At 31.8% G+C, this 339948-nt stretch carries 365 protein-coding genes, 3 tRNA genes, 2 rRNA genes, 1 other RNA gene and 11 pseudogenes (2 of these 382 only partly in view); 267 read left to right on the top strand and 115 right to left on the bottom strand.

What is annotated here, in order from left to right; genetic code table 11:
* Positions 1 to 2565, top strand: a 23S ribosomal RNA gene (locus tag DZ64_RS0103855) (it extends 322 nt beyond the left edge of the window).
* Positions 2566 to 2623: 58 nt separating this feature from the next.
* Positions 2624 to 2739 (top strand): 5S ribosomal RNA (rrf, locus tag DZ64_RS0103850).
* A 353-nt stretch (positions 2740 to 3092) separates the two neighbouring features.
* Here rrf and DZ64_RS10605 read toward each other — a convergent pair.
* A pseudogene (locus DZ64_RS10605) lies at positions 3093 to 4302 on the bottom strand (IS256 family transposase).
* 16 nt (positions 4303 to 4318) lie between these two features.
* Positions 4319 to 5185 carry a HupE/UreJ family protein gene (locus DZ64_RS0103840; RefSeq protein ID WP_024789500.1) on the bottom strand — a complete coding sequence of 289 codons (867 nt, stop codon included), beginning with the start codon at positions 5183 to 5185 and terminating at the stop codon, positions 4319 to 4321.
* Positions 5186 to 5247: 62 nt separating this feature from the next.
* Between DZ64_RS0103840 and pseB the strand changes: the two genes are divergently transcribed.
* The 6 genes and pseudogenes from pseB (at position 5248) to pseI (ending at position 10362) form a co-directional block, all read left to right on the top strand.
* Positions 5248 to 6237 (top strand): UDP-N-acetylglucosamine 4,6-dehydratase (inverting), encoded by a 990-nt coding sequence (gene pseB, locus DZ64_RS0103835; protein WP_024789499.1) that lies wholly within the window; start codon positions 5248 to 5250, stop codon positions 6235 to 6237.
* Positions 6237 to 7445, top strand: coding sequence for a UDP-4-amino-4,6-dideoxy-N-acetyl-beta-L-altrosamine transaminase (gene pseC / locus DZ64_RS0103830; RefSeq protein WP_024787307.1), 1209 nt, complete (start codon positions 6237 to 6239; stop codon positions 7443 to 7445). Before pseB ends, pseC begins: the two co-directional genes overlap by 1 nt.
* Complete coding sequence (gene pseF / locus DZ64_RS0103825; RefSeq protein WP_024789498.1) at positions 7442 to 8119, top strand: pseudaminic acid cytidylyltransferase; 678 nt, start codon at positions 7442 to 7444, stop codon at positions 8117 to 8119. Before pseC ends, pseF begins: the two co-directional genes overlap by 4 nt.
* Positions 8103 to 8951: a UDP-2,4-diacetamido-2,4,6-trideoxy-beta-L-altropyranose hydrolase gene (pseG, locus tag DZ64_RS0103820; protein ID WP_024789497.1), complete on the top strand. Its 849-nt coding sequence runs from the start codon at positions 8103 to 8105 to the stop codon at positions 8949 to 8951. Before pseF ends, pseG begins: the two co-directional genes overlap by 17 nt.
* Complete coding sequence (pseH, locus tag DZ64_RS0103815; protein ID WP_024789496.1) at positions 8920 to 9363, top strand: UDP-4-amino-4,6-dideoxy-N-acetyl-beta-L-altrosamine N-acetyltransferase; 444 nt, start codon at positions 8920 to 8922, stop codon at positions 9361 to 9363. The genes pseG and pseH overlap by 32 nt, the downstream gene beginning before the upstream one ends.
* Positions 9344 to 10362 (top strand): annotated as a pseudogene (gene pseI, locus DZ64_RS14005) (pseudaminic acid synthase). The gene pseH and the pseudogene pseI overlap by 20 nt, the downstream one beginning before the upstream one ends.
* On the opposite strand, the gene DZ64_RS0103805 reads toward pseI, so the two are convergent.
* The 4 genes from DZ64_RS0103805 to DZ64_RS10595 all read right to left on the bottom strand — a co-directional run bounded on the left by DZ64_RS0103805 (position 10352) and on the right by DZ64_RS10595 (position 14901).
* Entirely contained in the window at positions 10352 to 11413 is a 1062-nt protein-coding gene (locus DZ64_RS0103805) for a DUF354 domain-containing protein (RefSeq protein ID WP_035003100.1), read from the bottom strand. The pseudogene pseI and the gene DZ64_RS0103805 sit on opposite strands and share 11 nt — an antisense overlap.
* Positions 11410 to 12327, bottom strand: coding sequence for a UDP-glucuronic acid decarboxylase family protein (locus DZ64_RS0103800; protein WP_024789495.1), 918 nt, complete (start codon positions 12325 to 12327; stop codon positions 11410 to 11412). The genes DZ64_RS0103805 and DZ64_RS0103800 overlap by 4 nt, the downstream gene beginning before the upstream one ends.
* Positions 12328 to 12452: 125 nt before the next feature.
* Positions 12453 to 13268, bottom strand: coding sequence for a glycosyltransferase family 2 protein (locus tag DZ64_RS0103795; protein WP_024789494.1), 816 nt, complete (start codon positions 13266 to 13268; stop codon positions 12453 to 12455).
* Complete coding sequence (locus tag DZ64_RS10595; RefSeq protein WP_024789493.1) at positions 13243 to 14901, bottom strand: hypothetical protein; 1659 nt, start codon at positions 14899 to 14901, stop codon at positions 13243 to 13245. Before DZ64_RS10595 ends, DZ64_RS0103795 begins: the two co-directional genes overlap by 26 nt.
* 104 nt (positions 14902 to 15005) lie before the next feature.
* Between DZ64_RS10595 and DZ64_RS0103785 the strand changes: the two genes are divergently transcribed.
* Positions 15006 to 16523, top strand: coding sequence for a flagellin A (locus DZ64_RS0103785; RefSeq protein WP_024789492.1), 1518 nt, complete (start codon positions 15006 to 15008; stop codon positions 16521 to 16523).
* A 185-nt stretch (positions 16524 to 16708) separates the two neighbouring features.
* Positions 16709 to 18226, top strand: coding sequence for a flagellin A (locus DZ64_RS0103775; protein ID WP_024789491.1), 1518 nt, complete (start codon positions 16709 to 16711; stop codon positions 18224 to 18226).
* Between the two features lie 9 nt (positions 18227 to 18235).
* On the opposite strand, the gene DZ64_RS0103770 is transcribed toward DZ64_RS0103775, so the two are convergent.
* Positions 18236 to 20146 (bottom strand): motility associated factor glycosyltransferase family protein, encoded by a 1911-nt coding sequence (locus DZ64_RS0103770; RefSeq protein ID WP_024789490.1) that lies wholly within the window; start codon positions 20144 to 20146, stop codon positions 18236 to 18238.
* 69 nt (positions 20147 to 20215) lie between these two features.
* Between DZ64_RS0103770 and DZ64_RS0103765 the strand changes: the two genes are divergently transcribed.
* From DZ64_RS0103765 to DZ64_RS0103750, 4 genes are read left to right on the top strand one after another with little or no spacing between them, the layout of a single operon-like run.
* Entirely contained in the window at positions 20216 to 20569 is a 354-nt protein-coding gene (locus tag DZ64_RS0103765; protein ID WP_024787295.1) for a rhodanese-like domain-containing protein, read from the top strand.
* Positions 20566 to 20907, top strand: coding sequence for an arsenate reductase family protein (locus DZ64_RS0103760; protein ID WP_024787294.1), 342 nt, complete (start codon positions 20566 to 20568; stop codon positions 20905 to 20907). Before DZ64_RS0103765 ends, DZ64_RS0103760 begins: the two co-directional genes overlap by 4 nt.
* Complete coding sequence (locus tag DZ64_RS0103755) at positions 20904 to 21620, top strand: DUF445 domain-containing protein (RefSeq protein WP_024789489.1); 717 nt, start codon at positions 20904 to 20906, stop codon at positions 21618 to 21620. The genes DZ64_RS0103760 and DZ64_RS0103755 overlap by 4 nt, the downstream gene beginning before the upstream one ends.
* Before the next feature lie 36 nt (positions 21621 to 21656).
* Complete coding sequence (locus tag DZ64_RS0103750) at positions 21657 to 22001, top strand: phosphate-starvation-inducible PsiE family protein (protein WP_024789488.1); 345 nt, start codon at positions 21657 to 21659, stop codon at positions 21999 to 22001.
* Here DZ64_RS0103750 and acnB read toward each other — a convergent pair.
* Positions 21987 to 24584: a bifunctional aconitate hydratase 2/2-methylisocitrate dehydratase gene (gene acnB, locus DZ64_RS0103745; RefSeq protein ID WP_024789487.1), complete on the bottom strand. Its 2598-nt coding sequence runs from the start codon at positions 24582 to 24584 to the stop codon at positions 21987 to 21989. The genes DZ64_RS0103750 and acnB overlap by 15 nt on opposite strands.
* Positions 24585 to 24712: 128 nt before the next feature.
* On the opposite strand from acnB, the gene DZ64_RS0103740 reads away from it, so the two are divergent.
* The 8 genes from DZ64_RS0103740 to argJ all read left to right on the top strand — a co-directional run bounded on the left by DZ64_RS0103740 (position 24713) and on the right by argJ (position 32388).
* Complete coding sequence (locus tag DZ64_RS0103740) at positions 24713 to 25657, top strand: SIS domain-containing protein (RefSeq protein WP_024789486.1); 945 nt, start codon at positions 24713 to 24715, stop codon at positions 25655 to 25657.
* Between the two features lie 107 nt (positions 25658 to 25764).
* A complete protein-coding gene (locus DZ64_RS0103735; protein WP_024789485.1) occupies positions 25765 to 26511 on the top strand; it encodes a pseudouridine synthase in 747 nt (248 codons plus the stop codon).
* Positions 26512 to 26898: a secondary thiamine-phosphate synthase enzyme YjbQ gene (locus DZ64_RS0103730; RefSeq protein ID WP_024787288.1), complete on the top strand. Its 387-nt coding sequence runs from the start codon at positions 26512 to 26514 to the stop codon at positions 26896 to 26898.
* On the top strand, positions 26891 to 28498 hold the full coding sequence (locus tag DZ64_RS0103725; RefSeq protein WP_024789484.1) for a cation:proton antiporter: 1608 nt from the start codon (positions 26891 to 26893) through the stop codon (positions 28496 to 28498). The genes DZ64_RS0103730 and DZ64_RS0103725 overlap by 8 nt, the downstream gene beginning before the upstream one ends.
* 35 nt (positions 28499 to 28533) lie before the next feature.
* Complete coding sequence (locus DZ64_RS0103720) at positions 28534 to 29697, top strand: 2,3,4,5-tetrahydropyridine-2,6-carboxylate N-succinyltransferase (RefSeq protein WP_024789483.1); 1164 nt, start codon at positions 28534 to 28536, stop codon at positions 29695 to 29697.
* Between the two features lie 125 nt (positions 29698 to 29822).
* Positions 29823 to 30008, top strand: a complete 186-nt coding sequence (rpmB, locus tag DZ64_RS0103715) for a 50S ribosomal protein L28 (RefSeq protein WP_024787285.1) — start codon at positions 29823 to 29825, stop codon at positions 30006 to 30008.
* A gap of 24 nt (positions 30009 to 30032) precedes the next feature.
* Positions 30033 to 31160, top strand: a complete 1128-nt coding sequence (locus tag DZ64_RS0103710; protein WP_024789482.1) for a potassium channel protein — start codon at positions 30033 to 30035, stop codon at positions 31158 to 31160.
* A 52-nt stretch (positions 31161 to 31212) separates the two neighbouring features.
* Entirely contained in the window at positions 31213 to 32388 is a 1176-nt protein-coding gene (gene argJ, locus DZ64_RS0103705; protein WP_024789481.1) for a bifunctional glutamate N-acetyltransferase/amino-acid acetyltransferase ArgJ, read from the top strand.
* On the opposite strand, the gene DZ64_RS0103700 is transcribed toward argJ, so the two are convergent.
* From DZ64_RS0103700 to DZ64_RS0103690, 3 genes are read right to left on the bottom strand one after another with little or no spacing between them, the layout of a single operon-like run.
* Positions 32385 to 33050: a molybdenum ABC transporter permease gene (locus DZ64_RS0103700; protein ID WP_024789480.1), complete on the bottom strand. Its 666-nt coding sequence runs from the start codon at positions 33048 to 33050 to the stop codon at positions 32385 to 32387. The two genes, argJ and DZ64_RS0103700, sit on opposite strands and share 4 nt — an antisense overlap.
* Positions 33041 to 33379, bottom strand: a complete 339-nt coding sequence (locus DZ64_RS14000; protein ID WP_369792106.1) for a substrate-binding domain-containing protein — start codon at positions 33377 to 33379, stop codon at positions 33041 to 33043. Before DZ64_RS14000 ends, DZ64_RS0103700 begins: the two co-directional genes overlap by 10 nt.
* On the bottom strand, positions 33366 to 33698 hold the full coding sequence (locus DZ64_RS0103690) for a hypothetical protein (RefSeq protein ID WP_024789478.1): 333 nt from the start codon (positions 33696 to 33698) through the stop codon (positions 33366 to 33368). The genes DZ64_RS14000 and DZ64_RS0103690 overlap by 14 nt, the downstream gene beginning before the upstream one ends.
* A gap of 126 nt (positions 33699 to 33824) precedes the next feature.
* Here DZ64_RS0103690 and DZ64_RS0103685 point away from each other — a divergent pair.
* From DZ64_RS0103685 to DZ64_RS0103665, 5 genes are all read left to right on the top strand, one after another.
* Positions 33825 to 33900 (top strand) — tRNA-Asn (locus tag DZ64_RS0103685).
* A gap of 55 nt (positions 33901 to 33955) precedes the next feature.
* Positions 33956 to 34032, top strand: a tRNA-Thr gene (locus DZ64_RS0103680).
* Positions 34033 to 34064: 32 nt separating this feature from the next.
* A complete protein-coding gene (locus tag DZ64_RS0103675; protein WP_024789477.1) occupies positions 34065 to 35210 on the top strand; it encodes a murein transglycosylase domain-containing protein in 1146 nt (381 codons plus the stop codon).
* Positions 35211 to 35485: 275 nt separating this feature from the next.
* Positions 35486 to 35740 (top strand): hypothetical protein, encoded by a 255-nt coding sequence (locus tag DZ64_RS0103670; RefSeq protein WP_024789476.1) that lies wholly within the window; start codon positions 35486 to 35488, stop codon positions 35738 to 35740.
* The gene (locus DZ64_RS0103665) at positions 35737 to 36045 is read left to right on the top strand and encodes a phage holin family protein (protein ID WP_024787279.1); all 309 of its coding nucleotides are present in this window, start codon (positions 35737 to 35739) and stop codon (positions 36043 to 36045) included. The genes DZ64_RS0103670 and DZ64_RS0103665 overlap by 4 nt, the downstream gene beginning before the upstream one ends.
* On the opposite strand, the gene DZ64_RS0103660 is transcribed toward DZ64_RS0103665, so the two are convergent.
* From DZ64_RS0103660 to DZ64_RS0103650, 3 genes are read right to left on the bottom strand one after another with little or no spacing between them, the layout of a single operon-like run.
* Positions 36035 to 36853, bottom strand: coding sequence for a PLP-dependent cysteine synthase family protein (locus DZ64_RS0103660; RefSeq protein ID WP_024789475.1), 819 nt, complete (start codon positions 36851 to 36853; stop codon positions 36035 to 36037). The genes DZ64_RS0103665 and DZ64_RS0103660 overlap by 11 nt on opposite strands.
* On the bottom strand, positions 36846 to 37691 hold the full coding sequence (locus tag DZ64_RS0103655; protein ID WP_024789474.1) for a lysylphosphatidylglycerol synthase transmembrane domain-containing protein: 846 nt from the start codon (positions 37689 to 37691) through the stop codon (positions 36846 to 36848). The genes DZ64_RS0103660 and DZ64_RS0103655 overlap by 8 nt, the downstream gene beginning before the upstream one ends.
* Before the next feature lie 6 nt (positions 37692 to 37697).
* Positions 37698 to 38633 (bottom strand): glycosyltransferase family 2 protein, encoded by a 936-nt coding sequence (locus DZ64_RS0103650; protein ID WP_024789473.1) that lies wholly within the window; start codon positions 38631 to 38633, stop codon positions 37698 to 37700.
* A 32-nt stretch (positions 38634 to 38665) separates the two neighbouring features.
* Here DZ64_RS0103650 and DZ64_RS10590 point away from each other — a divergent pair, with 32 nt between their 5' ends.
* Positions 38666 to 39238: a tyrosine-protein phosphatase gene (locus tag DZ64_RS10590; protein WP_024789472.1), complete on the top strand. Its 573-nt coding sequence runs from the start codon at positions 38666 to 38668 to the stop codon at positions 39236 to 39238.
* Between the two features lie 26 nt (positions 39239 to 39264).
* Here DZ64_RS10590 and DZ64_RS0103640 read toward each other — a convergent pair whose 3' ends face one another.
* The 4 genes from DZ64_RS0103640 to gltB all read right to left on the bottom strand — a co-directional run bounded on the left by DZ64_RS0103640 (position 39265) and on the right by gltB (position 46766).
* A complete protein-coding gene (locus tag DZ64_RS0103640; RefSeq protein WP_024789471.1) occupies positions 39265 to 40242 on the bottom strand; it encodes an FAD-dependent monooxygenase in 978 nt (325 codons plus the stop codon).
* The gene (locus DZ64_RS0103635; RefSeq protein WP_024789470.1) at positions 40239 to 41714 is read right to left on the bottom strand and encodes a glycosyltransferase family 39 protein; all 1476 of its coding nucleotides are present in this window, start codon (positions 41712 to 41714) and stop codon (positions 40239 to 40241) included. Before DZ64_RS0103635 ends, DZ64_RS0103640 begins: the two co-directional genes overlap by 4 nt.
* Before the next feature lie 371 nt (positions 41715 to 42085).
* The gene (locus DZ64_RS0103625; RefSeq protein WP_024789469.1) at positions 42086 to 42355 is read right to left on the bottom strand and encodes a NifU family protein; all 270 of its coding nucleotides are present in this window, start codon (positions 42353 to 42355) and stop codon (positions 42086 to 42088) included.
* A 37-nt stretch (positions 42356 to 42392) separates the two neighbouring features.
* Positions 42393 to 46766, bottom strand: a complete 4374-nt coding sequence (gene gltB / locus DZ64_RS0103620) for a glutamate synthase large subunit (RefSeq protein WP_024789468.1) — start codon at positions 46764 to 46766, stop codon at positions 42393 to 42395.
* Between the two features lie 87 nt (positions 46767 to 46853).
* Between gltB and recO the strand changes: the two genes are divergently transcribed.
* Positions 46854 to 47471: a recombination protein RecO gene (recO, locus tag DZ64_RS0103615; protein WP_024789467.1), complete on the top strand. Its 618-nt coding sequence runs from the start codon at positions 46854 to 46856 to the stop codon at positions 47469 to 47471.
* A gap of 92 nt (positions 47472 to 47563) precedes the next feature.
* On the opposite strand, the pseudogene DZ64_RS10585 reads toward recO, so the two are convergent.
* Positions 47564 to 49026: pseudogene (locus DZ64_RS10585) on the bottom strand (aldehyde dehydrogenase family protein).
* Positions 49027 to 49090: 64 nt separating this feature from the next.
* Here DZ64_RS10585 and DZ64_RS0103605 point away from each other — a divergent pair.
* Genes DZ64_RS0103605 through DZ64_RS0103585 form a run of 5 tightly spaced genes read left to right on the top strand, consistent with a single transcriptional unit; the run spans position 49091 to position 53696 of the window.
* Entirely contained in the window at positions 49091 to 50011 is a 921-nt protein-coding gene (locus DZ64_RS0103605) for a branched-chain amino acid transaminase (protein ID WP_024789466.1), read from the top strand.
* A gap of 2 nt (positions 50012 to 50013) precedes the next feature.
* Positions 50014 to 51075, top strand: coding sequence for a prohibitin family protein (locus tag DZ64_RS0103600; protein ID WP_024789465.1), 1062 nt, complete (start codon positions 50014 to 50016; stop codon positions 51073 to 51075).
* Complete coding sequence (gene hisIE, locus DZ64_RS0103595; RefSeq protein WP_024789464.1) at positions 51065 to 51733, top strand: bifunctional phosphoribosyl-AMP cyclohydrolase/phosphoribosyl-ATP diphosphatase HisIE; 669 nt, start codon at positions 51065 to 51067, stop codon at positions 51731 to 51733. The genes DZ64_RS0103600 and hisIE overlap by 11 nt, the downstream gene beginning before the upstream one ends.
* Positions 51730 to 52278 carry a DUF2393 family protein gene (locus DZ64_RS0103590; protein WP_024789463.1) on the top strand — a complete coding sequence of 183 codons (549 nt, stop codon included), beginning with the start codon at positions 51730 to 51732 and terminating at the stop codon, positions 52276 to 52278. The genes hisIE and DZ64_RS0103590 overlap by 4 nt, the downstream gene beginning before the upstream one ends.
* Before the next feature lie 17 nt (positions 52279 to 52295).
* On the top strand, positions 52296 to 53696 hold the full coding sequence (locus DZ64_RS0103585) for a DEAD/DEAH box helicase (protein ID WP_024789462.1): 1401 nt from the start codon (positions 52296 to 52298) through the stop codon (positions 53694 to 53696).
* Here DZ64_RS0103585 and DZ64_RS0103580 read toward each other — a convergent pair whose 3' ends face one another.
* Both DZ64_RS0103580 and bioD read right to left on the bottom strand, forming a co-directional pair.
* Positions 53697 to 54101 carry a hotdog domain-containing protein gene (locus DZ64_RS0103580; protein WP_156922610.1) on the bottom strand — a complete coding sequence of 135 codons (405 nt, stop codon included), beginning with the start codon at positions 54099 to 54101 and terminating at the stop codon, positions 53697 to 53699.
* Positions 54102 to 54707, bottom strand: a complete 606-nt coding sequence (bioD, locus tag DZ64_RS0103575; protein WP_255327537.1) for a dethiobiotin synthase — start codon at positions 54705 to 54707, stop codon at positions 54102 to 54104. It lies immediately after the preceding gene.
* A 53-nt stretch (positions 54708 to 54760) separates the two neighbouring features.
* Here bioD and flhB point away from each other — a divergent pair, with 53 nt between their 5' ends.
* Positions 54761 to 55810, top strand: a complete 1050-nt coding sequence (gene flhB, locus DZ64_RS10580) for a flagellar biosynthesis protein FlhB (protein ID WP_035003090.1) — start codon at positions 54761 to 54763, stop codon at positions 55808 to 55810.
* Here the strand turns inward: flhB and bamA are convergent.
* Positions 55802 to 57985 (bottom strand): outer membrane protein assembly factor BamA, encoded by a 2184-nt coding sequence (gene bamA / locus DZ64_RS0103565; protein ID WP_024789459.1) that lies wholly within the window; start codon positions 57983 to 57985, stop codon positions 55802 to 55804. The two genes, flhB and bamA, sit on opposite strands and share 9 nt — an antisense overlap.
* A 70-nt stretch (positions 57986 to 58055) precedes the next feature.
* On the opposite strand from bamA, the gene DZ64_RS0103560 reads away from it, so the two are divergent.
* Complete coding sequence (locus tag DZ64_RS0103560; RefSeq protein WP_024787259.1) at positions 58056 to 58883, top strand: prephenate dehydrogenase; 828 nt, start codon at positions 58056 to 58058, stop codon at positions 58881 to 58883.
* A 61-nt stretch (positions 58884 to 58944) separates the two neighbouring features.
* Here the strand turns inward: DZ64_RS0103560 and DZ64_RS0103555 are convergent, their stop codons facing one another.
* The 3 genes from DZ64_RS0103555 to DZ64_RS0103545 all read right to left on the bottom strand — a co-directional run bounded on the left by DZ64_RS0103555 (position 58945) and on the right by DZ64_RS0103545 (position 60972).
* Positions 58945 to 59463: a thiamine phosphate synthase gene (locus tag DZ64_RS0103555; RefSeq protein ID WP_024787258.1), complete on the bottom strand. Its 519-nt coding sequence runs from the start codon at positions 59461 to 59463 to the stop codon at positions 58945 to 58947.
* Between the two features lie 25 nt (positions 59464 to 59488).
* Positions 59489 to 60175 (bottom strand): F0F1 ATP synthase subunit A, encoded by a 687-nt coding sequence (locus tag DZ64_RS0103550; protein WP_024789458.1) that lies wholly within the window; start codon positions 60173 to 60175, stop codon positions 59489 to 59491.
* A gap of 65 nt (positions 60176 to 60240) precedes the next feature.
* Positions 60241 to 60972 carry a TIGR02757 family protein gene (locus DZ64_RS0103545; protein ID WP_024789457.1) on the bottom strand — a complete coding sequence of 244 codons (732 nt, stop codon included), beginning with the start codon at positions 60970 to 60972 and terminating at the stop codon, positions 60241 to 60243.
* 48 nt (positions 60973 to 61020) lie between these two features.
* Between DZ64_RS0103545 and DZ64_RS0103540 the strand changes: the two genes are divergently transcribed.
* Positions 61021 to 61665 carry a hypothetical protein gene (locus DZ64_RS0103540; RefSeq protein WP_024787255.1) on the top strand — a complete coding sequence of 215 codons (645 nt, stop codon included), beginning with the start codon at positions 61021 to 61023 and terminating at the stop codon, positions 61663 to 61665.
* Here the strand turns inward: DZ64_RS0103540 and flgK are convergent.
* From flgK to DZ64_RS0103505, 7 genes are all read right to left on the bottom strand, one after another.
* Positions 61658 to 63820: a flagellar hook-associated protein FlgK gene (gene flgK, locus DZ64_RS0103535; protein WP_024789456.1), complete on the bottom strand. Its 2163-nt coding sequence runs from the start codon at positions 63818 to 63820 to the stop codon at positions 61658 to 61660. The two genes, DZ64_RS0103540 and flgK, sit on opposite strands and share 8 nt — an antisense overlap.
* A 1-nt stretch (position 63821) precedes the next feature.
* The gene (locus DZ64_RS0103530; protein ID WP_024787254.1) at positions 63822 to 64232 is read right to left on the bottom strand and encodes a hypothetical protein; all 411 of its coding nucleotides are present in this window, start codon (positions 64230 to 64232) and stop codon (positions 63822 to 63824) included.
* Between the two features lie 31 nt (positions 64233 to 64263).
* On the bottom strand, positions 64264 to 64443 hold the full coding sequence (locus DZ64_RS0103525; RefSeq protein WP_024787253.1) for a flagellar biosynthesis anti-sigma factor FlgM: 180 nt from the start codon (positions 64441 to 64443) through the stop codon (positions 64264 to 64266).
* Positions 64444 to 64501: 58 nt separating this feature from the next.
* The gene (locus DZ64_RS0103520; RefSeq protein ID WP_024787252.1) at positions 64502 to 64774 is read right to left on the bottom strand and encodes a rod-binding protein; all 273 of its coding nucleotides are present in this window, start codon (positions 64772 to 64774) and stop codon (positions 64502 to 64504) included.
* Between the two features lie 48 nt (positions 64775 to 64822).
* Entirely contained in the window at positions 64823 to 65821 is a 999-nt protein-coding gene (locus DZ64_RS0103515) for a flagellar basal body P-ring protein FlgI (protein WP_024789455.1), read from the bottom strand.
* A 258-nt stretch (positions 65822 to 66079) separates the two neighbouring features.
* Positions 66080 to 67321: an MFS transporter gene (locus tag DZ64_RS0103510; protein WP_024789454.1), complete on the bottom strand. Its 1242-nt coding sequence runs from the start codon at positions 67319 to 67321 to the stop codon at positions 66080 to 66082.
* A gap of 42 nt (positions 67322 to 67363) precedes the next feature.
* Positions 67364 to 68143 carry a histidinol-phosphatase gene (locus DZ64_RS0103505; RefSeq protein WP_024787249.1) on the bottom strand — a complete coding sequence of 260 codons (780 nt, stop codon included), beginning with the start codon at positions 68141 to 68143 and terminating at the stop codon, positions 67364 to 67366.
* Positions 68144 to 68198: 55 nt separating this feature from the next.
* Here DZ64_RS0103505 and DZ64_RS0103500 point away from each other — a divergent pair, with 55 nt between their 5' ends.
* The 13 genes from DZ64_RS0103500 (at position 68199) to DZ64_RS10570 (ending at position 78174) form a co-directional block, all read left to right on the top strand.
* Positions 68199 to 68882 (top strand): hypothetical protein, encoded by a 684-nt coding sequence (locus tag DZ64_RS0103500; RefSeq protein WP_024789453.1) that lies wholly within the window; start codon positions 68199 to 68201, stop codon positions 68880 to 68882.
* Positions 68882 to 70138 carry a peptidase U32 family protein gene (locus tag DZ64_RS0103495; protein ID WP_201768462.1) on the top strand — a complete coding sequence of 419 codons (1257 nt, stop codon included), beginning with the start codon at positions 68882 to 68884 and terminating at the stop codon, positions 70136 to 70138. The genes DZ64_RS0103500 and DZ64_RS0103495 overlap by 1 nt, the downstream gene beginning before the upstream one ends.
* Complete coding sequence (gene purE / locus DZ64_RS0103490) at positions 70135 to 70632, top strand: 5-(carboxyamino)imidazole ribonucleotide mutase (protein ID WP_024789451.1); 498 nt, start codon at positions 70135 to 70137, stop codon at positions 70630 to 70632. The genes DZ64_RS0103495 and purE overlap by 4 nt, the downstream gene beginning before the upstream one ends.
* A complete protein-coding gene (locus tag DZ64_RS0103485; RefSeq protein ID WP_024789450.1) occupies positions 70632 to 71081 on the top strand; it encodes a DUF3972 domain-containing protein in 450 nt (149 codons plus the stop codon). The genes purE and DZ64_RS0103485 overlap by 1 nt, the downstream gene beginning before the upstream one ends.
* A gap of 63 nt (positions 71082 to 71144) precedes the next feature.
* The gene (locus tag DZ64_RS0103480; protein WP_024789449.1) at positions 71145 to 71381 is read left to right on the top strand and encodes a glutaredoxin family protein; all 237 of its coding nucleotides are present in this window, start codon (positions 71145 to 71147) and stop codon (positions 71379 to 71381) included.
* Positions 71378 to 72241 carry a DUF89 domain-containing protein gene (locus DZ64_RS0103475; RefSeq protein ID WP_024789448.1) on the top strand — a complete coding sequence of 288 codons (864 nt, stop codon included), beginning with the start codon at positions 71378 to 71380 and terminating at the stop codon, positions 72239 to 72241. Before DZ64_RS0103480 ends, DZ64_RS0103475 begins: the two co-directional genes overlap by 4 nt.
* A gap of 427 nt (positions 72242 to 72668) precedes the next feature.
* Complete coding sequence (gene glyQ, locus DZ64_RS0103465; RefSeq protein WP_024789446.1) at positions 72669 to 73538, top strand: glycine--tRNA ligase subunit alpha; 870 nt, start codon at positions 72669 to 72671, stop codon at positions 73536 to 73538.
* Between the two features lie 13 nt (positions 73539 to 73551).
* Complete coding sequence (locus DZ64_RS0103460) at positions 73552 to 74268, top strand: Nif3-like dinuclear metal center hexameric protein (RefSeq protein WP_024789445.1); 717 nt, start codon at positions 73552 to 73554, stop codon at positions 74266 to 74268.
* 26 nt (positions 74269 to 74294) lie between these two features.
* Positions 74295 to 75023, top strand: coding sequence for a zinc ribbon domain-containing protein (locus DZ64_RS0103455; protein ID WP_024789444.1), 729 nt, complete (start codon positions 74295 to 74297; stop codon positions 75021 to 75023).
* A gap of 13 nt (positions 75024 to 75036) precedes the next feature.
* Positions 75037 to 75894, top strand: coding sequence for a glycosyltransferase N-terminal domain-containing protein (locus DZ64_RS10575; protein WP_236618642.1), 858 nt, complete (start codon positions 75037 to 75039; stop codon positions 75892 to 75894).
* On the top strand, positions 75891 to 76205 hold the full coding sequence (locus DZ64_RS13145; protein ID WP_236618641.1) for a hypothetical protein: 315 nt from the start codon (positions 75891 to 75893) through the stop codon (positions 76203 to 76205). The genes DZ64_RS10575 and DZ64_RS13145 overlap by 4 nt, the downstream gene beginning before the upstream one ends.
* Before the next feature lie 63 nt (positions 76206 to 76268).
* A complete protein-coding gene (locus DZ64_RS0103445) occupies positions 76269 to 76565 on the top strand; it encodes a DUF167 domain-containing protein (protein ID WP_024789443.1) in 297 nt (98 codons plus the stop codon).
* Positions 76555 to 78174: a helix-hairpin-helix domain-containing protein gene (locus DZ64_RS10570; protein WP_035003084.1), complete on the top strand. Its 1620-nt coding sequence runs from the start codon at positions 76555 to 76557 to the stop codon at positions 78172 to 78174. The genes DZ64_RS0103445 and DZ64_RS10570 overlap by 11 nt, the downstream gene beginning before the upstream one ends.
* Before the next feature lie 29 nt (positions 78175 to 78203).
* On the opposite strand, the gene DZ64_RS0103435 is transcribed toward DZ64_RS10570, so the two are convergent.
* From DZ64_RS0103435 to DZ64_RS12255, 6 genes are all read right to left on the bottom strand, one after another.
* The gene (locus DZ64_RS0103435) at positions 78204 to 79934 is read right to left on the bottom strand and encodes a 6-hydroxymethylpterin diphosphokinase MptE-like protein (RefSeq protein WP_024789442.1); all 1731 of its coding nucleotides are present in this window, start codon (positions 79932 to 79934) and stop codon (positions 78204 to 78206) included.
* A gap of 37 nt (positions 79935 to 79971) precedes the next feature.
* On the bottom strand, positions 79972 to 82560 hold the full coding sequence (locus DZ64_RS13885; RefSeq protein WP_024789441.1) for a flagellar hook-basal body complex protein: 2589 nt from the start codon (positions 82558 to 82560) through the stop codon (positions 79972 to 79974).
* A 124-nt stretch (positions 82561 to 82684) separates the two neighbouring features.
* Entirely contained in the window at positions 82685 to 83854 is a 1170-nt protein-coding gene (locus tag DZ64_RS13130; protein WP_024789440.1) for a flagellar hook-basal body complex protein, read from the bottom strand.
* A 209-nt stretch (positions 83855 to 84063) separates the two neighbouring features.
* Positions 84064 to 84597: a flagellar hook-basal body complex protein gene (locus tag DZ64_RS13125; RefSeq protein ID WP_024789439.1), complete on the bottom strand. Its 534-nt coding sequence runs from the start codon at positions 84595 to 84597 to the stop codon at positions 84064 to 84066.
* A gap of 76 nt (positions 84598 to 84673) precedes the next feature.
* Complete coding sequence (locus tag DZ64_RS0103415; protein ID WP_024789438.1) at positions 84674 to 85348, bottom strand: flagellar hook capping FlgD N-terminal domain-containing protein; 675 nt, start codon at positions 85346 to 85348, stop codon at positions 84674 to 84676.
* 2 nt (positions 85349 to 85350) lie between these two features.
* A complete protein-coding gene (locus DZ64_RS12255) occupies positions 85351 to 85494 on the bottom strand; it encodes a hypothetical protein (protein ID WP_156922609.1) in 144 nt (47 codons plus the stop codon).
* A 118-nt stretch (positions 85495 to 85612) separates the two neighbouring features.
* On the opposite strand from DZ64_RS12255, the gene typA reads away from it, so the two are divergent.
* The 7 genes from typA (at position 85613) to rdgB (ending at position 96191) form a co-directional block, all read left to right on the top strand.
* On the top strand, positions 85613 to 87418 hold the full coding sequence (typA, locus tag DZ64_RS0103405; protein WP_024789437.1) for a translational GTPase TypA: 1806 nt from the start codon (positions 85613 to 85615) through the stop codon (positions 87416 to 87418).
* A gap of 101 nt (positions 87419 to 87519) precedes the next feature.
* Positions 87520 to 88932, top strand: a complete 1413-nt coding sequence (locus DZ64_RS0103400; protein WP_024789436.1) for a TolC family protein — start codon at positions 87520 to 87522, stop codon at positions 88930 to 88932.
* 58 nt (positions 88933 to 88990) lie between these two features.
* Entirely contained in the window at positions 88991 to 90031 is a 1041-nt protein-coding gene (locus tag DZ64_RS0103395) for an efflux RND transporter periplasmic adaptor subunit (RefSeq protein ID WP_024789435.1), read from the top strand.
* An 8-nt stretch (positions 90032 to 90039) separates the two neighbouring features.
* Entirely contained in the window at positions 90040 to 93528 is a 3489-nt protein-coding gene (locus tag DZ64_RS0103390; RefSeq protein ID WP_024789434.1) for an efflux RND transporter permease subunit, read from the top strand.
* A gap of 58 nt (positions 93529 to 93586) precedes the next feature.
* Entirely contained in the window at positions 93587 to 94120 is a 534-nt protein-coding gene (locus tag DZ64_RS0103385; RefSeq protein WP_024789433.1) for a DUF3365 domain-containing protein, read from the top strand.
* Between the two features lie 11 nt (positions 94121 to 94131).
* A complete protein-coding gene (locus DZ64_RS0103380; protein ID WP_024789432.1) occupies positions 94132 to 95547 on the top strand; it encodes an EAL domain-containing protein in 1416 nt (471 codons plus the stop codon).
* A gap of 59 nt (positions 95548 to 95606) precedes the next feature.
* On the top strand, positions 95607 to 96191 hold the full coding sequence (rdgB, locus tag DZ64_RS0103375) for an RdgB/HAM1 family non-canonical purine NTP pyrophosphatase (RefSeq protein ID WP_024789431.1): 585 nt from the start codon (positions 95607 to 95609) through the stop codon (positions 96189 to 96191).
* Positions 96192 to 96200: 9 nt separating this feature from the next.
* On the opposite strand, the gene DZ64_RS0103370 is transcribed toward rdgB, so the two are convergent.
* Positions 96201 to 96860, bottom strand: coding sequence for a 16S rRNA (uracil(1498)-N(3))-methyltransferase (locus DZ64_RS0103370; RefSeq protein WP_024789430.1), 660 nt, complete (start codon positions 96858 to 96860; stop codon positions 96201 to 96203).
* A 44-nt stretch (positions 96861 to 96904) separates the two neighbouring features.
* Between DZ64_RS0103370 and DZ64_RS0103365 the strand changes: the two genes are divergently transcribed.
* The 12 genes from DZ64_RS0103365 (at position 96905) to DZ64_RS0103310 (ending at position 110374) form a co-directional block, all read left to right on the top strand.
* Complete coding sequence (locus DZ64_RS0103365; protein WP_024789429.1) at positions 96905 to 98617, top strand: ATP-binding protein; 1713 nt, start codon at positions 96905 to 96907, stop codon at positions 98615 to 98617.
* A 141-nt stretch (positions 98618 to 98758) separates the two neighbouring features.
* Positions 98759 to 99097, top strand: a complete 339-nt coding sequence (locus DZ64_RS0103360) for an NADH-quinone oxidoreductase subunit A (RefSeq protein ID WP_024787223.1) — start codon at positions 98759 to 98761, stop codon at positions 99095 to 99097.
* Positions 99081 to 99554, top strand: coding sequence for an NADH-quinone oxidoreductase subunit B (locus DZ64_RS0103355; protein WP_024789428.1), 474 nt, complete (start codon positions 99081 to 99083; stop codon positions 99552 to 99554). The genes DZ64_RS0103360 and DZ64_RS0103355 overlap by 17 nt, the downstream gene beginning before the upstream one ends.
* A gap of 9 nt (positions 99555 to 99563) precedes the next feature.
* Entirely contained in the window at positions 99564 to 101213 is a 1650-nt protein-coding gene (locus DZ64_RS0103350) for an NADH-quinone oxidoreductase subunit C (protein ID WP_024789427.1), read from the top strand.
* Positions 101214 to 101222: 9 nt separating this feature from the next.
* Positions 101223 to 102194 carry a complex I subunit 1 family protein gene (locus DZ64_RS0103345; RefSeq protein ID WP_024789426.1) on the top strand — a complete coding sequence of 324 codons (972 nt, stop codon included), beginning with the start codon at positions 101223 to 101225 and terminating at the stop codon, positions 102192 to 102194.
* Position 102195: 1 nt separating this feature from the next.
* Positions 102196 to 102879, top strand: a complete 684-nt coding sequence (locus DZ64_RS10560) for a 4Fe-4S binding protein (RefSeq protein ID WP_024789425.1) — start codon at positions 102196 to 102198, stop codon at positions 102877 to 102879.
* On the top strand, positions 102824 to 103213 hold the full coding sequence (locus tag DZ64_RS0103335) for an NADH-quinone oxidoreductase subunit J (RefSeq protein WP_236618640.1): 390 nt from the start codon (positions 102824 to 102826) through the stop codon (positions 103211 to 103213). Before DZ64_RS10560 ends, DZ64_RS0103335 begins: the two co-directional genes overlap by 56 nt.
* 2 nt (positions 103214 to 103215) lie before the next feature.
* A complete protein-coding gene (locus DZ64_RS0103330; protein ID WP_024789423.1) occupies positions 103216 to 103524 on the top strand; it encodes an NADH-quinone oxidoreductase subunit K in 309 nt (102 codons plus the stop codon).
* On the top strand, positions 103517 to 105367 hold the full coding sequence (locus tag DZ64_RS0103325) for an NADH-quinone oxidoreductase subunit L (protein WP_024789422.1): 1851 nt from the start codon (positions 103517 to 103519) through the stop codon (positions 105365 to 105367). The genes DZ64_RS0103330 and DZ64_RS0103325 overlap by 8 nt, the downstream gene beginning before the upstream one ends.
* Positions 105367 to 106794 (top strand): NuoM family protein, encoded by a 1428-nt coding sequence (locus DZ64_RS0103320; protein WP_024789421.1) that lies wholly within the window; start codon positions 105367 to 105369, stop codon positions 106792 to 106794. Before DZ64_RS0103325 ends, DZ64_RS0103320 begins: the two co-directional genes overlap by 1 nt.
* Positions 106794 to 108125 carry an NADH-quinone oxidoreductase subunit N gene (locus tag DZ64_RS0103315; RefSeq protein WP_024789420.1) on the top strand — a complete coding sequence of 444 codons (1332 nt, stop codon included), beginning with the start codon at positions 106794 to 106796 and terminating at the stop codon, positions 108123 to 108125. Before DZ64_RS0103320 ends, DZ64_RS0103315 begins: the two co-directional genes overlap by 1 nt.
* A gap of 20 nt (positions 108126 to 108145) precedes the next feature.
* Positions 108146 to 110374: a hypothetical protein gene (locus DZ64_RS0103310; protein ID WP_024789419.1), complete on the top strand. Its 2229-nt coding sequence runs from the start codon at positions 108146 to 108148 to the stop codon at positions 110372 to 110374.
* Here the strand turns inward: DZ64_RS0103310 and miaA are convergent.
* Positions 110371 to 111228: a tRNA (adenosine(37)-N6)-dimethylallyltransferase MiaA gene (miaA, locus tag DZ64_RS0103305; RefSeq protein WP_024789418.1), complete on the bottom strand. Its 858-nt coding sequence runs from the start codon at positions 111226 to 111228 to the stop codon at positions 110371 to 110373. The two genes, DZ64_RS0103310 and miaA, sit on opposite strands and share 4 nt — an antisense overlap.
* A gap of 132 nt (positions 111229 to 111360) precedes the next feature.
* Here miaA and mqnP point away from each other — a divergent pair, with 132 nt between their 5' ends.
* The 14 genes from mqnP (at position 111361) to DZ64_RS0103235 (ending at position 119635) form a co-directional block, all read left to right on the top strand.
* Positions 111361 to 112197 (top strand): menaquinone biosynthesis prenyltransferase MqnP, encoded by an 837-nt coding sequence (gene mqnP, locus DZ64_RS0103300; protein ID WP_035003081.1) that lies wholly within the window; start codon positions 111361 to 111363, stop codon positions 112195 to 112197.
* Positions 112198 to 112266: 69 nt separating this feature from the next.
* Entirely contained in the window at positions 112267 to 112785 is a 519-nt protein-coding gene (locus tag DZ64_RS0103295) for a hypothetical protein (protein ID WP_035003080.1), read from the top strand.
* Positions 112778 to 113245: a hypothetical protein gene (locus DZ64_RS0103290; RefSeq protein ID WP_024789415.1), complete on the top strand. Its 468-nt coding sequence runs from the start codon at positions 112778 to 112780 to the stop codon at positions 113243 to 113245. Before DZ64_RS0103295 ends, DZ64_RS0103290 begins: the two co-directional genes overlap by 8 nt.
* Positions 113246 to 113332: 87 nt before the next feature.
* The gene (gene rplM, locus DZ64_RS0103285) at positions 113333 to 113755 is read left to right on the top strand and encodes a 50S ribosomal protein L13 (RefSeq protein ID WP_024787209.1); all 423 of its coding nucleotides are present in this window, start codon (positions 113333 to 113335) and stop codon (positions 113753 to 113755) included.
* A 5-nt stretch (positions 113756 to 113760) separates the two neighbouring features.
* A complete protein-coding gene (gene rpsI / locus DZ64_RS0103280) occupies positions 113761 to 114153 on the top strand; it encodes a 30S ribosomal protein S9 (RefSeq protein ID WP_024789414.1) in 393 nt (130 codons plus the stop codon).
* A 124-nt stretch (positions 114154 to 114277) separates the two neighbouring features.
* Positions 114278 to 115153 (top strand): patatin-like phospholipase family protein, encoded by an 876-nt coding sequence (locus tag DZ64_RS0103275; RefSeq protein WP_024789413.1) that lies wholly within the window; start codon positions 114278 to 114280, stop codon positions 115151 to 115153.
* Between the two features lie 7 nt (positions 115154 to 115160).
* Positions 115161 to 115580 carry a RidA family protein gene (locus DZ64_RS0103270; protein ID WP_236618639.1) on the top strand — a complete coding sequence of 140 codons (420 nt, stop codon included), beginning with the start codon at positions 115161 to 115163 and terminating at the stop codon, positions 115578 to 115580.
* Positions 115581 to 115685: 105 nt separating this feature from the next.
* Positions 115686 to 115994 carry a 50S ribosomal protein L21 gene (gene rplU / locus DZ64_RS0103265; RefSeq protein WP_024789411.1) on the top strand — a complete coding sequence of 103 codons (309 nt, stop codon included), beginning with the start codon at positions 115686 to 115688 and terminating at the stop codon, positions 115992 to 115994.
* A gap of 14 nt (positions 115995 to 116008) precedes the next feature.
* The gene (gene rpmA, locus DZ64_RS0103260) at positions 116009 to 116266 is read left to right on the top strand and encodes a 50S ribosomal protein L27 (protein WP_024787205.1); all 258 of its coding nucleotides are present in this window, start codon (positions 116009 to 116011) and stop codon (positions 116264 to 116266) included.
* 175 nt (positions 116267 to 116441) lie between these two features.
* Positions 116442 to 117506, top strand: a complete 1065-nt coding sequence (gene obgE / locus DZ64_RS0103255) for a GTPase ObgE (protein ID WP_024789410.1) — start codon at positions 116442 to 116444, stop codon at positions 117504 to 117506.
* The gene (proB, locus tag DZ64_RS0103250; RefSeq protein WP_024789409.1) at positions 117487 to 118242 is read left to right on the top strand and encodes a glutamate 5-kinase; all 756 of its coding nucleotides are present in this window, start codon (positions 117487 to 117489) and stop codon (positions 118240 to 118242) included. Before obgE ends, proB begins: the two co-directional genes overlap by 20 nt.
* Before the next feature lie 227 nt (positions 118243 to 118469).
* On the top strand, positions 118470 to 118925 hold the full coding sequence (gene smpB, locus DZ64_RS0103245) for an SsrA-binding protein SmpB (RefSeq protein ID WP_024789408.1): 456 nt from the start codon (positions 118470 to 118472) through the stop codon (positions 118923 to 118925).
* Between the two features lie 128 nt (positions 118926 to 119053).
* On the top strand, positions 119054 to 119362 hold the full coding sequence (locus DZ64_RS0103240) for a hypothetical protein (RefSeq protein WP_024789407.1): 309 nt from the start codon (positions 119054 to 119056) through the stop codon (positions 119360 to 119362).
* A 60-nt stretch (positions 119363 to 119422) separates the two neighbouring features.
* Positions 119423 to 119635 (top strand): hypothetical protein, encoded by a 213-nt coding sequence (locus DZ64_RS0103235; RefSeq protein ID WP_024789406.1) that lies wholly within the window; start codon positions 119423 to 119425, stop codon positions 119633 to 119635.
* 3 nt (positions 119636 to 119638) lie between these two features.
* Here DZ64_RS0103235 and bcp read toward each other — a convergent pair whose 3' ends face one another.
* Positions 119639 to 120082: a thioredoxin-dependent thiol peroxidase gene (gene bcp / locus DZ64_RS0103230; RefSeq protein ID WP_024789405.1), complete on the bottom strand. Its 444-nt coding sequence runs from the start codon at positions 120080 to 120082 to the stop codon at positions 119639 to 119641.
* Positions 120083 to 120134: 52 nt separating this feature from the next.
* On the opposite strand from bcp, the gene DZ64_RS0103225 reads away from it, so the two are divergent.
* Entirely contained in the window at positions 120135 to 122111 is a 1977-nt protein-coding gene (locus tag DZ64_RS0103225) for a methyl-accepting chemotaxis protein (RefSeq protein ID WP_024789404.1), read from the top strand.
* Between the two features lie 6 nt (positions 122112 to 122117).
* On the opposite strand, the gene DZ64_RS0103220 is transcribed toward DZ64_RS0103225, so the two are convergent.
* The 3 genes from DZ64_RS0103220 to DZ64_RS0103210 form a co-directional block, all read right to left on the bottom strand.
* On the bottom strand, positions 122118 to 123287 hold the full coding sequence (locus DZ64_RS0103220) for an ammonium transporter (protein ID WP_024789403.1): 1170 nt from the start codon (positions 123285 to 123287) through the stop codon (positions 122118 to 122120).
* 110 nt (positions 123288 to 123397) lie between these two features.
* The gene (gene purT, locus DZ64_RS0103215; protein ID WP_024789402.1) at positions 123398 to 124567 is read right to left on the bottom strand and encodes a formate-dependent phosphoribosylglycinamide formyltransferase; all 1170 of its coding nucleotides are present in this window, start codon (positions 124565 to 124567) and stop codon (positions 123398 to 123400) included.
* A 1-nt stretch (position 124568) separates the two neighbouring features.
* Complete coding sequence (locus tag DZ64_RS0103210; protein ID WP_035003079.1) at positions 124569 to 125105, bottom strand: Uma2 family endonuclease; 537 nt, start codon at positions 125103 to 125105, stop codon at positions 124569 to 124571.
* A gap of 97 nt (positions 125106 to 125202) precedes the next feature.
* Between DZ64_RS0103210 and DZ64_RS0103205 the strand changes: the two genes are divergently transcribed.
* The 17 genes from DZ64_RS0103205 to DZ64_RS0103115 all read left to right on the top strand — a co-directional run bounded on the left by DZ64_RS0103205 (position 125203) and on the right by DZ64_RS0103115 (position 139032).
* Positions 125203 to 125439 (top strand): FeoA family protein, encoded by a 237-nt coding sequence (locus DZ64_RS0103205; protein WP_024787195.1) that lies wholly within the window; start codon positions 125203 to 125205, stop codon positions 125437 to 125439.
* The gene (feoB, locus tag DZ64_RS0103200) at positions 125426 to 127498 is read left to right on the top strand and encodes a ferrous iron transport protein B (protein ID WP_024787194.1); all 2073 of its coding nucleotides are present in this window, start codon (positions 125426 to 125428) and stop codon (positions 127496 to 127498) included. Before DZ64_RS0103205 ends, feoB begins: the two co-directional genes overlap by 14 nt.
* Before the next feature lie 99 nt (positions 127499 to 127597).
* Entirely contained in the window at positions 127598 to 130027 is a 2430-nt protein-coding gene (locus DZ64_RS0103195) for a ribonucleoside-diphosphate reductase subunit alpha (RefSeq protein WP_024789401.1), read from the top strand.
* Between the two features lie 79 nt (positions 130028 to 130106).
* The gene (locus DZ64_RS0103190) at positions 130107 to 131147 is read left to right on the top strand and encodes a ribonucleotide-diphosphate reductase subunit beta (protein ID WP_024789400.1); all 1041 of its coding nucleotides are present in this window, start codon (positions 130107 to 130109) and stop codon (positions 131145 to 131147) included.
* The gene (locus tag DZ64_RS0103185; protein ID WP_024787191.1) at positions 131137 to 131553 is read left to right on the top strand and encodes a secondary thiamine-phosphate synthase enzyme YjbQ; all 417 of its coding nucleotides are present in this window, start codon (positions 131137 to 131139) and stop codon (positions 131551 to 131553) included. The genes DZ64_RS0103190 and DZ64_RS0103185 overlap by 11 nt, the downstream gene beginning before the upstream one ends.
* Before the next feature lie 386 nt (positions 131554 to 131939).
* Positions 131940 to 132500, top strand: coding sequence for a flavin reductase family protein (locus DZ64_RS0103175; protein WP_024789398.1), 561 nt, complete (start codon positions 131940 to 131942; stop codon positions 132498 to 132500).
* Positions 132497 to 132685, top strand: coding sequence for a fumarylacetoacetate hydrolase family protein (locus tag DZ64_RS13120; RefSeq protein ID WP_236618638.1), 189 nt, complete (start codon positions 132497 to 132499; stop codon positions 132683 to 132685). The genes DZ64_RS0103175 and DZ64_RS13120 overlap by 4 nt, the downstream gene beginning before the upstream one ends.
* The gene (locus DZ64_RS10555) at positions 132660 to 133106 is read left to right on the top strand and encodes a fumarylacetoacetate hydrolase family protein (RefSeq protein ID WP_236618637.1); all 447 of its coding nucleotides are present in this window, start codon (positions 132660 to 132662) and stop codon (positions 133104 to 133106) included. The genes DZ64_RS13120 and DZ64_RS10555 overlap by 26 nt, the downstream gene beginning before the upstream one ends.
* A complete protein-coding gene (locus tag DZ64_RS0103165) occupies positions 133081 to 133788 on the top strand; it encodes a 7-carboxy-7-deazaguanine synthase QueE (protein ID WP_024789397.1) in 708 nt (235 codons plus the stop codon). The genes DZ64_RS10555 and DZ64_RS0103165 overlap by 26 nt, the downstream gene beginning before the upstream one ends.
* Positions 133788 to 134378: a 6-carboxytetrahydropterin synthase gene (locus DZ64_RS0103160; protein ID WP_024787186.1), complete on the top strand. Its 591-nt coding sequence runs from the start codon at positions 133788 to 133790 to the stop codon at positions 134376 to 134378. The genes DZ64_RS0103165 and DZ64_RS0103160 overlap by 1 nt, the downstream gene beginning before the upstream one ends.
* A 44-nt stretch (positions 134379 to 134422) precedes the next feature.
* Positions 134423 to 134800, top strand: a complete 378-nt coding sequence (locus tag DZ64_RS0103155) for a NifB/NifX family molybdenum-iron cluster-binding protein (protein ID WP_024789396.1) — start codon at positions 134423 to 134425, stop codon at positions 134798 to 134800.
* A complete protein-coding gene (locus tag DZ64_RS0103150; protein WP_024789395.1) occupies positions 134797 to 135168 on the top strand; it encodes a NifB/NifX family molybdenum-iron cluster-binding protein in 372 nt (123 codons plus the stop codon). The genes DZ64_RS0103155 and DZ64_RS0103150 overlap by 4 nt, the downstream gene beginning before the upstream one ends.
* Positions 135169 to 135251: 83 nt before the next feature.
* Positions 135252 to 135342, top strand: a tRNA-Ser gene (locus DZ64_RS0103145).
* Between the two features lie 119 nt (positions 135343 to 135461).
* Positions 135462 to 136505 carry a CHASE4 domain-containing protein gene (locus DZ64_RS0103140; protein WP_024789394.1) on the top strand — a complete coding sequence of 348 codons (1044 nt, stop codon included), beginning with the start codon at positions 135462 to 135464 and terminating at the stop codon, positions 136503 to 136505.
* A gap of 386 nt (positions 136506 to 136891) precedes the next feature.
* Positions 136892 to 137209 (top strand): transposase, encoded by a 318-nt coding sequence (locus DZ64_RS12650; protein WP_024789393.1) that lies wholly within the window; start codon positions 136892 to 136894, stop codon positions 137207 to 137209.
* Between the two features lie 992 nt (positions 137210 to 138201).
* A complete protein-coding gene (locus tag DZ64_RS0103120) occupies positions 138202 to 138444 on the top strand; it encodes a type II toxin-antitoxin system RelB/DinJ family antitoxin (protein WP_035003076.1) in 243 nt (80 codons plus the stop codon).
* Between the two features lie 231 nt (positions 138445 to 138675).
* A complete protein-coding gene (locus tag DZ64_RS0103115; protein WP_024789391.1) occupies positions 138676 to 139032 on the top strand; it encodes a hypothetical protein in 357 nt (118 codons plus the stop codon).
* Positions 139033 to 139093: 61 nt separating this feature from the next.
* Here the strand turns inward: DZ64_RS0103115 and DZ64_RS12245 are convergent, their stop codons facing one another.
* Both DZ64_RS12245 and DZ64_RS0103105 read right to left on the bottom strand, forming a co-directional pair.
* Positions 139094 to 139267 (bottom strand): hypothetical protein, encoded by a 174-nt coding sequence (locus DZ64_RS12245; protein WP_156922608.1) that lies wholly within the window; start codon positions 139265 to 139267, stop codon positions 139094 to 139096.
* Between the two features lie 215 nt (positions 139268 to 139482).
* A complete protein-coding gene (locus DZ64_RS0103105) occupies positions 139483 to 139725 on the bottom strand; it encodes a hypothetical protein (RefSeq protein ID WP_024789390.1) in 243 nt (80 codons plus the stop codon).
* Between the two features lie 574 nt (positions 139726 to 140299).
* Here DZ64_RS0103105 and DZ64_RS0103090 point away from each other — a divergent pair.
* From DZ64_RS0103090 to DZ64_RS12240, 5 genes are all read left to right on the top strand, one after another.
* Complete coding sequence (locus tag DZ64_RS0103090; RefSeq protein WP_156922607.1) at positions 140300 to 140683, top strand: hypothetical protein; 384 nt, start codon at positions 140300 to 140302, stop codon at positions 140681 to 140683.
* Positions 140684 to 140759: 76 nt separating this feature from the next.
* A complete protein-coding gene (locus DZ64_RS13995; RefSeq protein ID WP_084029311.1) occupies positions 140760 to 140975 on the top strand; it encodes a DUF488 family protein in 216 nt (71 codons plus the stop codon).
* Between the two features lie 96 nt (positions 140976 to 141071).
* Entirely contained in the window at positions 141072 to 141344 is a 273-nt protein-coding gene (locus DZ64_RS0103075; protein ID WP_162147525.1) for a hypothetical protein, read from the top strand.
* A 152-nt stretch (positions 141345 to 141496) separates the two neighbouring features.
* Positions 141497 to 141835 (top strand): hypothetical protein, encoded by a 339-nt coding sequence (locus tag DZ64_RS0103070; RefSeq protein WP_156922605.1) that lies wholly within the window; start codon positions 141497 to 141499, stop codon positions 141833 to 141835.
* Positions 141832 to 141990, top strand: coding sequence for a hypothetical protein (locus tag DZ64_RS12240; RefSeq protein ID WP_156922604.1), 159 nt, complete (start codon positions 141832 to 141834; stop codon positions 141988 to 141990). The genes DZ64_RS0103070 and DZ64_RS12240 overlap by 4 nt, the downstream gene beginning before the upstream one ends.
* A gap of 330 nt (positions 141991 to 142320) precedes the next feature.
* On the opposite strand, the gene DZ64_RS11370 is transcribed toward DZ64_RS12240, so the two are convergent.
* From DZ64_RS11370 to tnpA, 3 genes and pseudogenes are all read right to left on the bottom strand, one after another.
* Entirely contained in the window at positions 142321 to 142620 is a 300-nt protein-coding gene (locus DZ64_RS11370) for a zinc ribbon domain-containing protein (RefSeq protein WP_051429987.1), read from the bottom strand.
* A gap of 26 nt (positions 142621 to 142646) precedes the next feature.
* A complete protein-coding gene (locus DZ64_RS13115) occupies positions 142647 to 142811 on the bottom strand; it encodes a transposase (RefSeq protein ID WP_236618719.1) in 165 nt (54 codons plus the stop codon).
* Between the two features lie 153 nt (positions 142812 to 142964).
* Positions 142965 to 143201, bottom strand: a pseudogene (gene tnpA, locus DZ64_RS13110) (IS200/IS605 family transposase); the annotation flags it as partial.
* 704 nt (positions 143202 to 143905) lie between these two features.
* On the opposite strand from tnpA, the gene DZ64_RS0103040 reads away from it, so the two are divergent.
* The 8 genes from DZ64_RS0103040 (at position 143906) to DZ64_RS0103005 (ending at position 150111) form a co-directional block, all read left to right on the top strand.
* Positions 143906 to 144337 carry a type II toxin-antitoxin system HipA family toxin gene (locus DZ64_RS0103040; protein ID WP_024789386.1) on the top strand — a complete coding sequence of 144 codons (432 nt, stop codon included), beginning with the start codon at positions 143906 to 143908 and terminating at the stop codon, positions 144335 to 144337.
* A 180-nt stretch (positions 144338 to 144517) separates the two neighbouring features.
* Entirely contained in the window at positions 144518 to 144688 is a 171-nt protein-coding gene (locus DZ64_RS12235) for a hypothetical protein (protein WP_156922603.1), read from the top strand.
* Positions 144689 to 144690: 2 nt separating this feature from the next.
* Entirely contained in the window at positions 144691 to 144870 is a 180-nt protein-coding gene (locus DZ64_RS0103030; RefSeq protein WP_024789385.1) for a hypothetical protein, read from the top strand.
* A gap of 18 nt (positions 144871 to 144888) precedes the next feature.
* Entirely contained in the window at positions 144889 to 145083 is a 195-nt protein-coding gene (locus DZ64_RS0103025; RefSeq protein ID WP_024789384.1) for a hypothetical protein, read from the top strand.
* A 144-nt stretch (positions 145084 to 145227) separates the two neighbouring features.
* A complete protein-coding gene (locus DZ64_RS0103020; RefSeq protein ID WP_024789383.1) occupies positions 145228 to 146760 on the top strand; it encodes an EAL domain-containing protein in 1533 nt (510 codons plus the stop codon).
* Between the two features lie 120 nt (positions 146761 to 146880).
* The gene (locus tag DZ64_RS0103015) at positions 146881 to 147498 is read left to right on the top strand and encodes a MarC family protein (protein ID WP_024789382.1); all 618 of its coding nucleotides are present in this window, start codon (positions 146881 to 146883) and stop codon (positions 147496 to 147498) included.
* Between the two features lie 23 nt (positions 147499 to 147521).
* Positions 147522 to 149216 (top strand): mechanosensitive ion channel family protein, encoded by a 1695-nt coding sequence (locus tag DZ64_RS11365; protein ID WP_162147523.1) that lies wholly within the window; start codon positions 147522 to 147524, stop codon positions 149214 to 149216.
* A gap of 1 nt (position 149217) precedes the next feature.
* Positions 149218 to 150111, top strand: a complete 894-nt coding sequence (locus DZ64_RS0103005) for a hypothetical protein (protein ID WP_024789380.1) — start codon at positions 149218 to 149220, stop codon at positions 150109 to 150111.
* On the opposite strand, the gene DZ64_RS0103000 is transcribed toward DZ64_RS0103005, so the two are convergent.
* Both DZ64_RS0103000 and DZ64_RS0102995 read right to left on the bottom strand, forming a co-directional pair.
* The gene (locus DZ64_RS0103000) at positions 150098 to 150499 is read right to left on the bottom strand and encodes a SagB/ThcOx family dehydrogenase (protein ID WP_024789379.1); all 402 of its coding nucleotides are present in this window, start codon (positions 150497 to 150499) and stop codon (positions 150098 to 150100) included. The genes DZ64_RS0103005 and DZ64_RS0103000 overlap by 14 nt on opposite strands.
* A complete protein-coding gene (locus DZ64_RS0102995) occupies positions 150477 to 151499 on the bottom strand; it encodes a SagB/ThcOx family dehydrogenase (RefSeq protein ID WP_024789378.1) in 1023 nt (340 codons plus the stop codon). Before DZ64_RS0102995 ends, DZ64_RS0103000 begins: the two co-directional genes overlap by 23 nt.
* A 279-nt stretch (positions 151500 to 151778) precedes the next feature.
* Between DZ64_RS0102995 and DZ64_RS0102990 the strand changes: the two genes are divergently transcribed.
* Positions 151779 to 153692: a thioredoxin domain-containing protein gene (locus DZ64_RS0102990; RefSeq protein ID WP_051429986.1), complete on the top strand. Its 1914-nt coding sequence runs from the start codon at positions 151779 to 151781 to the stop codon at positions 153690 to 153692.
* 13 nt (positions 153693 to 153705) lie between these two features.
* Positions 153706 to 153803, top strand: an RNA gene (gene ffs, locus DZ64_RS11750) — signal recognition particle sRNA small type.
* A 135-nt stretch (positions 153804 to 153938) separates the two neighbouring features.
* Here the strand turns inward: ffs and luxS are convergent.
* The gene (gene luxS / locus DZ64_RS0102985) at positions 153939 to 154472 is read right to left on the bottom strand and encodes an S-ribosylhomocysteine lyase (RefSeq protein WP_024789376.1); all 534 of its coding nucleotides are present in this window, start codon (positions 154470 to 154472) and stop codon (positions 153939 to 153941) included.
* 154 nt (positions 154473 to 154626) lie between these two features.
* On the opposite strand from luxS, the gene rpsB reads away from it, so the two are divergent.
* From rpsB to fliR, 4 genes are read left to right on the top strand one after another with little or no spacing between them, the layout of a single operon-like run.
* Positions 154627 to 155457 carry a 30S ribosomal protein S2 gene (gene rpsB / locus DZ64_RS0102980; RefSeq protein ID WP_024789375.1) on the top strand — a complete coding sequence of 277 codons (831 nt, stop codon included), beginning with the start codon at positions 154627 to 154629 and terminating at the stop codon, positions 155455 to 155457.
* A gap of 1 nt (position 155458) precedes the next feature.
* On the top strand, positions 155459 to 156382 hold the full coding sequence (tsf, locus tag DZ64_RS0102975) for a translation elongation factor Ts (RefSeq protein WP_035003073.1): 924 nt from the start codon (positions 155459 to 155461) through the stop codon (positions 156380 to 156382).
* 57 nt (positions 156383 to 156439) lie between these two features.
* Entirely contained in the window at positions 156440 to 157081 is a 642-nt protein-coding gene (locus DZ64_RS0102970; protein ID WP_035003325.1) for an ABC transporter ATP-binding protein, read from the top strand.
* A 44-nt stretch (positions 157082 to 157125) separates the two neighbouring features.
* Complete coding sequence (fliR, locus tag DZ64_RS0102965; protein WP_024787157.1) at positions 157126 to 157893, top strand: flagellar biosynthetic protein FliR; 768 nt, start codon at positions 157126 to 157128, stop codon at positions 157891 to 157893.
* Here the strand turns inward: fliR and DZ64_RS0102960 are convergent.
* Positions 157883 to 158344: a phospholipase D-like domain-containing protein gene (locus DZ64_RS0102960; RefSeq protein WP_236618636.1), complete on the bottom strand. Its 462-nt coding sequence runs from the start codon at positions 158342 to 158344 to the stop codon at positions 157883 to 157885. The two genes, fliR and DZ64_RS0102960, sit on opposite strands and share 11 nt — an antisense overlap.
* Before the next feature lie 111 nt (positions 158345 to 158455).
* On the opposite strand from DZ64_RS0102960, the gene DZ64_RS0102955 reads away from it, so the two are divergent.
* The 23 genes from DZ64_RS0102955 to DZ64_RS13705 all read left to right on the top strand — a co-directional run bounded on the left by DZ64_RS0102955 (position 158456) and on the right by DZ64_RS13705 (position 177689).
* Positions 158456 to 159094: a response regulator transcription factor gene (locus DZ64_RS0102955; protein ID WP_024789374.1), complete on the top strand. Its 639-nt coding sequence runs from the start codon at positions 158456 to 158458 to the stop codon at positions 159092 to 159094.
* 64 nt (positions 159095 to 159158) lie between these two features.
* Positions 159159 to 159311 carry a hypothetical protein gene (locus DZ64_RS12230; protein ID WP_156922602.1) on the top strand — a complete coding sequence of 51 codons (153 nt, stop codon included), beginning with the start codon at positions 159159 to 159161 and terminating at the stop codon, positions 159309 to 159311.
* Positions 159312 to 159477: 166 nt separating this feature from the next.
* Positions 159478 to 160095, top strand: coding sequence for a guanylate kinase (gmk, locus tag DZ64_RS0102945; protein WP_024789373.1), 618 nt, complete (start codon positions 159478 to 159480; stop codon positions 160093 to 160095).
* Positions 160092 to 161684 (top strand): arginine--tRNA ligase, encoded by a 1593-nt coding sequence (argS, locus tag DZ64_RS0102940; protein ID WP_024789372.1) that lies wholly within the window; start codon positions 160092 to 160094, stop codon positions 161682 to 161684. Before gmk ends, argS begins: the two co-directional genes overlap by 4 nt.
* Before the next feature lie 47 nt (positions 161685 to 161731).
* Complete coding sequence (locus DZ64_RS0102935) at positions 161732 to 162154, top strand: DUF523 domain-containing protein (protein ID WP_024789371.1); 423 nt, start codon at positions 161732 to 161734, stop codon at positions 162152 to 162154.
* A complete protein-coding gene (gene nadD / locus DZ64_RS0102930) occupies positions 162142 to 162684 on the top strand; it encodes a nicotinate (nicotinamide) nucleotide adenylyltransferase (RefSeq protein ID WP_024789370.1) in 543 nt (180 codons plus the stop codon). Before DZ64_RS0102935 ends, nadD begins: the two co-directional genes overlap by 13 nt.
* Positions 162662 to 162988 carry a ribosome silencing factor gene (rsfS, locus tag DZ64_RS0102925; protein WP_024789369.1) on the top strand — a complete coding sequence of 109 codons (327 nt, stop codon included), beginning with the start codon at positions 162662 to 162664 and terminating at the stop codon, positions 162986 to 162988. The genes nadD and rsfS overlap by 23 nt, the downstream gene beginning before the upstream one ends.
* Positions 162989 to 163972: a type I glyceraldehyde-3-phosphate dehydrogenase gene (gene gap / locus DZ64_RS0102920; protein ID WP_024789368.1), complete on the top strand. Its 984-nt coding sequence runs from the start codon at positions 162989 to 162991 to the stop codon at positions 163970 to 163972.
* Positions 163973 to 164036: 64 nt separating this feature from the next.
* Positions 164037 to 165233 carry a phosphoglycerate kinase gene (pgk, locus tag DZ64_RS0102915; RefSeq protein ID WP_024789367.1) on the top strand — a complete coding sequence of 399 codons (1197 nt, stop codon included), beginning with the start codon at positions 164037 to 164039 and terminating at the stop codon, positions 165231 to 165233.
* Positions 165230 to 165913 carry a triose-phosphate isomerase gene (locus DZ64_RS0102910; protein ID WP_024789366.1) on the top strand — a complete coding sequence of 228 codons (684 nt, stop codon included), beginning with the start codon at positions 165230 to 165232 and terminating at the stop codon, positions 165911 to 165913. Before pgk ends, DZ64_RS0102910 begins: the two co-directional genes overlap by 4 nt.
* On the top strand, positions 165913 to 166695 hold the full coding sequence (gene fabI, locus DZ64_RS0102905) for an enoyl-ACP reductase FabI (RefSeq protein WP_024789365.1): 783 nt from the start codon (positions 165913 to 165915) through the stop codon (positions 166693 to 166695). The genes DZ64_RS0102910 and fabI overlap by 1 nt, the downstream gene beginning before the upstream one ends.
* Positions 166696 to 166863: 168 nt before the next feature.
* Positions 166864 to 168084: a major outer membrane protein gene (locus DZ64_RS0102895; RefSeq protein WP_024789364.1), complete on the top strand. Its 1221-nt coding sequence runs from the start codon at positions 166864 to 166866 to the stop codon at positions 168082 to 168084.
* Positions 168085 to 168156: 72 nt separating this feature from the next.
* Positions 168157 to 168384, top strand: coding sequence for a hypothetical protein (locus DZ64_RS0102890; RefSeq protein WP_024789363.1), 228 nt, complete (start codon positions 168157 to 168159; stop codon positions 168382 to 168384).
* Between the two features lie 203 nt (positions 168385 to 168587).
* Positions 168588 to 168872, top strand: coding sequence for a nucleotidyltransferase domain-containing protein (locus tag DZ64_RS0102880; protein ID WP_024789362.1), 285 nt, complete (start codon positions 168588 to 168590; stop codon positions 168870 to 168872).
* Entirely contained in the window at positions 168869 to 169306 is a 438-nt protein-coding gene (locus tag DZ64_RS0102875) for a hypothetical protein (protein WP_024789361.1), read from the top strand. The genes DZ64_RS0102880 and DZ64_RS0102875 overlap by 4 nt, the downstream gene beginning before the upstream one ends.
* Positions 169290 to 169958, top strand: a complete 669-nt coding sequence (locus DZ64_RS0102870) for an RNA methyltransferase (protein ID WP_024789360.1) — start codon at positions 169290 to 169292, stop codon at positions 169956 to 169958. Before DZ64_RS0102875 ends, DZ64_RS0102870 begins: the two co-directional genes overlap by 17 nt.
* Positions 169959 to 170265: 307 nt before the next feature.
* On the top strand, positions 170266 to 170421 hold the full coding sequence (locus DZ64_RS12225; RefSeq protein WP_156922600.1) for a hypothetical protein: 156 nt from the start codon (positions 170266 to 170268) through the stop codon (positions 170419 to 170421).
* A 225-nt stretch (positions 170422 to 170646) separates the two neighbouring features.
* Positions 170647 to 171090, top strand: coding sequence for a hypothetical protein (locus tag DZ64_RS0102860; RefSeq protein WP_024789359.1), 444 nt, complete (start codon positions 170647 to 170649; stop codon positions 171088 to 171090).
* 285 nt (positions 171091 to 171375) lie between these two features.
* Positions 171376 to 172545, top strand: coding sequence for an LL-diaminopimelate aminotransferase (locus DZ64_RS10535; protein WP_035003071.1), 1170 nt, complete (start codon positions 171376 to 171378; stop codon positions 172543 to 172545).
* A 79-nt stretch (positions 172546 to 172624) separates the two neighbouring features.
* The gene (locus DZ64_RS10530) at positions 172625 to 173737 is read left to right on the top strand and encodes a homoserine dehydrogenase (protein WP_369792105.1); all 1113 of its coding nucleotides are present in this window, start codon (positions 172625 to 172627) and stop codon (positions 173735 to 173737) included.
* A complete protein-coding gene (locus DZ64_RS0102835) occupies positions 173734 to 174354 on the top strand; it encodes a Crp/Fnr family transcriptional regulator (protein ID WP_024789358.1) in 621 nt (206 codons plus the stop codon). The genes DZ64_RS10530 and DZ64_RS0102835 overlap by 4 nt, the downstream gene beginning before the upstream one ends.
* Entirely contained in the window at positions 174329 to 176287 is a 1959-nt protein-coding gene (gene dnaE / locus DZ64_RS13710) for a DNA polymerase III subunit alpha (RefSeq protein WP_255327513.1), read from the top strand. Before DZ64_RS0102835 ends, dnaE begins: the two co-directional genes overlap by 26 nt.
* Before the next feature lie 28 nt (positions 176288 to 176315).
* Entirely contained in the window at positions 176316 to 177689 is a 1374-nt protein-coding gene (locus DZ64_RS13705) for a hypothetical protein (protein ID WP_255327512.1), read from the top strand.
* On the opposite strand, the gene DZ64_RS0102825 is transcribed toward DZ64_RS13705, so the two are convergent.
* Complete coding sequence (locus tag DZ64_RS0102825; RefSeq protein WP_024789357.1) at positions 177686 to 178114, bottom strand: DNA polymerase III subunit alpha; 429 nt, start codon at positions 178112 to 178114, stop codon at positions 177686 to 177688. The two genes, DZ64_RS13705 and DZ64_RS0102825, sit on opposite strands and share 4 nt — an antisense overlap.
* Positions 178115 to 178208: 94 nt before the next feature.
* Here DZ64_RS0102825 and DZ64_RS0102820 point away from each other — a divergent pair, with 94 nt between their 5' ends.
* The 5 genes from DZ64_RS0102820 (at position 178209) to DZ64_RS11360 (ending at position 181817) form a co-directional block, all read left to right on the top strand.
* Entirely contained in the window at positions 178209 to 178463 is a 255-nt protein-coding gene (locus DZ64_RS0102820; protein ID WP_024787134.1) for an RNA-binding protein, read from the top strand.
* A 363-nt stretch (positions 178464 to 178826) separates the two neighbouring features.
* Positions 178827 to 179063: an acyl carrier protein gene (acpP, locus tag DZ64_RS0102815; protein WP_024787133.1), complete on the top strand. Its 237-nt coding sequence runs from the start codon at positions 178827 to 178829 to the stop codon at positions 179061 to 179063.
* Positions 179064 to 179139: 76 nt separating this feature from the next.
* Positions 179140 to 180357, top strand: coding sequence for a beta-ketoacyl-ACP synthase II (locus DZ64_RS0102810; protein WP_024789356.1), 1218 nt, complete (start codon positions 179140 to 179142; stop codon positions 180355 to 180357).
* A 17-nt stretch (positions 180358 to 180374) separates the two neighbouring features.
* Positions 180375 to 181277, top strand: a complete 903-nt coding sequence (gene accA, locus DZ64_RS0102805) for an acetyl-CoA carboxylase carboxyl transferase subunit alpha (RefSeq protein ID WP_024789355.1) — start codon at positions 180375 to 180377, stop codon at positions 181275 to 181277.
* 69 nt (positions 181278 to 181346) lie between these two features.
* On the top strand, positions 181347 to 181817 hold the full coding sequence (locus DZ64_RS11360) for a hypothetical protein (protein ID WP_156922599.1): 471 nt from the start codon (positions 181347 to 181349) through the stop codon (positions 181815 to 181817).
* Between the two features lie 10 nt (positions 181818 to 181827).
* On the opposite strand, the gene DZ64_RS0102795 is transcribed toward DZ64_RS11360, so the two are convergent.
* From DZ64_RS0102795 to DZ64_RS0102775, 5 genes and pseudogenes are all read right to left on the bottom strand, one after another.
* The gene (locus tag DZ64_RS0102795) at positions 181828 to 182421 is read right to left on the bottom strand and encodes a NifB/NifX family molybdenum-iron cluster-binding protein (protein WP_024789354.1); all 594 of its coding nucleotides are present in this window, start codon (positions 182419 to 182421) and stop codon (positions 181828 to 181830) included.
* Positions 182422 to 182431: 10 nt separating this feature from the next.
* Positions 182432 to 182710 carry a DUF134 domain-containing protein gene (locus DZ64_RS0102790; protein ID WP_024789353.1) on the bottom strand — a complete coding sequence of 93 codons (279 nt, stop codon included), beginning with the start codon at positions 182708 to 182710 and terminating at the stop codon, positions 182432 to 182434.
* 66 nt (positions 182711 to 182776) lie between these two features.
* A pseudogene (gene uvrA / locus DZ64_RS10515) lies at positions 182777 to 185553 on the bottom strand (excinuclease ABC subunit UvrA).
* Positions 185554 to 185715: 162 nt separating this feature from the next.
* Positions 185716 to 186171, bottom strand: a complete 456-nt coding sequence (locus DZ64_RS0102780; protein ID WP_024789352.1) for a hypothetical protein — start codon at positions 186169 to 186171, stop codon at positions 185716 to 185718.
* An 8-nt stretch (positions 186172 to 186179) separates the two neighbouring features.
* The gene (locus DZ64_RS0102775) at positions 186180 to 186911 is read right to left on the bottom strand and encodes a sulfite exporter TauE/SafE family protein (protein ID WP_024789351.1); all 732 of its coding nucleotides are present in this window, start codon (positions 186909 to 186911) and stop codon (positions 186180 to 186182) included.
* Positions 186912 to 186954: 43 nt separating this feature from the next.
* Between DZ64_RS0102775 and DZ64_RS0102770 the strand changes: the two genes are divergently transcribed.
* From DZ64_RS0102770 to DZ64_RS0102745, 6 genes are read left to right on the top strand one after another with little or no spacing between them, the layout of a single operon-like run.
* On the top strand, positions 186955 to 187353 hold the full coding sequence (locus DZ64_RS0102770; protein ID WP_024789350.1) for a hypothetical protein: 399 nt from the start codon (positions 186955 to 186957) through the stop codon (positions 187351 to 187353).
* Complete coding sequence (gene fliN, locus DZ64_RS0102765) at positions 187353 to 187658, top strand: flagellar motor switch protein FliN (protein WP_024787125.1); 306 nt, start codon at positions 187353 to 187355, stop codon at positions 187656 to 187658. Before DZ64_RS0102770 ends, fliN begins: the two co-directional genes overlap by 1 nt.
* The gene (locus tag DZ64_RS0102760; protein ID WP_024789349.1) at positions 187658 to 188404 is read left to right on the top strand and encodes a flagellar biosynthetic protein FliO; all 747 of its coding nucleotides are present in this window, start codon (positions 187658 to 187660) and stop codon (positions 188402 to 188404) included. Before fliN ends, DZ64_RS0102760 begins: the two co-directional genes overlap by 1 nt.
* Positions 188391 to 190259 (top strand): tRNA uridine-5-carboxymethylaminomethyl(34) synthesis enzyme MnmG, encoded by a 1869-nt coding sequence (gene mnmG / locus DZ64_RS0102755; protein WP_024789348.1) that lies wholly within the window; start codon positions 188391 to 188393, stop codon positions 190257 to 190259. The genes DZ64_RS0102760 and mnmG overlap by 14 nt, the downstream gene beginning before the upstream one ends.
* Positions 190256 to 190540, top strand: coding sequence for a hypothetical protein (locus DZ64_RS0102750; RefSeq protein WP_024789347.1), 285 nt, complete (start codon positions 190256 to 190258; stop codon positions 190538 to 190540). Before mnmG ends, DZ64_RS0102750 begins: the two co-directional genes overlap by 4 nt.
* Positions 190533 to 190646, top strand: coding sequence for a hypothetical protein (locus DZ64_RS0102745; RefSeq protein ID WP_024787121.1), 114 nt, complete (start codon positions 190533 to 190535; stop codon positions 190644 to 190646). The genes DZ64_RS0102750 and DZ64_RS0102745 overlap by 8 nt, the downstream gene beginning before the upstream one ends.
* Here DZ64_RS0102745 and DZ64_RS11745 read toward each other — a convergent pair.
* From DZ64_RS11745 to DZ64_RS0102730, 3 genes are all read right to left on the bottom strand, one after another.
* Entirely contained in the window at positions 190609 to 191238 is a 630-nt protein-coding gene (locus DZ64_RS11745) for a sensor histidine kinase KdpD (RefSeq protein ID WP_255327534.1), read from the bottom strand. The two genes, DZ64_RS0102745 and DZ64_RS11745, sit on opposite strands and share 38 nt — an antisense overlap.
* A 162-nt stretch (positions 191239 to 191400) precedes the next feature.
* Positions 191401 to 192033 carry a response regulator transcription factor gene (locus DZ64_RS0102735; RefSeq protein ID WP_024789345.1) on the bottom strand — a complete coding sequence of 211 codons (633 nt, stop codon included), beginning with the start codon at positions 192031 to 192033 and terminating at the stop codon, positions 191401 to 191403.
* A complete protein-coding gene (locus DZ64_RS0102730) occupies positions 192030 to 192590 on the bottom strand; it encodes a PhoU domain-containing protein (RefSeq protein WP_024789344.1) in 561 nt (186 codons plus the stop codon). Before DZ64_RS0102730 ends, DZ64_RS0102735 begins: the two co-directional genes overlap by 4 nt.
* Before the next feature lie 118 nt (positions 192591 to 192708).
* On the opposite strand from DZ64_RS0102730, the gene pstS reads away from it, so the two are divergent.
* From pstS to DZ64_RS0102570, 32 genes are all read left to right on the top strand, one after another.
* Entirely contained in the window at positions 192709 to 193710 is a 1002-nt protein-coding gene (pstS, locus tag DZ64_RS0102725) for a phosphate ABC transporter substrate-binding protein PstS (protein ID WP_024789343.1), read from the top strand.
* A 58-nt stretch (positions 193711 to 193768) separates the two neighbouring features.
* A complete protein-coding gene (gene pstC / locus DZ64_RS0102720; protein WP_024789342.1) occupies positions 193769 to 194803 on the top strand; it encodes a phosphate ABC transporter permease subunit PstC in 1035 nt (344 codons plus the stop codon).
* Positions 194800 to 195609, top strand: a complete 810-nt coding sequence (gene pstA / locus DZ64_RS0102715) for a phosphate ABC transporter permease PstA (protein ID WP_024789341.1) — start codon at positions 194800 to 194802, stop codon at positions 195607 to 195609. The genes pstC and pstA overlap by 4 nt, the downstream gene beginning before the upstream one ends.
* Entirely contained in the window at positions 195609 to 196388 is a 780-nt protein-coding gene (gene pstB / locus DZ64_RS0102710; protein WP_024789340.1) for a phosphate ABC transporter ATP-binding protein PstB, read from the top strand. Before pstA ends, pstB begins: the two co-directional genes overlap by 1 nt.
* Positions 196389 to 196439: 51 nt before the next feature.
* Complete coding sequence (gene fmt / locus DZ64_RS0102705) at positions 196440 to 197327, top strand: methionyl-tRNA formyltransferase (protein WP_024789339.1); 888 nt, start codon at positions 196440 to 196442, stop codon at positions 197325 to 197327.
* Positions 197328 to 197429: 102 nt separating this feature from the next.
* Positions 197430 to 198080, top strand: a complete 651-nt coding sequence (locus DZ64_RS0102700; RefSeq protein WP_024789338.1) for a biotin--[acetyl-CoA-carboxylase] ligase — start codon at positions 197430 to 197432, stop codon at positions 198078 to 198080.
* On the top strand, positions 198077 to 198856 hold the full coding sequence (locus DZ64_RS0102695) for a ParA family protein (RefSeq protein ID WP_024787111.1): 780 nt from the start codon (positions 198077 to 198079) through the stop codon (positions 198854 to 198856). Before DZ64_RS0102700 ends, DZ64_RS0102695 begins: the two co-directional genes overlap by 4 nt.
* Positions 198853 to 199668 (top strand): ParB/RepB/Spo0J family partition protein, encoded by an 816-nt coding sequence (locus tag DZ64_RS0102690; protein ID WP_024789337.1) that lies wholly within the window; start codon positions 198853 to 198855, stop codon positions 199666 to 199668. The genes DZ64_RS0102695 and DZ64_RS0102690 overlap by 4 nt, the downstream gene beginning before the upstream one ends.
* A gap of 32 nt (positions 199669 to 199700) precedes the next feature.
* Positions 199701 to 200126 (top strand): ATPase, encoded by a 426-nt coding sequence (locus DZ64_RS0102685; RefSeq protein WP_024789336.1) that lies wholly within the window; start codon positions 199701 to 199703, stop codon positions 200124 to 200126.
* Entirely contained in the window at positions 200123 to 200626 is a 504-nt protein-coding gene (locus tag DZ64_RS0102680; RefSeq protein WP_024789335.1) for an ATP synthase F0F1 subunit B, read from the top strand. Before DZ64_RS0102685 ends, DZ64_RS0102680 begins: the two co-directional genes overlap by 4 nt.
* The gene (locus DZ64_RS0102675; protein WP_024789334.1) at positions 200626 to 201141 is read left to right on the top strand and encodes a F0F1 ATP synthase subunit delta; all 516 of its coding nucleotides are present in this window, start codon (positions 200626 to 200628) and stop codon (positions 201139 to 201141) included. Before DZ64_RS0102680 ends, DZ64_RS0102675 begins: the two co-directional genes overlap by 1 nt.
* 15 nt (positions 201142 to 201156) lie before the next feature.
* The gene (gene atpA, locus DZ64_RS0102670) at positions 201157 to 202656 is read left to right on the top strand and encodes a F0F1 ATP synthase subunit alpha (protein WP_024789333.1); all 1500 of its coding nucleotides are present in this window, start codon (positions 201157 to 201159) and stop codon (positions 202654 to 202656) included.
* A gap of 3 nt (positions 202657 to 202659) precedes the next feature.
* Positions 202660 to 203535, top strand: a complete 876-nt coding sequence (atpG, locus tag DZ64_RS0102665) for an ATP synthase F1 subunit gamma (RefSeq protein ID WP_024789332.1) — start codon at positions 202660 to 202662, stop codon at positions 203533 to 203535.
* Between the two features lie 9 nt (positions 203536 to 203544).
* Complete coding sequence (atpD, locus tag DZ64_RS0102660; protein WP_024789331.1) at positions 203545 to 204948, top strand: F0F1 ATP synthase subunit beta; 1404 nt, start codon at positions 203545 to 203547, stop codon at positions 204946 to 204948.
* 9 nt (positions 204949 to 204957) lie between these two features.
* Positions 204958 to 205332, top strand: a complete 375-nt coding sequence (gene atpC / locus DZ64_RS0102655; protein WP_024789330.1) for an ATP synthase F1 subunit epsilon — start codon at positions 204958 to 204960, stop codon at positions 205330 to 205332.
* Positions 205319 to 205861, top strand: a complete 543-nt coding sequence (locus DZ64_RS0102650; protein ID WP_024789329.1) for a MotA/TolQ/ExbB proton channel family protein — start codon at positions 205319 to 205321, stop codon at positions 205859 to 205861. The genes atpC and DZ64_RS0102650 overlap by 14 nt, the downstream gene beginning before the upstream one ends.
* Positions 205858 to 206235 (top strand): biopolymer transporter ExbD, encoded by a 378-nt coding sequence (locus DZ64_RS0102645; protein WP_024789328.1) that lies wholly within the window; start codon positions 205858 to 205860, stop codon positions 206233 to 206235. Before DZ64_RS0102650 ends, DZ64_RS0102645 begins: the two co-directional genes overlap by 4 nt.
* A complete protein-coding gene (locus tag DZ64_RS0102640; protein WP_024789327.1) occupies positions 206232 to 206915 on the top strand; it encodes a hypothetical protein in 684 nt (227 codons plus the stop codon). The genes DZ64_RS0102645 and DZ64_RS0102640 overlap by 4 nt, the downstream gene beginning before the upstream one ends.
* Positions 206912 to 208075, top strand: a complete 1164-nt coding sequence (locus DZ64_RS0102635; RefSeq protein ID WP_035003063.1) for a translocation protein TolB — start codon at positions 206912 to 206914, stop codon at positions 208073 to 208075. Before DZ64_RS0102640 ends, DZ64_RS0102635 begins: the two co-directional genes overlap by 4 nt.
* A 10-nt stretch (positions 208076 to 208085) precedes the next feature.
* Entirely contained in the window at positions 208086 to 208679 is a 594-nt protein-coding gene (locus DZ64_RS0102630) for an OmpA family protein (protein WP_024789325.1), read from the top strand.
* Positions 208680 to 208710: 31 nt separating this feature from the next.
* Positions 208711 to 209577: a tetratricopeptide repeat protein gene (locus DZ64_RS0102625; protein WP_024789324.1), complete on the top strand. Its 867-nt coding sequence runs from the start codon at positions 208711 to 208713 to the stop codon at positions 209575 to 209577.
* Between the two features lie 35 nt (positions 209578 to 209612).
* Positions 209613 to 210101 (top strand): peptidylprolyl isomerase, encoded by a 489-nt coding sequence (locus DZ64_RS0102620; protein ID WP_024789323.1) that lies wholly within the window; start codon positions 209613 to 209615, stop codon positions 210099 to 210101.
* A gap of 214 nt (positions 210102 to 210315) precedes the next feature.
* The gene (gene fabD, locus DZ64_RS0102615) at positions 210316 to 211221 is read left to right on the top strand and encodes an ACP S-malonyltransferase (RefSeq protein ID WP_024789322.1); all 906 of its coding nucleotides are present in this window, start codon (positions 210316 to 210318) and stop codon (positions 211219 to 211221) included.
* Positions 211218 to 211958, top strand: a complete 741-nt coding sequence (locus tag DZ64_RS0102610) for a nitrilase-related carbon-nitrogen hydrolase (protein WP_024789321.1) — start codon at positions 211218 to 211220, stop codon at positions 211956 to 211958. Before fabD ends, DZ64_RS0102610 begins: the two co-directional genes overlap by 4 nt.
* A complete protein-coding gene (locus DZ64_RS0102605) occupies positions 211958 to 212647 on the top strand; it encodes a 5'-methylthioadenosine/adenosylhomocysteine nucleosidase (RefSeq protein WP_035003061.1) in 690 nt (229 codons plus the stop codon). The genes DZ64_RS0102610 and DZ64_RS0102605 overlap by 1 nt, the downstream gene beginning before the upstream one ends.
* Complete coding sequence (locus tag DZ64_RS13100) at positions 212644 to 212781, top strand: hypothetical protein (protein WP_236618633.1); 138 nt, start codon at positions 212644 to 212646, stop codon at positions 212779 to 212781. Before DZ64_RS0102605 ends, DZ64_RS13100 begins: the two co-directional genes overlap by 4 nt.
* The gene (locus DZ64_RS0102595) at positions 212778 to 213968 is read left to right on the top strand and encodes a hypothetical protein (protein WP_024789319.1); all 1191 of its coding nucleotides are present in this window, start codon (positions 212778 to 212780) and stop codon (positions 213966 to 213968) included. The genes DZ64_RS13100 and DZ64_RS0102595 overlap by 4 nt, the downstream gene beginning before the upstream one ends.
* The gene (locus tag DZ64_RS0102590) at positions 213965 to 214738 is read left to right on the top strand and encodes an ATP-binding protein (protein WP_084021772.1); all 774 of its coding nucleotides are present in this window, start codon (positions 213965 to 213967) and stop codon (positions 214736 to 214738) included. Before DZ64_RS0102595 ends, DZ64_RS0102590 begins: the two co-directional genes overlap by 4 nt.
* Positions 214735 to 215754, top strand: a complete 1020-nt coding sequence (mnmA, locus tag DZ64_RS0102585; RefSeq protein ID WP_024789318.1) for a tRNA 2-thiouridine(34) synthase MnmA — start codon at positions 214735 to 214737, stop codon at positions 215752 to 215754. The genes DZ64_RS0102590 and mnmA overlap by 4 nt, the downstream gene beginning before the upstream one ends.
* 83 nt (positions 215755 to 215837) lie before the next feature.
* A complete protein-coding gene (locus DZ64_RS0102580; protein ID WP_024789317.1) occupies positions 215838 to 216764 on the top strand; it encodes a ribose-phosphate pyrophosphokinase in 927 nt (308 codons plus the stop codon).
* Positions 216764 to 217318 (top strand): YigZ family protein, encoded by a 555-nt coding sequence (locus tag DZ64_RS0102575; RefSeq protein WP_024787088.1) that lies wholly within the window; start codon positions 216764 to 216766, stop codon positions 217316 to 217318. Before DZ64_RS0102580 ends, DZ64_RS0102575 begins: the two co-directional genes overlap by 1 nt.
* Positions 217315 to 217941 carry a ribonuclease T gene (locus DZ64_RS0102570; protein WP_024789316.1) on the top strand — a complete coding sequence of 209 codons (627 nt, stop codon included), beginning with the start codon at positions 217315 to 217317 and terminating at the stop codon, positions 217939 to 217941. Before DZ64_RS0102575 ends, DZ64_RS0102570 begins: the two co-directional genes overlap by 4 nt.
* 4 nt (positions 217942 to 217945) lie before the next feature.
* Here the strand turns inward: DZ64_RS0102570 and DZ64_RS10510 are convergent, their stop codons facing one another.
* From DZ64_RS10510 to DZ64_RS0102550, 4 genes are all read right to left on the bottom strand, one after another.
* Positions 217946 to 218407: a phosphatidylglycerophosphatase A gene (locus DZ64_RS10510; protein ID WP_035003058.1), complete on the bottom strand. Its 462-nt coding sequence runs from the start codon at positions 218405 to 218407 to the stop codon at positions 217946 to 217948.
* A 73-nt stretch (positions 218408 to 218480) separates the two neighbouring features.
* Complete coding sequence (locus tag DZ64_RS0102560) at positions 218481 to 219656, bottom strand: sulfate adenylyltransferase (protein ID WP_024789314.1); 1176 nt, start codon at positions 219654 to 219656, stop codon at positions 218481 to 218483.
* Positions 219634 to 220500 (bottom strand): response regulator, encoded by an 867-nt coding sequence (locus tag DZ64_RS0102555; protein ID WP_024789313.1) that lies wholly within the window; start codon positions 220498 to 220500, stop codon positions 219634 to 219636. The genes DZ64_RS0102560 and DZ64_RS0102555 overlap by 23 nt, the downstream gene beginning before the upstream one ends.
* Positions 220475 to 221596: a bifunctional 2-C-methyl-D-erythritol 4-phosphate cytidylyltransferase/2-C-methyl-D-erythritol 2,4-cyclodiphosphate synthase gene (locus DZ64_RS0102550; RefSeq protein ID WP_024789312.1), complete on the bottom strand. Its 1122-nt coding sequence runs from the start codon at positions 221594 to 221596 to the stop codon at positions 220475 to 220477. Before DZ64_RS0102550 ends, DZ64_RS0102555 begins: the two co-directional genes overlap by 26 nt.
* Positions 221597 to 221779: 183 nt before the next feature.
* On the opposite strand from DZ64_RS0102550, the gene thiC reads away from it, so the two are divergent.
* The 21 genes and pseudogenes from thiC (at position 221780) to DZ64_RS0102450 (ending at position 238645) form a co-directional block, all read left to right on the top strand.
* Positions 221780 to 223165, top strand: a complete 1386-nt coding sequence (gene thiC, locus DZ64_RS0102545) for a phosphomethylpyrimidine synthase ThiC (protein WP_024789311.1) — start codon at positions 221780 to 221782, stop codon at positions 223163 to 223165.
* Between the two features lie 96 nt (positions 223166 to 223261).
* The gene (locus DZ64_RS0102540; protein WP_024789310.1) at positions 223262 to 224377 is read left to right on the top strand and encodes an Mrp/NBP35 family ATP-binding protein; all 1116 of its coding nucleotides are present in this window, start codon (positions 223262 to 223264) and stop codon (positions 224375 to 224377) included.
* 49 nt (positions 224378 to 224426) lie between these two features.
* Entirely contained in the window at positions 224427 to 225191 is a 765-nt protein-coding gene (locus DZ64_RS0102535) for a GTP cyclohydrolase I (protein WP_024789309.1), read from the top strand.
* Between the two features lie 14 nt (positions 225192 to 225205).
* Positions 225206 to 227467, top strand: a complete 2262-nt coding sequence (locus tag DZ64_RS0102530; RefSeq protein WP_024789308.1) for a PD-(D/E)XK nuclease family protein — start codon at positions 225206 to 225208, stop codon at positions 227465 to 227467.
* A gap of 54 nt (positions 227468 to 227521) precedes the next feature.
* Complete coding sequence (locus DZ64_RS0102525) at positions 227522 to 227758, top strand: UvrD-helicase domain-containing protein (protein WP_024789307.1); 237 nt, start codon at positions 227522 to 227524, stop codon at positions 227756 to 227758.
* Between the two features lies 1 nt (position 227759).
* Positions 227760 to 228158, top strand: coding sequence for a hypothetical protein (locus DZ64_RS0102520; RefSeq protein ID WP_024789306.1), 399 nt, complete (start codon positions 227760 to 227762; stop codon positions 228156 to 228158).
* A 163-nt stretch (positions 228159 to 228321) separates the two neighbouring features.
* Positions 228322 to 229533, top strand: a complete 1212-nt coding sequence (locus DZ64_RS0102515; protein ID WP_369792104.1) for a UvrD-helicase domain-containing protein — start codon at positions 228322 to 228324, stop codon at positions 229531 to 229533.
* A gap of 16 nt (positions 229534 to 229549) precedes the next feature.
* Positions 229550 to 230185, top strand: coding sequence for a PD-(D/E)XK nuclease family protein (locus tag DZ64_RS0102510; RefSeq protein WP_024789304.1), 636 nt, complete (start codon positions 229550 to 229552; stop codon positions 230183 to 230185).
* A 154-nt stretch (positions 230186 to 230339) separates the two neighbouring features.
* Positions 230340 to 230492 carry a hypothetical protein gene (locus DZ64_RS12220; RefSeq protein WP_156922598.1) on the top strand — a complete coding sequence of 51 codons (153 nt, stop codon included), beginning with the start codon at positions 230340 to 230342 and terminating at the stop codon, positions 230490 to 230492.
* Positions 230467 to 230778 carry a hypothetical protein gene (locus DZ64_RS13700; protein ID WP_255327510.1) on the top strand — a complete coding sequence of 104 codons (312 nt, stop codon included), beginning with the start codon at positions 230467 to 230469 and terminating at the stop codon, positions 230776 to 230778. The genes DZ64_RS12220 and DZ64_RS13700 overlap by 26 nt, the downstream gene beginning before the upstream one ends.
* Before the next feature lie 29 nt (positions 230779 to 230807).
* Entirely contained in the window at positions 230808 to 231008 is a 201-nt protein-coding gene (locus tag DZ64_RS13695; protein ID WP_255327509.1) for a hypothetical protein, read from the top strand.
* 8 nt (positions 231009 to 231016) lie between these two features.
* Complete coding sequence (locus DZ64_RS13690; protein WP_255327508.1) at positions 231017 to 231496, top strand: DUF354 domain-containing protein; 480 nt, start codon at positions 231017 to 231019, stop codon at positions 231494 to 231496.
* 32 nt (positions 231497 to 231528) lie between these two features.
* On the top strand, positions 231529 to 232014 hold the full coding sequence (gene greA, locus DZ64_RS0102490) for a transcription elongation factor GreA (protein WP_024789303.1): 486 nt from the start codon (positions 231529 to 231531) through the stop codon (positions 232012 to 232014).
* Between the two features lie 33 nt (positions 232015 to 232047).
* Positions 232048 to 232476: a dUTP diphosphatase gene (gene dut, locus DZ64_RS0102485; RefSeq protein ID WP_024789302.1), complete on the top strand. Its 429-nt coding sequence runs from the start codon at positions 232048 to 232050 to the stop codon at positions 232474 to 232476.
* Positions 232477 to 232491: 15 nt separating this feature from the next.
* Entirely contained in the window at positions 232492 to 232791 is a 300-nt protein-coding gene (locus DZ64_RS0102480) for a nucleotidyltransferase family protein (protein ID WP_024789301.1), read from the top strand.
* Positions 232784 to 233152, top strand: a complete 369-nt coding sequence (locus DZ64_RS0102475; protein WP_024789300.1) for a DUF86 domain-containing protein — start codon at positions 232784 to 232786, stop codon at positions 233150 to 233152. The genes DZ64_RS0102480 and DZ64_RS0102475 overlap by 8 nt, the downstream gene beginning before the upstream one ends.
* Positions 233145 to 234122, top strand: a pseudogene (gene argC, locus DZ64_RS10500) (N-acetyl-gamma-glutamyl-phosphate reductase). The gene DZ64_RS0102475 and the pseudogene argC overlap by 8 nt, the downstream one beginning before the upstream one ends.
* Positions 234123 to 234148: 26 nt before the next feature.
* Positions 234149 to 234817: a UDP-2,3-diacylglucosamine diphosphatase gene (locus DZ64_RS0102465; RefSeq protein WP_024789299.1), complete on the top strand. Its 669-nt coding sequence runs from the start codon at positions 234149 to 234151 to the stop codon at positions 234815 to 234817.
* Positions 234807 to 235760, top strand: a complete 954-nt coding sequence (locus DZ64_RS0102460; protein ID WP_024789298.1) for a chemotaxis protein — start codon at positions 234807 to 234809, stop codon at positions 235758 to 235760. The genes DZ64_RS0102465 and DZ64_RS0102460 overlap by 11 nt, the downstream gene beginning before the upstream one ends.
* Before the next feature lie 2 nt (positions 235761 to 235762).
* On the top strand, positions 235763 to 238111 hold the full coding sequence (locus DZ64_RS0102455; protein ID WP_024789297.1) for a response regulator: 2349 nt from the start codon (positions 235763 to 235765) through the stop codon (positions 238109 to 238111).
* 9 nt (positions 238112 to 238120) lie between these two features.
* Positions 238121 to 238645 carry a chemotaxis protein CheW gene (locus DZ64_RS0102450; RefSeq protein ID WP_024787068.1) on the top strand — a complete coding sequence of 175 codons (525 nt, stop codon included), beginning with the start codon at positions 238121 to 238123 and terminating at the stop codon, positions 238643 to 238645.
* Here DZ64_RS0102450 and speA read toward each other — a convergent pair.
* The 3 genes from speA to DZ64_RS0102435 form a co-directional block, all read right to left on the bottom strand.
* Positions 238642 to 240468 (bottom strand): biosynthetic arginine decarboxylase, encoded by a 1827-nt coding sequence (gene speA / locus DZ64_RS0102445; protein WP_024789296.1) that lies wholly within the window; start codon positions 240466 to 240468, stop codon positions 238642 to 238644. The two genes, DZ64_RS0102450 and speA, sit on opposite strands and share 4 nt — an antisense overlap.
* A 115-nt stretch (positions 240469 to 240583) precedes the next feature.
* On the bottom strand, positions 240584 to 241747 hold the full coding sequence (hisS, locus tag DZ64_RS0102440) for a histidine--tRNA ligase (protein ID WP_024789295.1): 1164 nt from the start codon (positions 241745 to 241747) through the stop codon (positions 240584 to 240586).
* Positions 241748 to 241773: 26 nt separating this feature from the next.
* Positions 241774 to 242580 carry a hypothetical protein gene (locus DZ64_RS0102435; protein ID WP_024789294.1) on the bottom strand — a complete coding sequence of 269 codons (807 nt, stop codon included), beginning with the start codon at positions 242578 to 242580 and terminating at the stop codon, positions 241774 to 241776.
* 25 nt (positions 242581 to 242605) lie between these two features.
* Here DZ64_RS0102435 and DZ64_RS0102430 point away from each other — a divergent pair, with 25 nt between their 5' ends.
* From DZ64_RS0102430 to DZ64_RS0102405, 5 genes are all read left to right on the top strand, one after another.
* The gene (locus tag DZ64_RS0102430) at positions 242606 to 243409 is read left to right on the top strand and encodes a TIGR00282 family metallophosphoesterase (RefSeq protein ID WP_024789293.1); all 804 of its coding nucleotides are present in this window, start codon (positions 242606 to 242608) and stop codon (positions 243407 to 243409) included.
* A gap of 235 nt (positions 243410 to 243644) precedes the next feature.
* Complete coding sequence (locus DZ64_RS0102420; protein WP_024789292.1) at positions 243645 to 244310, top strand: 3-methyladenine DNA glycosylase; 666 nt, start codon at positions 243645 to 243647, stop codon at positions 244308 to 244310.
* Complete coding sequence (locus DZ64_RS0102415; protein WP_024789291.1) at positions 244303 to 244866, top strand: M48 family metallopeptidase; 564 nt, start codon at positions 244303 to 244305, stop codon at positions 244864 to 244866. Before DZ64_RS0102420 ends, DZ64_RS0102415 begins: the two co-directional genes overlap by 8 nt.
* Before the next feature lie 9 nt (positions 244867 to 244875).
* Positions 244876 to 246348 (top strand): DNA recombination protein RmuC, encoded by a 1473-nt coding sequence (gene rmuC, locus DZ64_RS0102410; protein WP_051429984.1) that lies wholly within the window; start codon positions 244876 to 244878, stop codon positions 246346 to 246348.
* On the top strand, positions 246345 to 246851 hold the full coding sequence (locus DZ64_RS0102405) for an isoprenylcysteine carboxylmethyltransferase family protein (RefSeq protein ID WP_024789289.1): 507 nt from the start codon (positions 246345 to 246347) through the stop codon (positions 246849 to 246851). Before rmuC ends, DZ64_RS0102405 begins: the two co-directional genes overlap by 4 nt.
* Here the strand turns inward: DZ64_RS0102405 and DZ64_RS0102400 are convergent.
* Together DZ64_RS0102400 and polA are read right to left on the bottom strand one after the other, a co-directional pair.
* On the bottom strand, positions 246823 to 247914 hold the full coding sequence (locus DZ64_RS0102400; protein ID WP_024789288.1) for a hypothetical protein: 1092 nt from the start codon (positions 247912 to 247914) through the stop codon (positions 246823 to 246825). The genes DZ64_RS0102405 and DZ64_RS0102400 overlap by 29 nt on opposite strands.
* Positions 247911 to 250517: a DNA polymerase I gene (gene polA / locus DZ64_RS0102395; RefSeq protein ID WP_024789287.1), complete on the bottom strand. Its 2607-nt coding sequence runs from the start codon at positions 250515 to 250517 to the stop codon at positions 247911 to 247913. Before polA ends, DZ64_RS0102400 begins: the two co-directional genes overlap by 4 nt.
* Positions 250518 to 250565: 48 nt before the next feature.
* Between polA and DZ64_RS0102390 the strand changes: the two genes are divergently transcribed.
* Entirely contained in the window at positions 250566 to 252698 is a 2133-nt protein-coding gene (locus DZ64_RS0102390) for a hypothetical protein (RefSeq protein WP_024789286.1), read from the top strand.
* On the opposite strand, the gene DZ64_RS0102385 is transcribed toward DZ64_RS0102390, so the two are convergent.
* From DZ64_RS0102385 to DZ64_RS11725, 19 genes and pseudogenes are all read right to left on the bottom strand, one after another.
* Positions 252682 to 253173: an NTP transferase domain-containing protein gene (locus tag DZ64_RS0102385; protein ID WP_024787058.1), complete on the bottom strand. Its 492-nt coding sequence runs from the start codon at positions 253171 to 253173 to the stop codon at positions 252682 to 252684. The two genes, DZ64_RS0102390 and DZ64_RS0102385, sit on opposite strands and share 17 nt — an antisense overlap.
* A gap of 13 nt (positions 253174 to 253186) precedes the next feature.
* On the bottom strand, positions 253187 to 253657 hold the full coding sequence (moaC, locus tag DZ64_RS0102380) for a cyclic pyranopterin monophosphate synthase MoaC (RefSeq protein ID WP_024789285.1): 471 nt from the start codon (positions 253655 to 253657) through the stop codon (positions 253187 to 253189).
* A complete protein-coding gene (locus DZ64_RS12215; protein ID WP_156922597.1) occupies positions 253654 to 253809 on the bottom strand; it encodes a hypothetical protein in 156 nt (51 codons plus the stop codon). Before DZ64_RS12215 ends, moaC begins: the two co-directional genes overlap by 4 nt.
* 110 nt (positions 253810 to 253919) lie before the next feature.
* Positions 253920 to 255764, bottom strand: a pseudogene (locus DZ64_RS13990) (type I restriction endonuclease subunit R); the annotation flags it as partial.
* A 300-nt stretch (positions 255765 to 256064) separates the two neighbouring features.
* Positions 256065 to 256310, bottom strand: a pseudogene (locus DZ64_RS12615) (restriction endonuclease subunit S); the annotation flags it as partial.
* A gap of 821 nt (positions 256311 to 257131) precedes the next feature.
* Complete coding sequence (locus DZ64_RS12610) at positions 257132 to 257314, bottom strand: hypothetical protein (protein ID WP_024789279.1); 183 nt, start codon at positions 257312 to 257314, stop codon at positions 257132 to 257134.
* A 57-nt stretch (positions 257315 to 257371) separates the two neighbouring features.
* Positions 257372 to 257533 carry a helix-turn-helix domain-containing protein gene (locus tag DZ64_RS12605; RefSeq protein WP_201768459.1) on the bottom strand — a complete coding sequence of 54 codons (162 nt, stop codon included), beginning with the start codon at positions 257531 to 257533 and terminating at the stop codon, positions 257372 to 257374.
* 97 nt (positions 257534 to 257630) lie between these two features.
* Positions 257631 to 258784: pseudogene (locus DZ64_RS13985) on the bottom strand (N-6 DNA methylase).
* Between the two features lie 66 nt (positions 258785 to 258850).
* A complete protein-coding gene (locus DZ64_RS0102320) occupies positions 258851 to 259159 on the bottom strand; it encodes a UPF0758 domain-containing protein (protein ID WP_024789278.1) in 309 nt (102 codons plus the stop codon).
* A 111-nt stretch (positions 259160 to 259270) separates the two neighbouring features.
* Positions 259271 to 259507 (bottom strand): hypothetical protein, encoded by a 237-nt coding sequence (locus DZ64_RS0102315; protein ID WP_024789277.1) that lies wholly within the window; start codon positions 259505 to 259507, stop codon positions 259271 to 259273.
* Between the two features lie 9 nt (positions 259508 to 259516).
* The gene (locus DZ64_RS0102310) at positions 259517 to 260278 is read right to left on the bottom strand and encodes a sulfite exporter TauE/SafE family protein (protein WP_024789276.1); all 762 of its coding nucleotides are present in this window, start codon (positions 260276 to 260278) and stop codon (positions 259517 to 259519) included.
* 59 nt (positions 260279 to 260337) lie between these two features.
* A complete protein-coding gene (locus DZ64_RS10475) occupies positions 260338 to 260589 on the bottom strand; it encodes a hypothetical protein (RefSeq protein ID WP_201768457.1) in 252 nt (83 codons plus the stop codon).
* A complete protein-coding gene (locus DZ64_RS0102300; protein ID WP_024789275.1) occupies positions 260589 to 260945 on the bottom strand; it encodes a rhodanese-like domain-containing protein in 357 nt (118 codons plus the stop codon). The genes DZ64_RS10475 and DZ64_RS0102300 overlap by 1 nt, the downstream gene beginning before the upstream one ends.
* A gap of 72 nt (positions 260946 to 261017) precedes the next feature.
* Positions 261018 to 264113, bottom strand: coding sequence for an efflux RND transporter permease subunit (locus DZ64_RS0102295; RefSeq protein ID WP_024789274.1), 3096 nt, complete (start codon positions 264111 to 264113; stop codon positions 261018 to 261020).
* 142 nt (positions 264114 to 264255) lie between these two features.
* Entirely contained in the window at positions 264256 to 265341 is a 1086-nt protein-coding gene (locus DZ64_RS0102290; protein WP_024789273.1) for an efflux RND transporter periplasmic adaptor subunit, read from the bottom strand.
* The gene (locus DZ64_RS0102285) at positions 265338 to 265907 is read right to left on the bottom strand and encodes a TolC family protein (protein ID WP_236618712.1); all 570 of its coding nucleotides are present in this window, start codon (positions 265905 to 265907) and stop codon (positions 265338 to 265340) included. Before DZ64_RS0102285 ends, DZ64_RS0102290 begins: the two co-directional genes overlap by 4 nt.
* 52 nt (positions 265908 to 265959) lie before the next feature.
* Positions 265960 to 266610 carry a TolC family protein gene (locus DZ64_RS0102280; protein ID WP_024789271.1) on the bottom strand — a complete coding sequence of 217 codons (651 nt, stop codon included), beginning with the start codon at positions 266608 to 266610 and terminating at the stop codon, positions 265960 to 265962.
* Positions 266607 to 266987, bottom strand: coding sequence for a hypothetical protein (locus DZ64_RS0102275; RefSeq protein ID WP_024789270.1), 381 nt, complete (start codon positions 266985 to 266987; stop codon positions 266607 to 266609). Before DZ64_RS0102275 ends, DZ64_RS0102280 begins: the two co-directional genes overlap by 4 nt.
* Complete coding sequence (locus DZ64_RS11725; RefSeq protein WP_084029301.1) at positions 266988 to 267161, bottom strand: TetR/AcrR family transcriptional regulator; 174 nt, start codon at positions 267159 to 267161, stop codon at positions 266988 to 266990.
* Between the two features lie 75 nt (positions 267162 to 267236).
* Between DZ64_RS11725 and DZ64_RS0102265 the strand changes: the two genes are divergently transcribed.
* Positions 267237 to 267836 (top strand): hypothetical protein, encoded by a 600-nt coding sequence (locus DZ64_RS0102265; protein WP_024789269.1) that lies wholly within the window; start codon positions 267237 to 267239, stop codon positions 267834 to 267836.
* Here DZ64_RS0102265 and DZ64_RS0102260 read toward each other — a convergent pair.
* Entirely contained in the window at positions 267833 to 268615 is a 783-nt protein-coding gene (locus tag DZ64_RS0102260; RefSeq protein ID WP_024789268.1) for a ferritin-like domain-containing protein, read from the bottom strand. The two genes, DZ64_RS0102265 and DZ64_RS0102260, sit on opposite strands and share 4 nt — an antisense overlap.
* A gap of 82 nt (positions 268616 to 268697) precedes the next feature.
* Here DZ64_RS0102260 and moaA point away from each other — a divergent pair, with 82 nt between their 5' ends.
* The 12 genes from moaA (at position 268698) to DZ64_RS0102200 (ending at position 281518) form a co-directional block, all read left to right on the top strand.
* The gene (gene moaA / locus DZ64_RS0102255) at positions 268698 to 269654 is read left to right on the top strand and encodes a GTP 3',8-cyclase MoaA (protein ID WP_024789267.1); all 957 of its coding nucleotides are present in this window, start codon (positions 268698 to 268700) and stop codon (positions 269652 to 269654) included.
* A gap of 179 nt (positions 269655 to 269833) precedes the next feature.
* Positions 269834 to 270625: a Sir2 family NAD-dependent protein deacetylase gene (locus DZ64_RS0102250; RefSeq protein WP_024789266.1), complete on the top strand. Its 792-nt coding sequence runs from the start codon at positions 269834 to 269836 to the stop codon at positions 270623 to 270625.
* 10 nt (positions 270626 to 270635) lie between these two features.
* Positions 270636 to 271019, top strand: a complete 384-nt coding sequence (locus DZ64_RS0102245; RefSeq protein ID WP_024789265.1) for a hypothetical protein — start codon at positions 270636 to 270638, stop codon at positions 271017 to 271019.
* A 92-nt stretch (positions 271020 to 271111) separates the two neighbouring features.
* Complete coding sequence (locus DZ64_RS0102240) at positions 271112 to 272500, top strand: chloride channel protein (protein ID WP_024787040.1); 1389 nt, start codon at positions 271112 to 271114, stop codon at positions 272498 to 272500.
* The gene (locus DZ64_RS0102235; RefSeq protein ID WP_024787039.1) at positions 272493 to 274151 is read left to right on the top strand and encodes a chloride channel protein; all 1659 of its coding nucleotides are present in this window, start codon (positions 272493 to 272495) and stop codon (positions 274149 to 274151) included. Before DZ64_RS0102240 ends, DZ64_RS0102235 begins: the two co-directional genes overlap by 8 nt.
* Before the next feature lie 79 nt (positions 274152 to 274230).
* Positions 274231 to 274566: a 30S ribosomal protein S6 gene (rpsF, locus tag DZ64_RS0102230; RefSeq protein WP_024787038.1), complete on the top strand. Its 336-nt coding sequence runs from the start codon at positions 274231 to 274233 to the stop codon at positions 274564 to 274566.
* Positions 274556 to 275020 (top strand): single-stranded DNA-binding protein, encoded by a 465-nt coding sequence (gene ssb / locus DZ64_RS0102225; protein ID WP_024787037.1) that lies wholly within the window; start codon positions 274556 to 274558, stop codon positions 275018 to 275020. Before rpsF ends, ssb begins: the two co-directional genes overlap by 11 nt.
* A gap of 10 nt (positions 275021 to 275030) precedes the next feature.
* Positions 275031 to 275315: a 30S ribosomal protein S18 gene (gene rpsR, locus DZ64_RS0102220; protein ID WP_024787036.1), complete on the top strand. Its 285-nt coding sequence runs from the start codon at positions 275031 to 275033 to the stop codon at positions 275313 to 275315.
* A 24-nt stretch (positions 275316 to 275339) separates the two neighbouring features.
* Positions 275340 to 276323 (top strand): alanine racemase, encoded by a 984-nt coding sequence (locus DZ64_RS0102215; protein ID WP_024787035.1) that lies wholly within the window; start codon positions 275340 to 275342, stop codon positions 276321 to 276323.
* Between the two features lie 40 nt (positions 276324 to 276363).
* Complete coding sequence (gene xseA / locus DZ64_RS0102210; protein WP_024789264.1) at positions 276364 to 277707, top strand: exodeoxyribonuclease VII large subunit; 1344 nt, start codon at positions 276364 to 276366, stop codon at positions 277705 to 277707.
* Between the two features lie 105 nt (positions 277708 to 277812).
* Complete coding sequence (locus DZ64_RS0102205; RefSeq protein WP_024789263.1) at positions 277813 to 279576, top strand: hypothetical protein; 1764 nt, start codon at positions 277813 to 277815, stop codon at positions 279574 to 279576.
* Positions 279566 to 281518: a molybdopterin oxidoreductase family protein gene (locus tag DZ64_RS0102200; RefSeq protein WP_024789262.1), complete on the top strand. Its 1953-nt coding sequence runs from the start codon at positions 279566 to 279568 to the stop codon at positions 281516 to 281518. Before DZ64_RS0102205 ends, DZ64_RS0102200 begins: the two co-directional genes overlap by 11 nt.
* A 39-nt stretch (positions 281519 to 281557) precedes the next feature.
* Here the strand turns inward: DZ64_RS0102200 and DZ64_RS0102195 are convergent, their stop codons facing one another.
* Genes DZ64_RS0102195 through DZ64_RS0102185 form a run of 3 tightly spaced genes read right to left on the bottom strand, consistent with a single transcriptional unit; the run spans position 281558 to position 284571 of the window.
* Positions 281558 to 282355 carry an ABC transporter ATP-binding protein gene (locus DZ64_RS0102195; RefSeq protein ID WP_035003050.1) on the bottom strand — a complete coding sequence of 266 codons (798 nt, stop codon included), beginning with the start codon at positions 282353 to 282355 and terminating at the stop codon, positions 281558 to 281560.
* On the bottom strand, positions 282355 to 283170 hold the full coding sequence (gene ntrB, locus DZ64_RS0102190; RefSeq protein ID WP_024787031.1) for a nitrate ABC transporter permease: 816 nt from the start codon (positions 283168 to 283170) through the stop codon (positions 282355 to 282357). Before ntrB ends, DZ64_RS0102195 begins: the two co-directional genes overlap by 1 nt.
* A gap of 9 nt (positions 283171 to 283179) precedes the next feature.
* Positions 283180 to 284571, bottom strand: a complete 1392-nt coding sequence (locus DZ64_RS0102185; protein ID WP_024787030.1) for a CmpA/NrtA family ABC transporter substrate-binding protein — start codon at positions 284569 to 284571, stop codon at positions 283180 to 283182.
* Between the two features lie 165 nt (positions 284572 to 284736).
* Between DZ64_RS0102185 and cobA the strand changes: the two genes are divergently transcribed.
* The 4 genes from cobA (at position 284737) to DZ64_RS0102165 (ending at position 291407) form a co-directional block, all read left to right on the top strand.
* A complete protein-coding gene (cobA, locus tag DZ64_RS11330) occupies positions 284737 to 285867 on the top strand; it encodes a uroporphyrinogen-III C-methyltransferase (protein WP_024789261.1) in 1131 nt (376 codons plus the stop codon).
* Positions 285868 to 285950: 83 nt separating this feature from the next.
* Complete coding sequence (gene flgL, locus DZ64_RS0102175) at positions 285951 to 288539, top strand: flagellar hook-associated protein FlgL (RefSeq protein WP_024789260.1); 2589 nt, start codon at positions 285951 to 285953, stop codon at positions 288537 to 288539.
* A gap of 23 nt (positions 288540 to 288562) precedes the next feature.
* Positions 288563 to 290782, top strand: coding sequence for a DNA translocase FtsK (locus tag DZ64_RS0102170; protein ID WP_024789259.1), 2220 nt, complete (start codon positions 288563 to 288565; stop codon positions 290780 to 290782).
* 1 nt (position 290783) lies between these two features.
* Entirely contained in the window at positions 290784 to 291407 is a 624-nt protein-coding gene (locus DZ64_RS0102165) for an OmpA family protein (RefSeq protein ID WP_024789258.1), read from the top strand.
* Here DZ64_RS0102165 and DZ64_RS0102160 read toward each other — a convergent pair.
* Positions 291397 to 292611, bottom strand: coding sequence for a metal-dependent hydrolase (locus DZ64_RS0102160; RefSeq protein WP_024789257.1), 1215 nt, complete (start codon positions 292609 to 292611; stop codon positions 291397 to 291399). The two genes, DZ64_RS0102165 and DZ64_RS0102160, sit on opposite strands and share 11 nt — an antisense overlap.
* A 75-nt stretch (positions 292612 to 292686) precedes the next feature.
* Here DZ64_RS0102160 and aroQ point away from each other — a divergent pair, with 75 nt between their 5' ends.
* The 17 genes from aroQ to DZ64_RS0102075 all read left to right on the top strand — a co-directional run bounded on the left by aroQ (position 292687) and on the right by DZ64_RS0102075 (position 305006).
* A complete protein-coding gene (gene aroQ, locus DZ64_RS0102155) occupies positions 292687 to 293184 on the top strand; it encodes a type II 3-dehydroquinate dehydratase (RefSeq protein WP_024789256.1) in 498 nt (165 codons plus the stop codon).
* Positions 293185 to 293196: 12 nt separating this feature from the next.
* Positions 293197 to 294213 (top strand): M24 family metallopeptidase, encoded by a 1017-nt coding sequence (locus tag DZ64_RS0102150; protein WP_024789255.1) that lies wholly within the window; start codon positions 293197 to 293199, stop codon positions 294211 to 294213.
* A 38-nt stretch (positions 294214 to 294251) separates the two neighbouring features.
* The gene (locus DZ64_RS12520; RefSeq protein ID WP_173391328.1) at positions 294252 to 294416 is read left to right on the top strand and encodes a hypothetical protein; all 165 of its coding nucleotides are present in this window, start codon (positions 294252 to 294254) and stop codon (positions 294414 to 294416) included.
* A gap of 163 nt (positions 294417 to 294579) precedes the next feature.
* Complete coding sequence (folK, locus tag DZ64_RS10465; protein WP_035003048.1) at positions 294580 to 295026, top strand: 2-amino-4-hydroxy-6-hydroxymethyldihydropteridine diphosphokinase; 447 nt, start codon at positions 294580 to 294582, stop codon at positions 295024 to 295026.
* A gap of 1 nt (position 295027) precedes the next feature.
* On the top strand, positions 295028 to 296248 hold the full coding sequence (gene flhF / locus DZ64_RS0102135) for a flagellar biosynthesis protein FlhF (RefSeq protein ID WP_024789253.1): 1221 nt from the start codon (positions 295028 to 295030) through the stop codon (positions 296246 to 296248).
* On the top strand, positions 296245 to 297111 hold the full coding sequence (locus DZ64_RS0102130) for a P-loop NTPase (protein ID WP_024789252.1): 867 nt from the start codon (positions 296245 to 296247) through the stop codon (positions 297109 to 297111). Before flhF ends, DZ64_RS0102130 begins: the two co-directional genes overlap by 4 nt.
* A gap of 9 nt (positions 297112 to 297120) precedes the next feature.
* The gene (locus tag DZ64_RS0102125; RefSeq protein ID WP_024789251.1) at positions 297121 to 297459 is read left to right on the top strand and encodes a hypothetical protein; all 339 of its coding nucleotides are present in this window, start codon (positions 297121 to 297123) and stop codon (positions 297457 to 297459) included.
* Positions 297452 to 298129 carry an RNA polymerase sigma factor FliA gene (locus DZ64_RS10460; RefSeq protein WP_035003046.1) on the top strand — a complete coding sequence of 226 codons (678 nt, stop codon included), beginning with the start codon at positions 297452 to 297454 and terminating at the stop codon, positions 298127 to 298129. The genes DZ64_RS0102125 and DZ64_RS10460 overlap by 8 nt, the downstream gene beginning before the upstream one ends.
* Positions 298122 to 299195, top strand: a complete 1074-nt coding sequence (gene fliM / locus DZ64_RS0102115; RefSeq protein WP_024789250.1) for a flagellar motor switch protein FliM — start codon at positions 298122 to 298124, stop codon at positions 299193 to 299195. Before DZ64_RS10460 ends, fliM begins: the two co-directional genes overlap by 8 nt.
* Positions 299188 to 299991, top strand: a complete 804-nt coding sequence (fliY, locus tag DZ64_RS0102110) for a flagellar motor switch protein FliY (protein ID WP_024789249.1) — start codon at positions 299188 to 299190, stop codon at positions 299989 to 299991. The genes fliM and fliY overlap by 8 nt, the downstream gene beginning before the upstream one ends.
* Before the next feature lie 78 nt (positions 299992 to 300069).
* Positions 300070 to 301353 (top strand): (Fe-S)-binding protein, encoded by a 1284-nt coding sequence (locus DZ64_RS0102105; RefSeq protein WP_024789248.1) that lies wholly within the window; start codon positions 300070 to 300072, stop codon positions 301351 to 301353.
* A 22-nt stretch (positions 301354 to 301375) separates the two neighbouring features.
* Positions 301376 to 302200 carry a prolipoprotein diacylglyceryl transferase gene (gene lgt / locus DZ64_RS10455; RefSeq protein WP_236618632.1) on the top strand — a complete coding sequence of 275 codons (825 nt, stop codon included), beginning with the start codon at positions 301376 to 301378 and terminating at the stop codon, positions 302198 to 302200.
* Complete coding sequence (hemG, locus tag DZ64_RS0102095) at positions 302188 to 303414, top strand: protoporphyrinogen oxidase (protein WP_024789247.1); 1227 nt, start codon at positions 302188 to 302190, stop codon at positions 303412 to 303414. Before lgt ends, hemG begins: the two co-directional genes overlap by 13 nt.
* The gene (locus DZ64_RS0102090; protein WP_024789246.1) at positions 303411 to 303821 is read left to right on the top strand and encodes a DUF255 domain-containing protein; all 411 of its coding nucleotides are present in this window, start codon (positions 303411 to 303413) and stop codon (positions 303819 to 303821) included. The genes hemG and DZ64_RS0102090 overlap by 4 nt, the downstream gene beginning before the upstream one ends.
* Positions 303821 to 304513, top strand: a complete 693-nt coding sequence (locus tag DZ64_RS0102085) for a cytochrome c biogenesis CcdA family protein (RefSeq protein ID WP_035003044.1) — start codon at positions 303821 to 303823, stop codon at positions 304511 to 304513. Before DZ64_RS0102090 ends, DZ64_RS0102085 begins: the two co-directional genes overlap by 1 nt.
* Positions 304514 to 304531: 18 nt before the next feature.
* Positions 304532 to 304720 carry a hypothetical protein gene (locus tag DZ64_RS0102080; protein ID WP_024789244.1) on the top strand — a complete coding sequence of 63 codons (189 nt, stop codon included), beginning with the start codon at positions 304532 to 304534 and terminating at the stop codon, positions 304718 to 304720.
* Positions 304721 to 304769: 49 nt separating this feature from the next.
* A complete protein-coding gene (locus tag DZ64_RS0102075; protein ID WP_024789243.1) occupies positions 304770 to 305006 on the top strand; it encodes a cytochrome c553 in 237 nt (78 codons plus the stop codon).
* Positions 305007 to 305107: 101 nt separating this feature from the next.
* Here DZ64_RS0102075 and DZ64_RS0102070 read toward each other — a convergent pair whose 3' ends face one another.
* The 9 genes and pseudogenes from DZ64_RS0102070 to napA all read right to left on the bottom strand — a co-directional run bounded on the left by DZ64_RS0102070 (position 305108) and on the right by napA (position 313414).
* The gene (locus DZ64_RS0102070) at positions 305108 to 306649 is read right to left on the bottom strand and encodes a multiheme c-type cytochrome (protein ID WP_024789242.1); all 1542 of its coding nucleotides are present in this window, start codon (positions 306647 to 306649) and stop codon (positions 305108 to 305110) included.
* Between the two features lie 86 nt (positions 306650 to 306735).
* On the bottom strand, positions 306736 to 307080 hold the full coding sequence (locus DZ64_RS0102065; RefSeq protein WP_024789241.1) for a chaperone NapD: 345 nt from the start codon (positions 307078 to 307080) through the stop codon (positions 306736 to 306738).
* Positions 307077 to 307583, bottom strand: a complete 507-nt coding sequence (locus tag DZ64_RS10450; RefSeq protein WP_024789240.1) for a hypothetical protein — start codon at positions 307581 to 307583, stop codon at positions 307077 to 307079. The genes DZ64_RS0102065 and DZ64_RS10450 overlap by 4 nt, the downstream gene beginning before the upstream one ends.
* A gap of 115 nt (positions 307584 to 307698) precedes the next feature.
* On the bottom strand, positions 307699 to 308019 hold the full coding sequence (locus tag DZ64_RS0102055) for a hypothetical protein (protein WP_024789239.1): 321 nt from the start codon (positions 308017 to 308019) through the stop codon (positions 307699 to 307701).
* A 9-nt stretch (positions 308020 to 308028) separates the two neighbouring features.
* On the bottom strand, positions 308029 to 308502 hold the full coding sequence (locus DZ64_RS0102050) for a 4Fe-4S dicluster domain-containing protein (RefSeq protein ID WP_024789238.1): 474 nt from the start codon (positions 308500 to 308502) through the stop codon (positions 308029 to 308031).
* Positions 308502 to 308993, bottom strand: coding sequence for a nitrate reductase cytochrome c-type subunit (locus tag DZ64_RS0102045; RefSeq protein WP_024789237.1), 492 nt, complete (start codon positions 308991 to 308993; stop codon positions 308502 to 308504). Before DZ64_RS0102045 ends, DZ64_RS0102050 begins: the two co-directional genes overlap by 1 nt.
* A pseudogene (gene napH, locus DZ64_RS13980) lies at positions 308974 to 309814 on the bottom strand (quinol dehydrogenase ferredoxin subunit NapH). Before napH ends, DZ64_RS0102045 begins: the two are co-directional and overlap by 20 nt.
* Entirely contained in the window at positions 309802 to 310617 is an 816-nt protein-coding gene (napG, locus tag DZ64_RS0102035; RefSeq protein WP_024789236.1) for a ferredoxin-type protein NapG, read from the bottom strand. Before napG ends, napH begins: the two are co-directional and overlap by 13 nt.
* 9 nt (positions 310618 to 310626) lie before the next feature.
* A pseudogene (gene napA / locus DZ64_RS13975) lies at positions 310627 to 313414 on the bottom strand (nitrate reductase catalytic subunit NapA).
* A 174-nt stretch (positions 313415 to 313588) separates the two neighbouring features.
* Here napA and DZ64_RS0102025 point away from each other — a divergent pair.
* The 15 genes from DZ64_RS0102025 (at position 313589) to DZ64_RS0101960 (ending at position 327218) form a co-directional block, all read left to right on the top strand.
* Positions 313589 to 314239, top strand: coding sequence for a response regulator transcription factor (locus DZ64_RS0102025; protein WP_024789235.1), 651 nt, complete (start codon positions 313589 to 313591; stop codon positions 314237 to 314239).
* A complete protein-coding gene (locus DZ64_RS0102020; protein ID WP_024789234.1) occupies positions 314223 to 315791 on the top strand; it encodes a sensor histidine kinase in 1569 nt (522 codons plus the stop codon). Before DZ64_RS0102025 ends, DZ64_RS0102020 begins: the two co-directional genes overlap by 17 nt.
* 55 nt (positions 315792 to 315846) lie before the next feature.
* Positions 315847 to 316419, top strand: coding sequence for a NapC/NirT family cytochrome c (locus DZ64_RS0102015; RefSeq protein WP_024789233.1), 573 nt, complete (start codon positions 315847 to 315849; stop codon positions 316417 to 316419).
* Between the two features lie 71 nt (positions 316420 to 316490).
* Positions 316491 to 316910, top strand: a complete 420-nt coding sequence (locus DZ64_RS0102010) for a thioredoxin family protein (RefSeq protein ID WP_024789232.1) — start codon at positions 316491 to 316493, stop codon at positions 316908 to 316910.
* Positions 316907 to 319345, top strand: a complete 2439-nt coding sequence (gene ccsA, locus DZ64_RS0102005) for a cytochrome c biogenesis protein CcsA (RefSeq protein WP_024789231.1) — start codon at positions 316907 to 316909, stop codon at positions 319343 to 319345. Before DZ64_RS0102010 ends, ccsA begins: the two co-directional genes overlap by 4 nt.
* A 1-nt stretch (position 319346) precedes the next feature.
* Positions 319347 to 320402 (top strand): glutamyl-tRNA reductase, encoded by a 1056-nt coding sequence (gene hemA, locus DZ64_RS10435; RefSeq protein WP_051429983.1) that lies wholly within the window; start codon positions 319347 to 319349, stop codon positions 320400 to 320402.
* 245 nt (positions 320403 to 320647) lie between these two features.
* A complete protein-coding gene (gene hemE / locus DZ64_RS0101995; protein WP_024789230.1) occupies positions 320648 to 321673 on the top strand; it encodes a uroporphyrinogen decarboxylase in 1026 nt (341 codons plus the stop codon).
* A 56-nt stretch (positions 321674 to 321729) separates the two neighbouring features.
* Positions 321730 to 322710, top strand: coding sequence for a porphobilinogen synthase (gene hemB, locus DZ64_RS0101990; protein ID WP_024789229.1), 981 nt, complete (start codon positions 321730 to 321732; stop codon positions 322708 to 322710).
* A gap of 65 nt (positions 322711 to 322775) precedes the next feature.
* On the top strand, positions 322776 to 322850 hold the full coding sequence (locus tag DZ64_RS13970; protein ID WP_369792103.1) for a hypothetical protein: 75 nt from the start codon (positions 322776 to 322778) through the stop codon (positions 322848 to 322850).
* A 31-nt stretch (positions 322851 to 322881) separates the two neighbouring features.
* On the top strand, positions 322882 to 323652 hold the full coding sequence (gene hemC, locus DZ64_RS10430) for a hydroxymethylbilane synthase (protein WP_236618628.1): 771 nt from the start codon (positions 322882 to 322884) through the stop codon (positions 323650 to 323652).
* A gap of 77 nt (positions 323653 to 323729) precedes the next feature.
* Positions 323730 to 325094 carry an oxygen-independent coproporphyrinogen III oxidase gene (gene hemN / locus DZ64_RS0101980; protein ID WP_035003041.1) on the top strand — a complete coding sequence of 455 codons (1365 nt, stop codon included), beginning with the start codon at positions 323730 to 323732 and terminating at the stop codon, positions 325092 to 325094.
* Between the two features lie 16 nt (positions 325095 to 325110).
* Complete coding sequence (locus DZ64_RS0101975) at positions 325111 to 325818, top strand: hypothetical protein (protein WP_024789227.1); 708 nt, start codon at positions 325111 to 325113, stop codon at positions 325816 to 325818.
* Between the two features lie 20 nt (positions 325819 to 325838).
* Positions 325839 to 326363, top strand: coding sequence for a Uma2 family endonuclease (locus DZ64_RS0101970; RefSeq protein WP_024789226.1), 525 nt, complete (start codon positions 325839 to 325841; stop codon positions 326361 to 326363).
* Positions 326363 to 326914, top strand: a complete 552-nt coding sequence (locus DZ64_RS0101965) for a DJ-1 family glyoxalase III (protein WP_024789225.1) — start codon at positions 326363 to 326365, stop codon at positions 326912 to 326914. The genes DZ64_RS0101970 and DZ64_RS0101965 overlap by 1 nt, the downstream gene beginning before the upstream one ends.
* 10 nt (positions 326915 to 326924) lie before the next feature.
* Positions 326925 to 327218, top strand: coding sequence for a hypothetical protein (locus DZ64_RS0101960; protein WP_024789224.1), 294 nt, complete (start codon positions 326925 to 326927; stop codon positions 327216 to 327218).
* Here DZ64_RS0101960 and DZ64_RS0101955 read toward each other — a convergent pair.
* The 8 genes from DZ64_RS0101955 to DZ64_RS0101920 form a co-directional block, all read right to left on the bottom strand.
* Positions 327215 to 328090, bottom strand: a complete 876-nt coding sequence (locus DZ64_RS0101955) for a DMT family transporter (protein WP_051429982.1) — start codon at positions 328088 to 328090, stop codon at positions 327215 to 327217. The genes DZ64_RS0101960 and DZ64_RS0101955 overlap by 4 nt on opposite strands.
* The gene (locus DZ64_RS0101950; RefSeq protein WP_024789222.1) at positions 328090 to 329046 is read right to left on the bottom strand and encodes an amino acid ABC transporter permease; all 957 of its coding nucleotides are present in this window, start codon (positions 329044 to 329046) and stop codon (positions 328090 to 328092) included. The genes DZ64_RS0101955 and DZ64_RS0101950 overlap by 1 nt, the downstream gene beginning before the upstream one ends.
* A complete protein-coding gene (locus DZ64_RS0101945) occupies positions 329043 to 329843 on the bottom strand; it encodes a transporter substrate-binding domain-containing protein (RefSeq protein ID WP_024789221.1) in 801 nt (266 codons plus the stop codon). The genes DZ64_RS0101950 and DZ64_RS0101945 overlap by 4 nt, the downstream gene beginning before the upstream one ends.
* A gap of 12 nt (positions 329844 to 329855) precedes the next feature.
* A complete protein-coding gene (locus DZ64_RS0101940; RefSeq protein ID WP_024789220.1) occupies positions 329856 to 330599 on the bottom strand; it encodes an amino acid ABC transporter ATP-binding protein in 744 nt (247 codons plus the stop codon).
* A gap of 8 nt (positions 330600 to 330607) precedes the next feature.
* Complete coding sequence (locus tag DZ64_RS0101935; RefSeq protein ID WP_024789219.1) at positions 330608 to 331426, bottom strand: amino acid ABC transporter permease; 819 nt, start codon at positions 331424 to 331426, stop codon at positions 330608 to 330610.
* Positions 331419 to 332132 (bottom strand): amino acid ABC transporter permease, encoded by a 714-nt coding sequence (locus DZ64_RS0101930; RefSeq protein WP_024789218.1) that lies wholly within the window; start codon positions 332130 to 332132, stop codon positions 331419 to 331421. The genes DZ64_RS0101935 and DZ64_RS0101930 overlap by 8 nt, the downstream gene beginning before the upstream one ends.
* A 30-nt stretch (positions 332133 to 332162) precedes the next feature.
* Positions 332163 to 332906, bottom strand: a complete 744-nt coding sequence (locus DZ64_RS0101925; protein WP_236618710.1) for a transporter substrate-binding domain-containing protein — start codon at positions 332904 to 332906, stop codon at positions 332163 to 332165.
* A 211-nt stretch (positions 332907 to 333117) separates the two neighbouring features.
* A complete protein-coding gene (locus tag DZ64_RS0101920) occupies positions 333118 to 333816 on the bottom strand; it encodes a flagellin (RefSeq protein ID WP_024789216.1) in 699 nt (232 codons plus the stop codon).
* Positions 333817 to 333884: 68 nt separating this feature from the next.
* On the opposite strand from DZ64_RS0101920, the gene DZ64_RS0101915 reads away from it, so the two are divergent.
* Together DZ64_RS0101915 and DZ64_RS0101910 are read left to right on the top strand one after the other, a co-directional pair.
* Positions 333885 to 334646: an ABC transporter ATP-binding protein gene (locus DZ64_RS0101915; RefSeq protein ID WP_024789215.1), complete on the top strand. Its 762-nt coding sequence runs from the start codon at positions 333885 to 333887 to the stop codon at positions 334644 to 334646.
* Positions 334647 to 334666: 20 nt separating this feature from the next.
* Complete coding sequence (locus DZ64_RS0101910) at positions 334667 to 335404, top strand: hypothetical protein (RefSeq protein ID WP_024789214.1); 738 nt, start codon at positions 334667 to 334669, stop codon at positions 335402 to 335404.
* On the opposite strand, the gene DZ64_RS0101905 is transcribed toward DZ64_RS0101910, so the two are convergent.
* Both DZ64_RS0101905 and dapE read right to left on the bottom strand, forming a co-directional pair.
* Positions 335391 to 335615: a hypothetical protein gene (locus tag DZ64_RS0101905; protein WP_035003039.1), complete on the bottom strand. Its 225-nt coding sequence runs from the start codon at positions 335613 to 335615 to the stop codon at positions 335391 to 335393. The genes DZ64_RS0101910 and DZ64_RS0101905 overlap by 14 nt on opposite strands.
* Positions 335606 to 336703 (bottom strand): succinyl-diaminopimelate desuccinylase, encoded by a 1098-nt coding sequence (dapE, locus tag DZ64_RS0101900; protein ID WP_024789212.1) that lies wholly within the window; start codon positions 336701 to 336703, stop codon positions 335606 to 335608. Before dapE ends, DZ64_RS0101905 begins: the two co-directional genes overlap by 10 nt.
* Positions 336704 to 336847: 144 nt before the next feature.
* On the opposite strand from dapE, the gene DZ64_RS0101895 reads away from it, so the two are divergent.
* Together DZ64_RS0101895 and DZ64_RS0101890 are read left to right on the top strand one after the other, a co-directional pair.
* Positions 336848 to 338023, top strand: a complete 1176-nt coding sequence (locus DZ64_RS0101895; protein WP_024789211.1) for an amidohydrolase — start codon at positions 336848 to 336850, stop codon at positions 338021 to 338023.
* Positions 338013 to 339029 (top strand): GNAT family N-acetyltransferase, encoded by a 1017-nt coding sequence (locus DZ64_RS0101890; protein ID WP_024789210.1) that lies wholly within the window; start codon positions 338013 to 338015, stop codon positions 339027 to 339029. The genes DZ64_RS0101895 and DZ64_RS0101890 overlap by 11 nt, the downstream gene beginning before the upstream one ends.
* A gap of 9 nt (positions 339030 to 339038) precedes the next feature.
* Here the strand turns inward: DZ64_RS0101890 and DZ64_RS0101885 are convergent, their stop codons facing one another.
* On the bottom strand, positions 339039 to 339374 hold the full coding sequence (locus DZ64_RS0101885; protein WP_024789209.1) for a hypothetical protein: 336 nt from the start codon (positions 339372 to 339374) through the stop codon (positions 339039 to 339041).
* 140 nt (positions 339375 to 339514) lie between these two features.
* Between DZ64_RS0101885 and ligA the strand changes: the two genes are divergently transcribed.
* A protein-coding gene (gene ligA, locus DZ64_RS0101880) for an NAD-dependent DNA ligase LigA (protein WP_024789208.1) crosses the window boundary here: on the top strand, positions 339515 to 339948 show its 5' end (the start). It continues 1609 nt past the right edge of the window; 434 of the gene's 2043 nt are visible here — the first part of the coding sequence; its start codon is at positions 339515 to 339517; its stop codon lies beyond the right edge, outside the window.

Below are 339948 nucleotides of genomic sequence, written 5' to 3'. Positions count from 1 at the left end.
CGTACCCAAAAAGATACCGGTGGGACTAAGCTAAGACCTTGTGAGTAGCTCGGGACACGTGTTATCCTGAGTGAAGATGGGAGGACCACCTTCCAAGGCTAAATACTCCTGCCAGACCGATAGTGCACAAGTACCGTGAGGGAAAGGTGAAAAGAACCCCAGTGAGGGGAGTGAAATAGAACCTGAAACCGTTTGCCTACAATCATTCGGAGCCCTATTGTCTTCGGACAAGGGTGACGGACTGCCTTTTGCATAATGAGCCTGCGAGTTGTGGTTACTGGCGAGGTTAACCCGAGAGGGGGAGCCGAAGCGAAAGCGAGTCAGTAGCTGCAGACCCGAAGCTGAGTGATCTATCCATGGGCAGGTTGAAGCGGGTGTAAGAGCCCGTGGAGGACCGAACCGGTAGGCGTTGAAAAGCCTTCGGATGACCTGTGGATAGGGGTGAAAGGCCAATCAAACTCAGTGATAGCTGGTTCTCTCCGAAATGCATTTAGGTGCAGCGTTAAGAGGTAGCCATAGGGGGTAGAGCACTGATAGGGCTAGGGCGGCCCACAGCTGTACCAAACCCTGTCAAACTCCGAATACCTATGGTGTAATCTTAGCAGTGAGGCGTAGGGTGATAAAATCCTATGTCGAGAGGGGAACAACCCAGACTACCGACTAAGGTCCCAAAGTTAAACTTAAGTGGAAAAGGAGGTTTTCCTGCTTAAACAACCAGGAGGTTGGCTTAGAAGCAGCCATCCTTTAAAGAAAGCGTAACAGCTCACTGGTCGAGCGGGGAGGCGCCGAAAATATAACGGGGCTAAAAGTTTACACCGAAGTCGTAGATTCTTACTTTGTAAGAGTGGTAGGAGAGCGTTGATGACAGCGTAGAAGCCGTACCGGTAAGGAGCGGTGGAGCCTCATCAAGTGAGCATGCAGGCATGAGTAGCGATAAAATGGGTGAGAATCCCATTCGCCGAAAGCCCAAGGTTTCCTACACGATGTTCGTCAGTGTAGGGTTAGTCGGGGCCTAAGATGAGGCCGAAAGGCGTAGTCGATGGGGAAACGGTTAATATTCCGTTACCTACTAACAATGAGCCGAAGGGGGGACGCTTGGGGTTAACCGAGGTCACTGATGGAATAGTGGTTCGAAGGGTGTAGGGTGAAGAGTAGGCAAATCCGCTCTTCAATAGCCCGAGACCCGACAGGCCTCCAAAGCTCTTCGGAGCGGAGGGGGAATCGGAGATGCCCTGAGCCGAGAAAAGCCTCTAAGGCGATTGAGTTGTTAGTAGCCCGTACCGTAAACCGACACAGGTGGGCGGGATGAGTATTCTAAGGCGCGTGGAAGAACCCTCTCTAAGGAACTCGGCAAACTGACACCGTAACTTCGGGATAAGGTGTGCCCCGAGTAGGTGAAGGGACTTGCTCCTGGAGCCGAAAGGGGTCGCAGCACAGCGCTCTTGTCGACTGTTTACCAAAAACACAGCACTCTGCTAACTCGTAAGAGGAGGTATAGGGTGTGACGCCTGCCCGGTGCCGGAAGGTTAAGGGGATCCGTTAGCCCTCGGGCGAAGCGGTGAACTGAAGCCCCGGTAAACGGCGGCCGTAACTATAACGGTCCTAAGGTAGCGAAATTCCTTGTCGGTTAAATACCGACCTGCATGAATGGCGTAACGAATGAGGGGCTGTCTCAGAGAGGGATCCAGTGAAATTGTAGTGGAGGTGAAAATTCCTCCTACCCGCGGCAAGACGGAAAGACCCCGTGGACCTTTACTACAGCTTGGCATTGTAGGTGGGATATCCATGTGCAGGATAGGTGGGAGGCTGAGAAGCCAGGGCGCCAGCTCTGGTGGAGCCGATCTTGAGATACCACCCTTGGATATCCTGCCTACTAACCCGCAGGAGTAATCCTTCTGGGGGACAGTGCCTGGCGGGTAGTTTGACTGGGGCGGTCGCCTCCTAAAGAGTAACGGAGGCTCACAAAGGTTGGCTCAAGGCGGTTGGAAATCGTCTGAAGAGTGTAAAGGCACAAGCCAGCCTGACTGCGAGAGAGACACCTCGAGCAGAGACGAAAGTCGGTCTTAGTGATCCGGTGGTTCTGAGTGGAAGGGCCATCGCTCAAAGGATAAAAGGTACCCCGGGGATAACAGGCTGATCTCCCCCGAGAGCTCACATCGACGGGGAGGTTTGGCACCTCGATGTCGGCTCATCGCATCCTGGGGCTGGAGCAGGTCCCAAGGGTATGGCTGTTCGCCATTTAAAGCGGTACGCGAGCTGGGTTCAGAACGTCGTGAGACAGTTCGGTCCCTATCTGCCGTGGGCGCAGGAAGGTTGAGGAGAGCTAACCCTAGTACGAGAGGACCGGGTTGGACGAGCCACTGGTGTACCAGTTGTCCTGCCAAGGGCAGCGCTGGGTAGCCAAGCTCGGAAGGGATAACCGCTGAAAGCATCTAAGCGGGAAGCCCACTCCAAGATGAGCCTTCCCATGAGGGTGCAGGAAGACTACCTGCTTGATAGGCTGGGGGTGTAAGCCCTGCAAGGGGTTGAGCTGACCAGTACTAATAACCCGAATGGCTTTTAAGCGGACGTGAGACAAGACTTTTAACAGCTAATTTTTAATTTATAAGATAATATATTTAAGCTTAGTGGGCAAAGCGGAGGGGAAACACCCTGAACCATTCCGAACCAGGAAGTTAAGCCCTCCAGCGCTGATGATACTGCACCCTGCGGGTGTGGGAAAGTAGGTCCTTGCTAAGCTTTAATATGTTATCTTCTTTATCATTAATCCTTTTTTATTATTTATTTATTATTATTTGGGTCTGGCACCTTTGATATACAGAGTATAATATTCATTATCTCCTTTATATATATTGTTTATTTATAGCTCCTTTGCTTATCTTTTAATTTATTTATATTAATTATTCATTCTTTTATATTAAATTTATTAAAATGGCATAAAATGTAGATTCAAACTTCTGTCGATTATCCATAAAATGGATAAAAAAATTGTTATATAAATTATAATTTTGATATATTTTGCTTTTTCTAAAATATTAACGAGCAAAAAAAAAGAGACCGTTCATAATTCCGTGTCAGCTGAGGAAATTATATCATAACTTTAAAGCATCATCCAGTCTTCCCTCAAAGAAAATTGCCAGTTGAGAGAGTGTAAGATTCCAGTTTTTAATAGGCATAGTCCATTTTTTCTCTGCATTTTGTATACCCATATAGAGTAATTTCAGTAAGCTGTTTTCATTTGGAAAAGCGCCTTTAGTTTTGGTTAATTTCCTAAATTGTCTATGAACCGATTCAATAATATTGGTTGTATAAATTACTTTTCTTATAGGTTTTGGATATTTAAAATAATTAGATAAATTATTCCACTTGTTTCTCCAGGATTTAATGACTATAGGATATTTATCTCCCCATTTTTCTTCAATATTGTCAAGTTCAGTTTCAGCCTGTTCTTTGGATATTGCCTGATATACTTTTTTTAAATCTTTCATAAACTCTTTTTTATCTTTAGAAGCTACATATTTTAATGAATTCCTAACCTGATGAATTATACATAACTGAACCTCTGTTTTTGGAAATATTGAATTAATGGCTTCCGGAAATCCTTTAAGTCCATCTATACTTGCAATAAGTATATCCTCTACTCCTCTGTTATTTAAATCTGTTAAAACCTGAAGCCAGAAATTTGCTCCTTCACTTTCACTTAAATAAAGTCCTAAAATTTCTTTTTTTCCTCTTATATTAATTCCCAATATAGTATAAACCGCTTTATTTACATATTTCCCATCTTCTTTGATTTTATAATGAATTGCATCCATAAATACAAATGGATATATATTCTCTAAAGGTCTTGATTGCCACTCTTTGATTTTTGGTATTATTTTATCCGTTATTGCATTTATTGTAGCTGATGAAATAGAAATTTGATAAAGCTCTTCAATATGTGATTTTATATCTTTGTAGCTCATTCCAAGTGCATATAATGATAATATCTTCTCTTCTATTTCATCACTTATCGTTGTTTGATGTTTTTTTATTATTTGAGGCTCAAATCTACCCTCTCTATCTCTTGGAGTAGCTAATTCAAATTCTCCAGATGTTGATTTTAACTGTTTTTCTGTTATAACCGTTTCTTCTATTTCTTTTACCTTCTAAAACTTCATCTGCAATATGAGATTCTATTTCTGCTTCAAGTGCAGCTTCTACCAATTCTTTAATTAATGGAGCTAATACTCCATCTTTCCCACCTATCTTTTTACCTGCTAATAAATCTTTTACTGCTTTGTCAAAATTAAATTTCTCCATGTCAGTCCTGTCTTCTTTAGTATTTTACCTTGACTGACACGGAATTGCTAACACTCTCTCCGAAAACAACTTTAATAAAATTTATATTTTCCACATTCATTTCTTTTAACGCATTGGCAAATCCGAATCCGTGTATAAATCCAAATAAAAAAGCAAGTAACCACTCTTTTTTTATCCAAAAATATAAGTTATTTAATGCCACAAATAATATTGTACAAGCAATCAATACTTCTGTTAAATTTTCAGGTGGATTTACAATATTAAACATACTTAAACTTAACGTAATAGAATGAGAAATTGTAAACGCAGTTGCAATTTCAATTATTTCTATTAAGCTTTTTTTTAAAGGTTTGTTTTTTAATAATACAGCTATTATTAACATCAATAAAAAAAATATATGGTCAATGCCTTCTAAAATATGAAAAATCCCTTCTTTTAAAAAAGCTAAAAATTCATTTTGATTATTTTTTAAAATATAACGTTTTTTATTAGGATTAAATACTATAATTTTTGTTAAATTTTTTTCAATAATTTTCATAATGCCCTGTTGTGTTTTGTCTATATCAAAAAACATATCAAAATATATTTTATTAATGTTATTGCATTTTAAATTGAAATAATTATTCACTATAACTTCGTTTTTTATTTTCGTAGAAAGAGGATTTATTTTGCAGTTATCTATTTTTATGTGATTTAAAATATATGATTGAATTTCTTTTTTTGAGATATTTTCTTTATGCAGTGCTTTTTGTATATTAAAAATAGCAAATCTCATATATAAAGTAGGTATGGTTTTATTTAAATCCAGTGTCATTTTTGTAATATTAAGAGGATGAGCATTAAGAAAAACGGTGAATAATAAAATTAAAATTTTTTTTATCATCTTTTTGTATAATTTTAGTTTTATGGAATAAAAATTGCTTTTTATTTATAAGAAGGAAAAAAATGTTCAATGACAAAAACATATTAATAACAGGCGGTACCGGAAGTTTTGGTAAAAAATATACAGAAATAATCTTAAAAAATTATAAACCTAACAAAATTATTATTTACAGCAGGGATGAGCTTAAACAGTATGAAATGGCTCAGGTTTTTAATGAAAAATGTATGAGATATTTTATAGGTGACGTAAGGGATAAAAACAGGCTTAAAAAAGCAATGGAAGATGTGGATTATGTGATTCATGCAGCGGCTCTTAAACATGTTCCGGTTGCCGAATATAATCCGATGGAATGTATAAAAACAAATATAAATGGTGCTGAAAATGTAATAGAATGTGCAATTGAAAACGAAGTAGAAAAGATAATAGCCCTCTCAACTGATAAAGCGGCTGCCCCAATTAATTTATACGGTGCCACAAAACTGGCGAGTGATAAGCTTTTTATTGCTGCAAATAATTTAGTAGGTAAAAGAAAAACAAGGTTTGCCGTTGTGAGATACGGTAATGTAATAGGCTCACGCGGAAGTGTGGTTCCATTTTTTGTAAAATTGATAAAACAGGGCAGAAAAAAGCTTCCTATTACCCACAAGGATATGACAAGGTTTTTAATTACGCTTGAGCAGGGTGTGAAATTTGTTTTAAAAAATTTCGAAAGAATGCACGGCGGAGAAATATTTGTTCCCAAAATTCCTTCAATGAAAATGACTGATTTAGCAAAAGCATTATGTCCTGAATGTGAATTGGAAGAAATTGGAATAAGACCTGGTGAAAAATTACATGAAGTAATGATTACCAAAAATGACAGGTGCATTGAGTTTAACGACCATTTTGTAATAAAGCCTACAATTCAATTTCATACTCCGGTTGATTACAGCGTTAATAATTTAGGGGAAAAAGGAGAGGAAAAAGATATCGGTTTTGAATATTCTTCCGATAATAATGACTGGTGGTTAAACAGTGAAGAATTTTTAAAATTAGCCAAGGAATTTATTTAATGAAAAGAATACCTTATTCAAGACAGTTTATTGATGAAAATGACAAAAAAGCTATTTTAGAAACTCTTGAAAGTGATTTTTTAACAACAGGACCAAAAATAAAAGAATTTGAAGAAGCTTTATGTAAATATACAGGGGCTAAATATGCTGTGGCTGTCAGTAACGGAACGGCGGCGCTTCACATATCAAGTCTGATTTTACTAAACAAAGGTGATTTGGTTTTAACCACTCCGAATTCATTTGTGGCTACAAGTAATTCTATTCTTTATGCCGGGGCTATTCCGCTGTTTATAGATATAAAAGAGAATGGAAATATAGATTTGGATAAATGTATAGAAATTATAAACCAGTTTGGAAACAGAATAAAAGCCGTATATGCTGTTCATCTTTCCGGAAACCCTGTTGATATGGAAAAATTAGTGTATATCAAAAAAAATTATCCTTATATAAAAATTTTAGAAGATGCTTCGCATGCGATAGGGGCAACTTATAGATGGAAAATGGAAAATGGAAAATGGAAAATTAATAAAATTGGAGATTGTCAAATAAGTGATATAACAACATTTTCATTTCATCCAGTAAAAAATATAACTACAGCTGAAGGCGGAGCGATTTTGACAAATAATGAAGAAATTTACAAAAAAGCACTTATTCTTAGAAATCACGGAATTGTTAGAATGGAAAATGGAAAATGGAAAATGGAAAATGAAGATATGGCTTATGATAAAAAAGGCAATTTAAATCCGTGGTATTATGAAATGAAAGAGCTTGGTTTTAACTATAGAATTACAGATATGCAGTGTGCTCTTGGCTTAAGTCAGCTTAAAAAACTTGATAAGTTTATACAAAAAAAACACTATCTTGCTAAGAGATATGATAAAGCTTTTGAAAATTCAATAATTAAGCCGCTTTATAAATTCAATGAATTTTCAGCTTATCATTTATACGTTGTAAGGGTTGATTTCAGTAAACTTGATATTACAAAAGCCGAGCTTTTTTATAAATTAAGAAAAGCTGGAATTTTTTTGCAGCTTCATTATATTCCTATAAACAAACAGCCTTATTATAAAAAGCTTGGGTACGGTAGTGAAAATCTGCCAAAGATGTACAAATATTATGAAGAGGCTTTTTCAATCCCTCTTTATTATTCTCTGAGTGAAAAAGAGCAGGATTATGTGATTGAAAAACTATTTGAGGCTCTTAAATGAATATATGTATAATACCGGCAAGAGGCGGCAGTAAAAGGATACCTAAAAAAAATATAAAATCTTTTTGTGGTAAACCGTTAATTGTTTATTCGATAGAAACGGCTAAAAAAAGTAATTTGTTTGAAAAAACAGTTGTTTCAACCGACAGTGAAGAAATAGCTGAAATTAGTAAAAAATACGGAGCCCAAATACTTTATAGACCAAAAGAGTTATCAGATGATTATACTTCAAGTGTTGATGTGTTCGAACATGCAATAAACAAACTTAACAAAGAAAAAAAATATAAATATGCCTGTATGATTTATCCAACAGCCCCTTTTTTAGAAGTTAAGTATTTAAAAGAAGGGTTTGAAAAATTAAAAAATTCAGATGTATGTTATTCTTTTTCTGCTACAACATATGATTTTCCCATATGGAGGGGATTTGAAATAAATCATGATAAAGCAAAAATGTTTTTTCCTGAATTTATGGAAAAAAGAAGTCAGGATTTAAAAGAAGCTTTCCATGATGCCGGACAGTTTTACTGGAAAAAAATAAATTGCACTGAAAAATTTAAATTTGACGGAAATATTCCGATAATTATTCCAAGATATTTAGCCCAGGATATTGATACAATTGAGGATTTTATAAGAGCTGAAATGATGTATAAGGCTTATTGTGATTATAAGAATTGATTTTTCAAGTGAAATTGGACTTGGACATTTAAAAAGAATAGAAGCTTTTGTAAAAAAATACAATATAAAAAATTCTGTAATTATTTGTAAAGAATGCAATGAAAAACTAACTTCTTTACCAGTTGTGAAAATAAAAGATGAAAAAGAGTTTTTTAAAGAAGAAAAAAAATTAAATCCACAAAAAGTAATTGTTGATAATTACAATTTTACTTATGAAAATGAAAAAGAGTTTAAAAAATTATTTCCTGAAATTAAGCTAATAGTATTTGACGACTTATACTATAGACACTATGCAGATGAAGTAATAAATGTAAATTTATACGCCAAAAAAGAAAAATACATTGGTAAAATCCCGCCTTTTTGCAAAGTTACAATACTTCCCCCGCTAATCAGGGAAGAATTTCAAAAAGCAAAAAAGAAAAAAGATAAAAAAGAAGGGATTTTTATCTCTTTTGGAGGAACTGATGCTAAGGGAATCGGACTTAAGGTTTTAAAAGAGTTAAAAAAACTGAAATTTCCTGTAAATTTTTATACAACAAGCTCTAATAAAAATTTAATTAAACTAAAAAGATTTTGCCAAGTAAATAAATGGTGCAAACTGCATATTGACGAAAATGTGGCTAAGGGAATGGCAAAAAGTAAATTTGCAATAATTACGCCAAGCACTATCTCGTGGGAAGCTATTCATATGAATTTACCTTTTATTGCTATTGAAATAGCCGATAATCAAAAAGAAATAGCCAAATATTTAAAAGAAAAAAGAATTTCTGTCTTAAAAATAAGGGATATAAGGAAAATTGGTGAAAAGCTTCGTAGATTTAACATTGGATGAAAAAAAAGAAGTTTTAAAGTGGAGAAACCATCCAGAAATCAGGAAATGGATGTTTGATAAGAATGAAATTTCTTTAAAAAATCATTTAGAATTTATTGAAAAACTAAAAAACGATAAATCAAGACTATATTTTAAAGTAAATGATTTAGGAGTGATAAATTTTAAAATAAATAAAAACTCAGCAGAAATAGGAATTCATAAAAATCCTGAAAAAAAAGGTGTTGGAAAAATTTTAATTAAAAAAATTATTGATTATGGCTTTAATATGTTAAATTTAAATAAACTTATACTTTATGTATATGAAGATAATCTAAAAGCTATAAATTTATACAAAAAATATGGATTTAAAGAGACTGATAAAAAAAATAACTTAATAAAAATGGAGCTTGAAAATGAAAATAGGAAAAATTGATACAAAAGACAAAGTTTTTATAATAGCTGAGCTTAGTGCAAATCATAACCATTCTTTACAAACGGCAGAAGATACAATATATGCAGCAAAAGAAAGCGGAGCTGATGCAATAAAACTTCAAACTTATACTCCTGATTCTCTTACAATTGATTGTAAAAAAGATGATTTTTTAATTAAAGGCGGGCTTTGGGATGGGAAAAATTTGTATGAATTATATAAAGTTGCAATGACTCCACTTGAGTGGCATGAGGAACTTTTTAACTATGCAAGAAGTTTAGATTTAGAAGTATTTAGTTCACCTTTTAGCAAAAAAGATGTTGATTTTTTAAAACAGTTTAATCCTCCTGCTTATAAAATAGCTTCATTTGAAATTACTGATTATGAATTTGTAGATTATGTGGCAAGTCAAAAAAAACCAATAATAATTTCTCAACCGGTATTGCAGAATTTGAAGATATTCAAAATGCCATAAATTCAGCCAAAAAATATAATATTGATATTGCCCTTTTAAAATGCACATCAGCCTATCCCGCACCAAGAAGCGAAGTAAATCTAAAAACAATTCCTGCAATGAAAGAGATATTTAACTGCGAAATAGGTTTTTCAGACCATACTCTTGGTATTTCAGCTCCCATAGCGGCTGTTACGCTTGGAGCAAGAATAGTTGAAAAACACTTTATTTTAGATAAATCTATTGATTCTCCAGACAGGGCATTTAGTCTAACTCCAAAAGAATTTAAAGAGATGGTTAAAACTGTAAGAGAAGTTGAAGAAATGATTGGAGAGGTAGATTTTAAACCAAAAAAAGGAAGAGAATTTGCAAGAAGTTTATATGTTGTAAAAGATATTAAAAAAGGTGAAAAATTCACCCGTGAAAATATACGCTCAATCCGTCCGGGATATGGACTTCATCCAAAATATCTGCCTCAAATTCTTGGAAAAAAGGCATGCAAGGATTTGGAAAGAGGGGAAAGACTTAGTTGGGAAGTTATTGGATGATGTTATTTATTAGTAAATCTGAATTTACTTCCATTTGATCTAAAATTTCAGTATTTGGTTTTAATTTAAATTCTGTTGCTTTTTTTACCAAATTTAATAGCTCTTCTTTATTGTTTGTCCAATACATTAAATTATTATCAATCTGCCATTTATCGTAATGGCTTATAAAACTTCTTGTTGAAATTGTCTGAGTGCCAAGAAAACAGCTTTCAGTATTTATTGTTCCGCCACCTCCAATGAATAAATCAGCGTCTTTTAATAAATGCTGAAGAAAAATTTTTTCTTCTATCACATAAGCAAAAGGAAACTCTTTTTTTAGATAGTTACTTTCATATCTTGGAATTATTATAATATTTGCATTAAATTTTTTATAAATTTCTGGAATTGCTTCATATAAAAAAGGATATTTTTTATTTACATAACTTGATTTATACTCTTCTTCTCTTATAACTATTGTAAATTTATTTCTATTTATGTTGTATTTATTATAAAAACTTTCAATATATTTTTTATCAAATTTAAATTTTTTAAGCCAAATTAAAGGATCAATAAAATTATATTCAATAATTTGTTCTTTTTCTAATCCCAATCTTAAATAAATTTCATCTGGTATAATAAATGGTTTAAATATTTTAGTGGATAATGGAATAGAGAGTTTTATTTGGGGAAGGGCTGATTTTAAATTTGTTGTATGACCTTTAATTGGCATATCATAAAAGTTAATAACTTCAATACCTAATCCAAATCCAACTCTGCTACTGTCAACTACGCTTCCACTTACGATTTTTTCGATAGAGTATTTTTTTATTACATCGATTAATTGTAATTGTCTTTGTATACTGGCTTTTAATTTGTTTTCTAAATCTGCGCCTCCAAATTCTCCAATAGAAATATAATTTATTTTATATAAATCTAAAATTTTATTAAGCTCTGAATATCCTTTTCCTCCTCGGGAAGTTACAATTACAGTATGGTTTTTTTTTAATTTTTTTATTATAGGTATAAAAAAAAGTGCCCATTTTGACATATCCAAATCAAAAAGTATATTCATAATTGCTCTTTAAAATATTTAATGGTTTTTTTTAATCCTTCATTAAAAGATATTTTTGGTTGCCAATTTAAAAGTTTTTTAGCTTTTTTAATATCAGGTTTTCTAACTTTTGGATCATCTTCCATTTTATTTAAAAATTTAATTTTACTTTTCGGGTTTGTTAAGTTTATTATTTTTTCAGCAACTTCTATTATTGAATATTCTTCAGGATTTCCAATATTTATAGGGCCGTTTTCATTTGAATTCATCATTTTAATAAGTCCATTTACTAAATCATCCACATAACAAAAACTTCTTGTTTGTTTACCGTCTCCATAAATAGTGATATCTTTATTTGTCAATGCCTGAACTATAAAATTGCTAATTACCCTACCATCATCCGCTCTCATATGTGGTCCATAAGTATTAAAAATTCTGACTATTTTTACATTAATGTTTTTTTCTCTTTTAAAATTACTACATAATGTTTCTGCACATCTTTTTCCTTCATCATAACATGCTCTTGGTCCTATGGTATTTACATTTCCGAAATATTCTTCCGTTTGAGGATGAACTTCAGGATCACCATAAATTTCACTGGTAGAGGCCTGAAGAAATTTTGCATTATATTTATAAGCTAATTCTAATAAATTTAAAGTACCAATTACAGAAATTTTTGTTGTGTAAATTGGATATTTAAAATATTGTTTAGGAGAAGCAGGACAAGCTAAATTGTATATTTCATCAACTTTTATATCAATTGGATTAATAATGTCATTTTTAATAAATTTATAATTTTTGTGATTATAGATATTATTTTTCTGGCCTGTGAGTAAATTGTCAATACAAATTACTTCATTATTCTCTTCAAGTAGTTTTTTGCATAAATGGCTTCCTATAAAACCGGCTCCGCCTGCTATTAAAATTTTTTTCAATCTATTTCCTTTTATGGTAAATGAGTTTTTTTCTTAAGTTTTGTCTTTTTTTGTCTTTTATAAAAATTTAACATTTTTTTTGCTATTTGAATTTTTTTGATAAATGGAGCGTTTATTTCTAACAACTATATTTTTAAATATAATTTAAAAATATTAAAATCATAAATTTGCTTTGTAGTAAATTCTAAATATAAATCATATGGATTTTCAAAAAATCTTTTTTCTATATTAATTTTATCTAAATAGTATTTCTTTATTTTATGTAATATATAATCTCTGTAAAATTTATCTTTTAAAGTATCAGAATTATTACATGCAAATAAATTGTCTCCATGTATTCTGTATTCACTTAATTCTTTATCAATGAAAAACATTTCTGTCATTAAATTAGATATAAAAACAATAACATCATCAGCTCTGATTTTAAAAAATTTTTCATAAGGAATTGGAAAAATTTGGTTTGCCAGTTTTTTTGATATTGAAATATTAGATGTAGTGCTTCCTGCAAAAAAAGTTAAATAATAAACTAAAAACATATTATATCCTCCATATGGATAATATGGACCTTTATAAGCAGTATTTCCAATTAATTTATAATCATTAACTATATATTCATAACCTTTTTCATATATTTCTTTAATTTTTTTAAGTTTATTTGGTAGAAATTTATCATCACTATCTAAAAAACAAATTATTTCCCCATTGCAATGTTTAAAACCTTCATTAAATGCGCTTGCCTGCCCTCCATTTTTTTTAAATATAGGTTTAATTCTTTTATCTTTATTAGCATATTTTTCAATTATTTCTTTTGAATTGTCACTGCTTCCGTCATCAACAATAATAATTTCAAAATTCTGATATGTTTGATCTAAAACACTTTCGGTACATTCTGATAAAAATTTTCCATAATTATAATTATCTATTAAAACTGAAATTAGCATAAAAAACCTTTTCAATAAAATTTGATTCTATATTTTTTAAAATATCTATTTGAAAAGCTTTTGCAATTCTTAATCTCTTATCTTTAATTTTTATACTATGTCCTTGTCTTAAAGGGAATGTTTCTGGCCAAACATCAATAATCCATCCATATACATGCGGATTAATTTGGCCTGTAAAAATAAATCTATTTTCATCTATATTATATTTTTTAAGTTTTTTCTTAATGCTTTCTTGATTTCCTTCTCCACAGGCTAAATAGATTGTGTTTGGATTTTCTTTCATAATTTCAGCAATGACTTTTAAATATTCATCGCTGTCTATTTTAATTAGTCTTCCGATAGTTCCTAAAATAACAGTATCTTTTCCATATTTTTTTAAAAATTCTTCTTTAATTTTTTTACTTTCTATTTTGCAATATTCAGGCCCTATTAAAAATTCTTTTGCCATTGGAACATTAAAAATTTTCCATTCTTGATTTTTGCATTCTTGTTCAAAATGCGAAATTCTTAAATCAATATTTTCAATTTTGCTTGTGCAGTTTCCATGAGACCAAAAAATTTGCTTAGGTGCTGAACGAGTTGAAAAAAGAAAATTTGGAATATCATATCCAAAACCTGAAACTAAAATATCAATTTTATCTTTTAAAATTTGCTCTCTTAAATCAAGAGCTTTTGGCAAATGTTTGTAATAATATCCCTCTTTATAAAATTTAAATTGAGGAGTATAAACTTCAATACCTATTTCTTTAAGTTTAATAACCCATTCTTCTTCATCAGGGTTTTTATCTACATAATTCATAGAATAAACAAATATTTCATAATTATTTTTAAATTCTTCATTTTGCATTAATGCTTTCCATAATGAATATTCTACTATTAAAGGAGAAGTGGTAACTAATCTGTCTATTAAAAAACCTATTCTTTTCTTTTTGTTATTATAAGTTTGCGGTGGTTTTGGCAGATTGTTTTTTTCACCCCAATTTTTATAATATTGACTTAAAGGCTTTTCTACGATTTCATTAAATTTTTCCCAGTCTTTTATAGTCTGGGTGGAATTTCCATAAAAATGGTAAAAATAAAAATGTATATACATTATATCTTCTATTAAATCTTTTGTAATGGCATAATCAAGTAAATTTTTAAAAATAGGAAGTTGCTCAAGCCAAAAAGGTTTTACAAAAATATTTTTATTATGCCAAACAGCTAAAATATTTACAAAGACATTCCTTCTTGTCTGTTCATTTAGTGAAAAAAAGTAATTTGGGTTTAATATGTCTTTTAACGTTTCTAAAAAAATTTCTTTTGTAAGTGAAGGTGTTTTTTGAAAAAAATCAAGAGCGTAAAAAACATCTTTTATATCATGTTTAAAATGAAGTGATCTAAATAGATAATCTTCTAAAGCATTTTTGCTTGAATTAAACATTTCTAAAATAAACAATACATTATTTATTATACCTTTTTCAGCATTTAATGCATTTGGATAATAATTTTTTAAAGCTTCAATATTTTTTTCTAAAAACTTATTATATTTAAATTTTATGTTTTTTACTTTATCATAATAATTTATATAAGCATTTGAAGGCAAATCGCCTTTTTTTAATAAATTTATAATATTTTCTCTTATTTTTTTCATTATTTTTATACTTTTTTTGAAAAATTATATCAAAAAAATATTTTATCGGCCGATATATATCCAAGATGGCAAGGAAGCCATCATAAAATTAAAAGGAGTTAAAAATGAGTTTTAGAATCAGAACAAATGTAGCGGCTCTTAATGCGCATGCTGCAGAAATGGTAACAAACAGAAATTTAAATGATTCTCTTGAAAAATTAAGCACAGGGCTTAGAATAAACAAAGCAGCAGACGACGCATCAGGTCTTCAGATTGCGGATTCTTTAAGAGATCAGGCTGACAGTTTAGGTCAGGCTATTAGAAATGCCAATGATGCCGTCGGCGTTATGCAAATTGCCGACAAAGCAATGGATGAACAGGTAAAAATTCTTAATACAATTAAAGTAAAAGCCACTCAGGCCGCACAGGACGGACAGACAACAGATACAAGAAAAGCGCTTCAGGAAGATATTACAAGATTAATGGAAGAGCTTGATAATATTGCTCAAACAACATCTTATAACGGTAAAAAACTCTTAAGCGGTAGTTTTACCAATCAAAAATTCCAAATCGGTGCTTATTCAAATGAAACAATAACAGCAAGTATAGGTGCCACATCTTCAGACAAAATAGGAAACACAAGATTTGAAACAACTGCGTATGTTGCTGTTTCAGCAGGGGCAAATTCATTAAAAGATGTAGCTTTAAAATTTAAATCAGTAGACGGGAAAAGAGATATTACATTAGAAGATGTAAAAATATCAACAAGTGCCGGAACAGGTATAGGGGTGCTTGCGGAAGTTATCAATAAAAACTCTAATTTAACTGGTGTCAGGGCTTCATGGAAGGTACAGGGAACAGGCTCAAGTGAGATTAGTTCCGGTACTGTTCACGGATTAAAAATAAACGGTGTGGAAATAGGTGACCTTACTGTTCAAAAAGCAGACAGTGACGGAACATTGGTTAATGCAATTAATGCGGTAAAAGACCAAACCGGTGTGGAAGCATATGTAGACGAGCAGGGAAGATTAAATCTAAGAAGTTTGGACGGTAGGGCAATTAAGGTTTCTACCACATCAGCATCAACAGTATTAGGAAACGGAAGTTTTAACAAAGCTTCAGGAACAGATACAATTGTCGGAAGGCTTACTTTTGTAAGACTTGATGCAAGGGATATTAAAATCAGTGGAACAAATGCTTCTTTGGTTGGTGTAACAAGTAAAATGGCTCAGGCCACTATTAATTTAAGAACAATCAAAAACAGATTTAATACGACTCAGGCAAGTGCTATTGGAGCAAATGCTAACTCATTAATAGCTACAGATAATGCAAGCGGAATAGGCGCAGGGGTTACAACTCTAAAAGGTGCTATGGCTGTTATGAATATTTCAGACAGTGCAGCTAAATTACTTGATAAAATCAGAGGTGATATTGGTTCTGTACAAAATCAATTAGTAAGTACAATTAACAACATTTCAGTAACACAAGTAAATGTAAAAGCGGCTGAATCTCAAATTAGAGATGTAGATTTTGCAGCTGAGACTGCTAATTTCAAAAAATGGAATTTATTGGCACAATCAGGAAGTTATGCATTGTCTCAGGCTAATGCTTCTCAACAAAATGTAATGAGACTTTTACAATAATTTCTACGGCTTTTTAAAGGCTTTTTGCCTTTTTCTTTATTTTTAATTTTCCATTATTCACCGTGGCCGCTTTTCAAGCAGCTAGGTGAACTGCTCATTTGCGCTCATTTTCCGTTCTCCATTTTACATTTTAACTTTTCGGAATAGCTTTTGCTTCTTTTTTTTAAAATATTAAGGAGAAGCATATGGGCTTTAGAATAAATACAAACATTGCTGCATTAAATGCACATGCGGCAGCTGTGGCCAACAACAGGGAACTTAGCGATTCTTTGGAAAAACTTTCAACTGGACTTAGAATAAACAAAGCTGCGGATGACGCATCAGGTCTTCAGATTGCAGATTCTTTGAGAGATCAGGCTGACAGTTTAGGTCAGGCTATTAGAAATGCCAATGATGCCGTCGGCGTTATGCAAATTGCCGACAAAGCAATGGACGAACAGGTAAAAATTCTTGATACAATTAAAGTAAAAGCCACTCAGGCCGCACAGGACGGACAGACAACAGATACAAGAAAAGCGCTTCAGGAAGATATTACAAGATTAATGGAAGAGCTTGATAATATCGCAGCTACAACATCTTATAACGGTAAAAAACTCTTAAGCGGTAGTTTTACCAATCAAAAATTCCAAATAGGTGCTTATTCAAATGAAACAGTTCAGGCGAGTATAGGTGCCACATCTTCAGACAAAATAGGAAACACAAGATTTGAAACAACTGCGGATGTTGCTGTTTCTACTGCTTCCAATTCACTTAATAGCTATAAATTAACATTTAAATCAGCAGACGGAAGAAGAGATATACAATTAGAAACAGTAAAAGTATCAACAAGTGCAGGAACAGGAATAGGAGTACTTGCGGAAGTTATAAATAAAAACTCTGATTTAACAGGAGTCAGGGCATCATGGCAGGTACATGGAACAGGTTCAAGTGAAATACAAGCAGGCACCGTTCACGGATTAAAAATAAACGGGGTTGAAATAGGTGATCTTACTGTTCAAAAAGCAGACAGTGACGGAACATTGGTTAATGCAATTAATGCGGTAAAAGATGAAACCGGTGTGGAAGCTTATATAGATCATGAAGGCAGACTTAATCTAAGAAGTTTGGACGGTAGGGCAATTCAGGTTTCTACTACATCAGGCTCTTCAATACTTGGAGGGGGAAGTTTTGCAAATGCATCGGCATCAGATACAATTGTCGGAAGGCTTACATTAACAAGATTAGATGCAAGAGATATTAAAATTACCGGAACAGGTATTTCAAAAATAGGTATTACCAGTAACATGGCCGAGGCCACTATTAATTTAAGAACTATTAAAGGCTCTTTCAGTGCAGATCAGGCAAGTGCCATTGGAGCAAATGCAAATTCTGTGGTAGGAGCGGATAATGCAAGCGGAATAGGCGCAGGAGTTACAACACTAAAAGGTGCTATGGCTGTTATGGATATTGCCGAGAGTGCACAAAAACTTCTTGATAAAGTAAGAGCAGATATAGGTTCTGTACAAAATCAGTTGGTTAGTACAATAAACAATATTTCCGTAACACAGGTAAATGTAAAAGCGGCTGAATCTCAAATCAGAGATGTAGATTTTGCAGCTGAAACAGCTAATTTCCAAAAACATAATCTTTTAGCACAATCAGGAAGTTTTGCCTTGTCTCAGGCTAACGCAGTACAGCAGAATGTATTGAAATTGTTACAATAATTAGAAAAATCAATAAGATTTTTCTTTTTTTAATTCTTTTTCTACAAAAGGAAGGGCTCTTTTTACAACAACTATTTGTGCGTTTATGCTTCCTGCTAAATTAAAAAGCCATTCTCTGTGATTCATTATCCAGTCTATTAATTTTGCTTTTTTTTCAATGTCGGTTTTTGGATTTTGAACCTGAATTTTAGCAAGGTCTGTTTCCTTGTTTATCAGATATGGAACCATAGTTTCCCCATAGCACTGCATAAAAGTTTTTGATTCGATTTTTTCTTTTATTTTATCAATTTTATCAGAGAGTCTGTTTAATTTTTTAAAATCTATCTTTTCAAGATGATTGTTTTTGTTTAATTCCACCAGTTCGTCAAAACATTTAGCTACTTCAATAAACACTTTTTCAATGTCTGATTTTGTTTTTTCTCCTATTTTAATCATCTTCAATGTTTTATTGTATGCTTTTTGTAGATTTTTAATATAACCGTCAATTCTCGGTTTTCTAAGTTTTATTTTTGATTTTGGAATTTTTTTGACATATTTTTTAATAACTTCGCTAAAAGGCATTTCTATACTGCCTTCTATTCTTGCCCCTCCTTCAGTTGCATTAATAGTTAAAATTCCTTCAAGGTTTGTTTCATATATATCTTTTTCAAAAAAGTTTTTAAACATAAGCCATGTTTTTGACGTTCTGATTACCCCGTTTCCCCCGTATTTCGTGACATATTCATCGGTTTCTTTGTATTCTATCTCTTTTTCCCCGTATACATGTCCTTTTGCATGACTTGTTCCATCTTCACTGTAAGCCAAATCCTGTCCAATTAAAACAATTTTTTTAAATCCAAGCATATAAGCAAGTTCATAAGCCATATTAGCAGCACTCATTCCAACACCTAAATATCCGTATTTTTTAAGATTTAGGAATCTGTTATATTGAAAACCTCTCATAGAAAGAATTTTTGGCCCGTATGAATTTTTTAAAACATTTTCATGTTGAAGCGATGCATGGATTGTGATAAATTTTTCCTGAAATTCTTTTGATGTATTGTCAAAAAATTTAGCTGTTTCCTTTACCCTTTCCAGACTTGTTACAAAATCCGGAATAATGCCCCATTTTTCAAGTATGGGCATAGAAGCGTCCACGCTGATAATACTCACATAATTTTGTATTTCTTTAAGCAGGGGCAGCTGTTTTGTAAGAGAAGGTCCGGTTGAGACAATAATTGCGATATCCGAATTTTTTTTTCCTTTAATCGACTGAATCGGCGGGTTTTTGAGCATTTCAGGCATATTTTTTATAGAATGCTCTATTCCTATCAATGTATCTATTGTGTCATTACCAAAATTAATAACGGCTTGTTTTATTGCCCTTGTAAATAACTGATTTATATCAATAATGTCTTTTTTATATAATTTTTCATAATATTTTGTGTTAATTTGTAATTCATATGTTTTGACAAAAAGAATAATATCCGGATGGGTCATTATTTTTATTGCTTCCGGATAATTGAACTGGGCTGATTTATAAAGGATTAATCTGTTTTCTTCAATCTCTTTTGAAAAATCTATTAAATTTAAAACAATAAATAAAATTTGAGTGTCCGGTTCAATAACTACTATTTTTTTTCTTATGGGGTTGTCAAGCAGTAATTTTATTAAAATACCGTTTCCTGTCCCATAAAAAAATAAAACAGGATATCTTAAATATTTTTGATCAAATATTTTTTTTTGTGATTCAATTTCATCTAATGGTTTGGTTTCATAAAGCGGAAGTTTTTTTTCTTTATCTATTAAGTTTATGTTTGCCGGGTCATCCCCTTGTTGGAATATTTCAAATTTGGTATTTTTAAATCCAAAAAGTTCTGTTGCTAAATTTGGATTTTGATTAAATAAAGCTTTTATGTTTTTTTCAAAGATTGGAGACATTTTTTTCCTTTTTTGATATATTTAAGCTTATATCGGTATTTTTGATAAAATTATAACAAAGGAGAGCATATGTTTTTTAAGAAGAAAAAAAGCAATATCAAACTTGCAAAAGACCCTTTTCCGGATTATAACGACGTAAATACAAGAATAATTATCGATATAAGAGGTCCGGAAGATGTCGAATTTTATGGGAAACTGCCCAATTCAAAAAATATACCTTTTGATGAATATTTTGCAAGTAAACTTATGATGCTTGATAAAAGTAAAAAATATGCGATTATGGACGACAGAGGAATATTAACTGATTTAAAAAAGGCGGTTGAAATTGCAAAAAACACGGGTCTTGATGCTGTAGGGCTCAGAGGGGGTTTTTTTTATATAACAGAAGTACTTAATATTAAACCAATTAAAGGGGAAGAATGAAAGTATATGGAATAAAAACATGTGGAAGTGTTAAAAAGGCTTTAAAATTTTTTAATGACAGGAATATTGGATATGAGTTTCATGATTTTAAAAAAGAACCTGTTGGATGTGATAAAGTAAAGGAATGGCTTAAAAAAGTTGATATTAATACTCTTTTTAATAAAAGGGGTACAAAATACAGACAGCTTAAATTAAAAGAATTAAACCTTGACGATGAAGCGATGTTAGAGTGGTTATGTAAAGAAAATCTGCTTATTAAAAGGCCGGTAATTGAATTGGGTAACGGTGAAGTTGTTGTAGGATTTGATGAAGAAAAATATAAGGAAATTTTTGAATGAATATTGAAATTTTAACCATAAGTGTGGGAGTCGGTGCAGCCATCGGATATGTGACTAATTATGTTGCAATAAAACTTCTTTTTAGACCTTATAAACCAGTTAAACTAAAAAATATCCTTATTTTCCCCCAGGGGGTTATTCCAAGAGAAAAAAACACACTGGCAAAAAAGGTTGGCGCTGTTGTAAAAAATTACATATTAAGCGAAGAGGAAATAAAAAAAATTGTAACAAATAAAGGGGTAAAAAAAGAGATTGAAATTTTTTTGGAAGGAGAAATAGAAAAATTTCTCTCACAGGATATAACGGAGCTTACCCCAAAAGACGAACTTGCCAAAAATCTTGGAACATGGATAGATAATTTGATAAAATCAAAATTTCCGATGCTCGGCTCTTTTATAGATGCATCTACCATTGAAAGATTATTGAGTGAGGTCAATCTCGGAATAAAACTTAATAAATTTGTAAATAAAGAAAAGGTAAAAAACAAGCTTTTAAACGAAATATATGTTTTTATGGAATGTGAACTGCCCAAAATTTTAATAAAAGCTAATATTGAAAAAATTGTGGAAGATAAAATAAATTCATTTGATGAAAAAAAATTAGAAGATATGCTGTTTGTTTTAATGAAAAAGCATTTTGGGTTTATTAATTTTGCAGGAGCCGTTCTCGGCGCTATTATAGGCTTTGTTCAATATTTTGTTATTCAAATGTAATTTTGTTTTAGCATAATTCCACAAAAAAGGGGGATTGTGCTGAATATTGAAATTATAATCGCTTCATTACTGTTTTTATTTATTTTGATTTTTCATTATGATTTTTATCATTTGGTAAGTCTGATTTTGGAATATATTGTAATTATTGAAGTGGTTCAGATGCTTTTTGTCTTTTTCAAAAGACAGAGGATAAAACTGAGGTATATGATTGATGCCGGAATTATATTTTTTATAAGAGAGGTTTTTATTCTTGTTGTAGGACATAAAAATGAAAAGACTATTTTTTCACTTGTGGCTTTAATAGGGATATTTTTCTTTTTTAGATATTTGTCAATAAAAATAACTTATAAAGCGGAAAAAGAGGAATTAAAGAATGATTAGATTAAGCATATGCTTAACATCTTCTTCTGGCATTTTGTGGAAGTATAGGTAGTTATAAACTTTATCTTCTTTTCCTGCAAGTTTTCTTTCATAAATTTCTTTATATTCTTCTGGTGTCGGGATTCTGCCAAGAAGTGCTGTTACAGCTGCAAGTTCTGCACTTCCTAAGTAAACTTTTGCACCTTTACCCATTCTGTTATCAAAGTTTCTTGTTGAAGTTGAGAATACGTTTGCATAATCTCTAACCCTTGCCTGATTACCCATACATAGGCTGCATCCAGGAATTTCTATTCTAGCCCCCGCCTGGCCGAACACGGCATAATATCCTTCTTCTGTAAGTTTTTCTTTGTCCATTTTAGTAGGAGGTGCAATCCATAATCTTGTAGGAACCTGCCCTTCACCTTTTAGTATCTCGGCAGCTGCTCTGTAATGACCGATATTTGTCATACAGCTTCCAATGAATACTTCATCAATTTTATGAGGTCTATTAGGGTCTGCTAAAACTTCGCTTAAAGTTGCAACATCATCAGGGTCGTTCGGACATGCAACAATAGGTTCGGTGATTTTATCTAAATCAATTTCAATAACTGCCGCATATTCTGCGTTTTCATCTCTTCTTAGAAGTTTTGGATTTTTCAGCCATTCTTTCATTTTATCAATTCTTCTTTGAAGCGTTCTTTTATCTTCATATCCGGCTTTAATCATAGCTTCAAGCATTTTGATATTTGATTTTAGATATTCTTCAACCTGATTTTCGCTTACATCAACAGTGCACGCAGCCGCACTTCTTTCAGCCGATGCGTCAGCCAATTCAAAAGCCTGTTCTATTGTTAGGTTTCTTATTATATCGCCCTCAATTTCCAAAATTCTTCCGTTAAACACATTTTTTTTGTTTTTCTTTTCGACGGTTAAAAGTCCTTGTTTTATTGCAAAATATGGAATAGCATTAACCAAATCCCTTAAAGTGATTCCAGGTTGTAATTCCCCTTTGAATTTAACCAATACACTTTCCGGTACATTTAGAGGCATTGAGCCTGTAACGGCTGCAAACGCTACAAGCCCGCTGCCTGCCGGGAAGCTGATACCCATAGGGAATCTTGTATGGCTGTCTCCTCCTGTTCCAAGAGTGTCCGGTAAAATCATTCTGTTTAACCAGGAGTGGATTACCCCGTCCCCAGGTCTAAGCGCCACACCCCCCCTGCTTGTAATAAATGCCGGAAGTGTGTGATGAAGCTTGACATCAGCCGGTTTTGGATAAGCCGCTGTATGACAGAAAGTCTGTAATACCAAATCCGCATTAAATCCTAGAGCGGCCAGTTCTTTAATTTCATCTCTTGTCATTGCACCTGTTGTATCCTGGCTACCAACAGTTGTAGCTGTCGGTTCAACATACATGCCAGGTCTAACACCTTCCATTCCGCAGGCTTTTCCGATAATTTTTTGGGCAAGTGTATATCCTACGCCTTCTTTTCCTTTTGGTTGGGCAGGTCTTATAAATATATCGCTTTCCGGCTCCATTTTAAGAGAAACTCTTGCTTTTTTAGTCAGGTTTTTACCTATAATTAACGGAACCCTTCCTCCTGCCCTTACTTCATCCGGAAGTGTATTTGGTTTTAGTTTAAATTCACTAATAACTTCTCCGTTTTTTAGAATTTTACCCTCATAAGGTCTGATTTCTATTTCGTCTCCTGTTTCGAGTTTGCTGACATCCGCACCTTCGATAGGAAGAGCGCCAGAATCTTCAAGTGTGTTAAAGAAAATAGGGGCAATTACGCTGCCTATAACAATTCCACCTCTTTTTTTATTTGGAACGAAAGGAATTTCTTCACCTATATGCCAAATAAGTGAGTTTGCGGCTGATTTTCTAGAGCTTCCAGTCCCAACTACATCACCAACAAAAGCAACAGGAAGCCCTTTTTCTTTAAGTTCTGCTATTTTATTTAGGGCATCAGGTATTTTTGCTTTTAGCATACTTGTTGCATGAAGCGGAATATCGCTTCTTGTAAATGCTTCGCTGGCAGGAGATAAATCATCAGTATTAGTCTCACCTGGTACTTTAAATACTATTGCTTTAATTGATTCAGGAAGAGGGTTTTTAGAAGTAAACCACTGGGCATTTGCCCAGGATTCAAGCACATCTTTAGCATATTTGTTTCCGGCTTTTGCTAATTCTTCAACATCGTGAAATGCGTCATATACAAGTAAAATATTTTTAAGCTGATTTGCAGCTTCCTTTGCAATTTCTTCATCTTTGTGTGAAAGTGCGTCAATTAAAGGTTTTACGTTATATCCCCCAAGCATAGTCCCTAAAATTTCAACCGCTCTTTTTGGGGAGATTGCAGGAGATGAAGTTTTGCCTTGAATAATATCGTTTAAAAACGCCGCTTTTACATATGCAGCTTCATCAACACCAGGATTAATATGATTTAAAAACAGATCCATTAAATATTCTTCTTCCGGGATTGGAACCATTTTAAGAAGTTCAACCAACTCAGCTGTTTGTTTAGCTGTAAGCGGAAGCGGCGGAATGCCAAGTTTAGCTCTTTCTTCAGTATGTTTTTTATATTCTTCAATAAAGCTCATATCTGTCCTTTTTTATTGCAATTATAAAATTATTTTTACAAATTGTTACATCAATTAACACTTTTAATTATTTGATGTGTAATATAGTAACAAAATATTTTGTTATAATTTTAACAAAAAGGAAAATAGTGGACTTTAAAAAAATTGCAAAAGAAGTTTTGCAAATAGAGGCAAACGAGCTTTTACATGCGGATATCAGCGGCATAGAAAAAGCGGTTGAAATAGCATATAATACACCGGGTAAATTAATAGTTACGGGTGTTGGAAAATCCGGTCTTATAGGGGGTAAAATAGCGGCAACACTTGCAAGTACCGGAACTCCGAGTTTTTTTATCCATCCGACTGAGGCCCTTCACGGGGATCTTGGGATGATAGGGAAAAATGACAGCGTGCTTGCAATAAGTTATTCGGGAGAGAGCGAAGAGCTTATAAAAATCCTTCCCCATATTAAAAGATTTGATGTGCCTTTGATTGCAATGACGGGTAGGTCTGATTCAACACTGGCAAGATATGCAGACGTGGTTTTGAATATACATGTTCAAAAGGAGGCGTGTCCTTTGAATGTGGCGCCTACAAGTTCGACCACCCTTACACTTGCTGTGGGGGATGCCCTGGCGGTTTGTCTGATGAAAAAAAGAAACTTTACAAAAGAGGATTTTGCATCTTTTCATCCAGGAGGAAGTTTAGGAAAAAAACTTTTTATAAAAGTCAAAGATTTAATGAAAAAAGATTTTCCTGTAGCCGATGAGAATGATTCTTTAAAAGAGGCTATTATTAAAATGACAGAAGGTAAAATAGGACATATTCTGTTTTTAGAAAACAAAAAACCTAAAGCAGTTTTAAGCGACGGTGACCTCAGACGGGCTATGATGAGCAAAAATTTTGATTTAAATAAAAATGCTATAGATTTTGCTACAAAAAATCCTAAAACTATAAATCAAAATATTTTAGCAAGTAATGCGCTTAAATATATGGAAAACAATAAAATTCAGCTGCTGCCTGTAATAGACGACAAAGAAAACGTAGTCGGTGTGATTCATATACATCAATTGGTTGAAGCGGGAATAAGATAGTGAGTAGTGAGTTGTGAGTAGTGAGTAGTCAAATTGACAAGAGGCCAAGTTGCCAAGTTCCAAGTAGCTATGGTGAAAAATGAAAAGTGAAAAATTAAAGGAAATAAATGAGACTTAATAAATTTATAAGCCATCATACGACCTATTCAAGAAGAGAAGCGGACAGGCTTATATTTGAGAGAAGGGTAAAAGTAAATAAACAGACTGTTACAAATCCTGCATATGAAGTGGAAGACGGCGACAAAGTGTCTGTAAATTCAAAACCAGTAAAAATAAGTTCAAAATATACTTGTATTGTATATAATAAGCCAAAAGGAGAACTTGTAACAAAAAAAGACCCACAGGGCAGAAAAACAATATATGATTCCCTTCCAAGAAAATTTAAACATTTTATCCCAGTCGGAAGACTTGATTTTGCAAGCGAAGGGCTTTTGATTTTAACCGATTCGCCAAAAATTGCCGAAGCTTTGATGAAATCCAATTTACCGAGAGTTTATAGGCTCAGAATCAAAGGCTCTATAACAGAAGAAATGTTAAAAGCCATGGGGGAAGGTATTGAAGTGGGAATTGAAGGTGCCCATAAAAATACCGACATAAACAATATTACTTTAAAACCTTTTTTAAATGTTCAAATTATAAAAAATTCACCTAAATTTTCAACACTTAAAGTTGCTATAGAAGAGGGGAAAAACAGAGAACTTAGACGCTTTTTCGCTCATTTCGGAAGGGATGTGATGGATTTAAAAAGGCTTAGTTACGGGTGGGTGAGCCTTAATGCTTTGCCTCAGGGAAAGACAAGATATTTTGATAAAAAAGAATATAAAATACTAAAAGATTTTTTAAAAGGGAGTTAAATGAAAACGATTAGATTTAAAACGGAGCATAAATCTCAAATAATAGACATAACAGACGATATCAAAGAAATAATAATTAAAAGCGGGGTTAAAAACGGTGTGGTCAGTGTTTTTTGCCCTCATTCAACGGCAAGTGTCATTATTTTTGAAAAAAGTGATCCGACTCTCAGAAGGGATTTATTGATGACATTAAAAAACATTGTTCCATATAAAGATTACGCTCATAAAAATGCAAGGGCTCATTTAAAGGCTTCTTTATTAACCAGTAATCTTACTTTAATAGTGGAAAATGCCAAAATAATGCTTGGAAAATGGCAAAGTGTCTTTTTGGTTGAATTTGACGGACCAAGAGAAAGGAGCGTGTATGTTAAGGTAATTAATGATTAACCCCATTTTAATTATAATCATTTTACTTTTTATTGCCTTAATTTTTAACATACCCTTGGCTAAATTTAAAATTCCTCCTATTATAGGATATATTTTTACAGGTATTCTTATTGCGAATATTTTTCATATTGAACATCATACAATAGAAATTGTTGCAGAAATAGGAATTGTTTTTTTAATGTTTTTAATCGGACTTGAGTTTTCTCCGGAAAAATTAAAAACAATGAAAAAAGAGGTTTTTTTATACGGTTTTTTGGAAATGAGTATTGCAGGTGTTTTTTTCGGACTTGTTTTTTGGTTTGTTTTAAATGTGGATATAAGGGTTTCTTTTATTGTAGGAAGTGCTTTGGCACTCAGTTCTACCGCTATTGTTTTAAAACTTTTAAATGAATCCCGTGAAATATCAAAACCTTACGGAAGAGTTGCTCTTGGCATATTGCTTTTTCAAGATATCGCTGTTATCCCTATTTTAATTGCGATTTCACTTATAGTAAACAAAGACGCCCCGTTTTTACCCCTGATTGTTAAAACAATAGAAGCAATGGCGTCTCTTGGTATTTTTATTTATATTTTCGGTAAATATATTGCCCCGTTTATTATTACAAAAGCCACCAAAACAAAATCTGATGAAATTTTTCTTTCAACTGTTTTGTTGGTTGTATTGACTGCGGCTGAGACAGCCCATTTTTTTGGGCTCAGTTATTCTCTCGGGGCATTTTTGGCGGGTATGATTTTGAGCGAAACAAAATATAAATATCAGATAGAAGCGGATTTGGTTCCTTTTAGAGATTTGCTTTTAGGCATATTTTTTATTTCCGTAGGTCTTATGGTAAATATTCATTTTGTATTTAACCATGTATTTTCAATTGTTTTAATTACTTTAACTGTTATGACGCTCAAGGCCTTTTTAATTTATTTAATTTTGAAAAAATTTGTAAAACATAAAAGAGTGGCTTTAAAAAGCGGTTTTATACTTTCTCAGATAGGCGAATTTGCTTTTGTAATTTTTGCACTTTTGGGTAAATTTTCTTTATTAGAAAATTTTTTACTGCAAGAACTGGTGGTTGCCGCTGTAATTTCTATGATTTTAACGCCTTTTATCATTAAGTATATTTATAAATTAGCAGATATTTTTGACGAAGATATACAGAATTTCGAAGAATATAATATTTTTTCGGCAGGAGCCAGAGGGCATATAGTACTAATCGGCTATGATAAGATAGGTCAAAGAATAGCAAGAAAACTTAATAATTTTAAAATTCCTTATGTAGCGATAGACAAACAGATGGAATTGGTAAAAGACGGCTTAAATAAAGGCGATAATGTTATTTTTGGCAATGCTGCAAACAAAAGAGTGCTTGAAAGTCTGGATATAGAAAATGCGTATGCGGTAATTATTACCACACAGAATGAAGAACACACCCATATGATTGTAGAAAATATTTTAGATATTAATCCAAATCTGAATATTATTGTTTTAAGTGAAAATGAGGATGAGGTTAATTATTATAAAGAAAAAAATGTTTATGTAGTGGATAAAAGTAAAGAACTTGCCGAAATACTGATAAATTTAGCGCTTAAATGTGAATTGGAAAATTAAAAACATTTGGTATAATTTTGTAAAAAAGGATATAAATGTTTGAAAAGTTAGTAAAAAATATATCTAATTACAGACAACCGATGGCTTTTGGAATTGCAAGAGTCGATTTGGGACAGTTAAACCATGATAAAGTACTTCAGGCCACTTATCCCGTAATAAACTGGAATGAAAATTTTGGCTCAGCAGCAGTATTTATCAGAAGTTTGATTGAATGCGGCGTTGATGTTGATTTTGAAAAAAGCGAATTTGTAGCGCCTATTTCCAAAGATTTTGTAGATACGGCATTAAATTATTTCGGAGAAGATTTGATAAGTGAGGCCGTAGGCGAAAAACATAAAAATATACAGGTTTTAAAGGTTTTAAAAGAAATTTTTGAAGAAGAGTTATACGATAATTACAGAATTTGTTTCTTATTTAAAGATGAGGCCCCAAAGTCGGTTGAGGCTGTTTATTTGAAATTATACGCCCTTTCCACAAGAAAAGCACCTTTAAGAGGAGTAAATTTGAGCGGGGCTTTCGGTGTTTTGCATAATTCGGCGTGGATTGGAAATGTACCGATTGAGCTTGAATATTTAAAAGCCCATGAAATTGAAATGAAGCTTAAAGATTCATTCCCTGAAATAGAATATGTGGATAAATTTCCGAGATTCCTTGCACATATAATTCCGGATGAAAATATAAGAATTCTTGATACAAGCAAAGTAAGATTCGGTGCCCAGTTGGCTCCCGGAACCACTGTAATGCCGGGGGCAAGTTATATAAACTTTAACGCCGGAACAGAGGGTGCGGTAATGGTTGAAGGCAGAATAAGCTCATCCGCCGTTGTAAAAGAAGGTGCTGATGTAGGCGGAGGTGCGAGTATTTTAGGAGTGCTCAGCGGTACAAACGGAAATCCTATTACCATTGGTAAAAATACGCTTCTTGGCGCAAATTCTGTAACAGGGATCCCTTTGGGAGACGGATGTATAGTAGATGCCGGAATTGCGGTTTTAGAGGGCACAAAAATATTTATTGGCGAAGATGAATTTGAAAAAATTAAAGAAGTAAATCCTGAATGGAAGGCGGAATATAAAGAATATTTTAAAGGGTTGGAATTAGCAGGACTTAACGGAATTCATTACAGATTTGACACAACAAAAGGGAAAATGACAGCATTTAGAAGTAGACGTGAGGTTAAGCTTAATGAAGAACTTCATTAAGTAAGTGAGTGGTGAGTGGTGAGTGGTGAGTAGTGAGAATTTCCGTTATAAAAGGAAAAAATAAAAAATAAAAATAAAAAATTTTTGATATAATTTCAAACTCAAATAAAGTAAAAGGATATTAAATGGCAAGAAAATGCGAAATTTGTGGAAAAGGTCCTCAATTTGGAAACAGAGTGAGCCATTCAAATAAAAAAATCAGACATAAGTTTGACCCAAACATTCAAAACGTTAAAATTGAAATTAACGGAGTCAGAAGAAAAGTTAAAATTTGTACAAGTTGTCTTAGAAACCTGAAGAAATCTGTATAATCTCCCCCTCTTTACGGGGTTTTTATGACTTTTAAAGAAAAACTTGCTAAACTCTTTAACTGGGAAACTTCAAAAAAACCAGAAGTAGACCTTTCTTATGAAATCTGGGGAGAGCTAAAACCTTTCAGAGCCCCGATAATACTTACTGTTTTAATCGAATTGTTCGGTACTTTGGGATATATTGCAATTGATCATTTTTCTTTGATGGATGCAATTTATCAGACAGGAATTACTTTTACCACAGTGGGTTTTGGTGAAATAGCCCCCATTTCACCGCTTGGCAGACTTTTTACAATATTTTTGATTATTGCAGGATTTGCCGTATTTTCTTATGCGGTGGGTATTTTAGTGGATGTGATTAATAAAGGCCGCCTTTTTGCACTACTTAAGGAGAACAGAATGCTTTATAAAATAGCAAGACTTAAAAATCATTATGTCGTGTGTTTTCATAACGAATATACCATAGATGTGACAAAAGAACTAAGACATGCCCATATTCCTTTTGTTGTTATAGACAATAATGATAATTTGGAAGAAATTGCCAAAAAGAACAGATATCCTTTTTTTGTAAAAGGGGATCCTCATACCACGGTTTCTATTAAAAAGGCATCTCTTAGCAGTGCAAAAGGTGTAATATCTCTATCCAAAAATGTAGCCGACAATATAGCACTGATCAGCAGTGTAAAATTATACGAAAAAGAATTAAAAAGGCATCCTTATTATATTCTTTCAATAGCAAATTCAGAAGAAGATATAGAAAAACTTCAAAAACTGGGGGCCCATGAAGTAATTTCACCTAATAAGCTGATTGCTAAAAGAATGACGGCAATAGCCGCAAATCCAGATGTTAAAAATATTTTGGAGGAATTTGTATATTCTACAGATAGCCCTCTTAATCTGGAAAAAATAACTGTAAGTAAAAAATCGTGGCTTGCATATAAAAAACTCAAAGACGCACATTTAAGAGAATTGTTTAATGTAAGTGTTGTCGGAGTAAAAGAAGCAAGCGGAAAATTCGTGCCTGTTCCAAAAGGCGAATATACTCTTAAACCTGGGGATAAAGTGTTGGTAATCGGTACTTCAAAAGACATGGTTAAAGCCAGGTTTGTAATAAGAAGTACAAAAAGACCCAAAAATATTGATTTTATATAAGTGAATAGTGAGTAGCGAGTTGTGAGTTGTGAGAAAAATTAAAAGGATTAAAATGTTTAGAATAACACCAATAAAAAACGGACTTTGTGCAATAGACGGGATTTATGCAGACGGTGTAAATGCAGGATTCAAAAAAGATGGTTTTGATGTGGGATTTATAAGAAGTGAAAAAATCATGAATATAGCTTATTTATTTACTACAAACAAATTTCAAGCGGCGCCAGTTAAATATGTTTTAAACAAAAATATTGAAAAAACAAATTTTATTCTGGCAAATTCAAAAAATGCAAACGCCTTAACCGGGGAAGAGGGAATTAATGACATTAAAGAGATTTTAAGTTTTTTAAATGAAAAAATAGATGCAATAAATCCTATAATGAGCTCAACCGGAGTAATTGGGGTAAGAATTGATAAAGAAAAAATAAAGAGTGCTATAGAAAAATTTGATTTTAATGCTAAAAATTCCAAGAATTTTGCAAAAGCAATAATGACCACAGACAGCTTTTATAAAGAAATAGCTTTTGAAGTAGAAGGAAATTTTGGAAAATTTAAAATTGCAGGTGTTGCCAAGGGAGCCGGAATGATAAACCCTGCAATGGCTACAATGCTTTGTTTTATAGTGACTGATGCAAATGTTCCCCGAGAAAAAATGAAAAAAATATTGAGTGAAATTAATGATAATACGTTTAACGCAATAAGTGTTGACGGGGATACATCCACTAACGACAGCGTTTTTTTAATGAGTACAAACGAGGGTGATTATGAAGAAGGGGCTTTTAGGGAAGCATTGAATCAGGTAATGCTAAAACTGGCAACTGATATTGTAAAAGATGGGGAGGGTGCTACAAAACTGGTGGCTTTTAATGTAAAAGGCGCTAAAAATAAATTGGAAGCCAAGATTGCCGCCAAAGCTCTTGCAAATTCGCTTCTTGTAAAAACGGCAATTTTCGGAGAAGACCCTAACTGGGGAAGAATCGCTTCAACAATAGGCGCAAGCGGGATCGAATGCGATGAAAACACTTTATCCATTGAAATAGGAGATGTTTTAATATATGATAAGGGGAAAAACTGTTTTGACAAAGTTACAGAAGAAAAAGCCCGTAAAGTTATGAAAAAAGATTCTTTTAAAATAGAAGTTGATATCGGAATAGGTGATGGCAAATTCAGGGCATTTGGCTGTGATTTAAGTTATGATTATGTAAAGATAAATGCGGAATACAGAACTTAATGTTCTTTTTCCAAAATTTTTAATGTTATAAAAAATAAAAGAGAAATTATAAACATAATAATACTTAAATGAAAAGCGGTATCTAAATCTCCGTTGAATACGCTTGTAAAAATTTCAAGTGAAACGGTATTTGTTTTAAACGGGATATTTCCTCCTAGCATTAAAGAAATACCGATTTCTGAAAATATTCTTGTTACGGATAAAATAACCGATACTAAAAATGTTTTTTTTATTCCGGGCAGAATTATAAATATAAATGTGTTTAACCTGCTTTTACCGCTTATATATGCAGCTTCTTTTATATTCATAGGATAATGTTTTATTGCTGAAATCACAGGTTTGGAATAAAGAGGAAGTGACGCAATAAAACCAGCCAAAATTAACGAATAAAAATTAAAAACAAGATTTATATTTAATTTTAACAGTGTTTGGCCTAAAACTGTGTTTTGTGAAAGAAAATATAAAAGTAAAAAACCTGTTACAATAGGCGGAAGGGCCAAGGGTAAATCAAGTATAAAAGAAAAAATTTTAGCGAAAAAGGAATGTGATTCCGCCAGATAAAAAGATATTAAACTTCCTATTGTAAGCAGCAGTATTAAATCTACCCCCAGCACTTTAAGCGTAAGAACAATTGAAAATATGGCTTCTTCGTTTAAATGCATATCCCCCTGCTTTTTAAATATTTTTTTATTTTTTCAGATTTTAAAAATTTAATAAAATCAACACACGTTTTACTTTTTTTTATTGATGAAAAACCTAAAATTATAGGTGTATAATTCTTTTTTATTTCAATATATGAATATTTGTTTTTTAAAAATAGTGCCATTACCTCATTTGCGACTGCACACTCTACTATATTCATCTGTAAATAATTAATTCCCTGAGGCATCATTGATACTGTTAATTCATTTATAGGATGAATATGAATATTTTTAAAAAATTCTTCTGCCCTGTTGCCATAAATAGTTCCTTTTGGATTAGGAACTGCAATTTTTGTTTGATTTAAATCGTCTAAATTTGTTTTTTTTTCTGCAAATAATTGTTAAGTTGTCTTTACCAATAGGAATAAAAGAATTAAAACCGTTTTGTTTTAATGTTTCTTTTTCTCCGAATATCATAGAAATGTTTTTAAGTTTGGCATTTGCAATAAGCGTTCCCAGAGGGCCGTAAATTACAGTTATTTTTTCTTTGTGTGTTAAATTGTATTGTTTTATTAAAGGTTTAAAGATTTCTTTATATCCACCGGTGATTCCTATAATACAATTAGCGAAAATTTTTAATGAAATAATTAGTAAAATAAGTTTTTTCATCTTTATCCTTTCGTTATATATTTTTCTATATAGCGTATTTTAAAATTATTTTTTAATTTTGTCAATCAAATTTCAAATTTAATTGTATTTTTTTTATTTTTTGATATAATTTCAATCCATAATCATTCCGGCGTAGCTCAGTCGGTAGAGCAGACGGCTGTTAACCGTCGGGTCAGAGGTTCGAGTCCTCTCGCCGGAGCCATCATATAAATGGAAAAATTTTAAATAACGTTTATTTTTAAGTGTCTGTCACTAATGCCGGCGTAGCTCAGTTGGCCAGAGCAGCTGATTCGTAATCAGCAGGTCGGGGGTTCGAATCCCGTCGCCGGCTCCATATATTGTTAAATTTTTAATATAATTATGTCTATGAAAAAAATATTTTTGGCTATTTTATTTTTAACCGGCTGCAGTGTTAGTGATTATCAGAGCATAGCTTCCATTGCTGTATCTAAAAATCCAAAATCAAAAATTAAGCATTTTTTAATTAGAAAAAGAGATTATTATCTTACACATCCTCAAGCACTTGCAAAAGATGTAAAAAGCTTTTTGTATCATTTTAATTTAGAAGTTAAAGAGTTTACAAAAGCTATATCTATTTGGCAAAATCCAGAGAAGCCGACTATCAAAAAATTGGTTAAGTATTCAAATCATTACAGGGCAAGAGCTATTATTGATTTTGACAGAGGATTAGTAAAAGTTGAAACAATTGATAAAAATTATAAAGAAGTTTTAAAAAAAGCTCTTGTTAATACAATGCTTATGCCAGATGACCCAAGAAGCGTAGATTTATTCAGCGATAAAATTGTTTTAAAAGGAAAACCTTTTCTGGCGGGTGAAATATATGATTTTGAAGGGAAACTGGTTTTATATAAATGGAGGGCAAACAGGTATTCCAGTTATTTAATAAGACATAATCTAAAAAGTTATGTATATAAAAATCAAAAAATTTATTATGTAACATTCCCGTTAGTCAAAAACAGCGAAACTCTCAGGGCTAAAAAATATCTTCCATATGTTAAAATGTATTCAAAAAAATATTCAATTTCTAAAAGTTTAATATTTGGAGTTATTAAAACAGAAAGCGATTTTAACCCTTATGCTGTAAGTTATGTTCCAGCATTTGGACTTATGCAGATAGTTCCAACCACAGCCGGCATTGAAGGATATGAAAGAGCTTATGGGTATAAACATATACCAAGTAAGGAATTTTTATTTGTCCCTAAAAACAATATTAATATTGGAAGTGCATATTTAAATCTTTTATATTATAAATATCTCCCAAGAATAAAAAATCCATTAAGTCGCGAATATATGATGATAGCTTCATATAATAGCGGAATAGGAAATGTATTAAGAGTTTTTAGCATAAGAAGAGATAGAGCTATTGCAATTGCTAATTCTTTAAGTCCAAAAGAAGTTTATTATAGACTTATTCACAGGCTTCCAACAAGTGAGGGAAGAAATTATCTTCCTAAAGTTTTAAACAATAGAAATAAATTTATTGCATTATAATTTTAATTGAGAAAAGTAATTTAAAAAAATGGGCATTGACTAAATGGTAGAAATATACAAAAATAACTACAAAGAGACAGGCTGAGAGCTTCATTTTGCTAACGAACAGCTCAAATTTTGCTAAAAATTGCAAACAGCTTCGCAGCCCTTACGGGTTAGGTGCAATTTTTTAAACGCAAAATTTTCGCTAAATTCCGCTACGCTGTCATATTTTTACTTTTCCGTTATTTAGTCAGTGTCAAAAAAAATATTTAAAATAAAAAAAAGGGGAAAAAATGGAAAAAATAAACAATACCTTGGTAAAACTTGAGGATGCAATTAAAAATGTAGATGAAAAAAAAGTTACAAACATTTTAGATGAACTTAAAAACAGTGTAAATTCAAAACTCGACAATGAAAAAATAAAAGAAATAAAAGCCAAACTTGAAGAAATATTAGAGCAAACAAAGTCTGAGGCAAAAGAACATCCTGTTTTTTCAATAGCGGTATCCGGTATTATAGGATTTTTGCTTGGCAGACTTAGTAAATGAATGATAAAAGAAGCAATATAATTGTTTCTATATTGGAAGTTGTTTTATTATTAATTAGAAGTAATTTGTTATTTTCTTTTAAAGAAGAAATAAAAAAAGATACAGCACAATACTTAAATGCTGTGTTTATTGGAATTATCGGATTAATATTTTTTATTCTGTCTTTAATTTTTATAAGTTTCGGTGTATATGAATTTTTAAAACTTTTTATGAAAAGTTATTATGCTTTTTTAATTATAGGGGGATTTTATTTTTTTGTTTTTTTATGTCTTATTTTTACAATAAAAAAACGCCTTAAAGGCTGAGGTATTTTTCTATTCCGTCAGGTGATATTGTAACAATATTTCCGTTTAACTTTTTTGCCGCCAGAATATTTGCGGCCGTTGAAATTCCCCCTGTAATTCCTAAATTCGGCAGTTTTTTCATATATTCAACCGCCTCATCACTTTTAATCAAAATCACATCATCAAGTAAGTTTAAATCAATTATTTTTGGTATAAACCCCGCTGCTATTCCCTGAATGTTATGTTTATTTATTGGTAAATTTTCATTTTTAAGTTTATTGTAAATTACAGGTGCTTCTTTTGGCTCAACAGCTATTATTTTAACTCCTAATGGTTTTAAAACTTTTGCTATTCCTGTAATTGTTCCTCCGCTTCCGACACCTGAAACAAAATAATCTATTTTTTCAATCTGATTTAAAATCTCAAGTGCTGTTGAGTATTCATGTGAAAGGGCATTTAAGGGGTTATTAAACTGGTCTGTATAATAAGCATTATGTTTTTTTATGTATTCTTTTGCTTCATTTATAGCATCAGCAATCGTGCCGTCCGTTAAAATTAAATTAGCTCCATACATTTTAAGGAGTTTTTGTCTCTCAATAGAAAAACTTTTCGGCATAAAAATAGTAGGCTTAATACCAAATTTTTTGGCATAAAAACTAAGGGCAATTCCGGTATTTCCGCTTGTAACTTCCACAATTTCCCTGAATCCTTTTGAAAAAGCGTCTTTTAACATAAAAAGAGCGGGTCTGTCTTTTATGCTGCCTGCCGGGTTTTTGTATTCAAGTTTGATTGAAATATTGTTTAGCTGAAAAATAGGTGTGTTAAACATGTTTGCTCCTTAAAAATAGAATTCCTATACTTGAAGAAATCAAAGTTATTACAAAAAATAAAAAGGCTGCTAAAATTCCCACTTCTGCATTTATTGGAAAATAATCTGAAGAATAAAGAAAAGTAAGTTCCCTTAAACCAACTCCACCGATTGAAATAGGAATTACGCTTACAACTGAAGAAATTAAAAACAAAATCCCGTAATCAATTAAATGAAGTTTTATGTTAAAACTTAGCATTATAAAAATAAAGCTTATTAACTGAAGGGATTGAATAATAAGTGAAAAAACAAATGTTTTTAAAAAGCTTTTTTTAAATTCAATAAAAAGCAGTTTATGAATAAAATATAAAATAAATGGCGTTGTAATAAGTAAAATAATTGCATATATTAAAAACATATCAAATCTGCTGAAAAAAATTAAAACGGAAATAATAAAAAAAATTGCAAAAAGACCTGATATTCTGTCAATTAAAAGGGCTTTTATTATTTTTTTATATCCTACCTCAAAATTTTTTTGAAATTTATAAGCCTTATATGCGTCCCCTCCTATTCCGCCCGGCAAAAGTATGTTATAAAACATTCCGAGATAATATAAAATAAGCTGTGTTTTAAATGTTGGTGTTACGTTTATGTTTTTTAAATATGTGTGAACCCTCATAGCAGAAATAATTTGAGAAAGGTTAAAAGTGATAAATGCCAAAATCAGTAAAGTTGGGTGAATTAGCTTTATCTCTTTTAATTTATTGATATCAATTTTATTTACAATAATTATAAAAGCTGAAATGATAAAAATTATTTTTATTAGTAATTTAATTTTTTTCTTTAATTCTTTACTCACTACTCACTACTCACTGTTTTTACTATTTATTATTTCTTTTATAACATAAGGTTTTTTGTTTTGTGATTCGTAATAAGTTCTTATCATAATTTCTGCTAAAAATCCTGTGGTAATTAATTGAATACCGGCAATAATAGATACGGTTCCTACCGTTAAAAGAGGCCTGTTGCCTATGCTTTCTCCAAATAGTTTCAAAATAAACAGATACAGGTCAATCAAGGCCCCCACACTAAACATTATAAAACCGATTGTCCCAAAAAAATGCATAGGCTTTTGTCCAAATCTCTGCATAAACACTAAATACATCAAATCGCTTATTACTTTAAAAATTCTGTTAAATCCGTATTTGCTTTTTCCAAATTTTCTTTCATGATGTCTAACAGGTACTTCTGTAATTTTTGCCCCGTACATTTTAGCTAAAATGGGAATAAATCTGTGAAGCTCTCCGTATAACTGGAGATTTTTTGCAACATCTTTTTTAAAGACTTTTAATGTGCAGCCGTAATCAGTTATATAAACGCCTGTTATTTTTCTAATAATTTTATTTGCTATTTTGCTTAAAAATTTTCTAACAGGCTCATCCTGTCTTTTTGCCCTTATACCGGCAACTACATCATAACCTTCGTTTAGTTTTTCAATCATCATAGGAATATCATTCGGGTCGTTTTGTAAATCTCCGTCAATTGTAACGATTATATCTCCTCCTGCCACTTTTATTCCGGCAGCCATTGCTGAGGTTTGGCCGTAGTTTCTATTTAGAATAACAAGTTTTGTTTTATCATTCATTCTTTTTTTAATTTCTTCTACAGTATTGTCTGTGCTTCCGTCATCCACTAAAATTAATTCGTAATCAAATTCTTTTAGGGCTTTATCCACTTCTTCAATTAAATATTTTATATTTTCTTCTTCATTCATTAAAGGCACTACCACGGAAATTTTCATTAAATTCCTTTTTTTATGATATTATACCAACTATGAAAAATTTAGTTAAATTTCTGTTTTTAATTTTTTGGAGTATACTTGTTTTAGTTGTTATGTGGCTTGGAGTTATCAGGCAGGTTGGCAATTTTCATAAGGTAGCTGACGGAATTTACAGGAGTGCCCAGCTGTATGAATATGATTTTCCCAAATATTATAAAAAATATCGTTTTAAAACAATAATTAATTTAAGAGGCGCTCATCCAGATAAAGACTGGTATAAATATGAAATAAAGTTTTGCAAAGACCATAATATAACCCATATTGATTTTCAAATGAGTGATAAAGAGTTTCAATCACCTAAAAAAATAAATGAGGTTTTAAAAATTATAAAAGATGCTAAAAAACCTGTACTAATTCACTGTAGGGCAGGGGCTGACAGAACGGGACTTGTAAGTGCAGCCTATTTATATTTAATAGGTGAAAAAAATAATTCAATGTTAAGTATTAAATACGGGCATTTTCCATACTTAGGGTCTCCTACAAAAGCTATGGATGAAAGCTATAAGAAATGGAAAATGAGCGCAAATGAGCAAAGTAAATTATGGAAAATGTTGAATGATAAATGATAAATTTTAAATTCATAATTCAACATTCAACATTCATAATTGTGCAGCCACAAATTAACACTGAAAGTTCTCATATATTCAAATTTATGTAGTTTTATCATTAATCCTTTAAGTTTTGTCTGATGTATTTTTTCTATAAACTTCATAAATTTAAATTCTTTTAAAAATCTTTTATTCCACTCTTTTTTATAATCTTTTTGATTTATAATTGAATCTGCTAAGATTTTGGCTGAATGAATGGCATAATAAATTCCTTCAAAACTCATAGGCATTACCTGAGAAGCGGCATCTCCCACAAAATAAATATTATTTTTTTGAATGGTTATGTTTTCCTGCCATATAGGAATAAAATAGCCTTTTGGTTTTACATTGATATTTAAAAATTTACAAAAATTACTAAAGCTAGTTTTATCCACACTTCCAATATGAGTTTTATTTATATGGGGAAATTCCCATGCATAATATTTGCCGCCTAAGGCTTCATCAAAATAAAATTCACAGGTTTCAATTTCTTTATCAATTTTTGCGTAATGTGTTATTGTTTTTGGAATAGGTTCTAAATTTAAAGCTTTTCTTACAGACGAGTTTACCCCGTCGGCCGCTATTAAAACATCATAATCAAAAATAATTTTTTCTTTATTTATTTCAATTATAGCTTTTTTTTCTTTAAATCCTTTAAATTTTCCATAATATAATTTAGCACCTTCTTTTAGGGCAAGTTCTCTTAAAGCCCTGTCAAACTCTTCTCTTTTAACAATTGCTAAATTTTCACCTTTAAGGTCTATTTTTATTTTATTGTTTTTATAATTCATATAAATATGGCTTAATTTATGTTTTATTAAATTTTTTGGGATATCCGTTTCATCGAACAGTTTTATTTTAGTTCCTCCTCCGCAGGGTTTATCCCAATTCCTGTCCTGAATTAATGTAACATCATATTTTTTTGCCAAAAGTTTTGCGGCTGTCGCTCCGGCGGGACCTCCTCCAATTACTAATATTTTCACTTTTTAACTCCCAATGCAATAAGTCCTTTTTTATAAATTATTTTATAACCTTTTGTTTTAGTTATTTTAAGAAGGGCAATTTCTCCTTTTTTTGGCTCTTTTGGTGTTATTTTATTAAAATAGACACTGAATGATGGTAAATTTGTTTTTAAATAAACTTTTTTAATATTATGTTTTTTAGCCCAAACAGCAGCCTCTTTTACAGGAATGGCCCTTGCGTGAGCATAAATCCATCCTATATAATTTAATATAAATATGCTTGCAAAGCCTAAAAAAACAATTTTAAACTCTTTCATTTTAATAAATGATAAAATAAGTAAAATTATAAAACTTAAAAAATAAAACCAGTTAAAATATGGCCTTATTGCAATGTATGCTAAATATACTTCAGTGTTTTTAACGTTTTCCAGTACAAAAGGGAGAGCCAATAAAAGCAGAATAAATAAAATTAAAGGAAACGACAAATATATTTCTCTAATTTTTTCAACCATTAAAGCCATAAAAATAAAAAGAGGTGTATATCCGTAAATTACATAATGTGGAAGTTTTGTCCCTGAAAGTGAAAAAAACAAAAATACAAAGAAAAACCAGATACTTCCGAAAAATACAAAATCATTTTTTATTAAATTTTTAAGTTTTATTAAATAAGCAATAAAAAGACTGCTCCAGGGAATCAAACCGATTAAAACAACAGGAATATAATAAAAATAGTTTCCCCTGTGGTGTTCCATAGGCGATGTGAATCTATGAAGATTGTGTTTTAAAATAAAACCTTCAATAAACTTATCCCCTGTTTGCATATACTCTGCGATATACCAAGGCAGTGCAATAATTAAAAAAATAATTATGCCTTTTATATTAAAAACCATTTTAAAAAATTCTTTAATTTCTTTTTTTAAAGCCATATAAATAAATGTAACAACTAAAGGAATCATTATAGCAACCGGACCTTTAGTTAAAGTGCCAAATCCTATAAAGGCAAAAGCAAAAAGCAGATATTTTTCTTTTTTTTCTTTTAAATAAAGATAAATACTAAACATACAAAAAGCTATAAACATATTAAGTAAACTGTCTGCAATAGCCGCTTTTGCAATTAGGCCAATCTGTAAGGTTGTAACCATTAAAAAACTGCTGATCAGCGCTGTTTTTTCATTATACATTTTTTTAGTAAAAAAATAAATTCCAAGAGTCCAAAAAGTGGCGGCAATAGCACTTGGAAGTCTAAAAGCAAACTCATTTATTCCAAAAATTTTAATGCTGAGAAGTTGCAGCCAGTAAATTAAAATAGGCTTGTCAAACCTATATTCCCCATTTAAAAAGGTTGTTATGTAATTGTGATTATGAAGCATCTCCCTTGTAGCTTCGCTAAAAGCACCTTCATCAAGGTTAAAAAGGGGAGTAAGGGAAAGTGTTAGGAAAAAATTAATCAGTATTGCTAAAAATAGCCAGAATTTAAACTGTTTTGTGTTCATTGATTTCTTTGCTTTTTGTAATTAAACGGATTTGTGTGGTTGTAAGTTGTTTTTTTAATTACTACAAAAACAGAATTTTTATATAAAAGTTTATACTCTTTCTTTTTTTGCTATTTCTTTTGCTTTGAAATAAGGCAATTACAGCAAAAGAAGAATATTTTTTAACAAAACTTAAAAACAAAAACAAAATTAAAAATCCATAATATATTAAATTCATTTTTGGATAAACAGTTAAAAACAAAGCTTTTAAAAAACCGTTTGAATAAGGATAAAAAAAGAGTAATAAATATCGGTATTAAAAATGCAATTGTAAAAAGAAGAAAAAATAATTTTTTACTACTCACTATTTTCACTATTCACCACTTTCACTATTAAATAGGAAATACCCTGATTTTATCTGTATTTAATCTTTTTCTAAGTGTTTCTTCAATGGCAAAAAGTGTCGCACCTCCGGCGCTGCTGCAAGCGGCACAGGCACCTCCGTATCTAATATATACATGTGTTTCCACGTTGCTTTCCCTGACATCAAGAATTTCCGCCATTCCACCGTCAAATGCAAGCATTGGCAAAATATCTTTTTTTATTACCTCTTCAATTGCTTCCATTTTTTCTTTTAAGTTCATTTCATCAAAATTTTTCATTAGAATCCTTTTTTATTTATTAAAGAAAAAGAAAAAATTAATCCATATCGTTTGGATCTAGAGGAGGGCGGTTATCTTTTGGTGTTACAAGCCAAAAATGTCTTACTTCGCTTCTGAAGTTATCTAAAATAAATTTAGCTTTTTCACTTCCTGTGGCATTATAATATTCTATAAGCCTTTTTTTAAGATAAATTTTTGGTTTTTCATTTTCATCTATATCTATTCTTCTGATTTCTATAAGTTCAGGATTGATTTTATCTACAAAATTGTGTTTTTTATCATATACAAATGCAACCCCGCCTGTCATACCTGCACCGAAATTGATACCAGTTTCTCCAAGGATAATTACTTCTCCGCCTGTCATATATTCACAAGGATGATCTCCCGTTCCTTCTACTATTGCAACGGCTCCGGAATTTCTGACTGCAAATCGTTCACCTACAATACCCGCAATAAAAAGTTTTCCGGCGGTTGCCCCATAAAGGCATGTATTACCTGCCGCCGCCCCTTCTTTTTTAGGGGTAATTATAATTTTTCCTCCGGCCATGCCTTTACCTACATAATCGTTTGCAACTCCTTTTAGTTTCAATGTTACGCCCTTACTTAAAAATACCCCAAAACTTTGCCCTGCTACACCTTTTAATTCAAAAATAATAGAATCGTCATTTAAACCGTTGTCACCATAATATTTTGCTATTACACCGCTTATTATTGCCCCGAAACTTCTGTTTAAATTAATGATTTTTGCTTTTACCACAGATTTATGGTTTGGATTTTTAATTGTTTCTATTACTTTATTTAGTAATTCTTTTTCAAACTCGTTTTTATCAAACGGAACGTTTTCTTTTTGTTTTGTGTTTAAACCTTCTACTTTTCTAAAGAGTGCTGAAAAATCAAATTTTTTAGCTTCTGGAATGTCTTTTATTTTTATTAAGTCGTTTCTGCCTATTATTTCATCCAAACTTTTGTATCCCATTTTTGCTAAATGTTCTCTAACATCTTCGGCAAGATTAAGTAAATATTTTTTTACTTTATCAACATTGCCTTTAAATTTAGCCCTGTAATCGGGATTTTGAGTAGTAATACCTACCGGACATTTATTTGTCTGACAGCTTCTGCAAAATATGCAATCAACTGCCATTAACAAACTTGTACCAAACGCATAATATTCCGCTCCTAAAAGGGCAGCGAATATTACATCTTTTCCAATTTTTAATCCTCCGTCTGTCTCCAGAGAAACAAATTCCCTTAATTGGTTTTCTTTTAATGAATTATGGGCTTCTATCAAGCCGATTTCCCATGGATTGCCGGCATGTCTTATAGATGTTATAGGGGCGGCACCTGTTCCGCCTTCACTTCCGCTTATTACGATTTTATCGGCATATGCTTTGGCTACCCCGGCGGCAATAGTCCCCACTCCGGCGGTTGAAACTAATTTTACGCTGATTGTGGCTGTTGGGTTAATTTGTTTTAAATCAAATATAAGCTGAGCCAAATCTTCAATAGAGTAAATATCATGATGCGGAGGAGGTGAAATTAATGTTTTACCAGGTGTGGTGTGTCTTAGTTTGGCAATATATGTAGAAACTTTAAAGCCCGGCAGCTGTCCTCCTTCACCCGGTTTTGCACCCTGAGCCACTTTTATCTGAATTTCTTCGGCATTGACCAGATATTCAGGCGTTACACCGAATCTTCCTGATGCAACCTGGCGAATTTTACTTTGTTTTATTGTTTTATTTCTTTTTTTATCTTCCCCTCCTTCACCGGAATTGCTTTTGGCTCCGAGTTCATTCATAGCCTGGGCAATTATTTCATGGGCTTCGGGGCTTAATGCTCCTATACTCATAGCTGCGCCTATAAACCTTTTAACAATATTCTGGGCACTTTCCACTTCATTAATTGAAACCGGCTTTTTATCTGAATTTATGTCAAGGAAATCTCTTATATATGTCGGCCGTCTGTTTTCAACTAATTTTTTAAATTCTTCATAATCTTTTTTTTCTCCGCTTAACATTCTTTTGAATGTTTTGGTCAGCTCCGGAGTTATTTCATGGTATTCTCCGTTTCGTCTGTATTTTATAACCCCTCCGGCATCGAGTTTGTCTTCTTCAAATGCTTTTTTGTGACGGATATTAATTTTCTCTTCTATATCTTTAAAAGTTAATCCCGGAAGCAGGGTTTTGCTTCCTATAAAACACTCTTTTGTAATTTCTTCGCTTAAGCCGATTATATCCATTAGGGCTGAATTTCTATAACTTGCAATTGTGGAAATTCCCATTTTTGACATTATTTTTAAAATACCTTTATTAAGTGCCGAATGAACGTTAAATAAAGCGTCTTCCCTGTCTATGTTTTCTTCCTTTGCTATTTGGGTAACTGTTTTAAACAGTAAATACGGATAAATGGCGCTTGCCCCATATGCTATCAGTACAGCCGCATCATGAGGGTTTGTGATTTCATTTGTAATAGCCACTATGCTTGTAAGATGTCTTAATTTGTTATCCAGAAGTTTTTTATGGAGTCTGCCGATTACCATGGCCATCGGTATGGCTTTGTGGTCTTTATCTATATTTCTGTCATCAAGAAAAATGATTCTAACACCGTTTTTTACGTCTTTTACTATTTTATCGGTTAATTTTTCAAGAGTCCCTTTTAAATTATTTTTAAACAGTGTTGAATAAAAGGCGTTTTTATAATCACTTTCAAATTTAGGCGAATTTTCGTCACCGAAGCTTTTTAATACTTCAAGCTTTGTCTGGGTGAGAATAGGGGAAGTTGTTTTTACCCTTTTTGCATGTTCCGGTGCTTCATTCAAAATATTATGAACTTCTCCAAAACCTGTGTTTAAACTCATTACAATTTTTTCTCTTAATGAATCAATGGGAGGGTTGGTTACCTGCGCAAATTTTTGTCTGAAAAAGTCGTTAAAACTTCTGAAAGGATAATTGCTAAAACATGCAAGAGGAGAGTCGTCTCCCATGCTTCCGGTAGGCTCTTTTGCATCATTCATCATAGGTTTTATTACCAAATTTATAATTTCTTTGGTTATTCCGGCGTATCTTTGTTTATAAACCAAATCGTTTAAATTGATATTTTCGTCTATACTGTATGGATTTTCAATATATTCCTGAAGATACATCATATTTTCATTAAGCCATTTTGTATAAGGATTGCTTGATTTAAGATATTCGTCTATATCTTTATTTTTAAGCACTACGCCGAATTTTGTATCTATACCTATCATCTGGCCGGATTGAAGTCTTCCTCTTTCTATTATTTCTGTATCGTTCAAATCAAGTACCCCGTATTCACTTGCTATTAAAATTCTGCCGTCTTTTGTGATTACATATTTTGCCGGTCTGAGTCCGTTTCTATCAAGTACTACGGCAATATATCTTCCATCAGTTACACTTACAGCAGCTGGTCCGTCCCACGCTTCAAAACGAGTTGAAAAATATTCATAAAACGCTTTTAGTTCACTGTCAAGATAAGGGGCGTTTTGCCAAGGCATTGGAATTAGCGCTCTAATTGTTTTAAAAAAATCCATTCCGTTCATTATTAAAAATTCCATCATCCTGTCAAGTGAACTTGAATCACTTTCATCGAATCTTATTACCGGAAGGAGCTTTTGTAATTCTTCTTTGCTGAATACATTCGATTTTACTGATTCGCTTTTAATCAGCGTATTTATTCTGTTGGCCTGTATTGAATTTATTTCACCGTTATGGGCTATAAATCTGAAAGGCTGTGCCAGTCTCCATTCCGGCAGGGTGTTTGTAGAAAATCTTTGATGAAACAAAGCAAAATAAATTTCAAAATCCTTATCTGCCAAATCAGGATAAAATTCTTTTATATAATTTGGCATTAAAAGACCTTTATAAACCACTTTTTTGCTTGAAAAAGAAGGGATGTAAAATTCTTTGTCCTCTATAAAATTTTCTATCTCTTTTCTTGTTAGATATAAAAGTTCTTCAAATCTTTTTATTGCTATAATGGAATTTGGAATTATAAATGCATGATAAATCTTAGGAAGGGTTTTTAAGGCAAATTCCCCCAAAACTTCAATATTTATAGGTACTTCTCTCCAAAGAGCCACCTTTAAATCATTTTTTTCGCATATTTCTTCCACTGTTGTTTTTTGATTTTCATTTTTTAAAAAAATTACGCCTATACCAAAATTTTCAGGTAAGTCTATACCGTTTTCTTTTGCTATCTTTTTAAAAAATTTTTCAGGCATTGAAAAAAGAAGTCCGCTTCCATCACCGCTTTTTCCATCAGCTGCAATAGCGCCTCTGTGCATCATTCTTTCAAGTGAAATTAGTGCGTCGTTTACTAATTTATGGGAAGTTTTTCCTTTAATATTGGCTATTACTCCGAAGCCACAGTTGTCTTTAAATTCTAATCCTGACATATATTTCCTTTTAAGAGGTTATTTATCCTAATTTTATAATTTCTAATTATAGCATATTTTTAACGCTCTTTTTGATATAATTTTTTTATGAGAGGCTTAATATTAAACACAGTGAGGGTAAGAGACGAAGATTTAATTGTAAAAATTATAACAAATACTGAAGTGCTGAGTCTGTACAGATTTTACGGTGCGAGACATTCTTATATAAATACAGGATATTTTATAGATTTTGTTGTAGAAGAAAATTATAAAAGCACTATAAAAAGATTAAGAAATGTGGCTCAGATTTCTTTTAAATTTTTATTCGAAAGGGAAAAACTGTTTTATTTTAAAGAATATGTAAGACTTTTAAATATTCATTTTACAGATGTAAGCAGGGTTGATAATTTTTATTATGATTCATTGTTTCGATTAGCTGAATCTTTACATCAAAGAGATGCAAAAAGGGCAATAATCGAACATTATGTGGGACTGCTTGAAAAAGAGGGGAGACTTTATAAAGACAAAAACTGTTTTTTGTGTGAAAAAAAAGTCGGTAAAAAAATTGCGCTTGCAAGAAGTTTTTTAGTGGCCCACGAAAAATGTATTATGTCCGACGGTTTTGACGCGGAAAAAATAGATATATTGTTTAATGAAAAAAAAACTATCCTTTTTAATGACGAAGAAATAGAAAAACTCTGGAAAATATTATCTCTTGGAATATAAAAAAGTGAGTAGTGAGTAGTGAGTGGTGAGTAGTGAGTGGTGAAAGAATAATGCCTAATGTTTAATTAAAATAATAATTTAGCATTTAACATTTATCTAATTATTACTGTTTTAATTTCTGTCATATCCTCAATTGCAAATTTAGGTCCTTCCCTTCCAATGCCTGAGAGTTTAACCCCTCCGTAAGGCTGGATGTCAAATCTAAGTGTCGGAATATCATTAATTATTATACCGCCTGCTTCAAAATCATCAATTGCTTTTTGCATCAAATCTATTCTGTTGGTAAACATTGAATATTGAAGCCCATAAGGTGAGTTGTTTATTTTATTTAAAGCTTCTTCATAACTTTTGACTTTTACTAAACTGACAATTGGGGCAAACACTTCTTCGCAGATTATATTCATATCATCCGTTACATCCGCTAAAATGGTAGGAGTCAAAATGTTCCCCTCTCTTTTTCCTCCGGAAATTATTCTCGCCCCTTCTTTAACTGCAGAATTTATCCATCTCTCAGCCCTGATTGCAGCATCTTCATTAATTAATGGCCCCATAAAAGTATCTTCTTCAAATGGGTTTCCAACTTTTAGTTTAGTTGCTTCTTCTCCAAGTTTCGCTGCAAACTCTTCATAAATTTTACTATCTACATAAATTCTCTGAAGTGAAATACATACCTGTCCTGAGTTTGCAAAAGCCCCTATTGCACATCTTTTTGCCGCCAATTCAATGTCAGCCGAATTTTCTACAAATGTTGCTGCGTTTCCGCCGAGTTCAAGTGTTATTTTTTTGATTCCGGCATTTTGTGTAATTATTTTTCCGACAGGAACGCTTCCTGTAAAGCTGATTTTTCTTGGAATAGGGCTTTTACTAATGTATTTCCAACTTCGGCATCTCCGTAAACTACACTTAAGGCATCTTTAATTGCATATTTACTTTCAATAAAAAGTTTTGCAAATGCATAGGCTGTATAAGGTGCTTCCGGAGTCGGTTTTAATACCACACTGTTTCCGGAGATGAGGGCAGGGGCAATTTTGTGGGCTACAAGATTAAGAGGAAAATTAAATGGTGTTATCGCAACTACCACCCCAAGCGGGACTCTTTTGTAAAAACTGGTTGTTTTAGCACCGCTAAAAGTTGCATCTGTGGGAATTGTTTCGCCTACAATATCATAAGCAGCAGCTGCAGTTATTTTTAAATTTTCAATGCACCTGGTTACTTCCACCTTTGCCTGCGAAATCGGTTTTGCAACTTCAAGTGTTATATATTTAGCAAATTCTTCTTTTTGCTCTTCTAATTTTTTAGCAACATCTTCAATCCAGGCGATTCTTTGTGCCAAAGAGGAATTTTTTGTTTTATCAAAAGCATTTTTGGCGGTTTCAAGGGCTCTTTTTGCATCTTCAGGGGTGCATTTAATATATTTTGTAGTTACCTGTTTGAGATAAGGGTTGATAATTTCTCCGATTTCTCCGTCTTCTTCATTTGAGCCTATAAATTTTTTTGCAATAAAATCTTGTTTTTTTGTGTTAAATATTTCCGAAAATCTTTCCAAAAAGCCCATTGTTTTTCCTTTTTGTATTAATTATAGCAAATTTATGATAAAATATCGCTAAAAAAGGCTAAAAATGAACGAAGCACAATATATATGGATGGATGGAAATTTTGTTCCTTGGAATGAAGCAAAAGTACATGTTTTAACTCATACCCTTCATTATGGAAACGGGGTTTTTGAAGGGACAAGGGCTTATCAGACCGAAGACGGACTTGCTATTTTCAGACTGCAAGATCATACAAAAAGGCTGCTAAATTCAGCTAAAATAGTAAAAATTGATGTGCCTTTTACCCAGGAAGAATTGGAAGATGCTCAGATAGAACTGCTTAGAAAAAACGATTTTAAAGAAAATGTTTATATAAGACCTTTGATTTTTCTTGGTTATGGAAAAATGGGACTATATCATATAGGAGCTCCTGTAAGGGTTGCAATTGCCGCATGGGAATGGGGGGCATATCTTGGTGAAGAAGGGTTGGAAAACGGAATCAGAGTTAAAATTTCTTCTTTGGTTAGAAACTCTGTAAAATCAATGTTTGGAAAAGCTAAAGCTGCTGCGAATTATCTAAATTCCCAAATGGCAAAATATGAAGCGGTTGAATGCGGATACGAAGAAGCGTTAATGCTTGACGAGGAAGGATTTGTAGCTGAAGGAAGCGGGGAATGCTTTTTTATTGTAAGAGATGGTGTCTTAATAACCCCTCCAAATGACAATTCCCTTGAAAGTATTACCCAGGCAACTGTTTTGGAACTTGCTCGTGAAAGAGATATTCCAATTCAGAGAAGAAGAATAACAAGAGATGAAGTTTATATCGCCGATGAGGCGTTTTTTACCGGAACTGCCGCAGAAGTTACCCCTGTTAGGGAAGTTGACGGAAGAATTATAGGCAGCGGTAAAAGAGGGGAAATTACAAAAGAATTACAAGAAGCGTATTTTGATGTAGTTTATGGAAGAGATAAAGGCTACAAACATTATTTGACGTTTATTGAAGGATAATTATGCCGGCTGATTTAAATGATTGGATGAATAAAAACAATAACAAAAAACCGAGTTTCGAACCTCCGAAGTTTGAACCTCCGAAATTTATAAAAGGAGGCAGCGGTCTCGCTTTAATCATAATAGGGATAATCATTGTTTTTGGAATTTTATTCAGACCTTGGATTATTGTAAACGAAGGAGAAATCGGTATTTTAGCAACTACGGGAAAATTTTCCAAAGAGCCGCTATATCCCGGAATGCATTTTTATGTCCCTGTTATTCAAAAAGTTATTATTGTAGATACCAAGGTTCATATGATAAGTTATAAAAGAATACAAGAAGCCGGAACTATGCCCGACAGATACGGAACAATAAAAGTTTATCCCGCTATTAACGTGCTTGATGCAAGAGGTCTGCCTATTACAGTTGAACTTTCTGTTAGTTACAGGATTAACCCCGATGAAGCGGCTTATACCATAAAAACATACGGTCTGAACTGGGAAGATAAAATAATTAATCCTATAGTCAGAGATGTGGTAAGAAATGTAATAGGAAAATACCCGGCCGAAGATTTACCTGTAAAAAGAAATGAAATTGCCATGCAGATAGAAACACAAATAAGAGACACGTTAAATAAAATAGACCATAAGCCTGTAATTTTTGAAAGTTTTCAATTAAGGGATATTGTTTTGCCTGAAAATATAAGAAAACAGATAGAAAGGGTTCAAATTGCAAAACAAGAATCCGAAAGGGCAAAATATGAAGTGTTAAGAGCCGAGCAGGAAGCCCAGAAACAAGCGGCAATAGCACAGGGTAAAGCCAATGCGGCAAAAATAGAAGCCCAGGGGAAAGCTGATGCAAAACTTATTGAAGCCAGCGCTGAAGCAAAAGCAAATATAATTATTTCCAAATCACTTACAAATAATTTGTTAAAACTTAAAGAAATAGAAGTTCAGGGTAAATTTAACGAAGCCTTAAAAGCAAATCCAAATGCTAAAATTTTTCTAACTCCAGGCGGGGCGGTTCCTAATATATGGATGAATATCGATGATAAAAAAAAGGCTTTGAGTAATGGTAAATAAAGTTGATTTTGAAAAAAACGGAGGGCTTGTGCCTGTAATAGTTCAGGAAGCGGATACAAATGAAGTTTTAATGCTTGCGTATATGAATAAAGAAGCACTTGAACTTACCCAAAAAACAGGATTTGCTCACTATTTTTCACGTTCTCGAAATAAACTCTGGAAAAAAGGGGAAAGCAGCGGCAACACCCAGGAAGTTAAAGAAATTTTGCTTGACTGTGATAATGATACACTTTTACTTAAAGTGAAACAAAACGGAGTTGCCTGTCATACAGGCAGGAAATCATGTTTTTTTACAAAATTGGACAGCGGTGAAATAATACTCGACAAAAAAGAAGAAATAGAGTATAATTTCACAGATAAGCTTTATCATACTTTACTTGATAGAAAAAACGCTTCGCCCAAAACTTCTTATGTAGCCTCTTTATACAAAAAAGGTGAAAATACAATACTTAAAAAAGTTGTTGAAGAAGCAGGTGAATTTTGTTTTGCTATTAAAGATGATAAAAAAGATGAAATAATTTATGAAGCGGCTGATTTGGCTTTTCATGCTTTAGTGGCCCTGGCGTATAAAAATATACATCCGGAGGCTATTTTGGAAGAGCTGAAAAGAAGAGAAGGCGTAAGCGGTATAGAAGAAAAAAGGAACCGAAAAAAATGATTCCCTATTTCACATTTCTTCACTGGCTCAGCCTGGCTTTTTTTTTAATTTTATTTATATTTTTGACTTTTTTATCCATTAAAGCTGCCGGTAATAAAACCGGGCTTGTTATAAGTATGATATTTGCTTCTTTTTTGGTTACGTCTTTTGGTGCGGTACTTAGTATTATTATTTTGGAAAAATATACTAAAAAAGCCGAACTGATTGATGTTAGAAACAGAAGAGTGCTTATCAATGAAACGTTAGTAGTTAAAGGTAAAGTTAAAAATATAGGTAAATTTAAAATAAATTATTGCAAGCTTGAAATAAAACTTGTAAATAACGGATGGGGCGGAAAGGTTCCAAAAGGAACTTTTTTTAAATCTGGAGGCCTTAGTATATTTGGAGCAAAAGAAAAACAGCAGCAAAAACCAAATACTGTTAAAACGACAAGAATAATTGTAAAAAATTTGCTTCCCGGAGAGATTAAAAATTTTTCTGCCATTGTGCCTTATCCTCCCTATTTTACAAACACCTATATTAATTATAAGTTGTATTGTCATTAAAAATAAAAAGGAAACAGATGAATTTTAGCGATTTTAATTTAAAAAAAGAATTATTGCATAGATTAAGTGAGATTGGGTTTGAAAAACCTTCTCCTATTCAGGAGAAAGCGATTCCTCTAATTTTAGAAGGAAAAGATATAGTGGCACAGGCCCAGACAGGAACCGGTAAAACGGCTGCATTCGGACTTCCCATTTTAAATATGCTTAAGAAAGGCGAGAAAGCATTAATTGTAACCCCTACAAGAGAACTTGCTATTCAGGTAAGTGAAGAAATATTCAGATACGGCAGAGATTTGAGAATTCATACGGCTAGTGTATACGGAGGAAGTAGTTACAATAGACAGATTTCACAGATAAAAACTTCTCAGGTTATAGTTGCAACACCAGGAAGACTTATTGATTTACTTAACAGTGGTAAAATAGATATAGCACCTAAATTTGTTGTGCTTGATGAAGCAGATGAAATGCTTGATATGGGCTTTTTGGATGATATAAAAGAAATTTTCAAATTTGTTCCAAACAATGCCCAAAAACTGCTTTTCAGCGCAACAATGCCAAAAGAGATTTTAAACCTTGCAAAAACATTTTTAAAAGAGCCTGAATTTGTAAAAATTACAAAACAAAACGTAACAAATGAAAACATTAAAGAATATTGTTATGTTATTGATGAGCATGAAAGAAAAGATGCGTTAATCAGACTTATTGATTATAAAGCCCCAAGTAAGGCTATAGTGTTTTGTAGAACAAAAAGAGATGTGGATGATGTTGCAGAATATTTAAAGGGCATTGGATTAAATGCAAGCGGACTTCACGGAGATATGGAGCAGAGGAAAAGAGAAACTATTATAAGAAATTTTAAAACCAATAAACTTGATATATTGGTAGCTACAGATGTGGCTGCAAGAGGGCTTGATGTTAACGACGTATCTCACGTGTTTAATTATCATTTGCCTCTTGATCCTGAAAGTTATGTTCATAGAATTGGAAGAACAGGAAGAGCAGGGAAAGAGGGGATGGCTATTTCACTTGTTACTCCGTATGAATTTAAAGCTCTTAGCAGGATAGAAAAAATTTCGAAAATAACTCTTAAAGAAATACCTACACTTGAAGATGTTAAAAATACAGAAATTAAAAAAATAATAGAAAAAATTAATAATACTGACGCAAGTCCGAAATCTATAGAAATCATAGAAGAACTTCAAAATGAATTTGATTTATTTACAATTGCAGCTAAATTTGCGGCTATGCTTTTTGAAAAAGAAGCAAAAGGAAAAGAAAGAATAGGTAAAAGTTTAAAAGAGGCAAAAAGATTGATTGAAAGAGAAAAATTTAATAGCTCCAATTCTAATTCAGGCAGAAGAAATTATAAAAACAGGAATCAAAGAGGCAACAGATATAATAGAGGGAGAAGAAGATAATTATACATTTTTCTTTAATACGTGTTTATCTAAAACAACACATCCGAAAATCCCTTCAAAAACTTTAATCTCATCTATTTTTCCTGTTACTTTCACTTCCCATTTTCTTTTTTCTTTCATCATTACTTCACTTTCAAATACAACACTTTCACCCACTTTAACAGGGCCCAAAAATTCATTTTGGCTTCTGACCAGTACAACATAAGGTTCGTTTACAGTGGCCATGGCACAAAAATCAGCTGCCGAGAATGTAAATCCTCCGTGAACTAAGCCATACTCATCGACAGCCATTTCTTCCGAGGTATCCAATATTACTTTTGCGTAATCTTTTTTAAGCTCAATCAATCTTCCGAATTTAGGCAGATATTTTGTATGTGTTTTTAATTCCACTTCAAATTCTATCATTTATTCTCCTAATAATTTTTTTATTATTTTATCTAAATCTTTTTGAATAAACATAGGATTGAATTTTTTCATAAAAGGATGGGATATATCAAAATAATTTTTATCAAACAGATTAATAGCCCAGATATAATCAATACTGTTGTTTTCCAAATAGAATTTATTTAATAAAAATTCATTAATCATTCCAAGACGGCTTGAAATAACTAAAAAAAGTTTTGCATTAAAAAAATTTAAGAAATTTAGCATTTTAAAATTTTCTGTTACTGGAACTAATAACCCTCCGGCACCTTCAATAAGTAAAATATCACATAATGGTTTAATTTTATAATAAGCTTTTTTTATTTTTTTAAAATCAATCTCTCCCGCAACAATAGGAGCTGCCGGAAGGTGCAGCTGGATAGGCACAATATCCTTTAGTTTCAGGTTATTTAAATTTTTATTGTATTTTAATGTTGCTTCAAACAGTTTTTTTCCATCTTCCGGATATTTTTCCACTCCAGTTTCAACGGGCTTCATAACGCCTACTTTATACCCTTTTTTTGAAAGAGCTTCAATAAGTTTTATAGCGGCGTATGTTTTTCCGGAATTTGTATTATCTGCCGAAATAAATATGTTCTTTCCAAAACTTATTTGTATAATTATAATAAAAAAGGCAGTTAATGGCTGACGAAGAAAAAACCGAGCAGCCCACCTCGCGTAAAATACAAAAAGCTAGAGAAGAGGGAAACGTCCCAAAATCAATAGAAACGGCAGGTTTTATTGTACTTTTTTTGGCATTATTGGTACTGTTTTTTTATGTTAAGTATATTGCTTTTTATTTTGAAGATTTTTTTAAATATTTTTATTCTTTTATAGGTGTAGAATTTAATAAAAATCTGATTTTTAATATTTTGATAAAAGGCGCTTTTTATTTTTTTGTTGTAATGTTTCCTATTTTTTTAGTTGTAGTAATTGCTGGAATTTTGGCAAATGTAAGCCAGTTTGGCTTTTTATTTACCACAAAACCAATTACTCCGAAATTTGATAAATTAAATCCTTTTAAAGGTCTTAAAAATCTTTTTTCTTTAAAAAAAATGGTAGAAGGGGTTAAAATCACTTTAAAGGTTTTTATTTCTTTTTTGGTGGGCTTTTGGATTTTTATGACATTTTTTACCCAAATTCCAAATCTTGAACTTATGGATTTTTTCAATCAGATTAAATGGCTTGAAAATAAAGCTGCTTTAATTATAATGGCTATGCTTGGAGTTTTTTTTGTATTTGCCCTGATAGATTTTATTTATCAAAGATACTCTTATAAAAAGTCTCTCAGAATGAGTAAACAGGAAATTAAAGATGAATTCAAACAGACCGAAGGAAATCCTGAAATAAAAGCCAAAATAAGACAACTCCAAAGAGAGATGGCAAGAAAAAGAATGATAGCTGAAGTTCCAAAAGCCGATGTTGTGATTACAAACCCTACCCATTATGCAGTGGCACTGAGGTATGATAAAACTAAAGACGAAGCTCCTATGGTTATAGCAAAAGGAACCAATCATTTGGCGCTAAAAATAAAAGAAATTGCAAGGGAAAACGGAATAATGATTGTGGAAAATCCAGCTCTTGCAAGAGAATTATATAAATTAGTGGATTTGGATGAAATTATTCCGCCAAAATTATACAAAGCTGTGGCGGAAATTCTGGCTTATGTATTCAGGGCTAAATCAAAATGATGCCCCAATGGAAAAGTCAAATATTCTGGTGTCATCCCCTTCTTCTTTTTTAATAGGTTTTGCAAACACTAAAGTAAGGGGTCCTACCGGCGTTATCCAATCAATTGCAACACCGGCTGACGCTCTTGAAATATTTAAGCTATTCTCTCCTACAGCACCGTAATCAACAAAAGCGCTGGCCCAGAGTTTTATTTTTCTGTTTATAGGTGTGGAAATTTCGGGCCCTGTTATAAATTCATATTTACCACCTATATAATTTCCGTAGCTGTCTTTAGGAGAAATAGAATAGGACCCAAAACCTCTTACACTTCCAATGCCGCCTAAATAAAATTTTTCATCGATGGGTAAATAACCGTTGTTTTTTATTACCCCGGCTTTTATTCTGTATTTTAATACGGCATATGTTTCATATGTTGAATTTTTTAGAGGATAAAAATATTTAAAACTGCCTATTGTTTTTATAAACTTTTCATCTCCCCCAATTCCGGCATATTCAACACTTGCACCGGCATTCATTCCGAGTGTTGGAAAATAATAATTATCTGTTGAATTGTATCCTATCGAACCGGTAATATAGCTTTTTGTACTGGTCGGTTTTAAATATGTTAAATTTTGATCGTAATTAGTTAATTTTGTTTTTGTAAATCCGTATGTAATATTTGAACTTAAATTTCTGCTTAGCATTTTACCGATGCCTAATGTAAACCCTTTTTTCTTGGAAGTGTATGAAATACCTTCAAATTCACTGTTAAAAATAGATGTGTTCATTGAATATTTGCTGTCAAATATCCTTGGATTATATAATGAAAAAGCATAAGTTTTACTGGTTGCTGATAAATCGGCGCTGGCTGAGAGTTTTTGTCCGCTTCCAAAAATATCTTTTTCCGTAATAGAAAAAGAAACACCGAATTTGGAATAACTTCCGTAGCTGATACCGGCTTTTAATGAACCGCTAAGGCCTTCTTTTACTTTTACGTTTAAATCTATTTGGTTATCGGATACTTTATTTTCTTCTATATTTACATCTTCTAAATAACCTGTTCTTTGAAGGGCGTATTTTGAATCTGTAATATTTTGGTAAGAATATTTCTCTCCTGGTGCTATAAAAATATTTCTTCTGATTACCCTGTCAAGTGTTTTTGTGTTTCCGGAAATTGTCACATTTCTAATATATACAATTTCACCCGGTATCACTTTATAGGTAATAAAAGCAAATTCACCTTTTTTTTTAATTTCAGGAAATACTTTTACATAAGCGTAACCTATATTTTGAAAAGCATGTGTTATATTCTTTAAATCTTCCCTAAGAGCCGATACATTAAAATATTTGTCGGACTTTAATTCAAGCTCAGGTATTTTTACTTTAATATTTTTAGGATAGTCTATATTTATTTTTTTTACCTTATATCTTTTCCCCTCGTGTATTTTATAATCAATTACGGCTTTGTAATCATCAATATTTGCCTTGGCCAGAGGCATGGACACTTTTGAGTCCATATAGCCTAAATTGAAATAATAATTTTGTATATTGTTCTTGTCTTCAGGCAGTTTGAATACATTAAGCTCGCCTGAATTAAAGATTGGTAAAAATGACCAGAAGGTCTTTGGCTGATTTTCTGTTAAATCAATTAAATCGCTTTTATCTATCTGTTTTGCACCGTAGAAATTAACCTCTTTTATATCTATTTTTTTACCTTTTACAATTATTACTTTTATATAAAGTTTTGTGGGGCTGATATAGGTTTTTTCTATATTGATATATGTGTTAAAATATTTTTTTGCCAGATAATATTGTTCGATAAATTCTGTTAATTTTTCATAAACTTCTTTTTTGTAAATTTCTCCTTTTTTGGGAAGAATGTTTTGTTCTTTTAAAAGTTTTTTAAGTTCTTCTGAGAGGTTTTCAAATTCCAGTCTTGAAATAATTGGTTTTTCCTGACATATAAATGTAAGTTTATCGTTGGTGTAATCAACTTTTATTTTTTTAAAATAACCTGTCTCATACAGTTTTTTAATACTTTCATCTATTTTTTTTATATTGTATTCATCTCCAGGATGCACAGAAATTATTGTATTTGCCGTAACGGGGGATATATGTATCAAACCCTGATAAGTTATTGTTTTAATATTTGCAAATAAAATAAAAGGTAAAGATGCAAAAATAATTTTCTTCATTATAATCCTTTTTTCAAATTAAGAGAAATTATACCAAATATGTGATATAATTTTTTCAAAAAGAGGTTATATGGTTTGCGCTGTAGTAGGTTTGGGACTAATGGGAGGGAGCTTCGCACTTTCTTCAAAAAATTATTTCAAAAAAATTATAGGAGTTGATCATAATCCCCTTCATCAAAAAGAGGCTTTAACATTGGGCCTTGTGGATGAAATAGTTGAATTTTCTGATTTAATAAAAGCTGACGTTATTATTTTGTCTGTACCGATAAGAGGGATTATTTCGGCATTAAAAGAACTTTCGAAAATGCCGCTTAAAAATGATGTGAGTATTATAGATTTTGGTTCTACCAAAGAGACAATCATAAAAGAGTGTCCAAAAAATATAAGAAAAAATCTGGTTGCTTCCCATCCTATGGCCGGAACGGAGTATTCCGGCCCGAACGCTGCAATAGAAGATTTGTATGAAAATAAAATAATGGTTGTTTGTGATATAGAAGATAGCGGTAAAAAACAAAAAGAAGTGGCAATTGATTTGTTCCAATACTTAAAAATGAAAATAAAGTTTATGAAAGCCTCTTCCCATGACAGACATGCGGCTTTTATTTCCCATATGCCGCATATCATAAGTTTTTCTTTGGCAAATGCGGTTTTAAACCAGGAAGAGGGAGAAAATATTGTTACTCTTGCCGCAGGTGGATTTAAAGATATGAGCAGGCTTGCAAAAAGCAATGCCAAAATGTGGGAAGACATTTTCAGAGAAAATAAAAGCAATCTTTTAAAGGCTATAGAAGCATTTAAAAAAGAGCTGAAACTGGCAAAAAATTTAATAGAAAACAGTGAATGGGACGAGCTCAGAATTTGGATGGAAAATGGAAACAAACTGCATAAGATAATGTAGTTGATGTAAAAGTGAATTGTGAATGGTGAGTAGTGAGTAGGAAAAAATTGAATTTTATTTTTTAATGAAAAAAATATCTGATGCCACCAAATCCAATGGCTTTTGATTTTTCAATTTCTTTTACTTCTTTTTCGCTGATAATTCCGCCGAGTGCTATGGTGTTTGGAAAAATTTCACAAATTTCATTTAATTTTTCAATTCCTACACCTTTGCGTCCTTTTGAATAAAATACAGGAGAGAAAGTAATATAATCAAATCCTAGATTTTTGGCTTTTTTTACTTCTTCTATTGAATGGGCTGAAGCTATTTTTAATTTATCTGGATAATTTAGGGCTAAATTTATCTTAGAAGTCGGAAAGTGAATACCGTCAAAATATTGAAGTAATTTATCATTTTTTAAATCATCATAATTTATAAAAACAGTTGAATATTTTTTGGCAAAACTGACAAATTCAATTATTTCATTTTCATCAAAATATTTTTTATTTCTGTAACACACAAAATTTGGTTTATATTTTTTTATTGAGTTAAATATATTTGTAAGGGGATATTTGGGATCAGTTATAAAATAAGTTAGCATAAAATTGAAGAAGAATAGGTTTTACCTATTCGAGTGTTTCTTCCTGACCTGTTACTGCTCCGTAAATATATACGTAAGTCAATACCATAAAAATAAATGCCTGTAAGAATGCAGAAAAGCTCATTAAGGCAAATCCTGCGAGAGGAAATACCCAGGGTGCCAACATCAATAAAACAAGTAAAAACAAATCGTCACCTTTAATGTTACCAAAAAGCCTGAATGCAAGGGAAATAATTCTTGAAAAATGAGAAACTACCTCAACGGGGAACATAAGGGGAGAGAGCCATTTTACAGGTCCTGCAAAATGGGCAATATAATGTCCCACTCCCTGAGATTTTATTCCTTCAAAATGATAATAAAAAAATACGATTAATGCCAAGGTAAGCGTTAAATTAACATTTCCGGTAGGAGGTTCGAATCCGGGGATTATTTCCATTAAGTTACCCATAAAAATAAAAATAGCAAGGCTTCCTGCAAGAGGAAGATATTTTCTTGCAACTTTTTTGTTTGTAATATCTTCTCCTACATATAGCATTCCGTTAATTACAGCTTCCATAACATTTTGGCATCCGTTTGGAACAATTTGAAGATTTCTTGTGGCAAGTTTTGCAACAAAAACGGATAAAAAAGCCGCCAATAAAACATGAACTGTTAGCTGAACTTCCTGAGAATGGCCTAAAAATCCAAAAATCAGCCAAATTCTATCTTCCATATAAAGTCCTTTTTTATGTAATTGTATCAAATTTAATGCTTAATTAAAATAAATTTTAAATTTTTTTACAAATTTATTTTAAATTGTCCTATTCGGTAAAGTGCAAAATCGTATTTAAGAGGGTCGGTTGGATCAAATTTTTTTAAATTTTCACTTAATTCTATAGCAGCTGCCAGATCATATGTTTTTCTTTTTAATAAACCGTATTTTAAAGAAACTTTATGGGTATGCGTATCGAGCGGAATAATTAAATCGCTTTTTTTAACATTTTTCCATAATCCTAAATCAGGCTCAGTGTCTCTTACCATCCATCTTAAAAACATATTCCATCTTTTATACGGGCTGACGCCTTTGGTTTTGTTGCTTGGGATTTTGCCTATTAAAAATTCGTATCCTTTTGATTTGTAAGGATTAATTTCATAAATTTTTTTTATTATTTCTCTTAGTCCGTCAATTACATTATTTTCTTTTTTATAACCTTTTAAAAACAAATCGTTTAGAGAATATTCTTTTTTCATACTGATTAATGCTTTAAAAAACTGATATATGTCTTCTTTGGTCTGAAAACGGTAATAAAGATTTGTCGGTATTTTTTTTGTTTCAAGAAAATTAAAATCAATTGAATTTAAAAATTTCAAAATGGCTTTTACATTTCCGTAGGAGAAGAGGGCTGCAGTTAACGCTATATATTCATCATTATGTTTTTGGGCTATCATAATTGGATCGAGTTTTTTTTCATTTATTTCATAAATATTGTTATCTATCAAACTGTCTAATTTCTTTTTTAATTTTTCCATTTTTTCTCTTTGATAATTTGTTATAATTATATAAAAAGAGGAGACAAAATGATAATCAGAGGCGATACGAATATTATTAAAATTTATGATTATTCATATCTTATAAATTTAGATGATTACGATTTGGATGATTCAAAAGAAATTGAGAGACTAAAAGAGAATGTTGCGGCTTATCTTGACAGCGGGGAAGCGGAAGCGTTGAGTTTAAATGAAGATTTGACAGGAATCAATCCTGAGGGCATTGAAATAGAAATTGAAAATAAAATTTTTACGGCGGAGGATATTGATTATATTAATAAAGATATTGACAAAATAATAAATGAAAATTTTAAAACGGGGGATATTATTCTGCTTTTAAAAACAAACGGCGACGGATATTTTGAATATGAAAAAAATCCCGATATAAATGAAATAAAAATAGGCTACAGCGCTTGTGACATTAAAAAACCGGATAATGAAATTTATAACAAATTTTGTGATTTGCTTTTACCAAACAATGTGGAAATGAACGGGGAAAAACAAGATGTCGTTGCGAGCAATTTTTATCCAAAGTCCGAAATGACGGCAGAATTATATACCATTATGAATGATAACGGAAAATATCTGGATAAAATAACAGAAATTGATGTTATGCATTTTGGATGGGATTTATTGGAAGATATTATTCAGATAGATTATGATAAATCTATCTGATATTAAAGAGGCTATCAAGCATCTGGTTTATAGTGGTAATGACTTTTGCATTTGCCTGATATCCTCTTTGAAATTTTTCCAGATTAATCAGTTCTTCGTCTATATTAACCCCGCTGACACTGTAATATTCGTTTGAAATATTTGTCATAAGTGTCTGGGCAACTTCTTTTTTTGAAGATATGTTTTTCGTTTTATCGGCAAGTTCTCCTGTTATATTTCTGTAATATTCAAAAACAGTTTCATTGGAAATATTGTTTTTCTCATAAAAATTGAGTTTTTCAAACTGAAGCTGTAAAATGGAATTCGCTATTTTATTGTCTCCTGAGCTCGGTGTTTTATTTGCCTGAATTTTACTCGGGGTTTCGTAAAGCTCTTTTTTTATATCTATATTTTCAGCGTTGTTTCCCGTGAAAAATTTGTTTATTCCAATAGCCCCTCCAAATTTTGCGCTGTCTTCATCTATTCCCACATATGTATTTTCATCTGTTTTTTTGGAAAGAATAAATTTTCCGTTTAAATAACCGGCGTTATAGTAATCGTCAACGTCGTTATCTGGATTATTGTCGTTGTTATCGTCGATATTTGGTGTATTAATTTGAGAAACTATTCCCTCAATAGTGGAATATTTAGGATCATTTGAATTCATGTTGATAATAATTTTTCTTTTGGCTAACTCTTTCCCTTTGTCATTATATACTACTAAATCAAAAGAGCCGTTTTCCATCGGAAGCGGAAGTTGGGTTTGATTTATTTTATTTATAGGCAGATATTCTATTTCATTCATTGCACTAAAAAGCGTACTTCCGTCATCTTTTACCAATACATTTGAAGCTTCAGCGTTTTGACTGTTAACAAATTTTAATTGCCCGTTTAAGAGTTTTGCCTGGGTGTCGGTTATCCCGTTTGAGTTAAAAGCATTGTTTATATTATTGATTACATCGTTTAATGAATCGTTTTTGTTAACGGATACTGAAATATTTTTAATAAAATTCCCTTTATCATCATAAATATTTAATGTGATTTTTCCGTTTCTTATAGGGTGTAATAAAATATTATTCAAAGAGCTTAAAGGTTTGTTGGCCAAATCATGGGAAATACTTATTGGAACATTTATCTGATCAGACACTGCATTCGACTGTGCCGCCTGGGAATAAAGAGAATTTACATTTTTTATTAAGCTGCTTGCAAAAGTATCGAGTTTATTTAGAATTTCCCCTATTATTCCGTCAGTCGGTTCACCTTTTTCATTTATCTCTTTGCCTCTTATATTTAACAGCCCTCCTATTTCACCCCCGTTTATATTATTTGTAATATCAGTGAGCGTATGGTCTTCTTTTTGAATATTTATATCCACATCTCCGTGATTGTCCGTCAGTTTGATAGGATAATATGTGGAATTGTCAAGAAGAGGATATCCGCTAAGAGAAATGGAATAGTTTTTTTCGTAATCAATATTTGAACTTCCCCCGCTTTTAAATGATTTTAATCCGTTTTTATAAATTTTGACATCTAAAAGTTCTTTTAGTCTTTTTTCAAGTTTATCCCTTTCATCCCTTAAATCGTTTGCATGGTCAATATTGTTTGCTTCATTTGCGTATATGTTTTTGTTAAGTTCGGAAATTTTTTTGATAATATCATTCGCTTCATCTGTTTTCGTTTTTATTTCGCTGTTTATATTCTGCTTTATATCTGTAATTGAATTTCTGACCTGTTTTATGGAATCAGCCAAAATTTTTGTTTTTGATGCCAAATCTACTTTTACACTTGAATCATTGGGGTTTGATGCTAAATTTTGCCATGCATCAAAAAAATCTTTTAAATTTTTATATATACCATTGTCTGTGGTATCCGGGAAATATGTTGAAATTTCCTGAAGGTATTTTTCCTGAGCCGATAAATTCTGTAAATTAGCCGAAGCTTGAGTAAACCTGTTAAATAAAAAAATATCTTTTATCCGGACAATGCTTTTTATCTGAACCCCAATTCCTATATCGCCGGGGATGGTGTTTACATCTCCAAGCGTGGAAAATTCAGCCCTTTGTCTTGTATATGCCTTATTTGATGCGTTTGCAATATTGTTTGAGGTTACGTCAATTGCCTTTTGATGTGCGTTTAGACCGGTCTGTGCTATGTTAAAAGCTGATGAAATTCCCATTTTATGCCTTTAAGCTGAGTTTTGAATTTAAGATGTTTTCATTTTTATAATTTAGAGGTTTTTCATTTTTTATTTCATTCATAAGTGCATTATAAAAATTTGCGACACCAAGGGCCAATACAGAAAATTTTTTGTGAAGGGAATTAAATTTGCTTAAATTTTCCCTGAATTCATCAAATAGAATTTCTTCCTGAGGTGAAAAAATTTCTTCTATGGGTTTGTTTCTGCTTAGCAGTATTGAATCTATTTCACTTTTTAAAAAAGAAAAATTTTTGGCTAAATTTTCTTTTGTTTTTGTGTGTGAAAATATAGTTTCGTGGTCTGCATTTTTTATAGCAGTTATATCTTCTTTTGTTAAAAAGATTAAATTGTTTAAAACATCATTTATTTCATTTATTTTTTTTGTAAGCATAACCCTTCCTTTTGTGGGAAGGGTGAAGAGATTAAAGAAGCGCTTTGGCTAAAGCTTTTGCTGTTTTGTCCAAGTCTATTTTGTATGTTCCGGCTTCGATTTGTTTTTTAATCTCTTCTACCCTTCCAGAATTTTGTGTTTTTTTAACTTCTTTTTTTTCTGGCTGGGTAGATATTAAATTTGTTTGATTTATTCCAACTCTTGATATCATTTATAAACCTTTTTTTATTGTTATTCTACCCAACCATATCGGCAAATTTCAAATTTTTTTAAATATCTTTTTTTAAATAATTAAATAAAAGCTGTGAATATCCGAAATTTCCGCCCAGCTCTTTTGAAATTTGTTCTATTTGCATAGATTTGTAAATTTTTTCCCCGGGTGTTTCGGGAAAAAGCTTTGATTCATCTTTTAAGGCTTTTTTTAAAAAAAAATTTAATATTTCACTTTCAAATGCGTTACAGTTTTGTTTTAATTTTTTCAGATTTTTTTCTTTTAAATTTATTTTATGATGAATACCTATGTTTATATTGTAATTGCTCATTTTCTTCTCCTTTTTAAATTTTACACATCCATCATCTAAGATTTATTATCAGTTTATTATCAGTTTTGCGTTTATTGCGCTGCTGGTTTTTAAGTTTTCCAAAATAGCGATAATGTCCTGCGGCGTTGCTTTAAATTTTTGAAACATCTGCGTTAAATTTAAAATAGTTGTTTCTTTTTTAATTTTTATTACAAAATCACCGTAAGTAATAACTGTCGGTTTTACCGTTACATTACTTCCAGCAACTATTGTTCCCGTTCTTTCATCTATTACAATAACATCAGGCATTTGGGCAGTGATATCGGTATTCTCAACCTCTGCCAAAAATTCCGGCATGGAAAGCTTTTGCGGTTTTTTAAGTTTTATTGTTCTTGGATCAACTGCAACGGCGACATGAGAGCGGAATTTATTATTTAATGTATTCTGAATGTTAACAGCCAAATCAAAATCACTTCTTTTAAGTGAAAGAGTGGCAAAATTCTGATGATATATATCCCATACAACCGCCCGCTCAACCGTAGCCCCGTTTGGAATTTTTACTGTTGTTGTAAAATGTTTTTGCTTTAAGCCTCCTTTTAGATTAAATCCTCCCATGCTTACAGGCCCCTGTGCCAGGGCATAAATTTTTCCGTTTACACCTTTTAGCGGTGTAATAAGCAATACTCCCCCTTCAAGAGAAGTGGCGTCACCTATTGAGGATATTGTCACATCGATTTTATCTCCTTCCCTTGCAAACGGCGGCAGGGTTGCAGTTACCATTACGGCAGCTACATTTTTTGATTTTATGTCTTTTGGGTCAAGTTTTACATTTACATTTTTAAGTAAGTTTGAAAGAGTCTGATTTGTGAATTTTGAAGATGTCGAATCTCCGGTGCCGTCTAATCCTACAACGAGTCCGTACCCGATTAGTTGGTTGTCCCTTACACCTATTATTGATGAAATATTTTTAATTTTATCGGCAAAAAGATTGATGGAAATGAACATATAAAAAATTGTAAAAAACATAATTGCCAAAAATTTTTCAAAACCGTCGACTTTTGCTGACATTTAAAGCCTTTTTTATTTAAAAGCAGCAAATTTCGTTCCAATTATATAGTGAGTGGTGAAAATGGTGAGTGGTGAGTTGTGAGTTGTGAGTGGTGAGTTGTGAGTGGTGAGTTGTGAATTGAGAGAAGATATTTAAATAATAAATAGTGAAAAGTTAAAAATGTAAAATTTCACTTTTTACTTTACATTCTTAACTTGATACTTAGCCACTTGACAGCCTAAAACTCACTACTCACCACTCACTATTCACCTAAGCAATTAAAAATACCTAACTATTAAAATTCCATCTTTTTCATAAAAATCATATACATTTTTTTCTGTTTTAAGCTCTTCAATAAAGTCTTTATCAAAATTTTTATATTCCACGATTTTGAATTTTTTAACAGGTTTCATTTTAATAAGCGCTATTATCCATAAGATTCCGATAATTGCGCTTAAAATTAAAAACAAATTTAATAAATTGTATTTCATAAAAATACCTGCCCCCGCACCGCCTAAAAAAATTCCTAAATATTGAATAGTGTTTGATGTTGAAAGTGCGGTTGCTTTCTGATTTGCCCTTGCCACTTTGCTTACAAAACTTTGAAGAACAGGCTCGAGCATATTGAATCCGAAAAAGAATATTATTACCGCCAAAAAATCACTGATAATATTTTCAATTGAATATAAAAACAAAGATATCGTTATTAAACCGGCGCTTAAAATAAAAACAAGTTTTCCTTTTTCTTTTTTTTCAGCCAAAATTGCACCGAGAGGCAGTGCGAAAATACCTATAATCAATGCCGGAATATAAACTTTCCATAAATCCATTTTATCCCAGCCGAGATTTTTTGTAAAAACAATAGGAGTAATCATAAAAAAGACAGTCATAAGACCTTTTTGCATAAAACCAGAGAAAAAAAGTTTTAAAAGCTCCCTATGCGTTAAGACTTCTTTTAAAGTGGCTTTTGCCTGATGATGGACAATTTTTGGTGGATTCGGAATTTTTTTGGTAACCAGCCAGATTGAAAACAGTGCTAAAAGTGCGGTCAGTAAAAACAGTTTGTCAACCCCCCATTTTGCACCTACGGTAGGTCCCAAAACCATAGAAAGCGCAAAACTCAGGGCAATAAACTGTCCCATTTTTGCAAATGATTTTGCCCTTGTGTTTTCATCGGTCAAATCCGCTATATAAGCCAGAATTACACCTCCTATTGCGCCAGCACCCTGTAAAAGCCTACCAAAAATCAGCATATATATGTCTGTTGAAAACGCACAGACTATGCTTCCCAAAAATAGCAATGAAAGGCCTGTTATTAAAATCTTTTTTTTATCATAATTATCGGCCCATCTGCCGAAAGGAATCTGTAAAAAAACCTGTGAAAGGGCATATGCCCCCATCGCCACACCCACATTAAACGCATTTGCCCCGTTTAAACTTAATGCATATAACGATAAAAGCGGCATAACAATAAAAAGCCCCAAAAACCTTATAGCCATTAAAAGACTTAAATAGACCATTTATATCCTTTTTTTACGTAGTTTAATACTAATAGTTTAAATTTATGTTAATTTAATTTTCTGTTTTTTTCTCTTTTCAAAATAAACAGCTTCACTGAATCCTATTTTTTTTGCAAGTTCTACTGCTTGAGTGATTTTGTATCCTACATCCTGAGGTTTATGCGCATCGCTTGAGAATGTGATATCTATTCCTTCTTCTTTAATTATTCTCAATAATTCAACAGACGGATAAATTTCATTTACTTTTTTTCTAAGACCTGAAGTGTTTATTTCCACTGCCATATCGGATTTTTTAATGGCTTTTATCGCTTCTTTTGCCAGATCTTTTATATTTTTTTTAGGTTTAAAGCCGAAAACTTTCACTAAGTCAAGATGTCCCACTATGTCAAACAGTTTAGATTCAGCCATTTCTTTTATTTTGGAGAAATATTCTTTATAAACGTCATCAATATCCCTTTTTCCCCATTCTTTAATAAATTCGGGATTATCAAAACCCCAGTTGTTTAGAAAATGAACGCTTCCTATTAAAAAATCCACTTTTCTCTCAAGCACTCTTTTATCAATAAAAGGCGTAAAATCCACTTCATACCCTAAAAGAATTTTTATTTTGTCTTTATATTTTTCTTTTAAAGCGTTTATTTCATTTTCGTATTTCGGCATATCTTCAAAGCCCATTCTGTATTTTTTATCAAAATCCATCGGCGCATGGTCTGCAAAACCGTATATATCTATTCCTTTATCTATCGCTTTTTTTATAAATTCTTCGGGGATGCCTGTGGCGTGATTACAAAGGGGTGTGTGGTTGTGAATATCAATAAGCATGTTTTGCCTTTTTTAGTGAAATTATATATAATTAATTAAAAAAATGAGGTGAGTTATGACCCAGGAAGAATTAGACGCTTTAATGGCGGGGGGTTTAGACGATATAGATAATATAGATGAAACAGAAGATTCAAAAACAGAAGAAAAAGAGGAAGTAAAAGAAGAAACTAAAGATAATGAAAATGTTGATGAAGGTGAGCCTATAACTCCTCCTCCTGCGGATTCAAAAAACAAAGTTGTGGCGCAGCTTGACGAAGTTACAAAAGAGAGTGAAGAAAAGGCGGTGCAGATTTTGGAAAAAATGGATGAAATTTCTGCCACAATAAGCGATACAAACGAAAAAATTAAAAAAATTATAGAATTTTTAACTGAAGAAAAAGCTCTTTTTACAAAACTTCACAATATGTTTCCACATATTAAAAAATTTGAAGAAGAACTCCAAAAAACGGAAGAAATAATAAAAATCGCAGAGCAGATTTCAAAAGAAAACGAATCGGCCGAAAATGAAATATTTACCGTAATGGATATTATGCAGTATCAGGATATACACAGGCAAAAAATAGAAAGGGTTATAAATATAATGAGGGCTCTTATAAAATATATGAACAGGCTTTTTGAAGGAAAAATTGAAGATGAAGCAAGAGTCAAAAGCGCAAAACACCTTCAGGGTGATGAAACAGAAGAAGTGGTGAGTGACGAAGATATTGAAAAACTGCTTGAAAAATTCGGAGCCAAATAGTGGAACTTCTTGCACCTGCCGGAGATTTTGAAAAATTAAAAATTGCCATTGCCTACGGGGCAAGCGCCGTTTATGCCGGAGTGAGCCATTTTTCCCTGAGGTGTCACAGCGGAAAAGAGTTCGATTATGACACATTTAATGAAGCTGTTAAATATGCCCACAAAAAAGGTGTAAAAGTTTATGCCACCGTGAATGCTTTTCCATTTGAAAATCAGCTTCCGCTTATAGAATCCCATATAAAAAAACTAAAAGAAACGGGTGTTGACGCTTTTATAATTTCAACGCTTGGCGTTTTAATGAAAGCAAAAGAAATAGCGCCAGAAATTGACATTCATCTCTCAACTCAGGCAAATGCCTTGAATTCATGGGATTATAAAGCATACAGGGATTTGGGTGTTAAAAGAATAATTGCCGCAAGGGAAGCCACATTAAAAGATTTGATAAAAATTAAACAAAAAGTGCCTGATATTGAAATAGAAATATTTGTTCACGGGGCTATGTGTTTTGCATATTCGGGGAGATGCCTTTTAAGCGCCGTTCAGTTTGGAAGAAATCCCAATAAAGGAAGCTGTGCGAATGACTGCAGGTATCCTTATGTGCTTTATGCCGAAAACCCAGAAACTGGAAAAATGTTTAAATTAGAAGAATATCAAGACGGCACTTATATAATGAATGCAAAAGATTTATGTCTGATTGAACATATTCCTGAAATTTTAAAATCCGGTGTAATTGATTCGGTGAAAATTGAAGGGAGAACAAAAGCGCCTTATTATGTCGGTGTTGTAACAAAAGCTTACAGAAATGCCATAGATGAATATCTTAACAGTGGAAAATGTGAATGCAAAAAATATTTGAATGAAATTTTAACTACTAAAAACAGAGGTTTAAGTGATGCATATATTGTTAAAAGACCATATGTTAGAAATGATACCCAAAATCTGGAAACTTCATTAACCACCGGAAACTGGCAGGTAAGCGGAGTTGTGACAGAAGATGGCGGCCATTTTATGTGTAAATATAAAACATATCCCGGCGATGTGCTTGAAATAGTACTGCCAAAAAATGTTAAAATTACACCTTGTGAAAATGAAATAGGTAAAGTTTATAATGAAAACGGCAGGTGGCTGCTTAAATTAAATAAAATTATTACACAAGGCAACAAAGAATTAAGCAGTGTTCACAGCGGTAATCTAAATCCGATAAAATTGCCCTGTAAACTCCCTTATTTGACGTTTTTAAGAAAGGAAGAGGTATGAAATTTATAAGTGTATTAATGGGAAGTAAAAGCGATTATGAAATAATGAGAGAGGCAATAAAAGTTATAGAAAAATTTCAAATTCCTTATGAAGTGTTGATTACATCCGCCCACAGAACCCCTGCAAGGACTCATGCATATGTAAAAGATGCCGAAGAACGGGGCGCTAAAGTTTTTATATGTGGGGCGGGAATGGCCGCACATTTAGCAGGTGTTGTTGCATCAATTACAACTAGACCTGTAATCGGTGTTCCAATGCCGAGCGGAATGATGGACGGGCTTGATGCACTTCTTTCCACCGTGCAGATGCCGGGCGGTATGCCCGTTGCGACTCTTGCAGTCGGTAAAGCGGGAGCTAAAAATGCGGCGTATTTGGCTCTTCAGATTTTGGCTTTGAGTGACGAAGAGCTGAATGCAAAACTTGAAGAAGACAGAATTGCACAGGCTAAAAAAGTTGAAATGGATTCATTAGAAGTTGAGGTGAAATTAGATTAATGAAAACTCTTTTGACAATAGAAGAATTTGAAAAAATAAGCGGTAAAAGTAAAAAAGAGATTTTTTCCTTATGCAAAGAAAAAAAACTTAAATGTAAAAAAAGTGATGGTATTATTTATATAGAAGCGGAAAACACAAATCAAATAGTGCCTTTAAATGAAATAGAAATTGTAAACAGTAATGACATAGCTAAAAAAACATTGGCGACATTTCTGAATATGCATGAAAAAGTGCTTATGAGCAAAGATGAAACCATTGAATCGCTAAAAGATGAAAACAGATTTTTGAAAGAATCCATCTATTCTTTACAGGAAATTTACGAAGAAGCTAAAATTACAATTCAAAGGCTTCAAAAACAGCTTGAAATTACTCAGGATGAGCTTGAATTTTGCAGGAAAAAATATAAACTTATGTGGGGAAGAGTGCTTAAGAAAGAAAGTGAAAAATAAATGTTGAATTATGAATTTAACATCTAACATTAAACATTTAACATTATACAAAAAGGAGGAGTAATGGCAAAAAGAGTGGTTTTATTTACGGCTCCTGGATGTGTCTGGTGCAGCAGGGCCGAACAGTTTTTTAGAAAAAATAAAATCAGGTTTAATAAAGTTGATATAAGTAAAGACCCTAAAGCGGCAAAAGACTGTGAAAGGCACGGATGCAGGGGGGTGCCCGTAATTTTGGTGGGAAGCAGATGGATTTGCGGCTTTAATGAAGCAGCTATTAAAAAGGAGCTTGAAATTAAATGAAAATAAAAAGAGATTGTTACGTATGTATCTATAATCAGGCTTTGAATGTCACCAAAAGACTTTATTTGGATGAAAACAAAGCAAGTAATATATTAAGGGGTGTCGCTTTGATTTTATCCAAATACGATTTATCTTTTACCCCTCCGGATATCGCTAAAGAAGTTTATGAATATATCAGAAAAAAATTAAATATAAACGACCCTTTTAAAAAAGAGAAAGAGATTTCAATAAAAGAGGCTTTAAATTTTAAGCCGCTTTTGGAAGAAAAATTAAAAAATTCCAAAAGCCCTCTTTTCGATGCCTGTAAAATCGCCATTGCGGGAAATATAATAGATTTGGGAGTAAACCAGGAGTATGATTTAAACAAAGAAATTGAAAATATTTTTAATATGAATTTTATCCATAATGATTTTAATAAATTAGAAAATAAATTAAAAAAGGCTAAAACATTGTGTTATCTGGCAGACAATGCGGGAGAAAATGTTTTTGATGAAATTTTAATCAAGGTGATTAAAAAAATATATCCAAAAATAAAAGTTTATTATTTAGTAAGAGGAAAACCTATAATTAATGATATAACCGTTAATGATTTAAAAGGCTCTGAAATCAGTAATTTTGCCGAAATTATTGATACGGGAGTGGATACTCCGGGATTTAGTTTAAAATATGCAAATTCCAAAAGCAAGGAAATATTTTATAATGCTGATTTAGTAATTAGTAAGGGAATGGGTAATTTTGAAGTTTTGTTTGGTGAATGCGGAAGGGAAGTCTTTTATCTGTTTAAAGTAAAATGCGGTGTAGTAGCAAATGCATGCGGATGTGAAAAAGGCGACAATGTAATATTGAAAGGTGAGAAATGACTACTGAAATGTGCAGAGGTGCTTTTTTTTAATCTTTTAGAAAAAGAAAAATTTTATATAATCTTGAAAATTTTAAAAATCTTTTAAATTTTATATCAAAAAAAAATAACAAAACTTTTAGAAAATATAAATATAAATATAAAGAAAAAAAATGAAAAAAAATTGATTTTAAAAACAATACTTTCAAAAAAAATATTAATAATGAAGAAGAAATTGCTGATGCTTTTGAAAAAAAGCTGGTTAAACCAAAGTATTTTTTAATTCTTGTTAATTCAGAATTGTATAAATTATTCCAATACATTAACTTTAAAAAGGCGCTAAAAAGGTACATTTATGTGATTGTGGAGATAAAAGGTTTGATTTTGATTATTTCGTGGAGAATTTTTTTTCACATCCTTTACAATCATGCAATAAAAAAAAAGGAGAAATGATATATTTTAGCGATTTACTTTTGAAACTTCAGGAATTCTGGAAAAACAAAGGCTGTAATATTGTAATGCCTTATGATTTTCCAAGTGGGGCCGGGACGTTTCATCCGGCAACTCTTTTAAGAAGTCTTGGAAAAGGTGCTTGGAATGTGGCATATGTGGCGCCGAGCAGAAGACCGACAGACGGAAGATACGGTGAAAATCCAAACAGGCTGGGGGCTTATTATCAGTTTCAGGTTATTATGAAACCGAGTCCTGAGAATATCCAGGATATGTATTTAGAATCTCTCGAATATTTAGGATTAAATCTTGCTGAACACGACGTAAGGTTTGTGGAGGATAACTGGGAATCACCCACACTCGGAGCATGGGGTCTCGGATGGGAAGTTTGGCTTGACGGTATGGAAGTTACCCAGTTTACATATTTTCAGCAAGTCGGGGGTATTAAAACATTTCCTGTGCCGGTTGAAATCACATATGGTACGGAAAGACTTGCAATGTATCTTCAGGGAGTTGATAATGTATTTGATATAAAATGGAATGAATCTACAACTTACGGAGATATGCACAAAAGAAGCGAATATGAATTTTCAAAATACAATTTCGAAGTGGCCAGTGTTGATATGCTTTTTAGATGGTTTGAAGACTGCAGAAATGAAGTAAAAAAATGTATAGAAAATAATTTAGCGCTTCCTGCATATGATTATACAATAATGGCCAGCCATGTGTTTAATGTGTTGGATGCGAGAAAAGCTATTTCCCAAACAGAAAGGCAAAATTACATTTTAAAAATAAGAGAGCTTGCCAAAATGGTGGCCGAGAAATATGTGGAGAGTGAAAATGGTGAAAGTAGTGAAAGTAGTGAATAGTGAAAGGTAATATATGAAATTAAAGGATATCTATAAATTTTTGGATGAAATAAGCCCTTTTTCACTTCAGGAAGAGTGGGACAACAGCGGAATAAATGTTGGTATAAATGAAAAGATTGAAAGGATATATTTATCTCTTGATATTGATGATAGTGTAATTGAAAAAATAAAGCCGAATTCATTGATTATTACGCATCATCCTTTGATTTTTAAAGGTATAAAAAAAGTAAATTTCAATTCTTTTTCTACAAAATATTTAATTAAACTTATCCAAAAAAACTGTTCATTAATTGCAATGCATACCAATTTTGACAAAACACATTTAAATAATTATTTTGCTAAAAAAATTTTAGAAATAGAGGGAATTCAGGAAGATTTTATTTTTTACAGTGAGGTTTATATGAAATTTGACAAACTGGTCAACTTAGTAAAAGAAAAAATGAAATTAAAATATATACGGGTGGTAAAAGCCAATGATTTTATAAAAAGAGTTGCGGTTACAACAGGCAGCGGAATGAGCTTATTAGACCAGATAAAAGCTGATTGTTTTTTAACGGGGGATATCAAGTATCATGAAGCTATGGATGTAAAAGCGAGAGGAATCAGTCTGATTGATGTAGGACATTTTGAAAGTGAAAAATATTTTGCGGACGCATTATACGATGATATAAAAGATATGGAGATTGAAATTATAAAAATCAATTCATCTAATCCTTTTAGCTTAATTTGATATAATTCCAATAAAAAAGGTCAGCAATGAATAAATTTTTAAAAGAGTTAATAGAACTCAACGGATATGAAAGGAAATTGAAAGAACTCGAACCTGTTGAGATTAATATTAAAGCTCCTGTAACCAAATTTGAAAACCAGAAAAAAGCTCTTGAAGAGAGACTCGAAAAACTTGAAGAAGAGATTAGAAATATTAAACTAAAAAAAAGTAAAAACGAATTATTAATAAAAGAGCTTAAAGATAAACTTATTTCTATAGAAGAAAAACAGAGTAAAGCAAAAACAGAAAAAGAATTTAAAGCACTTCAAATAGAAGAGGAACTGGCACGTGAACAAATTGAAGCGGCAAACGAAGAAATTGCAAAATTTGAAAAACAGCTTGAACTTAAAAATGAAGAAAAAGAAAATATAAAAAAAGAGATTGAAAAAATAGATTCTGAAATCACTGTTTTGAGTGTTGATGTTGAAAAAAAACTGGAAACAGTAAAAAAACAAAAAGAAGCAATTTATAAGAAAAAAGAAAAACTTATAAATGAAATGAATCCTCAAATTTACAGATTTTATGAAAAAATTAAGAGATGGGCGGGTATAACTGCTGTAACTCCTGTCAGAAAACAGGCATGCAGCGGTTGTAATATGAAAATCAGCGATAAAGTTTATACAGAAGTGATTAAAGGTGAAGAAATAGTAACCTGTCCTCATTGCGGAAGAGTGTTGTTTGTTGAAGAAAGTGAAAACAGTGAAAGTAGTGAGTAGTGAGTTGTGAGTAGTGAAAAATGTAATATTTAATTTTTTTTATCTTTTTTTTCTTTTTATTTTATATTTAATTTCAATTCCTTTTTTAATTTATCTCAGCTTTAAAAAAAAATACAAAAAATCTATCCCCTCCAGATTTTTTCTGATAAACAATCCTCCTTTTACAAAAAAACTATATTATTTCCATGCATGTTCCCTTGGTGAAACAAAAGCATTAAAACCGCTTATTGAGCAGTTTGATGAAGTTAATTTAAGTGTAATAACCAATACGGGTTATGCCGAAGCAAAAAGATATAAAAATGTTCATCTCAGATTTTTGCCGTTTGAGATTTTTTTACCTTTTTGGCTAAAACCTTGTAAAACTTTAGTGGTAATGGAAGCCGAATTATGGTATATGTTTTTTTATCTTGCAAAAAGAAGATGTAATAAGACGGTTTTACTAAATGCCAGAATTAGTGAAAAAAGTTATCCCAAGTATCTTAAATTTAAATGGTTTTATAAAAAAATTTTTGAAAATATTGATATTGTTTTGGCACAAAGCGAGGAGGATAAAAAAAGGCTTTTGAACTTAGGGGCAAAAAATATAAAAGTTACAGGAAATATAAAGACATATTTTAATCCAAAAATTACAACCGAGTTTATTAAAAAAAAGCCTTTGATTATTTTGGCTTCAACGCACAAAAACGAAGAAGAGCTGATTTTGTCGGAGCTTGATTTAAATAAATTTCAGGTTGCTGTGGTACCAAGACATCCGGAAAGATTTGACGAAGTATATAATATTATGAAAAAGTATGGGAAAATGGAACGATTAAGCGAAAAATTTTTAATGGAAAATGGAAAATGGATAATGAAAAATGAAAAGTTAATTTGAATGAAGATTTGATTTTAATTAATAAGATGGGAGAGCTGATTAATTTATATCAAGTTGCCGATATTGTAATTTTAGGGGGAAGCTTTGTTGACAATGTGGGAGGGCATAATCCGATTGAGGCTGCTTATTTTAATAAACCTATAATCAGCGGTAAATATTATTTTAACCAAACAGCGTTATATAATGAAGTTGAAAATATTGAAATTTGCGGAGTTGATGAAATAAATGAGAAAATAAAAACTGCAAAACCAACAAAAATAAAAAACAGAGTAGATTTAGATAAAATAATTGAAATAATTGAAAATGGATAATTTATTTAGTGAATAGTGAGTGGTAAGTTGTGAGTAGTGAAAAATAAAATGTGAAGGATGAATGTGAATGCAAAATTTTATGAAATAAAAGATGATAAAGTTATAATTTATGTAAAAGCGCAGCCAAATTCTTCAAAAAATAAAATAGCAGGTCTTTATGGAGACAATCTAAAAATAAACATAAAAGCTCCTGCTGTAGAGGGTGCGGCAAATAAAGAATTGGTTAAATTTTTATCCAAAACATTTAAGATTCCCAAAAGCGATATAATAATAAAAGGAGAAACAAGTAAAAGGAAGCAAATTATATTGCCGCTTAATGAAAAAATAAAAGAATTTTTAAAGGAATACAATGAGCAATAGTGAAATTGCCAAGATACTTTCTCTTACAGCGGATTTGCTTGATATAAAAGGGGAAAATCCGTTTAAAGTAAGAGCATACAGGAATGCCGCAAGGCTTGTTGAAGGATCGAGTAAAGATTTTGAAAAGCTAGTAAAAGAGGAGTTTGATTTAACAAAATTGCCTGGAATAGGGCATGATTTGAGCGAATATATAAAAGAAATAGTAACTACAGGAAAATTTTCCAAACTGGAAGAGCTTAAAAAACAGATTCCTCTGGGACTTATTGATATGCTTAGCATTGAAGGCCTCGGTCCAAAAAGAATAAAAGAAATTTATGACGCTTTTCATATTACAAGTCTTGAAGAACTTAAAAAATATGCCCAAAACGGTGAGCTTGATAAACTTCCCGGATTTGGCCCTAAACTGATTGAAAAAATATTAAAAGGTGTTAAGCAGCTTAAAAAAGCCGGTATCAGATTTTTATGGGCCGATGTTGAAGAAGTGGCAGAAGAAATCAGAAAATATTTACTTGATTTCCCAGGTGTCGAAATTGTAGATATTGCCGGAAGTTACAGAAGGAGAAAAGAAACAGTCGGAGATTTGGATATTTTGGTTATTGCGGATGATTATATGAAAGTAAGTGAATATTTTACAAACTATAAAAGGGTAAAAGAAGTATATTCAAAAGGTTTAACAAGAAGTACGGTTTTTTTGGACAATTCTCTCCAGATTGACCTCAGGGCGGTTACAAAAGAGAGTTACGGAAGTGCTCTTCATTATTTTACAGGAAGCAAAGCTCACAATATAGCAATAAGAAAAATGGCAATAGATATGGGGCTAAAAGTAAATGAATATGGAATATACAAAGGGACAAAAAGAATTGCCGGAAAAAGCGAAGAAGAAGTGTATGAAACAATGGGACTAAGATATATAGAACCTGAACTCAGAGAAAACAGGGGGGAAATTGAAGCTGCTAAAAATAATAATTTACCAAAACTTGTGAGGGAGGATGATATAAAAGGAGATTTAAAAGTTTATTTTAATAAAAACATTAAAGAAATTATCGATGAGGCTGAAAAAAAAGGTTATGAATTTTTGGGAATTTGTACAAAAAATATTGAAGATTTGGAAAAAATAAAAAAATTAAAATCAAAACTGAAAATTTACAGTGTTATTGAATGTAAAATAGATAAAAACGGTGAATTAAATTATTCGAAAGATAAAATTAAAGATTTTGATATAGTTTACGGAAGTGTGGAGGATAATTTTAATTTAGATAAAGTTATCCAGACAAAAAGAATAATCAACGCTTTAAATCATATTGATGTTTTATCACATCCAATTTGCAGAAAAATTCAGAAATTTGACGGAATCGATATTGAGTTTGAGCAAATATTAAAAGCAGCTAAAGAAAAAAATAAAATACTCGAAATTGATGCAAGAAGAGATAGGCTTGATTTGGATGATTCTAAAATAAAACTTGCAAAAGAAACGGGTGTAAGAATGTGCATTAATTCTTATGCTACAAATAAAAAAGAGCTTTATAATATGAAATACGGATTGAATCAGGCAAGAAGAGGCTGGGCTGAGAGGGAAGATTTAATTAATACGTTAAAAAATTTTATTTAAAATTTCATTAAATTTAAACATTTCTTTTTTTATTTTTTTGTGAGTTTATTATAATTTTTAAAATCTATTTTATACGAGAGGATGTATAAATTATTTAAAATATGGAATAAAGAGCCTCTAAGAAGCAAAAACCCGGATTTGTCGATTTGCTCATATGTTTTAATCAAATCTTCAAGCCCTTCAATAAGCGATGTAAGTTTTTCTTTTGAATCAATTTTTATATCCATAGCTTTGCTTATTGCCAAAAGCAGATTTTTAATATCCGGTTTTTCATCTTTATAATCAGTTTTATTAAAACAGTTTATTATTTTTCGTATGTATTTTTCTTTATCAATAATAGGTAATTTTTTGTCTTTTATTGGAACTGAACCCTCAATATAAGCACCATCACTTAAATTATAAACATTTGTCTGTTTTTCTTTTATTAATTTTTCTATATTGCTTTTGCTGCTTAAAAACAATGAATCGCTATATATATCATCACTTAAATTTCCTTTTACTTTAATCCCTTTTTGTTCTGTGTCTTCTTTATTGTCATAAAAACTTCCATATGAATGTTTTCTCTCCCCCAGTCTGAAACCTAAATCCATTCCGCATAGATATATTTCATTACTAAATTCACTTGCAAATGCCATACCTGTGTTTCCGACTATTGGGGAGGAATATTTTAAAGTAAAATAATTGTTTTCCAGTGTAAAAGCTTCCCTGATATACATTAAAGGTTTTTTTGCCATTTGGAAAATTTTTGGATTTACAACACTTGCTCCTAAAAAATAACCCCTGTAATTTGGTAATATATCTTTTAAAGCTTCAATTAATGTATCTATTCTTTCCTGTTCTATATGAAAATCACTTTGCAATCCTGCTTTTATTAAAGGTTTAAGCGCAGTTCCTACTGAAATTATTATCATGGAATCTTTGTTTTTTTTAATAAATTCAATATTTTTTTCCAAACTTTTTCCATTGGCTGCTATACAAACAGGAATATTTAATTTTTTGGATTTATTTAACAGAGGATATTTTTCAATATTTTGCAAATGATTTTTTATTCCTTTTATTTCATCTTCGAAAGTTCCCCATCCTCTGTTTTTTAAAACGGAAATTTTATTAAATTTATTTTTGGCATCTATTATAAATTTGTTTTCATAGGTGGTGAGGGTGAATCTGGCAAAATTTGACGTTATGATTCTTTCAAAATAAAATTTTTCAATTGCAAAATAATTAATTTTATTTTTTATGAAAACAAACAGTTTTCCTCTTAATTTTTTATAAAGTTTTTCATAATCTATAAAATACAGACTTATTGCAAAAAATTCCGGTTCCGGTTCATATATAAAAAGAGACTGAAAATTATGTTTTTGCGCTAATATTTCTATATGTTTGCCTGATAATAATCCTAAAATAACAGTTGCAGGTAAAAAATTATCTTCAAAATAAAATCCATCGGTGTAATTTAAGTTTTTAGCTTTATCAGTTAAAGAATTTACTATTTTGCCTGTTAAATAAAATTCTTTTTCATCTAATTCTTCTGGATTAATATAAAAAAAATTTTTTTCCCATAAAGAATTTTGTACAGGATTATATGAAAATATGATTGAATCTTCATCAATAGAATTTGGATAAAGATAAGTATTTGTTTGTGTATCAAGTATATTATTGTTTACAAGCTGGTATCTTCTTGTTTTTATTGAAGTTATTAATTTATAAAACGAAGGAATGTTTTGATAAAAAAAATTTATATTTTTTTGAAAAAGATTCATAATTTCTCCGCTAAAACAGAAGTTTTAGCGAATTATACTATCTTTTAAGCTGTAAAAGTGTATTTAACATCTCATCACTTGTTGTAATAGTTTTTGAATTTGCCTGAAATCCTCTTTGAATTACAATTAACTGAGTTAAACTTCTGCTTAAATCAACATTGCTCATTTCAAGAGCACTTGGCTGAACAGCACCTCTTCCCCCTGTTCCGGCAGTTCCTACTATCGGTTCACCTGAATTTGGCGAAGCGTTGAACAGTGTTCCACCCTCGCTCATCAAGCCTTCGTTATTGACAAATTTTGCTAATGCAACCTGGGCTAGGGAATAACTTCTGCCGTTGGAGAATACCCCTATTACCGTTCCTGTCTGATCAACTACTAAACTTTGCAAATCTCCTCCCGGATAACCGTTTTGCGTCTGTCCGCTAGTGGAACTAGGCGCTTCAAAAGATGTGATTCCGTCAAATTTGCCAATGTTTCCTAAATCAAGCTGTAGGGCCTGTCCTGAATTGGCTCCGTTGTTAGGATTAAATATTAAACTAGGAGGATTATAGGAATTTATACTTCCGTCAGGATTAAATTTTACATATCCGTTTGCCGGCTGATCAAGAGACGAAGGTGCCGGGACATCGGCATACCATTTCCAAACTGTCGGATCGTTCGGATTTTCAGATGTATGTGCTTTTCTGAAATGAAGTGTTAAAGTGTGCTTGCTGCCAAGCGAATCAAACACATCAATGCTTGTTGTGTGAGTTGCAGCATTAATAGCCTGTGAAAAGGTTGATCCTCCTGCTGCCAAACTTCCGTTTATCGGTGAAAAAGCTTCCGTAAATAAATCATTGTCTTTTTCATCATTCGGATAACCAGATAAATTTATATTAAATGAATTTGCTGAGGTGTTTTTTATATTTAATTTTCCGTTTTCATCTATTGAAACAATACCGCTGTTTCCGGATGTTGAATTTGAAGTATCTCCGCTGTCATCTATCGCCAATTGCCATACATATGCCAAATCCTGAATATCGTGAAAATAATATGTATCATTTTTATAAAATGTATCTGTTGATGTGCCGTTGCCCAAAGATTTGAAAATTTGAGACAATTTCCCAAGAGGGGTGTTTGAATTTGAATCATTGATTGTTCCATTGGAATCTTTTAATTGTACATTTTTAATTATATCCTGGGTTTCTTTCATTTTACCGTTTTCAAAACTTACATTGTCATTTATATTATTGCTTGTAAAATCTGAATTCAAAAGGCAGCATAAATCACTGAATGTCTGGAAATCTTTTCCATAAACATATGTTAATGTGTCATCTATTATTCCGTCTGCGTTTTTATCAATTTGGAATGATATTTTTTGATTGACATTCATAAATGCACGGTTATTATCATCATTTGTTGTGGAATTATATAACCAGTGAAGCCCTTCATTCGAATCAGAAACGGTATTTTCCTTTGGCTGATAAGAGCCGCTTGCACTTCCGCAGCCTTCGGTTTCATTTATTGGTGTTTTTGAATATATGAAATTTCTTGTTTCCCCAAGTCCGTTTATATTAACTTTAATTCCCTGTCCTTCTTCTATATTAAACGCATCACCGCTTGCATTAAAAAGCTCGCCTACATCGTCGGCACCGATAAAACTGTTTTTTAAGGATTTCATAGGCTCTGTAGTGGTTGAGGGTCCGTTTAAACCTTTGAAAATATTTTCTAATTCCGTATTGGTAGATGAAAGTGTGGTTTCTGTTTTTATTTTGTTTTCCGGATCCACAATTTGTCCGTTTCCGTTTAAATAAACTTTGTATTCTGATGATGGTTTTGTACCGGTTGGATCTTTTATTATTTCATTGATTTCGTCTAATAAATCTTTTATGGTGGTAAATTTTCTGTCTGTATTTGATGTGCTTTTTCCGTAAGTAAATGTATAATTGTTTATATTTCCGTTTGCATCTTCTATTGCCAAAGTCAAAGTGTCTTTATCAGGGGTTAAAGATAATTGTTCTCCACTTGCATTATATAATCCGCTAATATCTGCAGTCTGATCAATAGTAGGTCTTGTTCCGCTCATTTCTTTAATATGATCCCCACTGTTTAGATTTGCTTTTATTTGAATTTTACTTGTAGCGTTTGCCGGTGTGGTAAGACCTGGTGGAATAGATATCGGCTGAACCCCTTTTGCGGTATCTATTGTATGTGTGTCCGGGTCTGCAAGCCATCCTTGTACTATCATTCCGTTTGGGTCAACAAAATTACCGTTTGCATCAAATGTAAAATCTCCGGCTCTTGTATATTTATATGTTTTTCCTCCGTCTCCACTCACAACAAAAAAACCGTCTCCGTTAATTGCCATATCTGTATTTTTGTCGGTATTTTGAATACTTCCTTGTTTAAACAATGTTTCAACTGCGCTGACACTTGTTCCAAGACCTATTTGAAGTGAATTTTTTCCACCGAGTTTTCCCTGCGGTGCAGTAGCGCTTTTTACTGTTTGACTTAAAAGATTTTGAAAATTGGTTCTAGAGTATTTAAATCCTACAGTATTTACATTTGCAATGTTGTTAGCTTCTACATCCATTGCAACCTGATGAGCGTTTAGGCCGCTAACCCCGCTCCAAAGACTTCTCATCATGATTCATTCCTTTAAATAAAGTTTTTTTTACCAAGCAAAATTCATTCCTTTTTCAATTACCCACCCCGCCGCTTTTCAAGCGGCCGGCAAGCTCACCACTCACCACTCACTATTCACTACTATATTATCCTCTTTTTAAATTAATTGCTTTTTGTATCATTTCATCGCTGGTTGTTACAGTTTTTGCTGCCGCTGAAAATGCTTTTTGGTTTATTATAAGCTCTGTCATCGCTTCGGCAAAATTTACATTTGAAGCTTCGAGTTTATGAGAAATTACTTTTGCATAAGGAATGTATTCTCCATTGCTTTCATATAAAAATGCTTTATTTGAATTATTGGTCTTTCTAAAAAGATTGCCCCCGATACTTTCAAGTCCCTGAGGGTTTTGAAAATGGAAAATCGGAATCTGTCCGAGCTCCACACTTTTGGAATTTGAAAAATTTGCAAAAATAACTCCGTCGTCATTGATATCATATCCTTGAAGATAACCTTTTTCAAGCCCGTTTTGAGAAAATGAATAATTTGTTTTATTATCTGTTTTTGTATATGACGTTAAGTTGAAGTTAATATTTATTGTTTGAGGAGAATTTATTGTTAATGTTTTAGGGGATAGTAATTTTCCGTTTTGTTCAAAAGTAAAATTCTGATTTGTTGTGTTGATTATATTGCCTTGATCGTCTTTTACTGTTATTTTACCGTTCCATTTTATTTGATTATTTAAAACTTTTTGTTTTGTAAAAGAAAAAGAAATTATATCTTTGTTACCGTTTGTATCATAAATGTTCCCGCCGAAATCCTGTTTGTTTACTTTAAAAGCATTGCTTTTTGTACTTGTCTGGGGATAAATTTCATTTCCTATTCCTCCAAGATTGTTAATAAACAAGTCATTGGAATTCTCTGTTTTGAGAAGATATGAATTAACAGTTTTAGCGGTAGGATTTGTTGTAACCATTCTTCCTTTATCGTCAAGAGAAACCGAGACATTCGGATCGATATTATTTGCTAGGGACTGGAATTTATCGATTAAATTTTGCATAGTGTCAAATTCATTTTCTGTTTGGGGTGTGGATTTGTAAATTAATTTTTCAGCTGCAATATTTGGTAAATTATTATTATTTGAGTGTAAAATTATTTTTGTCGGGTTAGAAATCATTATTCCGTTGTCTGATATCGTCGCATCTATTCCATTTTGTGTTAATTTATTGACAAGGGCATTTTGAATTTCACTTTTTGTACTTCCGTCAGGAAGTGTCAGATTAATATCTTTTCCATTGATTGTAAAATCATAAACCAAATCTTTTCCATCTTTAATATCATTGTTTATGCATATTTCACTTGAAATTAAATTATTGGAATATGTTGCCGGATTTCCAAATCCAAAAACAAATGAATCTCCATCTCTTACTTTTAAATCTTTTTCGTCATTTGAATATAATGCACTGAAATCATTATTAAGAGTTGCCGGTGCGGTTGTGGTTATTTTATCTGAATCATTTAAGTTTGTTAAAAATTTGATTTTGTTGTGGCAATTGCCGGTAAAATCATTGAATTTGGCAAAGAAATAGGTGATAGGGGATTATTAATTAAATTATCTGTAGGTATGTTTTGGTTTATTTCATAGCTTCCGTTATTGTTTTTTATATTATTTGCATTTGCAACCAATAAATAATCTCCGTTATCATCAACCAAATATCCGTTGGCATCTCTTTTAAAAGAACCGTTTCTTGTATAGTAGGTATCATCTCCTTTTTTAACCGCTATCCAGCCTTTTCCTCCAAGAGCAATATCGAAAGGATTGTCTGAGTCAATAAAACTTCCTTGCGATAAGTTAATTGCATTGGCATCGAGTCTGCTTCCAAGCCCGACATCCGAAAATATCGGTGAATTTTTCAGAGTCTGTGAAAAGATAGAAGAAAATTCAGGGTTTGTTTCTTTGTATCCCACGGTATTGATGTTTGAGATATTGTTTCCCCAAATATCAATCCCCGTTTGAAAACTTTTCATTCCGCTTATACCGTTAAAAAATGACCTTGTCATTTTAATCCTTTTATTAACCAAAATTATTCAACATCTAATATTCAATATTCATAATTTAACATTCAACATTTAAATATTATCCCTGCCACTGATATATTTCTTTTATTAAATAAAATGGTATATATTTTTTACCCAATTTAGCATATACAGTTCCGTTTTCAAATCTTATTGATTCTATAGGATATGCCCCCAATGCTGTTGTTTCTTGTTTTCCATTAGGGTCTGTATATGTTGCGCTTACTTCATAACTGTCACTTTTTACCCTGTTGGCGTTATTGTCTTTTAAATCCCATTCAAAGCTTAATATTCCTTTGGAATGGGGATTTAGGTGAAATTTTTTAACTATATTTCCAGCTTTATCTTTAATTTGAACTTTTCCACTTTGTATATTATCTCCAAAATATAATTCAAAATCTTTTTTCGTATCATTATCTGTTACATTGATATATCTCTCTCCTGTATCGGCCATTTTGCCTATAGATGATAATGTGGATAATTGATTTGTGGCTGTAAGGGTTTGGGCGAGAGTGTTTATGGTTTTTTGCATATTTGTATTCATTTCCATTGTAGAAAGATACGCAGTTTGTTCAAGCATTTTATCCGTATCCATAGGATTTGTAGGGTCTTGCATTTCAAGCTGTTTTAAAAACAGCTTCATAAAGGCGTTTTTATCGAGCTGTGAATTTGGATTGTAAACTTTGTCATTGCCGGCCTGTGTTGCATTGTTGTTTATAGTTGCTATTGATGACATTTTTAAGCCTTTTTTAAAATTAAAGCAAATATTGTTCCAATGGGCTCCATATCTTTTAGAATCTGCAATAAAAAATTTTGTGTAGGCTTGATTTTCGGTTTTGTTTTATTATCTGCAAGGGTTAACAATTCTATCAAATGAGGCATTAAAAACCTTTTTATTTTTAGTAAGCAAAAAATATTCCAAGCAGTTTTTAGCGAAAATGGTGAAATTGTGAAAACAGTAAAATTGATGTATAATTTCAAAAATTTTTAAAGGTAATTAATGAAGAATATTAGAAACATTGCAGTTATAGCCCATGTTGACCATGGAAAAACTACACTTGTGGATGAACTACTCAAACAGTCCCACACCCTTGACGCAAGGAAAGATTTAGGTGAGAGGGTAATGGACAGTAATGATTTGGAAAAAGAAAGAGGAATTACAATTTTAAGTAAAAATACGGCTATCAGATGGAATGAATTCAGAATTAATATTATTGATACTCCGGGGCACAGTGATTTTGGAGGGGAAGTTGAAAGGGTTTTGAAAATGGTGGACGGCGTATTGCTTCTTGTAGATGCCCAGGAAGGTGTAATGCCCCAGACTAAATTTGTTGTAAAAAAAGCACTCTCACTCGGGCTTAAACCTATTTTGGTGGTAAATAAAATAGACAAACCCGCAGCAGAACCGGACAGGGTTGTTGATGAAGTGTTTGATCTGTTTGTAAGTATGGGTGCTACTGAAGACCAGCTTGATTTTCCTATAATTTATGCCGCTGCCAAAGAGGGATATGCAAAATGGGAACTTGAGGATAATAATAATGATATGATTCCTGTTTTTGAGGCAATTACAAAATATATTCCTGCCCCTGCCGGTGATGAAAACGCCCCGTTGCAAATGCAGGTATTTACTCTTGATTATGATAATTATGTGGGAAGAATAGGAATTGCAAGAATTTTTAACGGTACAGTTAAAAAGGGTGAAGAAGTAACACTGGTTAAAGCCGACGGTGAAAAAATAAACGGAAGAGTTACCAAACTGATGGGATTTTTAGGACTTGATAGGATGGAAATTGACGAGGCGAAAGCGGGGGATATTGTGGCTGTTGCCGGATTTGAAGCCCTTAATGTGGGGGATACGATTGCCGATAGGAATAATCCTGTAGCTTTAGGCGCACTTCATATAGAAGAACCTACCATCAGTGTTATTTTAAGCGTAAACGATTCACCTCTTGCGGGGACTGAGGGTAAAAATGTAACAGCTCCTAAACTCAGGGATAGACTCTTTAAAGAGATGCAGACAAATATTGCAATGAAAATAGAAGAACTGGGTGAGGGTAAATTTAAAGTAAGCGGAAGGGGAGAGCTTCAAATAGCAATTCTTGCTGAAAACCTTAGACGTGAAGATTTTGAATTTTCCCTGTCTCGTCCTGAGGTTATTATTAAAGTGGAAAACGGGGTTAAACTTGAACCTTATGAATATGTCGTTGTAGATGTACCGGATATTTACAGCGGAGTTGTAATAGAAAAACTTGGAACCAGAGGCGCGGTTATGAAAAATATGATGCCTTTAAGCGACGGAAGTACAAGAATTGAATTTGAAATGCCGGCACGCGGACTTATAGGATATAGAGGCGAATTTATGACCGATACAAAAGGTGAGGGAGTGCTTAACAGCTCGTTTCTTGAATTTAGACCCGCCACTACCAAACCTTATACAAGAAAAAACGGAGCTTTGATTTCTATGGAAAACGGTGTGGCCGTAGGATATGCAATATTTAATTTGCAAGAGAGAGGCAGAATGTTTATAAAACCTGGGGATAAAGTTTATAACGGAATGATAGTCGGGGAACACAGCAGAAGTAACGATTTGGAAGTAAATCCTATTAAAGGTAAAAATTTAACCAATGTCCGTGCCAGTGGTAGCGATGAAGCGATAAAACTGGTTCCCCCTGTTCAGCTTACTCTTGAAAAAGCCCTTGAATGGATAGAAGATGATGAACTTGTGGAAATTACCCCTAAATCTATAAGGGTAAGAAAAAAATATTTGGATCCGACTGAGAGAAAAAGAATGAGCAGGAAAAAATAAAAGAAGGTAATTTTTCTCCCTTTTTATTATAACTTTTTCTTATAACTTCTTAAAATCTTTATAATCTTTGTTACAATTCGAAAAATATTTAAAGGAGCGGTATGAAAAAATATTTGATTCTAACCGCTTTGTCAGGTCTGCTTTTAGCCAAAAATGTGACATTTAACGAAGTTTTAAAAGAAACTCTTTCTAATAATTTAGAGCTAAAGGCAAAAAAGCTTAATATTGACAAAGCCAAAAGCGATTTGGATAAAGCCAGAGGAATGGAATGGGGCAAATTTATTTTTAACGAGCAAATAAGCATAACTAATAACGCCTTATATGTGTTTGGAATGAAATTAGGCAGCAGGGAAGCCACTTTCAGCGACTTTGGCTTCAGCGATTTTTTAGCTCCTTTGGGCGGTGCGTTGATGAAAGCAAATTCAAATTCTTTAACACCTCAGGATTTGGCCGCTATGCAGGGAATTTTAGCTATTAAACCGCATGATTTAAATTATCCCGCCCCAAGAAGCAATTTTGCTACAAATTTTGTTTATGAAGTGCCTATTTTTACAGGATTTAAATTAACTTATGCAAAAGAAATGGCAAAACTTCAGATATTGGCAAACAAATATAAATTTCAAAGAGATAAAACTCTTTTGGCTTTGGAAGTATTAAAAGCATATAATGGGGCTGTTGCCGCTAAATATTTTATAAACGCTTTAAATAAGGCAAAAGAAACAACAAACTCTTTTGTAAAAATGGTTAAAGAATTTAAAAAAGAAGGCATGGCAACAGATATTGATTTACTGCAAGCCGAAAAAAGGGATTCCCAGGTTGATGCATATTTACAAGAGGCCAAAAACAAATATGCCCTGGCTTTGTCTTATTTAAGATTTCTAAGTGATGATTACGATATTACGTCTGTTGGTGATTTTGAAGTAATTATTTCTCCTAATAGTAATTTAAAAACATTAATTAAAGAGGCTTTAAAAAACAGAAACGATTTAAAATGGATGAAAAAAAATTATGAGACTATGAAAAAAAAGATTAAATTTGATTCTGCCGAAAATTATCCTATGATAGGGGCACATTTGGAATATGGATGGAATGATAACACTGTTGCCAATATAAGAAGCGATAAAGATTACTGGCTGGCGGCAATAGGTTTAAAATATAACATTTTTGATAAGAGCAAAGACGCCGACATTGAAAAAAGTAAAATCGAAGCACTTCAGACAGGCTATTATTATCAATATATGAAAAAAGGTATTGCACTTGATGTAAGACAGAAATATCTGAATTTAAAAACAAAAACTAAAATAATAAAAAATAAGTTAACAAACAAAGAACTGGCCGAAGAAATTTTAAAAAAATATACCTATATGTATAAACAGGGAATGATAAATATGACTATTCTTTTAATGAAAGAGGCGGATGCAAGAAAAGCAAGGGCGGAACTTATTAAGGCAAAATATGATGAAGCTGTTGCGGCGGCTAAACTTAAAGCAAGCATTGGAGACTTTGTTAAATAGTGATTGGTGAGTAGTGATTGGTGAGTAGTGAAAAATGGAAAAACAAAAAGGAGTATAAATGATTAAAAAGATAGCGTTAATTTCAGCATTTGCATTGAGTTTGTTTGCCTATGAATTTGCAACTGCAAAAAAAGGTGTTATTTATATAAAAAAAGATTATGTTGCCGATATATATGCAAAAAGACAGGTTATGCTGGCCCCGAGAGTTATGGGATATATTAAAGAAATAAAAGCTGAAGAAGGTGAAAAGGTTAAAAAAGGCGAACTTTTGTTTGTTGTTGACCCTACCGATGTGTATTCAATGCTAAATCAGGCAAGAGGTGCTCTTTTACAGGCCCAAAGCGGTGTGCTGATGGCCGAAATGGCTTATGCAGATGCAAAAAGGGATTATGAAAGATTTAAAAATTTATATAAAGCAGGGGCTGTAAGCAAAAGAGATTTTGAAAAAATGACACTTAATATGAATATTAGGAAAAAACAGGTGGATATGGCAAAAGGTATGTTAAAAAGGGCAAAAGCGGCTCTTGATATGGCAAGAAACCAGATAAAATATGCTAAAGTAAAATCCCCTATTAATGCGGTGGTTACAAGAAAAATGAAAAATGTGGGTGAAATGGCGCTTCCTGGATATCCTGTTTTAATTTTAAGCGATTTAAGCTCTCTTAAAGCAAGAAGTTTTGTAAAAGAAGGGGATATTGATAAATTTAAGCTTGGAATGAAAGTGGAAATTTTTGTTCCGGCTATTAATAAAAAATACAGCGCAAAAGTGGAGAATATTATTCCGAGTGCCGATCCTGCAACACATTCTTATATAGTTAAATTTAAATTTAATAAATATGATAATAAACTGCTGCCCGGAATGTATGCAAAAGCGAAGATAATTTTAGGAAAAAAAGAAGCCGTTCTTGTTCCGTTTGCTGCTTTGACAAGCAGGGAAGGGATTATGGGGGTTTTTGTCAATAAAGACGGAATTGCCAAATTTATAGCCGTTAAACAAATTGCCCAAGAGGGGGATTATATTGCGCTTAAAGGGTTGAATGCAGGAGAAAAGGTAATTCTTTATCCGCCTGCGAATATGATTGACGGACAAAAATTATAGGAGCGGGAATGGAAATATTAAAAGCAATAAAAGCTAAATTAGAAGAAAAACGAAAAGAGTTAAATGAATTAAAATCACAACAGTGTGACATAAGTGAAATACAAAAACTTGAGGATGAAATAAAAGCTCTTGAAAATGAGGCAAATTTAAGAGAAAAAGAAATTTCTCAAAAAGAAGAGGAATTAACTCATCTCGAAGAAGAATTAAAACTAAATATAGCAGGTAAACTTGCCAGAACTTTTTTAAAAAACCCTTTAACTCCGGTTATTGCACTTGCCCTTGTTTTAATGGGATTAATAGCCGTTTTTTTGACACCCAGAGAGGAAAATCCGCAAATAGACGTTCCAGCCGCCAATGTGATTGTTGTTTATCCGGGAGCCAGCTCCAAAGAAGTTCAAAATGTTATAGTTGAGCCGCTTGAAAGAATTCTTAAAGCCATGACCGGCGTTAAGCATGTCTACGGTATGGCTATGAACAGTGCGGGAGTTGTGACTGTAAGGTTTAAAATAGGTCAGGATAAAGTAAGAAGTTTAAGCAAGCTCTATGACAGGGTTATGCGTAATATGGATAAACTCCCAAAAGGCGTATGGACACCTTTAATTAAACCTGTTGATATTGACGAAGTGCCGATTGTAACTTTGGCTCTTTCAAGTACTAAATATAACGATTCTGAGCTTTACAGAATTGCCCAAAGATTATTAAGTCCGCTTGCATCGGTAAAAAACGTAAGTATCATAGGAATAAAAGGGGGACATAAAAGGCAGTTTAATATCCTAATTGACCCTCAAAAATTAGCTGCTTATCATTTATCTCTTGCTCAGATTGCCATGTCTCTTAAAGGTGCCGATGTTGATTATCCTCTTGGAGGAATGGATAATAAAAAATATTCCATTCCTTTGGAATTTGACGGATTTATAAAAAATGTAAAAGACGTTGAAAATTTAATGGTTGCGAACTATATGGGAAGGCCGATTTATATAAAAGATATTGCAAAAGTTAAAGACGGTGTTGATTTTCAACACAAACACAAAACTTTTTATGAAGCCGGAAGGTCTTTTTATGAAGACCCCCTTATAGGAAAAAGTGAAAATAAATTTCCGGTTGGTATAAAACAGAATCAGGTAACTATTTTTGTGGGTAAAAAAAGAGGTACCAACGCCGTTTTTGTTGCAAGGGATGTAATAGCCAAAGCAAAGGAACTTCAAAAAACACTGCCAAAAGGTGTCCATGTTTATATAACAAGAAATGACGGACATAAGGCAAACCATGCGGTTAACGAACTGCTTAATCATTTGATAGTTTCCCTTGTTGTAATTTTCTTTTTATTAATTTTGGTATTGGGATTTAGGGAAGCGTTAATCGTTGTATTTACCGTCCCTCTTATTTTGTCAATTACATTGTTTATAGGAATGCTCGCAGGGCAGAGTATAAACAGAATTACCCTGTTTGCCCTTATTCTGGCTTTGGGACTTTTAGTTGACAGTGCCATAGTGGTTATAGAAAATATACACAGGCATTTTTCAATAGGTGATAAGCCGAGAGATTATGCCGCTGTTTATGCCACAAATGAAATCGGTAACCCTACAAATGTAGCTACACTTGCCATTATTCTTGCGTTTTTGCCTATGTTTTTTGTTACAGGAATGATGGGGCCTTATATGGGACCAATTCCGTTTAATGTGCCAATTGCTATGATAGCGTCACTTGTAATTGCGTATATGTTTACCCCTTGGGCTGCTGTTAAATTTTTACCTGAACATAAGGAAAAACACGAGCCTTTTGATATTAGAAAAACAAAAACATTCAGGGTTTTTCATTCTATATTGAATCCTCTTTTAAATTCAACCCTTAAAAGGGCAGTGTTTTTTAGTGTTGTTTTATTATTGTTTGCATGCTCACTTATTTTACCTGTGTATAAAATAGTTCTTTTCAAAATGCTTCCTGGTGCTAATAAAAATACATTCAATATTACAATTGACCTTCCAAAAGGAAGCAGTATTGATACAACCACAAAAGTCAGCAACTGTGTGGCAAATATTTTAAGTAAACAAAAAGAAATAAAAGATTTCGAGCAGTTTATAGGAATTAGCGGAGTAGTAGATTTTAACGGACTTCTTAGGGGAAGTTCTATGAAACAGGGCGAAAATTACGGTGAAATAAGAGTTAATCTGTTTCCTAAAGAAGAGGGAAGAAAAGAAAGTTCTATCGATATGGTGAGCAGATTAAGACCAGTTATTCAGAGCCAGTGCAGCTTTGAGAATGCAAATATTAAGCTTGTGGAAGATCCTCCGGGCCCGCCTGTAATGGCCACACTTCTTATGCAGGTATTTGGAGGAGATGAAGAGGGTAGACTGAAATTGGCAAATTATATAGAAAGTTTATATAAACATACCGACAGGGTTGTGGATATTGATATTATGAGAGACAGACAGATTGTAAAATATAAAATTGTTCCTGATAAGCAAAAAGCGGCGCTTCTTGGAATCAGTGTAGAGCAGATTGCAAAAATACTCGGTATGGGATTAAAGGGAGCTGTAATTAGTGTTGCCCATATTCCAAGTGAAAAAGAACAGGTTGGTATTTTTGTGAGGTTTGAAAAAAAATACAGAAAAAATCTGGAAAGCCTTGATAAAATTAAATTAATGTCTATGACTACACACAGATTGGTACCTTTAAAAGAAGTCGTAAAAATTGAACCTGTTAAATACGACGGAATGATTACGAGTAAAGATTTGCGACCTATGGTAATGGTTACAGGTGAAATGAATAAAAGAGGAAGTATTTATGCACTACTTGATATTTTCTTTAATCTTAAAGACAAAGGTATTCCCGGATATAAAATTACTTATGACGGAAATCCGAGACTTAATTTAAAAGCCACTGATTTAAAAACAGGTAAAAGTTATGATTTAATCTGGGGCGGGGAATGGGAGCTTACATTTGATGTGTTCAGAGACCTCGGAAGCGCCTTTGGCGTTGCGGTAATTCTTATTTATCTGTTGATGGTTGCTTATTATAAAAACTTTAGAGTCCCAAGAATCGTGCTTGCGGCAGTGCCTCTTACATTTATAGGAGTGCTTCCGGGACATGCAATAATGAACTGGATAACTCTGGCGTTTTTCCATTCAAAAACATATTTTACGGCAACAAGTATGATCGGCTTTATCGCACTGGCCGGTATTGTTGTCAGAAATTCGCTATTACTTATAGATTTTACAAACGATTTAATTAAACAGGGCAGAAGTATTAATGAGGCAGTTATTGAAGCGGCGGCCACAAGATTCAGACCTATTGTTTTAACTGCTCTTGCTATTATTTTAGCTTCATTTGTCATTGTGCTCGATCCGGTATGGCAAGGTCTTGCCGTAGCCCTTATTTTCGGTGTTTTCGCTTCAACTGCGCTTTCGGTTATTGTTGTTCCTATTCTTTACTGGAGATATTTAATTTCAAAACATAAAAAAGAAAAACATATAGAATACGGATTAAAAGAGATTTAACTCTTTTTTTCTTTACATAACGAAAAATTATGATATAATTTTTCAAAAAAGAGTGAATATGGGCTCAATTTTATCTAAGATGCTTAAAATTATCGCACTTTCTTTGTTTACTGCAACAATGATACTTGTAATACTCTATTTTATATTATTAAATTTTTTTATATACGAAGAAGTAAACAAAGTAAGGTTGTGTACCAAGGCAATATTCAGTGTTAAATATTCGGAAATGAAAGATACTTATACTCCCTTTTCATCCATTATAAAAATATATAAAAAAAATACAAATATAGATTTTAAACTGTTTTCTTTATTTAAGAATCCTCAGCTGAAAAACAACGGTTTTTTTAAAAAAATTAAAAATAAAAAAGAGATATATAAGATTAATTCAAATTACATTACTTATTATAAACCGATTGTTATGAAAAATGAATGCCTGAAATGCCACGGTTATGAAAAACATAAAATTTTCAGCTGCGGTGGGATTAAAAGCTCAAATAAAATAAGAGGATTTAAAAAAGGAGACGTTGTAGGATATATAGAGGCAAAAGCGCCTTTTAAAAGATCTTTTATGAAATTTAATTTAACATTTTAATTTCTTTCTTTTTGCTGTTTCTGGCTTTAATTGCCACGCTGTGCGGATTTTATAAATTTACAAATAATTTAAAAAGGGATATAACCCTGTTTTTAAAATTCTTTGATGAAAAAGTTTCAAAAGGAATTTATGAAAAATTAAATATGACAATGTCTTTTATTGAATTTCAAAAATTAAAAGTATCTATAAATAAAGCCGTAAATTCTATTAAATATTATAAAAACGAAATGATTAAAAGATATTATTTCAGCCCTGTTACCAATTTGCCAAACAGAATAAAATTAATGGAAGATATGAAAAAAACAGATAAAAATGCTTTGGCTATATTTAATATTAATAAATTCAGGGAAGTAAACGATTATTTTTCCCAGGAAATGGGCAATTTAATTATTCAGGAAGTCGCAAAAAGATTAAAAAAACTTATTAATAATAAAATTTATCATATAAATATAGACGAGTTTGCCGTATTACTGGATGAATACGAATGTTTTGAAAACTGTTTATATATTAAAAAAATTATTAAAGAGTTGGAAAAACCGTATATTGTAAATAAAAACGAAATTAATCTTTTTTTCAGGGCGGGAATCGGTTCAAAAAAAGAAAAAGATGTTTTTACAGTAGCTGATATTGCAGTGGAATATGCAAAAAGAAAAAAAGTAAAATGTCTCTGTTACTGCGAAATAAAAGATTTGGCCCAGAGTTTTGAAAAAAATCAGAAAACTTTAAATATTTTGGAAAAAGCTATGAGAGAAGACAGAATAATTCCTTATTTTCAGCCCATAGTAGATAATAAGACACAAAAAATTGTAAAATATGAATCACTGATAAGAATGATTGATGAAAACGGAAAAGTATATTCACCGGGGGAATTTTTGGATGTGGCGAAAAGTGTTAATATTTATAAAAATTTAACACTGATTGTTTTTGAAAAAACTCTTAATTTCTTTAAAGAAAGAAAAGAAGAGGTTTCACTGAATCTTTCTTTGGAGGATTTTGAAGATGATAATATAAAAGAAAAAATATATAAATTGATAAAAAATTTTCCCGAACCTGAAAGAATAACGATTGAGCTTCTGGAAAATGAAGATATTGCATCGGATTCTTATATATTAAGTTATTTGCAAAAACTTAAAGACTACGGGGTTAAAATTTTTATAGACGATTTTGGAAGCGGATATTCCAATTTCAGTTATCTGTTTAAATTTCAGATTGACGGATTAAAAATAGACGGCAGTTTGATAAAAAATATTCTTACAGATAAGAAATCACAAATGATAGTCCAGACAATTGTAGAATTTGCACAAAAAGGCAATATGGTGACTGTGGCGGAATATGTTGAAAACAGAGAAATTTTTGAATTTATTAAAAAACTGGGTGTCGATTATTCCCAGGGGTATTATTTTTCCGCTCCTAAACGTTTGATATAATTTCATTTTGAAAATAAAAAAAAGAAAATGATTTAATTAGAAAAAAATAAGGAAATATTATGAAAATAGTTTTGGCTTCTTCAAATAAGGGTAAAGTCAGGGAAATAAAAGAAATTTTAAAAGATTTTGAAATAATCCCCTATACAGATTTAATAGAGCCTTTTGAAATAGAGGAAAACGGAAAAACATTTAAAGAAAATGCGATTATTAAAGTAAAAGCCGTTGCTGAAAAACTTCCGGAATTTTTAGTAATGGCAGATGACAGCGGAATAAGCGTTCCCGCTCTCGGTGGAATTCCCGGAATTTATTCCGCAAGGTTTGCCGGAAGTGAAGCAAGTGACAAAGACAATTTAAAAAAGCTGATAAGCGAACTTAAAAAAAGAAACATAAAAAAAACGCCGGCTTTTTATACAGCAGCAATTGCAATAGCTTCACCTTATGGAATTTTTACTACGCATGGTTTTATGCATGGTGATGTTATAGATGAAGCAAAGGGTGATAAAGGTTTTGGTTATGACCCTATGTTTATTCCAAAAGGGTTTGATAATACACTGGGTGAACTAGATGAAAAAATAAAACAAAAAATATCCCACAGAACAAAAGCCTTGAAATTAGCTGAGAATATATTAAAAGTTATTAAATAATTTTTTCATTTAAAGTAATATTTTAGCACATATGCCGCACGCTGCGCTTTCGCTTCTTAATATAAAACTTTGAAGTTTGTAAATTTCTCTGAATTTTTCTTTTTCTTTTTCACTGAATCCGCCTTCGGGCCCTATTAAAATTGGCATGGTTATGTTTTTTTTTAATTCAATTTGTTTTCCGTTAAAATCAAGTGCGCTGAAACTCGGGTATTTTTCAAAAAAATCTTCACTTGAATTTAAAATTTCTATTTGCATTTTGTCACTTCTTCCGCATTGCTGGCAGGAATTTATAAGAATTTTTTCAATTCTATCAAGTTTTAACTTAAAATTTCTCTGGGAAAAATCGCAGTATACAAAGCTTATTTTGCCAACCCCGATTTCATTTAACGAAGGAATTGTTTTTTCTATGTTTTTAGGCTCAATTATACACCATGCAATATGAAAAAATGTTTTTGGCCTGTTTGGAAAATATTTTTTTTCAATAAGAGACAAAAAAGCCTCTTTTTTGTTTATTTCATCTATTTTATAAATATATAAATAATCATCTATTAGGTTTCTTATTTTTATAGGTTCATGTTTTTTTATTCTTCTTACTTTAAAAATATATTTGTATTCTTCCCCTTTTAAGATTATTCTGTTTTCGGGCTTTGGATAATATAAAAACTGCATTTAGCGCCTTTTTGATATAATTATAATAAAATTAAGGAGAGGATTTGGTAAATAATATAATATCTTTTTTAAAAAATCCCCAAAACAGCACTGTTTACAAAGTTTTAAATTTAAAAAAAGAAGAAACTGAAATACTAAGGATTATGCTTGAATTTTATCTGGATTCAAAAGAGGATGTCAGCGTAAAGGAAATTTTATTTTCGATATTTGGAAAAGATAAATTTAAAGCCCTTGAAAATATAGACGTAATAAAAAATCTGATAGAGGAGGGATGGGTTGTAATAAGCTCAGTGGGACAGTTTAAAATAAATGATATGACCAATCTGGAGCTTTTTAATTCCAGTATTTCTCTTTCCATTGCTTTTTTAAGGTTAATAGAGCAGGGTTCGCTCGAACTTGTGGTGCCTGAAAATAAACCATATAACGACCATCTGGAATTTTTGCATGATGAGTTTTTAAGAATAGAAATATACGAACAGCTTGCAAATATAAAAAATTCTTTTTCCAAAACAAGCTCAAGCATAAAAAGGCTTCAAAGCAAATTAAAACTTATTGAAAATACAATAAAAGAAAAAGTTAAAAAAACAAAAATTGATCTGCCGGTAATTAATTTTATAAAAGAGTATGAATTAAATGAAAAAGAGGAAATAATATTTTTAGCTCTTTTAAAAGAAGAGTATACCAATTCGAATGAAAATGCAAGGGAAATGAATTTTTTATTAAATCTTGTCAGCAGTGATGAGATAGAAAGAATAAAAAACAGAAGTTTGCTGGATGAGAACTCAAAGCTTGTCAGCGAGGAAATTGTGGATTATGACGAACTGATAGGCGCTTTTGGGGGTTTTACAAAAATATTTTTTATAAATGATGAAATACTCAAAGATTTGATACATCCAAGAACAAAACATAAAATTGAACATATTGTAAAAGAAACGCTTTTTGATTTTATTGAACCAGAATATTCATTAAAAGATATTGTTTTGGATGAGAAAACAAAAGAGAGTCTGAATACTTTGTTAAAACAGACGGATAAAAAAGTAATAAATAAATTAAAAAGATGGGGAGTAAAAAGCTCAAACGGCATAGAGGCTAAAATAATTTTTTACGGACATCCGGGAACCGGCAAAACAGTTACGGCTTTGGCTTTGGCAAAAGAGTTTAATAAGCCTCTTCTAAGCCTTGACTGCTCTAAAATACTTTCCATGTATGTGGGTGAGAGTGAAAAAAATGTAAGGAAACTTTTTGACGAATATAATATGGTGGCGGAAAAACTAAAAACAAAACCTGTGCTTTTATTGAACGAGGCCGACCAGTTTTTGAGTACAAGAACAGCCGCAACCTTCAGCAGTGCCGATAAAATGCACAATCAGATGCAAAATATATTTTTAGAAAGAATCGAAAAATTCGAAGGAATTTTAATTGCCACAACCAATCTGCTTGAATCATTTGATAAAGCATTTTCAAGAAGATTTGATTTAAAAATAGAATTTAAAAAACCGTCTTTCAAAGAAAGATTGAAATTATGGGAACTTAAGCTTCCTAAAAATGCTAAATATGAAGAAAATTTTGATATTAAGAAACTCTCATCATTTGAACTTACCGGAGCTCAAATTGAGGTTATAATAAAAAATACCGCCCTAAAAGTTGCTATGAGAAAAAATTCTATGTTTAAAACTCAAGATTTTATAGAGGAGATTAGAAAAGAAAAAATAAATGCGTTCGACAATGAAAAAGAGATAGGTTTTTTACATAAGTGAATATATATTTATTACTTAATGTAACATAAAACCTGTAAAATTTTTGTAAAGATTTGTTTTTTCATAATTTTTTCTTATAATTATTAAACTGAGAAAAAATATTTTATAATTTTGTTATACTGAAATTAAAAAGGAGATAAAATGGGTTTGATTTTGGCAATAGCCGCAGGTCTGATTACAGGGGTAGTTTTATTGTATCTCTTGGGTATAATAGTGGCACCTTACAATCCTGGTGAAATTAAAAACGATCATTTTGAATGCGGACTTCCGCCAAGCAGTGAAGTTCCAAACAAAGCCAATTTCAATTATTTTATTTTTGCGATTGCATTTATTGTTTTTGATATGGCTGGACTTTTCTTTTCTTTGTTTGTTTTTGCAGATAATAAAAATGCCTTAAATTGGGCCATGATATTTGGTGTATTGCTGTTTGCGGCTATTACTATCAGTATGAAGGAGTATAGAAATGCTAAAAGTGCTTGATTTCTTTAATTATGCAAGGAGTAAATCTCCTTGGATTGTCCATTTTTGTAGCGGCTGCTGCTCTCTTGAAATGTTGGCATCCATGGGGCCGAGATATGACTGGGAAAGATACGGATATATAATGACGCCGACTCCGAGACAGGCCGATATTATTTTTATTACAGGGCTTGTAAGCAAAAAAATTCTTCCGGCTCTTCTTAGAACATACGAGCAGATGCCGGAGCCCAGATATGTTGTGGCAATCGGTGCATGTGCGTTTGACGGGGGTCCTTATAATGATTCTCCATCGGTAATTAAAAATATGACCGAAATTCTGCCTGCAGATGTGTTTGTGGCGGGCTGTCCTCCAAAACCGGAAGCAATTATTGCCGGACTTGAAGAACTTAAAGAAAAAATAAAAAGAGGCGAGCCGAGTGCGTCAAGTCAGGGCGGTCTCTGGAAACAAATGAAATTTTAAGGGATGGCAATGGAGAAACTTAAAGATATTTTAAAAAATTATGAAAATGAATATATTGAAGATTACAAAAAAACATGGCTAAAAACAAAACTTAAAAATAAAGATGATTTGTTAAATGTTGTAAAAGCCCTTAAAGAAGAGGGGCTTAAAACCTGCTCAACCGTTTCACCTACCGATTTTATAGATGAAGATAAAATTGAGATGAATTATTTTTTGGAAGATTTAAAAAATAAAAGAAATGTATGGCTTAAAGTTGATTTACCAAGAGAGCTTGAAAAATGTGAAATTGATTCAATTACCCCTCTTTTTCCGAGTGCCGATTGGCATGAACTTGAGGCTTATTCGACTTTCGGAGTAAAATTTAAAAATCATCCGAATCTCAGGTATTTTTTAATTTCCCAGGATTTTTACGGAAAATTTCCTTTCAGAAAAGATTTTGACTGGGTTTCCCATGAAAAAAATTTAATAGAAAATATTAATATTATTACAAAAGATTTTTTTGATGATTTCGATGAAAATGAGCAAAAAATAGGGCATGAGAGCGCTCATACAATATTAAACTGGGGGCCTACGCATCCTGCAAGCGGGCCGATTAGGTTAAAAGTTACCACAAACGGGGAAATTATTGAAAAAATAGACCCAGACATAGGATATGTATGGAGAGCACTTGAAAATTTAGTTGAGAGAAAAGATTTTATAGGGGCTATTACAGCGGTTGAGAGAATCTGCTTTATGGACAATCCCAATCCTATGATTTGTTATTCCCAGGCGGTAGAAGAGATTGCTGGAAAAGAAATAACCCCTTTTGCCAAATTTATGAGGGTGATTTTAGGTGAAACAGGAAGAATTGCATCTCATTTACTTTCTGTCGGTGGATTTTTCGGAACAATGGGCCTTCAGACATTTTTAATGTGGACGCTTGATATCAGGGAATTTTTCCTTGATGTATTGGAAGATTACAGCGGGGCAAGAATCGCAACCGCAAGCGTTGAACCGGGGGGAGTGAGGTTTCCTTTAAGTGATTATAAAACATGGTTTGGGGAAATAGAAAAAGCAATTAAAAAATGGGAAAATGTTAAACCTGATATCGAAGATATTTTTATGAAAAATCCGCTTATGACCACACGGGCAAAAAATCTTGGAATGTTTACAAAAGATGATGTCGAAACTTATTATTTAGCAGGTCCTATAGCCAGAGCGAGCGGATATAAAACAGATGTAAGAATAGATGAACCTTATGCTGCTTATGGGGAGCTTGAAATAGATTATGTAACCTGTGAAAACGGTGATGCAAGAGACAGACTTTTTATAATCTATAAAGAAATAAACCAGGCTATTGATTTAATTAAACAGGCAATGAAAAAAATTGAAGCAGGTATTGAAGCGGGAGAAATGGACCCAATGAAAGATCATTTGGTAAGAATTCCAAAAAGACTTCCAAAAGGTGAGGCTGTTGCAAGAGTTGAATGGGCGAGAGGCGAAATGCTTATGCATTTAGTAACAGGTGAAAAAGCAACCAGCCCTTACAGACTTAAACTTAAAGCTCCGAGTGTAAACCATACAATGGTGCTTGATACATTGATTAGAGGAAAAACATTATCTGACATTCCGCTGCTTTACGGAAGTATGCATATATGTCAGGGCGATTTAGACAGATAAGGAGATAAAATGGGAATAGGTGAAATACTTTTTTATATTTTTGTGTTTCCTGGATTTATATTTTTACTTTGCTGGACTTTTTTTATTTTTTATTTTTCAAGAAAAGCTCTGGCTTATGTTCATAAAAGAGTGGGTCCTCATTTTAACGGGCCTGCCGGCAGCTTACAAACAGTATATGATGTGTTTAAACTTTTGGTAAAAGAAAGTGTTACTCCTAAAAGTGCTGATCCGTATCTTTTTAATATTATTCCCATAATTGCCCCTTTGGTGGCTGCACTTCCCGTGTTTTTAATTCCATGGAGTCCTTTGGTTAATAACGGGCATGGGATTATAGATACAAATTACGGAGTTTTGGGACTTGTTGTATTAATAGGGGTTGAACCGTTTTTACTGTTCCTTACAGGTTTTGGAAGTAATAACAAATATTCTCTTCTTGGAGGGATGAGAATACTTTCACAAATGTTGTCAATGGAATCGCCGTTTTTTCTTGCTTCACTCTCACCGGCAGTTCTTTTTGGAACTATGAATTTATATGAAATTATGGAAAGTAACACATGGCTTACTACATTGATTTTACTGCCGGGTGCGATTATTTATATTATAGCAATGCTTGGAATTCTTGAGCAGCCTCCTTTTAATATTCCGGATGCGGAACAGGAAATTGTTTACGGATTTTATACTGAATATTCCGGAACAAATTATATTTTGCTTAAATTTGCGGGATTTACCGAAATACTTGTTGTAAGTGCCAGTGCGGTGGTGCTTTTTTTCGGCGGATACAGAGGATTGGGGTTTGAGAGTTTTTGGTGGCTGTTTATTAAAATAGTTTTAATTGCCATTATGGTTGTTGCAATAAGAGCGTCAAATCCAAGACTCAGGCTTGATCAGATGTTAAAATTTACCTGGAGCTGGCTCACGCCTATGGCTATACTCAATTTGGTTTGGGTTACATTTGCAAGAATTTATATATTAGGAGCTTAAAATGTTATTCCAGATTAGCGAAAGAGTATTAAGGGTTTTAAAAGCAGTAACCGAGCCGAGAGAGGCCATTAAAGATGTGGTAAAAGAACCGGCTCACAAATCTTCCGTTTTCAGGGGAAGGCATGTTGTAAGATATGATATATGTACCGGATGCGATGCATGTAATAAAATTTGTCCTGTAGACGCTATTAAAATGAAACCGCTTCCTATTAAAAGACCGAATAAAGTACCGGAAGTAAATTTAGCTATTTGTATTTTTTGCGGTTTATGTGAAGATGTGTGCCCTACCAAACCTGAAAAAGCCATTAAACTTTCAGGCGGGGATATAGAAATGATAACTCAAAACGGAACACACGACACTCTTGAAAATTTCTGGGTAAGGGCTGACGTGCCGGAAGAGTGGATTGAAAAGAAGAAAAAAGAAGAAGAGGAAAAAGCAAGAAAAAAAGCTGAGATGCTGGCTAAAAAGAAGGCAGAAGCTGAAGCTAAAAAAAGAAGGCAGAAGCTGAAGCTAAAAAACAAGAGTCTGAAGCTCCAAAAGGAGAGGAAAAATGAGTATACTGATTTTATTTTTGGCATTAGTCCTTGCTGTTATGAGTCTAACACAAAAAAATACCGTGGGTGCCGTGATGTCATTTGTTACGATGATGTTTTTACTCGGTATATATTATATAGGAATGGGTGAAAAATTTTTAGGACTTTTCCAAATATTTGTATATACCGGGGGGATTGTTGTTTTAACACTTTTCGGTGTGACGGTTATAGGGGCTAAATTTCCTGAATTTAAAATTAGGCCGTGGGCTGTTGCGGTTGTTACGTTTGTTTTGATAGGGTTGGTGATAATTCCGTTTTTAATGCCTGAAATTTCAAATGCCGGCAAGCCTATACCTCTTGAAGAACAGGTAAAGGTGTTTACCGATTTTTATGCTGAAATAGCGATTTTTACAGGTGTAGTGGGAGCAAGCATATTATATGGAAGTATTAGAATGCTGTACACTCTAAAACATGAAAAGGAATAAAAATGGTTAATTTTTATATTGACGCTTTTTTTGCGCTTATGCTTTTTGGCGTAGGATTATACGGTGTTACAAGTAAAAGTGATTTTTTAAAAATATTTTTTTCTCTTGAAATGCTTTTAAATGCGGTAATTCTGCTTTTGGCAAGTGCGGCGTATCATTTTGGATTTACAAGATGTTTGGCCGTAGCTTATGTAATTATAGTTATTGCCACACTTGAAGCGGCAGCAGGTATTTTGATATTTATATTAAGTTCAAGGATGACAGGCGAAATAATACCTGATAACCTGGATAAGGCGGTGAGAGATGAATAATGCAGTAAACATTTTATTATACGCTCCGTTTATCGGTGCAGTATTGGCGTATGTTTTAGGTAAACTAAAACAGCCTCTGGCTTTTTGGGTAGCAGAAGTTACAGGTGCAATATTGTTTTTGGCAAGTATTGTTATATTTTTAACACATTCAGGCTCTCCTATAAATATTGATTATACATGGATTCATTACGGTGAAATTAATTTGCCTTTTGGAATTTATATAGACCATCTTTCCATTGTAATGCTTTTGATAGCGACCGGTCTTGGGTTTGCTGATATTCATTTTGCACATGATTATATGGGAAGTGATCCGGACCAACCGAGATATTACGCAAAAGTATTGTTTTTTATAGGCGGGATGATACTGCTTGTAATTACAAAAGATTTGATAGGCGCGTTTGTCGGCTGGGAATTTATGGGTCTTGCAAGTTATGCTTTAATCAGTTTCTGGTATTATAAAAAATCTGCTGCTAATGCAGGTATGCAAGCATTTTTATATACAAGATTTGGTGATATATTTATTTTAGCAGCAATTGGACTACTTTATTATTATGTAGGAACAGTTAATTTAGTAGAGCTAAATCATTTAGCAGATGCAGGAGAGATTAATAAAACAGTTGCGCTGGTTGCAGCTCTTTTTATTTTTATGGGTGCAATCGGTAAATCAGGGCAGTTTCCATTATATCCTTGGCTAATGAATGCAATGGAAGGTCCTACTACAGTTTCAGCTCTTATCCATGGTGCTACAATGGTTAACAGCGGTATTTATATAGTGGCAAGACTTTTTGATTTTTATGCTTATACAGATGCGTTATATGTTGTGGCAAATGTTGCCGCTCTTTCGGCATTTATAGGCTCAACTTCTGCTCTTGTACAAAAAGAGATTAAAAAAATACTCGCTTATTCAACAATGTCACATCTTTCAATTGCTTTTGTAGGCCTTGGAGTCGGAAGTTTGGCTGCCGGAATGATGCATTTGGTAAATCATGCTATTTTTAAAGCGTTATTGTTCTTAAGTGCAGGTGCTATTATATATATTTCCCATCACACAAAAGATGCATGGAAACTGGGGGGATTAGTAAAAAAAGCTCCTTATATAGCCTTGTTTATGGCCATGGGCTCACTTTCTTTGGCGGGGGTTCCTCCGTTTAGCGGATTTTTTTCAAAAGAAATGGTTGTAACGGCAGCATGGCTTCACGGAAATGAATTTACTAAAATTTTTGTAACAATAGCGGCGCTTCTTTCAATCGCTTATATTACAAGACTTTGGATTTTGGTTTTCTTGGGAGAACCGAGAAATGAAGATATAGCGGGAAGCGTACATAAACCAAGTAATTTGTGGATTAGACTGCCTCTTGGAATATTGGCTTTTATAACACTTATTATTGCTATTTGGCAAAGTAATATAGTACATTATATTACAGGAGAAGCTGGTGTAGAAGAGCATATAGCCTGGCTTGGTATATTTATGCTTACAACTATGTTTGTTATTTTCTTAATTGTTGTGGGGCTTTATGTAAAAGGACTGAACTTACTTTATAAAATAGGGTCCCACCATTTTGTGCAGACAATTCATCAAATTCTATTCAACGGTTATTATGTGGAGGCGATGATTACCTGGGTTAGCAAAAATATAATAGTAAATGCCCTTGCGGCATCTGCAAGATGGTTTGACACTTATGTTGTCGATTATATTGTTGACGGGAGCGTCCCTACAAGTTACAGAATTTATAAAATCTTCAGAATAGGGCATACTGGTAAAATAGGAACATATATGGGACAAATGGTTATCGGTGTTGCAATTATTGTATTGGCAATCTTAATAATTGTAAAGGGTCTGTGATGGTAGCGGTAGATATTATTTTTGCGCCGATATTTTTATCGGTATTAGTTTATTATTTGACAAAATCAACTCCACAATATACAAAATATATAGCACTCGGCTGGTTTATTGTGGAATTTTTTATTGCGTTTAGCTGGTATAAAGATTTGCCTCAGGTTGGATTTTTGGAGCTTGGAAATTATTTAAACGTTCCTCAGTTTGGGTTTGATTTGACACTTAGGGTTGATGCTTTGAGTATTGCAATGCTGCTTTTAACATCAGCTTTATTGATTCTTGTTGTATTTACGTCCTGGGAAGAAAAAAACCAAGCGGCATATTTTAGTTTGCTCATTATGTTCAGCGGTCCTATTTTCGGTGTTTTTATGACCACTAATGTATTATGGTTTTTTATTTTCTGGGAATTGACTTTGGTTCCGATGTATTTTCTTGTAGGAATTTGGGGAGGAGAAAAAAGAATATATGCTGCAATAAAATTTTTCCTCTTTACACACGTTTTTGCAATGTTTATGTTTGTAGGATTTTTTCTTTTATTCAAACAGACAGGATACTGGGATTTAACATTAATCAAAGAGGCGGCACTTACTACACCAGCACTTATATGGTGGCTGATGTTTTTAGGATTTGCAGCGAAGCTGCCCGTGTTTCCACTTCATACGTGGCTTCCTGTCGCACACGTAGAAGCGCCTAGTTCAATTTCTGTATTATTGGCAGGAGTTTTACTTAAAATGGGTGCTTACGGGCTTATCAGATTTACTGTTGAGCTTATGCCTGCAGCTACAAAAGAGTTTGCTATTTGGATGGTAATTATAGGGCTTACAACAACACTTTTTGCAGGTATGCTTGCCATATTTGAAAGACATATTAAAAGAATGGTTGCTTATTCTTCAATATCACATATGGGTCTTGTTGTGGTTGCTGTTTCTACTATGACATATGACGGGCTTAGTGCGGCTTTATATGAAATGATAGGGCATGCTCTTGTTATATCACCATTGTTTTTAATTGCAGGATGGTTGCATCATAAAACACATACTTGGTATATGGATGAAATGGGAGGTATTATGAAATATGCGCCATATGCTTCCGCAATATTTATTTTAGCCGGTATGGCAGCTTTAGGACTTCCAGGAACAATGGGATTTGTAGGTGAACTTACAATTATAGTTTCCGCTATTAAAGCCTATGGCTGGTGGATAGCAATAATTGCTTTGGGAAGTTTGATAAGTGCCGGTTATATAATTTGGGCTGTAAGACGTTCGATTCACGGCGAAGCATCAGACACGGTAATAAAATCCGATTTTTCAATGACTATTGCAGAAAAATTTGCTTTGGCAGTTTTTGCCGTTTTAATTGTTTATTTTGGAATAAATCCACAGCCTATTTTTGATTTGGCAAATCAAGCATTCGGCTTTCTTGGAGGTATGTAATGAGTTTTATAATTTTAATTGCAGCGGGATTATTGGTACCAGTGTTTTATAAAAGTAATATATTTATCGCTAAACTGATTGCAGTTTTGGCATTTATAGCATCTGCTTATTTTGTTTATACCAATCAAAGTTTAAGCAGTGTTTTTCCATTGTTTGTCACCGACAGTGCCACAAAATTGATTGAATATGTTTTACTTGCGACACTTGCGGCCGTGTCTCTTTCACTTACAGGGTTTGAAAGGCCGCTAATAGCACAAATGCTTTTTATAGCAGGTCTTTCACTCGCAATACTCGAAACAGATAATTTTTTTGTATTTATTGTTTTGTTTGAGTCTATTGCGATAGTTTCTTATATTTTAGTTGCAAATATAAGAAATTTTTACAATGCGGAAGGTGCGGTTAAAGCATTTATAGCAGGTGCAGTAGCAAGTGGTATTATTTTACTGGGATTTGCGTTTTTCTCTTTTACAACAGAGAGTTTTACATATTCTCAAATGAGTGTAAACGGTAAATTTACATTAATTGCCGTAGCTATAATGCTTGCAGGTGTATTTTACAAACTTACAATTGTACCGATGCATGCGTGGGCTGCCGATACATATTCCCAGGTTAATCATGCAGCCGCTGCTATACTAAGCGGTGTTATTAAAAGTGTAATGTTAATAGCTATTTTTAAGGCATTTTATAAATTTATGATTGCTTATCCGTTGGCGACAGTATTGATTTTTAGTTTTTTTGCGATTATTACTATGACGCTTGCCAATTTTATGGCTTTGTGGCAAAAAAGAATTTCAAAAATATTGGCTTATTCTTCCATCGCGCACAGCGGTTATGCCCTTATTCCTTTTGCCGCAGCGGCAAGCGTTTATTCATATGCAGGAGTGCTTTATTATGCAATAGCATATATTTTTATGCAGACAAGCGTATTTTTGATTTTAAATGATTTAAGAAGAGAAGGGGGAGTTAAATTCCTTGAGGATATAAAAGGTTTGGGTATAAAAGCCCCTGTTCATGCATTTTTATTTACTGTCCAGCTGTTTTCGCTTGCGGGAATTCCTCTTTTGGCAGGCTTTATGAGTAAAGCTGTCGCATTTTATTCCGGAGTTGACGCTGGTCTTTGGCCTATAGTGTTGATAGCTGTTCTTAATTCCGCTTTGGCAGTTGCTTATTATGCATGGATTGTTAAACATATCTATTTTGACAAACCTGTAAATAATGTTAAATTATCGATAACACCTGGCAGCTTGATAGGTCAGTTAATACTGTTGGCCGGTACAATTTATTTTGGGATTTTTGCTTCAGGCGTATTTAATGCTACAATTTCAATGTAATTCCATTTTAAGGAAATATATTGAAATTTTTTCTTTTTTTATTTTCTTTTATTTATTTGTTTTCTTTGGAAATTAACATTGATTATTTTAAAAATAAACAAAAATATGAAATACTGACTTTATATAACGATAAACCGTTTGTCTGCAAAAAAAATGTTAAAAAAATAATTTGTGAATTTAACGATATCCCTTCAACACCTGTATTTAAAACAAATTCTGTTTTTTTTAATATTATCCCAAAATTTCAAAATAAAAAATTTTTTTTAATAATTAAAATAAAAAGATTTTATCAGTTAAAAAATTTTAATGAACATTTGTATAAGAATTCTTTAATAAATCCTTTTAAAATGCAAAAAACAAAAAAATGGGTTGTAATAGCAAGTGATAAAAAATTATATGAGCCAAAAATTAACGGGTTGAAATTTTATTTTACAGATTCTCCTAAACCCTTTATAGGGGCGATAGATGAAAACGGCAATCCAATTAATGAAGAGAGCGGGGATGTTTTAAAATATTTTGAAATTTTAAGCGCTTATAAACATCACAGAGATGTAGCGGCGGAAATTGACAGTTTTGTTAAAACTTATCCAAACTCGATTTTTTTACCGGATATTTTATTTTTAAAACTTAAAATTTTAGATGCTCAAAATGATGCAAGTGACGTTATCAGTTTTGGTAAGGAATGGATCAAAAGATTTGCATTTGACGACAATCTTCCGAAAGTTTTACTGTTAATGGCAAAAAATTATTCTAAAATCGGTTTTATGAGCGATGCAAGTTATCTTTTTCAAAGAATAATAAATGAATATCCAAACACAAAAGAAGCGTATAAGGCTATGATTTATTTGGCCGACCAGTTATATATGATGGGTGATGATAAAAAAGCTTTTAAATTTTATGAAAAAGCTTTATATTCAACTAATGATATTGAAATAGCTTCTCTTGCCGCTTCAAGGCTTGCCCAAAGATATATGGACAAGGGGAATATAAAAAAGGCAATTGAATATTATGAAAAAATATACAAGGCAAAAAAATATTATCTTTTAAAAGACACTCAAAAAGCTTATGAACTTGCAAAACTGCTTGCGGGCCACAATGCGTATAAACTTGCCGTCAATATAGGGGAAGATTTAATAAAAAAACTTAAAAAATTGGATGATTTGTATGAACCTCTCGAATACAATCTGGCAAACTGGTATTATGAACTTGGAAATTATGAAAAGGCGCTTTACTGGATAGAAAGATATTTAAATGAATTTCCGTACGGGGATTATTCTGATGCAATGAGTGCGTTGAGGGATAAAGTTATTTTTCAGGTTCCGGAAAAAAACCTGACAAAACAGCTGCAAATAATTGATGAAATTCTTAAAAAATATAAAGGGGACACAGCGTATAAAGCATTATATAAAAAAGTAATGATTCTTTATAAGCTCAAAAAATATGATGAAATTTTAAAACTTGAAAATAAAATTAAAGAAATCCCAGATAAAATTTTTAAAAACAAAAAAGAGTTTTTAAATAAATTTTATAAGAAATATATCATTTATCTGCTTAAAAATAAAAAATGTTTTAAAGCTATTAATTTAATTAAAGCTAAAAAGATTGTTTTAGATAAAAAATATGACGAAAACGTTTATAAATGCGCAATTGAAACCAAAACCTACGATATAGCGTCTGTGGTTTGCAATAAATATTTAGACTCACCAGATGATAAAATTTTTATTAAATGGATGAAAAGAAAAATAACGGCACTTGAAGGTCTCAGGGATTATAAAAATTTAGTTTTAGCAGTTGATGATTTGTGTAATATAATGAAAAAAGGATGTTATGAATATAAACTTAAAAAATTCTTTGCCCTTTGGAAATTAGATAGATTTAATGAAGCATTAAAACTTGCAAAAGAGCTGGATAAAACAAAAGACATAAGAAATACAGACGCATTTATAAAAATAGTAAACCGGGCACTAAAAAACAGTGATAATCTTTTAGCAGCAACATATGCTAAAAAAATTATTGATTTACAGGATTATTTTAAGGCGTACTCATATTCCCCTTTTGTGGAATTTACATATGCTAAATATTCACAAAATAAAAAAGAAGCTATTAAAGTTTTAAAAAGTCTTTTAAACAGAATAAGCGGAGAAGATAAGGCAAGGGCTTATTTTATGTTAGCAAACTTAACAAAAAATAAAAAATATATAGATAAATGCCTTAAAGTTAAAAATTCAAAACGTAAAATGAAAATTTAAAAATTATATTTTTTTAGTATTAAATTTTCTAATTTATCAAGAGGTGTCGAAATTTTATTTGGAAACTGGGTTTTGTTGAAAATCTGCTGTCTTTTTGCAAGTCTTGCAGTGTTTGTAACTATTTTTTCAAAAAGGGTGTTTTTATCATAAATCCCGTTAAAATAATCAAGTACCTCTTTTATTCCTATGGCTTTTAATGCCGGAAGTCTTCTGTCGCGGTATTTATACTCAAGATACGCTATTTCGTCAATAAGACCCATTTCAAACATCTTTTTGGTTCTTAGTTTTATTCTTTCTCTAAGTGTTTTTCTATCAATCTCAATTTCAAAAATGGGTAAATTTTTAATTACAGGTTTTGGAGGGTTTTGTTTAAAATATTCTGTGGGCGCTAAATTTGTAGCAAGATAAATTTCTATTCCTTTTTGGGTTCTGTAAGAATCGTTTTTTGAAATTTTATCTGTGTAAACAGGGTCTATTTTTTTTAGAAATTCATAATTTAGTTTTTTTGCTTCTTTTTTTATTTCTTCACTGATTTGGGGCATTTTTGAAATTCCGCTAATCATGGCCTTTAAATAAAAACTGGTCCCCCCCACAATTATTATATTTGTGTGTGGGATTTTTTTATATATTTCTGTAAATTTTGTTACGTCGAATTTTTCGTTTGGATATATTTCGTTTATTCCGTAATGTTTAATTTCGTTTAATTCAACCCTGCTCGGTTTTGCCGAAGCAATGTTAATTTCTTTATATATGCTTAAACTGTCGAGAGAAAGAATTTCATAATTTAATTTTTTTGCTAAGCTTATTGCCAAATTGCTTTTTCCTGAAGCTGTAGGCCCTATAATGGCAAACAAATTTATCCTTTTTTGCTACAATTATACAATAATTAAAGGTGAGTAGTGAGTTGTGAGTTGTGAGTTGTGAGTTGTGAGCTTGCCCGGCCGCTTGCAAAGCGGCGGGGTTGTGAGTTGTGAAGTGGAGGAGAAATGATAAAAAAATATATGGAATTGGTTAAATTTCAGCATACAATTTTCAGTATTCCTTTTATATTAATTGCCATGGTAGTGGCTGCCAACGGGTGGTTTGGATGGAAACTGCTGATTTTAGCGATTATAGCCGCTGCAAGTGCAAGAAATTTCGCCATGGCTTATAACAGATATGTAGACAGGGATATTGATGCAAAAAATCCAAGAACTGCAAGCAGACCTTCTGTTACGGGTGAAGTAAAAGAAAAAGAGATGCTTTTATTTATCGGAATAAATGCTTTTGTTTTTGTAATTGCCGCATATTTGATAAATTCCCTTGCTTTTAAATTATCAGTTCCTGTTTTATTTATTTTGGCGGGATATTCACATTTTAAAAGATTTAGTGAATTAGCGCATCTGATTTTGGGAATTTCTTTAGGATTAGCTCCTATTGCCGGGGCTGTTGCCGTTAGCGGTTCAATTCCCTGCTGGAGTGTTTTTTTGGCAATTGGTGTAATGTTTTGGGTGGCGGGATTTGATGTTTTATATTCACTGCAGGATATAGAGTTTGACAAAAAAGAGCATCTGCATTCAATTCCAGCATTAGTAGGTGAAAGAGGGGCTCTTTTTATATCCAGAATGTTTCATATTTTTACGGTAATTTTTTGGGTTTTGTTTGCCGCTTATGCCCACCTCGGTTTTTTTGGATGGGTAGGAATTTTTATTTCAGCCGGTATGCTTTATTATGAACAAATGTTAGTAAATAGGGATTTTAAAAATATTCCAAAGGCTTTTTTTGATGTAAACGGATATTTGGGAATAATTTTTTTAATTTTTATTATTTTGGACAAGGTATAATTAGTGAGTGGTGAGTAGTGAGTGGTGAGTGGTGAGTAGTGAGTGGTGAAAGAATAATGGAGAATGATAATGGCAGATAAGATTAGACTGATATCGGTAATTGTTGAATTTGAATTTGATGAATATGCTGACGAACTTCAAAAAGAGTTTGATATGCTTGGAAGTGAAAGCGACGACCCCATAGGACAGTATGTAAAGCTTGCAAAAGCAAGGGGGGAGACAAAAGACACCGATCCGGTTTTGCTTGAACTGTTGATAGCACTTCACAGAAAAGTGGACGAATTAAGCGCTATTGTTAAAAATGAAGAAAAAAATTTTATAAAATTAAAAAATAAAACCGAAATTACTGAAATAGGTTTTGGCCATTTTAAAATAAAAAACAATTTATTCGAAAAAAATAAAAAATATTACGGCAGAATGAAACTTCCTGTTTTTCCTCCGAGGATTGTGCCTGTTATTTTTAAAGGTGCTGATAAAAATATTGCAAAAATTAAATTTATGCATGAAAGAGATGAAAAAGATTATAATGCCTATATAATGGCGAGGGAAAGGGCGATGATAAGACAGATGAAGGCTGAAAATGGATAAAATAACGTTGATAATGTTTATAGGGCTTAGCGGATTTATGCTTTTTTTATTTTTTTATATAATAAACAGAGACAAAGTAAATGAAAGTAAATTCGGGGCAATGGAATTAATGCTGGAGGATTTGAATCAGGAGGTTTTCAAATTAAAAAAAGAGATAAAAAATATCAAAGGTGACAATGATTTAGAGAATTTGGAAAATATAATAGATGAAATGCTTACAAATCTTAAGTCAATGGAAAAAAAATATTTGACAAAACTTCAGGAACTGGAAGAAAAAATTTCTGTTGTCGAATGTAAAAATAAAAAGAAAGTTTTTGATTTTAGCAATGTAAACACGCAGGATGAAGAAAGAATACGTTCGCTATATAAAAACGGTTATTCCATAGAAGAAATAAGCAGAGAACTCAGAATTCCCGCCGGGGAAGTGGAGCTTGTATTAAAATTTTCAAATTTTGGCTGATTTAAACTTAAATAAAACTTAATTTAAGGTTTTTTTAAGGTTTGTAGTTTAAAATTCTACACCAAAAAATTCACAAAAGGTGTGATAATGAAATTTACAAAATCAATTAGAGAAGAAGATGTTAAAAGAGATTGGATATTAATAGATGCTAAAGATAAAATTTTTGGTAGGGTTCTTACAGAAATAGCCACATACTTAAGGGGAAAACATAAACCTTTTTATACACCTCATGTAGATTGCGGTGATTTTGTTGTGGTTATTAATGCAGATAAGGTAAAATTTTCTTCAAATAAAAAACTTGGAGACAAATATTATAAACATACGGGATATTTCGGAAGCGTAAAAGAGGAAACAGTTGAAAAACTTCTAAAAAACAATCCTGAAAAATTATTTAAATTAGCTACAAGAGGAATGCTTCCAAAAACAAAACTTGGAAGAAAAATGCTTAAAAAACTTAAAGTTTATGCAGGTGAAAATCATCCTCATACAGCTCAAATAAAGGGTAACTAATGAAAATGCACGGAAAAATTTATTCAACAGGAAAAAGAAAAGGATCAGTGGCTAAAATTTGGATAAAAGCCGGAAGCGGTAATATTACAATAAACGGTAAAACATTAGATGAATTTTTAGGCGGAAGAGAAGCTCTTAAACTCAGGGTTAAATGGCCTTTAATGCTTACAAAACAGGAAACTTCTGTAGATGTGGAAGCAAAAGTTTTTGGCGGTGGTTTTGCTGCTCAGGCTGATGCACTTAAGCATGGTATTTCAAAGGCTTTAGTTGAATATGCGCCTGAATTCAGAGCTGTTTTAAAACCTGAAGGTTTACTTACAAGAGATGCGAGAAAAGTTGAAAGAAAAAAATACGGGAAAAAGAAAGCAAGAAAATCTCCACAATTCTCAAAAAGATAAGTTTTTCTTTTTTCTTTTTATTATTTAATAATAGTGACAGACACAATATTAAATTTTTATAAATAATATATTAAAAATTTTCCATTCTTGATTTTTGCATTTTTCATTTTAAAGAGGGGATTTTATGAAAATATCATTAGTATTAAGTGGTGGTGGTGCGAGAGGATATACCCATATTGGTGTTATTAAAGAATTAAAAAAGTACGGTTTTGAAATAATATCTATTTCCGGTACTTCAATGGGGGCGTTAATAGGGGCTCTTGAGGCGTGTAACAAACTTGAAGTGTATGAAAATTGGGTAAAAAATCTTGATGTTTTGGATATGGTAAAATTTTTAAACAATCCTCTGGCAAAAAACGGCTGGCTAAACGGGGATAAAATATTTAATAAAATAAAAGAACTGGTAGGTGATTATAAAATAGAAGATTTGCCAGTTAAATTTACGGCTGTTGCAACAGATTTGAACAAAAAAAAAGAAGTCTGGTTTCAAAAAGGACCTTTGTGGGAAGCAGTTAAAGCTTCAGCTTCTATTCCCGGAATTTTTCAGCCGGTTAAATTAAACAAAATGCTTTTGGTTGATGGAGGAGTTCTCAATATAATGCCAATAGCCCCTGTTATGAGCGATATGAGTGATTTAATAATTGCTGTTAATTTATATGGAAATGATAAAGAAATAAAAATAAGATTATCTAAAGAAGTTAGAAAAAAACAGAATTTAATGGAAGAGATCTGGTACAAAATTTTTAAAGAAAAACAAGACCCCGTGAATCAGTCAATTGATTTAATGATGGATACTATATTTAGATACAGAAGAGCCGAATACAGCGCGGATATTGAAATAGAAATACCGGAAAATATAGCGAAATGGTATGAATTTCACCGGGCAATAGAACTCATTAAAATAGGTGAAGAATTTACAAAAGATGCCATAAACAGTGCAAAAAAGAAGGGAATAATAAAAGGTGAAAATAGTGAAAGTGTGAAACAGTTAAAATGGTGAATAAGAAATGAAAATTAATGATATAATTTCAAAAAAAGGAGAAAAAGTGGAAAAAATTCATACTTCAAATGCTCCTGAAGCAATAGGTCCATATTCTCAGGCTATTAAGTGCGGGAATATAATTTTTACTTCAGGACAGATTGCTCTAACTCCGAGCGGAGAATTTTTAAATTCTGATATAAAAACACAAACAAAACAGGTTTGCGAAAATTTAAAAGCTGTGCTAAATGCAGCGGGGGCAAAAATAGAAAATGTGGTAAAAACAACAATATTTTTAAGCGATATAAATGATTTTACCTCAATGAATGAAATTTATGGTGAATATTTTTTACATAAACCTGCGCGCAGTACCGTTGCGGTAAAAGAGTTGCCAAAAGGTGCAAAAGTGGAAATAGAGTGTGTGGCAATTGTGAATTGTAAATTATAAATTGTGAATTTAACATTTATAACTAACCTTAAATTTTACTTAATTTAAGGTTAGTTTAAGGAAAAATGTGTAATATTTCACACTAAAAAAGAAAAAAGGAAGCATATGTATGCGGTTATCAGACACGGCGGTAAACAATATAAAGTAAAAGTAGGTGATGTACTTGAACTTGACAGAATTGAAGCAGAGCCAAAAAGTGATATTGAAATTAATGAAGTTTTATTAGTAAAAAGCGATGATACAAAAATCGGTACTCCTGTGGTGGAAGGAGCAAAAGTAGTTGCTGAAGTTATTAATCACGCAAGAGGAAAAAAAGTTATAATCTTCAAAAAAAGAAGAAGAAAAGACTCTAAGAAAAAAAGAGGATTTAGAAGAGATTTTACAAGAGTTAAAATTAAAGAAATTAAAGCATAATTTAAGGAGATACAATGGCACATAAGAAAGGGCAAGGTTCTACACAGAATAACAGAGATTCTGCCGGTAGAAGGTTAGGCGTTAAAAAATTTGGTGGAGAATTTGTAAGAGCCGGGAATATTATTATCAGACAAAGAGGAACAAAAGTTCATCCCGGAAACAATGTCGGACTTGGAAAAGATCATACTATTTTCGCATTAATAGACGGATTTGTAAAATTTGAAATTAAAGATAAAAACAGAAAAAAAGTTTCAGTTTATCCTGCAAAATAAACTTCTAAAAGGCTTTGCCTTTTTTAATTTTGAATGTTGAGTGTTGAATTATAAATGAAATTAATTTTAAATTCAGCATTTAACATTTACTTCTAAATATCTAACATTTAATTTTTAAAATCGGAAATTAAAGATTCTGTTTTTTTATGTTAAAATTCTCAAAAAAAGGATTAATTTGTTTGTAGATAATGTCAAATTAACAGTCAAATCAGGCAAAGGCGGAGCCGGATGTGTCAGTTTCAGAAGAGAAAAATTTGTTCCAAAAGGCGGGCCTGACGGAGGAGATGGGGGAAAAGGCGGAGATGTTACAATTATCTGTGATAAGAATACCCATACTTTATCTCATTTAAAAGGGAAAAAGCTTCTTAAAGCAAAAAACGGCAGGCCAGGGGAAGGACGTAAAAAACATGGAAGTGGGGGCAAGGATTTAATAATTAAAGTGCCGCCCGGGACAATAATAAAAGATGCAAATACAGGTGAAATTTTACTTGATATGAAAAAAGACGGTGAAAAGAAAATATTGCTTGAAGGCGGAAGAGGAGGGCTTGGAAACTGGCATTTCAGGGGCCCTAGACAGCAGCTTCCAAGATATGCCCAGCCGGGAGAGGAAGGAAAAGAGATTGAAATAATAATGGAGCTTAAATTAATAGCCGATGTGGGGCTTGTCGGTTTTCCTAATGCCGGAAAATCAACACTTATTTCCACTTTATCCAATGCAAAACCCGAAATAGCAAACTATGAATTTACCACACTTACTCCAAAACTCGGGGTTGTAAGGGTAGATGATTTTAGAAGTTTTGTAATGGCCGATATTCCGGGAATTATTGAAGGGGCTCACGCAGGTAAGGGACTTGGGCTTCAGTTTTTAAGACATATTGAAAGAACAAAAATAATTCTTTATATGATAGATATGGCTTCTTTTAGAGAGCCTTTTTATCAGTTTGAAACATTGAAAGAAGAGCTTAAAAATTATTCAGAGATTTTAGCTAATAGAAAATATGCCATAGCTTTAACAAAATCGGATATTGCCGATAAGAACAAAATAGAAGAATTTTTTGAAAAATTTGGAATTGTAAAAACAGAATGTAAATATAGGGCAAATCCTGATTATCCTTGCTATTTCCAAGAAGACACATTTGTTTTGCCTATAAGTTCTGTGAGTAATATTAATATAGATTCTTTAAAATATGCATTAATGAATTTAGTAGAAAGTGTAAACAATGAAGAGACTGATATTTAAAGTAGGGACTGCGACGTTATATGAAAACGGAAAACTTTCAAAAAGAATGGATAAAATTGTTGATTTATTAGCGAAACTTAATAAAACATATGAAATAATTTTGGTCACCTCAGGTGCCGTGGGGACAGGTTATACGAAATGTCCCCTGGATAAAACAAAGCTGGAAAACAAACAGGCTCTTGCGGCGATAGGGCAGCCTTTATTAATGAGGGAATATAAGGAAAGATTTCATAAATATAATATAACCGTTGCCCAGGTCTTGGTAACTGCGGCAGATTTTGACAGCAGAAAAAGAAGCAGCAATGCAAAAAAAATGATAAATGTACTGCTTCAAAATAAAGTTATTCCAATTATTAATGAAAATGATTCTGTTTCTGTAGAAGAGATAATTTTTGGAGACAATGATCAGTTGAGTGCTTATGTAACATATTATTTTGGGGGTGATTTGCTTATAATGCTTAGCGATATTGATGCTTTTTATACGGACAATCCTAAGAAAAATCCTAACGCCCTACCTATTAAGACTGTAAAAGAAATAAAAGACACCTGGCTGAATGCCGAATGTAATCCCAATGACAAATTTGCAACGGGAGGCATTGTAACAAAACTTAAAGCGGCCAAATTTTTAATGGATAAAAATATTCCCATGTTCTTAACCAACGGCAATGATTTAAAGAGTGTAAAAGAATTTTTAAAAGGGAATCATATTAAAGGAACGCTGTTTATAAGTGAGTAGTGAGTAGTGAGTGGTGAGCTTGCCCGGCTGCTTGAAAAGCGGCGGGGTTGTGAGCTTGCCAAGTAGCTAAATTCTTAGGTATGCAAGTTCCAAGTAGACAAGTTGCCAAGAAGCCAAGAGGCCAAGTTATTAAATGAAAAATGAAAAGTGAAAAGTGAGCTTTGCTCACCTGGCTATCAAAAGCGGCTATGGTGAAAAATTAAAAGTGTAAAGTGAAAAGGTGAAAAATGAAAGCGGTTGCAACGAACAGAAAAGCATATTATGATTATGATATTTTTGACAAATACGAAGCCGGAATTGAGCTTAAAGGAAGTGAGGTAAAGGCCCTGAGACAGGGAAGAGCGAATTTAAAAGATTCATTTGTAAAAATAAAAGACGGCGAGGCTTGGTGGATGCAGGGGCACATAAGCAATCTCGACACTACTTATAAGGCCTTTAGGCATGATGAAAAAAGACCCAGAAAACTTTTACTTCATAAAAATGAAATAGCAAAACTTGCCGGATATACAAGTGAGAAAGGTTATACATTAGTTCCTCTTAAGATTTATTTTAACAAAAGAAACAGGGCAAAACTTGAAATAGCGGTTGCTAAAGGAAGACAGCTTCATGACAAAAGAAGGGTAATGAAAGAAAAAGAACTTCAAAGAGAAGCAAGAGCCGCTATGAAAAGATACGGGTTTTAATTTGATAAAAAGATGTTATAATTTATATTGTTTATACTGTTTTTTACAATAAATTTTCTTTTTGCCGGGAACGATTTTTGGATAAATTTTCATTCCAAATTGGATAAATAAATTAAGCAATAAATATTTTGACAAGCTATAAAAAATTAACACCTGTGCAAATTCTCGATTTTCAGCAAAAAACCAAAAAAGAATTCGTAAAATATAATCATTACGGAGAATGTGTTTCAAGCTATATGAATGTTAAAGAAAAAGACAGATTTTACAGGAAAGTTTTTCATATAAAAGTTATTCAAAGAAACGGGATTGCCACGGCTAAAGAATATAATAATTTAATTCTAAAAAAATACGGAAGTATTTTATCTTTTGCCAATAATTTTCATTCCAAATCTAATATATATTTTGGGCACACCTGTATATACAATATACTGTTTTGAACAGAATGTAATCAGGAAAAAAACTCATACAATTTCTGTAAACAGGCATATAATAATTTTTTGAAAAAAAACGGTCACTGGATAGAAATAGGAAGCGGGATATTAGGTCCTTATATAGGAAGGATAGGGCCTGTGATAGGGTGGAGTATCCCTTGTTATGTTGACTCTTTTTATGTAACAAATAGATTTTTTAATAAAATAATAAATAATATTATAGCTTCAGAAAAAATAAAAAATGAAAGATTTTTTGAAAAATTAATTTCATGGTTTTAATTTTTATTTACAAGTTTTCAAATCTTCCAAAACCTTGGCGGCATGACCTTTTGCTTTTACCTTTTTATATTCTTTTACAACTTCACCTTCAGGATTGATGATAAAAGTTGAGCGGATTACTCCCTCATATTCTTTTCCATACATTTTCTTTTTGCCCCATGCCCCGAATTCTTTTAAAACTTTTTTCTCTTCATCGCTTAAAAGTGTAATTTTTAGCTCATGTTTTTCTATAAAATTACAGTGTTTTTTAGGGGAATCCGGACTTATTCCTATAACTACGGCGTTTAATTTTTCAAATTCATCCAATAATTGGCTAAATTCTTTTGCTTCGGTAGTGCATCCTGGAGTATTGTCTTTTGGATAAAAATAAAGTATTATCCATTTCCCTCTTAAATCTTTTAAACAAATTTCAATTCCGTCTTGATTTGGCAGGCAGAAATTTTTCATAAATTTCCTTTTTTATACTATAATAATAAAAAAATATTAACAAGGGGTTAAAATGGGTATTAAAAAATTATCATTAAGAATGACAATGATTATTATTGTATTGTTAGCTTCAATTTTTTTAACATTTTATAATGTAAGGGATTTTTTAAGCTGGCAACATGCTTTAACCGTAAAAAAAGAGCTTTCAAACATAATGCAATTAAGCAGAAGCCTGAGCCTTTTAATTCACGAAACACAAAAAGAAAGGGGTATGAGTGCCGGGTTTATAGGAAGTAAGGGAGAAAAATTTGTTAATTTACTTGCTAAGCAGAGAAAATTGACGGATGAAAAAATAGCGATGTATAAAAAAGTACTGAAAAGTATTGACGTCTCTTTTTTGGATAACGAAACAAAAAAATATATTGACATACTGAATAATTATCTTTCAAATATCAACAATATAAGAGCAAAAGTAGAAAATTTAAAAATTTCTTTAAAAGATGAAGTTAAATGGTATACAACAATGAACTCATATATACTGAAAATTATCGGAAACAGTGCAAAACTTGCGCCTAATGCGAAAATAGCTATGGAGCTGGCTGCTTATTCAAGCTTTTTAAAAGCAAAAGAAAGGGCGGGGATTGAAAGGGCAGTTCTTAGTGCAACATTCGGTGCAGATAAATTTTTGCCGGGAATGTATACTAAATTTGTTACATTGGTTGCCGAACAAAAGGCTTTCAATGATGATTTTTTAACATTTGCAAATAAAAATATCAAAGAAATGTATTTTAAAATAGTAAAAGCCCCTTCATTTGCCAAAGTCGAAAAATTAAGAGAGATTGCCATTTCAAAACATGAAATGGGAAATTTTGGAGTTGATCCGGTTTATTGGTTTAAAACCATTACTAAAAAAATAAACAAGTTAAAAGAAATTGATGATAAAATAGCTAATATTATTCAAAATGATATTAATAAAATTTATGTTAATCCGTTAGTATTTATAATGGGTGTTCTGGCAAACTTATTTATGATAATTATTGGAATAACAAGTGTAAAAAATCTTGAAATGAAAATTAATTCTTTAAAATCGTTAATATTAATGATTGCCAAAAGTAAAGATCTCTCCGTTGATATAAAAATATATGAAAATGATGAATTCGGAATTATAAGAAATAGTTTGGGAGAATTTATCGAAAGTTTAAGAGAAGTGCTTTCTTCTGCATATAACAGTTCTAATCAAAATAAATCAGTATCTGTGAAACTTAAAAAAGATTTTAAAATTATAGAAAACAATATCAACAGCGAAAATGAAATCATAATCTCCACCGCCGAAGAATCCAAGCATATTGAAGAAAATTTAACTAATGAAGCAAATTCCTCTGAGGAGATTAAAAATCTTATTTTAAAAGCAAATGAGGCATTGGGATATACTATTTCTGAAATAGAACAGGTCATAAAACAGATTCAGGAAAATTCCCAAAATGAAAACGATTTGGCTTTGAAAATGAATGAACTTACGAATAATGCCGAAGGTGTAAAAAGTATTTTATCAGTAATAAAGGAAATAGCGGAACAGACTAATCTTTTGGCGCTTAATGCGGCAATTGAAGCGGCAAGGGCTGGTGAACACGGAAGAGGATTTGCCGTTGTTGCGGATGAAGTCAGAAAATTAGCTGAAAGAACCCAGAAAAGTTTAAGTGAAATAGATGCGACTATCAATGTAATTGTTCAGGGAATCAGCGATGCAAATGAGGAAATGAACCAAAATGTTCAAAAAGTAAATGAAATTGCCAAAGTTGCAAACGATGTTCAGGGAAAAATAGAAAATGTTTCAACTAAAATGAACAATGTTGTCAGCAGTGTGGAAGAAAATGTAAACGCCGTTAATGATATTGTTAAAAAAATGGAGGAATTCAGTGTACATATGAATAAGATTTTAGAACTTTCAGCCAATAATGAAAAATATATAGAAGATAATGCAAAAACTATTGACAATATTTACCGTTTAGCAGATGCTTTAATGAAAGAACTCTCACAGTTTAGAATTTAAAAGAGCTTAAATTGCCCTTTTAAATTCCGGATAAGCTTCTATTCCGCATTCTTTTACGTCAAGTCCTTCCACCTCCTCATCTTCGCCTGCTCTGAAATGTATAAATTTGTTTATAATATAAAGAATAATATAAGAAGCAATAAATGCAAAAATTCCAACTACTATAACACCTTTTATTTGAGCAGCTAAACTTATACCTTTTCCCCAGATTCCTGTCGCAATTGTTCCCCAAATCCCGTTTACCAAATGAACTGAAAGTGCCCCCACCGGGTCGTCAATTTTTAATTTATCAAAAAAAGGCACGGCATAAAATACCAAAATTCCCGCTATTAATCCAACTATAATTGAAGCAACAGGGCTTAACACATCCGCACCCGCCGTAATTGCCACAAGACCTCCTAAAGCTCCGTTTAAAATCATTGTGATATCAAATTTTTTATATGTTAGATAACTTAAAATCATAACAACAAGCCCGCCTATAAGACCGGCGTTGTTTGTATTCATAACAACCATCGCCACTGTGTCAGCGGCATTTTTGCTTGAAATGCTTCCCACGCTTCCGCCGTTAAATCCGAACCAGCCTATCCATAAAAGCAGAGCACCCAATACTACCAAAGGAATATTACTGGCAGGAACCACTTTTACTTTGCCGTCTTTATATCTTCCTTTTCTGGGACCAATAATTAATATTGCGGCTAAAAGTGCCCATGCACCGGTTGAATGAATTACAGTCGAACCAGCTAAATCATGCATATTTGAAATATCAAGAAATGTTCCTTTAAGCAAATCGGCTCCCCATGTGAAATTAACTATTAGAGGATATATAAACCCTGCCATAAAAACTGTAAAAATTGCAAGGGGGATAATTCTTGTTCTCTCACTCACCCCTCCGCTCATAATATTAACGGTTTTACCTACAAATGCCATTTGAAATAAAAATGCAGCATATTTGCTCATAGAGCTTCCATTCCAGCCTCCAAAAGCCAATATATATCCCCAAAAGAAAAACACCAAACTTGCAACAATATAAATCATGGTATTAACTGTTAAAACGGTTGAGACATTTTTTGTCCTGACAAGCCCGGCTTCAAGCATTGCAAAACCGGGTACCATTAAAATAATTAATGTAAATGCAAACAGTGCAAAAAAGGTATCAAGTGCCCATGCCATATCCATTTTTTCCTCCTTTTATTCGGCTATTTGGCTTCTTGGCAACTTGTCTACTCACAACTCACAACTCACAACTCACAAGATGAAGATAAAAGAAAGAAAAAAGTGATTAAATTTTAATCAATTGAGATTTTAGAAATAAGAAGTTCGGCTTTTTTTAAGGCATCTTTATAATTTTTATCACTGACTAAAATTACCCCCATTCTTCTTCCGGGATGGGAATAAGGTTTTCCAAAAACTATAAATCTTGAATTAGTGCTGAAAATTTCTTTATCAAAATTAAAAACAGGAGTATAGGAAGTTTTATCTGCTTTATAAGCGGCACTTGCACCTTGGGTAAGGAATTCAAAACCAAGAGGCAGATTTAAAACGGCTCTTATATGAAGGGCGAATTCGCTTTGCGTTTGGGTAATCATTGTTACAAGTCCGGTATCGTGAGGGCGGGGAGAAACTTCGCTAAAATATACCTCATCGCCTTTTACAAACATTTCTACTCCGAAAATTCCTCTTCCTCCAAGACCTTCAACTATTGTTTTAGCTATGTATTGGGCTTTATTTAAGGCTGTTTCATTCATTCTCATTTCCTGCCAGGAAAAAATATAGTCTCCCCCTTTTTGAATATGTCCAATTGGAGGGCAAAAAACAATTTCTTCGTCATTTTTAGCTGTAAGAAGGGTTATTTCATAATCGAAATCAATAAACTCTTCAACTATCAGTTCATCTGCACTTCCCCTGGCATCTGATTTTGCAAATTCCCAGGCGGTTATTATTTCTTCAGAAGATTTTACTATACTTTGTCCATGCCCCGAAGAGCTCATAACAGGTTTTACCACAGCCGGATAGCCGAGTTCTTCGCAGGCTTTTTTTAAATCTTCATAGTTTGTTACAAATTTGTATTTACTTGTTTTAAGTCCTAAAGTTTCAGCCGCGAATTTTCTTATGTTTTTTCTGTTCATTGTTTTATTAACAGCTTCGGCGTTTGGAATGATATGAATACCTTCATTTTCGGCTTCAAAAAGAGCTTCTATGTTAATAGCCTCAATTTCGGGCAATACGAAATTGGGTTTTTCCCTTCTTATTACATCAAGAACTTCATCTTTATTTTTCATATTAATTACATAATTCCTCCCAGCTACAAGCATTGCCGGTGCGTTTGGATATCTGTCCACCGCAATTACCTCACATCCCAGTCTGTTGGCTTCTATCGCCACTTCTTTTCCAAGCTCACCTGAGCCAAGAAGCATTATTTTTATTGAATTGGATTTTAGTGGAGTAGTCAATTTCATTTTATCCCCTTAATTTTTTAAATATATCATTAAAATTTATTTCAATTTTACATTTTGCATTAATGGTTATTTTTTCATTTGAAAAATCACCTATTTTTTTAAATCCATCTTTGTTTTCATAAACTTTTGCCATTTTAAAATCCGGATATGCAAGTATATAAAATTTCACTCCCTCTTTTTCGTAAATTTTAAATTTTTCATTTTCATCAATTCTTGCGGTTGAAGTAGAAATTACTTCTACAATTATTTCCGGTGCTTTTGTAATAAAATTATTTTCTTCATTGCAAATCATTGCAACATCTGGTCTTAAAACAGTAGTTTCATTTACAATATAATCTTCTTCAACTATTACAATACACTCTTCACATTTATTGTCATTTATGGAATTTCCAATTTGAATTGCAAACATTGTAGAAAGATATTGATGATTGATAATGGGGCTAGGTGCCATAGCAATTGGAAAACCCTCAATTAATTCCCAATCGCCTTTCCATAGTTTATAATCTTCATAGGTATATTTTAAAATAGGTGCTGCCATAATTTACCTTTTTTTAAATAATTATACCATTTATTGATGTATATCAAAAAAGTTTTTTTAAAGTAGTGGTAATATTGTTTTAAAAAAAGGAGATGACTTGAGGCTTAATGAACTAAAAATTGGCGAAAGCGGAATTATTAAAAAAATTTTGGCAAAAGAACCTTTAAAAAGCAGGCTGTTTTCGATGGGGTTTGCAAGAGGAGAAGAGGTAAAGGTTTTAAAACACACACTTGCAAAAAACACTTATGAAGTAGAAGTTAACAATATCCCGGTAGCATTAAGAGAAGAAGAAGCTAAAGAGATTGAAGTAAGGAGAGAAAATGAAAGAGATTAAAGTAGCCCTTGTCGGTCAGCCCAATGTCGGGAAAAGCCATTTAATCAATTCCATTTCGGGCGCAACGCTTCATGTCGGAAACTTTTCAGGCGTTACGGTTGAAAAAAAAGAAGTGGAGTTTGTTAGAGACGGTTACAAAATAAAGCTTATCGATTTACCGGGCACTTATTCTCTTCATACATATACACCGGAAGAAGATGTAACCAAAAAATTTTTACTAAATGAGGAATATGATTTAATTTTAAATGTAGTTGATTCAAATCAGATTGAAAAAAATCTGGTTTTTTCTTTTCAGATAGCGGATTTAGGGAGGCCTATGGCAATCGCTTTTAATATGTATGACGAATATTCAAGGCAGGGCGGGGAAATTGATACAGACAAGTTTTTTAAACTTACAAACATAAAGGCCGAAAACGTTTCGGCAAAAGAGAAATTTGGATTGGAAGAACTTTTTCAAAAAGTAATTAAAGCATATGAAGAAAAGAACATTCCAAAAATTTATTATTCTGAAACAGTGGAAGAGACAATCGAAAACTTAAAACCTTTTATTAAAGACTGTGATAAATTTTCAAAAAGATTTGTGGCGATAAGACTTCTTGAAGATGATGAGGATATTTACAAAATAATTCATGAAAAACCATGGTTTGCGGACTTAATGCCCGAACTTAAAAAATCAAAAGATATTTTAAGGGGTGAATATTCTGAAGAAGATACAAAAACCATTCTTTTTGAAGAAAGACTTGCTTTAGCAAAAGGAATAGTCACCCAGATAGCAAAAAAAGCAAAAAAAGAGACTTTAACAGAAAAAATAGATAAAATTTTAATTCATCCTATTTTAGGGCTTCCTATATTTTTATTTGTAATGTGGGCTATTTTTCAGTTAACGTTTTCTTTGGGTGCAGTTCCAATGGACTGGATTGATGCCGGATTTAATATTTTTGGAAGTTGGGTTGGAAATGCAATGCCCGAGAGTATGATAAAACAAGCACTTGTTGAAGGTGTAATTCCGGCAGTCGGGGCGGTTGTTATGTTTTTGCCAAATATCCTGATTTTGTTTTTGGGGCTAAATCTGCTTGAGCAGACCGGTTATATGGCAAGGGCCGCTTATGTGATGGACGGTGTTTTAAAAAGATTTGGACTGCAGGGGAGGGCATTTATTCCTCTTGTATCAGGTTTTGGTTGTTCAGTTCCTGCATATATGGCGGCAAGAACGCTCAAAAATCCAAAAGACAGACTTATAACAATGCTTGTTATAGGATTTATGAGCTGCGGGGCCAGACTTCCTATTTATGTATTATTGGTAAGTGCTTTTTTTGCACCTTCACTCCAGGGCGATGTTATGTTTGCCATTTATCTGGGCGGTGCCTTGACGGGGCTTATTGTTGCAAAAATATTAAGAATAGTTTTATTCAAAGGGGAGCCGGAGCCGTTTGTTATGGAACTTCCAAAATACAGATTTCCAAAAATAAAAGCTGTTATTTTTGATTTATGGGTAAAAACAAAACTGTTTTTAAGAAAAGCGGGTGTTTTTATCGGTATTACAGCATTTGGTATCTGGTTTTTAAGCGCTTATCCGAGAGCCGATATTGTTAAAAAATATGAGCCTTTGATTCAAAGTGCAAACGCAAATCAAAAAGAAGTTTTAGCAAATAAAATGCAGCAGGAAATTTTAGAAAATTCATATATAGCCAGAGTGGGAAAATTAATGGTACCTTTTACAAAGCCTCTTGATTTGGGATGGAAGGAAGATGTCAGTCTTCTTGTGGGACTTGCCGCAAAAGAGGCGGTTGTCGGAACTATGTCCGAATTATACGGAATTGGTGAAGCGGATGAAACAAGTAAAGCATTAATAGAAAAAATAAAAAATTCTATGCCGTTTACTGCTGCGGTTGCAATGATTATAATTGTTATGTTTTATTCCCCGTGTGTTGCAGCCATGAGTACATTTTATGCAGAAGTGCCACAGTGGGCCTGGAGAATTTTTTATACGGTTTATCCAAACGTATTTGCCTATATTGCGGCGTTTATAGGGGTTAGTTTGATAAAACTCTTCTCTTAATCTCTTTTTCATTATTTTTTTTTAAGTTTTTTTTGATATTATTTCTTTTAGACTTCATAAAATTTTTTCTACATTCAAAGGAGAATAATGTATTCAGGAATTACTGTTATTAAAAGAAACGGCAGAAGAGAACTTTTAGATATTTCTAAAATTAGAAAATATACCATGGCTGCCTGTGAAGGTCTTGAAGGTGTGGATTACAGCGAATTAGAGCTTGATGCAAAGCTCCAATTTCGTGACGGAATTACAACAGAAGAGATTCAGCAGACGTTAATTAAAACAGCTGTTGATAAAATCGATATAGACAGGCCAAACTGGAATTTTGTTGCCGCAAGGCTTTTTTTATACGATTTGTATCATAAAGTCTCAGGCTTTACAGGTTATAACTCTTTAGAGGAATATTTTAAAAAAGGCGAAACTGCAGGCAGGATTTTACCGGGGCTTAAAGAAAAATATGATTTAAATGAACTGAATGATTATATAAAACCCGAAAGGGATTTGCTCTTTACTTATCTTGGAATAAAAACGCTTTATGACAGATATATCATTAAAGACAGGGAAAATAACCCTATAGAACTGCCTCAGCAGCTTTTTATGGGCGTTGCCATGTTTCTTGCTCAAAATGAAACAAATCTTTCTTCTATTCCAGAAGAAGATAAGGAAAAAATAAATTTAAATGATGTAAAATCAATTAGAGGATATTGGGCTAAGAAATTTTATGATGTAATTTCTAAATTTGAAGTAATGGTAGCAACTCCAACTTTATCTAATGCAAGAACTACAAGGCATCAGCTCAGCTCTTGTTATGTAGGAAGTATGAACGATAATATAGAAGGTATTTTTGATGATTATAAAGAGATGGCACTTTTATCTAAATTTGGAGGCGGAATTGGATGGGATGTAAGTAAAATAAGGGCGCTCGGAAGTTTTATCGACAACCATAAAAATGCTGCAGGCGGAGTAATTCCATGGCTAAAAATTACAAATGATGTGGCAATTGCGGTGGATCAGCTCGGAACCAGAAAAGGGGCAATAGCCGTTTACCTTGAACCATGGCACATGGATATTATGGACTTTTTGGATTTAAAGAAAAATTCAGGGGAAGAGAGAAGAAGGGCGCATGATTTATTTCCCGCTTTATGGATTCCTGATTTATTTATGAAAAGGGTTTTAAACGATGAACTATGGAGCCTGTTTGACCCGTATGAAACTAAAGATTTGACTGATTTATACGGGGAGGAATTTGAAAAAAAATATATAGAATATGAAAACGACCCGAATATTACAAAAGAAAAAATAAAAGCAAAGGAATTATGGAAAAAAATTTTGCTTGAATATTATGAAACAGGCAATCCGTTTCTTTGTTTTAAAGACAATGCCAACAGACGTAATCAAAATAACCATTCAGGAATTATCAGAAGTTCAAACCTTTGTACAGAAATATTTCAAAATACCGAGCCGAACCATTATAAGGTAAAAGTAACTTTTGAAGATGAGAGTTTTTCTGTTTTTGAAGAAGATGACGAAATTGAGGTGGAAAGCGGAGGTGTAAAAGTAACTAAAAAAGCCAAAAAAATAACTTCGCTTGATTCAATTGAAGGTAAAAAAGTTTATATTGTTGAAAAAGTGCCATTTGGCGGGAAAACAGCTGTTTGTAACCTTGCGAGTGTAAACTTAAGCAAAGTAAATACACCTGAAAAAATTGGCGAGGTTGTACCGATTGCTATCAGAATGCTTGATAATGTAATTGATTTGAATTATTATCCGGTTAGAAAAACAAAAGATACGAATCTTAAAAACAGGGCAATCGGTCTCGGGGCAATGGGTGAAGCCCAGATGCTGGCCGAAAGACAGATTTTTTGGGGAAGCGACAAGCATTTTAAAATAATAGATGAAATATTTGAAGGCATCAGTTATCATGCAATCAGTGCAAGCTGTGATTTGGCGAGGGAAAAAGGAAAATATCCCGAATTTGAGGGCAGCAGATGGTCTAAAGGCATACTTCCTATGGATACAGCCAATGAAGAAGCTAAAAAACTTGTTGAAAAAGATTTGTTTACGGCAATGAAGTATGACTGGGAAGGTCTAAGGGAAAAGGTAAAAGGCGGAATTAGAAACGGATATTTAATGGCCGTTGCGCCTACGAGTTCCATTTCTATTTTGACAGGAACAACCCAGACAATAGAACCTGTTTATAAAAGAAAATGGTATGAGGAGAATTTAAGCGGACTTATTCCTGTAGTTGTGCCAAATCTCAGTGCCGAAACCTATATGTTTTATACTCCGGCGTATGAGCTTGACCAGAGAGTTTTGGTAAAAGCCGCCGCAATAAGGCAAAAATGGATAGACCAGGGGCAGAGTCTGAATATATTTATTACTACAGACAAAGCAAGCGGGAAGTATCTCCATGAAATTTATATACTTGGATGGAAACTGGGATTAAAATCGTTTTATTATTTAAGAAGCCAGTCTCCTGAAATAAAAGAAGAGGTGATGGACAGAAGTGTTGAATGCTTCGGGTGCCAGTAAGGTGAAAAGTGAGTAGTGAATAGTGAGTTGTGAGTTGTGTGTTTTTGATGGATAGAAGGAAAGAATATAAGGAGTAAAAATGCAAATAAAAAAGTTGTTTAATTACAACTGTCCGATGCACAGAGGTTCAACCACCTCTATAATTAACGGTTGTACCGAAGGGATGATTAATCTTAATAAACTCTCATATCCCTGGGCATATAATCTGTGGGAGATGATGCTTGCAAACACATGGTTTCCAAGGGAAGTTGATTTAACAGATGATGCAAGACAGTATAAAAATTTACTGCCGGCGGAAAAAAATATGTACGATAAGGCATTGGCCCAACTGATTTTTATGGATTCAATTCAGACAAACAATACGCCCGACCATGTAAACCCTTGGATTACAGCACCTGAGGTTAATATGTGTCTGGTCAGGCAGGCATATGAAGAGGCTCTTCATTCCCAGAGTTATGCCGTAATGGTCGACAGTATTTCCCTTAATACGGATGAAATATATGAGATGTGGCGAACAGATGAAAATCTTAGAAAGAAAAACGAATTTATAGGCAATGTATATGAAGAGTGGGGAGCTAAAGCTCTCGCGGGCGATGACGAGGCAAAGATTTATATGATTGTGGCCAATCAGTGTTTAGAGGGTATTTATTTTTATAACGGATTTGCCGCTTTTTATGTGTTGGCAAGAGCAGGTAAAATGATTGGAAGTGCCCAGATGATAAGATTTATCCAAAGGGATGAGGTGACGCATACAGCCCTTTTTGCAAATATTTTTAAAGAGATAAAAAAAGAATTTCCAAAGCTTTTTACTCCTGAAGTTATAAAAAATATAAAAGATATGCTTTATGCGGCTTATGAGCTTGAAAGAGACTGGGGATGGTATATTACACAAGACCAGATTTTGGGAACAAGCGGGGAATTAACAGACAGGTTTACCAAATATCTTGCAAATAAAAGGGCAAATGCCATGGGAATCGAGCTTTTATTTCCAGAAGCGGGACTTAAAAATCCTATCAGCTGGTTTGACAGCTTTTCTAGTTTTAATGAGCAAAAAACCAACTTTTTCGAAGGCAATGTTGTAAACTATTCCAAAGGCAGTTTAAGCTTCGATGATTTTTAGACAAAAAGAAATTTCTATAAAAGTCCCAAGTCGGGGTTTTTTTATTGTTACGGATAAAATTTTAAATTCAGTAAACATAAGCGATGTAAATGTCGGAATAATAAATCTGTTTTTAAAGCATACCTCCTCATCCCTTACTATCAATGAAAACGTCTCCCCTGAGGTCAGAATTGATATGGAAGAAATTTCTTCTTCTTTAGTGCCTGACGGATATAATTATAACCATTCATTGGAAGGGGCGGATGATATGCCCGCCCATTTTAAATCTTCTATGTTCGGGGTAAGTCTGAATATTCCGATAACCAATGGAAAATTAAATCTTGGGACTTGGCAGGGGATTTATTTAAATGAACACAGAAACCGCCCGGGTGTTAGAAAAATTGTAATTACCGTGTGGGGCATTTAAAAAAAGTTTATTTTATAAAAAATACTTATACTTTCTTCTGTTTGTTCTTTTGGGGAAGGTAATGTATTTATGCTCTTATAACATTCCAATTTTAATTTTTTTAATATATTCTTTCCATTTTTTAAAGAAAAAGAGTATTCAATTTCATTCAAATCCAAAATTTCCGAAAAATTTATCTGTTTTAAACTGACAATCAAGGCTCATATTCCCTATATAAATATTTTTTCTTTATATTATAAATATAATGCAAATATTTTTTGCTTTTTTAATATTAAATTCAAAATTTTTTCCTTTTATTTTTTATTTTTTGTTTTAAAAAGTGTATTACATCAGAAAATAAAAAATTTAATATTAAAAATTAAAAAAAATATTTTTTTCAGAATAAAATGGAGATAATAGATTTTTCTAAAATTGAAAAAATTAAAAAATACAAATTAATGTCGGATAATATAATCCCCCGTCCGATTGCTTGGATAGTAACAGAAAACAACGGATTAGTTAATTTGGCTCCGTTTAGTTATTTTATGGGTGTATGCGGGGAGCCTTCCATTGTTATGGTAAGTGTGGCAAAGAAAAAAAGACATGATATAAATGAGCCAAAAGATACTCTGGTAAATATTAAACAGACAAAAAAAGCGACAGTATGTTTAGTGCCAGTTGAACTAACCGAAAAGATGGATAAAACAAGCGAAGTATTGCCATACGGGGTAAACGAAGCGGAAAAATTCGGAATAGAACTTGAAAAAATTGATGCTGATTTTCCACCGATTGTAAAAGGATGTAAAAGGGCATTTTTAACCACATTATACGGAACTTTTGAAAAAGAAGAAATGGTAAATGTCGCTTTTTTTCTTGAAATAAAAAAAATGTATTTTGAAGGAGAATTTGAACCGGTTGCAAGGGTTGGAAAAGGATATGCGAGACTTTGTGAAATGTATAATAGATGAAAACAATTAAATTTGAAAATCAAAAAATAACTCCCTGCAAAATTGTGTGTGTTGGTAGAAATTATGTAGAGCATATAAAAGAGCTTAATAATGAAATTCCAAGTGAGCCTGTTTATTTTATAAAGCCTAATTGTTCGATAGGTTGTGAGTTGAAAATAGTTGATTATAAAGGAACAGCATTATGAGGGGGAAATTTCTTTTTTAATTCAAAATAAAAAAATAGTGGGTGTCGGTTTTGGTTTTGATTTAACTCTTAGAGAAATTCAAAGCAGACTTAAACAAAAAGGACTTCCATGGGAGAGGGCAAAAGCGTTTAAAAATGCCGCAGTTTTTAGTGATTTCGTTGAAATTGATGAAACTGAAAATTTGGAAATAGAGGTTTATAAAAATGGAAAATTAGTCCAAAAAGGCGATGTTTCTTTAATGATTTATAAGCCGGATTTTTTAGTTAAAGATATTGATAAAATTTTTGGGCTTGCAGATGGAGACATTATAATGAGCGGAACGCCAAAAGGCGTCGGAGGGGTAGAAAAAGGAGATAAATTTACAGTAAGAATTTTAAAAAACAAAAAGGTTTTGATTGAAAAAGAATTTACCTGTATCTGAAATATTCCGCTCCATTCAGGGCGAGGGAAAATATGCCGGAAGAGTAAGTATCTTTTTAAGACTAGGGGGATGCAACCTTAAGTGTCCGGGATTTGGTGAAAAGGGGTGTGACAGTTATTATGCCGTTAATAAAAAATACGAAAAAGAATGGAAAAAGATTGATATTGACGAAATAATAAACAGAATAAATTCTTTAAAACAAAAAAATGAAGATTTGGTGATTACAGGCGGCGAGCCTATTCTTTATTATAAACAGATTTACCCTTTGGTAGAAAATTACGGAGGAAATATTACCGTTGAAACAAATGCCACTATTAATATAGATTTTGAAAAATATCCAAGATATAAAGATGTTGTTTTTGCTATGAGTGTTAAATTATCTAACAGCGGGGAAATGTATGATAAAAGAGTAAAAAAAGAGGCTATAAAAAATATTGCAAAAAACGCAAAAAAAAGTTTTTTTAAATTTGTTGTGGATAAAAACAATTTAGAAAAATTAAAGAAAGAAATTTTTGATATAACCGAAGGAATAAATTTGGATATTTACTGTATGCCTATGGGAGAAAGTAAAGAAAAGCTTGAAAATAATGCAAAAAGCGTATTTGAATTTTGTCTGAAAAACAATTTTTGCTATTCCGACAGGCTTCATATCAGAATTTTTGGTAAAAAAAAGGGAGTTTGATGATTATTAGAAAACTTTTTAAATTTGAAAATGCACATATTGTAAGAAACTGTACAAGCAGACGTTGCAGCCGCTCAATTCACGGGCACAGCTATAAAGTGGAAATTTTGCTTGAATCAAATTTTTTGGATAACGGAGGGATGGTATATGATTTCGGTCTTATGAAAACTACTATTAAAGAATTAATAGACAGTTTTGACCATGCCATAACATTATGGAAATATGATAACTCCGAATATATTGAATTTGCTAAAAAATTTAGCGAAAGATGGATAATATTGCCCGTAAATCCATCTGCCGAACAGTTTAGCAGGGTATTCTTTTTAATGGTTGATAGAGTTTTAGGTTTAACTGTGTTTCGAAACAATGAAAAAAACATAAAAGTTAATTCTGTAATAGTCCACGAAACGGATACGGGATATGCCCGGTGTTTTAGGGAAGATGCGTATAATATTGAAAATATGGGAGAAATTAATTTAAAAGAGATTATTTTCAGCGATCAGATAAAAAAGGAATGGAGTGATTATTATATGTGGGATAAAATTATTAAAGGTGAGAACTTTATTAATCCAAAGCCTCTTAAAAATTGACTTATAAATAAAATTGTGTTATTTTAAATAAAAAAAGGATGATAATGAAAATAGCAGTTCCGGTAGAGGGTGAAAATTTAGAAATTGTAACAAGAACGGGCAGGGCACCGTATTTTGCAATATTTGAATATGAAGGAAATAATTTTAAATTACTTTCTTTAAATGAAAACACTCACGCAAAAGAAGAGCACGAACATGAAGAAGGGCATCAGGAGGAACACAGCGAAGATGAAGTTGCCCATCATCACAAACATGTAAAAGCATCAAAAGTTGACGGGTGTGATTATATTGTTGTAAGAGCGGTCGGACCGAATATGAAAGATGCTTTAAATCTTGAGGGAATTAAAATAATTCGAGTAAGAAAAAATGCAGGAGAAAATGCATTAGAAATTTTAGAAAATATAAAAGGAGAATTAAAATGAGAATAGTAATTCCTACAAATACTCCTGACGGATTAATGGCTAAAAGAGGGGCGCATTTTGGAAGAGCGCCTTTTTATGTAATGGTTGATATTGAAAATGGAAAAATAAAAGATGTTGATTTTGCTCAAAATTCAGGCCATGGTGATGGGGCATGTGATAATGCCGTTAGCAATATTAAAAATCTCGGAGCTGATGCTTTGATTGTTGCGGGAATTGGTCCAAGGCCATTTGAAGGATTTATAAATGAAGGAATAGATGTATATTATGATGATTCTACAAATACGGTAGAAGAGGCAATAAACAGATTTTTAGAAGGTAAAACCCAAAAAATGAGTTTGGATAAATCCTGTTCCCATCACAGATTTTAATAAAAGGATTTAAAATTTGTTAAATCCTTTTTTATATTTCTTGCAATAAATAAAAATTTTGGTATAATTTTATTCCACAAATTGGAGAGGTGGGTGAGTGGCTGAAACCGGCGCCCTGCTAAGGCGTTGTACCCGTTTAGGGTACCGCGGGTTCGAATCCCGCCCTCTCCGCCAGATTAACTTCATAATTAAGTGTCTGTCACTTATATTTCTCATTTTATTGTTAATAATCAAATAAATATTTGTTTTGGTATTTTTATAAACAGGATTATTTAATTATTAAAAGGGATATAATGAATATTTACCAAAAGCTGCTAAAGTATTATATTTTTTATGTATTTATTTCCATTTTATTGATTGTCGGGTTTTTTTCATATTCTTACCATAATTTGTTTAATAATTTTACTGAAGATTATGTTCAGGAAAAATTATCCCAGGTTGATTTTATTGTAAAAAAAGAAAAAAGTTTTTTAGAAAAGATTGCAAACGATTGGGCCGAGTGGGATGATGCATATAATTTTATACAAAATAGAAACAATGAGTTTATCAAATCAAATTTCGGTGGAGGAGATACATTATTAAATCTTGGAATTGATGGCATGGTGTTTTTGGATAAAAATTTAAATTTAGTATACGGCAGAGCTGTAAAAAACAATAAAGAGATAATTTTAAAAAAACTTCCTCTTTTTAACTATAAAAAAAATGGATTTGCTGTTTATTTATTAAATAATAAGATATATTTTGTTTATATCACAGATATTACAAATACTAATGAGACTAAAAAAAACGGTAAATTAGTAGTTTATGAAATTTTAAGCAAAAAAATTTTTGAAAAAAACGGATTTGTTGTTAATATTGTAATAAAAAATAAAAATAGACTATATAACATTAAAAACAAGAATTTAATTATTTATTATCCCATAAATAAAAAAATAATTTTGGCTCTTTCTATTGATTACAGTAAAAAACTGTTGATTTTTGAAAAATATTTTTTAAAAATGTTTTTAGCTGAGATAATAGTTTTAATTTTATTATTTATTTTTGGATTGATTTTTCTTAAAAAGATAATTAATGATATTGATTTTGTCTTTAATACTTTAGTTAAAGGATTAGATGATATCAAAGAATTGGAAAAAGTTACAAAGTATAAATATTTTTTAAAAGAATTTGAAAAAATTGCCTCTGTTTTTGAAAAATTATATAAAAAACTTTATAACTATGAAGAAATATATAAAATTTTGGATGAATATGCACCTTTTGGTGTGGCTATTTATAGAAAAAATCTGCTTTATGCCAATAAAATTTTATTAAATATTTTAAATATTTTAATAAAATAAATCCAAAATAAATCAAAAGAGATTACTTTAAAACAAAAAAATATTGTAACTGTTTCTAAAAATATAAAAAAATACTTTTTATCAAAAAAACAGATGCGAAAATATATTCGGTTTTTGGATAGATTATACAAAAGAAGAAATTTTAAAAAGATTAAATATAGTATTTGGTAATATAAATAAATTTTTAATTATTGCTAAAAATGAAAAAGAAATAATTGAAGATGTATGTAACTATGGATACCGCTTCAAAATTTGTGTAAGATAAATTAGAATAAGAAAAAAATAAAATGAAAGGATATATTATGAGAAAAGAAGCGGTATTAAATAATATAGATTTTAGAAAATAAATCTAAAGTAATAAAAGAATTTATGAAGAGATAGAGAATATGCTAAAAGCAGAGATTGAAGAGTTCGTAGAGAATAATGATATTTCAAAGAATGGTTATTACTCAAAAACAGTTCGTAGTGACAGTGGAGAGATTAGGTTAAATATTCCAAGAGACAGAAAGAGTGAATTTGAGCCTCAAATAGTAAAAAAAGGCCAAAGGACTATCAGTAGGACAGAAGATGAGATAATAGCAATGTATGCGAGAGGGATGAGTTTAAGAGATATAGAAAAACAGGTAAAAGAGATGTATGATGTAGAAATGAGTGATAGCTTAATTTCAAGAATAGTAGATAAAATTACTCCTGGAATAATTTAAAATAAAAGATGATAAAATGAAGGTGCAAAATTTGTAACAGATTTAAATAACAGAGGAGTAGAGGATATTTTAATAGCTTCTGTTGACGGATTAAAAGGATTTGTATTATTCATCAAATTAGATATTCAATGAAATATGTTGGTTCTAAGTACGATTTAAAAAAAGTATATATTATCAACTTACTTTGAGTATTCAGAACCTATTAGAAATTATTTTCAATTTGTATAATTTTCGAAAACAAACTAAAACCTTATTTAAAATGATTTTTATGCTTTACATAAAAAAGAATTGGTCTTCAATTATTTTTTTTATTTCTTTTTAATCTTTCATCTTTTTTTGCTTTTATTGAATCGTTAAAATCTATTTAATATTAAATGCACTTATTTTTTTTTATTTCCCATAATAAATTTGAAGAATCAGTAAAATAGAAGATGAGCTCAACAGAAGTTTAAATACTGATAAAATCCCTGTTTTTAGAAACAATATGAAAAAAGATAAAGAATATTTTGTTATAAGTAAAATAAGAAAAGGTATTGAAACAGCCTTTTCTATTATAACAGCTAAATTTGGTAAAGTTATTAAAGCTAAAATTTATTTAAAATAAATGGTATAATATTAATAAATAAAGGGGCTAACAATGAGTAATGTATTAATGACTTACTTAGGAGTTGGAGCATTTTTATTAGCAGGTCTTATATTTGCTTTATTAGTAAAGCCAGATACCAAACACAAACCAAAACACGATAAATAAAAATGATAGAAAAACTTAAATATATTTATATTCTCTTTTGTTTCATTGTTCCAGCTGTTTATTTTGGGAATAGATGGTAATTTTAAAATAAGAAATTTATCTTGAAATGAAAAAAGATTTAGTGGATAAAATTGCAATTTTTTTCATAAAAAATCTCTATTAAAACTTAACACAATTCAAATCTATATAAACTTGATTTTATACTCCAATTGGTGTATAATGAATTAAAAAAAGGATTGCTATGAGAATGCAAACCAGTATAAGAGTTGAAAAAGAATTTTACGATGAAGCAAAAGAAGTATTTAAAAAATTAGGAATATCTTTTGGGGACGCTGTAAATATTTTTTTAGCAAAAGTTGCTATGGAGAAAGGTATTCCATTTGATTTAAAAGTTCCAAGTAAAGAATTAGAGAAAAGAATTAACAACATTGAAAATAATAAAAAAAAATACAAATATCTTTTAAAAAAGATATTGAAAAAGTAAAGAAAAGTGGTAAATATGTATTATTCTATAATATATATTGACTATATATAAACTATAACAATATAAAATTTTTGATTATTTTTTGTCATCTTTTGCCGTTTTTTCGTTATTTTTTTAACGATTTTTTATTGTTTTTTAAGTGTATGCAGTCTTTATACTTGATTTTTAGCTATAGTTATTATATAATATACATTAAATAGTTAAACTATAATATAAAATGAAAGGATTGAAATGAGATTAAAGCTTGAAAACATAGAATTTACGTTGCCTAACAGACTGATTGACGCAGTAATAACGGGCAAAATAAGCGACCCCGAAATCGTCAACGCAATTAATACACTGCTAACAAAGTCAAAAGTTATTAACAGGTTAAGAAATCCGGAAAAGGCAAGAGCTGTTAAGACTACAAAGACAAAAGAGAAGATTCAAAACGCTGTTAATCTTTTAAGATTACAAGGCAAACCGGTAAACGCTTATCAGGTGGCAAAATTAAGCGGAGTTTCTTATAACACTGCAAGAAACATCCCATATTTAACTAAAATTTGCAAAAGTAAATTATTTATTTGCAGAATATTTAGAAGTAAGTAAATGTTCATATATTATATTTTGAGTAATAAATCCATATTTAAATAATTTTCTTTTCATGTCTTCATAATAATCTTTCTGATCCGATTGTAATCACCAAAGGCGGAATCAAATCATTATCATTTTTATATTGTAAAACCTTATTTACAATATTTTGAGAATTAAATTCTTCAATGGAATAATCTTTTTTATTTATTAATTTGAATTCTACATTTGTTTTTTCATAAATTGATTTCAATCCTTTAAAAAGATTTTTTATGTATGTGGTTTTAGAAGTATTAATATTAGAAGAATAGTTATTAATATATTTTTTTCTTTTTTCAAAATAGTAGGTATCCTTTTAGGATAAATAGTTATAATATCTTCATTCGTTTTAACTAATAAATTTGTTATATAATCTACCTTTTTAAAACCTATAAATTTTACAGGATAAAATCTATAAAATTGTTTTTGTTAAGGCTGAATATTTAAATAAGCAATATTACTCTTTTTTATGGCATTTTCAATAAAACTCTTTCTTTCAACATTTGGAATAGTCATATTTCTATTTATATCTTTAGGCGAATAGTAAAATTTTAAATGACTTGCAAGGTAAGAATATATTATATTGTTATTATTCTTTTTAAATATTATTCCTACAATAGGTTCTTGCTGGATTTGTATTTTTTTACCTTTTTGTTTAAAATAATTTACCATCTTTTAGGATACAAAATTTTTTTTATAATACCTATATTTTGATTACCTATTGGCCTTACTTCTTTATTTATTAAATTTGATTTTTAGGAATAATAGATTGTTTTATATCTAGAGAAAGATAAAAAAACATTTCCATTAATTTCATACTTTTTTTTCTTTTTGTAAGAAATTTAATTCATATAATTATAAAGGGAAGAGATAAGACGCAAACGAATGATTGAACTGATGCCTAAATTCAAAGAACTAAAAACCGAAAACGAGGAGCTTAAAAAAGAAAATAAAGAGCTTAAAGTCGGGAACTGAAGAATACAAAAAAATAATAGAAGAATACGAGCAAAGGATTAAAGAGCTTGAAGATGATTTTTACAATTTAAAAATCAAAGCAGGTTTAAAAACTTAATTGCTAAAAAGGAAAGCTAATGAGAAGAATTATAAAATAAATTAATTATAAATTAAAAAAAAAGGAGACGCTATGATACAATGAGAGAGAAAAAAGTCGGAAAAATTAGACGAAAAATTAAGCAAACATCTTTACGAAAACAGGGAAAAAATGTAAGAAAAAGAAAGATTAAGAATGGAAATGCAGTCTTTCATATCCCAGGATATAAACGAAATGGAGATGCAAGTAAAAAAAGAACTAAGTGACAATGCCTTTAATCTCATCATGAAAAAAATAGATGAAAGAGAATTTAGCAAAGACGATATTGACGAAGAAAAACTTGACAAAATAGACAAAGCTGTTGAGGAATTGAAAAAATATATAGACAAAAACGGCGATGAGCGCAATAATATTGTTCATATAGCAGAACTTTTAGGCGATAGTACAGGAACAATAAGAGGAGATATACTAAAACTCCAAAAAGTCATCTCAGCCGATTTGGCAAGCGTCAATTCAAATATCAGTTCTGTAAGCAGACAGGTCGGTTCAATAGACAGGAATATGATAAGCAGATGGTAAGAGGGGTAGGCTGCCCCTGTTTTGAATTAAACACAAAAGTAAAAAAAAATGAAAACAATTTTTACAAGGACATTCTATTCACACATTAGATAATTTTACTAATTTACTAAAAAAATATGATATTGATATAGTTATTGATGTTAGGAGTATGCCTTATTCAAAATATGTTGATTGGTTTGATAAGGAAAATTTATTTTTTTTCTTAAAGAAAAACAATTTCAAGATTTTTAAGAAACAAATTAAGTATATTTATCCGGATAAATTAATATCTAACTTGAAGAAAAGCTTATAAAAAAATATAAAAAATTTTTGCCTGAAAAAAACTTATTTGAGAATATATCCGAAAAAGAGAAATTAAATGAAGCCTATATATTAAGAAACAGGGATATTGCATATAATATTTTTACAAAAGAAGGTAACTAAAATAAGGGATTTTTATGATATTGCTTATATGTTAAAAGAAAAAATCCTAACTCCAAAAGAGTTCCTTTATAATGTCAGAAAATATTATATTACCTATACAGACGATTATATAACAACCATTTTGAAATATAAACAACAGGAAAAAGAAGATGAAAAATTAGAAGGGTTAATAAAAGGAGAAGCTCCTACGTTTAAATTAAAAGAGTTTTTTTCAATAGAACTTTTAAAGAGAAAATAAAAAAAAGATGGAAAATAAAAAAGTAAAAATAAAATCTTTTAAGAATAAATTATGAGTAATAAAAAAATTTGTGATATAATTGTGTAGGAGATACAGGGCAAGAGTCACTATCAATAGGACTATAACTATCCTATCCATCGGCTACCTTTCAGTTGGGCTATCCCAACTCCCTACCCGCCACCCTTGCCGGATTAGCCGATGGTAACCTACCACGATTAAAATACAAAATATTTAAAACAAGCAAAAGAAGAGAGGATAATATGAGCCAATTAGAGAAAGAAAAAGAAAAAGTATCAAATTACCGATTAGCTTGGGGAATTGTTTTAACTGCATTATTTGGTATGATAGCTTTTATTTTTAACGCATTTGATAAATTGCCTTTTTTTAAACAATTATTAGTAACTTTTGGATTTATTGCTATAATAGTTATAGTTTTATATTTAACTTGGAAATTAAAAATAGAAACTGACAAATTGGAGGATTTACAATGAATGGAATATTATTGGGAATAATTGGAGGATTAATAACACTAATCGGAATAATAATAATTTTTAATAGCGATGTTAAACATAAACCAAAACACGATAAACAATTAAAAAGTAATTTTGAGGAAGAGAAAAATTTATGCTATAATTGTGGTAGGTAAGCACGGGAGAAAACCCGCACTTTTTAGTAGAGCGGTGTCGCCACCACCGCTACCAAAATGAGAATAATAATTAATCTCATTTTCTACACCTTGCGGTAATCTAACCGCATATCCCCACCCTACCGCCACTTGCGGTAGTGGAACAACCACTCTATAACCTACCACGATTAAAATACAAAATATTAAAAACAAGCAAGAGAAGAGGTCATAATATGAAAATAATCAAAAAAATGTGGTATGATATAGAAACACGAGGAGAAATTTTTAAAAATATTGGACTTGGATTTTTTTTGACATACTCCCCACGCCTAAAGGCGGGGGATTCTGGCTTTAAGCGATGGTAGCCTGTTTAATAATAGGTCTTACACCATCTATGCCAAAGGTTGATGCCCCAACCTTGCAAATATTTATACTTGCGTTTATGTCTCTATCGTGTTTTGTCTTACATACAGGACATATCCAAACTCTCTCTTTTAAGTTTAAATCCTCTTTTACATATCCGCAGTTAGAACAGGTTTTACTCGAAGGATAATATCTGTCTATTTTTATAACATTTACTTTATAAGAGAGAATATTTACAAATTCGCTAAAAGCATAATCGATAGTTTTTTTACCCCATAACTTTTGCATTGCTTTTAAATTTAAATCTTCTATTGCTATATATTCATATTCTCTCTATTTTTAGATGATTTTTTCTTTTTAGAATGCTGTTTTTGAAGTTTTTGAAGTTCTTTTAAGGTTTGGAGATAATATCTTGGAGCTTGGATTTGTGTTCCATCTGATAAAGTTAGAAAAGTTTTCAATCCAAAATCAATGCCCACGATTTTACCCGATGTGGCACTGATTATACAAATCCAATAATCCCCGATATTATCTCGCTTAACGGTTACAGTTTTTATTTTTCCGTCTATTTCTCTGCTTAACCAGAATTTAAACTTATAGCCGTTAAGCCAGATAATATTGTTATCTATTTTATATTTATTATTTCCAAATTGAGGGTCAACATCATAAATAATATGAATGTGGTCTTTATCAGTTTCCATTTCTATTATTTCTACATCACACTCTTTAGCTACTTCTTTATTTTCTTTTAATCTTTTTTCTACTTCTCCAACTAATATTTTTCTCCTGTATTTAGGGCACCAAACAATGTGATATTTGCAGGAATAAACAATATTTCTATTTGATTTATATTTATCTACGCATTTCATATTTGTATTATATCAAATTATTTAATATAATACAAATTAATAAAAGAGTTTCAAGGAAATTAAATTTCCTATCAACTCTTTTATCGCCTTATATCCCTATGCCTAAAGGCAAGGGCTTTACGGCGTTTTTGGTTATGGAATAAGTCTATCAAATATCCAAATAATCAACTGGGTAGATGCAATATTAGGATTAATTTTAATACTATCAGGTATATACTTGGAAAGGAAAAGCAAATGGGACATATAATCTGGACTACTTTTGGAGTGATATTAGCAATATTAGCAATATATTCAGTAATTCAAACAAGTAAACACAAACCACGCCACGAAAATAAAATATGAGTATTTATATATTTTGGGCTTTATTTGCAACAGGAGCTTTAATATTTGCTTTATTGGTAAAGCCAGACAGACCAAACACAAACCAAAACACGATAAACAATTAAAAAGTAATTTTGAGGAAGAGAAAAATTTATGCTATAATTGTGGTAGCAAGATACCAAGAGGGAGTTCCCCTCTCCCTCTCAGTATACCATCACTAGAATGATTTTAACTTATTTAAATAATCATAAAAATATATTCTTCTTTAACCCTCAAAAAACGGGTCTTGAAAATAATATATATTATTTTGTTTATCTATAATATCTTTTTTAATTAAATTTATATTCATCAGAATAAATATTTTCTCCACCGCTTAAAAGGAAGTGGGCATAGACGTTCCTGAAATAGATTTGATTTATGATAAAAACGGGTTAATCCATTACGCTGTTAAAAGATTTGACAGAAAAGAAAATAATGAAAAATTACATCTTCATACCATTGCTACAATGGAACATCTGGATTTCAGGATACCGGCTCATTACAGTTATTTAAGCGTATTGAATTTAACCGATTATTTGACACAGGATTATTCTCAAATAAAAGAATTGTTTAAAAGAATGGTTTTTAATATTATAGGAAGAAATCAAGACGACCACGCAAAAAATTTTTCCTTTATGATGGATAAAAATGGAAATTGGCGTCTATCCCCTGCGTATGATATTACATACGCATTTGGAACGGGTTATACAAAACATCATCAAATGACAATAAACGGTAAAACAGATGATATTGAACTAAAAAATTTATATTTCTGAAAAGGAAGTTAATTCAATTGTTGAGGAAATAGGAAATAAATTTTTAGAGTTTAAAAAAAGAGCAGTAAAATTAGGAATTAATAAAGAATTTGTAAATCTAATCTCTTATATAGTTAATGATAAAAGATGTATAAATGCTTGTTTAGAAGTAAACGATTTTGTGCCGATGGAGGTAAAACAATGAAGAAATTATTTTTTTTAATTCCGTTTTTGTTATTTGCATTCACAAGCAAGTATCTGCCAAATTATGATATTCAGGCAGAGTGTTCTCAGATTTTGCATAAAAAGGCGTTTGATATATGCTATTCGTGCAAATGGAAAACTCCTAATTTAGTTCTTTATAAAGGTTGAAAATGAATAATAATATAGAAATGGCAATCGCATTTTTGTTTATGGCGTTATTGTTTATCACTCTTTTTACGGCTTATAAGCTAATTATCTTTATTTGGAATAAAAAAAGAAAAGAAAGAGCGGTTGATAACAACGGAATTCCTGTTATACTTGAAAAAAACGGGAATTTTGAATTAAATTAAAACACAAAGGAGTAAAAAATGGAAAAGTTTGAAATAAAAGAGGACATTGATAATACGCTTGATTATTATTCAATTGAAAGAGGGATAGTGACAACTCCGGAAAATATAGATTTTATCTTTTATCATAAATTTTATGTAGGTGTTGATAAAAACGGCTGCATAAAAGAATTTTATTCAGCAACTTATATAAGGATATTTCAAAAAAATGGCTAAAATCCATATCAAATTGGGCTGAAATTATTTTCAATTTGTATAATTTTCGAAAACAAACTAAAACCTTATTTAAAATGATTTTTATGCTTTACATAAAAAAGAATTGGTCTCAATAATTTAATCATTGAGATAAATAACGGGGTATTGTCAAAAGGTCCTACCGGAGAAGCATTATATAATGGAAATATTTTAGGAATAAATCCTAATACTTATACAAATGAAAAGGTTGCCCCATGGAAAGACAACCAAATAAAAAACGGATTTTATTCTTCAATTTCTGTTAGACTGATTGATGATTTGACTGTTAATTTATATTCTGAATTTACTGATTTTTATACAGAAGAGATGGTTAATATTATTTTATCAATCAGAACGTCAATAATGATGGCTTATGAAAAAAATAAATATATTGGAAAACTTAAATTTTTAACTTTTTATGATGAAATAACAAATTTAGGAAACTTAAACAAATTTAAAAAAGATTTTAATGAATATGAGGGCGAATATACTTTGTGTATGATTAATATAAAAGATTTTACTTCAATTAATGCAAATTTCGGTTTTGAGTTTGGTAATAAATTATTAAAAGAAATCGGTAATGAGCTAAAAAAACATATTAAAAAGATTGATGAAGTTTACAGATTGTATGATGATAGGTTTTTGCTGTTTTTAAAATCAAATATTTGGAATATAGAAATTATTAAAAATATAACAAATAGAATTTATAATATTTTTTCAAATGAAGGTATTGAAATTAATGCTCAGACAATTTATTTGGAAATAAACGGCAGTTTGGTTGATTCAAGAAATATAGAAAAAGAAAAAGCTCTTGAAGGTTTGATTTATGCATATGTTTTTGCAAAAAATGTTGTCAATAAATTTGTAATTTATGAACCCTGGATGCATGAGGAAGTTCAATACAGGGTTCATTTAAAAGAATTATTGTTTAAAGCCATCAGGGAAAAATTGTTTGAAGTATATTTTCAGCCGATTGTTGATATAAACACATATGAAGTAGTTCAGTTTGAAGCGCTTTCAAGGCTAAAAGACAACGGAAAATTTATTAATATGGAAAAACTGATGAATATAGCAACCGAGCTTCAAATTGTTCCTGAAATTACAAAAATTGTAGTAGAAAATGCAGTTAAACATTTAAAAATTTTTAAAACTGTAAATCCTGATATAGGAGTTTCTATTAATATTTCAAAACTTGATATGGAAAGTGATTTTTTAGAATTTTTTAAAAACGAAGTAATATCAAACGAATTAAACTTTAAAAATTTTTCTTTGGAAATAACAGAGAGGGAATCTATTGAAGATACTCAGTTAACTAAAGACTTTGTTAAAAAGTTAAAAGAGGTTGGGGTTAAATTTGAAATAGATGATTTTGGGGTTGCATATTCAAATATTAAACAAAGTGTAAGTATTGATTTTGATATATTAAAAATTGATAAAAGTTTTATTGATAAAATATTTGAAGAAAGAATTAAAATAGTTGTTTCTACCATTACCTTGTTTGCAAAAATGTTAAATGTAAAAACAATTGCAGAAGGCGTTGAAACAAAAGAACAGCTGGATATTTTAAAAGAATTGGGTGTAGATTATATTCAGGGATATTATTTTGCAAAACCTATGCCTTTTGAAGAGGCTCTTGAATATTTAAAAAATAATATGTAATTTGTCCTTTTTTTAAGGAAAAATGATACATCTGAAGGAAGAGCTAAAAACAGAAGAGTGGTAGCTAAAATTATCTACTAATTCTTCTTTTTTTTTGTATAATTATCAAAAAGGCCGTTAATGCTAAAAGCTATCCTTTTTGATACTATTTCTTTAATTACGATTTTAAATCCAATTGCAGCTGCTGCAATAATGATAAGTTTAGTAAAATATTCTGACATTGCTTATGTTTCAAAAAAGGCTTCTATTACTGTTTTTATAGCTTCTGTTATTACAATGATTGCAGGTGGATGGGTTCTTAAAATATTCGGTATTAATCTGCCTTCTATTAAAGCTATAGGCGGGGTGGTGCTTTTGATTATTGCTTTGAATATGATTCAGGGTAAAGAAATTTCTCCTACGAATACCACAAAAGATGAGCATGAAGCGGCTCAGGAAAAAGATAATATTGCTATTATTCCTCTTGCTATCCCTATATTGTTTGGTCCGGGGGTAATAACCACAATTATTGTTTTGAGTGAAAAAAGTAAAAAGCTGATTGACAAAGGTGTTTTGTTTACAGCCATTGTTTTATCTGCATTGATTGTTTATATTACTTTAAAAAATGCTTCTTTTATTTCGAAATTTTTAGGTGTTAACGGAATTAAAATAGTTACAAGGCTTATGGGGCTTATAATAGGCGCTATTTCATTTTTGTTTTTAATAGGAGGCGTTAAGGCGTTATGGTTAATATCTTAAATTTAATTCGAAAGAAAAAAATAATGAGATTTGTTTTTATTTTATTTTTATTTTTTATTAATCTGTTTGGCGGTGATTTAAACGGGCTTGTAAAACAGATAAATAAAAATTCACCTGATTATACCTTAGATTTAGCTTTAGTTAAAAAAATAAAAGAATTGAATTATAATAATCCTGTTCTTGATTTAAATATTTCAAATCAAAATGAATATTTATCACTATTTTTTAAATTGGTTGATTTAAAAAAAGAATATAATAATCTGCCTTCCATTATAAAAGAAACTAATAAAAAAATAGATATTCTTTCATCAGATAACGATATAACTTCCAAACTTCAGACATTGTATTATCAAAAGCTTTTAGATATATACAATAAAAAATATGACTATATAGATAAAAATTTTCAAAATATTGAAAAAGAAGTTTATCAAAAACTTTTTGATATTAAATTTGATACAAATTTAGCTAAAAATAATATTAATTATTGGAATAAGCTGTTGAATGACAAACAAAAAGAGCTTGAAAAATTAAAAATAAATCTTCAAAAATGGCAGATTTTAAATAACGAAAAAAATATTGAAAACATACAAAATCTTATAAACATAAATATTCAAAAACAAAAAAACATATATAAAAATCTTTTAAAAAATTATTTAATATTGTTTCTTGATGAATTAAAAAATAAAGATAAAACTGCCTTTAAAACAGCCCAAAGTATAGATTATTATGCCAATAAACTTGATTTAAATGAATTAGGAGAAATAATAAATGATTTTGAAACATTCAGATTTGGGACAAAAGCTATCATTTATAATTCAAAAAAAGAGTTGGAACATACGTTAGAAAAATTTATTTCTTTAATTAAATATCCCCTTTTCAAAATAGGAAACAATTTTATAACGCCTCTTGATTTAGTATTAGTTATTTTTATTTTATTTATAGGCTGGTTTATCGGCAAATATTATAAAAAACTGATTTATTCACTTAGAAAGAAATATGAAATTTCTTATTCAAGCGCAACGCTGCTTGCAAATATAGGATATTACACAATTATTTTTCTTTCTTTTATTTTTTCCCTTAAAATAGCCGGACTCGATTTAAGCTCCCTTGCAATAATTGCCGGAGCACTTTCAGTTGGTATCGGTTTTGGGCTTCAAAATATAGTAAGTAATTTTGTAAGCGGAATTATATTAATGTTTGAAAAAACGATAAAAGTGGATGATTATATTGAGATTGATGAAAATACAAGAGGAAAAGTTATAGACATTTCAATGCGCTCGACTGTAATAAGAACAAATGACAACATTGATTTAATTATTCCCAATCAGGATTTTATACAAAACAAGGTTATAAACTGGACACTTGGAGATGAAATTGTTAGATTTAGAATTCCTTTTGGAGTGGCTTACGGGAGCAATATAGAAAAAGTTGAAAAAATAGTTCTTGAAGCTATAGATAAATCGTCTCTCCCTTTTTTAAGAAAAGAGCAATATAAACCGTTGGTTGTTTTTATAGAAATGGCAGATAGCAGCTTAAATTTTGAACTGTTTGTCTGGGTAAGAGGTGAATATGCTATGATGCCAAGAAGAACAAGAAGCAAATTTTTAAAAGTAGTTTATAATGCATTAAATGAAGCTGGAATTACAATTCCTTTTCCTCAGCAGGATTTGCATATAAAAGACACAGTACCGTTTGAAATTAAAATAAAAAAGGATTGATATGGAATTTCTTTATTCAATAAGTGAAGCATTTAAGGATTTAAAAAATACAAAAATGCAAAAATTATCTATTGTTTTAGGCAGTGTTTTGGCGGCTTTTTGGATTATTATGGCTTTGTGGTTTTGGAACAGGGGATTAATATTAACAAATTTCCTGATTTCCATTATGCCTTTTAAATTTTTACAAAACGCAGGAAGCCAGTTTATTATAATGATTGTGTGGATACAAATTATTTTGGCAAGTTTGGGAATCATTTATTCTTTATTCGGCAGATTTTTTAAAAATATATTTTCTTCAATTGCACTTGTAAGTATCATAACTTTTTTTTGGACATTTGTTTTTTTTGTTTATCATTCTGCAATTTCAGGCTATGTAAAAAATCTTCTCAGAATTTTTCCATATCAGAGCATTGAAGAGGCAGTCTCGAATATACTTTTGGCATTTATGTTTTATTCTTTTTATATTGCGGCTTTTTATTTTATTTTTTTAATTTTCAGCGTGAAAATTTTAGAAGAGATAAAAGAAGGGCAGTATCCTCAGGTTGATACTAAAAAAGAATTTAATCTATTAAAAATTATTTTTATAAACATAAGGGATTTTCTAATATTTTTATTTGGAATGATAATTTTTTATCCTTTGATGTTTGTTCCTTTTGTAAATATTTTAATAATTGTTTTTCTCTGGGCGGTTTTGATTAAAGAATCACTGCTACAGAGTGTTTTTATGCTTTTTGGAAAAGAAGAAATTGATAAAAAGAAAATCTGGGCTTTTTGTATTTTAAGTGTAATTTTAAACTTTATTCCGGTTTTAAATTTTTATGCACCGGCTTTTGGAATTTTGAGTATTTTTCATTATGTAATGGAAAAAAAAGAGGACAGGCTCAATTTAGCTTAACTATCCTCCCATCAGTTTTCGGGCTTCCTACACTGAATCCGTAAAGTGCCAAATAATTAACATTATTTAAAATCTCTTCAGTAATTAAATTGTCAAAAAAGCATCCGATACCACAACCTCTTAAATTTTTGGCTTCGGCTTCAAGATATAAAACCTCTCCTATTATTCCCGCTTCAAAATTTAACAGTTTATATTCATACTCTTTTTTGGGTTTTTGCGATACCATATTAATAGTAAATGCTGAGTCTTTTCCCAAATCCTGAATGCAGTTCGCAAATTTACTAGCCTCACTGAAATCACCTTTATGAATTTGGGTAAGGGAATTTTCTTTTCTAGAAAAATAATAAATCCCTTCTTCAATTCCGTCAACCCTGTTTACAAAAATCAACTCTGTTTAGAGTAACTTTTACATCAAAAGGAGATATATTTCTTGGAAGTGTTTTATCCAAAATATCAAAAAAATCTTTTTTTTCTATATATTTTTTTTCAAACCCCAGTGCACTTCTTCTGTTATCAATTATTTCATATGCGTTAAAAGGAGATGGTAAAAATTCCGGTTTTTCATCTAAAAGTGCGGTTTGAAAATTTTCTTTTCTTTTTAAATTTTTAGCTGTTTCAAAAATTATATCCCATCTTACTGAATCATTTGCTATTTTTTTGTATTCTAAATGATAATCTAAATTTTTAAAATTTTTAAAATTTATTTTCGGCTTGTTATTTGTATAAACATAAAAAGCCGCTTCAAATATTTCATCTTCATTTTTATAAAATTTCGCTTTGTTTAGACCAATTAGTGTGCTTAGTTTATCTTCATCAATGTCGTTTATATATTCCATTTTCCAGCCAAGAAGGTTCGATGAAAAGCGGCCTGCCGCAATTAAATGCCCGGTATCAAGCAGGCAGTATCTAAGTGCCCTTTCTCCGTATTTCCAGCTTTCTCTAAGCGGAATTGAAGTAAAAATCAAAACAAAGCCGTTTTCAACCAGATTTTCACCTTTTGCAATTTCTTCTAAACAAAACTCTTTTACATTAAAATGGTAAACTCCGTTTTTTAAAATAATATAAGTCTCTTCCGGATGCAGATTTCCGCTTGACGGATTGACCCTTACATACCATTCATTCATTCCTAAAACTTTTTTGGCGTTAACTGCGGCAGAGTATCTTAAAAAAGCGGCTAAATTTTGTAGGTTTATTTCTTTAGGGGTATTTTTTAAATATAGTTTTTCATAAGGTAAATTTTCTGTTTTTGGATTTGGCAGCAGTATTTTTTTAGCGTTTATATATTCTTTATATGGGTTTGGCTGATTTGCCCAGTCTAAATATCCTAAGCTTTTTGCAAATTTATTTGGATAGTGGCGTGTCTCATTATGATAATCAATTGCTTTCATTATTTCCCTTTTTTATTATATGATATCGGCAATGACTAAATAGTAAAAATTCATAAAAATAACTACAAAGATAAAAAGCTTCATTTTGCTAACGAACAGCTCAAATTTTGCTAAAAATTGCAAACCACTTTGCACGCCTAAGGACTCGGTGCAATTTTTTTAACGCAAAATTTTTGCTAAATTCCGCAACGCTATTATATTTTTACTTTTTCGTTATTTAGTTAGTATCATCATATCAAAAATTGGACAAAATTTATCTTTTTTGTTATAAGGAAAGAAATGAAAAAAATTTTTTTATTTATAGGAGCAATTATGGCAAATCATTTAAAAAATGCTGACAGTCCTTATCTAAAACAGCATGCTAATAATCCGGTTAACTGGTATGAGTGGGGTGATGAGGTTTTTGAAAAAGCAAAAAAAGAAAATAAACTTATTTTTTTAAGTATTGGATATTCTACATGTCATTGGTGCCATGTAATGGAAAGGGAGAGCTTTGAAAATAAAGAAATTGCCGGTATTTTAAATAAATATTATGTGTCAATAAAAGTGGACAGGGAAGAGATGAGCGATATTGACAAATACTATCAAAAAGCTTATCAGTTAATACATAGACGCTCTGGAGGTTGGCCTCTTACAATTATCATGACACCTGAAAAAAAAGTATTTTATTCAGCAACTTATATGCCGCCTCATTATTCACAATACGGTCCGGGACTTAAAGAAATACTTTTATCTATTGCAAATGACTGGAAAGAAAATCCTAAAAAAATTTTAGAAATTGCAGATAATTTTGAAAAATATTATAAAGAAAATGAAAATAAAAAATTGCCAAAAGAGAACGTGGATAAAGGTATAATTGAGAATATTATAAAAAAAGCAAAAAATGAATTTGATTTGGAATACGGTGGAGTTAAGGGAGCGCCAAAGTTTCCGATGGAGAGCAGCTTAGATTTACTTATTGATATATATGTTATTACAAAAAACAAAGATATTTTAGATATTTTAAATATTACCCTAACTAAAATGGCAAAAGGCGGTATATTTGACCAGGTTGAAGGCGGATTTTATAGATATTCGGTAGATAACAAATGGGAAATTCCTCATTTTGAAAAGATGCTTTATAACAATGCAAATTTATCTTATATATATCTCAGGATGTATAAAATTACAAAAAATCCTTTTTATAAAGAAGTAGCATTTAAAAGTATTGATGAAATGTTAAATAAATATTATGAAAACGGGCTTTTTTTCTCAGCTAGCGATGCGGACAGTAATGGGGGTGAGGGTAAATATTTTGTATATGATTTTGATGAGGTTAATGAAGCATTTAGTGAATTTGAAAATAAAGAAGAATTGTTAAATTATTTTGGAATTAAAAAATATGGTAATTTTAACGGATTAAATAATCCTACGATTCAAGGAGAAAGACCTAAAAATTATGAAAAGGCTTTAGAAAAACTGAAACTGATAAGAGAAAAAAGAGAATTTCCGTTTATTGACACTAAAAAAATAACTTCCTGGAATGCTATGATGATAAGAACTCTTTTTGCAGTAGGTGAATTTGATGAAAAATATTTAGATACTGCAAAAAAGAGTTTAGAAAAATTAATCGAAGTTATGTATAAAGATAAACTTTATCATTCTTTCAATAAAAATAAAAAAAATAAAAAAGAAGGGCTTCTTGAAGATTATGCATTTTTAATAGGTGCTTTGATAACCGCTTATGAATATACTTACGAAGAAAAATATTTAAAATTTGTAAATAAACTTAGTAAAGAGGTATTTTTGTTTAAAAAAGATAACTGGTATATGAATCAAGATAAAAGCATGAAAGCAGATTTTAGCGATTCATCATATGCAAGTTCTTTGGGTGTTTTGGCAAATGATTTTTTGGATTTATCGCTTTTAAATTATAATATTGAACTGAAAAAAGAAGCCGATAAAATAATTGAAGAGGGAAGCTATTATGTAAAAAATTATCCGCTTTATTATGCAACTATTACAAAAGCCGCTATAAAAAATATTTTGGGTGAATATATAATAACTTCTGAAACTCCTTTATATAAAGGAGATTTTTCATATCCTTATGTTTTATGGAAAAAAGGTGAAAGTTTTGAAATATGTACAATTTATAAATGTATTAAAAAAAGTAATAATTTGGAGGAAATTAAAGAAATTTTAAATATTTTATGATATAATTTCACCTGTCCCAGCCCTGTGCAAGGGGTGTAAGAGGCAACGCTTCAGGCCCGGAAGGGAGCAGAGCACCTCTTATGTCCCTGTGCCGCAGGTTCCTGGGGCGCCTGAAAAATAATTATAAGTTATGAATGTTGAGTGTTGAATTGTGAATTATAAATGCTAAATATTGAATTATAAATTAATATTTTTAGCTAAGTTTAGTGTCAAACACTAATTATTATAAATGAATAAAAGAAGAAGTTAAATCCCTAAAATTTTAACTTCATTAGGATTTACATCGCATATATTTGGAATATTATTAGGATTTAGTGCCAGCTCTTTATTGTCCATTATAACGATTTCGCTTTCTATTATATGTTTAGCAACTTTTTTAGCACCTGGGAGGGAGTGCATATAACAGCTGCCGCATTGATAGATATTTGCTTCCGGGATAGTATCAGTATCTAAAATATTTTGCATAGATTTTCTCCACGCTTCAATTACTTCTTTATCATTCGGTTTTCCGATTATGCTCATATAAAATCCTGTTCTGCATCCCATAGGTGAAATATCTATAATCTCAAAATTAGGAAGATTATCTCTCATAAACCCTGCAAACAGATGCTCAAGCGTATGCATTGCTTTTTCGTCAATTATTTCTTTATTTGGTTTTGCAAACCTTACATCATAAACTGTAATTACATCACCTTTTGGTGTTTTCATTTTTTTTGCAATTCTTAGGCCCGGGGCCGGCATTTTTACATGGTCAACTAAAAAACTGTCAAGCATTGGCATAGTTTATCCTTTTTTATTGCAATTATATCGTAACTTTGATACAATTTCATTTCTAGTTCTCACCTCTTTATTCCTTGGTCGGGTTGCAGCTATGCTGTTAACGGAGAGGGAGGCTAAACCCAGCCAAAATAAAAAAATAATTCAAGGAGAAACAATGGCGTGTAATGTAACAATGAAAGATTTATTGGAGTGCGGTGTTCATTTCGGACATCAAAGAAGAAGATGGAATCCAAAAATGAAGAAATATATCTTCGGTGTCAGAAAAAATATCTATATTATTGACTTGCAAAAAACTTTGAGATTTTTCAAATATGCGTGCGGTATAGTTAGAGATGCGGCGGCTGAAGGAAAAACAATTCTTTTTGTCGGAACTAAAAAACAGGCAATTGATGCTGTAAAAACCCATGCCGAAAGAGCCGGTATGCCGTATGTTAACCACAGATGGCTCGGCGGTATGCTTACAAACTTTCCAACAATTCAAAAATCAATAAGAAAATTGGAAATTATTGAAAAAATGGAAGAGAGCGGGCAAATTAACCTTTTAACTAAAAAAGAAAGATTGATTTTGGCCAGAAGAAAAGCAAAACTTGAAAGAGTTCTCGGTGGTATAAGACATATGAAAACATTGCCGGATATGTTGTTTATTATTGATACGGTTAAAGAAAGAATTGCAGTTGCAGAAGCAAATAAACTTGGACTTCCTGTGGTTGCTCCGCTTGATACAAACTGTGATCCTGACGTGGTTGATTATCCAATCCCGGGAAACGATGATGCAATCAGAAGTGTAAATCTTTTCTGTGAAAAAATTGCTGATGCTATAATTGAAGGTAAAGAAATGGCAAGAAGCGCAGGAGAAGAAGTGGAAGAAATTACACCTGAAGAAATTAATGAAGAAATTAAAGAAGTAAAAGAAGAAGCAGCGGCAGAAACTAAAAGCGAAGAAGAAATCGAAAAAGAAACAGAAGATATTAAAGAGGAGGCATAATATGGCAAACATTACAGCAGCTCAGGTAAAGGCGCTAAGAGAAAAAACCGGTGCCGGAATGATGGATTGTAAAAAAGCATTGGTTGAAGCAAACGGCGATGAAGAAAAAGCGGTTGAAATATTAAGAAAAAAAGGTCTTGCAAAAGCCGCTAAAAAAGCAGACAGAAATGCGGCTGAGGGAAGAGTTGAAATTAGTATTACCCCTGATATGAAAAAAGGAAGTATCGTAGAAGTAAACTGTGAAACAGATTTTGTTGCCAAAACAGATGAATTTGTTGAATTTGTAAGTGAAACGGTTAAAACTGTTAATACTGAAAATATCACCGATGTTGAAAACTTAAATAAAACAAAATTTGGTGAGGGTACATTCGAAGAAGAATTAAAAGTAAAAATAGCAAAAATAGGTGAAAATATTGTTGTCAGAAGAATGGCAACAATCAAAGCACCGGAAAACGGAATAGTAAACGGATATATCCACGCGGGGGGAAAAGTAGGCGTTTTGGTTGCGGCTGAATGCGACAGAGATGAAACCTGTGAAGCAATTAAAGATACTCTAAAAGATATTGCCATGCATATTGCGGCTATGAAACCTTCTTTTCTAAATCCTGAGAGTGTACCGGCTGATGTAATTGAAAAAGAAAAAGACATTGCAAAAGCCCAGCTTCTAAAAGAGGGTAAACCTGAAAATGTAATTGAAAAAATTATTCCCGGAAAAATTAAAAAATTCTATGAAGAAAATTGTCTTACTGAGCAAGAATATGTAAAAGCAGAAAAAAAAGAAAATGTTGCTAAAGCACTTGAAAATGCGGCAAAAAAAGCCGGAGGAAGTGCAAAACTTGTTGACTTTATCAGATTTGAAGTCGGAGAAGGTTTGGTTAAAAACGGATGTACTTTAGCTGATGAAGTAGCGGCAGCTTTACAATAATTACTTAGCGCCTTTTGGCGCTTAAGTGAAAATAGTGAATAGTGAGTAGTGAAAAAAATGATAAAAGCAATAAATTTAAAACACTCATTTGATTATCTTCTTTTTTCAGATGTAAATCTTGAAATAAAACCCAAAGAAAAAATTGCCATAATAGGTTCCAGCGGAAGCGGAAAATCCACACTTCTTCATATTTTATCTTCATTTTTAAAACCAAATGAGGGACAAGTTTTTATTGATAAACAAGAAATTTATAAACTAAAAGAAAAAGAGTTAATTGAATTTAGAAGAAATAAAATAGGTGTAATTTTTCAGTTTCATTATCTTTTTAACACATTCACAGCACTTGAGAATATTCAGGCTGCCGCAATTTTATGCAACAGGGAAGTTGATTTTGATTTGCTTGATAGACTCAAAATAAAAGATGTAATAAATCAGAATATTCAAACCTTAAGTGGAGGCCAGCAGCAAAGAGTTAGTATTGCAAGGGTTCTAACAAAAAAACCGAGAATTATTTTTGCTGACGAGCCTACCGGAAATTTAGATAATGTTAATGCAAACGAAGTAATAGAAATTTTAAAAGAATATGCTGACGAGAATAGTGCATCTATTGTAACTGTAACCCACGATATAGAAATAGCTAAAAAATTTGATAAAATTTATGAATTGAAAAACAAACAGTTAGTGAATAGTGAGTTGTGAAAATAATGAGTAGTGAATAGTGAGTTGGTGAGTAGTGAGTGAAAATGGAATTAATTAATTATTTAACGCCGGTTAATACTGTTACATTTTTGCTTTTGTTTATTAGAATATCTTCTTTTTTGGCGTTTTTGCCTTTTTTCTCATATCCGACTATTCCCATGAAAGCAAAGGCGGCGTTTGCCCTGTGGCTTACAATACTTTTTTTCCCTATTAGCCCGAAAATAACATTTGAAATTAATATTATAAATGTGATATTGGCTGTTTTGTTTGAGAGTGCTTTTGCTTTTTTTGTGGGAGTTGCCCTTACGCTTATTTTTGATATTTTAAAATATGCAGCCGAACAGATAAGTTTTGTGATGGGATTTACTTTGGCAAATGTAATAGATCCAAATTCGGGGCTCAATACAAATATTATAGGTGAATTTTTTACCTGGGTTGCACTGTTGATATTTTTTGCTTTCGGAGGGGATCATTTAGAAATATTTTTAATAAGTAAAACATTAGGAAGCCTGCCGTTTGGGGCTGTTTTTGATATTCATTCAATGTATCAGTTTTTTGTTATTTATATGTTTAAATATTTTGTTTTTGGAATTGCAATGGCTTTTCCTGTTTTGGCCGTTTCTATTTTAAGCGACATAATTTTTGGAATGATTATGAAAACAATGCCTCAGTTTAACCTGCTGGTAGTAGGGTTTCCTATAAAAATTGGACTTTCTTTTTTAATTCTGATTGCGATTATGGCTTCTTTTGCAAATGTATTTCAAAAAGAATTTATTCAGGCTTTTAATGTAATTTTAAAAATTATCGGCTGAGCCTGTAAGCTTTGGCATTTTGTTTCAACATATAAAAATATTTGTTGAATTTATTTATTAAATTTTTATCCTGAGTGATTAAGATATATTCATAATTTTTAAAAAAAGCGCTGTAAGAATAATTTGCACTTCCGATAATCAAATATTTATTGTCTATAATAGACATTTTTACATGCATTTTTGCTTTGTTGCCGTTTTTATAATTTTTACCGCTTAAAAGATAAATATCAAATTTTTTTATTGCCGCAAGGTTTGGAATAACGGAATATTTATATTTTGATTCTTCCAAATCAGCTATAATATAAATCTTTGTTCCGTGTTTTGCGGCTATTTTCAGGGCTTTTGCAATTTTTTTATTGGTAAATGTATACATTGCTATTTTTATATTTTTTTTGGCATGGGTGAAAATATTGCATAATTCTTTTTGAGCATTTTTTCCCTCAAAGGGCATAAAATAAACATTGTTCGCATTTAAAAACAGGATAAATAATAAATAAAACAGGATTTTTTTCAATTTTGCCACCTTTTTTAATATAATTATAATAAAAAAATGAGGTCAGCCATGAAAATACTTTTAATTTCTGCCAATCCGACTATAGAAAAACTTTTTACGCTGAGTACTGAAAAGAAAGGTGACGATGTTATTATCGGAAACAGGGAGTTTGTTCCGGAAGATAATTTTGAAGCTGTTTTTTTGGAAAAAGATTTGTATGATGAAGAATTTTTGAATTCTTTGAAAGAAAAGTTCAAAAATGCAAAATTTGTTTTGATTCTTTCTAAAAAAGATGAAAAATTACCAGGTTTTGATACATATCTTACAAAACCGTTTTTACCTACCGATTTAATGGATGTGTTGGAAAAACTGCCGAATATCCAAAATGAAACAAAAGAAAGTTTCGATATTGAAAATTTTAATGAAGATTTGGATTTGGAAGAAGAAAATTTTGATTTGGAAAATACCCAAAAAGAAGAAATAGACGATTTTGCCCTGGATGATATAGATGAATTGGTGGAAGAAGGCGATGAAAAACCGGATTTTGAAGAACTCGAAGAGTTGGAAAATTTACCTGAAGACGAAGTGTTGATTACAGAAGACGAACTGTTGGAAGAAGCACCCGATTCAGATATAGAAGATACTATTTCCATCAGTGAGGAAGAACTACAAAATCTGGAAGATGAAGATAAAGAAGGTAGAAAGTGAAAAGTTAAAAGTTAAAAGTGAAAATAGAATTGCCAAGTAGCCAAGTTCCAAGTGAGAGGAAGAATTGCCGGAAATCGAAACAGAAGAAGATATTAACACCCAAAAAGATGAAAATAATGAAGATTTGGAATTAGAAAGTATAAATGAAAAGGATTTGGCAAAAGCTTTGGGAGAAGAGATTGAAAGTAGCCAAGTTCCAAGTGGCCAAGAAAAGTGAAAAGTTAAAAATGGAAAATGAAGAGCTGCCTGAAATAGACAGATTAATAAAAAAGCTCCAAAAAATTTACAAGAAAAAACACTCGGAAGTATCTTAAATATAAATTGGGATGAACTGAAAAAAGCAAAAGCAAAAGTTACCATTACTATAGATTTTGGAGATTAAAATGGATGGAAGTATTTTAGTTGTATCGGGTCCTAGCGGAAGCGGAAAAACAAGTCTGGCGAGAAGCGCATGTGAAGAGCTTCAAAAAAAGGCGTATTTCAGTATTTCATCTACAACACGTCCTATGAGAAAAGGGGAAATTGACGGTGTTGATTATTTTTTTGTGAGTAAAGAAGAATTTTTAAAAGACATTGAAGAGGGTTATTTTCTGGAATGGGCGGAAGTTCACGGAAATTTTTACGGAACGAGCAAAAGACAGATTGACAAAGCTTTAAGTGAAGGTAAAATAGTGTTTTTGGATATTGATGTTCAGGGATATGAAAATGTAAAAAAATTGTATCCAAATATTACAACCGGCGTATTTATAACTACAAAAGATATGAATACATTGATAAAAAGACTTGAAAAAAGAGGAACTGAAACAAAAGAATCCCTTGAAATAAGACTTATTAACGCATTAAACGAAATGAAAAAAATAGATGAGTATGATTATCTTTTAATAAACAATGAATTTGATGAATCCAAAGAATTTTTAAAAGCGGTTGCAACTGCGTCTCTTATAAAAAGAAGCAAATATAATGTAGATGAATTTATAAACGAGTGGAAAGGAAATGAATGAAGAAAAGAGTTGCCGATATTTTTAAAAAACATTTAGGTGAAAATCCTCCTATTAACAAACCGAAGCAAAAAGATTTTGGTCATTTTGCCGTCCCTGTTTTTAAATATGCAAAAGAAAATAAAATAAACCCGAACGAATTTGCAAAAAGCCTCTGTGAAAAATTGAGAGGATGCGCTGAATTTGAAAAAGTTGAAGCACTTAGCGGATTTGTAAATTTAAAACTCAGCGATAAATTTTTGGATGAATTTGCAAATAAGGTTTTAGAAGAAAAAGAAAATTTTGCGAAGAGTAAAAAGCAAGAGAGGATTTTGCTTGAATATATTTCCGCAAACCCGACAGGCCCATTACACATAGGTCATGCAAGAGGCGCCATTTACGGGGATTCTATTGCCAGAATAGGAAGACATACAGGTTATAAAATAGATACCGAATATTATGTAAATGATGCCGGCCGACAGATTGCACTTCTCGGGCTTTCTGTTTATTTGACGGCAAGGGAAATTTTAGGTTTTGATGTGACCTGGCCCGAAGAGTATTATAAAGGTGATTATATAAAAGATTTGGCATCTGAGGCTATAAAAGAATTTGGCAAAGATTATTTCACAAACAAAGAAAACAGTTTTAATGATGAAAAGCTCAATATGTGGGCAAAGGATAAAATGTTGAATGAAATAAAAAAAGATATCGCTTCTTTAAATGTTACCCCTTTTGATAAGTGGGTAAGTGAAAAAGAATTATATAAATATTGGGATGAGGTAAAAGACATTCTTGACAAAAACTCCGCTTTGTATGAAAAAGAGGGTAAAGTATGGATAAAATCCTCTGAATTTAAAGATGAAAAAGACAGGGTCGTGGTAAGGGAAGATGGAAGACCTACCTATTTAGCCGGTGATATTATTTATCACTGGGATAAATTTAAAAGAAATTATGACAGATACATAAATATCTGGGGGGCGGACCATCACGGATATATTGCAAGGGTAAAAGCTGCAATTAAATTTTTGGGGTTTGACCCGGATAAACTTGAAATACTACTTTCCCAGATGGTAAAACTTTTAAAAGGCGGCAAACCTTATAAAATGAGTAAAAGGGCCGGTAATTTTATTTTGGTGAGGGATGTTGTGGAAGATGTGGGGGCGGATGCCCTGCGTTTTATCTTTCTGACTAAAAAAGCGGATACACATCTTGAGTTTGATGTTGAGGATTTAAAAAAAGAAGACAGTTCTAATCCAAATTATTATGTAAATTATGCCCATGCAAGAATCCGTTCGATTTTTAGAAATAAAAATATGGATTATGACGATGTAAAAAATATAGAACTTAAAAATTTGGAAGAAGATGAAAAAGAACTTCTGTTTTTTGCCTTGACTTTGCCTTATGTTTTAGAAGATGCATTTATCAACAGGGAGCCTCACAGACTTACAAACTATTTAATAGATTTGGCAAGTGAATTTCATAAATTTTATAATAAAAATAAGGTTATTGGAAGTGACAGGGAAGAAATCAGGCTGAAAATTTTGGCGGTTGTAGGAATTATTATAAAACTGGGACTTTCACTTCTCGGGATAAATGCAAAAGAAAAAATGTAAATAGTGAAAATGGTGAGTAGTGAGTTGTGAAAAAAAGGTAATTGAATATGAAAGCAATGATTAGCAAATGTATGTTGGGATTTCCTTGTAGATATGATGGTAAATCAAAACCTTTAAATGATGAAAAATTAAATAAATTAAATGAAAATTATGAGCTGATTCCTTTTTGTCCGGAGGCTTTTTCTCTTCCGACCCCCCGTCCCGCAGCCAGATTTATAGGGGATAAAATTATTGATATAAACGGAGTTGATAAAACTAAAGAATTTTTAAAAGGGGCAAATGAGGCTCTTAGAATTTGCAGGGAAGAAAATATTAAAATTTTTATAGGAAAAGAAAAGTCTCCAAGCTGCGGTATTAAAAAAACAAGTGCCTATATAAACGGGTGTGAATGCAAGTGCGATGCACCGGGATTAACTTCTAAAATTTTAAAAGAAAACGGAATTGAATTAATTAGCGAATGGGAAATATAGCGATTTTCGGGGGCAGCTTTGACCCTGTTCATTTGGGGCATGTTGAAGTTGCCAAAAAAGTATTAAAAGAGCTTGATATAGATAAACTTATAATAATGCCAAATTATTTAAATCCACTTAAAAAAAATTTTCATGCGCCGGCTGAGCTTAGGGTTAAATGGCTGAAAAAGCTTTTTGGAAACAATCCAAAAGTAGAGATAAGCGATTTTGAAATAAAACAAAATCGTCCTGTTTATTCAATAGAAACAATTAAAAAATTTAAGCCGAAATATTTTATTATAGGAAGCGATAATTTAAAAACACTCGGCAAATGGAAAAATATTGATGAAATTTTAAAAAAAACCCATCTGGTGGTTGCTAAAAGAGGAAAAGTTGATTTAGATTTGCTTAAGAAGTATAATATTAAAAAAGTTTTAGATGTTAACGTTCCAATCAGTTCCACGGAAATTAGAAACTGTAATTTCAAATATTTACCAAAAATAATAGAAAATGAAATAAAGGAGTTTTATGGACAGAATTGCAAAAATTAAAGATTTATTGGAAGAGAAAAAAGCACTTGATGTTATGGAATATGACTTAAGAGATAAGGATTATTTTGTGGATTATGTAATTGTGGCCACTGCTATGGCCGATAAACACGCTCAGGCACTGCTTGATTATCTTAAAAAAACTTTAAAACCGATGGGCGAAACATTTCTGGGGGTTGATGAAAGTAATGACTGGATTGCCATCGATTTAGGGGATATTTTAATTCATTTAATGAGTGAAGAATACAGGGCAAGATATCAGATGGATAAATTTCTTAAAGATTTAAAATTAAAAATGAGGCAATAAATGAAAATTGCAATTAACGGAATAGGAAGAATCGGAAGAAGTGTTTTAAGGGTTGCGTTAAATAAAAATATAGAAATAGTTGCTATTAATGATTTAATGGATATTAATCTAGCCGCATATTTAATTAAATATGATACAACAAGGGGAATGTTAGAAAGAGACGTTGAAGTTATTGATAAAAATACTTTAAAAATAGGTGAAAATATTATAAATTACTCTCAAGAAAAAAATCCTCTTAATATACCTTTTGATGAAGCGGATGTTGTTCTTGAATGCACAGGTAAATTTTTAAGTTCAAATCTTGCAAAAGGACATTTAAAAGGAAATGTAAAAAAAGTAATTATTTCAGCCCCGGCAAATGATAACACCCCGACTTATGTATTGGGGGTGAATTACAGAGAATATAAAGGTGAAAATATTATTTCAAACGCTTCCTGTACTACAAACTGTCTTGGGCCTGTTGCAAAAATTATTGATGAGAAATTTGGAATAAAAAAAGGTTTTATGAGCACCATTCATTCTTATACGATGGACCAAAAACTGCTTGATGCTCCAAATATACGTGATATAAGACGCTCACGCGCTGCGGCTGAGAATATAATTCCTACTTTCACGGGGGCGGCAAAAGCGATTTATAAAGTGTTGCCAAATTTAAAAGGAAAGCTTGACGGGGTTAGTGTAAGAGTTCCTGTAGCCAATGTTTCACTTATGGATTTAACGCTTGAATTGGATAAAGAAACTTCAAAAGAAGAGATAAATGAATTCATTAAATTTCATTCACTTACCGATTTAAAAGGTATTTTGGAAGTGGATGAAGAGTATAAAGTAAGCAGTGATATTAATTCAAACCCTGCAAGTTCTATTGTCGCCCCTGATTTGACAAAAGTAAACTCAAATTTAGTAAAAATTTTTAGCTGGTATGACAATGAATGGGGTTATTCAAACAGAATGATTGAAATGGCGGAATATATATATAAATGGTAAATGTAAAATGAAAAATGTAAAATTAAATTAAATATATGTTAAAATTTTAAAAAAAAGGAGCAATATGAAATTAAATTCACCGAAAGATTTAGAATTAAAAGAAGGAAACAGTGTATTTTTAAGATGTGATTTTAATGTTCCGTTGGATGAATTCGGCAATATAACAGATGACAGAAGAATAAGAATGGCACTTCCTACTATCAGATATTTAATAGACCACGGGTGTAAAATAGTAATAGGCTCCCATCTTGGAAGGCCAAAAGGTGAATTTAATGAAAAATATTCACTAAAACCCGTTGCAAAAAGACTTTCTCAGCTTTTGGCTAAAGAAATTATTATGGTTAAAGATGTTATTGGAGAAGATGCAAAAAGTAAAGCCGCTAATTTAAATAGCGGGGAAGTTTTGCTGCTTGAAAATTTGAGGTTTGATCCGAGAGAAACTAAAAATGATGAGGGATTTGCAAAAGAACTTTCCGAATACGGTGAATTTTATATAAATGATGCATTCGGTGTAAGCCACAGGGCACATGCAAGTGTTGAAGCAATTACAAAATTTTATGACAATTTACATAAGGCGGCCGGATTTTTACTTTTAAAAGAAATCAATTTCTTTTATAAATTACTTAAAAATCCTGTAAGGCCGTTTGTAGCGGTTGTAGGAGGAAGTAAAGTAAGCGGAAAACTTCAGGCTCTAATAAATCTGCTTGAAAAAGTGGATAAAATGATAATAGGTGGAGGTATGGCTTTTACATTTTTAAAAGCGCTCGGATATGATATAGGAAAAAGTTTAGTGGAAGAGGATTTAATAGACGAAGCATTAAAAATTATGTCTGAAGCTAAAAAACTTGGGGTTAAGTTTTATCTGCCGGTTGATATAGTTGTTGCAAATAAATTTGCTGAAGATGCAATGGTTAAATATGTCCCTTCCCAGGAAATTCCGGACGGTTGGATGGGGCTTGATATAGGACCTGCTAGCGTTAGGCTTTTTGGAGAAGTGCTTTGGGATGCCCAGACAATTTTGTGGAACGGACCTATGGGAGTATATGAGATGGATAAATTTGCAAGGGGAACTTTTAAAATTTCACATGAAATTGCAAGAAGCCACGGAATAAAGGTAGTAGGCGGAGGAGATAGCGCAGATGCGGTTGCCAGAGCCGGAGATGATGAAGAAATGACATTTATTTCTACCGGTGGAGGAGCGAGTCTGGAACTTCTTGAAGGCAAAAAACTTCCTGCAATTGCAGCATTGGAGATAAAATGATAGTAGCGGCAAATTTTAAAACAAATAAAACAAGAAAAGAAACTGTTGAATATTTAAAGGAACTTGAAAAAATTGATTTTGGAAATGTTAAAGTTGCCGTTTTTCCTCCGCAAAGTGCATTGATAGAAGATGAATTAATCGGGGCTCAAAACGCATATCCTACAATGAGCGGTGCATATACCGGGGAAATCGGTTTAGAGCAGCTTAATGAATTTAATATAAAAAGAATTTTAATAGGCCACAGCGAAAGAAGACATATTTTAGGTGAAAGCCAGGAATTTATAGCAAAAAAATTTGATTTTTTTAAAAATAATAATTTTGAAATATTCTACTGCATTGGAGAGCCGCTTGAAATTAGAAAAAAAGGAATAGAAGCAGTTGTAGAATACTTAAAAGGGCAGCTTATAGGAATAGATTTAGAATATGAAAAACTGATTGTTGCATACGAGCCGGTGTGGGCTATAGGCACAGGGGTCAGTGCAAAATTAGAACAAATCCAAGAAACTCATAAAGAAATCAGAAAATTTATCAAAAGGCCGATTCTATACGGCGGAAGTGTGAAATTAAGTAACATTGAAGATATTTTAAAAATCGAAAATGTTGATGGTGTGTTGGTCGGCAGCGCTAGTTTAGATGTAGAAGTGTTTAAGGAAATGATAAAAAAAGCAAAGGAGATTTAATGGGCGTAATGCAAGGAAAAAAAGGTTTAGTTGTAGGTGTGGCAAACAACCGTTCGATTGCATACGGAATTGCAAAAGCTTGTAAAAAAGAGGGTGCTGAAATTATACTTACTTATCAAAATGATAAATTAAAACCAAGGGTTGAAAAAGTAGCAAACGAACTTGATGTAAAAAATATATATCCTCTTGATGTAAGTAAAGAAGAAGAGTTAATTAGTTTAAAAGATAATATTGAAAAAGATTATGGAAAAATAGACTTTTTGGTCCATTCAGTTGCATTTGCTCCTAGAGAGGCGCTTGACGGTAAATTTATAGATACCAAAAAAGAGGCATTCAATATAGCAATGCAAATCAGTGTATATTCATTAATAGAGCTTGTTCAAAAAATGGAACCTGTTATGAATGACGGGGCAAGCATTTTGACATTAACCTACCTTGGAAGCACAAGATATATTCCACATTATAATGTAATGGGTGTGGCAAAAGCGGCGCTTGAAGCAAGCGTTAGGTATTTAGCGGTGGATTTAGGTGAGAGAAAAATTAGAATAAACGCTCTGAGCGCCGGCCCTATTAAAACACTTGCGGCAAGCGGTATAGGAGATTTTAGCGAAATACTTAAATATAATGAAAAAAATTCACCTTTAATGAAAAATGTTACAATTGATGAAGTCGGAAATTCAGGAATGTATCTGTTAAGTGAGCTTTCAAGCGGGGTTACCGGTGAGGTTCATTTTGTAGACAGCGGCTATAATATAATGGGTATGCCAAGATATGGTGAGTAGTGAGTTGTGAGTTGTGAAAATGTTGGAAAAAGTTATGAGTGTTAGAAAATTTGTTAACAAAAAATTAACAAATTTTGAAAATTTTTCAAAAAAATACCAAAATTATTTGATTTTTTTAAAAATTGACGATATAATTGTGAGACAAAAAAAAATTAAAGGAGAGAGAAAATGCTAAAAAAATTATCTTTAGCAGCTTTAGTAGCAATGGGTTCAATGAGTGTTGCAAGTGCAACTCCTCTAACAGATGCAATCAAAGGTGTAAGTCTTAACGGATTTATGAGAATCAGATATTATTATCATCAAGATAAAAAAAATTCAGGTACAACTGATTACAACAGATGGAGAACAAATGCTAAATTAGTATTTGGTGTGCCAGTTGCAGAAAATATGAAAATTGTTTGGAGAGTTCATGCTCAACAAAATTTCAAAGATAAAGCTTCTTCAAATGTTTCTACAGCTGGAACAACTGGATTGGGAGATAGCTTATTCTTCTTAAATTATGCAAATAACGGTCTTATTGTTAATGCAGGTGTTGTTCCTCTTGGTTCATTACCGTTTGCTTCAAGCGATCCATATACAACTGCTCACGGTGCAGGTGTAGTTGCAATGTATAATGCAGGAAATGGATTAACAGTAGCTGGTGGATGGGTTGATCATATCTTTAATGCTAATGGAACAGTTGATCAAGGTAATTTAAATCTTCCAATCAGTGCAGCAACAAATAATGGGGCAAAAGATGTTTATACAGCCGGTGCTATTTATGCAAACGATGCATTCGGAAGTGCTCAGGTTTGGGATTATCATATAACAGATGCTGTTAAAAACGCATTTATTGTGATGACAAACTTAAACTTCTTAAAAGATTATGGTGTTGGAATTAAAGCTGATTTTGCTACTTCAAAATTAGATGATAAATCATTAGGTTTAACAAATGTAAGTAATCATAATTATTTCAATATAGCATTAAATGCAAATGTTTCAGGAATTAATGGTGAGGTTGGATACGCTTCAACTAACGATAAAGCCGGAGTAATTGCTACAAGTGACTATGCTGTAATTGGACAAGTTCCAGCAGAATTAAGATATAATGTAGCAAACTTAACTGATGTAGATGTATGGTATGCAAAAGCTGGATATAATATAAATGAAAAAACAAATGTTTGGGCTTCATATGTAAGTATTAATCAAAGTAACGGTAAAAATGCCGGAACTATAAATGCAACCAAAAATGTTGACAGTAATGAATTTGATGTTGGCGGAGGATATAAATTCAATAAAAAATTCGGTGTTTCAGCATATTATGCTAATTTAAATTATAACGGTGATGGAAATAATTTAGGAAATCCTGACCAACAAGAAGTTAGAGCGCAATTTATTTACAGTTTCTAATTTCTTGCCCTTTTGGGCTTTTGTTTAATAAAAAAGTGACAGACATAATTTGTTAAAATTTAAAGGCTGATTTTGGCAAAAATTGATGAAATAAAAGAAGAAACAAAGTTTTTAAAAGTATGGCTTAGTATATTAATTGTTACTGTATTAGGAATGGTTGGATGGGGTATTTCAAATATAGGAAAGGTAAGTAATATATTATTAATTTTAGATGTTGTTGGTATAATTATTTTGTCATTTATAATTATGTTAATAAATTTTGCTATAATTAAAAAAATTAAGAGTTTAAAGGATTTATAATATGGAATTGCTTTTTATTTTAGCATTGATAGTTTTTATAATTTCAATAGCATTTAGTGCTTTTAAAGCCACTAAAATATAATGAAATAATCAGCTAGATTTAAAATCTGTATAATTTCATAATATTTAGAAATAGTGACAGACACAAAAATAAATTGAAAATATCTTTCATTTATGATAAAATTCATTAAAAAAGAAGGTTAATGAGATTAAAAAAAGAAGAAATTAAAATTATTAAAAATATTATTAGATTATATGATAAAAAAGCTAAAATTTATATTTTTGGAAGCAGAATTGATGATAGAAAAAAAGGAGGAGATATTGATATTTTTGTACTTTCCGATAAAATAAATTTTAAAATAAAACAAAAAATAAAAATAAAATTTTTTTTATTATTTGGAGATAGAAAAATTGATTTAATTATAACTAACAATATAAATAAAAGTGCTTTTTACAGATTTATAACAAATAATGGAGTTGAAATTTGAAAGATGTTTTATGTGAAAATGTAAAAATGCTTTTAAAGTCAAAATATTGGCTTGAAAAGTCATTTGAAAAAGTTTCTAAAATTGATTTAAACGAAGAAGAATATGAACTTTTTGAAGCATTGGCAAACAGATTTGGAAGATGTGTTGATATTTTAATAAATAGAGTTTTAAGAAGTTTGGATTTATTTGAATTGGAAGATATTAATAAAAAACTTGATATTGTAATTAGAGCGGAAAAAAGGGGTTTTGTTGATAATTATGAATTATTAATAGAGATGAAAAATTTAAGAAATGAACTTGTACATGAGTATATTGAAGAAGAATTAGAAGAAATTTTTATTGAAATTTTAGAATATACTCCAAAATTATTTGATATTATTAATAAAACTTTAGACTATATAAAAAAAGAAGGTTATTGTGATAGTATATGGTAAAAGGGTGGTAGAATATATAATAAAAAAACATCCCGGAATTGTAAAAGAAATTTTAATAAGTAAAAAAATATCAAAAACCGAATTAAAAAAATTTAAAAATTTTAGAATTAAATTTATAGATAATAAATTAGCACAAAAACTCTCCCATAATCAAAATCATCAGGGATACTTTGCAAAAATAGATTTTATTCCACAAGAATATGAAATAACAGGTGAAAAAATAGTTGTTTTGGATAACATTACTGATATGGGAAATATTGGAAATATAATAAGAACTTCTTATGCTTTAGGAATTGATTTAGTTATAATAACCGGAATTAAAGAGCTTAAATGGCCTCAATTAATTCGCTCAAGCGCAGGGGCAGCAATTGATATGAGGATAATTTCTTTTTTTAATATACTTGAGCTAATTAATATTTTAAAAACAAAAGGTTATAAAATTATCGGTGCCGATATGAACGGAAAATGCAGGGTTGATGTTTCTTCAAAAACTGCATTAATTTTAGGAAGTGAAGGAGAAGGGCTTAGTAAAAGGGTAAAAGAAAAATTAGATGATATAATTACAATTGAAATGAAAAGGGATTTTGATTCACTAAATGTTGCAAGCGCCGCTGCAATATTAATAGATAGGATTAGCAATGAATGCAGATGAGTTTTTTGAAAATCATTCAATAGAAGAGATAAAACAAAAATTTCACCTATTTCACTTAGATTTATAAAAAATAAAGAATTTGAAAAACTGCCAAGGGTTAAGTTTATAGGTTTTATCAGGCTTATCGAGATTGAGGAGTATGAAAATTATTATAATGAAAATAAAATAGATGATGTTGATACCAAAAAAGTTATTTATGGATTTTAATAATAATTTTATTTGTATTAAGTGCTTTTTTGTATTTCAGTTTTATAAAATCAAAAACCGGTATTAAAACTACTGAAATAAACAAGAGTGAGAAAAAGTTTTGGAAAATAACATTACAGAGAATAATGAAACATTCAAAAACAGTGTGAGCGAAAAAACAATAGAGAAAATTATTGAAGATATTGATTCAAATGTTTCTTTAAATACGGCCGGAATAAAAAGCCAAAGAATACAACATAACAATTATTCCAAATGAAAAAGTATGGTTCAGGGCGATAAACATAGACAATAATAAAAGTGTTGAATATCTTACAACCAATCCTAAAATATTAAAGGGAAATTATTATATTAAATTCGGGCATGGAAATTTAACTATTATTTATAATGATAAAAACATTACGCCGAATACAAAAAAAATTCTCAGGATTCTTTTAAAAAACGGAAAATTTGAATATTTGAAAAAACCTAATGAGTATGAAAAATGAAAAAACTTATTTTTTTAATAGGAATTGTTTTATTAGCAAAAAATATGTATATTGTCAATTTAATAGGTGAGAGAGAATACAAAAATTATGAAAAACTTTTAAACAGTATTGACACTAATTTATCCCTGAAAGACACGGTAAAAAAACTTGAAAATCTGGGACTTGTAAATCTTTTTTTCGATAAACCGGAAATTATAAATACCGAGTTTGATTTTAAAAACAGCAATCCTGTTTTGGAAGCTAAAATTTTATATAAAACACTGAATTTAATAGGGTATTATTATTTTTACCCTTCACATATTTCCTTAATAAACGGAAATTATACTTTAAATATAGAAATGAAAACCAATCATTATATAAATCCCCTGATTTTTATAAACACTGTTGAAAATTTTGGGTGTGAAGTGAAAAATATAATAAAAAACAGAAATATTATATAGACTGTGAAAATGCTTATCTGCCGGCTTTTCCTTTAACAGGCGAAGAAAAAAAACTTATTAATGCAAAAGGAGAATACTGGGTAAACCCGAACGGATTTAAAAAAATAAAAATAGTTACTTCAAAATTTGACAATTGGTATCCTTATATTGTTTTTATATAATTTCATATAAAAAAACATTTAAAAATATGGCGGTAGATATACCCGAATATACGGCGTATATAAAAATAAAAGACAATTTTTCGAAAATCAATTTTAAAAGAGGTATCTTAATTAAAGGAATAAAATGAATCATTTTGAAAGAATAGAAAGACTTCCAAATTATATTTTTGCAGTAATTAATGAACTTAAACTTCAAGCAAGAAGAGCAGGTGAAGATATTATCGATTTTTCTATGGGAAATCCTGATGGTCCTACTCCAAAACCGATTGTTGATAAACTTGTTGAAGCGGCAAGAAAGCCTAAAAATCACAGATATTCAGTCAGTAAAGGTATTTATAAGCTTAGAGAAGCCGTCTGTAACTGGTATGCAAGAAGATATAATGTGACCCTTAATCCCGAAACAGAAGCTGTTGTGACAATGGGTAGCAAAGAAGGTTATGTCCATTTGACTCAGGCCGTTACAAACGTGGGGGATGTGGCCATTGTGCCCGATCCTACATATCCTATCCATTCATATGCCTTTATGCTTGCTGGGGCAAGTGTCAGAAAAGTAAAACTTACATATAATAAAGAGTATGAATTAAATGAAGATGATTTTTTTGCCCAGTTGAAACAGGCCATGATAGAATCAGTGCCTAAACCTAAATTTTTGGTTTTAAATTTTCCACATAATCCCACAACGGTAACTGTAAATAAAGATTTTTGGCAAAAAGCGGTTGATTTTGCAAAAAGTGAAGGGCTTTATATTATAAGTGATATTGCATATGCGGATATTACGTTTGACGGATATAAAACACCGTCTGTTTTTGAAGCCAGTGGGGCTAAAGAAGTTGCGGTTGAGAGTTTTACTCTTTCTAAAAGCTATAACATGGCGGGATGGAGAGTAGGTTTTATGGTTGGAAATCCTGTGCTTATAGGTGCTCTTCAAAAATATAAATCATGGGTTGATTATGGAACTTTTACTCCCATACAGGTTGCTGCAACTGTAGCACTGAGAGATTATACACATTTGGTCAAAGATGTGGTTGAAACATATAAAAAAAGAAGGGAAGTTTTGATTGAAAGTTTTGCAAATGCGGGATGGGAGATAGAAAAACCGAGAGCCACAATGTTTGTTTGGGCAAAAATCCCTGAAATTGCAAGGCATTTAGGAAGTTTAGAGTTTTCCAAAAGGCTTTTAACCGAAGCCCATATTGCGGTTAGCCCTGGAATAGGATTTGGGGCTTACGGGGATGAATATGTAAGAATTGCTTTAATTGAAAATGAAAAAAGAATCCGTCAGGCCGCTATTTAAAGGAAAGTGATGGTTAAAATCGGGATAGTGGGTCTTGGAACTGTCGGAAGCAGTGTTGTTAAGGTTTTGACATAATAACATCAAGGGCAGGGAAAGAAATAATTCCCGTAAGGGAGATGTTGATATTGAACTTACCGATGATTATAAAAAAGTTACAAGAGACAGCGAAATAGATATAGTGGTTGAACTTATGGGCGGCGTTGACGGCGCTTATGAGGTAGTAAAAGATGCCTTAAAACATAATAAGGCGGTTGTCAGCGCAAACAAGGCTCTTTTAGCATATCACAGATTCGAGCTTCAGAAACTGGCTAAAACACCGTTTGAATATGAAGCAAGTGTGGCAGGCGGAATCCCTATAATTAAAGCATTAAGAGACGGGCTCAGTGCAAATCATATTGATGAAATTCAGGGTATTATAAACGGTACTTGCAATTATATTTTAACCGAAATGAAAAAAGGCAGGGATTATCAGGAAGTTTTAAAAGAAGCCCAGAAGCTTGGCTATGCAGAAGCCGACCCCACTTTTGACGTCGGCGGTTTTGACACTGCTCATAAACTTTTAATCCTGGCAAGTATTGCCTATAATATTGATGCAAAACCGGAAGATATTTTAATCGAGGGAATAGAAAATATAAATTTAACAGATATTGAATTTGCCAGGGAATTTGATTATGAAATAAAACTTCTCGGAATTGCCAAAAAAATAGATAACGAAGTGGAACTAAGAGTTCATCCGACACTTATTCCAAAAAATAAAATGATTGCAAAGGTTGAGGGTGTTATGAACGCCGTCAGTGTAATAGGCGATGTTGTAGGAGAAAGCGTATATTACGGTCCCGGAGCCGGAGGAAATGCAACTGCGAGTGCTGTAATCAGTGATATAATAGAAATTGTCAGAGGCCAAAACAAACCTATGCTCGGATACAAAAGACCTCTTGAAGTGGAAAGACTGAGTCTCAAAATTTCAGATAATATCGAAACCAAATACTATTTAAGAATTGCAGTAAACGATAAAATAGGGGTTCTTGAAAAAATTGCGCATATTTTGGCAAAAAACGATATTTCAATTGAAAGTTTTCTCCTTTTTGCAACCCATAAGTCTCTTGAAAAAAATATAAAAAAAGCAGTGGCCGAAATAGAAAAAGAAGAATTTGTATTAAAACCGATTAATTATATCAGAATAGAAGAATGATAAATAAACTGAGAAAAATCTTTCTTTTTTTTAACGTAAAAGACGAACTTTTAAAAGAAATTGCCTCTTTTTGCTTAATAAAAAAGTATACTAAAAATGAAATAATATTTTTTGAAGGGGAAAAAAGAAATAAATTTTTTGCAATAATAAAAGGTCATATTTTAATGTATGATTCAAATGAAAAAGGGGATGTTATACCTAAAAACCAGTTTGGCTGCGGAGATGTTTTCGGGCTTATTTCTCAGATACAAAACAGGCCTTACTGTCTTAGCGCAGTAGCTCAAAGCGAAAGTGATTTGATAGAAATAGATTTTTCAAATTTTTCAAAATATATTTCAAATCCCCCTTTTAGCGACAGAATTATAAAAATGCTCAGTAACCAGATTTTACAGGAAGTGAAATTTAATAAACTTCAAAAATATGATGCCACAAAAAGGGTTATTTTGAAAAGATATATGCTGGCAAAAGAACTCGGCATGAGCCCGGAGACTCTCAGCAGAATTTTAAGCAGGCTTAAAAATGACGGAATTATATGTTATTGTGAAAAATCAATAAAAGTAACGGATAAAGAAAAATTAAGGGATATTATAAATGGTAGTGTTTCATATACACAGTGATTATTCGCTTTTACATTCAACCATCAAAATAAAAGAGCTTGTTAAAAAAGCAAAAGAGTATGGATACAAGGCTCTTGGGATAACAGAACTTGATAATATGTTCAGCGCAATCGAATTTTATGAAGAATGCAAGAAATTTGAAATAAAACCGATTATAGGAAGCGAAGTAATTATAAAAAGAGATGATGTTTTTTCAAGAATGATTCTGCTTAAAACCGGCTATAATAATTTGATGTATTTAAGCTCAATTGCCTATTTGTATTATTATAAAAAAGTTCCTTTTATCCCTTTTGAAGAACTAATTAAAAATCAGCAGGGACTTATTACAGTTTTTCCGATGATGGAGAGTGAAATAGGTTTTCATCTGAATCTGTTTGATGAAGATAATGTTTTAAAGGGTGCCGGCGGATTGAAAAAGGCAAAGGAAATTATAAAAATTTATAAAAACAGTTTAAATGAAATTTTTTTGGAAATAAGACGTGATTCTTTTAAAGAAAGAGTTGTTGAAAATGATTTTTTAACCATTTCAAATGAATTTGATATACCTATTCTTGCAAGCAGTAATATTTTTTATCTTCAAAAAGGGGATTATATCTATAAAGACGCACTTGAATGCATAGAAAACAATAAACTTTTTGACGATTTGCACAGAAAATTCGAAATAAGAGAAAATTATTTTCCTTTCCCTGAGGAATTTGAAAAAAAATTTGCCGATTTACCGGAGGCTATTGAAAATACGGACAGACTGGCCGAGGGTATTAATCTGGAAATTCCTCTTGGAAATCCTACACCTCCTACATTTAAATTTACAAAAGAATATGCTTCCAAAGAAGGGTTAAATTTTGAAAAGGATGTGGAATATTTTGAATATAAATGCCGTGAAGGTTTAAAAGAAAGATTGAAACAGATTCCAAAAGAGTTGCATAAAAAATATGAAGATAGGCTTGAATATGAAATTGACAAAAAAATGAAATTTCCCGGTTATATGCTGATTGTCTGGGATTTTGTAAGAGAGGCCAAAAGAAGAAAAATTCCTGTGGGTCCCGGAAGGGGAAGTGCGGCCGGAAGTCTGGTTGCATATTCGCTTAAAATAACAAATTTAGACCCCATAAGGTATCAGCTTTTGTTTGAGAGGTTTTTAAACCCTCAGAGGGTTTCAATGCCGGATATCGATATGGATTTCTGTCAGGAAAGAAGAGGGGAGATTATCGAATATGTAAGGGAAAAATACGGCAAGGTAAATGTGGCCCAGGTGGTAACTTTCGGTTCACTTCTTGCAAAAGGAGTGCTCCGGGATGTTGCAAGAATTTTTGGAATAAAATATGACGAAGCGGATAAATTTGTAAAACTTATTCCGGACCAGCTCGGTATCACGCTTGACAAAGCCCTTGATATTGAACCTAAAATAAAAGATATTATTACAGAAGAACCGTTATATAACAGATTATATTCTTTCGGAAGAAAGCTTGAAGGTTTAAAAAGAAATACGGGTATGCATGCCGCCGGAGTGGTAATCAGCGATGAAGAATTATGGAAAAAGTCCCCTTTATACAGACCCTCAGAAAATGATGATACGATTGTAACGCAGTATTCACTGAATTATCTTGAGCCTGTGGATTTGATTAAATTCGACTTTTTAGGATTAAAAACGTTGACGGTAATAGAGCGGGCTGTTAAAAATATAAAAATGAATAAAAACACAAATGTGGATATAGATAATTTAGATCTGGAAGATAAAAGTATTTTTCAATTAATCCAATCGGGTAAAACTTTGGGTCTGTTTCAGATAGAATCGGACGGTATGAGGGATTTGGCAAAAAGATTAAAACCTACTACATTTGAAGATATTATAGCTATGCTTGCCCTTTACCGCCCCGGACCAATGGAGAGCGGAATGCTTGATGATTATATAGAAAGAAAACACGGAAAATGATGAATTCGAAACAGCCCTAAAGCCTATTTTGGAACCTACATACGGTGTTATTGTTTATCAGGAACAGGTTATGCAGATAGTTCAGGCAATAGGCGGATTCAGTTTGGGGGAAGCGGATATCATAAGAAGGGCGATGGGAAAGAAAAAAGCGGATGTTATGGCCAAATATTCGGAAGAATTTGCAACCCGTGCAGCCCAGAGGGGTTTTTCTTATGAAAATGCCAAAAATCTGTTTAATTTAATAGAAAAATTTGCAGGTTACGGATTTAACAAATCACATTCAGCCGCTTACGCATATATTACATACCAGACTTCTTTTTTAAAAGCATATTATCCCGCAGAATTTTTTGCGGCACTTTTAACCTATGAAGCGGATAATACCGATAAAATTGCTAAATATATAGAAGAGGCCAAATCACTTAATATAGAGATTCTACCTCCCAATGTAAATAAATCAAATGCCGAGTTTACCCCTACAGGTGAAAAAATTTTATTTGGGCTCAGTGCGATAAAAGGGGTCGGCAGCAAAGCTATTGAAAGTATTACTCAAAACAGGCCGTTTAGTGATTTAAATGACTTTATTTTAAAAATCGATACAGGCAAAGTAAATAAAAAAGTGCTTGAACAGCTTGTGAAATCAGGGGCAATGGATGATTTCGGTTATTCAAGAAAAGCCCTTTTAAATGCAATTGAAGATATGTTGGAATATAAAAAAAGGGTGCAGGAGAGAAAAAATGCCATGCATCATGCAAATTCATTATTTGCCGATATGGAAGATGATGAAGTTGAAGAAAAATTGGAAATTCCAAAATTAGCCGAATTTGATATTAAAACACTTCTTGAATGCGAATATGAAACACTTGGATTTTATGTATCGGCACATCCTCTTGACCCTTTTAAAAAAGAAATAGAAAAACTTGATTATAACCTCTCAAGCGATATAGAGGAAATTATAGGAAAAGAAGCGCTTTTTGTAGGTAAAATTGATACTATGAAAGTTAGAATTTCAAAAAGAGGCAATAAATTTGCAATTGCAACTTTAATGGATTTTCACGGTAAAATAGATATTATGATATTTGAAAGGGATTTAGAACATCTTGAAAAATTAAATCTTGATGAACCTTTGGCAATTAAGGCAAACGTGGATAAGGTTGCCGATTATTTAAGAATTACCTGTAAAAAAATTCTTCCATTAAAAGAAGCGGAAAATGAAAAAGGTGCAAAAAAAGAACAGATATGTGTTATAGAAAAGGAAATTGGTAAAAATTATGAGGAAGATTTGATAAAAATTTATAATGAAATTACAAAAAATCCGGGAGAAAAAAGAGCTGTTTTACTTTTAAAAACCCCTTTTGGATTCAGTTTAAAAGTAAATACAAATCTAAGGATATCAATTAATTAAATTAATTCTTTTATCTTTTCTTTAAAATTACATAAAAACATTGGAAATTCAGCATCGACTTTGCTTGAATCCACATATTCTTTAAAAAAAGTATCTATATCTATTCCTTTTTGCATTCCAAGTGAAAAACCTTTAAACATCTCTTTAAGTTTTGGAGAATCAATAAGTTCGATTAAATTTTCGCAGTAGCTTATCCCCTCCTCATACATTTTTTCTTTATAATATCCGATAATATTATCAAACAGTGTAACTAAAGCAAATAATTCTTCTTCGTTGGAAACATCAAACTTTTCATTGTTTGTCATTTTTTGTTGATAAAATAAAAAGCTTTCGTTAAAAGCTTTTTCAAATTCTTCCCGGGCTTTTTGGATATCGTTTTTGCTTAAGGCGTTTCTGAATTCTATATAATGTGTTTTTACTGACATATTTGTCCTTTTTTTGAAATTTTAACATTTTATTTGCTTTTTTTTTCAAACAGTGTTATAATGTCACTGCAAAATTTAATTTTAGGACGTTCACATGAAAACACTTTACGTAGGAAACATTAACTATCAAGCAACTGAAGAAGATTTAAAACCTCTATTCGCAGAATATGGGGAAGTAGTTTCAGTTAAGATTATTAATGACAGAGAAACAGGTAGAAGCAAAGGATTTGGATTCGTTGAAATGGAAAGCGGAGCCGACACAGCAGTAGAAGAACTTGACGGCAAAGAATTCCAAGGTAGAAGACTTAGAGTAAACGAAGCTAGACCAAGAGCTCCAAGAGGAGAATAATTTCTTCTCTTTAATACCTTAAAGAAAAAGTGTCTGTCACTATATTGGTAGCATGTAAAATCTTTTTTTATTTTTGATTAAATTTTATTTGCTTAATATCTGTTTTTGATTTTCTGAAAAATTAACAATCATAATAATATTAAAATTGATAATTATTCTGACAATTTCGCAATGGGTGAATAGTGAGTCGTGAAAAGTTATTAGTAATTTATAATTAGTAACTGTTCAATAATTGTAAAATTATTTATGGGGATTGGCATAATTATTTCTCTATGTTATATTATTTTTATATTTATATTTTTCAAAAATTTGTAAAAGAATGTTAATTTTTGGTAAAATGTTAAAAAATTAAAAGGAGAAATAATGGCATTATTTGATGAAGTAAAAGAAGTAATAGTTGAGCAGTTAAATGTAAGCCCAGAAGAAGTTAAACCGGAAGCGAGATTCGTAGAAGATTTGGGTGCTGACAGCTTAGACGTAGTTGAAATGATTATGGCTTTGGAAGAAAAATTCGAAATTGAAATTCCGGACAGCGAAGCTGAAAAAATCCAGACTGTCCAAGACGTAGTTGATTATATAGAAAAAGCTAAAAACTCTTAATTTCCCCTCTCTTTTTGAGAGTGGTAAGTAATAAATAAATTTTTTATTTATTACCTACTACTTTAAAAGGATGTCTATGAGAATAGTTGTAACTGGTATAGGAATGATAAATTCGGTTGGTTTAAACAAAAATGAGAGTTTTGATAATATAATTTCCGGAAAAACAGGTGTTGGGAGAATTACGCATTTTGACCCTGACGGTTATGCTTCTCAGGTTGCAGGGGAAGTTAAAGGATTCGATCCTAAAACCATAATGAATCCGAAAGATGTAAAAAAAGCTGACAGGTTTATTCATTTTGGACTTGCCGCTGCCAAAGAGGCCATGGCCGACAGCGGGCTTGAAAGTTATAATGAGAATAGATTCGGTGTGAGTGCGGCAAGCGGAATAGGTGGACTTCCGGTGATTGAAAAAGCGAGTGTTATTGTAGAAACGAGGGGTCCAAGAAGGATTTCCCCGTTTTTTATTCCAAGTGCACTTGTTAATATGCTTGGTGGATTTGTTTCCATTGAATATAAATTAAAAGGTCCAAATCTCGCAAATGTAACCGCTTGTGCGGCGGGAACCCATGCCATTACTCAGGCTGTTAAAACAATGAAAGCCGGAATGGCAGATAAAATGATGGTTGTTGCAGGCGAAGCCTGTATATGTCCTGTCGGGGTAGGCGGATTTTCAGCAATGAAAGCGCTTTCAACAAGAAATGATGAACCGGAAAAATCATCACGTCCGTTTGATGCACAAAGAGACGGTTTTGTAATGGGTGAAGGCGGAGCTTGTTTAATATTGGAAAAATATGAAGATGCAATTGAAAGAGGCGCTAAAATATATGCAGAAATTATGGGAATAGGGGAAAGTGCAGATGCAAATCATATCACCACTCCCGCCCCCGGGGGGGAAGGTGCATACAGGGCCATGAAAATGGCTTATGAAATGGCGGGAGAGCCAAAAGTAGATTATATCAATGCTCACGGAACTTCTACTAAATATAATGATTTATATGAAACAATGGCTATTAAAGCATTGTTTGGAGGAAAAGAAAAATGTCCTCCGGTTAGTTCAACAAAAGGCGCCACAGGCCATTGTTTAGGAGCTGCGGGAACAATAGAAGCTGTTATTACGCTTATGGCAATGGAAAAAAACATTTTACCTCCTACTATTAATTATGAAGAACCGGATCCGGAATGTGATTTGGATTACGTACCTAATGTGGCAAGAGAAGGCGAAATTAATGTAGCTATGAGCAATTCTTTTGGATTTGGCGGAACAAACGGCGTTGTAATTTTTAAAAAGGTATAATTTGGCAAGTTTGGATTTTGGAAGAGATTAAATCTCAAATAGATATTTCAAAAATAAAAGGCGATATACATGCAGCCGAAACACTTGAAAAAGATTTAAAAAAAGAGATAGAAAACCTAACTCCATATCAAAAGCTTCAACTTGCCCGTCATCCTGACAGACCTCATGCTGAGGATATAATAAATCTTATTATGAATGAAAAATACGAACTTCACGGAGACAGGGAATTTAGAGACGACCCGGCAATTGTATGTTATATCGGTAAAATCGATGATGTTGAATGTGTGGTAATAGGAGAAGAAAAAGGTAGAAATACAAAAGAAAAAATAACAAGAAATTTTGGTATGCCTCATCCAGAAGGATACAGAAAGGCTCTCAGGGTCGCAAAATTAGCTGAAAAATTTAATTTACCTATACTTTTTTTAATAGATACTCCAGGGGCATTTCCTGGTATCGGGGCAGAAGAGAGAGGACAAAGCGAAGCAATTGCAAAAAATTTATTTGAACTCAGCAGAATTAAAACACCTACCGTTTCTATTGTTATAGGGGAAGGCGGAAGCGGAGGTGCACTCGCTATAGGTGTGGCGGACAAATTTGCAATGCTTAAATATTCAGTTTTTAGCGTAATATCTCCGGAAGGATGTGCAGCAATTTTGTGGGGTGACGGAAGCAAAGCAGAAACAGCTACAAAAGCACTTAAAATTTCTGCCGAAGAACTTAAAAAATCAGGGCTTATAGACGATATTATTGATGAACCTATTGAGGGAGCTCATAGGGATTATAAAACTGCCGCTGATAATATAAAGGAATATTTTCTCAAAAATATAAAAAATTTGAGAGAACTTTCAAGTGACGAATTATTACAACAAAGATTTGAAAAATATTTAAACTACGGTTCTTTTGAAATATCTGCCAAATAATAATAAAAAACAAGGATTAAAAAATGAGAAAATTAATGTTAAATGTTTTAACTTTCGGTTGCCAATAATATTAATTTACAGATAAGTAATTCAACTGTTGCAATAGGCGCAGAAAGCGGAATAATAGACAATAATATAAAAGCCAGGGCGCAGTTTATATATAACGATAATTCTAATAAACACAATTTTTTTTCGGCAGGTGTTAAAGCCGAAGGAAATTTAATAGGTATGGAATATCAAAATATCAAATTTTCTGTAATAATAGATGCAGTCCATACTAAAAATAATACCGCAATACCTGTGGGGATAGGAATTTTTACGTATTTACCCAATGTTTCTTTGCCAATATATGTAAAAGCAGAAGGTGAATACGCTCCAAAAATATTAAGTTTTGACGAAGCCGACAGATTTAGCAGAATAGATGCGCAAATCGGATATTTTCCAATAGATAATGCCCAAATTTTTCTTGGTTATAGAGATATAAGTTTTAATCAAAATTATAACAGCTCTATTTATGGAGGAATAGGTTACAATTTTTAAGAAGATGGAATTAATCCTCCCATCTTCTTCTAAAACCGAACCCCCTTCCGTAGCCACGGCCCAATCCTCTGCCTCTGCATCCGTAACCACGTCCAAATCCGGCTCCTCTTCCGTATCCGTATCCTCTTTGTTCATCTCTTTCATCAAATACTCTGTTTCCAAAACCTCTTCCGTAACCATATCCTCTGCCGTATCCAAAACCTCTGCCGTATCCAAAACCTCTTCCATATCCTCTTTCAAATTCTCTCATATCTTCCTCCTTAATTTGATTTAATGCGTTTTCAATATTTTTTTCATCTGTTTGATAAGGTATAATCCCGACTCTGTCAAGATTTAATTCCATACCTTCGCCAAATTCATGTGATACTAGGACATTGACTCCGGCTTCTGCTAAAAAAGGCGGTATAATTCTGCCTGTTCCAAGGCCTCTTTCGCCTTCTTTTGTCCCTTTTAAATCAATATGTTCTTCCTGAATTGTTTTCATTACAGGGTTTTCAATATATGTTCTTTCCCCTGTATTTGTATCTACAATCAAGAAACCTTTACAAAGTCCAATATGACTTGCTATAGTTTCTTTATTGTTTGTTGGAAATGCTATTTTCATTTTTCACTCCTTAAAAGTTTTCTATTTCTATCGCCTTGCCTTCAAGTAATGCAGAAGCTATTTTTTTTCTTGCATTGTTTAAAATTCTGCTGAATGTCGGTCTGGAAATTTCCATCTCTTTTGCCGCATCTTCCTGATACATTTCATTATAATCGGCAAGTCTGATGGCTTCAATTTCATCTCTGGATAAATTAATATATTCCAAATTATGTCCCGGCATTCCGCACGGTTTAAAACAGTTATGATGAAATTTACCTCTTATTCTTCTTCTTCTGATTTTTTTAGGCAATTTAAATCCTTTAGAACATATGTTCAATATAATTATAATACTTTTTTGAACATATGTCAAGAAAAATTATTTAGATTTGTTGATTCTTTTTAATTCTTTAGCTAAATATTTAGCCGTATAACTGATATCCTGATATTTTTCTATTATTTCTTTTATTGTCCCGGCTGCTATTACTTTTCCTCCTTTGCTTCCCCCCTCAGGTCCCATATCTATTATATAATCTGCATTTTTTATAAAATCAAGATTATGCTCGATTACAATGACACTGTTTCCTAAATCTACCAAGTGTGATAAAACTTTCATTAAATTATCTATATCCGCAAAATGTAAACCGGTTGTGGGTTCATCCAGAATATAAAGGGTGTTTCCGGTATCTCTTCTGCTTAATTCTTTTGCCAATTTTATTCTCTGTGCTTCTCCGCCGCTTAGTGTTGTGGCGTTTTGTCCAAGGGTTATATATCCAAGCCCTACATCTTTGAGAGTCTTTAGTTTTTGTTTGATTTTAGGAATTTTTTCAAAAAATTCATAAGCCTCATCCACACTCATTTCAAGTATATCCGCAATGGATTTTCCCCTGTATTTAATTTCAAGTGTCTGATCGTTGTATCTTTTGCCTTTGCATGCTTCACAGGTTACCATTATATCGGGTAAAAAATGCATTTCTATTTTTATCTGTCCCTCACCCTTACAAACTTCACATCTTCCGCCTTTTACATTGAAACTGAATCTGCCCGGAGTGTAACCGCGTAGCTTGGCTTCGGGAGTTGAGGAAAAAAGTGCCCTTATATCATCAAAAACACCCGTATAAGTGGCGGGATTGCTTCTTGGTGTTCTGCCTATCGGGCTTTGGTCAAGATATATGACTTTATCAAGCTGTTCGATGCCTTTTATTTCCACTCCTTTTACTTTTTGTATCTTTTTTGCATGATTTAATATTTCTTTTGCCACAGGAAGAAGTGTCTGAAGTATAAGAGAACTTTTCCCGCTGCCGCTTACACCTGTAACACATACAAGGTTCCTTAAAGGAATTTTAGTATTTAAATTTTTAATATTGTGTATATTGACATTTTTAATTTTTAGCCATTCATTTTGGGGGCGGTTTTTTTGATAATTTATATCTTTTTCATATCTTAAATACTGTGCTGTTAATGTATTGCTTTTTATAAGTTTGTCCGCATTTCCCGCAAAAATAACTTCTCCTCCGTTTTTTCCGGCATTTGGACCTATATCTACGATGAAATCCGCATTTAAAATTGTTTCTCTGTCATGCTCGACCACAATTACGGTATTACCCCTGTCTCTTAAGTTTTTCAGTGTATTTATGAGTTTTAAAGTATCTCTTTCGTGAAGTCCGATGCTTGGCTCATCCAATACATACAGCACCCCTGTCAGCCCGCTTCCTATCTGGCTGGCTATTCTTATTCTCTGGCTTTCGCCACCGCTTATTGTTCTTGCGTCCCTGCTCAGTGTTAAATATCCAAGTCCAACATCCACTAAAAAAAATAACCTTTCTTTTATCTCTTTTAAAATAGGTTCGGATATTTTTTTATCTTTGTTGGATAAATATTCAAAATTTTTTTTATTGCTGAAAAATTTATATGCTTCCTCTATCGGCATAGAAATAATCTCAGCAATTGTTTTTCCGGCTACTTTTACCGCTATGCTTTCCGGTTTTAATCTGTATCCAAGGCATACCGGACAAGTGCTTTCGCTCATTATTTCGCTTATATCGTCTTTGTAGGTATCGAGCGCTATTTGTCTGAGTCCGGGCCATGGTTTGGAAATGGTGTGTTTTGCGTAAATAAATGTAATGTCATAAGCGGTGCCGTTTAAAATTAATTTTTTTTGAAGCTCGTCAAGTTCGTAAAAACTTTTATTCATATCTATTCCCACTTCTTTGCAAAACGCTTTAAAAAACTCCTGGTAATATTTTTTGTTAAAACCCCATATCAGTGGAATTGCACCTTTGTTTAAAGGTCTGTCTTTTATTACTTTTTCAATATCGAGTGAATAAACAACACCCAGTCCGTCGCATTTTGGACATGCACCTTTGGGGGAGTTGAAAGAAAAAGAAGTAGGCTCAAGCTCTTCAAAACTGACTTTACATTTAAAACATGCCTTATGCTCGCTGTAGTGAATAAAATCTTTTTCCATCCCTAATTCTTTGGCGTTAAGTATTTCTATTTCGACTTCCCCGAAACTTTTATTCAAAGCTTTTTCCACCGCTTCGGCTATTCTTGCTTTGTTTTCTTCTTTTATGATAACCCTGTCTATTACCGCTTTTATTGTATGTTTTAAGTTCAACTTCCTCATCAAGCCTGATGAGAACTCCGTCTATATAAGCCCTGATTATCCCTTCTTTCCTCAATTTTTCTATTAATTATTGGGGCGTAAATTATAAGTTTTGCCCCTTTTGGTAATTTTAAAATTTCGTTAATGATGTCCTGGGGAGTCATTTTGGTTATTTTTTCACCGCATATATGACAGTGCTGAATTCCTATTCTTGCATATAAAAGCCTCAGATAATCATAAATTTCCGTAACAGTTCCCACGGTTGAGCGCGGATTTTTTGAAGTTGTCTTTTGGTCTATTGCAATAGCCGGGGTGAGCCCTTCTATTTTATCCACATCCGGTTTTCCCGCCTGTTCCAAAAACTGTCTTGCATAAGAGCTTAAACTCTCGATATATCTTCTTTGGCCCTCGGCATAGAGAGTGTCAAATGCAAGAGTTGATTTTCCGCTTCCGGAGAGACCTGTAAAAACTATGAGCTTGTTTTTAGGTATTTCTAAATTTATATTTTTTAAATTGTTTTCCCTGGCACCTATAACTTTTATTTTATCCATTAATCTCCTTTTAAATATGGTGAGTAGTGAATTGTGAGCCCGCCCGGCCGCTTGCAAAGCGGCAGGGTAGTGAGTAGTGAATTATGAATTATTAAAATTTATAAATTACTCATCTCAAAACTCATAATTCATAACTCATAATTCATAACTCATAATTTAAAATTATCCAAGCTCTATGCTCCATACGGCAAATAAAAATACAAACATTTCAGTGGCATACAGTTTCCATTTCGGCTGTGTTTTATAAAGCTGGTCTTTTATTTCAATATATTCAGAATATGTAAGCGTAGAAAACATTCTTTTTATCACCGTATCGAGATAATCATCCTTATCGTCTGTTTTGAGCGAAATAAATATATGTCTGTATATCATAAAAGTTTCTAATGTTGCAAGTATGATTAACGCAATGTCTATTTTGTGTAACAATGTCATTTCTATAATTATAATTTCAAATATATAAAAAATAATTATATATCCCAAAATAGGATTATGGTTTTTTAAATAATAAAGTGCAAAAAGTTTATCGGACGCACTTTTTATTTTAAAGCTTTCCAAAATATAAATTCTAAAAACAATAAGTAAAAAAACTATAATTTCCGCTACTAATTTAATATCCATTAAAATCCTTAAAAATAAAGTTTATATATCATAGAAACAAATACTCCTATATACCAGATTAAGAGTAATTTTTTATGATGTTTGGGATGAAGCGTATGATATGCTTTTATACCAAAAAAAGTACCGATTAAGCTTGCAATACCTATTGAAAATCCGACTTTATAATCAATATGGCCGGCGAGGGACTGTGAAATAAATCCCGAAACGGAAGAAAATACCACAAAAAAGAGACTAAGACTTACTGTTGTTTTTAATTTGTATTTTAAAAAACCTACAAGTATCGGGGTTATTAAAATAGCCCCTCCCACCCCTACGCTTATTGCTATCGTTCCAACTAATATTCCTATAAAAAAAAGTTTTTTATTGTCTATCGGAGGCTCGTGCTGAGGCTCTTCGACGGTTATAAAAAACCTGATTATCGCAATAAAAACAAGCGTCAAAAAAATTATACCCAAAATTTCTTTGGGCGTATATTTTACTATAATACCGCTGAGCATTGCCCCGAGTGCACCTCCTAATCCAAGGGAGATACCGTTTTTTATTTTAAGAAGGCCTTTTTTGTAATTAAGATAACTTCCAAAAATAGAGCTCATCATCATTTGGGTAACACTGATTCCTATTGCTTCTTTTAATTCAAATCCCAAAAATAAAAGAGCGGGTACCAAAATAGTCCCTCCGCCAATTCCAAAAAATCCGCTTGCAAAGCCTGTAAATATTCCTATTAGGATAGCACTTATCAAAATCATCCTTTTTTTGATAAAATTATATCCAAAAGGGAAAGATATGATTGAAATTATAAAAGAAGCCGTAAAAAACTATTTAAATTCGCTAAACACTGAATTTGATGAATGTGGCGGAGAAAAAATAAACGGATTTGTCAGTAAAATAGAAATTGACGGGTATAAAAAAGCGGATATTTATATAGTTGTTCCTGCCGAAAAGCTTGATATGGTTTCTTTATATTGGTTCGGAGATAAAAACTACGACCCGAAAGATTTAACTAATGAAATTGCAAATCTAATAGTGGGAAATGCCAAAATTATTGCCCAAAAGAAAAAAATAAATTTTAATATATCCACCCCTGAGTTTTTAGGAAAATTTAATAAAAATATTAAATATGACGATGTGTTGGCGTTTAAATACAAAACGGTATGTTTTTATATTCTGTTTAAGGAAAAATAATGCAAAATCCAAATGAAGAGAGAATTTATGAATTAATTCCGGATTACGGCCATTTATTAGATACCGAGGTTTTGTTTGAAAGTGATTTGGGAAGAGTGGAAATGAGTTTAAGGGAAATATTAAACCTTCAAAAAGGCAGTGTAATAGATTTAAACAAACCTGCAGGGGAAAGCGCCGAAGTTTATATAAACGGCAGGATAATAGGAAAAGGCGAAGTGATGGTTTATGAAAAAAATCTTGCCATAAGAATAAATGAGGTTTTGGATGCGAATTCTTTGGTATATTATCTGACAAAGGAAAAATAGTGAAGAAAATAATTATTTTATTTTTGGCGTGTTTAATTTATAGTGCAAACCTGATTGATGTTAATTTTTTTGAAAACAAAAATAAATTGGATATTCTTTTTTCCCTTGATTCCAAATTCGACGGCAAAATTATAAAACTTGCACAAAACAGATTTTTAATAAAAAATATAAAAACCGATAATGCAGTAGAAAAAAATTTTAATAATTTTTTTGTAAAATCCGTTATTATAACTCCGGTAAAAAATTCTGTTGAAGTGGAAATAGCTTCAAAAAATAAGTATAATGTAAATGTGGCGCTTACGCCGGACGGTTACGGAATAAGGTTTAGAATTCAGTCTTTAAAACCTCTCCAGACAAATCTGCCCACGATGCCAAAAGAAAATTTTTCTTTTACGAGGTATATTGTTGTAGTTACAATTTTAATAATTTTGGCTATAATCCTGCTTTATTTAAAAAAAAGAGGGTTTTCGTCGAAATTACCGGCTTTAAAAAATGATATGAAAGTTCTTTCACAAAAATTTATTGATGCCAAAAACAAAGTTGTTTTGTTTGAATATCAAAATAAAAAATATTTGATGCTTATCGGGAACACCAATATACTTTTGGATGTTTTTGAGAAAAATTTCAAAGCCCCGAAAAATGAAGCTGAATTTGATGAAATGTTAAAACTAAATAATAAAATTAATGATATAGAAAATTATGTAAGAAATGCAGACAATATAAAGGAGTTAGATGAAACAATTTGATTGTATAGTTGTCGGCGGAGGGCATGCGGGAATAGAAGCTGCCGCAGCTGCGGCAAAAATGGGTAAAAGGACCCTTCTTTTAAGTATGCTTGTAGAGCAGATTGGAGCTCCAAGCTGTAATCCGGCAATAGGAGGACTTGCAAAAGGGCATCTTGTTAAAGAAATAGACGCACTTGGAGGGCTTATGCCTCTTGCCACCGACAATGCCGGAATTCAGTTTAGAATTTTAAATGAAAACAGAGGCCCCGCTGTCAGGGGAAGCAGAGCCCAGATTGATATGGACAGATACAGAATATGGATGAGAATCGCCCTACTTAATACGCCCAATCTTGAAATAGCCCAGGAAATTGTGGATGAAATAATAGTAAAAGACGGGAAAGTCGCAGGTGTTAAAACAAATTTATTAAATGTTTATAAGACAAAAACGCTGATTCTAACCACCGGAACGTTTATGAGGGGGATAATGCATTTCGGTCCTGTAAAACTCGAAGGGGGCCGATTTCATGAACTTCCTGCAAAAAAAATATCAAAATCACTTGAAAATCTGGGTTTTAAACTGGAAAGGTTAAAAACAGGGACTACTGCAAGAATTGATGCAAGAAGTATCGATTTTTCTAAAATGGAACTGCAAGAAGGCGATAAAAATCCAAAACCGTTTTCATTCAGAACAGACAAAAAAACATTTCATCCCGAGCAGCTCCCATGTTACATAACATATACAAATGAAACAACACACGATATTATTAAAAGCAATTTCTATAGAGCCCCTCTTTTTACCGGCCAGATTGAAGGAATAGGGCCAAGGTATTGCCCCAGTATTGAGGATAAACTGAATAAATTTCCGGATAAAGAACGACACCATGTATTTATAGAGCCTCAGACAAGAGAGGCAACCGAATATTATTTAAACGGTCTTTCAACTTCTCTTCCTATGGATGTGCAGGATGCGTTTATCCATTCAATTTTGGGACTTGAAAATGCAAAAATAGTAAGATACGGCTATGCCATAGAGTATGACTTTATTCAGCCTACAAATCTTAAGCATTCTTTGGAAACAAAAGAGATTGAAGGACTGTTTTTTGCCGGGCAAATTAACGGAACTACCGGTTATGAAGAGGCGGCGGCGCAGGGAATAATGGCCGGAATTAACGCTGCGCTTAAAGTTGAAGATAAAGAGCCTGTGATTTTTAGAAGAGATGAGGCATATATCGGTGTATTGATAGATGATTTGGTTACAAAAGGAACAAATGAACCTTACAGAATGTTTACAAGCAGGAGTGAATACAGGCTGCTTTTAAGAGAAGATAACGCAATGCTAAGACTCGCAGATTACGGATATGAGCTTGGCCTTCTTGATGAGAAAACATATGAGAAGGTATTAAAACTCAGAGAAGAAAAAAAGAAACGCCCAAAAATATTAAATGAAACATTCGTGACTCCAAACAAAGAAATAAATACAAAACTTGAAAGCCTTGGAGAAGAGAAAATACAAAATAAAATGGAAATAAGAAAAATAGTCGCAAGGCATACGTTTACAAAAGAAAAACTTCTTAACATGTTTCCTGAGTTCTCATCTTTAAGTGATGACGCACTCGGGCAAATTTTGATTCAGGCAAGATATCATCATTATATCCAAAGGCAAAAAGCACAGATTGATAAAATGAAAGAAATGCTAAAAGTTAAAATTCCGGAAGATTTTGAATACAGGGGGATTCCGGGGCTCAGCCGCGAAATAGTTGAAAAACTTGAAAAACACAGACCCGTTACTCTTTTTCAGGCAAGTGAAATAAGCGGGGTTACTCCCGCCGCTATCGATATAATACATATGTATATTAATATGAGGAAAAGAAAATGAATTATATTTATGTTTATACGGCAGATGGAAAAAAATTTGAAAGAATTGATAAAGCCGCTTTAATAGCTAATAATTTGGACGAATTTGTATTTGGGGTAAATGATATTGAAGCAATAGCATATTTAAAAGAAAAATATAATTTTAAAGCTATGAATGTAGATGCTGTTATTGATATTTTAAATGTCTGCGGCGTAGATGATAATATATATTTATGCACGCCCGAGGATAAAACTGTAATTAAGGCAAATTTTAAAAATATTAAGGAGTTTTGCAATGAATAATAAAGAAAAACCGTTTAATTTCTGGCTTTTTATGATAGGTATTTTTATAGCGCTTTTGGTTTTAACATCTATTGTAATCGGAGTTCCTTATCTTCTTTCAAAATAATAGAAAATTTACTTCCTTTTTTCTTTTCGCTTTGGATTTTTAATTTAAAATTATGCATATCAAGAATTTTTTTTGTTATATAAAGCCCCAGCCCCAGTGAATTATCCCAGTCGTTTTTTGCAATTCTGTAAAATTTCTGTGTTATTAAATCTATTTTGTTTTTTTCTATGCCTATTCCTTTGTCTGTTATTTCTAAAAAATTTTCATTTAAATCTATAATAACTTTCTCTTTAGAATATTTCAGGGCGTTTGAAATAAGGTTTGAAACGGCAATATCTATCAGATTTTTATCTGCTTTTATTATTACAGGCTTTAAATTTAAAATCAGCCTTTCTTCATCAAATGATTTTATCAGTTCTTTTATTAAATTGTCTAATTTTACTTCTTTAAAATTAGGTTTTAATTTTTGATTTTCTATTTTTGTAACTAAATATAACCTGTCTATTAAATTTGTAAGTCTGAGTGAGTTTTTATGTATTTTTTCGAGAAATTTTTGATTTGTGTTTTCATCAAGTCTGTTGTTTAAGATAGTTTCGATATAACCGTTGATTATTGATATGGGATTTTTAAATTCGTGTGAAATTGCTGAAATGATATCGTCTTTAAATTCATTTGCTTTTTTCAGTTTTTTATTTTCAAGTTCTGATTTTTTTAATTTTCTTTTTAGATTTTCTATCTCTTTTTTTTCGCTTTTACAAAAAAAACTTTTTAATTTTTACTTTTAATTTTTTCATTATACATTATCCATTTTATATTATTTTATTATGTATCCGATTCCTCTTTTAGATTCGATTAAATTGATTTTATGGTTTAATCTGTTAATGGAGACATTTACGCTTTTTTCATTTATTTCTAAAAGTTCAGCTATTTCATCTTTGGAAATTACTCTTTTTGGATTTTCAAAAAATACTTTTAACAGTTTAAATTCTGATTTTGTTAAATCGACTGTTTCATTATCTATCAGTAAATTTTTATTTATTAAATCGAGTTTGTAATTTTTATATAATAAGACATTGCTCTCTTTATTGTATCTTTTTAAAACGGCTTTAATTCTTGCAATCATCTCTTTTATGGAAAACGGTTTTTTAATATAGTCATCCGCACCCTTTTCAAAGCCCTCCAATACATCTTCTTCAGCTGTTTTTGCGGTTAAAAAAATAACGGGAATATTAAATCCCTCGTCTTTTAAATTTTTAACAAATTCGCTTCCTTCAATATCCGGCAAATTTCTGTCCATTATTAAAAGGTCAGGATTTTCCTCTATAATAAAATCTCTTACTTTCTTTGTATTTAAAAATCCGACTGCGTCAAATCCAGCTTTTATTAAATTAAATTCCAATAAATCCAGTAAATCTTCTTCATCTTCGATTAAGGCAATTTTTATCAAAAATCCATTCCTTCTTTTGCAAAAAGCAGATATTTTGTAATTGTTTTTACGCTGTCTGTAATTCTTTCAAGTCTTTTTGCAACATTCATAATTTTTAAAATTTCATCTATATTTTCTTTTGATTTTATCTCTTTAAACAGTTCTTTGTATATTTCATCTGCAATTTTTTCCTGGGAAATAATTGTTGAATATGCGTCTTCAATTGTATCCCCTTTTATGGCAAGTTTAAGCATTTCAAGCGATGTTATGGCACTTTGGTGAAGTGCGTCGATTTTTTTGTTTTGAAAATCGTATTTTTTAATAAAATATTTGATTGAGCGTTTTATTTTATTTAAAAAAGGGGTGATTTTAAGTATTGCTATCGCTTCTCGTAAAAACTCACCCTGCGGATGGAGAAGGGCAATGAATTTTATAACTTCGTCATCAAGGTCTTTCAGGTCAATAAGGAAAAAATCATCTTTTATCTCTTTTTCTTTAAGTGTGGTGCTTAAAATTTCAACTGTTTTTTCAAATAATTTTTCTATTTTATTTAGTTCTTTTTCAAATTTTGAAAGCATTTTAAATCCTTTGTTGTATATTTATGTATAATTATATAATAATGTAAAAAAAATTTTGTTATCAAAATGTTATTTTATTTTTTTATAATTTCAAGACAAAAAAAATTAAGGAGAGAGAATGTTAAAAAAATTGGCTTTTGGAGTAGTACTTGGTGCAAGCGCATTTGCATGGACAATTAACGGAACAGGTTCATCATTTCAATATCCGGTAAACAAAGCGTGGATAAAAGGTTTTTATTCTGAAACTTCAAACAGGGTAAACTATACCGCAACAGGAAGCGGGACTGGTATTAAAGAAATAGAGGTAAGACATGTCGATTTTGGCGGAACAGACAAACCTTTGACTCCTAGGACATTGAGAAAATATCATTTGGCACAGTTTCCTACTGTAATAGGGGGAATTACACTTGCGTACAATATTCCTGGTGTTCACAGTTTAAAACTAAGTGAAATTGCAATAGAGGGTATAGCTCTTGGAAGCATTCAATACTGGGACAATCCTTGGATAGCAAAATACAATCCGAATGAAAAACTTCCTCATAAAAAAATCATTTTTGTTCACAGAAGTGACAAATCAGGAACAACTTTTAACTTTACATATTATTTAAGTAAATTAAGTACAACTTGGTTTCATCATTTCGGTGTTCACAAAGCAGTTAACTGGCCTACAGACGCACAGGGTAGAGGTGTCGCAGGAAAAGGAAACTTCGGTGTAAGCACTGCTATTAAAACAAATCCTTATTCTGTAGGTTATGTTGATTATGCAGATGCTGTTAAAAACGGGTTAAATTTGGCAGAAGTTCAGGGAAAAGATGGGGCATTTTATGCGGCAACTCCGGCAAATTTTGCAAAAGGTGCGGCTTACGGAGGATTTTCACTTAAAAATGATTTCTTTAAATTGATTGCTTATCCTAAAAAAGGTTATCCAATATTAGCTCCTACATTTGTTTTAGTTCATTATGATGATGCAAAAACAGCTAAAAGGGTTACATCATTTTTCTCTTATGCATACGATCATGACGAAGTTGCTTCTAAACTTGGATATATTCCACTTCCAAGCAATGTAAAAGCATTGGTTAAAAAATATTGGGTTGAAAAAGGAATTTCTCCGGAAAAATAAAAAAAGGACTTTAAATCCTTTTTATTTTTTTCTATAATTTTAGTTAAAAAGGCCATATATGGAATTTCTTTTCAGAAAATTAACTTCAATAAGCGCCACTGTTATTTTATTAATCCTTTCAGCTATTTTTATTGTTTTGTTTTTTTATGCAAAACCTGCTATTAAAGAATACGGATTGCATTTTCTGGTTGACCCGAGATGGGGGGTAACTATTCAAATACCTGTAAAAAACAGCGCAACTGTTCAAAACAATACTAATTCCAATGCTTCTGCGTCTGTGGGAAATAATGAAGATGATTCAGATAATATGTCCGATTCAGATAATGTGGACGCAGCACTCGGTCTTGGCGGGGATGATGTTGACAGTGCAATATCAGGCGGAGGAGAAAATAGCCAAAATTATAAAACAAAAGAAATTTACGGCGGATTGATACCTATTGTAGGAACTATTCTATCAACCATTATAGCTATGCTTTTTGCGGTTCCTATTGCAATGGGTATTGCTATATTTTTAAGCGAGATTGCTATGCCGATGCTTGCCAAACCGGTTGGAATAGCAATAGAACTTCTTGCTGCAATACCGAGTATTATTTACGGTATGTGGGGTCTTTTTTATTTTGGTCCTTTTATTTCACATATTTTCGGAGGGCCCAGTGTCAATTTACTGGTGGCCGGACTGGTGCTTGGCGTTATGATAATTCCATTTATGGCTTCTTTAACGCGTGACAGTATGAATACAACTCCCGATGTATTGAAAGAATCCGCTTATGCTCTTGGGGCTACAAAATTTGAAGTAATTAAAGATGTGATTTTTCCTTATGCAAAAAGCGGAATAATAGGAAGTATTATTTTAGCCCTCGGAAGGGCTCTTGGTGAGACAATGGCTGTTGCGTTTGTAATAGGGGGAGTATTTAATTATCCTAAAAAACTTACCGACCCGACGGTTTCCATCCCTGTGGTTTTGGCAAACTCTTTTGCTGAAAGCAGCGGTATGAGTCTGGCGGCTCTTTTTTATTTATCACTTGTTTTATTTGTTGTATCTTTTATAGTGATAGTAACCGCAAAATTTTATTTTTTAAGGAACAATAAATGAGACTTATAATCAATAAAGTTATTCTATTCCTTTCAACACTTGCTGCAATTTTAGGGCTTCTTTTTCTGTTTTGGATTTTAATTACGTTAACAATTAAGGGTCTTAAATCCCTTGATTTATATATTTTTACACACGATTTGGTGGATAACGGTCTTAGAAATCTCTTTATCGGGCAGTTTATTTTAGCTTTTATTGCTGTAATAATCGGAGTTCCTATCGGAATGTTAGCTGGAATTTATCTGCAGGAGTATTCTTTCGGGAATAAATATGCCCAGTTTATAAGAAATTTAAGTGATGTTATGATGAGTGCGCCTTCCATTGTTATAGGCGTATTTGTTTATGCAATCGTTGTAAATCCCGTGGGTCATATGAATGGATGGGCAGGTAGCATAGCCCTTGCTATTATGATGCTTCCTATTGTTGTAAGAACAACCGATGATATGCTGGGGCTTGTTCCAAAAGAGCTAAGGGAAGCCGGAGTGGCAATAGGTGCACCAAAATATAAGGTAATTTTTGATATAGTAATAAAAGCGGCTAAAACTGGAATTATGACAGGACTTTTACTTGCCTTTGCAAGGATTGCCGGGGAAACGGCGCCGCTACTTTTTACAAGCGGAAACAGCGCTTATTTTACACTTAATTTGAATGAGGAGTTTCCAAGTCTGACTGTTGCAATTTACAATCTTGCAACAATGCCGGATAAACATTTGGTGAATATTGCTTGGGCGGGCGCTTTTTTGCTTACTATTTTTGTATTAATTGTAAATCTGCTTGGAAGATATGTTATTAGAGAAAGGAAAAAATAATGATAAAAGTAATGGATGTCAAAAATTTTTATTTTACTTACGCCGGGGCGGAAAAACCGACTCTTAAAAATATAAATATGCCTATTTATGAAAAAAAAATAACAGCTATGATTGGGCCTAGCGGATGCGGAAAATCCACCCTTTTAAGAAGTTTTAACAGAATCCACGATTTATATCCGGGTAATAAATATGAAGGTGAAATTTTACTTAAAAATAAAGAAACTGATAAAATGGAAAATATTTTAGAATTTAAAAAAGAAAATGAACTTATAGCTCTTCGTCAAAGAGTCGGTATGATTTTTCAAAAACCCACTCCTTTTCCGATGAGTGTTTATGATAATATTGCTTACGGTCTTAAACTTATGGGTAAAAAACAAAACCTTGACGAAAAAGTGGAAGAGGCCTTAAAAGGTGCCGCCTTATGGGATGAGGTAAAAGACAGACTAAAAGATGATGCAAGGGGCTTAAGCGGAGGTCAGCAGCAAAGACTCTGCATTGCAAGGGCAATTGCAGTTGAACCGGAAGTGCTTTTAATGGATGAGCCTACCAGTGCGCTTGATCCGATTTCTACTGTAGCAATTGAAGAACTTGTAACAAAACTTAAAGACACTGTAACTATTGTAATAGTGACTCATAATATGCAGCAGGCAAGCAGGGTCAGTGATTATACCGCTTATATGTATTTGGGCGAACTTATTGAATTTGGAACTACCGAGCAGATATTCCTTTCCCCTAAACAAAAACATACAGCAGATTACATTGCAGGAAAATTCGGATAAGATTTATAGATTAACCGGCAATAATTAGTATAATGTTAAAAAAGGTTTTAAATGAATGTTGTTTTTATGGGAAGTCCCGATTATGCGGTAAAAATACTTGATAATTTAAATAAACATTTTGATGTCTTGGCGGTTTATACCCAGCCTGACAAACCTGTCGGCAGAAAAAAAATATTAACTCCGACGCCTGTTAAAAAATATGCCCTAAAACGTAATATACCGGTTTTTACACCAACAAAACTTAATGCTCATGATTTAAAAATTTTTAAGCCTGATTTTATTGTTGTTGCAGCATATGGGATAATATTAAAAAAAGATGTTTTGGAAATTGCCCCCTGTATAAATCTTCATGCTTCACTTTTACCAAAATACAGGGGTGCGAGTCCTATTCAAAGTGCTGTATTAAACGGCGACAAGTATACGGGTGTTACTTCAATGCTTATGGATAAAGGTCTTGACACCGGCAATATACTGGCATGGGATTATACAGAAGTTAAAAATAAATCAAGTATAGATTTGTTTGATGAACTGGCGGATATTGCAGCAAATCAAATTATTTACACTGTTAAAAATTTTAATAATATAAAACCACTGCCTCAGATAGATGCGCTTAGCTCATATTCCCCTAAAATAAAAAAAGAGGACGGGTTTGTGGATTTTTCATCTGCATTAATTATAGACAGAAAATATAGAGCTTATCAGCCTTGGCCCGGAATATTTTGTGAAAAGTTTAAAATAAATGAAATGAAACTTATTGATATTAATTCAGAAAATGAAAAAGGTAAAATAATTAAGATTGATAATGAAGGTATCGTTGTCGGTTGTGAAAGGGGGGAAATAAAACTCTTTAAAATCCAGGTTTCTGGTAAAAAAGAAGTAAAAGCGGTTGATTATATCAATGGGAAAAGACTTAAAGTTGGAGATAATATATTAAGGTGAGTTGTGAGTTGTGAGCTTGCCCGGCCGCTTGTAAAGCGGCGGGGTGGTGAGTAAACAAGTTGCCAAGAAACCAAGAGAGAAGTGGAAAGTGAAAAGTGTAAAATGAAAATGGGCGAAAATGAGCAATGCGAAAAATGGAGAATTGTAAATGTTGTATGGGAAATTATTTATTTTGATGAGATTGATTCAACCCAAAAATATTTGATTGAAAATATAGATAAATACAATCTTCCTGTTTGTATTTGGAGCGAATATCAGACAGATGGGATTGGAAGCAGGGGAAACAGATGGCTTGGAGAGAGGGGAAATCTGTTTTTTTCATTTGCACTTAACAATAGTTTTGACGTTCCAATTCAAAGTCTTTCGATTTTTTTTGCTTTTGTAATGAAAAAAACATTGGAACATTTTGGTTTAAATTTGTTTATGAAGTGGCCAAATGATTTATATACAAAAGATTTAAAAAAAGTCTGCGGGGTTTTAAGCCATGTTAAAAATGATATTTTAACAGTAGGTATAGGAGTTAATACAAAAAAATCACCCTCAAATAATTTTGCCGGTTTGTATTTGAAAATAAAAAATGATAAAATACTAAAAGGCTTTTTGAAAAACATATATAATTACAGCTGGGAAGAAATTATTAACGAGTATCAAAAAGAATTTGAAAAAACAAAAAATTTATTTGATATAGATGGAATCTTAGAAGATGATGGAAGTTTGAAAATAAAAAATAAAAGGGTTTATTCAAGAAGATGATAGAAATAATTTCTGTAGCGAATCAAAAAGGGGGCGTTGGTAAAACCACCACCGCTGTAAATTTGGCGGCATCAATTGCAATAAACGAAAAAAAAGTTCTTTTGATAGATGCTGATCCTCAGGCAAATACAACATCATCTCTCGGTTTTTATAAAAGCGATTATGAATTTAATCTTTATCATGTGTTAATAGGCTCCAAATCTATAAATGAAGTAATATTAAATACCAAAATTTCAACCCTTGATTTAATTCCTTCCAACATAGGACTTGTAGGGATTGAAAGAGAATTTGACGATTTGGAAGATAAAGAACTGGTTTTAAAGAAAAAATTAAAAGAAATTAAAAATAATTACGATTATATAATTATAGATACACCTCCCACACTCGGAATTATTACAATAAACGCGCTTTCCGCCAGCGACAGTGTGATTATTCCTGTTCAGACGGAATATTTTGCCCTTGAAGGACTGGGGCAGCTTTTACAAACCATAAAACTTTTAAGAAGAACTAAAAATCCGAAACTGGAAATTAAAGGAATTCTTCCTACCATGTACACAAAATCCAATAATCTTTCAAAACAAGTTTTGCATGATATAATAAAACATTTCAGAGATAATATGTTTAAAAGTGATAATAAATTTATAGTAATACCGAGAAATGTCCGTCTTGCAGAAGCTCCGAGCTTTGGTATGCCTGTAATTACATATGATATTAAAAGCTCAGGCGCTCTTGCTTATGAACTGTTGGCAAAATCTATCCTGGAGAAAAACAGATGAAAAGACTGGGTAAAGGGCTTGGAGCTATCTTAGAAGATGTGGAGGCGGGGTATTTAAAAGATTTGCCGGATGAGGGTTTAAAAGAAATTAAAGTAGAAAAAATAAAACCCAATCCATTTCAGCCAAGAAAAGAATTTGATGAAAAATCTATTGAAGAACTTGCACTTTCTATTGACAGATACGGACTTTTACAGCCTATAGTAGTTATAAAAAACAAAGATAATTACATTTTAATAGCTGGAGAGAGGAGACTGAGGGCTTTTAAAAAACTTGGCAAAACAGAAATAAAAGCTTTGATATTGGATTTGGACATTAATGAACTGAGAGAATATGCTTTAATTGAAAATATACAAAGAGAAGATTTAAATCCTGTTGAAATAGCCAAATCATTGCAAAATTTAATGAGCGAACACGGTTACACCCATGAAGAACTTGCAAAAATTGTTTCAAAAAGCAGAAGCTATGTGACAAATTTACTAAGACTTTTGAGCTTACCCGAATTTGTTCAGGAAAAAATAAAAAATAATGAAATCAGTGTCGGACATGCAAAAATTATGTCTAATTTAAATAAAGAAGAATTGGAAGAGGTCATAAATGAAATTAATAATAAAAAATTAAATGTAAGAGAAACAGAAAAACTCGTTAATAAAATAAAAAACAAAGAAACAATACTACCAGAAGTTACAAAGTTGGCCGACAATTTAAAAAAATTGGGCATAAAAGTAGAAATAGGGAATAAATATATTAAAATTATGTGGAAAAATGAAAAAGATATTGAAAAATTAAAAAAATTAATTGAAATAATAAGTTAAAATTATGTTAAAATTTCAAAAAAGGAGAATTAATGCTTGAACTGAATATCTGGTTGATGGTCGGTGTAGCTGTAATTTTTTTGATTACGCTTTATTTGTTAAATGAATGGCTTTTTAAACCGTTGATTAATTTTATGGAAGAAAGAGAAATTAAACTTGCTGAACAGATGAAAATGATTAATGTCAATTCCGAAGAAACCATAAAACTGGAAAACGAGATTAAAGAAATTTTAAAGAAAGCAAAAACTGAGGCCGGCAAAATAAGAGAAGAGGCAAGAGCAAAAGCTTTAGCTCTCTCAGAAGAGCAAAAAGCTCAAAAACAGGCTCAAATAGAAGAAGCAAAAGCAAAACTTGCTGAAGAAATTGAAATTGAAAAAGAGAAAATTTTGAATGAACTCTTAAAAGGAAAAGATGAAATTAAAACAATACTTGAAAATAAAATAAGGAATGTGGCATGAAAAAAATATCCTTTTTAACATTGATTTTAAGTGTGTTTTCATTTGCAGCGGAAGGTGGGATAAGCTCAACCGATTTTATCCCAAGGACGATTAACTTTTTAATTTTTGTTGCAATTTTATGGTATTTGGTTGGAAATAGGGCTGTTGATTTTTTTAAAAAAAGAAAAGAAAATATTGCTTCAAGATTTCAGGAAGTTGAAAATAAATTAAGAGAAGCTAAAGTTAAAAAAGAAGAATTAGAAGCAAAACTTGAAGAAGCTAAAATAACAGCTAAAGAGATAATTGAAAATTCCAAAAACGAAGCTGTTGTTATCTCCAATAAAATTATGGAAGATACAAAAGGTGAACTTGTGGCAATGGATAAACTGTTTGAAGTTTATAAAGAGGGTGAACTCAGAAAAGCCAAAAAAGATGTTGTTAAATTATTTATGAATGAAATCTTTAAAGATATACATATAAGCGGTGAAGATGCTGCAAAACTTATTTTAAAGGCTGCATAATGATAGTTGAAAAATATACAAAAGCTCTTATGGCTTCTTTAAATAAAGAAGAACAAAAAGAAATATTTGAAGCTTTAAAAAAACTGGCTTTTTTAAGCAAAAATTCAAAATTTATGCTTATATTAAAATCTCCCCTTTTAAGCACAGAAGAAAAATTGAAATTTATACAAACTGTTACAGAATGTGAAAATAAAAAATTTATTAATTTTGTTAAAATTTTGAATGAAAATAAAAGAATTGATTTGATTAAAGATATTTTTAAAAATTACCATGCCAAGCTTTCAATTTCAAATAATACTTTTGACGGAACCGCGGAAGGTCATATAAGCGGGGAAACTCTAAAAGCGCTTGAAGATAAACTTGCTTCAAAATTTAATGCTGCGATAAAACTTAGTTTAAAGGAAAAAGATATTAACGGAATTAAAGTTTTTGTTGATGTGTTGAATGTTGAAGTTTCTATAGACGAAAACAGAATTAAACAAGATATAATTACAGATATATTAAAAGCAATCTAAAAGAAAGGAGTATATGTGGTACAAGAAATCACTTCAATAATAAAAGAGAGAATCGAAAATTTCGATTTGAAAGTAGATGTTGAAGAAGTAGGTAAAGTTATTTATTCAGCTGACGGTATTGCTAAAGTTTACGGTCTTACAAATGTTATGGCCGGTGAAATGGTTGAATTTGAAACCGGTGAAAAAGGTATGGTTTTTAACCTTGAAGCAGACAATGTCGGTGTTGTTGTTCTGGGAAGCGGAACAGATATTACCGAAGGAAGCTCTGTAAAAAGACTTGGAAGATTAATTTCCGTGCCGGTTGGCGATGCACTTATCGGCAGAGTTGTGAACGCTTTGGGTGAGCCGATTGACGGAAAAGGGCCTGTCGAAGCTGCCGAATACAGATATGTGGAAGAAAAAGCGCCTGGAATTATGGCAAGAAAATCTGTTCACGAACCGCTTCAAACAGGTTTAAAAGCAATCGATGCGCTTGTACCGATTGGAAGAGGACAAAGAGAGCTTATAATCGGGGACAGACAAACGGGTAAAACCACTGTTGCAATTGATACTATAATCAACCAAAAAGGTCAGGATGTTATTTGTATTTATGTTGCGGTAGGTCAGAAACAGTCAACTGTTGCAAACATAGTAAGAACACTTGAAGAACACGGTGCAATGGAATATACAATTGTTGTAAACGCAAGTGCAAGTGAAGCGGCGTCTCTTAAATTCTTAGCACCTTATGCAGGTGTTACAATGGGAGAATATTTCAGAGACAACGGAAAACACGGATTGATTGTATATGACGATTTAAGCAAACATGCGGATGCATACAGAGAAATGTCACTTTTACTTAGAAGACCACCGGGAAGGGAAGCATATCCAGGGGATGTATTTTATTTGCATTCAAGACTTCTTGAAAGAGCTGCGAAATTAAGCGATAAATTAGGAGCGGGAAGTTTAACAGCTTTGCCTATTATTGAAACAAAAGGCGGGGATGTTGCGGCATACATTCCGACAAATGTAATTTCAATTACAGACGGACAAATTTTCCTTGAAACAGATTTATTCAATAAAGGTATAAGACCTGCAATTAATGTCGGTTTATCAGTCTCAAGGGTTGGAGGAGCCGCTCAGATTAAGGCGATGAAACAGGTTGCCGGTACTCTAAGACTGGATTTGGCTCAATACAGAGAACTTGAGGCATTTGCACAATTCGCAAGTGATTTGGATGAAGCGAGCAGAAAACAGTTAGAGCGTGGACAAAGATTGGTTGAAATTCTAAAACAGCCTGCCAACCAGCCTTTACCGGTAGAAAAACAGGTTGTAATTATTTATGCCGGGACAAAAGGGTATCTTGATGATATTTCTGTAAGAAGTATAAGAAAATTTGAAGATGAGCTTTATCCGTTTGTAGAAGCAAAATATCCTCAGATTTTTGAAAATATCAGAAGTAAAAAACAAATAGATGCCGAAACAGAAGAGATATTGAAAAAAGCTTTAGAAGAATTTAAAACTCAGTTTGAGGGATAATAAATGGCAACCTTAAAAGAATTAAAACAAAAAATAAGCAGTGTTAAAAACACTCAAAAAACAACCAGGGCGATGAAGCTGGTTTCTACCGCTAAATTAAAAAGAGCGGAAGAAGCTTTGATTCGCTCAAGGGAATATGCCAAAAAGATAGATGAAGTAATGCATGAAATATCATCTAAACTCAGCGCAGTTAAGGATGTTATCGATTTAAGGGCGTTTGCAAAAGTAAACACTCAAAAAATCGATTTAATTGTCATTACCGCCGACAAAGGTCTTTGTGGAGGATTTAATATCCATACAATCAAGGAGACCTTAAATCTTATAAAAGAATTAAAAGACAAAAAAGCTAAAATCAGACTAAAAGTAATAGGGAAAAAAGCAATTGAATATTTTAAATTTATGGGAATAGAAATGAGTGAGGAAATTATAGGCCTCAGTTCCGCCCCTGATTACGAAAAGGCTAAAGAAATTATAGAAACGAGTTATAATGACTTTATTCAAAACAATATAGATAACATTATACTTGTTCATAACGGATATGTGAATAAATTGACTCAAAAAGTAGAAGTAAAAGAGCTTTTACCAATTGAAGTGGAAGAAGAAGAAAGCAATGTTTATCTTGAGGTTGAACCAGATCAGGATTATGAAATTATTTTAGAGACATTAGTCAAACAGTATTTGGAATATTCACTTTATTTTGCTTTGCTTGATTCTCTTGCTGCGGAACACAGTGCCAGAATGCAGGCAATGGATGCGGCAACAAACAATGCAAAAGATATGGTTCATCAATTAACACTTCAGTTTAATAAAGTCAGACAGGAAAATGTTACAAGAGAATTGATTGAAATAGTAACTGCTATTGAAGCAATGAAAAAATAAAGGAGTAATATGGAAGGTAAAGTTTTACAAGTCTTAGGTCCTGTAGTTGATGTAGAATTTGAAGAAAATCTACCGGCTATTAACGAGGCTTTATATGTAGAGTTTGAAGCAGAAGGTAAAAAGAAAAAAGTAGTCTTGGAAGTTGCCGCTCAAATAGGAGACAATATTGTAAGAACAGTTGCAATGGATTTGACTGACGGACTTGTCAGAGGCACAAAAGTGGTTTCAACAGGTGCACCTATATCTGTTCCTGTAGGTGAAGTAGTGCTTGGAAGAATCTTTAATGTTACCGGTGATGTGATTGATGAAGGTGAACCGGTCCCTGCAGATGCGCCAAGATGGTCTATTCACAGAGCAGCTCCTGCGTTTGAAGACCAGTCAACAAAAATGGAAATTTTTGAAACAGGTATTAAAGTAGTGGATTTGTTATGCCCTTATATGAAAGGTGGTAAAACAGGTCTGTTCGGTGGTGCCGGTGTTGGTAAAACGGTTATTATTATGGAACTTATCCATAATGTTGCATATAAACACAGCGGATATTCAGTATTTGCCGGAGTAGGTGAAAGAACAAGGGAAGGAAACGACCTCTATAACGAAATGAAAGAAAGCGGCGTTTTGGATAAAGTTGCTTTGTGCTACGGTCAGATGAACGAACCTCCAGGATGTAGAAACAGGGTTGCTATGAGCGGTCTTACTATGGCTGAATATTTCAGAGACGAAGAGCACAGGGATGTATTGATGTTTATCGACAATATTTTCAGATTTGCCCAAGCGGGTGCGGAAATGTCAGCGCTTCTTGGAAGAATTCCAAGTGCGGTTGGTTATCAGCCTACACTTGCAACAGAAATGGGAAGACTGCAAGAAAGAATTACATCAACTAAAAACGGTTCAATTACATCTATCCAGGCAGTATATGTTCCTGCGGATGACTTGACAGACCCGGCGCCTGCAAATGTATTTGCACACTTGGATGCGACAACCGTTCTTAACAGAAAAATTGCTGAAAAAGGTATTTATCCGGCAGTTGATCCGCTTGATTCTACAAGTAGAATTCTTGACCCTCAAATTGTCGGAGAAGAACATTATAAAGTAGCAAGAGAAGTTCAGGAAGTATTGCAAAAATATAAAGATCTTCAAGATATTATTGCAATTTTGGGTATGGATGAACTTAGCGAGGAAGATAAATTAATTGTTGCAAGAGCCAGAAAAATTGAAAAATTCCTATCTCAGCCGTTCTTTGTAGCTAAAGTATTTACAGGTGCAGACGGTAGATATGTAGAACATGATAAAACTATTGCCGGATTTAAAGAAATTCTTGACGGAAAAGTTGACGATTTACCTGAAAATGCGTTCTATATGGTGGGAGATTTAGACGAAGCTAAGGAAAAAGCCGAAAAAATGAAGGCTAAATAAAGGTAAAATATGAAAGTAGAAATTGTAACACCTCTTGGCAAAGTTTATGAAGGTGAAGTTAAAGAAGCATATTTCCCCGGAATAGAAGGGGAATTCGGTGTATTGGACAATCATGCACCGCTTGTTACTTCTCTTCATCCCGGAATTATCACTTTAATTAAACCTGACGGTAAAAAAGAGATTATCGCTATTGATAAAGGATATGTTGAAGTAGCCCCCGATCATACCAATGTTTTAATTTCATCTGCCGTTCCTGTTACGGGACCCGATGAAAGTGAAATTGCCAAAAAAATGGAAGAGGCTAAAAAACTTCTAAAAGAAGCTATTTCAAGTGACGCTCTTTACGCAGATGTTGAAGCAAAGATAGAGAGTGCTATTAGATAAGGTTCTTAGCAATCCTGTAAACATCGTTGTTTTGGGATGGCTTGGAATTTATCTTTTTTTTGTTTTTTTTGTTTTTTTTTATAAATATTTAACTTTGTCTTCCTGGATAAAAAATGAAGAGGAATCATTAAATTCTTTACTTATGAGTAATAATTTTTCTATTAAGTCTTCTTTAAAAAGCTGTATTGAAAATTCAAAAGAGATAAATAAATATTCTTTTGATGCATGCATTGAAGCAGCCAAAAAAAAGGCAAATAATTTTATAGTTTTTTTAAGTATTGTTGCATCTACTGCCCCTTTTATTGGACTTTTCGGAACTGTAATAGGTATACTTGACGCATTTAATTCTATGGAAAAGGTTACCACTATCAATATGATTGCACCTTCTATTGCAGATGCCTTAATTGCAACGGCCGTTGGTATAATTACCGCTGTTCCCGCTTATAGTTTTCATCAGATTCTCTCTAAAAAAATAGAAGATTTGGAAAGTATTTTAAAAATACAAAAGGATGTATATCTCAGCAGATGAAAAAACCTGAACTTAATATTACTCCTTTTGTGGATATTATGCTTGTGCTGTTGGCAATTTTAATGGTTTCAGTAACCATGAACACATATCAGGAAAAAAGCGTTAATCTGCCAAAAGGAAGCAGAACATCCCCGGCTGTAAAAAAAGCGGCAATTAATATAGTTATCAATAAAAATTTAAAAGTTTATGTCAATAAGGAAGAATTACCGTTTAAAAATTTTTTGGAAAATTTCAATTTAAAATACGGGAATTTTAATAAAAATGCTTTAGTTTATATTGCGGCAGATAAAGATATAAAATATAAAGATTTTATGAAAATATATGCGGCTGTTGTTAAAACAGGCTTTACACAAATAGGGCTTCTTACCCAATGAGAATCCTTGTATCTTTTTTTCTTACATTAATTGTATATTCTGTAATTATCTTTTTTTTTGTGCTTATTTATAAACAAACCAAGAAAAAAAAGGAAGTTTTAATACACACCGCAATTATAGTTCCTGCAAATAAAAAATCTATTATAAACAGTCCTAAAAGCACTGTCAAAAAGCAGATTATTAAACAAAAAAATAAGCCGGTAAAAAAAATTGTAAAAAAAATAAAAAAAGGTTCACATTCCGCTTTTACAAAAGGCGGAAAAAATATAAAAATTAACGATATTTTTAAAGCGGTTAATTATAATGTTGATACAGAAAAAATAAAGCGTAAATCACAGCTTGATATGAGCAGGTATAAAGGGATTGAAGAAGAATTAAAAAAAGTGAAAACCATTAATTTTAATGTTTCTTTAATCGGGGGAGGGGGAAATTTAAGCGATAAAGAAATTGAAAATTTAATAGTTAAAAAGCTCTCTCCTCTTTGGAATAACATTTCCAATATAATTGGAGAATATGCTAAAATAAACATTGTGTTTGACGGCAGTAAAACCAATGCTTATATATTGGAAAGTAATCTGGATGAATACAGACAGCGGGAACTGATTGGGGAAATAGAAAAATTAACATTTGATAAAAAATTTAATATTACGGTAAAATTTATAACAAAGGCCAATAAATGATTAAAAAATTACTATTATGTTTTATATTTGCAATATCACTTTTTGCAAATGAAATTGTAATTACAAAATATCTGCAAAATAAGCCTCATATATCGATAGAATTCAGAGGAGATAAAAATGTTTTAAAAATTCTTAATATGGATTTAAAGGTGCTTGATCATTTTAATTACTCTTTTAATGACACTAACGCCTCTTTTAAATTAAACTTTGAATATAAAAATAAAACATTAAAAGTAAAATATATAAACAACAATAATATTGTTTTAACCAAAATTTATAAATCAAATACATATGCGTTTTTCCCTTTTTTGGTACATAAAGCCGTATATGATTTAAACAGATATTTTAATCTGCCCGATGCAAAATTTTTAATCAGAAAAGTTGTTTATTCCATGCTTGTTGCGCCAAAAGAAGCAAATATTTATATATCCGATTATACGCTTTCTTATAAAAAAAGATTGATTAGCGGAGGGCTCAATATTTTCCCCAAATGGGCGGATAAAAAACAAAGCACAATTTATTATACAAAACTTGGAAGATATGCCGTAATATATAAATATAATATTTATACCGGGAAAAAAGAAAAAATTTTAACTTCACCGGGCCTTGCAATTGTATCTGATGTAAAAGGAAATAAAATTTTATTGACATTGGCCCCTGAAGGGCTTCCGGATGTTTATGAATATGATATAAACACTAAAAAATTAATAAGGCTTACAACATATTCTGGTATAGATGTAAGCGGCAAATTTTGGGGAGATAATTATGATAAAATAGTATTTGTAAGTGACAGGTACGGCATACCCCTTGTTTTTTCAAAAGATTTAAAAAGTGGGAATGTATCGAGAGTTTTATATCAGGGTAAAAATCAAATAGGTGTTGATACATATAAAAATTATCTTGTTGTGAGTGTAAGAGAAACAAACAACGCTTTTAAAAGCAATACATTTAATCTTTTTTTGATTAATAAAGATGATGACAGCTTAAAAAGACTTACATTCGGCGGTCAGAATATGTATGCCAATTTTTCTGTTGACGGAAATTCTGTAATGTTTATAAAAAGAGAGAATTTTTTCAGTAAAATTGGTATAATACGTTTAAATGAAAACAAGGTTTTTTATTATAAGTTGCCAAAAATATTACAATCATTTGACTGGTAAAGGAGAAAAAATGAAAAAAAAATTATTGGTAGGTGTAGCAGCGGCAGTTTTGTTTTTAGCGGGATGTTCTAAACAACCGAGTTTGGAAAATGCTCAAAATGTAAATACCGGGGCACAGTCACAGCAAACAGAACAAAATGTAAATGCAAATGCAAATGCTACAGAGCAAAATGCGAGTGTAAATACCGAAAATGCAAACGTTGAAGAAGAAACATTGGGAGGAGCAAAAGTTAGTGCACAAAACGCAAATGAAGAATTTGCAAAAAAACTCTCAGGTATAGTAATTTATTTTGATTTTGACAAATACAACATAAGAGCTGACCAGTGGCCGAAAGTGGAAAAATTGGCAGAACTTATTAAAAACAATCCATCTAATTACACTATAAGAATTGAAGGTAACTGTGATGAATGGGGAACAGAAGAATATAATTATGCTTTAGGTCTAAAAAGGGCAAACAGCGTAAAAAATGCGCTTATAAAACTTGGTGTTGATCCTAAAAAATTAACTGTAATCAGTTATGGTGAATTAAATCCGGTATGTACAGCTCATGCCAAATGGTGCTGGAGATTAAACAGAAGGGATAATTTTACTTATCTTCCATAATTTAGATACAATTCCTTAAAAAAGGAATTGTATGAAAAAACTTCTTTTTTTACTTCCGTTATTATTATTTGCAGATGTTAACCCTTTTAATGCCGGTAATTTAAATTCTCCCAATCCTTACGGTTTAACACCTGATGAAAAAGCTATATTAAATAATAAAAAATCAATAAACAATATACAGAAAAATATAAATTCATTAAAAAATGAGTTAAAAAAAATAAAAAATGATTTTACACAAAAATTTGTCCAATATGACGAAACTATTAATGATTTGAAGGATAAATCCCAGGCAATCAAGACAATGCTTGATGAAATAGATTTATTAAATAACAATATGGTTAATATAAAAAAGCGTATATCAAATCTTGAGGCCAATATTAGCGGTTTGGAAAACAATATTACAGTATTAAACAACAATTATTCCAAATTAAAAGAGAGTATAAATGAAATAGTGAAAATACAAAATCAGAATTTTAAATACCTGACGTCTTCTATTCAGGATATTTTAAATCAGATAAAAAAACAAAATATTTCACCTAAAGCTGCATACAAAAAAGCAAAAAAATTATATTTTTCAGATAAATTAGAGAAAGCTAAAAATTTGTTTTTAATATCACTGAATTCAAATTATATGCCGGCGACTAGCAGCTTTTATCTGGGTGAAATATCTTTTAAAGAGAAAAATTATAAAGATGCTTTGGCATTTTATAAAAAAAGTATAACTCTTTATCCTAAAAAAACCTCTTTTACCGATAAGCTTTTATATCATACAGGTATAAGCTTTGAAAAACTCGGAATGAAAAAAGAGGCTTTGCTTACATTTGAAAAACTGATTAACGATTTTAAAAATTCAAAATATTCCAGGTTGGCAAAAAAAGAGTTGGAAAAATTAAAATAATATGTTATACTGCTTAAAAATAATAAAGGAACATTATGGCAGAAGTTTATTCAATAGAATATACAGTGAAAAACTCTGAAGGTGAAATTGTTGATACCAATAAAGGACAGGCTCCGCTCGAATTTGTAGCAGGAAAAGGACAAATTATTCCTGGTCTTGAAAAAGAAATAGTAAATATGCAAGCCGGAGAAGAAAAAAGCGTAACTGTACCTGCGGGTGAAGCTTACGGGGAAAGAAACGAAGAAGCTGTTCAAACTCTTCCAAGAGAACAATTCGAAGGAATTGAACTTCAAAAAGGTATGACACTTTACGGTCAGTCTCCTGACGGGCAAACTATTGCGGTAACAGTAAAAGATTTTGACGATCAAAATGTTACAATAGATTATAATCATCCGTTAGCAGGGGAAGATTTATATTTTGACGTAAAAGTTGTAGGTAAAAGAGAAGCAACGGCAGACGAAGCTTTAACAGGTCAGGTCGGTGGAAATGCGTGTGAATGTGGGGAAGGATGCGGATGCCATTAGGCTACCTCTCTTTTTATATTAATTAGTGTCTGACGCTATTATGTAAGAGAAATAATATTTATTAATTTAATTAATTCTTCTTTTATTTTTTATATCGTGCACTGATTTGTTATATTTTTATCTTTGAAGTAATTTTTATATATTACTACCATTTAATCAGTTCTTTCATTTTTCACTTTTCACTTTGTTATAATTACATAAAAAAAGGAATGAAATGAAACTTGGTCTTTTATTCCCGGGACAGGGCAGCCAGTTTATTGGGATGGGAAAAGATTTTTATGAAAATTCAGAAATAGCCCGTGAAATGTTTGAAATTGCAAGCGATGCAATAAAAATTGATTTTAAAAAACTGATGTTTGAGGAAAATGATGAAATTAATAAAACCGAATTCACCCAGCCGGCAATTTTATTGTATTCAGCAATAGCTTTTAAACTTTTTGAGACAAACAGGGATTTTACTTATAATTTTTCACTTGGTCATTCATTGGGCGAATTTAGCGCACTTTTTAGTGCCGGCGCCTTTGATTTGGCTGATGCCATTAAATTAGTGCATAATAGAGGTAAATTAATGAATGCGGCTTTTAAAGATAAAATCGGGAGTATGATGGTGGTTTTGGGGCTTGATGACAATGCAGTGGAAGAAGTCTGTAAAAATTCAAATCTTCGGGTGTGGCCTGCAAATTATAACAGTGACGGACAGATTGTAATAGCCGGAATTAGAGATGATTTAATTAAATTGGAAGAAATTTTAAAAGAAAAAGGTGCTAAAAGGGTAATGCTTCTTAATATGAGTGTGGCAAGTCATTGTCCACTGCTTGAAAGTGCAACCGAACCTTTAAGGGAATTATTGGAAGAATCATTAAAAAATGAATTTAAAGATGTTGTAAGCAATGTAACTGCAAAAAAATATAATACTAAACAAAAAGCGTTAGAAGTTTTACCGATTCAGCTTACAAAGCCTGTTTTATATAAACAGTCAATCAAAAATTATGAAGATGAAGCAGACTTTTTTGTAGAATTCGGGGGAAAAGTTTTAATGGGTATAAACAGAAAAATTACAAAGAAAAAAACATATCCTATTACAGATATGGCGGGTCTTGAGAAGGTATTAGCGTTATGAAAATAGCTTTAGCACAGATAAAATCGAAACTAAGCCCCGATAATTTAAATAAACACATTGAATATGTAAATAAAACGGATGCCGATTTGATTATTTTCCCGGAACTCAGTATGAACGGATATAAAATAAAAGACGCCCTGCTTGAAGATGCTTTTAATGTAGATTTTTTTAAAAGGCTTCAATTTAATAAAGATGTGGTATTGGGTGCCGCTTTAAAAATAAACAGCAAAATATATAATAGTGCCGTTTATTTGGGAAAAGAATTAATAATTCATAATAAAAAATATCTGCCAACTTACGGGGTATTTGAAGAGGGCAGATTTTTCTTCAACGGTAGTGAGTTTAACAGTTTTAATACAAAATTCGGCAAAACTGTTATGTTTATATGTGAAGATGTATTTAGCAGCGATGCAATTGATTTTGTGGCAAAAGAGAAACCGGATTTAATTATTGTAATTTCAGCTTCCCCAGCCAGGGAATTTAAAGATAAAAAACTGTTAATTGAGGAACAGTGGGAAAGTATTTTAAAAACAATGGCAATTTTAAGCGGTGGATATGTTGCTTTTTGCAATCGTGTAGGATTTGAAGACGGTCTTGGATTTTGGGGGGGAAGCAGAGTTGTTAATCCAAAGGGTGAAATTGAAATAAAATCGGAATATTTTGAAGAAGAATTGATTGAATGCGAATTAAATAATAAACTGACCTTTACCCAAAAATATTTTTTAAGGAAAAACTGATGGTAGCTATTATGTGTGCTATGAGGGAGGAACTTGAACCCATTTTAAAATATTTAAAATTAAAAGAAGTTGTAGAATACGCAAATAATAAGTTTTATATTGCTAAATTTAGAAAAATTGATTTGGTTTTGGCTTATTCTAAAATAGGCAAAGTAAACGCCGCTTTAACCGCCTCTGTTTTAATAGAAAAATTCAATGCCGAAATTTTACTTTTCAGCGGTGTTGCAGGTGCAATTGAACGGGATTTAAAAATAGGGGATTTAATTATTGCCACAAAAACATGCCAGCATGATATTGATTTAACGGTGTTTGGTTATGAACCGGGGTTTATTCCGGAGAGTCAGGTTTTTTTTGATTGTGATGAAGAATTAAATAATATTGCTAAAAAAGTTGCAAGAAATTTAAATATAAAATTAAAAGAAGGAATTATTGCAAGCGGAGATCAGTTTATCCATTCACGTGAGCGTAAAGAGTGGATTGCCAAAACATTTAAAGCAAGTGCCATTGAAATGGAAGGAGGAGCGGTAGGATGTGTATGTTTTAATGAAAATGTTCCTTTTTTTATGTTAAGGGCCATAAGTGACAGTGCAGAAGAAGGCGCCGGAGGAGATTTTGATAAATTTTTAGAAGAGAGCAGCAAAGTAAGCGCCAAATTTTTAATAGAAATGCTGAAAGTTATGGAAGATTGAAAATGAGCGAAAATGAGCAAAGCGAATTAAGCTCACCCGGCCGTTTGAAAAACGGCCATGGTGGAAAATGGATAATGGGCTGCTTGAAAAGCGGCCATGGTGAAAAATGTAAAATTAAAAAAGGAATTTTATGAAAAATAAATTAGTTGTAATGTTTTTGACTCTTTTGATAATGATAGCAATAACGCCTTTTGTTTTTTCAAAACTTATGAATTCAAAATTTGACACCATGCTTTTGAGCTTGCAACAGCAACAGGGAATAAAAATAAAAGAAATTAAAAACAAAAGTGGATATTTAAAAACAGACAGGATTTTTTTGGTGGATATTCCGGGTAAAAAACTGAATAATAATTTTATTAAAGATTTATATTTTAAAGTGGAAACAACATTTAACAATCTGCCTGTTACAAAAGTTAATTTTAAAGGTGTTTTGGAAAAAATTGATTTAAATGATAAAGCAGACGAAGCTAAAATAAACACTTTATTTGACAAAAAAATCAAATTTTTTGCAACTACTCCTAATTTTAAGGTTTATACTTATAAATTTGAAGATATAAATTTGCCGTTTAACCACATAAATGCTGGGGTTAAAGATATTAAAGGAATTCTTGAATACAGTGAAATTGTCAATAATAAATTAAATATTGGTGATGTGTATTTAAAAATGAAAAATGTGTTGTTGGAAATTAAAAATATCAAAAACAGCTCATTTTATAAAAAAGACAATTTTAAAAGTGAAAATAATTTTAATGTGTTTTTAAATTTTGGAAAAAACAGGTTTCAAATAGAAAACATTCATACCCTTACTAATACAGATTTTAAAGGAAAAACAAATATAATAAGCAAATTTTCTTTTGATAAATTTATAAGCGATTATTTAAATATAAACCAGTTTATGTTAAATGTAAATATTTCAAAATTGGATACGAAATCATTAATTTCAATTGCAAATACAAATGATGTCAATATAACTAAAGAATTGACATTTGAACTTTTAAAAAAAGGATTTGAAATTAATTTAAATTCCAAGGTTAAAAATATTGAGGTTGCAAAAAAAGATTTGGGATATTTTTTAATTGACGCCGATTTAAAAATAAAACCTGATAATAATCTGCAAAAAGATTTAGAGGAAAATAATTTAAGTTTTTTAAATTCCCATATTTATTACGAGAGTTCGCCAGAAATAGCCACAGTTCTTATGAATTTATTTCCTAAAAGCGCATTTGTTTTTGCTCTTGCCGGGAAAAAGGGCGGAAAAGTTATACTTAATATAAATTTGAAAAATTCAAAACTGTTTGTCAATGGGGAAGAAATTAAGTGAATCCCATAAAAGATATATTTTTTTCTAAAAAAGTTACAAAATTTGTAGGGCGTGTTCAGGGGGAGTTTGAGCTTATTAAATCGGGCGATAAGGTTTTAGTGGCATTTAGCGGAGGAAAAGATTCTTTTGTATTACTTCATGTGTTAAAAAGAATGCAGCTTATTGCACCTTTTAATTTTGATTTGGCTGCTGTTACTATAGATGCAGGGAGTGGAATAGATTATACCCCTTTGAAAGAGCATTGTGAAAAATTCGGAATTGAATATATCTGGTATAAAACACCTATTTTTGAAATTTTGGAAGAAAAAAAGCGTCCCGGGTCGTCTCCCTGTAGTTTTTGTGCAAGAATGAGAAGAGGTGCACTTTATACAAAAGCAAAAGAGCTTGGATATAATAAATTGGCTTTAGGGCATCATTTTGACGATGCGGTGGAAACTTTTTTTATGGGACTTTTTTATAACGGTATAATGCGTTCAATGCCTCCAAAATATAGAGCTTATACAGGGCTTGATGTAATCAGGCCTATGATAAAAGTTCGGGAAAAATGGATAGAATATATGGCAAATAAAAATAATTTTCCAATAATCAGTGGAGAAGAGAGCTGTCTTGCATTTAAAGCAAGTGACGGCAAAGAACCGTATGCAAGGGAAAAAATAAAAAACTGGCTTAAAGTTATGGAAAAAGAAAATCCAAAACTCTTTCAAAGACTTGAGAGCGCATTTTCAAATATCGACTGTGATACTTTTTTTATGAAGGAATATTTAAAGTGAGGGTATTGCTCGGAATCAGTGGAGGGGTGGACAGTGCTGTAAGTGCTTATCTTTTAAAACAAAAAGGTTATGAAGTAATCGGCATATATATGAAAATGCATAAACTCAATCATTCTCAAAATTTAAAAAAAATAGAAAAATTATCTAAAAAAATCGGATTTGAATATTTTGTTGAGGACGTGGAGGAAGAATTTAAAAAAGAAGTGTATGAATATTTTGTAAAAAGTTATGAAGAAGGTTCTACCCCCAATCCCTGTGCTATGTGTAATATAAAAATAAAATTTGGAATTTTTATGAAATTTTTGGAAAAATATAAATGCGAGAAAGCGGCGACAGGGCATTATGTAAGAAACGACGGGAAATTTCTATATGAAGCAAAAGATAAAAACAAAGACCAAAGTTATTTTTTATTCGGTATAAAAAAAGAAGTGCTTCCCAAACTTATTTTTCCTTTGGGAAATTACAGCAAAGATGAAATAAAAGCAATTGCAAAAGAAATAGGACTTGATGAATTTGCGTCCCAGAAAGAATCTCAGGATATTTGTTTTATAGACACGAATTATATAGATGTTCTTAAAAATCATTTCAAACCCGAAAAAAAAGGAATGGTTATAGACAAAAAAGGCAAAAAAATAGGGTACCACAGGGGTTATGCTTTTTATACCATAGGTCAGAGAAAAGGCTTTAATTTATTTAAATCACACAAGCCCCAGTATGTTATTGGCATTGATTCAAAAATGAACAAACTGATTGTAGGCGATAAAGCGGATTTGGAAAAAAGAGTGGTTTTTTTAAAAGGTGTAAATTTGTTTATAGAAAAAAATGAATTTGCAGCTCTTTCAAAAGTCAGATACCGTGCCCCTAAATTACCTTCTGTTGTAAAGATGGAAACAAAAAGCAAAGCAGTGGTTAAATTTCTTGAACCTGTAATTGGAGTTGCAAAAGGTCAGGCGTGTGTATTTTATGATGGAGAAAAACTTCTCGGCGGTGGATGGATAAGAGGGGCGAAGAGATAGTAAGTGGTGAGTTGTGAATGGTGAATAATGAATGTAGGAAAAAATTTTGGTAACATTTCAATAATAAAATGAAGGAGAGAAAAATGAAATTTAAACTTTTCAGCGGAACAGCCAATCCGAAAGTTGCTCAGGATATAGCCGATTATTTGGACAGGCCGCTCAGTAAAATTACCGTTAACAGATTCAGCGACGGGGAAATTAATGTTCAAATAGGTGAAAGTGTCAGGGGAATTGACTGTTTTATTGTTCAGCCGACTTGTGCTCCGGCAAATGATAATTTAATGGAGCTTCTTATTATTACAGATGCCATGAGAAGGGCAAGTGCAAACAGTATTACCGCAATTATCCCTTATTTCGGTTATGCGAGACAGGACAGAAAAGCCGCCCCGAGGGTTCCAATCAGTGCAAAGCTTGTTGCAAATATGATGGAAAAAGCAGGAATTGACAGAGTTGTTACAATTGACCTGCATGCCGGTCAAATTCAGGGCTTTTTTGATATACCCGTGGATAATTTATACGGAAGTATTCTCTTTTTTGAATATTTTAAGGAAAAACATTTAAAAAATCCTATAATTGCCTCTCCTGATATAGGTGGTGTTGCAAGAGCCAGATATTTTGCAAGCAAATTGGGTCTTGATATGGTAATAGTTGATAAAAGAAGGGAAAAAGCCAATGTAAGCGAAGTTATGAACATTATAGGCGATGTTAAAGGCAAAGACGTAATTTTAATAGACGATATGATTGATACGGCAGGCACTATCTGCCATGCCGCAAAAGCACTTAAGGAAAAAGGTGCAGTTTCCGTAATGGCTTTTGCAACCCACGGCGTACTCAGCGGTCCCGCAATTGACAGAATAAAAAATTCCGTTTTGGATGAAGTCATAATAAGTGACACAATACCTTTCAAAAAAACCTGTAAAAAAATAAAAATTCTCTCAACAGCAAAACTTTTTGCAGAGGTGATAAGAAGAATCGTATATAATGAAAGTGTAAACAAACTTTTTAGTTAATGTATACTGTTAAAAATTTAAGTGCGGCAAGCATTGAAATCAAAAATTCAAAATTTCACTCTTTTCTTGTCCCTTACAATGAATTTGAAAAAAAACTTGCAGAGCTTAAAAATATCCATAAAAAGGCAAATCATTTTGTAACAGCTTTTAGATATTTAAATAAAAGCAATCAGATTATAGAACATTCAAATGATGACAAAGAGCCAAGAGGAAGCGCGGGCAGGCCCACTCTCAAAGTACTTCAGGGATATGATTTGATAAATGTGGGCATTGTTACTATAAGATATTTCGGAGGGATATTGCTCGGTGTGGGAAACCTTGCGAGGGCATACAGCGACGCTGCAAAAAATGCTGTTTTAAATGCTAAAATTATTGAATACAAAGATATTTTTGAATACACTTTCGAAGTTGATTATGATAAAACAAAAAAAATAGAATATTTAATTAAAAAATTCAATATTTTTGTAATTGAGAGAGGTTTTGGAACAGAGGGGATTGAATATATAATAAGAGACGATATTGAAAAAATTAATCTTATAAAGGAAAACCTGTGAAAAAATTATTTTTACTGTTAATATTTTTAAGTTCCCTTTTTGCAATTTCTGAAAATAATATTTTGGCACTCAGCTGGCAAAACGGATTTTGCAGGGTTCATCCGAAAAATCCTGTGTGTTTGACAAGGAAAAGAGGGGATTATTCGCTGACGCATTTTAGTGTGCACGGGCTTTGGCCGAAAAAAGAATACTGTGCTTACAAACCTATGAATCTGGATAAAAATTTTATGAAAATTTTGATTAAATATATGCCCGGGGCAAAGTTTTCTCTTGCAAAGCATGAATGGAAAAAACACGGAACCTGTTTTGGAAGCGATGCTAAAACATATTTTACTACGGCCATTAAATTAGATCAGCAGTTTAATGAAACATTTATTCAGCAGTTTTTTGTAATGCATATGGGAAGCAGCGTATCTTTGGCAAGAATAAGATGGATATTCGGGCAGGTTTTCGGAAAAAGTAATTCAAGAAAATTTCAGCTTGTTTGCAAAGACGGATTTATTACGGAAATCAGGATTAATTTAAGAGGCAATCCCGTTAAGGAAGATTTATATGAACTTATAGACAATGCTAAAGATATGCATAAAAAGCAGTGTCAAAGAGGTGTTATAGCTTTTCCGTAAAAATTTAAAACAATTTAATATATCCGATATATAAAATTCCAGCCATTATCCCCCCAAAAATTCCGGCGACAATATCATCTCCCATTACTCCAAGCCCGCCGGGGGCTTTTTTATCTATCTTCCCTATAATGGAAGGCTTGCTTATATCCAATAACCTAAAAGAAACAAATGCTAAAAATAATTTAATTAACGTGTCTTTTTCTAAATCCCCAAACATCCCGATTGAAATCAAAACTCCTGCAAATTCGTCAATCACAATTCTTTTGTCATCGTGTATCCCGCCCGCTTTTTCATAATCATTTGTAAATTTAATTCCTATAATGCTAAAAAGTATTATTAAAAGCCAAATTGTTATGTAAGGATTTGGAAAAAATTTTATTATTATATACGCTAAAATTGTAGCTACAAGACTTCCCCATGTTCCCGGTACTTTTGGAAGAAGTCCGGAATAAAAGCCTGTTAATATAAACCACTTAAATTTATTAAATTTCTTTTAATTTATTTTTTACAACTCACTACTCACCACTCACTACTCACTATTAAGTAAGTGAACTTGTCTGATAAAGTTTCATTAAAGAAATATAAAAATCTTCATCGCTGCTCTCTTCAATAAGCCCTTTATTAGGTGAAATGTCGTAAAACAATTTTTCAAGGTTTTTAAATCTGTTTGGAAACATATTAGCCAAAAATTTGGCGCTGATTTCTTTTCTCATAAGAATAGTGGGAGGCATAAGGCCGGTTTTCAAGAGTTCAAAAATAGAATCACTGTGATAGCTGATATGGTGATGGCTTCCGTGAGGGCATGAATTTACGCTTACAATTGTTTTGCAAACATTACAATAAACATATTCGTTAATAGTTTTTGCTTCTATTTCCAAATTCATAGAATCAAAAATACTTTTTAAATGGTCTGCCTGATAATATATTCCAAGCCCTTTGTGTGTTTGACCCATTATGAATTTATTGCAACCGAAGTTTTTTGCAATTATGGCATCCAGTATCGCTTCATTTACCCCGGAAAATATATAGGTGTTCACCAAAGGAATAATTATTATTTTGTCTTTTGGAAAGTATGTTTCCACTAAATATTTTAACGTATCAAACCTTAATTTATAAGGTACCTCTTCTTCTTGTATATTTTTTACTAAAAAAACTATTAATAAATCATTTCTTTCAATCGCCTGACGCATTATTTTTTCGTGTACCCTGTGAACAGGTTTTGCATGCATGGTCATACCTACTACATTTGTTTTATTTTTTATGAATTCTTTTACATAATCTATTTTTTTCTTTATTCCGTAATCTTCGACCCAAAACTTTCCTGCAATTGCGTATTTACCGAGCCTTTTTAATGTTTTTGCTATTTGCGGGTAATTTTTATAATCTTTACTTCCGTAAATAATTTCTACTCTTTTTAGCGGATCAATTTCATAAATTTCTTCTACGTTAATTTCCCCTATTTTTCTGCTGTTGTAAAAAAGTTCTATTTTTTTCGGATTATTTTTTAAAACCTCTTCGTTTCTTTTTCCCGCAGGTGCGAGTATAAAAGAAAAAGGAACGGATTTCCCTTTATATTTTTTTTCATTATTTGCAGTTTCGGCTTCTTTTTTATTCATCAATTTATCTATAGGCGCAAGCAATCCGGCTTGAACCATTGCAAGTGTATAATATGCCTCTTTGTCTATAAAAATTTTATTTTTGTTTGAAAATGCCATATTTTTTCCTTTTTTCCCATAAACTTTTTCTGCTTATTCCAAGTTTTTTGCTGAGCTCCGTATCTGGGAATTTATGCTGGTGATTGTTAATTACAAATTTGATATATTCTTCTATAGAAAGAATTTCATCATTTAAAAAGATTTTTTTAGGATAATCGATATTCAATTCATTAAATTCGTCCAAAATATTATCAAAATCTTTACTAACGGATATAATGACTTTTCTTTTAAAAAAAAGATTGGGTAAATTCTGCCAGTTTTTTTCTATGTTAAAACAGTAATAAATAGTATTAGTATTTAAGAAATCTTTTTCATCGTTTTTATTCAAATCAATTATTTTAATGGGAAGATTCTCTTTTTTTGCTATTTCAAACACTATTTTATCCACGGCCCTGATAAAATTTGTTTTTATAAGAAGCGGATAAGATATGTTTTTGGGAAGTGTTATTTCAATATCTTTTAGTAAATATTCGATAAAATTGCTGTAACATGTTGTTTTACTTTTTAGGTAATAAAATTCTTTTAAATGATTTATTTTTCTTATAAGCTCTTCTATTGAAAAAGGCTTTTGAATGTAATCGTCCGCACCGAGTTCAATTGGCTGGGTAACATTTGAATGAGTTACATAAGGCGCCAGTAAAATGATTATTTTGTCTTTGTGAGATAAAACAAAGTTTTTTAAATTTCCCTGAAGATTTGTATTTACTAAAAAGATGTCTGCATTTGAATTTACCGCTTCGTCATAAGAAGCAAAAATTTCACATTTTGCATTTAATTTTTCGCTTAAATTATTCTGAATACTTTGAGCCAGGTATAATTCATTTTCCACAATTGTAATCTTCATGCCAGTCCTTATATGTTAATGTGGCTGTAGAAATAACGGCTATCCCTTCGCCTCTGCCGGTAAATCCCATTTTTTCGTTTGTGGTTGCTTTTACGTTTACAGGCGCTCTTAAAAGTTTTGAGAGATTTTTGGCTATTTTTGTTTTATAATTTTGCAGTTTCGGCTTTTCGGCTATGATGGAAATATCGGCATTTATAATTTCAAAACCTGTTTTATTTAAAATTTTAATTATTTCTTTTAAGAAATTAACCGAAGAGGCGTTTTTGTATTTTTCATCATTGTCCGGGAAAAATTCCCCGATATCCCCATATCCGGCAGCCCCAAGGAGTGCATCAATAAGCGAATGTATTACCACATCACCGTCACTGTGGGCTTTTAATCCGTAATCTACGTCTATCGGAATTCCTCCAAGCAGCATTTTTTTATTTTTTATAAATTTATGGGTATCATACCCGTTTCCTGTTAAAAAAACTTTTTTTGGAGGTTTTAGACATGGAAGATTTAAATCTTTAAAATATGTGATTTTTCTGCTTTCTTCACTTCCGTCAATATATAAAATTTTTCCGCCTATATGTTCTATCAAAGCTCTTTCGTCTGTGAATATTTTATCACACTGAATCGCCTTTTTTAAAATTTCGCTAACACTTAGCTGAGGTGTTTGAATAAGTTTTATGCTGTTTCTGTCAATTGTTTTATTTTCAAATACAACAGTGTCCACCGGTTTTAAAAAAGGCACTATACAATCGGCTTTTTCTTTGTTTTTTATTAAATTTAAAATAATTTCTTTTGGAATACACGCTCTTGCCACATCCGTAACCATTACATAAGGTGTTTTTACTTCTTTTAAAGCGTTTTGAAGGCTTAACTGTCTTTCTTTATCTCCTTTTACTATTTTATAATCGCTCAGTTTTTTATAAAGCCTTATTTCATCAGGATTTGCCGTAATAATCGTGTCTTTAAAATTATAAAAACTGTTTAACCGTTCAGCTACAAACAGCCAGAGGGGTTTTGAATTAATTCTTATCCACTGTTTTTTTACGGTATAATTAAATCTTGTGGAATTGCCTGCGCTTAAAATTATTAAAGTAACACTCAAATGTTTCCTTTTGTAAATATGTTACGAAATTATACAAAAAAATGTTACAAATGGTAAATGGTGAGTAGTGAGTGGTGAGTTCCAAGAAGCCAAGTAGCCAAGTTTCAAGTGAAAAATTGAAAAATTAAGCTTATTTTAAGGTTTTTTTTGTAAAAAGTATTTAAAATAAAATAAAGGAAATTTATGAGAAGAAAATGGTTGGAAAAACGAAAAAAAGATAAAATAAAAACTCAAATGTATTACGCAAAAAAAGGCATTATAACTGAAGAGATGGAATATGTGGCCGAAATTGAAAATCTTCCCGCCGAATTAATAAGAAGCGAGGTGGCAAGAGGAAGGCTGATAATCCCTTCAAATATAAATCATAAGCATTTAAAACCTATGGCAATAGGAAGAGTCAGCAAAACAAAGGTAAATTCAAATATCGGGGCGAGCGCCTTGGCAAGCGATGTAAATGAAGAGGTGAGAAAACTTCAAACTTCCGTGAAATACGGGGCTGATACCGTTATGGATTTGACGGCGGGGGCTAAAAATATGGATGAAATTAGAGTTGCCATTATTAACGCCTCACCGGTTCCTATCGGAACTGTCCCTATGTATCAGATTATTGATGAAATCGGTGATGTTGAAAAACTGACTTACGATGATATTTTAAGAGTGCTTGAAAAACAGGCTAAGCAGGGGGTCAGTTATTTTACCATTCATGCGGGGCTGCTTCTCAGGCATATGCCTCTTATTGCAAAAAGAAAAATGGGAATAGTCAGCAGGGGCGGCAGTTTAACCGCATCATGGATGTTAAAACACCATAAGGAAAACCCTTTTTATACCGTTTTTGATGAAATACTCGATATTTGCCGTGAATACGACGTTTCACTTTCTTTGGGAGACGGTTTAAGACCCGGATGTCTGTATGATGCAAGCGACGAAGCCCAGCTTGAAGAGCTTAAAACATTGGGAGAGCTTACACTTAAAGCCTGGGATAAAGATGTTCAGGTTATGATAGAAGGTCCCGGGCATGTGCCTATTAATGAAATAGAAAGAAATGTGAGATTGGAGCAGATTTACTGCCACGAAGCACCTTTTTATGTATTGGGGCCGCTTGTACTTGATATCGGTGCGGGGTATGACCATATCGGAAGTGCAATAGGTGCCGCAATGGCTGCATGGTATGGGGTCAGTATGCTCTGTTATGTAACGCCGAAAGAACATTTGGGACTTCCGAATGAAAAAGATGTGCGTGAGGGAATGATGGCATATAAGATAGCTGCCCATTCGGCTGATATAGCAAGAAAAATACCTTATGCACGGAAAAAAGACGATGCAATAAGCGATGCCAGATATCATTTTGACTGGAACAGGCAGTTTGAACTGGCGCTTGACCCTGAAAGGGCGAGGGAATATCACGATGAAACACTTCCGCAGGAGGTATTTAAAGAAGCGGAATTCTGTTCTATGTGCGGACCTAAATTTTGCTCTTACAAAGTAACCCAGGAAGCAATGAGAGAATTTAACTGGGACGAGTTTAAAAAAGAAGCGATGGAAAAAATGAAGAGTGAGAATAGTAATTAGTGAGTAATGAATAGTGAGTTGTGATAGTAAAATATGGTTGACAAAATTAAAAAAAAGTAATATAAACAATCAAAAATTATAATTTAAGGAGTTGAAGTGAAAGAAAAAATTAAAGAAGCTTTAAAAAAAGTGGTGTATCCAGGTTTTAAAAAATCGGTTGTGGATTTTGGATTTGTAAAAGATATAGAAGTGAGTGATGATAATAAAAAAGCAATTATTACTTATCAAATTCCATCAACCGACGATGAAATTGCTCAAAAATTAAACGACGCAACCGTTGAGGTTTTAAAAGAAGAGGGAGTTGAAGCCACTACTCAGATAATAAGACCTAAAAAACCGAGAGAAACATCAAGCAGGGGCGTTAATAAAATGCCAAGCGTCAAAAGTTTTGTAATGGTTTCATCCGGAAAAGGAGGTGTGGGAAAAACAACCACATCTGTAAATTTAGCTTTGGCTTTGGCTAAAGAAGGAAAAAAAGTAGGAATACTCGATGGTGATATTTACGGTCCAAATGTTGCAAGAATGCTCGGAATGCAGGACAGAAAACCGGAAGTTATAGGAAATAAAGTTAAACCTTTCGATGTATATGGAATAGAATTTATGTCTATGGCAAATCTGCTTCCGGAAGGAAAGGCTTTAATGTGGAGAGGTGCAATGCTTGTTAAGGCGCTTCAGCAGTTTATGGAAGATGTGGCATGGGGAGAGCTTGACATAGTGGTAATTGATATGCCTCCAGGAACTGGCGATGCCCAAATGACTATGGCCCAACAGGTTCCTGTAACTGCAGGTGTAGCGGTAACCACTCCTCAGACAGTGGCGGTTGATGATGCAAAAAGAAGTTTTGATATGTTCAAACAGTTACATATCCCAATTGCCGGGGTAATTGAGAATATGAGCGGATTTATATGTCCGAACTGTGGAATGGAATATGATATTTTCGGAAAAGGTGCTGCGGCAAAACTTGCAAAAGATTACGATACCAAAGTTTTAGGCCAGATTCCGATTGAGCCGGAAATAAGAGAAGGCGGGGATATGGGAAAACCTATACTTATTAACAGGCCTGAGAGTGAAAGTGCAAAAAGATTTCAAAAAGCTGCAAAGGAATTAATTGAATTTATTGATTATGTATTAGCGGAAGATATGGCCGGAAATGAAATGATTCAGCCAATTTACGGAGTAAACGGAGCTCCAAGTGCTTGCAGTATGCATTAAACTCTTTAGCCTTTTTAAGGCTTTTTAAATTTATAAAAAAGGTTTAAAATTGTTTAGTAAAATAAAAAAAATTTATGAATCGAAAAATTTATCCACGCCTTTTGAAAAAGCTCTCGAAATATACAATAAAACCCCTAAATTTAAAATAAATGAAAATGTGTATGATTTTAACGATGAGTGGAATGATGATGTTCATTATTTGATGAGACTTATAGCAACCGAAAAATTAAAAGAGGTTTTTGACGCACTTAAAATCGATGTGAACGACCCGAATGTTGCTGAAAATTTAAAAGAGGGAAATATAGGGACCGCAGGAAGAATCATTAAAATGTGGAGCGGAACTGATACAAAAGACGACAGGGAATTAATGGGCGGAAGATTCAATAAACCCGTCAGACTTGCCAAATTTCCAAATGAAATAAGCTCTGATTTTGAAAATCCAATAATAAAAGAAGTTGATTTAACGGCGGTCTGCAGTCATCATTTTGCCCCGTTTTCTACAAAATTTAATAATGCAAAGGTAATAATTTCTTACATTCCAAAAGAATATGTTTTAGGAATTTCAAAACTTCAAAGAGTGGTCAGGTTTATTGCCCAGCGCGGCTGGCTTCAGGAAGATTTGACAAAAGCAATTTATGAAGAAATTTCAGATACGGCTAAAACAGAGGATGTTTATGTAAAACTAAAAAATATTAAACATTCATGTGAATTTTTAAGAGGGGCCCTAAGCGATGCGGACGGATTTACAACGGAATATTTCGGGGGAAAATTTAGAAAAAACAGGGAACTTTTGGATTTTGTAAGAAATTATTAATATAAAGGCAATTGATGAACCTCAAGATTTTTACAACCTCGCGTCAAATAAGAAAATGGCTTGAAGATAAGGATAATCAGTTTCTGGATAAATTTTATACGTTAGGGGAATTTTTAGGTAAAATAGTTGTGGTTGAGGGTAGAAAATTCATTGATGAGGATTTAAGAAAAAAATATCTTTTTGAAGCAATTAAAAATGTAGATATTGAAAAACTCGGAATAAGCAGGGAATTTATAAATTTTTTTGATGACAGCAGTTTTATTTTTTCTTTTTTTAACGAGCTGTTTTTAGAAGATGTGGATATTGATAATGTAATTTTAAGCGATGTTTATTTAGATTATGCCGAACATTTGGAAATTTTAAAGGAAATTAGAAAAAATTATAAAAATTTAATTGAAAAAGACGGATATACAGATAAGTTTTTAATTGAGGATTTTAGAATAAACAAAGGCCTGCTTGAAGGTATTGATAAAATTGAGATGGTGTTAGACGGCTATCTTAGCAAGTTTGATTTAAAAGTTTTGGAAAAAATTAAAATTCCTGTTGAAATTACTTTCAGTGTAGACAGATTCAATAAAATACTGATTGAAAAATCATTAAAAATCGCAGCCCCTGAAGGTTATATTTATAAACTTGATTTTCATAACAGTAAACTTCAAAAACTGGATAAAAAAATCAATTCACCTGAGATTGAAATTGCTTATTTTTCTGAAAGATTAAATCAGGTGAATTTTGTATTTGCAAAAATTTCTCAAATGGTTAATGAGGGAATTGAACCTGAAAAAATAGCAGTAATTTTGCCTGATGAAGAATTCAGCGAATATTTGAAACTGTTTGATGAATATAAAAATCTCAATTTTGCAATGGGGGAGAGTTTTACAAAAAGCAATTTATATATATTATTAAAATCAATTTATGAATTTATAACTTCAAATAGTGATATTGCTTTTAAAAAATGCAAAGATTACCTTGAGGCTTTTGAAAAAAAAGAGCTGAGTGATTTTATAAAAAAAACCGCTGCCAATAAAGAATTAAAGATTATAGACGAAGAACTTTTCAAACTTGAAAAGTTTAAAAATATGTTTGAAAATAAAAAAGACTTTTTGTTTTTTGTACTGGAGAGATTTAAAAATTTAAAGATTGATGATGTTTACAGCGGCAAAATTACCTGTATGGGTGTGTTAGAGAGCAGAGGAATGAAATTTGACGGGGTGATTATAGTGGATTTTAATGAAGATATTGTGCCAAGAGTCAGTGAAAGTGATCTGTTTTTAAATACTTTTATAAGACGCCAGGCAAAACTTCCCACAAGAAACGACAGGGAAAATTTGCAAAAACATTATTATTATCAATTAATAAACAGTGCAAAAAAAGTGGCAATAAGTTATGTAAAAAACGAAGAAAAATCGCCAAGTAGGTTTTTATATGAGCTTGGATTTTCTTTGGGAAAAAACGGAGATGAAAAATACAGGGAAATTGCCTTTAAATATTCCAAACCAAAAGAAATTACAAAATATTCAGATGAATTTGAAATATTATATCCTTTATATCCGACTCAGTTGAAAAATCTTGTGGAATGTCCGAAAAAATATTATTTTTCCAAAATACTGGGAATATTTAACGAAAAAGATGAAGAGAAGTTTTTTGGAAATATTTTTCATGAAGCGGTTGCCGACATTGTTAGAAATAAAAAGTTAAAAATGGAAAATGATAAAGATTATTTTGATATTTTAATGAAAGAAATTACAAAAAGAATAAACGATAAAAAACTGCTTTTTGACGTATTGGTAAAATGGGAAGATAATATTAAAACTTTTTGCAAAATAGATTTTGATCAGATGAAATATTCAAAAAACGAAACAGAGGTTACAAAAAAATTTATTTTTGAAGGCAAAGAGTTAGCTTGCAGGGTGGACAGAATTGATTATAAAGAAAATGAAATAATTTTAATAGACTATAAAACTTCTTCCAAGGCAGGGGAAAATGAAGAATATATTTATGATTTTCAAACAACGTTTTATTTTCTCTGGGCCAAACAAAACTATCCAGATAAAAATATAAAAACGCTCATTTGGGATTTGGGAAGCGAAAAACCGGGTAAAATTGAAGGTGTTGTGAAAATGGAAGAACTGAAAAAGGTTTTAAATAATCTTCCTAAAAAAATAAAAGCCGCCGAGGACATTATTTATATAGATAAAAACGGAAAAGAAAAAACAAAAAAAGCACTCAGTATCTGTAAATACTGCGATTATAAAATTGCATGCGGGAGAGATTAAAATAAAAGTGAGTGGTGAATAGTGAATGGTCAACGGTGAAAGAAAGGAAAAGAAATGAAAAAATTATTGAGTGTTGAAGCAAGTGCGGGAAGCGGTAAGACATTTAGGCTTGCAAACAGATATATTGCACTTCTTAATTTAGATAATCCTGTAAATATTATTGCCATTACTTTTACAAACAAAGCCGCCAATGAAATGAAAGAGAGGATTGTTAAGTTTTTAAACCTGCTTAAAAAAAGTGATGATAAATTAAAAGAAGAAAAAAAGAAAAGAGAAAAAAAATATTATTGAAATGATATGTAACGAGTTGGGAATAAATGAAAACGATTTGTTAAGTAAGACAGATATTTTAATTAAAAAATTTCTTACAAACGATGTAAATATTCAGACAATTGATTCGTTTATAAATAAAATCTTAAGAAAATTCAGCTTTTTTGCCGGATTTAGAAGTAATTTCGATGTGGGAGATATTGACAGGGAGATAATTTTTAAAGAATTTTTAAAAGATTTAAAAACAGATGAATTTAAGTTATTAATCGATATAGCCAAAAAAGAGGAAAAATTTTCTTCATTATTAAATCTTTTTGAAGATTTGTATGAAAAAGACAAAGAACTTCAAGGAGTTAAAAGTGAAAATGGAGAATGGATAATTGATGAGGTTTTAAAACAAATTGAAGAGTTAAAAAATTAGTTTATTTATAGCAACACAAGAGTGTAAACAAGTAACTAATTTTTTTAGAAAAAATATTTACGAAATGTTAAAAGTAAAAACAATTCCTTCTTTTTTGGATATTGGAAGTTTAGAAAAGATTTAAGAAATGTTATGAACCTTGGATGGATGATGAATTTAATAAATTAATAGAAAATATAAATATTTTAATTTAAAAGAAAAAATTTTTTTTAAAAACCTCTTTTATTTTTATGAGAAATACAAAAATTTAAAATTCAAAATCAAAAAAGAGGAAAACATTCTTTCATTTAAAGATATTGAACATTTGGTATATTTTCTTTTAAGGGAAAATCCCGTTGATAAAGATTTTTTGTATTTTAGGCTTGATTCAAAAATAAACCATATATTAATGGATGAATTTCAGGATACATCAACAGCGCAGTGGGAAATATTTGAGCCGCTTGTGGATGAAATAGCAAGCGGGGTTGGCAGAGCGGAAAACAGAAGTTTTTTTTATGTGGGGGATATAAAACAGGCCATTTACAGGTTCAGGGGCGGAAGAAAAGAGCTTTTTAGCGAGATTGCCAAAAGATACAGAGCCAACGGGCTTGAGGTTGAAAAATTAAAAGTAAACTACAGAAGTGCAAAAAATATAGTCGATTTTGTAAACAGCAAATTTAATTTGGGAGAAGAAGCAAACAGAGATGAAAAGGGATATGTGGAGGTGGATGAAATCACAAAGGAAGATGCGTTTGAGGGCGTATATGAAAAAATAAAGTTTTTAAATGAATACGGGGTAAAGGACAAAGATATAGCGGTACTCGTATATACAAATGACGATATTTTAGCTTTATCTGAATTTTTAGAAGATAAAGGTAAAAGAGTAGTTACCGCAAAAAAAGCAAAAATAATTTCACAACCCAGTGTAAAAGCAATAATTTCCCTTATGAAATACTTAAATGACAATACCCAAAAAATAGAAAAATTAAATTTTCTTTCACTAATAGGAAAAAAATACAGCGATGAAGTGATAAAAATAGATAAAGACAGACCGATTAAAATGATAAAAAAAATTATGGATAAATATGACTTGAGAGATGAAGCAAGTTTAAAACTATTATATCACTCCTCGAAATATGACACTTTAGAGGACTTTGTGAGTGAGATTGATAATTACAAAGACGAACTTCCGTATAAAGAATTTGACGGGATTACCGTTATAACCATTCATAAAAGCAAAGGGCTTGAATTTGACAATGTAATAGTGCTTGACAGACTCTCAAAAGAAAACAGTGACAAAAGCAATATTCTGTTTTATTACGAAAATGCGAAATTAAAAGATATTAAACTTAAAATTGCAAATAGGGAATTTATAGATTCAAACTATAAATTATAAAACAAAATGAAGAAGATTGACTCTTGAAGATAAAAAAAATGTTGAATATGTAGCATTTACAAGAGCTAAAAATTTATTAATAATTCTCAAAAAAAATGAAAAATCGGCATTTATTACTAAGCTTGAAAAATTTCAAAAAGGAGAAATTATTCCTTCAGTTGATAAAAAAGATGAAAATGAGATAAAACCTATTAAAATAAATTTAAAAAATTACGGCAAACAGGAATTAAAGGTAGATGAGGAGGAATACAAACCAAACGATTATGAAGCTATTTATTTAGGAAATGCGATTCATTACTCTTTTGAATGTGATGATATAGAAGCAGTAAATAATATTTACGGTGATTTTTGCGATATAAATGAAGTAAAAAATTTTTATAAAAAATCAAAACCGCAGCTTGAAGACGGCAAAAAAGAGATTCCTTTTATTTATGAAAAACAGCTTGGAAGGATAGATTTGCTTATAGAAAAAAAAGACGGGTATGTTATAATCGATTATAAATCCACAAAACCAAAAGATGAAAGCGGATATTTAAACCAGGTAAGGCATTATATGGAAGTTGTAGAAAAACTTACAGGCAAAAAAGCAAAAGGATATTTGTTTTATGTAGATGAGCAAGAATTTAGAGAGGTGGATAAAAATGGAAAATGAAAAAGGAAAAATGGAAAATTAAGAAAATAAGTAAAGATGATATAATAAAAGCTATTGAAAAATATAAAAACGGTGCAAGTTAGTAAAAAAGAATTAAAGTTGTAAAATTTAAATAATAAAAAACATCCATATTGATTAAGGAGTTTTGATGTGTATGCCGAGATATTTTGGAAAAAAAACGGTTGACGGAAAAGTCATGGAAAAGAAAAAAGAAAATGCAAAAAATGAAAAAAAGAATGTAAAAAGTAAAAACATAAATCAGGCAAGTGTGGAATTTGAAGATGAAGATACTGACAAGCGCAATTGAGCCAAGTGCAAATTTACATTTAAAGGAAATTTTAAAAAAATGCAAAGTTAAAAATGAAAAGTGTAAAATTGAAGGTGTTTTTGATAAAAGTTTGGGAGAGCCAGTAATTGACAGCAATGAATTCAATGTAATGGGATTTTTTGATGTTTTGCCTAAAATTAAATTGGCTAAACATACTATTGAAGAGTTAACAAAGATGAGTGAAAAAGTAGACAAGGTTTTACTAATCGATGCACCTTCATTTAACCTTAGACTTGCAAAGTCAATTAAAAAAAAATATCCTTAAATAGACATACTTTTTATAATCTGCCAAAGGTGTGGGCCTGGAAAAAAGGAAGAATTAAAGAGGTAAATAGATTTGTGGATAAAAAGGCTTATATTTTTCCATTTGAGCGTGAGATATGGAAAAGTGGTATATATGTAGGAAATCCTTTACTCGATGAAATTAAAAATATCGTGATAATAAAGAATACGGGAATGTTGCTTTTTTGCCAGGCAGCAGAAAAAGTGAAATAAAATCTCTTATGCCGGTTTTTAGAGAACTTGCGAAAAAAATTGATAAAAACAAAATTTTGGTGGTTCATCCTGTATATAAAAACAAAATTAATGAAATTTACGGCGATGTCAGTGATTTTAAAATAGTATTCGATACCCACGAAGCCCTTTTAAAAAGTGATTTTGCATATATCTGCTCAGGGACTGCAACCCTTGAAGCGGCAATAATTGGAACTCCTTTTGTTTTAATGTATAAAGCAAGGGAGATTGAATATTTAATTGCAAAAATGTTTGTTAAACTAAATTATGTAGGTTTAGCAAATATTATTTTTGAAAAAGAGAATTTAGGGGAGTTTCATAAAGAATATCTTCAAAAATTTGATATTAATGAGCTTTTGAAAGATTATAAAACAAGCAATTTAGAAGAATTTCAAAAAAAATCGAAAAAATTAAGGGAACTTTTGAAATATGGCAGTTCTAAGAGAGTTGTTGAATTATTAACTGAATAAATTTGATATAATTTTTATTAAAAAGGGTGTAGATGAAAGAACCTATGACCAAATACGGTTTTGAAAAATTAGCAAAAGAACTTGATTATTTAAAAACAATTGCAAGACCGGAAGTCGCAAAAGAAATTGATGCGGCAAGAGAGCTTGGGGATTTGAAAGAAAATGCGGAATATCATGCGGCAAAAGAAAAACAGTCCCATATTGAAAGAAGAATAGCAGAACTGAGTGATATTTTAAGCAGGGCTGTGGTAGTGGATCCTAAAGAGCATGCTCACAACAGGGTGGCATTTGGAAGCACTGTTTATTTAACAGATTTGGACAGTGATGAAGAGGTTAAATATACAATTGTTGGAGGGCCTGAATCAAACCCTGAAAAAGGATTAATTTCTTATAATTCTCCACTTGCAAAAGCTTTAATCGGAAAAGAAGTAGGGGATGAGGTTGAAGTTAATCTGCCAGGAGGCGTTAAAGCATATGAAATCGATAAAATATGTTATGAAGATATCTGCTTTAATTAATGAAAAATTGAAAATGTAAAATGAGGGAAAAATATGGTTTTAAAAGTTAAGAAATTGAGTAATGAAGCAATAATTCCTGAATACAAAAGCGAAGAGGCAGCCGGATTTGATTTGCATTCTGTTGAAGATATTATAATAAAGCCTGGAGAGAGAAGATTAATAAAAACCGCTCTGGCGTTTGAAATAGAAAGAGGATATGAAATTCAAATCAGGCCAAGAAGCGGTCTTGCTTTTAAACACGGAATTACTGTTTTAAATACACCAGGGACAATTGATTCTGATTACAGAGGAGAGATTAAAGTACTTCTTATAAATTTAGGTAATGAGGATTTTGAAATAAAAAAGGGTGAGAGAATTGCTCAGGCTGTAGTTGCCCCTGTGATTCAGGCAAGATTTATTGAAGTTGGAGAGCTTAGTGAAACGAAAAGAGGCAGTGGCGGATTTGGAAGCACGGGAAAATAAAATGGAGAATGAATAATGGATAATGCGGAATTAAGTAAAGAATATATTTTAAGAAAGCTTGATAAAATTAAACCTGTTTTAAGAAAGAAATATTCAGTAAAAAAAATAGGTATTTTTGGAAGTTTTGCAAATGAAAATTTTAGAAAAGATAGTGATATAGATTTTTATGTTGAATTTGAAGAAAAAAACTTTGATAATGTAACTGGAGTTCTTTTGTTTTTAGAAAAGTTTTTCAAAAAAAAGATTGATATAGTTTATCCTCATAAAAACGCTAAATTTTTAGAAAATATTAAAAAAGAAGTAATTTATGGATAAATCTGATACAAATAAACTTTTAGATTTTATTCTTGAGAGTATTAGGCATATTAGATTTAGATTTCAGCCTATTTCTTGTAGTGATGATTTTTTAAAAAATGAAGAAAATTTAATGAGATTAGACAGTATTTCTATGAGACTTCAAGCAATAGGAGAAGCAATTAAAAATATTTATAAAAAAAATGATAAGCTGTTATTAAAAGTAAATGATAAAGAATACTGGTCAAAAATTATTAGAACAAGAGAAATACTTTCACATCATTATATTGATGTTGATTCAGAAATAATTTATGAAATATGTGCTAATAAATTAGCTGAACTTGAAAAGTTAATAAGAAAATTAAAGGAACTAAATGATTAAAACGGCTATTGTAGGGGCGAGCGGATATACAGGAATTGAACTTATAAAAATTTTACTTAATCATCCACATTTTAAAATAAAAGGGCTTTTCGGAAGTGAAGGTGGAAAGAGTTTAGAAAATATTTATCCTCCCTCGAGAGGAGTTTCGTAGTGCGAAATTCAAAAATTAGACAGCGAAAAATTAAAAAAATTTGATTTAGTGTTTTTGGCTGTGCCCCACAAAACCGCTATGGCAATAGTTAAAGAAATTTATGGATATACAAAAATAGTAGATTTTTCTGCCGATTACAGACTGAATCAGAAAAATTACGAAGAATATTACTGTTCTCATATCGACCCTGTTCATTTGGAAAATGCGGCATACGGGCTTCCGGAAATTTTCAGGGATTACATAAAAAAAGTGTCTCTTGTGGCAAATCCGGGATGTTATCCTACGGCAACCATTCTGGGGCTTTATCCATTTTTGGATTATATTGAAAAAGATGTGTTTGTTGATGCAAAAAGCGGGGTCAGCGGGGCCGGAAAAGGGTTAAAATCTACAACCCATTTTGTAAAAGACAATGAAAATTTTTTCGCTTATAATCCGGTTAAACACCGCCACAGTATAGAAATAGCGGAAAAAACCGGTCTTAATGTAACATTTGTGCCTCAGCTTTTGCCGATTACAAGGGGTATGCAAATCAGTATTTATGCCAAACTGAAAAAAGATATAAACCCGATGGAAGTTTTAAAAGAAGTTTATAAAAATGAAAAATTTATAAGAGTGAGAAACAACCCGGTGGAAATAAAAAATGTGGCCGGAACCCATTTTTGTGATATTTTTGCTATGAAAAATAAAAATATGCTTTTTATCAACAGTGTAATTGACAATTTATTAAGAGGAGCTTCTTCCCAGGCTGTTGCAAATGCAAATCTGCTTTTTGATTTGCCTGAAAACACGGCACTTCCCAAAATAGCTTATGTACCATAAATATAGTGAGTAGTGAGTGGTGAGTAGTGAGAATAAAAGAGATTGATATAAAAAACGGGGCTGTTTTTATAGCCGATTCGCATTATAAAAAAGGTGATAAGAGTTTTTTAAATTTTTTAAATTTTTTAGTTAAAAAAAATCCTCCTCAGGTTTTTTTTATGGGGGATATTTTTCATCTTCTTTTGCCTTTTGAATATTTAAAAAAATATAATCAAGAAGCGATTGAACTTATTAATAAATTATCTAAAAAAACAGAAGTTTATTATATCTACGGAAATCACGATTTTTGTATTGATGAATTTTTTCCCGCGGTTACTTTTGCCGATGCGTTTACAGACATTGAAAAATCTGTTTATTTATCTCACGGGGATTTGGATAACGAAAGTTTTTTTTATAAATTGTATTCAATGATAATAAGAAATAAAATAACGCTTAATTTGATTCATATATTTAGTTTTAATTTTGTAAATAACTGGCTTTTTAAAAAATTTTTGAATAAGAAAATAAAATGTCAAAAAATAGATTTGAATTTAAATATTGCTAAAAAATATGATTATATAATCATAGGACATTATCATATTTCCAAAAGTATCTCTTCAATAAAGATTCTCCCGTCTTTTTTTTGCAGCGGAAAATATAATATAATACAATTAGATAACAAAATAAAATTTAAGGAATTAAATTATGGCCGATGACAAAATATTAAAAGCCGGCTCAAACGAACTGGAGCTTGTCGATTTCAGGATTTTTAAAAAAGATGCAGACGGTAAAATATATGAAGGGATTTACGGTATAAATGTGGCAAAAGTCAGAGAAATAATTAAAATGCCCGAACTTACCGAATTACCTGGCAGTGAAGATTTTGTTGAGGGAATTTTTGATTTGAGGGGAGTGGTCGTCCCTGTAGTCAATCTTGCCAAATGGATGGGGATAAAAGAGCCTAATGAAAACGAAGCTCCTATAAAAAAAAGGGTAATTATTGCCGAATTTAACAATATGCTTATAGGCTTTATTGTCCATGATGCAAAAAGGATAAGAAGAATTTCATGGGCGGATATAGAACCTGCAAGTTTTGGAGTCGGGCAGGGAAAACTTGATAAAAGTAAAATAACAGGAATTACAAAACTTGAAAACGGTGAAATAATGCTTATTTTGGATTTGGAAAGCATTGTTGAAGAAATGGGGCTTTTTGAAGCAAATCTGGAATTTGAAACAGATAAAATAGAAAAATTTTCCGGTCTTGTGCTTTTAGTAGACGATTCTCTTACCGCAAGAAAAATGGAAAAAGAAGCATTGGAAAAAATGGGATTTGATGTTATTGAAGCTAAAAACGGAGAGGAAGGGCTTGAAAAATTAGAAGAGCTTTATTCTGTATACGGCGATAATTTAAAAGAAAAATTAAAACTTATTTTAAGTGATGTTGAAATGCCGAAAATGGACGGGTATCATATGGCTGCTAAAATTCATAACGATTCAAGATTTAAAAATATCCCTTTAATATTCTCTTCTTCAATTTCGGACGCATTTTCAGACGAGAGGGGGAAAGCCGTCGGTGCTGAAGGCTATCTTGTCAAATTCGATCCGAGTAAATTTTATAAATCTATAGCAGATGTGCTTAAAAATTCAAATAAGGAATAAAAATGGATGATATTCAGGAATTATTGGAAGATTTTTTAATAGAAGCTTTCGAAATGATAGAAGAGATGGACCAGGATTTGATTGAGCTTGAAAATAATCCGGATGATTTGGATTTACTTAATAAAATATTCAGGGTTGCCCATACCATTAAAGGAAGCAGCGGTTTTTTAAATTTTGAAAAATTAGCTCATTTAACCCATCATATGGAAGCTGTTCTTGATAAGGCGAGAAAAGGGGAACTTAAGATAACGCCGGATATTATGGATGTTATTTTGGAATCAGTTGATTTGATGAAAGCAATTCTTGAATATATAAGGGACAACGGGGATGACAGTTCACCTGAAATAGATATTGACGAAGTGGTTAAAAAACTTGATGCAATTGCAAATGGAAAAAGTTTAGGCGGTGAAAACAGTGAAAATGTAAGTAGTGAAAGCAGTGAAAATGGTAAAAATGAAAAAAAAGAAGGAAATGCTGTAGGTAATATTAATCTGGACGAAATTACACTTGAAAATGCGGATGAACTTGATTTGGATTCTCTCTCTCCGGAAGAGCTTGACGCAGTGTTAGAGCATTTGGTGAAACTTAGAAACTCTGAAGGAAATAAAGAAGAAAAAACCGAAGAAAAAAAAGAGGAAAAAAATATTCCGGCTCAAAAACAAGAAACAAAACCTGCAAAAGCGCAGGAGAGTAAACCTTCGGTTTCAAAGAAAAAAGAGATTAAAAAAATTTCTACTGCCGAGCAGACAATCAGAGTTGATGTAAAAAGGCTTGACCAGCTTATGAATTTAATCGGAGAACTTGTTTTAGCAAAAAACAGGCTTATTAAAATTTATAACGACGTGGAAGAAAGATATGAAGGCGAAAAATTTTTAGAAGAACTTAATCAAGTGGTCTCAAGTATATCAATTGTTACAACCGATTTACAAATAGCAGTTATGAAGACAAGAATGCTTCCTATTGGAAAAGTGTTTAATAAATTTCCCCGCCTGGTAAGAGACCTTTCCCGTGAGCTTGGTAAAAAAGTGAGGTTAATTATTGAAGGTGAAGAAACAGAGCTTGATAAATCCATTATAGAAGAAATCGGTGACCCTCTGGTGCATATGATTAGAAATTCCATTGACCATGGAATTGAAGAGCCTGAAAAAAGAAAAGCAAAAGGAAAACCCGAAGAAGGCACAGTTTGGCTTAAAGCATATAACGAAGGTAATATGATTGTAATTGAAATAAAAGATGACGGTGCCGGAATGGACCCTGATGCTTTAAAACAAAAAGCTATAGAAAAAGGGCTTATTACTTCCCAGGAAGCTGAAAATATGAGCGATAAAGAAGCGTTTATGCTTATTTTTAAACCCGGCTTTTCAACTGCTGCTAAAGTTACATCAGTTTCCGGCCGCGGTGTGGGAATGGATGTTGTAAAAACAAATATTGAAAAATTAAACGGTATTATAGAAGTGGATTCAATCCCAGGTAAAGGCACAACCTTTAAACTTAAAATTCCTCTAACCCTTGCTATTATTCAGGCATTGCTGGTAGCCAGTCAGGAAGAGCTTTTCGCCGTACCTCTTTCAAATGTAATCGAAACCGTTAGAATTGTCGAAGAAGATATTTATACAATTGAAGGAAAAAGTGTATTGAAACTGCGAGATGAAATACTGCCTCTTGTTAATATGGCTGATGTTTTTAAAATAGAAAAAGTTCTTGAACCGGATAAATATTTATATGTGGTAATTTTGGGTCTTGGAGCGACAAAAATAGGTTTGATAGTTGACAGTTTTATTGGCCAGGAAGAAATAGTTATTAAATCACTGGGGGAATTTTTAAAAGGAATTCCGGGAATTGCAGGTGCGACAATCAGAGGTGACGGCAAGGTTACATTGATTCTTGATGTGGGCAGTTTAATGAAACTTGCAAAAGAAACACATAACAGGGTTAATGCCACAGCGGCTATCGGTCAAAGTAAAAAGAAAAAAGAAAAACCCGAAGATTATGTTGTAATGATAATAGATGATTCACCGATGGACAGAAAAATAATGAAACAATCACTTGAGCCTCTCGGAGTACAGGTTATAGAAGCCAAAGACGGTATGGAAGCTCTTGAAAAACTCAAAAAAAACGATATCGATGCTATGCTTATAGATATAGAAATGCCGAGAATGGACGGATATACACTGGCTCAGGAAATCAGAAAATACAATAAATACAGAAAACTGCCTTTAATAGCGGTGACAAGCAGAACTACAAAATCGGACAGGGTCAGAGGGGTTGAGGTGGGAATGAATGAATATATCACCAAACCGTACACACCGGAATATTTGCAAAATGTAGTTAGAAGAAATTTGGGATTATAAGGATAATAAATGGGCAGATTAAACGAAATATTAAAACAGCAGAAAAAAGCTTTAGGGAGCGGTGAAGAAAAAAATGTATTGGATGATTATATTCAGGTTGTGGGATTTATAGTGGGAGAAGAGGAATTTGCAGTACCTATTTTATCCATTCAGGAAATTATCAAACCTATAGAATGGACCAAAGTCCCTTTTACTCCCCCTTATGTTTTAGGGGTGTTTAATTTAAGAGGCAATGTTTTGCCTCTGATAGATTTGAGAATAAAATTCAATACCGCCGCTGAGCCGGAAATAGATCCGGATGCCACAAGATTTATTGTAATGAAAATAAAAAACGAAGATGTCGCTTTTATAATAGACAGGCTTACCTCAGCCCTGAGAATTCCCAAAAAAAATATTGCGCCGCCTCCGAGCACCTATGAAAATGATGATGAAATCATAGAAGGTATCGGCAGAATGGATGACGGAAGAATTGTTACAATATTAAAAGTTGATAATTTAGTAAAAAAAGAGGAAATAGTGGGAAATAACGGTTAATCTTTTAAATAAACCGTATCGTTTAATAAAATAAAAAGCTCTCCTAAAAGTTCTTTTTGCTCTTCTTTGTTTAAACTGCTTTTTTTAATTTTGCTTTTTAACAGATGCTCTATTTCATCTATTTCATAATCCAAATCTATTAAAATATCCCTTATTTTTTGAGTTCTTTCAAGAAAATCTATTTTGTAATTTCCGTTTTCATCAAAAGTTATAACCGCTTCGTTGGTATAGCTGAACAGATTATGTTTCATTCCTAAAATTTCCTGATAAGCTCCAACCAAAAAGAATGCAAGATAATAATTTTCTTTGTTTAAATCTACATCATGCAGATAAAGAGGCGTTTCTTTATTAAAAGGTATTTCACCGTCACTGTCGCAGGTGATATCCCAAATTGTGGCACTTCTGTTTGGATTTATATTAAGTTTTGTTATAGGCATTAAAGGAAAGCGCTGTTTTAATCCCCAAAAATCCGGAAGGCTTTGAAAAATGGAAAAGTTTGCTAAATATTTTTCCTGTATTTTTTCATTTATCGCTTTTAATTCTTTATTTTTAAATCCCCTGTATGTCGCAAAAACAATTGCTTTTTTTATTATTAAATTAACCAGAATTTCCGCATTGCTTCTGTCTGTTAAATCTATTATTCCCAAATCAAAGAGTGTTAAGAGGCTTTCAAAATGATCAAGTGCATCATGAAAATATTCTATATAATTAGTTTCATTTATCAGTTTGAATAAATCGAGAAGTTCTTCAATCAAATCCGGATTTTTTTCTTTGAGTCTAAGGGCTTTTTCATTATACTCCTGGGAAAAAAGTTCAATTACAGGCGCTATAAGCACAGTTGAGGGGGAAGCGATAAAGCGGCCGCTTTCTGTATAAATGTCCGGCATAGGGACATTTTTTTTAGAAGCAATTTCTTTTAACAGATATATTACATCATTGCTGAATTCTCTGATGGAATAATTTCTGTCCCTTTTATGTTCCCACTGGGAATATTCTATTGCCAAACCTCCGCCTATATTAATGGCGCTTAAATTAACTGAGCCCATTTTTCTGAGGTCTGCATAAATATTTCCGGCTTCCCTTATTGCCTTTTTAAGGGGTCCTATGTCATTTATCTGGCTTCCTATATGAAAATGAATCATTTTAATTTTGTCGATAAGATTTTCTTTTTTCAGTATTTCAACAGCTTCAATAATTTCAGTGGAATTAAGCCCGAATTTTGATTCATATCCCCCTGATTTTGCCCATATTCCCACTCCGCTTGTATGAAGCCTTATTCTGATTCCTATAAATACCGGTACTTTTTTATATTCACGGCTTACTTCCAAAATGGAATTGAGCTCGTTAAGCCCTTCTATGGTAATAGTTACGTTATAACCCATAAATCCGGCAATAAACGCAAGGCGTATCATTTCTCTGTCTTTAAAACCGTTTATGGTAATGGGATAATTTTTATTATTGTAAGTCATTGCCAGAATAAGCTCCGCCTTACTTCCGGCTTCAAGGCCGTAATTATAATTTTTGGCTATTTTAATTAAAGGTTTTACAAATGTAGGAAACTGATTGACTTTTAGGGGAAATACAGCTTTAAATTCACCTTTGTAATCAAATTCTTTTATGGCCTGATTGAAATTTTGGTAAAGTGAATTTATCTGTTTTCTTATTAAATGCGGAAAACGAAGTAAAATAGGGCCTTTTATACCCTGAGCTTCAAGGTCTTTTACTATATCAATAAGTGCCGGCTGGTTTGCATAATTTATTCTCAGTCTGTCATTGTCTATAAAAAAATTATTTTCACCCCAAATATTTAGGCCGTAATCCATAAAAAACCCTTTTAATTAAAAGTAAAAAGTTTACTTGGCAACTTTACTACTCACCACTAACCACCCCGCCGTTTTTCAAACGGCCGGGCAGGCTCACAACTCACTACTCACTATTTTATAGTTCTTTTTCAAAAAATTTTCCGCTTTTTAATTCGTCTTCCCCCACAATCAGGGCTTTTTTATAGTTTCCTTTATCCGCAGCTTTTAAATGCGCTTTAAGTGATTTTATTTTAACTTCTGCAAATACTTTTTCTTCTCTTCTAAGTTCGTTTGCTTTTTTTAATATAAAAGGGAGAGCCTCCTGAATTAATGCACCCATATAGATACCGTTTCTTTCGCTGTTTATATAAATCAAATCCATAATCCTTTCAATTCCTATCGCAAATCCGACACCGGGAGTCGGTTTTCCTCCAAGCATTTCAACCAGTCTGTCATATCTTCCGCCGCCGCAAATTGCACTTTGAGCACCGATACTGTTACTTATAAATTCAAATGTTGTTTTTGTGTAATAATCAAGACCTCTTACTAAGTGTTTATCTATTTCAAAAGGTATTTTTAAAGCGTTTAGCCCTTCTTTTAATTTTTCAAAATCACTCAAACAGTTTTCGCACAGATTGTCTGTAATTTTCGGAGCGTTTTTTAAAATCGCCTGGCATGAAGAGTTTTTACAATCAAGTGTACGAATCGGATTTTGGTTTATTCTTCTTTGGCAGTCTTCGCATAATTTGTCTTTGTTTTTTTCAAGAAATGAAACTAATTTGTTTTTATATTCAGGCATGCATTTTTCACAGCCAAGAGAATTTATTTTTAATGTAAAATCGATGTTTAATTTTTTAAAAATATCGGCTGCAACGGCGATTATTAAAACATCTTCGTATACGCTTGATTCTCCGAAACTTTCGATTCCGAACTGGTGAAATTCTCTGAGTCTTCCTTTTTGGGGCCTTTCGTATCTAAACATAGGGCCGAAATACCAAAATCTTTTAGGAGTTTGCACTCTGTCAAATTTATGCTCGATAAAACTTCTTACAACCCCTGCGGTGCCTTCGGGACGGAGACATACATCATTTCCGCCCCTGTCTTTAAACTCGTACATTTCTTTGTTTACAATATCACTGCTTTCCCCGACACTTCTTTTAAAAAGTCCGGTTTCTTCCAAAATAGGCGTTTCTATATATCCGTATCCGTAACTTTCGGCGACTTCTCTTGCTGTGTCGTAAATTTTTAAAAATCTTTTATCTTCGATAATATCTTTCATGCCTCTTAGAGCTTTAATCATCAATAGCCTTTTTATTGAAATTTTATCTAAAATTTTATATTTATTGATGAAGTAACAGCCGGTTTTAATTTGAAGTCATAATCTTTTGAAATTAAAAAATAAGGCATTAATTCCAGATATATATATTTTTTATTAAAAAGTGTTTTTCTGAAATTTATAAATAACTTATGATAATAAATAAAAGGATTATTATCAGTGCTTCCCCCGATTTCATATCCATAAGAAGAGATAAATTTTCTTTTGAAATTAGAAACAGAAAAATTTAAAGAATAATATTTTGTCGGGAAATTTTCTTTATCTGTAGAAATATTTAAATTGGCTCCAAAAATGTTTTTTAAATATTTGAAATAGGCAAAATTGATATTTTCTTCCCAATAATTTTCAAACGGATAATAATTTATTTTATTTGATATTCCAAATTCATTGTTTAAATAAGTTTTTTTATATTCGATTATGTTTTGAAAGAAAAAAATTCTGTGTTTTTTTATTCTTATAAACGGCCTTAATTTAAAAATGATTGACGAATACTCTTTTTTTTTGGCATTGTTTACATTTTTATTTTTTGTTTTAATTTTTTTTACAAAAAATTCGGGCAGTTTAATATTTATACCCACAGAAGCTGAAGGTGTTTTTTGAGTTAATGTATCTTCATAAATTCTTATATTTACAAATGATGTCTCCGTTGAAATTTTTAAAAAGTCCGGTACAAAATAATTTATTTTGTCAATAAAATTTTTTTTATAGCCTACTATTATTTTATGGGTTGAATTAGTGTCATTGATACTGCCGGCGAATAAATTGATTATAATTACAAATAATATAAACTTTTTCATAATCAAATTATATCAAAGGTGATAAATGAATATACTTTTTATAGGTGATATTGTGGGAAAGCCGGGCAGAAAAACGGTAAAAAAATATCTGCCGCTTATAAAAGAAACAGAAAATATTGACTATGTAATAGGAAATTATGAAAATATTACCCATGGATTTGGAATTACAGTTAAAACATATGAAGAGATGAAAAATGCCGGAATTGATATTTTTACAGGCGGAAACCATACTTTTGATAAAAAAAAAGAAGCTTTGCAGCTGCTTAGCGAAGGTAAGATACTAAGACCTCTTAATTATTTTGAAGCTCCGGGCAGATGGTATTATGAAGATGAAAATATAATTGTAATTAATGCTATGGGAAATTTTACGATGCCTTATGGAAAAAATCCTTTTATTGAAATTAAAAATTTTGTAGATAATTTAAAAGAAGAAAAATTTATTTTTATAGATTTTCATGCAGAAGCTACTGCTGAAAAAAGAACTCTTTTTCATCTGCTAAAAGGAAAAGTTGGAGCGATTATCGGAACCCATACACATATAGGAACCGATGATTTACAAATAAATGATGGGACTTGCTATTTAACGGATATAGGGCTTAGCGGATGCAGGGATAATGTAATAGGCATAAAAGAAAACGCCCCTATTATGAACTCTCTCACAGGGCTTAAGCATAATTTTGACGTGCCTAAGAAATGCAAAACAATTTTTCAGGCGGTTGTTATTAATACGGATGCTAAAAAATCGATTTCAGCCAAAAAATATAAAGCTTTTGATGATGGAGAACTTATTGTAACACAGGAAGCGAAAGTAGTGAGTAGTGAGTTGTGAGTAGTGAGTTGTGAGTAGTGAGTTGGGAGTTGACAAGTTGCCAAGTTCCAAGTAGCCAAGTTTCAAGTGAAAAGTGAAAAATGAGCGCAAATGAGTAAAGCGAATTAAGCTCATCTGGCTGCTTGAAAAGCGGCCATGATGAAAAGTGAAAAGTGAAAAATGAGCGAAAATGAGCAAAGCGAATTAAGCTCACCTGGCTGCTTGAAAAGCGGCCATGGTGGAAAATGGAGGAGAGATGGAATTTAGCAATTCATATGAACTGTTAGAAGAACTTAGAAAAAAAGAGCTGTTAAAAAATAAGCCAAAATACTGGTGGCCGGATGCCGGTACTTTTGAAGTGGTGGTAGGTGCTGTTTTAACGCAAAATACTAAATGGGAGAATGTTGAAAAAGCGTTAAATCAGTTAAAAATGAAAAGTGAGCTTTGCTCATCTGGCCGCTTTTCAAGCGGCCGTGATGGAGAATGGAGAATTGAAGAAGTGGCAAGTTTTGAGCCTTCTTATTTGGCTGAGCTTATTAAATCTGCCGGATTTTACAATCAAAAAGCAAAAAGACTGATAGCACTTTCAAGAAATATTTTAAGAGATTTTGGTGATTTTGAAAATTTTAAAGAAAATGTAACCCGTGAGTGGCTTTTAAGCCAAAAAGGAATAGGATTCGAAACGGCTGACAGTATATTATGCTATGCCTGTTTCAAAGAAACTATGGTTATGGATGCATACACAAAAAGACTCCTTAAGAAAAAAGGCTTTGAGTTTGAAAGTTATGATGATATGAAAGAGTGGTTTGAGAGGGGAGTGGAAGAAAACTGGGGTAAATTGGCTGAAATTTATGAAAACGATTTGAATTTGTGTTATGCAAGGTTTCATGGTAAAATAGTGGAGTTTATGAAAAATGGATAAACTTTTTTTTAACGGGGTTGAAATAAAATATAAAATAATAAAAAAGCCTATAAAGCATATTTATTTAAGAATTTATGATTCTCATGTGGAGGTTAGTGCAAACAGATTTGTGTCAAATGATTTTGTAAAAAAGTTCATTTTAAAGTATGCCGACCACATAATTGAAAAACAAAAAAATGTGAATTATTATTATCTTTTTGGAAAAAAATATATAAAAAACGGAATTGACGAAAAAGAAATCTATAAAAATAAACTGCCTGAAGTTATCTTGCCGATTGTTTATAAGTATGCTAATAAAATGAATCTGCATCCTGCTAAAATATCTTTTAGATTCAATAAAACAAGATGGGGAAGCTGCAGTTATAAAAATTCCGTCAGTTTTAATTATTTTCTTGCAAAACTTCCTATAGAGCTGATTGAATATGTTGTTGTGCATGAACTAGCCCATATTAAACATAAAAATCACGGCAGGAATTTTTGGACTTTGGTTGAAAAGTATCTGCCGGGCGTCAAAATCAGACGTAAAAATTTGAGAAAATTTGAAAAAATAATTTAAGGAGACGGGATGAAAGAAATTTATTTAATTATTATTTTAATTGTTGTTTTAGCTTTTGTGGCTATAGGCTTTATGTATTATGTGATGAATAAAACAAAATCGGAAAATGAAAAAGTCAAAGCCGAGTTTGAAGAATTGAATAAAATATACGGACAAACAAAAGAGAATTTTCAAAATCATATGGCTCAGGCAGCCGTTATGGAAAAAGAAATTGAAAATTTAGAAGAAAAAATAAAAGAATATGAAAATATAAAAACAGAATATGAAAAATTAAGAAACGAAAAAAACAGACTTTCTGAAGAAAAATCGGCTTTAAATGAAAAACTTTCGTTTTTGGAAGAGATAAAAGAAAAATATGACGCTCTTTTGAAAGAAAACCAAAAAGACAAAGCGTTAATAAAAGAACTTCAGACAAAGCTAAATGAAGAGCAAAAAGCTTACGAAGAAAAACTCTCAATTATCAAAAAAAGCGAAGAAGAGTTAAAAACGGCTTTTGAAAATGTTGCAAATAAAATTTTAGAAGAAAATGCCAAAAAACTTTCAAACGACGGTATTAAAAATTTTGAAAATATATTAAATCCTCTTAACAATAATTTAAAAGATTTTAAAGAAAGAGTAAATAAACTGTATGAAAGTGAAATTAAAAACATATCTTCACTTTTTAATGAACTTAAGAATTTGAAAGAATTAAACCAGCAGCTAAGCCAGGATGCAAATAATCTGACAAAAGCCTTAAAAGGGGATGTTAAAAAGGTTGGAAACTGGGGTGAGGTTGTGCTTGAGAGAATACTTGAAATGAGCGGGTTAAGGGAAGGGGAAGAGTTTAAAAGAGAAGTGGTGTTTAAAGACGGAAATAAAATATTAAGACCGGATGTGGTGGTATATCTTCCAAATGAAAGAATTGTCATAATAGATTCAAAAGTCTCTTTAAATGCATATGACGAATATGTTGGGGGAAATGAAGATGCTTTGAAAAATCATCTGATTTCGGTAAAAAGACACATTGACACACTGGCCGAAAAAAAATATGAATCCCTAAATCATAATTCACTTGATTTTATTTTAATGTTTGTACCGATTGAAGGGGCTTTGATGCTGGCACTTGAAAATGAGCCGGGTTTATTTGAATATGCATTTAAAAAAAGGATAATTTTAACATCTCCTACTACCCTTTTGGCTGCTCTTAGAAGTATTGAAGTTTCCTGGAGATACGAAAAACAGGCAAAAAACATTGCCGAAGTTGTTAAATCTGCCGAAAACTTATACGATAAAATAAGAGGTTTTATAGAAGATTTTGAAAAAGTGGGAGACTCAATAGACAAAGCCGGAAAATCTTTTGAAAGTGCAAAAAACAAACTGATTACCGGAAGGGGAAATGTAATTTCACAAATCAGCAGATTAAAAGACAAAGCGGGGATTAAACCTAAAAAAGAGTTGCCGAAAGATTATGTTGAAATTGCAAAAATAGAAAGTGAAAAATGAAAAAAAGATTTACATACTGGATAGTTTTGTTTTTAGCCGATTTAGGAGTTTGCTTTTTTGCCCCGAGATTAATTGAAAAAAATCTGTTTTTAGAAATTTTAGGGGTTTTGTTTATAATTTATGCCATTATGTTAAATTCAATTGCGGGAAGAACTCTTAAACTTTACGGACACAAAGTTAAAACAGATAAATTTTCCCCTCCGGATAAATTTGTAAATGTCGGAATTTTTAGCTGTATGAGACACCCCGGGCAGTTTGGAAATATGTTTTTGATGGTAGGAGTTGCTCTTTTAAGCTCAAAAATTATAGCTGTTTTATTTGCCGGCTGGCTTATGTTTTTGGGAGCTATGTTTATTTTATTTGTAGAAGAGGCTGAAGCTATTAAAAAATTTGGAAAAAGCTATTGCGAATACATTGCAAAAACACCCCCTTTTAAATTTTCTTTTAAATGCTTGAAAATGGGGATTGAGGTTATTAGAAATAAACCTTTTGTAAAATATTGAATAATCTATCCCTTTCTTTTTGAATATCTTTATTGCAGTTATTTAGATTTATTAATAAATTTTTTGCTTTTTGGTAATTTTTTATTTTCAAATACATAACGGCCAAATCGTATTTTATAACACAGCTTTTTGGGTATTTAATTGAAAGTTTTTGTATTTTATTTAATAAATTTTTTGTTTTGGACGGGTTTTTGTTTATTGTATCTATAATATTTTCAAATGTTTTTTTATCAAAATATTTCATACTTACATCCGCATTGTCAAATAATTTTGCACTGAAAGTAATATAATGGGGGGCTATATCTTCTATAAAATTAGAGGCTGTATCATATGCAAGGGTGATGGCTTTTTGATTAAAATCTAAATATGCTTTATATTCTTTTGTTTCATTTGGGTAAATTTCTTTTATATTTTGACACGGGTCGTTTATAGATATTTTTTTATAGGTTTTTGAAAAAAGTAAATTACTGTTTTTATCTTTTATGTTTAATTTGCTTTTAAGTGTAATTTCTTTTTTTTCGCATTTTATTGTGGTAAATTCAGATTTACAATATATCCGTTCTTTATAAATAAAGTTATTAATTAAAATATAATCCCCGTTTTGATAACTCTTTTTTTGAATATTTTTAAAATTTTTTAAAGAATAATGAATCGGGTTTGAATAGTTGCAGAAAAATCTGCCTCCTATTTCCCTACAGGGATAAAGGGTTACTTTACATCTGTTGTTTTTATAGATTATTTTTACTTTTTTGTAATAAAAAATATCATTTTTGTTTATTTTTTCTGTTCCGCTCAAAACAGATTTGTAATTTGTTGGATTTATATGAAAATAGTCTGGTTTTATATTATTAACAACTTTTATTTTTTGAATAATTTTGTCTTTAAGGTCTGTTTTGTCATTTTGAATTTTATCTATTTTTATAAATCTTATTTTTTCGTTTTGTATTTCATTGGGTTTTGCAACTGCATAAATATTTATCTGCTTTTCGCTACAAGCGGTAAAAAATATTAAAAACAGTAAAAATATTAATTTCCCATTTTTCATTATCCATTTTACATTCATTTAAGCTCCCCCCACCTTTTTCCAAAACTAATTCCTACTTTTAAAGGTACTTTTAGTTTTACAACATTTTCCATTATTTTTTTGTATTCTAATGCTTCTTTTTCATCTTCTATTTCAAAAATAAGTTCGTCGTGGATTTGAAGAATCATTTTTGCACTTGGGTTAAAATTTTTAATATCAAGCATTGCTTTTTTAATAATATCTGCTGCACTTCCCTGAAAAATTGTATTAACCGCTTCTCTTTCAAACATTGCCAATGTCCGCGCGTTTGCACTTGCAAAATCGAAAAATCTTCTTCTTTTAAAAAGTGTTTCCACGAATCCATTATCCCTTGCATTTATTTTGATTTTTTCCAGAAAATCTTTTACTGTAGGGAATGATGAAAAATATTTTTCTATAAATTCTTTTGCCTCTTTCATGGAAACATTTATGGTTTCACTAAGCTTTTTAGGCCCCATTCCGTAGATTAGACCGAAATTTATAGATTTTGCAATACTTCTTGTGGTTCCTATAATATCGGCTGTTTTCTGGTGTATGTCGGCATTTTCCAAAAAAGCTTTTATCATTGAGGAATCTTCACTGAAATGTGCAAGGAGTCTAAGTTCAATTTGGGAATAATCAAGGCTTACAAAAAGCTTATCTGTATAAAAAGCGTTTCTTATGTTTATTTCGGTTGATGTCGGGATGTTTTGAAGATTTGGATTTTTGCTTGAAAGTCTTCCCGTGGATGTTCCTGTCTGAAGAAAATTGGTGTAAATTTTATGGAATTTGTCTTTTTTTGCATGCTCGCTCAGCGGTATTATATATGTTGAAAGTAATTTGTCAAATTTTCTGTATTCAAGCAGTTTTTCTATTATAGGATGAGCGGATTTTAATGATTTTAACACTTTTTCATCGGTGGAAAATCCGGTTTTTGTTTTTCTTTTTGCAGGAAGTTTCAAGGTTTCAAAAAGTATGTATCCAAGCTGTTTAGGACTTTTTATATTAAATTCGCTTCCCGCAAGAGAATAAATCTCTTTGGTAAGGGAGTCTAATTTTTCGGTTATTTTTTTCTGGAGTTTATTCATATATTCTATATCAAGTTTTATCCCCTCGTTTTCCATATCAATTAACAAATTTATAAATTGCCACTCAATTTCTTCCAAATCCCATTTAACTTCTTTCCATAATTTTTCTTTTAGTTTATGATACAGTTTTAATGTTATAAAAGCATCTTCAGCAGCATATTTGCAGGCACTTTGGATGTCTATATTTGAGAAATTTTGATTTTTTCCCACAACTTCCTTAAATTTTATATTTGTATGCTCAAGATATCTTTTTGCAACACTGTCAAGCCCTACCGGGGAATCGGGGTCGATTATCCAGGCAAGAATCATTGTATCGGCAAACGGGGCGGGGGTGTCAATTCCGTATTTTCGCAACATTTTAAAATCAAATTTTAAATTGTGCCCTATTATTTTTTTGGATAATAATTTTTTAATTGCTTCAATTGCCTTATTTTCAGGTATCTGTTTGCTAACCCCTAAATAATTATGATTCACAGGCACATAATAGGCCTCATTTTCCCTAAAGGCAAAACTGAATCCGACTATATTGGGATTTTCAAGAGAATCGGTTTCCGTATCGAATGCTACAATTTCATCTTTAATTGAATCAATTATGTCAAAGAGCTCTTTTTCATTTTCTATTAAAACGGCGTTAAATTCGATTCTTTTTATCTCGGGTGCTTTTGTTTTAACAAAAAGCCCGTCTTTTTTTACCCTGTCCACTATGCTTTTAATATCAAGATCTATAAGTTTGTCGGCCACTTTCAAAACAGGGTTTATTTCAGGGTATTTAAATTCTTCTAAATTTATATTTTCAAACAAATCTGTTTTTAAGGTTACAAGCTTTCTACTTAAAAATGCACTCTCTTTTCCATCAAGGAGTCTTTTTTTTACAGCCCCTTTTATTTCATCAATATGGGCGTATATATTTTCAAGCGTATGATATTCATTTATAAGTTTTGCGGCTGTTTTTACCCCTATTCCTCTGACTCCAGGGACATTATCGCTTGAATCTCCGAGTAATGCCTGAAAATCTTTAAAATCTTTTGGATAAACCCCGAATTTTTTAAAACATTCAACTTCGTTTATTTCTGTTTTTTTTATAGGGTCAAAAATCACTATTTTATCATCATCAATTAACTGATACATATCCTTATCATGGCTTACTATTTTTACTTTTATCCCGTTTTTAGCTGCTGTTTTGGCTAAACTTGCAATTAAATCATCACTTTCAAATCCTGGTTTTTCTATCATCTTAAAGCCCATTTCTTTAATTAAATCTATTGCAATCGGAAGTTGGGCTTTAAGCTCTTCCGGAGCTTCCGGACGGTTTGCTTTATAATCGCTGAACATCTCTTTTCTGAAAGTTTCTTTTTCTTTTGAATCGAGTGTAAATACAACATAATCGGTTGGAAAATCACGTCCGAGACTTGCTATAAAATTCATAAATCCGGTTATCATTCCTGTAGGAATGCCTTTTTTGCTTTTAAGCGGGGGCAGGGCATAAAAATTTCTAAATAAAAATCCGAATGTGTCAATAATTGTAAGTGTGGTCATAAATTGCCTTTTTTGTTAAAATATTAGCATAATTTTAAAGGATGGGTTTTGGAAGCAATAAAAAGACTGGTTATAAAAACAGCTATAAATAAGATTAAATATATTGGAAACAGTAAATTCTGTGTGATGGATGAAGAAAATACATTAAGAATATATTCTATTGAAGATTATAAACTTGTTGGAGGATTTAGGATAAAACTTCCTAAAAATAGACCTTTGGAAAACGGTGTGGATATTTCTGAGAACGGCAAATATTTGGCGATTGCCGTTGATGGAAAGAAAAAAACTTCTGTCTGGGATATAGAGAATAAAAAACAGCTTTTTTTGCTTGGATGGCATAAAGGCAATGTATTAAGCGTAAGTTTTGACAAAGAGGAAAAATATATTTTAACAGGTGGAGAAGACGGTAGGGCATATTTATGGTCAATATCTACCGGAAAAATGGTAGGGGCACTTCCTCCACATGCCGATTATATACTTTCAACCGATTTCAGCCTGAATTCTTTGTGGGCTGCCACAGGAAGTTATGATAGAAGCATAACTATTACAAACATTGCATCAATGGATTTGTCTTTCAGAAAAAAGTCACACAGAGGCGCTGTTACAAAGCTTAAATTTATCCCTAATCAACAAATGATAAGCGGAGATAAAACAGGGGAATTGATTGTATGGAATTATGCAAAAGGAAAAGTTTTAAAGAGGCTGCCCAATATGACTGATCAGATTGTTGATTTATGCATAGATAAAGACGGCAGGTTTCTTTTTATTGTTTCCACTGATAAAAAAGTGGCTTTATATTCTCTGGAAAACTATGAACTGATAACAAATGAATTTATTAAACTCCCTTCATCTCCAAGTTCTATAGAATATATTAAAGATAAAAATTATCTGCTTGTAGGAACACTCGATGGGGATATATACATTTATGATTTGCTTTCAGAAGAGAGAGAGTTAAGGGCGTTAATTTCTTCCAAAAAATATTCTATGGCTTATGAGCTTATAAACAAAAATCCTTTTTTACAGTCTACAAACGCATATAAGCTGCTTGAAAACGAATGGAATAAAACATTAAATATAGCTCATAAATTTTTGGAAAAAGGTGATATCGAAAGTGCAAAAGAGCTTTTTAAACCTTTTGCGGATATCCCTGTAAAAAGAGCTATCATACAAAATTTGCTTAGGGATTTCAGGGAATTTGACAAATTTAAAAATGCGGTGTTTACCTTAAAATATCCTTTGGCATATTCTCTGGCCAATCAGTATCCTTCATTTAAAGATACAATTTATTATAAAAAAATGGAAGACGACTGGAAAAAAGTTTTTGATTTGGCAAAAGAGGCAATGTTAAAAGAAAACAATATTGAAAAAGCAAGAGATTTATTAAAACCTTTTAGGGGAGTTTCTCAAAAAACACCGTTAATTCAGGCTCTTTTTAATGAAAAGCAGCTCTATAATTTATTAAAAGAAAAACTGGCAAAAAAAGATTTTAAAGAGTTTTTTATTTTAGTTAAAAGATTTCCGTTTTTAACAGAAACAGAAGAGTATAAAAGAGCAATAAATTTTGCTAAAACACTTGATCGGAATATTCAGATTTTATTAAAAGACGGAGATTATAAAAAAGTTTTATCTTACGCCGGGATTTTGGAAAATTTCCCCGGATATGAAGAAAAAGCAAATGAATATAAAGATAAAGCAAAAATTTTGATGGATTTTCAAAGACTGCTTGCATCAAAAGATTATCACGCAATTTTTGAATATGTAAAAATGTATCCGTTTTTGGAAGATGTAAATGATTTTAAAGAGATTCAAAACGAAATAAAAGAAAAACTGGCAATTGCGGAAAAATTTGCCGCAAAAGGCGATATTGAAGCTATTTTAAATACCGTGGGGAATTTATTTAAAATTAAAGAATATTCCCTCAGAATCGCCAATTTAATAAAAAGTGCGTATTTACAGCAGATTATTTATCTTTTGGCTTTAAAATTAAAAGGTGAAAAAGTTGACGAAAAAATAATCAGGGCTTTTAAAAGATATATAAATTTGTTCGGTTTTGATTTGGAAATAGGGGATATGATAGAAAAAGCCAAAAAATTGAAAATAAATGTTGATTTAAGCGGAGTAAGTGAAGGGAATATAAATAATTTAATATATAAAAATCTGCCTTTTAGAATTTACGAATAAGTTTTAAATCGCTTTTTTTATTTATATTAATTAATTCTTTATTGTTAATTTTTATTTTTTTGGGATTTATTTTAAAAAGTCTCAAATCTGTTTTAATCGATTCTTTTATTTTCGGCAGCATTGTATAATCATAATATCCGATTAAGGGATTTTGTGAAGCTGTAGCGTGTGAAAAAAGGAGCTTTTTTATTGATTTTTCAGATATTAAAGGGGTGTCAACACTTAAAACAAAAACTTTTTTTTCTTTTTTTATAATTTCTTCCAAAGCAAAAATTGGAGCGTATATTTTAGATTTTTCTATAAAAAAAGGGTAATTTTTAAATTTTTTGTTTTTTGCCACAAAACAGACCTTTTTAAATATTTTTTTACATTTATCAAATTGAATTTTATAAAAAAGTTTTGATTTATCCTCACCGAACCTGCTCGATTTTCCACCCACTAAAATAAAACATGTAATATATATTTCTCTTTTCACTACTCACTACTCACTATTCACTTCTTTTAAATTCCCCCGATTTTCCACCGGCTTTATAATCTAAATGAATATTTGTTATTTCCATACTTCTGTCTATTGCTTTTGCCATATCATAAATTGCAAGAAGCCCGATACTTACGGCAGTTAGGGCTTCCATTTCAATACCGGTTTTTGAAGTGGTTTTTGCGGTTGCAATTAGTTTAAACCCGTTTTCAATTTCTTCTACATCCACATCTATTCCGTCTATTAAAATATTATGACACATCGGAATTAATTCGCTTGTTTTTTTACCGCCCATAATTGCAGCTATTATTGCTGTTTGCAAAACCGCACCTTTTTTTGTTTTTTCTTCCAAAATAGCTTTTTTTGTTTCTTTTTGCATATGTATTTCACCGCTTGCAACTGCAATTCTTTTTGTAACAGCTTTTTCTCCGACATCCACCATTTTAGGATTGTGCTTTTCATTTATATGAGTTAGTTTCATAATTTGCCTTTTAAAAATTTTTTAATATTATAATGCAAAATTGACCAGATTATGCTTCCTAAAATAAAACCTGGCAGGAAAGAAAGTTTTAAAATATTTAAAATTGTCAAAGTTATTAATAAAGAAATAGTTAAAGGAATTAATTCTTTCATTTTTTGCTTTTTAGTAATTATAACAATTTATTTTTTTTCGTATTTTTATAAAACTTAAAAGCCCAGTCTATTGTAGTGTTTTGTTTTACTTTTTGAAATAAAACCACAGCAAGCTCTTTTAGTTTTTCTTTTCCCATAAGCTCTCTTGCACTCTCATTTTCCGCAACCGCACAGTAAAATGCATACTCATAAGGAGTTAATCCCATCTCCTGCGGTTCTTTATCGCTTTGTTTTATGTATGAGCTCATCAATAACCTCAGCGGCGGTTAGGAGTCTGTTGTTATATTTTCTTACCAGCTCTTCTAAAGATTCTTTCAAAGTTTTACTTTTTACAATATTGGCTTTTATCCAATTTTTAATTCTTCATTACTTTTATTTCTTCCCGCTTCATCAAATATATCAATCACTCCGTTTGAAGATACCGCTTTATCTACTATCTGTTTGATCTTTTATGTTCATCGCTCAGCATATCCCTTACAACTTCTAATTTTTCAAGCATCACTTTTACGGCTTCCTCTTCCTATATAATCAACTATAAGTCCGCCTGTTTTATCTTTATAAGCATAAGAGTATGGCCTTTCATAGGTTTGTCTATATACATTGTATGAAGGGAAGTAGTCATTACAACTTTTATTTTTCCTTTTTTTAGCTCATCACTGTGCCACTCGGGGCGCAGTTTGATGATTTCATCATAAAGGTTTGCCGCAATTTGCCGAGTCATGGTAACTATCATACCTTTTCCATCCATTACTTCAAGACGGCTTTCAAAATGATTCACAATATCTTTAGCTATTTCTTTTATTCTTGGCTTAGCCCCGACCAACGCTTCAAGTTTAGAATATTTTGCTTTTGCTTTTTCAACTTCGCTAAGTCCGTTTTCCAGCTCTTGCTCATACTCTTCTATCAGTTTTTTACCTTCATCTGTTAAATCTATCTTGACAAGCCTGCTTTCATAATATATAGGCACCGTTGCTCCATCTTCAACAGCATTTGCAATATCATAAATATCTATATAGTTTCCAAATACAGTTCAATCGGTGTTCCCGTAAAGGCGATATAAGTTGCATTTGGGAGGGCATCTCTTAGATTTGCAAATCCGTATTTTATCTCACCGCTTTTTTTATCCACTTTACCTCTCAAACCATTTTGAGTTCTGTGTGCTTCATCAACAATTACCATTTCCCTCTTCAGGCCAGAATTTATGAATTGTTGTAAATACAACGCCGCCGCTTTCTACTTTTAACAGCTTCTTTAACTCCTCTCTGCTTTTTGCCTGCACAGGCTCTTGCCTTAGGAGTTTTGAAGCTGAAGCAAAAGTGTTAAAATTTCCGGCATAAAAGAGCATAGAAAGAGATTTGCCAGAGCCTTGGGTATGCCAGACAACACCCGCTTTTTTGTCTCCTTCTTTTTGTTCTTTTACATCGGGCAATCCATACACAATAAGAGTTTCTTTATTCAAAAGTCCATATATCAGTGTTTCAAGCTGGCTTATCAAATGTGAAGCTTCTTTTTTACCATCAGCACTTTTCCGTGAGGGAATGGTTTTTTTATAAGTTTGAAGCTGGTTATAGGCTGATTTTATAGTGGCGTTTTTATCTGTTGGGTTTTTAAGTTCCATCACAATAAGCGGCAGTCCGTTTATAAATATGACAATATCGGCTCTTTTATTTTTAAAATCAATAACCATCTGTTAGCATTCTGTGGAAAATTTCATTATTTGTTATTAAATCTGGTGTATGAATTTCCGTTAGCTGTTTTATGGCATCATCAATGGCACTTTGAGGCAATTCCGGATTAAATCTTCTTATGGCATTTCTTAATCTTTCATACAAAATCACATTTTCAAAAGATTCTCTCAGTGGATTTTCACCATCTGGAGCAATATCCCCGCCGTAAAGATAGTCATATCCCTGGGATCTATACTTGTTGCAGACCTTAAATACTGTTTTCCCAATTGCTTTTAGAGCATATTGGAAAGTTCTATCTTTTATATCAAAAACTTTTTTCATATTCCCTTTCATTCTTCATCCTTCATCCTTCATCCTTCCATTCTTCATCCTTCATCCTTCATCCTTCATCCTTCATCCTCACTTCCCCGCTTATGAGTTTTGGTAAAAGTATGTCTCGCAATTTTTCAAGGGTGCGGATTTGGTTAATATCAATATTTCTGATTTATTGAATTGTCAAATTGACTTGAACTCCGCTATTAGCTTTAGTACGAAGTTTTATTTTTCTTTTACTTGTAAAGAAACTATTTCCCAATCCTCTTTTGCGTCTTCTATAAACCATTTTCTAAAAAGTGTCTCGGTCATTTTTTCAAGTGTTTGGTTTTGGCGGTTAAGTAGGTCAATTTTATCGTCAAGAGATGAAAGCACAGAGGCTATGGCTTTTTGTTCGGGGAGAGGTGGGAGAAGAATTTCCTGAGAATAAGCTGTGTTTCTGTTTAGACCAGGAACAGCACTGTCTTCATTTAATTCATCTAACTTCAAATAAATGAGCAAATAATACTATAATAACAAGTATCAATTGGATAAAAAGGAACTTTTGCTTTATAAACTTTCCCTATTGTTCCTTTTCTACCAACAATAATTCCTTTTGATTTTACTAAAGCTTCATTATGCAACTGTAAACAGGTATATTTCCTTTAATTCGATTTTTTTCAGGAAGAGATTTTCCGTAATTAAATACAGCAACCTCTCCCAACTTAACCCTTTTCCACCCATTAGGCAATTTTTCACTCATCCCTTAAATCTCCTTTTTATCCTTCATCCTTCATCCTTCATCCTTCATCCTTCATCCTCATCCTTCATCCTTCATCCTTCATCCTTCATCCTTCATCCTTCATCCTTCACCCTTCACAATTCATCCTTCTTTAAAACATAATAAGTGCTTCTACCTTTCCCTTGCCTTTGAATAAGATTTTTTTCGAATTATCTAAAAGATAAACAATGTTAATCGTTCGTAATCGTTCGTAATCGTTCGTAATGTCGTAATTGGTCGCGGATTCTGTTGAAACACTCTTTTGGGTTTCTGGACGGTAGTTTACTTTTACTCAAACCTAATTTCAGGATATTTTTTTAACTCTTTGGCAATCAATCTTAATCCATTTCCCCACTGCTCTATTATTCCAAGTTTTTTAAAGACTAAAGGACTAGTAATTTCAATCTTATCATCAAATATGGCAATTTTTATATCTTTTCCTGTTAAAGAATAATCACGATGAATAACTGCATTTCTTATTGCTTCACGAATTGCAATAACTGGATATTCCCATCTGTCTTTTCTATAAACTCCCTCATATGTTGAGCCTTGAGAAATGTGTCTAAGAACAGAATTTATATGCTTCTTCTGCCTGAAAACTTATAGGCTCATTAATGCTCTTCTGGTCTATAAAATCTCCGGGTATTGTTCCTTTAAATCTTGCGCATTCTATTTTTGCGTAGGGAAAACGTACATTTCTTATTTCATCATTAGAAAGCAGTAAAAATGCATTTGTGGGAAACATCAATAGTTTTTGAATATACCGGAAGCGAATCAAAAGAAATGCCCTGTTTTTCTCTTTCTAACAATAAGGCGGGTTATTACCTTTGTAAATTTTAATTTTAACAACATATTTTCCATTATGATTTACAAATGAAATTTCAGGCAAAATAAGAGGATAGCAGTTATCATGGATAACATTGCTTATTATTTCTTCTATTTTTAATAAATCTTCTTCAGGCATTACCTGCTTTTGGATTGTCTCTTATACATTTATGAGGGAGAGTTTTTTTCAATACAACTTTTCTTTTACCCTTCATATCTATCTTTTCCATATTTTCTTATATCAATTTATTGAGCTTCTCTTCTTCAGCTAACTGCTCTAAAAACTGGGCTTTTAATTTATTAAACCTTTGGCAAGTCCCACATAACGCCCGGGTGTTAATACATAATCAAGCTCTCTTACCTCTTCAATGGTAGCGGATTTGCAAAATCCTTTTATATCTTCATAGTTTTTATCTGCTATTTTTTTAATATCTCATATCCCTTGCATCAATAAATAGTATCTGTTTTTTTCTTGTAGTTTTATTTTTTCTCAAAAACCATAAAGATGCCGGAATTTGCGTATTTAAAAATAGTTTTGCAGGTAAATTTACAATACAATCTACAATATCATCTTCAATCATATTTTTTCTTATCTCATATTCTGCACTCTGTTTTGTAGTAAGTGCTCCTTTTGCTAAGACAAAGCCAGCTTTTCCATGAGGTGCAAGGTGAAAGATGAAGTGTTGAATCCATGCATAGTTTGCGTTGCCAGCAGGCGGCACGCCATATTTCCATCTTGCATCTTGACTTTAAGTCTTTGTGGGCATCGTTTAGAAAAGAGCCTTCTGGATTCCATTTTACCTGTGAGCTGTCAATACCTCTAATTGCAAGATTCATTTTACAAAGCCGCCAGGTTGTCTGGTTGCTCTCCTGCCCGTAAATGGATATATCGTTGATTTTTCCTTGATGTTCCTGCACAAATTTTTCTGATTGCACAAACATCCCGCCACTTCCACAGCATGGGTCAAACACTCTTCCACGGTATGGTTCAAGCATCTCAACTAAAAGCTCAACAACACTTCTTGGAGTATAGAATTGACCGCCTTTTTTTCCTTCAGCAAGCGCAAATTCCCCTAAAAAATATTCAAACACATGCCCTAAAATATCTGAAGTTTTTTCTTTTGCCTCGTTTATTGCAATATTGCTAAATAAATCAATTAATCCCCCAAGAGCAATAGGGTCAATATTCCCCCTTGCATAAACCGCTCCTTCGTATTCACCTTCTCCTTTTTTGAGTTTTTCATACAAATCCTCAAATGCTTCTGATATGTAGCGTAAAAATATAAGCCCTAAAACCACATGCTTATATTCCATCAATATTTTTCCTCAGTTTATCGGCCGCTTTCCATAAGCTTTGCTCAAAAGTTTCACTGTTTTTTTTCTTTGCCATTATAAAATTCCTTTTTGTTGCAAACTTATAAATCCATTTTTACTAAAAATTATATGGTCTAACAGTTCAATGAGTAAGATTTCCTGATGGATGGTTATGCGCTACAATAATACAATATTCCTGTTTTTTATCATAGAATTCTTTCAGTTCTTCATAAATATCTTTAGCTGAGGTGACAGTTTTATATTGTTTTACAATACCAAGCCCGTGGATTTGAAGAAGTTTTTCTATGTTGATTTCATCAAAGTCATTTTTTAAAATTTTTACAATTTCCCGTGAAAGTTTAATAACATCTTTTCCTTTAACACCGCTTCCAAGCAATACGGCTTTTTCTCTTGGCTTTTCAAATTTTTCAAGCTCTTTAATTTTTTTCATTGTATACCCAATATGCCTTTTTTGTAATATTTTATAAGTATAGCAAAAAAGGGCTTGGCGGTAATATTTTTATCAATGTAGTTTTAGATATTTAAATTTATGATTGTTTATTTATTTTATTGCGCATTTTTTGGCTCTAAGCTCCTTAATATGCTCAACTTTTTTAATTAATTCTTTTATCATATCATATTCTTCTGAATGAGGTGCTGTTTCTTTTAACTCTTTTTTTCTTTCTTTTAAAATTTCAAGCCATTCATCTATTACTTCATCAGGAATATCACATTTTTCCGCTTCTTTTTCTTCTTTTTCTATCAGCCAGTCGGCTAGTTTTGCTAAGATTCTATGCATTCTTTCTCCTTAAACCAAATGATAATAATGTAAAATTGAATAAATAATTTTTATATCCAGCAAAATTAAAATAATAGCAATTAATTTTTTAACCTGCTGAGGTGTTAAGCGGTAATGCATTATTTTATCACCCAAATATCCTCCTAAAATTGCGGCTGCACTTACATTTAAAAGCATAATCCAGTCTATATGTGTAATGCTTAAGTACGTAAAAAATCCGCTGAGCGTTGAAAACGGAAGGACAAAACTTACCATATAAGCGGACACTTTTGCATCAAATCCGAGTAAAATCAAAGCAGGTAAAATTAAACTCCCTCCACCTACTCCCATAAGTCCGGATAAAAAACCGACACTTAAACCTAAAGCAACCATTACCCACTGTTTTGTATAATTAAATTTGGCTTCTTTTTTCTTTTTAAACATTAAAAATACGGCTAATATAATAAATAAAGCCAGAAGAATTTTTACATAAACAGGCGGGATAAATTTGCTTGAATATGCGCCGATAGGCGCCCCTATAATTGAAGAAATTGCAAGAGGAAGAGTGGCTCTTATATCAAGAACTCCCCTTAAAAAGTTCATAATACTGGCAGTAATTGTGCTCATTGAATTTATAAAAAGCCCGAAAGCCTTTGCCACATTTAAAGGAAGTCCAAGTGAATTAAAAAGGGGTACTAAAACAATGGCCGAACCGACTCCGCCCATTGCGAAAACAGTAGAAAATATCAGTGTTAAAATAAAAAATTCCCCGTAATAAAGTAATTCATGCATTTTTTACCTTTAACAGTTTTTCAAAAATTTCTTTTATCTCTTCTGCCTGAATAAGTCCTTCAAAGAGAATTTTTCCATTCATCTTTAATACAAGGGTCTTTTCCACAGCCAACTTCAATTGCTTTTAATGTATCGTGATGATAAAAAACCTGAAGTCTAAGAGGCAGGTGTTTTAAAGTGCACATTATTCTTTTTGAGATTTTTAGAGTTTCTAATTTACTTCCGTAAATATCTAAAACAAAAAGAGGCCAATCTTTGTGAGCCTCATTTAAAATTTCTCCTTCATTTAAAGGATAACAAGATTCATACATTAATCTACCTTAAGCTCTTTTGCTTTTCCGCCTTTAAACGCTTTCATAAGCTCAAGCAATCCTTCTACTAAAAATTTTGCATTATAACCTTTTTCTTTAAGAAAAGCTGCTGCAAAAGAACTTCTGCTGTTTCCCGGACATGCAGTTACGATTAGTTTATCTTTTGGAATTTCATTTAGTCTGTTTTCAAGCTCATTTGCTGGAATATCAAGAGCAAAAGGTAATTTCCATACTTTTTTTTCAAAAGGCATTCTAATATCGATTAATACTGCATTGCCTTCGTTAAATTCTTTTTTAAACTCTTCAAGTGAAATTTTAATTTCATTTTGACCTTGTGGTGTTGCGTATTTTGTCATTTATTCTCCTTACTTACTGGTTAGTAAATGAATTATAACTCATTTTTTTTATTTTTGCAAGTAAAAGAAGAATTATTTTTCTAATTCTTCTTCCATTTTTTCGAAAATATTTGTTTTTTTATTATCCGGGTCTGTTGCGTATGAAATCATTGGAACATATACAAGTGTAAGAAGAGTTCCTATTAAAAGTCCGCCAATTGCAACATCGGCAAGAGGTGAGAGTCTCTCAAGCCCTACAGCTTGTTCAAGAGCAATAGGAATCATACCGGCAATTGTACCAAAAGCTGTCATCATAACAGGCCTGAATCTGACCCTGATAGCCTGAAGTGCAGCATCGTAAGGTCTATTGCCTTCTTTTTTATAATTTTTATAAAAGTCAATAAGCAATACCGCGTTTTTGATAATAATTCCAAAAAGAAGCAGTGTACCCATTAAACTTGGCATACATGAAGGTTTGTGCATAATCAGCATTCCCCATGCCGCCCCAATCATAGAAAGAGGCAATACTAAAATCATAATAAATGCAAGTCTAAATGATTCATAAACAACGCTTAAAGTTAGAATTAATACAATTATACCAATAGCAATTGCTTTAATCATTCTTGAAAATGAATCTTTCATCTCTTTTATGTCACCGGCCTGTTCGTAATTTTTGATTTCCGCTTTATGTAATATATTATCAGCGTCAGCTGTAATTTTACTAACAGGTCTTTTAGCTCTGTATCCTTCCACATCAATTGAGTAGAGTAAATCGTCTCTTGTAATTTTATTATAAGTAAAATCTGGTTTTATTGTAGCTATTTCTTTTAAAGGAATAACTCCTTTTGGTGTAGAAATTAACAAATATTTTAAACTTTCCATATTTTCATAGTTTTTATTAAATCTAACCCTTACAAACTGCACATTCATACTGCTTAAGTCTGAATTAATTGTTGCTACTTTATCATTTAAGGCAATTTGCGAAATTATCTGAAGTGGAGTTACTCCATAACTTAAGGCTTTATTTTTATCTATTTTAATAACAGCTTCTTGCATATCTTTGTCCCAGCTTGTTTTTATAGTTGTAAGACCTTTTATGTTATATAGAAGTCTTTCGACCCTGTGTGCAATATCTGGTAAGTTTTCGTAATTTTCGCTTCTAATTTCAATATCAAGAGGCGCACTTATTGTAGAAAGAGGTGTTGCACCAAAATCAAATACTGCAAGTTTTTTTATTCCGTGCAGATTTGCTAAATGCTCTCTTATTTCATTTTCAAGCTGCCAGATTGTTTTTTTTCTTTTAAATCTGTTTACGGCGGTAATAGTCATTCCTACACTGTTTCCGGCACCTCCGCCTCCAAGGGATAAAACACCTTTTTCAGTCCCGATTGATACTGAACTTTTCTCAAGCCAAGGTTGTTTATCTAACCATGCAAAGAATGGAATTAGTCTTTTTTTAGCCTCATCTGCATTAATGTTGTTTGAAAATTCCAAGCTTACTTTCATAATACCAGTATCCATAGGAGGCATTGTATCTCTTCCGATTGTCGGCATAATGTTTTTAAGGCTTAGCATTAATGTGAATACTGCCGCCGCCATAATAAGCATTCTTCTTAGAGGATAAAATTTTCCGTTTGAGAATTTAATTATTCCTACATAAGGGATTATAAGTTTTCCTATGGTTTTTTGATAAAGTATTTCAAAGAATTTTTCTATTTTTGTTTTTTCAAAACCGTTTTTATATAAAAGAAGCGATAGTTTCGGAATAAAGGTAATAGATAAAAACCAGCTGATAAGAAGCGCTATAATCAATGTTTCAATTAACGGTCTGAATATTTTTTGAGGAAAGCCGCCGGCAAACATTAAAGGAAATGTAATTGCAATTGTAGAAATTGTCCCTGCAAAAATAGGTTTTAAAACTTCTTTTGTCCCATAATATATTGCATCTTTTAAGCTCTCTTTTTCTTCTAAGTGTCTTTCAATATTTTCAAGCACAACAACTGCATCGTCTGTTAGCATTCCGAGGGCCAATATAATGGCAGTGTAAATCACGATGTTTAATCCCTGACCCGTTAGGTAAAGAAAAGCAATTGTTCCAAAAAACACCATTGGGATAGAAAATCCGGCTGCAACAATCGCCCTGAAGTTTCCAAGGAAAATAAGTAATACTAAAAGTGTATAAATAATGGCGTCACGTAAAGCTTCAAGCATATTTGTATTTGCAGTTTCAACAAGCTCTACTTGAGTATCAGCAATTTTTACAGCTATATTTGGATATTCTTTTTGAATTTGTTTCATTATAGCTCTGGCGGCTTTTGCAGTATCTAAAACGCTTCCACCTGGAGCCCTCTGAACTGAAATTGCAATGGAAGGTTTGTCATCTCCTATATATCCGCTGTTATTTGTTTGATATGTCCATTTAATATCAGCTATATCTTTTAATTTAATATTTGGCAAGATAAAGCTAACTTTTAGCTTTTTAACATCATCTTTTTCACCGTAAAAACTTAAAGTTAAAAATCCGTCTTTGCTTTTTATAAAACCGATAGGTAAATCTTTATTTGTAGCTCTAATAATATTTATTACTTTATCGAGTGTTAGGTTATATTTTTTCATTTTTTTAGGGTCAAGTTTTATCATTACCGCGCTTTGATATCCGCCGAAAACTTCAACATTTCCGATATTAGGGGATGAAAGAAGTTTTGGTTTTATGTAACTCTCGGCAATTTTTCTGATTTCAGCCAAATTGATAGAATTGTTTTTTGGATAAAGAGAAAAAACATCTACAGGAAGTGTAAAATCTCCTACTAAATATATTGCAGGTGTAGCATTTGGAGGTAATTTGCCTTTTATACGGTTTAGGGCATTGTTTACATCAACAGCTGCTGCCTGGAGTCCTTTTTTGTAATCAAATACAACATGAACTATTGAGAAATTTGGAACATTTGTAGATTTAATTTCATATACATTACTAAGTGTCCCCATCTCTTCTTCAATAGGTTTTGATACCATTGTTGCAACTACGCTTGGAGTTGCACCGGGGACGGTTGTGAATATTACAACTTCAGGTCTGTTTGCATCAGGAAAAAGATTTTTTGGCATTTTAATAAGCCCTAAAACCCCAAATACAAACATTCCTATAATTATCGCGGTTAATAGGTAACCTCTTTTATAAAAAAATTCAAACATCTTTTATCCTTTACACTTTTAATTTTTCACCATAGCCGCTTTTGATAGCCAGGTGAGCAAAGCTCACTTTTCACTTGGAACTTGATTTTTTGACCACTCACTACTCACCACTCACTACTCACCACTCACCACTCACCACTCACTACTCACTACTCACCATTTTAATTGGGTATCCTGCTTTAATTCTTAATAAAATATCAGGTTTTGCTTCTATTACAGATGAGCTGATGTTTTCTTTTATTGCCACACCTTCAGTACCTTTTGCTAAAATATGAACTTTTTGAATCTCGGCTTTATTTCCATTTGGAATAAATACATAATTTTTACCGTTTATACTAAGTATTGCATCATAAGGCAATATTGTTGCATTTCCGCTAAAGCTTACAAGTTTTATTTTTACTTTTTCTCCTAAAATCAAATTAGTATCATTTACATCAATTTTATAAGCAGGCACTCCGTTAAATGTAGAATGAAGTGGAATTAAATTATACATTTTATTTTTATAAATAGCTTTTTTGAAATTATCAGGAGTTGCTATAAACAGATAATTTCCACTATTTGATGCAATAGTTATTAGAGGTTTTCCTGGAAATGCATTATCACCTTTATTTGCAAATTTTTGAGCAATAACACCATCAATTGGCGAAGTTATATTAGTATATTTTAAATCATTAAGTATTGCAGCTTTTTGAGCTTTTAAAGAATGCAAAGTATTTTTATCAGCTGCAATTTGTGCTTTAAGTGAAGCTAATTTACTCTCTTCTGCTTGATACTGTTCAATACTTGCCATTTTTACATTTAAAAGGGCTTTTGTTCTTTTATGAGTAGCAATTAAATTTTTAAGTGTTACATATTCTGCATTTAGTTTATTTTTAATTGATTTGATTTTTTCATTTGTAGCTTTAAGAGAAGCTTTTAAATGTGAATCATCTATTTTTGCAACTGTTTCACCTTTTGTAACATATCCTCCAAGATTTGCAATACATTTAATTTCCCCTGCGAATTTTGTTGTAACTGTAACTTGTGAATTATTTTTAACTAATGCTAAATATGGATATGTTAATGTAGCCTGATTTTTAGGATTAACAGTTTTTATAACGATTGGAAAAATTGTAGCTGTTTTTAGTTTTGCATCTTCTGCTCTTCTTTTTTTAATTAATTTTACTCCACCTATTACTAAACCTATTGTAACTAATATTACAACACTCCAAGCAATTAATTTTTTCATTTGAATATCCTTTCTAAGTTATTTCCATAAATAAATGCTAAGTTAGCGATTAATGAGTTTTTGTTTGCTATCAGATTTGCTAAGTTGGCTTTAGCAAATGCTAAATTGTCTTCATATTTTAAATAATCATCTACTGTCATTCTATTTAATTTAAACGCCGCTTTTGCTCCTTTTAATAGCTCTTCTCTTATTTCAATTGAATTTTGAGCTAAAGAAATTGATTTTTTAATCTCTTTAAGAGATGCTGTTATTTTTAAAACATTTGCATTTAAATCTTTTATTGTTTTTTGTATTGTTAGGGCATTTTTTAGTTTGTCTATTTTTGCTTTTTCTATTTCAGCATTGTTTTTTTTGTTAAAAATATTCCAACTAATATAAATTCCAGCGCTTGCATAGTTTAGTGCTAAATGTTCATCATTGTTATATGCATTAGCAAATGCCCTGTATCCTTTTACTTGTAGCATAAGTTTTGGCCAGAATGAATCTTTTGCTGTTTTTACATCATATTCACTTGCTTTTAAATTTTCTTTTAAAGGTTTAACAGCTAAAAAAGATTTTTTTTGAATATTTGAGTCTATTTCAATTGGTAACGGTTTATTTAATTTTATTTTTGTTAATTTATAAAATTTTCTGTAACCGTTTGGAATCGATTTGTGTATTAATGCCTGAGATTTTTATATTTATCTGATTTAAGGCATCTTTTAATCTTAGAGCGTTAAATGCCGGAATTCTTCCAACTTTTACACCAACATTAATGGCATTAAGAGTTGTTTCAATTGAATTTTTTTCATCATTTAAAGCTTTTTTTAATTTTATTAAATAGTTGTATTTACTAAGAAGTGTAATTAATAGACTTTCTCTTTTTAAAAGATTAATTTTTGCTTTATATTTGCTTGCAATTAACAGATGGGAAATTTTGCTTTTAGTATCGTATATATTTTTTACAAAAATTGGCATAGAAGCAGAAAAGCCGATTTTATTTATATTTTGAGAAAACCAATAACCTCCATGCTGCATTCCAATTTGTTGTGATTTAGTTGGAGGCAGGGGTTTTATATTTGTTGGAGATGAAAAATGCTCGCTACTGGCAAAAATTGAAACACTGGGATACAGACTGCCAATTATTTCTTTTTTTAGAGTTTTTGTTTTTTTGATTAATAGATTGTCAATTTTTGTATCGGGTGTTTTTTTGATTGCATTAAAAAGTTCGTTTAAATTTGTGGCATTCAGAGAAATCGCCAAAATTAATCCGAAAGATAATTTTTTCATTGTTTCGCCTTTATATAATTTGTTATTGTTAAAATCAGTTCTTTTTTTAAATCAAATTCGCTTGAAATTTCACAGCATGTAATAAGTGAGATTATTTTTTTTCTGATTTCCATTGTGTTTAAATATGTTGTAAAAGATGAAATAATTAAATTTTGAATAAAAAAAGGATTTATATTTGTGTCTTTTAATATTTTGTTTAAAGCCTGTATCATTTTACTTATTATAGAAACTGATTCTTCGTTTAAATTTCTAAATTCACATGATATTTCTTTTGAAAGCAGCTTTGCCAGGAGAGACTCTTTTTTAAAAAAATTATCCAGGGTATCAATATAATGTTCTAAATTTTTAAAAATATCACTTGAGATGTTAAATTCCAATTATGAAAAAAAATAAATAAAAATTGCATTATATAAATCATTTTTATTTTTAAAATGATAATAAAGTGCAGGTTTTGTAATATTAAGCTCTTTAGCTATGTCCTGCATAGATGTGTTTTTATAACCATTGATTGCAAAATGTTTTAAAGCGGTTTTAATAATTTTTTGTTTCATTTGTTTCCTTACTTACTAATAAGTAAATTGAATTATAAAATTTTTTTGCTAAAATGTCAATAAAAAAGGAATAAAATGAAAAAAATAATTGCTATAGCGTTAATCGCTTCAGTTATGTTTGCGGCAAACAACGATGATATTAATAAAAAACTTGATTTGATACTTCAGAAAATGAATATGCTTGAAAAAAAAGTTGACCAGAGAGATAAAGAAATTGAAAGTTTAAAAAAAGAGTTAAATCAATCTCAACAAAAAATTCAAGAGCAGGTTCAAAAACAACAAGAAACTCAAAAAAAAGAGCTTGAAAATAAATTGGTGCTTAATAGCTGTAAAAATATAAAAGCCAGTAATTTTTCTTATGAATATCACGATGATGTAATCCCTTATTATACATTAACTTATACCCTTACAAATAAATATCCTAAAAAAATAGTTCATTTAAAAGGTGATTTAATTATAGAAGATAAAGACGAAGTTAAAATTTTGCAGGATTATATAGACAGAGATGTGGATTTAGCCCCCGGACAAAGCATTACAATAAAAAAAGTCCATACGGTTACAAGTGATATGGAAAAAGAACTTGCAGGGGAAAAACCGCAAAATCTTAAACTTATTTTTGAAGTAATAAGGGCTGATTTGGCTGACGGAGGAAGGGTTGAGTGCGGAATTTTTTAACAGACTTTTTCTCCGCTTAAAATATTAAGCTCATCACAGCTGAATCCGGCTTTTAGCCTTGCGGCTACATTTAAATCTTTTTTCTTCCAGTCTTTAAAAAAGTTATCTACTATATTAAAATATGTTTCAATTGGTTCTAAGTTTTCTTTTTCACAAATCCATTTAAACCATTTGTCTCCTTTGCTCACATGAGGAATTTCTTCTTTTAAAATGATTTTAAGCACTGCAATTACTTCTTGTGCAAAAGGGTCTTTATATTTTTGTAGTCTACTGATTATTTTTTCATTTGCATCAAGTCCGTTTGCCTCATACCATCTTGGAATTATTGCCATTCGGCTAAGTAAATCCTGAGTTTTCTGACTTGCTTCAAAAAGTGAATTATGAACTGGAAAATCCCCGTATTTATGCCCTGTTTTTTCTAATAAATTATTTATAAGTTTAAAATGTTTAATTTCATCAGCGGCAACTTCCAGCCAGTCAATATAAAATCCTTCCGGCATATTTCTAAACCTGTAACAGGCGTCAAGAGCTAAATCAATAGCTGAATATTCTATATGAATTAAAGCATGAAGCAAAACAGCTTTTTTTTCATCTGTTTTAAATCCCTTTCTTCTTGGCACATTGGCAGGAGGGACAATTTTACAAAAATTTGCGTAGCTTGGTTTTTCAAAAAATTTCGGTTTTTCTTTTGATTCGGGATTAACGTTAATTTCTTTTATTAATTTTTCTTTTTCACTGGCATCAGCTGAAATTATAGCTTTTTCCAAAATGGAATACATTTAAAAACCTTTTTATAAATTATAGCATTTTTTCATTTTTTATGTTACAATCCGCTATATAAAATTATATATAAGGCTAATTATGTTAATAGATTCGTTTAACAGGACAATAGACTATATACGGGTTTCGGTTACAAGTAGGTGTAATTTCAGGTGTCTTTATTGTATGCCGAATACCCCATTTGAATGGGAGCCTAAGGAAAATGTATTAAGTTATGAAGAAATGTTTGAATTTTTAAAATTGGCCATTGATGAGGGTGTTAAAAAAATAAGACTTACAGGGGGAGAGCCTTTAGTTAGAAAAGATTTGGATAAATTTGTAAAAATGCTCCATGATTATAAACCGGAGCTTGATTTAGCACTTACTACAAATGGTTATTATTTAAAAAAATATGCTAAAAGATTAAAAGATGCCGGGCTTAAAAGAGTTAATATTTCAATAGATTCCCTAAAACCTGAAGTTGCCGAAAAAATAGCCCAGAGAGACTGCTTGAATAATGTTTTAGAAGGAATTGACGAGGCAATAAAGGTTGGATTTCAAGTGAAATTAAATACAGTGGTTATGAAGGGAATTAACGATAATGAAATTTTGGATTTGCTGGAATTTGCAAAAAATAAAAATGTGATAATCAGATTTATTGAGTTTATGGAAAATGAGAGGGCTTATCCCGGTATTAAAAGGGTGGATTCAAAAGAAGTTTTGGAAAAAATAAGGAGCAGATATTCTTTTAAAGAACTTCCGAAAAAAAACGAGGCGAGCAAGAATTTTATGTTAAATGACGGAAATATATTTGGTATTATCGAGCCTCACAATGAAGAATTTTGTAAAAGCTGCAACAGAATCAGATTAACGGCTGAGGGGTATTTAATACCGTGTCTTTTCTTTACAGAAAGTTATAATATAAAAGAGGCTATAAGAGGGGGAAACATACAAAAAGCTGCAGAAATTTTAAGAGATGTTGTAAAAAATAAGCCTGAAAAAAATGACTGGCAAGAAGAAAAAGTAAGCGACAGGGCGTTTTGGGAGACAGGAGGGTGATTAAATAGTGAGTGGTGAAAATGGTGAGTGGTGAAAATGGTGAGTGGTGAAAATGGTGAGTAGTGAGTTTTGAGTCTGTCCGTCCGCTTGCAAAGCGGCGGGGTGGTGAGTTGTTAGTAGTCAAGTATCAAGTTGCCAAGAAGCCAATAAAGTTGAAAAATGGAAAATTAAGGGGGAAAATGGAAAATATAAAAAAAGCCGCAGAAGCTATAAAAAAATCAAGCCATATATTAATAACAGCCGGGGCCGGGATGGGGGTTGATAGTGGTTTGCCTGATTTTAGAGGAAAAGAAGGATTTTGGAGAGCTTATCCTATAGCAAAAAAACTTGGACTTTCATTTGAAGCTTTGGCAAATCCAAAATGGTTTGATATTAATCCAAAACTAGCATGGGCTTTTTATAGTCATAGACTCAAAATGTATAGAGAAACCACGCCGCATGAAGGCTTTAATATTTTACTAAATCTTTCGCAGGATAAATTTGTTTTTACTTCAAATGTTGACTCTCAGTTTCAAAAAGCCGGATTTAGCGAACTTAAAATTGTAGAAATTCACGGCAGTATTCATTATTTGCAATGCACTAAACCGTGCAGCAGTGAAATTTGGGAAAACAATGAAAATATTGAAATTGATGAAGAAAAGTTTGAAGCTTTAAACTTTCCTAAATGCAAAAATTGTGGCATAATAGCAAGACCGAATATTTTAATGTTTGGAGATTTCAGATTTATTGAAAAAAGAGTAAATCTTCAGATTGCCAGATTTGAATATTGGCTTCAAAGGGTTGATAATCTGGTTATTATTGAAATAGGGGCCGGAAGTGAAGTGCCTACCGTTAGAAATATGAGCGAAAAAGTAAAAAACAGCTTTGGCGCTACTCTTATCAGAATAAATCCGCTTGAGAGTCACGGGGCTGATATTGAGATTAAAAAAGGCGCTCTTGATGCGCTAAAAAAAATCAGAAAATATTTATAAAGGAAAATTTATGAAAAAAATTTTTTTATTTTTAATTGCAGTATTTTCTTTTGGTTTTAACCTGAATCAAAATTACAGTTGTGAAACACTCGGTTTTGCGTTTAAAAAAAACGGGAAAATATTTAATGTGCCCAATGATGTAAAAACAAATAAACAGATTAGAAAAGATTTGAAGAACTTATACAAAATAGATATAAAACCCTTAAATAATTCTTTGTTTTTAAAAATAGGTGATAAAAACGACACACTGCCTTATATACAGACTATAAAAAACCAGTTTGACGTTTATGTAACAAAAGATAAACAGGTAATTGTTTTCGCAGATAAAAACGTTTCACAAATCGCATTAAAAATACCTTCCCAGCAGATAGTCATATATTATCAGTGTAAATAAAAATTGTTACTTTTTAGATAAAAAATAAAGTTTTTTTTAAAACTTTATTAAATTTATTTTTAATTTTTGTATAATATCCCAAGGGGATAAAAATGAAAGAAAAATTGGAAAATTTTTTTGCCAAACTAATTCTTGGAAAAAACGAGCATTTGGATTTCATTGATTACATAAAAAAAACATATAAAAATATCATACATTCCCAGGTTATGAAAGTGGATATGCTTTCAATTTTGTTTTTTGTCGGTAAATGGCTCCCGTTTGCCATTGCTATCGGTATTACTACAGGTGTAATAGCCTCTTTTATGGATTTGTTGATAGTTCATATAAACAAATATCTTAATACCAATATAATTTATTTATTTATTTATCCTTTTTTGGTTTCTGTTATTACCGGATTTGCCCTAAACCAGGATTCAAAAATAGGGGGACCTGGAATAGGTTTTGCCGTTTTACATCTAAAAACCCCTCTTTATTTAAAGGTTAAAACTCTTTTATTAAAACTTATAGTTTCTATTTTCACCTTATCCGGAGGGTTTATCGCGGGAAGGGAAGGGCCTTCTTTTTTCCTGGGGGTAGGTTTAGGAGAGTGGCTTGGCAAAGCATACGGATTTTCAAGAAAATTTAAAAATATGCTTGGTTTAATCGGAGGGGGCGCCTTTACAGGGGCATTACTGAAAGCGCCCCTTGGAAGTTCAATTTTTGCAATGGAGCTTGAAAATACTTATGATTTTGATTACAGGCCTTTTGTGCCTATGATTGTTGCATCCATTACGAGTTATCTGACTTTTTCATTTTTCAGGGGTAATCACGCATTTATCAATTTGGTTAAAAAGCCTATTTGGTATTTAAATGATATTCCGTATATTATATTAATGGGAATTGTAATTTCAATAATTATTTATGTTTATACAATAACTTTTCATTTTCTTCAAAAAACATCAAGGATAATTCCTGTCAACAGAAGACCGTTAATCGGAACGCTTATTTCAATTCCTTTTTTGATAGGAATTTATTATTCCACCAATAATATCGATATACTCTCTGCTCCTGCGAATATGGAAATTCTCTCAAATTTAGCCCAGAATCATTTTACAATAAAAATGGACATTGCCTTTATTTTATATACAATAGTTATAACATCTTTTACTCTGGCTTTTGGAATTCCCGGCGGTCTTGTTTTGCCTGTTTTGATAATAGGTGCTGCAGTGGGTAATATTTTCGGAAATTATTTTCCAGATGAAATTGCTATGTTTACACTGGCCGGTATGGGGGCTGCTTTGAGTGCGGCTGCAAAAACACCGCTTGCCGCAATTGTAATGATTACGGAAATGAGTCATGATGATGTTGTGATACCTATGACGGCGGCTGTTATTACAAGTTATCTTACAAGTTTCGGTTACAGTCTCTATCTTGGACTTGAAAATCCTTTCAGAGGGGATTTGAAATCACTACATTCTCATATGAAAAACAAAAATGCTTAAAAATACGGGGCATTTTTTTATAATTCCTCTTCTTTTGGGGGCAATAGGCGGTTTTTCAGCTATTTTATTCAGGTGGCTGATAAAAATTTTTACATTTTTAAATGATAAACTGAACATTTTTCAAACCCATTATTTTTATTTGATTTCTGTTCCTTTTTTGTTTTTTATATCAGATTATTTGGTAAAAAAATTTAAAATATCTTCTGAAAATGTCACGCTTGAGCTTATTGCAAAAAAGGTGATTCTTTTAAAAGGTAAATTTTCCAAAATAAAAGGCTTTTTGGTTCTGTTTTTAACAAGCGTAAGCATAGGATTCGGTGTGCCTGTCGGAAGGGAAGGCCCTATAGCAAAAATGGGAGGACTTTTGAGCGAAGTTTTTTTGGAAAAACTGAAAATAGAGAAAATAAATTTTCCTATTTATCTGGGAGCCGCCATTGCTTCCGCCATTGCCGCAACATTTAATGCACCGATAGCCGGGGCGCTTTTGGGGCTTGAAATAATAATCGGTAAAATAAATTCATATGTTATTATCCCCCTTATTGTTTCGGTTGTAACCGCAACCTTTATTTCAAGGGAGTTTATAGGTAATTTTGCGGCTTTTATTGTCCCTCATTTACATTGGAATGAGGAATATGTCATATTTGTGCCTTTTGAGGCGGTTTTTATTGCTTTGTTGTGTCTTGTAATTATAAAGGGTCTTGAATATTTAAGAATTTTTAAGTTAAAAAACAGGCATTACTGGCACAGATATATTGTTTTTTCAGGTTTTGCTGTAGGGATGATTGTTGCATTTGTCCCGGAAAGTGCCGGAGTGGGATATGAACATATTACCGCACTTTTAAATAATAATAATTATTCACTTGATTATATCTTAATAATTTTTCTCGCAAAAACGGCAGGGCTTATTTTAAGTATAGGAAGCGGGCTTTTTGGAGGAATAATGTCTCCGAGTATTTTTATAGGTTCATTCGGAGGCTTCTGGTTTGGAGATATTTTTACAAAATACGGGATAGATCCGAGAATTTTTGCGGTGGTGGGGGCTTCTTCAATGCTTGCCGGAATTACAAAAACACCTCTTAGAAGTTCAATTATTATAACCGAACTTACCCATTCTTATCAGTTGATTTTGCCTATTTTGGTGGCTTCAAGCATCAGCGTTTATTTAATTTCATGTTTTCAGGGAGATTCTTTTTTTAAAAGGGCATTGCTTCAAAAAGGTATAGATATTGATAATAAAGATATTTATAACTTTTTAAAAAACTGTAAACTGGAAAAATATTTAGTGAAAATAAATCCCCTAAAAGAAAATCTCTCAGTATATATGGCTTCAAAAATTTTAAAAAAAAGCAGGTATGCAATTTTGCCTATAGTAGATGAAGAGGAAAAATTAATAGGCATAGTTACCCTTACAGATATAAGAAAAAGTGTCCTGCTGCATAAAAAAAACATAAAAATAAAAGACATAATGACCAGGGAACCTTTTTGTATAAAAGAAAATCCGTCTATGGAAGAGTTGATTAAAGCGATAAGCCTTATAGGAAACAGATTTGTTCCGTTTGTTGATAAAAATGGGAAATATCTTGGGTTTATTGATTTAAGAAAACTTGTAAAAGAGCTCTCGACCGCTAATTCGGCATACTATTTGAAATAAAAATTTATTTTTAGTATAATTTCGTTTCAATGCCTCCTTGCTCCAAGCTAAGGGGCTAAATTAGCCAGAAGGAGAATTAATGCTCAGACATTATGAAACAATGTTTATTTTAAAACCGACATTAACGGACGAAGACAAGGAAAAAAACCTTCAAAATATTCAGGATGTAATTTCTAAAGAAGGTGGAGAAGTTGTTGCTATGGATAAAATAGGAATCAGACAGTTGGCATATCCTATTAAAAAGTTTGAAAGAGGAGATTATTATATAATTTATTACAAAGCTCCATCAGGCGCAATGCTTGAACTTGAAAGACAAATGAGATATAACGAAGATTTGTTAAGATTTATGACAGTTAAATATGAAAATAAAAAAGAAATAAAACGTTTCGAAGAAATGGCAAAAAATGTACAATAAAATTATCCTTGTAGGGAATTTGACAAGAGACGTTGAACTCAGATATTCCCCTGCAGGGACGGCAATAGCGAAATTCGGAATTGCAACAAACAGAACATATAAAGACAGTGTGAGCGGAGAAAACAAAAAAGAAGTTATGTTTATAGATGTCACTGTTTTTGGTAGAAGCGCGGAAATAGCCAATCAATATTTAAGAAAAGGCTCTAAAGTATTAGTTGAGGGAAGATTGGTATTAGACCAGTGGGTTGACAGCAGCGGACAAAAAAGAAGCAAACATTCTGTAGTTGCTGAAAAAATACAGTTTATGGAAACAAAAGCGGAAGCTGAGAGAAACAGAAATTATGAAAATTCTTATCAAGCTCCTCAGCCGCAAGCACCTAAAGAACATTCACAGCCTAAACAAAACAAAGATATACCGTCAATAGATATTGACGAAGACGAAATACCATTTTAAAGGATAGATAATGGCACAGGATCCAAAGAAAAAATACGGAAAAAAAAGATGTAAATATTGTGAAATGAAAGTAGATTATATCGGATACAAAGATATTGACTTAATTAAATATTCTTTGTCTGAAAGATATAAAATTATGCCAAGAAGATTAACAGGTACCTGTAAAAAACATCAGGATATGGTTCAAAAAGCCATTAAAAGAGCAAGACAAGTGGCGTTAATCCCTTATGTAGTTGACAGAAAAAGAGTTGTCGAAAATCCGTTTGAGGCCATCAAACCTCTTAAAGCCAAATAATTCCCCCTTTTTCGGGGCTTATTTATGGCTACAGTTTATTTAAACAAAAAAAATCTTTTTTTTAACCTCGATAAAATTTCAAAAATAAATCCTAATATACTTGCCGTAATTAAAGACAATGCTTACGGACACGGAATAATTACTTTTTCAAAAATGCTAAATGAATACGGTATTAAAAAAGTCTGTGTTAAAAACAATTCTGAAGCCGAAATGGTAAAAAGCTTTTTTGAAGAAGTAATTGTATTTTACCCCGGTACTAACAGAAATGCGAAAAATATTTCTTACGGAATTAATTCAGTAATTCAGCTTAAAAAAAACCGTCACCCTTATATTCATTTAAAAATTGATACAGGAATGCACAGAAACGGAATTTTAACGGATGAGTTAAATGAGGCTTTAAATATTATAAAAGAAAAAAATTTTGAATTAAGAGGCGTTTTTTCCCATTTTTGCTGTGCGGATGAAATTGGGAACGATACATTTATACAACTTAAGAGATTTGAAGAAATAAGAAAAAAAGTTATTAATTTTTGTGAAAAAAACAGTTTAAAAATACCGTATTTTCATTTAGCAAATTCAGCCGCTTTAGACAAACTGCCTTATACTTTTGATTATGTACGTCCCGGAATTGCAATGTACGGTGGAATTGAAGGGTTTAAACCAGTTATGAAATTAGTTGCAAAAACAATTTCAAAAAGAAAAATTTTTTCGCTTCAGGGTGTGGGATATAATAAAAAATTTATGAGTGATAAAAATATAACGGTTTCAACCGTTGATGTGGGATACGGTGACGGACTGCCTTGTTTCACAGAGGGGTGCAAATTAAAAAACACAAATGCACTTGGAAAAATTTCTATGGATTCCATGATAGTTGAAGGTGATTTTGACGAAGTGGTTGTGTTTGATGATGTGAAAGAGTTTGTTAAAAATTTTGACACTATAACTTATGATATTTTAGTGAAAATTTCCCCGAGAATAAAAAGAGAAGTTATAAATAGTGAGTTGTGAGTGGTGAGTAGTGAGTGGTGAGAAGAGTAAAAGGCAATAAATGAAAGCAATAAGTGTAACCCAGCTTAACAATCAGATAAAATCCGTTGTTGATTCTCATTTTGAAATAGTTTATGTCGAAGGGGAAGTGAGCAAAGCTGTTTATCATAATTCAGGGCATCTCTATTTTACACTAAAAGATGAAAATTCTTCTATAAACTGTGCAATGTGGAGAAGTAATCTTTCAAGAATGAAATTTAAACTCACTGAGGGTGAAAAAGTCCTGGTTTACGGAGCTGTAAATATTTATGTTCCCAGAGGGGAATACAAACTAATAGCTCAAAGTATTACCCCAAGCGGAATAGGGGCGCTGCAAAAAGCTTATGAACAGTTAAAAGAAGAATTAAAAAACCTCGGATATTTTGATGAAAAAAATAAAAAACCGCTTCCGAAATTTCCAAAAAGAATAGCAATTGTTACTTCAAGAACGGCGGCGGCTTTGCAGGATATGCTGAGGATTGCAAAAAAAAGATGGCTTTTAAGTGAATTTTATCTTTTTAATACTTTGGTTCAGGGGGATGGCGCCCCTGGCGATATTGCAATGAAAATAAAAATGGCGGATGAATATATTTTTGATGACGGAAAAGGTTTTGATTTAATAATACTCGGAAGAGGAGGCGGAAGCCGTGAAGATTTATGGGCTTTTAATGAAAGAATTGTGGCTGATGCGATATTTAAGGCAAAAACACCGGTAATTTCAGGGGTAGGACATGAGATTGATTATTTAATAAGTGATTTTGTGGCGGACAAAAGAGCCGCAACTCCTTCGAACGCCATGGAAATTGCACTTCCTGATAAAAATGAAATTTTACTTTCAATTGATGAAATGATGGAAAGTTTTAATTATAAAATAAATCAGATTCTGCAAAAAAAAGAAAAAATACTTATTCATACAAAAGAGCTTTTTATATCAAATTCACCTGTTAAAAAATTTGATATGAGGCTTGATGAAATAAGGGTTTTACAAAAAAATTTTTATATTTTAACGGATGGAATTTTAAGAAAAAAAGAGAATGATTTTATAAATCTTCAAAAAAGTATGATTCTTTCTTCTCCGCTTAGAAAAATAGAAGAATTTGAAAAAGAAATAAATTTGTTGAAAAATCAGTTAAAAAACAAAATGAATGAAATAATTTATTTTAAAGAAAAAGAATTAAACTCCGTTAAAAACGCATATGAAAGAATGAATCCGAAAAACAGAGAAAAAGAAGGTTTTGCACAGGTTAGGATAGGGGATAAAAAAGTTTCTTTAAACTGTATAAAAAAAGATGATGAATTTTATGTTGAAAATGCCACAACTTCAATTCTTTCAAAAGCGCTTAAGATAGTAAGCGGTGGGCAGTAAAACTGTATAAATAAAAAAATTTATTCATAAATGTATAAATTTTATTCAATAATATGATTATTAAATGGAACTATTTTTGATAAAATCTTTAAAAAAAGGAATAAAATGTTAAAGATTTTAGAAGAAGTTTCAAACAGACACAAAAAAATTAATAAAATTGAAAAAATAAAAGAAACCTCAACTCCTTTTGAAGCTCTTGAAAGACTGAAAAATAACAAATTATTACCGGAAGACAGAAATTTTTTTCTAAAATGTTTTGGGGCTTTTTATAAAAAAAATACAGATGATTATATGCTAAGAGTAAGAATCCAAGACGGAGAATTAACTCCGATAAAAGCTCTTAAAATTGGAGAAATTGCTAAAAAATACGGAAATAATTATATAGACCTTACTACAAGAGCCCAGCTTGAGCTTAGATATATTAAAGAAGAAAATCTTTATAAAGTATTGAATGAACTTGAAAGTGTGGGAGTAATAACCTATCAGACAGGAGTTGATAATTTCAGGGGTATTTTAACCGACCCAATGGCAGGAATTTCTAAAAGCTCGGTAATAGATGATAGGATTTTAAGAGAAAAATTAGAAGAAGAGTTTTTAAAAAAAGAAGTATGCACGCTTCCTAGAAAATTCAATATTGGTATTTGTGGAAATTTTAAGAACACTTCAAACGTATTTACCCAGGATTTGGGATTTGCACTTGCTAAAAGCGGAGGAAAATACGGATTTAGGGTTTTTATGGGCGGTAGAGTCGGTATGATGGGAATTGATTCTAAAATTTTTGTAGATATTAACGAGGCTGTTTTGTTATTTAGGGGAATTAAAGAAATTTATAAAAAATATGGATTTAGAGACAACAGAAATAAAAACCGCTTTGCATTTTTAATTAGAGAAGTCGGAATTGAAAATTTCATAAAAGCATTAGAAGAATATTTAGATTATAAATTTGTTAAGACAAGTGAGCTTTTAACAGATATTAAAATAAATTATTTCCTAAAAGAAGAACTTGTTTCAGGAAAATATGCATATAAATTTATAGTTCCTTCTGGAATTTTTAGCGGAAGTGATATGATTGAAGCAGCAAGAATTGCAAAAGGTGTCAGAGGTGTGATTAAATTAACATTTGACCAAAACTTTTATATTACTGAAGTATCCGGTATTGTTGAAAAAAGTTCATTATATAAAAAATATGCTCCAAATCCATATTTTAACAATCTCGTAGCATGTGCAGGTATAAAAACATGCTCTTTTGGGGTAATTGAAAATAAACACGATGCTATAAATTTGGCAAACAGGCTTAATGATTTAGTGCCGATTGATGGAATTGTTAAATTTCACTGGTCTGCATGTGTTAAAGGTTGCGGGATTCACGGGGTTGGAGATTTTGGATTTGTAGGCGCAAAAGTTAAAAAAGATTCCGGTATAGTCCCGGGTGTAGAAATTTATGTGGGAGGAAATTCTAAAAAAGAAGGCAAAAAAGTTTTAAAAGTTGCATTGGATGAACTTGAAAAATATATTATTCCTATGATGAAACTTTATAAAGGTAGTGAACTGCCTTATGAAGAGTGGTATAAAGAAACTAATATGAGCGAGTGGGCAGTAGGATTTATTATGAAATTCAATGCTAAACATTTTGAGTTTTTACCAACCCTGCCTCTCAAATCAAATAAAATTGAATATTTTGAAATAAAAGAAATTGGAGATAAGCTATTTTATCAAATAACAAAAACACACGCATTTGACAATCTATTCAATCCGCTACAAGTTAAAAGCTTAAAAGAATTTGGATATAAAGGCGGAATTTATGAAATTATTGATAATATGGTAAGCGGGAAATATCAGGTATGGAGTGAGGTGATAGATGAAATTTAAAAGTGTTTGCAGTTATTGTGGCGTTGGATGCGGATTTGAGATTAAAAACAGAATAAAACCTCTAAAAGATTATCCTGCAAATAGAGGGCTTATATGCAAAAAAGGAAGTCTTGAAGATAAAGTTGTAAATAATAGAATCTTAAAACCACTATTTCGTAAAAATAAAAATGAAGAGTTTAAAGAAATAAGCTATGAAGAAGCAATAAAAATCATTACAGATAAAATAAAAGCTTCAACTCCTGAGAAAATCGGATTTTATCTCTCAGGCCAGCTTTTAAATGAAGATTATTATATAGCAAACAAACTTGGTAAAGGATTTATAAATACAGCAAATGTTGATACTAATTCAAGAACATGTATGGCAAGCGCTGTTGTAGGATATAAAAAAACAATAGGAAGCGATTATGTGCCTTTAACTATGGAAGATGCTATTAATTCAGATTTATATATTGTAGCCGGAGGCAATATTGCAGAAGCGCATGTTGTATTTTTCAATAGAATTAAAAGAGCTAAAAAAAATGGATTAAAAGTAGTAGTAATTGATCCAAGATTTACAAAAACGGCAAAAATAGCTGATTTGTATATTGATATAAATGTGGGTGGGGATATTTATCTATTTTTAGCTCTTGCTAAAAAGTTTTTAGATGAAGGAATGGTTGATTTTGAGTTTTTAAAAGAAAAAGTTAATTTTAATGATGAATATTTTGAAGAACTAAAAAAAGTAGATATTGATAAATATTTAAAACTTGCCGGGGTTAGCAAAGATAAGTTTGAAAAATTAGCTGAGATGTGGAGAGAAAATGAAAATATTGTCGGAAGCTGGACAATGGGGCTTAATCAAAGCAGCGAGGGGGTTGAAAAAAATATTGCTTTTATAAATCTTTTTATATTAACAGGTAAAATGTTTAAAGATTTAAACGGTCCTTTATCTCTAACCGGTCAGCCTAATGCTATGGGAGGAAGAGAAGTCGGGGGACTTGCTACAACCTTAGCTGTTCATTTAGATTATACTCCTGAGAATGTAAAAAAAGTAGAAGAATTTTGGAAAACTGAAAATATTCCAAATAAACCTGGTCTAACTGCTGATGAAATGGTAAAAAAAGGCAAATTAAAAGTCTTAATTGTAGCTCATACAGACCCTGTGTATCACTTGCCAAATAGAAGCGAAACTGAGAAAGCTTTTAGTGAAATTGATTTAGTAGTTGAACTAAATGCATATAAAGGAAGTGAAACGAGCAAATTTGCTAATTTGATAATTCCGGTTGCTCCTTGGGGAGAAAAGGAAGGTACTCAGACTAATTTGGATAGATTAATTACTTTGCAAATGCCTTTTAGAAAAAAACAGACAAAACAGGACTGGGAAGTTTTTGCTAATATAGCAAAAGCTCTTGGATTTAGCGGATTTGATTTTAATTCAGGTAAAGAAGTGTTTAACGAGTATAAAGAGATGACAAGACTAAGCCCTGATATGAACGTTTATGAGTGTGATTATGAAAAATTAAAAGAAAAGCCTTTTAGATGGGGAGAAAATTTAAAAGAAGCTTTAACACCTAATAAAAAAGCAAATCTTTTATGGGTTGAAAAACAAAACAGAAGCTTAAAACCTGATAGTAAATATCCGTTTTTACTAATTACTACACGCCATGAAAACCACTGGCATAGTATGACAAAAACAGGACAGGTTATAAAAGATGAAGTTGAATTTGTAGAAATTAATGAAGAGGATATGAAAGATTTAGGAATTGCAGAAGGTGATTTAGTTAATATTGAATCTAAATTTGGAAAAGTTACATTGAAAGTCAAAAAAAGTAAAATAAAAAAAGGAGTTGTGGCAATTCTAATGCATTATAGAAAAGTTAATTTCCTAACTAACCCTATTTTAGATCCGGTCAGTAAAGAGCCGGACTACAACCATACTCCTGTAAATATAAGAAAAATTTAAATTTTTTAAGGAGGGCAAAAAGGAGGAATAGAATGGATATTATTCGTCTTCTTTTGCAAATTTTTGATATAAGAATTCGAGTATGGCTTCTCTGCATCTGATATATTCAGGGTCTTCCTGAAGAGCAACCCTGTCTCTTGGGCGAGGGAGATTTACTTCAAGGATTTCACCAATAGTGGCAGCAGGTCCGTTTGTCATCATAACAACCCTGTCACTTAAAAGTACAGCTTCATCAACATCGTGTGTAATGATAATAACTGTATTTTTAACGTTTTGCTGAATTCTCATTAAATGATCTTGTAAATTTGCTCTTGTTAATGAATCAAGTGCACCAAAAGGCTCATCCATAAGCAATACTTTCGGTCTTACTGCAATTGCTCTTGCAATACCGACCCTTTGTTTCATACCGCCTGAAATTTCATCGGGATATTTGTCTTTTGCCTGAGTTAAATGTACCATGTCAATAAATTTTTCCACTCTTTCTTTTAATTCATTTTTTGATAAATCAGGCATTACTTTTTTTACCGCCATTTCAATATTTTTATAAACACTAAGCCAAGGAAGAAGAGAATGGTTTTGAAAAACCACCGCCCTGTCAGGTCCCGGGCCTTTTATTTCTTTGTTTTCTAAAATTACATTACCTTTTGTCTGAGGCTCAAGCTGTGAAATTACATTAAGCAATGTTGATTTACCACAGCCGCTGTGCCCAATGATTGAGACTATTTCATTTTTTTTGATAGTTAAGTTTATATCAGTTATGGCCACATAATCTTCTTTTCCCGGAATAGGAAATCTTTTTTCAATATTTTCTAAAATTAAATAATTTTCAATACTCATTACGCTCTCCCTCTTTTTCTGTAATCAAAAAAGTCTGCTATTTTACCCATGATGGTATCTAATATCCATCCAACAATCCCAACTATGATAATTCCAATAATAATATGCGGATAATTTAGATTATTGTATTCATCCCAAATCCAAAAACCGATACCAGTTCCACCTGTTAGCATTTCGGCAGCGACAATTACAATCCATGCTATACCAAGGGATAGTCTCATTCCCGTAAAAATATAAGGTACCGATACAGGAAGCATAATTTTATACACCATTTCTATCGGTGAAAATTTAAGTACTCTTGCAACATTGATATAATCTTTATTTACACTCTGAACCCCCAAAACCGTATTGGAAATAATCGGCCATATTGATGTAATAAAAATTGTTGCAATTGCCGTTGGGTTAATTGCCTGAAAAATTAATAAAAACAGTGGAAGCCAGGCAAGCGGAGACACCGGCTTTAATATTTGAATATAAGGATTTAGGGCATAATAAAATTTTTTACTCATTCCAATCATAAAACCGATTGGAACACCTATTATTATCGCCAGGATAAATCCTCCAAACACTCTTTCCAAAGAGGCTAACACCTGCCAAAAAATACCCTTATCCTCATCAGAATTTATATAAAAAGGATCAGTTAAAACCCCTTTTACAACTTCTCCGTCAACATTTCCCCCAAATGCTGCAATCCAGACATCTTTTGGGCCCGGTAAATTCTCAATATTGGCTGAAAGGGCATCCCAAACCCCTATTATTGCAATAAATGTAAGTATTGGCAAAATTATTTTTACAACCCAATTCACTTTTTTCATCTAAAACCTTTATTTTTTTGTTACATATTTAGGGTCTGCACATCCGGCTACACCATATGGGCATTCATATTTTGGCTGAACTGTTTTAAGGCTTCCTTCCCAAGTATTTACTTTTTTAAGCTCATTTTCACTAACTGCCGGATGTTTTACTTTGAAGCTGTAAATATATTCAACAGCTTTGTTCGGGTCAAATACTTTTCCATCCATAAATTTATTATATTTATCAATTCCGTCTACTTTCCATGGACTTGGTGGCAGTTTATAACCAACTTCTTTTGCAACTTCTGAGAACAGTTTCGGTTTATAAACTGATTCAATTACTTTTTTCATATCAACAGGTCTTTTTAACTGTCCCCATCTATACATTTGAGTTATAAACCACATTCCGTGTGAATAAAACGGATATGCGGCATAATAATTTGCAAATACGTTAAACATTGGATTTGGCTCTGACTTATGCCCGGCTACATATTGGAATGTTCCTGTCATTGATTTTTCAAGAACTTTTACAGGTGCATAAACATATTGTTTTTTACTTAAAATTTTTGCAGCTTCTTTTCTGTGTTTCCAACTTTCATCAAGCCACATTTGGGCTTCAATAATAGCTTTCATTACAGCTTTTGTAGTTTTTGGATATTTTTTTACAAAATCTGCTCTAGCTTGCAAAACTTTTTCAGGATTGTTATTCCAGATATCATAGTTTGTAACTAAGGCACTGCCTTTTCTTGCCATAACTATTCTTTCATTCCAAGGTTCACCAACACAATAACCTTGAATATTTCCTGCAATTAAGTTTTGAGGCATTGTTGGAGGCGGGAATGGTTTTAATTTTGTATCGCTGTCTGGGTCTATTCCGCTTGTTCCCATCCAGTATCTAATTTCATAATTATGAGTTGAGTATGGTCCTACCATACCAAATACAAGTGGTTTATAATTTTTCCCTTCTTTTTGTTTTAAGTAATCAATATATTTTTTAAGTGGTTCGCTTCCTACCGGTCTTTTATATTTATCAAGACCAAATTTAACCATTTCTTTTACCAGTTTATTACCAAAAGTAATAGCATTTCCATTATAATCTAAGCTTAAAAGTGCAACTAAATGGGCATGTCCCATAAGTCCAAGAGTTGCAGCAATTGGCATACCAGCAAGAGCATGTGAAAAATCATATTGTCCATTAATTACTTTTTGCTGAATTCCAGGCCATCCTGCGCCCTCTTTTACTAATTTAACTTTTAGTCCTTCTTTTTTAAAGAAACCTTTCTCTTTTGCAATTACAATTGGTGCACAGTCAGTTAGTGCAATAAATCCAATTGTTACTTTTTTCTTTTCCACATCTGCAAGCAGTGTTGAAGCGAATACCGACACCCCAAGTCCGATTGTTAATAATTTTTTAAGTTTCATAAAATCTCCTTTTAAATTTATACAGACGAATTTTAACAATAAAAAGATAAAAATAGTATTAATATATTGTATAAAAATTAATCAGTAAAATTAAAAAATTTATACATTTTATAAATAAACTTAAAAAAACATTCCGATATAATCCATTAAAATTAAAGGAAGAAAATGCTTATCAATTTAAAAATTAAAAAAGCTTTAATTATAGGTGCAGGAAAAGTTGCTAAACAAAAGGCTGATGTTTTAAATAAATGTGGAGTTGAATTTGAAATTATAGCAAAAGAAAAAATAGATAATTTTCCTTATGATGTAACCTTAAAAGAATTTGAAATAAGCGATTTAAATGGATATGATGTAGTAATTGATGCAACTGGTAATGAGAATGTAACAAAACTTTTACTTGAAAATAAGAATTTTTTATTAAATGTGGTTGATAAGCCGGAATTTTGTGATTTTTATTTTGGAAGCATTGCTAAAAAAGGTGATTTAGAAGTTTGTGTAAGTAGTAATGGAAAAAGTCCGAGACTGACTCAGGTAATAAGAGACAGAATTGAGAGGATTTTGCCTGATAGTTTTGAGTTAGATAGAAAAAAAGATTACGAAACAATAAAAAAAGAGACTTCAAAAGTATTTTTAATAGGATGCGGAAGCGGTGATACAGATTTGCTTACAATTAGAGCCTATAATACATTAAAAACACTTGATGTAGCATTATATGACCATTTAATAAATCCTGAAATTTTAGATTTATTACCAGAAAATTGCGAAAAAATTTATGTAGGAAAAGAGAAAGGAAAACATTCAAGAAAACAAGAAGAAATAAACGCTCTTATTTTAAAATACGCTAAAGAAGGAAAAATTGTCGGCAGATTAAAATCTGGACATCCATTTATTTACGGAAGAGGTGCTGAGGAATTAGAAGCTATTACCAAAGAAGGTATAAATGTTGAAGTTGTTGAGGGACTTAGCAGTGCAATATCAGCTCCTACTTTTGCTGGAATTCCGCTAACAATCAGAGGAAAAAAAGATACTGTTTTAATAGTATCAGCTCATTTAAGAGACAAAAGAATAAATCTTGACTGGATTGAAGAGCTTAAAAAAGAAAATTTAAGAATAGTAGTTTTAATGGGACTAAGCCGTGCAAGACATATACAAAAAAAAGCACTTGAAATAGGAATAGACCCGTTAAAAAAAGTTGCAATAATAAATTCGCTTAAAAAACAGGTTATAAAGACAACCCTTGAAAATTTTGCTAAAAAAGCTAAAGAAATGGAAAAACCGGCCGTTATTGTATTCTAAGGGTTTAAATTTACATTTTTTTGCCGATATGGAATAAAGATTGCTTGATAATATAAAAAAAATGAGACCTTGGAAGGTTAAAAATGAGAGTTACCCAGTTTACAATGTATAATAATTTTTTAATTAATCAGCAAAGAACATTAAGTGAGCTTAATAAAACCACTACAGAATTATCAACCGGTAAAAAAATTCAAAATATGGATGACAATCCAACTGTTTTTGTAAATGATTTAAAATTTCAGGAGAAACTTAACACATTTACCCAGATTAAAAATTCCGCCAATTTTGCCAAGACATTTGCAAACGAAACAGACACTACAATGAACGATATTGTAACAACACTCGATTCGTTTAAAACAAAACTGTTAAACGCCGCAAACGATACAAATGACAAAACAAGCCGTGAAGCAATAGCAGATGAACTTGAAGGAGAGCTTAATCATTTAAAGGATTTGGCAAACACCTCAATTGACGGAAAATATATCTTCAGCGGCAGTATGTTTAATACAAAGCCTGTTAATGACGAATTAAAATATCAGGGAAACGGCGAAAGTGTGAAGGCATTTTTGGGTGCGGGCGTCGAGAGGGAGTATAATATTGATGGAAAGAGCCTGTTTTTAGGAAGGGATAATGATTATAATAAACATTTAAGCTTAAATATTCCCCAGTTTGACAAAATGAAAGCCAATCCCCAGTTTGTAGTAAGAGGAAGTGACGGAAAACTTTATATTGACAAACATATAAAAGAGCATAATCAAATACCCGATTCTGACAGTGTTGCCCAAAATATCCCCGTTAGTGCAGATAGCGAAATTAGAATGCTAAGCGGTGTAGAGGATAATTATGATTCGGCTACAAAAACATATTCTGACGGAATAAGTTATTTTTATATAAAAGGGAAAAACCCGCAGGGTGAAACGATAAATTCAAAAATTGCATTAAAAAACAGCGAAAAGGTTTCTACACTTTTGGAAAAAATAGGGGAACTTTACGGAAATACCCAAACTACTAAAAAAGTTGATGTAAGCATCAATAAAATGGGTGAAATTCAGATAAAAGACGTAAATAGCGGAAAATTAATTACGGATTTTTATATGGTTGCAAGCGACAGGGATGAAAATTCACTTGGAGATGTTGTTAAAAACGGGGATTATATTGCCTCTTTTCAAAAAAGTAATTTTAATTCAATCAGAAATCTTGATACAATAAAAGCAAACAACGCTTATTTTGATAACAGAATTTTTAAATTTGGAAGTATTTTTAGATTGATTGATAATTCTAGAGACGCTTTACCTTCTGATTTAATTCAAAATGTAATAGGCTCAAAAGCAATTAGAAGCGGTGATGGATCTATTCAGACAATAGACCATTTGACATTAAGAGGGACAGATACAAACGGAAACAGTGTAAATGCTACTTTAAATATTACATCAACTACAACCATGCAGGATTTGATAGACAAAATAAAAAGTAATTTTGGAGATGTTGACGTAAAAATAGAAAAAGGAAAACTGATAATAACAGATAATTCTTTAACAAATAAAAATGACACCTCCAAATTTTCTGTTTCAATAGAGGCAGATGACAGCAGCGGAAACAAACTTCAGGCATTCAGAAGTAAGGACGCAGTTAATTTTGATAAGTTATTTATGGGGAAAAACGGTAATTTAATAGAAGGTAATAAAACTCAAATTATAAAAGATTATAAAACATATATAAAAGACGGGGTTATTTATAAAATTGAAAATCCTGATGCCCAAGGAATTGCTACTGATGATACAAGTTTAACGGATATTATGGGAACTGATGAAATGCCACAAACGCTTGAAATTAGGTTTAGAGATAAAAACGGAGATTTTAATACAGCAAAAATAGTTCTTCAAGACAGTGAAGACAGCGACGGGCATTTGAGTTATTTTGAGATAAACGGCAGTAAATATGATATTTTCGATTCCCAGGGCAATAAAACACCGGCACACGATATTATAACCACTTATTCACAAACCGACCCTAATAACTGTAAAATATGTCAAAAAGAAAAAAAAGTAAAAGGATTTACATTCAGGCAGCTCGGTGATGTAATTTCAATGATTACAAGCGGAAATGTTCCGGCTAATAATGATGAAAACAGTTATTTCACTGCACTTGACAATGCAAAAAAAGAAGTCAAAAGCGGTATGGAAAACGGAAAATTTTATATAAAAGATTTAAATAACAATCCTTCAAAAATTGATATTTCTATTTTTGATGATAATAACAATGTTTCTTTTCAGGCCAATGACGCAATTACAATAGATAGCGCAAAAGTGGATTTTTTCGGTATGTTGCAAAATGCAATTAATGCCGTAAAAAACGGAACTAATTATCCGGACGGAAATTCGGATAATCCCAGAAATTTTGGAATTCAGGGTGCAATTGAAGAGATTGATCATTTGAGTGATCATGTAAGAAAGCTTCATGCAAAAATAGGTGCTGTAAGCAATGAATTTGATATGAGTATCGAAAGAGTCGATGCATTAACGATTCATACTAAAACGCTTCAATCAAAAAATATAGATACCGACATAGGGGAAGCCACAATGAGGCTAAATTCACTGAAAACTTCATATCAGGCACTTTTGGCTTCTATCGCAAAAGTAAATGATTTGACGCTTCTTAATTATTTAAGGTAAAATTGCGTTTAAAAAGGCTGGTTTTGCGAAAAAGTTTATATTTATTGTTATTTGCGTTTTTTGTTTATTTTTTTCTTTCTACAATTTTTCCTTCTTTTTCATATGTAGGTAAATTCGGTTCGTTTCTTGGAAAAACAAATTTATTGTTGTTTGGATATATAGCATATATTTTTCCACTTTTTTTAATTTATATTTTATATGCTTTTTATAAAGAAAAATTTAATTTTGATTTTTCTCTTAAAGTATTAGGCGGAATTTTTATTTTTTTTGCTTTACTTTTAATACAATATGAAATTTTTGATAAAGGGATAATTGCAAAACTGTTTATTTTTTCTTTGCAAAAATACATAGGGATATTTGGCATTTGGATTTTAATATTGGTAATGTTTGCCTGGGGAGTGTTTTTGATTTTTGAAGATAAAATATTAAACTTAATGGAAAATGATAAAAATAGTGAAAATGTGAAAATGAGTGCAAATGAGCAAAGCGAATCAAGCTCACCTGGCCGTTTGAAAAACGGCTATGGTGGAAAATGTATAATGGACAATGAAGAAGAAAATAGTAGCCAAGTTGCCAAGAAGCAAGAACCAAGTACCAAGGACCAAGTTTCAAGTGAAGAAATTGAAAATGAGATAAAAATTGAGAATGGGCTTTTGGATGAAGAAAATGATTTTGAAGAGGAAAAAGAGATAATTGAAAATGAAGCAAGTAGTAGCCAAGAAGCCAAGAAGCCAAGTGAAGAGATTGAAAGTAAAAAAGAAAATGAAAAAGAGAAAAATGTAACTAAAGTTGAAGTTTTAGAAGATACCAAAAAATTGCTCTCCCAGATTGAAACGGGTAAAAGGGATTTGCCTAAAAACTGGAAATTTCCTCCAATGGATTTTTTGGCAAAACCTAAAAATGAGAAAAAAGTAATAAACGAAGCAGAAATTGATAAAAAAATTAAAATATTGATTGAAAAGCTTAAACAGTTTAAAATAGAAGGCGATGTTGTAAGATATTATGTCGGACCTGTGGTTACCACATTTGAATTTAAGCCTCTTCCGCATATAAAAGTAAGTAAAATTTTGGCTTTGCAGGATGATTTGGCTATGGCGCTTAAAGCCCAGTCAATCAGGATTCAGGCTCCAATTCCCGGGAAAGATGTGGTGGGGATTGAAATACCAAATGATAAAATGCAGACAATTTATTTAAGGGAAATTCTTGAAAGTTCTATATTCAAAAGAGCAAAATCCCCTCTGACCATAGCTTTGGGCAAGGATATAGTAGGGGAGCCTTTTGTAACCGATTTAAAAAGACTTCCGCATTTATTGATAGCAGGAACGACCGGCAGTGGTAAAAGTGTGGGAATTAACGCTATGATTTTATCCCTTTTATACAGAAACTCACCCGATGAGCTTAAATTTGTAATGATTGACCCTAAAATGCTTGAATTTTCCATTTATAACGATATTCCACATTTACTGACGCCTGTAATTACGGAATCTAAAAAAGCTATAGTGGCTCTTAACGCTATGGTTAAGGAAATGGAAAGACGCTATAAGCTGATGGCTAAAATGAGGGTTAAAAATATTGAGGGGTTTAATCAAAAAGTAAAAGAAAAACTGCCGTATATAGTTATAATTATAGATGAATTAGCCGATTTAATGATGACAAGCGGTAAAGATGTGGAATATTCTATTGCCAGACTCGCACAAATGGCAAGGGCTAGCGGAATACATTTGATAGTTGCTACCCAGCGCCCGAGTGTAGATGTTGTAACAGGACTTATTAAAGCAAATTTGCCAAGCAGAATCAGCTTTAAAGTAGGGCAGAAAATTGACAGCAAGGTTATTCTTGATCAATTTGGCGCTGAAAGTTTATTAGGGCGTGGTGATATGCTTTTTACGCCTCCGGGAATTACAGGGCTTATAAGACTCCATGCCCCTTTTGCCAGTGAAGAGGAAATTGAAAAAGTTGTGGAATTCTTAAAAAATCAAAGAGAGCCTGAATATGACGTAAGCTTTTTGAATACCCTTGACGAAGAAAGTGAAATACTTGAAAATATCGATGATCTGGATGAATTATTTGATGAAGCGAAAGAAATAGTATTAAAAGAAAAAAGAACAAGCATAAGTTATCTTCAAAGAAGACTAAATATTGGGTATAATAGAGCAGCTAATTTAATTGAACAGATGGAAAAAATGGGGATACTCTCCAAACCTAACAGTAAAGGGCAAAGAGAAATTTTAAAAGGGAGATAATATGAAAAGATTAATTGTTTTGGGAAGTTTGGTATTTTTATTCGCAGGATGTGCAGATAAACCGCTGGCAACAAATGTTGTTGATTTGGCCGGTAATCAAAAAGTTGCGGGATGGAAAGATAAAAATGAAACCGCTTTAAAAAAAGTAAAAACCGTATATAAAGAAAAGGTTGTGTATAAAAGTGAAAAAGTAAAAGATTCCGATGGAGACGGTGTTATAGATAAATTTGACAAATGTCCGAACACACCGAAAGGATTTGCGGTTGATCATAACGGATGTCCTATAATTGCAACATTAAGAATTAATTTTGATTTTAACAAGGCAGATGTAAAAAAGATATATTATAAAGATATTCAAAAAATCGCCCTTGCAATAAAATCCAATTCTAATATTAAAAAAATCGAAGTTGCCGGACATACTGATAATATTGGTTCAAAAGAGTATAACAAAAAATTGTCTTTGAGAAGAGCAAAGGCTGTGGCTGAATTATTGATAAAATTCGGTGTAAATCCTAAAATGATTGTTGTAAAAGGATGTGGAGAAGATTATCCTTTAGTTCCAAATACAACTTCAACAAACAGAGCATTAAACAGAAGAGTGGAAATTATAAATATTACAGATTAATTTCCTCTCCGTTTATGTATAAATAATCCACTTCATTTGTATGTAAAATAATTTGAAGAAACAAATTATCAATATCATTAACCTTCTCAGGTAATTTGAAACTTATTAAATCCGCATCTTTTGTTGGTTCAATACTGCCGTTATTAAGTCCCAAAGATTTCGCCGCATTAATTGTTACCGCTTTTAATAAATCTTTTGCTAAATATTTTGGATGAAGTTCAACTTGCATAAGCAGGGCAGCTCTAATTTCTTTAAAAAGGTTAAGTGAATAATTTGAGCTTTTTCCGTCTGTTGCAACCGAATAATCTATTAATTTGTTTTTAACATTTTCCAAATTAAGTAATCCGGTATTTAAAAGTCTGTTTGATATGGGACAATGTGATATAAATCCTTTTATATTGCTTATTTCTTCCAATTCTTTTTCATTGGCGTGAACACAGTGTATAAAAGTTGTTTTAGTGTCTTTAAATTTTTGTATAAATTCAATCGGTTTTATTAGCGGATGTGAGAGTTTAAAATTCTGCTCGAAAAAAAGTTTGAATTCTCCTTTTCCTTGGTCAAGCCAGAGTCTTTCCGCATTGCTTTCCATAAAATGGGTTTGCATGACCATTTCTTCTTTTTTAGCAATATCTATAACTTTATCCATTAAAACAGGATGGACTGAATAGGGGGAGTGAATAGAAATGCCTGTTTTAAATTTCTCGTTTTCATATTTTTTGCTGTTTTCAAGACGTGCTAAAAAATCCTGATACAGTATATCAGCAACAGCCGGGTTTGAACCTATAATTTCATTAAAATAAACAACTTTTAACGGTTGTTTGGTTAAATATTTTAAATCATTGCCACTTGAACTTATTTCCCCGAAAGCACATATTCCGCTTTTTTTCATTTCATTTATTGAATCTTTATAACATTTGGAATTGCATTTTGTAAAAAGATTTTCCCTGTTTTGAATAACAGAATTTAGCCAGGTAATAAAATCCCCATATTTTAGTGTGGTTTTGTTTGAAGAAAATTCTAAATGGGTATGATTGTTGATAAGTGCAGGCATTAAAACCGAATTTTTACCTAAATAGACGGCGGGAGTTTCATCTAAATTATATCCGACTTTTATTATTTTTTTGTCAAACAATACTTCGGCATTTAAAAGAATATCACTTTTTTCTTTAAAAGTTAATACATAATCAGCTTTAAGTTTAAGCAAAATTGTTCCTTTTTATTAAGTTAAAGCAAATTATATGCCAAATTTTAATATAATTACAATAAAAAAGGAGATTTTATGAAAATTAAAGTAATACACGGACCGAATATGAATATGTTGGGAATCAGGGAAGTAAATATTTACGGGTCTATGAAACTTGAAGACATCAATAAAAATATGGAGGTTGTAGCCAAACAAAACGGATTTGAAATTGAATTTTATCAATCAAATCACGAAGGTGATATTGTGGATTCAATTCAGGAATCTGTTAGTGACAAAACAGACGGGATTATAATTAATCCAGCCGCTTTAACTCATTATTCAATTGCAATAAGAGATGCCGTCAGTGCCCTTAGAAATATTCCTATACCCGTGATTGAGATTCATATGAGCAACATTCAATCAAGAGAAGATTTTAGAAAAAAATCCCTTATTTCGGATGTTGCAGCCGGAACGGTAAGCGGGTTCGGACCTTTTAGTTATCATTTAGGCTTGCTTGCAATGATGCAGATTTTAAATGAAATTAAAATGGCAAAAGAAGCGCAAAAAAAAGTAAGTAGTGAAAATGGTGAGTAGTGAGTGGTGAAAATGGAAAATTTTATATTAAATAAAGAAAACGAAATTTATTATGAATGCGGTTATTCAAACGATAACTGCATTTTACTTTCACTTGACGGAGAAAAATATTTAATAACAGACGGGAGATATACCCTTGAGGCCAAAAAAGCAAAAGCCGAAGTTATTGAAGAGAGAAATTTAATAAAAAAAGCAAGAGAAATTATTCTTAAAAAAAGGGTTAAAAAACTAATTATCGACCCGCTTAACTGGTCAAAAGAAGAATATGATTATTTATCAGCAGCTGTGAAACTTAAAAATGATAAAAATTATTCACATAAAAAGAGAATGATAAAAAAACAAAATGAACTTGAAATAATTAAAAAAGCAGCGAAACTTGGTGCAAAAGCTTTTGATGAATTTTCTAAAGCAATTGAAAGCGGTATCGATGAATATGAACTTTCATACAGATTTAAAGAAAAACTAACCTGTAGGGGAAAAAGAGAACTCAGTTTTGCTCCGATAGTGGCAATTAATGAAAATGCCGCAAAACCCCATGCAAAACTTACAAATAAAAAACTTAAAAAAAATGATTTGCTTTTACTTGATGCGGGAATCAAATATAAAAGATACTGTTCTGACAGAACAAGAACCGTTTCAATAAATAAGAATATATCGATGGGTAAATTTCAAAAATTTAAAAACCGAAAAATGCAAAAAATATATGATATTGTTTTAAAAGCTCAGGAAAAAGCTATTAAAACCGTAAAAGTAGGCGAAAGAATTTCCACTCTTGATAAAACAGCCAGAAAAATTATAGAAGATGCCGGATACGGGAAATATTTTGTCCATTCCCTTGGGCATGGGGTAGGGCTTGATATTCACGAATGGCCTTTTGTTAATTCAAGAAATGATATAATTATTCAAGAAGGTATGGTTTTTACAATAGAGCCGGGCATATATCTGCCAAATGAATTTGGTGTAAGAATAGAGGATATGGTTATGATTGATTATAACGGTAAAACCAAGGTGTTAAGCGAAAATGTGTAAATTATAAATAGTGGATTGTATTAAAAAAGGAGGGGGAAATGAGCATTGGTAAAATTAGAAGTATTCTTTATAAAACAGCTAAATATTTAGGCGATATTAACGCAATAAAAAGAGCTATAAAAAAAGGAGATTTTACTCCTGTCATCAAAAGAATAATAAGAAGAATATACGGATATATTGCAGGGAGGGGAATGCCTAAATAAGTTAAAAATGAAAAATGTAAAATGGAGAACGGAAAATGAGCGCAAATGAGCAAAGCGAATTAAGCTTACCTGGCTATCAAAAGCGGCCACGGTGAATAATGGAAAATTAAAAATGGAAAATTAAGAATGAATGTAAGGATTTAAATTTAGTGATAATAGAAAAATTATACATATAACATTTTATCCGGACAGTTATAAAAAAAGCAATAAAAAAAATATTGCTTTAATTGGAATTGGCTGTAATATCGGAAACTGTATAAGAAGATTCAAAAAACTTTATCTGTTTTTATCAAATCATCCCAAAATAGATATTATAAAAACTTCAATAATTTATAAAAACCCCCCTTTTGGATATTTGGCTCAAAATGATTTTTATAATACCATTATGATAATAAAAACAAATTTTTCTCCAATTGAGCTTTTAAATTTTTTATTATATGTGGAAAAAAAATTTGGAAGAGTTAGAACATTTAAAAATGCACCAAGAACGTTGGATTTGGATATAATTATATTTAATGAAATAAAAATTAATACAAAAAAATTAATTTTACCGCATCCTTTTTTCAAAAAAAGGGATTCGGTGTTAATTCCACTTATTTTAAAGGATTAAATTGAAGTTAAAAACATATACGGCTGAAAGTTATACCGAGGCTTTGAAAAAAGTAAAAGAAGAGGTGGGGGATGACGCTGTAATTGTTTCAAGCAAAGAAATTAAGAAAAAAACCCTTACAAGCCCGGGTCTGTATGAAATTGTTGTAGCTGTTGAAGAAGCCAATATCATGCCCAGAAAACCGATGAGTGATAAAGCGCATACACAAGAGGTTATGTTAAAACTTTCAAGTGCTGCAAAAGAAATATCTTCTATCTCAAAAAAAGAAAATAAAGAAATTATAAATCAGCCGAATTTAACGCCAAAAAAAAATGACGAAATAATTGAACTTAAAAAACAGGTTACAAAAATTTCTGACACATTAAAATTTTTACAAGCGAGTATGTGGGAAATTGCAAATAAAAATGAATTACAGTTGCCTCCCGAATTCAGTGAAATATATGCACTTTCCCGTTCAAGTGGAATTAATGAAAAACATTTGGACGAAATAATGAAACTTACAATAAAATATATGCCTTTAAAAATGAGAAAAAATTCTGAAACGATAAAAAGATATTTTTATACACTTCTTAAAAAAATGATACCTGTAAGAATGGAAAGGGAAATTACACCTCCATATAAAAAAATAATGATGTTCGTGGGGCCTACCGGGGTTGGTAAAACCACAACTATTGCAAAACTGGCCGCCAGATTCGCTTATAAACTTTCCAAGCGTCATAAAGTTGGAATAATAACACTCGACACATACAGAATAGGAGCAGTTGAGCAATTAATGACTTATGCAAAAATGATGAGACTTCCTATAGAAACAGTGGTGGACCCGAGCGATTTTTCACTGGCACTTGAAAGTCTGCGGCATAATGAATATATATTAATTGACACAGTGGGAAGCAGCCAGCATGATAAAGAAAAAATCGAAAAATTATCAAATTTTTTAAAAGTGGATACGTTTTCTGAAATTAATATAAATTTGGTTCTTTCAGCTGTAACTAAATATGATGATTTACTGGATATTTATAAAAATTTTTCAATTTTGCCTATCGACACACTTGTTTTTACCAAACTTGATGAAACAAAAAATTATGGAAATATTTTTTCTCTTTTAATTGAAACAAAAAAACCTGTCAGTTATTTTTCGACAGGACAGGAAGTTCCGGATGATTTAACACAGGCCGAGGCCGATTATTTGCTTAAAGGTATTTTAAATAAGGAGTTTAATTGAAAACTCAAGCCGATAAACTCAAAGAACTGGTTCAAGAAAAAAATACTAAATCCTCAAATGTTCATTTTATAGCGATAACCAGTGGAAAAGGAGGTGTGGGGAAAAGTACAATTACGGCAAATTTGGGTTATGCCCTGCATAAATTGGGGTTTAAAGTTGCTCTTTTTGATGCTGATATAGGCTTAGCTAATCTGGATGTAATATTAAAAGTTAAAAGTGATAAAAACATATATAATGTACTTAAAAACGAATGCTCCTTAAAAGATATTATTGTTGAAATAGAAAAGGATTTTATTTTAATCCCGGGAAAAAGCGGTGAAGAAATAATGGATTTTGCAGATGAAGTTACCCTCAGTAAATTTTTCTCGGAATTTGAAATATTAGATAGTTACGATTTTTTTATTATTGATACGGGTGCGGGAATAGATAAAAAAGTTCAAATATTTCTTGAGGCAAGCGATGATATTATTGTAGTTACGGTACCTGAACCTGCCGCCATTACTGATGCATATGCCATGATTAAATTAATCAGTGAAAGAAAAGATAAAATTTTTATGTTTTTAAATGAGGTTAACAGCGAAAAAGAAGCAATTAATATATTTTCAAAAATAAACAATGTGGCTAAACATAATTTAAAAAAAGATTTAAGACTTCAAATGATAGGATATTTAAAAAAAGATAAAATAATTACCAACTGTTCTATAAACAGGGCTCTTTTTACAAAGCAGGAGCCTTATTCGTTTTCCAGCGAACAGATATATAATATTGCAAAAAAAATAGCAAAAATTTCGGAACGAAAAGTGCTTAAAACTGAAAATAAAGGAATCGGAAGATTTTTTAAAAAGATATTTTCTCAGTTTTAAAGGAAATAAATGAAGGCGGAAAATTTTATCTATTTTTCTACTGTAAGCGGTTTTTTTATTGCTGTAATATTTGGAATATTGAAAAATTTTGATGTATATAATTTTTTTTGGTTTGTGATTATCACAACATCTGCTTTTTATATTCTTTCTTTGGCAAGTGTTTCTTTTTTTATCAAATATACAATGCTTTCAAAATATATTATTTTTAATAAAAACGAAATAGAAAAAATTGTTAATTCCCAGATAAAAGAACTTGAAAAAAAAGAGGATATTATTTATGAAAATTATAAATTTTTAAAAAAATTTGAAGAAGAAGAACTAAAAATTCTAAAGAAGAAACATGTGTAATCCTTACGAACAGACATTAAAAGAATACAGGGATTCTCTGGCGGTTAATTATATGCCCGCTGTAAAGGCAATGGCGGCAAGACTTAAAGAAAGACTGCCAAGCAGTATTGATTTTAATGATCTGGTTTCAATCGGGCTTGAAGAACTTGTGAAATTATCAAAAAGATATGACCCTAAAATGAATGATAATTTTTGGGGATATGCACAAAAAAGGGTTTATGGGGCAATGCTCGATTTTTTAAGAAGTCTTGATACCATAAGCAGGGCTGATAGGAAACTTGTAAAAGAAATTGATAAAATTACGGAGGATTATATGTCCAGATTCGGAACTGTCCCAAGTGACGAATATTTGGCCGAGGTTTTAAACGAAAATATAGAAAAAATAAAAAAAGCAAAAAAAGCGGGAGAAATATATAATGTTTTTCCTATAGAAGAGCAGCTAAATTATTTTGAAAATATTTCTAAAAAAGTTGAAGAGGAAGAATTAATTGATATAATTAAGAAAGTTTTAAAAGAGTTGGGTGAAAAAGAACAGCTTGTGATTCAACTTTATTATTTTGAAGAGCTTTCATTAAGAGAAATAAGTGAGATATTAAATGTCAGCGAAAGCAGGATTTCCCAGATACATTCACATGCTATAAGAAAAATAAGGAAAAAATTAAATGGCTGAGCTTTTATCACAAGAAGAAATTGATGCGCTTTTAGAAGTTGTTCAGGAAGAAAACGTAGCACCTGAGGAGCTTGAAAAAGCTCCTGATATACTAGAACAGCGCCAAATTACTTTATATGATTTTAAAAGGCCAAACAGGGTCAGTAAAGAGCAGCTCCGTTCTCTCAGGGCGATACATGACAAAATGGCCAGAAATCTTGCAAGTGATATTTCCGCACTTATGAGAAGTATTGTTGAAATTCAGCTTCATTCAGTCGACCAGATGACTTACGGTGAATTTTTAATGTCTCTGCCAAGTCCGACATCTTTTAATGTTTTTTCTTTAAAACCGCTTGATGGAAAAGGTGTAATTGAAATTAACCCTTCAATTGTTTTTCCTATGATAGACAGACTTTTGGGCGGGGAGGGTTCTTCTTATGAATCTAACAGGGAATTTACTGATATAGAACTTAGTCTACTCGACCAGATTTTGAGAGTTATTACACAAAATATGAAAGAAGCCTGGTCGCCTATAATGGAACTTTTTCCGGTAATAGAAGCAAAAGAATCAAGTCCCAATGTTGTTCAGATTGTTGCTCAGAATGAAATTGTTGTTATGATTGTTATGGAAATTGTCATCGGTCATACAAGCGGAATGATGAATATTTGTTATCCTGTTATTTCTATTGAATCGCTTCTTCCAAAACTCGCAAACAGAGATTTAATGCTAAGCGGGACAACAGGCAGAAAAAGTAGAAATAAGGAACTGAGAGCACTTATAAGAGGGGCAAAAATAGAGCTCGAGGCAATACTCGGATATGCTTATATGAGTATGAAGGAAATTATTGATTTGGAAGTCGGTGATATAATAAAGCTAAATAGGCCGGCCGATGACACAGTTGTTGTTAAAGTGGACGGCAGAGAAAAATTTATTGCAGATTTTGGGGTCAGCAGATACAGAAGAAGTATCAAAATCAAACACATTTTAAAAACCGAGCATGATGAGGTAAAAGAGATTTTGGAAAAACTTGAACAAATGAGAAAAGAAAAAATAGAAAATATAACATCAGGGGAGAAAAATGAATAATTTTATAGATATTTTGATAAATGAAATAAAATCTGTGGTGGAGGGGTTAATAGGAATAGCTCCTGATGTAATTTTGAAAGAAGAAAAACATAAAGTAGATATTGAGCCTCCTTATGCAAAAATAACCCTGCAGTCCAAAGAAGGTGAATTGGCGGTTATTATACCTCCGGAAATTGCCACAATTCTTGGAGATTTAATGCTTGCGGGTGAGGGAGAGGCGAAAAGTGAAATGAATGAAGACGATTTGGATGCTATAAAAGAAATTGTATCCAATATATTCGGATCACTTTCAACAACACTTGAAGCACAGGAAAATCTGCCTAAATTAAAATTTCAGATTAAAGATGTTACTTTTAATCAGGAAAAAGAAAAATTTGATTATGCAGATGACATCGTTTTAAATTGTTCTATAAAAGATATAAAAAAAGAGTGTCATATTCTTTTGGATGATAAAATATATTCTATTATCAGCGGTAAAAAAACACATATTGAAGAAAAAAAAGAGACAGATAAATCCAAGCCTCTTCCAGAAGTTAAAAATTTGGAAATGCTTTTAGATGTAAAATTACAGCTTCGTGTGAGGATTGGAACAAAGGTTATGCTTTTAAAAGATGTTGTTTTTATGGATATAGGCTCAATCGTTGAACTTAATCAACTTGCAAACGAACCGCTTGAAATTTTGATAGAGGATAAAAAAATAGGTGAAGGAGAAGTTGTAATCGTTGACGGAAACTTCGGAATTCAAATTACTTCTATAGGGACAAAAGAAGAGAGACTCAATACTCTTAAAAAATAGTGAAAATGGTGAGTAGTGAGTTGTGAAAATTGACAAAATAGTTTTGTTTTGATATTTTGCTATTAAAAAAGGTACGCGGTGTTTAAATTCAGTGAATTTTCGGATATGTGTATAAAATGTGGAAAGTGTATTCCGGGATGTACAATTCATGGAATAAATCCTGACGAAACCACATCTCCGAGGGGTTTTTTGGATCTCTTGAAGGGTGTCGAAGTTGGTGAAATTGAGCTTGATAAAAATGCAAAAGATATTTTTGAAAGTTGTTTTTTGTGTAACCAGTGTGTTGAAATATGCCCCAATTCTATTCCCACCGATTTTATGATAGAAAATGTTAGAGCCGAAATTGCCGAAAAATTTGGAATAGCCTGGTTTAAAAGAGCATTTTTTTATCTTTTAAAAAACAGATGGGCTTATGATTTGGTAAGCAGGCTCGGTTTTTATTTTCAGACATGTGGGTTTAAGATCGAGCAAGAAAAAAATGCTATGCGCTCCCGTTTTTCCATACCTCTTTTACATAAAGGAAGATTACTCCCTTATTTTAAGAAAAAACCTTTTTTAAAAAAATATCCAGAAAGGATAAAAACACAAAATCCTCAAAAAAAAGTTGCTATATTTATCGGATGTATGGCTAATTACAATTATACCGAAGTTGGCGATGCCCTGATAAAAGTGCTTAAATTTTTGAATGTTGATATTTTTATTCCTAAAAAGCAGCTTTGCTGCGGGGCACCGGCTTATTTTACGGGTGATTTTAAAACAGTAAAAGAACTTGTAGAATATAATATTACATATTTTGAAAGTTTTATCGATGAAGTTGATGCAATTATTGTCCCGGAAGCCACATGTACTGCGATGTTAAAAAAAGATTATGAAGAATTTATAACATACCATATGCCGGAGTGGCTGGAAAGGCATAAAAAAATAAAATCCAAAATTTTTGGAACCACCGAATGGTTTTATAAATATACCGATTTAAAAGAAAGGCTTGCAAAACTTCCAAAAGAAAAAGAAAAAATCACATATCATGATGCGTGTCATTTCGGTAAGGTGTTTAATATAAGAAAAGAACCGAGAGCTCTTATAAGTCAAAATTATCAAATAAATGAAATGGAAAATCCGGATATGTGCTGCGGATTTGGCGGTATTACAATTCAGAGTGAAAAATTTCATTTAGCAAGAAAAGAAGGGTTGAAAAAAGCCGAAATGATTAAAAAGGTTGATGCCGAAATTGTAAGTGCGGAATGCAGTGCATGCAGAATGCAGATAACAGAACATCTTGATAAAGTGGGAGATAATAAAAAATTTATGCATCCTGTCGAACTTATTGCCAAGGCAATAGAAAATGGTGAAAATAGTGAGTAGTGAGTAGAGAAAAGAATAAAAAATGGCTAATTTGATAAATTTTTGGCAGCATATCTACTCTTATATAAATCCTGTTGCCCTTAATATAGGCCCTTTTCATATTCACTGGTATGCAATTATGTATATAACAGCGCTTGTTTTAGGTTATTATTTGGGGATTAAATTCGGTGAAAAAATGGGTTTTAGTAAAAAGATAATAGACGAATATTTTATATGGGCTGAAATAGGAATTATTTTGGGTGCAAGATTCGGATATGTTTTATTTTATATGCCCGGGGATAACAGTTATTATCTGCTTCATCCCTGGGAAATGTTTAACCCGTTTGAAGGCGGAAAATTTGTAGGTATTGCAGGTATGAGTTACCACGGGGCGGTAATAGGATTTATTCTCGCCACTTTGCTTTTTGTAAAGATAAAAAAAATTGATTTGTGGAAACTTGTGGATGTTGTAGCCCTTGCTGTTCCGCTTGCATATATTTTCGGAAGACTCGGTAATTTTTTAAACGAAAGAATTGTCGGCAGGATTACCGATGTTCCCTGGGGGGTTTATATAGACGGTGCTTTAAGGCATCCTATCGGTATATATGAAGCTTTTTTTGAAGGACTGGTTAGTTTTATAATTATTTACTGGTTTTACAAAAAATTTTACAAATGCAAAGGGGAATTGATAGCTTTGTATTTAATTACATATGGCGTTTTCAGAAGTCTGTGTGAATTTTGGCGCCAGCCGGACCCTCAGCTTGGATTTATTGTCGGCCATATAACAATGGGACAGATTTTAAGTTCTTTTTTGGTTATAATTGGTTTTATAATTTTTTATTACAGGAGAAAAAAATGCAAAAATTAGCAATTGTGGGGGGAGGTATAAGCGGGTTAAGCCTTGCATATTATCTTCAGAATGATTATGAAATAACTGTTTTTGAAAAAGATAAATGGGGCGGAAAAGCCTATACGCAAAAAGTTGGGAATTATCTTTTTGAAGAAGGTGTAAACGGGTTTTTAAATAATTCTCCCAAAACGCTTGAATTATGTGAAAAAATAGGCATAAAACCTATAAAAGCCGATGAAAATGCAAAAATCAGATATATTTATGATGATAAACTGATTAAACTTCCTTCAAAACCTGTTGAATTTTTAACAAGTGATATAATGAGCCTGAAAGGGAAAATTAGGATTTTGAAAGAATTTTTTATAAAACCCGTATGTGAGAGGGAAGAGAGTGTAAAAGAATTTGCAATCAGAAGACTTGGCAAAGAATTTTATAGAAAAATGATGATACCTATGTTGGCCGGCATATACGCCTCTACTCCTGAAATAACTTCTATGAATGCCGCTTTTCCCAAACTGAAAAAAATCGAATGTGAATACGGTTCTCTTTTTAAAGGCATGATTAAATTAAAAAGGGGAGGGGAACCTACGGGGGAACTTCATTCATTTGAATACGGAATGAGTGAATTTATTAATAAACTAAAAGAAAAAACAAAAGCAAATTTTGTAATTAAAGAAATAAAAGATGTAGATGAACTGAAAGATTTTGATAAAATTGTAATAGCTACGGAGGCTTATTCGGCATCAGAAATTTTAAAAAAATATGAAAAACTTTCAGATTTGTTAAAAAAAATTCCTTATAACCCTGTTGCCATTGTCGGACTTGATTTTGAGAGCATAACACCTAAATCTTTCGGTATTTTAACTATTAAAAACAAAACACTCGGCATATTGATGGACAAATATATTTTTCCCAACAGAAATGGAATCAGGGCAATGCTCGGAGGTGCCAGATATTCTGAAATTAAAGATTTAAATGAAGAAGAAATAATTAAAATAGCGCTTGATGATATATATGAAATTATCAAAAATGCTAATCCGAAAATAACGTGGTTAAAGCTTCATAAAAACGCAATTCCAAATTATTCTCTGGGTCATCAGAAATTGGTTGAAGATATATTCACCGAAGCAGAAAAATTTAATATTTATTTAACAGGCAATGCTTATAATGGCATCAGTTTCAATGACTGTATTAAAAATTCTTTCGAACTTGCTGAAAGGTTAAAGAAATGAAAAAATTGTTTTTGATTTTTTTATTTTTGACTTCTATTTTTGCAAATAATATTCATTGGGTAAAAAATTATAAAAATGCATTTGAGCTGGCTAAAAAAGAACATAAGCTTTTAATGGTCGATATTTCCGTTCATCACTGTCCTCCATGTTGGTATATGGCAAATATTGTTTATAAATACAAACCTGTAATTGATTATGTAAACAAAAATTTTATACCTATATTTATTTATGCCGATACAGACAGAGTCCCAATTGAGTTTTCTGTTTATTTTACTGGTGCGGCTCCTAATGTATTGTTGATTACACCGGATGATAAGCTTTATTACAGAATTTTCGGTTCAAGACCGGCCAAAATTTTTCTTGAAGTTTTAAAACAGTATAACGAAAAATATCAAAAAGGCAAATAATGGAAAATATGGTTTATTCTCTGTTTGATTATTTTGACAAGATGCCTTTTGTCGTAAGTTTTATCGCAGGTGTTCTTTCATTTTTTTCTCCCTGTGTATTGCCTCTTGTGCCGATATATTTTTTTTATATAACAGGAATAAGCGCAAAAGAAATTGAACAGAGGAATTTAAATAAAAAAGAAAGACTTAAAATTTTAATTAATTCTTTTTTATTTATTTTGGGTTTTGCTTTGGTATTTGTTTTAATTGGTGCAGCTGCGGCAAATTTAATAGGCAATATATTTGCAAATAAATGGTTAAATGTAATTGCAGGAATTGTAATAATTATTTTCGGGCTTAATATAGGGGGATTTATTAAATTTAAAATTTTTCAGTATGAAAAAAGATTAAATTTGCAAAATGCCGGGAGTTTTTTACTTGGAGTTTCCTTTGCATTTGGATGGACACCATGTATTGGCCCAATATTTGGCACAATTGTTGGAATGGCGGCAACCGACCCGGCAAAAAGTGTTTCTATGATGATTGTTTATTCTCTCGGGCTTGCTCTTCCGTTTTTACTTATGGCTATTTTTACCGTTTGGAGTATCAGATTTATACAAAAAGCAAAAAATTATATGGGTTTAATTGAAAAAGCAAGCGGTATTTTGTTAATATTAGTAGGTATTTATTTTTTTTATAAAGGAATTAAATAAATTAAATAAGGAGAAACAATGGATGCTGTAAAAGAATATTGGAGTGATAAAACTTTTTTACTCGGGATGTTTTTATGTATAATAGGAACCCTTTTGGGAGCTGTAGGAGTAGTTACGTCAGCAGTTTTAATAGAATTGACAGGTATAATTTTAATGATGCTGATAATTTATAAAATTGATAAAAATTTATCCAAAACTAACATATAATTTAATGTTTATTAAATATAATAAAAAAAATAATTAAAAAAGGACTGATATGAAAAAATTATTTGCATTTATAGGATTGGCCGGATTTTTATTCGCAGGCGATAACTGTGCTATGTGTCATAATGGCGGTATGGCTAAAAAATTAGATACACTAACTCCAGCTCAAATCGAAGCAAAAATGAAAGAATATAAAGCCGGAAAAGGTAATCCTATGATGGTTAATGTTGCAAAAGGTTTAAAAGAAGCTGATATCAAAAGAGTAGCAAAAGAATTTGGTAAAAAATAAATACAACAACCCAAAACAAAATTTAATTTTGTTTTGGAGAAGTTAAAATATAATCATTTTTAAATTTTAATTAAAATAAGTGCCCAAAAAGGGCAAAGAAATTATTCGTGAGTAACAACAGGCATTGGCGGTTCGTTTTCAAGAACTTTTTTGGCATTGCCGTATTTTTTAAGCATTTTCATTCTGTAGTTGTAAATGTCTTGCATTTCTCTTATATCTTGCATTACTTGGAAAACACCATGCCAGTGAGCATAATCCGGGCTTCCCATTGCTGCACCTTGTCTCATTCTTCTACCTTCATGATGCCATAGATAATAATATAATTTAAAGAACGGATCACTCCATACGTCAGATTTTATTAAACCTTTAGCTTTTAGCTCTTTTAGCATTTTATTTGCCGCATTAAAGTAATTATTATAATTTTTTACCTGAGCGTCAACTCTTTGGAAATAGTTGTTTACAAATGTAGCTTCATGACAAGCCGCACAAACTTGTTTCATCTGGCTTCTTGCAGCTTCAGGTCCCTGTGGATTACCTGCTTTTGGATTACCTCTTAATATAGTTTTTCCAGGTATGATTTTTCCGCCATGACTCCAAAACGCCCATCCGGCTGTTTCAGCACCTTTTGTTCTTAAGAAACTTTTTGGTGCCCATAAATTCCATTTTAGTCTAAGTGAAACATTGTGAGTTGCTTTAAGTCCGTTAATTCCACTCATATGACATGTAAAACATGTTGCGGCTCTAAGGGTTTTACCTGGAATTTGTTTTCCTGTTTCAAAATTGTAATCTTTTTCATTTGTATCAAAAATATGCCCGTGAACACTTGATTCAAAAATTTCTTTATCCGGATGGTCCGGCCCTAAGTGACAGTTTGAACATGCTGCTGGCTGTCTTGCTTCGGCAGCTGAGAATTTATGTCTGCTGTGGCATGCTAAACAGTTTCCAACGCCTCCATCTGGATAAAGTGTGGCTATACCGTCACTTGGCCATGTTGCCGCATCCGGTCTGCCTTGAGAATCTAATTTTACAGTTGTTCCGTGGCATTGTACACAAATATTTGCAACGCCTAAATCTGCCTGTCTTGGATTGTTTTGGTTTGAAGCGAATACAGAATTGTCTTTTCTGATTCCCGCAGCCATTTTTTTTGCACTGTAACCGTTTAATGAAGGATGTTTTCCTTTCATATTTTCATAGTTATACGCAAGTTTGCTCATTAAAAAGCCGTGTTTACCCATATTTGATGCCAACCATTGTGCTGCACCTCTTGCATGTCCTGAATTAAGGTATTCTGTAACTTCTTTTGCGTGACATTTTGCACATGTTACGGATGAAACCGCAATTTGAACTGTCCAATTTTTTCCCTGCATAGGGTGTGCTTTAAATGCAGTTGGATAATCTTTTGGTACAACGTGACACTGCACACATCCGACACCTGCTTTTGCATGTTTTGAATGTTGCCAGTCAGCTACAATACCAGGATCTTGAGCTTTATGACACATTAAACACTGCTCATTTGTAACCGCAGGATTTGGTTTGAAATTTTTAAGTTTTACATAATTTGGGTTTGAATCCAAACTGTTTGCAGCAAATGCTACACTTGTTAGTGCTGCAATACTAACTCCGGCTGAAAGTGCCTTTTTCATTTTGTCTCCTTTGAGTTTATTTTTACTCTTTAATATTGTATTATAAAAAAGTGTCCAAAAAGTGCCAAAATTAACTTTTTATTAAATTAATATTTATTTTTTAAACTTCCTTTATAATTTATTTCTTCGGCTTTTTTTTCTGTATTGAGTTCTTTTACAGTTTGATTAATATCAATATTTTCTCTTAATTTGTCCAATTCTTCTTCATTATAACTCATATGCATATTTGCACTTATTATAAAAGGCATATCTTCTATTTTGGAAAGTTTTTCAATTTCTTCTTCAACATTTTCCCCTTCTATTGTAATAATAATTATTCCTTTTTCTTTATCGCCTATATGAACATCACATAAATCACTTTCCATAAGATTCATATAAACCGCATCATAATGCTCAGGTTTTGTTTTAACTATTATACTTGATATATTCATTTGTTCTCCTTTAATTTCCAAATTATAATTTCTGCCGGTGAAAAACTAATAATTTCATTATTTTTAATAAATTTTAACCCGTTTAGTGCCATTGTGTGTCCTTTTAATGTTTGTATAAGTTTATTATTCATATCAAATATCGCAATATTGTTTTTTTCATTATATTGAATTGCATAATATTTTAAATTTGGTGAAATACCTGCTGCATAAGGTAAAAATTTTACGTTGTTTTCAACTGTAAAATTATCATATTTTAAATTATAAATACTTACTTTTCTGTCCTCACTGGCATTTAAAATTAAATATTTTTTAAAATCGAGAGTTAATGTTTTCCCTTTGTTAAAGCCTTTTACGGTTTTAACCGTTTTTCCATTTTTTATATCTATAATTGTTACAATACCGCTTTCATCTCCGAATGCGGCAAGATTTTTATTATTTAAAACAAAAAGGGAAAAAACATAATTTCCTATCTGTTTGTGATAAATTTCTTTTTTTAATTTCAAATCAAATAAAATTGCCTCATCAGCAAGTGTACCTATTAAAATCTTGTTTTTTGAAATATATTTTGCTTCTATTAAATTTTCTTTTGTAGAAAATATTTTTGTATAATTTTTTGTTTTAAAAATTATATAAATAGATTATTTTAAATGCATTTTCCCCCTGGGCAAGAATTAATAAATTATTATTTTCAGGCGATATATCGAGTGAATATATCGGCATGGGAATCAGTTCATCCATAAAATCGTGTATTTTTGGTAGGATTATTGTATTTATATTTTTAAGTGTTTTAAAATTTTTTATAATAATTTCACCGTTTTCAAGTCCGGCGATTAAATATTTTTTATTAAATGTAAGTTTTGAAATATAACTTGGGTATATGATTTTTTCATAAGCAAACAGATTTATAATTATCAAAAATAAAATTGTTAATTTTTTCATTTTCTTCCTTTATTTAATAATGATTTCTATTGAATCGTTTGGACAGACACCTATGCAAAACCCGCATGCCGTGCATTTATCTAAATCAATCACTGGATTAAACATTCCTTTATAAATTATTGCTTCTTTTTCGCAAATATCTTGACAGGAATAACAGATTGTATTATTCCAGGCAAGGCATTTTCTTGTATTGATTATAAATTCGGCATTTATTTTATTTTTTTTATATTCGGTTTTTAAAACTTTCCCACATGCTTTTGCACATTCATCACAAAAAGTGCAGCCGCTAAATGCAAAATTTAAAATAGGAATTTCATTATTTAATTCTATTATTTTTTCGGGGCAGGCTTTAACACAGGCTTTTTCATTACATTCAATACAATTTAAAAAATCTTCTTTTTTTTTATAATATGGAGGATATAGAAAAGATTTAAAAGGAGAGGTTACTCTCCTGAAAAAATTTCTTTTTGATTTATCTAACATTACATTCCTGTGTTTGCTTTTAAATTTTCAAATTTATTTTCAACAACAGGGTTTAATTTTGCCTGAGGAGCATGGCATAATGTACAGTTATATCTGCTTCCAGCAACTTTAGGTTCTTTTTTGTCTCCTTCAAAATTATCAACAAAATGGTCTTTTGGCATAGGTGTAACGCCCATAGCTTTTGCACTTTGAGGCATATGGCAGTTTAGACACATATTGTTTTTGATTGTAATTGGAACCATTCCTTCTACACTGTGAGGTATCATAGGGGGAGCCGTTACAAAAGATTTTTTATAAGGTTTTACCTGTCCTGGAACCGGTGCCTGATTATTATATTTTACAACCGGTAAATTTTCACTTCCGGCATTTAATGATGTTTGTCTTATACCTGTAACTTTTACTGTTTTTTCAGATGTCTTTTGAGTGTTTGCCATTTGACATCCTGTTAATATTGCCGCAGCAGTTAAAGAGCTAATTATTAGCTTTTTCATTTTTTTCTCCTTTTATGTAATTTCTAATAGAAAATTTTAGTGCATTATCTTCGCACACTTCAATACATCTTCCGCAGTTTGAACACTCAATTCCTGATATAAAATCGCTTTTTTTCCCGATTATAGGTGCTAAAACCTGAGGCTCTGGGCAAATCATCAGACAGTTACCGCAATTTGTGCAATTGTCTTTATTATGTTTTACCCTGATTAAACTTTTAGCCCCTATTATTGAATAAGTGGCCCCTAACGGGCAAACATGTCCGCACCACCCGTTTTTTAAAACAAAAGCATCGAATAAAAATATAGCTATCAGCCATACCCATCCAAATCCTAGTGAAAATGCAACACCTCTTGTAAAAATACCGATAGGACTTATAAATTCAAATGCGGCTGCGCCGCTTATAGCTGAAATTATTAAGTAAAATACCGGCAAACCAGTATCTGAAATTTTTAATCTTCATAGCACTTATTAAATTGTCTTTTTCATGATGTGTTTTTCTTCTAAGCCATGCGGCCAAATCTGTAATCATATTTACAGGGCAAACCCAGGAACAAAACGCACGTCCTCCGATAAGAGTATAAAAAACAGCAATAATAATAACTCCTACAATCATATCGGTACTTATTACAGCACCAGCAAAAAGCATTTGCAAAAATGCATACGGGTCCGTTAAAGGAATTTTGCCAAAAATTTTAGATAAACTTAAATTTCCAACGAGTATTTTCCATCCCCACGCATTAGCGCCAAAATATAAAAATAAAATTGTAAGCTGGGATATCCTTCTTAAAATTAAATATCTGTTTTTAATTACTGATTCCATTTTATACCTTGATTTAAGTTATTTAACGGGCTTTTTTTACTCCAAGGTGTTTTTGTTGTTGTTTTTGTTGATGCGTTTTTAACCCTTTGCTGGTCTTTTTTGCTCCATCCTTTAACGTATCTGTCTCCCGCTTTTCCAAGAAAAACTTCTCTTGGGAATATTTTAATGGCTGCTTTTTCGGTAACACATGCTCTTTCGCACATTCCGCAGCCTGTGCAATATTCTTCGTGAACAACAGGAATTCTGTAAGCGTGTTTTCCTGTTCTTTTATTTTGTTTCCATTCAATAGTTATAGCTTTATCTATTTCCGGGCACGCTCTGTAACATGCTGTACATTGAAGACCCCAAAAAGCAATACAGCTGCTCGGGTCTATTACAGCAACTCCCATTTTGGCATAATCGATTGCAACTTCACCTTTATCGTTTTTGCACATTTCAGGTGTTAAAGCACCTGTTGGACACGCATACATACACGGAATATCATCGCACATAAAACAAGGCCCCGTTCTTGCTATAAAAAAAGGTGTACCGATTGGAGCATTATCTCCGGGGCTTGCCAATTTTAAGGTATCAATTTCCTCTCCGTTTATTATCATCTTATTTTCTCTATTTTTACATGCTTCGACACATAATCCGCATCTTATGCATGTTTTTATAAAATCTCTCTCTTCTAATGCCCCGGGAGGTCTAAGAGTTAAAGGTTTAACCTTATCTTCTTCTACAAAAGCTCCGACAACAGTGCCGGCAACAGCAGACGCAGCTGCTGCCTGAGCCATTTGTGTTAAAAATCCTCTTCTATCCAAAATTTACCTTTATGCTTTATAAATTTTAACCGCTGATTTTTTGTAATCTGTTTCTTTACTCATAGGACATGTTGCATCAAGACAAACTTTATTGATTAATATTTTTTCATCAAACCATGGAACCATTACAAGTCCTCTTGGAGGTTTGTTTCTGCCTCTTGTCTCAACCCTTGCTTTAACTTTTCCACGTCTGCTTTCAATTACAACCAAATCAAATCTATTTAATCCGAGTGCTTTTGCATCTTTTGGATTCATATAACATAATGCTTCCGGCATAGCCCTGTATAATTCCGGAACCCTCATGGTCATAGTTCCAGTATGCCAGTGTTCAAGAACCCTACCGGTACATAGCCAGAAATTATATCCGTCTTTATCATATTTAGGGTCTTCTGGATGAACCATAAACGGTCTGAAGAATATTTTTGCTTTGTTTGCCAAATGAACTTTACCCATTGATTTAACAGGATGAGCCAAATTTCCTCTTTTAATTGTTTTTAAAAGCGGTCCGTAAAATGCAAATTTTTCACCTGGTTTTGCAAATTTTCTTGCATATGGGTCATATTCAGTGTTAAATCTCCATTTTGTTTCTTTTCCGTTAACGACAGGCCATCTTAGACCTCTTACTTTTTGATATGTATCAAAATCTGCCAGGTCATGCCCATGACCAATACCAAATTTTCTGTATTCTTCCCATAATGCTTTTTGAATAAAGAATCCATAACCAGTAAACGGTTTGCCGTCACTTCCTATAATTTCTCTGCCGTCTCCCGCTGCTTCAGTGTTTGGATGAAGTTTTCCTGTTTGTGGATTTTTAGCAATAGGATCTGGCCATGGGAAGTTTTTGCGATATTCTTCTCTATTATAAAGTACATCATATAATGTGTCTTCAGGTGAATAACCCATTTTTTTAGCTTCTTCCAATACCATACTTCTTTTAATTTAAATCTTTTTGAAAATTCTACCATTGTCCAAATATCTGTCATTGCATTTCCAGGGGCTACAACCTGCTGTCTCCAGTGTTGGGTTCTTCTTTCAGCATTACCATATGCTCCCCATTTTTCATAAATCATAGCCACTGGTAAAATTAAATCTGCCACTCTTGCGCTGACTCCAGGATAACATTCATTTACAACAATAAAGTTATCCATGGTTCTTGCCATTTTTAACCAGTGATTAGCATTTGCAGTATTTTGCCAAGGGTTGTTTACATGAACCCATGCCCATTTAATTTTCCTTGTTCCATATCCCTCATAATTTTTACAAAATGGCTTCCTACTTTTGGATTAATAGTTCCATGTGGTATTTTCCATAATTTTTCTGTAATTTTTCTGTGTTTTGGATTTGCTACTAATAAGTCTGCCGGAAGTCTGTGGGCAAAGGTTCCAACTTCTCTTGCAGTTCCACAAGCACTTGGCTGACCTGTTAGAGAGAATGCTCCGCTTCCCGGAACTGATTGCTTTCCAAGAAGTAAATGAACCATATAAACTATTTCATTAATCCAGCTACCTCTTACATGCTGATTGAATCCCATTGTCCAGAAAGATACAACTTTTCTGTTTGGATTAATATATAAATCAGCTAATTTTTTTAGTTTTGCTTTAAAACTTTCAATGCTTTCATCAGGGTCGCCTTTTGCAACGCTTGCTACATAATCAAGTGTATAAGGTTCAACCGCTTTTTTAAATTCATCAAAAGTTATTTGCCAATGGAAAAACGGTGCGTGACCTTTTCTGTGAGTCATTTCCATTTTTTCTCCGGCTTTCCATTTGCCGATTGCGCTTAATGCCACTGCTTCTTCTTCGCTTACTTCTTTTGCAGCCTGTTTTTTAATTGTTTGCATTTCTTTATCTGAATATCCAAGTTTTTTAGCTACACTTGGTTCTCTCATACCGTAACCTGTATCTACGGTTCCAGTTGCAAAGATGGTATGTTTTTTTACAAAATCCCAGTTTACGGCATTTCTTTTTATAATTTCCCTTCCGATATAATTCATAATTGCGAGGTCTGTATTTGGTCTGAAAATAATTTCCATATCTGCAAGATTTGAACATCTGTTTCTATAAGTTGAAAGATTAACTACTTTATATTTATCAGGATTGTTTAATTTTGCATCACTAACCCTACTCCAAAGAATCGGGTGCATTTCGGCCATATTCGCACCCCAGGTTATTACTGTGTCGGTAAGTTCTATATCATCATAACAACCGGCTGGTTCATCAATTCCAAATGTTTGATAAAATCCTACAACGGCGCTTGCCATACAGTGTCTTGCATTAGGATCGATATTGTTGCTTCTCCATCCGGCTTTAACTAATTTTACAGCCGCATAACCTTCCTGAATTGTATATTGGCCGGAACCGAATATTGCAACACCTGTTGGCCCCAATTCATTGTAATATTTTTTAAACTGTTTTTCCATTTCATCAAATGCCCTTTTCCAGCTGACTGGTCTAAACGGAGCATTTTTGCTGAAATTTCCATTTTCATCAAGCCTTAATAACGGCTGGGTAAGTCTGTCTGCACCATACATAATTTTTGCGTTGAAATAACCTTTAATACAGTTAATACCCCTGTTTACCGGAGCTTCTGGGTCACCTTTTACAGCAACGATTTTTCCTCCTTTTGTAGCAACCATAATACCGCATCCGGTTCCACAGAAACGGCATACGGCTTTATCCCATTGCCATCCTTCTTCACTTGCTTCGGCCTGTGCTTTTAATTCTTCCGGAACAGTAATTCCAGCTGCACTAGCCGCTGCCACTGCGGCAGTTGTTTTTAAAAAATCTCTTCTTGTCATTGACATAAGCACTCCTTTTTCGCTTTTTAACACTATTATGATACAACTTATTGACAAAAATGTTACATATTTTTATAATAAATTTAATTTTAAGGCACTTTATAAGCACATTTACGGCACTTAAAAGGCACTCTTTATGATAAAATTAAACAATTATTTTAAATAAGGAAAAAAATGAAAATACTTTTGGTAGAAGACGATGAATTTATCGGTGAGAGTATAAAAGAATATTTTGAAATGAGCGGAAATAAAGTGGATTATTATTCAACTCCCAAAAGGGCGCTTGAAAAGATTTATCCTGAGCATTATGATATATATTTATTGGATATAAATATGCCCGAAATGAACGGATATGAATTTTATAAAGAATTAAAAAATTATTCTTCTTCAACACCGGTGATTTTTATAACCGCTTATTCAGATGTAGAACATATTGAAAAAGCCTTTAATATCGGTGCTGCCGATTATATTAAAAAACCTTTTGATTTAAAAGAGCTTGAACTGAGAATAAAAAGGCTTGTTTTCAAAAAAACGGACAGGATAAAAATTACAGCAAATTATTCATTTGATATAAAAAAATTAAAACTTTTTTATAATGATAAAGAAGTGGAACTTACCCCCAATGAGAAATATTTTTTGGAAATTCTGGTTAAAAATATTAACAATGTTGTAGATTCCGAAACAATTAAAGATTATGTCTGGGAAGAAAAAGCCATTTGTGACAATACTTTAAGAACACAGGTTAAAAAATTAAGGAGTAAATTAAAAGAAAATTTTATTAAAAATGTAAGAGGATGCGGATATAAAATTGAAAAAAAACAGTGAATTTAAGTTTGATTTAACAATAGCCTTTGCTTTATTTGCCTTTTTGATAATTATTGTTGTTATATACATAAGTATATATTTTTTTACAAACATTGAAAATGAAAATTTTCAGCAGAATGTAATTTTATATGCTAAAAATTTGGTAAAAGAATATAAAACAAAAAAGCAAAAAGCTGTAAATAAGGCTATTGCAATATCAAAAAGTCCGTTAATTTCAAGTGAGTTTAACATTAATGAAAATCTGCTTTTCGGGGTTTTTAAACTTATTCTTTCAAGTGAAGACAATATATATAAAATTTCTTTGATACAAAACAATAAAAATATTTATTGTAAAAAAAATAATTCTATAGCGTGTTTAATAAATCAATCACAAAAACCGAAATTAAAGACTTTGATTTTAAAAGAAAATATAAAAAATCATAATGTTGTTTTTAATATTTCGGTGCCTCTTAAAAATAAAGTTTTAAATATTGTTTATAAATATAAAAATATTTTTGAAAAATATAACGATATGTTTAACATTATGGTTATAGATAAAAAAGGAAAAATCTATTACAGTGATTTTACAAATGTCAAATATATATATGACATATACGGATACCCTGTTGTAGATTTAATGAAAAAATCCCAGGGGTTTATAAGTAATGATATTTATGTGCTGAATTTTAATAACAAATATAACGTTATTTTTTTACAAAACAAGAAATTAATCCGGGAAACAAGTGATATCTCCAAAAAACTGGCAATTGTTATGATGATTTTATCTGTTTTTGTCGCAGTTCCTCTCGGAATATTCTTTTCAAGACCTTTATACAATTATTATAACGAACTTGATAAAAGAATAGATAAAGAAGTGGCAAAAGTAAAAGAGAATGAACAGCTTTTAATGCAGCAGTCCAAACTTGCTGCTTTGGGAGAGATGCTTGGAAATATAGCGCATCAGTGGAGACACCCTTTAACACATCTTTCGCTGCTTATTCAAAATATTGAAATAGCATATAAAAAAAATAAAATAGATGAAAAATATATCCAAAATTTTAAAAATAAGGCAATTAAACAGATAGAATACATGTCCAAAACGATAGACGATTTCAGGAACTTTTTTAAAGAAGATAAAGAAAAGAAAGAATTTAATATCAATGAATCTGTTAAAGAAGTTCTGTTTTTATTGGAAGGAAGACTTAAAAATTACAATATTGATGTGGAATTAATTGAAAAAAAAGAAAAAAATATTATAGGCTTCAAAAATGAATTTTTACAAGTTATTATGAATATAATTAATAATGCTATCGATGTTTTGAATGAAAGAAATATAAAAAATAAAAAAATCTGGATTAAAATAGGAGAAAAAATAGAAATAGAAGATAATGCAGGAGGTATTAGAAAGGATTTAATTGATAAAATTTTTGAACCTTATTTTACAACCAAATTTCAATCCCAGGGAACGGGGATTGGGCTTTATATGAGTAAAATTATTGTTACAAAGCATTTTAACGGTAATTTAGACGCATATAATTCAAATAACGGGGCGGTTTTTGTAATAAAAATTTAAAAAGCACTTTTTAAGCACGAAATATATATATAATATCAATAAAAAAAGGAAATCAATGAAAAAAACAACACTCGGCGCATTGATTATAGGCGCAATTATCGGGCTTGGAATTTCGTATTTTGCAGCAGTAATGGTTGATGTGACAGGGACGCCTCAATTTTGTGCAAGCTGTCATGAAATGAAACCGGAGGTTAGCAGTTTTGAATTCAGTGTTCACGGAGGAAACAATCCTCACGGATTTTCAGCCCATCATTGTACCGATTGCCATTTAGATCATTCAAGTTTAATGTCTTATTTGATTACAAAAGGAATAAGCGGGACAAGAGATGCAATGGCTCATATAGGGCTTATTAAAAGAGTTGATTTTAAAGAAAATTTCTGTGAAATGGATCATTATGTATATGATAATGCGTGTTTGCACTGCCATAAAGGAATAGAGGAACTTAAAGATAAAAACCACGTTGTCGGACTTGATGATAATATTCAAAAAATTCATAAAATGTATTATTGGAATGTTAAAGAAAACGGTGGAAAAGTCAGCTGTGTAAAATGCCATAACGATTATACAATGCCTAATTTTGCTCATCCTAATCTTTTAGAAAATTTATCTTCCGAGAAATCGGAATAATTCCTTTTTTATAAACTTAATCGGTATTCATATAATTTTTTTGTTACAATACAGAAAAAAAAGGTAATTAAATGAAAAAATGGTTGTTTTTAATAGTTGCTGTTTTTGCTTTTGCAATAGATTGGAGCGGTAAAGTTAACTGGGCTATGGGTTTTAATGCGGCAAAAAATGTTGCCTCCCAAGAGCATAAACTGATTATGGTCGATGTATCACTTACAAACTGTCCTCCATGCAGATATCTTGCCACAAAGGTTTATACAGATGATAAAGTAGCAGGTTTTATTAATAAAAATTTTGTGCCGGTGTTTTATCTTGCGGACCAGGATAATCTGCCTTTGATGGTTCAGAATTATTTTACAGGTTCAACCCCTACAATACTTTTTATTAAACCAAATGGGGAACTTTATTATAGAATGATAGGTGCGAGACCACCCCAGATATTTTTAAAAATCCTTCATGATGTAAATCAAAAATATAAGGCTGGGAAATGATAAAAAAAATATATAATTTTTTCTTTTCTATTGAACTCGCGGTAATACTTTCTTTAATCTTTATTGTTGCAATGGGAGCTGCTACTCTTTTAAAAACAGATTTGCAGGCCTGGCAGTATGTTTACGGCACCAAATGGTTTGAACTTATTATGTGGCTTTTGGGAATTAATTTAACAGGGGTAATGTTCAGATATAAAACTTATAAAAAGACGCCTATATTCCTTCTTCATCTTTCTGTAATTGTTATTTTACTTGGTGCAGGAATTACAAGATATTTCGGATATGAGGGAAATTTACATTTAAGAAACGGGCAAAGTGCAAATCAAATAACCGTTATTAAAAACAGGGCTAGACCTACTGATATTGAAATTAAGGATTTGGGTTTTAGGGTAAGGCTTGATAAATTTGTTTTAAAACATTATCCGGGAAGTATGCAGCCCAGCAGTTATGACAGTTTTGTAACAATAATAGATGGGAATAAAAAAATTCATTATCATATTTATATGAATCATATTTTAGTTTATAAAGGATACAGGTTTTATCAGGCAAGTTATGACCCGGACGGAGGCGGAAGTATACTTTCAGTCAATCACGACCCCGGAATGTATGTGACTTATTTTGGTTATCTGTTAATGGCAATAGGCTTTTTAGCAAGTATGCTTTATAAAAAAAGCAGATTTCAAATCACCGTTAAAAAATTAAAAACAGGGGGTCTTTTTTCATTGTTGTTATTTTTAACATTTCCCCACTCGGCGAATGCTTTTGATATTGATTCTTATATACAAAAATCTAAATCTATTGAATCTGTATGGGAGAGAATTTTGGTGCAAAAAAGCGGCAGAATTGAACCTATGGATACGTTGGATTTGGATATAGCGCATAAAATTACAAAAAAATATAAATTATTGGGAATGGATTATAATCAGATAGTTATGGGAATGCTTGCAAACCCACAATATTTTCAAAAACTGCCCCTTATTTATATAGGGCATCCTAAAATAAGAAAACTCCTGCATTTAAAAGGAAAATATGCACCTTATATCGATTTCTTTTTGCCTAACGGGGATTTTAAATTTACAAAAGAGGTGAATAGGGCTTTTGATACACCCGATATTCAAAAAACACAGTTAGACAGGGAATGGATAAAAATAAACGAAAGGGTTTATGTCTCTTTTATGGTTTACACTGCTCAGATTTTTAAAATTTTTCCAACGCCTGATTCAAAAAAAATGAATAATACATGGTTTTCTCCTTATCAAATTCAAAAAAGTGTAAACAAGGGTATGATGGACCCTTTCAGTGCCACTGCATATTTGAATGTATTTAATTCTTTGGTAAACAGTATAAAAATTTTTGATATAAATGAAATGAAAAAAGCGGCAGATGATATTTATAAACTTCAAAAAACATATACACCCGATATACTTCCTTCCAAAAACAGAATAGAATGGGAAATTAAATACAATCATTTACAAATTTTTCCTATGCTTATAGGCATTTATTCTACACTTGGACTCATTATTATTATTTTAGGATTTATTGAAGTTTTAAGACTTAAAAAATATCCGAAAACCGAACTTTTTTTTGTAATTTTAGGTGCATTGGCTCTTTTGCTTCATACATTCAATATGGGGCTTAGATGGTATGTGGCAGGGCATGCCCCCTGGTCTGATGCGTATGAATCAATTATATTTATTGCATGGGGTGCCGCTTTTGCATCGCTTGTTTTCTTTAGAAAATCAATGCTTGCACTTGGTGCCGGATTATTTGTAGCTGGGATGTTTATGATGGTTGCGCATTTAAACAATATTGACCCTCAAATTACAAACCTGGTCCCGGTATTAAAATCATACTGGCTTTTGGTTCATGTGGCGGTGATTACCTCCAGTTACGGATTTTTAGCAGTCGGGGCGATGCTGGGTCTTCTTAATCTTGTTTTGTTTGCTGTTAATAAAGACAAACTAAAAAAACAAATTAAAGAATTCAATAATATCATTTATATCGCTTTATATATAGGTTTGGCCTTGCTCAGTGTCGGAACATTTCTTGGCGGTGTTTGGGCAAATGAAAGCTGGGGAAGATATTGGAGTTGGGATCCGAAAGAAACATGGAGTTTAATTTCAATGGTGGTTTATGCACTTATAATTCATGCTAAAATGATGCCAAAACTCAGAGGTGAATTTATTTTTTCATTATTGGCTTTTTTGAGCTTTTTCTTTATTTTAATGACATATTTCGGAGTAAATTTCTATATTGCTCAGGGACTTCACAGTTACGGTCAGGAAGTGGTAAACGGATACGGATGGATTAATATTATTTTTGCCGGAATGGGTGCCTGGTTTGCAGTGGTTATTTTAGGGCTTGCGATGGTGCTGTACCAAAAGGTAAATAAGCCGCTTAAAATAGAAAAAAACGAATATTCGCCAAAGGCTTAAAATGTATTTTATAATAAGTTTTAATTACAGAAATTCAGATATAAATTTAAGGGGAAAGCTTGCCAATTTGAAATTGGAAGATTTTAAAGATTTCAAAGAAGTAATGCTACTTAGCACATGTAACAGATTCGAAGTTTTTTTTGATCAAAAAAGAGATTTGAATGAGCTGTTTGAAAAAGCTTTTTCAAAGGTAATTACAAAAGAAGAATTTACCAGTGCCGAAATTTATGAAGGTAGAGATGCTATAAGGCATACTTTTAGGGTTGCTGCAAGTCTGGATTCGATGGTTGTAGGTGAAGCACAGATTACAGGGCAGCTTAAGGAAGCTTTTTTAAAAGCTTATGAAAAACATTATATGGCTCAGGATTTGACAAGACTTATTCATTTTTCTTTTAAATGTGCAAAAAAAGTCAGAAATCAGACACAAATTTCAGAAGAACCTGTTTCTGTGGCATCAATTGCCGTAAAAAAAGCAAAAGACAGACTCGATAATTTAAGCGGTTATTCCGCTGTTGTTGTGGGAGTTGGGGACACAGCCAAAATTGTATGCAAAAATTTGATAAAAGAAGGTGTTAATATAATTTTGGTTAACAGAACCGTGGAAAACGCATTTGCACTTAAAGAGGAATTGGGAGATGAGGTGAATATTGACGTGCACCCTTTGGAAAAACTGCCAAAACTTATAAATAATTACAGACTTCTTTTTTCAGCTACCTCATCAAAAGATCCTATTATAAAAAAAGAACATATTAAAGTGACAAATTATCAAAGAATCTGGTTTGATTTGGCAATTCCCTGCGATATAGAAATAACAGAAAATGAAGCCATAGAAATAATTAAAGTCGATGATTTGAAAAATATATCAGAAAAAAATTTGAAAAAAAGAAAAAAAGAACTTGTTTTTGCAAATGATTTAATAGAAAAATGCGTTGTTGAATTTTATAAATATCTTCAGTCAGTATCAATTGAACCTATTATAAAATTTTTGCAGGCTAAATCTAAAGAGTGTGCTGGGGCTTCGTTGGAAAATGCTGTGAAAAAAATATATTCCGGCTGAATATAAAGAGGAAGTGGAAAAAGTACTTCATAATGCATTAAAGGTTTTTACTACAATCCCAATATAACTCTTAAAAATAAGCTGATTCCCGGAACGTTGATATTTTAGTTTCATCTTTAAAAAGACTTTTTAATTTAAAAGGTGATATTTTGGATATTAATAAATGTGATTATCATATGGATAAGGGGATACTTAAATAGTGAGTAGTGAGTTGTGAGTTGTGAGTAGTGAATGAAAGGAATAAGATGATTTTTATTGATGCCTGTTTTGGGAAAAAAACTCCATATACCCCTGTTTGGATGATGAGGCAGGCGGGGAGGTATCTTCCTGAATATATGGAAATTAGAAGGAAAGTCGGTAATTTTTTGGATATGACAAAAAATCCTGAAATTGCCGCTGAAATTACTATTCAGCCTGTGAGACGCCTTAATGTGGACGCTGCTATTTTATTTAGCGATATACTTAATCTTCCAATGGAAATGGGTTTACCTCTGAGATTCGAAAAAGGGGTCGGTCCCGTTTTTGACAAAACAATAGATTCTGAAGAAGATATAGACAGACTTGATTGTAAGGCAGATAAAAAAATATCTTATGTGTATGAAGCTGTAAAAATAATAAGAAGTGAATTAAGTAAAGAAAAGGCTTTAATCGGGTTTTGCGGGAGTCCCTGGACAATTGCCACATATATGGTGGAAGGAAGGGGAAGCAAACAGTATGCAAAAATAAAAAAGTTTGTTTATACAAATCCTATGATGCTCCACAGACTTCTTGCTTTTAATACCAGGGAATTAATTGAATATCTTTCAAATCAGATTATATCCGGAGCGAACGCCGTAATGGTTTTTGACAGCTGGGGCGGTGCGCTTGAGAGGGATAAATTTTTTGAATTTTCCTGGAATTATATGAAAACAATTTCAAAAGAGATAAAAGAAAAATATCCAAATGTTCCTGTAATACTTTTTAGTAAAGGTGTAGGGCTTTATATGAGTGATATGGACGGGGATTTTGATGTATTGGGGGTTGATTGGAATACGCCAATGGATTATGCTCTTGAAATTTTTCAAGATAATTATACCCTTCAGGGAAATATGGAACCGACGCGTCTTTATTCAAAAAGTGCGACAAAAGAGGCTGTTGAAAAAATTGCTAATACAATGCAAGGGCACAGACATATATTCAATTTGGGGCATGGAATCTTACCGGATGTGCCTGTGGATAATGCAAAATATTTTGTGGATTTATGTAAAGAAATTACGTTAAAAAGAGGATGAAGGATTTAGGAATAAGGATTAAGAAAAATAAAATGTACAGTGAAAAAGGAGAATAAATGAATTTAAGAAGATTAAGACTTAATGCTAATATCAGGGATTTGGTAAGGGAAAACTATATTACAAAAAATGATTTAATTATGCCTGTTTTTATAAAAGAGGGGCTTGATGGTAAAAATGAAATTCCTTCAATGCCGGGAATTTATCAAAACGGGGAAAATGCTTTTTTGGATGAAATAAATGAGTGTATAAACCTTGGAATAAAAGCCGTAATTTTGTTTGGAATCCCAAAACTAAAAGATTCATGCGGAAGCGATGCTTTAAGCGAAGAAGGCCTGATTGCCAGAAGTGTAAGAAAAGCCAAAGAGACTTTCGGCGATAAAATAGCCATTATTACAGATTTATGTTTTTGTGAATTTACTGACCACGGGCACTGTGGAATTATTAATCCGAAACTAAAAACGGTTGATAACGAGGCAACCCTTGAAATCAGTGCAAAACAGGCACTAATTCATGCCAAGGCAGGAGCAGATATGATAGCACCGAGCGGTATGATGGATGATATTGTTATTACTTTAAGAGATGCTCTTGATAATAACGGATTTTCGCATATTCCGATTATGAGTTATTCAACCAAATTTGCTAGTGCATTTTACGGACCGTTCAGGGATGCCGCTGAGAGTGCACCTGTCGCAAACGAATATCTCCCAAAAAATAGAAAAACATATCAAATGGATACGGCAAATGCAAGGGAAGCTTTGCTTGAAAGCTTAATAGATGAAGAACAAGGCGCTGATATTTTAATGGTAAAACCTGCTCTTAGCTTTATGGATATTATAAAAACGGTTAAAGAAAATACACTTAAGCCTCTTTGCGTTTATAATGTAAGCGGGGAATATTCCATGGTAAAAGCGGCAAGTATGAACGGTTGGATGGATTATTCTACATTAATGATGGAAATTTTAACAAGCTTTAAAAGAGCCGGGGCCGATATGGTTATAAGTTATCACAGTAAAGATGCGGCGAAAATATTAAATTGAAAATGAAAAGTGAAGAATGTAAAATTAAAAAATTGTATAATATGCAAAAAATTTAAAGGATTTGAATGAAATTGACAATAGCTACTCGCGGGAGTAAATTAGCTTTATGGCAGGCTGAATGGGTTAAAGCAAAGGCTTGAAAATCTGGGTCATGAGGTAAGTTTAAAAATTGTGACCACTACAGGGGATAAAATTTTAGATAAGCCTTTAACTGAAATTGGAGGAAAAGGGCTTTTTATTAAAGAGGTTGAAGAAGCCCTTTTAAGAGGAGAAGCCCAGATTGCTGTACATTCTCTTAAAGATTTTCCAACCGAGTATGACACAAAACATTTTACTCTTGCCGCCGTTCCTAAAAGAGAAGCAGTTGAAGATGTTTTTTTAAGTGAAACATTTGAAACACTGGCCGATTTACCTTTTAATGCGGTTGTAGGAACCAGTTCAATTAGACGTGCTATGCAGATTAAAGCTTTCAGGGATGATTTAATAATCAGTGATTTAAGAGGAAATGTCGATACAAGAATCAATAAATTAAAAAACGGTGAATATGACGGAATAATTTTGGCTCATGCCGGAATAAAAAGACTTGGGCTTAAAAAATCGGTTAAATATATAGAAATTATTGACACAGATTTAATTATTCCGGCAATGGGACAGGGGGCTTTGGGAATTGAAACTGTAAATGATGAAAAAGTAATCGAAGCCGTTAAGCCGCTTCATGATTTGAGAACATTTGTAGAAGTCAGTATAGAAAGGGATTTTGTCGATACTTTGAATATGGGATGTCATGCACCTGTGGGGGTAAATGCAAAAATAATGCCTGATGATTCCATTAAAATAAAAGGTATTCTTGAGAGAAATGGTAAGTTAATAAAAAAAGAGGTGGTTATTGCTTTTGACGAATGGGAAAATGCAGGAAAAGACTTTGCAAAGGAATTTAAATAAATAGTGAGTAGTGAGTAGTGAGTAGTGAGAAGTTACCAAGATACCAAGTAGCCAAGTTCCAAGTGAAAAGGTAAAAAATGATAAATGAAAAAATAGATTTTGAAAAACTATCCAAATATTCAAGACACGCACCGAGATATACATCATATCCGACAGCGGTTGAATTTAAGGATTTAAAGCCTGAAGATATTATAAATGAATTTAAAAGCGATAAACCTGTAAGTCTTTATTTTCATCTGCCTTTTTGCAGGAGTGCCTGTTATTTTTGCGGATGCAATGTTGTATATACTTCAAAAGCGGATAAAAGAAAAAGATATATTGAATATTTACAAAAAGAGCTTGAAATATTAAGTAAATATCTTGATACAGGCAGAATTGTCAGGCAACTTCATTTTGGAGGGGGAACGCCCACATTTTTCACCCCTGATGAATTAAAAGAAGTTTATGAATTGATTTATAGCTATTTTAAAAATTTTGAGAGTGATGCCGAAATAAGTGTTGAAATAGACCCAAGGTTTTTTTCTAAATCTCATATGGATGTTATGAAAAAATTCGGGGTAAACAGAATCAGTTTTGGGGTTCAGGATTTTAATGAAGCGACTCAAAAGGCTGTTAACAGAATTCAGCCTTTTGAAATAACCAAAGAAGCAGTTGACATTGCAAGGGATACAGGAATAAAATCGATAAATATCGATTTGATTTACGGCCTCCCTTATCAAAGCTTAGAAACATTTAAGAAAACGCTTGAACTCGTTATTAAGTTAAATCCTGACAGGGTTGCAGTGTTTAACTATGCTCACGTTCCATGGCTTAAAAAAGGTATGAGAAAAATAGATGAAACTACCCTTCCAGTCCCTGAAGAAAAACTAAAAATTTTCAAATATGTAATAGATTTTTTTGAAAATAACGGATATATAATGGTTGGGATGGACCATTTTGCAAAGCCTGAGGATGAACTATTTAAAGCGATTGAAAAAGGAGAACTTCACAGGAATTTTCAGGGGTATACCACAAAAGGCGGGGCTGATTTAATAGGAGTTGGCCTTACTTCCATCAGTGAAACTGAGAATGCATATTTTCAAAATTATAAAGATTTAAAAAATTATGAAAGAGTAATTGATGAAGGAAAGCTTCCAACATTTAGAGGTGTAATATTAAATAAAGAGGATAAAATCAGAAAATATATAATAATGGAAATGATGGCAAATTTCAGCTTTGATATAAAAAGATTTGAAGAAAAATTTGGTATTAATTTTTTTGATAAATTTAAAAATGAAATAAATGAGCTGCAGGAATTTGTGGACGGGGGGCTTGTTGAAATTGACAAGAATAAAATAAAAGTCAGCAGGACAGGAAGTTTGCTTATTAGAAATATAGTGCTGCCTTTTGATGAATATTTTAAAAAAATGAAAAATCAAAAAGTATTTTCAAAATCTGTATAAATTAGGAGAGAGGAAAATGGATAAAAAATTAAAAATTTCAATAGGAAATCTGCCTTTAAAAAAAATAGATGCAGATATTTTTTTGCATCCGGTAAAATATAAAGATTCAATAACTTACGAACCGATGGCGGAAGAGGCTGTAATTGCTTTGATTGCCAAACATTTTACTTATGAAAAAGTACCTGAAAGGGTAAAAAATTATTTTGACGATATGGATGACGGATATTTGATGAGTGAAAGTAATTTTGATGAATATGATTTGGAAAAACTTAAAAGAGGTGAAATAATTGTTGGCAGAGATGTTTTATTGCATCCAAAATATGAAAATATAAAAAAATTTTTAACTATTTTAAGAGAGTTTGGCGAATTTGAAATTAGCGGGGTAGATTTGCCTAAGTTTTTTGAACCCAGCGATCCTATTTTAGCTGAGATAGTGGAAACCCAAAAAGAGTTTGAATGTTGTTTGGAAGAAATAGATGAATTGCCGAGTTTTGACGGCAGTGTGGTTTATGCGTGCGATGACAATTTTGTTATAAGGGCTAATGAACTTTTATGTTCACATCAGTTTATTATTGCAAACAGAATTAAATCTTTTAAAGTTGAGGTTGACGGAGAGGTTAAAGAAATTAAAAAACTTCCGGAACTTAAAGGGACGTTTGGAATAATTTACAAAAAAGTTGATGAGTATCCGTTTTTAAGGGTTAGTATTAAAAATATGTTATAATAATATAAAAAAGGCTTAATATGAGCTTTAATCCTCCGACATATACATACTTTGATTATAAAAACTGGAAAGGTGAGTGGGAATTAATTGAAGGATATCCTTTTGCCATGGCTCCAAGTCCTGTAAGTAAGCATCAATTGTTAATGAGTAGATTAGTTCAATATTTTAATAATGAATTAGAAGAGTGCGAGTGTGATAGTTATCCAGAGCTTGACTGGATTATTAATGAAAAAACAGTTGTAAGGCCGGATGTTGCAATTTATTGCGAAGAAATAGAAAAATATCCAAAAACAGCTCCAAAAATTGTAGTTGAAATTGTTTCTGATTCAACAGCAAATAAAGATGAGGAAATTAAATTTAAACTTTATGAAAAAGAAAAAGTTGAATATTATATTTTAGTTTATCCAGATTTTGAGAAGGTAAGAATTTTTAAGTTAAAGAATTCAAAATTTGATAAAGTTTTTGAGGGAGATGGTGTATTTAAGTTTGATATTTGTGATATTAAGATAGATTTTGGTAAAATATTTAAAAAAAGGAGGCAATAATGGCAAAAGTGTGTGTTCCTTTGGCTAACGGGTTTGAAGAAATTGAAGCAACCTCACTTATTGACGTAATGAGAAGAGGGGGGCTTGATGTAATTGTTGCCGGTGTCGGCGGGGATGTAATATACGGAGCCCATAATATAAGGGTAATTCCAGATACAAAAATAGAACTTATAAATGCAGATGAGCTGGATTTAATCGTATTACCGGGCGGACTTCCTGGTGCAATTAATTTAGCAAATGATGAGAGTGTTCAAAAACTTTTAAAAGAGATGGATGAAAAAGGAAAATATGTAGGTGCTATATGTGCAGGTCCGTATGCCCTTAAAACCGCCGGAGTTTTAAAAGAAAGATACACAGCGTATCCCGGATGGGAAGGAAATATTAGAAAAGAAGGATATGTAAGTAATGCTAAAGTTGTAGAGGATAAAAATGTTTTGACAAGTAAAGGCCCTGGAACAGCTATGTGTTTTGGTCTTGAAATAGTTAAAAAATTTGCGGGAGAGGAAGTTTATAAGCAGTTAAAAGCTGGATTATTGGCTGATTTCTGTTAAGGAGTTTAAAATGAGGGGAATTGAAGCACTGGATTATTTTCTTGAAAGCTGGCATGGAAAAATACGTGAATACGATGAATACAGAGAATTTGACGCATTAATTGAATATGTTTTCGGTAATGAAAGAAAGTTTTTTGATTCAAAAGTTGCAATAGAGAGGTTTTTTGAAAGGAAAATTTATTTTGATTTAGAAGAAGAAGTAAATGAATTTATTCCTGAAGAGGTTGAATATGACCCGATGAGTGGTAATTTATATATAAAAAGAAATCTGTTTGAAATAAAAATTGCCCCAAGAATTTGTTAATTTTTAGCGTTTAATAATTTAATAATTTTATCTCCTATTTCGTTTATGATTGTTGCAAAAATAACTAAAAAACCACCTAATATTTGAAATAAGGTTAATTTTTCTCCATACATAATTCCAAAAAATGCAGCTGTAACTGGCTCTAAAGCGAATATAATAGCTGTTTTTGTTGGAGTTGTGTATTTTTGTGCATAAGTTTGAACGAAAAAAGCAAATACCGTTGCAAAAAAGGAAGTAATAAAAAGCGCAAAAATAACAAGAGATGAGATTTTTATATTGTGAGATTCAAACGGTACAAACAAAAGGCTTAAAATTGCAACAACTAAAAACTGAAAAGTTACAAGTGTATAAATATTGTATTTTTTAGAAAAGACATCTGTTACACTTACATGTAAACCAAAAAACATTGCACATAAAAGTGGATAAATTTCATAAATATTAAAAATTAGTTTTCCGCTGAGGGTTAATAAATAAAGTCCCATAACAGCAATTATAACTCCCATGATGGAATATATTTTAATGTTTCTTTTAAACAAAAGAAAAGAAAATATCGGGGTAAATACAACAAACAATGCAGTAATAAAAGCGACAATATTTGAGGGTACAAAATTAAGAGAATATGTCTGTGTGGCATAAGCTATAAAATTTAAAAATCCCAGAATACAAGCAGCAAGAATATCTTCTTTTTTTAAAGTAATTTTTTTATAAAAAATTAAAAACATTAATAAAAAAGCCAGAAAAAATCTTGCAAAAAGAAAAGAGAACGTTGGTAAATCTTCTATTGCCTTTTTCATTAAAATAAAAGTGGAGCCCCAGAAAAAGGCTGTAAGTATTAATAAAAAATCAGAATATTTTTTAAATATTCTATCCACTAAATTCCGCCCTGCGCTTTCATTCTTTTTTCAAGTTTATGTCCTATAAAACTCAATATTGAAGTTAACATCAAATAAAGAACAGCTACCGTGAGCCATACTTCGAATGGAGAGAATGTGTTTGCAACTATTTCCCTTCCCACTTTTGTAAGGTCTGTAATGGATATAACCGATACAAGTGAACTGTCTTTTATTAATGAAATAAGCTCACCTATAAGTGCGGGAAGCGCTTTTTTTAAGGCCTGCGGCAGAATAATCAGATACATTTTCTGAATCGGTGTGAATCCGAGTGACATTGCAGCTTCGTGTTGCCCTTTATCTACCGCCTGGATTGCACCTCTTAGAATTTCTGCAATATAAGCCCCGTAAAATATAGATAAACTCATAACACCCGCCCAAAATCTCGGAAGTGCAAAAATAGTTGCCACTATAAAATAAAAAATAAACAGCTGCACCAAAAGAGGAGTTCCACGGATAACAGTAACATAAAAACTTCCTATATAATCAAGTGCCGGGATACCGCTTAGCCTTATTATTGCTATTATAAGGCCGATTAAAAAAGCGAAAAGCATTGAAATAATTGAAATTTTAACAGTTACCCACATTCCTAAAATAAAAGGACCCGGTTTTAATTTTTCTTTATATGCAAATTCATCATCCTGAAATAAATATTCACCATTTTTAAATTGTAATTTATAACCATTTATATCAAACTGATAAATTTTTTTATTTTCGCAGATTATTATCGCTTTGTTTTGTTTTATCTGAAGTTTTCCGTCACATGGAGATGTAAGAGGAATTTTAGCCTTATATACAAAATATTTGGGAATCATATCCCATTTCCATGTATAATTTATTTTGCTTGCAGCGTTATATAAAAAATATCCTACCAATATATAAAAAAGAGAGGCTAAAAGTAAGCCTGTTTCTTTTTTTTTTAATATTGACTTTTTCATTGAACTCTTTTTAACCAATCAGTATGTCTAAACCATTTGTTGTACAGTTTTTCATAAGTTCCGTCATGTTTGATTTGTCTTAAGAAATTGTTTAGCCAGTTTAGAAAATCCGGATCACCGTGATTAATTGCAAATCCGAGAGGTTCATAAGTTAAATCCTGATTAAGAAAAATTAGTTTCCCTTTTCCTTTACCTGCCATAAATAATTCATTGTAAGGTTTATCGTATATAAATGCATCTGCTCTGTTGTTTATAACTTCCTGAACAGCTGCACTTTCTGAATCAAATGTTTTGATTGTGGCGTGTTTAAAGAGTTTTCTTGCGGCAATTTCCCCTGTAACACCGAGTTTTGTAGTAATTACCATACCTTTTTTATCTAAATCTTTATAACTTTTTACACCTATGTGTTTTTTATTTACAAGAAGCGTTTGACCGACTAAAAAGTATGGATTTGTAAATGCCACTTTTAAGTTTCTTTTTTGGGTAATGGTCATACCTGACATTATGATATCACATTTATTGGTAATAAGTGCTGAAATAATGCCGTCCCATGCAGTTGGAACAAGTTTTAATTTTACACCCATATCTTTAGTCATTTTTTTTGCAACATCAACATCAAAACCGATTATTCTTCCGTGTTTGTCTCTCATTTCAAAAGGAACATAACCGGGCTCTAAACAAACTCTGAGAACTCCTTTTTTTACAACCTGATTTAAAGTGGATTTTTGCCAAAGATTAAAATCGGCAGCAAAAACCATTGATACCAAAGCTAAAACCGTAAATAGTAATTTTTTCATTTTTATCTCCTTTTAATGATGTAAGATTTCACTTAAGAATTTTTTTGCCCTGTCTGTTTGAGGGTTGTTGAAAAATTCTTCAGGCGTATTTTCTTCTACTATCTGGCCTGCATCCATAAATACAATTCTGTCACCCACTTCTCTTGCAAATCCCATTTCGTGTGTTACACACACAATTGTGTAATTTTCTTTTGCAAGTTCTTTCATAACATCAAGTACTTCACCTATCATTTCCGGGTCCAGTGCGCTTGTCGGTTCGTCAAAAAGAATAATTTTAGGCTTCATTGCCAGTGTTCTGGCAATTGCAACCCTCTGTTTTTGACCTCCGCTAAGTTCACTTGGGTATTTGTTTGCCTGATGAGGAATTTTAACCCTCTCAAGCAGGCTCATAGCAAGCTTCTCGGCTTCTTTTTTTGGCATTTTTTTTACTTTGACCGGAGCCAAAGTAATATTTTCGAGTATTGTCAAATGAGGAAAAAGATTAAAATGCTGAAAAACCATTCCAACTTCCTGACGGAGTTTGTTTATATTTGTTTTTTTGTGATATAAATCTTTAGAGTCAATAATTATTTTTCCGCTGTCAATATCTTCGAGTCTGTTTATACATCTTATAAGTGTAGATTTTCCGCTTCCGCTCGGTCCGCAGACCACTACAACTTCTCCTTTTTTTACATCGAAATTTACACCTTTTAGGGCGTGGAAATTTCCATAATATTTTTCAATATCTTTCATCTGAATGATTTTGTCATTATCCATCTATGCTCCTATGCGTTAAGCTGTTTTTCAACTTTTTTTTCTAAATGATGAGAAAATTTACTCATACTGAATGCTATACTGAAATATACCAATGCTACAAAAGAAAATACTTCAAAACTGATATAAAGTCTGTTATTGATAATTGTTGCAGCCCTGAAAAATTCAATTACGCCTATTGTATAAGCAAGAGACGTATCTTTAAAAAGTGCAACAAACTGTGATACAAACGCCGGTATCATTTTTCTGTATGCCTGAGGCAGAATTATATAAAAAAATGTCTGAAAATTATTCATACCAAGAGATTTTGCAGCTTCAAACTGACCTTTCGGAATGGAATTTATACCGGCCCTTACTATTTCGGCAACATAAGCACTTGTAAATATGGTAAATGCAATTATCGCCGCAACGGTAGGTGATATATGTGCCTGAGTGTGAAAAAAGCTCATTGAAAATACCGGTATTGCAAAAAACACCCAGAATATCACCATAAGCAACGGGGTTGCCCTTACTATTTCAATATATAAAATCGATGGTATTTTAATTAATTTAATACTAGACCATCTTGCGATTCCAAATATTGAACCAAGTATAAAGCTTAAAATTATTGAAACAACAGCCAAAATAAAAGTTAAGGCAAGTCCTCCTATTTCCCCCGGTCTTCCAAAAAACAGAAATCTTAAGTTATCTTTTGTAAAAAGTTCTTCGTAATGGGTCTCAGGGTATGCAAGCATTTGAAAAATTTTAAGCAGCGCAGCAATTACAATAATATTGAAAATCCAAAATACTATTTTATGTGTTTTGAAATAATTTTCTATGTTTTTAAGCATTTTTTACGCCTTTTGAAAATTTTATTTCTATGAGATTCATTATAAACGAAGTACTCAGAGTTAAAATAATATAAAGAATTGTAACTGCTGTTGCCGCTTCAAAGCCTCTAAAAGTTTCAGCATCTATTTGTTGAGTTGAAAAAGTGAGCTCCGCCACACCTATTGTCATGGCCAAAGAAGAGTTTTTTATTAAATTTAAAAACTGGCTTGTAAGAGGTGGAATGATAATTCTGACAGCCTGAGGATATATTACATACCACATTACCTGAAATCTGTTCATTCCGAGAGATCTTGCAGCTTCAAACTGCCCTTTTGGAATGGAACGTATCCCCGCTTTTACCACTTCCGCAATATAAGCACCTGTGTATAAAATAAGCGCTAAAAGGGCTGAAAAAAATGCATCCACGTCATCTATATGTAAAAAATCCCCCCATGTATTTAAAAACGGAAAAATTTGTGAAAGAGTGAAAGTAAAATATATGAAAAACATTTGTACAATTAACGGAATGTTCCTGAAACTTTCAACATAATAACTTGAAATAAGACTCAGCCAAAAGCTTTTGGAGGCTCTTCCGATTCCTACGATAGAACCAATTATAAAGCTGAAAATTATTCCTAAAACCGAAAGTTTTATTGTAGTAATTAATCCATTTATCAGCAGCTGCTTATATTCAATTAACACATGCCAATCAAATTCATAACCCATTATTTACCTTTACCCCGAAAAGGGGAGAAATTATTTAGGCCAAACTTCAGGAAGTCTGTTTGGTTTTGTTCCGAACCATTTTATATAAAGTTTTTGATAAGTTCCGTCCCTTACAGCATCTTGTATTGCAAAATTTACTGCATCTCTGAAGTTTGATTCATTTTCTCTGACTCCCATTCCGTAAGGTTCGAAAGTAAATGTTCCGCCTACAACTTTGAATGCACCGTGTGAATTTTTAGCTTGGGTTACACACCATGTATAATCTGTTGAAACTGCATCGATTTTTCCTCTTTTTAATGCCATAACAGCCTGAGGATATTCCTGGAAATATACAAGTTTAACTTTTGGATTTACTCTTTTTAAATTGTCTCCGCTTGTAGCCCCCTGAATTACTCCGACTTTTTTACCGCTTAAATCATGATAGTTTTTAATTGTGGAATCTTTTCTAACCATAATTGACTGACCGTCAAAATAATAACTGATTGTAAAATCTATCGGTAAATCTCTTTTTACTTTGTGGGTCATACTGGCAGCTGCAATATCTACGCTCCCGCTTTGAACCATTGGAATTCTTGTTTTTGAAGTAACCTGTGTAAATACAGGTTTCACACCGAGTTTTTTTGCAATGTATTTAACCAAATCTATATCAAAACCTACAACCTGACCTTTTTCGTTTACATAACCAAACGGTGGAAAGTCATATTTTACACCTGCTTTTAATACACCTCTTTTTTGAACATCCTGGAGTAAATCAGCATTTAAACCGCTAAAAATTACTCCTAAAAGTACAAACAGGGCAAGTATTTTTTTAATTTTTTTCTCCTTTTAATATTTTTTTCAAATCATTATAACAAAACAATAACAAATAAAAGAAATTTTTTTGCATATATTTTAATCAATTATTGTTTATATAAGTATTTATAATTAAGGCCGGGTAATTAAAAAGAAGTGTGTTAAAACATTAAACGGTAAAAAAAGAAAAATTTTAATCTCTTAATAAAGATGTAATATATTCTATATTTAGACTGTTTTGATGAACCTGCGCTAAAACAGAGGCATTTAATTTTATTTTTTCATTTTGCATATCCATAACTTTTTTGGCCATATCCGGTTCATTTTGAGCTTTAGCTGCAGATTCTGATACTATATTTTGTGACAGATTATTGACTTTATCTCTCAAAGCATTTTGGGCCGCTCCGATACTTGAAAATGCACTGTTTAATGATTTTTCAAATTCATCGAGATTGTCAACATCAAAATTTGGCATGGAGGTATTTATATTAATTTCGTTAAACTGAAAACTTCCAAAAACATTTTTATTATTATATGTTGTATTTTCTAAAGTATTATTTATATTTTTGGTATATTTTTGAATTTGGGAATTGATTGTGTTTAAATTATCATTACTGAGTGCGGCATTGTTTGATGCAGCCTGAAGTGTTTTTATATCTTGTAAATTATCCCTGATTGAATTTAAAGCCCCGTTTGCAATTTGTGTAAAACCAATCGCCTCATTATAATTATTAATTTCCTGTAAATTGGAATCAATATCGTTTTGGAATACATCATTTACAAATTTGTTTACTGTTTCTTCTACATTTGGATTGGATATTTTATCTAAATCTTTTTGAATTTTTTGTAAATGATTGTTTATATGGTTTTGTGTTAGGTTTTGAACTTTCATTTCCCACTCCTTTATAATTGATTATATCATATTTTTGATAAAATGTTAAATAATTTTAAAGGATATAAATGATTGAGATTCGTCATTTGAAAAAAACATTTGGCAAAAAAGAGGTATTAAAAGATATAAACCTTGATATAGTTGAAGGGAAAATTACATATATTTTGGGAATGTCCGGTCAGGGAAAATCCACCATTATCAAACATATAGTGGGGCTTCTTAAACCAACAGGAGGAAAAATACTGGTAGATGGAGTGGATGTGGCAAAAGCGAATATAAAAACACTGTATGAAATAAGAAAAAAGGTTGGTTTTACTTTCCAGGAAGGTGCACTTTTTGACAGTATGAATATTTTTGACAATGTGGCTTTTCCTTTGGTTGAACACACGAAATTATCCAAAAAAGAGATAGAAAAAAAGGTATTTCAAACACTCGAAATGGTTGGGCTTGAAGCAAAAAGGGTTGCATATTTATATCCACACGAACTAAGCGGGGGAATGAGAAAAAGAGCGGCTACGGCAAGAGCAATTATAATGGAGCCTAAGTATATTCTTTATGATGAACCTACAAGCGGGCTTGACCCTATTATCAGTGATAAAATTACAAGAATGATAGAAAGTCTTACAAGAAAACATAATATGACCAGTGTTGTTATTTCACATGATTTAAAAGAAACTTTTAAAAGTGCCGATTTTATAGCGTTGCTTTTTAACGGTGAGATTATTGAATTCGGCGATGTAGAGGAATTTAAAAATTCAAAAAATCCGGTTGTACAGGCTTTTATAGAAGGTGACAGTGAAAAATACGAAACAATGGCGGATGGAATTTAATTAAACAAAAAAGGAAACAAATGAAAAAGTTGCTTATTTTTTTAGCAAGTATACTTTTGGCTTATGATGCAAAAGTTCTGCCTTTTGATGAATTTGATATAAAAGCAAGTGTAAGCGGGGAGGTGATATTTGCAGACAAAAATTTTGAAGCCGAAAATGTAAATAACAAAACAATTGTAAAATTGGACGATTATCAGGAAAAAGTTAATAAAACCAATTTAAAAACTCAAATTAAATTGTTAAAAAATGAAATAGAAAAAACCAAAGAAGCTTTGAAAAGAAAAGAAAAAACTTATTTAAAATATAAAAATCTTAAAACAAAATCCCAAATAGAAAAAGATTTAAAGTTTTATGATTATATAAACACATATAATCAGCTTATCAATTTAAAACTAAGCTTAAGCAGCGATATGGCAAATCTTAAAAAAACAGAGGATTTAATTAATAAAAAAAACATCAAAGCAAACGGATATGTCTACGAAATTTATGTAAACAGGGGTGATTATCTCACGCCTGGAAGAGCGGTGGCAAAAGTGTATGATACAAGCAGGGAAAAACTTTATATTTATGTGCCTATTGATAAAATACATTCGATAAAAACTAAAAAAATTTATATTAACAATAAATTAAGCAGTTTTAAAATTACTAAAATCTGGCATGTGCCGGATGAAAAATTTGTAACGAGCTATAAAATAGAATTAGTTGGAAAAGGTTTAAAATTCGGAGATATTGTGGATGTCGAATTTAAAAAAGAGTAGGGGAGTGTGTATCCGGATTTTTCAGACTGTCTGAATCTATTATTTCTCCTATCTCATCTATATCCAGATAATCTGGATATTCGATCTCTATTCCGAAATCGTTATAAAAAACAGCTTTATCTCCCCTTATTTCATCGAATTCTAAAATTTCGTTTTCTGCTGTTTTAATTAACATTCCCTTTTTAAGTTCATAAACTTTTCTCAATTCCATTCCTTGATCACATTTTCAAAAACACGTGATAGTTTTACCACCTCATCTTTGTTTGTTCTTTCATTTGGTGCATGGATTGTATCGTTTTTTACTCCGAATTCTACTGTTTTTACCCCATTTTTGGCAAAAAATCTTGCATCGCTTGTTCCGCCTGCGGTAGAGTGTTTTGGAGTGAGTCCTGTAATTTTTTGAATGGATTTATCCAGATTTTTCACAACTTTTGTATTAGGGTCGGTTATAAAAGGTTCAGCGCTTTGTTTGAGTTCCAGGGTGTAATTCATATCTTTAAAATATTTGTGAATAAATTTTTCAATGTCTTTTTTTGTGGTATGTGTATTGTTTCTTACATTAAACATCATTTTAAGCTCACCCGGAGTTACATTTGTAACTTCCATACCGGCTCTGATATCCGTTACAACAAATTTACTCGGAGCAAAAAATTTATCTCCGCTGTCTAAATCGGCCCCGGCGATTTTATGAAGCACCTGTGCTACTTTATGAATCGGATTAACTGATTTTTCCGGATAAGCCGCATGCCCCTGAAGCCCTATTTTTTTTAAAACCCCGTTAATACTTCCCCTTCTTCCTATTTTTATAGCATCGCCGAATTCTTTTTCACAGGTTGGCTCTGCCACTATTGCGAAGTCCGGCAGCATATTTTTTTCTTTTAATATTTCAAGCATATATTTCGTGCCCCAGATGGCATCGCCTTCTTCATCGCTTGTAATTAGTGTGCTTAATATACCATTAAAATTTTTGGCATTTTTAAGCGCCCAAAGAAAAGCCGCAACACCGCTTTTCATATCCTGTGCCCCTCTTGCAAAAATATAGCCGTCTTTTTCAGTTGGAGTAAACGGGTCTGTATTCCAACCATCACCCGGAGGCACTACGTCAATATGCCCTGCAAAACATAGATGGTCCCCCTCTGTGAATTTTTTATATAAAAAAAGATTTTTAACTCCCTCTTTTTCATTCTCAATTACTTCAAAATCATTTAAATAATTTTTTATAAACTCTATTGCTCCCGCGTCATTCGGAGTTATGGATTTAAACTCAAGCAGTTTTTTAAATAGTTCTGTTACATCCACTTTTTCCCTTTTTGTTTTAATAATAGCAAATTTTGTGTAAAAAATAAACTAAATCAAATGATTAAAAATTTTTAGATAAAACTTATATAAAGATTTATTAAATATGTGTTATAATATATTAAACCAGTATTAAAAGGAGAGAGTGTGAAAGAAATATTAAAAGAAATTGACTCTCTAAAAAAGAAAATAATCGACATCAGACGTCACCTTCATATGTATCCCGATTTATCACACAAAGAAAAACCGACAAGAGATTATATTAAAGGTATTTTAGAAAGTGAAGGAATTAAATGTAAAACTTTTAAAGACTATTATGGGATGGTTTGTGATATTGTTGTCGATGAAAACAGGCCTTTTTTGGCATTCAGGGCGGATATGGACGCTCTTCCTATACAAGAAGCAAATGATGTTCCTTATAAATCAAGAAAAGACGGGATTATGCATGCATGCGGGCATGACGGGCATACTGCGGTTTTGGCAGGATTACTTATTGCATTAAACAGACATAAAGATAAACTTCCTATAAATATAAGAGGAATATTTCAGCACAGCGAAGAAGACACCGAGGGAGGCAGTGAAGATTTGATACGAGATGGGGCATTGGAAAATGTAAAGGCAATATTTGGGCTTCATATGTATCCATATTTAAATACAGGAGAAATTGGTTATAAATATGGGGAAATGATGGCAAGTGCCGATACATTTGAGATTGAAATTTTTGGAAAAAGCTCACATGGGGCAAGACCTCATGAAGGGGTTGATGCGCTTTTAACGGGTGCACTTGCTATCAATTCAATAAACCATATTATTTCAAGAAGAATTGACCCTCTCCATCCTGCTGTTATCTCCATGGGTACGGTTGAGGGCGGAAAAGCTCCGAATGTGATATGTGATTATGTAAAAATGACCGGAACGGTTAGAACCCTTAACGATAAAGTTAGAAATTCCATAAAAAAGATGATGGAAGATGCGATTAAGGGAATCTGTTTTGCGATGGGGGCTGATTATAAGTTTCACTACTTTTTTGGAAATCCCGAACTTATAAACGATGATAAAATGGTAAATATTGTCATAAAATCTGCAAAAGAAACAGGTGCAAAACCGTTTGATTTGAAACAGCCGGTAATGGGAGGGGAAGATTTTGCCAATTATTTAAAAATTGTTAAGGGAGCATTTTTCAGACTCGGATGCTGCAGTAGGGAAAAAAATATAGGATGTGTTCCGCAACATCATCCAAAATTTGATATAGACGAAGATTCATTGCCGTTAGGGGCGAAGGTTATGGCAAATTTAGTGAAAGAATTTAAAAATGAGAGTTAGTAATATATTTTCACCTTTATTTGTAAAACAGGAAAAACTTTTTGTCAATATAAGGGATTTTAAAAAAGAAGATGCAAACGGGATAGTTGAATTAATTAGAAAAAATTACGCAGACACTTATTATAGAAAAGATTTTTATGATGCCAATATGTGGATAAAAGCATACAATGAAAAAAGATTAATCCCTATAATTGCCGAATATCAGGGAAAAATAGTAGGTCAGTTTTCTTTAATACTCAATGACAAATACAATGCGGAAATCGGTATTGCCGTAGTTCACCCTGATTTTAAAGGAAGAGGTATTATGAATCAGATGTTTGATTATTTGATTAAAAAAGCAAAAAATATTAAACTTTATGCAATATACGGCGAGGCCATTATGTTTCATCCTTTCTCACAAAAGGCGAATTTATCTCACGGAATGGTTGAAACGGCACTTCATTTTGGGGAAGTTGCTCATTGGATATCTCAAAAAGAATTTAAATTTGAAAAAAGAAGCGGTGTTTTGATTTCTTATCTTTTATTTAAAAAAGAAAAAAGAAATTATTATCTTCCCGAAATTTATAAAAAAATAATGCTTGAGAGAATCAAAAAATTAAAAATTACCGTTACAAAAACAAAAATTAAAAGAATAAAACCGAAACTTGAGTTAAAAGTAAAAAAAATATTAAAAATTGCAATTATCAGAGCAGACAGTCGGGTTAAAAATTTTGAAAAAAAATTTAATTTTATTTTTTCAAAAGCAAAAATAAAAGCGGATATGATATATCTTGATATTAATCTTCATTCCCATTATGTAGAAAAAATAGTTGAATTTGCAAGTAAAAAGGGATTTTTTTACAGCGGTATACTTTTTTATAGGTATGATGGAATGGATTATTTAAGACTTCAGTTTGAAAACAGGCATAAAATAGAAGAGAAATTAAATGTCTGTTACAGCAAATATTGTAAAAAACTGACAAAATTTATTTTAAAAGATAAAAAAAGGGTAAATAAATTAAATTGATTAAGTTTTTTAATCAACAGGGTTTTCGTAATAAACATATGTCTCGTAATTTGTTATTTCAAAATAGAGTTTTTTCTTTTCGTTGGGGTCAACTTTATAATTAAAATTTTTATCAAGATATCCGTATCCGAACCTGTAAGGTCTTGGTTTGTTGTCATCAGTCCCGTGAGCAGTTGTAAGTTTGTCCACTTTTAAAAATCTCATTACAACCCTGCCTCCGGAATAAATATCCACAACACCGTTTACTCCTGTAAAATTTTGAATGGAATGTCCCAATTTATTTTGCTGTTCCTGGGTGCATCCTGAAATTATCAAGATTAAAAAAAATCCTAATATTTTTTTCATTGAAATCCTTTTTTTTAAAAATTATAGCATATTGTAAGTTTAGTGATATAAACTAAAGAAACTTGAAATTTAAAATAAATTTTGATATAATCAGTATACATAATGCAAAATATGATACAATAAACACAAAAAGAGGATGGATGATTAAAAATTATGAGGAATATAAAAAAGCTGTCCAGCTTTTAAAAAAATATTCATATTATTATTATGTTTTGGATAATCCTTTAGTTACAGATGAAGAATATGATAAATTATACCATGAAGTTGAAAAATACGAAAAAGCGCACCCTGATGAAATAGATCCGACTTCTCCTACACAAAGAGTAGGCGATGTGGTACTTGAGGGATTTGAAAAGGCCAAACATATAACAAGAATGTGGTCTATGGAAGATGTGTTCAGTGAAGCTGAATTTAAAGACTGGTTAAACAGGGTGAATAAATTAATTGATGAGTATTATACTTTATACATAGAGCCAAAATTTGACGGAGCCAGTTTAAATCTGGTTTATAATAACGGGGAATTGGTTAGAGCGGAAACAAGGGGCGACGGTGATATCGGGGAGAATGTCACGTT

It is taken from the genome of Lebetimonas sp. JH292 (assembly GCF_000523275.1).
Taxonomy (GTDB): Bacteria; Campylobacterota; Campylobacteria; order Campylobacterales; family Nautiliaceae; genus Lebetimonas.
Note: the sequence above shows the minus strand (reverse complement) of the source record. Positions and strands in the feature narration are given on the sequence as shown.

Bases quoted from the DNA above. Each gene is read 5' to 3' on its own strand.
- DZ64_RS0103840 (WP_024789500.1), bottom strand. From the start codon at position 5,185: ATGATAAAAAAAATTTTAATTTTATTATTCACCGTTTTTCTTAATGCT.
- pseB (WP_024789499.1), top strand. From the start codon at position 5,248: ATGTTCAATGACAAAAACATATTAATAACAGGCGGTACCGGAAGTTTT.
- pseC (WP_024787307.1), top strand. From the start codon at position 6,237: ATGAAAAGAATACCTTATTCAAGACAGTTTATTGATGAAAATGACAAA.
- pseF (WP_024789498.1), top strand. From the start codon at position 7,442: ATGAATATATGTATAATACCGGCAAGAGGCGGCAGTAAAAGGATACCT.
- DZ64_RS0103805 (WP_035003100.1), bottom strand. From the start codon at position 11,413: ATGAATATACTTTTTGATTTGGATATGTCAAAATGGGCACTTTTTTTT.
- DZ64_RS0103795 (WP_024789494.1), bottom strand. From the start codon at position 13,268: ATGCTAATTTCAGTTTTAATAGATAATTATAATTATGGAAAATTTTTA.
- DZ64_RS10595 (WP_024789493.1), bottom strand. From the start codon at position 14,901: ATGAAAAAAATAAGAGAAAATATTATAAATTTATTAAAAAAAGGCGAT.
- DZ64_RS0103785 (WP_024789492.1), top strand. From the start codon at position 15,006: ATGAGTTTTAGAATCAGAACAAATGTAGCGGCTCTTAATGCGCATGCT.
- DZ64_RS0103775 (WP_024789491.1), top strand. From the start codon at position 16,709: ATGGGCTTTAGAATAAATACAAACATTGCTGCATTAAATGCACATGCG.
- DZ64_RS0103770 (WP_024789490.1), bottom strand. From the start codon at position 20,146: ATGTCTCCAATCTTTGAAAAAAACATAAAAGCTTTATTTAATCAAAAT.
- DZ64_RS0103765 (WP_024787295.1), top strand. From the start codon at position 20,216: ATGTTTTTTAAGAAGAAAAAAAGCAATATCAAACTTGCAAAAGACCCT.
- DZ64_RS0103760 (WP_024787294.1), top strand. From the start codon at position 20,566: ATGAAAGTATATGGAATAAAAACATGTGGAAGTGTTAAAAAGGCTTTA.
- DZ64_RS0103755 (WP_024789489.1), top strand. From the start codon at position 20,904: ATGAATATTGAAATTTTAACCATAAGTGTGGGAGTCGGTGCAGCCATC.
- acnB (WP_024789487.1), bottom strand. From the start codon at position 24,584: ATGAGCTTTATTGAAGAATATAAAAAACATACTGAAGAAAGAGCTAAA.
- DZ64_RS0103735 (WP_024789485.1), top strand. From the start codon at position 25,765: ATGAGACTTAATAAATTTATAAGCCATCATACGACCTATTCAAGAAGA.
- DZ64_RS0103730 (WP_024787288.1), top strand. From the start codon at position 26,512: ATGAAAACGATTAGATTTAAAACGGAGCATAAATCTCAAATAATAGAC.
- DZ64_RS0103725 (WP_024789484.1), top strand. From the start codon at position 26,891: ATGATTAACCCCATTTTAATTATAATCATTTTACTTTTTATTGCCTTA.
- DZ64_RS0103720 (WP_024789483.1), top strand. From the start codon at position 28,534: ATGTTTGAAAAGTTAGTAAAAAATATATCTAATTACAGACAACCGATG.
- rpmB (WP_024787285.1), top strand. From the start codon at position 29,823: ATGGCAAGAAAATGCGAAATTTGTGGAAAAGGTCCTCAATTTGGAAAC.
- DZ64_RS0103710 (WP_024789482.1), top strand. From the start codon at position 30,033: ATGACTTTTAAAGAAAAACTTGCTAAACTCTTTAACTGGGAAACTTCA.
- argJ (WP_024789481.1), top strand. From the start codon at position 31,213: ATGTTTAGAATAACACCAATAAAAAACGGACTTTGTGCAATAGACGGG.
- DZ64_RS0103700 (WP_024789480.1), bottom strand. From the start codon at position 33,050: ATGCATTTAAACGAAGAAGCCATATTTTCAATTGTTCTTACGCTTAAA.
- DZ64_RS0103690 (WP_024789478.1), bottom strand. From the start codon at position 33,698: ATGAAAAAACTTATTTTACTAATTATTTCATTAAAAATTTTCGCTAAT.
- DZ64_RS0103675 (WP_024789477.1), top strand. From the start codon at position 34,065: ATGAAAAAAATATTTTTGGCTATTTTATTTTTAACCGGCTGCAGTGTT.
- DZ64_RS0103670 (WP_024789476.1), top strand. From the start codon at position 35,486: ATGGAAAAAATAAACAATACCTTGGTAAAACTTGAGGATGCAATTAAA.
- DZ64_RS0103665 (WP_024787279.1), top strand. From the start codon at position 35,737: ATGAATGATAAAAGAAGCAATATAATTGTTTCTATATTGGAAGTTGTT.
- DZ64_RS0103660 (WP_024789475.1), bottom strand. From the start codon at position 36,853: ATGTTTAACACACCTATTTTTCAGCTAAACAATATTTCAATCAAACTT.
- DZ64_RS0103650 (WP_024789473.1), bottom strand. From the start codon at position 38,633: ATGAAAATTTCCGTGGTAGTGCCTTTAATGAATGAAGAAGAAAATATA.
- DZ64_RS10590 (WP_024789472.1), top strand. From the start codon at position 38,666: ATGAAAAATTTAGTTAAATTTCTGTTTTTAATTTTTTGGAGTATACTT.
- DZ64_RS0103635 (WP_024789470.1), bottom strand. From the start codon at position 41,714: ATGAACACAAAACAGTTTAAATTCTGGCTATTTTTAGCAATACTGATT.
- DZ64_RS0103625 (WP_024789469.1), bottom strand. From the start codon at position 42,355: ATGAAAAATTTTGATGAAATGAACTTAAAAGAAAAAATGGAAGCAATT.
- gltB (WP_024789468.1), bottom strand. From the start codon at position 46,766: ATGTCAGGATTAGAATTTAAAGACAACTGTGGCTTCGGAGTAATAGCC.
- recO (WP_024789467.1), top strand. From the start codon at position 46,854: ATGAGAGGCTTAATATTAAACACAGTGAGGGTAAGAGACGAAGATTTA.
- DZ64_RS0103605 (WP_024789466.1), top strand. From the start codon at position 49,091: ATGAACGAAGCACAATATATATGGATGGATGGAAATTTTGTTCCTTGG.
- DZ64_RS0103600 (WP_024789465.1), top strand. From the start codon at position 50,014: ATGCCGGCTGATTTAAATGATTGGATGAATAAAAACAATAACAAAAAA.
- hisIE (WP_024789464.1), top strand. From the start codon at position 51,065: ATGGTAAATAAAGTTGATTTTGAAAAAAACGGAGGGCTTGTGCCTGTA.
- DZ64_RS0103590 (WP_024789463.1), top strand. From the start codon at position 51,730: ATGATTCCCTATTTCACATTTCTTCACTGGCTCAGCCTGGCTTTTTTT.
- DZ64_RS0103585 (WP_024789462.1), top strand. From the start codon at position 52,296: ATGAATTTTAGCGATTTTAATTTAAAAAAAGAATTATTGCATAGATTA.
- DZ64_RS0103580 (WP_156922610.1), bottom strand. From the start codon at position 54,101: ATGATAGAATTTGAAGTGGAATTAAAAACACATACAAAATATCTGCCT.
- flhB (WP_035003090.1), top strand. From the start codon at position 54,761: ATGGCTGACGAAGAAAAAACCGAGCAGCCCACCTCGCGTAAAATACAA.
- bamA (WP_024789459.1), bottom strand. From the start codon at position 57,985: ATGAAGAAAATTATTTTTGCATCTTTACCTTTTATTTTATTTGCAAAT.
- DZ64_RS0103560 (WP_024787259.1), top strand. From the start codon at position 58,056: ATGGTTTGCGCTGTAGTAGGTTTGGGACTAATGGGAGGGAGCTTCGCA.
- DZ64_RS0103555 (WP_024787258.1), bottom strand. From the start codon at position 59,463: ATGCTAACTTATTTTATAACTGATCCCAAATATCCCCTTACAAATATA.
- DZ64_RS0103550 (WP_024789458.1), bottom strand. From the start codon at position 60,175: ATGGAAGATAGAATTTGGCTGATTTTTGGATTTTTAGGCCATTCTCAG.
- DZ64_RS0103545 (WP_024789457.1), bottom strand. From the start codon at position 60,972: ATGGAAAAATTAAAAAAGAAATTAGACAGTTTGATAGATAACAATATT.
- DZ64_RS0103540 (WP_024787255.1), top strand. From the start codon at position 61,021: ATGATAATCAGAGGCGATACGAATATTATTAAAATTTATGATTATTCA.
- flgK (WP_024789456.1), bottom strand. From the start codon at position 63,820: ATGGGAATTTCATCAGCTTTTAACATAGCACAGACCGGTCTAAACGCA.
- DZ64_RS0103530 (WP_024787254.1), bottom strand. From the start codon at position 64,232: ATGCTTACAAAAAAAATAAATGAAATAAATGATGTTTTAAACAATTTA.
- DZ64_RS0103525 (WP_024787253.1), bottom strand. From the start codon at position 64,443: ATGATATCAAGAGTTGGAATAAATCAAACAAATTTAATATCTACCCAG.
- DZ64_RS0103520 (WP_024787252.1), bottom strand. From the start codon at position 64,774: ATGAGCAATTACAATATAAACATAGGTATTCATCATAAAATAAATTTA.
- DZ64_RS0103515 (WP_024789455.1), bottom strand. From the start codon at position 65,821: ATGTCAGCAAAAGTCGACGGTTTTGAAAAATTTTTGGCAATTATGTTT.
- DZ64_RS0103510 (WP_024789454.1), bottom strand. From the start codon at position 67,321: ATGGTCTATTTAAGTCTTTTAATGGCTATAAGGTTTTTGGGGCTTTTT.
- DZ64_RS0103505 (WP_024787249.1), bottom strand. From the start codon at position 68,143: ATGCTTATTGATATTCACAACCACACACCCCTTTGTAATCACGCCACA.
- DZ64_RS0103500 (WP_024789453.1), top strand. From the start codon at position 68,199: ATGACCCAGGAAGAATTAGACGCTTTAATGGCGGGGGGTTTAGACGAT.
- purE (WP_024789451.1), top strand. From the start codon at position 70,135: ATGAAATTTATAAGTGTATTAATGGGAAGTAAAAGCGATTATGAAATA.
- DZ64_RS0103485 (WP_024789450.1), top strand. From the start codon at position 70,632: ATGAAAACTCTTTTGACAATAGAAGAATTTGAAAAAATAAGCGGTAAA.
- DZ64_RS0103480 (WP_024789449.1), top strand. From the start codon at position 71,145: ATGGCAAAAAGAGTGGTTTTATTTACGGCTCCTGGATGTGTCTGGTGC.
- DZ64_RS0103475 (WP_024789448.1), top strand. From the start codon at position 71,378: ATGAAAATAAAAAGAGATTGTTACGTATGTATCTATAATCAGGCTTTG.
- glyQ (WP_024789446.1), top strand. From the start codon at position 72,669: ATGATATATTTTAGCGATTTACTTTTGAAACTTCAGGAATTCTGGAAA.
- DZ64_RS0103460 (WP_024789445.1), top strand. From the start codon at position 73,552: ATGAAATTAAAGGATATCTATAAATTTTTGGATGAAATAAGCCCTTTT.
- DZ64_RS0103455 (WP_024789444.1), top strand. From the start codon at position 74,295: ATGAATAAATTTTTAAAAGAGTTAATAGAACTCAACGGATATGAAAGG.
- DZ64_RS10570 (WP_035003084.1), top strand. From the start codon at position 76,555: ATGAGCAATAGTGAAATTGCCAAGATACTTTCTCTTACAGCGGATTTG.
- DZ64_RS0103435 (WP_024789442.1), bottom strand. From the start codon at position 79,934: ATGAATCTTTTTCAAAAAAATATAAATTTTTTTTATCAAAACATTCCT.
- DZ64_RS13885 (WP_024789441.1), bottom strand. From the start codon at position 82,560: ATGATGAGAAGTCTTTGGAGCGGGGTTAGCGGCCTAAACGCTCATCAG.
- DZ64_RS13125 (WP_024789439.1), bottom strand. From the start codon at position 84,597: ATGACAAGGTCATTTTTTAACGGTATAAGCGGAATGAAAAGTTTTCAA.
- DZ64_RS0103415 (WP_024789438.1), bottom strand. From the start codon at position 85,348: ATGTCATCAATAGCAACTATAAACAACAATGCAACACAGGCCGGCAAT.
- DZ64_RS12255 (WP_156922609.1), bottom strand. From the start codon at position 85,494: ATGCCTCATTTGATAGAATTGTTAACCCTTGCAGATAATAAAACAAAA.
- typA (WP_024789437.1), top strand. From the start codon at position 85,613: ATGAAGAATATTAGAAACATTGCAGTTATAGCCCATGTTGACCATGGA.
- DZ64_RS0103400 (WP_024789436.1), top strand. From the start codon at position 87,520: ATGAAAAAATATTTGATTCTAACCGCTTTGTCAGGTCTGCTTTTAGCC.
- DZ64_RS0103395 (WP_024789435.1), top strand. From the start codon at position 88,991: ATGATTAAAAAGATAGCGTTAATTTCAGCATTTGCATTGAGTTTGTTT.
- DZ64_RS0103390 (WP_024789434.1), top strand. From the start codon at position 90,040: ATGGAAATATTAAAAGCAATAAAAGCTAAATTAGAAGAAAAACGAAAA.
- DZ64_RS0103385 (WP_024789433.1), top strand. From the start codon at position 93,587: ATGGGCTCAATTTTATCTAAGATGCTTAAAATTATCGCACTTTCTTTG.
- rdgB (WP_024789431.1), top strand. From the start codon at position 95,607: ATGAAAATAGTTTTGGCTTCTTCAAATAAGGGTAAAGTCAGGGAAATA.
- DZ64_RS0103370 (WP_024789430.1), bottom strand. From the start codon at position 96,860: ATGCAGTTTTTATATTATCCAAAGCCCGAAAACAGAATAATCTTAAAA.
- DZ64_RS0103360 (WP_024787223.1), top strand. From the start codon at position 98,759: ATGGGTTTGATTTTGGCAATAGCCGCAGGTCTGATTACAGGGGTAGTT.
- DZ64_RS0103355 (WP_024789428.1), top strand. From the start codon at position 99,081: ATGCTAAAAGTGCTTGATTTCTTTAATTATGCAAGGAGTAAATCTCCT.
- DZ64_RS0103350 (WP_024789427.1), top strand. From the start codon at position 99,564: ATGGAGAAACTTAAAGATATTTTAAAAAATTATGAAAATGAATATATT.
- DZ64_RS0103345 (WP_024789426.1), top strand. From the start codon at position 101,223: ATGGGAATAGGTGAAATACTTTTTTATATTTTTGTGTTTCCTGGATTT.
- DZ64_RS10560 (WP_024789425.1), top strand. From the start codon at position 102,196: ATGTTATTCCAGATTAGCGAAAGAGTATTAAGGGTTTTAAAAGCAGTA.
- DZ64_RS0103335 (WP_236618640.1), top strand. From the start codon at position 102,824: ATGTCATTTGTTACGATGATGTTTTTACTCGGTATATATTATATAGGA.
- DZ64_RS0103330 (WP_024789423.1), top strand. From the start codon at position 103,216: ATGGTTAATTTTTATATTGACGCTTTTTTTGCGCTTATGCTTTTTGGC.
- DZ64_RS0103325 (WP_024789422.1), top strand. From the start codon at position 103,517: ATGAATAATGCAGTAAACATTTTATTATACGCTCCGTTTATCGGTGCA.
- DZ64_RS0103320 (WP_024789421.1), top strand. From the start codon at position 105,367: ATGGTAGCGGTAGATATTATTTTTGCGCCGATATTTTTATCGGTATTA.
- DZ64_RS0103315 (WP_024789420.1), top strand. From the start codon at position 106,794: ATGAGTTTTATAATTTTAATTGCAGCGGGATTATTGGTACCAGTGTTT.
- mqnP (WP_035003081.1), top strand. From the start codon at position 111,361: ATGATAAAAAAATATATGGAATTGGTTAAATTTCAGCATACAATTTTC.
- DZ64_RS0103295 (WP_035003080.1), top strand. From the start codon at position 112,267: ATGGCAGATAAGATTAGACTGATATCGGTAATTGTTGAATTTGAATTT.
- DZ64_RS0103290 (WP_024789415.1), top strand. From the start codon at position 112,778: ATGGATAAAATAACGTTGATAATGTTTATAGGGCTTAGCGGATTTATG.
- rplM (WP_024787209.1), top strand. From the start codon at position 113,333: ATGAAATTTACAAAATCAATTAGAGAAGAAGATGTTAAAAGAGATTGG.
- rpsI (WP_024789414.1), top strand. From the start codon at position 113,761: ATGCACGGAAAAATTTATTCAACAGGAAAAAGAAAAGGATCAGTGGCT.
- DZ64_RS0103275 (WP_024789413.1), top strand. From the start codon at position 114,278: ATGAAAATATCATTAGTATTAAGTGGTGGTGGTGCGAGAGGATATACC.
- DZ64_RS0103270 (WP_236618639.1), top strand. From the start codon at position 115,161: ATGAAAATTAATGATATAATTTCAAAAAAAGGAGAAAAAGTGGAAAAA.
- rplU (WP_024789411.1), top strand. From the start codon at position 115,686: ATGTATGCGGTTATCAGACACGGCGGTAAACAATATAAAGTAAAAGTA.
- rpmA (WP_024787205.1), top strand. From the start codon at position 116,009: ATGGCACATAAGAAAGGGCAAGGTTCTACACAGAATAACAGAGATTCT.
- proB (WP_024789409.1), top strand. From the start codon at position 117,487: ATGAAGAGACTGATATTTAAAGTAGGGACTGCGACGTTATATGAAAAC.
- smpB (WP_024789408.1), top strand. From the start codon at position 118,470: ATGAAAGCGGTTGCAACGAACAGAAAAGCATATTATGATTATGATATT.
- bcp (WP_024789405.1), bottom strand. From the start codon at position 120,082: ATGAAAAATTTCTGCCTGCCAAATCAAGACGGAATTGAAATTTGTTTA.
- DZ64_RS0103225 (WP_024789404.1), top strand. From the start codon at position 120,135: ATGGGTATTAAAAAATTATCATTAAGAATGACAATGATTATTATTGTA.
- DZ64_RS0103220 (WP_024789403.1), bottom strand. From the start codon at position 123,287: ATGGATATGGCATGGGCACTTGATACCTTTTTTGCACTGTTTGCATTT.
- purT (WP_024789402.1), bottom strand. From the start codon at position 124,567: ATGAAATTGACTACTCCACTAAAATCCAATTCAATAAAAATAATGCTT.
- DZ64_RS0103210 (WP_035003079.1), bottom strand. From the start codon at position 125,105: ATGGCAGCACCTATTTTAAAATATACCTATGAAGATTATAAACTATGG.
- feoB (WP_024787194.1), top strand. From the start codon at position 125,426: ATGAAAGAGATTAAAGTAGCCCTTGTCGGTCAGCCCAATGTCGGGAAA.
- DZ64_RS0103190 (WP_024789400.1), top strand. From the start codon at position 130,107: ATGCAAATAAAAAAGTTGTTTAATTACAACTGTCCGATGCACAGAGGT.
- DZ64_RS0103185 (WP_024787191.1), top strand. From the start codon at position 131,137: ATGATTTTTAGACAAAAAGAAATTTCTATAAAAGTCCCAAGTCGGGGT.
- DZ64_RS0103175 (WP_024789398.1), top strand. From the start codon at position 131,940: ATGGAGATAATAGATTTTTCTAAAATTGAAAAAATTAAAAAATACAAA.
- DZ64_RS13120 (WP_236618638.1), top strand. From the start codon at position 132,497: ATGAAAACAATTAAATTTGAAAATCAAAAAATAACTCCCTGCAAAATT.
- DZ64_RS0103160 (WP_024787186.1), top strand. From the start codon at position 133,788: ATGATTATTAGAAAACTTTTTAAATTTGAAAATGCACATATTGTAAGA.
- DZ64_RS0103155 (WP_024789396.1), top strand. From the start codon at position 134,423: ATGAAAATAGCAGTTCCGGTAGAGGGTGAAAATTTAGAAATTGTAACA.
- DZ64_RS0103150 (WP_024789395.1), top strand. From the start codon at position 134,797: ATGAGAATAGTAATTCCTACAAATACTCCTGACGGATTAATGGCTAAA.
- DZ64_RS0103140 (WP_024789394.1), top strand. From the start codon at position 135,462: ATGAATATTTACCAAAAGCTGCTAAAGTATTATATTTTTTATGTATTT.
- DZ64_RS12650 (WP_024789393.1), top strand. From the start codon at position 136,892: ATGCTAAAAGCAGAGATTGAAGAGTTCGTAGAGAATAATGATATTTCA.
- DZ64_RS0103120 (WP_035003076.1), top strand. From the start codon at position 138,202: ATGAGAATGCAAACCAGTATAAGAGTTGAAAAAGAATTTTACGATGAA.
- DZ64_RS0103115 (WP_024789391.1), top strand. From the start codon at position 138,676: ATGAGATTAAAGCTTGAAAACATAGAATTTACGTTGCCTAACAGACTG.
- DZ64_RS0103105 (WP_024789390.1), bottom strand. From the start codon at position 139,725: ATGGTAAATTATTTTAAACAAAAAGGTAAAAAAATACAAATCCAGCAA.
- DZ64_RS0103090 (WP_156922607.1), top strand. From the start codon at position 140,300: ATGGAAATGCAGTCTTTCATATCCCAGGATATAAACGAAATGGAGATG.
- DZ64_RS12240 (WP_156922604.1), top strand. From the start codon at position 141,832: ATGAATGGAATATTATTGGGAATAATTGGAGGATTAATAACACTAATC.
- DZ64_RS11370 (WP_051429987.1), bottom strand. From the start codon at position 142,620: ATGCAAAAGTTATGGGGTAAAAAAACTATCGATTATGCTTTTAGCGAA.
- DZ64_RS12235 (WP_156922603.1), top strand. From the start codon at position 144,518: ATGAAGAAATTATTTTTTTTAATTCCGTTTTTGTTATTTGCATTCACA.
- DZ64_RS0103030 (WP_024789385.1), top strand. From the start codon at position 144,691: ATGAATAATAATATAGAAATGGCAATCGCATTTTTGTTTATGGCGTTA.
- DZ64_RS0103025 (WP_024789384.1), top strand. From the start codon at position 144,889: ATGGAAAAGTTTGAAATAAAAGAGGACATTGATAATACGCTTGATTAT.
- DZ64_RS0103015 (WP_024789382.1), top strand. From the start codon at position 146,881: ATGCTAAAAGCTATCCTTTTTGATACTATTTCTTTAATTACGATTTTA.
- DZ64_RS11365 (WP_162147523.1), top strand. From the start codon at position 147,522: ATGAGATTTGTTTTTATTTTATTTTTATTTTTTATTAATCTGTTTGGC.
- DZ64_RS0103005 (WP_024789380.1), top strand. From the start codon at position 149,218: ATGGAATTTCTTTATTCAATAAGTGAAGCATTTAAGGATTTAAAAAAT.
- DZ64_RS0102995 (WP_024789378.1), bottom strand. From the start codon at position 151,499: ATGAAAGCAATTGATTATCATAATGAGACACGCCACTATCCAAATAAA.
- DZ64_RS0102990 (WP_051429986.1), top strand. From the start codon at position 151,779: ATGAAAAAAATTTTTTTATTTATAGGAGCAATTATGGCAAATCATTTA.
- luxS (WP_024789376.1), bottom strand. From the start codon at position 154,472: ATGCCAATGCTTGACAGTTTTTTAGTTGACCATGTAAAAATGCCGGCC.
- rpsB (WP_024789375.1), top strand. From the start codon at position 154,627: ATGGCGTGTAATGTAACAATGAAAGATTTATTGGAGTGCGGTGTTCAT.
- tsf (WP_035003073.1), top strand. From the start codon at position 155,459: ATGGCAAACATTACAGCAGCTCAGGTAAAGGCGCTAAGAGAAAAAACC.
- DZ64_RS0102970 (WP_035003325.1), top strand. From the start codon at position 156,440: ATGATAAAAGCAATAAATTTAAAACACTCATTTGATTATCTTCTTTTT.
- fliR (WP_024787157.1), top strand. From the start codon at position 157,126: ATGGAATTAATTAATTATTTAACGCCGGTTAATACTGTTACATTTTTG.
- DZ64_RS0102960 (WP_236618636.1), bottom strand. From the start codon at position 158,344: ATGCCCTTTGAGGGAAAAAATGCTCAAAAAGAATTATGCAATATTTTC.
- DZ64_RS0102955 (WP_024789374.1), top strand. From the start codon at position 158,456: ATGAAAATACTTTTAATTTCTGCCAATCCGACTATAGAAAAACTTTTT.
- gmk (WP_024789373.1), top strand. From the start codon at position 159,478: ATGGATGGAAGTATTTTAGTTGTATCGGGTCCTAGCGGAAGCGGAAAA.
- argS (WP_024789372.1), top strand. From the start codon at position 160,092: ATGAAGAAAAGAGTTGCCGATATTTTTAAAAAACATTTAGGTGAAAAT.
- DZ64_RS0102935 (WP_024789371.1), top strand. From the start codon at position 161,732: ATGAAAGCAATGATTAGCAAATGTATGTTGGGATTTCCTTGTAGATAT.
- nadD (WP_024789370.1), top strand. From the start codon at position 162,142: ATGGGAAATATAGCGATTTTCGGGGGCAGCTTTGACCCTGTTCATTTG.
- rsfS (WP_024789369.1), top strand. From the start codon at position 162,662: ATGGACAGAATTGCAAAAATTAAAGATTTATTGGAAGAGAAAAAAGCA.
- gap (WP_024789368.1), top strand. From the start codon at position 162,989: ATGAAAATTGCAATTAACGGAATAGGAAGAATCGGAAGAAGTGTTTTA.
- pgk (WP_024789367.1), top strand. From the start codon at position 164,037: ATGAAATTAAATTCACCGAAAGATTTAGAATTAAAAGAAGGAAACAGT.
- DZ64_RS0102910 (WP_024789366.1), top strand. From the start codon at position 165,230: ATGATAGTAGCGGCAAATTTTAAAACAAATAAAACAAGAAAAGAAACT.
- fabI (WP_024789365.1), top strand. From the start codon at position 165,913: ATGGGCGTAATGCAAGGAAAAAAAGGTTTAGTTGTAGGTGTGGCAAAC.
- DZ64_RS0102895 (WP_024789364.1), top strand. From the start codon at position 166,864: ATGCTAAAAAAATTATCTTTAGCAGCTTTAGTAGCAATGGGTTCAATG.
- DZ64_RS0102880 (WP_024789362.1), top strand. From the start codon at position 168,588: ATGAGATTAAAAAAAGAAGAAATTAAAATTATTAAAAATATTATTAGA.
- DZ64_RS0102860 (WP_024789359.1), top strand. From the start codon at position 170,647: ATGAAAAAACTTATTTTTTTAATAGGAATTGTTTTATTAGCAAAAAAT.
- DZ64_RS10535 (WP_035003071.1), top strand. From the start codon at position 171,376: ATGAATCATTTTGAAAGAATAGAAAGACTTCCAAATTATATTTTTGCA.
- DZ64_RS0102835 (WP_024789358.1), top strand. From the start codon at position 173,734: ATGATAAATAAACTGAGAAAAATCTTTCTTTTTTTTAACGTAAAAGAC.
- dnaE (WP_255327513.1), top strand. From the start codon at position 174,329: ATGGTAGTGTTTCATATACACAGTGATTATTCGCTTTTACATTCAACC.
- DZ64_RS0102825 (WP_024789357.1), bottom strand. From the start codon at position 178,114: ATGTCAGTAAAAACACATTATATAGAATTCAGAAACGCCTTAAGCAAA.
- DZ64_RS0102820 (WP_024787134.1), top strand. From the start codon at position 178,209: ATGAAAACACTTTACGTAGGAAACATTAACTATCAAGCAACTGAAGAA.
- acpP (WP_024787133.1), top strand. From the start codon at position 178,827: ATGGCATTATTTGATGAAGTAAAAGAAGTAATAGTTGAGCAGTTAAAT.
- DZ64_RS0102810 (WP_024789356.1), top strand. From the start codon at position 179,140: ATGAGAATAGTTGTAACTGGTATAGGAATGATAAATTCGGTTGGTTTA.
- DZ64_RS0102795 (WP_024789354.1), bottom strand. From the start codon at position 182,421: ATGAAAATAGCATTTCCAACAAACAATAAAGAAACTATAGCAAGTCAT.
- DZ64_RS0102780 (WP_024789352.1), bottom strand. From the start codon at position 186,171: ATGGATATTAAATTAGTAGCGGAAATTATAGTTTTTTTACTTATTGTT.
- DZ64_RS0102770 (WP_024789350.1), top strand. From the start codon at position 186,955: ATGATTGAAATTATAAAAGAAGCCGTAAAAAACTATTTAAATTCGCTA.
- fliN (WP_024787125.1), top strand. From the start codon at position 187,353: ATGCAAAATCCAAATGAAGAGAGAATTTATGAATTAATTCCGGATTAC.
- mnmG (WP_024789348.1), top strand. From the start codon at position 188,391: ATGAAACAATTTGATTGTATAGTTGTCGGCGGAGGGCATGCGGGAATA.
- DZ64_RS0102750 (WP_024789347.1), top strand. From the start codon at position 190,256: ATGAATTATATTTATGTTTATACGGCAGATGGAAAAAAATTTGAAAGA.
- DZ64_RS0102745 (WP_024787121.1), top strand. From the start codon at position 190,533: ATGAATAATAAAGAAAAACCGTTTAATTTCTGGCTTTTTATGATAGGT.
- DZ64_RS0102730 (WP_024789344.1), bottom strand. From the start codon at position 192,590: ATGCTTTCAAAATTTGAAAAAGAACTAAATAAAATAGAAAAATTATTT.
- pstS (WP_024789343.1), top strand. From the start codon at position 192,709: ATGTTAAAAAAATTGGCTTTTGGAGTAGTACTTGGTGCAAGCGCATTT.
- pstC (WP_024789342.1), top strand. From the start codon at position 193,769: ATGGAATTTCTTTTCAGAAAATTAACTTCAATAAGCGCCACTGTTATT.
- pstA (WP_024789341.1), top strand. From the start codon at position 194,800: ATGAGACTTATAATCAATAAAGTTATTCTATTCCTTTCAACACTTGCT.
- pstB (WP_024789340.1), top strand. From the start codon at position 195,609: ATGATAAAAGTAATGGATGTCAAAAATTTTTATTTTACTTACGCCGGG.
- fmt (WP_024789339.1), top strand. From the start codon at position 196,440: ATGAATGTTGTTTTTATGGGAAGTCCCGATTATGCGGTAAAAATACTT.
- DZ64_RS0102700 (WP_024789338.1), top strand. From the start codon at position 197,430: ATGAAAATGGGCGAAAATGAGCAATGCGAAAAATGGAGAATTGTAAAT.
- DZ64_RS0102695 (WP_024787111.1), top strand. From the start codon at position 198,077: ATGATAGAAATAATTTCTGTAGCGAATCAAAAAGGGGGCGTTGGTAAA.
- DZ64_RS0102690 (WP_024789337.1), top strand. From the start codon at position 198,853: ATGAAAAGACTGGGTAAAGGGCTTGGAGCTATCTTAGAAGATGTGGAG.
- DZ64_RS0102685 (WP_024789336.1), top strand. From the start codon at position 199,701: ATGCTTGAACTGAATATCTGGTTGATGGTCGGTGTAGCTGTAATTTTT.
- DZ64_RS0102680 (WP_024789335.1), top strand. From the start codon at position 200,123: ATGAAAAAAATATCCTTTTTAACATTGATTTTAAGTGTGTTTTCATTT.
- DZ64_RS0102675 (WP_024789334.1), top strand. From the start codon at position 200,626: ATGATAGTTGAAAAATATACAAAAGCTCTTATGGCTTCTTTAAATAAA.
- atpG (WP_024789332.1), top strand. From the start codon at position 202,660: ATGGCAACCTTAAAAGAATTAAAACAAAAAATAAGCAGTGTTAAAAAC.
- atpD (WP_024789331.1), top strand. From the start codon at position 203,545: ATGGAAGGTAAAGTTTTACAAGTCTTAGGTCCTGTAGTTGATGTAGAA.
- atpC (WP_024789330.1), top strand. From the start codon at position 204,958: ATGAAAGTAGAAATTGTAACACCTCTTGGCAAAGTTTATGAAGGTGAA.
- DZ64_RS0102645 (WP_024789328.1), top strand. From the start codon at position 205,858: ATGAAAAAACCTGAACTTAATATTACTCCTTTTGTGGATATTATGCTT.
- DZ64_RS0102640 (WP_024789327.1), top strand. From the start codon at position 206,232: ATGAGAATCCTTGTATCTTTTTTTCTTACATTAATTGTATATTCTGTA.
- DZ64_RS0102635 (WP_035003063.1), top strand. From the start codon at position 206,912: ATGATTAAAAAATTACTATTATGTTTTATATTTGCAATATCACTTTTT.
- DZ64_RS0102630 (WP_024789325.1), top strand. From the start codon at position 208,086: ATGAAAAAAAAATTATTGGTAGGTGTAGCAGCGGCAGTTTTGTTTTTA.
- DZ64_RS0102625 (WP_024789324.1), top strand. From the start codon at position 208,711: ATGAAAAAACTTCTTTTTTTACTTCCGTTATTATTATTTGCAGATGTT.
- DZ64_RS0102620 (WP_024789323.1), top strand. From the start codon at position 209,613: ATGGCAGAAGTTTATTCAATAGAATATACAGTGAAAAACTCTGAAGGT.
- fabD (WP_024789322.1), top strand. From the start codon at position 210,316: ATGAAACTTGGTCTTTTATTCCCGGGACAGGGCAGCCAGTTTATTGGG.
- DZ64_RS0102610 (WP_024789321.1), top strand. From the start codon at position 211,218: ATGAAAATAGCTTTAGCACAGATAAAATCGAAACTAAGCCCCGATAAT.
- DZ64_RS0102605 (WP_035003061.1), top strand. From the start codon at position 211,958: ATGGTAGCTATTATGTGTGCTATGAGGGAGGAACTTGAACCCATTTTA.
- DZ64_RS0102595 (WP_024789319.1), top strand. From the start codon at position 212,778: ATGAAAAATAAATTAGTTGTAATGTTTTTGACTCTTTTGATAATGATA.
- DZ64_RS0102580 (WP_024789317.1), top strand. From the start codon at position 215,838: ATGAAATTTAAACTTTTCAGCGGAACAGCCAATCCGAAAGTTGCTCAG.
- DZ64_RS0102575 (WP_024787088.1), top strand. From the start codon at position 216,764: ATGTATACTGTTAAAAATTTAAGTGCGGCAAGCATTGAAATCAAAAAT.
- DZ64_RS0102560 (WP_024789314.1), bottom strand. From the start codon at position 219,656: ATGGCATTTTCAAACAAAAATAAAATTTTTATAGACAAAGAGGCATAT.
- DZ64_RS0102555 (WP_024789313.1), bottom strand. From the start codon at position 220,500: ATGAAGATTACAATTGTGGAAAATGAATTATACCTGGCTCAAAGTATT.
- thiC (WP_024789311.1), top strand. From the start codon at position 221,780: ATGAGAAGAAAATGGTTGGAAAAACGAAAAAAAGATAAAATAAAAACT.
- DZ64_RS0102530 (WP_024789308.1), top strand. From the start codon at position 225,206: ATGAACCTCAAGATTTTTACAACCTCGCGTCAAATAAGAAAATGGCTT.
- DZ64_RS0102525 (WP_024789307.1), top strand. From the start codon at position 227,522: ATGAAAAAATTATTGAGTGTTGAAGCAAGTGCGGGAAGCGGTAAGACA.
- DZ64_RS0102520 (WP_024789306.1), top strand. From the start codon at position 227,760: ATGATATGTAACGAGTTGGGAATAAATGAAAACGATTTGTTAAGTAAG.
- DZ64_RS12220 (WP_156922598.1), top strand. From the start codon at position 230,340: ATGCCGAGATATTTTGGAAAAAAAACGGTTGACGGAAAAGTCATGGAA.
- DZ64_RS13700 (WP_255327510.1), top strand. From the start codon at position 230,467: ATGAAGATACTGACAAGCGCAATTGAGCCAAGTGCAAATTTACATTTA.
- DZ64_RS13690 (WP_255327508.1), top strand. From the start codon at position 231,017: ATGCCGGTTTTTAGAGAACTTGCGAAAAAAATTGATAAAAACAAAATT.
- greA (WP_024789303.1), top strand. From the start codon at position 231,529: ATGAAAGAACCTATGACCAAATACGGTTTTGAAAAATTAGCAAAAGAA.
- dut (WP_024789302.1), top strand. From the start codon at position 232,048: ATGGTTTTAAAAGTTAAGAAATTGAGTAATGAAGCAATAATTCCTGAA.
- DZ64_RS0102480 (WP_024789301.1), top strand. From the start codon at position 232,492: ATGGATAATGCGGAATTAAGTAAAGAATATATTTTAAGAAAGCTTGAT.
- DZ64_RS0102475 (WP_024789300.1), top strand. From the start codon at position 232,784: ATGGATAAATCTGATACAAATAAACTTTTAGATTTTATTCTTGAGAGT.
- DZ64_RS0102460 (WP_024789298.1), top strand. From the start codon at position 234,807: ATGGCCGATGACAAAATATTAAAAGCCGGCTCAAACGAACTGGAGCTT.
- DZ64_RS0102455 (WP_024789297.1), top strand. From the start codon at position 235,763: ATGGATGATATTCAGGAATTATTGGAAGATTTTTTAATAGAAGCTTTC.
- DZ64_RS0102450 (WP_024787068.1), top strand. From the start codon at position 238,121: ATGGGCAGATTAAACGAAATATTAAAACAGCAGAAAAAAGCTTTAGGG.
- speA (WP_024789296.1), bottom strand. From the start codon at position 240,468: ATGGATTACGGCCTAAATATTTGGGGTGAAAATAATTTTTTTATAGAC.
- hisS (WP_024789295.1), bottom strand. From the start codon at position 241,747: ATGATTAAAGCTCTAAGAGGCATGAAAGATATTATCGAAGATAAAAGA.
- DZ64_RS0102435 (WP_024789294.1), bottom strand. From the start codon at position 242,580: ATGAAAAAGTTTATATTATTTGTAATTATAATCAATTTATTCGCCGGC.
- DZ64_RS0102430 (WP_024789293.1), top strand. From the start codon at position 242,606: ATGAATATACTTTTTATAGGTGATATTGTGGGAAAGCCGGGCAGAAAA.
- DZ64_RS0102420 (WP_024789292.1), top strand. From the start codon at position 243,645: ATGGAATTTAGCAATTCATATGAACTGTTAGAAGAACTTAGAAAAAAA.
- DZ64_RS0102415 (WP_024789291.1), top strand. From the start codon at position 244,303: ATGGATAAACTTTTTTTTAACGGGGTTGAAATAAAATATAAAATAATA.
- rmuC (WP_051429984.1), top strand. From the start codon at position 244,876: ATGAAAGAAATTTATTTAATTATTATTTTAATTGTTGTTTTAGCTTTT.
- DZ64_RS0102405 (WP_024789289.1), top strand. From the start codon at position 246,345: ATGAAAAAAAGATTTACATACTGGATAGTTTTGTTTTTAGCCGATTTA.
- DZ64_RS0102400 (WP_024789288.1), bottom strand. From the start codon at position 247,914: ATGAATGTAAAATGGATAATGAAAAATGGGAAATTAATATTTTTACTG.
- polA (WP_024789287.1), bottom strand. From the start codon at position 250,517: ATGACCACACTTACAATTATTGACACATTCGGATTTTTATTTAGAAAT.
- moaC (WP_024789285.1), bottom strand. From the start codon at position 253,657: ATGAAACTAACTCATATAAATGAAAAGCACAATCCTAAAATGGTGGAT.
- DZ64_RS12215 (WP_156922597.1), bottom strand. From the start codon at position 253,809: ATGAAAGAATTAATTCCTTTAACTATTTCTTTATTAATAACTTTGACA.
- DZ64_RS12610 (WP_024789279.1), bottom strand. From the start codon at position 257,314: ATGTTTCCCACAAATGCATTTTTACTGCTTTCTAATGATGAAATAAGA.
- DZ64_RS12605 (WP_201768459.1), bottom strand. From the start codon at position 257,533: ATGCCTGAAGAAGATTTATTAAAAATAGAAGAAATAATAAGCAATGTT.
- DZ64_RS0102320 (WP_024789278.1), bottom strand. From the start codon at position 259,159: ATGAAAAAAATTAAAGAGCTTGAAAAATTTGAAAAGCCAAGAGAAAAA.
- DZ64_RS0102315 (WP_024789277.1), bottom strand. From the start codon at position 259,507: ATGCATAGAATCTTAGCAAAACTAGCCGACTGGCTGATAGAAAAAGAA.
- DZ64_RS0102310 (WP_024789276.1), bottom strand. From the start codon at position 260,278: ATGCATGAATTACTTTATTACGGGGAATTTTTTATTTTAACACTGATA.
- DZ64_RS10475 (WP_201768457.1), bottom strand. From the start codon at position 260,589: ATGTATGAATCTTGTTATCCTTTAAATGAAGGAGAAATTTTAAATGAG.
- DZ64_RS0102300 (WP_024789275.1), bottom strand. From the start codon at position 260,945: ATGACAAAATACGCAACACCACAAGGTCAAAATGAAATTAAAATTTCA.
- DZ64_RS0102295 (WP_024789274.1), bottom strand. From the start codon at position 264,113: ATGTTTGAATTTTTTTATAAAAGAGGTTACCTATTAACCGCGATAATT.
- DZ64_RS0102290 (WP_024789273.1), bottom strand. From the start codon at position 265,341: ATGAAAAAATTAATTGCTTGGAGTGTTGTAATATTAGTTACAATAGGT.
- DZ64_RS0102280 (WP_024789271.1), bottom strand. From the start codon at position 266,610: ATGAAAAAATTATCTTTCGGATTAATTTTGGCGATTTCTCTGAATGCC.
- DZ64_RS11725 (WP_084029301.1), bottom strand. From the start codon at position 267,161: ATGAAACAAAAAATTATTAAAACCGCTTTAAAACATTTTGCAATCAAT.
- DZ64_RS0102265 (WP_024789269.1), top strand. From the start codon at position 267,237: ATGAAAAAAATAATTGCTATAGCGTTAATCGCTTCAGTTATGTTTGCG.
- DZ64_RS0102260 (WP_024789268.1), bottom strand. From the start codon at position 268,615: ATGTATTCCATTTTGGAAAAAGCTATAATTTCAGCTGATGCCAGTGAA.
- moaA (WP_024789267.1), top strand. From the start codon at position 268,698: ATGTTAATAGATTCGTTTAACAGGACAATAGACTATATACGGGTTTCG.
- DZ64_RS0102250 (WP_024789266.1), top strand. From the start codon at position 269,834: ATGGAAAATATAAAAAAAGCCGCAGAAGCTATAAAAAAATCAAGCCAT.
- DZ64_RS0102245 (WP_024789265.1), top strand. From the start codon at position 270,636: ATGAAAAAAATTTTTTTATTTTTAATTGCAGTATTTTCTTTTGGTTTT.
- DZ64_RS0102240 (WP_024787040.1), top strand. From the start codon at position 271,112: ATGAAAGAAAAATTGGAAAATTTTTTTGCCAAACTAATTCTTGGAAAA.
- DZ64_RS0102235 (WP_024787039.1), top strand. From the start codon at position 272,493: ATGCTTAAAAATACGGGGCATTTTTTTATAATTCCTCTTCTTTTGGGG.
- rpsF (WP_024787038.1), top strand. From the start codon at position 274,231: ATGCTCAGACATTATGAAACAATGTTTATTTTAAAACCGACATTAACG.
- ssb (WP_024787037.1), top strand. From the start codon at position 274,556: ATGTACAATAAAATTATCCTTGTAGGGAATTTGACAAGAGACGTTGAA.
- rpsR (WP_024787036.1), top strand. From the start codon at position 275,031: ATGGCACAGGATCCAAAGAAAAAATACGGAAAAAAAAGATGTAAATAT.
- DZ64_RS0102215 (WP_024787035.1), top strand. From the start codon at position 275,340: ATGGCTACAGTTTATTTAAACAAAAAAAATCTTTTTTTTAACCTCGAT.
- xseA (WP_024789264.1), top strand. From the start codon at position 276,364: ATGAAAGCAATAAGTGTAACCCAGCTTAACAATCAGATAAAATCCGTT.
- DZ64_RS0102205 (WP_024789263.1), top strand. From the start codon at position 277,813: ATGTTAAAGATTTTAGAAGAAGTTTCAAACAGACACAAAAAAATTAAT.
- DZ64_RS0102200 (WP_024789262.1), top strand. From the start codon at position 279,566: ATGAAATTTAAAAGTGTTTGCAGTTATTGTGGCGTTGGATGCGGATTT.
- DZ64_RS0102195 (WP_035003050.1), bottom strand. From the start codon at position 282,355: ATGAGTATTGAAAATTATTTAATTTTAGAAAATATTGAAAAAAGATTT.
- ntrB (WP_024787031.1), bottom strand. From the start codon at position 283,170: ATGAAAAAAGTGAATTGGGTTGTAAAAATAATTTTGCCAATACTTACA.
- DZ64_RS0102185 (WP_024787030.1), bottom strand. From the start codon at position 284,571: ATGAAACTTAAAAAATTATTAACAATCGGACTTGGGGTGTCGGTATTC.
- cobA (WP_024789261.1), top strand. From the start codon at position 284,737: ATGCTTATCAATTTAAAAATTAAAAAAGCTTTAATTATAGGTGCAGGA.
- flgL (WP_024789260.1), top strand. From the start codon at position 285,951: ATGAGAGTTACCCAGTTTACAATGTATAATAATTTTTTAATTAATCAG.
- DZ64_RS0102165 (WP_024789258.1), top strand. From the start codon at position 290,784: ATGAAAAGATTAATTGTTTTGGGAAGTTTGGTATTTTTATTCGCAGGA.
- aroQ (WP_024789256.1), top strand. From the start codon at position 292,687: ATGAAAATTAAAGTAATACACGGACCGAATATGAATATGTTGGGAATC.
- DZ64_RS0102150 (WP_024789255.1), top strand. From the start codon at position 293,197: ATGGAAAATTTTATATTAAATAAAGAAAACGAAATTTATTATGAATGC.
- DZ64_RS12520 (WP_173391328.1), top strand. From the start codon at position 294,252: ATGAGCATTGGTAAAATTAGAAGTATTCTTTATAAAACAGCTAAATAT.
- DZ64_RS0102125 (WP_024789251.1), top strand. From the start codon at position 297,121: ATGAAGGCGGAAAATTTTATCTATTTTTCTACTGTAAGCGGTTTTTTT.
- DZ64_RS10460 (WP_035003046.1), top strand. From the start codon at position 297,452: ATGTGTAATCCTTACGAACAGACATTAAAAGAATACAGGGATTCTCTG.
- fliM (WP_024789250.1), top strand. From the start codon at position 298,122: ATGGCTGAGCTTTTATCACAAGAAGAAATTGATGCGCTTTTAGAAGTT.
- fliY (WP_024789249.1), top strand. From the start codon at position 299,188: ATGAATAATTTTATAGATATTTTGATAAATGAAATAAAATCTGTGGTG.
- lgt (WP_236618632.1), top strand. From the start codon at position 301,376: ATGGCTAATTTGATAAATTTTTGGCAGCATATCTACTCTTATATAAAT.
- hemG (WP_024789247.1), top strand. From the start codon at position 302,188: ATGCAAAAATTAGCAATTGTGGGGGGAGGTATAAGCGGGTTAAGCCTT.
- DZ64_RS0102090 (WP_024789246.1), top strand. From the start codon at position 303,411: ATGAAAAAATTGTTTTTGATTTTTTTATTTTTGACTTCTATTTTTGCA.
- DZ64_RS0102085 (WP_035003044.1), top strand. From the start codon at position 303,821: ATGGAAAATATGGTTTATTCTCTGTTTGATTATTTTGACAAGATGCCT.
- DZ64_RS0102080 (WP_024789244.1), top strand. From the start codon at position 304,532: ATGGATGCTGTAAAAGAATATTGGAGTGATAAAACTTTTTTACTCGGG.
- DZ64_RS0102075 (WP_024789243.1), top strand. From the start codon at position 304,770: ATGAAAAAATTATTTGCATTTATAGGATTGGCCGGATTTTTATTCGCA.
- DZ64_RS0102070 (WP_024789242.1), bottom strand. From the start codon at position 306,649: ATGAAAAAGGCACTTTCAGCCGGAGTTAGTATTGCAGCACTAACAAGT.
- DZ64_RS0102065 (WP_024789241.1), bottom strand. From the start codon at position 307,080: ATGAATATATCAAGTATAATAGTTAAAACAAAACCTGAGCATTATGAT.
- DZ64_RS0102055 (WP_024789239.1), bottom strand. From the start codon at position 308,019: ATGAAAAAATTAACAATTTTATTTTTGATAATTATAAATCTGTTTGCT.
- DZ64_RS0102050 (WP_024789238.1), bottom strand. From the start codon at position 308,502: ATGTTAGATAAATCAAAAAGAAATTTTTTCAGGAGAGTAACCTCTCCT.
- DZ64_RS0102045 (WP_024789237.1), bottom strand. From the start codon at position 308,993: ATGAAAAAGCTAATAATTAGCTCTTTAACTGCTGCGGCAATATTAACA.
- DZ64_RS0102025 (WP_024789235.1), top strand. From the start codon at position 313,589: ATGAAAATACTTTTGGTAGAAGACGATGAATTTATCGGTGAGAGTATA.
- DZ64_RS0102015 (WP_024789233.1), top strand. From the start codon at position 315,847: ATGAAAAAAACAACACTCGGCGCATTGATTATAGGCGCAATTATCGGG.
- DZ64_RS0102010 (WP_024789232.1), top strand. From the start codon at position 316,491: ATGAAAAAATGGTTGTTTTTAATAGTTGCTGTTTTTGCTTTTGCAATA.
- ccsA (WP_024789231.1), top strand. From the start codon at position 316,907: ATGATAAAAAAAATATATAATTTTTTCTTTTCTATTGAACTCGCGGTA.
- hemA (WP_051429983.1), top strand. From the start codon at position 319,347: ATGTATTTTATAATAAGTTTTAATTACAGAAATTCAGATATAAATTTA.
- hemE (WP_024789230.1), top strand. From the start codon at position 320,648: ATGATTTTTATTGATGCCTGTTTTGGGAAAAAAACTCCATATACCCCT.
- hemB (WP_024789229.1), top strand. From the start codon at position 321,730: ATGAATTTAAGAAGATTAAGACTTAATGCTAATATCAGGGATTTGGTA.
- hemN (WP_035003041.1), top strand. From the start codon at position 323,730: ATGATAAATGAAAAAATAGATTTTGAAAAACTATCCAAATATTCAAGA.
- DZ64_RS0101975 (WP_024789227.1), top strand. From the start codon at position 325,111: ATGGATAAAAAATTAAAAATTTCAATAGGAAATCTGCCTTTAAAAAAA.
- DZ64_RS0101970 (WP_024789226.1), top strand. From the start codon at position 325,839: ATGAGCTTTAATCCTCCGACATATACATACTTTGATTATAAAAACTGG.
- DZ64_RS0101965 (WP_024789225.1), top strand. From the start codon at position 326,363: ATGGCAAAAGTGTGTGTTCCTTTGGCTAACGGGTTTGAAGAAATTGAA.
- DZ64_RS0101960 (WP_024789224.1), top strand. From the start codon at position 326,925: ATGAGGGGAATTGAAGCACTGGATTATTTTCTTGAAAGCTGGCATGGA.
- DZ64_RS0101950 (WP_024789222.1), bottom strand. From the start codon at position 329,046: ATGAAAAAGTCAATATTAAAAAAAAAAGAAACAGGCTTACTTTTAGCC.
- DZ64_RS0101945 (WP_024789221.1), bottom strand. From the start codon at position 329,843: ATGAAAAAATTACTATTTACGGTTTTAGCTTTGGTATCAATGGTTTTT.
- DZ64_RS0101940 (WP_024789220.1), bottom strand. From the start codon at position 330,599: ATGGATAATGACAAAATCATTCAGATGAAAGATATTGAAAAATATTAT.
- DZ64_RS0101935 (WP_024789219.1), bottom strand. From the start codon at position 331,426: ATGCTTAAAAACATAGAAAATTATTTCAAAACACATAAAATAGTATTT.
- DZ64_RS0101930 (WP_024789218.1), bottom strand. From the start codon at position 332,132: ATGGGTTATGAATTTGATTGGCATGTGTTAATTGAATATAAGCAGCTG.
- DZ64_RS0101920 (WP_024789216.1), bottom strand. From the start codon at position 333,816: ATGAAAGTTCAAAACCTAACACAAAACCATATAAACAATCATTTACAA.
- DZ64_RS0101915 (WP_024789215.1), top strand. From the start codon at position 333,885: ATGATTGAGATTCGTCATTTGAAAAAAACATTTGGCAAAAAAGAGGTA.
- DZ64_RS0101910 (WP_024789214.1), top strand. From the start codon at position 334,667: ATGAAAAAGTTGCTTATTTTTTTAGCAAGTATACTTTTGGCTTATGAT.
- DZ64_RS0101905 (WP_035003039.1), bottom strand. From the start codon at position 335,615: ATGGAATTGAGAAAAGTTTATGAACTTAAAAAGGGAATGTTAATTAAA.
- DZ64_RS0101890 (WP_024789210.1), top strand. From the start codon at position 338,013: ATGAGAGTTAGTAATATATTTTCACCTTTATTTGTAAAACAGGAAAAA.
- DZ64_RS0101885 (WP_024789209.1), bottom strand. From the start codon at position 339,374: ATGAAAAAAATATTAGGATTTTTTTTAATCTTGATAATTTCAGGATGC.